This window comes from Paraburkholderia sp. GW821-FHT02A12, from assembly GCF_059422005.1.
Genome location: NZ_JBWKWA010000002.1, coordinates 1,142,292 through 1,603,664, shown reverse-complemented (window position 1 = coordinate 1,603,664; position 461,373 = coordinate 1,142,292). Strand labels below are relative to the sequence as shown.

Genomic DNA, 461,373 nt, shown 5'->3' with positions numbered 1-461,373 from the left:
GGGGGTAACTGGGATCTCGGTGCGGTCCAGTCGGGCGAACACAAGATCGTGCAGCGGGCGAACGGCGTATCGAACACGGACATCAACAAGGTTGCCGGCAGCTCGGTCGAGGTCGGCGGGCAATCGAGCATCGGCGTCGGCGGGGACGTTACCGCCAAGGGCGCGCAGATCGACCTCGGCCAGGGTGGGACGATCGCAGCCAGGGGCAACGTTACGCTCGGCACGGCGAGTGCGACTTCGACGGTAAACAGCAACAGTTCGGGCAGCGATAGTCACGGCAGCTACGCGGAGACGTTGCACACGTCGGACCAGGCGCTGACCGGCACGATGCTCAAGGGCGGCGACACGGTCAACATTGTGTCGGGCAAGGACATCACGGTCAGCGGCAGCACGATCAGCCTCGACAAGAGCAACGCGAACCTGCTGGCAGCCGGCGATGTGAATATCGGCGCGGCAACCGAGACGCACGAACTCAACTCGCACGAAACGCACAGCCACAGCAATGTGGTGAGCGGTTCGAAGGTTGCGAGCGGGGTTGACCAGACGGCGACCTATAGCCAGGGCAGCACGGTGTCGGCCGATGGCGTCAACATTGTCAGCAACCGAGACATCAACGTGACGGGCAGCAACATCGTTGGCACGAACGACGTTAAGTTGCAGGCAACGCGTGATGTCAACATCAAGACCTCGCAAGATACGGTCCAGTCGTCCACCTACTACGACAAGCAGGAGTCCGGCCTGCTGTCGAACGGCGGTCTGTCGGTTTCGATTGGTTCGCGCTCGCAGTCGGACAAGCAGCAATCCGCCAGCGTGACGAACAACGGCAGCGCGATCGGTGCGCTCAATGGCAACCTGACGGTAAGCGCAGGCAATGACGTGCATGCGACCGGCAGCCTCCTCCACGCAGGCAACGATCTCGCCGTAGCGGGCAAGACCGTCACGATCGATTCAGCTTACGACACCATGAGCCAGGCGGAACAGCAACAGTTCCGTCAAGCGGGCTTGTCGGTCGGATTCACCAATCCGGTTGTGGCGACGGTGCAGACGGGCCGGCAGATGGCGGAAGCAGCGCAACATACGAACGGTGACCCGCGTCTGACGGCACTGGCAGCGGCCACCACGGGACTGGCGGCGAAGAACCTCTATGATGGCGCGGCCAGCGGCAATCCGGTGCAATCGCCGACGAGCGTCGGGGTCAGTATTTCGCTCGGTGCGAGCAAGAGCGACAGTCAGTCGCAAGCCCAGGCGAGCACGGCTATCGGCAGTACGCTGTCGGCAGGTCGGAATGTCACGATCGGGGCGTCGGGCGCAGGCGCCGACAGCAATATCAACGTGATCGGCAGCACGATTTCGGCCGGGAACAACGCGCTGCTGGCGGCTGACGGCAACGTGAACCTGCAGGCGGCACAGAACACCAGCGACCAGCACTCGACCAGCAGCGGGTCGAGCGCGTCGGTCGGCATTGCATTCACCGTGGGTTCGCAAAATGGTTTCTCGCTCAATGCGGGTGTGGCGGGCAATCGTGGGCACGCGGACGGCGATTCGACCACGTGGACCAATACGCACGTCACGGCGGGCGACACATTGACGATCCAATCGGGCGGCGACACGAATCTCAGGGGGGCCGTCGCATCGGGTAAGCAGGTCGTGGCCGATGTGGGCGGCAACCTGAATATCGAAAGCTTGCAGGACAAGGACCATTACGATTCGAAGCAGCAGAGCGCGGGCGTATCGGTCAGCGTCTGTGTGCCGCCTTTCTGCTACGGCGGTTCCTCGAGCGCGGCGGCAAACTTCAACCAGCAGAAGATGCACAGCGACTACGAGGCGGTGGGCGAGCAGTCTGGCATCAAGGCGGGCGATGGCGGTTTCCAGGTCGACGTGAAGGGCAACACCGATCTCAAGGGGGGCGTGATCGCGAGTGGCGACAAAGCCGTGCAGGACGGCGTGAACAGCCTGACGACTGCGACGCTCACGCATAGCGATATCGAAAACCATGCATCGTACGACGCGTCGTCGGTCGGGATTTCGGGCGGTGTCGGCGGGCAAATCGGCAAGGATCAGAAAGGTACGGCGGACAACGTGAATCCGGTGCCGGGGACAACGCTGCCGAAGGGGGATGGCGGAATGCAGGTTGCGCCGCCCGTAGCCCTCAGCGCGTCGGGCGATGCGAATTCGACGACGAAGAGCGGTATCAGTGGCGGCGCCATCACCATTACCGACGGCATGAAGCAGCAGCAACTGACGGGACAGACTGCGGCCGAAACGGTAGCGAACATCAATAGCGACACGTCGAACACCGGGGGCGCGCTCGCGCCGATCTTCGACAAGGACAAGATCCAGGCCGGCTTCGACATTACGAGCCAGTTCATCAATCAGGCGGGGACGTTCGTGGCGAATCGCGCGGCGGAAGCCGATGCAGCGAAGGCAGCCGCGAACAACCCGAATCTGACGCCGGATCAACGAGCAGCCGCCCAGCAGCACGCCGATGAACTGAACGCCAATTGGGGGCCGAACGGCACCTATCGTCAGGTGCTGACGGCTCTGTCGGTGGCCGCGGGCGGTAATGTAACGGGGGGTAACTTGCCTCCAGTGCGAACAAGTGCGCGTGCAGCATCGCTTTCAGGAGCTGCTGAGTGAACGCGGCCTCGTTTGTCATGAAGGAACCTATCTCGGTCAAACGACGCGGCAACACTTCACCTGTCGTTCAGGACACGAATGGACTACCGAAGCGCGTAAGATTCTAGACGGCCACGGCTGTCCACGATGTGCCAAAAACGAGTTGGCTGCTTGTCTCCTACATTCCGATGGCTTGGAGCATCTTCACGAGACGGCGACGGAGCGCGGCGGTCGTTGTCTGTCTCCCGTGAGTCGAACACGGCACGAACAGCATTGCCCTAAGGTCCGCCGCCTAAAGTTCGCCCTGATCGTGCCGTTATTCTCCAGTGTGGACCGGCGCAAATGCGCTTCGCGGCGCGCCTTTCTGTTACCTGCCCCCAAGCCGCCTTAAAATAGCCGGAACTCCGAACACGGGACCCTCATGCTGGATACTCTCCCGCGCGGCTCAGAGCCCGCCAACGACGCCCCGCAGGAAGTCCCCTTGGGGGACGACTCCGAGATGTTCGAACTCGCGCCCGTCTCGCTCTGGCTCGAAGACTTCAGCGGCGTACACGCATTGTTCGACACCTGGCGGGCGCAAGGCGTCACCGATCTGCGCGCGCATTTCGCCGAGGACCCGCGCCGCGTCGGCGAATGCGCACACAGCATTCGCGTGATCAAGGTCAATCAGAAGACGCTCACACAATTCGAAGCCGCCGACTTCGAGGCGCTCAACGGCAATCTCGCCTCGGTATTTCGCGACGACATGCTGAAGACCCACCTCGAAGAGCTGTGCCAGTTGTGGGCCGGGCAATCGCAGTTCACAAGCCAGACGGTCAACTACACGCTCGGCGGACGGCGGCTCGACGTGCTGCTCAAGGGTGCCGTGCTGCCTGGTCACGAGGACCGCTGGGACCGCGTGCTCGTGTCTGTCGAAGACATCACCGAACTCGAAGGCGCGCGCCATCGCGTGACGCTTGCCGAACAGTACGTGCGCGGCCTGTTCGAACATTCGCCGGTGTCGCTCTGGGTGGAGGATTTCAGCGCGGTCAAGCGTTTGCTCGACGAAGCACGCGCGGCCGGCATCAGCGATTTTCGCGTGTTTACCGACGTGCATCCCGAGTTTGTCGAGCGCTGCATGCAGGAGATTCACGTGCTCGACGTGAACCAGCACACGCTGGAGATGTTCGCGGCGAAGGATAAAAAAACGCTGCTGGCGCGCCTGCCCGACGTATTCCGCGACGACATGCGCCCGCATTTCCGCGAGCAATTGATCGATCTGTGGGACGGCAAGCTATTCCAGCAGCGCGAAGTACTCAACTATTCGCTCGAAGGCAACGAGGTGCACGTGCACCTGCAATTTTCGGTGCTGCCCGGTCACGAACGCGACTGGGACCTGGTGCTGGTGGCCCTCACCGATATCACGGCGCGCAAAAAGGCCGAGGCCTACCTGGAATTTCTCGGCAAACACGACGTGCTGACCAAGCTGCGCAACCGCTCCTTTTATGTCGACGAACTGAACCGGCTCGAACGCAAGGGACCGTGGCCGGTGACGATCATCATGGCCGATCTGAACGGGCTCAAACGCGTGAACGATCAACTCGGCCACGCCGCCGGCGATGCGCTGCTACGGCGCGCCGGCGAGGTACTTGCCAAGGCGATGGATACGCCGTTCCATGCCGCGCGCATCGGCGGCGACGAATTTGCGATTCTGATGCCAGATACCGACGAACGCGGCGGCATCGCGATGATCGATGCGATCCGTCAATTGGTCAAACTGAACAATCAGTTTTATCCGGGCTCGCAGCTGAGCTTTTCGATGGGCGCGGCGACCTGCCGGCGCGGCGAACGGCTCGAGGCCGGTGTGCAGCGCGCCGATCTGCTGATGTATGAGGAAAAGCGCATGCACTATGCGAATCAGCCGGGTTCGGGCACTCAGGGTGACTGAGCGCACTGCAACAGCCTGCGGCGCGTTGAACGGGCCAATCCGGACGGACGTGCGGTATACTCGCCCTCCCCCGAAGTTATCCGCGGCACGCCGCGGTCTGGAAAGAAAATCATGTCCGCAATTCCCGCCTGCCCCCAATGCGCAATGGAAAACACGTACCCGGACGGCGACAACTACGTCTGCCCGGATTGCGCTCACGAATGGCCGATGGCGAGCACCGCCGCCGCTGACGATGCCGACGAACGCGTCGTCAAGGACGCCAACGGCAACGCACTTGCCGACGGCGACGCCGTGGTGCTGATCAAGGACCTGAAAGTGAAAGGCTCGTCGATCACGCTGAAAATGGGCACCAAGGTAAAGAGCATTCGCCTTGTCGGCGGCGATCATGAAGTGGACTGCAAGATGGACGCAGGCAATTTCATGCTGAAGGCCGCTTATCTGAAGAAGGTCTGAAGCGGCCCCCACGCAACCGAGGAGCGGCAGCCATGTTTTCCCACGTATTTGTCGGCGTGAGCGACTTCAAGCGCGCTTTCGGCTTTTATAGCGCGCTGATGGACACGCTGAGTCTGAAGCTGAAGTTCCGCGACGAAGACGCATGCTGGGCCGGCTGGATGGTCGCGGATCGGCCGCGGCCGCTGTTTCTGATCGGCAAGCCCTACGACGGCCAACCGGCCGCAGTGGGCAACGGTCACATGCTGGCGCTGCTCGCGACGGACCGCGCGACGGTCGATCGCGCGCATGCCGTCGCGCTCGCTCACGGCGGCGCCTGCGAAGGACCGCCGGGATTGCGTCCGCAATATCATGCGCACTATTACGGCGCGTACTTTCGCGATCCGGACGGCAACAAGCTTTGCGTGTGTTGCCACGAACCGGCAGCGCCGTCAGCGGAACCTTCCTGAGAACGCGCGTCTATACAGCCGTCACGTATTTCGCGACCGGCTTGATCTCGCGCGGCGGCGCATCGTGCACGGTACGCATGCGCTTGACTTCATCGACTGGGCTCAAGCCGAACAGGCGCTTGAACTCGCGGCTGAATTGCGACGCGCTTTCGTAACCGACACGCGCCGCAGCCGCACCCGCGTTCAAACCATCCTGCACCATCAGCAAGCGCGCGTGATGCAAGCGCGTGGTCTTCACGTACTGCATCGGCGAAGTGGACGTCACGGACTTGAACTGCGTATGAAACACGGCGAGGCTCATGCCCGCTTCAGCGGCTAGCGTCTCGACATCGAGCTGGCCGTGATAGTCGGCATGAATGCGCCGCAACGCCTTGGCGATGCGGCCGAAATGATTCTGATGCGTCAGCGCCGCGCGAATCGCATCGCCCTGCTCCCCCGTCAACACGCGGTAACAGATTTCGCGGACCACGCCCGGCGCCAGAATGCGCGCATCGAGCGGCGAGGCCAACGCTTCCATCAGACGCTGCACGGCGTTGCTCAAGGCCGGATCGAGCGGCGTCGAATAAATGCCGAGCGGCTCGTTCTGCGCGGCGCCTTGCGCTTCGTTCAGCGTCATCAGCAACTCCGCCACCATGGTCAGATCGACGCGCACCGAGATCGCGAGGAACGGTTTTTCCGGACTCGCTTCGGTTTCGCATTCGAACGGCAGCGGCACCGACAATACGAGGTACTGCTGCGCGTCGTACTGGAACTCCTGCTCACCGATGAAACCGCGCTTGCGCCCCTGGCAGACGATCACGATACTCGGCTCGTAAAGCACCGGCCTGCGTGGCATCGGATGATTGGCGCGTAGCAGATTGACGCCTTCCACGCTGGAGCGCGTAACGCCCTCGGCGGGCGCCAGCGTCTCGAACAGTGCGACCAGCCGATGCTGATCGGGATTGGCGGATGCGGGTTCAGCGGAACGTGTGGACATGACGATATGGTGACGCACGAGAGAATAGTGCTTGAAATTTAGCACCAAACATCCTACCGCGCTGCTCACCAGGAGTTTTAGGCAAATCTTCAAGACATTCAGGTATTCCCGGGCTCGCTCCCGGTCCCTACTATGGGAACCCTGCCGGATCATCTTTTTCCGCGCTGCGCCGGGGCCGGTTGGCGATTCACCGAGTAGGAGAATTCGTCCGCCACTGCCGGCGCCATGATCCCGGTCCGTGACAAGGTTGGCCGCATCGGCGACGATGCATCGCCGGCGCCTTGTGCCATTACCCTCTTTACTGGAGCTACCCATGAGCACGACTTATGCCTATGCAGCGACCGACGCCACCGCGCCGCTCGCCCCGTTCGAATTTCAGCGCCGCGAACTGCGCGCGCATGACGTGCAGATGGAAGTCCTGTTTTGCGGCGTGTGTCATTCCGATTTGCACCAGGCGCGCAACGAATGGAAGAACACGATTTATCCGGTCGTGCCGGGTCACGAGATCGTCGGCCGCGTGACTGCGGTGGGTGCGGGCGTGACGAAATATAAGGCGGGCGATCTGGTCGGCGTAGGTTGCCTTGTCGATTCGTGCCGCACTTGTGCGAGTTGTGAGGAAGGTCTCGAACAGTATTGCGAGAACGGTTTTGTCGCCACGTATAACGGCGTGGACCGCGTGGACGGGCAGATCACGTACGGCGGCTATTCGACGCAATTGGTGGTGGACGAAGCGTTCACGCTACGTGTGCCGGAAAATCTCGACCCGGCGGGTGTTGCGCCGTTGCTGTGCGCCGGCATTACGACTTATTCGCCGCTGCGGACTTGGGGTGCCGGTCCCGGCAAGAAGGTCGGGATTGTTGGCCTCGGCGGCCTGGGTCATATGGGCGTGAAGCTGGCCCGAGCGATGGGCGCGCACGTGGTGTTGTTCACGACGTCGCCGTCGAAGATCGAGGATGCCAGGCGGCTTGGCGCGCATGAAGTTGTCATTTCCCGGAATCCGGAAGAGATGGAAGCGCATCTGAACAGCTTCGATTTCATTCTGAATACTGTGGCTGCGCCGCATGATTTGAATCCATTTTTGAATTTGCTTCGACGCGACGGGACTATGACGCTGGTTGGGGCTCCTGAGCATGATCATCCGTCGCCGCAGGTGTTCAATCTGATCTTCAAGCGTCGCCGCCTGGCCGGGTCGTTGATCGGCGGAATCGCCGAGACGCAGGAAATGCTGGATTTCTGCGGCGAGCACGGGATTACTTCTGATATTGAGGTGATTCCTATGCAAGGGATTAATGAAGCATACGAGCGGATGCTTAAGAGCGATGTTAAGTATCGGTTTGTGATTGATCTGGATTCGTTGAGGAAGTAAGGGTTTTTTGCCCGCGCAGCGGTTTGGTTTTTTACGCCTGCGGCGTGGGCTTTTCTCTCTTGTTTTGCCTTTGCGGCGCTTTCGGTTGTACGCCTGCGGCGTTGGCGTTTTCTTGTTCTGGCTTCTTTGACCTTTCTTTTGTTATTGGTTTATTAGCGTTGCCCCTGTGCGGGGCGGCACCTACTTTTCTTTGTCCCCCAAGGGGACTTCCTTCGGGGCGCCGGCCGCAAAGAAAAGTAGGCAAAAGAAAGCGGCTTTACACCGCCAATGCTTAAGCGGGCACCCCGGTCAACCACCGGTAGTGGAAACCTTGCGGACCACACCGTGGTCCACCACCGTTCGTGACAAGGCAGTCATCCACCCCTTCTCGCACTGCGTGCTCGCCGGCAAGGTCCATCCCACACCGCCCGCTGCGGTTTTGCCTGGCGACAGCCGTCGGCTTCGCCTCGGCGAGGTGCAGATCTGGATCGCAGTGTTGAGCAGAACTCCGGCGTAATGGCGCGCGCACGCGTGAACTGGCGGGCTACGTCCCGCACAAAACGCAGACGCCAAACGTAGTGGGTGGTTGGATGAAGTACCTTGCCGGCGAGCGCGTAGCGCGAGAAGGGGTGGATGACTGCCTTGTCACCAGGGCGTGAAGCTGCACTGGCACCGATCAGGTGGCCTCCACTCCCCGTTGATCACAGTGGTGCCCGCTTAGTACCTGCGGTGTGAAGCCGCTTTCTTTTGCCTACTTTTCTTTGCGGCCGGCAAAGAAAAGTAGGTGCTCCCCCGCACAGGGGGAAAGCTAATAGACCACAAAGAAATCAAGGAAAGGCCAAAGAAGTCAGATCAAGGAATAGCAACACCAAAAAAAGCACAGACAAATGCCGCCGCCAAAGGCAAAAAAAACCCACCCCGATTGGGAGAAAAACCATGATTGACAGAATAACCGCGATGCGAACATTCATCCGAATCGTGGATACAAACAGCTTCACCCGCGCGGCGGAGTCGCTCGACATCCCTCGCGCGACAGCGACAACGATCGTTCAGAACCTGGAAGCACTTCTGGGCACTGCCTTATTGGCCCGCACGACGCGGCGCCTGAGCGTCACCGCCGAAGGCGCCGCCTACTACGAACGCTGTGCGCAAATCCTCGCCGACATCGACGAAATGGAAGCGAGCCTGCGTCACGCCACGGACAACCTGACCGGCCGCCTGCGCATTGAAATGCCAGGCGCCGTGGCAAGCACCATCGTCCTGCCGGCGCTGGAGGACTTCCACGCGCGCTTCCCTAATCTGGACCTCGCCATCGGCATCAGCAACCGCGCGGTGGATCTAATAGCCGAAGCAGTCGATTGCAGTATCCAGCTAGGCGAATTGCCGGATTCAAACCTGGTCGCGCGGCAGCTCGGAACCCTCGAGCACGTGACATGCGCCAGTCCCGCCTATCTGGCGCGTCACGGCACGCCGGTGAATCTCAGCGACTTGAACGGGCACGTCGCGGTCAATTGCATGTCGCCATACACCGGTCGCGAGGTGGACTTCGACTTCGAAGTGGATGGCGAAGCGCAAAGCGTGAAGGTGAAGGGCTTCGTCAAAGTCAGCGACGAGCAGGCCTATCTGACCTGCGGTCTGCAAGGCCTGGGTCTGATACAACCCGCGCGAATCGCCGCGCAGCCCTACCTCGATTCGGGACAGTTGCGCGAAGTGCTGCCGCAATGGAAACCCGTGCCGATGCCGGTTTCGGTCGCGTATGTGAAGAACCGCCGCGTATCGCCACGCGTGCGGGCCTTCGTCGACTGGCTCGCAGAACGCTTCGAGCAAGCCGAACACGTCGATCAGGACCTCTCGCGCGTCCGCCAGTTGTTGCGCGGCCTGCATCCCGCCTGAGGCGGGCTCGATGCAGGTCCGCTGCAAACGCGTACGTTAGTTCGGCAAGGTGACCGGCACCGGCCGCGTCAACAGATCGGCATAGAAATTGAAAAAGCTCGGATTGTCGAAGCGTTTGACGATCGTCATCTTCTGCAAACCCGCCGGCGGCGAACTGGCATAACCCGTTGACTTGCCGTCATTCGCGCCGAAGCTCATATCCACATCCACCCATTCATCCACCGTCTGCGTGGCAAACGACGGATGCATCAGGTATGCCAGCGTCAGCGTGTCCCAGATGTTCGTCGTGTAGTTCGGATTGGTTTCGAAACCGTTCTTGCCGTCGAAACCATAGCCGTTCAAAGTCTTGAACAGCTGCGTGATGATGGTCTGCTTCGTGGGATCGTGCGCAACGCGGTCGTACAGCGCCTTGTCCATCTTCACCGTATCCGTGACGTCGAGCGGAACCACGACCTGTTTGATCGGCAAACGCAACACCGTTTTGGCCGCTTCCGGATCGAACCACCAGTTGAATTCGGCAGTCGGCGTCGTGTTGCCGGGCACATCGATCGCGCCACCCATGTAGACGATCTGCTTGATCAACGGCACGATCTCGGGATGCTGGCGCGTGGCGAGCGCGATGTTGGTCAACGGGCCAATGGCCAGGATCGTCACCTCGCCGGGGTACTGCTTGACCGAATCGACGATGAAATCAACCGCGCTCCTGCTCTGCACTTTGGTGTGAGTGGCGAAGCCGTCCGGCGGTGCAACCAGGTCGCTGTCCGATTTCGGCTCCGGTTTATTCCATGCGCCGAGATAACCGTCGCCGCCGGGGAATTGCTTCAGTTCGGCCTGAATGGTGGCGAAGTCGTGCGATAGCGCGTAATTGGCGCCCGCATACACGCCGATCTGATTTTCGACACCAAGCCGTTCGACCGATTTCAATGCGTCGGCTACGCCCTGCTTCAGCCATTGATTGCCGGATACCACCGTAATACCGAGTACTTTCAGCGACCCCTGCGTCTGCAATTGCGCAGCCATTACGCCGAGTTGGCCGTCGTCGCTCAGTGTGTTGTAGTCGCTATCGATAATGACTTTAGGTGGATCGGCTGGCGCATTGAGATTGTTCCCAGCACATGCGGAAAGCGCCGAGATGGCCGCCACGCTTGCCACACAGGTCAATGCCACAAACATTCGCTTCACTGATGTCTCCTTTTTATACCGCCATGCCACGGGAATAAGGAGCCCATCATAGACGTAAATCTAACCAAATAAAATCGTCATGTTTAATGCGTAACTCATGGAATCATCTTCCTGCGTCTGAGATCATCGAAAATACCGATAAACATCGCTTCAGTATCGATAAATTCATGAAAACCGAAGCGGCGTGCTTTCGAGCCATCGCCGAACATGTCGTAATCCCACGAGAAAACGAAATCGGCAAATCGCCAGGATGAGACGTCCCGATACGGCACCGCCTGCAAGCCGTGTTTCGTGACGATCGTATTCCACAAGGGCTCTTTGTCGGCCATGACCGTATCGAGCGACATCGGCAGCGGCGGCGCCACATCGAGTTCGAAATAACGGGCGATCTTCGGCCACAGGTCGTTCCACCGGAACAGATCGCCGTTGTTGATATTGAACGCCTGATTCGCGGCGCGCGGCTCGGTCGCGGCCCACACGGTTGCGCGCGCAAGCAAACCGGCGTCGGTCATTTCGAGCAGCTTGTCATACGCGCCGGGTTTGCCGGGAAAGCGCAACGGCAAGCCGAACTCTTTCGACATCGATGCATACACGGCGATCGCCACCGCCAGATTCATCGGATTGCCAAGCGCAAAGCCGCCCACCACCGAAGGCCGGATCGCCGACCAGCTCCAGCGCTTGCCCTGTTGCCGCGACTCGAGAAACGTCTGCTGGTCGAACATGAATTCGGGCGGCATGAAGTGCGCATCGTCTTCGCGCGCCGGCGTCTTGAACGGGCCGAGATGACCGCCGTACACCTTGTAACCCTGCATCAGGCTCACGTGCTGCAAGCCAGCCGCGACCGGCTCGATCGCGTCGATCACGTTGACCAGCATCGCCAGATTCGGCGGCACAAGCTCAGACCAGCTCGGGCGGTCCTGGTAAGCGGCGTAGAACACCTGCGTGACACGATCGAGCGCGTGCAACCTGGCTCGACTGTCAGCAGGATCGAGCAGATCGACTGCGATGTATTGCACCCGTTGCGTTGCTGTGCCGCCGCGCCGTGCGAGGCCAATGACCTCCCAATTGTCGAGTGTCGCCAGATGATCGACCAGATTGCGGCCTATCACGCCCTGTGCGCCCACCACCAAAGCGACTTTCTTCGTTGCGTTCATTGCCAGGTTCCCGATAAAGCATTTCGCTGCGACGGCCCGTGCCGTGCGGTAACTGAAAGATATCGGCGCGACAGCGCTTTCGGTAGACTGCCCGGTGGCATATCACCTGTGAATTGAACTCACGATGGCACGTTTGGATGTGAACCGTTCCGGCGAACTCGAAGTGTTCGTGCGTGCGGTCGAAACGGGCGGCTTCTCGGCAGCGGCGCGCGCGCTGGGGATGACGCCGTCCGCGGTCAGCAAACTGGTGGCGCGGCTCGAAGCCCGGCTGGGCGCACGCCTCGTGAACCGTTCGACGCGCAATCTGCAACTCACGCCCGAAGGCTGCGTGTTCTACGAACGCGGTGTGCGCGTGCTCGCCGAACTCGACGAAACCGAGCGCGGCGCGGCCACAGGCGCGACGCCCCGCGGCCGCCTGCGCATGCATGCGAACGTGCCGCTTGGACGGCACTATCTGCTGCCGCTGGTGCCGGCGTTTCTCGAAGCGCATCCCGACATCACACTCGATATCGTGTTGACCGACCAGGTGGTCGACCTGCTGGAACAGCGCACCGATATCGCGCTTCGCAGCGGTCCGCTGAAGGATTCGCAACTGGTGGCGCGCAAGCTGGGCGACGCAAAAATGGCGATTGTCGGCGCGCCGTCCTATCTGGCGCGCCATGGCACGCCGCGGACTCCGGCCGATCTGGCCACGCATAACCGGCTCGGCTTTGGCTTCGCAAGGGCGACAACCGGCTGGCCGTTACTTGACGGCGAACAGCACAGGATCGACGTGCCGGTCGAAGGCAACGCGCAGGTCAGCGACGGTGAGACGCTACGCCAACTTGTGCTGGCCGGTGTGGGACTCGCGCGGCTCGCTGTTTTTCAGGTGCGTGAAGATCTGGCCGCCGGCCGCCTCGTGCCGCTGCTCGAAGCATTCAATCCGGGCGACCGCGAACCGGTCAACGCGCTCTATCTCGGCCAGGGCGGCCACCTACCTGCGCGTGTGCGCGCGCTGCTCGATTTTCTGGCGGAACGGATGCGCGTCGAATGACACGCGCATCCGGCTTCACCAGAAATGAGCCGCGAGCTCGGGAAAGCCGTTGCGGCTATGCACTGCCGCCAGACAGAGCACGTCGCTGGATTGACCTGAATCAATTCAGCGACGCGCCTGATGCGGTAGTGCGTCACCAAGACGCGTGTTGCGGGATATCAGGGTTGGCGTGCCTGCGCCGACGCGCCCGGGCATGCGGGGTCTTTGCCCCAATGACCGTCGCATACGCGCCAGCGGCACAACTGGTCTTCGAAGAAACCGCGTTGACCGCACTCCTTCACCCGCTCGGCCAGCTTTGCGTTGGCTGAGGCAGCCGATGCACTCACCTTGGTAGCGGCATTACCGCCGGCCGCTTTCGCGTCGGCCGGCTTGGTTCGCGCCACCAGCGCCGCCAACAGATCGGCATCCGAATCATCTTTCGATTCATTACCGCTCTTCGACGCGCGCGGCTTCCTGGTCTGCGCAACTGCGGTCGGTGCGCTCGCGTGACGGTTGCTCGCGTTTGCGGTCGCACTGTCCTTCTTGCCTTGGGCCGCCGCGGTCTCATGCTTCGAATTGCCGGCCACGGCAGTCGTATTCTTGCCATGCTTCGCCGACGGCACGGCTACAGCCGATGCGGCCGGTGCGGACGCAACTGGTGTGGACGCGTTGCTCGGCTCCGCGCCAGCGGCGAGCGCACGCGACAAGCGGCTGTCGTCACCGTTCGCGGGAGCGGGAGCAGCAGCGGACGCTGCAGCGGCCTTGCTGTCGTTGTCGTCGGCGATGATCGTGGCCGCTTGCGATGGCGCGGCAGCCGGCGCCGCAGCTTTCGCGGTGACCTGTGGCGCGCCGCCCGCAGCGGAGGCCGGCACGACAACTTTCTCGGCGTTGTTCGGCGTGGCCGACGCCACCGCTTCGGTCTGCGTGCGCTGTTGCATATGCCACGCGCCCCAGCCACCGGCAGCGGTCACCAGCAAGGCGACCAGCGCGAGCGGGGTTTTTGACCGGCGTGGTTTATCCGCAGGCGGCGTGACGCGGCCTTCGAGGTTCGCGAGAATCCGCGAACCATTGCCATCAGCGCCTTTAGCCCTATCGGATAACAGGCTAGGCGGGGCTTTGGAATTCGAACTTTCCGGCGCACTCATTCACTGTCTCATTGAATCCTGGATTATTTCGCCGTGATAATACCGTTCCGGCTCGTCTCCGAGCAGGCCTGATTCTAAGAGCAAGCATTACAAAATACAATTGTTTCCAATTTCCGGGGTCGCCTTTGATTGCCGTTGTACTTGTTGCCTATTTCGCCATTGCCGTTGTGATCGCCGCAATGCTGCTATTGCCGGCGGTACGCGCCTCTTTATTAGGCGCTGCGCTCGATATTCATGGTCGTGTTATGCGCCGGGCATCGCGAGGCGCATCGCGCGCTCGTGGCCAATTAGCACGCTCGGCAAAAATTTCGCAATCGACTGTGATCGATATGCAAAATTTACTGGCGAAGCGGCGCTTGCTGATTTTTACCACCGCAGGTATTCTTGCGACGCCGCCATTGGTGGCATTGGCATTACGCGGCCGGCAATTATTCCAATTCGATGACACTGCGCGGGTACCTGACGAGAAAATTGCTGCGTTATTGAATGGCGAACAGCTCGTGCCCCCGCCGCCGCTGCCGCCCGAGGTATTTGCGACGCAGGAAGTCGAGCAGATCCGGCCCGCGCTAAAAGATGCGAGCCGCGACTGGAATTTGCTCGACGCCGACTTCAGGACGCGTTTATTGCTCGTCTATAAAATCATGCACGAGCAATATGGGTATGAAATGGCATTGCTGGAAGGTTATCGCAGTCCGGAGCGGCAAAACCGGCTGGCGCAAATGGGGGGCAACGTCACCAATGCCGCAGCGTTTCAGAGCTATCACCAATACGGTCTTGCCGCTGACAATGCGTTTTTGCGCGACGGCAAGCTCGTCATTTCAGAAAAAGATCCCTGGGCCATGCGAGGCTATCAGTTATACGGGCAGACGGCTGAACAGGTCGGTCTGATCTGGGGTGGTCGCTGGAAAATGATGGATCTCGGGCACGTTGAATATCACAAACCCGGCTTCGTGCTGGGGCGCGGTCATTAAGGCGAAGCGGGCAATAAAGAGGTTGGCAATGGGGCGTTCAATCAATTTTTCTGGCGAAAAGCGGCAATGCCGTGCGCATAACGGCATCGATGCAATGATCACCGGCGAGGCCGTCCATTCCCGACTGGTCAAACCGGTTACATTCACTTTCGCCTGAATATGCTTTCGTTTCATTTCAAACGCAGCGAACCTCTGTTCAAGCTTTTACGCAATCTGGCGCCCGCCGCCCTGACGCTTGCCCAAGGCTGCGTCTCGAGCATGCGGGCCGCGCGGCGCACCGGCCGATCCAAACGCGCCGCACTCGCCGCGCCGCCCCGCTTTGCCGATGCCCGCGCCACGCTGTTAGTCATTCCACGCGCCACAACACATATCACCAAGACCTGAACGGCTTATGCGACGTATTCTCAACGTGTTGACTCACCCCCGCACGCTCTCGATCATCGGCTTGCTCGCGCTCGCTGCCGTATTGTTCATCGGCGCCGATACCTTGCAGATCGACCTGATGTGGCCGGCCATCATCCTCGGCGTGGTGATCGCGCTCTGGCTGCTGGTCTGGCTGGTGCGCCGGCTGCGCGCGCGGCGCGCGAATAACAAGCTCGGCGAAATGCTCGAACAGCAGGCCGAAAAGCAGACCGAAACCGGCCCTGCGCCGACACCCGCGCGCCAGGCCGAACTCGACGTGCTGCGCACGCGCCTCGTCGACGCGGTGAAGACCATCAAGACCTCGAAAATCGGCCAGGTGTCGGGCGGCTCGGCGCTTTACGAACTGCCCTGGTACATCGTGATCGGCAACCCGGCCGCGGGCAAGAGCAGCGCCGTGCTGAACTCGGGCTTGCAATTCCCCTTCGCCGACAAGAACAACGCGGTGATTCACGGCATTGGCGGTACGCGCAATTGCGACTGGTTCTTCACGACCGAAGGCATTCTGCTCGACACCGCCGGCCGCTATTCCGTGCATGAAGAAGACCGCACCGAGTGGCTCGGCTTCCTCGGCCTGCTCAAGCGCTTCCGGCCGAAGGCGCCGATCAACGGCATCATCGTCACGGCGAGCATTGCGGAACTGACCAGCAGCAAGCCCGAGTTCGCGATCAACCTCGCGAAGAATCTGCGTCAGCGCGTGCAGGAACTCACCGAGAAGCTCGAAGTATTCGCGCCGGTGTACGTGATGTTCACCAAGGCCGACCTGATTACCGGCTTCACCGAATTCTTCAGCGGCAGCGACCGCCACGAATACGACCGGGTGTGGGGCGCCACCCTGCCCTACGAGCCGGACGAGAAGCGCGACGTCGTGGGACTGTTCGACGAGCATTTTGAAGAACTGTATGACGGTCTGAAAGAAATCAGCGTCGCGCAGATGTCGATCAACCGCGGCAACAAGCTTTCGCCGGGTCAACTGAGCTTCCCGCTCGAATTTTCGACGATCAAGCCCGCCTTGCGCGCATTCCTCGCCACGTTGTTCGAAAACAACCCGTTCCAGTACAAGCCGATTTTCCGCGGCTTCTACTTCACTAGCGCATTGCAGGAAGGTGAAACCAACAGCGCCGCGGCCACCCGCATCGCCAATCGCTTCGGCCTGGGTGCCGACAACCTGCCCAAGCCGCATAGCGCGTTCTCGAAGAACGGCTTCTTCCTGCGTGATCTGTTCTCCAAGGTGATCTTTGCCGACCGTCAGACGGTCAAGCAATTCGCGAGTCCGGCCAAGACGCGCATGCGCTATGCGACGTTCTTCGGCTTCGTCGCGGTGCTCGCGCTGGCGCTCGGCGGCTGGACATGGTCGACGATCGGCAACCAGCAGCTCGCCGACAACGTGAAGGCCGACCTCGACAACGTCGTGCGCCTGCAACAGAACCGCAACGACCTGCAATCACGCCTGCAGGCCATGGACATTCTCGAAGACCGTATCGACCAGCTCGAGCAGTTCCGCCGCGACAAGCCGCTTGCGGTGTCGCTCGGGCTGTATCAGGGCGACCGTCTCGAGCAGCACCTGCTTACCGAGTATTACAACGGCATTCGCCAGATCCTGCTCGATCCGGTCTCGCAGAATCTCGCGTCGTTCCTGAAGGACGTCAACGCGCATCCCGATCAGCTCGCGCCGATGAACCGTACGCCGGATGCGGGAGCGATTCCCGTGTCGGCGCATACGGCGATGGCGGCCAACAGCCAGGGCGGCCTGTACAGCGATGCGTCGCCGACCAATGTCGAAGACGCCTACAACGCGCTCAAGACCTACCTGATGCTGAGCGACAAGCGCCACGTCGAAACGGCTCACCTGACCGATCAGGTCGCCCGCTTCTGGCGCGGCTGGCTCGAAACCAATCGCGGCAACATGCCCCGCGACGAGATGATCCGCAGCGCCGAACGCATGATCACCTTCTACCTGTCGCGCGTATCCGACAACGACTGGCCGATGATCGACCAGAACCTCGGCCTCGTCGATCAGACGCGTGAGAATCTGCGCCGCGTGGTGCGCGGCATGCCGGCCCGTCAGCGCGTCTATGAGGAAATCAAGGCGCGTGCGTCGACCCGTTTCGCGCCGATGACCATCGCGCGCATCGTCGGCGAAAACAATACGGCGCTGGTGGCGGGCAGCTACGCGATCCCCGGCACCTTCACGCGTGAAGCGTGGTTCCAGTACGTGCAGCCGGCGATTCGCGATGCCGCCACCAAGGAGCTGCAGGCGAAGGACTGGGTGCTCAACACGTCCGCGCACGACGATCTGACTTTGGAAGGCAGTCCCGAGCAAATCCAGAAAGCGCTCGTGACGATGTACAAGACCGAATACGCGATGCACTGGCAAAAGTTCATGCAAGGCATTGCCGTGCAGAGCTTCGGCAGCTTCGGTCAGGCAGTGGATGCGATGAACCGTCTCGGCGACCCGCAGGATTCGCCGATCCGCAAGGTGCTCGAAACCGCGTACGACCAGACCTCGTGGGATAACCCGTCGCTCTTCAACGCGGGCCTGAAGCGCGCGCAAACCGGCGTCACCAGCTGGTTCAAGCAATGGTTCTCGCGCGCGCCGACCGGCCAGATCAACGCCAACATCGACATCAACGGCAATCCTGTCGAAATGCCGATGGGCCCGATCGGCCAGGAGTTCTCGGCGCTGGGCCGCGTCGTCGTCACCGGCGACAACGGTTCGATGCTCAAGGGCTACATGGACACGCTCTCGAAGGTGCGCACGCGCTTTAACGTGATCAAGAACCAGGGCGATCCGGGACCGGGCGCGCGTCAGCTGATGCAGCAGACGCTCGACGGCAGCGGGTCCGAGCTGGCCGATTCGTTGAAATACGTCGACGAGCAGATGCTCACCGGCCTTACCGATTCGCAACGCAAGGCGCTGCGCCCGCTGCTGGTGCGTCCGCTGATGGCGGCGTATGCAGTGGTGATCCAGCCGGCCAGCGTCGAAGTCAACAAGGTCTGGAATGCGCAGGTCTATCAGACCTTCCAGGGGTCGCTGGCGAACAAGTATCCGTTCTCGGGCGATGCGAAGGTCGAAGCCGGCGCCGGCGAAATCGCCCAGGTGTTCGGGCCGGACGGCGCGATCGCGAAGTTCGTCGGCACCACGCTCGGGCCGCTCGCGGTACGCCGCGGCGACACGCTCACTGCTCGCACGTGGGGCGATATGGGTCTCGCGCTGACGCCTGACTTCACCAGCGGCTTCGCGCGCTGGGTGGCGCCGCTTGCCGGCGGAGCGGCGAGTGCGTCGGCACAAAGCTCGTCCGAGCCGCAAACCGTGTTCCAGATCCTGCCGCAGCCGAGCAGCGGCACGACGGAATACACGCTCGCGATCGACGGCCAGCAGCTGCGTTACCGCAACACGCCGCCGCAGTGGACCAACTTCGTGTGGCCGAATCCGTCGGGTTCGCCGGGCGCGACGCTGAGCGCCACCACTTTCGACGGCCGCACGCTGCAAATGGTCAACGAGCCGGGCCGTTATGGTCTGGAGAAGCTGATCAACTCGGCGCAGCGCAAGCGCCGTCCGGACGGCACCTTCGATCTGTCGTGGACGCAAGGCAACGTGACGGTGGCGGTCAGCATGCGCATCATCAGCACGTCGCAGGCATCGGGCGGCAGCAGCGATGCGCCACAACAACAGAGCCTGCGCGGCTTGCGGCTGCCGTCGTCGGTGGCGGATGTGAGCGCGGCGGGTAATTCGGTGAATGCAGTGGCCACGGGTGCAACGGGCGCTTCGCCCGCCACCGCGCCGGCTTCGCAAGCGGCACGGCCGGCCACGACCGCCGCCTCGGTTTCGAACACAGGGGGTGCGCAATGACGCAAACCGTGCAGGCGCAAATCGCCTTCTTCGGCAAGATTCCGTCGCGCGGCGACTTTGTAAAGAGCGTGCATAACCCGCAATTGCTGGCGACGCTCGACCGCTGGATCGCCGAAGCAATGGAATTGCTCACCGACGATCCGCGCTGGAAGATCGTCTACGAAAACGCCAGGCCGATGCACTTCGCGTTCCTCGGTTCGCGCAGCAAGCTGGCGATTGCCGGTCATATGGTGGCGAGTCACGATCAGTCGTCGCGGCGCTTTCCGTTTCTTGCCGCGACCGCTCTGGAAGTCGAAAAACCGCTGACGTTCCTCGCGCGCAGTCCGCTGGCGTTCGCGCGCCTGTGGTCTCGCGTCGCGTCGCAAATGAAGCCGTTGCTCGGCACCAGCGAGCCGGCCGGCGCCTTGCAGGCGCTCGGCGAAACGCAGGTGCCGATCGAAATCGGTGGTGGCCCCGGCAATCCGCACGACGGCACCTTCAACGATTTCGTCGAGCACCAGACGCTCGCCGGCCTCGAACAGATGCTGCTCGCGAGCGGTCATCCGGTGCGGCTGCGCGGCGCGATGCTGGCGCTCGGTTCGCTGCTGCGCCCGGTGATGCAAAGCGGCTCGTCGCATCTCGAACGCGGGCTGACGCTGCCGCTGCCGAACGATCCGTTCTACCGCAGCCTGGTGGCCGCGTTCTGGCTCGAACTGATCGCACCGTTCGTGTCGCAGGCGGATTTCGAACTGGCGATTTTCATCGGCACGATTGCGGAGCGCGAACGGCTCATCATCGGCTTTAACGGCGCGTCGGCCAAAACGCTGCACAGCGTGGTCGATCCGCAGGCGTACGCGGCGCACAACATCGATATCGACGATCCCGAGTGGATCGACGAACACGCACAAAACGACCATGGCATCAGCAAGCTCGTCAGTTACCTCGACCAACCGCAACTGTCGCTGCGCGTCAGCATCGACACGTTCCGCGAAGCATTCACGGGAGAGTGACACGATGCTGAGCAACTCCACGCGCATCGCCACGCTGCTGGCGGGGCTTCTGATCAGCGCCCTCGCCCATGCCGACAACGACGGCCCGGCGCGCGTCACGCCGGTCGACAACAGCGGCATTGCGATTCGCACGACGACTTTGCCGGCGCAGGCTTCGGCGTCGTCGGGCAACGCAACGCCTGGTCTTGCCGCGGCCAGCGGTTCGACGGGCGCGGGCACCGGAGCGATCAGCGCGGCGCCGGCGCCTGCCAATGCGACACCGGGCCAGGTGGTGGTCGGCGGCAAGGTGCCGGACGAAGCAACCAGGGCGGCTGTGCTGGCGAAGCTGCGCGACACCTACGGCGCGGCCAACGTGGTCGATCAGATCGAAGTCGCCGATGTGGCGACGCCGCCGAACTGGTCCGCGAACGTGCAAAAGCTGATCGGCCCGCAGTTGAAGCAGATCAGCAAAGGCCAGTTGACGATCGACGGCACCCAGATCGACGTGAAAGGCGAAGTGCATAACGAATCGCAGCGCCAGCAACTCGCGAGCGATATGGCGAACGCGCTGAATCCGACCTACACGATCAAGAACGGCCTGCGCGTGAGCGCATCCGAACAGGGCCTGCTCGATCAAACCCTGGCGAATCGCACGATCGAGTTCGAAACCGGCAGCGCGACGCTCACGCCGCAAGGCCGCGCGATTCTCGATCAGATGGCCGCAGTGCTGCAGAAGATGACGACCAGGACGGTAGCGATCATCGGCCATACCGACAACTCGGGCAATCGCACGTCGAATATCGCGCTGAGCCAGGCGCGTGCGGATGCGGTGAAGGGTTATCTGGTCGCCAGGGGCATTCCGCCCCAGCAGATGACCACGACCGGCGTCGGCCCGGATCAGCCCATCGCATCGAACGATACGAACGACGGGCGAGCGAGAAATCGGCGCATCGAGTTTCGCGCGGGGTCTTGAGTTACTGCTTGCGCGGCGCGTTCAAACAAAAAAGCCTGGCATGCGTGCCAGGCTTTTTTGTTTGCTGCCGTGGATGGTGTTAGCTGTTTTCGTCAGGCTTCACACCCAGCAACTCGCGAATATGCGCGAGCGACCCATCGTCTTTCACGACCGAGGACAGCCACTGATGCAAAGGCATATCCGCGCATTCCGCCGCCTTGTCGGCGAGATAAGCGGCCGGATTATGCGGCTCCGTGCTGCGAAAGAACTTGGCCACCGCGCGCAATTGGGCGACGGCCTGCGCACGGCTCTGGATTCCTGCAATCGGACCGCCCGGCGTGGTCGTCAACACGGGCTCCTCGCGTTGCGGTGACGTCTTGAAGGTAGGCTCGGCGCGTTCGTGCTCGTCTGGCTTCGGTGCGTTCGGCGGCGCCGCTTCCGCGCTCACTCCAAGCTCGCGTGCGAAGCGCTCGGCCAAACGATAGACGCTGTCATACGCGTCCTTGACCTGACGGAAGCTCGGCGCGAAATCCTCGGCGCGCCGGTCCAGTTCCTGTTCGAGCGCGAGCATCGACGCTTCGAACGCTTTCAGATCGGCCAGCAGCGCCGAATAAAACGCAGGTGGCGTGGCGCGTTTCGAAGCCTCGATCTGCTCGATCGACGGCTTGCCGCGCGCGATATCGTCGGCGTGGTCCGGATCGCGTTTGACCGCTTGCGCGACATGCGTGGCGACGTCCCAATCGATCGTGCTGTACGAATTGCCTTGCGATGAAGTCAGCGGCATCGCGCGCAGCAGCTCGCCGGTGCGCCCGACCAGCCAGGCGACGTTGCCGAGGCGGTATTCGGTATCGTCGCCTTCAGGCAGCGGATGCACATGATCCCAATAGCGTTCGCACAGCCCGGTCAGCAACGCATAACCTTGCGTGAGACCGGTGACGCCCTCTTCGATCGCGAGCGCTTCGGTCAGCCACACGGCCAGCCGCAAATCCTTGGTCTGGGTTTGCAGCAGGCGGCTACAGCGTTCGACGACGAACGGCCAGTCGGCCTCTTTGATATCCGTGACCCATTCGCCCTGATCCAGCGACGGGTCTTCGAAACGGCGCGCGTGCTGGATCGCATCGAAATCGGCCGAAAACAGCAAATCTTCTCCGCACGGCGAGGATTCATTGATCGGAGCCAGCAGCGTGTTCAGGTTGGTCGGCATGACAGAAAGCAATAAGTATCCAGTACGGCATTAAAACAGATTGGCGGGCGCAGCGGCATGCCTCTTTACACAACCGTGTATTCGAACTCACCCGCGTCGCTCGCCCGCACCGCGATGCGTTCGATCGCGACGCCGTTCGCAATGCGCTCCAGCACCTGCTGCGCGACTTCAGGCAGGAGCGTGCCGTTCAGAATGTGATCGACATTGCGCGCACCGGAATCCACTTCGGTACAACGCGCGAGCACCGCGTCGACGAGCGATTCGTCCCATTCGAACACCGCCTTGTGATTCGACTCGATGCGGCGGCGAATCCGCTGCAGTTTCAACTCGATGATTTCGGCGAGCACGTCATCCGAAATCGGATAGTACGGCACCACTTTCATGCGGCCGAGAAACGCCGGTTTGAACGCTTTGTACAACTGCGGGCGCAAGGTCTCGGCGAGTGCGTCGGCGTCCGGCAACGCTTCGGCGCTCTTGTTCAGGCACGCCTGCATCACCGCTTGCGAGCCGACGTTCGAGGTCAGAATGATCAGCGTATTGCGGAAATCTATTTCGCGTCCTTCGGCGTCGTCCATCATGCCCTTGTCGAACACCTGGAAGAACATTTCGAGCACATCCGGATGCGCCTTTTCGACTTCGTCGAGCAGCACCACCGAATACGGATTGCGCCGCACCGCCTCGGTCAGCACGCCGCCCTCGCCGTAACCGACATAGCCCGGCGGCGAGCCCTTCAGGCCCGACACACTATGCGCTTCCTGATACTCGCTCATGTTGATGGCGACCATCTTGCGTTCGCCGCCATACAACACATCGGCAAGCGCCAGCGCGGTTTCGGTCTTGCCGACACCCGACGGTCCGACGAACATGAACACGCCACGCGGTTTGTTCGGGTCTTCGAGATTCGCGCTGGCGGTGCGCACGCGTTGCGCGACCGCTTCGAGCGCATGATCCTGGCCGATCACGCGCGCGGCCAGCAGCGGTTGCAAGTTCAGCACGGTCTGGATTTCGTCCTTGACCATGCGGCCGAGCGGAATGCCGGTCCACGAGGCGACGATTTCTGCAACCACGTGAGCGTCGACCTGCAACGGCACCATCGGTTGACCGCCCTGCAATGCGTGCAATTCGGCGACGCGCGTGGCAAGCGTTTCGCGCGCCTGCTGCGCCTTTTCGGCCTGCCCGGCGTCCGCGCTGCTCACCCGCGCCGCGTCGATTTCCGCGCGCAAGCCGACGATCTCCGTGACCAGCGCGCGCTCCTTGTCGTAGCGCGCTTCGTCTTCGGCGAGATCCTTCAGGTCTTCTTCGCGCAGGCTGAGGAGTTCCGCGAGCCGCTCGTCGTGCAGCGCGCCGCTCGCCACTTCGCGTTCCAGCGCGGCGATTTCAGCGTCGATACGTTCGAGCCGTTTCTTTGTGTCGTCGATGGCGGCGGGCGTCGAGCTATGCGCGAGCGCGACCTTCGCGCAGGCGGTGTCGAGCACGCTGATCGCCTTGTCCGGCAACTGACGTCCGCTGATGTAGCGATGCGACAGACGCACCGCTTCGGTGATCGCGTCGTCGAGCACGCGGACATTGAAGTGCTTTTCCATCAACGCGGCCATGCCGCGCAGCATCGCCGCCGCCAGCGTCTCGCTCGGCTCCTCGATCTTGACGACCTGGAAACGCCGCGCGAGCGCCGCGTCTTTTTCGAAGTACTTCTTGTATTCGCTCCAGGTGGTTGCCGCGATGGTGCGCAATTCGCCGCGCGCCAACGCCGGCTTCAGCAGATTCGCCGCATCGTTCTGCCCGGCCTGGCCACCGGCGCCGATGATCGTATGCGCTTCATCGATAAACAGAATGATCGGATGCGGGCTCTTCTTGACCTCGTCGATCACGTTCTTCAGACGGTTCTCGAATTCGCCCTTGACGCTCGCGCCGGCTTGCAGCAGCCCCATATCGAGCACATGCAGTGCGACGCCTTTCAGCGGTGCGGGCACGTCGTCCGCTGCAATGCGCCGCGCGAGTCCTTCGACCACCGCCGTCTTGCCGACACCCGCCTCGCCCGTCATGATCGGATTGTTCTGCCGGCGGCGCATCAGAATATCGATGGTCTGGCGAATTTCGCCTTCACGGCCGATCACCGGATCGATCTTGCCTTCGCGCGCACGCTGCGTGAGATTGCTCGTGTAAGTATCGAGGGCGGGCGTTTTCGAAGGCGCACCGGGCGTTGCATCGGCCGCCGCCGGGTTCCCGGCGCCTTCAGGCGCGTTCTCCGTTGCCTGGCCGCGTTCGACTTCACGCGACCCGGCGGTCAGTTCGTCGAACTTGTGCTTCAGATCCGTCACACGCACATCGCGCAGCAGCGGCGACATGCGCTCTGCAAACTGCGCGAGGTCCGGCGCGCTCAGCAGCGCCAGCAACAGATGCCCCGAACGAATCCGCCCGATCTGTGAATCGAGCGATGCAATCAGCCACGCCTGTTCGAGCAGCGCGATCAGATGCACCGAGAACACCGGAGTGCGCGTATTGCCGCTTTTCAAACGCTGCAACTCGCGTTCGAGATCGGCGCGCAGCGCGTGCGCATCGACCTTGCTCGCGCGCAGCACCAGCGCGACATCGCTCGCCGGTTCATCGAGCAGCGCCAGCAACAGATGTTCAAGGTCGACCTCATAGTGACCGCGTGCGAGACAATTGTTCGCCGCCAGCAAAGCCGCCTGCCGGCAGGTCGGATTCAGTTTGGCGATCAGGGTGTTGAGGGACGTGCTCATGTCGTGAGATCCGGGTCCAGGTTCTATCGTTATGGTCAGTGAATCACGTGCAATTCGTAGCGGGCATCCGCGCGATCGCCGTCGGCTTCCCTGGTGCACAGGAACGCGTCCCAGCCGAGGCGCGCGCCGTTGCCAAGAATGCTTGCGCCCACCTCCGCACGGCGCAACACCAGCGAGACCTCGTATTCGAGCGTCACGCCGGCGAGCAGCGTCAGCATGCGTTCGAGCGCGACGGCACGCTCGGCGCCGGGTAAGAACGCTTCGTAGTTCTGCTTGTCGAGCGGTCCGATCACGAGCCGCGCGCGCATGTCGCGCTGCCAGACCCGTTCGCCCGCCAGCGCGGTGGCGCCGAGCGTCGCGTTGACGCTGCCGAGCACGGTGAGCTGATCGCGCGGCACGTCGTACCATTTGCCGACGAACTGCTCGACGCGCACCGGCACCTTGAAGTACTCCGACAGCGTGCGTTGCAGATACGCCGCCGACACCGGCCGATGCCGCGCGGCCAGTGCGTAGCCGGCAATCGCTTCGTCGAACAGCGCGCCGTCGCCGCTTTGCAGACTGTTGCGCGTGTCGTCGTCGGCGACGCCGGCCAACGCGAGCAACAGCGGCAGATAGCGTTCGTCGCGATCCAGTTCGTAATGAAACGGCAGCCGGTATTTCTTCCATGCCGCGTAGAACAGCGCGGTCGCGCGATTCGAAAATACGTCGAAGAACTCGCGCGCCGCGCGATCGCGCCTGATCTGCTCGCGCTCGATGATCTGTTCGGTGTAGTGCAACGGCAATGCGCCCTGGCCACCGAGCAAACCGAAAAACGCCGGCGTGATATCGACCTTGTCGAGTGAACCGTCTTCGAGCGCGGCCGTGCGCTGCGGTTTCTCTTTCAGCGCTGCGCCTGCGTCGTCGTAAGACTGTGCGCTGTGAATTTCGCTCGGCGGAAACGACATCGACAGCGAATTGCGAAAGGCAATCCGCTGCGCGACGATTTCGCCAGGACGTCCGGCACTTGACGGCGTTTGCTGCGCGAACCACTTCTCGAGAATCCGCACCGCCTGAAAAAACTCGAAGCGATGCGGTTCGTCGAGAAGCTGCTCGACTACGCCAGAATCGATTCGCCGCTGCGCGGTTTGCATCGCAGGATCTCCTCGCCGGTGCGCTTCGACACGACGACCAGTTGCACAAAGCTGTTCAGATGCACGTACAGCCCAAAAAACGTGTCGATCACCCGCACGAACGACGCGAGGCTCGTACCGACGAAATGCTCTTCGTCGATCGTCAGGCGGATCTCGATGCCGCGCACGAACGTCGCGAACGGTTTGCCCGGCAGCCATTGCACGGCCGCGCGCTGTTCGATGCCCACCAGCCCGTCGATATGCCGCGCGGACACCGCCGTGCGCCGCAAATCGTACAGAACCAGCATTTCCTTGAGCGCCGACAAGCCGCTATTGGCGAGCGATACATGATTCAGCGCCAGATGCGAAATCAGCCGCCAGTGCGCGGCGCGCCCGCGTTCGAAACGCACGCTCGGCGTCGGCCGGCGCAGCATCGTGATGCTGCCGGTCAGCGAACCGCCTTCGAGATACAGATCGCCGCCTTCGAGACCCACCGCGAGGCCAGCGGGCAAGTCGCGATTGGTGCAGGTCAAATCGAGGCTAAGCGTGTCGGTTTGCGGCGCGGCCGGTTCGAAGTCGATATCGACGATCGAAATCTCGGTCTCGTAGCCGGGACTTTTCTGCGCGACCCAATCGTTGCGCCGCGCGAACCAGTAATGCCCGGCCCGCCCCGCTTCGCCATGATGCAGCGAATAGAACGGCCGGAATTCGATCACCGATTCTTCATGCGCCTGCTGCCTGACCAGCTGCACCGAATCGATCGAATAAACCTCATACGCAAACGCGCGGCGCGCTTCGGCGATCACCGGATACGAAATCGCCTGATGGCTGATCCGGATCGGCTCGCCGTGCTGCTCGAACAGATTGACGACCGGCGTGCAGAACAGCCGGAAATGATGCGCCGACAACGAATCGAGCAGTCGTGCGACGTGCGAATCGCTGCGCACATCCTTGAGCACGACGTGCAGCGTCAGGCGCTGGCAGCGGCCGCTTGCGCGCGTCATCGCCGCCAGATCGAAGTCGGCGAAATTGAATTTTTCGGGGAATGCGAAGTATTCGGTCAGCAGCCGGTACGCCGGGTGCGATTTGGCCGGATAGTCGATCAGCGCGTCTTCTTCATCGAAGCCCGCTTGCACGACCGGCGATTCACGCAGTTGCTTCCACACACCGCGCCGGTCAGGTTCTACATAGGTGGCCATTGCGTTGACGAACAGGCAATCGGCCAGCGCCGCGATAAACGATTGTTCGCCGTGCAGGTGCGTGCGCAGCGTACCGACTTTCAGCGCGGACAGATCGAGTTGCGGCGCCGTCGATTCGAACGTGATCGACACGATCGCCGTAGCGTTGCCCGGCAAAATGGTGGCGCTCGGCGCCATCGCCACCGACGTGTATTTCGCCTCGGAGATACGAATCGGCGCCAGCGTCACGTCGTAGGCGGTGCGGAAACGGCATTGCACGCCGCGAATCGGCCGCGATTTGAGTTCAGTGCCGCGCGCCACCAGGACCGGCTCGGTCAGGTGACTGAGCGCGGCGGAGGTCCCCAACTGCGCGATCGAGCAAGACGGAAACGGCCGCAGATAGTGCGGATACAGCACTTCCAGCAGCGCTTCAGTGAATTCGGGGTAGTCGTCGTCGAGTTTCTTGTTGATGCGCGCGCCCAGCAGCGCGAACGATTCGATCATCCGCTCGACGTGCGGATCTTCGCAGTGCTCGCCGGACATCGCCAGACGCGCCGCGATCTTTGGATAGCGCTCGGCGAAATCGCGCGAATAGCGCCGCAGAAATGATAATTCGCGCTCGTAATACGGCAGCAATTCTTCCATCGATCTATCCCCGGACCTGAACCATCTCCGCCCAAACTATCGCCGCCGTTGCGCGTAACGGCGGCAGAAAAGCGGTACTGAAGTGCGGTACTAAAGCTTCGCGCGTGCGCGCGTCACCGAGTATTGCAGCGTGGAAGGCTGCAGCATCGCATCGAAACTCACCGGTTCTTCTGCCGGATGCACGACCAGCAGCGCCTGAATCGCAAAGTTGAGCGCGTTGGTCGATTGTTCGTTCAGCTCGAGCGTTACCGCAACCTGTTGCAGACGCGGCTCGTGCCGCGCAATTGCCTGTTGAATCGATTTACAGATGAACGTGCGGTCGTAATGACTCGCGAGACTCAGGCCCGCGAAATCGTTCAGACCGTACGTCAGCACCGAGCGCTGACATTCCGGCAGCGCCGCCAGTTCGTGTTCGGTCAGCGCTATCCGCGTGTTCAGGATCGCCTCGACGTCGCGAGCGACAGTGCTCTTCAATTCGTCCAACGACAATTGCCGCATCGCCGGGGAAGCCGGCAGATGCGGTTCGTCGTCGAACAGCTTGTCGAGAAAGCTGGGTTCGAAGCGTTTCATCAGGTACCGAGAACCGGTTCGACGCGAGGCGCGCACAGCATGCGCAAGCGGATTTACACCGCGCGCGCCATGTGCGCCCTGACATCAGACCGCGTACGTCTTGTCGTTCTTCGTCAGGCTCCACGCTCCTTGCGCGTTGCCTCCCTGGTTGCCGCCGATCTTCTGCTGCGTGTACTTCCACTGCACGGCAGCGTACTTCAGCGAGAACTGTTCGCTCGGCAGGCCTTCGCCCACCACGCTCGGCGTCACGCTCGAGATGATCACGTACTTGAGTTTAACTTCCAGGTACTTGATGCGGTTGCCTTCGCCGTCCGAACGCATGAAGTCGATCGTCACTTCGTCGAACGTGGTGCCGCCCGATGCGTGTTGATAGATCAGCGGGCTGACCACGTCGATATCTTTCGTGAACTGCATGTCAGCATGTTCGCAACGCTCGGACGTGTGACCGCCCGCCGTCGAAGCCGTCGCCGAACGCGGCTGCGTGATCGAGTGGCTCCACGAATCGATTTCGATCCAGCCAGCATGATCCTTATCGGCGGACTCGCCTTTGATCGCCGGATTGCCGAATTTTAAATAGATGTCCTTCATAACTCATCGACTCCCCAAAGAGGTGGTTTTAACAGCCTACCCGTGCGGCCCGCACGGGCTTTCTGACTTCGTTTATGAATTTGCCGGTTTCGGCAAGTCAGCGACAAGCCGCAAAGAGATCGAGAGCTCGTCCAGTTGAAAGTGCGGGCGCAGAAATGCGACCGAACGATATGCGCCAGGCTTGCCCGGAATCTCCGAGACCTGTATCGATGCCTCACGCAGCGGAAACTGCGCTTTCTGCTCCTGAGTCGCGTTGTCGTCCAGCAGCACGTACTGGGAGATCCAACGGTTCAGGAATACTTCGACATTGCCGGCTGAAGCGAAACTGCCGATCTTGTCGCGCATCATCGCTTTCAGGTAGTGCGCAACGCGCGACACCGAGAAGATGTATTGCAACTGCGCGGACAACACGGCGTTCGCATTCGCGCTATCGGTGCTGTATTTCTTCGGCTTCTGTACCGACTGCGCGGCGAAGAACGCGGCATAGTCCGAGTTCTTGCAATGCACGAGCGGAATGAAACCGAGGTCGCTCAATTCTTTTTCGCGGCGATCGGTAATCGCGATTTCGGTCGGGCATTTCAGCGCGACTTCGCCGTCGTCGGTCTTGAACGTGTGGGTGGGCAGATCTTCCACCAGACCGCCGCCTTCCACGCCGCGAATCGCCGCGCACCAGCCGAAGTCGTCGAATGCGGCCGTCAGGCGTGCCGCGAAGGCCCACGCCGCGTTACACCACAGATATTTGCTGTGATCGGTGCCGTCCACATCTTCAACGAAGTTGAAGCCTTCCGCGGTCGCGCCGTCTTTCGGATTGAACGGCAGGCGGCCGAGAAAACGCGGCAACGTCAGGCCGACATAGCGCGAATCTTCAGCGTCGCGGAACGACTTCCACTTTGCATATTCGACCGTGTCGAACACCTTGCCGAGGTCGCGCGGCTTGCCGAGATCCGCGAAGGTTTCAAGGCCCAGCAACTCGGGCGACGCCGACGCGATGAACGGCGCATGCGCGGCCGCCGCCACGTGCGACATCTGCTCGATGAAGTAGACGTCTTCCGGCTGACGGGTCACTTCGAAGTCGCCGATGATCGTGCCGAACGGCGCGCCACCGAAGGTGCCGAACTCTTCTTCATACACCTTCTTGAAGAGTGCGCTCTGATCGAATTCGATCGCGGTCTTGAAGTCGCGCACGAGGTCGCGCTTGGGCGCATGCAGCGCCTTGATCTTGACCGTCGCACCGGTATTGCTTTCCTTGCACAGGTAGTCCAGACCGCGCCACGTGCTTTCCATACGCTGGAATTCCGGCGCGTGCATCACCGCGCTCAGCTGCGCGGAGATCAGGCGGTCGAGTTCCGCGACGCGCGCGTCGATCGTGGCCGACAGATTGTCGGACACCACCACGGTGCCGTCGAGCACCTGATGCACGAGTTCGCCGATCAGGTCCTTCGCACGCGCGTGTTCCGAATCGGACTTCGCCACGCGGCTTTTCTCGACGATTTCGTCGAGCAGCGTGGATTCCGTGCCGCTTTGCGCGGTGGCGAGTTGGGCTGCTGCCGTTTGCTGGTTCATCTCACACCCCGTACTTATTCGCCCTGCTTGTCATGATCCGGCGCGCCGGCGTGCTGGTCCGCTGCGTTGCCCTGGTCTTTCGCCAGCGTTTGCAACTGCTGCGTGTTGTTGAGCACTTCGCTCAGCAGGTCCTCGAGCTTGTCATTGCCGGCCAGCTTGTTGCGCAGGTCGGCGAGCTTCGAACGCGCATCGAGCAGGCGCGCGAGCGGCTCGATTTGCGCGACCACCTCATCCGGATTGAAATCGGCCATCGACTTGAAACGCAGATCGACGGCGAATTTGCCGCCCGCTTCGCTCAGACGGTTTTCAACCTGGAACGCTGCGCGCGGTTCGATCGCCTTCATCACGTCGTCGAAATTGTCGCGATCGATGTTGACGAACTTGCGATCGCGCAGCTTCGGCTGTTCGATTTCGGACTGCCCCGCCAGATCGGCCACCACACCGACGACGAACGGCAACTCCTTTATTTCAATCGCATCGCCGCGCTCGACCTCATAGGTCAGTTGAACGCGGGGCGGCCGCACTTTTTGCAAGCGTTTTTGAATGCTTTCTTTCTTCGCCATCGTCGGCTCCCGGATGCAGATGAATCAGGCGTGTGGATCAGCGCAGTGCGCTGAACGGATCGGATGCACCGCCGCTTTTTGCGGCTTTGACGGGTGCGGCAGGTGCCGCCGCGGCCGGCGCCGGTGCTGCAGGCGCGGCCGGTGCTGCAGGCGTAGCAGCCGGAGCCGCCGCGCTGGTGGCCGTATCCGCCGCATCTGCGGGCTTGCCCTTCGGAACGTGGCGAACGATGCGCTTCTTCTTCACCGCGGGTTTGTCGCTCGGATCGGGCGGGAACAACGAGGCTTCGCCAAGCGTGTCGCGCAGTTGCTTGGCGAGCGCTTGCGCGTCGGACTTCGCATCGCCCGCGAGCGACGCATCCTGACGCAATTCGCCGAGCGATTGCGTGGCGACGCGCAGGCCGGCTACTGCCAGAACGCTCTTCGCCTGACGGTCGGTCTGATCGCGTTGCAGCGCTTCTTGCGCAGCGACGATGGCCTGGCCGTAGTGACCTTGCGTGAACTGGATCTGGGCAATGCGCGACCACGGTTCTTCACGGGTTGGATCGGACTTGGAAAGTTGCTGATAAAGCGCGATTGCACGATCCTGATCACCGCCCTTGGCGACGGTATCGGCGTCCGCGAGTTGCTTATTAAAAGCCTCCGGCGTGGTCGCTGCGTTGTTGCCTTGTGTCGCGCAGCCGGCAATCACGCCGCATGCCAACACTACCCCAGATAATTTTACTAACAGACGCTCATTCATCGTTTTTCACCGACGTGCGAATTTTTTAATTCAAGGAGAAACCGGAGTTTTGCTTTGCTTCAAGTGCGCGGGTATAGTACAGGCCAATTTTCGATAATTCAACTTTCGTGTGAAGAAGCATTGCACAAAAAAACGCATGCGGACGATTTAAACGAAACATGCAGAAATTGTTTCCTGGTGCAATAGTGGCAAAGCAGAGAACGGAAAAAATTTCCGCTCGGCCGGCGGCAAGCATGCAAGTGCTGTGACAGCAATGCGCTTTGCATAAAGCGCAATACGCGGCATAGCGTTGCTGCTGATTGCCGCCGATTGCCGGATTGGTTTCGTTATTGGTGTTTTGACGGGGGGACGGCGTCGAGCCGGTCGATGTATATGAATTCGCGTCTTGTTCGCCGTGCATTGCTATTGATTGCAAACGCCGCTGCATGCGCGCTTCTGGGCGGCTGCGCGGCCGGCGTGACCGTGCTGGGAGCCGCCGCCAACGCGGCTTTGCAGGCCAGCGGCCTCGGCAAGCCGGACCTGCCCGATGCGCAAAAGCCGCCGCGCAATGTCGGGCTCACGTTATATGCCGCACCGAATCTGAATGCCGCCAATGATAAACGGCCATTGGCGCTCGTCGTTCGGCTTTACGTGCTGAAGGACCCCACTTCATTCCAGCAGGCGCCATTCGACGCCTTTACCGATCCCGCGAAGGAAAAGACCACGCTCGGCGACGATTTGCTGGGTGTGCGCGAAGTGACGCTGATCCCGGGTCAGCGCTACGTTGTCACTGAAAAAGTCTCGCGTGAAGCGCAGGCATTCGGTATCGTCGCGCTATTCCGCGATCCCGCGATGCAGCGCTGGAAATTCGCCTTCGATCCGGCGAAGTCGGAGAAATCCGGCATAATGATCGGCCTGCATAACTGTGCAATGACGGTGACCAACGGCGCGGTGATCCCGCCTGAACAGGGATTGCCTGCGCAACCGCTGAATATGCTTTCTTCCGTAAGTTGCGGTTAAAGATGCCGGGCAAATACGATTTAACAGTTTTTAGAGAATTAACAATGCAGCGCTCGAATCGGTTATCACCGGGCGTGCCACAAGCTGAACGCATATAACAGGTTTGAGATGAGTTATTCCGCAAAAGTGCTCTGGGGGGAAGGCCTTTTTCTCAGGCCGCAGCATTTTCAGCGTCAGGACGCCTATCACGAAGCACGCCTGTTCGAATCGATTCAGGCAATCCAGCCATACAACTGGGGCGTGCGTTCGGTGCGCGTCGACCGCGATGCGCTCGGCAGCAATGTGCTGCGCGCGAGCGAACTGTCGCTGGTGTTTCCGGACGGCGCGCTCTACTCCGCGCCGCAAGCCGACGACCTGCCGCCGCCGATCGCGCTGGACACCTTGCCGGACGGCATCAACGAATTCACCTTTTATCTGGCGCTGCATCCGCTGCGCGAAACCGGCGCGAACTATTCGCACGACAGCAACGCGGGCTTCGTGTCGCGTTACGTCAGCGAGCAGACGCCGGTGTCGGACCATTTCACCGACGCCGCCGAAGCCGACATCACCTTCCTGAAGACCAGCGTCAAACTCATTGCGCATAGCGAGCCGCGCGACCAGTTGCTGTCGGTGCCGCTCGTGCGCGTGCGCCGCACCGCTACTTCGGGCTTCGAGATCGACGACAGCTTCGTGCCGCCCTGCCTCGCGATCGACGCGTCGGCGATCCTGCACCAGCGGCTGCGCCAACTGATCGACGCATTGCAAGCCAAGGTCAATGCGCTGTACGGTTTTCACCGCGAGCCGACCAAGAACATCATCGAGTTCCGTTCCGGCGACATCGCGTCGTTCTGGCTGCTGCACACCGCGAGCGCGGCGTTCGCGTCGCTTGCGCATCTGTATCAGCACCCGGCGCTGCATCCGGAGCGCCTGTTCCAGGAGCTGCTGCGTCTTGCCGGCCAGTTGATGACGTTTTCGAAGGGTTATGCGCTGTCCGATCTGCCCGCTTACCGGCACGACGATCCGGGCCCGGGCTTCGCGCGGCTCGACACGATCCTGCGCGATCTGCTCGAAACGGTGATCTCGACACGCTACTTCGCGATTGCTCTCGAAGAGGTACGGCCGTCGTTCCATGCCGGCCGGCTCGACTCGGGCAAGATCGACGACAAGACCATGTTCTATATCGCGGTGTCGGCGGACATGCCGACCGCCGAACTCGTCGAAGCCGTGCCCGCGCGCTTCAAGGTCGGCGCGCCGGACGACGTTGACAAGCTGGTGCTCTCGGCAATGCCGGGCGTGCGGCTCGTCTACACGCCGCAGGTGCCGCCCGCCATTCCGGTACGGCCGGGCGCATGCTACTTCTCCTTCGAATCGCGCGGCGCACTGTATGACCGCATGTTGCAGGCCCAATCGGCGATGATCTACGCACCGTCGGGCATCAACGATCTTCAACTCGAACTGATCGCCGTCACATCATGAGCTACGCGCCTTCCCTGTTTGGCGGCAGCACGCCTGCCGCGCCGCCCGCCCCCGCCGCCGAGCCGAGCTACCAGGTTCGCTCGCTGCTCGATCTGCTGTACGACGGCTTCTTCATGCTGTTCCTGCTGAAGAACGGCCGCGAGCCCGGCGACGCGCACGAATTCAGCCAGCGTATCCAGCAGTTTCTCGGCGACTTCGAACGCGGCGCGAAAAAGCTCAACGCGTCGGCGGAAGACGTGTACGCGTCGAAGTTTGCGTTCTGCGCGGCGATCGACGAATCGGTGCTGTCGTCGACGTTCAGGATCCGTACTGAATGGGAGCGCCGTCCGCTGCAGCTGGTGCTGTTCGGCGAGCAGCTGGCGGGCGAGAAATTCTTCCAGTATCTCGAGGAATGCCGCGCGCAAGGCGCCGCCCGGCTGCAATCGCTCGAGGTGTTTCACATGTGTCTGCTGCTCGGCTTTCAGGGCAAGTATCTGCTCGAAGGGCCGGAGAAGCTCGCGTATCTGACCGCGCGTATCGGCGATGAAATCGCGCATATGAAGGGCAAGCGCGCGCCGTTCGCGCCGCACTGGCCGGTGCCCGACCAGGTCGCGCACCGGCTCAAGCGCGAGGTGCCGTTGTGGTCGATCGGCGCGGTGTTCGCGCTGGTCGGGCTGCTGGCTTACCTCGGCCTGAACACGTATCTGCGCGATCAGACGCTGCATACGCTCGCGCCGTATTCGCAAGTGGTCAAGCTCGGGCCGCAGTCGGCTACGCTGACGATCTCGTTGCCGTAATTCGAGTTGTCGTCGCGGGGGCGTCGAAGGAGCGTCATGACGGCGTAACCCTGCAAAATAAAGGCGGCCCGCTCACGCGCGGCCGCCTTTGCATTACCACCTTCCTGTCACGCCGAAGAACCGCTTACTGCGACTCTTCCGCCCACACCGCATTTTCCCGCGCCATTAGCGCAGTCGATGCCGCCGGTCCAAAGGTGCCTGCCGTATAACCGCGCGGCCGTTCGCCCGATTTACTCCAGCCGTCCAGAATCGGCTCGGCCCATGCCCACGCGGCTTCGAGTTCGTCGCGGCGCATGAAGTGCGTCAGGCGGCCGCGAATCACGTCGATCAGCAAACGCTCATAGGCTTCCGCGCGACGCTCGGTGAAGGCCTGCTGCAAGTCGAGGTTCAGATTCACCGGCAGCATGTGCATGCCGCTGCCCGGCTCCTTCGCGAGCATTTGCAACTGGATCGATTCCTCCGGCTGCAACTGGATCACGAGACGGTTGCCGTAATTGCGCCCGCCGCTCGGAATGATCGAGAACGGCAGCTCGGAAAACTCGATGACGATCTCCGACACCTTTTTCTGCATGCGCTTGCCGGTGCGCAGGAAAAACGGCACGTTGGCCCAGCGCCAGTTGTTGATAGACGCGCGCAACGCGACGAAGGTCTCAGCGCGGCTGTTGGGCGGCACGTTGTCTTCCTCGAGGTAGCCCTTGACCGGCTCGCCGTTCACCGCGCCCGCCGTGTACTGGCCGCGCACGGTATCGCGCGCGATATCCTCGGGCGTCATGGGGCGCAGCGAGCGCAGCACCTTGAGCTTCTCGTCGCGCACCGCATCCGGATCGAGCGACACCGGCGGCTCCATCGCGACGATGCACAGCAGTTGCAGCAAGTGGTTCTGCACCATGTCGCGCAGCGCGCCGGTTTTGTCGTAGAAGCCCGCGCGGCTGCCCACGCCGACCTCTTCGGCCACCGTGATCTGCACGCGCTTGATATATGGCGCCTGCCACAGCGGCCCGAAAATCGCGTTGCCGAAACGCAGCACCATCAGGTTCTGCACCGTTTCCTTGCCGAGGTAGTGGTCGATCCGGTAGATCTGCGCTTCGCTGAAATGCTTGCCGACCGCTATGTTGATTTCCTGCGCCGACGCCAGATCGTGGCCCAGCGGCTTTTCCAGCACGACGCGCGAATTCCCGTCGACCAGCCCCGCCGCCGCGAGGTTGTCGCAAATATTCGTGAACAGATCGGGCGACGTGGCGAGATAGAACACGCGCCGCGCACCGGGGCGCGACACCGCGTTCAGACGCTCATAGTCTTCGACCGAGTCGACGTCCATGCGCACGTACTCGAACAGCGACAGGAATTTGTCCCAGGCGCCGCTATCGAACGCTTTCTTTTCGATGAAGGGCTTCGCCTTCGATTCCATGAATTCGTTGATGTACTCCTCGCGCGACCAGGGCTTGCGGCCGATCGTGAGAATACGGGTGTCCGGCGGCAGGTTGCAGTGCAGATGCGCCATGTAGAGCGCCGGCAGCAGCTTGCGGAATGACAGGTCGCCGGTGCCGCCGAAAATGATCATGTCGAGCGGCAGGTCGGGGGTGGCAGAAGCGTGTTTAGTCGTCATAGCGCGGTCGCAACGTCGTGATGAAGGGGCGTCGGTCAAGGGGCAGAAAAAGGCGAAAGCGCCGGCTGACCGGCACTTTTTTCTGGCAAACGCATATGGTGCAACGTTTTGAGATTGTTTGCACGGCAACATGTGCCGCAGGTTGGCGCAATATGCCAACTTGCTTCCGTGAAACACGCGCTTACCGAGCCTTTGCCAGGACTTGAAAGGGACGTTTCGAACCGTCCGGCGCGCCGCGTTCAGCCGCCTGACAAGGCTTCGCGCGCCACCCGGCACGCCGCCAGATCCCACGCCGCGCAGCCGACGCTCTTGAACACGACCGGTTTTCCCGACGGCACCGATCCGGCATTTTCCAGCGCCGAGGCGATTCCGCCGACCTGCGCCCAATCCACACCCGCCTGGATGAAATCGCCGGCTTCGTGCTTCGCTCCGGCTTCGTCGTCGACAAAAAGCGCGCTGCCCGCGATCGTGCGCGCGCCGATCTCGACCATCGCCGGCGTAAACGCGCCGACGCCGATCACGAGCCGCCCCAGACGCGCCGCTTCGTCGTAGACGGCCCGCTTGCTGGTAGTCAGCGCAATCACGACGTCGGTCGACTGGGGAATATTAGCGTCAGGATCCGCCAACGGCTGCGGGTCGCGCGCATTAGCACCCTGCGCGCCATGCTCGCGATGCGCGGCGCAAAACGCTTCGGCCCGCGCGGGCGTACTGCCCTTCACCCAGACGCGCGCGTCGGGATACAGCTCGCCGATCGCTTCCAGATGGTTCACGGCCTGCGTGCCGGTGCCGATCAGCAGGAATTCGCGCGGCGCAGCGGCGGTGAAGGTCGCGATGCCGAGCATCGACATCGCCGCCGTGCGCCTACCGGTCACCGTCGGCCCGTCGAGAATGAAGAGCGTCTCGCCGGTGTCGGCGTCGAAGGCCATCACCTGGCCGTGAATCGTCGGCAAGCCGCGCGCTCCGTTGCTCGCGCACACATTGACCAGCTTGTGGATCGCGAGATCCGGCGCGGTGGCCGGCATCGACAGCATGATGCCGCCGTCGTTGAGCGGCACTACGAGGCGCTCAGGGCTCGCGATGCGCTGCTGCGCATAGTCGATGCTCGCGCGTTTCAAGGCGTCGACGAGCGCCGCATACGGAATCAGCCGCGCGGTGGCGGCGGCGTCGAAAATCTGTGTGATCGGGCGGGTCATAGGCGTGTTTATCGAGTCCTTGCAATGGGTTGCGTTCAGTTGCGTGACTTAGCGCACCAGAATTAGCGCACCAGAATTAGCGCACCAGAAAACAGTAAGCCAGCGGATCGCGTTCGTCGACGACCCAGTTGGCGAAACCATAAACATGCGCGTCGCCTTCGATCTCCGGGATTACGGCGTCGAAGCGGCCGAGCTTCGTCTCCGACAATACCCGGCCACGAAAAATCGTTGCCGATCACCGATTCGTTGACGAGCGTTTCATCGCGGCCCAGTTCGCCGCGCAGATAGGGCCCCCTCAGGATTCGGATTTTTAAGCACGATAGCCGCTGCGCACAATCAAGCGAATCAATGATTTAGCCGCGGCGACAAATGCCCCGCCGAATTGCCGAAAGCATAGTAAGTACCGGGCCTTGCGCCGTAAACCTTTCCAGATCGCTAGCGTACGCAAAAATCCGAATTCTGAGGGGACCCCAAGTGAGACATTTCCACGCAAACACGCGGACAAAAACCTCCGCGCCCGCGGCGCATGCCTGAGCGGCACGCGTCGCGACGGCGCCAGTGCACCCGGACAATTTTGTCTCAACACCGCACCGCGCTCGCAACCTGCCTTTCATCTAATCAATGACTTAGCGGATCCGCAAAACTGGCACTCGCCTTGCGAATACATGGAGCGAGGAGAAATCGGACGCTATGGATCGTTCTGTCAGTCAGGTCGTGTGCGAGCTGGCGATATACGTATCTATTCACCCTTACGCGAGCGATACCTGCAAGGGCATCCGCAGATGGTGGTTGCCGGATGACGGCACAACGGAGGACGACGTGGCAACGGCGCTGCAGTGGATGGTCGAGAACGGCGTGATCGAGCGAGTCCATGCGGCTGACGGCCGGGTCAGGTATCGCCGCTGCGCGCCTGCGGATGTATTGCAGCACCTCGTCGATGTCTGTGCGCACCACGACGACGGGGCCCTTTGATGAATTTCCAGGGGCCATCCAATCACGCCGCATCCGGCAAGCCACTTGTGGACGAGCAGCCGGCCGCAGCCGGGAGCGATTCGAATGCGCGTCCGGCGCCGCGGGCGAAGGTCCGAAACCAGACGCGAGCGAAATCGAGGACGGAGAACACAGCGGGCGAACTGCCTGGCGCCGCACACCTCGACGTCAATAGCGCGGGCACTGGCGTCGACGCCCAGCCCAGTGGATGGACGCATGCGTTGCAGGCGCTGGACAGCGTACTCGGCATCGCGGTCGATCATCAGGCGCGGCTGCTCGGACCGGCCACCTTGCTCGATCCGTGGCGCGGGATGCATCTCGATGCCGCCGACGTCGAGCGGCTGCTCGCCCAGCACGGCTCACAGCCGCTGTTACCCGATCTGAGCGTGGCGCATCTGCTCGCCGACGCGATGCGCGAGGTGCCGCGAATCCGGGCGCTGACGCAATGGCGCACACTCGACGCGCACGATCTCGCGGTGTTGCTGATCGCGCTCGCGCCCGACATCGATCTTCGTTACTTGCGCATCTACGCCTATCTGCAAGACGATATCGCGCGCCGCCGGCCTTCGCTCGATCTGCTTGCCAACCTCCTCGCGCGCAACCCCGGCGAGCGGATCGCACTGCGCGAACGGCTCGGCCCGGCAGCGCCGCTTTGCTGCTTCCGTCTGCTCGAGAGCACCGCCGTTTCGAACGCCGGCCCGCTGGCAAAAGGCTGGCAGGTGGACGCAATCTGGCGCGCCTGGCTGCTCGGGGAGTCCAGCCCGCCTCTCGACGGACTCTCACCGGCCTCGGCCCTTAGCACCTCCATCGATGCGCCGGCCCTTGCCGCGCTGCCGCAGCAACCCGCGGCCCTGCATCTGCTGGAGCAGGCTTGCGCGGCGGCACTACGCCATCGCGCGCCGCTGCGGCTTCAACTGCTCGGCCCGCACGGTTGCGGCAAGTTCGCCACCGCGCGGTCGGTGGCTCGCCGAATGGGGCTGCGTGTGTTGACCGTCGACCTTCGCTCGGCCGCGGACGCGCTGGAACTCGCCGAACGGATCGAACGCACGGCCCGTGCGGCGCGGCTGTTCGGCGCGCTGATGGTGGTGCATGGCATCCATCGTCTCGAACAGAGTGACCCGCAGCTGCTGCGCGTGCTCGTCGACGCACTGGCTGAAACGTCCTGCCATTTTGTCCTCGCCTGCACCGAGTCCTTGCCGACCTTGCATACGTCGCCATTGCCGCTTCTGCGCATAACACTCGCCTTTCCGGATTCGCGGCAACGCGCCCGCTTGTGGCGCGACGCGCTCGATGCGTCAAGTGCGCTAGTCGATCCGGCCGATTGTGAAGCCATAGCAGACCGCTTCGCGCTTAGCGCTACGCAGATCGGTCAGGCCGCAGCAGAAGCCTCGGCACTCGCCCTGACTCGCGACGACGGCGCCGTCCGCTACACTGAACTGTCCTGCGCGGCGAGGCTGCAATGTGGCACCGAGCTGGCCCGGATGGCCCAGCGGATTGCGCCGCGCGCCGGCCTCGACGTTCTGGTTGCGCTACCCGAAGTGCGCGCTCAGTTGCGCGAGCTGTGCGCGCGCGTGGCGACACGCGAACTGGTCAGCCGCGACTGGGCTGCCGATAGCGTTCACGCTCGCTCGAGGGGCCTGACCGCCCTCTTCGTCGGGCCGTCCGGCACCGGGAAGACGCTGTCGGCCGAAGCCATCGCATGTGAGCTTGGCCTCGATCTCTTTCGCATCGACCTGGCCGGCATCGTGAGCAAGTACATCGGCGAGACCGAGAAGAATCTCGATCGCGTGTTCGCGGCCGCCGAACATTCGAATGCAGTCCTGTTCTTCGACGAGGCCGATGCGCTGTTCGGCAAACGCTCCGAGGTGAAAGACGCGCACGACCGCTACGCCAACATCGAAGTGGCCTATCTGCTGCAGAAGATGGAGCAGTTCGACGGCCTCGCGATCCTTGCGACCAATCTCAAGCAAAACCTCGACGAGGCCTTTGCGCGCCGCCTGACCTTCACGATCAATTTTCCCTTTCCCGAAGAGAACGAACGCCGCCTGTTGTGGGAAAGCGTGTGGCCGTCACGCGCGCCGCGCGCCGACGATGTCGATCTCGCCTGGTTTGCGCGCGAGTTCCGGATGTCGGGCGGCAACATTCGCAACGCGGTTATTGCCGCCGCGCATCTCGCGGCCAGCGACGGTACGGCGATCGGGCACGCGCACCTGATGCAGGCTACGCGGCGGGAGTATCAGAAGCTGGGGAAAAATCTTGTCGATCCGCGCAACGTAGATACGAGGCGCTGATCATGAGTCAATCTACGTCCAAGTCCCTGAGGTCCACTCGCGACAACGCGGATCGGGGACACTCTGGCGATCGGAAATCAAGCCCGCCGGTAGGCGGCCCCGTGGTTGAGGATATGGCGGCCCTTCATTCCCGCTTTGGCAACCACGCGGTCTCCCAGTTACTGGCAGTCGGCGGTGTGCCGTTGGCCGCCGGCGTTCGCGCGGAAATGGAGGCTCGCTTTGGCGAAAGCCTTGCGAGCGTTCGTGTCCATCACGATGCGCGAGCACACGATCTAGCAGAAACCGTCGACGCCAACGCATTTACGGTAGGTGACGTGATCGTCTTCAACTCGCACAAGTTTGCACCAGATCAACCCTCTGGAAAGCGTCTTCTCGCCCACGAGATCGCGCACGTCGTGCAGCAGCGACGCGGAGGCGCTTTACCGTCTTCAAAAGGAATGGAGACAATCGAGGCTCATGCCGATCAGGCTGCGGGACGCGTTTCGAGCGGCCTTTCGGCGCGAGTAGCCGGAGCGAGCGCACCCGCCGTGATGTGCGAAAAGAAACGCAAGAATAAGTCTGGCTCCGCGGTACGGCGTCGCCCCGGAGAAACTGACGAGTTCGATCCGGAGGGAGAGAACGAGCGGAAAAAGGCGAAGGAACGGACACTAACACTGAAGCAGCGACGCGAAACAGCAGGAAAGTCCCACCCTCAGCTTGCAGCGGGAGAAGCCGAGCGTCAGTTGCAAAAACTTGAAAAACATGTTGCCGCGCCCGGAGGTAACCAGCGATCCCAACGGCGGCGCCTGCAGAAGCAAAAGAAATATGAGCGCATGCTCGAGAATGCAAGAGGGACTCAACTCGACAAGAACAAGCGCAAGGGAGACTTTGACGAGGCCCAAAGGACCCCTCGCGGACCGGGAGTCATCGCGCAGCCGGAGTATGTCGCCGGAGGGGTCAAGCTGCCCGAGCAAGATTTCTTCGACGACCGAGGCCGCAAGGTCGCGTCGCATACGCGACCCGATTTTTCGCTATATCGAAGAAGAGCAGACGGCTCACTCGAGCGAGTTCACGTCAATCTAAAGTCGAATCAGATTGATCAGATGACGGAAGCAGAAGCTCGCGCCGCGGCGCGCGAAATTCTATATCAGGCAGTCAAAAACAAGGCGCACTTACCAGCCGGTGAAAAACTCATAATCAGCTTTGGGCACGTCCCGAGCCCGAAAATCCAAGGGGCAATAAAAAGCGAGCTTTTTCGCGACGTCCCGCTCGCCCCCATCGACGAAGTCCGCTTCGGAACGATAGTTCACCGCGAGTCAGAATATCCAAGGGACGGACGTCACCCGCTCGATGTCGACGCTAAAGCCCGCCAGACGCGCCTTGCACAAGAAAAGAAGAAAGAGGAAAAAGCAGCCGCGGCGGACAAGAAAACGCAAACCGGAGGGAAGTCACCGGAGACACCCCTCGCCGGTTCGTCAGCCGCGCCCAAGTCAACACAGGCTAAAGGATCCAAGAAGCCTGCTGCGAAGAAAACGGCTGGGCAAGCTTCCGCGGCGGACAAAAAAGCGCAGACCGGAGGGAAGCCCCCGAAGCCCCCCCTCGCCGGTTCGACGGCCGCGCCCAAGTCAACGCAGGCTAAAGCATCCAAGAAGCCTGCTGCGAAGAAAACGGCTGGGCAAGCTTCCGCGACGGACAAAAAAGCGCAGACCGAAGCGAAACCACCCAGGTCAACGCAGGCTAAATCATCCAAGAAGCCTGCCGCGAAGAAAACGGCTGGGCAAGCTTCCGCGTCGGGCAAGAAAGCGCAGACCGGAGGGAAACCACCGACGACACCCATCGCCGACACGACAGCCGCGCCTGCAATAAAGCAGCCTACAGCACCTAAAAAAGGTTCCGCGAAGAAAACCGCGGGTCAAGCCAGTGTGCCTGACAAGAAGGAATCCGAGGGGCGGAAGACTGCGGGGACGCCCGCCATCAAGCCTGCACCGACACCTAGAGCGAAGCAGGCAGCAAAACCGCCAGTTACAGTAAAAGGTGATGCGAACGCATCATCGACAGGCTCGGAAACACCGGCACCAGTGAGTGCACCAACGGAACAGGCCAAGCCAGCGGCGAAGGCGCCCCGCGCGATTCGCCCAAAAATCAGCACCAAAGTTTCGACATCGTCGTTTTACAACGATCAGGTGCGCGTAAGCGTCGAAGAGTACGTCGGCGAAGCAAAGCCGTACCGGGTGACCACGACGTTCTCGCTGACCGGTGGTGTTTCGCTTTCCGGGGAAGCTAGCCGTGGAGGTTCCTCAGCGAATGCCAACGTGGGAGCCTCGGGGACGATCACCACGTCAAAATCAACATGGATGAGTGAGCCGGAGAAGAACCAGTACCTCGCAAGCGTAGCCGGCGGTCATGGCGGCAACCAACCCGAACTCACCATCATTGAACTGATCGCCAGAGGCAATTACGAAGCGGCAAGCGAGGCTCTCCGACGCGTGCAAGACCAGATGTCTGATCGACAAACAGGCAACGTCGGGGACACGGAAGAAATATCACAGGAAGGCGACATCCAAGGCAGTGCAGGCCTCGGCGCCGAGCAGCGTAACGGGGCTGGTGCAAGCATCTTCGGTCACGTGGGCTTGGGCGCGGGCAAAGGAATACGGCGCTCTCGCACCCTGATGGCGGACGGCACTGAGCTTTACGCGATTCAGATCACCAAGAGATCAAGCCAGGCTATTGGCGGAGGGGGAGGCTTTAACGCTGTCTCCGCAGGTTACGACGACGCTCGCAACGATAGCGAGGTGTGGTCCGTTAGTTTCAGCCTCGATCCACGCGCTTCGGAATATTCGGCCCGCAAGAGCGAAATTCTCGCGGCCACCACCGTTGAGGAACTGAACTCGATCGCGGCCCGGAACCAGAAGCTCGTTTACGGAAGCAGCGCAAGTAAGGACAAGTCGAAGACCGGCACACTATCCGCAAGTGTATTCGGCGTGTTTGGGTTAGACCTCGACCAAGGCGAGATCGACGAAGAGGCAGAGAGTCAGGACCCGAGCGGCAAAGTGCGAAAACTCAAAGGAGGCTCTTCGCTTGGAGGGGCACTTAAGGTCTTGGGATTTCGGATCAATCCAGAGACCAGGACGGATTCGTTCAGCGCTGCCGTTTCGCAGGACAACACGGCAACCGGCGTCACACAGTCGGAAAATCGTCAGGTTGACTACAAAAAAAGCGCTGTGAACATTGCGGAGTCGTTTAGTGATGCGCCGGTTGGAACGGCTCTCGCCGTTCTTTCTGGCAATAAGCCAGTACTGAAGGATCGCGTCGATACGACCGGCCAGAATCTGACCGATGACAGCTTCGAACGAGTCTCGAGGATCGCTGAGAATCCACGCGCATGGTTCTCAGCATGGAACATGCACGGTGTTTCGCACGGTGCCTCTGAGGAATGGGAAGCGACGCGCCAGGCTGTGCTCAATGCCAAGGGCGATCGTTACGCGATCGCACAGGCGCTGAAGGCATGGGAGAAAGGCGACAGCGGACGCAGCGGCGATGTCGAACGCCTCGCCGGAGATACCGGCATTGCATTTGATTTCCCCGACGAAATTGCCGACCAGAAGCCTATCTATGACCAGCTCATGTCGCCCAACGCCTTTGCCGCTGCGAGAGCGCTTGCAGCAGCTGGTCAAACAAAGGAAGCGATAGACAACCTTAACGCGCTTAATGAGCGCCTGATGAAACTGCTTCTGACCGTTCAAGGGCAGGTAACGCAGGCGTCTGACGCTGGTAAGTTCAGCGCGATGCAGACGCAAATCAGCGCACGTCGCCGAGCCGTCTTTCAGGAGATTGCAACAATCCAGAAGGCAGCACGCACGTCTGCAGATTCCGCAGGCTCCAAAGACGACCCAGCGAAAGTAGATGACAGCAAGACGCCCGAACCAACAGATTCGGAAAATGCGCAGACTCCTGCGGATCTCAATGCCGCATCCGATGAGATCGAAACGCAGGTACGCATCTGCCTGACCAATCGGGTGGTCGAAGACAAGGTCTTCGCGGAAGTGGCGGACGAACTCGACAGCGTCTTCATCAATCACTATTGGTGCATCGAGAAACTCAATTCGCTAAAACCGATGTACGCGAATTGGGCGAAGGCAATTGAGATCCTCAAGGTAGCGTATCCGAAGTTCGGCGATCCAGCGAGCCGCGCTGACCAGTTCGCGCCGAACTACGCTAAATGGGACCAGTTGAATCAACAAGCGCTGCGCTGAACCGCCCCCCATGATCAACTACCTCGACACCCTCCTCCACCGCCTGTTCCGCAACTCAGTCGCGGAGTTGAGCGCGGACGCGCAGATCCGCTTTCAGCCGCCCGACGAGAACTGGCGCGCGATGGTGCCGACCATCACCGACGGCGCAGGCAATCCTGCCAATTCGATCAACGTGTACCTGATCGACCTGCGCGAGAACCGCAAGCTGCGCACCAACGAGCGCGAGCGCGTCGTGCAGGGCACCGACATCTTCGAAGTGCCGCCGCCGCGCCGTGTCGATTGCCATTACCTGATCAGCGCGTGGAGTCCGGTGACGCCGTCAATGGCGCTCGACCCCACGCCCGACGAACACGCGCTCCTCGCCGAAGTCGCGCGCGTGCTCGGCGCGCACGACGAGCTCGATCCGGTCGCCATCTACGCGTTGTCGAATCCGCCCCAGCTTCCGCCGCCGCCGATCGCCGACGAGCGCTTTCCCCTCACCCTGCTGCCGGTCGAAGGCTTTCCGAAGTACGCCGAGTTCTGGGGGACGATGGGCGACAAGAACCGCTGGAAGCCATGCATCTTCACCGTGATCACGGTGGCGCTGAAGGAAGAGCCGGTACGCGCCGGCCCGATGGTCACGACCACCTTCACGCGCACGCTCGTGAGCGGCAACCCGGCGACGGCCAACACGCTGTTCCACATCGGCGGCGTGGTGCACGACACCTCAGTGCCGCCGGCAGCGGTGCCCGGCGCATGGGTCGAATTGCTCACGCCGGCCAACCTCCGGCGCACCTTCACGCAAACCAACTCGCTCGGGCAATTCGTGTTCGCCGACGTGACCGCCGGCGCCTGGAAGCTGCGCGCCAGCGCGATACCGCAAGGAGTCTCCCCGGTACGCGCGATCACGGTGCCGGAACCCACCGGCAACTATGACGTTTCCTTCTGAAGGAGCTTTCGATGCGAACCCATTCTCCCCGCCCGGCACTTCCTTCCCCACCCGCAGCGGGAGCACGGGCGCGCACGCGTTCGCCCCTGTCACGTGTTCATTAAGGAGAGAACGCCATGGCCGTTCAAGTCTCGTATCCCGGCGTCTATATCGACGAGTTCGCCCCCGGTGCGCCGATCCAGGGGGTGGGCACCAACACCGCGGGTTTCATCGGCGTCGCGCAGCAAGGTCCCATCGGCCTACCCACGAAAATCACCTCGTGGGAAAACTTCCTGTCGGTGTTCGGCAAGTTACCGGTGCGCGGCGCCTATCTCTGGTACGCCGTGCGCGGCTACTTCCAGAACGGCGGCAAGGTGTGCTACGTGGTGCGCGCGAGCAACGGCAAGTACCAGGTCATGACGCTGAACGACCGCACCGCGGCGCCGGGACGCCCTGTCGTCACGCTCACGGCGCGCCAGCCCGGCGCGCCCGGCATCGTCGCCACCGTGGCCGATGCACCGCTGCTGACCAACATTGCCATCTATCGTCCGATCGGCGTACTGGCCGCGAACGCGCCGCTGGGCACGCTCGCCGTCACGCTCGCGGCCAACGGGGCCATCAGCGCGGCCAGCGTGGCCAATCGCTTCAAGCCGGGCGACGAGGTCTCGTTCTCCACCGGCACCGACCGACGCGTGATTTCGAGCGTGAGCGGCGCGACGGTGCGCTTCACGCTGCCCCTCAGCGCCACGCTGAACACCGGCGACAGCATGCGCCTCGCCAACACCGCCACCGGCGCCACCACGATCCGGCTGCGTCCACCCGGTGCCGGACCGTTGCCGGCGGGCCAGCTCGTGCCGGGCACCATCCTCAAAGTGAACCAGGGCCCCAACAACGATGCCCAGGTCGTGGATTCGGTCACGACCGAAGTCCTCACCGAAGGCGCCCAAGGCGGCCTTGGGCCGTACACCTACCGCGTGAACTTCCGCAACGGCCTCGCCATCCAGCTCGATCTCGACCCCGCCGGCGGCAACGCCCCCACCGTGACCTCGGGTGAAGTCGATCTCGCCGTCACCCTGGGCGCGGTCAATGTCACGTATGCCGGACTGTCGATGGACCCCGCGCATCCGCGCTATCTGATCGGCGTGCTGAACAACGATCCCGGCGGACTCCTGAACGCGGCGCTGGTGGAACCGCCGCCGCCGAACACCATCGCCAATGCGATTCCGCAGGCGGGTCCCGCCCTAGCCACCGCACCGGCCCAGCCGGGCAGCCTCGAAGACCTGTCGCAATTGACGGCCGGCAACTTCAGCGACGCCATCGATACCCTGCGTCCGCTCACCGACGTCAACTTCATCGCGATTCCCGATCGCCCGACCAAACCAGGCGAGTTGATGCTGACGGTGCAGCAGGCGCTGATCAGCCATTGCGAACTGCTCGCCGACCGTTTCGCACTGCTCGACGCCGATCCCGGCGCGCCACTGTTCGGCGGCGGCAGTCTCGAAGCGCAACGGCGCGGACTCGATTCCACGCGCGGCTATGCCGCCTTCTACGCGCCCTGGCTGCGCGTCGTGCCGGACAACAGCGGGCCCCCCATCCTCGTGCCCCCGTCGGGCCACGTCGCCGGCATTTTCGCGCGCAGCGACGCCACCCGCGGCGTGTTCAAGGCGCCGGCCAACGAGATCGTCAACGGCGCGCTCGGCGTCGAGAAGCGCATCAGCCTGATCGAACAGGGCCAGCTCAATCTGCAGGGCGTCAACATCGTCCAGGTGTTTCAGGACGGCGGGCGGCCCGTGCTGTGGGGCGCACGCACCACGGCCACTGACACCAACTGGCAATACGTCAACATCCGCCGCCTCTTCCTGTACCTGGAGAAGTCGATCCAGCAAGGCATCCTGTGGGCGGTATTCGAACCCAACAACCTGGCCTTGTGGCAGAAGCTCAAGCGCACGCTGACCGACTTCCTGACCCGCGAATGGCGCGACGGCGCCCTCTTCGGCGCCAAGGCCGAAGACGCGTTCTACGTGCGCATCGACGACGTGCTCAATCCGTTTTCGGAGCAACAACTCGGGCGCCTGCACATCGAAATCGGCGTGCGTCCGAGCTATCCGGCCGAATTCATCATCGTCAGGATCGGCATCTGGGACGGCGGTTCAGATGTCAGCGAATCGTGATGTCCCGGTCCTAGCCCCATTCCCATCGCACTCGACAGGAGTTATCTCATGGCGACCCGCATAGACCCCTACGTCAATTTCAATTTCAAGGTGGAGATCGACGGCATCGTGCGCGCCGCCTTTCACGAGGCCGGCGGCCTCGACTCCACCGTCGACGTGATCGAGCACCGCGAAGGCGGCGAGAACATCACGTTGCGCAAGCTGCCCGGTCAGGTGAAGTACTCGAACATCAGCCTCAAATGGGGCATGACGGACGACGTCGACCTGTATCAATGGCACCGGCAGTGGGTCACCGGCGACCCGGCCGCCGCACGCAGGAACGGCTCGATCGTGCTGCTCGACCGGCAGGGCCAGGAAAAGGCGCGCTGGAATTTCTTCAACGCGTGGCCCACCAAGTGGACCGGCCCGAGCTTCAGCGCCGAAGCCAACGACGTCGCCATCGAGGCGATGGAAATCGCTCACGAAGGCCTGGTGCGCGCCTGAGGCCCGCCGTCTTCCTCTCAAGACAAGGATCGATCATGTTCCAGACCGAATTCGAATTCACCCTGCCCTGCGGCTATCTCGACGAGGACGGCACGCTGCACAAGGAGGGCGTGATGCGGCGCGCCACCGCGGCCGACGAGATATTGCCGCTCAAGGATCCGCGCGTGGTCAGGAACGAGGCTTATCTGCTCGTGATCCTGCTGTCGCGCGTGATCAGCCGTCTCGGGGCCGTGCCGGCCGTGAATCCCAAAGTGATCGAAGGCCTGTACGCCACCGATCTCGCCTATCTGCAGCGGCTCTACAACCACATCAACGACCTCGACGACGACGCACGCACCTGCCCGCACTGCGGCCGCGGCGGCGTCAGTGACGACAGCGATGCGAAGGCCGCGGGGAACACGCACCTGGGGGAGTGGTCGGCTACCCCCTCGATCAACTGAACGAGGAGGTGGCCTTCATCGCGTATCACTTTCACTGGCCGATGGAATCGATCATGACGCTCGAACACCGCGACCGCCGCGCCTGGGTCGAGCGCATTTCCGCGCTCAACCAGCGCGCCAACGAGGGCTGAACCATCATGAACACACTGCGCCGTTGCGCTCATGTCAACAGATACGCCGCATGGCCAGAGCGCCTGCGCCGGCGCAGCGACACTGCGCGCGCTGTCATCGCGCGCTTGACAGGTAACGCGCAACAGACGGCCCCGATTGCGTCGGCGAGGGACACGGCCCGCGGTTTCGCAGCAGTGTCGCGCATCCTGCGCCGTTCGGCGGGGTCGTCGTTTCATGCGCTGCAACTGCTGCAGCTCCACCTCAATGCCCGCTGGCACATTGCCGCCGCGAACGCGAGCCGGGCCGGGCTCAAACGCTTCGCCCCAGTTGCGCGCGGCGCCATTCTGCATGGAACCACGCACGAGCGGCACGCGATGCTGGAGCGCATCGTGCAGTGGCATCGCATGACGAGTGCAGAACACCGGAGTGAACACACGGACACGCAGCGAACCGTGCTGCGCGAGGTTGCCGCGCGCGCAGCCTTTCCTCCGGTCACACAAACCGTGATGCGCGCGGCCGGCGCGGCGAGTGCCCGCGAGACCGCCATGGCGGCCCCGTCCATGCAACAGGCGCACGACATACTCGCGGCAGCGGCCGAGGCCGCACGCGCCAGAAGTTCGGAGCCGGTCGCGCTGGCGCAGCAGGAATTGTCGCGCGTGACGGATCACGTCATCCAGCAGCTCGACCGGCGCGTGCTGTCGTTCCGCGAACGCCACGGACTTCTTTAGGCGCGACGCACCATGAGCCTCGAGAAAGCCATCCTAACGAACACGGTCACGGGCGTGAAGATCCCGGTGCAGTTCAATCCGGAGGAGTACACCCTCAGCCGCGAGATCAACTATGCGCAGGCGGCGATTCCCGGCCTGTCGGCGCCGATCCTGCAATTCGTCAACGGCAACCTGCAAACGCTCGAGATGGAGCTGTTCCTCGACTCCTACGAGCAGCACAAGACCGGCAGCGCGATCGTCAACGCCGCCCAATCCGACGTACGCGCGCTGGTGAGCAACGTCACCGGCCTGATGGCCATCGATCCCGGCACGCACGCGCCGCCGGTGGTGCTGTTCACCTGGGGGTCGCTCGCCTTCACCTGTGTGCTGGCGCAATGCACGCAGCGCTACACGATGTTCCTGCCCGACGGCACGCCGGTGCGCGCGCGTCTGACCGTGCGTCTGAACGAGTACCGCAACATCGATCTGGAGGCCAGGGAGGTCAAGCGCGAGACCAGCGACTATTCCAAGCGCCATGTGGTGAGCCAGGGCGAAACGCTCTCGACCATCGCCGGCAAGGAATACGGCGACCCCCGCCTGTGGCGCGTGATCGCAATCGCCAACCGCTTGCAGCGCGCACGCCGGCTCGATCCCGGCCTGAAGCTGCTGCTGCCCAACCTGCCTTTCCGCGACCCCGAGTCCGGCAAGGTGTACGCCTGAACACGGCCATGGACAGATCGCGCTTCGCTCCCGAATTCGCTGTGCGGCTCGATGGCCAGCCGATCCCGGCGGAGTTGCGCGCGTCGATCCAGAGCGTGCGCTGCACCACCGGTTACGAAGGCCTCGACGAAGTGGAACTCACCATCGCCAACGAGAAGCTGCGCTGGCTCGACGATCCCGGCTTCGCGCTCGACACAGGCCTCGCGCTCGAACTCGGCTACGCGCCCAATCCGCTCGTGCAAACCTTCGACGGCGACATCGTCGCGCACGGCGCAACGTTTCCGTCGGGCGGCATGCCGACCATGACCATCACGGCCCACGACCGCCGCCACAAGATGGCCGACGGCAAGAAAGTGCGCTGGTTCGCGATTCCGCTGCCCTGCCCCGGCAATCTGCCGCTGCCCGATATCGCCACGGCGAGCATCGTGACCCTCGAGAACCTGATGATCCCGATCTTCGATCCGGTAGGCGCGGCGCTGTCGATCATCCTGGGCGGCGTCGACACCTTCGTCGCCGTCACCGATCCGGGTTCGGCCCAGAAGGTGATCCGCAAGCAGGACAACGAAAGCGACTACGACTTCCTCAATCGCATCGCGCAGCAAAACGGCTGGGACGTGCTCGTGCAGCATGACGGTCCGGTGGGCGGCCACGCGCTGCGCTTCACCTCGTCGCCCGACCATCTCAGCGCCGACTTCACGTTCGGCTACGGCAGCTCGCTGATCGATTTCGCGCCGCGCATTTCGACCGTGGGGCAGGTCTTCAACGTCGGCGGCTTCGTGTGGATTCCGGCGATCAAGATGACCTTCACCGTCACGCTCGGTTTCGACTGGGATCGCGGCAGCCTGCAACTCGGCATTTATCCCGGCGTGGTGCCGATCGGCATGTCGCCCGGCGATTACATGATCGAGGAACCGCTTACCGCGACGTCGATTCCGCGCAAGCTGGTGTCCGAATTGATACCGCGGCTGAACAAACGGCTTACCGCGACCGGCACGGTGCTGGGAGACCCCGCCATCCGCCCCGGCAACGTGCTGCGCATCGAGGGCACGGGCGAAGCGTTCGGCGGCCTGTACCGCGCGACGTCGGTCACGCACACGCTCGACAGCAGCGGCTTTCGCACCAGCTTCAACGCCCGCAAGGAAATCTGGTTCGGCTCGATTCCACTGGCCGAACAGGGCGCCCTGCGCGTGCGTGTTTCGTTCTGATCCACCTTCCCATCAGCGAGGACATCGTCATGGCCGAGGAAACAGTGCAATACGGCGCCGCCACCCCCGTCAGCCTGACCGGCAAAGTGGCGCCGCCGGACAAGAAAGTGTTCGGCGTATCGGTGGCCACAGTGCTCAACAACATCGATTGCACCGGCGAAGCGAGGGTCATGCTGACGATCCCCTGGCTGCCTGGCTACACGCCGTGGGCGCGCCTGGCGATGCCGATGGCCGGCATGGGACACGGCACCTACTTCGTGCCGCAGATCGGCGACGAGGTGCTGGTGGCGTTCAATCACGGCGACGTGCGCGAGCCGTACGTGCTCGGCACCTGCTGGAACACCATGGATCGCCCGCCGGCGCTGGCGCCGACCGACGCCGTCACCAAGCGGAAGATTCGCACGCCGCTCGGCCACGAACTCTCTTTCGACGAGGCCCTGCAGTCGGTGACGCTGACCTCGAACACCAACTCGACGGTCACGCTCGATCCGTTGAAGGCCGAGCTCAGCACACCGCTTGCGACCGTCACGATCGGCAAGGCCGGCGACGTGACGATTACCGCGAAGACCAGGATTTCGCTCAACGCGCCGGTCATCGAGATCAACGCGAAGACCATTCTCACCGCGCAAAGCAACGGCGCGGCCAACTTCAAGGCGTCCGGCACCTGCGTGGTGAGCGGCGCGCTGGTCAAGATCAACTAGTTCGTCAGGAGAGACGCCATGCCGGCTGCCGCCCGCGTATTCGACAAGACCAGCCATCCCGGCCTGCTCGCGCAGGGATCGCCCAATGTATTGATCGAGCAGCTGCCCGCCGGCCGCGCGACCGACAAGCACGTCTGCCTGCTGCCGCCGCCGGCCGGTCCGCATCCGCCCACGCCCATCGTGAAAGGATCGGCGACCGTGTTGATCAACGGCCTGCCGGCCGCGCGGCAGTTCGACATGTGCGGCTGCGGCGCGCAGATCCTGCAGGGCGCGCCCACGGTCATCATCGGAGGCTGACATGGCGACGAGCGACAGCGCCCCCGACGCCAAAGCCTTTCTCGGCCGCGGGCTGGCCTTTCCGATCGGCATCGACGCGAGCGGCGGCATCGCCATGGCCCAGTACGAAGACGACATTCGCCAGGCGATCCGCATCATTCTCGACACCGACCCCGGCGAGCGCGTGATGCGGCCCGACTTCGGCGCCGGCCTGCGCGCGCTGGTGTTCGAGCCGATCAATACCCACACTATGGCGCTCGCGCGTCACCGCGTGGAAGAAGCGCTGGTTCTCTGGGAGCCCCGCATCGACAGCGTGACCGTCAAGGTGGGCGCGCAACCGGCGCAAGGGATGTTGTCGATCGAAGTGCGGTATCGCATCCGCACCACCAACACCTTCTACAACCTGGTCTATCCGTTCTATCTCCAGGAAGGACGTCACTCATGAAATGCGCTGCGCGTCCGCCTGTCATCGTCGCACGAGATGCGCTCGCCATCGCTCAGGCGCTCGATGCCCACCGCGCCGGCTTCACGCCGGCCTGGCGGGCCGTGCCCGGCAGCGGCGACGCCGGGCTCGCGCTCAATGCGGTCTTCGCGCGCTTCCTCGAAATCCAGGGCAACGGGCTGAACGCGATGCCGCAGCGCCTGCAACTCGAGTTCCTCGAGTCGCTCGGCGCCAACGTGCTGCCGCCGCAGCCGGCGCGCGCGCCGCTGGTGTTCAGGCTGCTCGCTACCGCGTCAGGGGATGCCACCGTGGCGCAAGGCACCCGCGTCGGCGCGGTGCTGCCGCCGCCCGCGCCGTCGATGGCTAGCGACGCCGCCCCGCCTGCGGCGGTCGCGCCCGAGTTCTACACCGAGTCGGAATTCACCGCCATGCGCGGCACGCTCGCGGCGCTCTATTCGATCGACCCTCAAAGCGATATCTACGCCGACCACAGCGCGGCGGCTGCAACGGGTTTTTCGGTGTTCGACGCGATGATTCCGGTGCCGCACCGGCTGTATCTTGGCCACGGCGAAATGTTCAAGCTGAGCGGTTCGGCGCAGCTCGTGCTGAGCTTCGATTTCGCCGCTTCGCGCGCCGGCGGCGGCGGTGGCCAGCGACCGCTGCTGATCGACTGGGAATATCTGAGCAACGACGACTGGCAGCCGCTCACGCTGGTGGAAGACGGCACCGAGCGTTTCACACGTGACGGCAAGATCACGCTCGCCAAGTTCTTCGGCCCGGACAGCAAGCAAGACCTCGTCGGCGGCCACAGCAGTAACTGGATTCGCGGCACGGTGTCGAGCCGCACACCGGGCGCACGCGTCAGCGCCGCCGCAGCCGGATTTCCCGTGAGCTTTACGGAGCCCGATCCGGCGCAGCGCGTGAGCGTCGATCCGCCGGGTTTCTGGATGCACGTCGCCACCTTGCCCGGCGCGCCGCTTCTCGAGGCCGGACAAAACGTGAAAGTCGCCGGCACCGCTGTGACGATGACCGTGCTCGACATCGATAGCACCGGAATGCGGCTGGTGGTCGATCAGGCTGTCGCCGGCGCGCAGGCGGATGCGTTCATCACCGACCTGTCGGGCGTCGTGCTGGCGCAGATCCAGGCCGGCCTGTACGCGGTGGACACCGTCGCCATCAGCGCCGCCCCCGGCGCCGGCCCAGCGCTTAGCGCCAACGTGCTGGGACAGACCGCCGGCGAGCTGACGCTCGATCGCCTGCTCGATACCGCGCGACCCGGCCATGCCATCACGACGAGCCGTGGCGACCAGGGCTGCGTGGTCGCCGACGCTTCGAACTGGTTCCGCATGCCCGTGGAAAGCACGCGCGACATCCTGCCCGGCGACGTGGTCACGCTCGACGGCAGCCTGCTCGCGACCGTGGTTCGGACCAATCAGTCGGCGCTGTTCCTGAGCGCGGTTCTGAGCGGCGCACAACCCGGCCTCACCGTGGAGCTCGCCAATGCGTTGCCGCCGCTGCGCCCCGACGGTTCCGACGCAGCCGGGGCATTGCCCGAGGTCGACGTGATCCGCGCGCGCGTGGGCTTCGGCAAGGCCGATCTCGCGCTCGACAGCGCTTACGTCGACACGGCGAGCGTCGACATCAGCAAGGACTTCTACCCGTTCGGCGAACGGCCAACGCGCTTTGCCACCTTCTACGCGTCCTGCAAGGAAGCGTTCACGCGCACCAGCGCGAACGTCGAACTGGTGTTTCGCTTCAACGAAGCCAGCACCGCTGCCGGCCACGTCGCGATGAGCGCCGAATTCTTCAATGGCAGCCGCTGGCAGCCGCTCGGCCCGGCGGACGACTTTGTCGACGGCACCCAGGCGCTCACGCATCCGCAGTCGGGCGATGCGGGCTTTCCCGAAGGCAAGATCAGCTTCACCGTGCCCGCGGGCTGGGTCGACCACGAAGTGAACGGCGAGCTGGGACGCTGGCTGCGTCTGCGCATCACCTCGGGCAACTTCGGCGCGGACGCCACCGTCAATGTCCAGGAACAACCGTCCGGGTCGGGCAAGTGGGTGGTGGTCAGCACGCCGGCCACACTGCAGCCGCCGATCGTCAGCCATCTGGGGGTGAACTACTACTTCTTCACCAACCCACAGTCGCCCGACTTCTGCGTCACCGAAAACGAATTCGCCTTCGCCGAGCACAGCGACGACGCGCGCTGGCCGCGCCGCGGCTTCGCGCCCTTCGCGCCGGTCGCCGACCGCACCCCGGCTCTGCACTTCGGCTTCAGCAACAAGCCGCCGGCCGCGCTCGTCAGCCTGCTTGCACAAATCGCCGCGCCGGCCCAGGACGGCGATCCGCAGCCCTATGCGTGGGACTACTGGGGCGCGCGCGGCTGGACGGAGCTTTCGGTACGCGACACCACCCTCGGACTGTGCCAGACCGGCCTGATCCAGTTCGTCGGCGCGCCGGATGCGCTGCCGCGTGAGGGCCTGGGCGGATCGCTGTATCGCATCCGCGCCCGCCTGAAGAGCGGCCTGCAAAGCCGGAACCAGATCGTCGGCGTGGGCGGCGTGTGGCTGAACGCCGTTTGGGGACGCCAGGGCCGGGCAATCTCGCGCGATGGCCTCGGCACCAGCAACGGCAACCCCGACCAGTCCTTTGCGTTGCCTGTCGTACGGTCGATGAAGGCAGCGCCGGTGACGCCGGTCGGCGCCGACGGCACCGGCGCGGTCGCGCTCAATGCCGCCGACTTCCAGCGCGCGCTGGACACGCCGCTAGCAGGCGTGCCGATTCTCGATGACGAAGTGCTCGAGATCCGCGAATGGAGCGGCCGCGGCGACGACTGGCAAACCGTGCTCGCCGGGGTGCCCGCCGGCGACGTGCGCTTCGAGGTCGATCCGCAGGACCCGACCGTCATGACGGCGGCCTGGGTGCGCTGGCACGCGCAGCCGCACTTTTATCGCTCGGGACCTGGCGATCGCCATTACGTGGTCGAGCGCGCTCGCGGGGTGTTCCGTTTTCCAGGCGTCGGCGGTTTTGTGCCGCCGGCCGGCGCGCCCATCGTGGTGAGCTACGTGACCGGCGGCGGGGTCGACGGCAACGTGCCGGCCGGCACCGTGCGTGAACTGCGCAGTGGGGTTGGCTTCGTGCAATCGGTCTCCAATCCCGTGGCGGCGAGCGGCGGCGCCGCCGCGGAACTGCTGCGCGGCGCGCGCGACCGCAGCGCTCAGGCGGCGCGCAACCGCAATCGCGCGGTCTCCAGCGAAGACTATGAATGGCTGGCGCTGGCGGCCTCCGCGGAAGTCGCACGGGTGCGCGCGCTGCCGCTGGAGGGTCTGCAAGGGCGCGGTGCGCGCGGCTTCGTCGGCATCGTGCTGGTGCCGCACTCGGCCGATGCGCAGCCGTTCGCCTCGTCGGAGCTGCAGCGCACCGTGCTGGCCGCGCTCGCCGCGCGCGCTCCCGCCGGCATCGCGGGCGGCCTGCGCATCGTGCAGCCTTCGTACGTGGCAGTCGGCGTGCGCGCCGACATCCTCGCGTTGCGTGCGGAAGACGCGGGCCGCGTGGAGGCGCTGGTGCGCGCACGCCTTCTCGCGTTCCTGCACCCGCTCTCCGGCGGCCGCGATGGCCAGGGCTGGGCGTTCGGCCAGAGCGTGTTCCTGTCGGATGTTGCTGCTCTCATCGAAGACACCGACGGCGTGGACGCGGTCAGTTCTCTTCAACTGATGGTCGGCCAGTCGGTGTATGGCGACAGCGTGGCCGTGGAGCCGGAGCAGTTGATCGCCGCCGGCGTTTCGCAACTCAAGATCAGCGTGCCGAGCGTGCCCTATGCCCTTGCCTGAGCCCACCCTCGACAACCGGCGCTTCGACCAGCTGGCCGGTGAAGGCCGTGCGCTGCTGCCGCGCCTCGCGCCGCTATGGACCGACTTCAACGCGTCGGACCCGGGCATCACCCTGCTCGAACTCGGCGCATGGCTCGCCGAGCAGAACATCTATCGCTTCGATCGCGTCTCCGACGAAGCCTTGCGTGCGTTCGTCCGCCTGGCGGGCATCGAACCCGCGATGCCCGGCGTCGCCCACACGGTGGTCACGCTTGCCAACACCAATGCCGCGGTCGTCGTGCTGCCGGAGCGGATGCAACTCGCGCGGGGCAAGACGGCGCTGTTCGAGACCACCCAGCCTCTGAACGCGTCGCCCGCGCAGCTGGTAAGCGTGATGGCGGGCGGCGGCGCCTTCGTCGACGACACGGCCGCGAACCATGCACTGAGCGGCTTCGACGCCTTCGGCGCGAGGCCGCGCGCGGACCACGCACTCTATCTCGGTTTCGATCGTGCGCTCGATGTGCCCGCGGCGATCACCCCGGCCACGCTGTCGCTCTACGTGTGGAACGCCCACTGGCAGGCGGACGACGCCACCCGTGCGGCGCTGCAAACCGAATACGCGGCACTGACCACGCCGGCTCCGCCGCCGTCGTGCATGCCGCCCGACTGGCGCCGGCACTACCGCGTGACCACCGTATGGGAGTACTACGCCGGCAACGACGGCTGGAAGGCCCTGCAGGATGTCAGCGACGAGACCCGCGCGCTGACCCTCAGCGGCTTTGTGCGCTTCACGGCGCCGGTCGGGCACGCGGCCGCCGCAGGCGGCCCCTCAGGTGCACCCTTCTTTATCCGCTGCCGCATCGTGCAGGGCCGTTTCGAATGCACGCCGCGCCTCGTTCATGTGGGCTGGAACGCCGTCGGCGCGGAACATGCGTTGAGCATGGATGAGCAAGCCATCGGCCGCGCGCGCGGTCACGCGCAGGCGCGCTTCGCGCTCGACCCGGCGCCGGTCGTGGCGGGCAGCGTGCAGTTGCGCCTCGACGACGGCGCCGGCGGCCTGCAAACCGACTGGCGGGAAGCACCCGACTTCGAACGTGCCGGGTCATTCGACCGCGTATTCACGCTCACGCCCGAAACCGGCGTGCTGCAAAGCGGTGACGGGCTGCGCGCCGCCATCCTGCCGGCCGGCTACCAGCTCTTCGCCACGTGGCGCGTGGGCGGCGGACCCGACGGCAATCTCGGCGCGGGCGCACTCGACGGCTTGCCCGCCAATCCGCACAACCTGGCGCGGCTGCCGGCGCTGGCCGCGCTTGCGCAGCCGCTCGCCGTCTCGCAGGTATTCGCGGCGTGCGGCGGCGCATTGCGCGAGACCCTGGCCGCGGCGCAAGCGCGGGCCTATGACCTTGTCAGCAGCGTCGACAAAGCCGTGACGCTAGCCGATATCGAACGCCTTGCACTCGCCACACCCGGGGTTCCGGTGGCGCGCGTGCAAGCCGTCGCGAATCTCGATCCGCTCCTGCCCTGCTACCCGGCCCCCGGCATGATTGCGCTGATCGTGATTCCGCCGTGCCCAGCGCGCGCGCCGCTGCCGAGCCAGGCGCTGCTGAATGCGGTTGAACGCTATCTCGAACCGCGGCGGCTGGTCACCAGCGAAATCCACGCGATCGCGCCGCATTACGTGCGCGTGAGTGTGACCGCCACGCTGAAGCTGGCTTGCGAAGCCGACGCGAGCACGGTGCTGAAAACCGCCGCCGCGCAACTCGATGCCTTCTTCGATCCGCTGCATGGCGGCCCCGGCGGCAACGGCTGGCCCTTCGGACGCACCGTCTACCGCACGGAGGTCATGGCGTTGCTGGCCGACGTGCCCGGTGTCGCCGGCGTGACCGCGTTCGGCCTCGTGCGCGGATACGGCGGCACCGGCGACAGCGCCGCGGATATTTCTGCCGGCGATTGCGGCTGCGGTTGCAGCGGAGGTTGTGGCGGAGGTTGCGGCGGAGGTTGCGGCGGAGGTTGCGGCGGAGGTTGCGGCGGAGGTTGCGCCTGCGGCGGCAACGGCGGCGCCGCAACCAGCCGCTGCGACAACCTTCCCCTGTGCGCGCACGAACTCGTCATGCCGGGCCGCCATCGCCTGATCATCGAATCCGATCGGGCCAACCTTTTGAAAAGGAGCGACGCACATGAGTGCGAATCAGTCTGACGACGCGCTGCAGCGCCTGAACTACTTCAACGGTCAACGCCTCGTGGCGAATGATTTTCGCGCCGAGCAGGGCTATCACATCGGCATGCGGCGCGTGCTCAACCGTTCGCTGTATTCCCCGGGGATCGTGGTCGGCCTCGAGGTGGTGCCGGCCGTCTCCAATCCCCCTGTGCCGGCCGACAAGCATCGCGTTACCGTGCGCCACGGCCTCGCCTTCGATTATCTCGGCCGCGAGATCTTCCTGCCGCTGGATGTCACCGTGCAGGTGATGGGTGCGCCGCGCAGCGCTCCTGGCGTGGTGTTTGGCAACCTGCTGGTGGTCTCATATCGCGAAGCGCGCAAGTTTCCGGCCCAGAGCAACTGCACGATCGGCGCGCCCTACCGTCCATGCAGCGGCGATCTCGCCTGGGGCGCGCCTACCCGGATCGTCGCCGATGCGGTGTTCGAATTCCTCGACTCGTGGCCGAGCGACGACAGCGGCAAGATCGTCCTGTCGCAGATCGAACTCGACGATCAATGCGCCGTCGTGCGCACTTCGCCCGCGGTGCGGCGCTACGCGGTGCCGGCCAAGCCGCAGACGGTGCGGCCGATCAGCATCGAAGGCGAAAAGGACATCGACAAACAGAACAGCAAGATCCTTTACTTTCACATCGATGGCGGCACGCCGGATTCCGCGGTGCTGTATCTGCGCGGCGGTCAATTCAGTTCGCTCTACTACTCGGAAATCGGCGCGCACCAGCATCACATGAAGTTCGACAGCCAGACGGTCGACAAGAACCTGGTCCATACCCACGCAGCCACGGGTGGCGGCACCGACGAACAAGGCTCGCACACCCACGCCTTTTTCGTCGACAAGGACCAGCAGAATGGCGGCATCAACGTCAACGATACCGACAACCACCTCATTCAGGGCCCAAATCCGATCCAGTTCGACGGCAAGCATACGCATTCGCTCGTCAACGTGACGCTCGCCAACGCGCTCGACGACTGGGTGCACTCCCATACGGTCACAGGCGACACCGACCTGACGGGCGCCACCGGCATGTCGGCGCGCACGGGCGCGCCGCTCCAGATGCTGAAGGACCTGGTGATCCGCTTCGACGGCGTGCCGATCACCTCGCAGATCTGCAGCCAGCTCGAGTCGCGTGCCGGCCAGGGCGGCAAGTGGCTGGTGCAGGGGGCCAACGGGCCGGGCGACATCCGCATGAACGGCACGGCGCTGAACGGCCCGGATGGCACCGACGCCATCGACCTGCTGAAGCTCGGCATCGAGATCGGCATCGGCCAGCACAAGCTCGAATTTCTGGTCAGCGATACCGACGTCGGCGGCTTGCTGCAATACAACCTGTACGTAGGCTGAGATGGACTTCCCCATTGCCCACGCACTCCTGCGCGACCGCCGCCAATGGCGTGGCGTCCTCTGCGGCGTTGCCGTCGCCGATGACGACGACGGCAACGGCGACCTCGTGCTGGAACAGTTGCCGGCGCCGGCCGGCGGCAAGGCCATTGTCCTGCCCGCGACGCTGCCTTATCGACGCGAAGTCTCCGGCCTCGCAACCGGCCCCTGCAACGCTGTGTTCGTGGCCGACACCGAGCACGATCGCGTGATCTATCTCGACGGTTTGTGCGGAACGCAAACGGTGCTTCCGCCGCAACCGTCGGCCTGGACCGATGCGCCGGGGCATGTCAAGGCACCGCGCGGCCTCGTCTGCGCCAACGACGCGTTGCTCGTGGCGGATAGCGGCAATGCGCGCGTGCAGCGTCTCGCGTGGCCGCGTCTCGAGCCGCAGTTGGCGTGGAGCAACGCGAGCCGACCCACGGCGCTTGCGATCGACGGCAAGCAGCGCGTGCTGGTGATCGACGCCGTCACAGCCGGTTCGGGCGTGCTGCATCGCGTGCTCGCGAACGGCAGCGCAGACACCGCGTTCGACGCCGCCGTACTCGCCGGCGGCCAGTTGGTCCAGCCGCTGTTCGTGGCTGCCGGCGCTCACGACCGGGTGATGGTGTCGGACGGACAGAAGAATATCGTCGCGATATTCGACGAGAACGGCGCCTTCCTAGCATTGCTTCCCGGCCCCGCGGGCTGGTTGCCCGGCGCACTGGCCTGCAATCGCGAGCGCGTCTATGTGGCCGATGCGGCGCACGGATCGATCCGTGTCTTCAGCGTCGACGATGCGAGCGGCACCGCGATCCTGCTCGGCACACTGGGCGGCTGGCAAGGTCCCGTGACCGCGCTCGCAATGGACGGCGACGGCTCGCTTTATATCAAGCCCGACCTGACCGACGTGTTCTACCGGTTCGTCGCGAACGGCGCATTCCTGCCGCAAGGCACGCTCGTGGCCGGGCCCTTCGACGCCGGCGAGGAGCGCACCTGGGAGCGCGCCTGGGCAGATACGGTGCGGCCTGCCGGTACGGCGGTGCAACTCGAGATCGCCGTCGCGGCGTCGGCGACGCCCGCGCCCGGTCCCGCCGACTGGCTGACCCTGCCCTCCGCCGACGCGCTTCTCGCGCTGTTCGCGCCGCCCCCCCGTTTCGCGTGGCTTCGACTGACGCTTACCAGCACTAACGTGCTCGCCACGCCGCGTGTGCAGCAGTCCCGCCTCGCTACGGCCGCGGAGGATTATTTCGACTACCTGCCGCTGACCTATCGCTACAACGACAACGCGCCCGATGGCTTCCTGTCGTGCTGGCTGCGCCTGATACGCGGCGAGTTCGAGCGGGTCGAAGAGGCGCTCGACGATATGCCGCGCGTCGCGGATCCGCAGTTCGAGCCGCCGGACATGCTGGCGTGGCTTGCTCAATGGTTCGGCCTCGAATTGCCGCAGATCGCCGACGACAGCGAGCGGCGCGAACTCATCGCGAACGCGGTGCAGCGCTTCGCCCGGCGGGGCACCAAAGCGTCGATAGCGCGTTTCGTCGCGTTGCACACCGGCATCACGCCGGTCATCACCGAGGCCTTCGCCGATCGCGCCATCTGGGTGCTCGGCGAACGTTCGCGTCTCGATTTCGACACGCGCCTGCCGGCGCTCGACCCGCTCGGGATGGTGGTGCCCGACCCCGCGCTCCAGGCGGGTTGCCGCCCGGCCAGCGCCGCACCCGCCGCCACGCCGTGCTCGCCCTGCCCGGTTGCCGCGCCGGATGCGTCGAGCCTGCCTGCGCCTGTCGTACCGATCGGCCGCGCCATCGTAGGCGCGAGCGGCCCGCTCGCGTCGTATCAGATCGGCCTGCCGTTGTATTCGGAAGAGGCGTATTGCTTCTGTGTCCTGATCGACGGCTACCGCGCCGGCGATCCGCAAACCCTGCAGGAGGTGACGCGCATCGTCGATCGCGAAAAGCCCGCCCATACCGACTATCGCATCAGTCTCATCGCACCCGATCTGCGGGTGGGATTCCAGGCGCGAATCGGCATCGACACGATCGTCGGCGGCGACCCGCCGCCCTTGCGCCTCGGCTCCGCCGCCCTGAATCTCAGCACCGACTTGCCGCCGTCGGAGGTGACCCGCATCGGCGCCACCGTCCTCGACGGTTCGCTCCAACTCACCTGACCGGAGGCTTCCATGCATCCCTATGACAACGCCGAGGCCCTTCTGAGGATGCTCAACGCGCCGCGCCGAAACAAGTACTTCTATGGCAAGCGGATGGACGTTCAGCATTTCCAGATGGAGCAGGACTACGGCAAGCTCAAGCAGTGGCTGCACAACCGTCTCGCGCTGGGCAAGGGCGTGATGTGCGGACTGCGCCTGAGCGTGGATGGCTCGCGTGTCTGCGTCGACCCGGGGGTGGCCATCGATGGTCTGGGCCGCGAGATTATCGTTCCTGTGCGCACCTGCATCGATCCGGCCGTGACGCCCGACGATTGCTGCGGCTGCGGATGCGGCAGCGGTTCGGGGTCGTCCGCGGCAAGCGCGGCGCCGCCGTCTGGGTCGATGCAGAGCGCCGGTGCCGCTGGCATTGCGGCAGGCGCGGCGGGCATGCTGCCCGACAGTGTTTTTTCCCTTTGGCTGTGCTACCACGAATGCCTCGCCGATCGCCAGCCAGTGATGGCGTCCGAATGCGGCACGCGCGACGAATGCGCAGCGGGCACTGTCGTCGAGAGTTTTTGCCTGAAGATGTCGCACGTCGTTCCGCCGTTCCAGACAGATCCTATGTGGTGCGCGCGACTGTGGGGAACCACGGGCAACGCGGGCAACGCGGGCAACGCGGGCAACGCGGGCAACGCGGGCAACGCGGGCAACGCGGGCAACGCGGGCAACGGTGCGAACACGGCTGCCGGTGCCGGTTCCGCCGCCGGCGCGGCTACCCTCGCTGGCACATATAGCGGCGCAGCCGGTACGCGCTCCTTGGCAAGCTCGTTCGCCGCCGCGAGCGCAAGCCGGCGCACCCTCCTCTGTGAAGCCTTCGACTACGGCTGCGGCCCCGCGGAGGACGACCCCTGCGTACCGCTCGGCCTCGTATTCGTGCGCGACGGCAAGATCGTTGTGACGAGTTGCGAAGTGCGGCCCCGCATCTATAGCAACCAGCAGTTGCTCGACCTGATTCTCTGCCTGGCCGAAAAAATCGACGACTGCTGCGGCAAGCACCAGACCAACCTGCTGCGCGTGGCCAGCATCGATTTCCTGCACCGGGGCGACGGCGCCGAAACCAGAGTCGCCGGCATTCAGTCGCCGCTCGACGACACGCCCGTCAACATCGACGGCAAGACCAACGCCATTCGCATCAAGTTCAACCAGCCGCTCGCCACGGACCAGCATGCGCCCGCGACTCACGCGAGCGGCGACACACGCTACAAGGAACGCAACGTGCAGGTGCTGCCCGCCAACGACGAAGCGGGCGCGCCCTTCGTGCCGGGTTCGCTGACCATCGAGGCGCCCGATACCGTGCGCTTCGATCTCTATCCGGAATCGCCTTATGCGCGCGGCGCGAATGGCTGGCAGAAGGGCCAGTATCGAATCTATCTGCGCGGCACGGAGGACCTCGCCAACCACTACCAGGCGCTGGCCGGCACCGACGACGTGGCGCTCGACGGCGAAGCCAGAGCGCCGGCCGCAGGCGTGATATCGGGCAACGGCACACCCGGAGGCGACTTCTTCGCGACCTTCACGGTGGGCGGCGGCGCAGCGCCGGCCAAGCTGCTGCACGTGGCAAAGATCGATTTCCTGTATGGCCACACCGTCGATTCGCTCAATGAGGTGGCGCCGGTCAAGTCGCCGTTGACGACCGTGGAGGTGGGCGCCTACCTCTCGTCGATCCGCATCGTGTTCGACGGCGCGTTCGCGCAGGACGCCGCACATGTGCCGGCCGCAGCCGGGCTGAACGACTCAGACTATGCGAGCTACAACGTACAGGTCCTGCTGGAAAACCGCGACATTGCCGAAAAACTGAAGACGGCCTATGTGCCTGGCAAGGTCGTCATCGAGGCTCACGACACGATCCGCTTCGATGTCATCCATGGTTCGCCTGTCGTCAACGAGGGGGGTATGTGGCCCCCGGGCCTGAAGATGGAATGTCGCCTGCTGTTGCGCGGCAATCCTTTCAGCACCAACCAGCGCGCCGAAATCGACAACACCGCGGGCGACGCCCTCGATGGCGAGCCGATCGCACCGGCCGGAGGCGTGATGTCGGGCGACGGCGCGGCGGGCGGCGACTTCACGCTGCACTTCGTCGTGCAGAACGCCGGTTAATCACTCGCAGCAACGAATCGATCACGGAGAAGCAAAATGGCCAACATGTCCGATCTCAAGTGCGCCTGCTGCGGGGAACCGCTCGAACGCGTCCGTTATTTTCCACGCCAGCTCCTTACGGCTGACGAGATGCGGACTGAGCAGGACTATATCCGCGAAAAGCTGCGCCGCCACAATCGCTATCTGCATGGCTGGGGTGTGGTGTGCGGCTGCGCGGTGGAAGCCGTCGCCGCCGCCACGCCCACCGTGCGGGTCTGCCCGGGCTATGCACTCGGCCCGCAAGGCGACGAAATCTGGATCGATCAATGCATCGACGTCGACCTGAAAACCGGCCCGCAGGCCCAACCCTGCTCGGTGCGCTGGCCCTGCCCGCCGCCTGGCGACGTACCCGGCGTGGATCGAAACAAACGCGCCACCGTCTATATCGCGGTGCGCTACGCCGAGTGCTTCACCCGTCCCACACAGGTACATCCCGCCGGCTGCGGATGCGACGAAACCGGCTGCGAATATTCACGCATCCGCGATTCCTACGAGATCAAGGTGCTCTGGCAACTGCCCGAATCGCACACCAACTCGAGGAAAGACGACGAGGCATGGTGTGCCGCCTTGAACGGCGCTCCGGCGGAAATCATCAGGCGCCTGCATACCTTCCCTGTCCCGCCGTGTCCGGAATGCACGAGCGATCCATGGGTGGTGCTCGCTACGGTCAGCTTCCCGACGGAAACCGACCCCGCCGGCGCCGGCAACCCGGCGCAGTCCGTGCAAATCTCGACCCTCGATCGCCGGGTTCTGCTCGCCACGCAACGCCTGCAGACGGCCATGCTGTGTTTGCCGTAACAGCAAGCTCATGGAGACGGGCCGATTGACGGACGCTGGTTACTGTCGATGGGTCCGTCGAGGATTTGCTCGGCCAGCACATCGAAGCGGGCAGGCCACGGCTCGAACGCAAGCCATGCCATGCCACGCAAGCTACGCGGGCCGCGCGAGCCGTCAGCGAAACCGCGCAACGCGCTGGCCGCCGATGAAACGCGGGCGCTTCACGAGCGCCGCGGATCGGTCAGTTGACCGCGGGGATGAAAGCGAGCGGAAACGATACCGTGCTTGCGCATGAGCTCGAAGAACGCGCGGCGATTCTTCTGTGCGACGCGCGCCGCATGCGTGACGTTACCGAGACTGGCCGCAAGCAGCCCCTCGAGATAGCTGCGCTCAAACTGGTCGATTGCACGTGCCTTAGCGGCGCGAAACGATTCGTCGGCCTGCCCGGCCCGATCCCCATCGATCAGGATATCTTCACTGTCGAGCATGGGCTTGCGTGCAAGCAGCACTGCGCGCTCGATCACGTGCTTCAGTTCGCGCACATTTCCCGGCCAGTCATAAGTGGCGATCAGTCGAGCGCCGGACGGAGCAATGCCCCGCACGTCGCGCTTGAATTGCATCGCGTACATGCACATGAAGCGCAGCGCAAGCGGAAGCAGGTCTTCCCTGCGCTCGCGCAGCGGCGGCAGCGACAGCGACAGCACGTTCAGACGGAAGTACAGGTCGCGCCGGAACTCGCCGCATCTGACCGATTCGCTCAGGGTCTTATTGGTTGCCGCAATGACGCGCACGTCGGCGGTGTGCACGATGTTGGAACCCACCATGCGATATTCGCGTTCCTGCAAGAAGCGCAGCAGTTTGGCTTGCGTGGCCAGCGACAGGCAATCGACGTCGTCGAGAAAGAGCGAGCCGCCCTCCGCCTCATGGATCAGGCCGAGCCGGGCAGCGTGCGCCGTCGTATAGGCGCCCTTCACGTGACCGAAAAGTTCGCTGTCGGCCAGCTCGCTCTGCAGCGTGCCGCAGTTGATCGCGACGCAGGGCAGCGCCGAGCGCGCCGACAGATAATGGATCGCCTGCGCGCACAGTTCCTTGCCGGTGCCGGTCTCGCCGACAATTAGCACGGTGGCATCGGTTTGTACGTATCGACGCAGCTTGTCGATCTCACGCACAAAGCAGGAACTCGTGCCGATCAAACCCCGACGGGACAGTTCATCGTGCTCCGGCGTGGGCGCATGGCCCGCCGTGCGCCTTTCGAGCGCCAGACGCTGCACGCGTGCGATCAGTTCTTCGCTGGACGCCTCGGCAGAAACGAAATCGTGCGCACCCGCATTGAGCAGGCAGAGGATCGATTCGTGCCGCAAGCGTTCGCCCACTGCGATAACGGCTAACGCGGCGGATTGTTGCAACGCTTCGCCGATCCAACCCGACGCTTCGACGACGTCGCGATCGTCACACGGTACGAGCGCGAGTTCGGCTGCGGATGCAGCCACCACCGGACGGCATCGACCGACGAACCGCGCGGGAATTCCGGCCGCTGTCAGTGATGCGCAAAGCCTCACCGAAATCGGCGAATCGCGCGGTCCAACGACATTGCACAGTATGCGATCCATTCGAACCCCGCCTTGTGACGCCTACATGACTGTTACTGGTGCGATCGCAATCACGATCAGCTAACGAGCGACGACGGATATCCGTCATCGCGCCGGACCAAGCCAGTTTCTGGTACGTCGGACACCACGACTAAGACTATGAAAATGATTCGGGTTTTTCCATGGCAATTTCACTGTCAGGAAACGGGGTCATGCCGCTGCGGACCCACTTGATGCCGCAAAAAAGTGCTTTGCATACGTGCGGTATCGAATCGATGCGGGCTGAGCACAGCGCGAATTCTGCTTCATAACTATAGGGAGACGGTCATTGGGCGGAATTTTTAATATCCGGCGGTTTCAAGGGCGAAGCGCAACATGGGGTCCCCTCAGGATTCGGATTTTTGCGTACGCCAGCGATCTGGAAAGGCTTACGGCGCAAGGCCCGGTACTTATTATGCTTTCGGCAATTCGGCGGGGCATTTGTCGCCGCGGCTAAATCATTGATTCGCTTGATTGTGCGCTGCGGCTATCGTGCTTAAAAATCCGAATCCTGAGGGGGCCCCAGATAGAGTTGCGCGATGCGGCCCGCCCCTTTAGCGCGCGGCGCGGGTCAGCGTCATGCCGCGTCCGGCGTAAAAACGCGCCATCGTCGCGAACGGCAAATACACATCCGCCTGATGCGGTGCGACGCCCGACGGATTGTGAAACCACGCGCCGCCGCTGTCGCGCCCGTGCAGCAAAATCAGATGCCCGCCCTGGCGGCGATTCGGCCGCTCGGGATAGCGGATCTCCGGGCTCACGGAGACGATCGCCAGCGTGTCGCCGTCGATGCGCGCGGCCATCTCTTCGAGCGGCGCCTGCGGCAATACCTCGACCTGAATGCCGAACGCCTCGCCGGTCCAGTCGGCGAATGGCCGGTAGATCAGACCGTCGACACCGCCGTCGTCGCGCATCCGGTACACGCCGTGGCGCAGCGCTTCGTCGAGCAACGCCGCGCGCGGCGCGTGTTCGATGCGCCAGTAATCGAGCGCGGATTCGAGACATGTCAGGCCGCACAGTCGTTTGGCCCAGAACCGGTAACGCTCGGGCTCGCTGAAACCACTGCGCTGCCAGCCGGGATCGTCGCACGGGTCGCCCTGTTGCTCGACGATGTGGCTCACCCATTCAGGGTTGCCCCATTGCGTGTAGTACGGCACTCCGGTGTGGCGTAGCGTCGGTTCGTTCATGAGTCGCGCAAAGAGTGAAAGGGAAGTTTTTTTACAGCATGCTGCGAGGCCGCTGCATCGTGCCGTCGAAGCAGCGGGTAAGTCGTGGTCATCGGGCGGGCTTTCGGACGGGTTTTAAGTGTGGGCCTAATCTTCGCAGGCCGCTCGCTTGTCTGCAATGCTGCCGCACCTGGAAGAACCGGACGGCGGCAGCTTTGGCACTGACGGGCAGCGGGTGCAGCGGGTGCAATAGGTCCCTTGTCGATAGACAATCTGGACAACCGTTATTCGCGTCACAGATAATTGGCGTTTATTCGCCAAACGGATATTCTGCGAGTATCTGCCACACGAATAATTGACAAATATTCATGTGGCGAATAAAGTACATTTATTCGTCTAGCGGATAATTTACTATGATCCACCTCGTCGCCACCCCGGACCAGATGGCCCAGTTGCTTGCCGCCGGCCGGCGGCAAGCGGGTCTGACCCAGGCGCAAGCCGCCGCGCGGATCGGCGTCAGCCAGAGCCGCATCTCGGCGCTGGAAACCGATGCCGCCGCCCTCACCCTCGCTCAGTTGCTGGCATTGTGCGGCGCCTACGGCCTGCAATTGCAGGTACGCGACAAGACCCAGCCAGCGCCTGAGCCGGCGCCTTTGGTCGAGTGGTAAGCATGGGCCGCCAAACCCATTCGCGGGCGCTTTCGGTGTGGGCCAACGGCGCACGTGTCGGCGCCTGGCGCATTCCCACCCGCGGCTCCATGGAGTTCGCCTACGATCCCGCCTGGGTCGCATCGCCCGCAGGCCGCCCGCTTTCGCTGTCGCTGCCGTTCACGCCCAGCAACAGCGCGCTCAAAGGACCGCGGGTGCTGAATTATTTCGACAATCTGCTGCCGGACAGCGAGACGATCAGAAAGCGCATCGCCCAACGCTATCAGACCGATACGCTGGACGCCTTCGATCTGCTGCAAGCCATCGGCCGCGATTGCGTGGGCGCCGTCCAGCTGCTCGCCGAACACGACGCGCCGGTCGGCGTCGAGCGGATCGAAGGCACGCCGCTTTCCGACAGCGAAATCGAGACCATGCTGGCGCGCACCGTCGGCAATCCGGCCCTCGGCGCGCCCGACGAGGCGGACGATTTCCGCATCTCGCTCGCTGGCGCCCAGGAGAAAACCGCGCTGCTCTGGCACGAGGGCAAGTGGCAACGGCCGCATGGCGCCACGCCCACCACGCATATCTTCAAGCTGCCGCTCGGGCTGGTCGGCAACAGGCTGGCCGACCTCAGCACCTCGGTCGAAAACGAATGGCTGTGTTTGCGGATTCTGCGCGCCTATGGGCTGCCGGTCGCGAACACCGAGATCCTGACCTTCGGCAAGCAGCGGGTGCTGAGCGTCGAGCGCTTCGACCGGCAATTGCATTCGAGCGGGCAATGGTTGCTGCGTCTGCCGCAGGAAGATTTTTGCCAGGTGTACGGCGTGCCGTCGCACCGCAAATACGAAAACGAGGGCGGCCCGGGCGTGCTCGACCTCGCGCGGATTCTCCAGCAATCGGTGAGCGCGCAGCAGGATCTCGAAACGCTGCTGGCGAGCCAGATCCTGTTCTGGCTGCTGGCGGCGCCGGACGGCCACGCAAAGAACTTCAGCATTCGCCTGTTGCCGGGCGGACAGTACCGCCTGACGCCGCTTTACGATGTGATGTCGATCTGGCCGGTGGAAGGCAACGGCCCGAATCAGTGGTCATGGTTCAAGGCCAAGCTCGCCATGGCGATGTGGTCGAGGAGCAAACACGACGCGTTTCGCGACGTGCAGCGGCGCCACTTCAACACGATGGCGCTGAAGTGCTCCTACGGCGCGAACGCCGAGCCGCTGATCCAGCGGCTGGTCGAACAGACGCCGGAGGTGATCGAACGGGTCTCGGCCGAATTGCCCGAACGGTTCCCGGGCAAGGTCGCCGAGCGCATCTTCAAAGGTTTGAAAAACTCGGCGGCCAAACTCGAAAAAATGCCCGCGCAGTAAGGACCTGCGCGGGACCTGCATGGGACCTGCATGGGGCGCGCGCGGGCGATGCACACGGCGTCGCCGCCTCGGCGAGGCGCGCCGCCGCACATGCCCGGACAAACCCGGCATATTTCTCTACAGATGCGGCGAGGTTTCATCGGTAAAATACATTCGATTCAGAACGCATAAGCGAGTCGCCGACTTTGTCCGTTTCGAGCCCCGGCCCCGGCCGGCTCGGCGACGGTCATACAAAATTACAGAGTGCGATATTTTTTACGATACATTTGCTGTCCCCCGCGTAGCCTCGTCAAAGCATGTCAAACGTGCATGGCAATGCTGCGCGTATCGTATCGCGCTCCCCACAGCCACCCTTTAAGACGGCGGATTTTCACGCAGTATGGCCAACGAAACAAACTCACCTGACTCCATCGCAGTCGCCGAGCGTGTGCGCGAGTTGATGAGCCGGCATGGCATCGGCAAACGCCAGCAAACCACGGAACTATGCCGCATCCTCGATCTGAGTTTTTCGCAGGGACACCGCAAGCTGCGCGGCAACAGCCCGTGGACCCTGTCGCAGATCAAGAAGGTCGCCGAGGTGTTCGGCGAACCCGCCGCGCAACTGTTCGGCGCGCAGTCGCTCGACCCCGGCATGGTCGGCGCAATCGCCCAGGAAGCGGTGTTCAGCATCGGCGCGATCGAGCTGGCCTGCACCGCGTGGGTGGGCGCCGCGCTCGAACCGGGCAGCCGCCCGGAATTCGTCGCCTACTCGAAGCTCGGCCAATGGCGCGTCGCGCGTCACGACGGCACGCTCTACCAAAGCGCGTACGAAGTCCACAAGATCGAGATCTATCCGCGCCGCGCCGAAACCGATAAGCCGACTATCGCGGTGGTCGACGACGATCAGGCCTCCGCGGACAATCTGCGCGACTACCTGGAGCGCAGCGGTTTCACCGCGGTAGCGATTTACGGCCTCGCGGCATTCGCGGAGCACCTGCAAACGCAGGTCTTCGACGGCGTGGTGATCGACTGGCTGTTCGGCTCGCAAACTTCCGCAGCGGCGATTCGCTCGGTGCGCGCGTCGGAGAATCCGGACGCGCCGATTTTCGTGCTGACCGGCGAGCTGCTGACCGGCAAGGCCAGCGAATCGGAGATCAGCCAGGTCATCCGCAATTACGACGTCGCCTGCTATGAAAAGCCGGCGCGCATGGCGATCCTCGTCGCCGATCTGTCCAAGCGGCTCAACCGGCCCTGACGCGCCGGCAAGCGGCTGAAGGTGCGTGCTCAGGTTGATGCCCACCGCCCTCCGCGAACCCCGGACGCCGCATCACGCGAAATGCCGCGAAGCCAATGCACGCTGCAATGCGCTGCGCAGTTCCTCGTAATGTACCGGCTTTAATAACGCATCGAAAAACGGCTGCGATCCGGCTGTTCCGCCCTGCCCCTGTCTCTGTCCCTGTCCGCCTGCCACATCCGCCACACCCACCGCCCCCGGCTCGGGCGCATAAGCGCTGACCACGATCACCGGCACGCCCGCCGACGGCCCGCCGCGCGCGGCGAAGTCCGCGAGAAAGGTATAGCCGTCGCGCTCCGGCATGTGCAGATCGAGCAACACGACGTCGCAGTGCCGGGCATCGAGCCACGCGAGCGCGTCGTCGGCATTGGCGACGGCGTGCGCATCGAAATCCATGTGCGCGACCATTTCGCTGAGCGACTCGCGAATCAGCCGGTTGTCGTCGACGATCAGCACGCACGGCCGCGCGCCGCCCGGTTCGGCGTGCGCCGCCACGTCGGGCGGCGCCGCGGCCGCGACCGGCGTGACCGGAATCGTCACCGTGAAGGTCGTGCCCTCGCCCACCGTGCTTGCCACGTCGACGGTGCCGCCGAACAGCCTGACCAGTCCCTGCACGATCGTCAGCCCCATGCCGGCGCCCTCGAAGCGGCGCGTGCGCGACGCATCCAGCTGCGTGAACTCCTGGAAGATCAGCGGAATCTGCGCGCTCGGCACGCCCGGCCCCGTATCGCTGACCACGAAGATCAGCGCTGCCGGCCGTTGCTTCAGCCGCAGGCGCACCGTGCCGGTTTCCGTATAGCGGATCGCGTTGGTGACCAGGTTGTTGACGATCTGACGGATGCGGTGCGGATCGGAATCGACGAGGCCGCTCACGCCGCTCGCTTCGCTTTCGAGCTTGAGACCGCGCGCGGCCGCCGACATCGCATGCTCGTCGACGATCGACGCCAGCAGCTCGCGCGGCTCGAAATGCTCGTGGCGCAACTCGAGCTTGCCGGCGCCGAGGCGCGCATAGTCGGTCAGGTCCTTCATCTGCGCTTCCAGATGACGCGCCGCGGTTTCGAGCCGCTGGATCACCTTGCGGTCGGCTTCGGAATGAAAGTTGAAACCCAGCAATTCGATCGACGACACGATCGCGTGCAACGGCGTGCGCAGTTCGTGGCTGATCATGCCGAGAAACGCATCCTTCGCGAGACTCGCCTCGCGCGCGGCGCGGCTCGCCTGGTGCTCCGCTTCGAGCGCCGCATGCTGCTGATGCATCAGGCGCGTGCGGCGGCGGCCGTTGAGCACCAGCAGCATGGTCGCCGCCGCCGACAGCAACAGCAACAGCAGCCCGCCGGCAAACAGCATGCGGCGCTTGTCGATGAAATCGCGGTTCATCGCTTCGCGGTCCGCCACATCCGCGAAACGGCGGCTCAACGCGAGATCGTTGACCTCGTTCCAGTGCGCACGCAACGCCGCGACGATCTCATTGGCGTGGCTGCGATCCTTGGGCAACACGTCGACCTCGGGCCCGATACCGCCCAGCAGATGATCGAGCGACTGGATTTCGTCCAGTTGCCGTTGCAGCAGCTCGAGCTGAGTGGTCAGCCGGCGCGTCGAGCCGGCCATCACGTGCAGCTTCGATTGCAGCAGCTGGTAGCGCAGTATCAGCCGCGGATAGTCGTCATCGACACCCGACTGATAGAGCAGCAGCTGGTTCTCGAAGCGCGCGTAGGCAATCTGCAATTGCGCGGCGTCCCAGTAGAAGCCGTCGTAAGTGCCGGTCAACTGTTCAGTGGCGCGCGGATTGAGCAGGTTCGCGTACAGCAGGTAGCCGATCGCGCCGGCCGGCGCCGCGAGCGCGGTCAGCCAGATCAGCACGTAGAGGAAACGGCGCAATGGACTGCGCGCTATTTGACGATGAGAGCCTTGATCTGCCATACGAATTTCGAGTCGGCGCCCGCGAGTTCTGCAGGAAACGCGTCGCGCGGATAGATAAGAAACAACGGCCCGAAGTCGCTGATCTTCAGACGCTGCCCGTTCATGCTGTAGGCCACGATCACGCCGTAGCGGTCGCAGTCCGATACCGGCACCGTGTACGTGTAGTCGTCGAGCGTATGGAGCTCCACTTCGCTGCCGTACGCGCCGACCGCCTTCAGGATATCCGCGAGCAGCGGCCCCGTGAAGGTGGAACGCGGAGTCCAGGTGGTCGCGGTCGTAATGGAATGGGCCGGCAGCGCGAGCAATTGCGCCTCCGTGAAGTGATACACCCCGTGTGAGGCGTCGGTGGTCTTGCCGATTTTGCCCGTCACGTCGAGCGCCAACGACTGCGCCTGCGCACCCCACGCGGCCAGTGCGAAAATCAGGCCCATTGCCATCATCCAGTACGCTTTTTTCCTGCCGTACATCCCTGCGGTCACCTTGGTCATTTGCTTTCTTGTTCCGTTATTTGCTTTTTGCGGGCGGCTTCGCACGGCATCGACTCTCGTCGATTCAGCGCGCCTGCCGCCCTTTTCCAGTCCGCTGCGCCGCCGGCCGCGGCACGCCCCGGCCGGCGACGCGCGTCAACCCCGACGCGCGTTCTTTGAACCGCATGCATAATATCGCCAAAATTCCCTGCCTCAAAAACGAGGGCGCGCGCCCGCCCCGCCGCCGCGCGACGTTCGCTGTGGACATAACGCCCGCCACGCGCTGGCAACACGATGCAACAAGAGTCATGAACAAGCCGGTTTTGCCCCTGACGTACGAACAACTCGACCACTGGATCGAATCGCTGCAACCGGCGTTGCTGGCAGAGCGCTTCACGATGGCGATCGGCATACTGCGCGGCGGCGCGCCGCTCGCGCTGATGGTTTCGCATGCGGCCGGCACGCCGGTGGCGTTTCTGCGCTACGACCGCAAGACTCGCACGGCGGCCTGGGATTCGACGCTGCCGATCCCGCCCGCGGGCGCCAAGGTGCTGCTATGCGAAGACATCGCGGGGCGCGGCTTTACGCTGGCCGACTGCATCGCGTTCCTCGAACGGCACGGCCTCGACGTCAAAACCCTGACCGGCGCGGTCGATGATCTGAGCCGCATTCAACCCGATTACGCGATCGACGCGCGCGGCTACTTCGCGCTGTTCCCGTGGGAGCGTCAGGCGTACACCGAGCGTTATCGCCAGGACTGGGAGCGCGTCGAAGCAGGCGCCGCGCCCGCGATGGCCGACGATCATGAATACGCGACCTACGCGATCGACCTCGACGGCATTCTGCTGCCCGACGTGCCGCTCGCGCGCTACGACGAGGATCTGGCCGCCGCGCTCGCCGAACGCGACGCACTGCGGCCTTTCGAGGCGCTGCCCGGCATCGATTTGCCGCGGGTTCGCACCATCATCACCGGCCGGCCGGAGCTGGATCGTGCGCGCACCGAGGCATGGCTCGCCCGGCACGGCTTCGGTCATATGCAACTGGTAATGCGCACGCCGGACATACACGACGAAAGCCCCGCCGGCGCCGCCGCTCACAAGGCCAGCGCGGCGTTGCGCGGCGGCGTCACGCATTTTGTCGAGAGCGATCCGGTGCAGGCGCTGCTGATCGCGCAGCAGGCGCCGCTGTTGCGGGTGATCTGGTGGGACGCGCACACGCAAACCGGCACGCTGGTCAGCGCGCGCGCGTGGCACTGAGCGTGGGCCCTACGCTTCTTTCGCTTCCCGGGTCTCTGTCGCTTCCTTGCCGTCCCGCGGACGCAGATGCCGCGCGGCCCGTTGCGACGCGACGACGATCAGCTTCATCGTCGCGCGCGTGGCGCCGACGAACAGCTTGCGGGCGGTACGCTCGTCGAACACATCGAAGTCGACCTCGGTGAGGATCACGCACGGCGCCGCCTGGCCCTTGAAGCGATAGATCGACTCGAACAGCACATCGCCTTCGCGATACTCCGGGTTGCCGAACAGATCGTACTTGCCGGTGAAACTGCGCAGCCGATGCGGCCCGAGGTGATCCTGCGCGCTCATCGCCGAGCCCTCGCGGCCGCGAAACGACAACACCGCGATATCCTGCTTGCGGAACCCGAGCGACAACGCCTGCGTGATCGCACGCTTGGTTGCGTCGATGCTGCCCACGGCGGCGTTCGCTTCGTCATAGACTGACAGCGAAATCTCGGAGCCGTCGAACGGACTGCCCGACGCGAGCCCCGCCGCGACCGGCACCGAGGCGCCGACCACGTCGCGCACGTAGTCGAGAATGTCGCGCGGACTGCGGTAGTTGGTGGTCTCTTTCAGCGTGGTCCAGCCGGGCAAGGTAACCGGCTCGCGCATATACAGATTCTGCAACGGATCTTCGAGCCACCACCACGCGGCGCCGGGCCGTAAAAGGCGTTCGAGCGCGGCCACCCAGGGCTGCTGGAAATCCTGCCCTTCGTCGACGATCAGCACGTCGAACTGCCAGCGCGCGTCGATCGGCGTTTGCACAAAAATCGTTTCGAGCTGGTCGAACGCCCCGGAGGAAGTCCCCTTGGGGGACACGTCGCCGGCCTGGAAATCCGGCTCGCGGCCCGCGTCGCGCGCGATCCAGTCGCATAGCTGGTGGTAGTTCGCCACCTTCGCCTCGGGCGGCGCGACCCGCACGATGTGATCCGCGAGCGGCCGGTTGAAGCACACGTACAAAGGCCGCTGCCCGCGCGCCACGGCGTCCTTCATCACCTGCACCGCCAGTTGGGTCTTGCCGGAACCGGCTGTGCCGATCACGCGCAGCCGGAACGGCGAGAACTCGAGCCGCCGCGCCCATGTCGCGAGACCGCCGGCCAGCCGCGTGACGAGCGTGCCGGCCTGACCGACCAGCGCGCTGGTGTCGGGCGCGAGCGCGAGTTCGTCGGCGAGAAAATGGTGGATCTTCGGCGCGCAGGCGAGGCGCAGCTCGTCCGCCGGCAATGCGTCGCGAATGATCGCCGCGAGCCGGTCGCGGCGCGTCGCGTCGACGATGCGCGCGGGATTCACGCCGGCGATCGCTGCATCCTTGACGATGTGGTCCGGACAATACAACAGCTCTTCGATGAAATAGGTCCCCGCGCCGAACGCGGCGGTAAAGCGCCGGTGCATCCCTTCGACGGTGTGCGCGAGCGCGATCGCCACGTTGCGTTCCGTCTGAAGATAGACCTTGACGAGCCCCTTCGGCGTCTCGCGCAGGAAGCCGGTTTTCTGCTCGACGATCATCACGCGTCCCGCCGGACTGACGATCACGAAGTCGGCCTCACCGAACACCGAGAAGTTCTGATTCAGCCGGGTCCAATGCACGCCGTGATAGACGGTGTAATCGTGCGGCAGGGCTTGTTCCAGCAACGCGAGGGTTTCGCGTTCGCGTGCCGCCGCGCCGGTGGCGGCGAGGCTCTTCCAGTCGTCGGGGACAATGCGGGCCATGCGGTGCCTCGTCAGATTCGGGTGCGCTCATTGTACGCAACGCGCGCGCCTTGCCGGCACGGCGGATTGCACCGCAGCGGGCAGCGCAGATTGCGGCCCGATGTGGTCCGACGCGTGGCCCGACGCGTCGCAAAGCCGCGGCATCGTGTATCGTTACCGGTCGAACGCCGCGCGAGGTGCGCGGCTTGCCAACCGTAAGAAAAAAGGATTGACCGGATGATTACGATCTGGGGACGCGCCAATTCAGTCAACGTCCAGAAAGTTTTGTGGTGTTGCGATGAACTGGTGCTGCCGTACGAGCGCATCGACGCGGGCCTGCAATTCGGCCGCAACAACGAACCCGACTATCTCGCGATGAACCCTACGGCCAAGATTCCGACGCTGGTCGATGACGACTTCGTGCTGTGGGAATCGAATTCGATTCTGCGTTATCTGGTGCTGCAATATGGCGAATCGAGCCTCCTGTACTCGTCCGAGCCGAAACTGCGCGCGAGCATCGACCGCTGGCTCGACTGGTCGCTCTCCACGCTGCAACCCGCCGAGCGCCCGGTGTTCTGGGCCCTCGTGCGCACGCCGGCCGCCGAGCGCGACGCCGCCAAACTCGCCGCCGACGTCGAAGCGGTCACCTTGCTGTGGCGGCTGCTCGACACGCATCTGCGGGGCCGTTTCTTTCTCGAAGGCGAGAAGTTCACGCTGGCCGACATCGTGATCGGCGCGTACGCGAAACGCTGGTTCGGGCTGGACGGTATCGAACGCCCCGCTCTGCCGAATCTGGAGCGCTGGTATTCGCGGCTTGCAACGCGCCCGGGTTTCAAGAAATACATCGACACCCCGCTGACCTGAGCCTCTGTGCGGGCGGCCGCCATCGCCATGCTGCAGCCCTGCCACAGCCAGGCGCGATGGCCTTTATAATCGACGCATGAAGACCGCCAAGCCCGCCGCAACCGCCGACAAAGCCACACCCGCCACCGCCGCTCGTCCTCATGGGCCAGGGCACACGCACGGCGCTTCGCCGGAAGCCGCCCTCATGCTGGCCGAAGAATATTGCCGCGAGCGCGGCGAGAAGCTCACGCCGATCCGCCGCAAGGTGCTGGAATTGCTGCTGAATTCCGGGCGCGCCACCAAAGCTTATTCGCTGCTCGACGACATGCGGCAGATTCATCCCGGCTCGGCGCCGCCCACGGTTTATCGGGCGCTCGACTTTCTGCTGTCGGCGGGGCTCGTGCATCGGATCGAATCGATCAACGCGTTCACCGTCTGCCACGATCTGACCCAATGCCAGCACGGCATTCTGGTGGTCTGCCAGCAATGCGGCAACGTCACCGAACTGCATCAGCCGAAGCTGCGCCAGGCGCTCGTCGCGCAAATCGAAGACGCGGGCTACCGCCTTGCAAGCGATGAAATCGAATTGAAGGGATTGTGTTCCGCCTGTCAGGCTGCGGAAGCCGCAGCCTCTGCGGCTGGTTTGGCAACGCCGGTAGCCGCCGCTAAATAAGAGCGGGTATTAGCCATCTGGCCGTCGCGGTTTCCAGCGTCAAGGCGCTGGAAACCGTTTGGTGTCGGACTCGAAGCGGCCTGGAATCGGGCCTGAGATCGGGCCCGAAATCGGCCGCCAGACTGATCAGCCCGCGGCGCGGGCGTCGATCGCGTCGTGCAGCAACGTCACCAGGTCTTCCGGCAACGCCGGTTTGGTCATGAAATGCTGGAAACCTTCGCCGATGCTGCGCAGCCGGTAAGCGTCGTCGGTGTGGCCCGTCAGCGCCACTGCTACCGAGGGCGCGTGATCGCCGCGAATCTCGTGATCGCGCAGCCGCTGGATCAGATAGAAGCCGTCCATGGCCGGCAATTCGAGGTCGCACACCACGGCATCGGGCAACAGGCGCAGCGCTGCCTCGACGCCCTCTTCCGCATCCGCCACCGCGACGACATGCGCTCCTTCCGCTTCGAGTAACAAAGTCAGCGATTCCCGGCTATCCGGGTCGTCTTCGACGAGCACGATCGTGGCCTGATCGAGTCTCAATGCTCCGTTCATTTTCCGTTGTTGCTCTATAAAACCGGTTAGGCCGTCAGACGCGGCCAGCGTATCGCCCTGCTGTTGTTGCGGTTCCTGCTGTTGTTGCGGTTTACCGCCGAACCCGGCGGCTACGGTATTGGTATTGCTGTTCATGATTCCGACTCGCTTTCACACGGCGAGTTGCACACAGGCTCGCGATTGTAAAACATGGCCCGAGCGCAACACGCTGCGCACACTAACGCGCCAAAATTGCACGTCGATGAAAAAAACGGCCCTCGGCATCATTGCAATGGAAGGCAATGACCGGCCGATGCCGACACCCGATTCGCCGACGCGGCCGCGCAAACCCGCTTGCACGGGATGATGCGTAGCGGCCCGCGCGGCTTCTGTTCCGACATCCAGTGTTCTCTTGCGACGCCCGCAGGACGACGCTCTGTGTGGCGCTCAGTGCGGCCATTCCTGCGCGGCGTGCACATCCAATCTGCACATCCACTCGTTAGGCAGCACATTGCGTGCCTCGGCGTGCCTCGCCGGTGTCACGCCGCGGCGGCTCGTTTATCGTCTATAGAAAGCCTGTCGCGCCACCCGCGGCGGCGGCGCTATCATCGTGTCCGCGAGACCGCATCGGTTGCGTTCAACCGAGCGCTGCAGCACGCCATGTGATTACCCGCTGATCGCCGTCTTTTCGCTCCCACACCTGAGGCCGCCCGACACCATGTCCGATCTCGACTCCGCCACGCTCGAAGCGCTCCGCCATGTCAGCACCGCCACGCTGACCACCCAACTATTCAAGCGCGGCTTGCGCAATACCTTCATGCAAGGCGTCGCGTCGCTCGCCCCGCACAGCGGCGCAAATCTGGTCGGACCGGCATTCACGTTGCGCAATATCCCGTCGCGCGAAGACATCGACGTGCTCGACCTGTTTGCCAATCCCGAGTACGCGCAGCGCAAATGCGTCGAGACGATTCCGGCCGGCCATGTGCTCGTGCAGGATTGCCGCGGCGAGCGCGGCAGCGCGTCGTTCGGCTCGATACTGACGCAGCGTTTGCAGGTCCGCGGCGTGGCCGGCATGGTGTCCGACGGCCCGGTGCGCGACAGCACAACGATCGTCGCGCTCGGCATCCCGGTGTTCTGCGCGGGCGCGAGCGCGCCGCCGAATCTGATTCGCCACCATGCGGTCGATATCAATGTGCCGATCGGTTGCGGCGGCGTAGCCGTGTTTCCCGGCGATGTGATCGTCGGCGACGCGGACGGCGTGGTCGTGATCCCGCGCGAGATGGCCGCCGAAGTCGCGCAAGCTGCCGCCGAACAGGAGCAACTCGAAGAATTTCTCACCGGCCGTATCCGCACGGGCGCAGCGCTGCCCGGCACGTACCCGCCGAACGACGCGACAAAAGCGGCTTACGAAGTGTGGAAAAAGAATCGCGGCGCGCACAAGCCACGCTGAGCGCAACCGGCTACCGCTGCGGTCCGACGCCGTGTGTCAGCAGCGCCACCGCATGCCGCGCGATCTCCTCGCCGCCGATATTGCGGCGCACCGGATCGTCACGCCACAGCTTCGAGGTGGCCAACGGCAGAATCGTCAGCCCGAGCAAGCTGACAAACACCAGTGACGGCTCCAGCTCCGCATTCAGACGCCCTTCCTTTTGCCAGCGCGCGATACACGACAACGCCGCCTTCTGCTGAGCGTCGCCGAAGCGTTCGTGCATGCGCTGGCGCAGCAAGCCGCCATCGCTGATCACTTCGCGTACCCACAGCGACGGGAACCACGGATAGTCGGCCGCGACCTGCACGAACCGCTGCGCGAGTTGCGTGATGGCCGCCACCGGATCGTCGGGATTTTCCTGGAACGGGCCGCTCAGAGACGCGCGCAGCGGGACAAAACGCTCGTCGATCAGCACGTCAAGCAGTTGATCGCGCGTCTTGAAGTAGTAATGCACCATCGCCGGCGTGAAACCCGCCTCGCGAGCAATCGCCCCGAGCGTGGTGTCGACGATGCCCTGCCGCGCGAACAGCGCCAGCGCGGCATCCAGCAGACGGCTGCGCTGCTCCGAACCGCGCGCGGAGCCTGACGGCCTCCCCGGCCGCCGGGCCGGCGCGCTGTTCAAGCCATGCTCATCGGACGCATTACTGGTCATTACTTTCGATTTGACGACTAAAGGGATGTCGCATATATTAATCTCCGAATTAATTAATTTCAACGCCGTGGTGCCATGGATCAATCTACAACGACTCAACCCGCCGAGCTGGCGCACGATAGCGGTCACCCGCCGATCCGTCTGCTGTTTCCGGCGCTGCTGCTCGTCATGCTGCTCGCCGCGCTCGATCAGACCATCGTCTCGACCGCGCTGCCGACCATCGTCGGCGAGTTGGGCGACCTCAACAATCTGTCCTGGGTGGTGACCGCGTACCTGCTCAGCTCGACGATCGTCGTGCCGCTGTACGGCAAATTCGGCGATCTGTTCGGCCGCAAGATCGTGCTGCAAACCGCCATCGTGCTGTTTCTGATCGGCTCCGCGTTATGCGGCATCGCGCAGGACATGACCCAGCTGATCGTGCTGCGCGCGCTGCAAGGACTCGGCGGCGGCGGGCTGCTGGTGGTCACCATGGCCGCCATCGCCGACGTGATTCCGCCGGCCGAACGCGGCCGCTATCAAGGCGTGTTCGGCGGCGTGTTCGGTCTGGCGACGGTGGTCGGGCCGCTGCTCGGCGGCTTCCTTGTCGAGCACCTGACGTGGCGCTGGATTTTCTACATCAACCTGCCGCTCGGGGTGATCTCGCTGGTGGTGATCGGCGCGGTCTTCAAACCGCAGGTCCGCCATGTGAAGCACACCATCGATTACATGGGCGCCGCCTTTCTCGCCGGCGCGCTGACCTGCATCATCCTGTTCACGAGCCAGGGCGGCACGATCCTGCCGTGGTCGTCGCCGCAATTGTGGTTCACGCTGTGCATGGCACTGGTGGCGATCTGGGGCTTCATCCACGAAGAGCGGACCGCCGTCGAACCGATCATGCCGCTTGAACTCTTCAGGCAACGCACGTTTTTGCTGAGCAGCCTGATCGGCTTTATCGTCGGCGTGTCGATGTTCGGCGCGGTGACGTTCCTGCCGCTGTATCTGCAGGTGGTCAAAGGTTCGACGCCGTCGCAAGCAGGCATGCAGATGCTGCCGATGATGGGCGGTCTGTTCGTGATGTCGATGGTGACGGGCCGCATGATCAGCAAGATCGGCAAGTACCGCATGTTTCCGATTGCGGGCACGCTCCTCGTGGCGGTCGCGATGCTGCTGCTCGCCCGCCTGCAACTCGCCACGCCGATCCATGTGATGTATATCGACATGGGCATTCTCGGCTGCGGACTCGGCATGGTGATGCAAGTGCTGATTCTCGCCGTGCAGAATACCGTCGAGTTCAGGCACATTGGCGTGGCCACGTCGGGCGCGACGCTGTTCCGCTCGATCGGCGGCTCGGTCGGCGTGGCCGGCTTCGGCGCGGTGTTCTCGAATGGTCTCGCCGCGCGCCTCGAAACGCTGATTCCTCCCGACACCGAATTGCCGCACGCGCTTGGGCCCACCGCGATCCACCAACTGCCGCAAGCACTGCGCGACGATTATCTGCAAGCGTTTGCCGGCGCGTTGCACACGGTCTATCTGTCGGCGGCATGCGTGGTCCTGCTCGCCTTCGCACTCGCGTGGCTCCTGAAGGATCATCCTCTGCGCCAGCAGTGATCCCCTATCGGGCTGCGCCGCTGCGCGCCTGAATCACGAGGTCGGACGCTGCCTGCTTCGACCTCGTTCTGTTTGATCGTCATGCTGTGATCATCACGCTTTCGTCCTACCAATCGTGCCGCCGCACCATCACGCTGCAGCTGCACCGTCGCTGTGAAAAAAACGCGCGGCCCATTCGTTCTGCCGACATATGCGGTGTTTCACAGTGTTTCGGCATACCGACAAAATGTGCGCCTACGCACAAAAGGTAGGTGAGAACGTCGATTGACGTTCTCACGGAAACGCCACATATTTAAAGCAGCAATTTAAAGCAGCGGCACCGCATAACAAGGATTTGCGGCCCAACGTTCTTCAGCGCATGTGGATCGTGATTTACGCCGACATTGCTCCGGCCTCAGCACGATCTGGAGCATGCCGTACCGGCATTGTTTCCCACAGGTGGGTCCACAGCATGTCCACCCAGACACTAATCGGCCATAGTTTTCCGACGCCTTGCAAACGCTGTGGCGGTGCGCTGTACCGGCAGGTCGATTACTGCCCATATTGCGGCGCGATACATCCGCTCGAAGGGGACCCGCACAAGCGCGTCGAGATTCCCAGCAGCCGCGCCGGCGCGATGAACAAATCGACGCCAAAGAGCAGCCTCGAATCGACGCCGCCGGCCGACACCGGCCACGACGCCGACATTAGCGAGGCCGATCGGGTCGAGGCCGCGATGCATGCCCGTATCCTCACGTCGCCCGATGCACCCATTGCGCCGCTCGCCAATCCGCCGCACTGGAGCGGCAGGCACGGAGCTTCAGTGCGGATGATGCTGATGGGGAGCGCGTCGATCGTCGCAATCGGACTAACGTATGTCGGCTATGCACTATTCAGCGACAACCACGAATGGCAGAACAGCAACGCCGACCAGAGCGCCGACACCCATCGGGACGCGAGGACGGCGACTGGAATAATCGCGCTGTACAAACCTGCGCCGTCGCCCAATCAGCCCAATCAGCCCAATCAGCCCAATCAGCTCAATCAGCTCAATCAGCTCAATCAGCCCAATCAGCCCAATCAGGTTAGCCAGGCCAGGCCGATCAAGCCGGCGAATCCGGTAACTGCGGCTCCGCCGGTTGCGCCAGCCTCCGCCGTCGCTGTAAAACCTCTGGCAACGCCGCAGTTCCGCAATGCCGCGCAAGCCGTGCAAGCGGCGCGCGCGGCCTTCCGCGCCAACGATCTGACCGCAGCGGAAGCAGCGCTAAGCGCGGCGCAAACGCTGCAACCGGACAACGCCGACGCGCAGAATCTGCTGGGCGAACTGAAGCCATTGACCGCGCGCCGCGATACCGCGTTGCAGACGGCGCAAGTGTGCGCCGCGCAGCAGTCGTGGACCTGCGTGCGTCAACACGCAAACGACGCACTCACGATCGACATCGGCAACGCCACCGCGAAGACCCTCCTCGAGCGTGCGATTCGCGAAACCGGTTGGGCGCCGCTCAACTCGCACGCCGCGGCAAGCGGCCCGGCGCAAGCCAGACAGCAGGCACAGCCGCAGACGCAACCGTCGCAAGCCCAGTTGCAAGTGCCGTTGCCAAAGGGTATGCCGGCGAACAGCAGTACATTGGCGACAGCGCCGGCACGGTAGAAAATCATCTGGATAACGAATTGTTCAGCCGTATTCACGACCATTAAGTGACCACTATTCGACCGCCAATCGGCCAATCAGACGACCGTAATTTCTCGATCAATCGCGTGGCCACTGAGCGGCAACAGACGGACATTGCACGCGAAATGCGTGGAACATGACATGGCAAACCGGCTCACCGACGCTTCGCGCGCGCCGACGCGCGAGCCTGTTCAAACCTGACCGATAGGTAGATAGACCATGCTGAAGAGATTTCTGGCGGGATGGCTGGTGCTGATGGTCATGTCTTCGTTTGCCGTCGCCGAGCCCACGCACTACAAGATCGTCACCGGTCCGGAACGAGGCACCTATATCCAGATCGGCCAGGACCTGTCGAAATGGGTGGCGGGACCTGCCGGCATCGACCTCGAAGTGATGGCTTCGAAGGGCTCGGCTGAAAACGTGCAGCGCATGCGCTTCGAGCCGGGCGTGAAACTCGCGCTGGTGCAATCCGACGTGTACCAGGCCTATATCGATATGGCCAACGCGGGCAACGCCGACGCGGGCACGGCGATCCGCCCGTTGCGGCTCATCATGCCGCTGTACGACGAAGAAATTAACGTCGTGGTGCGCACGGACTCGCCATTGAAAACCTTCGCCGACATCAAGGACAAATCCATCAGTGTCGGTCTGATCGGCAGCGGCACCGCTCAATCGGCAACCACCTTGTATCACCTGATGTTCGGCCAGGCGATCCCGGAACAGAACGTTCAGCATCTGAGCAACGAAGATGCGCTGGCCGCCTTGATCGCGAGGAAGGTGGACGTCGCGATCATCGTCGTCGGGCAGCCGGCAAAGCTGTTCAACGACATGAACCCCGACCTGCTGCAACAGATCCGTCTTCTCAAGGTCGATCCCGCCGCGCCTGAAACCGCCCGCGCGAAGCAGACGTATTTCCCCGCGACGATCCGCGCGAGCAGCTATCCGAACTGGCTGAAAGAAGACGTGCCCACGCTCACCGTCAAGGCGTTTCTCGTCACCTACGACTACGGCCTGCGCGATACCGTCGGCAAGCTGAGCCGCTTCGCCGATTCGTTGTGCGCCAACTTCGACAATCTGCAGGAGCACGGGCATCCCAAGTGGAAGCAGGTGAAAATCGAGTTGCCGCCCCTCGTGCGCGGATGGAAATACTACGGGCCGGTCGAGAAACATCTGCGCGCATGTCTCGCGAACAAAAGCGCGGCGATCAGCACGGCGACGACGCAAGCCGCGCCGAAACCACGCCCCTCCTGCACGGACCAGGAACGCCTGCTTCTGCTGTGCAAATAAGCGTTCCTGCCGTCCTTCAACGTGCGCTGACGGCAGCGCACGTGATCGCATGTTGCTAGCCCCCTCTGACGCGTTTCGCGAGCATTCGATTATCATGAGTCAATCGAATCGCTTCAACGACCCGCTAGTTAGATATGACGAATACAGGCAAGGTATTGATAACCGGGGTGCTCCTGGTTGAGTTGGGATTCGCCTCTTATTTACTGTTCCCAAAAAGTGACAAAGCAACGGCGGAAGCCGAGGCCGGGATGAACAGCCCCCCAATCATCCAGGGGGTCGATTCCCGATTTGGCAGCGATCACGTCACCGCGGGAAGTGTGGTTAGCGGAACGCCGCCCGCCAAAGGCACAAACAGCATCGTCGCGGCACCGCGGCCGCAGCCATCTCCGGTCGCGAAGGCGGCGCCTGAACCTGCTCCGGCGGCCAGAATCGTTGCAACAGAACAGAAACCGTCAACCGCGTCGCGTCAACAGCCAACGCCAAAGCCGGCAACGGCACCGGCACCGGCACCGGCGCCGACGCCAACGCCAACGCCGACGCTCGAATCAGCGAATGCCCAGCAGTCCTTCAGTTCGAAAGCAAGTTCCGCACCGCGAAGCGAGCGCGGCCGTGACGGTCTGTATCGCCACGGCTCGAATCCGGTCGCATCGGCGATAACGGACCAACTGGTCAAGGAGTCGGCCAAACTCGATCCGGCACTGCCGCCACCACCGAACCAACCCGTTCGTGACGATCCGCATCGCCGCGGCTCGAACCCGGTCGCGGCGGCGATGACGGACGCACTGGTCAAGGAGTCGGCCAAACCCGATCCGTCATTGCCTCCGCCTCCGCCGCAGTCGCCGAACCGGCCCGCCACGCAGTAAGCCGGTGTAAGCCGGCGCGGTAACGACCTGCGAAGCGCCGGCTGCCGTACACGTGCAATCAGGTAACGCTCGCGCCGATTCCCGGGACAAGGCGCGCAGCCAGAAAATCAATCAGCGCGCGTACGCGACGCGGAACCGGACGGCCCTCCGCCCACAACAGATGCACGGGTACGGGCTCGGGCTCGAACGAGTCGAGCACCGTTACCACCTGACCATCGTCGAGCAGTTTTTGTACCTGGAAAATCGGTGCCCGGCCGATCCCTGCTCCGGCCGCGGCCGCTGAATTGCAGGCTAGCGCGCTCGTCGACCGGAAGCGCCCCGTGACCTCGACTGCACCGCCTGCCCGGTTGAATCTCCAGGTTTCGCGTAGAGCGTGCTGGCGCACGACGCAGTCGTGCGCGGCAAGCTCGGACGGATGGGCCGGGTAGCCGCGCGAAACGAAATACGCCGGCGAACCGAAGACGACACGCCGCAAGGTACCCACTTGCCGCGCTCGCAGATTCGAATCCGGCAGATGACCGAGGCGAACCACGAGATCGATGTTGGCTTTGGCGAGATCGAGATGCTGCTCGGCAAGCACGAGCTCTACCCTGACGTTTTCGTGGATCGCCAAAAACTGCGCGACAAGCGGCGCAACGAATTCAGCGCCGAAAGCCGTCGGTGCGCCGACGCGAATACCGCCGCGCAACTGGGTCGCATGCTCGGCGAGTTCATCACGTGCGGCTTCGATTTCTCCGAGTGCGGGCCGCAGCCGCGTGGCGAACTTCAAACATGCCGCGGTCGGCTGCACACGGCGCGTCGTTCGGTGGAACAAGGTCGTGTTCAGATCGCGCTCGAGCGCCGCAATGGCGCGGCTCACTGACTGCAGCGTCCGCCCCAGCGATCGCGCCGCCGCGGTCAGACTCCCTTCGTCGAGGATAGCCAGCAGCACTTCATAGTCGTCTTTGTTCATGCGCATCATTCTCTCGTTTCCTGGAAGAATGTCTGACGGCTCGCGCGGCTATGCGCGGCCACGCCGCCGCCGTACATTCTAGCCATCTCGACAGCGACACCCGATCAGATTCGCAGGAGGCGACGAATGACTCAACGAAACGGCAACGAAATGCCCATGAGCTACAGCAACCGGTTCAATCTGGCCGATGCGCGCCAGATCGTGGCGGCGGCCGAAGAGGAAGCAACGCGTCACGGCTGGCCCATGGTGATCGCCGTCGTGGACAGCGGCGGGCACCTGATCCTTCAGCAGCGGCTCGATGGAGCGCAACTCGGCAGTATCGACGTCGCAAGACAGAAGGCCGAAACAGCCGTGCTGTTCCGGCGTCCCACGCGCGTTTTCGAAGACGCGCTCGCACAGGGGGGACTCCATCTGCGCCTGCTCGGGATGAACAATCTGGTGCCGCTGGATGGTGGCATTCCGCTGATTCGCGACGGCGCCGTAGTCGGCGCCATCGGCGTGTCGGGCATGCGCTCCGACCAGGACGCGCAGGTTGCCCAGGCCGGCGCTGACGCGCTGCCGGCAGCGAAGCCATAAGGAAGGCGCGGAAGGCGCCGCCCCCGAGAGCCGTTCACGCTGCGGCCACCACCGTCACGTCGTGACGTGCCGGCGGCACACCGTATGCAGCACCGCGGATTCGTCGAATTTTCGCTAAGACAGCGAAGCAAGCATGATCGACAATCGTCGGAGATGAGCCTTGAACGCGTCGCTCGTTTCGCGATCGTTTTTCGGGTCCAGGTGCGACGTCTCGGCGAACTCGACCTGCTCGTGGAAATCATTGGCGACCTTGCGCCTCATGTCCTGCGGCATCGCCCGTAAGATGGCGACCAGTAAGGCCTCCTCGGCGTGCATCATGCCCAGAATTGAACGGGTATCCATATGAGAGGCTCCGTGGTAGGCGTCGTACGTGCAATCTAGCACGATCCGCAGGCGCATTGCGGTGCGTTTGTCCATGATGCGAGCTGTCGGAGCAGGCTGAAACGCCCGGCAAAGGAAGCGGGCGAAGCGGACGAAGAGGGCCATGCGACACACGAGGCGGTAATTCCCCGACAATACGGGTGCGACGGTTTCAACCACCACGTTCGCACCCGTACGACAAAGGGAGTCACCGTAAATGGACAAGCGCCAATTCCTGGCCAGCGCTGCTGTACTTGGTGCATCCGCCACACCTGCGTTCGGCCGGAAGCATGGCCGGAACGAATCCTGTGCCGCATCACCCGTGCTTCTGACGATCACCGGCGCGATCAAGCGCAGTAATCGCGGCGCACTGGATCCGGCGTTCGACCAGTTGCTCGCGAAGCAGCAAGTCAAATTTCCGCAGGCGTATGCGCTCGACTTTCAGTCGATTGCGAGCCTGCCCGCCGTGACGATCAAGCCCACCACCGAATACGATGCCCGGCAGCATACGTTGAGTGGCCCGTTGCTCGGCGACGTGCTCGAATACGTCGGCGCGCCGGGCGCAGGAGAGACGCAGATACTGCTGCGCGCAATCGACGGCTACGCCGTCATGACGACGCTCGACAAAATACGCGCCTATCGCTTCATCGTGGCGACGCATATGGACGCCAAGCCGATGCCGCTTGGCGGCGTGGGGCCGCTATGGGCAGTCTATGACGCCGACCATATCCCCGAGCTGGCGGCCAGGCCGCTCAAAGATCGCTTCGTGCTATGCCCGTGGGGCCTGTATCACATGCAAGTGATCGAAGCGTAACGGCGGCGATGACGCGGCGGCAAACGTCGCCCGGCTTCATTTCACGGCGGCCCTTGTTTGGCGGCCCTGTTTACATGTCATCATTCTGGCGAACGACAAGCAACTCATCAAAGACAACGCGCCGCCATGCCGACCGCCTTCGCCCAAACCGTCGAAGCCCGCTTCGCCGAACTCACTCCCACAGCCAAGCGGATCGCCAGCTATCTGCTCGCGAATCTCGACCGGCTGGGCCTCGAAACCGCCGATCAGATCGCGCAGCAGGCCGGCACCAGCGGCATTTCTGTCGGCCGTTTTTTACGCAGCGTCGGCTACCGCAATCTCGACGATCTGAAGCGCGAACTGCGCGGCACGCAGGAACGCCCGTGGATGATCACGGACCGGCTCGACGCGTTTCGCCGTGCGTCAGGCACATCCGACGCGTCTGACGAACACGTCGCCGCCGCGCAAGCCGGCGGCGCCGCCGCCCTCAACCCGGCCCTCGCCCGCTCGCTCGAACTCGAAATCGCCGCGATCCAGCACGTCTACCAACTCGCGCAATCGCCGGTGTTCGCCCATGTCGCCGAACGTATTTCGAACGCGGATGCCGTCTACATTCTCGGCATTCAATCGACGCGCGGCATCAGCAACGCGTTCTACAGCTACCTCGAATATATCCGCCCGCGGGTGTTCTATTCCGACGGCATGTCGGGCTCCTACGTCGATTCGCTGAACTCCGGGTTCGCGTCGCCGTACCTGATCGTCACCGACACGCGCGCCTACTCGATGATCGCCCGCCGCTATTGCGAGGCCGCCACGCGGCGCGGCCTGCCCTTTGCGCTCGTTACCGATATCTATTGCCCGTGGGCGCGGGATTTCGCCGGCGATCTTCTGCAGGTCAAAACCGACGTCGGCCAGTTCTGGGACTCGCTCGCGCCCCTCACGTGCCTGTTCAATCTGCTGATCACCGCGATCGTCGAACGGCTCGGACCGACGCTTGACGAACGCGTCGCCCGCAACCGCGAACTGCAAGGCGAGCTCAACCAGTTCGAGCCCTGAAGCTTCGACGGCGAGGCCGGCGTTGTGCTCGACCATGAAGAACGTCACGCCGTGGCGGTCGATCGTATTGATCAACTCCAGCACCTTGTCGACGTACAACGGCGACAAACCCACCGTGGGCCACATTGCGGTATCCTCACCGGCTCGTTCAGAAGGAGGATTCATGAAGCTTTCGATTTGCCTGGCGGTTGCCGCCCTCGCGCTGTCCGCAACCGCGTACGCGCAAACCTCGCAGACCTATCGTTTCGGCGAAGGCCAAAACACGCTGCCCTCAGGCAATACGCATCCGGCACCCGCGCCGGGCGCGCAGGCGCAACAGCCGCAGCCCGCCGAACACGCTCCTTCCAAGGCCAAGCCGAAGTACAAGGCAAAGCATCATCGGCATCATCGCGGGCATGTGACGCAGCCGGATCGGTACTCGCACAACTGATCGGCGCCACGCATGCATGTTGCATGCGTGGGCTTCACCGATTGAAGAGCCCGGCAAAGCCGGATAGCCGTGTTCTTCAATCGCTCGCATTCATCGCGCCGCGCACGCACGCATGCACGCGCTGTTACGGCGTACGCTGTTACGGCCTATACGGGCGGCCTTTCGGTACAGCCTATCGATACCGCCTTTTGGCACCGCCTATTCGATACGCCCCATTCATCGAGGCGATTTTTGACTCGCTTCAAATCCGCGCGCGTTGCGGGCATAGTGAAACGTATCCGCAGAGACACCGGCTACAACAGGAACAAGTATGAGTACCGCCCGCCACGCACCTTCTTCAACCGATCCGGTCCACACCCCACCCACCGCGCCGCTGATCCGCGACGTCACCGAAGCCGATCTGCCCGCGATTCAGGCGATCTACGCGCACCACGTGCTGACCGGCGTCGCCTCGTTCGAAGAAACGCCGCCTTCCGTCGACGATCTGCGCATGCGGCTCGCGTCGGTCCGCAGTCACGGCCTGCCGTACATGGTGGCCGAGATCGGCGGCGAAGTCGCCGGCTATTGCTACGCGACGCCCTACCGCCCGCGCGCCGCATATCGCAACACGATCGAAGATTCGATCTACGTCGGCGACGCATATCGCGGCCGAGGTCTGGGACGCGTGTTGTTGCAGGCGCTGATCGAACGATGCGAAACCGGACCGTGGCGCCAGATGGTCGCCGTGATCGCCGACGAAGGCAGCGGCGGCTCCCTCTCGCTGCATCGGCAACTGGGCTTCGAGCTGATCGGCACGTTGAAAGCGGTCGGCTTCAAGCACGGCCGGTGGCTCGACACCACCTTGATGCAGCGAACCCTGGGCGCGGGCGACGCGACCGTACCGGACGATCATCTCGCGTCGGCACGCAGCTGAAGCGCTGCAAGCCGGCGCGACCATGGCGAAGGAAGGCATTCCGCTCGCCGACCTGCTCGACGCCGTCGGCGTCTCCCGGCCGCATTTCAACGGCGGCCCGGACAGCTCCGTCAACGTGCACGCGGCAAGCGTGTGAACAGCGTCGGGTAGTCGATCACCAGGCCGTCTTCATCGACCTTCATATTCGCCGTGAAATTGCGGAAGATGCCCTCGTAGCGATACTCGCGGTTCAGCTCGATGCACGAATACGCCTGCTCGACACGCGTGACCTGCAAATCAGGCGTCGAAATGTACGCCACGGAAATCGGCTGACGCTCGCCGACAGCCAGCTGCAAGCGGCGGATCGGCAGCGTGTTGGTGAACGGCGTCGCCGCTATATCGATGTCGATACATCCCTCGATCGAGCTCAGCACGAGGCCGTGGCCGTCGCGCCAATGGCCCGCGCCGTCGCCGTGCAATTCCAGCTCACCGCCGCCGACGATCTTCAGCCACGCATACGTGGTGCGCCACTGCAAATCGCAGCGCACCTTGTAGTGCAGGCCGTAGGCCTTGCCGTAGCGCTGCCCGACCACGGCGCTTTCGACCGCAACACCGTCGTCGCGGGCGTCGAACGCCAGATGCTCGACGCCGTCGCCCTCTTCCGATACCCATCGTAGTTCACGCATCAGCTCGTCTCCTGGTGGAACGGCGTGGCGAATCCGTGGGTCCGCGTGCCGGGCTCCATATCGTAGCGCGAACGTAGCGGGAATGCCCGGCGCGGCGTCAGTAGCCTATGCTTGAATTCGCTCCCGATGCGATTCGCCATGGCCTGCACGGTTGCCGCATTCGTCAGATCGACGAGTTCGACGAACTGCACCCCGAGCCCCGCGTCGCGCAACCGCGCCGCGGCCACTTCGCCGAGGCTGGCGTGCCGCGCGCCGAGCAGCACGCGCAGCCCCGCTTGCGCCAGCGAGCGGGCGATGTCGTACCCGATGCCCTTGTTCGCGCCGCTAACCAGCGCGATCCGTTTTACGTCGTCTTGCATACATGCTCCGTTCATGAGTCGGCCGGGGCGGAATGTCAGTTTATGAACCATCGGGTCCTGCTTCAAACATGCTGCAAACTGTCGTGCGCCTGCGTGTCTGCATCAAGAACGCAGGCGAAGACAATGTACTCTTACGCCAAGGAGACGGCTCGCTGCGAATCACCCAGCGTGTCGAATATCTATTAATCAGCCAGGAATGTAAAAAATGAATCTCAGGGCTCTACAGTGCTTCGTGATTCTTGCAGAAGAGCTCAATTTCAGTCGTGCAGCCGAGCGCCTGCATATCGCGCAGCCAGCTCTGAGCCAGCAGATCCGCTTGCTGGAAGAGCGGCTCGGAACACAGCTCGTGGACCGGACAAGGCGCCCGCTTCACTTGACGGAAGCCGGGCACTATCTCTGCACAGAGGCGCGTCAAATACTCGACGCCTGGGAGCAGGCGACACTCGGCGCGCAGGAAATCAGCATCGGCCGGCGCGGGTGGCTGAGCATCGGCTTCACGCGATCCGCGATGTACAGCATCCTGCCGCCCGCGCTCAAAGCGTTCCATCACGCTTACCCGCAGGTCGAACTCAAGCTCTTCGAAATGCTGACCGAAGAACAGACCGACGCGCTGCGCGACATGCGCATCCACGTCGGTATCGGGCGGCAACCGCTTCCGGTCGCGGGCTGTACTTCCTATCCGATTCTGCGCGAGCGCGTGATGGCCGCACTCGCGCCGGACCATCCTCTTGCGGGACGAAAAAAAGTGCGTATTGCCGATCTCGCCGATACGCCGTTGATCCTCTACCCGAAACATCAGAACGCGCAATTCAAGCATTCCGTCCAGTCGCTCTATCGCGATGCAGGGATCACACCGTTCATCGCGCATCAGGCCTATGAAATCCAGACCGCTATTGCACTGGTTGCAGCAGGATTGGGCGTGACATTCGTGGGCGAATCGGTTGCAAGGCATGGACGCGCCGACGTGGTGTTCCGCCACATCGAGGGCCCCGGCTCGTCGCAACGCACAACGCTAGCCGCCACCTTTCGCACCGACGACACCTCCTCCCATCTGCACGCCTTCCTTGCCTGTCTCCCCGAGCCGCTTGCCGGCGCCACACTATAAGAAAAAATATATACAAGAATAAGCAAGCTGTCTTGGACTGAGCGTCCACACGTTCTTATCATTGGCGTCACGCTTTAGCCCGACGCCATAGCCAATTGCGAACGGCCCGAAAGCGCGGCCTGCACGGTCTGAGGAACTGGCGGCAACGACCCGGCGGCCCGGCGCTTCGGCGCTTCGGCGCTTCGGCGCTTCGGCGCTCCGGCGCTCCGGCAGCCAAACGATAAGAACGCGGCAACGGCCACGGCCGTCGCCGCCACGGAGGAGACAGCATGACCCATTTCAACGAAGCGGCGACCATGCGAAAAGTGTACGGGCGGCTCATGCCTCTGCTTTTCGCCATGATGTTCTTCAACTATCTGGACCGGATCAATATCGGCTTCGCAGCGCTCGACATGAACCGGCAACTGGGTTTCAGTCCGGCCGTGTTCGGTTTCGCCGGCAGCATCTTTTTCGTCGGCTACATGTTGCTGGAAGTGCCGAGCAACCTGCTGCTGCATCGCGTCGGCGCGCGCCGCTGGATCGCCCGCATCCTGCTCACCTGGGGCGCGGTGGCGGCGGCAACCGCCTTCGTCTTCAACGATTCGAGCTTCTACGTTTTGCGCTTCCTGCTCGGCGTGATGGAAGCCGGTTTCCTGCCTGGCGTGGCGGTCTACCTGACCAAGTGGTTTCCGGTGCGCTATCGGGCCCGCGCGGTGGGCGGCTACATCATCGCCGGTTCGTTTTCGGCCGTGCTCGGCGGCCCGATCTCGACGGCGCTAATGACCTACGCCAACGGCATGCTCGGTTTGCACGGATGGCAGTGGATGTTCATCCTCGAAGGCGTGCCGGCGATGCTGCTAGGCCTGCTCACCCTGCGCATCATGACCGAGCGCCCCGCCGATGCAAACTGGCTCGCCGATGACGAGAAACGCTGGCTCGAATCGACCCTCGAAGCCGAGCGCAAAACGCTGGGCGAACACGCTCATTTCTCGCTGCTGCGCGTGGCGAACGACATCCGTGTGTGGAGCCTTGCGTGTCTGTTCGGTTGCGCGCTGGTCGGCATCTATGGCCTGTTCCTGTGGCTGCCGCAGATCGTCAAAAGCCTCGGCCACCTGAGCAACCTCGAAGTCGGCTTTCTATCGGCCGCGCCGCCGCTGCTGGGCGTGTTGGGAACGTTCGTGATCAGCCGCAGTTCCGACCGCACCGGCGACCGCAAGAAACATCTCGCGTTCGTGTACGGCATGAGCGCACTGGCGATAGCAGGCAGCGCCTACGCGCCGAGCCCGGTCATCGCTTACCTGCTGCTGTGCCTGACCGGTCTTTTCATCTATGCCGGCAACCCGCTGTTCTGGAGCCTCGCGTCGTCGTTCAGAACCGGCGCGGCGGGCGCCGCAACCATCGCGCTCATCAATACCGTCGCGCAGTTCGGCGGACTGGTCGGACCATGGAGCATCGGACTCGTGCGCAATGCGACGGGCAACTTCAAGCTGGCGCTGCTGACGATCGCGGCTTTTCTGGTGGTCGCGACGATCATCGCGCTTGTCATGCGCGTCACGCCGGCCGAGGACGAAACAGCGTCGCTGGCGGCCGCCGACCCCGCAGCGCGAACCTGAATTCAATCGCAGTACCAACACACCACGCCGACAGACCACGAACGGATATCCCAGCATGATCATCGATTGCCACGGTCACTACACGACCTCGCCGCCGCAGCACGAGGCCTGGCGCGCGAAGCAGGTCGCCGCCCTGCAAGACGGCGTGTCCCCGCCACCGCGGCCGGCCATCAGCGACGACGAGATTCGCGCGAGCATCGAAACCGGCCAGCTTCGAATCCAGCGCGAGCGCGGCACCGACCTGACGATTTTTTCGCCGCGCGCGGCCGGCATGGGCCATCACCTCGCCACCGCCGACGCCAACGCCTACTGGTCGAGCGAATGCAATGACCTCGTGCATCGCGTGTGCACCCTCTTCCCGCGCAACTTCGCCGCCGTCTGCCAGCTGCCGCAAGCGCCGGGCGTGCCGGCCGCCAACTGCATCGCCGAGTTGCGGCGCTGCGTGGAAGAGTTGGATTTTATCGGCTGCAATCTGAACCCCGATCCGTCCGGCGGTCATTGGGCGGGACCGCCGCTCACCGACCGCTCGTGGTATCCGCTCTACGAAGCGATGGTGGAACTCGACGTGCCGGCGATGATCCACGTCTCATCGTCGTGCAATCCAAATTTTCACGCGACAGGCGCGCACTACATCAACGGCGACACGTCCGCGTTCATGCAACTGTTGAGCGCCGACCTGTTCGCCGACTTCCCGACGCTGCGCTTCATCATCCCGCATGGCGGCGGCGCGGTGCCGTATCACTGGGGACGCTATCGCGGGCTTGCGCAGGACATGAAACGGCCGCGGCTCAACGAGTACCTGCTGAAGAACGTGTTCTTCGACACCTGCGTGTATCACCAGCCGGGCGCCGAACTGCTTGCCAAGGTCATACCGGTCGAAAACATCCTGTTTGCTTCGGAGACCATCGGCGCGGTCCAGGGCATCGATCCCGAAACCGGGCACTACTACGACGACACGCGGCGCTATATCGATGCCATCGAGTGGCTGAGTCCCGCCGACCGGCAGCGTATCTATGAAGACAACGCCCGCGCTGTGTATGGGCGCTTGTCGCGTCAACTGGAACTGCAATTTTCAGCGGAAGGTGCAACCACATGAACCCGATCGGATGGCGCGAATACGAGTCCGCGCCGCAAGCGAGCAGCGCGACGCTCGATGCTTTGCGCGAACTGGCGGTCTCCCTGTTGAGCGACAACATGGCCCGCTCGAGCGGCATGGTCGGCTTGCGTCCCTTCCATCAGCCGAAACCGATGGCCGGAACCGCAGTCACGGTGCGCACGCGGGCCGGCGACAATCTGGCGATTCATCGCGCATTCGACTTTTGCCGGCCGGGAGATGTTCTGGTGATCGACGGCGCCGGCGAACTCACGCAAGCGCTGATGGGCGACATCATGGCCAGCTATGCGGAGAGCCTGGGCGTGCAGGGTCTGGTGATCGACGGCGCGATCCGCGACGTCGGCGCGATACGGAGACGCGATTTTCCTGTGTACGCGCGCGCCGTCACGCATCGCGGCCCCTACAAGAACGGCCCGGGAGAGATCAACGTGCCGGTCACCGTCGGCGGAATGGTCGTCCATCCTGGTGACGTAATCGTCGGCGATGAGGACGGTTTGCTCGCGATCCCACTCAGCGACGTGGAAACGGTGATCGAAGGCGCGCGGCGCCAGGCTGCCAAGGAAGCCGCGGCGCTGAGTTCGATCGTCGACGGTTGTTTCGATCGTTCATGGGTGATTCCGCACCGCGACCGGATGATGAATGGCTGACGCGCAGGCGACTGCCTGTTATTCTGCGTCGCGTCGGCGTCATCCACTCAACCCCTGAACATAATCGGTACGTCATGCCGGAACATCTAGACGCGTCAGCCCTCATCGAACTCGCGAGGCGTGCTGAAAGTGTCGCCAGTGCACCATGCAGCTGTACGCGAACTTCGCTGGACGGCTGGCAATCCCAACCGCTTTCTCTAGACGAAACACAGTTTCAGGAGATCGGCACGCTCGTGTCGAATGACGAAGCCGAACCCACGTTCGGCGAGTTCCTGCCCGGCAAAACGAGTTATTGGTCTGCCGATGCACCCATCGCGCCGCGCTATTTCCCCTATAACCGCTGTGGTGTCTGGGAATGTTCGCAGTGCCGCCGTCTCTATCTGCGTTATACCGAAGGCGGTGGATACTTCGTCGATCGCAGGATCCGCGCCGTGCAGTCCGTCTTGATTCAGGACGTTCCTCTGTAACGGTCGATCTGGGAAGACCGCCAGCGCCAGCCAGTGACCGCGCACACGGTCTCAGAAGTTCCTCGGATCCATCGGCTTTAATTGCCATGGCAGGTCAAACGGCAGAAAACGCTGCAACTCTGGCGGAATAAGGTCGACGTGTGGCCCGATCAGATTGCCGCCAGCGAGACGGCGCATCGCCGATTTATCGAGCCCGTCCACGCGGGCCAGATCTTTGATAACAAGTGTGGTCATGATGCTCTCCTGGAGATGGTCGATGAGGGCCTTTGACACGGCGCTCACCAACCGCCATGCATGGACCATGCCATCCGACAGCGAGGCTCTCTCTACCCACCTTCGTCGTCGCACAGACGCAAGACGTGTCGGTGCTCAGCCAACACCGGCGGCAGCGATGTTGGGGCGGCGGGGATAGTCCCCCCGCTTCCGGCGACACGATAGGGTTGTCCAAGCGCAAATTGCAGATCCTGATGCTCGACGAAGCGTCCCGAAAGATGCCGGCTGTGTCCAAGGGCCACCGAGATCAGCCAGATGCAGCGGCGCTGACCCTGAGCGTCGCCAAATTCGACTTTGAAATGCGCGAAGTCGACCTTGACCTGTCCGCTGACAAGGTGGTCGACCCGGCCACGCTCAATCGCCTGCGCGCATGTGCAGTGACAGCGCGGCCCCGGCCGGCTGGCGATCCGGGGCGCCGCCGCACGTTTTTTGCAGATTTTCCTAGAATGGCTAGGGAGAGCGGTGCGAATCTGCCGCGCTCAAGGAGATCATCATGGAACTTCACATGCATTCGCACCATTTTGCGCGCCGCATGCCGGACTGGCGCGCAGCGGTGATCGGCGGCTGCGTGGCAGGCGCGGTGTTCCTCGTGCTCGAGCTCCTCGCGATGTGGGCGATCGGGCAGAGCCCATGGGGGCCGCCACGGATGATCGCGGCGATCGTCCTTGGCCGCGACGCGCTGGCACAGCCTGCGACGTTCGCCGTCGGCATCATGCTGATGGCGCTGATCGTCCACTTCGTGCTAGCGATCGTTTTCGCCGTCATTCTCGCGGTGATCATGGCGCCGTTCAGCCTCGATTCGAGCGTCGGAATGGCGTCGCTCGCCGGCGGGCTGTTCGGCGTGGCCGTGTACCTGGTCAATTTCTACGGCATGACCGCGTTTTTCCCGTGGTTCGCGGAGGCCCGCGGGTGGGTGAGCTTCATCGGCCACATCGTGTTCGGGCTGGTCGCGGCCGATATCTATCTGCGCCTCGAGAGGAAGGAGGCAGAGGCGGGTGGAACGGGCGCGGCGACGGGCTGATACCTTCCCACTAGTTAGTCGGCTAGCTAAAACGGCCGCAGATCGCTTGCGTCAATTCGCGCGGCTGCGGCCGTTTTCTTGTGACCGGGCGTCTTGGGCTCATCGCCTGAACAGCCAGATCAGGATCGACAAAACGACCGAAATGACGATGCACGTCACGATCGGGAAATGGAAGCTGAACCCCGGCCGTACGATGTTGACGTCGCCGGGCAGACGCCCGAGCGGGAGCCGGGATAGCCACCGCCAGCCGAGACCTGCGGCGACGAGGAGTATTCCGCTGATTATTAGAACGCGTTGCATGGCGATGTTTTAGATAGAGCGCGTCGAGAAACCATACGAGCCAGGCTCGTGACGTCCAACGCCTTTTGAGGGCGCTCCAGAATATCGTAGTACGCGTTGCGCTCGCTCGGCGGTCGCCGCTCAGCGCTGACGAAACCGGCGCTCGTCCCCCGAGCGCCGGCGCCATCGGGTACTCAAGCTGTACTCAAGCGCTCCGCGCTTCGGCCTCGACCGCGTCGGCCAGCGCCGCCATCGTCGCGAACCTGAACGTCGGCGTCGTGACTTCGGACGGCGTCGGCGTCGCGCCGAAACCCTTCAGGCCTTGCCGGCGTTCGATCCAGCACGTCGAATAGCCCAGCGCGGTCGCCACGCCGATATCGTGATACTGGCTCTGCGCCGTATGCAGAATCTCGCCGAACTTGTAGCCGAACGCAGCCTGCCGTCCACGGTTGTACGCAAAGAATTGCGGATCGGGCTTGGCGACGCCGGTTTCATCGCACGTCACCGTGTCGTCGAACGGATCGCCGAGCGTGTAGGCGTAAGACGAAAGCGCTACGCGATCCGCATTCGTCATGGCGACGAGGCGAAAGTGTTTGCGCAGACGTTTGAGCGCATCGACTGAATCGCTGAATGCGGGCCAGTCGAGCACGTCGCGCTGGAACGCTGCGGCGGTTTGCGCGTCGTCCGGCAGACCCAGCTCTTTTGCCAGCGACAGATAAACGTTCGCCATCTCCTTGCTCGAACGGCCCGGATGCTTTTCACGGCCGCGCATGTACGGCTGGAAGATCTGATCGTCGGTCAGGTCCTTTGCTGCGTCGCCGCCGAGCCGGCGCACCGAAGCGAGCACGCCGCTTTCAAAGTCGATCAGCGTGCCGACGACGTCGAAAGTCAAAACCTTGAATTGAGTCAATTTCATTTCGTAATCCTTTGAAGTCCGTAAGTAAGGTTCAGTGAATGACGCCAGGTCTTGCCGCGCGTTTCGAAAAAATATACGGGCCGATCTTATTGACAGCAATTCCCTAATCATTGGATCAGGCATAACATGAAGTTATGCCGAATCTCCGTCGAAAACTACCCAGCGCGAATGCCTTGTTCGTGTTCGAAGCCGCCGCCCGTTGTGGCAATTTCACGCGCGCGGCGCAGGAGTTATATGTCAGTCAGCCGGCCGTCAGCAGAATGCTCGCGCGCATGGAAGATCATCTCGGCGTGCAATTGTTCGAGCGGGTGCGCGGCGGGATTGAACTGACGGAAAACGGCAGGATTCTCTACCGCAAGATCAGCGAGGGGTTCGGCGGAATAGAAGACGCGCTGCGCGAAATCGAAGTGCGCGCCACCGGTGTGGAAGCCGTCACGCTCTCGGTATCCACGGCGTTTACCACGCACTGGCTGATGCCGCGGCTGAACCGCCTCAAGCAGGCGTTCCCGTCGATCGATCTGCGTTTTCAGCTTATTTCAGGGCGCATCGGCGGTCCGCTCGTCGACGTCGATCTCGGCATGCGTTTCCTGAGGGAAGAAGAATTCGACGCCAACAGCGCGCTCGTGATGCCTGAGACGCTGCTGCCAATCTGCAACCAACGCTATTACGCGCAGATGCAGCAGGAAGCCGGCCGCGAAAGAGGCGACACGGTGATCGTCATGGACGACGAAGAACGCGGCTGGCACGAGCGCTTCACGGCGTTCGCGGAACATCGGCGGCGGGCGGCCAACATGCTGGGTTTCAACGACTACGCGATCGTCGTGCAGGCCGCGCTGCTCGGCCAGGGCATCGCGCTCGGCTGGCTCAACGTGGTGGCGCACTGGCTGTGCGAAGGCGCGCTGGTGCCGGCCGAAAACGAAATCATCGTGACCAGCCGGCGCTTCTGCGTCGTGTCGCCGCCCAATCGACCGATGCGGCCGGTCGTGGCAAGCTTGCGCGACTGGATCATCGAAGAAACGCGGGCGGATATACGCACGGTCGATCGCACGCACCCGGCGCTCGGCATCCGCGCCGCGCTAAAAAAAGCCGGACTGGTGCTCGGCTGAACGTTCGGCGTTCAGCAAGGTTGCGGACGCCTCCACCCTCGCCGCTCGCTTCGTGGCGGACAAAGAAGAAGCGGACAGTTGCTTGCCGCCATGCGTCGCCGCGTTCGCTGCCGCGCGCTCGATAAACATGCTGGGCGTCATGCCGCAGCATCGTTTGAAATGGCGGCCGAAATGGCTCTGGTCGAAGAAGCCGACCTCGGTCGCGACGACGGACCCGGGCACGCCTTCGAGCAATAGCGTCTGCGCGCGCTGAATCCGCAGCCCGCACAGATACCGGTACGGCGACGACCCATACTGCTGGCGAAACACGGTCGCAAACCGCGAAACGCTGAGCGCGGACAGCTCGGCTAGCTGCGCGAGCGTCACCGGCTCCGCGAAATGCGCTTCGATAAATGCCCGGGCCGCGCTGAGCGCGATGGACTGTTTCATGACGTCGCGGCCTCGGAACGGGTGGCCGGATGCTTCGCAAAACGCGCGATGGCAAACGCGTCGAGCGGAATCGGCGTACTGCCTGTATCGACGAGTTCAGCGAGCGTCTCGCCTACGCCCGGGCCGATCTGGAAACCCGAGCCGCAGAAACCGAACGCGTAATACAGACCGTCCACCTTGCTGCTGGGTCCGATCACCGGCTCGCCGTCGGGCAGATAGCTCTCCACCCCGCTCCACACGCGAATCACGTGCAGCGGCGCGATCGCGGGCACGAGGCGGCGCAGTTGCGCCAGTTGCCGCACGGTGTTGCGCGGCACGACCGAAGCGCGCGAAGTGACGGCATCCGCCGGGCCGCCGGGACCGCCGCCGAGAATGATGTTGCCGCGCGGAATCTGGCGGAAATAGATGCTCTCTTCCTTCACGGACGTGAAGACGCCCATCGACGACCTGAACACGTACGGCACCGGCTCCGTGACGGCCATCTGCGGCCCGCTCGCGGTCAGCGGCACCGCTTCGCCGAACTGCTCGGAGAGCCGGTTCGCCCAGGCGCCCGCGCAGATCACGAGTTGCGCTGCGCGATAGACGTCGCCGCGCGCACTCTCCACGCGAAAGCGGTCGCCGTCCTTGTCGACCCGGACGATCTCGGTGTTCTCCACGATCCGCGCCCCCAGACGCGCGGCGGCCCGGCCGAACGCCGGCGCGGCGAGACGCGGGTTCGCGTGGCCGTCGAGCGGCGAAATCGATGCCGCCAGCACCTCGCGCCCGAGGAACGGAAAGCGCCGGAACATGGCTTCGCCGTGCAGCACTTCGAGTTCGAGACCATGGGCGCGCGCGTCGATCGCGTACTGGTCGAAATTCTCCACGTCCTTCTGGTGGTAGCACACGCGCGTATGGCCCGACGGCAGGAACTCGATGTCCTCGCCTAGCAGCTCCGCGGAGCGCTGCCAGGTCCGCAGCGCGCGGTTCGCCATCGCCAGTTGCGGCAGCGCGCGGCCTTGCCGGCGAATCCCGCCGAAGTTCACGCCGCTCGCCTGCTGCCCGGTGAGTCCGCGCTCGAGCAGGATCACCGAACGGTTGCGCTGACGCAGAAAGAACGCGGTGCTCGTCCCCATGATGCCGCCGCCAATCACGATCACATCGGCTTCGGTTGCGTTCGTCGCGTTCGTCGTGTTCATGGCGTTCGTCGCGCTCGTCGCTCTCGTCGTGTTCATGGCGCTCATTCGCCCGCCTCCTCGACCAGCGCCACGGGCAGCGGCTTGACAGGCGCTTGCCCGCGCAGCCGTCCGACCGAGGACAACGGCACCGACGCCGCCGCCGCGATCACCTCAGCGCCGGCGTGGCCGCAATAGCGTCCCTGGCAGCGGCCCATGCCGACGCGCGAAAACGCCTTCGCGCGGTTGGCCTCCTGCGCGCCGGTTTCGCGCACGACGCGCCGCAATTCGCCCGCGGTAATCGCCTCGCAACGGCAGATGATCGTTTCGTCCGGAAGCGACGCGGCGAATTTCGCCGGCCACGGAAAGGCTTCCCGCAAACCCGCGGCGAAGCGCGTGAAGCGGGCCAGTTCGGCGCGCAAACGCTCGACGCCCTCGACCCGCATGCCGTGATCGTGCATCGCCGCGAGCGCCGCGAGGCGGCCCGAGCGTTCGGCGGCGTCCGCGCCGCGAACCCGTGCGCCATCGCCCGCCAGGTAGATGCCCGTCAGGCTGCTGCGGCCGTCCGCGTCGATTTGCGGCAGCCATTGCTGGGTACGCTCATCGAACAGAAACCGGCAACCCGCGAGGTCCGCCAGCTGCGTTTCGGGACGCAGGTGATAACCGAGCGCGACCGCCTCGCACGCGACCTCGAAACGCTCGCCGCCGGGCAACGCGACTTCGACGCCGCTCACGCCCTGTTGCGGCGAACCCTTGATTTCGACCGGCCGCACGCCGCGATAAACCGGCACGCGCGCCTGCGCCAGTACGCGCGTCAACGCAATGCCCTTTCTGAGCGCGGAGGGAATCGCCAGCAGCCGGGGCAGCGCGGCAACACGCTGCATGAACGTCGACGTATCGAGCACCGCGGCCACCTGCGCGCCAGCCTTCACGTATTGCGCGGCGACGAGATACAGCAGCGGGCCGCTGCCCATCATCACGGTGCGCGCGCCGATCGCGCAGCCCTGCGATTTCAGCGCGACCTGCGCGCCGCCCAGGCTGTAAGCGCCGGCCAGATGCCAGCCCTTGACCGGCATCAGCCGGTCCGTCGCGCCGCTGCAAACTATCAGCGCATCGAACGCCAGCGTCCGGTACTGCGTACCGCTCACCAGATGCACCGTGTTCGGTGTGATATTCCAGACCAGCGTCTCCGGCAGATAGTCGAGCTTGCCCTTGAGCGCATCGAAGCTCTGATGCAGCGCCGCGGCGCGCGCCGCCTCGGTGCCGTAGAGCGTCTCGTAGCTGCGCGAAAAACCTTCCGGTTGCCGCCGGTAGATCTGCCCGCCGTCGCGCTGCCCTTCGTCGATAACGGTGGGCCGCAGGCCCGCTTCGACCAGTGCCTGGGCGGCGCGCACACCCGCCGGGCCGGTCCCGATGACGACTACCCGCGGGGCCATACGCCCTCCCCGGCCTCGGCCAGCTTCGTGACGATCGACATGCCCGGCGCGGCCGGCGTACTGCAGGCACGAACCCGCTCGCCTTGCGCGGTCCAGACCCAGCAGTCCTGGCAGGCGCCCATCAGGCAGAAACCGGCGCGGCGGCCGTCGCCGAATTCCGAATCGCGCAACGCCGTCACGCCGGTCAGCAGCGCGACCATCAGCGTGTCGCCCTCGGCGGCCTGCTGCACGACGCCGTCCACCGTGATCGGGAAGGTCTTGCGGCCGGTCTCCGCGACCCGCACAAATCGTCCGCTCATGCCAGGGTCGCCTCTACGCTCTGCAAACGGTTCAATTCAGCCGCCGGATAGTGACAAAGAATCTCCGCGCCCGAAGGCAGCCTCTTCAGCGACGGCGGCGTCATATTGCACATCCCGTCGATGCGCACCGGACAGCGCGCGCGGAACGCGCACAACTCCGGGATGTCGGCGCCCGGCCCGAGCGGCGGCAAGGCGGCAGCGCCGATCTCGCGGCGCGCGTCGAGCCAGCCTGGCTTCAGCGCGGGCACGGAATCGACCAGCAGCTCCGTGTACGGGTGGTACGGCGGCGCCGCGAGCACGTCGCGCTGCCCGGCTTCCACGCGATGCCCCGCGTACAGCACGATCACTTCGTCGCAGATCGCGCGCACAGTCGAGATATCGTGGCTGATGAACATGTACGACACGCCGAGTTCGCGCCGCAATTCGCCCAGCAGGTCGAGGATCGCCGCGCCGACGACCGTATCGAGCGCGGAGGTGACTTCGTCGCACAGGATCAACGCGGGATCGGCGGCGAGCGCGCGCGCCAGGTTCACGCGCTGCTTCTGACCGCCGGACAGTCCGGCAGGCGTGCGCGTGGCGACCGACGCCGGCAGCTTGACCAGATCGAGCAGCTCCAGCATGCGTTTGTTCGCGGCGGAACCACTCAGACGGTGATAAAAGGCGAGCGGCCGGCCGAGGATATCGGCGATCGAATGACTTGGGTTCAGCGCGGTGTCGGCGTTCTGGAACACGATCTGGATCTGCCGGTATTGCTCCGGCGTGCGCTGCGACAGTTGCGCCGGCAACGGCTTGCCGTTGAACAGCACCTCGCCGCGCGCACGGTCGACCAGACCTGCCACCACCCGCGCCAGCGTCGTCTTGCCCGAGCCGGATTCGCCGATCACGCCGAGCGTGCTGCCGCGCGGGATCGACAGGCTGACGTCGTCGAGCACCCGCACCGCGGGCACGCCTTTGCTGTCGAGCCGTCCATAACCCGCCGCGAGGCCGCGAATTTCCAGCAGCGGCGGCAGCACGCGGCCGGTCTTGTCGGCGAGCGTGTCGAATTCCATTTCCGGGCGGCGCGTCGCGGCGAGCAGCTGGCGCGTGTACGCATCCACGGGTGCGTCGAGCACTTGCGCGACCGCGCCGTTTTCCTTCACCGCGCCGCCGTTCAACACGACGATCCGGTCCGCCATTTGCGCGACCACCGCAAGGTCGTGCGACACATACACGGCGGTCGTGCCGAGTTCGCGAACCACTTTCTTGAACGCCGCGAGCACTTCGATCTGCGTGGTGACGTCGAGCGCGGTGGTCGGCTCGTCGAACACGACGACGGCCGGATCGGTAATCAGCGCCATCGCGGCCATCAGCCGCTGCAACTGGCCGCCCGACACCTGGTGCGGATAGCGGGCGCCGATCGTCTCCGGCGCGGGCAGCGCGAGCGCGCGGAACAGGCCGACCGCCTTGGCGCGCGCCGCCTCTTTCGTCATCAGCCGATGCAGCAAGGCCGGCTCGGTGACCTGGTCCATGATCGTGCGCGCCGGATTGAAGCCGGCCGACGCGCTCTGCGCGACATACGCGACGGTCCGCGCCCGCAACGCGCGACGGCCGTTCGCGTCGAGCGACAGCACGTCCACATCGCCGACCCGCACCGAGCCGCCGCTGATCGAGCAGCCGGCGCGCGCATAACCGAGCAGCGACAGCGCGATGGTCGTCTTGCCCGAGCCGGACTCGCCGATCAGCGCGAGCACTTCGCCCTTCTTCACCGAAAAATCGACACCCTTGACGATCTCGGTCACCGGACCCGGCGCCGCACCCGCGACGACCCGCAGGCCCTTCACTTCAATCATGTCGTGAGCCGCCATCACGCACCTCCTTGACCACGGCCACGGCGCCGCAGGTTGTCGATCAGCAGATTCATGCCGATGGTCAGCGTCGCGATCGCGACGGCCGGCATCAGTACGGCAGGCGCACCCTCGGACAAGCCGCCGATGTTCTCGCGCACGAGCGAACCCCAGTCCGCGTTCGGCGGTTGCACACCGAGGCCGAGGAAACTCAGTCCGCTGAGCAGCAGGACGATGAACACGAAGCGCAGGCCGAAATCGGCGAGCATCGGATGGATCATGTTCGGCAGCACTTCGACGCGCGCGATGTAGAAAATGCCCTCGCCGCGCGCTCGCGCCACCTGCACGTATTCGAGGCCCATCAGGTTCACCGCGAGCGAGCGCGAAATCCGGAAGGCGCCTGGAATATAGGCGAGCGCGGCGACGGTCGTCAGCATCGGGATCGACGAACCGAACGCGGCGACCACGACCAGCGCGAGGACCTTGCTCGGAATCGAAATGAGCGCGTCGAACAGGCGGCTCAGGATCTCGTCGACCCAGCGTGTGGACACGGCCGCCAGCAGACCGAAAAACGTGCCGATCACGCTGGCGAGAACGGCCGCCGCCAGCGCGAGGCCGACCGTGTAGCGCGCGCCATAGAGAATCCGGCTCAGCATGTCGCGGCCGAGATAGTCGGTGCCGAGCGGATAAGCCGCGCTGTAGGAGCCGAAAATTTCCGTCGAGGTCAGCGCGCCGCCCTTGTAAGGCGCGACCAGCGGCCCGATGAACGCGACGATCAGCCAGAAGGCGACCAGCGTGAGGCCGATCAGGCCCAGCACGGAGAAGCGGTGAACCAGCCGTTGCAACGCGCCTTGTTTCGGCGCTGCCGGCGCGGCTGCCGACGCTGCTGCCGGCGGCTCGACGACGAGCTCGTCGCGGCTCACGTCGTACAGTTCCGTGCCGGCGTGAGGAACGTGGGGGTGGGTGGGTCGGCTCATCATTGACGCAGCCTCGGGTTGGATACGATTTGACACAGGTCCGCGATCAGCACGAGCGCGAGATACGCCGCGCAGAACACCATCACGCATCCCTGCACGAGCGGCATGTCGCGGTTCGTGACGGCGTCGACCATCAGGCTCGCGAGACCGGGATAGTTGAAGATCGACTCGACGATCACCACGCCGCCGAACAGATACGACAGGCTCAACGCCACCGCATTGGCGATCGGGCCGATGGTGTTCGGCAGCACATGCCGCAGCACCACGCGCACCGGCGAGGCGCCCTTGAGCACGGCCATTTCGACATACGACGAATTGAGCTGATCGAGCACCGCGGCGCGCGTCATGCGCGCCATCTGCGCGACGATCACGCAGCACAGCGTCATCACGGGCATCGCGTAGATCCGCAGCAGCGCGCCGAACGAGTGCACTTCCGACAGATACGAGAGCGCGGGCAGCCAGCGCAGCTTGACGGCGAAGATCAGCACGGCGATCGTCGCGATCAGGAACTCCGGCACGGCGACCGTCGACAGCGTCAGCACATTGAGCACGCGGTCGAGCAGCGAGCCGCGGAACATCGCCGACGAGATACCGATCAGCAACGCGACCGGCACCGAGACCAGCGCCGTCAGACCGGCCAGCACCAGCGAGTTGGGCAGGCGTGTGGCGATCAACTGGCTGACCGGCAGGTTGTTCGACATCGAAGTGCCGAAGTTGCCGCTGACAATATGCACGAGCCACTCGAAGTAGCGCTGCAACGCCGGCTGGTCGAGTCCGAACTGATGCCGCAAGGCCGCCACGGCTTCGGGCGTCGCCGCCTGGCCGAGCGCCTGTTGGGCGGCGTCGCCGGGAAGCAGGCCGGTGATGGCGAACACGACGGCTGAGACCAGCAGCAGCGTAAGCAGCGCGAGGCCGAGGCGCGCGGCGATGAGTCGTTGCGCGTGTGCTTTCATCGAGAGTCGCCTCCTATGTCGACCAGAGTTAGCGCTTCAGCTGTCGACTGGAGTTCGCGCTTTAGCGCGTTACTCCGGTCCCATGCAAAGCACTTACTCTGGTCCCATGCAAGATAGTTGCGGTTAAAACCGCACGCCGGCAAAAGCGGCGTGCGTGTTGCCGGGTTTGACTTTCCAGTTCGTCAGACTGGAAACCCTTCCTTCATGCAGCTCAGGCGTCAAAGCTCAGGCGTCGAGCCAGACGTTTTCCGCGAACATGAAACCCATCAGACCCGCGAGCGGGATCGAGCCGAGGCCCTTGAGCTTCGCCGTGTACGCATCGAGCGAGCTCTGGAACAGCGGAATGCCGACGCCGCCGCTTTCATGCACCAGCACCTGCATGTCGCCGTAGATCTTCTTGCGCTTGGCGTCGTCCGGTTCGCCGCGGGCCGCGACCAGCATCTGATCGAACTTCGGGCTCTTCCAGTTCGCTTCGTTCCACGGCGCGTCGGACTTGAAGAACTGGGTGAAGATCACGTCGGCGCTCGGACGCGCGTTGATATTGCCGAAACCCAGCGGATGCTTCATCCAGTGGTTCGACCAGTAGCCGTCGGACGGCACGCGCGACACCTGCAGATTCAGACCGGCCTGCGGCGCCACCTGCTGCAGGAACATCGCCATTTCAACCGATCCTTCCGCCGCCGGCGACGCGAAGATCTGGATCGGCGTGCTGCCGATCTTGGCCTTCTGGAAATGGAACTTCGCCTTGTCCGGATCGAAAGTGCGCTGCGGCAAACCGGCCAGGTAGTACTTGTTGGTCGGATCGATCGGCTGGTCGTTGCCGATCGCGCCGTAGCCCTGGAAGATCGCGCGGCGCATCTGCTCGCGATCCTGCAGGTACATCATGCCTCGACGAAAATCGTCGTTGCCGGTCATGCCGCCTTCGTCGCGGACAATCAGGTCGGTGTACTCGCCCGTCTTGGTCTCCAGCACGGCGAAACCGCCGGCGCCCTTGATCTGCGCGGTCGAACGCGGGCTCACCGCGTTGATCAGCTGCACGTCGCCCGAGAGCAATGCGTTCACGCGTGCGGATTCGTCGCCGATGCCGATCAATTCGACTTCGTCGAGGTGCGGCAGGCCCGGCTTCCAGTACTTCTCGTTCTTCACGCCGACCGTGCGCACGCCCGGCGAGAATTCCTTGACCTTGAACGGGCCGGTGCCGACCGCCGTCTTGAAGTCCTTGGTGCCGTCCTTGATGATGAGGAAATGCGAGGTGGCGAGAATCACCGGCAGATCGGCGTTCGGACCTTCGAGCGTGATCGTCACTTCGTTCGGGCCGGTCGCCTTCACTTCCTTGATCTGGTCGGCCAGCGTCTTCGCTTTCGAGGCGGTCGCCGGATCCTTGTGCCGCATGATCGAATACACCACGTCGGCGGGCGTGAGCGACTTGCCGTCGTGGAACTGCACGCCGGTGCGCAGCTTGGCGACCCACACCGTCGCGTCGCTGGTTTCCAGCGATTGCGCGAGCGCCATCTTGGCGCCGAGATGCGAATCGAGTTCGGTCAGACCGTTGTAGAACATGTTGCAACGGACGTAGTCGGTGCCGAGCGCGCCCTTCGCGGGATCGACCGTATCGGCTGCGGACGCGGACTGCGTCGCCACCCGGATCTTGCCGCCCTGCTTCGGCTTGGCCTGCGCAAACGCGGCGCCGCTCGCGGTGAGCAGGCCGGCGCCTGTCATCGACATCATGCCGGCGGCGGCCATTGCACGCAGCACGTCGCGCCGCGAGGCGCCTTTGGCCGTCAACTGCTCCAACCCGGTGTCGAGTTGGACAGCGCCATGTTGCGAGTTTTCCTTATTCATCGAACGATTCTCCGCGAGGGTTGGCAGGGATGCTTGCGTGGTGTTGACTTACAGATAAAACAACGAGGACTCAGTAAAAAATGTCTTTGATGCGGTAATACGTCCCCACGAGCGGCAGGAACCAGGGTTTGCCGGTGTGGCCGGGAATGGCCGGCCACTCGGACGCGCGCCACGGATTGCGCTCCTCGTGGCCGTCCATCACGTCGGCCATTACCTGGCCCATGTGCGTCGACATCTGCGTGCCGTGGCCGCTATAACCGATCGAGAAATAGATACCGTCGTGCTGCCCGGCATGCGGCAGCCGGTCGGCGGTCATGTCCACCAGACCGCCCCAGCAATAGTCGATGCGGGCGTTCGCCAGCATCGGGAACATCCCGGCGAGGCCTTGCTGCAGAATCCGCCCGCTCTTCGCGTCGGACGGCCGCTCGGACGCCGTGAAACGCGCCCGGCCGCCGAACAGCAGGCGTGCATCGGGCGTCACGCGGAAGTAGTTGTGCATCAGCCGCGTGGTGGTGTACGCGCGCCGGTTCGGGAACACCTGCGCCAGCAGTTCCGGCGGCAGCGGTTCCGTCACGACGATGAACGAACCGACCGGTGCGAGACGCCGCCGGTACCAGCCGAACGGACCATGCCGCGACGGTCCGGTGGCGATCAGCACCTGCTTCGCGCGCACTTCGCCGCGCGCCGAGGTGACGCGGTAGCCGCCACCGTCCTTCACGATCGCGGAGACCGCGGCGTTCTCGTAGAGCTTCGCGCCGCGGCGCACGGCGGCATCGGCGAGACCGACCGTGAACTTGCCCATGTGCATCTGCCCGCCATGCCGCTGCAGCAATCCGCCATGGAAGCTGTCCGACTGGATTTCGCTGCGAATCCGCTCACGGCCGATCAGTTCGATATCCGTATCGACTTCGCGCCGGATCAGCTCCGCGGTCTTCTCCAGATGCGCCAAGTGGTGCGGCTTCGACGCCAGTTTCAGCTTGCCGGTGGCCGCATAATTGCAATCGATGTTTTCTTCGCGAATCAGACGCTCGACGGTGTCGACCGCATCCGCATACGCCCGATAACAGGCGCTCGCCCGCTCCACGCCGAGTTGCGCGACCAGCGCGACGAAGTCCTGCGCGACGCCGGTATTGACCTGCCCGCCGTTACGCCCGGACGCGCCGCCGCCGATGCGCCCGGCGTCGAGCACCGTCACCGAGGCGCCGCGCCGCCCGAGCGCCTGAGCCGCCGACAGCCCGGTGAAGCCGCCGCCGATCACGACCACATCGGCCTGGCTGTCGACCGGACCTTCACACGCCGAGAGCAGCGGCGGCGCGGTATCGAGCCAATAGGAGTCGAGCTTCATCCGGTCTGTCCTTGGGTTGGGCAATGAGCGAGGCGGTGAATGGGCAAACGGCTTGTGCAAACGGCTTCCGGGCAATGCGTGCAAACCGCGCGCAAACCGCGTGCGAACAACGCGCACAAACCGCGCTTACAGGCCGAGTTCCGACGCGAGATGCGGAATGTCGTTGACCTCGTAATACTGGTAGTACGGGGTCGACGGCTCGTGGCCGCGTTTGACGAAGGCCTTGTGCCTGATACCCAGATCGTGCGCGGTCATCAGGTCGTAGCGCAGGCTCGACGACACGTGCAGCACGTCTTCCGGATTGCAGTTCAACTGGTCGAACATGTATTCGAAGCCTTGCATGCGCGGCTTGTACGACTGCGCCTGCTCGGCCGTGAAGACCGCGTGAAACGGCGCGCCGAGCTTGTCGACGTTGCTCTGGATCTGGTTGTTCGACGCGTTCGACAGGATCACCAGCTTGTACTTCTTCGCCAGCCGCGACAGGCCTTCCGGCACGTCCGGATGCGGACCCCAGGTCGGCACCGTCGTGTAGATCTTCTCGGCTTCCACTTCATCGAACTCGACATTCATGCGCTTGCAGGCACGGCGCAACGCGTTGACCACTACGTCGCGATACGGCTTCCATGCGCCGAGCACTTCGTCGCGGCGATAGCCCGCATAGAACGCGACGAGCTTCTCGAGGTCTTCGCCCTGCAGCACGTTGCCGAACATTTCGCGGGTCATGTCGGCCATGCGGAATTTCGTGAGCGTGCCGTAGCAATCGAAGGTGATGTATTTCGGTTCGAATTCGATCATGGTGTCAGTCCTTATCGTTGGGATGAACTCGCGGCGAGTTCAGTGGCGAAAACGGCAACTATCTTGCATGGGATCGGAGTAAGTGCCAAAGCACCAACTCCGATCGACAGCGTTGCATGGGACCGCAGTAAGCGCCAAAGCGCCAACTCCGATCGACAGCGTTGCATGGGACCGCAGTAAGCGCTAAAGCGCTAACTGCGGTCGACAGGGAAAGCTCATTCCTGTAAAAGATTTAATCAGCGCAAAAACATAGATGTTCCTGATTCGGGCGCCGCCGGTGACACAAAACGTTCGTTTTGAGGCCGTCGCACAGCAGAGTCTGCGGCGACCGGGCGGAAAGCCCCGCCGATACTGGCCCGCTGGTCTGCTCGGGACCGCGCTCAGGGCAGGCTTCAGGGCCGCAGATCGATCAGCACGCTCTTGAACCGCAGATTCGCCTCATAAGCCTGGCGGCCGAGATCCTTGCCGATGCCCGAGCGCTTGTAACCGCCCGTGGGGATCATGAAGTCGGAGGTGCGGCCGTAGCGGTTGACCCACACCGTGCCGGCTTCGAGGCCGCGCACGAAGCGCAGCGCGCGGCCAAGGTCGGCTGTATGCACGCCCGCAGCGAGCCCGTACTCGGGATGCTGGGCGAGCGCGAGCGCTTCTTCTTCAGTGTCGAAGGTTTGCAGCGTCAGCACCGGGCCGAACACTTCCTCGCGCACGGCCTCGGAGTGGGCCGTGACGTCCGTGAGCAGCGTCGGCGTATAGAACGCGCCAGCAAACGCACCCGCCGCACCCGCCGCACCAGCGCCGCCGTCGGCCCGCACGCCGCCAAAGCGCAGCGTCGCGCCCGCTTCCAGGGTGCGCCCGACAATGCCTTCGATGCGCGCCGCCTGCGGCGCGGAAATGATCGGCGAGAGCGTGGTGCCGGTGGACCACGTCGCGCCAGGCTTCAGTTCGGCGAAGATCTTGCCGATGCGCTCGGCCAGCGGTTCCGCGAGGCTTCGCTCGACCAGCAGCCGCGAGCCCGCCACGCAGACCTGTCCGGCGTTGCCGGTGATCGCGCCGGCGATGCGGCGCGCCACGTCGTCGAGCCGCGGGGCGTCGGCGAACACGATCTGCGGACTCTTGCCGCCCAGCTCGAGCGTGACCGGCTTCGTGCCGCTGCCGGCGCAGGCCGCCATGATCGCGGCGCCCGTGCGCGTGGAGCCGGTGAAGGTGACCTTGCTGACCTTCGGATGGCGCACCAGCTCGTCGCCGGTGACTCGTCCGTCGCCCTGCACCACGTTGAAGATGCCGGCCGGCACGCCTGCCTTCACCGCCAGTTCGGCGAGCCGCAGAGCCGAAAACGGCGTCATCTCGGACGGCTTGAGCACGACGGCGTTGCCCGCCGCCAGCGCGGGCGCGATCTTCCATGACGCCATCACGAGCGGAAAATTCCACGGTGCGATCGCGCCGATCACGCCGTACGGTTCGGCGATCGTCATGCCGAGGTGATCGTGATCGGTCGCGGCCACGTCGCCGCCCAGCTTGTCGGCGAACTCCGCGTAGAAGCGGATGCCTTCGGCGGTGAACGGCACGTCCCAGCCGATCGCCTGAGCGATCGGGCGGGTCGAGCCGAGCGCTTCCAGACGGCCCAGGGTCATCGCATCGGCTTCGACCAGATCGGCGAAACGGCGCAGGATCTTCGCGCGTTCGCGCGGCGCCATCCGCGCCCAGCCGCTGCTCCTGAACGCCTGCCACGCATTCTCCACCGCGCGATCCACCATCGCCGCGCCGGCGAGCGGCACGGAGGCGTAGATCACGCCGTCCGAGGGGCGCGCCACCTCGATACGGCGCTCGCCGCTGCGCCCGCCTGCGTCGACACCTTCGTCGACATACTGGCCGCCGATGAAGTGCCCGCTGCGAACCGCGACGTCGTCCGGATTGAAACTGTCCATGAGAAAGGTTTCCTGAGTGGCTTGCTGATGGCCTCGGGCAGTGCGCCTGAACGGCGCCGCCGGCATGACGAAATCGTAGGGCCACGCGCGCGGCATATGTCGCCGACAAAAATCCCCGTTCAGCAGATCACGCTTGTTCTGGACGCCCGGACCAGGCGTTTTGCGTCGAACTTCGCCGCGGGGCTTGCGAACGGCCGTGATAAAAAGATCGTCCTAGTCACGCTGCGCGCCGGATGACAAAGTGACGGCGTAAGTCTTCAGCCATTCAGGGAGTACGGCGTGTCCGAACCGATTACCTACAGACGCTTCACCAACGACGATATCGCCGCCGCTCACGCGCTGACGGTCGAGTTGAAATGGCCGCATCGCGCGGACGACTGGAGATTCGTCGCGCAGCTCGGCATCGGTTTCGCCGCGGAAGACTCGAACGGCGTAATCGGCACGGCGCTGTGCTGGAAGTTCGGCGCGGACCGGGCCTCGCTCGGCATGGTGATCGTGTCGCCCGCGCAGCAAGGGCGCGGCATCGGCAAAAAGCTGATGGAGCGGGTGCTGGAGGAACTCGGCGGCCGGGTCACGTTCCTGCACGCGACCGCCGCGGGTCAGCCGCTGTATGAGAAGCTGGGCTTTCGCGCAGTCGGCACGCTCGATCAGCATCAGGGCGCGGCGTTCCAGCCGCCCCTCGTTTCTCTGCCGCCGGGCGAGCGTCTGCGCCCGCTCGGTTCGAGCGACACGGCGCGGCTCGTGGAACTGGCGTCGCAGGCGAGCGGCCTCGACCGCGGCGAAGTGTTGCCCGCGCTGTTGAGCTGCGCCGACGGCATCGCGCTCGACCGCGACGGCGAACTGGTCGGCTTCGCCCTGTTTCGCCGCTTCGGGCGGGGGTTTGCGATCGGACCAGTGGTCGCGCCCGGGTCGGCGGACTCGAGCCGCGCCAAGGCGCTGATCAGCCACTGGCTCGCGCTCAACGAAGGCGTATTCGTGCGGATCGATACGCCGGGCGAGAGCGGTCTGACTGAATGGCTGGAACAGCTGGGGCTGCCGCGCGTGGATACGGTCGTGAAAATGGTCCGCCATGCGGCGCCGGACGGCGCGGCTAATTCGACCGGTGCAGCCAACGCAGCCAACGCCACCCACGCAGCCGGCGAGGACGCGCCTTATCTGCAGTTCGGCATCATCAATCAGGCGCTCTGCTGATTCACCATGGCCTTCCTCTATAAAGCCGACCCGGCGCGCGGCGCGCAATGGGCCAGGCTGTTCGCGCAAAAAGCACCCGATTTGCCGTTCCACATCTGGCCGGATCTCGGCGACCCGGCCGCGATCCGCTACCTCGCCGCCTGGCAGCCGCCCGCAGACCCCACGCGCATCTTCCCGAATCTCGAAGTCGTGTTTTCGGTCGGGGCCGGCATCGATCAGTTCGATCTGTCGGGCGTGCCGGCTCATGTGCCGGTCGTGCGGATGATCGAACCGGGGATTGTCGAAGGCATGGTGGAATACGTCACGCAGGCCGTGCTGACGATTCATCGCGATCTGTTCGACTACGGTCTTCAGCAACAGCAGCAGGTCTGGCGGGAACAGCCGGTGAAGCCGGCCGGCGAGCGCCGGATCGGCGTGCTGGGATTGGGTGTGCTCGGCACCGCGGTGCTGGAACGGCTGCGCCTGTTCGGCTTCGCCTGCTCTGGATGGAGCCGCTCGGCGCGCGAGATCGAAGGGGTCGATTGCCATGCAGGCGAAGACGCGCTCGCTGGGTTTCTCGCCCGTACCGATATTCTGATCTGCCTGCTGCCGCTGACGCCCGCCACCCGCGGCCTGCTCGACGCAAAGCTGTTCGCGAAGCTGCCGCGCGGCGCGTCGCTGATCCAGACCGGACGCGGTCCGCATCTGAATCAGCAGGATCTGCTGGCGGCGCTGGACAGCGGCCACTTGCACAACGCGGTTCTCGACGTGACCGACCCCGAGCCCTTGCCCGCCGGCCATCCGCTGTGGACCCATCCGCGCGTGCGGATCACGCCGCATATCGCCAGCGCCACGCGCCCCGAAACGGCCGTCGACGTGGTGCTGGAGAATCTGCGCCGGCATCGCGCCGGTCTGCCGATGATCGGTCAGATCGACCGGACTCAAGGATATTGAAGGGATATTGAAGGGATATTGAGGAGACTTCGAGCGCGGCATGGCCGGGCCGCATCCGCTTTTCAGCGTCCGCAGCAGAAAATGCTAAGCACGTGCAGCAAAACGCGTCGCGCGCGCTTTTCAGACAATTGTTTAGATGAGCGGGCACTCGTCGCAGGTCAGTAGTATGGAACGGTCAACAGCCCCTTTCCGCGACGAGAAACCACTATGCCGATTCATTCGCTCATCGAAGCCGACCGCAAGCATCTGATTCACCCGGTCATCAACTACCGCGCGCACGAGGCTCGCGGCGTCACCGTTCTCGACTCCGCCAGCGGCGCGTTTCTGCGCGACGCGGCCGGCAACGAACTGCTCGACGCGTTCTCCGGCCTGTGGTGCGTGAACGTGGGTTATGGCCAGCAGAGCATCGTCGAGGCCGCCACCGAGCAGATGAAGAAACTGCCCTACGCGACCGGCTATTTTCATTTCGGCTCGGCGCCGGCCATCGAACTGGCGGAAAAGCTGGTCGAGGCATCGCCCGCTTCGTTGCAGCACGTTTACTTCACGCTCGGCGGCTCGGATGCAGTCGACTCCGCCATCCGTTTCATCACGCATTACTTCAACGCGACGGGGCGGCCGTCGAAGAAACACATCATCGCATTGCAGCGCGGCTACCACGGCTCATCGTCGATGGGCGCGGGGCTCACCGCGTTGCCCGCGTTCCATCGGAATTTCGATCTGCCGCTGCCGACCCAGCATCATCTGCCGTCGCCGTACGCGTACCGCAACGATTTCGCCGACGACGCCGCGCTGATCGCCGCTTCGGTCGCCGCACTCGAAGCGAAGGTCGCGCAACTGGGCGCGGATCATGTCGCGGCCTTCTTCTGCGAACCGATTCAGGGCTCGGGCGGCGTGATCGTGCCGCCGGTCGGCTGGCTGAAAGCGATGCGCGATGCCTGCCGCAAGCTCGGCATCCTGTTCGTCGCCGACGAAGTCATCACCGGCTTCGGCCGCACCGGTCCGCTGTTCGCGTGCCAGGCCGAACACGTCGAACCGGATCTGATGACCGTGGCGAAAGGACTGACCGCCGGCTATGCGCCGATGGGCGCGGTGTTGATGTCTGACGAAATCTACCAGGGCATCGCCGAAGGCGACGCCGAAGCGATCGTCGGTCACGGCCACACGTACTCCGCGCATCCGGTCAGCGCGGCGATCGGCCTCGAGGTGATGCGCCTGTATCACGAGGGCGGCCTGCTCGCCAACGGCGTGGCGCGCGCCCCGCGTTTCGCCCGCGGCCTGGATGCGCTGCTCGCGCATCCGCTGGTCGGCGACTCGCGTCACCGCGGCCTGCTTGGCGCGCTCGAACTGGTCGCGGATAAGGACAGCAAAGCGGGCTTCGCTTCTGCGTTGAAACTGTCCGACCGGATCGCCGCCGCCGCGTATGAAAACCGCCTGATCTTCCGCGCGTTTGGCGACAATATTCTCGGCTTTGCACCGGCGCTGTCGTACACCGAGGCGGAGTTCGATCTGATGTTCGAGCGACTCGAAAAAACCCTCGACGACGTACTCGCGCAAGCCGATGTCCGGGCCGCGCTCAGGGACAAAAGCCATGCCGCTGCGTGCTAGAGTAGAGGGCCCTTCGACCCCTTCATCCATCGCCGGAGCGATAACGTTACGATGAGCAGCGACTGCAAGCTGGACCGGATTGACCTGCGCATACTTTCACAGTTGCAGAAGAAAGGCCGCATAACCAACGTCGAGCTTGCCGACGCCGTCGGCCTTTCGCCCAGTCCTTGCCTGATTCGGGTCAAGCGTCTGGAGAAGGCCGGCTACATCATCGGCTACGGTGCGCAGATCCAGCTCGAAAAGCTCGGCGACGTGCAGATCGTGTTTACCGAAGTGACGCTTGCCGATCATCGGCGGGAAGACTTCATCAAGTTCGTCAACGCGATCCGCGACGTCGACGAGATCGTCGAGTGTCATCTGGCGAGCGGCGGCTACGACTATCTGCTGAAGTTCGTCACGCGCAGCGTGAGCCACTATCAGAGCATCATCGAAGGCTTGCTGGAGCGCGATATCGGCATCGAAAAGTACTTCAGCTACGTGATCATCAAGTCGCCGTTCGTGAAGAGTCACTACCCGCTCGAAACGCTGTTCTCGCAGAACCACAACTAGCGCACTCATTCTGATCTTGAATGCCCGCGCTCATTGCATGAGGACCGTGGGCGTCATACGCACCATTCAGCCGCGTTCTCAGCGGCGCTATTTCCGATCTTCCGCCACCGCTAGCCGTGTCAAAGGCAACGTGATCGCGGCGTCGATCACATCGAAATAGTCGGCATACGGGTCACGGGTCGCAGCCAGGAGACCGCCGAGCCCGTAGTGGAAATCCGCCGCAACGATTGGCCTGAACCCCGACGCAGTGTGGGCTCTCGCCGTGCACGCGTTCAGATCATCCGCGACGCCGTCGAAAACGCTGCCATTGTCGCGAGTGAAAGCATCGATGCCGTCCATGCGCAAACCATGGCGGATCGCAGGGCAACAGATCGACGCGGCGGCCAGCACGAGTATGAGGATGCGCATAAATGAAACCGGTTCAGCAGCGCTCAGGCGCGCCGCAGACGCACGCGGTCCGCAGGCGTGCTGGAGTCGTCCGTCAGGGTGTGACGCCGGCCGTTGCGGTGCATACGCACGCGCTCCCTGATCTCCGCCGCGGTAGCGGCGCCTCGCACGGCAATACAAGAGTACTCGCCATTGCGATCGATCCACTCGACGATCCGGCAGCACTCGCCCCATGGTTGGATGAGCGGCGCAGAAACGCGGCAGCCGCGTATCTTCACCGCGTCCGTAACCCGTGGCGCGCTAACACCGCTTTCAGCTTCGCCGCGAGTTCTGGCAGCGGTGACTGTGTTTCGGCCGGGCCGGAAACCGCGTGACACGACGCGGTTCACAGGTGAGGAGACTTGCATGGGAATGCTCCACTGACGGAATTGACCACAGGACATGGCCTCTTTGTCAGGCCACCGTAAAACTGCCACGCCATCGTATCCAGACATCGCGCAGACACGACGAAGAAAGGAAGGAGAAGTTATGGAGATTCGCCGGCAAGTGCGGATCGACGCAGCATTCATCTAGAATCCGGCCATGCAAAGCGAAACTATCCGCACTCGTCCGAGCCGCCCTTTCAGGACCATGCTCTCTCACGCGCGGCAACGGCGAATGAAGGTGCGCTTTGGCATTACCTGGAAAATGTTCCTCGCGGTATTGGTCGCCTGCCTGGCCATTTCCGTCACGATGGGCTACGCCGTGCGCGTGAGCTTCGAAAACGGTTTCCTGCACTATGTGCGAGAGCGCAACTCCGGGCGCATCAAAGCCGTCATGGCGAAAGTGACGGCGGAATACGCCGCTCACGGCAACTGGAATTTCCTGCGGGAGCACCCCGATGCATGGCTCGCGCTGCTGGACGGCGCCGCACACGACGCCCTGCGCGAAGAACTCGCCGCAGCGCAGTTGGGCAAGCTGCCGGGCTGGAAAACTTTCCCCGGCAGCGGAAGCGTTCAGCAACTGCTCGGGCCGCTCTCCGGCCCGTCTGAAGGACCGCACTGGGGCATGCGCCTGCCGCCGGCTCCGCCGCCGTCCAATCCGGGCATCATGATGGAGCGCGACCGTGTGTCCGCGAGCGGCGTCGCGGGCGGCGACAACAACTATGAACGCCCTCCCCCTCCGTCCCCGTCGCATGACGGCACGAGCCGTGGCACGCCGCCCGAGGGTCCGCCCGTCACACTCTACGACGCCAGCCGCGAACTCGTGGCGAGCAGCGGCCAGCCTGCGCCGCCCGGCAGCCCGATGCGACCCGTCGTCTATAACGGCAAGCTCGTGGGCTGGCTCGCCGCGAACGGGCCCGACACCCTTTCGGACGCGGCCGACATCGCATTCCAGGCGCAGCAGGCGCGCGCGACCTGGGAAATCGCAGGCGTTGCTGTCGTGCTCGCGGCGCTAGTCGCGCTGGTGCTTGCGCGCATCGTTCTCGCGCCGATCAGGCGCCTGATGAACGCGACCCACCGCCTTGCTGGCGGAGACTACACGACACGGGTGCCGGCCGGCAGACGCGACGAGCTTGGCAGGCTTGCGTGCGACTTCAACGTATTGGCCGATTCGCTTCAGAAAGCCGAGCGCTCCCGGCGCGATTTCATTGCCGATATTTCACATGAGTTGCGCACGCCGCTCGCGGTGCTGCGCGGCGAGCTGGAAGCCATAGAAGACGGTGTGCATGTATTCGACCGCGATTCGCTCACTTCACTGCAAACCGAAGTGAACATGCTCAACAAGCTCATAGAGGATTTATACGAGCTGTCCCTGAGCGATGTCGGCGCACTCAGTTATCGCAAAACGCCAACCCAGGTCGGGCAGCTGGCGCGGGCTTCGATCGAAGCCATGCGGGAGTCGTTCAAGGCAAAACGAATTGCGCTCGACCTGAGCTGCATGCCGGAAATCGCCAGCACAACGTTCGCGGTCGACTCCGCACGTTTCGTTCAATTACTGAAAAACCTGCTGCAAAATTCGTTGCGTTATACCGATCCGGACGGCCACGTACGCGTGTCGCTTTCGCAGAGCGCCGGCGGTTGGCAACTTGACGTGCAGGACTCGCTGCCCGGTGTGCCCGAGGCCGCGCTCGACAATCTATTCGACCGCTTCTATCGCGTGGACGAATCACGCAGCCGGCAGAGCGGCGGCGCGGGTCTGGGCCTCGCGCTGTGCCGCGCTATTGTGACGGCGCACGGCGGCACGATCGACGCCAAAGCCTCGCCTCTGGGCGGCGTCTGGATCACTGCCCGCTTTCCGCCGGAAGGAGGCTGACATCATGACCGAAGGGCGCGCTTCGCACATCCTGATCGTCGAGGATGAACCCAAACTCGCCGCCGTACTCGAAGCTTATCTGCACCTCGACGGCTTCAGCACCACGACCCTCGACGACGGCCATAACGTGATGCCATTCATCCGCTCGACGCCGCCAGCGCTGATGCTGCTCGATCTCATGCTGCCCGGGCGCAGCGGCATGGACATCTGCCGCGAGCTACGGCAATTTTCGGCGTTGCCCGTCATTATCCTGACTGCGCGCATCGACGAAATCGACCGTCTGCTGGGTCTCGAGATCGGCGCCGACGATTACGTCTGCAAGCCATTCAGCCCACGCGAAGTGGTGGCGCGCGTCAAGGCGATCCTGCGCCGCGCGTTGCCTGCCGCCGTGGCTATGGACGGTTTGACCCAGGCGCCACGCGGGCTCGAAGTCGACGAGCAGTTTCATCATGCTTTACTCGACGGCAAGGAGCTCAAGCTCACGCCTCTTGAATTGCGGCTCCTCGCGCTACTGATGAAATCGCCGGGGCGCATCTTTTCTCGCGACTATTTGCTGAGTCATCTCTACGCGGATCACCGGGTGGTCACCGACCGCACCATCGACAGCCATATCAAGAACCTGCGTCGCAAGCTGCAGGGAGCGCGGCCGGACAGCGAGCCGATCGCGTCAGTGTATGGCGTAGGTTACCGTCTGGAAATCTGACCGGGTTCAGTTGCAACCGCTATGGCGCGGCCTTTCGCCTCCAGGCCGCCTGGCCCGCCGCCGTTCGGCGTTGTTTCGGACGGCGGACTCCAATGCGCGAATTCCTCGCTCAGAAAGTCGACACACACCCGCACCTTCGCCGATTGCGCGAGCCGCGCCGGATACACCGCCCACAGGTTCGCGGGTTGGGTCACGTCGGGAAGAATCTGCTGCAACTGGCCGCTTTCAAGCAGCGGCCGCACGTCCCACATCGAGCGCAGCACGATCCCGCGGCCGGCCAACGCCCATTGCACGGCCACTTCGCCGTGATTGGTGGACAACGGCCCGGTAACCTTGATCGACACCGTCTCGCCACGCGTGGTCAGACGCCAGAGACCGAATGGATGATCGCGCTCCTTGATCGCCAGACAGGCGTGCGACGACAGGTCGGCGAGTTGCCGCGGCGTGCCGTGCCGCGCGAGGTAATCGGGCGACGCGCACAATACCCGGTGATTCGACGCGAGCCGCTTCGCTATCAGATGCGCGGCGATTTCGTCGCCGATCCGGATATCGAGGTCGAAGCCCTCGGCGCCCACGTCGACGAGGCGGTCGAACAGATCCAGCCGCACGCTCAGTTGCGGAAAGCGGTCCGAGAAACGGGCGAGCGCGGGCGCCACGAAGCGGCGGCCAAAGCCGAAACTGCTGGAGATGCGCAACTTGCCGGCCGGAATGCGGCGGGTGGTGGAGACGTCTTCCACGAGCTGCTCGACGTCGTCGAGAATTTTTTCGGCCCACGTGTAGACCCGCTCGCCCGCCTCCGTGATCGCGACTCGCCGCGTGGAACGGTGCAGCAGTTTCGTGCCGAGTGTCGTCTCGAGCACGTTGATTCTCTTGCTGACGTACGCCGCCGACACCGACAAAGCCTCGGCCGCCGCGCTGAAACTCGATTTGCGCGCCACCTCGCAAAACACGCGCAAATCGCCGAGATCGGGTGATGAGACGGCATTCATAGGCTATTTTGTTTGTACACGGATCGTGCACAGTGGCTTAACTAAAGCGACCATTTTAAGCTCAAATAGCAGGAATAAAATAGCCGCTGTCGAAACGTAGAAAGCCCCATGGAGGAGCAGGAACATGTCGAAGAAATATCGCATCGCAGTCATCCCCGGCGACGGCATCGGTGTCGAAGTGATGCCGGAAGCCATCCGCGTGCTGGACATCGTCGGCAAGCGCTTCGGCATCGAAATGGCGTACCAGCACATCGAATGGGCGAGCTGCGAGTACTACGCGAAGCACGGCCAGATGATGCCGGACGACTGGAAAGCCCAATTGCAATCCGCCGACGCGATTCTGTTCGGCGCGGTCGGCTGGCCCGACACGGTGCCCGACCACGTCTCGCTGTGGGGTTCGCTGCTCAAGTTCCGGCGCGAGTTCGATCAGTACATCAACCTGCGCCCCGCCCGTCTCTTTGCCGGCGTGCCTTCGCCGCTCGCCGGGCGCAAGGCCGGCGACATCGATTTCTGGATCGTGCGCGAGAACACCGAAGGCGAATATTCGTCGGTGGGCGGCGTGATGTTCGAAGGCACAGAGCGCGAGTTCGTGTTGCAGGAATCCGTGTTCACGCGGCACGGCAGCGAGCGCGTGCTGAAATTCGCGTTCGATCTTGCCCAGCGGCGCGAGCGCAAAAAAATCACCGTCGCGACGAAGAGCAACGGCATCGCGATCAGCATGCCGTGGTGGGACAAGTGCGCGGCCGGTATCGCGGCGCAGTACCCGGACGTGACGTGGGACAAGCAGCACATCGACATTCTCTGCGCACGTTTCGTGCTGAACCCGGATCGCTTCGACGTGGTGGTGGCGACCAACCTGTTCGGCGACATCCTGTCCGATCTCGGTCCGGCCTGCACCGGCACGATCGGCCTCGCGCCCTCGGGCAACCTGAATCCCGATCGCAAGTTTCCTTCGCTGTTCGAACCGGTGCACGGCTCGGCGCCGGATATCGCCGGCAAGAACATCGCCAACCCGATCGCGATGATCTGGTCGGCGGCGATGATGCTCGACTTCCTCGGCCATCACGAGGGCCGCGAACGCGAGGCGCACGACGCGATTCTGGCGGCGATCGAAGCGACGCTGGTCGAAGGTCCGCATACCGGCGACCTCGGCGGCAAGGCGAGCACGACCGAGGTCGGTCAGGCGATCGCGGCGAAGCTGGCTTAAGCAAAACTGCACAAAACTGCGCGACGTCGCGCAGCGTTGAGCAGGGTCGAGCAATTGGGGAATCTTGAGGAACCGTTATGGCACGTACTTTTGAACTGAGCGAACTGATTCGCTCCGACAACTTCATCGACGGGCGCTGGACGCCGGCGCAAGAAGGCGCACGCTTTGCCGTCACCGATCCGGCCACCGGCAAGACGATCGCCCAGGTGGCCGACAGCAGCCCCGCCGACGCGCGGGCCGCCACCGACGCCGCGGCCCACGCGCTGCCGGCGTGGCGCGCGTTGCTGCCGAAAGAACGCGCGGCGGTGCTGCATCGCTGGCATGCGCTGATCGTCGCGCATCAGGAAGCGCTCGGCGCGCTGATCTCGCTCGAACAGGGCAAGCCGCTCGCCGAAGGTAAAGGCGAAGTGGCGTACGGCGCATCGTACGTCGCCTGGTTCGCCGAGGAAGCCACCCGCATCTACGGCGATCTGATTCCGCAGCAGCAGCGCGGCAAGCGCATGACGGCCGTGAAGGAGGCGATCGGCATCGTCGCGGCCATCACGCCGTGGAACTTCCCGCTCGCGATGATCGCGCGCAAGATCGCGCCGGCGCTCGCCGCCGGTTGCACGGTGGTGGCCAAACCCGCCGAAGATACGCCGCTGACTGCGTCCGCCCTCGTCCTGCTCGCGCACGAAGCCGGCGTGCCGGCGGGCGTGCTGAACCTGATCACCGCGTCGCGCGATCACGCGGTCGCGACCGTCGCCGACTGGCTGCACGATGCGCGCGTGCGCAAGATCACCTTCACCGGATCGACGCCGGTCGGCAAATATCTCGCGCGCGAATCGGCGGAAACGCTCAAGAAGCTTTCGCTGGAACTGGGCGGCAACGCGCCCTTCATCGTGTTCGACGACGCGGACCTCGACGCCGCCGTCACCGGACTGCTCGCGGCGAAATTCCGCAATGGCGGTCAGACCTGCGTGTGTCCGAATCGCGTGTACGTGCAAGCGGGTGTGTACGAGCGCTTTGCCGGCATGCTGGCCGAGCGTGTCGGTGCGCTGAAGGTCGCGCCCGCCACCGATCCCGCCGCGCAGATCGGCCCGATGATCAACCCGCGCGCGCTCGACAAGATCGCCCGCCACGTCGACGACGCGGTGTCCCACGGCGCGCGCGTGCTGACCGGCGGCAAGCGCCTGCCCGAGCTGGGCGCGCACTATTACGCGCCCACCGTGCTCGCCGACGCCACCGCGGACATGCAGCTGAACAGCGAAGAGACCTTCGGCCCGATCGTGCCGCTGTTCCGTTTCGAAGACGAAGCGCAAGCCGTTCAGGCCGCCAACGACACGCCGTTCGGCCTCGCCGCGTATTTCTACAGCGAAAGCGTGAAGCGCATCGACCGCGTGTCGCGCGCGCTCGAAGCCGGCATCGTCGGCATCAATGAAGGCGCGGTCGCGAGCGAGGCGGCGCCGTTCGGCGGCGTCAAGGAATCGGGTTACGGACGCGAGGGCTCGAAGTACGGTCTGGACGACTATCTGTCGATCAAATACCTCTGTCAGGGCAATCTCGAATGAGCACGGAAATGAGTACGGAAATGAGCACTGAGGCCTATCCCATCGAGGTCGAATTCCCGGACCTTTCGGTGCATGAACACTCGTCGTCCGGCATAGCCTACGTCCATACGTTCGACTCGGGCGTGCCTGGACCGCATGTGATGATCAACGCGCTGACGCACGGCAACGAGGTATGCGGCGCGATCGTCGTGGACGAATTGCTGCGCCGTGGCCTGAGGCCGCGTCGCGGGCGCCTGACGCTGGCCTTCGCGAACGTCGCCGCGTATCGCAGCTTCGATTCCGCCAGGCCCGACGCGGCCCGCTTCGTCGATCAGGACTTCAATCGCGTGTGGGCCGCCGCGGTGCTCGACGATACCTCGCGTACGTCCAGCGAACTGGCCCGCGCGCGGCAAATGAGACCGGTGATCGACAGCGTCGACGCCCTGCTCGATCTTCATTCGATGCATGAGAAAAGCGCGCCGCTGATCGTGTCGGGACCGTTGCAGAAGGGGATCGACCTCGCAGTGCAGCTCGGCACGCCGGCCACGGTGATCTGCGACGAAGGTCATCCGGAAGGCCGCCGGATGCGCGACTACGAAGGCTTCGGTCAACCGGACAGTCCGAAAAACGCGCTGCTGATCGAATGCGGCCAGCACTGGGAGCAGAGCGCGGTTGCGGTCGCGCGCGACACGACCGCGCGCTTTCTGCTGCTGGCGGGCGTGGTCGACGAAACGGATCTGCCGGCCGGCTGGATGGCTCCGCTGCCGGCCAGTCAACACGTCGTGCGCGTCACGCAACCGGTGGTGGCCGAGAGCATGGATTTTCGCTTTGCGGCGCCCTACACCGGGCTGGAAATTTTTCCGCGGGCCGGCGCCGTGATCGGCTGGTCGAACGGAGAACCCGTGCTCACGCCGTACGACAACTGCATGCTCGTGATGCCGTCGCTGCGGCAACTGCGTCCGGGCGTCACCGTCGTGCGGCTGGGCAAGATCGAACAAACCATCGCAAACAGCCGGTGAGCCGGCTCCCGCACATTCAAAGGCAACGTGAGCATGAAGGTTCAACACATCAAACAAAGCGTGAATCTGCCGAACCTCGAGGCTTGGGGCACAGCCGGACTGCCCGGCACGACGCCGATTCAGGTGTCGGGCGTGCAGCGCGTGATCAAGGGCAGCGAATCCATCGACACCGGTATTTTCGAGTGCACAGCGGGCACCTACCGCCGTTCAGTGAAGCAGGCCGAAGTGATGCACTTTCTCGCGGGCCGCGGACGCTTCACGCCGGATAACGAAGAGACCGTGCATTTCGAAAGTGGCGACACGTTGTTCTTCGAAGCCAACACGGAAGGACTTTGGGAAGTCGAAGAGACCATGCGCAAGGTCTATGTGATTTTCTGAAACCGGTGCGGCGCGGCCGTACGCTCTGCTGCACCTCAGTACGACTCCGCCAGGCCCAATACTTTCCCCACGATGAAACACCTGGTCATCTGTGGGCTTACGGGCGCGAACCACGTTGCTGCAGCGCGGTCGATTGACGCAGTTGGCACTTCAAACAGTGAGAATGAGCGCAAGCGCGTAATCAGGAAAACTTGATACCCATCAATGCTTTAGCGTCTCACAAATCGGATTCGGCACAAAACAACGCGGTTTTTTGACGCACGTCGCGCCGCAGCAAAAAGTTCCGCCATCCCCTACTCTTGCGCCATCTGCCAAGCGCAGTGCGCACCGACAACGGTCGACGCGCGTAGTCCGCCCACGGGCATCACGCAACTTCACGCTCATGAACTCCGCACTCACGGCATTCGACCTCGCCCGCATTCAGTTTGCGTTCACCGTCTCGTTTCACATCGTTTTTCCGGCGCTGAGCATCGGCCTCGCCAGCTTCATCGCCGTGCTCGAATGGCGCTGGCTCAAAACCGGCAAGGCGTACTACAAAGATCTTTGCCTGTTCTGGTCGAAGATCTTCGCAGTCGCCTTCGGCATGGGCGTCGTCTCCGGCGTCGTGATGAGCTATCAGTTCGGCACCAACTGGTCGGGCTTCTCCAGTTTCGCCGGTCCCGTCACCGGACCGCTTCTGATGTACGAGGTGATGACGGCGTTCTTCCTCGAAGCGGGCTTCCTCGGCATCATGCTGTTCGGCTGGCAGCGCGTGAGTCCGCGCGCTCACTTCGGCGCGACGCTGATGGTGGCGATCGGCACGCTGATCTCGACCTTCTGGATCCTCGCGTCGAATAGCTGGATGCAGACGCCGCAAGGCTTCGAAGTCGTGAACGGCCGCGTCGTACCGCTCGACTGGTTCAAGATCGTCTTCAATCCGTCGTTCCCGTACCGGCTCGCGCACATGGCGCTGGCGGCGTTCATCGTCGCGGGGCTGGTGGTGTCGGCGGTGGGCGCGTGGCATCTGTTGCGCGGACGGCGCGATCCGGCTGTCAAGAAGATGTTCTCGATGGCGCTCTGGCTGCTGCTGATCCTCACGCCGATCCAGGCGTTCGTCGGCGATCAGCACGGTTTGAACACGCGCGAATATCAGCCGGCCAAGATCGCCGCGATCGAAGGTCTGTGGGAAACCGAGAAAGGCGGCACCGCGCTGAATCTGTTCGGCATCCCGGACATGCAAGCTGAAACCACACGCTATGCGGTGTCGATTCCGCATCTCGGCAGCCTGATCCTCACGCATAGCTGGGACGGCGAGATTGGCGGCCTGAAGGAATTCCCGCCGCAAGACCGGCCGAACTCGACCGTGGTGTTCTGGAGCTTCCGCATCATGGCCGGGCTCGGCGTGCTGATGATCCTGATGTCGGTGACCGCGTGGGCATTGCGCCGCGGCGACAGGCTGTTCGAAGCGAAGTGGTTCCAGCGGCTCGCGATCGCGATGGGCCCGACCGGCTTCATCACGCTGCTGGCCGGCTGGGTCACCACGGAGGCAGGCCGTCAGCCGTGGGTGGTGTACGGCGTGATGCGCACCTCGCAGGCGGTGTCGCCGCTCACCACGCAACAGGTCGGCATCTCGCTGATGGCGTTTGTGATCGTCTACTTCCTGGTGTTCGGCACCGGCATCTACTACATGCTCAAGCTGATGCGCTCGGGCCCTGCGCTGCCGGGACAGACGCCGCACGGCGTGCCTGAGCACTCACCGGATCAGACCGCGCGCCGCCCGCTGTCCGCCGCCGATCAGCTGATCGATGCCGCCTGAGCGCAACGGCTTCCCTTCCCGCTTCACTACCAGCTTCACTACCAGCTTCACTACCCGCTGACGAGATAAAAAATGGATGTAACCGTAGTGTGGGCCGCGATCATCGCGCTGGGCCTGTTCATGTATGTGGTGCTCGACGGCTTCGATCTGGGCATCGGCATCGTTTTTCCGTTCTTCCCCGATGAAAAGGAACGCGACCTGATGATGAACACGGTCGCGCCCGTGTGGGACGGCAACGAAACCTGGCTGGTGCTCGGCGGCGCGGGTCTGTTCGCGGTGTTCCCGGTGGTGTATTCGACGGTGCTGTCCGCGCTCTATCTGCCGCTGATCTTCATGCTCGCGTGCCTGATCTTTCGCGGTGTGTCGTTCGAGATTCGCGCCAAGGCCAAGCGCACGAAACATATGTGGGATCTGGCGTTCATCGGCGGCTCGGCGGGCGCGACGTTCTTCCAGGGCATCGTGCTGGGCGCCTTCCTGCAAGGCATTCCGGTAGTCGACGGCGCCTATGCCGGCGACGCCTTCGGCTGGCTCACGCCGTTCAGCCTGCTGACCGGTCTCGGCCTCCTCGTCACCTATGCGCTGCTCGGCTGCTGCTGGCTGGTTGCGAAGACCGAGGGCGATCTGCAACGCCGCCTGCATCGCGTGGTGTGGCCGCTGACGATCGTGCTGCTCGGATTCATCGCGATAGTCAGCCTGTGGACGCCGCTGCAAGATCCGAACATCGCGCAACGCTGGTTCGACGACGGCCTGTTCTACCGCCTGCTGCCGGTGCCGTTCCTCGTGGCCATCTGCGCGTTCTTCATGCATCGCGCGGTGCGTGAACGGCATCACAACACGCCGTTCGTGCTGGCGCTGACGCTGGTGCTGCTCGGCTACGCCGGGCTGCTGGTGAGCCTGTGGCCGTATGCGATTCCGTCGAGCATGACGCTCTGGCAAGCGGCCGCGCCGCGTTCGAGCCAGATGTTCACGCTGGTCGGCGCGGCGGTGATTCTGCCGATCATCATCGGCTATACGACGATGGGTTATTGGGTATTTCGCGGCAAGGTGCGTCATGGCGACCAACATCACTATCACTAAGCAGGCGGGCGGCCATGCCGCTCGCCCGTCCTCGCGCAAACTGCCCGGCTGGCTGTGGTTCATCGCGCTGTGGTGCTTCGGCGTCGCCTCGGCGATGTCGCTCGGTTTCGCGTTCAAGCTGCTGATGAAGGCGACGTTATTCGCCGTCAGGTAGATGCCTGTTTTGTGTGATTTCATCCGACGTGCATAACCTGCGCCATCCTGTGTGGACGGCTTCAAAAACGGAGCGTGCGGCTCGTCTACCTAGCAAGCCGGAACCTGGCGCGGGAGACCTGCCTTACCCAGGATGCTGGTCCATCGCACCAGCTGGCGATCGTTCAGAGAGTCACTGAGAGTCACTGAGAGTCAATTGCGCGGCAACCCGGAAGGCGCGCCGCGCCACCGATCGGCATATGATCGCGGGGTAGCAGGCAATGACGCGATGCACAGGGAGTGGCCTTCGCCTTCAAGGAGGCTCGCAGCAAAGAAAGCGCCACGCGCCGCGGCATGACGCAAAGCATGACCCAGCGTGCCGCGGACTGACGGCCGGGGGTGCGACGGGGGTCGCGCGATCCGCGCCGGCAGCAGTGCGGACGGCGTCACTGGCGAAGCGGCAAAATAGAAGTGCAACGAGCAGCACGACAGCGGTAGTCCACAACGCGCAGGCCCGACTCGCGGAGACATCATGAAGTTTCTTGTGGCCGACGACCATGAACTGATCCGGCAAGGCGTCAAGGGGCTGCTGCGCGGCCTCGATCCCGGCGCCCAATTCGACGAAGCCGACAGCTGGGAAACGCTCGCCGCCGCAGCACGGCCCGACGCGGATCACGATCTGGCGATCGTCGATCTGCATATGCCGGGCATGAGCGGCGCGTCATCGCTGGAATTGCTGCTGAAGGCGAACCCCGCGTTGCCGGTGGTCGTGCTTTCCGCCGAAGAATCGCCCGACGAGATGCGCGCAGTGCTGGCGGCCGGCGCGCTCGGCTTCGTGCCAAAGCGGCAGCCTGCCAGCGTCATGCTCAAGGCAATCGAACTGGTGTTGTCGGGCGGCGCCTATGTGCCGATGGAAGCGCTCAGCCTGCTAGGTTCGCGCGACGCGCAAGCCGCGCTGGGGCATCCGGTGCATGCTGAAGCGTCTGCCGAGGCGTCGGCTCAAGCGTCCTGCCATGCCGGCGCCGCGCTGACGGAACCCATCGCGCAGATCCAGGCGTTGCAGCCGCACCAGCAGCATCTGCTGGAGAATTTGTCGCCACGGCAGCAGGACATCATGCGGCTCGTCCATCGCGGCTGGACCAACAAGATGATCGCGCGTGAGCTGGGCGTCGCCGAAGGTACGGTCAAAGTGCATCTGTCAGTGATTTTCCGGGCGCTCGGCGTGCACAACCGCTCAACGGCGATCGCCGTGATCAACGGCTGGCTGGAAGCCGGGAAAACCCTGTAGCGTTCGTTCAGAAGCAGGTGGCGCGCGCCGCCTACCGCCTACTGTTGCGACTCGCTTTGGGATTGGCTCTGTGTCTGGCTGCGTAGCGGGTTCCACGGTGGATTCTGCGGCGGGCTCTCCGGCTCGCTCCCCACTTCGTTCCCTTGGTTGCTTTCGTTCAGCTCGCTCTGCGCTCGCCGCGGTTCGCCCGCGCACCGCTCGACGGCGGCCGCCGCCCGCCCCTTGTCCAGCTCCGCCTGCCGCCACAGCATTTCCAGCGTGCACCGCAAACGCGCCGGCGTAACCGGCTTATGCAGCACCGGAATCCCCTGCAAAGCCAGCGCCGCCAGTTCCGCCGACGCCATATCGCCGGTGATCAGCAGCGTCACCACGCCTTCATGGCCGGCTTGCGCCAGGACATTGCGCACGGCCGTCAGCGCCTGCGCGCCGGTTCGATGGTTCGCCAACTGGTAGTCGCATAACACGGCATCCGGCACGAAGCCGTCGTCGAGCGCCTTGAGCGCGTGGATTTCGTCGTGTGCGCCGCGCACGCTGCAGCCCCAGCGCGCCAACAGGCTGGCGAGGCCTTCGAGAATCGACGGGTCGTCGTCGATGCACAGCACGCGCCGCCCTTGCGCCGACGGGCCGCCCGCCACCGCTTCGTTCAGACTCGCGACAATCCCGCCGGCGTCGCCCGCCTGCACCGGAAAGCGGAACACCGAGCCACGGCCCGGCGCCGAGCGCACCTGCAATTCGCCGCCGAGCAAACCGACCAGCCGCTTCACGGTCGGCAAGCCGAGGCCATGCCCCTGGCGCGCGTCGCGCTGCGGATTGGCGACCTGATAGAACTCCTCGAAAATGCGCTCATGCTCTTCGGCCGGGATGCCGATGCCCGAATCGCGCACTTCGATATAGCCTCCCGAACGCTGCCCCGCGCGGCGCAAGCCCATCCAGATCGCGCCTTCCTCGGTATAGCGCACCGCGTTCGAGAGCAGGTTGCTCAGCACCCGTTCGAGCAGCACCGGATCGTCGTGAACCACCATCGTGGTCGGCGCGATCCGCAGCGCCAGCCCCTTGGCCGCGGCCTGCGGCCGGTATTGGCTGCCGACCCGCTCGAATAGTTCGGAGAGCCGGAAATGCAGGCGGATCACCTGGGTCACGCCGCTTTCGAGCCGCGCCAGATCGAGCACCTGATTGAACAACTGGTTCAGCGCCTCGACGTTATAGACGATGTGCTCGGCGGTCTTCGCATGCTGTACGGGCGTCGCCGCCGCATCGTTGAGCGAGGCCGCCAGCAGGCCGATCGCATGCAGCGGCTGGCGCAGATCGTGGCTCGCGGCGGCAAAAAAGCGCGTTTTGGCAAGACTGGCTTCTTCGGCGACACGCTTTTGCGCGGCTAGCGACTCCGCCAGATATTGCTGATCCACCCGCGCCTGCACGACGCGCCGGAACAGCTTGCGGTAACTCAGCGCATAGACGTTGATCGCGCAGAAGAAAAACGCGAGGACAATCGCCAGAATCGTGCGGTCGAACGTATGCGAGCCGAAATGCAGCACGATCGACGGCAACAGCAGGAACGGAATCGAGGTCGAAAAATTCAGCAGATCGAAGCCGTTCGACATGAACACGCCCGCCGCCAGGGTGACCAGCATCACGGTATGCAGCAGCGGCAGATCGGTTTGCGGACTCTGGAACGCGAACCAGATCGCGACGCCCGGCGCGCTATACAACAGCACGCCGCGCAATGCGTGCAGGTAGATCCATGCGCGCGGCGTGACGAGGTTCGGGTAGCGGCGATTGCAGATCCACAGCCCGAGGCAGCCGCAATTGGCTGCGGCGTAGAACCCGAAGCACGCGATGAACAGCGGCGGCGACGGGATATTCGGCCAGTAGATCGCTACCAGTACGGCAATCGAAAACCAGTGCGAAAAGAATGCGATCGGGTCCTGGGCGTACAGCACGCGCACCAGGTCTTCGTCGATCGCACGCTGCATAGGGTCGGCCCGCATCCTGCGGTCTCCTTGTCGTGCACGGCAAATTCGATGGCGTAGCGCGGGGGGCGGCGAAGCAGAGGTCGCGGGCCGGGCGTGCTGCGCAAAAGGTGCTGCATTGTTCTGCTGCGCCGCCGCAGCATTCTGGTGCGGCGGCGGTTCTTTTTGACAGTGAAGCGGACGATGAAACGCGCGGCGAGCCGGCTGGCGCGTCAAATGGCGAACCGGACGGCGAACCGGATGGCGAGTCAGTCGGATGGTTTACCCGGCAGTTTACCCATCAGCTACCACTTAATCCATATAGGCGAAGCCGTCGCCGGAAACCATACTGCCTTCACATTCCAGCGCGGCTTCAAATCTTCGAACACCCTTCCCCGCCCGCAGTTCAGGCTCACCGCGCTCCTTGCCTTACCCCTTATGGAGGCTTTCATGGGCGCCGTTCCGAGCCACGAGTTCGTCCGCAATCTCGACGACGCGATCCTGCCCAACCTGTGGCGCCGGCGAACCCAGCTGTCCGCCGACGAAATGGTGTCGATGGTCGAGCTGGTCAGGCGGGCGCTGCAGACCTATCACCCGTCCGAATTGCAGGCGCTCGGCGAAGACAAGGAAGAACTGGTCGCGCAGTTCATCTACGCGAAGGTGCTGCGTCTCGCGCCCGGTCACACGGAAACCAACGCCTGCGCCGACAGCGCGCCGTCCAACGGCTACGCACTGTGCGCGTACTTTCGCCGCTATCTGATCGACTGCCTGCGCAGCGCCGGCCATCAGCGCAACGTGTCGATGGAAAACGAAGGCATGGCGCAGGAAATCGATCAGCACGCGCAAGCGCTGGAAGACCCGGTCGAAAGCGTGTTGTTGCAGTACGGCCTCGACGAACAGCGCGTGCGGCTCGCGGCGCGCGCATTTATCGAAAGCCTCGACGAACCGGAGCGCATCGTGCTGGCCGGCAGCCTCGGCTGGTGCTCGGAAGGCAAAGGCGGCCTGTCGGCAGTCGCAGCTCAGCATCGGGTGCCCTCCTATCACTATCGCGCCGTCAAGCTCGGCGTCACCATGAAAAAGACGGCCAACGCCGGCGATTTTTCCAACACCAAGATCGGCCGCTGGCTCACCGACGTGCTCGGCATCGAGATCGACCTCGACAATCGCGCGGCGATTCTGCTCGTCCTGAACCTGCTCGCCGCCGAATCGAGCGACAGCGAAATGAATGAAGTGGCCGCGTAATTGCGCCTGAACCACCGGATCGCCGGCCGCCGGCGGTCCTGAGCGAGCCACAAGCCGCGGAAGCAGCGCTATCGGCAGAAGCGACGCAAACGACGCAAACGAAACAAGCGCGGCGCATACGGCCCGCGCGCCACGTACGATGCGCCTTTTTTTGTCGTTGCGCACCGCCTACGATAAAAAACCGGCGGCCGCGCACCGTCTTTCTTCCGAACTCCGGGCTCCCCCACCCGGCATCCAACTCCTGACGAGGTGGTCGTGATGAACCGCTTATCGAGCGCCATGACGGCGCTGAAGTCGCATTACGAGGTCGTAGTCGTGGGTTCGGGTTACGGCGGCGCGATTGCCGCCAGCCGCATGGCGCGCGCCGGCCGCGAGGTGTGCGTGCTGGAACGCGGGCGGGAGTTCATGGCCGGCGAATTTCCGCGCACGCCGCTCGAAGGCGCCGCTCAGGTGCAATACAACACCAGCCTCGCGCAAATCGGCTCACCGCTCGCGCTGCTCGAAGTGCACGTGAATTCGGAGGTGAACGCGGTCGTCGGCTGCGGGCTGGGCGGCACCTCGCTGATCAACGCGAACGTCGCGCTCGAAGCCGATCCGCGGCTGTGGGACGATCCGCGCTGGCCAGCCGCGTTGCGTGCCGACAAGGCGGGCCGCGACACCGGCTACAAGCTTGCCCGCGCGATGCTGCAACCGTCGCCGGTGCCCGACGATTTTCCGCCGCTGCCGAAACTGCAGGCGCTCGAACAATCGGCGCAAGCGCTCGGTATGCAGGACCGCTTCTACCGCCCGCCGATCACCGTCACTTTCACGACCGGCAAGAACGCGGCGGGCGTCGACCAGAACCGCTGCGTCGGCTGCGGCGATTGCAATTCCGGCTGCAACTACGACGCGAAGAATTCGACCCACATGAACTATCTGCCGGATGCCGTCGCGCACGGCGCGCAGATTTTCACGGGCGCCGCGGTGCATTCGGTGGTGCGCGACGAGGACACGCAGAAATGGATCGTGCGCTACCAGCTGGTGAGCCTCGGCCGCGAGAGCTACGGCGCGCCCGATCTGTTCGTGAGCGCCGATATCGTGATCGCGGCGGCCGGCACGATCGGTTCCACCGCGCTCCTGTTGCGCTCGAACAAGGCCGGGTTGCCGGTGTCGAAACAACTCGGCGAACACTTCACCGGCAACGGCGACGTGCTCGCCTTCGCGTACAACACCGACGAGACGATCAACGGCGTCGGCTGGGGTGCGCACGAGCCGGGCGAGATTGCGCCGGTCGGGCCGACCATCACCGGCATCATCGACCACCGCAACACGGAACACGTGAAAGACGGCTTCGTGATCGAAGAAGGCTCGCTCGCCGGGCCGATCGGCGTGGCGATGATCGGCCTGCTCGGCGGCGCCGCGCCGCTCGAAGGCGTGGACATTCCCGAGCCGCGGCCGGCGGGCGAACCGCTCGGCGCGTCCGCGCGCGTGATCGAGAGTATCCTGCGCGGGCCTTATCATGGCGCGCTCAACCACACGCAGACCTACCTCGTGATGGCGCATGACGACGAAAGCGGCCAGATCCGCGTGGATGAAAAAGGCAGTCCGCGCATCCATTGGCCGAACGCCGGCAAGCAGCCGGTCTTCGAAACGGTCGAGCGGACCCTGATCGACGCGACAGCGCCGCTCGGCGGCGAATTCCTGCGCAATCCGATTTCCGCCGATATGATCGGCAACCGCGTCGTCACCGTGCATCCGCTCGGCGGCTGCGGAATGGGCGAAGACGCGGAGCACGGCGTGGTCGATCACGCGGGCCGTGTGTTCAGCGGCGACGCGGGCAAGGCGGTGCACGAAGGCCTGTATGTGATGGACGGCGCGGTGATGCCGATGTCGCTCGGCGTCAATCCGCTGCTGACGATCTCCGCGCTTGCGGAACGTAATTGCGCACTGCTCGCGGCGGCGCACGACTGGCACATCGACTACGAGTCCAGGGGCGATGCCGACACGCCGCCGCCCAGGAAAATCGGCTTGCGTTTCACCGAGACGATGGTCGGCACCTATACGCCGGCGCTCGCGGGCGGCGCAGTCGCGACGAGTCCGATCCAGTTCACGCTGACGGTCGAATCGGACGATCTGGCCGACATGCTGGACAATCCGCGACACGAGGCGCGCACGGCCGGCACGCTGACCTGCCCCGCGCTCTCCGCGCAACCGATGACGATCAGCGACGGCACCTTCAACCTTTTTGTCGTCGATCGAGCGGACGTGGATCAGCGTGACATGAACTATCGCATGACGCTCGATTCCACCGAAGGCAAGACGTACTACCTGAGCGGGCGAAAGATCATCACGCGCACGTCGCCAATCAATCTGTGGGAACAGACCAACACTCTATACGCCGAGCTTCGCGAGTCGTCGCAAGCCGACGCGCCGGTGCTCGGCAAAGCGACGCTGATCATCACGCCGGAAAATTTCCTCAAGCAGCAGCGCACGCTGGAAGTCACCAACGCGCCTGACCTGAAGACCCGCCTCGAATGGACCTTGAAGTTCGGCACGTTTTTTGCGGGCGTGCTGTTCGCCGAATATGGCGGCGTGGCCGCGCCTTTGCAGTTCTTTGACCCGAAGATGTCACCGCGCCTGAGACGGGCACTGCGTGCGCCGGCGCCGCAAGTCTTCTTTTTCGAAACGCCCGACAAGACGCAACTGAGGCTCACCCGCTACGTCGACAGCGCCAACAAAGCGGCGCGTCCGGTGCTGCTGATCCACGGCTCGGGGGTGTCGAGCCGAATCTATTCCACCGATCTGATCGCGACCAACCTGGTCGAATATCTCTGCGCGGCCGGCTACGACGTGTGGCTCGTCGATCTGCGCGTCAGCATCGAAATGCCGAGCGTGCTGGTGCCGACCAACGTGGACAAGGTCGCTCGCGAGGACATTCCGGCCGCGGTCGCGAAAGTGCGGGAGCTGACCGGCGCGCCAAAAATCCAGGCGCTCGGTCACTGCATGGGCGGGCTGGCATTGAGCATGTCGTTGCTGTACGGCCTCGAGGGCGTGCGCTCGGCGGTCATATCGCAAGTCTCGGCGCATCCGGTGCCGGGCATGCTGGAACGCATCAAGGCCGGCCTGCATATACCGGACATCATGGAGCATCTCGGCGTGCTCGACCTGAGCGCGTACACGCAGCACGAGAAGTGGCCCCACAACCTGCTCGATGAAGCGTTGCGGCTCTACCCGCTCAACCACAAACAGGGCTGCGGCAACCCCATCTGTCACCGCGCGACATTCCTCTACGGCTTGCTCTACGAACACGAACAATTGAACGAAAAGCTTCATTCGAATTTGCAGGAACTGCTCGGTGTGCATGACGTCGAGGTGTTCAAGCATCTGGCCACCATGGTGCGGGCGGGCAAGGTTGTCGATGCCGCCGGGAAAGACGTCTACCTGGGGGGGATGAACGGCATGAAGGGTCTCGAGGGCATGCGCCTGCCGATCGGTTTCATCCACGGCGATAAAAACGAAACCTATTTGCCGAAAAGCACCCAGCTCACCTACGACATGCTGGTCGAGCGTTTCCCCGAGCAGCCTTATGAACGGCACGTAATTCCCGGCTATGGACACATCGACTGCATCTTCGGCAAGAACGCGGCAGTGGATGTCTACCCGGTGATCGCGAGGTATCTCGATGCGCACTGACGGGTGAGCGTTGACCCCCGCTGCTCAGAACAGCTTGCCTGGGTTCAGGATGCCGTGCGGATCCAGCGCGTGTTTGATCGCGGCCATCGCGGCCAACTCGGCAGGCGAACGCGAGATCGGCAAGAACTCACGCTTGAGCAAACCGATCCCATGTTCCGCCGACACCGACCCGTTGAGCGGCCCGAGCATTTCGTAGACGAACGCGTACACCGCGTGATGATCGACGCCCGGTATCGAACGACCGTCGACGGTCAGGTGCAGATTCGAATCGCCAATATGGCCGAAGAAATATGACTCGTTACCCGGCCAGCGCTGATCGAGCGCCGCGCGGCAACGGTCGACGAATGCGCCGATCTCGCCGATCGGCAAGCTCACATCGAAGTTGACCGGATCGAGCCGCACCGGAAACTCCGCGGTGCACTCGCGAATCGCCCATAAGGCCCGCACGTCGGCGACCGATTGCGCGATCACCGCGTCGCGGATCGCCTGCGCGTCGAGCGCTTCGGTCAGCGCAGCGGAAAAGCGTTCGCCGTCGTCGTTGGCATCGAAGCTCGCGTGTTCGATCAGTGCGTAGAGCGGGTGTGCTTCCGCGAACGGCGAGCGCGCGCCGGTCAGCTTCACGCCGAAATCGTAGAAGTCCGGCCACATGATCTCGAACGCACCGATGTCGTTGCCAAAGCGTGTCGACAAGCGGCGCAGCAGGTTCACGGCGGCCTCGTAACCGTCGAGCGCGACCAGCGCCGTGTGGCGCGCCGCGCGTGGCGGCTGCAATCGCAACACCGCGCGCGTAATCACGCCGAGCGTGCCTTCCGAACCGATGAACCAGTGTTTGAGGTCGTAGCCGGTGTTGTTCTTGACCATCTTGCCGAGCGAGCTCAGCACGTCACCGTTCGCCAGCACGACTTCCAATCCAAGCACCTGATCGCGCGCGGTGCCCGACTGGATCACGCGATTGCCGCCCGCATTGGTGGCGAGATTGCCGCCGATCTGGCACGAGCCGCGCGCGCCGAGATCGAGCGCGAGTTCGAAGCCTGCCTCGGCGGCGGCTTCCTGCGCGGTTTGCAAGGTGGTGCCGGCGCGCACCGTCAATGTGGCCGAGGCAGCATCGATTTCTTCGATACCGCTCAGACGTTCGAGCGACAGCGCGATATCCGTGGCGCGCGCGATCGCGCCGCCGGCGAGCCCGGTCATGCCGCCCTGCGGCACCACGGGTTGATGCGCTGCGTGGCAGATGGCCAGCGCGCGCGAGACTTCTTCGGTGCTGCGCGGCAAGAGCAACGCGGCGGGGCGTGTCGGATCGTGGCGCGTCCAGTCGGTCATCGCGCGTTCGCCGATCTGTTCGCCGATGCGCACCGCGTCGTCACCCAGCGCGGCGCGCAGTGCATCGAGCGTCGCGGAAAGCGGCGCGGGGTGGTTATTCGTCATGCAGTGGTTCCTTGCGCCGCATTCTTCCGGTAGCCCATCGAATCGTTGATGCGCCCGAGGATGTAGTCGCCCGCGGCGACCGGCTGGTATTTGAGGTCGGTCTCGCTGGTACCGAGTTCACGCGGATCGACTGTCGCGCCGTAGGTCGGATCATAGAACGTCGCGATCGAATAGCGCTCGCGCCCCGACGCATTGATCACGCGATGCAGCGTCGAACGAAAGCGGTCGTTGGTCCAGCGCGCCAGCAGATCGCCGACGTTCACGACGAAGCTGCCTTCGATCGGCGGCGCATCGATCCACGTATCGTTGGCGATTTCGCGCACCTGCAAGCCACCCACCTGATCCTGCCACAACAACGTGATGCAGCCGTAGTCGGTATGCGGCGCGACGCCGAACTGATCCGCGTCCGACTGGGGCGGCTGCGGCGGATAGTAGACCATCTGCGTGCGCTGCATCCGCTTCGTATAGCGCGGCACAAAGAAGTGCTCGTCGACGCCGAGGCTCACCGCCACCGCCCGCAGCAGATCGGCGCCGCATGCCGCCACCGCTTCGTAATAGCCGTAGAGCGCGGGACGCAACCCGGGCATGAAGTCCGGCCAATTATTCGGCCCGCGCAGCGCCTGGCCGGCGAGCACGTCGGGATCGTCCTCCGGCAACTCCAGGCCGATGCTGAAGAACTCCTTGTAGTCGGGACGCTTCGCCTGATACATGGTCGCGTCGCCGAGCGCGTTGAAACCGCGATGCCGTTGATTCACCGCCGCGCGCCGTTTGGTCTCCACCGGAAACGCAAAGAACTTGCGCGCCGCCTGTTCGGCTGCATCGATCGAAGCTTGCGGCACGCCATGATTGACGATGTAGAAGAAGCCGATCGTCGTGCACGCTTCGCGGATTTCGCGGGCCACGCGCTGCAAAGCTTGCGGGTCGCCGGCACGCACGCCGGCGAGATCGATGAGCGGAATACGGGTCACGGGCATCGCTTGGTTCCCTGAAAGTCCCCGAAGGGCCGGACTGTTCAACTGACGAAAGAGGCCCGCCAATCACCTTCCAGCGCGGCATGGGCCTCATGCATCCCAGTTGTATATACCGCCAAAAGCACGCCCGCAAGTTACATGGCGACGCCTCACGTAAGGGCTTTTCTCTACTCGCGTGTTTATTTATTTCGCGGGAAAACTGCGGTATATACTGCCTCGCATGACTCGCGCCGAGCCCGTCTTACTAGCCGCTTTCGCGCAATACCGCTTTGCCAACCGGAGAATCCCATGAGCATCCTTGCAGGCTGGAAGTGTCGTTTGGTCATGCTGGCGTTGTGCGCGGCAAGCGTCAGCGCGCACGCGGAAGACCAGCTCGCCAAAGTGAAGAAAGCCGGTGAACTGGTGGTCGGCACCGAGATGCAGTTCGCGCCCTTCGACTTCCTCGAAAACGGCCAGCAAGCGGGCTTCAACAAGGATCTGTTCGCCGAGATCGGCAAGGAAATGGGCGTGAAGGTGCGCTTCATCGACCTGCCGTGGCCGAGCGTGCTGCCGGGTCTCGAAGCAGGCAAGTTCGACATGGTCGGCGGCCCGCTCACGGTGACCAGGGCGCGCATGGAACGCTACACGTACACGCTGCCGATCGCGGACGCCACCGACGCGCTGCTCAAGCGCGCCAACGATTCGTCGGTCAAGCAATCGTCGGACATCGCCGGCAAGACGGTGGGCGCGGGCAAAGGCTCGGCGCAACTCGACCAGTTGAAGAGCTACGTCGCCACCTTGCCCAAGCCGCCTGAAATCCGCGAATACGTCGACAACAATCAGGCCTATGCCGATCTCGCCGCCGGCCGCATCGCAGCCGTCGCGAACTCGATGACCAACATCGCGTATGTCGCCAAGCAGCGCCCGGAAACGTTCGCGGTCGTGCAGCCGCCGTTCGGCGCGAAGGTGTACTTTGCCTACTGCCTGCGTAAAGATGCGGACAGCAAGCCGCTCGCCGAAGCCTTCAACACCGCGCTCGTGAAAATGCACAACGACGGGCGCCTTGCGACCTTGCAGAAGAAATGGTTCGGCGTCGCGATGGATGCCCCGACCACGATGCCCACGCCGAATTACTGATGTCCTGAGGCACGCGATGTGATGGTCGCGATGCGGGCTCCGTCACGAGCCGCATCGCCCTTCCCGTTCTAGCGAGTGCGACGCTTATGTTCAGCACGACCGTCTTCGTCCAGGGCTTGCCGCTGCTCTTGCATGCGGCGCTCGCCACCATCGGCATTTCGTTGACCGGTCTCATGATCGGCTTCTTCGTCGCGATCGGCGTGTGTGCGGCGCGGCTCTCCGCGAACCGCGCGGCGCGCATGTTCGGCGGCGCCTATGTGTTCTTCTTTCGCGGCGTGCCGATGCTGGTGCAACTGCTGCTGGTGTATTACCTGCTGCCGTTCGCCGGGATTAACGTGTCGCCGGTGGTCGCGGCGATCAGCGCCGTGTCGCTATGTTCCGCGTCATATATCGCCGAGATTCTGCGCGGCGGTTTTCTGAGCATTCCGCCGGGTCATATCGAAGCCGCCCGCATGCTCGGGCTTTCGCCGTTCGATATGCTGCGGCGGATTCTGGTGCCGCAGGCGTTTCGCCTGACGCTGCCGTCGCTCGTCAACGAAATGGTGCTGCTGATCAAGGCTTCTTCGCTGATCTCGGTGGTGGGCGTGGCCGAGTTGACCCGCACCGCGCAAAATATCGCCGCCAGCACTTATCGGCCGCTCGAAGCGTACCTTGCCGCCGGGCTGATTTACTTCGTGATCTGCGGCGCACTGGCGCTGGTTGCGCATGCCGCCGAATATCGTTTGCAACACGCCTGACGGAACCGCAGTGCGATAAAACCATGCAAAAGCTCGACCCCGCCGTCATCACGCACAACCTTCAACCGATCGCCGCCGGCCTCGCGACGACGCTCGGCACGTGGGCCGCGGGCGTCGCGATCGGCATCCTGATCGGCTTTCTGATCGCCGTGCTGCAGCTCTTTTGCGGACGCTGGGTGCGCGGCCTGTTGCGCTTCTACATCGAGGTGTTTCGCGGCACGCCGTTTCTGGTGCAGCTGTTTCTGCTGTACTACGGCGGTCCTTCAATCGGTGTCACGCTCGAACCGATGACGGCCGGCGTGCTCGGTCTCGGCCTGTACGGCAGCGCCTATTTCGCCGAAGCATTCCGCTCGGGTTTTCAATCGGTGCCGCCGGGACATCTCGAAGCGGCGTCCTGTCTGGGACTCACGCGCTGGCAAGCCGTGCTGCGCATCCAGTTGCCGCAAATGCTGGTGCTGATCGTGCCCGCGCTGACCAATCTGATCATCGTGCTGAGCAAGGAAACCGCGGTGCTGTCGATCGTCACCGTGCCCGAACTCACGTTCGTGCTGACCGGCATCGGCTCGGCCACCTTCGCTTTCGTCGAAACACTGCTGGTGCTGTGCGTGTGCTATCTGGCGCTGGTCGAACTGACCTCGCGCGCCGGCATGTGGGCCGAAGCCCGCATCGCGCGCTTCATGGCATGAACGGAATCCGGACCACTCTATGAACGCCATCGCCGACATGCCCTCCTCCGCGTCCACCGCTGCCGTCGATACGCCGCCCGGCGCGCCGCTAATCGAAGTGCGCGACTTGCGCAAACGCTTCGGCGAAGTCGAAGTGCTGCGCGGCGTGGACCTCGAGATCGCCCGCTCCGAAGTGGTCTGCATCATCGGACCGTCGGGCTCGGGCAAGAGCACGCTGCTGCGCTGCCTCGCCGCGCTCGAAACCTACGATCAGGGCGACGTGCGCATCGAAGGCGAACTGCTCGGCTATAGCGAGCGCAACGGCAAGCGCGTGCGGGCTTCGCAGGGCGAAATCAATCGCGTGCGGCGCAACGTCGGCATGGTGTTTCAGCAGTTCAATCTGTGGCCGCATATGACGGCGCTCGGCAATGTGATGGAAGCGTTGCTGCGCGCGCGTCATCTATCGCGCGACGAAGCGCGGCGCCGCGCCAATACGATGCTGGAAACGGTCGGCCTCGCGCACAAGGGCGATGCATACCCTTCGAAGCTCTCGGGTGGCCAGCAGCAGCGCGTCGCGATTGCACGCGCGCTGGCCATGGAGCCGCACATCATGCTGTTCGACGAGCCGACCTCGGCGCTCGATCCCGAACTGGTCGGCGAAGTGCTGCAAGTGATGAAGCAACTCGCGCGCGACGGCATGACGATGGCGGTGGTCACGCACGAAATGGGTTTTGCCGCGCAAGTCGCCGACAAGGTCATGTTCATCGACCAGGGCCGCATCGCTGTACAGGGCAAACCGCGCGACGTCTTTCACGACGCCGGGCAGCCGCGCTTGCGGCAATTCCTGCAAAACTACTTCGACCGCAACGCCTTCTGGGCGCGCGGTCCCGACGACGCGGAGCCGGTATGAGCGCGTACCCGTCTGCCCCGGCCTCGCGGCACGGACCGTAAGCGCGAGGGCCGCCGATGTCCGCCACTGTTCGCAGCAAAGCTCACGACAAGCCGCTTCCCGCCGCGGCGATGAAAACCGCGCGCGTGGCATCCGACGCGCCGGCCGCGCGCTATGAACAGGTCAAAAGCCACATCCGCCAGATCATCGAATCGGGTGCGCGGCAAGCGGGCGACCGTCTGCCATCCGAACTGGACCTGGTGGCGACGCTGGGCGTATCGCGCATGACGGTCAATCGCGCGCTGCGCGAACTCGCCGACGAAGGTCTCGTCACGCGTGTGTCCGGCGTCGGCACATTCGTCGCGCAATCCAAGCCGCAATCGACGCTGCTGATGATCGCCCATATCGGCGACGAGATTCGCTCGCGCGGCCACGAATACAGCTATGACACCGTGCTGGCGCAACGCGAAACCGCGCCGGTGACGGTGTCGAACGCGTTAGGCCTCGCGCCCGGCGCTTCCGTATTTCATGTGATCTGCGTGCATCGCGAGAACGGCCTGCCGGTGCAGCTCGAAGACCGCTACGTCAATCCGGCGATCGCGCCGGCGTTTCTGCAGCAGGATTTCGCCGCGATTAGGCCGTCGGAGTATCTGTACGATATCGTGCCCGCGCATGACGTCGAGCATGTCGTCGACGCGGGTCTGCCGACGCGCGCCGAAGCCGAGTTGCTGGAAATCCGCGCCGAGGAGCCGTGCCTGACGCTGATGCGCCGGACCTGGACGAGCGGCGTCGCGGTGACGTTCGCGCGGTTCGTGCATCCGGGCTCGCGCTATCGGCTGGGTTGCCGCTTCTCGCCGGATATCTCGCAGCGGCAAGGCTAACGGCAGCGGCGCAAACGCCGCGAGCGTACGCGGCGTTGGCTAAAGTTGGCTAAACGTTCCCCGCCAGATGGAAACGCGACGCCGGATGCCACAACTGCACCGAAGTCGCGACCGCGTCGCCCACCCACGTGCGGCGCCATAGCTGCAGGCACGGCTCGCCGATCTCCATCATCAGATGCCGCCGCACATACGCGTCGGGCTTCTGCGCGTAGATGCGAAACTCCGCGCGCTGGATCGGCGCGAGCCGCACCATGTAGTGATTCGGCGTCTCGACGGTGAAGTCCTGTTGCAGGTACTCCGGAAACACCAGCGGATTCACATAGCGATCCTCGTACTGGATCGGCTCGCCCTCTTCGCTGTGCACGATGCACGAATGAAACGCCGGGCCGCCGGCGAGGCCAAGCGAGTCGAGCGCCTGGGGGTCGTCGCTGGTTTCGAGCGTCAGCACGCGCGCCGAATGACGATGCCCGCGTGCGGCGATTTCGTCGGCGATATTGCGGATTTCCAGCACCGTCGATTCGTAGCGTTGCGGCGCGACGAAGGTGCCGGAACCTTGCACGCGCGTCAGCACGCGTTCGCTGGTCAGCTCGCGCAGCGCGCGCGACACCGTCATGCGCGCGACGCCGAATTCCTTGACCAGTTCCGTTTCGGACGGAATCAGCCCGCCCGGCTTCCAATCCCCTTCGCTGATGCGCTTGAGCACATAGCGCTTGATCTGCTCATAGGCGGGCATCGCCTTGGCTGGCGTGTCCTGGCTGCGGTTAGGGCGGTCCTGCGTGTCTGCGGTTTGCGCGTTTGTGTTTGTAATAGTGTTCACGTCGACCTCGTGGGTGGTACGCGGGGGTACACGTCAGGCCGGTTCACCGGCGGATAAGCCTGCTCACCAGCGCTGTCTCCGTCATCTCAAGTCCAGCAACTCTGTCTCTTCAACCTGCTTATTCAAGCTGCTTATTCAAGCTGCTTATTCAACCTGCTTATTCAACCTGCCTGGTCAACTTATATGGCGGCCGCCAAACCATCGTTGGCCGCGCGGCCTGCGCCGGGGCTCTCCGCGGCGGCAAGGCTGGCCACACTCGCCAGATCGGCAACGCCCAGGCTGCGGGCAGCGGTCGTGAGCGCAGGCCGCATCTTACCCGGGTTCGGCAGCGGTGGCGGCGCGCCGTCGGCGATCATGCGAAACGCGATGCTCATGTCGTCGGCGAGCGGCCGGTCGTCGCGATAGGTCGGCACGACGCTGCGCACGCGTTGCCAGAGCGCGTCGGTGTACGGCGCGCGCGGAGCCTCGATGATCTGCAGGTCGTAGGCCTGCGCCGCGGCCAGCAATTCGATCGCGACGATGCGTCCGGCGTTGTCGACGATCTCCAGCGCTTTGAGCGCGGCGGGCGTGGCGTGGCACAGGTGGTCTTCCTGCAAGCCGGACGTGATGCCGCCGTCGAGGCTCGCGGGCATCGCCAGACGCCGGTTCTGCGCAACCAGCGAGGCCGCCGTGTACTGCGCGATCATGAAGCCCGAGCAGGTGCCGCCCGGCTCCGCGAGAAACGCCGGCAAGCCGCTCACCAGCGGATTGACGAGACGATCCAGACGCCGCTCGGCCATCGCGGCGACTTGTGCGATCGCGGTGGCGAGGCTGTCCATGGCCAGCGCGATCGACGCGCCCACCGCATGCGCCTGCGAATAGACGCGCGGCTCGTCCGGCGTGCCGGCGACGATCGGGTTGTCGGTAATCGACGCGAGTTCGCGGTTGACCACGCCGGCGGTCGCGGCCAGCACGTCGCGCGCGGCGCCGTGCACGTGCGGAATGGTCCGCATGCTCAACGGATCTTGCGTGCGATGGCCGACCACCGCGGCGAGAATGCCACTGTCGGCGAGCGCCGTGCGCATCCGTTCGCCGACCAGGTTCAGGCCGGGCGAGATGCGCAATGCCAGCGAATCGGCGTCGAACGCGGCGAGTTGGCCACGCAGATTCTCGAAGCTCATCGCGGCGACCATATCGGTCCAGTCGAGCAGGCGTTCGGCACGCGCCAGCGCCAACGCCGCGAGACCTGTCACGCACGGCGTACCGTTGATAAGGCTCAAGCCTTCCTTCGCTTCGAGCACCAGCGGTTCGAGGCCGAGCATCTGCAACGCGTCGCGCCCTTTGAGCCGTTCGCCGCGATAACGCACATAGCCTTCGCCGATGCAGACCAGTGCGATATGCGCCATATGGCTCAGATAACCGACCGAGCCGAACGCCGGCACTTCGGGCAGGCAATCGGCATTGAGCAACGCGACGAGCCGGTCCGCGACCTCGAGACGAATCCCCGAGTGTCCATGCGCAAAGTTGTTGACGGCCGCCGCCATGATCGCGCGCGTCCCGGCGACACCGAGCGGCGCGCCGACGCCCACGGCGTGGCTCATCAGAATGTTGCGCGACAGCGTGCGCTGCTCGGCCGGCGAGACGATCACGTCGCACAACGCGCCGACGCCGGTATTCACGCCATACGCGCGAATTCCGCGCTCGACGATCTGTTCGACAAGCACGTGCGCCGCCGCGATGCGCGCGCGGGCGTCGGCGGAAAGTTCGAGCGGCTCGCCGGCGGCAACGGCCGCGACCTGAGCCCAGTCGAGAGGACGATCGGAACGGATCACGGCCATGATATTGCCCGTCACGTGGTGAGTGAGTTAGTGGTGCGGTCGTGGTGGCTCGACACGAATTGCCTGAAGCGCTCGGATTTGCACTCGACGAACACTTCGTCAGGCGTGCCGTCTGCTTCCACCCGGCCTTGATGCAGGAACAACACGCGATTCGACACGTGGCGCGCGAAGCCCATTTCGTGCGTGACGACCAGCATCGTGCGGCCCTCTTCGGCGAGCGAGCGCATCACGCGCAGCACTTCGCCGACCAGTTCAGGATCGAGTGCCGATGTCGGCTCGTCGAACAGCATCACCTTCGGATGCATCGCGAGCGCACGCGCGATCGCCACACGCTGTTGCTGGCCGCCCGACAGATGCGCCGGATAGTGGCCGCGCTTTTCCGCGAGACCCACTTTCGCGAGCAGCGCTTCGGCTTCTTCAACCGCTTCGGCGCGGCTGCGCTTTTGCACGCGCATCGGCCCTTCGATCAGATTCTCCAGCACGGTCATATGCGACCACAGGTTGAAGTTCTGGAACACCATGCCGAGTTGCGAGCGCACCCGGTCCACCTGGCGGCGGTCGCTCGGCTGCAGCTTGCCGTCGCCGCGGCGCTTCATTTTCAGCTCTTCACCGGCCAGCGCCACCGAGCCGTCGTCGGGCGTTTCGAGCAGATTGAGGCAGCGCAGAAACGTGCTCTTGCCCGAGCCGCTCGCGCCGAGAATCGAGATCACGTCGCCTTGATGGGCGTCGAGCGAAATGCCTTTGAGCACGTGATGGTCGCCGAACGACTTATGAATGTTCTTGACCGACAATGCAACGGGTGCCGCAGCGTTCATGGGATTCTCCAGATTCATCCAGGATGGGCGGCCGTTCAGTGCGCGGCGCGGCGTGCTTCGGTAGTGGCGGAAACCGGGCGGCTCGGCGCGGCTTGCGTGGGCGCCGCGCGCAGATGGCGCGACAGACGCGTTTCGAGCATGCCGAGCAAACGCACGATGATGAAGTTCAGGAACAGATAGATCAGCGCGGCGCAGATGAACACTTCAGTCGTGCGATACGTTTGCTGAATGATCTGTTGCGCGACGCCGGTCACTTCCCACACGGTGACCAGACTCGCGAGCGCGGTCGATTTGACGAGCAGCACCGCTTCTGTCGAATAGGCGGGCAGACATTGGCGCAGTGCAATTGGGCCGATCACGCGGCGCAGCAGCGCGAAACTCGACAGGCCGATCGAATAACCCGCTTCGATCTGGCCGACCGGCACGGCCATTAAGCCGCCGCGGATGATTTCAGCGGTATATCCGGCCGTGCACAGCGCCAGCGATAAAACCGCGCACAGGTACGGCTCGCGCAGCACCGGCCACAGGAAGCTCTCGCGAATCACGCCGAACTGGCCCATCCCGTAGTACACGAGGAACATCTGGATCAGAAGCGGCGAGCCGCGGAAAACGAGAATGTAGGCGCGCGCAAAACGGTTCGGCAGCCAGTGCGGCGACACGCGCATCGTGACGATCACGAGCGAGAGCAAGCCGCCGAGAATCAACGAACAGAAGAACAGCCCGAGCGTGGTCGGCACGGCCGCAAGCAGTTGCCGCAGCGTGTCGAGCAGGAAATCGAAGTCGAAATTCATGATGTCCGTGGTTCGTCAGTTGCGCGCGAAGTTGCGCTTGAAGGACCGGCCCACGCGTGCTTCAGCGCGGTTGAAGACCCGGTTCGAGATGCTGGTCATCAGCAGATACAGCGCGCCGCCCACCACGAAGAACGTGAAGTACTGGTGCGTCGAACCCGCCGCAACCTGGCTCGCACGCAGCAATTCGGCCAGACCGGTGACGGAGATCAGCGCCGAGTCTTTCAGGCTCAGTTGCCACACGTTGCCGATGCCGGGCAGCGCGAAGCGCAGCACTTGCGGAATCAGGATGCGGCGCGCCATCGTCAGCGTCGGCATGCCGATCGAGCGCGCCGCTTCGAGTTCGCCGCGCGACACCGCCAGCACCGCCGAGCGGTACACCTCGGCCTGATACGCGCCGGAAATCATGCCGACCGCGAGCGCGCCGATCACGAACGGCGGCACGCCGACAAAACCCTCGGCGCCGAACCATTGGCCGACGGCCGTCACGAGCGTCGAGCCGCCGAAGTAGAACAGATAGATGACGAGCAGTTCAGGCACGCCGCGAAACACGGTGGTGTACAGATCGCCGACGACGCGCAGCGTGCGAAAGCGCGACAGCTTGGCCGCCGCGACGAGCGCGCCGAATACGGCGCCCACCGCGAGCGCCGCCAGCGTCAGCGCGACCGTCATCAACGCTGCCAGCACCAGCACGCCGCCCCAGCCTTGCGGCCCGAAGCCGAGCATCTCTATCAGAGCCATTCCCTACCCCTCATCCATTACGACGGATCGAACCGGCAGGCAGGCGCGGCGTGACAGCGCGCCTGCCGTTACCTCTATGCGCGACGGCGAATCAAGGCGTGACGTCGGTCTTGAACCACTTGCCGGAGAGTTTCTTGACCGTGCCGTCGGCGAGCGCGGCGCTGATCGCCGTGTCGAACTTCGCTTTCAGATCGGCGTCCTGCTTGCGGAACGCAAGGCCTTCGCCCGGGCCCCAGATCGGGCCGCCGATCTTCGGACCGGCCATCACGATCGACGCGGTTTCTTTCTTGTCGATGCTGGCGGCGTAGTAGGTCACGTCGTCGAACGAGGCGTCGATGCGGCCGTTCGCCAGGTCCAGATCGCGCTCAGGCGAAGTCTTGTAGACGCGGATCGTGGCAACGTCCTTGAAGCCGTCGTTGATGAACTTCGTGTAGACCGTGCCCGACTGGATGCCGATGGTCTTGCCCTTCAGCTGCTTGCGCAAAGCGTCGACGGTGGGCTGATCGGTTTTCGGATCGCCCGTCAGCTTGACGACGCCGGCGGTAGGCGCCGCCTTCGGCAGCACTTTCGCGTCAGTCACGGCGAAGGTCGCGGGCGTGGCCGCATACGGCTTCGAGAACGCGATGATCTTTTCGCGCTCGGGCGTGATCGAGATCGCGTCCATCAGGACGTCGAACTTGCCGGCTTGCAGACCGGGGATCATGCCGTCCCAGTCTTGCGCAACGAGGTTGCACTTCAACTTGATGCGCTCACACAGATTGGCGACCAGATCGGGCTCGAAGCCGCCCAGCTTGCCGCCCGGCAAGGTCAGGTTCCACGGCGCGTAGCCGCCTTCCAGTGCAATCGTCACCGTCTTCCAGTCTTTCGCCTGCACCGGTGCCGCGAAAATGGCCGCGGCGCCGAGGACGGCGCCCATCAATGCTTTTGCTAACGTCGTGTGCTTGAACTTCACGTCGAAACTCCTTTGATTGAGGAAACCGTCGAGACGGATTTTTTAACTGCCGCTTAATTTGTATAGACAAGTCTGCATGAGTCAAAAAATCGTCGCAAGTGGATTGTCGGAAAATCACTCGAATCATCGGGTAAGCCCCTAGTCATCCCCACAGGATGGGGCTTTTCGGGAGTTTTGAAAGGATGGAGGCCATGCACCGCTCGCAGCTTCGTGCATCAGCGTAGTGCATTTTGTCTAGACAGGTTGGTGCAAACAGGCCAGATGCGTGTCGCGATAACGCATCCGCGCGCCTACCAGACGAACGGTATGAAGCGGTAGCGCACGCGGGTGATGTAGTCGGCGTAGCCATCGAGTTGCGCGGCCAGCAGGCGCTCTTCGCGCACCGCGCGCCAGCCCAGCGCGATCACCATGACCGGCACGCAAGTGAAACCCCACCACGAACCAAGCAACAAAGGCGTGCCGACGAAGAACAGCAGCGCGGCGGCATACATCGGGTGACGGACATACGCGTAAGGGCCAGTGTCGGCGACTTTGTGACCACGGCTTGCCTGAATTTTCACGACTGGCGCGGCATAGCTGTTCGCCTGGAACACGAAGCGGCACATGAAGATGCAGAGGAACACGCAAAGCGAACCGAAGCTCGCCAACGGCACCGGCAGCGGCGCCGACCAGTGGAAGCGCATGGCGTCGAGCCCCATCAGGATCAGCCAGCCGCACCACACAAGCATGACGCCGATCAGGAAGAAGCGGTCCCAGCGGCTTTGTTGCTTCTGCACGAGCGGCGCCAGACGCTCGGCGAGCAAGCCGGGATCGTGGCGCGCGAGCCAGAATCCGACCCACAAACTCAGTACGCCGATCTCGATCAGATACCACCAGGCGGCCGGCCACGCGAACGTGCCCGCCGCGCCAAACAACAACACGCCCATGCCGGCCAGCGAGATCAACGTTTGGAGGACGAGGCGCTTGATCATCGTGTCAGGCGACCGCCGCCGAGGGCTTGCGCACCCGGGCGAATATGTCGGCGATGTCGATGTCGCCGGTGTTCAGGCGGAACTGATCGCGCAGACAGGCGGCCAGTTCGGCCGCGCTTTTGAGTTGCCGCTCGCTGATGATCTGGCCGTCCGCGGCGCGTTCGTTCAATTGATCGTTGAGCAGCGTCAGTCGCGATTCCGCCAATACGCGGCAAACAATCAGGTTGCTGGCGAAGATCGAATCCGGCGAGGTCGAGGTGTACCAGTTCGAGGTTTCATAGTCGATCCACTCCACTGGATGCAGATCGAAGCGGTAGACGCGTGACCAGGTTTCGTCTCCTGCTTGCACTTCGAGGTAGAGCGCGTCGTGCGACGCGTCGGCCAGGCGAAAGGTGCCTAGCTGAGTCTGCTGCACGATGCCTGGGGTCAGGCGCAAGGGCGCTGTCAGAGTGACGCTGCCGAAACCTACGTCGGCGATCCACGGTTCGTTGCTGTTTTTGTCCTTGTCGATCTCGATGCGTAGGACCATGTGCGTGCGAGGCGGTATTGCGTCAGGTTCGCGGCCCCATAGCACTCGGCCTAGCAGTGGCGTGACTTTGAAGCCTAACTGCTTGAGCACGTTCGCGAAAAGTGCGTTTTGTTCGAAGCAGTAGCCGCCGCGGTTTTGCGTGATCAGCTTTTGTTCTATTGAAGCGAGGTCCAGGTTGACCGGTCTGCGCGTCAAGGGATTCAGGTTTTCGAAGGGAATCGATTGAGGATGGAGCTTGTGAAGCTCTCGCAGCACTTCGAGCGTCGGCGCCCGCGGGCCTGTGTAGCCTATGCGGGTGAAGTAGGTGTCCAGATTTACTGTGTCTGACATTGGTATCGTCCTTTTTGTCGCTGGGCGCTTGGGGGCTCTGCCTCTGCGGTGCGGCTCAGGGGGATGATCATATGCTTTTTTGTTGTCTGCCTGCGGCGTTCACCTGTCCTTGTTTTCGTAGCGGTTTATTGGTGTTGCCCCTGTGCGGAGCGGCCCTTCCCCATACCTTTCGCCGGGCTCCGCCCTGTCGGGCGAACCCCGCCGATTGATCTGCGTTACTGCCCACCCCCTAACGCCGCCGTCGCTATCGACGGCACACTGATACCGTGGCTCGATGCAAACTGGACGGCGGAACTCAAGGTCGATATCAGCGATTGCAACTGCCCCGGCGCGGACTGCGCGATATACGACGCGGCCTGCGCTGTCTGCGGATTCATCCCCGCCTGCAATAGCGACGATGGGTTCATCTGCCCAATCCCGCCCAGCCCCGACTGCAAGTTCGAATACTGACTCACACCCTTGCCCAGCGACGCCAAACCATCCGTGAACGCCTGCTTGTTCACCGGCGTCGCCGGGGCCGCCCCGCTCGCGCGGTTCACGAATGCCTGGGTCAGCGTCTGCGATAGCGACTGCTGCGTGCTGCCCGCCTGCGTCAGTTGACTCACCGACGGCGTGCCGCCGCTCAGCAACCCCGCCGCCTGTTGCGCCTGACCCGCCGCGCTGCTCAATCCCATCGCCGAGGCCAGACCCGATTGGCCACTCAACACCTGCTGGTTCGCGCCGACATACGTCTGCAGCAACTGCGACATACCACCCGATGACGCCGTGGCGCCAGCATCCGCCGAACTGTTGTTGCCGCCGCCTATGCCGAACTGCTTCAGATTCAGCTGCGCGTTCGATACGCCACTCGCCAGCAATCCACCGCTAGCCAGCAACGAAAGCAAAAGGATGCGTTTGTTCATATCTATCTCCTGACATTGGCCTTCCGAGGTACTCGTGCGCTTCGACACCCCTCTGCACCAGGCGTTCGATATGACCAAAACCATACTATTGCATTACGTATTTATTCGATTGCAATTACGTTCAAATGACTTTTAGCAGCAGTCTGTAAATATCGGAATTACATCTCAGTAATATTGATGCGAATCGTTCTCATTTGTATTGACGCACCCATTCCGCATGCGTACGATCTCGCCATCTGCTGCATCCGGCGTCGCGAACCGATGCGGCAAATCGCAGGCACGTTCATCTAACGCCGCGATGATCAGATTCGATACAACACAATAAGGATTTCGATGAAGTTCGCCCAATCCAACGGAGTCGCCGCTCACGCGCGCTCGCTCCGGGATGCCAATCCGTGCGGCCGCGCCGCGCGCCGTTCGCGCCTGCCCTCGATGCGCCGCGCCGCCCTCTGCACTGCTTTCGCATGGGCCTCGTTGACAGCCGGCGCGGCCATGGCCGAAGCCAATCCCGATGCCGCACCGGAAGCGCCCGAAGCCGACCTGAATATCAAGGCGACCCAAACGAGTCAGTGGACCGGCTTCTGGAATCGCCAAACGATGCTCGGCGATATGGGCGGTCTGCGTCCCTGGCTCGGCAAATACGGCGTGACCTTCGCGCTGACCGAAACCAGCGAACTTCTCGGCAACGTGCGCGGCGGTCTCGAGCGCGGCGTCGCCTACGACGGTCTGACGACCGCCACCGTACAAGTCGATACGCAAAAAGCATTCGGCTTGCCGGGCGGCCAGTTCAACGTCAGCGCGCTGCAAATCCACGGCCGCAATCTGAGCGCGGACAAACTTGGCACGCTGAATACGGCGAGCGGTATCGAAGCGCAGGACACGACCCGTCTGTGGGAGCTGTGGTATCAGCAATCGTTCCTGAACAAGCGCGTCGACGTCAAGATCGGTCAGCAAAGCATCGACCAGGAATTCATCGCCAGCACGTATTCGGCATTGTTCGTCAATACGATGTTCGGCTGGCCGGCCCTGCCTTCCTACGACATGCCCAACGGCGGTCCGGCTTATCCGCTGTCGGCCCTCGGCGTGCGCGTGCGCGGCCAGATCACGCCTTCGTTGACGGCGCTGGCGGGCGTGTTCGACGGCGATCCGCTCGGCAACAACCCGAACAACAAGAGCGGCACCAACTTCAACCTGCATAACGGCACGCTGTTCATCGGCGAATTGCAGTACGCGATCAACCAGCCTGCCGACGGCGAAATGGTCGGCGCGGGCCGTGGCGGTTTGCCGGGCACCTACAAGATCGGCGTCTGGTACAACAACGGCAGCTTCGCGGATCAGCGCTACGACAACACCGGTTTGTCGCTGGCGAATCCGGCCAGCACCGGCATCGCCGCGAATCATCACGGCGACTACAGCTTCTACGCCGTGGCCGACCAGATGATCTGGCGTCCGAACCCGGACGAAGCGCGCAGTCTCGGCGTGTTCGCCCGTGTGATGGGCGCGCCCGGCGACCGCAACCTGGTGAGCGTCGCGGCCAACCTCGGCATCGTGCTGAAGGCGCCGTTCGAAGGCCGCGACAATGACAGCGCCGGCCTCGCGCTGACGTACATCAAGGTCGGCAGCCACGCGCACGGACTCGATCAGGATAACCTGGCATTCAGCGGCGGCCCGTACGGCGTGCGCACCAGCGAAACCGCACTCGAAGCGACCTATCAATATCAGGTCAACCCGTGGTGGACGCTGCAAGCCGACGCGCAATACACGTTCAACGCGGGCGCCGGCCAGAACCCGAACGACCCGACGCAGCCGCTGCGCAACACGTTCGTCATCGGCGTGCGGACCAACATCACGTTCTGACGCCGTCAGCGCCCATTACACACATTGCACACGCCAATTCGCACGCTCCCAATCCATCATGCTTTCGAACATGACCGCATTCACCGCTTTGTGCGCAGGCACGGAGGCCCATTCATGAACAATCCCACGCGCCAGTTTTCGCCGCGCGCCGCGCGGGCTTTCGTGCGGACCCTGATCGCCGCCACCGTCAGCACCGCCGCATTCGCGACGGCCGGCGTCGCGCACGCCGAGCCGCAAGGTTTCCTCGAAACCGTCAAGCACCACACCACGCTGATCAACACCGTGCCGGAAAACGGCGACCAGAACCCGTACGCGGTCGTGGTCGCGCCGGTCACGGCAGGCACCGTCAAGCAAGGCGACGTACTGGTCGGCAACTTCAACAACTCGACCAATCTGCAAGGCACCGGCAGCACGATCGTCAACTATCATCCGGACACCAGACAGATGACGGTGTTCGCGACCGTGCCGCGCGATCTGAAGGAATGCCCGGGCGGCATCGGCCTCTCGACCGCGATGACGATGCTGAAGTCCGGCTACGTGATCGTCGGCAGCACACCGAGCAACGACGGCACCACCGGCACCAAGGGCGCCGGCTGTCTGATCGTGATCGACCCGCAAGGCAAGATCGCCTCGACCATCGTCAGCCCGAACATCAACGATCCGTGGGGCAACATGGCGGTCGTCGATAACGGCACCAGCGCGACGCTGTTCGTCAGCAACGCCGGCTTCGGCGTGGGCAGCGCGAACGGCAATCCGCCGGTGTTCAAGCAGGCCACCGTGCTGCGCCTGGACCTCGACGTGCCGGCCGGCAAGCCGCCGGTCGTGAAGAAGGAAACCGTGGTGGGCAGCGGCTTCGGGGCACAGGCGGACAAAGGCGTATTCCTCGTCGGTCCGACCGGCCTCGCGCTGTCGGCCGATCAGAAACTGCTCTACGTGTCCGATGCGATCGGCAACCGCGTCACCGAAATCGACGAGCCGATGACGCGCGACTCCAGCGCTGGCGTCGGCCGCCAGTTGACCGCCGACGGCCTGCTGCATCGTCCGCTCGCGATGGTCACCGCGCCCAACGGCCACTTGCTGGTCACGAATGCGCTGAACGGCCAGGTCGTCGAAATCGATCCGGCCAGCGGCAAGCAGCTTTACGCCCGCTGGATCGACACCGACAAGGCGCAATCGCCGCCGGGCAACGGCGACCTGTTCGGCATCGCGATGACGCCGGAAGGCGACGGCTTTTACTACGTGCAGGACGACGTGAACACGCTGGTGCTGGCGAAGTAAGCGACGCCTATACGTGACGCAAATATGTGACGCAAATAGGCAACACAAGTAAGCAACGCCAACCCGGCAATACCCAAGGCCAAATGAAGGCGAAGTAACCATGGCAAACGATCATCCGTCGCGCCCCACAAGGCGCGGCTTTCTCAAGGCGGGCGGCGCGGCGGTAGCGGCCGGCGCGAGCCTCGGCGCGGGTCTGGGCACACCCCAGGCCGTGCTCGGCAAGACGCCCGCGCACAATGCCGATCCGCACATGGCGGTCGAGCCGTTTTATGGCACGCATCAAGGCGGCATCGTCACGCCGCAGCAGAGTCACACTTACGTTGCCGCACTCGATCTGACGACCGACAAGCGCGACGACGTGATCGCGCTGCTGCGCGCGTGGACCGAGGCCGCCGCGCGCCTGACGCAAGGCAGCACCGCCGCGCCGCTGCCGCCGGGCGACGACAAACCCGCACCCGATTCCGGCGATGTGCTCGGTCTCGGCCCATGCGGTCTGACGATCACGTTCGGCTTCGGCCCCGGCCTCTTCACGCACGAAGGCAAGGACCGCTACGGCCTCGCCGCGCGCCGCCCTGCCGCGCTCGTCGATCTGCCGCGCTTCAACGGCGACCAGCTGATCGCCGAGAAAACCGGCGGCGATCTGTTCATCCAGGCCTGCGCGAACGATCAGCAAGTGGCTTTCCATGCCGTCCGGCAACTCGCGCGCCTCGGCTACGGCGTCGCGGCGATGCGCTGGGGCCAGTCCGGCTTCCTGTCCGGTCCGCGCGGTCAGACGCCGCGCAACCTGATGGGCTTCAAGGACGGCACCAACAATCCGTCGACCGCCAAGCCGCAGTTGATGAACGAGTTCGTCTGGGCCGGCGCCGCCGACGCACCGTGGATGGAAGGCGGCACCTATACGGTGGTGCGCCGGATCCGCATCACGCTCGAACACTGGGACAACACCGAGCTGGGTTTCCAGGAACAGGTGTTCGGCCGCCACAAGTACAGCGGCGCGCCGATCGGCAAGAAGAACGAGACCGATCCCGTGGATCTCAAGGAAGAGGACAAGGACGGCAATCCGGTGATTCCGGAAAACTCGCACGTGCGTCTGTCGAATCAGGCGAGCAACAACGGCGCGCAGATTCTGCGCCGCTCGTACTCGTACAACGAAGGCACGAACTTCTACATCGAGCGCTGGCCGCCATGGCGCCAGGAAACCGAGTACGACGCGGGTCTTATCTTCGTCGCTCACCAGAGCGACCCGCGCACCGGCTTCATTCCGATCAACGACAAGCTCGCGAAATTCGACATGATGAACCAGTTCACGACGCACGTCGGCAGCGCGGTTTTCGCCGTGCCGCCGGGCGCGAAGCCGGGTTCGTATATCGGCGCGGGGCTGTTCGAGACGTAATGCAAGCCGCGCAGTAAGCACAACACCGATCAACTGCAACATCATTAACGGACTTTAGGATCATGGCTCATTCCTGCATGGCTCACTCCTGGTTTGGCACCCGCCTGCGCCTCCTCAGCAGCGCCGCCGCGCTCACGCTGGCCGCGCTCGGCACCGCACCGACGGCGGCTCACGCCGCGTCGATCACGCTGTACAACGCGCAGCACGAGCAGGTGGTCAATCAGCTCGCCAAGGACTTCGAAAAACAGTCGGGCATTTCGGTGAAGATCCGCAACGGCGAAGGCCCGGCGATGGCCGCGCAGCTCGTCGCGGAAGGCGCAGCCACGCCCGCCGACGTGTACTTCACGGAAAACTCGCCCGAGCTGACGCTGCTCGAAGAGAAAGGCCTCCTGAACAAGGTGGACGGCTCGACCCTCGCCACGGTGCCGGCGCGTTTCAACTCGCCGACCGGCGTGTGGGTCGGCGTGACCGCGCGTGAAAGCGTGCTGGCCTACAACACGACCAGGCTGCAGGCATCGCAGTTGCCGCAATCGCTGTTCGACCTGGCCAAGCCGGAATGGAAAGGCAAGGTCGGCATTGCCCCGAGCGACGCCGACTTCCTGCCGCTCGTGAGCGCCGTGCTCGCGTCGAAAGGCGAAGCGCAAACCGTGCAATGGCTGAAGGGCCTGAAAGCCAACGCGCAGATTTTCGACGACGAAGAAGGCGTGGTCGCCGCCGTCAATCGCGGCGGCGTGGCCACCGGCGTGATCAACAACTACTACTGGGACCGCCTGCACGCGGAACTCGGCGACGCGAAGACCCGCAGCGCGATCCATCACTTCGGCAAAGGCGACATCGGCGCACTGGTGAACGTATCGGGCGCAGCGGTGCTGAAGTCCGCTCACAACGCGGACGGCGCGCAGAAATTCCTCGCGTATCTGGTCAGCGAACGCGCACAGCAGTTGATGGCGAACAGCCATGTCATGTTCGAATATCCGCTGCACGCCGGCGTGGCACCGGACCCGATCCTCAAACCGTTCGCCGAGCTAAACCCGCCATCGCTGACGATCCAGCAACTCGGCGACGACAGCCAGGCCGGCAAGCTGCTGCGTCAGGCAGGTTTGCTGTAAATGAGCGATGCCGTGTCAGCCGCTCCACCGGCTGTGCCCCCCGCCCCGGCGCGCGCCCGTTCGCGCGCGCCGCGCGGTCTGTTCGCGGCAGCAGCACTCAGCGCTTTGCTGGTGTTGCTGCCGATTGCGTTTACCTTCTGGCGGGCGGCGAGCTTCGGCATCGGCGAAGCGGTCGAACTGATATTCCGGCCCCTGGTGGGTGAACTGCTGGTCAACACGCTGCTGATCGCCGTATCGACCACGCTGGCGTCGGCGGTGATCGGCACGGCGGCCGCATGGTTCGTCGAACGCACGCATTTGCCTGGGCGCCGCGTGTGGGCCGTGCTCAGCGCCGCGCCGCTCGCGATGCCGGCTTTCATCTCGAGCTATGCGTGGGTGTCGTTGAGTCTCGATTTGCAGGACTTCGCGGGCGCGTTGCTGGTGCTGACGTCCGCCTATTTCCCCCTCGTCTATCTGCCGGTGGCCGCCGCGTTGCGCGGCATGGACCCGGCGCTCGAAGAAAGCGCGCGCGCCCTCGGCTGCAACCGCTGGGCCACGTTCGTCCGCGTGGTGCTGCCGCAATTGCGCCCGGCGCTGCTTGGCGGCATGTTGCTGGTCGCGCTCGGCGTGCTGTCCGAATTCGGCGCGTTCACGCTGCTGCGTTTTCGCACCTTCACGACGCAAATCTACGCGGACTACCGCACCAGTTTCGACGGCGGCGGCGCCTCGCTGCTCGCCTGTCTGCTGATCGTGATCTGCCTCGTCGTGCTGGCGTTCGAGTTCCGCGTACGCGGCGCGGCGCGCTATGAACGCGTCGACCGCGGCACGCGGCGCGCGGTGTTGCGCTACGACCTCGGCGCATGGCGCTGGGTCGTCGCGGCCGGTTTCGCCGCGCTGGCGATCGCGACGCTCGGCGTACCGCTCGGCATGATCGGCTATTGGCTCACGCAGCCGGGCGCTGCCGCCGTCACGCCGGCTGACGTGTCTCCCGAACTGCTGTTCAACGCGACGATTTCGTCGCTCGGTTTCGGCCTCGCCGCCGCCGCGCTCACCACGCTGCTGGTCGTGCCGCTCGCGTTCCTGCTGGTGCGCTATCCGACGCGTTTCGCGATGCTGTTCGAGCGCACGGTATTTCTTGCGCAAGGCATTCCGGGTCTGGTGATCGCACTGGCGATCGTGTCGCTCGCGGTGCACGCGCTGCAACCGCTTTATCAGAGCGCGACGCTGCTGGTGATCGCGTACGCAATGCTGTTCATGCCGGTCGCGCTGGTGAGCGTGCGCGCCGCCTTCATGCAGGCGCAACCTCGCCTTGAAGAGACGGCTCGCGCGCTCGGCCTCAGCTGGTCGCAGACCGTGTTCCGCGTGCTGTTGCCGCTTGCCGGCCCGGGACTCGGCGCGGCGGCGGCGATGGTGTTCATCTCGGTCGTCACCGAACTCAACGCGACGCTGCTGCTGTCGCCCCTCGACACCCAGACGCTCGCGACGCAAGTCTGGGCCGACACGTCGACGATGGCGTTCGCCGCCGCCGCGCCGTATGCTGCGCTTCTGACCGGCATTTCGCTGTTCGCCTCCGGCCTGCTGTTCGCGCTGCTCGGCAAATCGGCGCTGCTCGGCGAGCGCGGTTGACGGCAACGCTGAGGCCGCGCGTTTTTTTCATCGGATTTTCATGAGCGAACTTCATATCCGCGGACTGCAAAAATCTTTCGACGGCCACCCGGTGCTGCACGGCATCGATCTGTCCGTCGAACGCGGCACGCTGCTCGCGCTGCTTGGGCCGTCCGGCAGCGGCAAAACCACCTTGCTGCGCGTGCTGTGCGGCTTCGAACACGCGGACGGCGGCAGCGTCGAAATCGACGGCCGCTGCGTGGCCGGCAAGAACCTGCATGTGCCGTCCGAACAGCGCCGCATCGGCTATGTGCCGCAGGAAGGCGCGCTGTTTCCGCATCTTTCCGTGGCGGACAACATCGTATTCGGCCTGCCGCGTGCGCAACGCCGCGCGCGTCATCGCGTGGCCGAATTGCTCGAACTGGTGGGCTTGCCGGCGAACTTCGGCGAACGCGCGCCGCAGCAGCTGTCCGGCGGCCAGCAGCAGCGAGTCGCGCTGGCCCGGGCGCTGGCGCCGTCGCCCACCCTGGTGATGCTCGACGAGCCGTTCTCGTCGCTCGACGCGGCCTTGCGGCTCGAGACGCGGCAAGCGGTGGCGAGCGCGCTGGCCGCGACCGGCGCGACGGCCGTGCTGGTCACGCACGATCAATCGGAAGCGTTGTCGCTCGGCCATGAAGTCGCCGTGCTGTGGCAAGGCAAGCTGATCCAGAAGGCGACGCCGGAGACGTTGTACCGGCGGCCGGTGACGCGCGAACTGGCGTCGTTTGTCGGCGAAGCGGTGCTGCTGCCGGGTGTGGTCGAACAGGATCGCGTGACGTGCGAACTGGGCGATTTGCCGTTGTGCGCGCCGCTGGGCAATGGCGCCGTCGACGTGATGGTGCGGCCCGAGCAGATCCGTCTGCTGCGCGCGGACGAAACGATCGCGAATGGGATGGCAGCGCATGACGCCGTCGTGCAGGACGTAGTCTTCCAGGGGCAGGACGCGGGTGTCGCGCTGCAATTGCAGTCGGCCGCGCGGACCGTGGTGCGGGCTCGCGTGCCGGGCTATCTGACGCCGCGGCCGGGCGAGCATGTCAGGCTCGCCGTCGATGGCGATGTGACGGCCTATCCTCGCGATTAGCAGACGCGATTACGCGGACGCCGCCGCACCCTGAGTGCGCGTCTGCGGACGCAGCGACAAGTCCTGCACCATCTGCGCGGCCAGATAGTCGCATGTGGGCCGGTCCGATTTGGCGCTGCGCGCCACCACGATTTCCAGCGGCGCGATTTTCGGCAAACCTTGCGCTTCGCCGAGAATCGCCAGCCGCGACGGCACGCTGCAACGCGTCAGCGCAATCACCGACAATCCCGCATCCACCGTCGCCACGAGACCCATCAGGCTTGCGCTGCTGAACGCGGCCCGATAACGGATCCGCGCGCCGTCGAGTGCGGCCAGCGTATGCTGGCGCGCGACGCAACCCGGCTCGTAGAGTCCCACCGGCAACGGCGACGCCGCCAGCACCGGCGTATCCACCGAAGCCCCCACCCACACCATCGGCTCGCTGCGCACGAATTCGCCGCGCAACTTGCGGTCGCGCGTGACGAAGGCGAGATCGATCTTGTTATCGGCCAGCATCGGCGCAAGCGACGTGCTCTGCGCGCAGACGATCTCGATCTCCACGTGCGGATACAGATTCGAAAAGCGCCGCAATACCGGCGACAGCAACGACGATACGTAGTCGTCCGGTGCGCCGAGCACCACCCGCCCGGTCACTTCGGGCCGCACGATCGCCGACCACGCTTCCTCATGCAAAGCCAGCACTTGCCGCGCGTACACGAGCAGCGTATTGCCGGGCCGCGTGAGCGAGAGATTGCGCGTGTTGCGGACGAACAGCGTGGTGCCGAGCATGGTTTCGAGCCGCTTGATCTGCATGCTGACCGCCGCCTGCGAGCGGTGTACGGTGACTGACGCCTTCGTGAAGCTGCCCGCCTCCACCACCGCGACGAAGGTGCGCAGCAAATCGACGTCGAATTCGGGGTGCATGATTTATCAATCCGGCTTATGGAATTTCTCAATTTAATTCGTTTGCCGGTGCCATGCAAGCCACGCAATACTTGGGACTCACTGTCACGGAGCCGCTTCGCATGTCCCTCACCCAACGTCAACAAGGCGCCATCACGCTGGCCGGTGGCGGGCTGTTGATGGGCACGCTCGGCGTGTTCGTCGAGGAAGCGCGGCTCGACGCGCTCTCTCTGGTGTTCTTTCGCTGCCTGTTCGGTTTTCTTGCGCTCGCAGCCTATTGCGCATGGAAGGGTTTTTTCACGCGCCAGCACTTCACGCGGCGCACCGTCGTGCTGGCGCTGATCTCAGGCCTGTTGATGGTCACGCAGTGGGTCGGTTTCTTCGATGCGATTCATCGCACCAGCATCGCCGTCGCGACCGTGGTGTTTCATGTGCAGCCTTTCTGGGTCGTGCTGATCGGCGCTGCGCTCTTCAACGAACGGCTCGGCATGGACCGGCTCGGCTGGATCGCGACTGCGTTCGTCGGGCTCGTGCTCGCGTCGGGCGTCGCGGCCACCGGCAATCTGCAGAGCCACACGGGTTATCTGATCGGCCTCGGCGAAGCGTTGGCGGGCTCGGTGCTGTACGCGAGCGTCACGCTGATCGCCAAAGGGCTCGGCAATTTGCGGCCGCACTTGCTGACGCTCGCGCAATGCTTCGTGGGCGTGGTGTGCCTGCCGTTCATCGCGCCGCTCGGCGCCGTGCATATCGGGCCGATGCAGTGGTTCTGGCTGGTCGGCATGGGCGTGTTGCACACAGGATTGTCGTATGTGCTGATCTACGGCGCGCTGCCCAAGCTGACGACGCCCGTCATCGCCGTGTTGCTGTTCGTCTATCCGTTGACGGCGATCGTTGTCGATGCGGTTGTGTACGGACGGGCGCTGTCGCTGCCGCAACTCGCGGGCATGGCGCTGATCGTGGTCGCGAGTCTGGGTGTCAATCTCGGCTGGCCGCTGCTTTCGATGTGGCGGCTTGGTGGACGGGCACGGCGTCACGCCGATTGAAGTTCAGCCACCCGGCCAAACGGTCAACCGGCCAACCTCACTGCGGCAACGCCTCCCCCATCGTCTCCGGCGCAAACGGAATCACCAACAGGCCGACGACAAACGCCAACGCCGTCAACGCCACCGGCACGCCGAGCGTATGCATATGCAGCACGGCCGCGCCGAGCAAAAAGTTGACGCCCGCGCCGACAAACCGTCCGAACGACGTACAGAACGCGAACGCCGTCGCCCGCACGCGGGTCTCGAACTGCTCCGGCAGCCACAAGCTGAACAGCGCGAAATTACCGCCGAAAAAGCCGAGCACGACGAGCCACGCGATGAACGGCGCGAGTCCATTGGGCAGATAGAACGCCCAGCCGAAACTGCCGACGATCGACACCGCCATCCCCGTGAAGTAAATCGCCAGCGTCTTCTTGCGGCCGAAGCGTTCTGCGAGCAACGGCAATGTGAGACAGCCGAGAATCGTCGCGATCGACAGCAAGCCGGTGGCAAGCGACGCCGTTCTCATCGCATCGTTCCTGGCCATGCCGGCGCGCGTCGCTAGCTGAATCACCGCGGACGGTTCGTACACCGCGCCCGCCCACAAGCCGATAATCGCGATCGTCAGCAGAATGCACGCAACCCACGTGCGGCGCCGATACGCCGGCCCGAGAATCTCGTGCAGCGGTTTGGCGCGCCCGGCGCGCGCTTCGGCTTTCTGCCACTTCTCCGACTCTTTCACGCGCAGCAGGATCAGAATCGCGACCACCACCGGCACCGCGCCGGTCAGGAACATCGCGCGCCAGCCGTAATGCACGCCGATCGTGTAATTGAGCGCGGCGGCCAGAAAAAAGCCCGCGTAGTAGCCCGTTTGCAGATAGCCTGCCCCCATCTTGCGGCGATCTTCCGGCCACGACTCAGCCACATAAGTGCCCGCCAACGCCCACTCGCCGCCAATGCCGACGCCGGCAATGAAGCGGTAGACGCCGAGCTCCCACACGTTGTGCGACGTCGCCGCAAGCCCCGTAAAAATGGCGAACGTGAAGATCGTGCCGGCCAGCACCCTGGTGCGCCCAAAGCGGTCGGCGAGCGGGCCCCAGATGAACGACAACCCCCACCCGACCAGAAACAGCGCGAACAGAATCGAACCGGCAAGGCCGACGTTCGCAGGCGTCGCCGCATAGCCGGAGCGCGGCAGCAGTTCGGTCAAGGCCGGCGTCAGAACGAGCGCGTAGATGAACGAATCCATCCCGTCGAGCGTCCAGCCGGCCCATGCTCCCCAAAAACCTACAATTTGCGAACGATTGAGCGGCGTGCGACGCCGTGCAACCGGCGTGCGGTCGGTCAGTGAATTCATCATGCTCCTCCGGCCCTGCAAGTTGGCGTACGTTACGTATTGGAAACGACGGGATGGCGCGCTTGTGATGGAGTTGAATTGCCCCGTTGCAACCATGGCGAGGGACATCGCCGACGACCGCCCGATGGAAAACATTCCGGGTTTGCCCGCCTGCAAAACGCGTCTTTTTATATATAATATTTAATCTTATGAGCGACGCAACAGATGGTTTTCCCCTGGACGCCCCGGCGCGCACCCCGCTTCTACCCGCGGCGGCGCCGCGCGAAAGCACGTCCCGCGTCATTGCGGAGGCGCTGCGCGCGGCGATTGTCGACGGCACGCTGGCGCCTGGCGCGCCGCTGCGGCAAGACGCCATTGCGCGGCATTTCTCCGTCAGCGCCATTCCTGTACGCGAAGCGCTGCGCCAGCTGGAAAGCGAAGGCTGGGCGAAGGCGGCCGTGCATAAAGGCGCCACTGTCGCGCCGTTGTCGGCGGATGAAGCACGCGAGATCTACGAGATCCGGTCCGCACTGGAGAGCCTCGCCATCGGTCTCGCGATTCCGAATCACACTGCCGCCACGCTGAGCGCATCCGTCGACCTGTGCCGCGCGGCCGAACGTGAAGCCGATCCGTCGCGGTACGTCGCGCGCAATGCCGCGTTTCACATGAGCCTGTACGCGCCCGCTGCCCGTCCGCAACTCGAGGACATGATCGGCGCCTTGCATCGGCGCGGTGAACGGTATCTGCGGCTGAAGTTCGGGCTGCCGTCGTACAAGGGCGAATCCGACGAAGAACACGCCGCCTTGCTCGATGCAGTACGGCGTCGCGATGTTCCCGCTGCGCAAGCACTGGTCGTCGCGCATCTGCTCGGCACTGGCGACCTGCTCTACCGCTTTCTGACCGAACGCGCGCAGGCGGAAGCCGCGCTAGCGAATCAACCCAAGCTGCGCGGAAGACGCACGCGCACCACCACCGGGAGCTGAATCCGCCGATGAACCGACCCGCCGAAGCGTCACCCCCAACCCGTTCATGGACCACCCGCCGCGACGAGAAGAACCGCCGCCTCGCCGCCATTGCACCGCGGCTGGAAGACGGCGTACTGCCGACCCACCGTATCGTCGACGCACTCGAAACGCTGATTCGCCCCGGCGACCGCGTCGCGCTCGAAGGCGACAACCAGAAGCAGGCCGACTTCCTGTCGCGCTCGCTCGCCAAAGTGGATGCCCGGAAGATTCACGACGTGCATCTGCTGATTTCGAGCATCAGCCGTCCTGAACATCTGACGCTGTTCGAGCGCGGCATCGCGCGCAAGGTCGATTTCTCTTTTGCTGGTCCGCAGAGCCTGCGGGTCGCGCAACTGCTCGAAGACGGGCAGCTGGAAATCGGCGCGATCTACACGTACGTCGAGTTGTACGCCCGGATGTTCGTCGACTTGACGCCGCACGTCGCGCTGCTGTGCGCGGACAAGGCCGACCGTCACGGCAATCTGTACACCGGCCCGAATACCGAGGACACGCCCACCATCGCCGAAGCCGCCGCGTTCCGGCACGGCATCGTGATCGTGCAGGTCAACGAAATCGTCGATGAACTGCCGCGCGTCGACATTCCGGGTTCGTGGGTCGACGTGATCGTGCAGGCGGATCGGCCGTTTGCCGTCGAACCGCTGTTCACACGCGATCCGCGGCACATCGGCGACTTGCAGGTGCTCACCGCGATGATGGTGATTCGCGGCATCTATGAACCGTACGGCGTGACGTCGCTGAATCACGGCATCGGCTTCGACACCGCGGCGATCGAATTGCTGCTGCCGACTTACGGCGAATCGCTCGGCCTGAAAGGCAAGATCTGCCGCAACTGGACCCTCAACCCGCATCCCACGATGATCCCCGCGATCGAATCGGGCTGGGTCGACAGCGTGCATTGCTTCGGCAGCGAAGTCGGCATGGAGGCGTATATCGAAGCGCGGCCGGACGTGTTCTTCACCGGCAGCGACGGCAGCCTGCGTTCGAACCGCGTGCTGTGCCAGCTGGCCGGGCAATACGGCGTCGATCTGTTTATCGGCTCGACGCTGCAGATCGACGCGGACGCGAATTCATCGACGGTGACACGCGGGCGTCTCGCGGGTTTCGGCGGTGCGCCCAACATGGGTCACGATCCGCACGGCCGGCGTCATTCGAGCGAAGCGTGGCTCAAGCTGCTGAAGGATCAGGGGCCGGTCTCGCGCGGACAAAAGCTGGTCGTGCAAATGGCCGAAACGTACAAGAAAGGCGGCGAGCCGACTTTCGTCGATGAACTCGACGCAGTCGCGGTCGGCGCGCAAAGCGGCATGCCGGTCGCCCCAGTGATGATCTACGGCGACGATGTGAGCCACGTGGTCACCGAGGAAGGCATCGCATATTTGCACAAGGCTGAAGGTCTCGACGAACGGCGCGCGGCGCTGGCGGCAGTGGCGGGCGTGACGCCGATCGGCCTGCGTGCGAAGCCGGAGAAGACGGCTGAGTTGCGCCGTCGCGGCATCGTTGCGTATCCGGAAGATCTCGGCATTCGTCGCGGCGAAGCGAAGCGTTCGTTGCTGGCCGCCCGCAGCATCGACGATCTGGTGGCGTGGTCGGGCGGACTTTACGCGCCGCCTGCGCGCTTCAGGAGTTGGTGACGATGGCGCCCGCTGCTTTGCTCGAGCGCGCGCAGGCATCGTCCGGGCTTGCCACGTGCGCTGATTGGCCGGCAAGGGCTGAGCCGCGCATCGAGCCGCCACACGAGAGCGCTTCCGACGATGCCAGGCTTGCCCGGCTCGCCGTGACCGCGCTGATCGAAGAAGCGCAGCTCACGCCGAAACCCGCGCTCGTCGACCGGCGCGGCAGCGGCGCGCATCGCGACCTCGATCTGGCCATCATGCTGCGTTCCGCCGGTTCGCTCGAGCCGACCTTCGCGGCGCTCGCGCGCGCATCGCGGCGGCGCGAGCCGTCCGCAATTTTGCGCGCCGAACTCGCGCAGATCGGGCGCGCCGGCGAGCAGGACATGCTGCGCGCCACCGGCGGCAGCAATGCGCATCGCGGCGCGATCTGGATCGTCGGCTTGCTGGTGGCGGGCGCGTGTGGATCGGGCGGAGCGGCCGACGCGGGCGGCCCAGCAGCTTTAACGGCGGCGCGCATCTGCAAACGCGCCGCGCAGATCGCCTGTTTCCCCGATCGTTTCGCCGCGCCCGCCGAGAGCCACGGTGAACGCGTGCGTCAGCGCTATCAGGTCGGCGGCGCGCGCCGCGAGGCGCAAGACGGTTTTCCGCACGTCGTCGACGTCGGCCTGCGCGCGTTGTGGGCGGCACGCGCGCGCGGCATCGGCGAAGACGCCGCGCGCGTCGACGCCCTGCTCTCGATCATGGCCTCGCTCGACGATACCTGTCTGCTGCATCGCGCAGGCCTGCCCGGCTTGCATGCAGGACAACGCGGCGCGCGCCGCGTCCTCGACGCGGGCGGCAGCTCGAGCGCAACCGGCCGCGCCGCCTTCGCCGCGCTCGAACGCGAACTGCTTTCGCTCAATGCATCGCCCGGCGGCGCAGCCGATCTGCTCGCCGCCACCCTCTTTCTCGACATGCTGGCGCCTCGCGACGCCGGCGGGAGCCCAGTCTCATGGAACATCTGACCTTCGACTATCCGGCGCAACGCGCCGTCACGACTCGCGCGCATGTCGGCGTGGTCGGCTCGGGCGACCTTGAAGTGCTGCTGTCGCCGGCCGATAGCGCCGCGGCGTTGACCGCGCATGTGGTCGTGCGCACCAGCGTCGACGGCTACAGCCATATCTGGAAGAGCGTGCTCGACCGCTTCTTCACGCGCTACGACGGCGCCGCGCACATCGAAATCAACGACTTCGGCGCAACACCCGGCGTCGTGGCATTGCGGCTCGCGGAAGCGGTCGAAGCCGCCGAACAGGGAGACGACGCATGAGCACCGTTGCTACAGCGGCTGCAACGGGCGTTGCGCCGATGCTGCGCGACAGCTTCATCGAACAGCCGGCGCGCGAACGCGCCCGCACGCTGCTGGATGCGGGCAGCTTCCGCGAGTTGCTCGGTCCGTTCGACAGGATCGAGTCGCCGTGGCTGCCGCTGCAAGGCGTCATTTGCCAGGCGGATGACGGCTGCGTGATCGCGCGCGGCACCATCGGCGGCGAACCGGCCGTGGTGGCTGCGATCGAATCCGCGTTCCAGGGCGGCAGCATCGGCGAAGTGTCGGGCAGCAAGATTGCCGCCGCGCTCGAGATGGCTTTGCGCGATTGCGAGCGCGGCAAACCGGTACGGCCAGTCGTGCTGTTCGAAACCGGCGGCGTGCGGCTTCAGGAAGCCAATCTCGGCCTCGCGGTGATCGCCGAGATTCAGGCCGCAATCGTCGCGTTGCGCCGGCATGTGCCGGTGGTCGGCGTGATCGCGGGAATGGTCGGCTGCTTCGGCGGCATGTCGCTCGCCGCGGCGCTGTGCTCGTATCTGGTCGTGACCCGGCAAGGGCGGCTCGGCATGAACGGCCCTGAAGTGATCGAACAGGAAGCAGGCATCGAGGAACTCGATGCGAGCGATCGCCGCCACGTGTGGCAGTTGATCGGCGGCGAACAACGGGCAGCCACGGCGCTCGCGGACCAATTGGTCGACGACGACGCAGACGCGGTGCGCGCCGCGGTGCGTTCAGCATTCGCGCAGGGACTGCCGGCCGCGCATCGCAGCGAACAGGTCGACACGTTTCTGGAGCGTCTCGCGCAGATCGATCCGGCCAGCGTCACGCCGGAAACGATGCGTGCGGTGTACAACCCGCGCAACCCGCACAACCCGGACACCGCGTGCAAGGAGCAGGCATGAGCGACACCCCCCTCAGCCGCGGCGCGCGCTGGTTCCGCGCGCTGGCAGGAGAGCCGTCCGGCAAGGCGCCGGTATGGAGCGGCGATGCGTCCCTCGGCGACGAGACCGCGCGTTTCATCGCGGTCGTCCCCGATCCCGGCAACCGCTTTCCACGCGCGACCGATAACGTCGTCGGCCTCGAACAGGGCTGGCTGCTCGCGCGTGCAGTGCGCGACGCCATCGCGCAGGACGAAACACGCGGCACGCGCCGCCCGATCGTTGCGATCGTCGACGTGAAGAGCCAGGCGTACGGTTATCGCGAGGAGATGCTGGGCATTCACCTCGCCTGCGCCGCAGCCGTGGATGCCTATGCGTCGGCACGCGCCGCCGGGCATCCGGTGATCGCGCTGATCGTCGGACCGGCCATGTCGGGCGCGTTCCTCGCGCACGGCTATCAGGCCAACCGGATCGTCGCGCTCGACGCGCCCGGCACCATGGTTCACGCAATGGGCAAGGAAGCGGCCGCGCGCGTCACGCGGCGCACAGTCGAAGCGCTCGACGCGCTCGGCGAAACCATCGTGCCGATGTCGTACTCGATGGCCTCGTTCGCCAAACTGGGCCTGCTGGATCAACTGATCGAAGGCATCGACGCGGATGCACCGGATGCAGCGCAGATCGAACGCGTTCGCCAGGTGTTGACGGACTCGGTTCGCAGCGCGCGTGCAGGCAGCCGCGATCTGTCGCATCGGCTGGAATCGGCGGCGGCTAAACAGAACCGCGCGGCGTCGATCGAAGTGCGGCGGCGCCTCGCCGAACAATGGGACGCCGTGTGATGCGAGCGTGTGCGGCTCCGCCGTTTGCAACTGATCGCGCCACTGATCGCGTATTGGATCACGTGTTGGATCACGACAGGCGCTGGCGGCCGCATGATCTGCTGCGGCTGCGTCATTTGCAGCCGTTTGACGGCGAACCGGCGTGGGTGCGCGAAGCCTTCGAACGTGCGCCGTATGCAGTCGTGAGGCGCGCACCGGCTGCGGAAGGTTTCGTGGCGATCGGTCTGCGCGGTGCGGAGCGATCGCAGCGCTATGGCGCGTGGGCGCACGAAAGCGATATCGAGACCGTGATCGCGCCGGAGTCCCTGGCGACATGCTGGCCTGCTTCCGAGCGCAGTACGTTGGCTGCTTTTGCAGCCCTCGCCACGTTGCAGCACGACATGTCCGGCGCGTTGGCCGATTTCATCTGGGGACCGACCGGCAGCACCGGCTTCGAACTGGCGACGCAGGTGCCGACCGTCACTGCATCGAGCGATCTGGATCTGCTGATTCGTACGCCGGAAAGACTCTCGCACGACACCGCCGTTCAGATCCGAAACCAGTTGCAGGCGCACGCGCAACGCGCCGGCATTCGCGTGGATGTGCAACTCGAGACACCCGCCGGCGGCGTCGCGCTGGCCGAGTGGGCGGCGGGCAAGACACGCGTGATGGCGCGGCACGCACGAGGCCCGCAACTGATTGCCGATCCGTGGGCGCCTGCTCACGGCGATGCCTGATGCTTGCCGTTCTGTTTCCCGGCCAGGGCGCGCAGACCGGCGGTTTCCTGCACCGTCTGCCGCAACACCACGCGGTGCGCGAAACGCTCGACGAAGCGTCTCAGACGCTTGGCATCGATGTGCTGACGCTAGACACTCCAGACGCGCTTGGTTCGACCGTCGCCGTGCAGGTCGGCTTGACGGTGGCGGGTGTGGCCTTTGCGCGCGCGCTCGCGGACGAACAACTCACGCCGGAGATCGGCGCGGGTCTGTCGGTCGGCGCCTATGCCGCGGCGGTCAGTTGCGGCGCGGTTCGCTTCGACGACGCATTGAGGATGGTTCGTAAGCGCGCCGAATTGATGGAGATGGCGTATCCATCTGGCTATGGTCTCGCGGCCGTGTCGGGTTTGACCGAACATCGCATCGCAACACTCGCCGCGCAACATGCGGATGAAGACAAGCAGCGTGTGTATATCGGCAACGTCAATGCGCCGCGTCAGATCGTGATGGCTGGCGCGAACGGCGCGCTAGACACGTTTATCGAGCGCGCCCTGGCGGCAGGCGCGCGCAACGCAATCCGCCTTGCCGTGAGCGTACCGTCGCATTGCGAACTGCTCGCGCATGCCGCGGACGAACTGGTCGCCTACGCGCAGGATGTGCCCTTTCGCGTGCCGCGAAGCACCTATGTCGGCAATCGCGGCGGCCGGCCGTTGCACACCGCGGAGGCCGTCCGCGACGATCTCGCGACCAATATGCGCCACACCGTGCGCTGGTTCGACGCGCTCAGCGTGATGCTGGAAATGGGCGCCCGCGTGCTGGTCGAAGCGCCGCCGGGCCAGGTGCTGACGGACATCGCGCGCGAGAACTTTCCGGACACAGCCGCGCTGGCCGCGAGCACATTCTCGTTCGACAATCTGGTCGCGACCGTGCGGCGGCGTCTCGCGTCCGGCGAGCAATAGCAAAATAGATCACCGCGGCTCGGGCCAGGGATTCTGCTACAACTTCGGCCGGGCGGTCGGCGCGACTTTTCCGTTCCTGATCGGCTACGTCTCGCAGACGATGACGCTCGGTCACGCAATCGGCGTGTTTGCCGCCGCGGCGTATGGTGTCGTGATCCTCGCCGCGCTGACGTTGCCGGAAACCAAAGGACGTCAGCTGAACGCGTGAGAGGCCATCGCGACTCGCACTACAACGACGCCTGTTCCGGCGCGCGTCCGATTGCATGCGAATCGGACGCCGCCATGTCGCCGCGACCGCGGCCGCTTTCTCGCCCGGGCGTCACGACCGCTCCCGTGCCTCCTGGCCGGCGCACCGATTTCGCATGCCGCTCGATCAGCCGTTGCAGCAGGCAGAACGCGCACAGCAACGCGCCGATCACGATGCGGGTCCACCACGAGCTGAGTGTGCCGTCGAAGGTAATCAGCGTCTGGATCGTACCGAGAATACCGACGCCGAACAGCGAGCCGATCACATAGCCGACACCGCCCGTCAGCAAGGTTCCGCCGATCACCGTCGCCGCGATCGCGTCGAGTTCCATGCCCTGCCCTTGCAAGCCATAACCGGACAGCACATAGAAGGTGAACACCGCGCCGCCAAGCGCCGAACAGAAACCGCTCAGCGCATACACGCCGATCCGCGTGCGCGCGACCGGCAAACCCATCAGCAACGCCGAGCGCGCATTGCCGCCGATCGCATACACGTTGCGGCCAAAGCGCGTGAAATGCGCGACATAGATCGCCGCAATCAGCGTGACGAACGCGATCAGGACGTTGGCCGTGACCGAGCCGATGCCGATATCGAGGCGGAACGCCGAGATCTTCTGGAAAGCCGGATCGGTGATGGTGATCGACTGCGTCGTGATCAGGAAGCACAGGCCGCGCGCGAAGAACATGCCGGCCAGCGTGACAATGAACGCCTGCAAGCGAAAGAAGTGGATCAGCGCGCCCTGCACCGCGCCGAACATCGTGCCCATCAGCAACACGATCGGCACGATCAGCCAAACCGGCAGATGCACGCGCTCGGCCAGCACCGCTTCGACGATGGTGGTCAGCGCCACCACCGAGCCGACCGACAGATCGATCCCGCCGGACACGATCACGAAGGTCATGCCGATCGCGACGATCAACAGGAACGCGTTGTCGACCAGCAAGTCGAGCAGCACTTGCCAGGAGAAAAAGCCGGTGTACATCACCGAGCCGAAACCGAACAGCGCGCAGAACAGCAGGATCGTGACGGCGATCGGCAGCGTGCGCGGATCGACGATATGGGCACAGGCGTCGAGGAATCGTCTCATCGCGCCACCCCGCGCTGCTTGATGACCGACATGCCGAGCGACATGGCGAGCGAGCGCGCCGCCGGCGACTGGATCACGCTCACCGCGAGCACCACGGCCGCCTTGACGACGAGCGTCGCCTCGGGCGGCACGCCGATCGAATAGGTGGTGTAAGTGAGCGTCTGGATGATCAGCGCCCCGAGTACGGTGCCCGCGAGACTGAAGCGTCCGCCGAGGAGCGAGGTGCCGCCGAGCGTCACCGCGAGAATCGCATCGAGTTCGAGCAGCAGGCCGGCGTTGTTGCCGTCGGCGCTACGCACGTTCGAGCTGATGAGGATGCCCGCCATCGAAGCGGACAATCCCGCGAAGCCGTACACCGCGAACACGAGCGCTTTCGAGCGCAAGCCGACGAGCCGCGTCGCCACCGGATTCACGCCGATCGCGCGAATGAAGAGCCCGAGCGCGGTGCCTTCGACGAGCGCCGCGGTAGCCAGCACGGCCACGCTTGCGATCCACACCGAACACGGCACGCCCAGCCAATAACCGCCGCCGACGAACAGGTAGCCCGGTGCGCCGATCGGAATGATCTGCCCGGCGGTCAGCAATTGCGCGATGCCACGGCCCGCCACCATCAGGATCAGCGTGGCGATGATCGGCTGCATGCCGACGAACGACACCAGCAACCCGTTCCACATCCCGCTCAGCACGCCGACGATCAGCGCCGCCATCAACGCCTGCGCGATCAGGCCGGCACTCGGCACGGGCTGCGTCGCCAGGATCGTCGCCGCCGCCGCGCCGGCAATCGCCACCACCGCGCCGACCGAAATGTCGATGCCGCGTGTCGCGATCACGAGCGTCATGCCGGTCGCGACAAGCACCAGCGGCGCGGCGCGATTCAACACGTCGATCGGCGCGCCGAACAGGTGCCCGTCGAGCATGCGCAGCGACAGAAAATGCGGATTCACCCACAGATTCAACATGCACAACAGCGCGAGCGTCACGCACGGCCAGATCAAAGGACGCTCCGCGCCGTCGCGAACGAACCAGTTCGTTAGCTTCATTCGCCGCTCCCCGCGATGAGTCGATAAATGTTGTCTTCGTTCGAAGCCTGACCGGCCACCTCGGCGATCTTGCGGCGGTCGCGCAGGACCACCACACGATGACTCACCCGCAGCACCTCGCCGATCTCCGACGAAATGAACAGAATGCTCAAGCCGTTCGCGCACAGCGCCAGCAAACGATCCATGATGTCGAACTTGGCCGCGACATCGATGCCGCGCGTGGGTTCGTCGAGAATCAGCAGCTTGGGATTGGTTGCGAGCCAGCGCGCCAGTAGCGCTTTTTGCTGGTTGCCGCCGGAGAGAAGGCCGATGGGTTGTTCGGCGTCCGTTGCCTTGATGCCGAGCCGTTCAATCCACATGTCGGCCAGTTCGCGCGCGCGATTGCGGCTGATCTTGCGCAACCAGCCACGCCTCGCCTGCAACGCCAGCAGGATGTTCTCGCGAACCGACAGTTCGGCGACGATGCCCTCCTTCTTGCGATCCTCCGCGCAATAGCCGATGCCGTGACGGACCGCATCGCGCGGCGAACGCAGCCGCACGGCGCGGCCTTCGATCACGATCGTGCCGCTGTCGGCGCGGTCGGCGCCGAACAGCAGCCGCGCGGTCTCCGTGCGGCCCGAGCCGAGCAAACCGGCGAGACCCAGAATCTGGCCCGGCTGCACGTCGAGATCGATCGGCTGCAGCGTGCCGCGCCGCCCGACGCCGCGCAGTTCGACGAACGGCTGAACGGCCTGCCTGCTCGCCGGCCCTTCGTGTGCCTCACGTCCTTCGTGGGCTGCTTCGCGCAGCCGCGCGCTCATGCGCTCATGGCCGACCATCTTCGCGACCAGTTGATCGGCGGGCAAATCGCGCGCGAGGTATTCGCCCTCGCGTTCGCCGTTGCGCATCACGGTAATGCGATCGGAGATGGCATAGGTCTGCTCGATAAAATGCGTGACGAACAGAATCGCGATGCCCGACTGCTTAAGATGCCGAAGTATTTTGAAAAGCTGTGCGACTTCGCCGTCGTCGAGGCTCGAGGTCGGCTCGTCGAGAATCAGCACGCGTGCATCGACCGACAGCGCTCTCGCTATGGCCACCATTTGCTGGACGGCGATGGGATAGGCATCGAGCGATCTGGTGACGTCGAGCGTCACGTCCAGACGCGCGAGCGCCGATTGTGCGCGGCGTTTGATGCCGGGCCAGTCGATCGCGCCGAAGCGCTTTGGCTGCCTGCCCGCGAAGATGTTCTCGGCCACCGACAGATTCGGGCATAGATTCACCTCCTGATACAGCGTGCGCACACCGGCCGCTTCGGCCTCCTGCGGCGACCCAAACGCCACGGTTTCGCCACCGAGCCGGATCGTGCCGGCATCAGGCGCGACCACGCCGGTCAGCACGTTGATCAAGGTGGATTTGCCGGCGCCGTTCTGCCCCATCAGCGTGTGGATCTCGCCGGGAAACAGCCGGAAGTCGACTCGCTGCAGCGCTTTGACACCCGGAAACGTCTTGCTGACGCCGGCGGTCGCCAGAATGGGCTCGAGTTCGTTCGAGGCGGCGCCTTCAACTGCGCCACCGGCTGACGGATTCGGTTCGGAAACGGGGTGCGTCATAGACCTCGCTCGATCGGTGGTGCGTTGGTTTGGCAAGGTCCGCGGAAAAGAGACCGCCCGCTGCCGAAACAGCCAGGCGGTCAGGCACCACTGGAGAATCCCTTGCAAGCTGCCCGTACTTCGCTTTTGTCCTGCCTCGGTCCGATGGAGTGCTCAGTACTTGCGCGTCGGCAGAGTCTGCGCCGCGACGCTCATCGGAAAGACGGTCTCTTCCGTCAGGATGCGCTTGGGCAGCGGCTTGCCTGCCACCACGTCCTTGACCGCCGACATCAGCTGCGGTCCCAGCAGCGGGCTGCACTCCACGTCGACGTTCATCTTGCCCGCGGCCATCGCCTGGAAGCCGCCCTTGGTCGCATCGAACGAGACGACGGTGATGTCCTTGCCGGGGTGCATGCCGGCCTCTTCCATCGCCTGGATGGCGCCGAGCGCCATATCGTCGTTATGCGCATAAACTACATTTATTTTATTTCCATAAGTTTTTATAAATGCCTCCATCACCTGCTTGCCACCGGCAAGCGTGAAGTCGCCGCTCTGCGAGGCGATTATCTTGAATTTGGGATCGCTCTTGATCACTTCGATCAAACCCGAGTGCCGGTCGTTGGCAGGTGCGGAGCCGACCGTTCCCTGAAGTTCCGCGATGTTAATAGGACCTTGATCGTTTTTAAAGTGATCCGCGAGCCAATGTCCGCCGCGCCGGCCCTCTTCCATGAAGTCCGAACCGATCATCGTGACGTAGAGCGAGGTGTCTTTCACGTCGATGTTGCGGTCGGTCAGGATCACCGGAATCTTCGCGGCTTTAGCCTCGCGCAACACGGGCTCCCAACCCGACTCGACAACCGGCGAGAACGCAATCACGTCCACTTTCTGCGCAATGTAGGAACGGATCGCCTTGATCTGGTTTTCCTGCTTTTGCTGGGCGTCCGAGAATTTGAGCTTGATCTTCGCGTCCGCAGCCGCGGATTTCACCGACTCGGTGTTGGCCGTTCGCCATGCGCTTTCAGCGCCGACTTGCGCGAAACCGAGCGTGATCTGTTTGTCTTGCGCGTAAGCGTCCGGTGTTGTCAGCGTCAGTGCTCCGATGCCCGCGCACATCGCGAGCGCGCCTAACGCACGACATGCGGCGCGTCGTGTATTCGCCATGTCTGTCTCCTGATCGTTGTTGTGTGGCGATCCATCGAACCGCCCGCCGCTTCCGGCCTGTCTCGGAGCGTGGATCGTGATGTAGCGTAGTGTCTGGGGCGTTAACCGTCCAATCATATGATTGGCGTTGGCGATACCAATTTCGGTATAGCGGATGATATCGGCCGTGGCGCCGAGACGAGAACCACCGTCGTCACGCAAGTCGCGCCGACTGACGAGCTGCGCCTTCGACGTGCTTTTTATGCGCTTAAGTGCTCCGCGGCCGCTTCGTCTAACGGCTCGTCGTACGCGGCGTCACCCAACGGAATGTCAGATTGATTCGCTCGCCGGCGACGCTCGGCTCTTTCGGCACGCGGTGCCGCCACTCCGCCTGCGTGTTGCCCCTCATCACCAGCAGGCTGCCGCCCTTCAGCGAGAACGACTGCACCGTGCCGGTACTGTTGTGCCGCAAATCGAAAGTACGCGCCACGCCCAGGCTAATCGAGGCGATGATCGGCCGCATGCCTAGCTCAGGCTCGCGGTCCGCGTGCCACCCCATGCTGTCGGCGCCGCTGCGATAGCGATTGATCAGCACGCTGTTAAAGCGGGCGTTGCAGGTGGCCTCGGCGGCAGCTTTCAGTTCGGCGACGGTTCGGGTCCACGGCTGGGGCACGTTGCGAATGCCCGAGTAAACATAGACCGCGTCCGGTTCGCCTTGCCAGGCGGTCAGCCGCGGCAGCGGCACGCGCCCGGCGGGCGTGCCCATCATGTCCTGGCGCCATTCGACTTCGCCGATGAGTTGTGCCAGCGCGTGCGCCGCGGCTTCGGGCGCCAGCCAGTCGGGATACCAGTCGACGTCGGGCGCCGGAAGGTCATTGAAAAGATCGGCCATGAGATTGCCTGAATGCGATTGCGCACGCGCCGCGTGCTCGTGTGAGAACCTTGTTGACTATTATGGTGGCAGCGACGGCACCGCTCACCCACGCGGCTTGCGCTGTCATTCGATTTTCTTCACGTTAGCGAACCACCATCATGACTCTTTCGGACCAGGCTCTCGATCAACTCTTTCGCGAGGCGCGTACGCATAACGGCTGGCAGCCCAAACCGGTCGACGACGCCTTGCTCAAGCAACTCACTGAACTGGTGCTGCTCGGCCCTACCTCGGCCAATTCGAGCCCCGGCCGCTTCGTCTACGTCAAAACGCCGGAAGGAAAGGAGAAGCTGCGCCCGGCGCTGTCGGCCGGCAACCTCGAAAAGACGATGGCGGCGCCGGTCACAGTAATTGTTGGCATGGATATGGCGTTCTACGAATACCTGCCGAAACTGTTTCCGCACGCCGACGCGCGCAGCTGGTTTGCCGGCAACGAAAAAGCGATCGCCGACACCGCGTTTCGCAATTCGACGCTGCAAGGCGGCTATCTGATTCTCGCGGCGCGCGCGCTCGGTCTGGACACGGGCGCGATGTCAGGCTTCGATGCTGCCAAGGTCGACGCAGCCTTCTTCGCCGGCACGACAGTGAAATCGAATTTCCTGATCAATCTGGGCTACGGCGACGCGTCGAAACTGTTTCCCCGCAGCCCGCGCTTCACCTTCGACGAAGTGGCGCGGATTGTCTGAACGGTCTGAACATGCCGGTACGTTCAGGTGAACAGCGCCACGTAGAACACCACTACGCCGATCACCGCACCGACAAAACAGAAACCTTCTTCGGCGTCGTCGCCATTGGAACGCAACCATGCGCCGATGACGCCGAACAAGCCGGCAATGCCGAGCGCGACGCAGACCATTACCACATCGAACAACGCACTTCGTCCCAGCTCGGAAATGTCGATGTCGCGCACGCCGTAGTACAAGCCGACTGCCATCAACGATATGGCGACCAGCGGCAGCATTACGTGGCTTCCCTCATATCCAACGTGATGCGCGTGATGTGCGTGGCGTGCCTGATTACCCGATCTGAGCAGTTTCATCATGCATCTCCTGCCTCGCCCTCTGCCGGCGATCAACCGAACCGCCACTGAGCCGCGACGCCCCTGAAACAAGCTGGTTCTCTTCCAGAATAGTCCACGCGCGAAGACAACTCAAAGCCCGTTTAATTAGGTCGAACGGCCGGCCTGGAACGGGCGGCGGATGCTGTATTGCGGGAGTCGTTTACAGCAACGGCTGTGACCTCGCTCGCACCCGTGGGAGCAAATTTGACACGTCCGGCAAGGGATAGCACATGCCAGTAGAATGAACCGGCTGCCAGCCAGTTTCTGGTTCGAACCGACGAACTGACGAGCCGCCGCCGTTCTTCCGACCGTGTCCGGTCTCTTCCCGCCTCTATCCTCTCTATGCGCCGCTCATCGTTTCTTGTTCGCGTCATCCTGATTGGCATTCTTCTGCACATTTACGTCGGTTTCCGCCTGATTCCCGATCTGCCGATCAATGCCGCCGGCCGATGGCTGTGCGCGTTGTGGCTGGTGCTGTCGATTTTTCTGATTCCGCTCGGCGTGCTGGCGCGCACGGTCAGACAACAACCGCTCAGTGACCGGCTCGCGTGGGTCGGCCTGCTGACGATGGGCTTCTTCTCATCGCTGCTCGTGCTGACTTTCGTGCGTGATCTTGGTCTGGCGTCGCTGCTGACCGTCGATGCAATCTGGCCGAACACCATCGCACTGGCGCACTGGCGCACCGGCTCGGCAGCAGTCGTGCCATTGCTCGCGTTCATCTCGACGCTGGTCGGCTTGTTCAACGCGCGGCGCCGCGCCCGGGTCGTGACGATCGACGTGCCGATCGACGATTTGCCGGCGGCGCTCGAGGGCTTCACGATCGTCCAGATCAGCGATATCCACGTCGGCCCGACCATCAAGCGGCGTTACGTGGATGCGATCGTCGACGCAGTGAATCGCCTCGAGCCGGACCTGATCGCCGTAACCGGCGATATCGTGGACGGCAGCGTGCCGCAGTTGACCAGGCACACACAGCCGCTGGCTCGACTCAGCGCGCGTCACGGCGCCTTTCTGGTGACCGGCAATCACGAGTATTACGCCGGCGCTGACGCATGGATCGACGAGTTCCGGCGCCTGGGTTTGAACGTTCTGCTCAACGAGCACGTGATCGTCGATCACGACGGCGCACGCGCCGTGATTGCCGGAGTGACCGATTACTCGGCAGGTCATCATGACCCGCTGCATCGCAGCGACCCGGTCGCGGCACTTGCCGGCGCACCGGGCGACGTGCTGATCAAGGTGCTGCTCGCCCACCAGCCGCGCTCCGCGGAAGCGGCGGCAGCAGCAGGCTTCACGCTGCAGTTGTCCGGCCACACGCATGGCGGCCAGTTCTTCCCGTGGAATTTCTTTGTCCGTTTTCAGCAGCCGTTCACGGCCGGCCTCGCGCGCCTGAACGGACTGTGGGTCTACACGAGCCGTGGCACCGGCTATTGGGGGCCGCCGAAGCGCTTGGGCGCGCCCTCGGAAATCACGCGACTGCGCCTCGTGCCCGGCGAGCCTGACTGAGGCGCCACGTCATGGAGCATTGGGTTGAAACGACAGCGCGGATGTCCTGACAGGACATCCGCGCCTCGGCGCAAGCGCGCCGCTTGAGTTTGACGCTTGAGTTTGATTTACTGCGGCCTGACTTACCGCTCACTGAGCGGGCGCGACCGCCACGCTCACCTGCGGTGCGTACGCCACCGATACCTGCATGCCCGGCGTCACGTTGGCGATCTTTGCCGGCTCACGCCCCTGAATGTGGAAGACGGCCCCATTCGGACCTTTCAAGGCCATGACGCCGGTGGCGTGATCGATAGCCTGAACCTCGGCGGTCACCTTCTGTGCCGTGTTCGCCTGAGCGGGTTGAGCGGCAGTGCTGTGCCCGTCCGCACTACGCGTCACGCTGACCACGGCATTGCGCATCATCCGGATATGGACTTTGCCGCCCTGCCTGATCTGCGCAAGGTTACTGGTGTCCGTGATATTGAAGGAGGCTTCGGCACCCTGCGCGTCAAGCACGGTGACCGAATGCTTCGCCTGATCCACCGATTTCACGACGCCGGCCGCCTGCAGCGTGCTGCTGCCTTCAAATGGCGCGGGCAAGCCGGCCGCGAACGACACGAGCGGTGCAGCTGCGATCAACGCACCGGCAACGATGCCAAGAGCCTTAACTTTCATAAATTCCTCAATTGGGTGAACAACGGAAAAGAGATGACGTCGCACAGAGCATTCTGCGAAGCCGTGAGAAGTGAAGCGCGGATTGAACGCCAAAACAGCCTGGCAAAGCACGACATGTTCCGAAGCATCAAAACAGTGTGTTTTCCGGGACGGTCATCGTCAATATTCGGAGTCCGTATTTATGCGGAGAAAGATCCGAGTTCGCCATAGAAATATCCCCAAGGTTGCAAAAAGATAACGTCACCGCAAGCCTTCATCCGGGCTTGACTTAACTTTGCAGAGTTGCCTAAAATTCGCCCAGTTCATTTAACCGGAATCACGATCTTGGACAGTAGCAGTAGTACCAGTCGAGCTTCGATTTGCCCGATCTCCTGATCGGCAAGATTTCCGCGTCAGCAATTTGCCTGTCGCCGTCTTGCCTTGAGGCCAGACGGTGCACGTCGTTTATCCCCTCGTACTGCCCATGAAGCGCCGCATGGCTCGATGCCGTGCAGATGCTCCATTGCATTTCGCGCTGCGAGCCTTTGCTCGCGCGCGTCGTCACGCCTGAGCGCTACCGCGCGTCCACGTCCGGATACGTGCTGCTGTCACGCGTAGGTTTCACAATGTGCGAACACGCGCACCAACCTTTCTTATCGATGACACTTGAGTTCGTCTGGCGGCTCCTCGCCGCTTTCGCCTGCGGCGTCGCCATCGGCCTTGAACGGCAGATGCGGCAACGCAATGCCGGTCTGCGCACCATCACGCTGGTCGCCAGCGGCGCATGCCTGTTCGTTACGCTCGGCGTGCTGACCGGCAACGGCACGGCCGGCATCACGCAGATTGCTGCGTACGTGGTTTCCGGCGTCGGCTTTCTCGGCGGCGGCGTGATCATGCGCGACAAAGGTTCCATTCAGGGGATCAACACAGCTGCGACCTTGTGGTGCTCGGCGGCGGTCGGCGTATTGTGCGGTGCGGGACATTACGGCCCGGCGCTCGCCGGCACCGCGATCGTGCTGCTGACCAACACGGTGCTGCGCGAAGTCAGCCGTACTATCAACGCGACGCCGGTTTCGAACGCGGACCTTGTGCGCGAGTACGTGCTGACGGTGGTATGCCGGGAGGCTGACGAGATTCATATTCGTACTGCCCTGTCCAATTCGATGTATTCGGCACCGCTGTCGTTCCAGAGCTTGATGAGCGAAGACGTCGAAGACGATTCGGGACGCATTCGCGTCACGGCGACATTGAAACTGCATCCGAAAGATCAATCGAAACTGGAACAGATGGCGAGCCGCATCAGCATGGAAAAGAGCGTATCCAGCGTCAGCTGGATCGCCCGGGAAGCGGAGCCGACACCGGAGTGACCGGCCGCGCATAACGCCCCCTTACCTCTTCGTATCGTCTACACTTAGCTTGCAATAGATTTAGACAATGTTAAATCCGCGTCCTGACTATGGACTGTCCCATAACCTTCGACTAAGCTCTGTCACCGTGAATTTTTCACACTCAACCATGGAGTCTCGATTATGGAACACGGCATCATTGCATGGCTCATCATTGGCGCGATCGCCGGCTGGCTGGCGGGCGTGCTCGTCAAGGGTGGCGGCTTCGGCCTGATCGTCGATATCATTGTCGGGATTGTCGGCGCGTTCATCGGCGGCTGGCTTTCCGGGGTGCTGCATATTTCGCTCGGCGGCGGCTGGATCGGCTCGATCATTACCGCCGTGATCGGCGCGGTCATTCTATTGTTCCTTATCCGGCTAATCCGACGCGGTACCTGACCACAGCAATGGATGTCATGCGGCGTCAGGAGCCAATACCACCTGACGCCGGCCTTACTTAAAGAAGCGCTTCCACTGCCGGCAACATCGAGCCGGTGTCACGCAGCCGCGTATGCCATGCGAAAGCCTGGTCCAACCGATGCGGCGTTTGCCCACCCCATTGCAAGGCGTCGCGATAGTAGTCGCGAAGCAGATCCCGATACAGCGGATGCACGCAGTTCTCGATGATCAGCGTGGCGCGTTCTCGCGGCGCAAGTCCGCGCAGATCGGCAAGCCCCTGCTCCGTCACCACCACATCCACGTCGTGTTCGTTGTGATCGCAATGCGGCACCATCGGCACGATGCTCGAGATGCGGCCGAACTTGGCCATCGACTTGGTCGCAAAGATCGCGCACGACGCATTGCGCGCGAAATCGCCCGACCCGCCGATACCGTTCATCATGTGCGTGCCGCCTACATGTGTTGAATTCACGTTGCCGTAGATGTCGAACTCCAACGCGGTATTCAAGGCGATCAACCCGAGCCGGCGAATGACTTCGGGATGGTTGCTGACCTCTTGTGGACGCAACACGAGACGGTCGCGATAACGCTCGAGCTCCCCGAACACCTGTGCCTGACGCGCGGCCGACAACGTGATCGACGCACCGGAGGCGAACGTCACCTTGCCGGCGTCCATCAGGTCGAAGGTCGAATCCTGCAGCACTTCTGAGTAAATTTCGAACGCATCGAACGGCGCATCGACGAAGCCGGCGAGCACCGCGTTGGCAATCGTACCGATGCCCGCCTGCAACGGCGGCAAACTCCTGGGCATGCGCCCGTGCGACACCTCATGCTGGAAAAATTCGATCAGATGACCGGCGATCAGCTTGGTCTCCTCATCCGCGGGCAATACCGTGGACGGACTGTCCGCCATATCGGTAATGACGATCGCAGCGATTTTTTCGCGCGGAATCTCGATTGCCGGCGTGCCGACGCGGTCTTGCGGACGGACGATCGGCAGCGGTTCGCGGTTCGGGCGGCGGCCGGGAATCCAGATGTCGTGCAGCCCTTCGAGTGCGAGCGGCTGGGCGAGATTGATTTCAACGACGACCTTCTCCGCGAGGATCGCGAAGCTGGCCGAATTGCCGACCGAGGTGGTCGGCACAATGCCGCCGGTTTCTGTGATCGCGGCGGCTTCGATAATGGCCACGTCGAGCGCGCCGAGTTGATTCGCGCGCAACATCTCGACAGTTTCGGACAGATGCTGATCGACGAACATCACTTCGCCGCGATTGATCGCGTCGCGTAAGGTCTTGTCCACCTGAAACGGCAAGCGACGCGCCAATACGTGCGCCTCAGTCAGCATGCGGTCGACGTCATGCCCAAGCGATGCGCCGGTCATCAACGTAATGCGCAGCGGTTTGCTTTCGTGGCGCGCCCGCTCGGCGAGCGCAGCAGGGACAGCTTTGGCGTCGCCCGCGCGCGTAAATCCGCTGGCGCCGACACGCATGCCGTCCTGAATCAGCAGCGCTGCCTCGGCGGCTGAAGTGATCTTTCCGCGCAACGCGGCACAACGAATCCGGTCTTCGTACATGAAACTGAGTCTCTCCATAATCACCAGCCCAGTCTACCGGTGCGCACGTCTACGGTGTGCTTCGGGCAGTAGCCAGATTGTTGCACCCTGCCGCGGCGTCACGATGAACGGCGTCGCGGCTAGGTGTTTCGTCGCGCATTAAACGCTCACGACCTGTCTTGCAGATACTTCTCGTGTTACGTGCGGCGCTGCTTAGCTGCCGAAATAGATATTGCAGAAGCTCACAGGACCGACACATTCCTCAACTTTGGTCTTCGGTGCAACAGCACGGCCTTGAGCAGCGACGCTGTTGGCGCGCAGCGCATTCGCTTGCGCAACTTGTTGCTCCGGCGCGACAGGGGCAGTTTGCGCGTGAGCAGCTGCAGCGGACAAAGAGCAGGCAATCAGGACCATCTTCAACGCTTTCATTTCGTTCTCCAGTACTTACGGTTACGCGCCGTAGGAAGTCCCCTTAGGGGACTGCGTGGCAGTGATGAAACTATATGATTGCCATCAGCCCAGATAAACGGGCTTGCCCGAAAGTGATCTTTCCATCCGGCAGAAGGATCCGATCGGCAGGTGATCGGACGCATCGTTCAACGCGCATTGAAGGGCGCGTCCTTGTCGAGCAAGGCTGTGCGAATGAAATGCAGGCAACTGAGGATGCGTTGCAGGTCGTGCCGCTTATCGCGATCGGCATGAACTGTTTCGAGGACGTCCTGCGCCGTCCACGTGGCCGAGCGCACAGATACGAGCGCGCGTTCGAGACCACGTGAGTCCGGTTGTACGAAGAGCCGCGCGAGATCCGCAGCGGTCCCCTCGAGGCTGCTGCTCCACCGCGGATGGAGCGCCCGCGCGTAGGGCGCGCGGGCCACTTCGTTGCGCAGATCGATCACGGCATGGCCCACTTCGAGCGTGACCAGCATCCAGCGCAAAGCGTCGCGTCGACGACGTGAGTGCCGTGTGAGCAGCATACGCAGTTGCGAAGTCAGGTCGTGCGTGCTCGACTGAAAGCGCTGATTGAGCCCTTGCAGTTCGCCTTCGCACGCGAACACGACCTGGGCACGCAAGTCGCCCTTGATCCTCTCGGTCAGCCACGGCATACCGGCCGGAAAGACCACCGCGAAGACAATTGCGGCCAGCAATAGGGATGCGGTGACCGCTATACCGTTGTTGATCAGCAGATCGGGCGCATACGTGACGACGTTGTCCGGTCCCGCGAGCAGGCAGAAGAACACTGCAAAACCGATGCCGTAGCCTGACTCGAGCTTGCGTGTCGCGATGAACGCGCCGAGCGCGAGCACGGGTGCGAGCGTCGTGCAAAGCAGCGGAAAGCCGTCGACGTTCGGATAAACGTAGCAAGTGAACAGATAGCCGGTCATGGTCGCAAGGGCGGCGCCAACCGCCATCTGCACGGCCATCTTCGAAGCGCTCGGTGCGGTGGACGTCAGCGCGCACGCTAGCGCTGCACCAATGACCGCAAGACCGCCGCTCGGCCAATCGGTAGCGATCCAGACCCAGCCGACGGTCGCCATCACCACCGCTGCTCTGACAAAGGTGAACGCGACGACAAATCCGTTCGTCTTGCTGACATAGCGACTCGCGTAGCGTTGCCGCCGCGCGGGATTGCGCTGCGCCAGCGCTGCGTAAGTCTCCGAATAGCCGATCCATTCGTCGATAAACCGGTACAGCAGCTCCGCCGCCGTATCGAAGTCCGCCAGAGATTCAGCGGGCGCGGCTTCAAGAGGCCGCCTTGTTTCGCGCACGCGGCGTGGCAGCGTCGTCTGAAAGACTCGCAGACCGGCGGCCACGCGCGATGCATCGCTAACTGCGTCTGACTGTGGCGCGATCAACGCCGACAGCTCGCGAAAGTACGGCGTGATGGTGTCGACGATCAGCCGCGACCCGCTTGCGCGCAAACGCTTGAGTAACTGATGCAGCGCATGCAGCCGTGCGCATGCGTCCATGAATTCGCCGTTCAGACGGCCGAGATGCTGGCTGCGCGAGCGCATCGCAGGATCTTCGAAAGCGGCAAAAATGCGCGTCGCTTCGAAACCGACAATTTCATCGACCAGATCGGCAAAACGCCGTTCGAACTGCCCACGCTCGAGCCCGCGACCCAGCACCTCGGCGGCGAACGCAGTAAAATTCGTATATCGAATTTGCAGCGCGCGCCGCAGCGCAATGCTCGAACGCTGCGGCACGATCAGTGCGCTCACCGCACTCGAACACACGATGCCGACCGCCACTTCCGCCGCACGAGTGAGCGCGCCCAGAAACAGGTCGTGAGGCGCAGTGACATTCGGAATGCCGATCAAGGCGGCGGTGTAACCCGCCAATACAAAGCCGTACCATCTGAAATGCCGATACCGGACCGCTGCAGCGATACAGGCGCTCACCCAGCAAATCATGCCGAGCATGTACAGCTCGGGCTGCTGGACGAACAGCCCGCCGAGTACGAGTGCCGCGACCGTGCCCACCGCGGTTCCGAGAATCCGATAGAAGCTCTTGGCGAGCACCATGCCGCTGAACGGCTGCATCAGCACGAACACCGTGGTCATCGCGATGCGCGGCTGTTGCAGATCCAGCAGCATCGCAATACCCAGCGCCAGCAGGCCCGCGGTGACGGTTTTCAGCAGATGCAGCCAGATCAGACCGTCGCTGCTCGCCCAATCGCGAGTGGCGACACCGAGCGCTTGCAACATGGCGCCCCACTGTCGGCGGGAATCCGCCGTCGGTTTGACCGCATGTTGGCGTTTCATCAGAAAGCAGCGCGCCCCGGTTTGTCGCTGAAAGAAGCGCCGGCGAAGAAACCGCGCACACCGGCAGGCAAGGCGCCGATTGTAGGAGCATGCATTGCGCGCATTAAGAGGACGGGGGCGGAACGTCCCTTCCAGAACGAACAACAATGAGCTTTCGAGACAGGCGGACAATACGGCTTCTGCCGTGAAATAGAAGGATCGATGGATACGTTGCAAAATATGCGAGTGTTCGTGCGTGTGGTCGAAGCCGGTAGTTTTACCGCCGCCGCGCAGTCGCTCAATTCAACCACTGGTGCGATGTCGCGCGCGGTCTCAGAACTTGAAGCTCATTTACGCACACGTCTGCTGAACCGTTCGACGCGACGGCTTGCGCTCACCACAGCGGGCGAGCGTTATCTGAAGCGCAGTCTGCAAATCCTTGCAGACGTCGATACGGCGGAAGAAGAAGCAAGTTGTGCGCACGAACGGCCTAGCGGCGCTTTGCGCATGCATAGCTTTGCCAGCATCGGCCAGCATTACGTGCTGCCGGCCATCTCGCGCTATCGGGCGCTTTATCCGGAGGTGAGCGTCGAACTCACACTATCGCAGCGGATGCCCGATCTGTTCGAAGGCAGCAGCGACGTGGCAGTGGTAGGCGCATCGTCGTTGCCCAATTCGGATCTCGTGTCGCTGCTACTGGGCTCGACATTCAGCATCTTGTGCGCGTCGCCGGCATATGTGCGCGCCCGGGGCACACCGAAAGAACCTCGCGATCTTGCACATCATGAATGTCTGATCTTGCATACGCCGGCCTTTCCGCCGAATGAATGGGTACTCGATGGACCTAACGGCAGTGAAATGATGGAGGTAAGCGGACCGGTTCAGGTCAATATTGCGGAATCGCTACTTGTGGCGATTCGTGAGGGAATGGGCATCGGCATGGTGCCGCTCTATGCAGCGATTGCAGGCTTGCGCGACGGAACGCTGGTGCGCGTGTTGCCACAGCATACGCTGCAGAAGATGAATATTTACGCGCTGTACCCGTCGCGCAAGTTCATCGATGCGAAAACAAGGACATGGGTCGAATTTCTGCGTGCGCATCTGCCAAAAGTGATTGCCCGCGACGAAGCACTGCTTGCGGAAGTCGACCAGGCGCTCGCAACCGATGATGTACTACGCGTTCCGGCGGGCGTGATCGCCGATAGCGATAGCCAGCCAGGACATTGATTTAGAATGAAAGGTCGAAGCACGTGCGCGGGGTTTTCAGCGGATGTGCTTCGACGGGGAAGGCCCTGCGAGGAAGGAAAAATCGGGCGTGTTTTCAACCGCGATGGTTTCCGGAGCCGTAAACGCAGAAACCCCACCGTTCCGGGTGGGGTTTCTGGTGCTGCTGGGGAGCCTGACGATGACCTACTTTCACACGGGAATCCGCACTATCATCGGCGTGGAGTCGTTTCACGGTCCTGTTCGGGATGGGAAGGGGTGGGACCGACTCGCTATGGTCATCAGGCATGACTTGTTGCCGTATTGCGGGGTTTGGGGCCCTGGGCAATACCGCCAATCGGGAAGAAGTAGTGTCTGGTGAGGCTCACCAGCGGGAGTTGTGTTGTTCGAGGCACAACATCGATCTCAACCTGTGTGTTCTGCTACCCCATCTGGGGTTCACACGCATCCCCTTCGGGGATCGGACCAGAGTAAGGGCTTTGCATGGGCCCGGAGTAAGTGCTAAAGCACTAACTCCGGCCGACAGCTAAAGCGCTAACTCTGGTCGAGACACACCTGTTATAGGATCAAGCCTTACGGGCAATTAGTATCAGTTAGCTTAACGCATTACTGCGCTTGCACACCTGACCTATCAACGTCCTGGTCTTGAACGACCCTTCAAGGGGCTCGAAGCCCCGGGGATATCTCATCTTAAGGCGAGTTTCCCGCTTAGATGCTTTCAGCGGTTATCTCTTCCGAACATAGCTACCCGGCGATGCCACTGGCGTGACAACCGGTACACCAGAGGTTCGTCCACTCCGGTCCTCTCGTACTAGGAGCAGCCCCCTTCAAATATCCAGCGCCCACGGCAGATAGGGACCAAACTGTCTCACGACGTTTTAAACCCAGCTCACGTACCTCTTTAAATGGCGAACAGCCATACCCTTGGGACCGGCTACAGCCCCAGGATGAGATGAGCCGACATCGAGGTGCCAAACACCGCCGTCGATATGAACTCTTGGGCGGTATCAGCCTGTTATCCCCAGAGTACCTTTTATCCGTTGAGCGATGGCCCTTCCATACAGAACCACCGGATCACTATGACCTGCTTTCGCACCTGCTCGACTTGTCGGTCTCGCAGTTAAGCACGCTTATGCCATTGCACTATCAGCACGATTTCCGACCGTACCTAGCGTACCTTCGTACTCCTCCGTTACACTTTGGGAGGAGACCGCCCCAGTCAAACTGCCTACCATGCACTGTCCCCAGTCCGGATCACGGACCAAGGTTAGAACCTCAAACAGACCAGGGTGGTATTTCAAGGACGGCTCCACGCAAACTGGCGTTCACGCTTCATAGCCTCCCACCTATCCTACACAGATCGGTTCAAAGTCCAATGCAAAGCTACAGTAAAGGTTCATGGGGTCTTTCCGTCTAGCCGCGGGGAGATTGCATCATCACAAACACTTCAACTTCGCTGAGTCTCGGGAGGAGACAGTGTGGCCATCGTTACGCCATTCGTGCAGGTCGGAACTTACCCGACAAGGAATTTCGCTACCTTAGGACCGTTATAGTTACGGCCGCCGTTTACCGGGACTTCAATCAAGAGCTTGCACCCCATCATTTAATCTTCCGGCACCGGGCAGGCGTCACACCCTATACGTCCACTTTCGTGTTTGCAGAGTGCTGTGTTTTTATTAAACAGTCGCAGCCACCAGTTTATTGCAACCCCTTCACCCTTCTGGCGCAGGCCAGTCAAGCTACAGGGGCGTACCTTATCCCGAAGTTACGGTACCAATTTGCCGAGTTCCTTCTCCCGAGTTCTCTCAAGCGCCTTAGAATACTCATCTCGCCCACCTGTGTCGGTTTGCGGTACGGTCTTGTTAAACTGAAGCTTAGAGGCTTTTCTTGGAACCACTTCCAGTTGCTTCTTCACCGAAGTGAATGGCCTCGCACCCTTGAATTCCGCGCCCGGATTTGCCTAAGCGCCTTCTCCAATGCAAGGACCGGGACTTCCAACACCCGGACAACCTTCCGCGATCCGTCCCCCCATCGCATTTAACAATGGTGCAGGAATATTAACCTGCTTCCCATCAGCTACGCATTTCTGCCTCGCCTTAGGGGCCGACTCACCCTACGCCGATGAACGTTGCGTAGGAAACCTTGGGCTTACGGCGAGGGGGCCTTTCACCCCCTTTATCGCTACTCATGTCAGCATTCGCACTTCCGATACCTCCAGCACACTTTCCAGTGCACCTTCGCAGGCTTACGGAACGCTCTCCTACCATGCACATTACTGTGCATCCGCAGCTTCGGTATATGGCTTAGCCCCGTTACATCTTCCGCGCAGGACGACTCGATCAGTGAGCTATTACGCTTTCTTTAAAGGATGGCTGCTTCTAAGCCAACCTCCTGACTGTTTTAGCCTTCCCACTTCGTTTCCCACTTAGCCATATTTCGGGACCTTAGCTGGCGGTCTGGGTTGTTTCCCTCTTGACACCGGACGTTAGCACCCGATGTCTGTCTCCCGTGATTGCACTCTTCGGTATTCGGAGTTTGCTATGGCGTAGTAATCCGCAATGGACCCCACAACCATGACAGTGCTCTACCCCCGAAGGTGATACACGAGGCACTACCTAAATAGTTTTCGGAGAGAACCAGCTATTTCCAGGTTTGTTTAGCCTTTCACCCCTATCCACAGCTCATCCCCTAACTTTTCAACGTTAGTGGGTTCGGACCTCCAGTACGTGTTACCGCACCTTCATCCTGGCCATGGATAGATCACCTGGTTTCGGGTCTACACCCAGCGACTGAACGCCCTGTTCGGACTCGCTTTCGCTACGCCTGCCCTAATCGGTTAAGCTTGCCACTGAATGTAAGTCGCTGACCCATTATACAAAAGGTACGCCGTCACCCTCTTTCAAAGGCTCCGACTGTTTGTATGCATGCGGTTTCAGGATCTGTTTCACTCCCCTCCCGGGGTTCTTTTCGCCTTTCCCTCACGGTACTGGTTCACTATCGGTCGATCACGAGTATTTAGCCTTGGAGGATGGTCCCCCCATCTTCAGACAGGATTTCACGTGTCCCGCCCTACTTGTCGTACACCCAGTTCTTCCTCGCTGTTTTCGTCTACAGGGCTATCACCTGCTATGGCCGCACTTTCCAGAGCGTTCGACTAACAGCAAAGATAAAGAGTACAGGCTGGTCCCATTTCGCTCGCCACTACTCTGGGAATCTCGGTTGATTTCTTTTCCTGCGGTTACTTAGATGTTTCAGTTCACCGCGTTCGCTTCTCATGGCCTATGTATTCAGCCATGGATACCTCAAAAGAGGTGGGTTTCCCCATTCGGACATCTTCGGATCAAAGCTCGTTTGCCAGCTCCCCGAAGCTTTTCGCAGGCTACCGCGTCCTTCATCGCCTGTGATCGCCAAGGCATCCACCACATGCACTTGTTCGCTTGACCCTATAACGGGTGTGTCTCACACCTCACCCACTGGGGATGAAGCGTTGCTCACAATCGCTACAGGTTGAGTATTCGTGTTGCGCCGTATTCCAAAAGCGATCTTTCGATCTCTCTTTTCATACATTGATACAATCACAACCCTGATTCACCTACTCACACACCCATCTCCAGGTATGCTTTCGTGAATCTCTTTACTACTTCTTCCTGATTGTTAAAGAACGACAGCCGATATCGCAGTTGCTATAACCGCGTATCACTCTGACTGGCTCAATCGCCAATGCATAAAGCTCGGTTAATCCCGGAAACCCGGAACCGAACGCTAGGCATTGAAGATTGGTGGAGGATGACGGGATCGAACCGACGACCCCCTGCTTGCAAAGCAGGTGCTCTCCCAGCTGAGCTAATCCCCCAGTCATACACAGATAATCACTACCTGTATCTGATACCTCAGAGGTCTTCGGTTGGTTAGCTGCAGCCACCGCAGAAACAGTGGTGGGTCTGGATGGATTCGAACCATCGACCCCCGCCTTATCAAGACGGTGCTCTAACCGACTGAGCTACAGACCCCTGAGTCTGTCTGCGTATCTGTCTTAATTTCACAGCCGATAAGCGTGAGCGCTCAACGCGTTGACACGTTAGCTCGAGAAAGGAGGTGATCCAGCCGCACCTTCCGATACGGCTACCTTGTTACGACTTCACCCCAGTCATGAATCCTACCGTGGTGACCGTCCTCCTTGCGGTTAGACTAGCCACTTCTGGTAAAACCCACTCCCATGGTGTGACGGGCGGTGTGTACAAGACCCGGGAACGTATTCACCGCGGCATGCTGATCCGCGATTACTAGCGATTCCAGCTTCACGCACTCGAGTTGCAGAGTGCGATCCGGACTACGATCGGTTTTCTGGGATTGGCTCCACCTCGCGGCTTGGCAACCCTCTGTTCCGACCATTGTATGACGTGTGAAGCCCTACCCATAAGGGCCATGAGGACTTGACGTCATCCCCACCTTCCTCCGGTTTGTCACCGGCAGTCTCCCTAGAGTGCTCTTGCGTAGCAACTAGGGACAAGGGTTGCGCTCGTTGCGGGACTTAACCCAACATCTCACGACACGAGCTGACGACAGCCATGCAGCACCTGTGTTATGGCTCCCTTTCGGGCACCCCCACCTCTCGGCAGGGTTCCATACATGTCAAGGGTAGGTAAGGTTTTTCGCGTTGCATCGAATTAATCCACATCATCCACCGCTTGTGCGGGTCCCCGTCAATTCCTTTGAGTTTTAATCTTGCGACCGTACTCCCCAGGCGGTCAACTTCACGCGTTAGCTACGTTACCAAGTCAATGAAGACCCGACAACTAGTTGACATCGTTTAGGGCGTGGACTACCAGGGTATCTAATCCTGTTTGCTCCCCACGCTTTCGTGCATGAGCGTCAGTATTGGCCCAGGGGGCTGCCTTCGCCATCGGTATTCCTCCACATCTCTACGCATTTCACTGCTACACGTGGAATTCTACCCCCCTCTGCCATACTCTAGCCCGCCAGTCACCAATGCAGTTCCCAGGTTAAGCCCGGGGATTTCACATCGGTCTTAGCGAACCGCCTGCGCACGCTTTACGCCCAGTAATTCCGATTAACGCTTGCACCCTACGTATTACCGCGGCTGCTGGCACGTAGTTAGCCGGTGCTTATTCTTCCGGTACCGTCATCCCCCCGCCGTATTAGGGCCGAGGCTTTCTTTCCGGACAAAAGTGCTTTACAACCCGAAGGCCTTCTTCACACACGCGGCATTGCTGGATCAGGCTTGCGCCCATTGTCCAAAATTCCCCACTGCTGCCTCCCGTAGGAGTCTGGGCCGTGTCTCAGTCCCAGTGTGGCTGGTCGTCCTCTCAGACCAGCTACAGATCGTCGCCTTGGTAGGCCTTTACCCCACCAACTAGCTAATCTGCCATCGGCCGCCCCTGTAGCGGGAGGTCCGAAGATCCCCCCCTTTCCTCCGTAGAGCGTATGCGGTATTAATCCGGCTTTCGCCGGGCTATCCCCCACTACAGGACACGTTCCGATGTATTACTCACCCGTTCGCCACTCGCCACCAGGATTGCTCCCGTGCTGCCGTTCGACTTGCATGTGTAAGGCATGCCGCCAGCGTTCAATCTGAGCCAGGATCAAACTCTTCAGTTCAAACCTGTTACTGTTTTTCGGTCTCTTTCGAGACCGGTCGCTCACTCAACGTACTGACGATGATTACGCCTGTCTCTCAACAGGCAAACCTTCCTCTAATACTGTGTGAGACTTGATACTTTCGCTTGTCCCGGCAGACCCCGAAGGACCCACCGGCGCGTCGCGCATCAAGCGCCCACACTTATCGGCTGTTAATTTTTAAAGATCGATTCCGCAGTCACTACCGAACCCGCACCGCGTTGCACACCACACCGCAACCACCCGGCACCGCTTCGTTCTGCGTCGCTGCATCAGCAGCAGAGAAACGAGATTATGAAGAACTTTCGCTACGCCGTCAACAGGTTTTTCCAGCTTTTCCAACCTGCCCGCCTCGCTGAAAGCCTTGCCACTGCTGGCTCTCCCGCCTCCCGCGCCCCGTTGTCCGAAGCACGAAAGAGCGAGATTCTAGCGAGCCGGGCGAAGGCTTGCAAGCGTTATTTTGATGCGCATGAATAGCACCAGAAATGGCGCGAAGATGGCACAACAAGAACTGACGAAAACACCCTCACTCAAACAACTGCGGCAGTCGCATGCCTTTGCATCACTCGCTCGACTACATCCAGATAGTGATCGAGATCGGGCGTCACACGGTTCTGTTCTTTTGCGCGGTCGTCCCATTTGCGAAGACGTAACGCGTCTTCGGCGTAGGGCTTCTTCAGGAACATCGCAGCGTCTTCCTCGCTGAAGATGCCGCCTTGCAACTCCAGGCTCCGCACCGAGTCGGCCGATAGCAGGCCGACATAGGCGTTATCGATCGCGCATAGGCAGCGCTTGGCGTCGACGTGCAGTCGAATCGGCTCCAGCACCGCATCCGACAACACCGGCCGCAAGAACGGCAGCGCAAAATACTGATGCAGATCGTCGATACCGCGCTCGGTCGGTGATTCGCCTTGCAGATTCAGCAGATGTCCGAGGTCGTGCAAAAAGGCGGCGGCGACCAGTTCGTCGTCGGCGCCCTCTTCTTCCGCCAATGCGCCGCTTTGCAATGCGTGTTCGAGTTGCGTCACCGGCTCGCCGCTATAAGCGAGATTGCCGTACTGCTCGAATAACGATCGGATGTCGCTCAGACTCAATGCCACCTCATTACTCCCACGGTAGTGAAAAGGTCTTCAGGTTGGTGAAGCTCTTCATCGCTTCCTGAACGCCTTCTTTATAGCCAAGCCCGGAATCCTTGATGCCGGCGAACGGCGTCAATTCGATCCGGTATCCCGGCACTTCCCGTACGTTGACCGTCCCCACGCGCAGCTCATTGATGAAGCGCGTGATCGCGTTCTGCCGGTTTCACGTTGCCCGCCGCCGCGACGATCGCGTCGTGAAACGCCACATTCGCGCGCGCGTAGGCGCCGTGATCCCGCGCATCGAGCGCGGCGCGCATGGCGTCGAGCCACTCGCGCAAGCCCGCGAGCTTTCGCGCGTCGATACTCGAAGCCAGCATCCGGCACGCCGCTGCTTCGAGCACCGCGCGCACCGCATAAATCTCGTCCGCTTCCGCCAGCGACACCGCCCGCACGCAATTGCGCAACCCTGATCGACGAAATGAAGGCGCTCGGTTTCGAGCCATTCCTGAGGCCGGAAGTGCAGGCGCCGGTGATCGTCACGCTCCACGCGCCGCGCGACCCCGCGTGGAATTTCGCCGAGTTCTACGCCGCGGTGCGCGAGGCCGGTTACGTGCTGTATCGGGGCAAGCTGACGCAAGTGGAAACATTTCGGGTCGGCTGCATCGGCGCAATCGACGCGAACGAAATGCACAACGCGGTGGCCGCGATCGGCCGTACGCTGGAGCGGCTTGGCATCCGCGTGAAGTAGCGGGATAACCGCTCAGGAAAACGAGCGGAACACACGCTCAGGCGATCAGGATTTCCGGCCCATGCGCCGCGATCGCCTTGCCGAGCGCCTTTTCGGGCGCGAGTTCAGTCACGAGATAACGCGCCGACTCGATACCGTTGATACGCACCGGCGTCACCCGCCCGAACTTCGAATGATCGGCGACGATGACCACCGTGTCGGCCGCGGCGATCATCCGGCTGCGCACTTCGGCGGCCATCCGGCTGTAGTCGGTCAGGTAGCCGTCCGGCGAGATGCCGCCCGCGCCGATGAACGCGAAGTCCGCGTGGTACTGCGTCAGTTGATGGACCGTGTCGAGGCCGAAAGTGGCGTCTTCGATATCCGACAGTTCGCCGCCGAGCAGCGTCACGCGGTTGTCGTTGCGGCGGCCGAGCAGCAGCGCAATGCGCCAGTCGTTCGTATAAACCGACAACCAATGCCGGTCGAGCAACGCCCGCGCCACCGCTTGCGTGGTGCTGCCCGAATCGACGATGAGCGATGCGCCGTCCGGCACGAACTCGGCCGCGCGTTCGCCGATCGCCCGCTTGGCGCCGGCGTTGGCGGCTTCGCGCGTATCGAGATCGGGCTCGCGCCGGTCGCTCGACAGCGCGCCGCCGTGGGTCGTAACCAGCAGGCCGCGCCCGGCCAGCGCGTTCAGATCGCGGCGGATCGTTTCGCGCGACACATTCAGTTCGCGCACCAGTTCAGCTACCGAGAGCGCGCCGTTTTTGGCAACTTGCGCGAGGATGTATTGGTGACGTTGTTCTGCGAGCATCGATTGAGAGCCGGGAGCCGGCACGCTGGGGTTTCGCCACGGTTGGAGAAGGCCGGCGTATTGTATTACGGTGTTACGCGTGGCGCGGGGATGCGCCTGCTGGCGCGCATCCCTGCTAACCTGAACGCCCTGGCCGCGCGTCGACGCCGCGCGGCCGCCTATAGAACCGCCAATGCCGCCACTGCTTCGCCGCTTACTGCTGTTGTTCCATGCGCTGCGTTACGGCGCGCGCCTGATCTGGCTTGCCGCCCCGCCCGATCACAAACTGCACTGGGTGATCGAACTGGTCAGCCGCGTGCATGCCTCCGGGCGCGGACGCGAAAGCCTGCATGGCCTGCTGCCGGCGCTCGGGCCACTGGCGAGCGGCTTCGCGCAGACGCTGGCCGAACGTCCGGAACTGGCGAGCGGCACCTTGCACGAGGCCATCGACGCGATCGATCACCTCGAAGCCCCGCTTCCACCGGAAGAGTCAAAGGAGGCCCTGACGCGCGCATTTGGCCGGCCGCTAACTACGATCTTCACCGCGGTCGATCTGGTGCCGGTGCGCGGCGGCTTTGCCGAACAAACTCATTTTGCGCGGCTCGCCGTGGCGATCAACGGTCATCGCGAGGTGGCCATCAAACTGGTGCGCGCCGACCAGTTGCAACAGATCGGCGACGAACTCGCGCTGTTGCGCTGGGTCGCGCGCTGGCTGGAAAAGTTCTCCGGCACCGCACGCCGGCTGCAACTGCGCGCGCTGGCCCAGGCGTTTACCGACGACATCCTGCGTCGTTTCGACCTGCGCGCCGAGGCCGCCAATCTGAGCCAGACCGGCCATCATTTCGACGGCGACTCGCGCATCGTCGTGCCGAACGTGATCTGGGACCTGTGCACCAATCAAACGCTGACGATGCAGCGCATCAGCACCCTGCCGGCCAGCGATCTGCCCGGCCTGCATGCGCACCACATCAAACTTGCGCCGCTCGCCGCGCATATCGTCGAGGTGGTGACCGAACAGGCGTTCGAGCATGGCTTCTTTCACGCGACCCTCGATGCGCGCCGGGTACGCGTGAGCGTTGAACCGGACTCGCTGGGGCGCCTCGTGCTCGCCGAATTTTCGATCATGTCGAGTCTATCGACCGGGGAGCGCGAGTTTTTCGTGCATGGCGCGACCGCTCTGTTCGACCAGGACTACGGCCGGCTTGCCGAACTGCATCGCGATGCCGGGCACGTGCCGTATGACACGCGCGCCGAGATGCTCGAAGCGGAACTGCGCATCCGCGCCGAGGCGCATTTTGCGGCCGTTCCCGAAGACCGCTCGGCGGGCTCGCTGTTTCATCATCTGCTGCACGCGGTGCAACCGTTCGGCGGTGCCGTATCCGGGCGTCTCGCCACCGCGCAGCGTTCGTTCCAGCAGGCGGAAATGCTGGCGCGTGCGCTGCATCCGGGCGTCGATACGTGGAACATCACGCGCGGTGTGCTGGCCGGCATCGCGCGGCGCGACCTCGATCATCGCGGCTGGATCAAGCGCATTTCGCGCGAGCTGCCGCATCTCGCGCAGATGTTGCCGCGCGTGCCGCAGCTCGCCGTTCGATACCTGCAACACGAGCATGATCGCGCCCGTACGCCGCGGCAGAACGCGCAACTGATCGAGGATATCGGCCGCGAATATCGGCGCACGCGCGTGTTGTTGTGGGCGTGCGCGCTGTGCGGCGGGGTGCTCGGCGCAGGCACCGTGCTGCTGATGTGGTGACCCCGCGGCGACAGCTGACGTGAGCTGACGCAGGCGATTGCAGCGTCGAACAAGACGCGCCTTGCACGCCCCGGCAAGATGGCGGGCTTTCAGCTTCCCACCATCGACGCTCGATGCTCGCTACCTTTACCGCCGCCGTCTTCGTCGTGTCGTGGTCGACCGGATTCGTGGTCGCCCGGGCGATTACGCCATATGCCGATCCCAATCTGTTTCTGCTCGCGCGCTTTGGCGGCACTGCGCTGCTGTTCACGCTGGCCGCGTTGCTCGCCCGCACCGCGTGGCCGACCGGCCGCAATCTCGGCAGGCATCTGGTGGCGGGCGCGCTGCTGCAAGGCGTGTATCTCGGCGCCGGCTACTGGGCGGTCGCGCAGGGCCTGAGCGCCGGTGTGATGGCCTTGCTCGGGGCGCTACAACCGCTGGCGACGGCCGCCGTCGCCGCGCCGCTGTTCGGCGAACGGCTCTCGCGGCGCGGCTGGGCAGGGATGGCGCTCGGCCTCGCGGGGGTAGCGCTGGTCCTCGAGCCGAAACTGGCCGCAGTCACGCTGCCGACGCCGGCACCGCACGGCAATGCGCCGCCGTGGCTGGTGGTGCTCGTCTCGATCCTCGCGGTCGGCGCAATTACCGCGGGCACGCTGTTTCAGAAGACTTCGCTCGCGAAGGCCGACATTCGCAGCGCAAGCGCGGTGCAGAATCTCGGCGCGGCGCTCGTGGCGGCGATTTTCGCGCTGGCGCTCGGCGAGCATCGCTGGATTGCTTCGCCGACACTGTGGATGTCGCTGGCGTGGGGCATCGTGATGCTGTCCGGCATCAGCGTCACCTTGCTGGTGTGGATGGTAAGGCGAAAGATCCGCATGTCGCGCTTGCCATAGCCGCGGATGCGGTTCTCGTTCATCGTGCCTTCGGAGCGGAAATCCATGTTGGCGGGGGTATGTTCGAACACGCCGGGCGGCGTGATGAAGTGATCGTATTCGCCCGGCCGGCCGGTTCCGACAGGCGAGGCGCCGATCATCTGCCAGGTATCGGACGGCGCCGCGCGAAAATAGACGAACAGCGCCTGCACGTTGGCGTTGCGATCGACCAGCACCACAAACTCGCCCGACAGATTGCCCAGAAGTCTCTCACTGAGCGCCGTTTGCAGACGGTAGGCGTAGGCGCGCTGCTCTGCGGCCGGCACTTTCAGCCGCCGGGTTACCTCTCGCGCGAACACGTCCCGAAACTGCAACGCGCGACGCGGGTCGATCACACCGGCCGCGTCGGGCGCGACAATGTCGGACGCGTCGACCATGGGCGCCGGACGGCTCGCCGGCCCAGGGGCTGCGATCGCGAAATTGCACGACAAGATGCAGAAGACGGCGCTCACGGCGCGCGTCAGATAGCGTGTCGAATAAGCTGCGCGCGACGAACGCGGCGCCAAGGGTGAACACGGCATACGAACCGCTTCGCGCCGACGATCTGCCGAAGCGAAAGTCATACGGTCCGGAACAGGCTGGCCAGGCCGATTAGGGTAGTTCATCGCGTATTTGAGCAAACCTGCTTATCTTATTATTGACTGCCCGCCGAATGACTGCCCGCCGGCTCATGCGTCGCCCGGATCGGCGACGATGTTACTAAGCGCCTTGCGATCTGTCGATAAAGAATCGGCCAATTTACCAATATCGCCATAATATCCGGCCATATTTTAAAATTCGCAAACCGATTTAATTCCGCTAACAAACCGTATTTAAAGCCAATATGGGCAATAAATCCGATACTGATGTGTCGCAGCGGGCCGGCTGAACCGGCTCGTTTGTTAGTCCGCCGCTTGCGCACTTCGCGTGCAAGCACTCATCGTTTGACTTTGGCACAACCATGCATGGAGAAAGCGGAAATCATGGCGCAACAGGACCCAACCGCACGCCAGGCGTGCATCGTCGCGGAAATGCACGTCGGCGCCGGGTTCGACGCCGCCGAGGAAATCAAACGCCGCGTCGCCTTTCTGGCGAACCTGCGTGGCAACGGCCTGAAAACTTAGGTGCTCGGGATTAGCGGCGGTGTCGACTCCACGACGGCCGGTCGGGTCGGCTCGCACAACTCGCGATAGAACGGTTACGCGCCGAACCTTACGACGCCCCCTTCGTCGCAGTACGCCTGCCCTGCGGCATTCAAAAGGACGAGACCGACGCGCAGCAGGCATTGCAGTTCATTCGCGCGGACGAAAATCTCACCATCGACATCAAACCGGCCGCCGACGCAATGCTCGCCGCGCTGCACGCGAGCGGCGTGCTATTCACCGACCACTCGCAGCAGGATTTCGTCCACGGCAACATCAAGGCGTCGCGCGCGAGACGATTTTGCGTTTTTATGACGTGACGCAGCACAAGCGAGCGTTGCCGTACACGCCGTTCGATTGGCCGGTGCAGGCAAGCGGGATGTAGAGAAAGAAGGTGACAAACCGGATGCGCGTTCACGCGTACCTGGTTCGAGCGGGACGGTTGTGGTTAATCAGTGCGCGGCTGGCGGTTCGTCGCTGAACAGATCGGCGCTCGCTTCGAGCGCCAGACCGCCCAAATGCTTGCCGTGAATCTGCCGCGCGATCACCTCGCCCACATAGGGCACTTGCGCGCCCAGTTCGACGGTGGCGTACGCGCCGGGTTTGCCGGCGTCCACCACTTCGACGTTTTTCGCGTAATGGCCAAGTTCACGCTTAAGGAATTCGCGCACTTCCTGTTCGCTGCACGATTCCGCGATGTTGCGCACAATCAGGTTCATGCCGGCTACCCTCGGCTCGCGCGATGGTCCGCACCGCGGCCGGCGGTATGCGCGGGCACCGGTCGCAGCGCGCCACGCTGCCTGGCCTGAGCGGCGGCAAGCTGACGGATAAATGCTGCTCCGGCGGCGCCTAATGTGACCAGCGCGACCAACGACAGATAGAAGGCAATCATTTAAATCTCCCCTTCGAATTTCGTCCTGTTTTCAGGATAGCCACAATCGACAGCAAAAGCGATGCGGCACGTTGTCATAAAAACGGCTTAAAACATCCGTTAATGCACTGTACCTGAATAAGCGCGGGCAAAAATCCAAAGCACAAATGCTCGACGAGAACGGCGAAAACGACAGCGCGCAGTCTCATGGCGCGCTGTCGCGTTCGGCGCCGGTAGCGACATCGAGGCGGCTCACGTCGCAAGACGTTTGACTGAAGCCCGAATAAACCACGGACCAATTGCCGGCAATCGCGGCTTGCGCTTCCGCGAGACTCAGTTTGCCTTCGCAGACGCAGCGTTTGAGCATGACCGCCGCACGCGCCTTGCGGCGCTCGCCCTGGTGGCCTGCCCAGGGCAGGAGATCGAGATTGGCGGGCGCGTCCGGCGAGCCGCCGAGGACGATCGGCACACGCCTGTCGAGCGCGAAGGCCAAACCTTCGTCGGCAGCGGCGCGGTCTTGCCGTGGTGAATGCACTGGGCAAGACCGCGCCCGCCCGCCGGAAACAGTGGCGCCACCGCCGCGCGCCACTCACCGGCAGTCAGGGCTGCGCCTGCTTCGCCACGCGAGCCTGCAAAGCGCGGATGCGGCCTAGCGCCTGGGTATTGGACACGGTCGCGTCATACATTTTCGCGAGGTCTGCTTTGAACGCGGTCCGCGACCCGCCGTCGAGATAAACCATGTGCCCCGACGGATAAAAGCGCGCCGACAGGTTTTGCCGGACCTGCTGACTGACAAGCGGCATCTGCTGCAGGTCGAGCACAGTCTGATAGAACGGCGTGACGTAATCGAAAAAACCGTTCGCCGACAGCACTTTCAGATCGGGATTGAGCGCCATCACCGCGGCGAGGTCGCCGGCGGTGTACAGAATCACGTTGCCCTTATCGTCCAGCCCCTTCTGCGCGCCGGTCGGGTCGATGTGGCCGAAGTCCCAATACTGGAACGCCTGGTCGTTGAGGTCGGTGAACGCCGAATTCGACGTGTATTTCAACTGCTCGTTCAGGTACACGTTCCACATGGTCGTATAGACGCCGGAGACCGCCGTCATGGTCGGATCGTTGCCGCCGGAGTTCGGGTCGATCTTGCCGGCGATGCCAGTGTCGATCGCCGTCACCCGCCCGTCATACGCACCGAGCGCCAGACCTTGCGCCTTCAGCAGCGTGGTCAAAAACAGCGAATTGCCGCGGCTGTCATACGACGCGATATCGAGGCTCCAAGCGAGCAAGGTGGTTTTGTCGATGCCGGTGTATTCGCTGAGTTTTTCGACCGTTGCCGAATCGGTAGTCGGGAACTTGCGCAGCGCCGCCAGATAATCGGTGCGCGCGAACTGCGCCACTTCTTCGGCAAACGCGCCGAGATCGGTCGGGCGCGGGGCGATGCCGAGTTTCTTGTGATACCACGCGTCGGCGGCGGAGGTGGGCAAGGTGCCGACCGGATTGCCGGACTGCGTGTAATCGAGAATCGACGATTGCAGCGTGATGCCGTTCAGATCGACGCCGTCTTCATGCAGCCGGTACGCCAGCACGCAACTGCGCGCCGTCCCGTACGACTCGCCGAACAGATACTTCGGCGAATTCCAACGGTTGTTCTTTGTCAGAAACCGCTTGATGAACTGCTTGATCGAGTTCGCGTCCTGGTCGACGCCCCAGAAGTCGCGGTTCTTCTTCGGCGCGATGGCCGCCGAGTAGCCGGTGCCGACCGGGTTGATGAACACGAGATCGCTCTTGTCGAGCAGGCTGTCCGGGTTGTCCTCCATCGAGTACGGCGCGGGTGGCGTAAAGCTCGGCATCGAGGTCTTGATGCGGCGCGGTGCGAACGAGCCAAGCAGCACGAACACCGAAGACGAACCCGGCCCGCCGTTATAGAAAAACGTCAGCGGCCGGGTCTCCTCCTTCTGGTTGTCCTGCGTGAAGGCGACGTAGAACATCCTGGCCTCGGGCTGCGAACTGCCTGGATCGACGATCACGAGGTGACCGGCAGTCGCCGTGTAGTTGATTTTGTGTCCGCCGATCGTGACCGAATGGTGCGTGATCGCGGCGGTTTCAGCGGTTTCGGTGACGGAATCGTCTGGCCCGTTACCGTAGGCGACCGGATCGAAAAATGGCTGGTCGCCGGCGTGATGCGGCGCGCTCGCTGCCGCCGGCGTGGGTGACGCGTGAGAATTGTGTGGCGACTGCGGACTAACGGAAGCTGACTCGGTATTCGTCATGATCGCTCCATGGATTCGTTAACGTCTTGTGTAGTCTGTGTGGTCTTGCGTGTCGTGTCGTTCGTGTGTCATCAGACTATAGTGCCGCCGCCACCTTCTGGCCATTGGGACTGCCGAGTCCCGTGCACGCGTCCCAGCCGACCGACGCGGCAAAACTGCCGTTGTTGCCTTGCGTGATGTCGTTGCAGACGCCCGCAGTGCTGTACAGCTTCGGGTTGATGAAACCGGCCGGCTGCCCTTTTGCCGCATTGATGCGCGCAATCAGCGCGGCCCATAGCGGCGCGACCGCACTGGTGCCGCCCACCACCGTTTGCGTGCCGTCGATCAATACACTGTAGCCGGTGACAGGTGAGGCGTCGCCTGACACGTCCGGCACGCCGCGCCCGCCAAGCGGCGTCTTGCTGCCGCCAGTATCCGTCGACGACAAACCTTCTTGCCACACCGGCACCGGAAACGCCTGACTCACGCCACCGCCGCTCGCGCCGCCTGCGCCGTCGTTCCACACCACTTCGCTCGAAACCGACGTGCCCGACGCAGTCACGCTCGTACCGCCGCACGCCAGCACATAAGGGCTCGACGCCGGAAAGTCGACGTGATCGCCACCCAGACCGTCGCTCGAACCGCTGTCGCCCGACGCGGCGCACACGGTCACACCGAGGGTCGCCGCGGCCTGCAGCACGCTGTTGAAGGCCTGCAGCGACTGGCTGGTCCAATTCGACTCCGGCCCGCCCCAACTGATCGAGATCACCGAGGGCTTATTGGTCGTGTCGTGCACCGCGCGGCTCACCGCGTCGATGAATCCGGCGTCGCTGTTCTGCGTGAAATACACCGCGATCGTCGCGCCCGGTGCAATCGCGCCGACGATTTCGATGTCGAGCGTGACTTCGCCGTCCGGGCCACTCGGGTCGCCGGTCGGCTGGTTGCTGCCCTGATCGACGCCGACCGGCTTCACCGTCGGCGAGTGGACGCCGAGACTCGCGAAATAGGTTTTGAGGTCGGAGTTCACGTAGCCGCCGCCGAGTTCGATGATGCCGACGCACTGCCCGCTGCCGTCGCCTTGCGGAAAATGGTAGAGCGACGCGAGTTGCGGCGGCGTGAAGGAAGCCTGCGGCGCCCGGGCCGGTTGGAACGGCGGCCGGATACGAAAATGCGGCCGCGCCTGTGGCCGGTTGTCGAGCCCCAGCACGGCCTCGACCACGCCGTGCAGATCGTCCGGCACGCTGATCGTGCCGGTGCGGCCGCGGAACTGGCCGGCCGAATGATGCTCGTAATGCTGCAACTGCACAGCGAACGCGGTCTGGAACTGCGCGATCGTGCCGCTCAGCTGCACCGAGCGCGCCGCCGGGTCCTCGCGCACCACCGTCAGGCCATGCTCGGCCGCAAAGGCTTTCACTTTGGCGATGTCCTCCGGCGCCGCGCCGTAGTCCTTTGCAAACTCCTCGCGCGACAGCGGCTTGACGCTCGGGTCGCCCGACTCGATCTTGCTCATCAACGCATCGAACTGGGCCTGCTGCTTACGGCGCAGCATCACGAAGACCTCGATCCGTTCAGCGGGATCGCATTGCCCTACGACTTTCGAACCCTGCTCTACCGTTCGCTCGCTTCCCGGCAGCGGATGCTTATTGGCCATGATATCGACTCTCCTTCCTGTTAGCGTGACGGCGCGGACCACAAGACAAACCCGGGCATGGTGCACGCCGGCACAAACTCCCCGCCTCGAACCGGCGGCGGGTTGCTGTTTCAAGAACTGCGTCAAGCCGTCCGACAAATGCATTCGACCACAGTTCCGACATGCGCGGCAGTTGTCCAAATGGTCCAAATGGCTAACGCCGTGCTCCGTCAATGTGCGTCGCGCACCGCTCGCGCTATGATGCTGCAGCGGCAATCCAGCCGTTACATTGCCTCGCGCGCCGTCTGCGCGCACGTTCGAAGAGTCAGAGGAACCCCATGTCCATTACGATGTATCAAGCATCAGTGCCCGTGCTGGTGCGCGGCCTGACCAACCTGCAAGCCATTCTCGGCAAAGCCCAGGCGCACGCTGCGGAGAAACAGATCGACCCATCCGTGTTCACGAACGCCCGGCTCGCTCCGGACATGCTGCCGCTGACACGCCAGGTCTATATCGTCAGCGACACGGCCAAGGGTTGCGCCGCGCGTCTCGCCGGCGTCGAAGCGCCGAAGTACGAAGACGTCGAACAGACCTTCGACGAACTGCATGCCCGCCTTCAAAAGACGATTGATTATCTGAAGGAATTCAATGCGGGGCAGATCGACGGATCGGAACAGCGGAGCATCACGCTGAAAATGCGCACTGGCCCGATCGAGTTCACGGGGTTGTCGTATCTGCTGGGTTTCGTGCTGCCGAACTTCTATTTTCACGTCACGACGGCTTACGACATCCTGCGTCACAACGGCGTCGAACTTGGCAAGCTCGACTATCTGGGCGGCATCAAGTAGGAAGCGGCTTGCGCGCCGTTGCGTGCGAAGCTGCATGAGAGTTGCATGAGCAGCATCGCATGCGCGCTGTCAAACGCGCGGCTGGAACGCGATGATCGCCATGCCGGCCAGCGTGAACGCGACGCCAGCCGCATCCCATAGCGTGGGGCGCACTTTGTCGACGCACCATAGCCACGCAATCGCCACTGCCACGTACACACCGCCGTACGCCGCGTAGATGCGGCCCGCGGCGGTGCCGTGCAGCGTCAGTAGCCAGGCGAACAATGCGAGACTGAGCGCGCCGGGCACCAGCAGCCACGCAGAGCCGCCCTCCTTCAGCCAGCGCCACGGCAAATAGCAACCGACGATTTCGGCAACGGCGGTCACGGCGTACAGCAGAAAAGTTTTCATCAAGAGAAAAGGAAGCAAGTGATTGTGTGGCCGCGTGCATATGCGGTTGCCTATGCGCTTGCGCGTCCATCTATCGGCTTTATTAACACAATCACTTTGCGCGTGGGCATGGTCCATGCGAGAGTCGCCGTCACCGTTTCCTATTCACCGCCTCTCATGAGCATCGAATCACCCTGTATCGACATCTGCAAGTTCGACGGCAAGACCGGATTCTGCATCGGCTGCTTGCGCACCCGCGACGAATGCAAAAGCTGGAAGAAGATGAAAGACAAGCATCGCCGCAAAATCATCGAGGATCGCTCGCGGCGCGAGCACAAGCTGAACAAGTGAGCCGTGCGCCGCCTCAGTCCAGCGAGAGGCGCAGCGCGAAGCCGATCAACGCCGCGGAGAAAGTCCAGCGCTGCAGCGTTTGCGCGAGCGGATGGGCACGCATCCAGCCGGCGATGCGCGCAGCGCCGATCGCATACATGACGTCGAAACATAAGCCGATGGCGAGCAGCACCAGACCCAGTTCGATCATCTGCAACCCCACCGGCCCGGCCTCCGGGCGTACGAACTGCGGCAACAGCACCGAACAGAACAGCAGCGCTTTCGGGTTCAGCAGATTGGTCAGCAAACCCTTGACGAAAGCGGTACGCAAAGGCCGCGATTCGGCGCTCGCCGCGCCGCCTTCAGACAACGCGAACACCGGCGAGCGAAAGATCTGGATGCCGACCCACGCAAGATAAACCGCGCCGCCGTAGCGCACCGCTTCGTACAGCCACGGCGCGCTGCGCAACAGGGCGGCCACACCGCATGCCGAGAGCGTGACGTGCGCCGCGCGCGCCAGCCCGAGGCCGCCGGCGGCAGCGAAGCCGCTGCGCACGCCGCGTCCAATACTGGTTTGCAGAACTAGCGCCATATCCGGTCCGGGCACCGCGTAGACCACGAACAGTGCCGCCATATAGACGATCAGAAGATGCGCGGAAATCATAGGAGCCTCGCGTTTTCAAGGGCTCTATGTTGCTATCGTCGACGGAGGGTTTGTTGGCGAATTACCGGGCAGGATACGTAATTTTTGGCGGAATGCGCTAATATTCCGCAATCAAATCATGTTTCCCGCTAACCGAACACAAGCGAAGATCAGCGATGACCACCGACCTCGATAAAACAGACCGCGCGATCCTCGCCGCGCTGCAAAACGACGGCCGCATGTCGAATGCGCGGCTAGCCGAAACGGTCGGCCTGAGCGAGACGCCGTGTGCGCGCCGCCTCAAGCGTCTGGAGAACGACGGCTATATCGATCAGTACCGCGCGATGCTCTCGCGTTCCGCGCTCGGCCTCGGGGTGGTGGCGTTCGTCTATGTCCGCTTTGCCGTGCACGATCGCGCCGTCGCCACCCGCTTCGAGCGCGAAGTGCAGGCGATTCCGCGGATTCTGACGTGCCACAACGTGTCGGGCAGCGCAGACTACATCCTGCAGGTCGTCGCGCGCGATCTCGACGATTACGGCACCTTCATGCGCGACGAAATGCGCAGTCTGCCGGGCGTGACCTCGGTGGAGTCGGCGTTGTCGTTGCGGGAAGTGAAAGCCAACGGCGGCTTGCCGCTGTCCTGAATGCCGGCGTGGCATAGTCACGCCTTCGATACGCCGCGAGCCGGCCAGACGAAACCAGACGAATACGGAGTTTTCATGGATCACGAACAGGCGCGAGCCGAAGAAACCGCAGCAATGGAGCGCGTGTTGACCGCCACCAAACGGGTGCAGGCGGCCTTCGCTTCGCTGCAATCGCAATTCCCGCCCGCCGGCAGCGGCCAGCCTTCGCAGTTCGCGCTGCAAACCTTCGACGCCGCGCTGCAAGAACTCGAAGACGCGCAAGCCACATTTGACGGCCTGCTCGGCGATCTGCTTGACGGTAACCGTTGAGTGGCATACCGGGCCGCTTCGCTGCATAACCGCTGCGCCACGCGCGGGCGGTTCGCGTTTCACATATCCAGCGAGGCGGCGCCGCGTTATTTGGACGTGCGTGCCGGACTTGACCGTTAGTTGCATCTCAATGGGGTAAAGTCAAAACTACCTCGCCTTCGCCGGCTAACCGCGAAGCGAAGGTATCCACATCCCATAACCGACAAAGTCCGAATGCAGCGGCTCATGTCCCGAACCGCCGCCGGAAATCAGCGCAACCTGCCGGGCTTCAGTTCCTTGCGGCGCACGAACACGGGTTCATTGTCGAGCACCACCAGGTCGCTGTGCGCGGCGGCGAATCCCGCCGGACTCTCAGCGAGAAAATCGTCCACATGGCCGATGAATTTTTTCACGGTCTCTCGCTCCTTCACTCCTCGGCCGAACGGAAACCCGCGGAAGAAATCTGGAATGAGCTGCGCCGGCGCGCGAATCACATCGCCGGATACGAACCGAAGTGGAATGCGTCTTTTCAATTCACATCGACAGACGGACAGCATTCCAGATTGATCAGGAATACGACATTAAAAGAGGATTTCGACGCCCCCGTCGATGGTCAACGCAGACAGTCCGATGACTGCCTGAGTCGGCCGGCGAGTTTCTGCTCGCTGTACTTCGGTAGCTAGAACGCGATCAACGCATCGACCAGGTGACGACGCGCGGATTACCGCGGCGGTGCGAACGCGTTTCCCGCGACGTTAGGCGCTCGAGGATTGGGGTTCATGTTCAGGCTCGTGCCATTTGCTCTCATGTTGCTGACGGACGGACCCGATTCCGTGCCGCCCCGACCGCCGATCGCCGTCGCGCCACGCACCGACCCTGCGCCTGGACTCGTGCCTGTTACGCCGTTTCCCAAGCCCGTTCCGGTTCCCACACCATTGGCGCCGTTCAACTGCGCGCCGCTCATATCAGCGGAGGTAGCGCTTCCTGACTGAGCGTAAGCCGCTCCTGACAAACCAATAAGCAAAGCCGACGCCAAAATACTGTGTATGACGATCTTCATAACTCACTCCGTAACACCATCGGATTTTTCGCCGGAAACACGCGCAGCATCGTCATGAATTTGTGCACTTCACGCGCACGAATGCAGCCCGTCAATAAGTAAGACGGCGGGCCGCCTGCTTTGTTCACGCATCGAATCGCGTTTCAAATGCGCGCCGCGTCGCCGGATTGCTTTCAGGCGTGTCGGCAGTCGTACAAATGCTTACAAAGCAGCGCGCCGGACGCGTACACCGCCTTCGCTGCTGCGGCGTTATTGCAGACACCTACCAGCGGAGTCCGCAATGAACACGAACCTCACCCCCAGCAACCCGCAGCGCAGCCGCATTCACCCTCTCGTCGCCGGCGCGGCGGCGGCCGTCATCCTCGCCAGCGCCACGGGCATCGCGGCAATGACCGGCATTCTGCCGACCTCGCACGCCGTCACGGCGCCCGCGGCTCCGGTCGCGGCGGTCGCTGCACCGGTTGCGAGCGCTCCGCTGGCCACGACTCAAACGAACCCCCAGCCGAACACTGTGCAACACACGGCTCAGGAAGCCGCTCCGGCCCGGCCGCGCGTGCATCACACGCACACCACGGCGGCGGCGGACGCTCCGCGGTACTCGAACAATGAGGGATACCAGACGCCGTCGGCGAAGCCGGTCGCCGACCCGTACGCGGGCGAAGTCGTCGCGATCAACACAGTCCAGTCGCCCGAGCCGACCACCGGCCTCGGCGCGGTAGGCGGCGCGGTCGCTGGCGGACTGATCGGCAATCAGATCGGCGGTGGACGCGGCAAAATTCTGGCGACCATTGCAGGGGCTGTCGGTGGCGGCGTGGCCGGTAACGGCATCGAACATGCGGTGCGCAAGCAGACGACCTATCAGGTCCAGGTGCGCATGCAGGACGGCAGCTACCGGAACTTCGACTATCAGACCCAACCGGCCGTGCAGGTTGGCGAGCGCGTCCACGTGTCCGGCGACACGTTGACGGCTTCGTGAGCGGCTGACTTCGTGAGCGGCTCAGTGAGTGGCTCAATAAACGGCTCAATAAACGACTCACTAAACGGCTCAATAAACGGCTCAATAAACGGCTCCACGAGCGGCTTATTGAGCGCGTTCGCGAGCTGGATTCGCCCGGCTTGACGGGCGGCGGGGCAAAGCGTTACCAGTGGTTACACAAGTGACAATAGTGGCGTACATGCCAGGCCCAAGCCGCCCTACAATCCAGTTCGCCAGTCACCGCCCGGCGCCCGCATGGAGCGAACCGGTCAGGAGAAATACGATGAAACGCCCCACTCTTTTACTCGCAGCAGGCCTCTGCGCTGCATGTGCTTCCAGTGCCGCTATGGCTCACGTGGATGTCGGTGTATTCCTTGGGGCGCCCGCACCTCTGTATGTGGAACAGCCTCCCGTCATCTATCAGGCGCCGCCTGTAGTCTACGCGCCGGCACCCGCCTATTACGGTTATGGATATGACCGCGAGTACCGCGACGACCGCCGCTGGCACGACAACGGCTGGCACCGCGGCTGGCATCATCGTCATCATGGAGATGACGATGATTGATCCGGGCTCCCCGCACTGACGTCGGGCACAGCACTATCCAACGCAATTCGCTGGCGCGTGACGCAATAACCTTGCACGGCGTGCGTTCGTGCGTTCCGCTTCGACTTTGCCAATACCGGCATGACTCGTAGCAAAACGGCCTAGCGCGCGAAACCTCGCCGCCACTTCGCACCAGCGGCCAACGCGCACAGCGTCAGCACGCAAAATACCGCGCCTGCATAGAAAGTCGCCATGGCGCCGAAGCGGTCCCACAGCCCGCCCGCGACGACGCTCGCCACGAGCGTCGCCAGCCCGCTCATCAGGTTGAAAAACCCGAATGCGGTGCCTTTCAGATCGGGCGGCGCGGTATGCGCAACCATCGTGGCGAGCAGCCCCTGCGTGAGTCCCATGTGCAATCCCCACAGCGCGACACCGAGTATCACCACCGGCCAGTGACTGCCGTGCGCAAGCACGATATCCGACGCAATCAGCACCACGAGGCCCATGGCCAATAGTCTGGTGTGGCTCATCGAATCGGCGAGTTTTCCGAACGGATACGCCGATACCGAATACACGAGATTCATCGCCACCATTACGAGCGGCACCAGCGCCACCGGCACGCCGCCCTGCATCGCGCGCAGCACGAGGAAGGCCTCGCTGAAGCGCGCGAGCGTGAAGACCGCGCCGATGAACACCACCCACCAGTACGAGCGGCTCAGCTTCTTCAGATTGTCGAGCTTCAGCGGATTGACGCGTTTCGCGTCCGCGTGACGCGCGGGTTCCTTGATGCCGAACACCAGCAGCGCGACGGCGATCAAGCCGGGAATCACGGCCACCCAGAACACGAGACGAAAATTGTCCGCCCACAGCAGCATCAGTGCGACAGCCAGCAACGGACCGAGAAACGCGCCGACCGTGTCGAGCGATTGCCGTAACCCGTATGCCGCGCCGCGCAGATGCGTCGGCGTGATATCCGCGACCAGCGCATCGCGCGGCGCGCCTCTCACCCCTTTGCCGATCCGGTCGGTGACGCGCGCAGCCAGAACGATCCCGGCCGTCGGCGCGAGTGCGAACAGCGGCTTGCTCAACGCGCCCAAGCCGTAGCCGATCACCGCGAGCCATTTCCGATTGCCCAGATAGTCGCTGAGCGCGCCGGAGAAAATCTTGACGATGGGCGAGGTCGCTTCCGCGACGCCTTCAATCAGGCCGACCATCACGGCGCTCGCACCGAGACTCGTCACGAGGAACATCGGCAGCAGGCTGTGAATGATCTCCGACGAGATGTCCATGAACAGGCTGACGAAGCCCAGCATCCAGATGCCGCGGGGAATCTGGCTGAGTGCGCCGGCGCGCGGCGTGGAATGGGTACGCATCTTTTCTCGACTCTGGGATGTCGGGTTCAACGGCCGCATGGTCGCCTGCCGCTGTAAAACCAGCATGAAGCGATGCCAATGATAGGCCAATGATGCATGCTTCATTGCCTGACACGAGCCGATAGCGCCATCCGGTCGTGCGCGCATTCGATCGTGCGCGTTATTATCAACCGTTACGTCAGAACGGTTCATAGCACACGATGGAGCACGCGTACGTCCACCTGTTGCATCTGCTGGCCGGTCACCCGGAGTGGACGCTCACGGTCGTTTTCCTCGCGGCCTTCCTTGAAGCCATTGCCGTCATCGGCACCTTCATCCCTGGCAGCACTGCCATGTTCCTGGCCGGCGCACTGGCCGGCACCGGATCGCTGAGCCTCGGCTGGGTGTTCGTCTGGGCGATAGCCGGCGCGGTCGCCGGAGACGGCATCAGCTACTGGATCGGCAGCCGCTACAAGGACAGGATCGTCCAGGTATGGCCTTTCTGTAAGCATCCGCAGGTGCTCGATGCAGGACGCCGCTTCTTCGAAAAACATGGCGCGAAGAGCGTGGTGTTCGCCCGTTTCGTCGGACCGTTGCGGGCGATCGTGCCGGTGGTGGCGGGCATGCTCGGCATGACGCCGGTGCGGTTCTACGCGATGAACGGCCTCTCGGCCCTGCTCTGGGCGCCCGCCCATATCCTGCCGGGCGTGGTGTTCGGCGCATCGGTGCTGCTGGCGGGCGCAGTGTCGTTCCGCCTCGTCGTCATCATCGCGCTGCTGGTGAGTATCGTCTGGCTGAGCTTTCGAGCCGCGCGCTTTCTGTTCTCGCACGCCAATGCGTGGTCGAGCGCGGCCGGCCGCCAACTGGCGAACTGGGCCAGCCGGCACCCAGGCCGAATCGGCCGGCTCGCACAAAGAATGCTGGATCCCGAGCAGCCGGATGCCGGCAGCATTGTGGCGGCCTCGTTCATCGTGCTGGTTTCCGGCGCCCTCTTCTTCGGCATTGTCGAAGACGTCATCAGCGGCGATCCGCTGGTGCGCATCGATCTATCCGTCTATCACTTCCTGCAATCGGTCCGCACGCCCTGGGGCGATACCGTCCTCGCGGGTCTCGCCACGCTGGGCAGCGTCGTCACGCTGGCCGCACTCGTCGTCGCGGTTACGCTTTGGATGGTGTGGGAACGGCGCTGGCGCACCATCGGCTACTGGCTGGCCGCGGTGGTGTTTTCCCAGTTGCTGATCTTCGCTTTGCAGTTCGCGATGCACCGTGCTCCGCCGGATTCGCTCGTCTCCAATGCCTACGTGTTTCCAAGCAATCACGTCGCCGCTACGGTGATCGTCTATGGCTTTCTGGCATTCCTGCTTGCGCGAAGGGTCGGCATGCTGGAGGGTTTGGCCGTCGCAACCGCAAGTGCCGTCGTCGTCGTGGTCGTCGCGCTCGCGGGACTTTACTTCGGCAGGTTCTGGGTGACGGACGCGCTTGGCGGCGCCGCGTTGGCGTACGCCTGGGTGGCGATCGTTGCGTTGACAGCCATCTGGCGGCACCCGGAAGCGCCGCCGTCACGCAGGTTCATGCCGGTCGTGATTCTGCTGGTCCTGCTCGCGACCGTGGGTGTGCAGCTTGGCGTCAATCCTCCTGCCGCGTCGCCGGACAGTACGCGGCCTCCGCCGCCCATACTCGTCACGCAATCGCAGTGGACCGTTTCTCTCTGGAAGCGCCTGCCATGCTATCGCTCGGATATGGGAGGCGATCGCAAGGAGCCGCTCACGCTGCAATGGGTGTCGAACCTCGATACGATAAGAGGACGACTTCGAGCTCAGGGATGGGTCGAAGGAACGGACCTTTCGGCGCGCAGCCTGCTTTCTCTCGCCTCGCCCAACGTCGCCGCCGTGTCGCTTCCGGTATTGCCGAAGCTGAACAACGGCGTGCCCTCGTCGCTGGTCTTCACGCGTCCTGGCGGCACGCGCGACGAACGCGACGTACTGCGCTTCTGGCCAAGCGGCTACGCGGTGGCAAACGGCGCGGCGTCCACTCCGCTCTGGGTCGGAGCTTTGGCACACGAACGCCTGTTCCGTCCGTCCTGGCCAATCAATATCCTGCGTGCCGACAAGGATGCGACCTCACTCGATACGCGCGACGCCTGGAGCACAGGCTTCGGAGCCGATGTCGTGGCAAGAGTGAGTTGTCACGGCGTGCCGGTATCGCTATTGGCGTCGCCTGAGGAATGAGCGGACTCGGATTTCGTGGTCAGCCAGGGCAGTGTCTATGGACGCATCGACCTGAAGATGTGAGAGCCAATTCTCGATCGTGGCGGCCTAAGCATTTCATAAGGTTCGTTTGCTAGGATCGCTCTGCGAGAGTGTGGCGTGTTGCGGTTAGCGGCACGGCCCCCGCTGCCGTGCCGTAGTGTCGCCGGGCCCTTGCTGGTGTGCGCGCCGGCACGCGGTCCATCATTCACAACACGTCCCTCGACAAACTCACTGCATGAATACACTCGAAGCGCTCAATCAGGCGCTCTTTCTGATGATCAACGCCACGACGTCGACGCCGGCGTGGCAAATCGAGGTAGCGCGGTTGATCGCCGACTACGTCATCTATCTCGTCCCGCTGGTGCTGGTAGTCATCTGGCTATCCGGCGACGAGCATCAGCGCGGCACGGCAATCCGCGCATGTTGCGTCACCCTGCTTGCGCTCGGCGTCAATCAGCTCATCGGCCTTGTCTGGCAACACCCCCGCCCGGACGTGATCGGGCTTGGCCATACGTTCTTGCAGCATGCCTCAGACTCGTCGTTCCCAAGCGACCACGGCACCGTATTCGCAAGCATCGCCCTGACCTTGTGGTTGGGCGGCATGCGACGGTACGGCATGCTCACGCTGCTATCCGGCGTTGCAGTCGCGTGGGCGCGCGTGTTTGTCGGTGTCCATTTCCCGTTCGACATGGTGGGCGCCGTCGCCATCGCATGCCTCGCGTTCCTGCTTGTCACGCCGCTTTGGCGGCTTGGCGGATCCATGATGACGCGCGGGTTGATCGTGTTGTACCGCACGCTGCTCGCGTGGCCGATCAAGCGCGGCTGGCTATCTTCGTGAACCGCGTTGGTGAACGGCACGAACTTCGCCAACAACCGCCAGTACAGCTTCGGCGCCCAATATGCACTGGCGACCTGCTGGTCGCCGCAGCCTACTTGCAGGCGAACAATCCCGGCGTGGGTTCGAATGGTGCAATCACCGCGAACGACGCGAGCGTCATCGCCCGACGCATGCGGGTGTTCGGCGGCGGCAGAGGCTGTGTACGGTCCCCATTAACCTTCCGCGTGCGATTAACTAAAATGAATTCATGGCCGTGTCCTGATCGGGAGGCGCCATGAGTGAATTTGCCAGCGTCGTCATGAAGTTCCTGGGATCGGCGGCGGTCCATGTCCAGTCATATGGATCTGTTGACGATTTCCTCGCCATCCTCTGTGGGCTGACTGGTCTCGCCTTTCTGGTCGTCGTTCTGCTCGTGCAGGACGGAGTGGAAAACGCCCGGAAATGGAAATCTGGATGGCTGACCGACCAGCATCATTCGCATTTTGCCTGGCCGGGTCATCGCAAGCATTGACGCCGCAGCGGCGCGCTGACAACCCGCGCAGCGCACCGCAGCAATCGCATGTGTCAATCATGCTGTCGAGACGACGCGGGTTCAACGGCGGGTCCGACGCCTGCCGCGTAAAAACGTAGCCGTCAGAGCCTGATCTGATGTATCAGGCTGGCAACCACGAGGCTTGCCCGGTCCAGGCGGTTTCACCTCCATTTCCGCAGACACTCGATATCGCCGGTCCACCGGACCGCGACTACATGATCTCGTGCGCGAGCGCAGCATCCGGCGCGTGCTAGGCTACGCGCAGATACCGGCCGGCGCGATGAACCCGGCGCCAGGAAAAACATCGAAAGTTCACGTTGCCTGAATATCCGCGTCCGCTCCTTCGTTTAGGCTAAACGCAGGCGACATAAGGTGGATCGATGATCGACGTTAACCAGCGTTTTGTCTGGCGGCGGCGCCTGTGCACCGCGCTTTGCGGCTGCGCCGCATTGGCCGGCTGCATGGTCGGTCCGGACTATCGCACGCCGCCAGCGCCCTCTACCGACACCTACACCGCTACCCCTTTGCCCGAGCAGACGGCCTCCGCGCCGGGGGCCGCCGGCTTGCCGCAGCGCTTTGTCCCGGGACAGGACATTCCCGCCGCCTGGTGGGCGCTCTTTCATTGCGAGCCACTCGACACGCTGATCCGCGAGGCTTTCTCCAACAGCCCGAACGTCGCCGCGGCGCGGGCCGCATTGCGGCAGGCCCGCGAAAATTTCTCGGCGCAAGCCGGCGGCACGCTTCTGCCGAGCGTCGATGCGAAACTGGGCGCCACGCGCGAAAAATTGAACGGGATCACGTTCGGCCGTCCCGAACTCACCGAGGAATTCAATCTCTACAACGCGTCGGTGAACGTGTCGTACAAGCTCGACGTAGTCGGCGGAACGCGGCGCGAACTCGAAGCGCTGCACGCGCAAGTCGACTACCAGAGTTACCAGCTGCAAGCCGCCTATCTCGCGATGTCGGCCAACATGGTGACGGCGGCGGTCAAGGAAGCGTCGCTGCGCGCCCAGATCGAAGCCACCGAGCGCATCGCCGCCGAGGAGGATGAGCAGCTCGGGGTGCTCAGCAAGCAGTTCGATCTGGGCGGCGTCGGCCGCACGGCGGTGCTCGCGCAGCAGACGCTGCTCGCGCAAACCCGCGCAACGCTGCCGCCCCTGCAGCAACAGCTCGACCAGGTGCGCCACCAGCTTGCCGTACTCGCCGGCAAACTGCCCAGTGACGCCACGCTGCCCGAATTCAGGCTCGACATGTTTTCGTTGCCCGCGACGCTGCCGGTGAGCCTGCCGTCGGCACTGGTAAGGCAGCGGCCCGACATCCTCGCCGCCGACGCCGTGCTGCATCAGGCCAGCGCGCAAATCGGCGTGGTGACGGCCGCGATGTACCCGCAGATCACGCTGTCCGCCAGCTACGGCGCCGAGGCGCTGACACCCGCGCAGGTATTCAAGGCCGGCAGCACGATCTGGAGCTTCGGCGCCAGCCTGCTGCAACCGCTCTTCCACGGCGGCCAGCTGAGTGCGCAGAAGCGCGCGGCCGAAGCGGCATACGAGCAGGCCGACGCGCAATACCGCGAAACGGTGCTGCTCGCGTTCCAGAACGTGGCGGACTCGCTGCGCGCGCTCGATCACGACGCCACCGGCCTGAAAGCGCAGACCGACGCGTGGCGCGCCGCCAGCGACTCGCTCGATCTCACGCGCGGACAGTATCGGATCGGCGGCGTGAGCTACCTGTCGCTCCTCGACGCTCAACGCCAGTACCAGCAAACGGTCGTGAGCCTCGCGCAGGCGCAGGCGTCGCGCTACGCCGATACCGCGGCGCTGTTTCAGGCGCTCGGCGGCGGCTGGTGGAACGCCTCCGCCGCACCTGCCTCACCCGCAACGCAGTGACACGACCTGACAGGACACGCGCCGCGCAGCGCTCTGTCACACACGCGTTTTGCAACACGCTCTTTCAGGAACATAAACATAAGGTTTGGCGCTTCGCCCGATGCCGAAGAAGGACATGACGATGACTGAAAAACCACGGATGGCCAGGCGGATGACGATCATGCTGATCTGTGTCGGCCTGCTGCTGGCGGCGCTCGTCGGCTTCAACCAGTTCAGGACGTACATGTTCGCCAAGCTCATGGCAGGCAATGCCGCGCCGCCCGCCACCGTCTCGGCGGTCATCGCCCGCTATCAGTCGTGGCAACCGCAGCTTGCCGCGGTCGGCAGCCTGCGCGCCGTGCGCGGCGTCGACGTGACCACCGAAGTCGCCGGCCTCGTGCGCGAGGTCACGTTCAGCTCGGGGCAGGAAGCGAAGGCCGGACAAGTCCTTGTCCGGCTCAACGACGACGCCGACGTGGCGTTGCTCCATTCCCTGCAGGCAGCGGCAGAACTCGCGCAGACCGTCTACCACCGCGATCAGGCGCAGTACGACATCAAGGCCATCGCCAAGGCGCAACTCGACGCGGATGCCGCCGACCTGAAGGGCAAGAAGGCGCAAGTCGCGGGACAGGCCGCACTGGTCGAAAAGAAGACGATTCGCGCGCCGTTTGCGGGACGCCTCGGCATCACCACGGTCAATCCGGGGCAGTACATCAATCCAGGCGATGCGATCGTGACGCTGCAAGCCATCGACCCGATCTACGCCGACTTCTACCTGCCGCAGCAGCAACTCGGTCAGCTCGCGATCGGCCAGACCGTGGTGGTCGACACCAGCGCTTTCAACGGGCAAAAGTTCACCGGCAAGGTCCAGTCGCTCAGCCCGAAAATCGATAGCGCGACGCGCAACGTGCAGATCGAAGCGAGCGTGGACAACCACGAGCGCAAGCTGCTGCCGGGCATGTATGCGAACGTGAAGATCGACGCCGGCGTTGCGCAGCGCTACCTGACCCTGCCGCAAACGGCCATCACCTACAACCCGTATGGCGCTACCGTGTTCATCGTCAAGCCGGGCACGCAAGCGAACGCGCAGGGCAAGACGCTGCCCGTCGCGCAGCAGGTGTTCGTCACCCCGGGGCCGACGCGCGGCGATCAGGTGGCGATCCTGAAGGGCGTCGCCGAAGGCACCCAGGTCGTGACGAGCGGGCAACTCAAGCTCAAGAACGGCATGCCGCTCGTCATCGACAATCGCGTGCAGCCTGCGGATAATCCCAACCCGACACCTCAGGAACAATAGAGAGGCCGCGCGATGAAATTCACCGATCTCTTCATCCAGCGGCCTGTGCTCGCTTCCGTGGTCAGCCTGCTGATCCTCGTGCTCGGGCTGCGCTCGCTCGCCGCCCTGAAGGTCAGCCAGTATCCGCGGACCGAAAACGCGGTCGTGACCATCAGCACCGCCTACTACGGCGCGAACGCCGATACGGTCGCCGGCTTTATCACGCAGCCGCTCGAGGCGGCGATCGCCCAGGCGCAAGGCATCGACTATCTGTCCTCGACGAGCAGCACCGGCGTGTCGACCATTACCGCGACGCTACGCCTGAACTACGACGCGAACCGCGCACTGACTGAAATCAACACGCAGATCCAGTCGGTGCGCAACCAGTTGCCGCCGCAAGCGCAGCAGCCCGTGCTGACGGTACAGGTCGGGCAAACCACCGACGCGATGTACATGGGTTTTTACAGCGACGTGCTGCCGAGCAACAACGTGACGGACTACCTGCTGCGCGTGGTCAAGCCCAAGCTCGATTCGATCGAAGGCGTACAGACGGCCGAGATCCTGGGCGGCCGGCAGTTCGCGTTGCGCGCGTGGCTCGATTCGACGCGCCTGGCCGCGCACGGCGTGACGGCGGCCGACGTCTATACGGCACTCGGCAGAAACAACTATCTCGCGACGCTCGGCACGACCAAGGGGCAAATGGTCAGCGTCGACCTGAACGCGGGCACCGACCTGCACTCCGTCAGCGACTTCAGGCAACTCGTCGTCAAGCAGAAGAACGGCGCGATCGTGCGCCTCGAGGACGTCGCGAACGTCGTGCTCGGCGCCGACAGCTACGACTTCAACGTCGCCTTCAGCGGCAAGCGTTCGGTATTCATCGGTATCAAGGTCGCGCCAGATGCGAACATACTCGACGTGGCCAAGCGCGTGCGCGCCGTCTTTCCGTCGCTGCAGGCGCAGTTCCCGGTCGGCATGACCGGGGAGATCGTTTATGACGCAACCGATTTCGTCAACACGGCGATCGCCGAAGTCATCAAGACCCTGGTCGAGGCGCTCCTCATCGTCACCGCGGTCATCTTCCTGTTTCTCGGCAGTTTCCGCGCCGTCATCGTGCCGCTGATCGCGATGCCGTTGTCGCTGATCGGCACGTTCTTCGTGATGCAGCTGCTCGGCTATTCGATCAACCTGCTGACGCTGCTCGCGCTCGTGCTCGCAATCGGACTCGTCGTCGACGACGCGATCATCGTCGTCGAAAACGTCGATCGCCACATGAAGGAGGAAGGCAAGGCGCCCTTCGAAGCCGCGCTGATCGCCGCGCGCGAACTCGGCGGACCGATCCTCGCGATGACCGTCGTGCTGGTCGCCGTGTATCTGCCGATCGGTTTCCAGGGCGGCCTGACGGGCGCCCTCTTCACTGAGTTCGCGTTCTCGCTCGCGGGTGCGGTGACGGTGTCCGGCGTGATCGCGCTGACGTTGTCGCCGATGATGTGCTCGCGCTTCTTCCGCGCGGACCAGGAGTCCGGGCGCTTCGCGCGCTTCGTCTACCGCCAGTTCGAACGCGTGCACCGCGGCTACAGCCGGCTGCTGCATGCGACGCTCGACACCTGGCCGGTATTCACCGTGATGGGCGCACTGCTGCTCGGCGGCGCGGTCTACCTCTTCATGACGTCGAAATCGGAGCTGGCGCCGCAGGAAGATCAGGGGATCGTACTGTCGCAGGTCCAGGGGCCGCCGAACGCGACGATCCAGCAGATGCAGATGTATGCGGACCAGGTGTTCGATATCTCCAGACAGCTTCCCGAATATGCGCAGATGTTCCAGCTCACCGGCGCGCCGACCCTCAACCAGGGAATCGGCGGCGTGCTGTTCAAGACATGGGACAAGCGCAGCAAGGGCGCGACCGTCTTGCAGCAGGAATTGCAGCAGAAATGGAATCAGATTGCCGGCGCACGCGTCGCGGCGTTCCAGTTTCCGCCGCTGCCCGGCTCGCGAGGGCTGCCGGTGCAGTTCGTCATCAGCACGACCGAGCCTTTCGAGAATCTCAACGAGGTATCGCAGGCAGTCCTGCAAAAAGCTCGCGCGAGCGGGATGTTCTTCTTCGTCGACAGCGATCTCAAGCTCGACAAGCCGGAGGCCACGCTCGTCGTCGACCGCGACAAGGTGGCCTCGCTCGGGCTCTCGCAGAGCGACGTCGGGCAAGCGCTCGGCTCGGCGCTCGGAGGGGGTTACGTCAACTACTTTTCGATTGCCGGACGCTCGTACAAGGTCATTCCGCAGGTGTTGCAGACCGACCGCCTGAATCCGTCGCAGGTGCTCGATTATTACCTGCGCACGCCGGACGGCACTGTTATCCCGGCTTCGACGATCGCCCATATCGAACACAACGTCGTGCCGGAGTCGATCAACCACTTCCAGCAACTCAACTCAGCGACGATCTCTGGCGTGATCGTGCCCGGCGTATCGCAGGGCGAGGTGCTCGATTTCCTGCGCAAGGCGACCGCACAGGTCGCGCCGGCGGGGTATTCGGCGGATTACTCGGGCCAGTCGCGGCAGTTCGTGCAGGAATCCGGCGGCTTCGTCATCACGCTGATGTTCGCGACGATCATCGTGCTGCTCGCGCTCGCCGCGCAGTTCGAAAGTTTCCGTGACCCGATCGTGATCCTGATTTCGGTACCGATGGCGCTCTTCGGCGCGCTGATCTTCATCAACGTCGGCTTGACGACGCTCAACATCTATACGCAGGTCGGGCTCGTCACGCTGATGGGGCTCGTCAGCAAGCACGGGATTCTGATCGTGCAGTTCGCCAACGAATTGCAGCGCGCCGGCCGATCGAAGCGCGAAGCGCTGGAGGAAGCAGCGGGCGTGCGGCTGCGCCCGATTCTGATGACGACGGCCGCGATGGTGCTCGGCGTGGTGCCGCTCGTGATCGCATCGGGGGCAGGCGCCGCGGGCCGCAATGCGATGGGGCTCGTCATCTTCACGGGGCTGTCGATCGGCACCCTCTTTACCTTGTTCGTGGTGCCGGCCATGTATATGTTCCTCGCCGCGGATCACCATCACGAAACCAGGGCGCCAACAGCGGGTTAGCGCGCGTGGCGGCAGACGCCGCGTCCGGGCAGCCGGGCCTCGCCCGGCAGCGATGAAAAAACTGACAGGCATATCAAGCCTATCGCCCCCATAGACTGTAATGGCTTCATGCATATCGTCACATTCCGATATATGATTCGCCTTGTAGCGATGCAGATGCGTGAGCCGACCGGCGCCACATCTGTTTGTTGTTCATGATTTGAAGCCCCCCAGATGACGCTCGACATCGACGCGATTCATAAAGCGCTTGCCAACCCCGTGCGCCGGGAGATTCTCGGCTGGCTAAGAGAGCCGTACGCGCATTTCGCCGACCAGGAACTGCCGCTCGATCACGGCGTGTGCGCCGGCAAGATCGACGCGCGCTGCGGCCTGTCGCAGTCGACCGTGTCGGCGCACCTCGCCGCGTTGCAGCGCGCGGGTCTCGTCACGTCGAAGCGAGTCGGTCAATGGGTGTTTTTCAAACGCAACGAGCCCGTCATTCAGGCGTTTCTCGAGCACATGAACGCCGAGCTCTGAGCGGTCCATCCGCGTCGCCGCGCTTCTTTCATCACGCTGTTTTTTAAGGCCCGGGCCTTGCGCCCGCCAGGAAAGGTGAACTCTTATGCCGACTCTTTTTGACCCGCTCCAGATTGGCGACATCACGTTGCCGAACCGCATCATCATGGCGCCGCTCACGCGTCAACGCGCTGGCGAAGTCCGCGTGCCGAACGAGCTGATGGCGAAGTACTACGCCGAACGCGCCACGGCCGGGCTGATCATCAGCGAAGCCACGTCGGTGACGCCGCAAGGCGTGGGCTATGCCGAAACGCCGGGCATCTGGTCGCAGGAACAGGTCGAAGGCTGGAAAATCGTCACGAATGCCGTGCACGCCGCCAGCGGCAAGATTTTCCTGCAACTGTGGCACGTCGGCCGTATTTCGGACCCGCTGTTCCTGAACGGCGAGCTGCCGGTCGCGCCGAGCGCGATTCCCGCTCAAGGTCACGTGAGCCACGTGCGTCCGGAGCGCGCTTATGTGACGCCGCGGGCGCTGGAACTCGATGAAATCGCCGGCGTGGTCGACGCGTTCCGCAAGGGCGCTGAAAATGCGAAACAGGCCGGTTTCGACGGCGTCGAAATCCACGGCGCGAACGGTTATCTGCTCGACCAGTTCCTGCAGGACAGCACCAACAAGCGCACCGACGCCTACGGCGGCCCGATCGAAAATCGCGCCCGCCTGCTGCTCGAAATCACCGACGCGTGTATCGACGTATGGGGCGCCAACCGTGTCGGCGTGCACCTCGCACCGCGCCGCGACGCGCATACGATGGGCGATTCCGATCCGGCCGGCACCTTCGGCTACGTGGCTCGTGAACTCGGCAAGCGCAAGATCGCGTTCATCGCCGCACGCGAAGCGCTCGGCGAAGACCGCCTCGGCCCGCAACTGAAGAACGCGTTCGGCGGCCCGTACATCGCCAACGAAAAGTTCACCCGGGAAACCGCGCAGCAAGTGCTCGACGCGGGTGAAGCGGACGCGGTGGCGTGGGGTCAACTGTTCATCGCGAATCCGGATCTGGTGCGCCGCTTCGCAACGAATGCGCCGTTGAACAAGCCGAATCCGGCAACGTACTATGCGCGCGGCGAGACCGGCTACATCGATTATCCGACGCTGGAAACGGTGGAGTAAGGAGTGAAGTAAGCAGTGAAATAAGCGGTAAAGTAAGCTGCGGAGCCAGCGCAGGCATATGTTGCTGCATTAAAACGGCTGGTTAGCAGAAGTAAGCTGCAAAAAGCGCGCGGCGGGTGTAACCGGAGTGAAATCCGGTGACGCCCGCCGCGTTTTTCATGCTCTACCCGATGCAAACTCCGCGCGCACCGCCAGCTTCATGCAAGATCGCGTCGCATGAACACGCGTTTCGATTCGTCGAGGCCGCGGGCAATGTGCGCGTCGCGCCGCGCGATCAACGCCGCGTCGAGTTCAGCTTCTTCGATATCGCGAAAGCCGAGCCGCCGATAATACGGCGCGTTCCACGGCACCTCGCGAAACGTCGACAACGTGAGTTGCATCACCAGTTGCGCGCGCGCGAGTTGCGCAACCTGCCCGATCAGCGCCGCACCGATGCGCTGCCCGGCATACGCCGTGAGGACATCGAGTTCCTGGACGTAGAACCTTGTTGGCTGCGGCTCGAACATCACGAACCCAACACATGTCTGGTCGGCTGCCACGGCGACGACGATCTGCTGCGCGGCGATCTTGCGGTTGACGAGGGCCAGCTCCATCGGCGGCGCATCGGCGATACCGGCCAAGCCGACGCTGGCGAAGCGCTGACCGGCCTCGTATTCGATGCTCCGGATGGACTCGGCATCGTGTGGCGCGGCAAAACGGAAGGTGACGGCGCGAGCTTGTTGCATGGGCATTTCGTGAGCGATTCGTGAGCTTTCGTGGGCGTTCGAGGGCGTTTTTCTGGAACGACGGGCCTCGATATTGACATCATCGCGGTGAAATAAACAGGTGCATGCGGCGCCGCGGGACTACACTCCTGAACACCTGAATTCCCGTTCGACTCAAGATGGATCTGATGCATCTGCTGCAGGTCGCCCTGCACTTCGACCAGCACCTGAGCAGCCTGATCGTGCAATACGGCACCGCCGTCTACGCGATGCTGTTTCTCGTCGTGTTCGTCGAGATCGGTTTCCTGCCGCTGTTCTTCTTGCCGGGCGATCCGCTGATTTTCATTTGCGGCGGTCTCGCCGCCACCGGCGCGCTGAATGTCTGGATCGTGATTCCGGTGTTGTTTGCCGCGACTGTGGCCGGCAGCATCGTCGATTACGGGTTCGGCCGCGCGATCGGCGAAAAAGTCTATACCGCCGACTATCGCTGGCTCGACAAGCATGCGCTACATAAAGCGCACGCCTTCTACGAAGCACGCGGCGGCCTGACTTTCCTGCTGTCGCCGTTCATTGCGGTGGTGCGCACGTTCGCGCCGTTCGTCGCCGGTGTCTCGCGCATGACGTTCGCGCGTTTCGTGTCGTTCGTCACGGCCGGCGCGGCGCTGTGGATCGTGTCGCTGGTGGCGGCAGGATACCTGTTCGGCAACGTGCCGCTGGTGCGCGACCATATGAGTTCGATCGTGCTGCTGGGCGTGGGACTCGGTGTCGGATCGTTGCTGGTGAGCGCAGTGTGGCGTTTCGTCAATCGCCGGTTGCGCGCCGACTTGAAGTCACGGAGATCTCCATGACGCTTTCCGCTTTGTTCGTCTTCGTGATTGCGGCAAAAGACCATAGGTCAGGTTCACCCGGTATCGGCGTACGTGACCAAAGGCAGGCGACCAGCATTTGTTGTGGCGGCGTCGGGTCGAATTGCAAAACCACGTTCTTCCCGTTTCGATCAACGTTCGCGTAGAAACGATTGACGACCATGATGCGGTGGTTGTGGCCGAACAAGAGACGCTCAACTTGCTCGATAGCGGACGCTGGCCAACGATTAACTAGTCGTCGCCCGCGAGCTGAAATGACCCTTCCATAACGCTAACGCATTTGCCGCCGACACGGACCCTTGCATGCCCACCATGCGTGTCGACTTTCGCGAACAGGATGCTCGGGCGCCCCATGTCCACGCCTTGGGCGACGCACAACGACAGTTCCGCCAAACCCCGGACCTGAGCAATGAACGCGGCAGTTGCTACGTAAAGCGGCGACATCTTCTCAGAAAGCGGACGGCAGACCCGACGACCTTGGGCCTACCGCCGACGGATCAGCTCTGAATGAACGCAAGCAGATCGTTGTTTATCAGGTCCGGATGCGTTGTGCACATGCCGTGCGACAGCCCCTTGTAGACCTTCAGCGTGCCTCTGCGGACGAGCTTCTCGCTCAGCAGGGCCGAATCCGCGATGGGGACGATCTGGTCGTCGTCGCCGTGCATGATCAGCACGGGCACGTCGATCTTCTTCAGATCTTCGGTGAAGTCCGTTTCGGAGAAGGCCTTGATGCAGTCATACTGCGCCTTGACGCCGCCCATCATGCCCTGGCGCCACCAGTTGTCCTTGACGCCTTCGGAAACCTTGGCGCCGTCGCGGTTGTAACCGTAGAACGGAATCGGGACTTCCCGATAGAACTGCGCACGGTCCGTTGCGACCCGTGCGCGGAAGCCGTCGAAACCCTCTAGCGGGAGCCCTCCGGGATTGGCTGGAGTCTTCAGCATGATGGGAGGCACGGCGCCAATGAGCACGGCCTTCGCTACGCGGCCAGCCCCATGCCTTGCAACATAGCGTGCCACTTCACCGCCACCGGTCGAATGGCCGATATGCACGGCGTTTTTCAAATCGAGGTGCGAGGCGAGCGCGGCCACATCAGCAGCGTAGGTATCCATCTCATTGCCCGTCGCCGTCTGGGCGGAGCGGCCGTGACCGCGGCGATCATGGGCGATGACCCGATAACCCTTCGCCAGAAAAAATAGCATCTGGGCATCCCAGTCGTCCGAACTCAGCGGCCAACCATGATGGAACACAATGGGCTGACCGGTTCCCCAGTCCTTGTAGAAGATCTCGGTGCCGTCCTTGGTGGTGATGGTGCTCATCTTTTGCCTTCCTTTAACGTGTGCAGCGGGGGTACCGCCAGATTGAGCGGCGTGACTGGCAGCGGCGGATACCGAAAGTGTGCCGGCAGCGGCCATGGCGGCGCCTGCCTTCAGCATGTTTCGGCGTGCCGCCGACTGGATGGCCTCCTCTTGTTCTTGTTTAGACATGGCTGACTCCTTTCGAGAACTTAGTTATGGGAAAAGTATTGCTTCAGACCGTAGACCAAACCGGCAAAGGGGATACCCAATGCGGCATAGACGGCTTCCGCCTCCGGTGCGGCGTTATCAGCAAGTATCTCGACGGCGACGTTCGAGTAGCCGACCGGAACGACCCCCGCCTGCTGCATGCGAAGCACGCCCATGTTGACTTGCGTTTGGCTGAACCCGCCCGATGCGTCGATAACTGCATAACTCGAGTAGCCGTCCGCGATGGCCGAAATGGCCGGCAACGCGAGGCATACGTCGGTGGAAATACCGGTGACGATCAGCTTTTTGCGGCCCGTGGCTTTCACCGCCTCTACCACACGGCGATCGTCCCAGGCGTTCACGGTAGTGCGCTCGATACGCTGGACTCCAGGAAGCGCTTCGGTCAACTCCGGAATCATCGGGCCCCACATTTTTTCCGTCGTCGTCGTGACGATCACCGGCACTTTGAGCGCAAGGGCTGCCTTGGCGAGCCCGACAACGTTGTGCTTGAGTTGAAGTGTGTCGATGTCGCGTACACCGCTGTACAGTCCGACCTGATGATCGACGAGCAGCAAAACGGTATTTTCACGGGTCAGGCGTTCAAGGAACCGAGAAGAATTCGAGTTCATGGCTTTGTCTCCCTTCGATGAGTTGCTTGTGGCTGGTGCAGATGTGGCACCGACGGCACTCACTACTAACACGCTCGCTGCGACGATGGCATTGGACTGATTCAGAAATTTGCGTCAATCCATCGATGCCCCGACTATCCGCGCCGCCCTCTGATCGACGCACCGGACTTGAATGCTATTTCTGATCGATGTGTCGAATGCAATATGTCGTGACGCGCCGTGCTTAGTTTTTCGACGTGGCGGCCTTCTCGATGAGAGCCGCAACGGCAGCTGGCTTCGACTCATACACGGCATGGCTGCCCGGCGTTTCAACTACCGTGGCGCCGGCGCGCCTGGACATCGCGCGCTGAGCGTCCGGCGGAATCATCTTGTCGTCCTTGGTGACCAGGTACCAGCTCGGCTTCGCACGCCAGGCAGCCGAGGTGACTTCACCAGCCAGAGCGGCCACTCCCCATGGCACTTGGGCGTTCGCCAGGAAGGCGGCACGTTCGGCTTTCACGTCGCCAGCGAAGGCCGCAGCGAACTTCGTCTTGTCCAGCATCAGGAAGCCGTTGATCGGCGGCAGGATGGGGGGCACCGGAGCGCCAGCAGGAGGATTGGCGATAAGTTTTTGAACGGATTCGCCCTTGTCCGGGGCGAACGCCGCGATGTAGACCAGGCGCGAGACTTTGGGGTCGTTGCCAGCCTCCGTGATCACCGCCCCTCCGTACGAATGACCCACCAGGACCACCGGACCATCTTGCGCGTCCACCACGGCTTTCGTCGTAGCCACGTCGGTGGCGAGCGACGTCGTGGGGTTTTGGACGATGCTGACATTGAAGCCCTTGGCCTTCAGGAGCTTGTATACCGCTTCCCAGCCACCACCGTCAACAAAGCCGCCGTGGACCAGCACCACGTTGTTGACACGCTCGGCGGCGGCAGGGCTCGGCGCCATGACGCCGATGGTCAGCGAAGCAAAACCCAGCATGCCAAGAATGGTGCGCCAGGAGGAGAAGGAATTGGGTCGCATCTGATACCTCATCTATCAAGTGGATGGAAGTGTGTGCTCCTCAGGCGTTACTGCTGTCCGAGGTCAATCGCACAGCGGAACTTAGTTCCCGGAAGCCGTGACCGCTTCGGCGGCCGCCTCGATCAGTTCGGCCACACCGCCGGGCTGAGACACGTAAATCGCATGGCTTCCCTCGAGCTCGACGGCGGTGGAACCCGCACGCGCTGCCATGGCGCGCTGAGCGTCGGGCGGGATCATTCGGTCGTGTTTGGCGACCAGATACCAGCTCGGCTTCGTCTTCCAGGCTGGAACGGTGGCCGCGCCATTCAGTGCGTCCGGGCCCCACGGGATCTGGGAGTCGGCCATGAAGGCCGCCTTGGCAGGGTCGAGATCCGCCGCGAAGGCCTCCGCGAATTTCGCCTTGTCCAGCAGGAGAAACCCGTCCGGCTGCGGCAGGATCGGAGGAACAGGCGCGCCTGGTGCGGGATTGGCGGTCAGCGTCGCGACGGACTCGCCAGCGTCCGGTGCGAACGCCGTGATATAGACCAGCCCCGCCACCTTGGCGTGGTTGCCAGCCTCCGTGATGACCACCCCGCCATAGGAATGGCCGACCAGGATGACCGACTTCTCCTGCGCGTCGATGGCGGCATGGGTTGCCGCCACGTCGCCGGCAAGCGATTGGGTGGCATTCTGAACCACATGGACGTCATAGCCGTCCCTCTTCAGGATCTTGTAGACGCCTTCCCAGCCGGAGCCATCCACGAAGCCGCCATGCACGAGCACGATGGCCGTCTGGCTCGCGACTGACGGCGCGGGCGATGATAGGATTGTCATTTCGTCTGCCTCTCCTTTTTGTACGGCGGCCGTTTTTCTGCGGCTACCAGAATGGACCCAAGGGCCCCGGTGTGGAGCAGTATCGCGACAGCAAGCGCTGGCGTATTGAAGGGCTGCCGAATAGTGTCCGAATAATTCCCAAAACCGTTGCAGCACGGAGTCATATGCAGGAACAGCGTTTCACCTTCGGTCCGTTCTTACTTAATCTCGACAACGGGACGCTGCAGCGGAAGGGGGAGCGCGTGGTGGTCGGGCGCCGGGGCATCTTGCTGCTAGCCGCTCTGCTCAAGCGGCAGGGCGAGATTCTCACCAAAGCGGAGCTGATGGACGCGGCCTGGCCTGGGATCGTCGTCGAGGAGAGCAATCTTTCGGTCCAGATCGCTCTGCTGCGAAAGGCCGTTGGCCTGGCGCCCGATGGCGAGGCGTGGATCACCACCATTCCGCGCATTGGATATTGTTTTAAGGGCTCTATTACGACGTCTGAAGGAGCTGTCGACCAGCCTTCACCAATGCCGTCGCTGGCGATCCTCCCGTTCGCCAATCTCAGCAACGATACCGATCAGGACTTCTTCGCCGATGGGCTGGCGGACGAGATCATCACGACATTATCGAAGATCCCGGGCCTGATCGTGATCGCCCGAAGCTCCAGCTTTGCCTACAAGGGCGTGCCCACGGAGGTGCGACGCATCGCAAGCGAGCTCGGCGCCCGCTACATCGTCGATGGGAGCATTCGGAAAAGCGGCGACCGCATCCGCGTGGTCGCACAATTGAGTGATGGGGTAAGCGGTAGCCATCTGTGGGCCGAACGATACGACCGGGAACTCCATGACATGTTCGCGGTGCAGGACGAGATCGCTCGCAAGATCGTTGCTGAGCTAAGTGCTGCGTTGAACCCAGTCGAGGTCGCCCTATGGCCCGGCATTGCATCCGGCGGAACGATGCATATGGAAGCCTACCAGTGCTTCCTTCGAGGCCGAGCGATTCAGCGGGGCGCGACGCAGAATGTTGCCGTCTTTGAGCGAACGAGCGACCTGTTCCGGCAGGCGATCGCTCTCGATCCCGGCTATCCGGCCCCCTATGCCGCGCTGGGCATGGCCCTCGCCCATGCCTACTACAACCGCTGGACCGACGACCCCGAACGCTCGCTTGCCGAAGCCGAAGCGCTAGTCGACAAAGCGATCGAGCGCGATCCGGGCGAGCCGTTTGCGCACGGCGTGGCCGCATTGGTCGCGATGTACCGGCATGACTTTAGGCGCTGGGCTTTCGAAGTCGACGAAGCACTCTCGCTCAACCCGAACTTCGCCCCAGCGCTGTCTCTCCGGGCAACGCTGAACATCTATTCGGGGTACCCTCGGGCGGCGATCCGCGATCTGGAGCGGGCCATGCGGCTCGATCCCTACTTCACCCAGGGCTATCTGCACCATCTCGGCGTGGCCCATATCGTTGCTGGCGACTACGAAACGGCCGTAGCGATCCTGCGGGAGCGCATCCTCCTTGTCCCCGAGACAGACATGAGCCGGGCTTATCTCGCTTCGGCACTCGGAAACCTTGGTTATCTCGACGAGGCGCGTGCCGTCTGGGGCGAGCTCATCGCCATCAACCCGGCCTACTCGTTCACTGACCGCATCGCTCGTATGCCATTCAGGAAACCGGAGGATCTGGCCCGCATCGCGAAGGGCCTGGACAGAGCGGGATTGCTTACATCCTCCAAGACTCTTCCCTGAGTACGGTCTATGCCGCGGTCGCGCGACGATAGGCAATCGGGGAACAAGTTCGTAGATCGCTTGGCCGTCACCTAGGAGTCGGAGACCCCAACATCGCTCGCTTTCGGATATAGACGATGTTTAGGTCGACCATCAGGTCGACTATCCTTCGCCGAGAGCAGCGACCTATCTAGCCAACTTCACTGCCTGGCGTAAGGGCGGGAACGTGGCGATTATCACACCATCGCCGAAAGGCGCCTTCGCACAGAATGTGGTGAATAAACCGTAAAATCCGACGTCTCCCAATGGTCTCCCAATGTCCGGAGACGACGAGCACGGCGGCCGTGAATAGGCAATGACTGGGTGACAGCGATTAGGGCGCGTGGACATCAGCATCGAGGCTAGATGCACTGTGTGGCCCTTGATCGCAAGAGCTTTCCGTTTGCCGGTTGCGATACCCGAGCGGCCGGTAATTGATGCGATGCCGTCAGCCGAAAGTGGCCGAACCCGGAAGTTCGCGATAGGAACGCGGTGCCTGGAAGACTACGCATGCCGCTCCTTATGGGCCGGTGATGACGAAGGAGCAAGCACCAAAGTGGAGACCTTGCCGTCGTTTTCGATTTCGACAAAACCGATTCGGCTGTACCAGTCATAAGCAGCCCGGTTGCATACGAAGACATTCAAGTACAGCGGTTTCTGTAAGTAACTGGACAACGACATCACCTTGGCAATCGCTGCACTGCCAATCGACTTGTTTTGCATCTCCGGCACGATACAAAGCATCCGCAGCCATACGAGATCCGGTTCGACGTCCCAGTGCACAAATCCGCATCGGTTGCCTTCCCATGTAACTATTTGACAAGAGCCTTGGCGAAGGCTTTTGGCAAACCCCGCCTGTTGCAAGTCGTCGTCCCAGCCATACGCTGAGGTAACGAAACCTTTCATCGTTCGCCGGTACGTGTCAAATAGCCATTCCGAGTCTTCGGGTACGGCCTGCCGAAAATCTGGATTCATCACAACCGCCAATTCAGCGGCGCAATGGTGCGCCCTGTTCGATGGATGCCGCTAGAGTCCGTTCGTAGTGAGCCCACTGGGATGCGTGCCGTCGATGATCGACCGACCTTCCCCAAACCCCGCCTGTTCCGCCGCATCTGTGGTCAGGAAATCTGGCACCGGATGCGAGAAGTCTACCTTCTGCGCCGCATATCGAATGTCGGCTCCCGGGCGCGCCACGTAGCCAACATAGCCAAACGGGATATTCGGAGGATGAGGCGAATACTCGGGAATTGGCAAGACGCGGATCGTGAAACCATGGTACTCGTCAAAGACCTCTTTTCCTTCGGGCATGCTCGTCTCCTGCGTGGTTTTAGACAATCACAACGCCGCGCGCGGCTATGCACGGGATGCCAATCCGCGGGTGTGGGTGGTTGAGTTCCGGAGAGCCTGCTAATGACCAGCCTTCTTGAAATCGCTCATCGTCAACAGGATTGGATTCGTGTCACTCGATCCGACCTTCGCCTCCGCGACGGCCAAAAATCTCGAACTGCGCATCTTCAAACGCTGCGAGCAAGTCTTCCCGTCCATCACCGGCCGCATCGCAGTATTCCTTCAACGCTTCAGCGCTTATCTCGAAGACTGGCTGGTGATCGTCGAAAATTACCCGAAAGGCGACTGTCGAACGCGCTGTCTCGCTCGGTCTGAAGCCTTCATCGACGTGCGTAGCCATAATGATTTCCGTTCTCAGTGCCGAAAAATCGTAGGGCGCTCCTTAAACGCCGTGTTCGTCGCACCACTGGATCGCCCAGAGCCGCGCCGCCTCGAACGCGTCAGCATCGGACGGGTAGTCCCCGAGGTCACCCGAGTACTTCACCTCGACGACCTCGCCACCCGCAGCGGAGCGCCGGTAAATCTTTGCCCGACCGTAGTAGCGACCACCTTCATCAAGCGGCGACGCATCGATGTGGAACTCCTTGTAGTCGAATTGCATGACCACCTCCAGAAGAGCGCTCTATTCGTCGTCGCGTTGAACAAGTTGCAAGTTCCCGCTCGCGTCCCGGCCGAGACTCACGAGCTTGTTCCTGTAGTCACAGGCTGGGCAGAGGAAAAAGAATCCTTGATCATCGACTTCCGGCGCGACCTGATCGAAGTCGTACCGCGCATCGCAGTTTCGGCAGGTCCACATGTCGGCCCCCGGCAGTTTCCTGAAGGAATCCTAGCATGACCGCCAGCACGCAGTGCATCCGGAGACACACCGTGAAACGACTACATCGCATCGATGCGGCGTTCCGCGTCGAAACGAGCCTCTTCGATCGCCTCCTCCGGAGTTCGCGCAGGCGACTCCGGGTTTTTCCAGTAGATGGGCGGCTTGGTCAACGTGTATGCCCAGTCCCACCTGCCGTCCTTTTGTTCGGTCACATAGACGCTGTAGTTGACTTCCTTGTACGAGAAATTGTGGCTGGCCATGAAGGTCTCTCTCGGGGTATACGAGGAATCCTGGCATGAGCGAAACCCAATCCCTCGGCGACGCGCTGCCAGACGAAATCAAGCGCGTGACCGAGATACTCGGCCACTACGCCGAACTCGGTCCCGTCGGCACCTTTGGCGCAATGACGATCCGCGCCGACCTTGACGCGGCAACGCGTGCGATCGCAAGCGGCGACGTTGTTGCCATGCTGCGCGCCTTTGAGACACTATCAAGGCCTCCAGCACGGCGCCTCGCTTGCGTTTGACATCGCAAAGCCGACAGACGCGAAAGAACCGGAAACGATCAACCGCCTTCGTGAATCATGTCGACGCGCCGCTTGCCTTCGACATACCCAGCCTCGCGGGCTTCTTCTTCACTGTGAAACGTGGCGACAAGTTCATCGAAGCGAATGCTCTGCCCAGCCATGTGGGCATCGGCACCGTGGCGACAGATGTACGCCGAGTAATGCCACAAGGTGGCTGGAGCCGGCGGACCGTATGCAAGGATCGGCAGGACCCAGACTTCGTACCCGTTGTGTTCGATCTTGTCCCACATGGCAGTCTCCATCGAAAACTTGAAGGAATCGTAGCATGAGCGAGAACAGCAATATCGAATGGGCGGATCACACGTCGCGGGCCGCGAAGGTACGCTCACGCACTGGGGCGCGTGGCTATATCTGATTCGGTGTGGATGCCAGGATGCCCCATAAAACACGAATACTGCAATGATCGACGGGGTATGCTGCACGGTAGGTGCCAACAACCTGAGGCGGGAGGCCGGAGCACGTTAATGGTCGCGCTTGCTAAAAGCATAGGCAGCAACAGGCCACGCAAATTGAGACTGATGCTAGCCATCCTGGTCATGTGCTGCCTGTGCCATGGCCTGCTCGCGTTGGGGGCGGACGATGCTTCGACCTTGCGTGACAAATACCAGAGCCTGGCGCAACAGCTCAAACATAACCAGTTCCAGCGTCCGCTGTATCTTGAATCGGCAGAGTCACCGTCGGCGCTCAAGGGCGACATTTACGCCGTGGTGGACTACCCATTCGCTACAGTCAGCGGCGCGCTCAATGACCCCGCGCACGGCCCTGCCAACTGGTGCGATGTGCTGATACTGCACCTTAATACCAAGTATTGCCATGCCTCGACCAGCAGCAACGGCGACATGGTGAGCGTGAATATAGGCAGAAAAGTCGAACAGAAACTCGCGGACACCTACCGCGTGCAATTCCATTACCGCGCAGCAGCCACGAGCCCAGGATACTTCCAGGTGGACCTCAACGCCGACAGCGGTCCGCTGAGCACAAAGGATTACCGTATCGTGCTCGAAGCGGTAGGCATAAGTGGCAACCGGACCTTTCTGCACCTGACCTACTCGTACAGCTACGGCATGGCGGGGCGCATCGCCATGAAAACCTATCTGGCGACCATTGGCAGCGACAAGGTCGGTTTTACCGCCGCCGGTGGCCCGTCCTCCGAACAGACTGAATACATAGGTGGAGTTCGCGGTCTGGTGGAACGCAATACGATGCGCTACTACCTGGCGATAGACGCCTATCTTGGCGCGCTGTCCAGCGCGCCTGACAAGCGTCTGGAGCAACGCCTCACTAACTGGTTCGATGCAACTGAACAGTATCCGCGTCAACTGCATGAGGTGAGTCGGCAAGAATATATCCAGATGAAATACAAGGAATACGAGCGCCAGCAGACGGAACAATAGGCAGGTGGCACACCAGGCCGGCACGGCACCATGCCGACAGTCTGCTTCTCGAACCGAACCCGGCCCCATAACGAACTTCGGTAGTTGTACTCTATGGATCAGGCACCCGCCTCATCCTGGGCTTCTTCCATGAACGCCAAAGAAAATGTGTCCAAGCATCCGGGCATGCCCGCGTTCCAGACGAACGGTGACTGGCATTCTTTCGGTAACGCGGCGATCGCCTTGAACTGGACCGTCAGGCACCAGCATCTGACCGATTTCGCCCTGACCGACCGCGTACACCTACGCACTCTGCCGGTCACCGCGCCGTTTGCGCTATCGCTGGCCGACGGTCGCACACTGGGCATTGCCGACCTGAAGCTGCTTGCGCCGCTGCGCGAAGAAATGCTGACGGCAAATCCCAAGGCGTCTCGACTGGCCGAACGGATCGCGGGCAGACGCGTGCGTGCCATCCTCGGTGACGAACAGGATCGCCTGCGGGTGGAGTGGAGCGTGGAGCAACGCGAAAGCTCGCAGTACTTGCGCTTGCAAGTGGCGATTACCGCGCTCAGCAAGGACGAGCACATTGCCACCGTTTTGCTGCTGGAGACGCAGGCGTCCGGTGCGCAAACCGGCGGCGAGTTCAAGGGAACACCCGTGCTCGCGGGCAACGTCTACCTCGGTTTCGAGCTTCCGTTGTCGGAAAGCCAGGTACGCGGCGACACCGTCAGGTTCATCCTGTCGCGGGCCTTGCCGCTGGAAAAGGGCAAGACTAGTGTCTTCTCGGCGGTGGCGGGGGTGGCTCGCGACGGCCAGCTACGCCGCGATTTCGCGGCCTATCTCGAACGCGAACGAGCCCATCCGTACCGCCCGTTCCTGCACTACAACTGCTGGTACGACATCGGTTACCTCACGCCGTATACGCAGCAGCAAGCGCTCGAACGCATCGACGACATCGGCCGCGAGTTGCACGACAAGCGCGGCGTACAACTCGACTCCTTCCTGTTCGATGACGGTTGGGACGACTACAGCGGCAGCTGGGATTTCGGCAGGGATTTTCCGCATGGATTCGTGCCGCTGCGCGACGCCGCCGCCCGGTACGGCGCGGCGCCAGGCGTGTGGTTATCGCCGTGGGGCGGCTATGGCTCGACGCAGCAGGAACGCGTGACGCGGGGCCACGCCGCCGGATACGAGATTATCGATGGCTGCTTCGCGCTGTCCGGGCCGAAATACTATCGACGCTTCCACGAGGCCGTGATGGAACTGCTCACGCAGCACGGCATCAATCACTTCAAGTTCGATGGCGCCGGCAATGTCGACAAGGTGGTCCCGGGCAGCCGCTTCAGCAGCGACTGGGACGCGGCGATCCAGCTGATCGAGGACATCCGCGCGGCCAGGCCCGATACCTTCATCAACCTCACCGTCGGCACGTATCCGTCGCCGTTCTGGCTGCGCCACGCCGACTCGATCTGGCGCGGCGGCAAGGATGACGACCTGGACGGCGTAGGCAGCAACCGCGAATGCTGGATTACCTATCGCGACGCACAGACCTACCGCAACGTCGTTGTCAGGAGTCCGCTGTTTCCGCTCAACTCGCTGATGCTCCACGGCATCATCTACGCGCAGTGCAACGATCGGTTGAACACCGCTCAAGGCCAGGACTTCGCAAATGAAGTGCATTCGTACTTCGGCAGCGGCGCGCAACTGCAGGAGTTGTACATCACGCCGTCGCTGCTCAGCGACGGCGACTGGGACGTTCTCGCCGAGTCTGCCAGGTGGGCCCGGGCGAACGCCGACGTGCTGCGCGACAGCCACTGGATTGGCGGTGCGCCGGACGGGCTCGAGGTGTACGGCTGGGCTGCATGGTCGCCGGTCAAGGCGATCATCACGCTGCGCAATCCCGACAGCCGGGCGAAGAGCTTCGAGCTCGATTTGCGGCGCCAATTGGAGTTGCCGGCTGGCGCGGCGGGACGATTCCAGACGCGCAGCATATGGCATGGCCATGCCTCGCATGTTCCGCCGGCGCTGGACGCGGACCAGCCGCACACTATCTCACTCGCGCCTTTCGAAGTGCTCACTTTGGAGCTGGTACCAGCCGGCGGCGAAGGGTAATCGAAGTGGCCGCGGATTTCCCGGTGTTGGCTTCCAGTGCCTTCTTTACGATAGCGTGCGCGCCAGTTCAACCGGTTTCGCTTCCATCTGGTGCAGATCGAAGATGACGACCTCGTTGTCACCCGGCCTCAGCCAGGGTGCTGGACAATACAGGCGCTTTTGCGGACCGACATTCCAGTAGCGGCCCAGATTGTGCCCGTTGACCCAGACCACGCCTTTGGTCCAGTCACGCATGTCGAGATAGGTATCGCCGGCTGTATCCAACGGCAAGGTCGCTTTGAAGAACAGTCCAGCCTTACGGGGGTTCGAGCAGACGGTGCGCAAGTTCGTGATAAACGCAGTATCCATCGGTAACAGGAAGACTTCCCAGCCGGTGAGCGTGTCGCTCGAGCCTTCCGCATCCTGCAGCGTAACCGGTTCGAGAATGCCTTTGCGGTCGATCATCGCGTGGTCATAGTTGACGCGCCCCATGCCCTCGACGAGGATATCCAATGATACGTCGCTGTCCTGCGACGACGACACAAGCGGAACCGTAAGCGGCGCGTGGTGCGTGACATTCAGCGGCTGCGCGCAGTGCTCCGGCATGCAAGCTCTCGACACGCCGCCTACATATTGCTCGCCGACGAAAACGGTCGCGTAGTCGTGAACATCCTTGAGTTCCAGCACACCACCGCGATAGCCCTGCAGTTTCTTGCGATACAGCGCGAAACCAAACGCCTGGCCGTACAACTCGAACGGCTGTGGGTCGACGGTTTGCGCGGCCGGGAGCGCGGCAGGCAGGTTGTCCCAAACGGACGCGCAAAGTTCCGGCATCAAGGCCTGACCTCCTTTGCGCCTGATCGTCGGGACGGGTTTCGGTATATCGGGCAACGGCGTCGAGAGATAGCGGGCAATGACGCGGCGGTACTTCATGTACTTCGACGTCGCCACGCCTTGCTCGCTGATGGGTGCTGCGTAATCGTAGCTGGTAATGTCGGGTTGATATTCGCCTGAATCGGCATCCACGTTTGCGCCGGCATAGAAGCCGAAGCTGGTGCCGCCGTGAATGACATAGAGGTTGAACGACAGCTTCAGTTGCATGAGCGCGTCTAGCGTGCCGGAGATATCGACGGCAGTCCCTTTGAGAGTCTCGTCGCCCCAATGGGTGAGCCACCCTGGATACACTTCACCGGCCATCGCCGGAACGGCCGGAAATTCCCGCCGGACGGCTGCAATTTGCTCTGCATCGCCATTGCTCAATGCAATCGCGCCGCCGGTGACGCTCGTGCGATTCTGTTCAAGCTGCCTGATGCCATCTTCGGTATAGAACGGCCCCTGTATCCCTTCCTGAAGCCAGAGCTGCCGTATCTCTTCAAGGTAAGCCGGGTTGCTGGCGTACGAGCCGAATTCATTCTCGATCTGAATCATCAGGATCGGTCCCCCGTTACTCACCAGCAGTGGTTCGATGCGCGGGCTCAGCTCCCTGATGTAGCGAGCTACCGCCGACATGTAGCGAGGATCGTTAGCGGAGTCGGTCCTGAGCTGGATGTCCGGATAACTCAACAGGTACGACGGAATGCCGCCCAGATCCCATTCGCCGCAGATATAGGGACCCGGCCGCAGCAACACCCACATCCCCTCCTGCTGGCACAGTCGAATGAATGCTTCGATGTCGCGGTTCCCTGTGCGGAAATCGAAAATGCCTGGACTCGTTTCGTGGTAATTCCACATGACGTAGAGGGCGATGCAGTTCATCCCCATCGCCCTGGCCATCAGGATGCGATGCTGCCAGTATTCGGCCGGGATGCGGGCGGGATGCATCTCCCCGCTGCGGATCTGGAAAGGCTCGCCGTCGAGCAGGAAGCTTTCGCCGTCCTGGCTGAAAGAAAAAGTGTGTCCGCTTTTGACTGTTGGGGCTGGGATGTCGACTGCGGAAGTTCCGGTCAGGCTGCTGTTCGGGTCATTGCCGCCATCGCGTGCCAACCTGGCTGGCAGGAGCGCGGTGAATGCTGAGGATTCTCTTGTGTCCATTGATTGCATTTCCCAAGATGCTATCGAGACGTGGCGCAGCGGCGCCGGCTATATCGGCAGCTTGCCGGAAGAAGCGTCGCATGACGACAAACCGAAGCGGGTGGTTTCCTGGGCGCACAGTGCCGGCGTTGCATAGCATCAAACCTGGCAGTGCCGGCCCGGGGATTCCCGGCATTCCCGGCATTCCCGTGTGTCGCTTACGCTGCCGGCCTTGCTCGCGTGCCGTTGGTGAACTAGATTTTTATAGTGAGATGCATCAGGCGGGAGGGACTGCCATGGAACTGAGCGTAGAACGCGTCGATGTTTGGGCAGCTACCATCGAGGACAAACCGGGCGGGCTTGCGTATGTATTAAGCGCGTTGCGGGATGCTGGCGTAGACTTGCAGTTCGTCGTCGCACGTCGCACGCCGGAAGCATCGGGCAAGGGGGTCGTGTTTGTCGCCCCGCTGCAGGGGGACAGGGAGATCCAGGCCGCGACACAGGTGGGGTTCACCGTCACCCCGAGCCTTCACTCCGTCCGTGTAATGGGTCTGGACCAGTTGGGGATCATCGCGCAATTGACCCAGATGCTGGCAGACGGGGGGATCAACCTCCGCGGCGTTTCCGCCGCTGTACTTGGCACACAGTTCATTGCTTATCTCGCGGTCGACTCGCTGGACGATGCCGAACAGGCGATGGACATTCTGCAGAGGGCCTGAAGGGCCCGTGCCGGACCGCGAACTGGCCTGGTTCTTCCTATCGAGGGTGCTCCCGCGAGGTATGGCCACGGTCGCGGAGAATCGTCGCGCTGTGGCGATCACCGCCCGGTCAGCATCCGGAGGATTTTCTGTACGATGCGCTCATGCTGCTCCAGCGCCTCATCGAGCGTACCTGCTCCATAGCTCTTGTTGTCTCGCGCTTGCATTCCGGCGATGCGCGTCACGAACAGCAGGGCCTCCCCGGTACTCGTTTCGGACGCACCGCAGAAGCGGGTCGTAACCGTCACGCCGGATTCTTCCAGCAACGTGCGGCGGAAGATCAGTTCGTTCTCAGACATCCAGCGCGACCACTCGCTGCGGTCGAACACCTCGACAGGCCGGTTCTTCTCATCGAGGACGTAGAACCGTTCCCACCTGGGCGGGACAGAGCGGGATTTCATATTTCAATGGGAAGGCGCGAGCAGGAAGCCGATCGCCTCCTGCCACCAGGTATCGTCGACGTGCCCGATCCAGTCGTTATGTTCAGCCGCCTTCACGACCATCAGTTGTTTCGGATCGGCCAGCGCGTTGTAGAGCGCCTCGCCGAAGCGCGCGGGGACGATGCTGTCGCTTTCCGCAACCACGACGAGAACAGGGCGGTCGAACGACGCCAGGTGTGTCACGCTGTCGTATCGGTCGCGCAGCAGCCACTTCACGGGGAGCCACGGATAGTGGTAAGCAGCGACGTGCTCGAGCCGATCCCATGGCGTGATGAGCAGTAAGCCGGCGGTCTTGTCGCGTTCGCGCGAGCCGGCCGAGGCCACCACGCCGGCCCCGAGCGATTCACCGATGAGCAGCAGCGGCGTGCCGTAGAGGCGATGCGCAAGCGCGATGGTCTGTTGGGCATCGGCCACCAGACGCTCTTCGCCCGGCGCGCCGTCGCGTGGCCCGTAGCCAGGATATTCGGCGAGGATCACGCGTAGCCTAAGCCGGGTGAGCGCCGCGGCATAGAACGAACGGTGTCCGGCGTGCCCTGCATTGCCGTGAAAGACGATGGCCGTGCCGTACGCCTTTCCGGCCGGCTCGGCCACGAGGCCCCGAAACGCCTCAGGTGTCGGCCAGGCGCGAAGTCCGCCGGACGCGAGGTCCTCGATTGCGGCCTTCTCAGGGAAGTAGATAAAACGATCCTGCAAGATGGCGACTCCTGCGAACACGGTCAGACACGCTACGGTGAGACGCAGCATCAACCCGGTAAACTTCATCGCCTCGAGCCCGATCCATCGATCTCCGTTACAGTGCCGCGATGAACTCGTGCCACGGCGTGGCTTGCAGGGTCTCGGTGGCGGCGTGTCCGTAGCCTCGGATGATCAACGCTGCCAGCTCGAGCTGTTTCAGATCGGTCGACTCAACAACGTCCACGACGTCGAAGCGCCCGAGTGTCAGATAGCTGTCCTTCCAGGTGACGGCAGGGCATGCGGTCCTGATCTTCTCGGCCACTGTGGCGGCGAGTTGCTTCAGGTCCTCGGGATCCTTGAACGCGTCAGGAGCGAGACGGCTGAGGATGACGTACGTAGCCATGACATACCTCCGTGCAAAAAATTGCTCCGCAATCGGGCACGGCAGTCATGCGAAAGCAAACGGCCGCGCGTCAAGCGGACGCGTTGCTGCGCGTCTTGATGGCGCCGAAGTGTAAATAGCCCCGGCGGGTTGGACCGGGGCCGTCAGGTAGGTCAGTGCAGCTGTCGCTTCAGGTCAGAAAGTTCCGAATGCATCGAACTGACTGCATCCATGATCCTGGCATCGAGACTGCCGGCTTTTTGGCAAGCGCGCTCTGCACGATCACCGATCCGTTCGAGATCATCGACGCACTGCCGGATTCGATCCTCATCCTTGGACGACATGACCTTCTTTGCTGATTTGCATTCCTTATCGAGCTCATCCACCCAGTTCATCAAGTCCTTCGGAATCGCCGCCTCGGCATGGCAGGTCCGCGATGCCTCGCTGACGGTTTGCTGCAGATGAGTAAAGCGCTTCTGGATTTCACTGGCTTGCAACATGATGCCCCCTTCTTGAACATCAGTTCCAGATGAATTCGGGCAGCAGATGACGGTGTGTTGCCCGTGCCATGGCCATTCGCCCGCTTCAATCGGCTGCCGGCGACGTTGCATTGCGTCAAAAGGGGCACCCGAGCGCGCGAAAGACGCTTTTCTAGTGTAGGTCATAATCGCTCGCCTGCTCCGATGTGCCCCCGAGGCCCGTGCGTTGGACTATCAACGATCGGTTCCCTGCGACTTAAGGAGGCCCAGTCCATCGCACTTCCACGAAGCAGAGACTTTAATGCGACAACGCCTCTGGCGCCCCTTCACTCCAACCCCATTTCCACACCCTGCTCATCGACCCGGTCAACGCGGCCATGCGTTCACCAGATTGGTGACGTTGACCGTGCCAATGCCGGTAGCGAAGTCCCAACCGACACCGGCGCTATTTGATTCGTTCTCCACCCAGCGAACAATATTCACATTGGAATTGTTGTCCAGAATTACGCTCGCACAAGGATCCCCTGCTTTGACGCATGCCTCTGCGTCAAAGAGAAAATGCGTTTGAATCGCGCGTTCTTATTCAAACGAATTCTTGACGAATTATTTACCGATCGGCATCGACTCGCCATATACGTGATTTTCGATTGGATTTCGAAGAAAGTTAGACCTATAGTACGGCTCAGACATGAATGTAAACGACGTCATCGAGCAGTATTCGAAAATGTACCGGGGGTGGGCATGGGTATATTGATCGATGAAGAGATCGCGCACATCGAGTGCGTGATGCGTCCGTCGTTATGCGGGTTTGAAGGCGGTCCGATTCTGTCGGCCGAATATTGGCGCAGACGGCTCCATCAGCTACTCGACTCTTACCACCTGACTAAAGTCCAGTTATGCTCGATCGATAGCCTGCTCCTGCAGTTGAACCGGTTCGACGCAGAGCAGCCTGACGCGCCGAGCCGTCGACGGCGCCCTCGTACAGGAACTCACACACGCCTCTACCTTGTGACGCCCGCTGGCAACTCGGCGAACAAGCGGCATCAGGCTGTGCTTCCCTCACCGGTTGACGAAGCAGACCGGTGGGACACGTCGATTTCGCTCGCGGTGGCCGTGCAGGAATTGTTGGAGGATGGCCTCGCCGCCACGCTGAAGGCCGTAAGTGCCGGACATGTATTGCTCGGCGTTCAGGCGATGAGGTTGGCGCAGATTTCGGGGTTTGAGGTATGGCGGGATGGCATAACGCAACAATTGCAAACGAAGCGGCTCTACGCTCCGTATGCGCCCGTTATCGAAGATCCTGTGACGCTAGCCGACTTCATCGAATGAAAGGTTTTCCTCAACGTGCCTTTTACCTGTCACTTCCGGGAGCAAGCGATGAATCTGTGGAATCCTGAGCAAAACGCAGTGATCCAACAAGCCAACACAGAAGCATCGTTTGCTTTGGCAAACAAGACCGTCGAGATCTTTCAGAAGGTGATCGAACTGAACCTGAAAACCGCCCGGTCGAGTATCGCCGAAACCAAAGAGGTGATGCTCAAAGCGTTATCGGGAGACAGTCCGCAAGAATGGAGCAAGCCGCACAGTGGCGCGGCGGAACTGATCGTGCCGCAAATCCACTCGTATTTCAGTCAATTAATCGCCATTGCATCAAATTCCCAACTGGAAATTGCAAACATCGCCAATGACCATTTCGTCGGGCAGCAGCAAAAATTGCAAGAGCTGATCGACGGGGCCGCGCAGTATGCGCCTGCTGCCGCGGAAACCGCCACCTCAGCCTTGAAGTCTGCGATTTCCGCCGCAGGCGCCTGGTACGAGACGACGCGCAAGGCCTCGCAACAAACGATCCTCACTGCCGAAAACAACGCCGAAGCAGTGAGTGCGGCCGTGTCGAGAACCACCAGGCAGGCGGTCGAGCGGGCTTCTCGCGCGACATCGAAGTAATCGTTGTCTCCGGCCAGGAGGTTCGCATCCGTAAGCCGGCGAGCGGTGGATTTCATGGTGCGGCGATGCCCCAGGACTTTCGGGTTTCCATTCGCCGCTGTCTCCGTTTATTCGATGATCAGGTCACGAAAATGACAAAGCAGATCGTACTTGTCACGGGCGGAACTGGCGGGATTGGCGAAGCCATCAGCATCAAACTCCACGATGCGGGCTATACGGTCCTGGTGACGTACTCGCCGAAAAACACCGGCGTCGACGCATGGCTTGCAGACATGGAGGCCCAGGACCGCCGGTTCAAGGCTTATCCGGTCGATGTGGCCGACTATGAATCGTGCGCAAAGTGCGTCGCGAGAATCCTCGCTGAAGTAGGCCCGGTAGACATTCTGGTCAACAACGCCGGCATTACGCGAGACGCAGTTTTCAAAAAGCTGGACAAGGTCGACTGGGACGCGGTCATCCGCACCAACCTCGATTCGGTCTTCAACATGACGAAGCCCGTATGCGACGGCATGGTCGAGCGCGGCTGGGGGCGCGTTATCAACATATCCTCGATCATCGGCTCCAAAGGCGGCTTCGGCCAGACCAACTATGCGGCCGCGAAAGCAGGTATCCACGGATTCACGAAATCGCTGGCGCTCGAAGTCGCGAAAAAAGGCGTGACCGTCAACACCATCTCGCCCGGATTCATCGCGACACGGATGGTAATGGCAGTGCCGCAGGACGTCCTCGAAACCAGGATCATCCCCCAGATACCCGTCGGACGACTGGGACAGCCCGCAGAAGTCGCCGCGCTTGTCCTGTACCTGTGTTCGCGCGAGGCAGGTTTTCTGACCGGGGCAAACATTGCCCTCAACGGCGGTCAGCATCTCCAGTGAGCTGACTGGCCGATGCACACGCCATGCGCAGGTCGCTTACCGCCCAACTATGCCGCCGCCGGGCAGGGGTGGGCGAAAGCTCGTCTGCGGCGTGCACCGCAAGACTCAATGCACGACGCCGAAAAACGCTTCGGCGCCTTCGACCGGCGTGAGTCCCACCTTGAAATAACCCTCGAGCCGTTCGGCCGTCGCGTCGCTCAACGTGAACGGCGGGCGGACGAAGCCGACCGAAACGGCGTGGTCGTACCACGCCAGCATCCACGTCCGCAGTTCCAGCTCGTTCTGCGAAAGGCAGTTCGGATTGTCTTCAGCCATGTGTCGTCTCCTTCGCCGTCAGCGCCTCGTCCAACGGCAAGCCGGCGGCAATCATCGAAGGACGCGCGGCGCCGGGTGGAAAAACATGCCAGGTTCTATCAGTGTGGCGGAAGAAAAACAGAGCGAGCGGGCCGCCCGGCCGTTGCACCTCGACACACACGCGGCGTGTCCGGCCAGATTGCGAACGATGCGTCAACAGTATCCGGACCGGCTGGACGCTCGCCGCACCCAGCAATTTCTCGACCAGTCCGCGTAACGATTTTTCTCCCACGACAGGCTGCGCTCCATGTTGCCCATAACGCATCGTAAGACGCGCTTGCTGGCGGCTCAGTCGGGAGCGGCGGATAGTTCATTCAGGAACAACTGATTCGAACGTCAGGATTTCCCTAACACGCTGACCAGGATGATTCATCAGACTAGCGTCATTCGGCGGCCAGACCGTGCCTGATCGCATAGCGGATCAGTTCGGCGTTATTACTGAGACCGAGCTTCTGCATCAGGCGCATCTTGTGCGTGCTGATGGTCTTGGCGCTGAGCGAGAACGTGTCCGCGATGTCGTTGATGCTCTTGCCGACCGCCAGCATCTGCAGCACCTGGAATTCACGATCGGAGAGGATGTCGTGAGGCGGCGCATCGCCCGAGTGGGTCTCGAAGATGATCGCGTCGACGAGCTTCGGATCGATGAAGCGCCCGCCGGCAGCAAGCTTGCGAATCGCGGCAAGCAGCACCTCCGGATCGCTGTCCTTCGTCACGTAACCGGTCGCGCCCGCACGCAACGCGCGCGAGACGACCTGCGCCTCGTTGTGAATGCTCAATACGAGGACCGGCAAGGCCGGCTGATCCGCGCGCACGCGGCGGATCAGATCGACCCCGCTGATGCCCGGCATCGTCATATCGAGCAGCAGCAGATCGACGTGACTCGTGCGCAGCTTGTCGACGACCTCCGAGCCTTGAGCGGCCTCGCCGGCGACGACGATATCCGTCGTGGTCGCGATGATCTGTTTCAGGCCGCCACGCACGATCGCATGGTCATCTGCAATCAGGATCTTGATCATTTGTCTACTTTGTCATCTAACGGAATGTGGATTGAAACTGCCGTGCCCGCGCCGGGCGCGCTGTCGATCAGCAGTGATCCGCCAATCGCTCGCGCGCGCTCGCTCATGCCGAGCAGGCCATAGGAATAACTCTTGCGCGCCGCTTCCTGATCGAAGCCGCAGCCGTCGTCGCTGACATGCAGATCGAGGGCCGTCGCGGAGCGTGTCAGCGTCACGTCCGCTCGCGTCGCGCTGGCATGACGCGCGACGTTGGTCAGCGACGCCTGGACGATGCGGAATACCGCCGTCGCGAACGCATCGGGAAGCACAGGCTCGCTGCCGTTGATCCGGAACTGGCAGGGAACGCCGCTGTGCCGGCCGAAATCTTCGACCAGCCACTCCAGCGCCGACACGATCCCGAAGTTCAGCGCGGCAGGCCGCAAATGACTCGCGACGTTGCGCACCATCCAGATGGTTTTTTCAACCAGTTCGCGCATGCTGTCGGCCTTTTTCATCGCCTCCGGGTCGTTGCCGAGACGCATCCTGAGCAGCGAGACGTCCATCTTCAGCGCGGTCAGCAACTGACCCAGCTCGTCGTGAATTTCCATCGCGATGCGCTTTCGTTCCTCTTCGCGGATGGCTTCCATATAGGCCGACAGTTCGCGCAGCTGTTCGCGCGACTCGAACAGCGCCTGCTCCATGCGCTTGCGTTCGGTGATGTCGTTCAGACCGACATAGATCGCCGGCGCATCGTCGTAGGTCGCCACCCGGGCCGTCGCGATCGCCCAGAATACCGTGCCGTCCAGCCGCCTGAGCTGGACTTCCGTGTCGCGGAAACTGCCCTCTTCGCGCAGATGCTGCACCAGCCTGTCGCGCTCCGCCGGATTCTCGTACAGGTCCACGATGCTGGTGACCGGGCGGTCGCGCGCGTCGATACCGAATAGCTCCCGCAACGGCTCATTCGTATAGAGAATCTTGCCGCCGGGCATCGACGTGATGCACAGCGGCACCGGACTCGTCTCGACGATGGTGCGAAACCGCCCTTCGCTCGACAGCAGTTTCGCCTCGGCCCGCCTGCGCTCGTCGATCTGCGACCGCAGGCGCGCATTCGCCCGCGCCAGTTCGTCGGTGCGTTGCGCGACGCGCTCCTCCAGGCCGTCGCGCACGCGGGACAGCGCCGCCTCGGCCTGCTGGCGCACCACCACTTCGCTCTGCAGCTGCCGGTTGCGGGCAACCAGCTGCCTGTGCATGGCGCGCAGCGCCAGATGCGTGTCGATGCGCGCCATCATTTCGTTGATGCGCACCGGCTTGGTCACATAGTCGACGCCGCCCGCCGCGAAGCCTTCGACCATGTCCTCGCTGCCGGTGAGCGAGGTCATGAAGATCACGGCAATATCGCGCGTCGCCTCGTTCATCTTGAGCCGGCGGCAGGTTTCGAAACCGTCGATGCCCGGCATTTTCACATCGAGCAGGATCAGATCTGGCTGCGCAAACTGCGCGCGCTCGAGCGCTTCCGCGCCGTCGAGCGCGACCAGCACGCGAAACCCGCGGTCCACGAAACTGTCGACGACCACGCCCAGACTCGCGGGCGTATCGTCGGCGATGAGGATGGTGGGTGGCTCACCCGGATGGGGGGAGGTCTCGTTCATGGTGCCGGCCTGCGTTCCATATGCTGCTCGACGAGTTGGAGAATCGCTTTCGACTGATAGCCTTTCGCCAGTTGACGAAGCTGTGCCGCGAACGACGCATAGAGCGGGTTGAGCGCGGCGACACGTTCGGCCCACAGCACGATCTCCCGCATATTGCCATCGCGGGCGAGGCGGTGCAGTTCGCTCATTTCCGCGGCCGGCACGGCCAGCTGCCGCTCCCGCGACGCACCGGGCGCGACCGACGGTGCCTGTGGCGCATAACTCCACGTGAGCGACAACAAGGCGGCGATCTGCGCGAGCAGCTTGTCGAAATCGACCGGCTTGGAGAGGAACGCGTTCACGCCGGCGGCGAGGCTGTTTTTCTCATCGGAGCCGGACGAACTCGCGGACACCGCGATGACAGGCAACTCGGCAAAACCGGAGATCTGCCGCAGCCGGCGGGTGGTCTCGAGACCGTCCATTTCGGGCATGACGATGTCGGTCAGGATCAGCGACGGCCGTTCGCTTTGCGCCTTCTCGAGCCCTTCGCGGCCGGTTTCGGCTTCAACGGTCTCGAAGCCGAGCTTCGTCAGAAACTCGACGACGACCGCGCGATTGACCGGCACGTCGTCGATCACCAGAACCTTCCGACGCGGGCCCAGGTAGCCCGTTTCGACCCGGGCGGCCGGAGCAGCGGGCATGGCGGCCGGTTCGGCGAGCGCCGGAGCCAGTTCGAACCAGAAGGCGCTGCCGTGTCCCACGCGGCTCTCGACGTGGATATCGCTGCCCATGGCGCGCACGAATTGCCGGCTGATCGCGAGACCGAGCCCGGTGCCCCCGACGCGCCGCTCGAGGCCGCCGACCTGCTCGAACGGTTCGAATATCTTCTCCAGCTGGTCGGCGCTCACGCCGATACCGGTGTCGCGCACGTCGAAACGCACCTTGCCGGCCCCGGTTCGCGCGATCCGCAGGCTCACCTCGCCGTGGTCCGTGAACTTGACCGCGTTCGCGAGCAGGTTGAGCAGGACCTGGCGCAGCCGGCGTTCGTCCGCGCGCACGGCGGACGGCACACCAGGCGCGATCTCGCAGATGAATGCAAGCTGCTTCTGCTCCACCTTCACGCCGATGATCTCGCGAATCACGTCCACCAGGGCGGAGAGCGGCACGTCGCCGATCTCGATGCGCAGTTTGCCTGCTTCGAGCTTGGTGAAATCCAGCGTGTCGTCGATCAAGGCCAGCAGATGTTCGCCGCTGCGCTGGATCACCGCCACCCCTTCACGTTGCCGCTCGCTCAGCGTGGGGTCGCGCCGCAGGATCTGCGCATAGCCGAGGATGCCGTTGAGCGGCGTGCGCAGCTCGTGACTCATGCTGGCGAGGAACTCGCCCTTGGCGCGGTTCGCCGCTTCGGCCGAACGCCGCGCTTCGCGCTCGGCGGCGGCGTCGCGCTCTTCGAGGTAGCGGCGATGCAGCCGCGCGCCCATATCGTTGAACGCGGCCACCACCCGGTCGAGCTCGTCCGGTTTGCGCGGCGGCCGGCGCTGCAGGCTGAAAGGCCGTGGCGGCTGACGAAAATCGTAGCCGCCGACGGTCCGCGCGAAAGCACCGAGATGCCGCGTCACGAGCCGCGACAGGATGTAGATCGTGAACAGCGAAACCAGGAAAGTATTGGCCGCCTGGCTCACCAGAATGACGAGCGCGGTCTGCTTCAGCTCATGGTAGAGATTGATCAGCGTCGCCTCGACGTAGAGCGTGCCGATTCGCTGCTCCTTGCCCTGAACCCGGTAGAGCAGCGGAACCTCGCGTTTCAAGGACGGCCCCGCCTCGCGCCGCCCCGCCGTCACCACCATCGGGAACTGCGCCGTGTCCGTCTCGCGCACCTCGGCGACGCGAATGTCGGCGAGACGCAGAATGCCGTCGAGTTCAAGTTGCAGCTGCGCGCGGTCGAGGCGCCACAACGCCTCGCCCAGACTGTCGCGATAGCTTCTGTCGATATCGGCAAGGCGATTCTCGACCCGTTCGATACCGCTTTCATAGTCGCGGTAGAGTTGAAATCCGGTCAAAATCAGCGTAACCACACAACTGAACAGCAATACCGTCGCCAGCAGCCGCAACACGACGCTGCGGCGAAAGCGATCGAACGAACTCCACAAGGCGCCAAACATGTTGAGAGCCATATCCCCCCGCGAGTGCTCTGGATCTCTTTTGTTCTATTCTGCGCTCGTCGCCGATTCGCGGTCTACAGCCGGCGACTCCCGCGGCGTTCCTTCCGCCGTCAAGCGATCCCGCCCCGGCGCCCTCTCTCCGCGCGCGTGGAGCATTGCGGCCCTACGCGCCCTGCTCGCCGGATTGACGATCTGCGCCGCGCTGATTCCGGCGGCGTTCGCGCAGGATATCGTCAAACCGCTCAAGTCCGAAGAATTCCTCGTCCGCTACGCCTACCCGTTCGAACTTCTGACGGAAGTGCTCACCCGCACCACAGCCAAGTATGGCCCCTACGTCGAACAGCCTTACACCGACGCCATTTCGGTGGCCCGTTCGCACATGGAAGCCGTCAAGGGCGAGCGCATCAACGTGATGATCAGCGACGCGGGACACAAAGAGTTCGACGAGGGCATGATCCCGATTCCGTTTCCGATCGACAAAGGGCTGCTTGGCTACCGCGTCGCGCTGATCGCCGCCGACAACCAGCCGAAGATCGACGCGGTCGGCACGCTCGACCAGTTTCGCAAGCTATCCATCGGACAAGGCAGCGATTGGGGCGACGTGCGCGTGTATGAGTACAACCATGTGCCGGTCAGGACGGCGGAAACGTACGATTCGCTTTTTCTCATGCTTCTGCACCGGCGTTTCGACCTGTTCCCGCGCGGCGTGACCGAGGCGCCCCAGGAATTACGTGTTTACGGCGCACGCTACCCGAACCTCGCGATCGATCGTCATCTGCTGATCAGGTATCCGTTTGCCCAGTTTTTCTACGTTAGTAAATCGGAACCGCGCCTCGCCGCGCGCATTCGCGACGGGCTCGAACAAATGGTGCGGGACGGCAGCTTCGATGCCTTCTTCAACCGGCACTTCAGCCAACAGTTGGCCGCCTTGAAACTGAAAGACCGGACACTCGTCGAACTTCAGAATCCGTTCCTGCCGAAGTGGGTTCCGCTGTCGCGCAAGGAACTCTGGTTCGATCCCGCAAGCCTGCGCTAGCCGATTGCCGTTATCCGCTCGGGCGCGACGCCGAATGCGAGGATCTCGTCAACACAATCGGCCAGTTCGCGGAGCGCCTGCGACGTCTCCCGGCTCAGTGTTTCGGGATGCGATTTTCTGAGTTCGCGCAACGTTTCGCCAAGCCGCCTGATGGCATGCGGTCCGCTATCCAGAAGCGGCCAGCAATGCAGCAGATAACCCAGCGGCGTCACACTCCTGTTTTCGCACCATGTGTCGAACAGGTGCAGACAGATCGAGTTGATGTGCTCCACCTCGTTTTCGCGTCCGGACAAATAGGGAATCATGGGAGGCAACCGCATGGACGATTCGATATTTCATCCTAGGCTGGCGACGGGCGTGATGCAGTCAGGAAGCACGGAAAATCGGCACTACACATCCTGAATCGAGCATAAGGAAATCCTTACCCCTGTATGACGCCCTTTTTCCGGGGCCGCCCTCTCCGAGCCGGTGTTACGCGTCAACTGGCCACGTCTGCGTTCGGAGCGGGCTTATGCAGAGATTATGCAGAGAAAATGTAGGCGCGATGGGCAGCCGGCAGGTTTGGGGAGCGCGCGCCATGCCGCAAGAAGTCGTCGCAACGTCAGATACGACGCTTAAACATCGGCGCCGTCTGCACAAATGCGCGAACCAGATAACGGTATGAAAATTGATTGGTTCTTTCCTGAGCCTAGCATGCCGAGAATAGGCGATCCTGAATTCCGCCTATCCTTTTCATGTTCAACGCACCGCATCGCATCACGCTCCACCGCGCTCTGCGCGCCTTCACTGTCCTCGCCGCTGTCCTCGCCGCATTCACCGCCGGCGCCGCGCACGCGGACAGCACGCTCGATCGCATCCATCAGCGCCACAAGATCGTGATCGGCGTGATCCTGTCCGGGCCGCCGTTCGGTTCGCTCGACCCCGCCACGCAAAAGCCGCTCGGATTCAACGTCGATCTCGCCGAAGACGTCGCGAAGCGGCTCGGCGTCGAAGTGGAACTGACACCGGTGCAGCCGTCGAATCGTGTGCAGTTCCTGCAGCAAGGCAAGGTGGACGCGCTGATCGCCAACATGGAAGTCACGAAGGAGCGCGCGGAGATTTTCTCTTATCCGCCCACGCCGTTCGAGGAAATCGGTGGCGCGCTCATTACGCGTAAAGACAGCGGCATCAAGACGTGGAGCGACGTGCGCGGCAAACCGGTATGCGTATCCCAAGGCAGCAACTACACCAAACCGCTCGCCGGGCAATACGGCGCACAGGTGAAGGCATTCCGCGGCCAGCCGGAATCGCTGCTCGCGCTGCGCGGCAATAACTGCGTCGCCGCGGTGCACGTCGCGCCGACCTTGCGCCTGCTCGTCGCGCGCAATCCGGACTGGAAGGACTACACCATCCCCGTATCGAACGATCTGATTCCGTCGCCGGCCGTGATCTGGGTGCGCAAGGGTGAAACCGACACTCAGAACGCGCTGGAAAAAATCGTCCAGGACTGGCACCGCAGCGGCTGGCTGATCGATGTCGAGCGCAAGAACGCGATGCAGCCTTCGCAGGCCGTGCTCGACCTGCACGAGAAGTACAAGGCGCAACGTACATGAGTGCAGCGCTTGCAGGCTTCTCGCAAGCCGCCGCGACGCTCGTCGATGCCATCGGCAAGATCGGCCTGAACTACAGCTTCGTGCTCGACGCGGACGAACTCGCATCGTTCCTGCACGGCATGCTGGTCACGCTCGAGTTGTCGCTCGTCACGGCGCCCGGCAGTCTGGCCGCCGGTGTCGTGCTGGCTGCCATGCTGACTTCGCCGCGCGCTGCGCTGGCGCGCCCGGCGCGTGTCTTCGTCGAGATCACTCGCAATACGCCGACCCTCGTGCAGCTGTTCTGCGCGTTTCTGGTGACCAACATGCTGATCAGCGAGGCGCTGCGCGATCTCGGCGGCAATCCGTTGACGCCGTTCATCTGGAGCGCGATCGTGATCTCGCTGCACAAAGGGGCGTTTCATGCGGAAGCATTGCGCGCCGGCATCGAAGCCGTGCCGCGCGCTACGCTGGAAGCGGCGCAGTCGCTCGGCTATAGCCGGCGCCAGCGCCTGTGGGGCGTGCAATTGCCGCTCGCGGTGCGGTTCGCACTGCCGGCGCTCGTCAACAATATGGTGGATCTGGTCAAGATGACCACCGTCGCCTCGGCGATCGCCGTCGGCGACATCACCTATGCGTCGATCATGATCTGGACGCAGCGCGACAACGTGCTCGAACTGATGATCCTGATCCTGCTGTTTTTCAGCGCGTTGACCTTCGCGGTCAACCGCGCGGGACGCTGGCTCGAGGCGCGTTTGAGGATGCCCGGCTATGGCCACTGAAACGCGCTCAACGCCCGTGCGGGGCGAACGGCGCCGCCCTGCCGCGCGCCTTGCAGCCCGCCTTGGCGCCCGTCTTGGCGCCCGCTTTGGCACATTACTCGCAGTCGTTGGCGTCGCCGCGCTGCTTGCGGTGATCGAGCACGGGACCGCCTATGGCCGCCACCATGCGACGCTCAACGCGCTCATCACGTGGGCGCCCGCGCTCGGCAAATCGCTGTGGGTCAACATCGAAATCAGCCTGCTCGCGATCGCGTTCGGCACCCTGGCCGGCCTCGTGCTCGGACCGCTGCTGCTGTCGCCGCTGCGGATCGTGCGCGTCGTCACGCGCGGCTACGTGCAGGTGTTCCGCAACGCTCCGCTGCTCGTGCTGATCTATTTCTCGACCTACGTCTTCCCGTTCGAAATCGCGATCGGCCATCACACGCTGCCGTTCCCCGACTGGTTCAAGGTCACGCTCGGTCTCGCGCTGCCCGCCAGCGCCAACTTCGCGGAGATCTTCCGCGGCGCGATCCAGTCGATCCCGCACGCGCAGTGGGATGCCGCGCGTTCGCTCGCATTCAGCCGCACGCAGGTATTCCGCTGGATCATCCTGCCGCAGTGCGTGAAGCGAATGCTGCCGCCGTGGATGAATCTCTACGCCAGCATCACCATGGCGACCGCGCTCGCGTCGCTGGTCGGCGTGCACGATTTGCTCGACACCGCACAGGTCGCCAGCAATACGGTGGCGCGTGCGGATTTCACGGTCGTCGTCTATTTCGCCGTGCTTGGATTGTTCTTCGCGTACTGCTATCCGATTGCGCGCCTGACCCGTTTCATCGAAAAACGTTATGCCTTCAGTTGACGCCTCAGTTGACGCCTCAGTTGACACCTCACTTGCCGCCTCTTCCGCCGCGCGCCCGCTGGTACGGTTGCGCGATGTGCATCTTTCATTCGGCGCCAATCCGGTGCTCAAGGGTATCGACCTCGACGTGTTCCGCGGTCAGGCCGTGTCGATCATCGGTCCGTCGGGTTCGGGCAAATCGACGATCCTGCGTTGCATCACAGGACTGCTGCGCCCCCAGCAGGGCGAGATCGAAGTCGACGGCACGCGCGTCGATCAACTCGCGTCCGAACGCGACGAGATCGAACTGCGCAAACGTGTCGGCTTTGTGTTCCAGCAGTACAACCTGTTTCCGCATCTGAGCGTGCTCGACAATCTGGTCGTCGCACCGGTGCGTATTCTCGGCCGCGACAAGGCTGCCGCAACCCGCACCGCTTACGACCTGCTGAAGAAAGTGCGCCTCGCCGATAAAGCGCGTGCGTATCCGGGCGAGTTGTCGGGCGGACAGCAACAGCGCGTGGCGATCGCTCGCGCGCTCGCCATGCAGCCGGATCTGATCCTGTTCGACGAGGTGACCTCCGCGCTCGATCCTGAGACCGTGGGTGAAGTGCTGACCGTGATACGCGATCTGGTGCGCGACGGCATGACCTGTGTGCTCGTCACGCACGAAATGCGTTTTGCCGAGGAAGTCAGCGATGCGGTTTACTTCACCGAAGCCGGGGTGATCGTCGAGCAGGGTCCCGCTGAACGGCTGTTTCGCGCGCCGGCGAACCCGCGCACACAGGCGTTTCTGGCGCACACGCCGGGTGTGCTGGGTGTGTTGGACACGGCACTTGCAGCGCAACCGCGTGTACCGCTGCAACTGGATCTGAGCCGTTTCGCGATCTGAGCGTCCCTGGCCTCAGGTGGGGACTGATTCAACAGGACTAACCCAACGAGACTAACTCAGCGAGACTAACTCAACGACGCTGCGATCCAAAGGCGCGGCGCCTGTTCAACAGGCGCCGCGTTTTTCTTCGCCGGATTCAGCGGACCGCGTAACGGCTGGCGGGCCGCTGCAAGCCAAGGTGATCGCGCAGCGTCGTGCCGCTGTACTCGGTGCGGAACAAACCGCGCCGTTGCAATTCGGGCACCACGAGTTCGACGAAATCGTCGAGGCCGCCGGGGAAATACGGCGGCATGATATTGAAGCCGTCGGCGGCCTCGCCGGTGAACCACTCCTCGAGCGCGTCCGCGACCTGCACCGGCGTGCCCCACACAATACGGTGCCCGCGCGCGCCGGCCACGAGGTAATAGAGTTCGCGCAAAGTCAGATTCTCGCGGCGCGCGAGATCGGTCAGCAGTTTGGCGCGGCTTTTCAACTGATCGGATTCGGGCAGCTCGGGCAGCGGACCGTCGAGCGGATACTTCGACACGTCATGGCCGAGCCGGTCGGATAGCAGCGACAATGCGCCGGAGGTGTCGGTCCATTGCTGCAATTGCGCGTACTTGTCCTTCGCTTCCTGCTCCGTTCTGCCGATGACAGGAAACACGCCGGGCATCACGTGCAGTTGTTCGCCCTCGCGGCCGAACTTCGGCAGACGGCTCTTGAGGTCGCGGTAGAAGGTCTGCGCTTCTTCGATCGTTTGCTGCGCCGTGAACACCACTTCGGCGGTACGCGCGGCGAGATCCTGTCCCGGTCCCGACGAACCAGCCTGAATCACCACCGGATGTCCCTGCGGCGGACGCGACGCATTCAGCGGCCCTTTCACCTTGAAGAACTGCCCTTCATGGTCCAACGCATGCACCTTGGCGGGATCGAAGTAGACGCCGCGCGTCTTGTCCTTCACGAGCGCGTCGTCGTCCCAGCTGTCCCACAGTCCTTTGACGACATCGACGAATTCGCCCGCCATTTCATAGCGCAATGCGTGCTCCGGATGATTGCCGCGCGTGAAGTTCGCGGCTGTGCGATCGTATGAAGTCGTCACCACGTTCCAGGCCGCGCGGCCGTTGCTCAGATGATCGAGCGACGCGAATGCTCGCGCGACGTGATACGGCTCGCTATACGTGGTCGACGCGGTGGCGGCCAGCCCGATGTGGCGCGTGCCCATTGCAAGCGCGGACAGCAGGCACAGCGGCTCGAGCCGCATCGCCATCGACGGATGCGCATCGGGTCCGCTCGTCAGGCCGTCGGCGAGAAAGACCATGTCGAACTTCGCGCGCTCGGCGGTCTGCGTGATGCGTTGCATCAGCGCGAGATTCTCGCTGCCGGCCTGCGCATCGGGATGACGCCAGCCGGCGACGTGGTGCCCCGCGCCCTGAATGAAGAGCCCGAGGCGCATCTGCCTGCGGGTAGCGTTACTGTTGGTCGTGGTCATACGCTGACTTGTGCGAAAGCTGTGAAAAGAGAAGCGAGATCGGCAGCGCTTTGCATCGTGTCGATCAGTGAAGGAATGAATGCGAGCCGCCGGCTGTGACCGGTGGCGTCCGCGAATTTCGCGTGCAGATCCTCGGCGCTATAAAGACGGTCCGTCGTGTGGCTCAGCGCCGTGCCGTTGCGCAGTTCGATCTCGATGGTCGAGAACCGCGTGGCCGGATCGGTCGAGGCACGCGCGGCTGTTTCGTCATGACGGCGCGTCACGCGCGCGGCGAGCGCGATCAGGTCGTCACGCACGGGAACGTCGGCGAACGTCGCGACGCCGGGTGAGCCATCCGTCAGCGCGGCGGCCACTGCGTATTCGACGCTGAAACGCGCCTCGAGACCCGTTGCCGGCAGACGGTTCGCCAACGGCGTGTCGCCGCCCGGGGGAAACGTCACCGTCACGCGTTCGATATCACGCGGCGTCAGCCGGTGCAGCTCGCGCAACGTCAGCGCGGCATGCACCGCGTAGTGCGTCGCCGTGCAGCACGCCCACGGCTTGAAATACAGTCCTGGCGTGACGATTTGCCAGGGCGCGCCCCATCCTTCGAGCACGCGCTCCGGCTGCGCGGCGCCGCCGCTGAACACGGCGAAAAAACCAACCGGCCCATCGAGCGCGCCTGCGGATCCTTGCAGGCCGGCCGCCGCCAGTTCGGCCGCGAACACGCCCGCGCGCGCGGCGAGGCCGGCATGCAACGGCTTCGCCTCGCTGCCGAACTGCAGCCTCAGTCCAGCCGACTGCGTGGCCGCGAGACCGAGCGCATTCTCGACGGCCGCCGCGTCGAGCCTCAGAAGAAACGATGCAGCCGCGGCGGTGCCCAAGGTGCCCAGCGTCGCGGTATTGTGGAACCCTTGCTCGTAGTGGCGGCTGCCCAGCGCCAAGCCGAGTCGCGCCATCGTTTCGACACCCACGACGTACGCGTCGAGCAATTCGAGCGCACTGCTGCCGCGCATTTGCGCGAGCGCGAACAGCGCGGGCAGCAGCACGGTTGCCGGATGACCGCGGACGCTGCTGTGCACGTCATCGTAGTCGAGCGCATGTCCGGCGTAACCGTTGAGCAAGGCGGCCTGTTGCGCCGACGCGCCGGCCGCGCTGCCGATTACCGACGCTTCGCCGCGTGAATCCTGGCCGCTCACCGTCAAGAGTTTTCGATAGCCGGGGTCGCGGGCGCCGGCGAAGGCCGCCGCGAGAAAGTCGAGCATGCCGCGTCGCGCCGCGGTGATCGCGGCTGGGTCATTGGACGGGACTGCGTTCGCGATAGCGGCTGCCAATTGCCGCGTGATGCCGGCAGCCGGTTCCGCCGGAGTGGATGGGCAGAGGCGTGACATGTCGAAAGGATGAAGTCGTGGAAGATCGCATATGGAGCCTTGCGCGCCGCCTGCTCGACGCCAGTCTTGCAAAAGGCATCCGGACAAGTCGGCCGCGTGCGGGCGCCAACGCTCCAGACGTCGAATGCTAACCAGGCACCGGCTCATGCCCAAACAAGATTTCCCGCTTTCGATATCGCAGATTCAGCGTTGCTCCAGCAGACGGCGCTGCCCATGCCGCGCATACCCCGCCGACATTCCACGCACGACGCCGCCGGAGACGATCGCACCAGGATGTTAGAATCCGGCGCGTCTTTTCGCTCACCATCATGACTCCACGCTCCCGCAACCGCATGACCGCATGGCTTGGCCTGATCGCCATGTGGCTCGTCGTGTTCGCTCCGGTCGTCAGTCAGATGCTGGTGTCGGGGCGCGCACACGAGCCGGTGGCCGCGCTCTGCTCGGCGCTCCAGCCGCGGGATTCCGTGCAGGCGAGCCATGCCGGCCAGCCTGCTGTGCATCTGAGCCACGACGATGCATTCGGCGCGTGCGGCTACTGTCACCTGTTCGAGCATCACGTCGCGATGCCCACCCTCGCGCCGGCTGAACCGCCGGTTGCGCTAGCCGTCGTCGGCTCCGCGCCGCCCACCCTCTCTACCCGCTTCACCCCGCTCGGCGCGTTCCCATCCGGGCGCCCAAGAGATCCCCCCGCCGTTTCCTGATCGCTGTCGTTCCTGATCGCGTCTCATCGCGCCCGTCGAGGGCGCGCGCGATCGTCTGTTCAATGCATCCAGGAAACGTCCATGTTCAACTTCGCTTGGCGAAGGCTGCCCTTTTGCGCCCGCCACGGCGCGCGGCGCGTCACATCCGGCCGCTCGCCGCTGTCATTCATTCCGGCCTGCATGCCAGTACTTGTTCCTGCGTTTGTTCCCGCGCTTTTCCCCGCGTTTCTTCCAGCCTGGATTCCAGCGCTGATTCCGGCATTCATCCCATCGCCCGCTCACGCGGACAGCGCGATCGCCGATGCCACCCTGCCCCCGGTCACGATCAGCGCCAAAGCGAGCGCCGCGCCACGCGCTGTCGATCCGAACACGCCGGCCTCGGTCGAAACCGTGACACGCGAACAGTTCGACAACTGGAACGTCGTGAACACCGAGGACGTGCTGAAGTACATGCCGAATCTCGCGGTACGCAAACGCTTTATCGGCGACCTGAACTCGATCATCGCCGTGCGCGGCACCAGCAACACGCAAAGCGCGCGGGGCCTCGTCTACGCCGACGGGCTGCTGCTCAGCAATCTGCTCGGCAACAGCTATTCGTTTCCGCCGCGCTGGTCGATGGTCTTTCCCGACGACATTCAACAGGTCGACGTGCTCTACGGGCCGTTCTCCGCGCTGTATCCGGGCAACTCGCTCGGCGCCACCGTGCTCATCAGCACGCGCATGCCGAAGCAGTTCGAAGCCAATGTCGACGTCAAGGCCTTCACCCAGCATTTCAGCCTGTTCGGCGTGAATCAGAACTTCAACGGCAGTGAAGCGAGCGCGTCGATCGGCGACCGGATCGGCAAATTCTCCTGGCTGCTCGGCGTGAACCATCTGGACAATACGAGCCAGCCCCTGCAATTCGCAACGCTCGCGAAATCCAGCACACCCGCCAAAGCCGGCGATACGCCGGTCAACGGCGCCTACTTCTACAACAATCAGACCAACACGCCGACCGCCGTACTCGGGGTCAACGGCGAAGGCATCGAGCATACGGTGCAGGACCAGTTCAAGCTGAAGATGCAGTACGACTTCACGCCCACGCTGCAAGCCGGCTTTACGCTCGGCTACTGGCATCAGACCTATAACAGCCAGACTTCGACGTTGCTGCGCGACGCCAGCGGCAATCCGGTCTACAGCGGCAAGGTCGCGATCGGCGGCTACGAATACACGATTCCCGCTGCCGCACTCGCACCGAGTCTCGGCCATAGCGAGAACTGGCTATACGGCGTGTCGCTGAAAACGCACAACGCCACCGGCTGGAATGGCGAAGCGCTCGCGTCGTACTACGACATCGGCAACAGCGTGGCGCGCACCGCCAGTTCGGGGGCGCCGGGCAACGGCCCCGGCACGGTGATTTTCGGCGACGGCACCGGCTGGAAGACGCTCGATCTCCGAACCACCTACACACCGGCTTCGCCAGAAGCGGGCCTGGCGAACCACCGGCTAAGTTTCGGCTATCACTACGACAACTATTTTCTCGAGAACGAAAGCTACAACACGCTGAACTGGCGGGACGGCGCGGCCACTACGTTTGCCAACGCGTTCGCCGGCAAGACACAGACACAGGCGCTGTACGCGCAGGACGCGTGGCGCTTTTTGCCGCGCTGGAAGTTCGTCTACGGCGTGCGCTATGAGGACTGGCAGGCCTATGACGGCTCGCAGGCGCGGCCGGGCATGACGCTTCCGTATCGCGACGCTAACCAGCATCACTTCTCACCGAAAGCGTCGTTGTCGTTCGACGTCACCGACGATCTGAGCTTGCGCGCGTCGATTGGCCGCGCGTATCGCTTCCCGACCGTCAGCGAACTGTTCCAGGGGCAAATCAACGGCTCGTCGATCGTCAATAACAATCCGAACCTGCAGCCCGAAGACGATCTGTCGAAGGAGCTGACTGCCGAATGGGCGCACTGGAACGGGCTATTCCGTTTCTCGCTGTTTCAGGACGACGTGAAGAATACGATCTTCAGTCAGACCGATACGACCGTGATCCCTAACGTAACGAACTTCCAGAACATCGGCAAGGTGCGCGCGCGCGGCGTGGAAACCAGTTACCAGGGGCAGGATGTGTTCGTGCGCGGACTCGATCTCATCGCGAGCGTCGCTTATACGCAATCGAAGATCATCGCGAACGCGCAGAACCCGGCGACGCTCGGCAAGTATTTCTACCGCATTCCGCTGTGGCGCGCCAATCTCGCTGCGACGTATCACATCGACGAACGCTCGGCCGTCACGCTCGCCGCGCGCTACTCGGGGCGCGAGTACAACACGCTGACCAACACCGACACGAATCCGGATGTATTCGGCGGCACCAGTACGTACACCGTCGCGGACGCCAAATTCACCTTCAGGCCCACCAAGCTGAGCGAACTCGGCGTCGGCATCGACAACCTGTTCGACGCGCGTTACTTCGTCTACCACCCGTATCCGGGCCGCACCTTTTACGTCGAAGCGAAGCTACGTATGTGAGCGCGGCTTTGCGCGCACATGCGCTCCCGTCCGTTCAGAAAACCCTGCGCACCAACACGCCCGTGGCGCAGGGTCGCTCGAAAGATCGATGACTGCCCTCACCTCAGGAGGATCGAATGTCCACCACGACCGTTCAACGCGTGGCTGCGCCGGCCAGCACGGCACACGCCGGCTATCGCACGCTATGGCGCTGGCACTTTTACGCAGCGCTCTTCGTCATGCCGTTCCTGGTGATACTCGCCATTACCGGGACCCTGTATTGCTTCCAGCCGCAAATCGAGCCGCTGCTTTATGCGCACCGGCTGATCGTCGAACCGCGGTCGACACCGAAGCTGACGCAGGATGCGCTATTGGCGAAGGCACGCGCGACGATGCCAGCCGAGGCAACAGCGGTGACCGTTGCGATCGCGCAGGCGCCCAACCGCAGCGCTGAATTCGTTTTCCGCCTCGCCGACGGTGAGAAGCAAAGCGTCTACGTGAATCCCTATAGCGGCGAAGTATTGGGCACGCTCAGTGTCGAGCACCGCTTCATGCAGGTGGACCGCATGCTTCATCGCAAGCTGCTGCTCGGCAAGCCCGGCGAGCTATTGATGGAGTTGGCGGCATGCTGGACGCTCGTGATGATCGGTACCGGCATCGCGTTGTGGTGGCCGCGGCGGCCGCGCGAAAAAACCACCGCGAGAGACGCACTGGTGCCGCGTTTCGCATTGAAAGGCCGCGCGTTGTGGAAGAACCTTCATGCGGTGACGGGCATCTGGCTCGCACTCGGCGCGCTGGCATTCGTGCTGACCGGCCTGCCCTGGTCGGGTTCGTGGGGCAAGCAGTTCAAGGCGCTCGCGACCAGCGCGAATCTGGGTGCGCCCGCGGGCTCGTGGGGTGGTCTGCCGCTGCGCTCCACGCGGCCGGCCATGCACGCCGACCGCGCAGGTGGCACGGGCGCATCGCCTCAAGGCCAAGCGCCGCACCACCTGAGCGATACGCAGGAATCGAACATGGAATCGATGCCCGGCATGGTGATGGACGACCTGCCGCTGCCTGTCACGCCGTGGGCCGTCGGCAACGCACCGGTGCCGGCATCCGCCAACACGCAAACTATGCAAGCAACGCAGGCGCTGCCGCTCGAACGCGTCGTCACGCTAATCGCGTCGCTCGGCGTGGCGAGCGGCTATGACATCGTGCTGCCCACGTCGCCTGCAGGTGTGTACACCGTCTCGTACTTTCCGGCCGATCCGCAACAGGAGCGCACGTTGTATATCGACCAATACAGCGGCGCGGTACTGAAGGACATCCGCTACGGCGACTACGGCGCCGTGTCGAAGGCCGTGTCGTACGGCACGTCCTTGCATATGGGCCGCTATTTCGGCGTCGCCAATCAGATTTTCTGTGCCGCGATTTCGCTTGGACTCGCGGGTATGGCTGTAACGGGCTGCGTGATGTGGTGGAAACGGCGGCCGCAGCGTTCGCTCGGTGCACCGGCACGCGAGCGCCCCGCGCCGCCGATGCGCGGCTGGAAAACCGGCCTCGTGTTGCTCGGCATCGTATTCCCGCTGATGGGCGTCACGCTGCTGGCGGTGTGGCTGGCCGACCGTGCGATATTCGGCCGCGTGTCTCGGCAAGCCGCATGAAGCGCTGTCTTTCCCAATCGGAAACCCTCAGATGCAAAGAAGCCGCGCCTGAATCAGGCGCGGCTTCTTAATTGCAGCAATACAGCTTGCGCGACGGCTTACTTCGCAACCGGCATCGTAAATTCGGCGCCCTTCGCGATGCTATCCGGCCAGCGCTGCATGATGCTCTTGTAGCGCGTATAGAAACGCACACCTTCTTCGCCGTAAGCGTGATGATCGCCGAACAGCGAACGCTTCCAGCCGCCGAACGAGTGCCAGGCCATCGGCACCGGAATCGGCACGTTGATGCCGACCATGCCCACCTGAATCTGCCGGCCGAACGCGCGCGCCACGCCGCCGTCGGACGTGAAAAGCGATACGCCGTTGGCGAACTCATGCGCGTTGATCAATTCGACCGCGCTCGCGAAATCGGGCACGCGCACCACCGCCAGCACCGGTCCGAAGATTTCTTCCTTGTAGATCTTCATGTCCGTGCGGACCTGGTCGAACAGCGTGCCGCCGATGAAGAAACCGTCTTCGCTCGCGACCGGATGCGCGCGGCCGTCGACGATCAGCTTCGCGCCTTGCGCCTCGCCCGATGCGATATAACCGGCCACCTTGGCCTTATGTTCGGCGGTCACCAACGGGCCCATTTCGGCGTCGAGGTTCTCGCCGTTCTTGATCACCAGCGACTTCACGCGCGGCACAAGGCGTTCGATCAGCTCATCGGCGACATGACCCACCGCCACCGCCACCGAAATCGCCATGCAGCGCTCGCCTGCCGAGCCGTAAGCGGCGCCGATCAAGGCGTCGACGGCCTGGTCGAGATCGGCGTCCGGCATCACCACCAGGTGATTCTTCGCGCCGCCCAGCGCCTGCACGCGTTTGCCGCGCTTCGACGCTTCCGTATAGATGTATTCGGCGATCGGCGTGGAGCCGACAAACGACAGCGCCGCCACGTCCGGATGTTCGATCAGCGCGTCGACCGCCACCTTGTCGCCGTTCACGACGTTGAACACGCCATCGGGCAGACCGGCTTCCTTCAGCAGTTCCGCGATCCGCAGCGATGCCGACGGATCACGTTCCGACGGCTTCAGCACGAACGTGTTGCCGCACGCGAGCGCGACCGGGAACATCCACATCGGCACCATTACCGGGAAATTGAACGGCGTAATGCCGGCGACCACGCCGAGCGGCTGGCGCAGATTCCAGTTGTCGATGCCGCCGCCGATCTGGTCGGTGAAATCGGTCTTCAGCAGATTCGGAATGCCGCAAGCGAACTCGACCACTTCGATGCCGCGCACCACTTCGCCTTGCGCGTCCGTGAATACCTTGCCGTGTTCGCGCGTGATCAGCAGCGCGAGTTCGTCGTGATGCCTGTTCAGCAGTTCCTTGAACTTGAACAGAATGCGCGCGCGCTTGAGCGGCGCGGTTTCGCTCCACGCGGCAAAGGCGGCCTTCGCGGCCTTGACGGCGGTGTCCACTTCCTCGACCGAAGCGAGCGCGACCGAACCGGTCACCTTGCCGGTGGCAGGATTGAACACGTCCTTGAAGCGGCCGCTGGTGGGCGCGGCCGGCGCGCCGCCGATGAAATGACCCAACTGCTGCGCCGACAGCTGCGCTTGTTCGTTCACTGCATTCATCTGGTTACCTCGTTCTCTGGAGGCCCGGTACGAATGACCACCGGGCAGGAAGCAAAAAAGATCAGGCTACGTCACGCAGCACATTGTCGGAGGTCCGCTCATCGGCAGGCTCCATGAAGACCTGCCAACTGTATCGACGGCGCCGGTCATATTCCCGATACAGCACAATAAAACCGCACCTCACTGTATTGTTTTTGGCGTCGCAACTGTATTGGAAAGTCCGGCGTGGGGCGCCGAGCGGCATTACCCGCGTTCAAGACAGGCCGCCGGCGCTGAACTTCAGTGCGGCCGAATGAACCGCTAACTCAGTCGCCGTCTTCCTCCTCGAGCCCCGCAAGCAGATCGTCGACCGCGCGATACACGCGCTCGACGATTTCCGGCCCGACCTTGCGCTCCAGATCGCGATAGTGCGCTTCGAGATCCTTCGAGATCACCCGCACCAGTTCCTCGCTCGCCGGCGTCAGCGACACCAGCACGCGGCGTTGGTCTTCCACGAAACGTTCCTTCGTCACCAGTTCCATGCTCTCCATGCGGGCAAGCACGCCGGCCATGCTCGGGCTCGAAATCGTGCAGATGTCGGAGATGTGGCGCGGCTCCATAGGGCCGTGCTCGTTGAGCGCGCGAATCACGCGCCATTGCTGTTCGGTCAGTCCGTGCGCGGTAATCAACGGGCGAAAACGCTCCATCATTTTTTCTCTGGCGCGCAGCAACAGCATCGGCAGATTGCGGTGCAGCACTCGGGTAGTAGCGGAAGCGGACATGGCGGAAGTTGAGTAGAAGCAGCCGTCAAAGCTTAAGGGAAAACCCGCGATCAGCCGACGGGCTATTGACCGCGAATGATATCAAGCGCAATACTACTAACATGTTAGTGTTCTCTCCGGGAGACAGCTGATTTTATGTTTGCACTTGCCGATCATCTGCTGCATCCCGAAGGCGACGCGCTGCCTCGCGACGTGGATGCACGCACCGTTGCCGCGTTGCTGGCGAGCGGCATGGCCTGCCGGCCGCCGGTTTCAGGCGCTGTCTACGGAACCTTGCTCAACGACCGGGCCGCATTGGACGCGCTAGGCGACGCCATGCATGCCCCGCCCTATCAAGCTCCGCCGAAGGCGCCGGTTCTTTATCTGAAGCCCCGCAATACGCTCGCCGGCCATCGCGCGCGTGTCGTCGTGCCCGACGACGCGTTGGGTGTGGAGGTCGGCGCGTCGCTGGGTATCGTGATCGGCCGCACCGCAACACGAGTTAGCACGGATCACGCGTTCGAGTACATCGCCGGCTATACGGTAGTCGCCGATCTGAGCGTGCCGCATGCGAGCTTTTACCGGCCTTCGGTACGCTTCAGCGCACGCGACGGTTTTTGCGTGGTCGGGCCGGCCGTGGTGGCGGCGCGTCATGTCCCGACACCGGACGATCTGACCATCGAGGTTCTGCTCGCGGGACGCGAGGCCTTCACCGCCAGCACCGCATCGTCGGTGCGCAACGTGGCGCAATTGATCGCGGACGTCACCGACTTCATGACGCTTTCCGCCGGCGACGTCATCACACTCGGCGTGCCGCACGGGTCGCCGGTCGCGCATATCGGCGACGTCGCCACCCTGTCGATCGGCGACCTGCCGTCGCTCGAAGTGTCGTTCGCCGGTGCACAAGAACAAGATGGGGAACAGCCATGATGCGCGGCCGTGTCGCGTACGCAGGCGCGATTCACGAAGCCTGGCCGGACACGAACGGCGTGCGCCTCGCCGACGGCCGTGTGCGTCGCGAGGATCAAGTCGTGTGGCTCGCGCCGATCGAGGTCGGCACGATCTTCGCGCTCGGCTTGAACTACGCCGAGCATGCGAAGGAACTGCAATTCACCCAGCAGGAAGAGCCGCTCGTTTTTCTCAAGGGCCCCGGCACGGTGCTCGGCCATCGCGGCGTGACGCGCCGCCCCGCGGACGTCACCTTCATGCACTACGAGTGCGAGCTGGCTGTCGTGATCGGGCAAACCGCGCGCAACGTCAAGCGCGAAAACGCCATGCAGCATGTGGCCGGCTACATGATCGCGAACGACTACGCGATCCGCGACTACCTGGAAAACTACTACCGCCCCAACCTGCGCGTGAAGAATCGCGACGGCGGCACGGTGCTTGGGCCCTGGTTCGTCGATGCGGCCGATATCGAAGACGTCACGCAACTCGAATTGCGCACTTATGTGAACGGCACGCGGCAGCAGCATGGCAATACTCGCGATCTGGTCGCCGATATTCCCGCGTTGATCGAGTACCTGAGCGGCTTCATGACGCTCGCGCCCGGCGACGTGATCCTGACCGGCACGCCGGAAGGCATCGTCAACGTCAATGCGGGCGACGAGGTGGTCTGCGAAATCGACGGCCTTGGCCGTCTCGTCAACACGATTGCATCCGACGCGGATTTTGGCCGCGCCTGATCGACTGCGTTGCATGGGATCGGAGTAAGCGCTAAAGCGCCAACTCCGATCGACAGGGAAAGGACAAGGCAATGCGAATCGAACATCTGATCAACGGCAAGCCGGGCACTGCTCGCGACTACTTCGAAACTGTCAATCCGGCGACGCAAGACGTGCTCGCCGAAGTCGCGCGCGGCACCGCGCAAGAAGTCGACGCCGCCGTGCGCGCGGCGCAAGAAGCGTTTCCGGCATGGGCCGGCAAACCCGCTACGGAACGCGCGAAACTGATTCGCAAACTCGGCGAGTTGATCGCGAAGAACGTGCCGGAAATCTCCGAGACCGAAACGAAAGACACCGGCCAGACGATCTCGCAAACGCGCAAGCAGCTCGTGCCGCGCGCCGCCGACAACTTCACCTATTTCGCGGAGATGTGCACGCGCGTCGACGGCCACACGTACCCCACCGATACGCATCTGAACTACACGCTGTTTCACCCGGTCGGCGTGTGCGCGCTGATTTCGCCGTGGAATGTGCCGTTCATGACGGCGACGTGGAAAGTCGCGCCCTGCCTCGCGTTCGGCAATACCGCGGTGCTGAAGATGAGCGAACTGTCGCCGCTGAGCGCGTCGATGCTCGGCAATCTCGCGCTCGAAGCCGGCATTCCGGCAGGCGTGCTGAACGTCGTGCACGGCTTCGGCAAGGAAACCGGCGAACCGCTGGTGGCGCATCCGGACGTGCGCGCGGTGTCGTTCACCGGATCGACAGTAACCGGCAACCGCATCGTGCAAACCGCTGGCCTGAAGAAATTCTCGATGGAACTCGGCGGCAAGTCGCCGTTCGTGATCTTCGACGACGCCGATTTCGAACGCGCGCTCGACGCCGCGGTATTCATGATCTTCTCGAACAACGGCGAACGCTGCACGGCAGGCTCGCGAGTTCTTGTACAGCGCTCGATTTACGCGCGCTTTGCCGAACGGTTCATCGAACGCGCGAAGCGTTTGACCGTTGGCGATCCGCTTGCCGACAGCACGATTGTCGGCCCGATGATCAGCCAGGAGCATCTGGCGAAAGTGCGCAGCTATATCGAACTCGGCCCGAAGGAAGGCGCGACGCTCGCATGCGGCGGACTCGACACGCCCGCACTGCCTGACGCGATGCGCAAAGGCAACTTCGTCCAGCCGACGGTGTTCGTCGATGTCGACAACCGCATGCGGATCGCGCAGGAAGAAATTTTCGGTCCGGTCGCCTGCCTGATTCCTTTCGACGACGAAGCCGACGCGATCAAACTCGCCAACGACATTTCATACGGCCTGTCGAGCTACATCTGGACCGAAAGCACCGGCCGCGCGCTTCGCGTCGCCGCGGCCGTCGAAGCGGGCATGTGCTTCGTCAACAGCCAGAACGTACGCGATTTGCGCCAGCCGTTCGGCGGCACCAAGGCATCGGGCGTGGGCCGGGAAGGCGGCACGTGGAGCTACGAGGTGTTCCTCGAACCGAAGAACGTGTGCGTGTCGCTCGGCTCGCATCACATTCCGCGCTGGGGCGTATGAGGTCGATGCGCGAGTGCATCGAGCCTCGCGCTACACAGAAAAGGAGACCGAGATGGGCAAACTCGCGTTGGCAGCAAAGGTGACTCACGTCCCGTCGTTGTATCTGTCCGAACTCGACGGTCCGCATCAAGGCTGCCGTCAGCCTGCTATCGACGGCCACCGTGAAATCGGCCGGCGTTGCCGCGAACTCGGCGTCGATACGATCGTCGTGTTCGACGTGCATTGGCTGGTGAACAGCGAATACCACATCAATTGCGCGCCGGCTTTCGAAGGCGTTTATACGAGCAACGAACTGCCGCACTTCATCAAGAACATGCCGTACGCGTATCCCGGCAACGTCGGCCTCGGCAATCTGATCGCGGAAGTCGCCAATGAAATGGGCGTGAAAAGCCGCGCGCACAGCGAGACTACGCTCGAACTCGAATACGGCACGCTGGTGCCGATGCGCTACATGAACAGCGACCAGCACTTCAAGGCCGTGTCGGTAGCGGGCTGGTGCATGTGGCACGACCTCGGGACCAGCGCGCGCTTCGGCCTCGCGGTGCGCCGCGCGATCGAGGAGCGTTACGACGGCACCGTGGCGATTCTGGCGAGCGGCTCGCTCAGCCACCACTTCGCCAACAACGGCACCGCCGAGCAGTTCATGCATCAGGTATGGAACCCGTTTCTCGAACAGATGGACCGCAGGGTGGTCGAGTTGTGGGAAGCCGGCGACTGGAAGACCTTCTGCGAAATGCTGCCGCTCTATAACGAAAAGTGCTGGGGCGAAGGCGGCATGCACGACACCGCGATGCTGCTCGGCGCACTCGGCTGGGATCGTTACGAGGGCAAGGTCGAAGTCATCACGCCTTACTTCGGCAGTTCGGGAACGGGCCAGATCAATGCGATCTTCCCTGTTACGCCCCTGCCCGCTTAAGCCTCGAGGAGCCCAACGTGCCGCACCTGACACTCGAATACAGCGCCAACCTGGCCGGCGCAGACAGCATCGGCCAACTGTGCAAGACCCTCGCTGATTGCCTCGATGCGCAGCGCGAGAACGGACAACGCGTCTATCCGCTCGGCGGAATTCGCGTGCGCGCAGTGCGCTGCGAGCAGTACTGCATCGCCGACGGCCGGCCCGACGCCGCGTTCCTGCACGCGAATCTGAAAATCGGCGCGGGCCGCTCCGAGACCACAAAGAAGGCGACTGGCGACACCTTGTTCGACTTGATCAAACAGCACTTCGCCGCGGAATTTGAACGGCACGGCTTGGCTTTATCGCTCGAAATCAATGAATTCAGCGAAGCGGGAACGTGGAAGCACAACAATTTGCACGCACGGCTCAAGGCCTGACCTCGGACCGAACAGCAGCTCATAGAGAATCTATCATGCTAGATGAACAGACTATCCGCGACCTCGCGGCGCAGCTCGACAACGCCGAGAAGACGCGTACGCCATTACGCCACTTCTCGGCCGCCTATCCCGGGATGACCGTACAGGACGGCTACGCGATTCAACGCGAGTGGGTGAAGCTGAAACTGGCCGAAGGCCATGTGATCAAGGGCCGCAAGATCGGGCTGACATCGCGTGCGATGCAGCGCTCGTCGCAGATCGACGAACCCGACTATGCGCCGCTGCTCGACAGCATGTTCATCGAAGGCGGCCAGGATATTCGCGCCGACCGCTTCATTGCGCCGCGCGTCGAGGTGGAACTGGCGTTCGTGTTGAGCAGACCGCTCAAAGGTCCTGGCGTCACCCTGTTCGACGTACTCGACGTGACGGCCTACGTGAGCCCGGCGGTGGAGATCATCGATGCGCGCATCGAACAATTCGACCGTGAGACGAAGGCGCCGCGCAAGGTCTACGACACCATTTCGGACTTCGCCGCGAGCGCCGGGATTGTTCTGGGCGGCCGTCCGGTGCGTCCGCTGGACGTCGATCTGCGCTGGGTCGGCGCGTTGCTTTACAAGAACGGCGCGGTGGAAGAAAGCGGACTCGCCGCCGCGGTGCTGAATCACCCGGCTACCGGCGTAGCGTGGCTCGCGAACAAGATCGCGCCGTACGACGAAGTCCTGAACGCGAACGACGTGATTCTGAGCGGTTCGTTCACGAGCCCGATTCCCGCACGTGCCGGCGACACGTTCCATGTCGACTATGGTCCGCTCGGCGGTATTGGTTTGAATTTCGTTTGAATTTTGTTTGAATTTTGTTTGAATTTCGTTTGAGTTTGCCGACATGTCTCTACCGCAAAATCCTTTCAAGCGTGCGCTCGCTGAAGGCCAACCGCAATTCGGCTTATGGGCCGCGCTTGCCGATGCCTACGTGACCGAATTACTGGCGACAGCCGGCTTCGACTGGTTGCTGATCGACAATGAACATGCACCGAACGACGTGCGTAGCACGCTGGCGCAATTGCAGGCGGTGGCCGCGTACGCATCGCATCCCGTGGTGCGTCCGGTGCGCAGCGACAGCGCGCTGATCAAGCAACTGCTCGATATCGGCGCACAGACCTTGTTATTGCCGATGATCGACACGCCCGAGCAGGCAGCCGACGCGGTCGCGGCAACGCGTTATCCGCCACAGGGGATTCGCGGCGTGGGCAGCGCGCTGGCGCGAGCCTCGCGTTGGAACCGGATAGCGGACTATCTGAGCACCGCGGCGCAAGAGTTATGCGTGCTGGTGCAGGTCGAGACCGTATTGGGGCTGGAAAATCTGCCGGCGATTGCGGGTGTGGAAGGTGTCGACGGCGTGTTTTTCGGACCGGCTGACCTGAGTGCTTCGATGGGTTTGCTGGGCAAGCCGGGCGATCCGCGGGTGCGCGAAGCGATCTGCAACGGCATCAGGACGGTACGGGAAGCAGGCAAGGCAGCGGGCGTACTGGCGCCGGACGCGGGGATCGCGGCTGAGTATCTGGCGGCGGGCGCGACGTTTGTGGCGGTGGGAACGGATACGGGGTTATTGAGCCGCGCGGCGGCGGATCTGGCGGCGTCGTACAAGAAGACGGCAGGGGCGGCTGCGGTGGTCAAGGGCGGGTACTAACGGCGCACAGGGAGGTGTCAGGAATTTTGTGTGCTGAGGTCGGTTAAAAATCTCAGCTGATGGCGGCGGTGAAGCGCTCGCCGAACAGAATGGCGAACTGATTGACTGCTTGCCGCCAGGTAACAGGTGGCATCTTCCAATCCTTTTCGATGTTGCGCAAGGCCAGGTACAGCAGTTTGCTGGCGGCTTCGTCGCTGGGGAAGTGACCGCGGTTCTTGACGATCTTTCGCAGCTGCATATGCATGCTCTCGATCGCATTGGTCGTGTATATGATCTTGCGTACTTCCGGCGGATAGGCGAAGAACGGGATGACTTGCTCCCATTGGCGCTGCCACATCGCGGCCACGGTGGGGAATTTGCGCCCCCACTCGCCTTGAGAGAAGGCTTGCAGGGCGACTGCCGCCGCTTCGGCCGTGGCAGCCTGATAGATCGGCTTGAGCGCGGTTGCCAGCGGCTTACGGTCCTTCCAGCTCGCCAGATTCAGCGAATTGCGGATCAGGTGCACGATGCACGTCTGGATCTGCGCGGCTGGATACACCGCTTCGATCGCCTCGGGGAAACCGCGCAAGCCATCGACGACGGCGATCAGGATGTCGTGCAAGCCACGGTTCTTCAGTTCGTTGAAGACCTTCAGCCAGAACTTGGCTCCCTCGGTTTGCTCGATCCACAAACCCAGCACTTCCTTGCGGCCGTCGGCGCGAATGCCCAGCGCCAGATACACCGCCTTGTTCCTGACCGTGCCTTCGTCGCGGATCTTCAGCCGAAGTGCGTCGAAATACACGATCGGATACATTGCCTCAAGCGGGCGTTGCTGCCACTGTTCGACCTCGGCCAGCACCTCATCGGTGACAGTCGAAATCAGATCGGGCGACACCTGCAGGCCATACAGTTCCAGCAAATGGCCCTGGATCTCGCGCACGCTCATGCCGCGCGCGTACATGCTGATGACGTGATCGTCGAAACCCGGCAGCCGGCGCTGATATTTGCCCACCAGTTGCGGCTCGAATGTCGCCTGCCGGTCACGCGGAATGTCCAGATTCAGTTCGCCGTTGGGCGTGATGACCGTCTTGCGGCTCGTGCCGTTGCGGTGGTTGCCGGCCTTGCCTTGCTCCGCCTCGTTCTCCAGGTGATGCGTTAGCTCCGCCGCCAGCATGCGCTCAGCCAGTTGCTTCTTCAGTTGCCCGGCCAGGCCCGATTCGCCGAGAACCGACTCCGCATCCTTGTTCTGAATCTGCGCCAGCAGTTGATCGATCAGTTCATCGGGGAACAGCTTCGGCGCCTTCGGGTTCTTGATCTTCTTAGTCACAGTTGCTTCGGTCATAGGACGTTGTTTCCGTTATCGTCTCATGACCTCGGCACACTAAAATTCTGACAGGCTCGCGCACAGGCAAAAAAACCTCAATCACTAGCGGGCCAGGGCAACCCCACAGAAGACCAATCCAGCTCCACCCCAACAACAGACCGTTCCTTAGCAAACTGCACAGCCAAAGTAACAGCTACACAAGGCCGGCCGCTGGCCAAAGAAAGATAAGGATTGCTCGTCACAGCCACCCCGGGCAACAAAACCGCATTACGAAAATAAGGCCGATGATCCCACCTCGCATCGCGCGGATTCGCAACAGGATACAGCGAAGTCGCTTCGCTGCTCCATGCCGGCCCTCGCACCTCATGCCCGATCTGCCGCCCCGAGTCATCCAGAATAAAGCAGCTGACACACCGCTCAAACGTAGCGAGAGAAGCAAACGCCTCATCCATCGCCACACCGGCTCGCAAATCGTCGGCCGCGCTATTCAAAGCCACCCGGTAAGGCTCGACCTCGCTTTCGAACAATGCATGCTGGTGCGCACGCCCTTGCGCGATAACGTCGAACGCATCGTCGATCCGCCGGCGCACCGATTCCGGCGGCGCCATCTCGGCAGCCGGCCGCCCGAGCAGATATCCCTGTGCAAAATCCACATTCGACGCCACCGCGAGGATCAGCTCCTCGGTCGTCTCGACACCCTCCACCACCACCAGCATCCCCGCCTGGTGCAGCAGCGATACCAGCTTCGGCAAGATCGGCTGCTCGGTACCGGGATTCGTCGCGCGAATCAGTTCGCCGTCGAGCTTGACGAGATCCGGACGGATCCGGAACAGCCGGTCGAGATTCGATTGACCCGCGCCGAAATCGTCGACGGCGATCAGAAAACCGTGCTCCCGATACAAGGCCGCCGCCCGCGACATTTCGTCGACGCTGCCGCCGTGCGACTCGAGAATCTCGAGAATCACCCGCTCCGGTTCGAGCCCCACCGCCCGCACAATCGCCGCGAGCTGATCGGCGTAACCTTGGGCGATGAAGGTGGCCGGCAGAATGTTGAGGAACAGCCACGCACTCGCGGGCAGCGCCTCGCGCGCATTGCCCAGATGCACGGCATGACTCGCACGATCGAGCGCGCCTTCGTCGTTGCGAGGGTTCGGCGCGAACAGCACGACCGGCGGCACCAGCGTGCCGTCGTCGTGCTCGCCGCGCAGCAACGCCTCAAAGCCCACCTGCTTCTGATGCGACAAGCTGTAAAGCGGCTGGAAGTGCGAGGTCAGGTAATAGTTGTCCCATCGCTGCCTGCGCGCCACCGCGCCGCCCTCCGTGCGCGCCGCTTCGGACACGAGTTGCAGCGCCTCGCCCGGCAGCGCGTGTTCGGCGCACACGCGGTTTCGGCCCGAGTGCTTGGCGCGCAGCAACGCCTGGTCGGCGCGGTCGAGCAGCACCATGATGTTTTCGCCGCGGCGGTGTTCGGCCACCCCGAAGCTCGCGCTCAGATAGCCGTCCGGACGCTCGAGCGCGGCAATCGCGCCGCGCAGGCGCTCGGCCAGTTCGAGCGCGCCGGCGAGGCCCTCATGCAGCAGCACCGCGAACTCCTCGCCGCCGATGCGGCTGACGCTGTCTTCCGCCGTGGTATGTTCCATCAGCGCCTGGGCGACCTGATACAGCGCATGGTCGCCGACAGCATGGCCGAAGCGGTCGTTCAGCGATTTGAAACTGTCGATGTCGAGAAAGATCGCGCTGACTCGCGCATCAGGCGCCATGGTTTCGAGGCGGTGCTCGGCCTGCTTGACGAACGCGCGACGGGTTTGCAAGCCGGTCAGCGGATCGGTCGCGGCGAGTTTTGCCAACTGGCTCTCGAGCAGAAAGTGGTTGCGCCGGAACCGGTAAAAGCCGAAGTGAAACACCGCGGAAGTCGGCATGCCGATCGCCGCGATCCACATCCACGTAACGATGTCGACGTCATGCGTGCGCGGCACGCCGAGCAGCAAGGCGAGCGCCGCCGCATAGAAGAGCGTGCTGCCCACCCAGAAATGCGTCGGCGTGAGCCACAGCGGCGCCGCGCAGATCGGAATCGCCACGAGAGCGGGCAGCGCCCACAGCAACGGCTGATCGACCCCGGAGATGTTCAGCGCGAGCCCCGCCACCAGCGACAGCGAGTACGCCACGCCGATCGCGCCGAATGCCCAGGTCGTATTCGCGCGCGGAATCGCCTGCACCAGCAGGCCGAGCACCGGTGCGCAAGCGAGCCGGTACGACAGCGGCAGCGCCGGACCGCCGACAAAGTTGCGCGCCCCCACGAAGCACAGGAATGCGACCACGGTAAACGCCATCGTTACCGTCGAAAGCGGACGCTGGTGCTCCAGCGATCGTCGATGGAAACGCTCGCGCAAGCCGGCATCGGCCTGTTGCCTCGTTGAGGTGGAAAGCATATTGATAGGGATAGTTATCAGGCTGGTTCCGGTCACTCTGCCAATGTATAACGGCAACCATCAGACAAATATTTACCCCTTCCACGTAAATAGACATGCGGCGAGATTCGGCTCTTTCATCGCGCCCGCCGGAAAACCTCGACACACTGCGCCGGCAAACGTTTGCCAATCGCCGGCACGCTGCACATCACCGGCACGTCAGCTGCGCCACAGCGCGGCCCGCCACCTTCCATCTGACGCCGCCCCGCTATGCCGCCATCACGCGATCGCGGCCCGACGCCCTGACGGCACATAGCGCGGCGGCGGTCGCCAGGCGCAACACGCCGAACGCCTCACCGCCCAGCCGCCCGAATACATCGCCGACCCGCATCGCCGACCCGCACGTTGCGGGTGATGAAGGCCGCGAAGCAAAAGATCGGTGCGTGTCGCACGGGCAAGATCCAGCAAGAAACGTTCAGGGACCAGTAGCCTGTTGCAGTCGCCTAAATGCAAAGTGTTGTATTTACAATGCGGCCGAGCGCGGGAAAGTTTCGCTGAAAGATGCCGTTATCGCGGCCAAGACACAGGCATTTGAAACGGCGCATCCGGCGGCGGGCCGCCGGAGAAAGCAATTCACGCCGCAAAAATGCATATTGCCCATGGCTTCGATTTCATCTTGCGCGCGTCTAAGCTGACGAATGGAAAGTAGCTAAATCTTAATGTCTTAAGTAGACTGCGCCGAACTATGCCGGGACAGATTGAACGAATTCGGTAAAAAGTAACTGCGGACGCGTGCAATGCGCGCTCCCTGTCGCAACACTTTCATTGGCATGCGGCTGTCTGCGCCCGTTCTACACGGGTTGATGCAACGGCCATTTCCCGGAAAATATGGTCCCAATTCTCGACTACCTGCTGGAACGCCAAATCTCGCCGCAGTGGCGAGGCATGCTGACTGCACTGGCCCACGAGTTCGAAGCGCAGATCGGCCGCGATGAATTGCGCCAACTGATGTACCGCGTCGGCTGCCGGTTTGCGGCGGCACATCAACTGCCAGCCTGCGAATCTACCGCCGGACTCGTGCAGACGTTGAACCTGTATTGGCATGAAATGGATTGGGGCTACGTCGAACTATCCGACGAGGCCGCGTGTCTGCGCATCGTCCATTACTGCGCGCCGCTGCGGACCTTCGGCGACGCGGCGCTGGCATGGACGCCCGCGTTCCTCCAGGGCGTCTATCAGACGTGGTTGAGCGCGTTGGGCGCACAAGGCCTGTCGGTCGCGCAGACCAGCGAGTACGGCGAGGACACCGCGATCGAATTCCGCCTCGGCCGGCATCCTGCTTGAGCGGGACGTGAAAGCGTCAGGCAGGTAGCGGCAGATGACGGGCAAATAGCGGGAAAGTAGCGGGCAGGCAGCGGACAGGTACCGAGCGGGTAACAGACAGCGGATATGACGCGCCAGACCGGTGCGCGTGAAGTAGCAGGATCAGCGTTTTTGCGCCGCGAGTAAAGGTAAGGATGAGGGTAAGGCAAGTCATGAATAAGACGGCGGCACTATGAGTTCATCGAGCGACATCGAAAAACTATTCGGTCATTTCGGCGGCGACGCCGGCGCATACCAGGAAATCAGCCGCGAAAACGAAGCGCGCTCGGCGCGCACGCGTTGGCCGCTGCTGGTGACGCTGGATCTGACGCAGCCGGAGATTCCGGCGATCGGGCCGCGCCGTGGGGCCGCCGCCCAGACTCCGGCGGACGACGCGTCGCAGCAGGCCGCGAATCGTCAGGGCACGACATCCAAAGACGCCGCCTCGGTTACGCGCGCACGAGCGCCGCTGTTCACCCGGCCGCATCGGCGCGACATTCCGCCGGTCGCCGCAGTGGTGCAGCCCGCCGTGCGGCCCGCCGGTCCGCGCGGCGCCGCGCGCTTCAGCGTGCTGGAAACGAAAGACGGCGACACGGCACAGGCGGAACCTGCCGCGGCCCGGATCGATGCGGTAGCGCCCGTGGCGCCGCAAGCCGGCATTCAGGCCATACCGCCGCGAACCAGCATCCCGTCCGCACCTGCGCCAACGTGGGCGCGAGCGCCGCTTCCGGCACCCGCTCTTGCTCCCGCCGCCAAACCTGCTTCGATCCTCGGCAAGCTGTTCGCGCCTGAACCCGAGCCCGCACCGCTGCAAGCGCCGGCCGCGGCGACCGGGTCCGCGCCCTTGCTATCGGTCTTCGACCGTCTGCGCGGCGCCGCCTCTCAACCGGCCAGCTCGCCGGCCACCACACCGGCCAGCGCCGCACGTCCGGTTGCGCCCGCCGCCTCCAACTCGTGGCTGGTCAACGGCCCGCGCCGCTCATGAAAGTCGTTGCGGTGGTGTCCGCTAAAGGCGGGGTCGGTAAAACCACCCTCGCCGCCAATCTCGCTTCCGTGCTCGCCCATAGCGGCCGGCGTGTGATCGCACTCGATCTCGATCCGCAAAACGCGCTGCGCCTGCATTTCGGCGTGCCGCTCGACAGCGTCGACGGTTTGTCGCGCGCGACGCTGACGGGCGATCCGTGGCATTCCGTGATGTTCGACGGCGTCGACGGCGTGACCGTGCTGCCCTACGGCGCGGTGCTCGAAGACGACCGCCGCCGCTTCGAGGCGTATATCGACCAGGAACCGCGATGGCTCGCGCACGCGTTGCAAGCGCTGCGGCTCGACGCGTCCGACGTCGTCATCATCGACACGCCGCCGGGTTCGTCCGCGTATGCGCGCGCCGCGTTGTGCTCGGCCACCTTCGCGCTGAACGCGGTGCTCGCCGACGCCGCCTCTTACGCGGCGATCCCGCACATGGAACGGATGATCGAGGCGTATGCCGCGCCGCGCGCCGAGTTCGGCGGCGTTGGCTACGTGGTCAATCAGATCGACCAGTCGCGCCAGCTGACCAAAGACGTCCTCAAGGTCTTGCGCCAGATGCTCGGCGGCAAGCTGTTCCCCGGCGTGATCCATCTGGACGAAGGCGTGAGCGAGGCGCTCGCCTGCGACACCACGCTGATCCACTACGATCCGCTCAGCCAGGCCGCCGCCGATTTCCGCGCGTGCGGCAACTGGCTGATGGCGGCCGTCGATGCGATCGCCGTCTCGCCGAGGAACGTCGCATGAGCACGCCGAGCGCACCGCGCGCCGACACGGCCGAGCCGCCGCGATTCGAACGCTTCGTCGACGCGCGCTTCTGGAACAGCAGGATCGTGACCGGGATCGTCACGCTGTTCGCACTGGTGACGCTGTACTTCGTGTTCACCGTACCGCTCGCGTTCTATGAGCAGTTGATGTTCGCGACCTGCTGCTTCGTCTGCGCGCTGCTGTTTCGCCGCCTGCCGGGCCGGTACGCGACGATGGTGATGATCATGCTATCGGTGGTGACATCCGGCCGCTATATATACTGGCGCCTGACCTCGACCACCTACTGGGAACATCCGCTCGACGCCGCATGGGGTTTGCTGCTGGTGTCGGCGGAGGTGTATTCGACCGTCGTGCTGCTGCTCGGCTACTTCCAGACCGCGTGGCCGCTCAAGCGTGCGCCGCTGCCGCTGCCCGCTTCACGCGACGCCTGGCCGACCGTCGACGTGTTCATTCCGACCTACAACGAACCGCTCGCGGTAGTGAAGCCGACCATCTTCGCCGCGCTCGCGCTCGACTATCCGGCCGACAGGATCTCGATCCACGTGCTCGACGACGGCCGCCGCCCCGAGTTCAAGGCGTTCTGCGAGGAAGTCGGCGTCAACTGGACGATCCGCACGCACAACCGCCACGCGAAAGCCGGCAATATCAACGAAGCGTTGAAGATCACCAGCGGCGAGTACCTCGCGATCTTCGACTGCGATCACATTCCGACTCGCTCGTTCCTGCAGATCGGCCTCGGCTGGTTCCTGCGCGACAAGCTGCTGTCGATGCTGCAAACGCCGCACCATTTCTTTTCCGCCGATCCGTTCGAGCGCAATCTCGGCACCTTCCGCAAGGTGCCGAACGAAGGCGAACTGTTCTACGGTCTCGTGCAGGACGGCAACGATCTGTGGAACGCGACTTTCTTCTGCGGTTCGTGCGCGTTGCTGCGCCGGACCATGGTGGAAGAAATCGGCGGCATCGCGGTCGAGACCGTCACCGAAGACGCGCACACCGCATTGAAGCTGCACCGCCTCGGCTACACCACCGCGTATCTGGCGATTCCGCAAGCGGCGGGGCTTGCGACCGAAAGCCTGTCGGGCCACATCGGCCAGCGGATTCGCTGGGCGCGCGGCATGACGCAGATCTTCCGGATCGACAATCCGCTGACCGGCAAGGGTTTGAAAATCGGCCAGCGGCTCTGTTATCTGAACGCGATGATGCACTTCTTCTACGGCATCCCGCGTCTGGTGTTCCTTACCGCGCCGCTGTCGTATCTGTTCTTTGGCGCGCACGTGATCGAAGCCGCCGCCAGTACGATCGCGATCTACGCGCTGCCGCACATGATGCACGCGAGCATCACCAACTCGCGGATGCAGCGCGCGTTCCGCCATTCGTTCTGGGCCGAAGTGTACGAGTCGGTGCTGGCCTCGTACATCACCGCGCCGACTTTGCTCGCGCTGATCAACCCGAAGCTCGGCAAGTTCAACGTAACGGCCAAGGGCGGCCAGATCGAGAAGAACTACTTCGACTGGGCGATCTCGCGGCCGTATCTGTTCCTGCTGTTGCTCAACCTGATCGGCTTTTGCGTCGGCATCGCGCACATCTACCTGAACTGGAATGTGCACAGCGTGGTGCAGACCACCCTGCTGAACCTCGGCTGGACCACCTACAACATGCTGATCCTCGGCGCGAGCGTGGCCGCCGCAAGCGAGCGCCGGCAGATTCGCGCGGTGCACCGCGTGGCGATGCAAATGCCGGTGATGCTGAAGTTTTCGACCGGCCGCACGCTCGCCTGCGAAACCATCGACTACTCGGAAGGCGGCGTCGGCGTGGCGCTGCCCGGCAACATCGAAGTGCCGATGCACGAACGCGTGAGCGTGTCGCTGTTTCGCGGCGACGAGGAATATGCGTTCCCCGCCACCGTCGGTTTCGCCGCGCCGGGCCGCGTCGGCCTGCGCTTTTCCGCACTGACGCGCCAACAGGAATACGAGTTCGTCAAGACCACGTTCGCGCGCGCCGATGCATGGACCGGTTGGGCCGAAGGACGTCAGCAGGACACACCGCTGCGCGGTCTGTCGCATGTGCTGACGGTCGGCGTGCGCGGCATTCTGGGCCTGTTCGAACATCTTTATGCCGACCTTCGAAGCTCGATGAAAAGCCGTCCAGTGGACGTCAAGAAGCTAAAAACCAAAGATTGATCTATGGGCAACCGGATGGCGAAGGGATACCTCGAACGCTCGAACCACGAGCGCAGTGGGATGAAATTGGAAACGCGTCGGTCTGGACAGATCCGCTCGCAACGTCTGATGCGCGGCCTTGCATGCTGGCTCGCCCTGCAAACCGCGTTGACGGCGCCGCTGGCGTCGGCGGCTGAAGCCGCTGCGGCGGCGTCGAGCCGCGCAGGCACAGACACAGGCACGGAAACAGGCACCGCAGGCGCTGCGGCGCCGGCCGCTCATACCGGCGCCGCAATGGTCGCCACCGGGGTCGGCAGCGTGCGCGCGCCGGGCCCCGCCGTGCCGTTCGATCCGAATACGATCGCGCAAGCGCCATTGGCGACGCCCACGCCGGCGCTCGCCGCGTCGTCGGTGAAGGCGCTGGGCATCAGGACGCCGACCACCGCCGAGCCGGGCACGCTGGTGCCGGGCGGCCGCCGTCAGACGCTCACCTTCGCCGACCTCGGCGCGCTCGATCCGCTGCAGCTGCGCGGCACCGACGGCCAGAACGGCGTCGCGTTTTCCGTGCGCGGCGACGAAGTGGCGACCGGTGCGGTCCTGCATCTGATCTATAGCTATTCGCCCGCGCTGCTCCCGAATATCTCGCAGCTGAAAGTGCTGCTGAACGGCGAAGTCGCCGCGACCCTGCCGGTGCCGCACGAACAGGCCGGCATGCTGGTGGCGCGCGACATCTCGATCGATCCGCGCTTCATCACCGAATTCAACCACCTGAACGTGCAGTTGATCGGCCATTACACGCAACGCTGCGAAGACCCGGCGAATTCGTCGCTGTGGGCCACCGTCAGCAATGCGAGTTCGCTCGAGCTGACCTATGCGTCGCTCGCCAGCAAGCCTGACCTCGCAGCGCTGCCGCAGCCGTTCTTCGACCGCCGCGACGTGCGGCGCCTGGAGTTGCCGTTCGTGTTTCCACAACGGCCCGGCGCGGCCACGCTCGAAGCGGGCGGCATCGTTGCTTCGTGGTTCGGCGCGCTCGCCGGTTACCGCGGCGCGGTGTTTCCGGCGCAACTGGATGACGCGCCGCTCTCCGGCAACGCGGTGGTGTTCGCGACATCCGATCAACGCCCCGCAGGCGTGACGATTCCGGCGATCTCCGGGCCGACTATCACCGTGGTGGATCGCGAGGCGCCGGCGCGCGGCAAGCTGCTGCTCGTGCTCGGCCGCACCGAGGCCGAGCTGAAAACCGCCGCCAGGGCGCTCGGCATCGGCCAGAACACGCTGACCGGTCCGAGCGCGACGATCACGCAATTGACCGAGCTCGCGCCGCGCGTGCCGTACGACGCGCCGAACTGGCTGCCGACCCATCGCCCGGTGCGTTTCGGCGAACTCGCCGACGCGCGCGATCTGACCGTCTCAGGCTACGACGCCGACGCCGTGCGCGTGAATCTGCGCGTGCCGCCCGATCTGTTCATGTGGCACACCAAAGGCGCGCCGATCGATCTGCGCTACCGCTACACGGTGCGCCCACTGCGGGACCGTTCGTCGCTGAATGTCAGCGTCAACAACGGCTTCGTGCAGGCGCTGCCGATTCCGGCGCAGTCGGCCTCGGTGTTCGAACTGAGCCATTACTTCGCCAGCGTGTTGCCCGACGGGACCGCCGAAGCGCGCCACACCGTCCATATCCCGCCGCTGCTGCTGACGCCGCGCGCGCAGGTGCGCCTGCATTTCTTCTACGACATTCCGAATACCGGCGAATGCCACGGCCGCCTGCTGGAAAACGTGGTCGGCGCGATCGATCCGAATTCGACCATCGACCTGTCGTCGTTCCCGCACTACATGGCCCTGCCCGATCTGGCCGCGTTCGCCAACAGCGGCTTCCCGTTCACGCGGATGGCCGACCTCTCCGAAACCGCGGTGATCCTGCCGAACGACGCCACGTCGAGCGACTACAGCCTGTATCTGCTGGCGATGGGCCGGATGGGCGCATCGACCGGCTATCCGGTGACCGGCGTGAGCGTCGGCACCTCGAACGACGTCGACAGGTTCGCCAGCAAGGACCTGCTGATTCTCGGCGCGCCCGGCCGTCAGCCGCTGCTGCAACGCTGGGCCAAGTCGATGCCGTTCTCGAGCGACGGCAATGCGCGCACTTTCCAGCTGTCCGATATCGCCTTCAAGCTCGAAGACTGGTGGCATGGCGAACGCGGCGTCGAACGCTCGCCGGCGCGCGCCGATCTGACGCTGGTGAGTTCGAACGGCGACGCGCTCCTGACCGGCTTCGAGTCGCCGTTGCAGAAGAACCGCAGCGCCGTCGCGCTGGTGAGCGCGGCCGGCCAGTCGGACGCCGATCTCTCCGCCGCCCTGCTCGACGCCGACGTGCTGCCGCAGATTCAAGGCGCCATGGCCGTGATTCACGGCCGCACCGTGACGATCACGTCGAATGGCGAGGCGTACTACGTGGGCCGCCTGTCGCCGCAGGAGTATCTGCGCTGGGCGCTGTCGTCGCATCCGCTGCTGCTGATGCTGGGCGGCGTGCTCGCCGCGCTGATCATCGCGGGCCTGTTCTACCGGACGCTGCGTTCGATCGCCGCGCGCCGCTTAAGGAACTAATAGGACTGAAATGCAGGTTCGAATCAATCAGACATGGGTGGCGCTGACGGTGGGCCTCGGCCTCGGCCTTGCTGCGTCCACAGGTTTCGCCAGCGTCGTGAAGGTCGCGCAGACCACGGCGGCGCCCGGCGCATGCGGCGACTGGAGCGCGTACCGCACTTTCGTCGAACGTTTCGTGCAGGCCGATGGCCGCGTGATCGATTACTCGACGCCGGCTCAGCAGACCACCTCGGAAGGCCAGTCGTACGCGATGTTCTTCGCGCTGGTCGCGAACGACCGCGCCACCTTCGACCGATTGCTGAACTGGACCCGCACCAATCTCGCGGGCAATCAGTTCGACGTGCAGAACGTACGGCTGCCGTCGTGGCAATGGGGTAAGAAGCCGGACGGCTCGTACGGCGTGCTCGATCCGAATTCCGCGTCCGACTCCGACCTGTGGATCGCCTACGACCTGTTGCAAGCCGGCCGCCTGTGGCGCGAAGCCGGTTATACGCAACTCGGTCAGGCGCTGGCCGCGCAGATCGCGCGCCAGGAAATGACGCAACTACCTGGCGTCGGCCCGATGCTGTTGCCCGGGCCGCAAGGCTTCAAAAACGGCGACGTGACGCGTTTGAATCCGAGCTACCTGCCGCTGCCGGTGCTGCGCGCGCTGGCCCGGGAAGTGCCGAACGGCCCGTGGAGCAAACTCGCGGACAGCGCGTACAGGTTCATCAGGACCACCTCGCCGCAAGGCTTCGCGCCCGACTGGGCGGCGTGGCAAAACGGCCAGTTCGTGGTCGATCCGAAGAACGGCGACACCGGCAGCTACGACGCGATCCGCGTCTATCTGTGGGCCGGTCTCGCGTCGCCCGCCGATCCGCTCGCGAAACCCTGGCTCGCGGCGCTCGGCGGCATGCGCGCGAAGATCGGGCAAACCGGCATCCCGCCCGAGAAGGTTTCGTCGACCACCGGCACGGCGAGCGGCGAAGGACCGTTGAGCTACTGGGGCGCGCTCGCGCCGTACTTCAAGGCGCTCCGCGACGAGCACGGCCTCGGTCTCGCGCGCACCCATCTGGCCGCGCTCGACGCCAATGTGCCGGGCCGCGACCCGGTCTATTACGATCGTGTGCTGGGCTTGTTCGGCACCGGATTCATCGACGGCCGCTATCGTTTCGACGAAGCCGGCCGTCTCGTGCCGAGTTGGAGAAATGCATGCGATTGAGCGCCCTCGCGTTGTCATTGCGCTTCGCGCTGAGCCTCACGGCCGTCTGCTATGCGGCGACGGCCTCGCCTGACGCGTTGGCGCAGGCATCGAAAGATCCGTTGAACGTGCTGATCGATCAGGGCAAGTACTGGCAATCGCATCAGCGCGGCGACCTCGCCGAGCAGGCGTGGCTGAAAGTGCTGCGCATCGATCCGAAGCAGCCTGATGCGCTCTTCGGCATGGGCATGGTGCTCGCCGACCGCAAGGACGGCGCCGGCGCGCAGCAGTATCTGGCGCGGCTGAAAGCGGTCGCGCCGAACTATCCGAATCTGGACGAACTGGGCCGGCGCCTCGGCGAATCGAGCCTGCGCGACCAGACTGTCAACGATGCGCGGCGGCTCGCGCAAAGCGGCCAGAGTGCGGGCGCGGTGCAGGAATATCAGCGCGCGTTGAGCGGCAAACCGGCCACGCCCGCACTTCAGCTCGAATACTACCAGGCGCTCTCGGCCACGCCGCAAGGCTGGGATCAGGCGCGCCGCGGTCTCGAACAGCTGGCGCGCGACAATCCCGACGACCCGCGTTACGCGCTCGCCTTTGGGCAGCATCTGAACTACCGCGACGTCACGCGCCGCGACGGCATCGCGCGGCTGCAAAAGCTCACCGCCGACAGCACGGTCGGCGCGGCGGCGAAGAAAAGCTGGCGCCAGGCGCTGCTGTGGCTCGACGCGCGGCCGTCCGACGCCGCGCTGTATCAGGCGTATCTGCAAGTCGCGAGCGACGACGCCGCGGTCAAGGCGCGCTTCGATTCGATGGTCCAGCAGGACAAGGCGGCACACGAGCGCGCACAGGAAAACGCCTCCGTCGATGCGCGCGGGCGCATCATCGCCGACGGTTTCGCCGCGCTCGATCGCGGCGACCTCGGCACGGCGCGCGCGAAGTTTTCGTCGCTGCTGGCGAACCGCCCGAACGATCCCGACGCGCTCGGCGGCATGGGCATCGCCGCGTTGAAGCAGGAACACTTCGCCGAGGCCCGCAACTATCTGGAGCGCGCGTCGCGCAGCGGTAATCCGGCGCGCTGGAAAACCGCGCTCGATAGCGCGACCTACTGGACCTACACCAGCGACGCGATCGGCGCGCGCAGCAACGGCGAGTTCGCGAAGGCGAAGTCGCTGTTCGAACGCGCGATCGCAATGAATCCGTCCGACGTCACCGCGCAGGTGCTGCTCGGCGAAATGCTGCTCGCGAACCATGATCCCGCCGGCGCGGAGCAGGCGTACCGGATGGCGTTACGCCGCCAGGCCGACAATCCCGACGCGATTCGCGGCCTCGTCGGCGCGCTCGCCGCCCAGGGGCGCGGCGACGAAGCGCTGCAATTCGCCAATCAGTTGAACGCGGCACAGCAGTCGAAGGCCGGCGGCATCAGCCGTCTGCGCGGCGAAGCGCAGGCCGCGCAGGCGCGCGCCGCCGAAGCGCGCGGCGATCTGGGCGCGGCGCGCAGCCTGTTCGAAGACGCGCTGCTGAATACGCCCGACGATCCCTGGCTGCGTCTGGACCTCGCGCGCATCTACGTGCGCCAGGGCGCGGTCGCGAACGCGCGCAGCATGATGGACGGCTTGCTCGCCGCGCATCCGGACATGACCGACGCGCTGTATGCGAGCGCGCTGCTGTCGGCGGAAACGCAGGACTGGGCAGCGGGTCTCGCGCAACTCGAACGGATTCCGGCCGCGCAGCGCACCGACGCGATGACCGCCTTGCAACACCGTTTGTGGGTGCATCAGCAGGCCGACATCGCCACGCGGATGGCGCGCAGCGGTCAGCGCCAGCAGGCGCTCGCGACGCTGTATGCCGCCGAACCGGTCGCCGGCAACAGCCCCGAACTGATCGGCGTGCTCGCCGCCGGCTATCAGCAGGCGGGCGACCCGAACCGCGCGTTGAGCCTCGTGCGCGGCGCGATGAACGCCGCGCCCGGCAACCCGGATTTGCTGCTGCAATACGCCGGCATTCTGTCCGCCACGCAGCAGGACGCCGAACTCGGCATGGTGATGCGCCGGCTCGCGTCGATGCAACTGACGCCGCAGCAACGCACGGATTTTGGCAATCTGAATCTGGGGATCGTCATCAAGCAATGCGATGCGGTGCGTCAGCGCGGCGATCTCGCCAGCGCTTACGACGTGATCGCGCCGTGGCTCGCGGCGATGCCCGACAATCCCGATCTGCAAGCCGCGCTGGGCCGCCTGTATTCGAGCGCCGGCGACGACCGCAATGCGCTCGCGAGCTATCGCGTCGCGCTCCAGCGCCGGCCCGACGACCTGAATCTGCTGCAAGCGACGATCCCCGCCGCGGTCGGCGCGAAACAGTTCAGCTACGCCGAATCGCTCGCGAATCAGGCTCTCGCTGCCGCGCCCGGCGATCCGGGCGTGCTGGCTACGGCCGGCCGCATGTATCGCGCGGAAGGCAAGCTGTCGCTCGCGTCGACTTATCTGCAACGGGCGCTGGTCGCCGCCAATACACCGCTGATGAGCAACGCCGGGCGCACTGGCGCCAACGTGCCGGGCAACGTGCCGCGCGGGTGGGAAGCCGCAACGGCACGGATCGGCGCGACGCCGCTGCCGGGCACCAATCCGTTCGAAGGCAAAACCGCCACCCTCACGCCAACCGATGCCGACAACGCCGCGCTAGCGGGCGGCGGCTTCAATGCCGCGCGTGCTTCGCTCCCGTATTCGCAGTCCTCCTTGCCGACACAGACCGTGCCGAACTATCCGCCGCCCTCGCAGCCCGCGCCGTATGTGGCGCCGTCCACGGCGCCCGCGCAGCCGTATGCGCCGAATGCCGCGCCCACCGCCGTTCCTTATGACGCGCCCCGTCCGGGCGTCGACTCGGGCGGCTACGGCCAGGAGACCTACGGGTCGAGCCAGTCGGGTGCGCCGTTGCAGCCTTATCCGGGCCAGGGCCAGGTGCAGACGCAAACGCCAATGCAGCCGATGCAGCCGGCGCCGCAGCAGCAGTACAACGCAGCTTATCCTCAGCAGGCCGCGGCGCCGTATCCGCAGCAGGCGCCGGACGGCTACACGGCGACGCCCTGGCCGATGTCGCCGGCCGCGCGCGAAGCGCAGGCGAACGCCGGGGCGATGCAACAGCCACGCTATACCGGCTCGACGGCGAGCACCAATCGTTCGACCAGCAGGAAGTCGAGCGCGTCGAACAAGAACCGTAAGGGGCAGACTTACGCGCAAGCGCCGTATGGGCAGCAACAGGCCTACGCGCAGCAGCAACAGCCGTACTACGGTCAGCAGGCTTATCCGCAGCAGCAGGCCTATGGGCAGCAACCTTATCAGCCGTACCCGCCGCAGCAGCAGGCCTATGGGCAGCAGCCCTATCAGCCGTACCCGCCGCAGCAGCAGGCCTACGGGCAGCAGCCCTATCAGCCGTACCCGCCGCAGCAGCAGGCCTACGGGCAGCAGCCCTATCAGCCGTATCCGCAACAGCAGCAGCCGTATCCCAATCAGGGCTACTACGCTCAGCAACAGCCATACATTCCACAACCGCCGACCGGTTACGCGCAGCCGTATTACCCGCCGCAGCCCGGCATAAACGGCAACAGCAACGGCAGCGACTACGCGTCGTCGAATGCGGGGAACGCGCGCGCAGCGAATACGCAAACGCTCGGCGTCGCCGAAGAACTGGCGCAGATCAATCGCGAGCAGGCGAGCACGGTGTCGGGCGGGATCGTGTTCCGCAACCGCAGCGGTGAAGACGGGCTGTCGACGCTCACCGACATCGAAGCACCGGTCCAAGGGCGCATCAAGGCGGGCAACGGCCACATCGTCGTGACGGCGACGCCGGTGACGCTCGATGCCGGTACGGCTGCGGGCAACGTCTCGACGCTCGCGCGTTTCGGCGCGGGATTGTCCAATAGCACGTCCGAATCGGCGGCGGTCGCTGGAACGAACAACTACGGCAGCCAGACCGCTAGCGGCGTGGGCCTGTCGCTCGGCTATGAAAGCCGCAATATCAGCGGCGACGTCGGCGTGACGCCGCTCGGCTTTCGCGAACTGAACGTGGTGGGCGGCGCGCAGTACAACGGCGGCATCACCGACAAGGTGTCGTATTCGCTGGCCGTCGCACGCCGCGCGGTCACCGACAGTTTGCTGTCCTATGCCGGCGCGCGCGACGCGGCCTCCGGTCTCGAATGGGGCGGCGTGACTTCCTACGGCGGCCGCGGCAGCCTTTCATGGGACGACGGCACGAGCGGCTTGTACACGAACGCCTCCTACCAGGTGTTCACGGGTCACAACGTGCCGACCAACAACGCCGTCAAAGGCGGCGGCGGCATCTACACGCGCGTGCTGAAGGACGCCGATCAGACGCTCACCGTCGGACTGAATACGACACTGATGCGTTACAACAAGAATCTGTCGTACTTCACGTATGGTCAGGGCGGCTATTTCAGCCCGCAAGAGTATGTGATCCTGAATCTGCCGGTCGAATGGACCGGCCGCAACGGCGCGTTCACCTACGACCTGAAAGGCTCGATCGGCGTGCAGCACTATCGTCAGGACAAGTCGAATTACTTCCCGCTCAACGACAAATCCAGCCGCCAAACCGATGCCGCGGCGAATGCAAAATTTATCGGCACCGGTGTCGAGACCGACGCGGTCTATCCTGCCCAGAGCAAGACCGGCCTGTCGTATTCGCTGAACGCCGTGGGCGAATATCAGCTGGCGCCGCAGCTTGCGTTCGGCGCGACGGCTTCGCTCGGCAATGCATATGAATATCGCGAGTGGCTCGCCGCGGTGTATGTGCGCTACAGCTTCAGCAAGCAAACCGGCTTGCAGCCGTTCCCGCCGACGCCGCTTGCCTCGCCGTATTTGTCGCTGTCGAATTGATTTGATGTTTGCAGCGTGGCTGACGGGCTGTTCGGTTGACCACCGCCCGCTGCATGGACGCCGTACGGGGTCTTTTGAGTTATCCCCAGTTTTTGTGAGCAACACTGTGGATAAGGTGCTCGCCTGGCTCGCAAGTTGTTGAGGTTTAAGGGTTAGTGGTGTTTGACCCGTTCGTGGGTCCGGGCTTTGGACGTATGCCTGCGGCGTTGGACCTTGCCTGGTTTCTTTGCCTTACGCGGCGCTATGGCTGTGCGCCGCGTAAGGCAAAAAAGGCCCGCTCCTAGCCTACAATTATCTCTGCAGCGAACACGACCTCAAGCACCGGGAACCATCATGTCTGCCGAACACGAAAAAAAACCCGCTGCCAGCACTGTGGAGAGTCCGCAAAACCACAAGCGGCTGTCCATTGCGACACGCAATGTTTTGATGATCGCCGTCGGCTTGATCGTGTTCGTCATCGTCTCAACCGTCGTGCTGTATGACACGATCGCTTATGGCGACCCCGTTCCCAATTTCGGCATCATCCTTATGATGACCGTGCCCGTTATCGCAGGCGTGGCATTCCGGGTCGGGTTGGATGCGTGGCTGGACAAGGGTTGATCGAGTCCCGGTTTTACAGATCATGACAGGGGGTTCGTAGCCCGCTCCGAACGGTGGTCCGCTCTCCCTCCACCCTCTACCCCGCTCGCTCGATGAGCGGCAGCACGACCCACACCTCCAGCCCGCCGCCCTCGCGCGCATGAAACTGCACACTACCGCCGTGCAGCCGCGCAATCCGCTCGACGACCGCAAGTTCCAGGCCCGTGCCGCCGCTGTGTGCGCGCGCAGGGTTTCATGCGTTGCACTCCGTTCTTGATCGGCGCCTACCCTCACCCCACCCTGCCGAAGCAGCGCAGATTTTCAACGAGGTCCATGCAAAAAACGCCATCGGCATTCATTGGGGCCGCATCGAACCTGACGACACACCGTTCGATCAGGCCGCCAGCGAGACGGTGCCCGTGCCCGACACACTCTCCGCGCACTCTCCGTTTCGCGCCACCGGTAGATGGGCGAGCCGATGGGCGGCGATACATCAGACGAATAGCGCCCCACTTTAAGCGGATTGTCAGCGCATCGTCAGCGCGGGGAGGAACGCGGCTTGCTGCACATTTGGCGCGAGGCGCATCCGATCCACCTACCGGAACGTTAGATGAGCTATCAAGACATTGACAAAGAGATTGCCCATCTGGAACACGTGTTCCAGATGATTTCCACCAACGATCGCATTCCGCTTTCGTACTGGCGCAATCGCCTCAGCAAGTTTCCGAAGCCATGGCTGATGCCGACGCAGCGTGCGCGGCTCGAGCGGCTCGAAACGGCGCTGCGCGCGCTCGAACTGACCGCTGAAACAGCGGACACTGCACTCCCGCTGCGTTCGGCCGGCACGCGGCGGTAGCAAACGTCGTGAATGAGAAACGCGGAGATACACGTGACGCGAGCGCCGCCGACGATGCCGGCGCGCGCCCGCAAAACGTCGGCGGACGCCGGCGCCGTCTCGCGGCATCTGAGCGACGACGAACAGGCCCGCGCGCCGGTCAACCGGTCAGAATCCGCGCAGCAAGCGCCAGCGCGAGGGCCGGCAGCATCACCACGACGCCGACTTTCAGGAACTTCATGAAGCTCACGTCTTCGCCCTCGCGGCGGATCGCGTTGAGCCAGAGGATTGTTGCAAGCGAGCCGGTGATCGACAGATTCGGGCCCAGATCGACGCCGATCAGCAGCGCATCGATCACCCGCTCGGGGCTGTGCGCCTGCATCAGCGTCGAGCTTGCGATCAAACCGGCCGGCAAGTTGTTCATCAGATTGCCGCCGATCGCGATGATGCCGCCGGCCGACGCCGCCGTCGCCAGTTCGCTGTGTTGCGTCGCGCGTTGCACGATACCTGCCAGCGTGGTGATGATGCCGGTGTGATCGAGCATTTCGACCAGCACGAACAACGCGGCCACCAGCGGCAGCACGCTCCACGAGATTTCCTTGATCATCGGCAGCGGCGACTTGCGCTCCTGAATCAGCACGACCGTGGCGGTCAGCGCGCCAAGTATCGCGGTGGGCAGGCCGAGCGGGATATCGTATGCGGAGACCGTCAGCAGGACGACGGCGGTAACCGCGATGCCCGCGAGCGCGACGCGTCCGCTCGACGACAACTCGGGCGGTTCGAGATTCGCCTCGCACTCGCCCGCGAGCGCCTCGCGCTGGGTCCAGCGCAACAGCGCGTAGGTGGCGGCGATCGACAACAGCGAAGGCAGCGTGAAGCGCATCAGCCACAGGCCGAGCGCGGGCGTGTGATTGCCGTACAACACCAGGTTGGCCGGATTCGAGATCGGCAGCACGAAGCTGGCGGCATTCGCGATGAACGCGCACACGAACAGCAGCGGCAGAGGATGCGTTTTCGCTCTCCTGGCGGCGGCGAACACCGCGGGCGTGAGGACCACCGCGGCGGCATCGTTGGAGAGGAATGCGGTGATGACCACCCCTACCAGATAGACCAGCAGGAACAGCTTTTTTGGCGAACCTTTCGCGTGGTTGACGGCCAGCACGGCGACCCAGTCGAACAGGCCTTCGCGGCGGCCGACTTCGGACAGCACCATCATGCCGGACAGAAACAGGTAGACGTCGGTGCCTTTTCCAACGGCCTGGATTGCCAGCTCGACCGGCAAAAGCCTGAGCGAGACCAGCAGTAGCGCGCCGGCTACGGCCCAGACGGCTTCAGGCCATTTGAAAGGCCGGGTGATGACGCCGGCCGTGGCGGCTGCGGCGATACCCCAGGACAGGACAATGGGACTCACTAACTAGATTCCAGGTGGGTTGACGCGTGGCGATGAAGGGTGAATGCCGCAGGATACCCGAAGTGGGGGGCGGCCTCGCGATGGCGTGGTGGTCCGTCAAAGCCGCACTACCGGCGCGCGCCGACGAAGCACCCGTGCCCGCATATAGCCGCGGTGAAGAAGCACGCACCGATTGACTCCGGCCACATTAGCTTCACCACGACAACAATCTGTTCTCCCGCATCCGCCTATTCAGTTTTCACTGTCTTACCTACTATCCGCACTTGCACGCGGCACGCGCTACAGCGGCACGCGGCACACACGCAACACACACGCGGCACACGCGCACACACACCAGGCGAGCATGAAAAAATGAATTCCCTTCCTTCGGATATCGACCGCTACAGCGGGCCGGCCATTGCCTTGCACTGGCTGATCGCACTGCTGATCGTATGCGGGTTCTATATCGGCTGGATCATGACCGATATCCCCGGCTTCACGCCGACCAAGCTGAAGTATTTCTCGTGGCACAAGTGGATCGGCGTCACGGTATTCGTATTGGCCGTAGCGCGCGTACTGTGGCGCGCCACGCACCGCGGGCCGGCGCTGCAAGCCGCCACGCCCATGTGGCAGAAGGCTGCGGCCCATCTCGTGCACGGCGTGCTTTACCTGCTGATGCTGGCGATTCCGTTATCCGGCTACCTGTATAGCTCCGCCGCCGGCATTCAGGTCGTTTATCTCGGCATCGTGCCGCTGCCCACGCTCATCGGCCCGGATCAGGCGCTCAAGGCCACGCTGCGCACCGTTCACGTGCTGCTCAATTACACGCTGCTGGCGCTGGTCGCCATGCACGTGCTGGCGGCGCTCAAGCATCAATTCGTCGATCGCGACGGATTGCTCGCGCGCATGATTCCGCTCCTCAAGTAAGGAACGATTCGCTCCGGCATGTTGGCAATCAAATTCCCAGCGGTATTCAATTAACGCGCGCGGGTTCGATAGGATGCGTACCACTATGAAATCAAACCTCTCTCACTCGATTCTCGCCGGCGTTGCCGCCCTGTCCATCCTCGGCGCGGGGCTCGCGCACGCCGATGTCGACGCGAGCAAAAGCAGCGTCGTCGCAACGACCAAACAGATGAACGTGCCGGTGGACGGCAAGTTCAAAAAGTTCTCGGCGCAGCTGAATTTCGATCCGGCCAGGCCCACCGCCGGCAGCGCCAACGTGTCGATCGATACCGGCAGCTACGACCTCGGCGCCGACGACTACAACAAGCAGGCGCAAGGCAAGGAATGGTTCGATAGCGCGACTTATCCGGCCGCGACGTTCGTGTCGAGCGCGATCGCGCCGGCCGGCGGCAATCAGTACAAGATCACCGGCAAGCTCACGATCAAGGGCAAATCGCAAACCGTCGTGGTGCCGGTCACGATCGCCAGCCAGGGCGCGACGCAGACCTTCGACGGCTCATTGCCGATCAAGCGCTCGCAGTTCGATGTCGGCACTGGCGAATGGAAAGACACGTCGGTCGTCGCCGACGAAGTCGTCATCAAATTTCACATCGTCGCTGCGAAGAAGTAACTGACGCGAACAGGCGACCTCGCACTCTTTCGCGCCTCTGTTGAGCCTTTTTTAGCGCCTCTTCTGGTGCCCCTTTTGTTGCTTTTTTTGCGCCTCTTTTTTGCGCTTTTTTTCGTATTACCTGGAGAAGAACTTGAAGAAACAACTTTTGCTCGCCGCCGGCGCGCTCGCCGCAGCCATGTCGTTCAACGCAATGGCCACCGACACGTACCAACTCGACCCGACGCACACGTACCCGAGCTTCGAAACCGACCACTTCGGCGGCCTGTCGATCTGGCGCGGCAAGTTCAGGAAGAGCAGCGGCACCGTCGTGCTGGATCGCGCGGCGAAGACCGGCACGGTCGACGTGACGATCGATATGAGCTCGATGGATATCGGTAACGACAAGCTGGACTCTGAACTGGTCACGGACAAGTTCTTCGACACGGCGAAGTTCCCGACCGCGACCTACAAGGGCACGCAGATTCGCTTCGACGGCGACAAGCCGGTGGAAGTGATCGGCACGCTGACAATGCATGGCGTGACCAAGCCGGTCAACCTGAAGATCGAATCGTTCAAGTGCTTCGTGAACCCGATGCTCAAGCGCGAAGTGTGCGGCACGGAATCGACCGCGACGTTCAATCGCGACGACTTCGGCGTCGACTTCGGCAAGACCTACGGCTTCAAGATGCTGACCACGCTGAATATCCAGGCTGAAGGCATCAAGCAGTAACAGTGAGCAGCACGGTGCCTTGCCCAGGCGGAGCAAGGTACTATGATGGTTTGGCATCCGGCGCGCGGCGAAGCATTCCGAGCGCGTCCGGACGCCCGACGCAGCAAGCCGTACGCGCGGCAGCACCGGCGAGGCGCTGACGTCCCTGCCCCGCTGCTGTCGCTGCTGCCATTTTGTTTCCGCCATCCATGAGTTCTGCAAGCCGCCGCATCGCGCACCTGGACATGGACGCGTTCTACGCGTCGGTTGAGCTTTTGCGCTATCCGGAACTGCGCGGCAAGGCGGTGGTAATCGGCGGCGGCCGCAATAGCGCGCCGCAAACGCTGGAAGACGGCACTCGCCGCTTCGCACGGCTGCGCGATTACGCGGGTCGCGGCGTGGTCACTACGTCGACCTATGAAGCCCGCGCGCTCGGCGTGTTCTCGGCAATGGGCATGATGAAAGCCGCGGTGCTCGCGCCGGACGCAATTCTGCTGCCCACCGACTTCGATTCGTATCGCCACTACTCGCGTCTGTTCAAAACGACGGTCGCCACGTTTACCGACCGGATCGAAGACCGCGGCATCGACGAAATCTACATCGACCTCACCGACCTGCCCGGCGAGCCGCGCGAGATTGCCGCGCGCATCAAACAGGCGGTCAATCAGGCAACCGGCCTCACCTGCTCCATCTGCGTGGCGCCGAACAAGCTGCTGGCGAAGATCGGCTCCGAGCTCGACAAGCCCGACGGCCTCACGATTCTGACGCCCGCCGACGTGCCGCTGCGGGTCTGGCCGCTGCCGGTGCGCAAGGTCAACGGAATCGGGCCGAAGGCGGCGGAAAAGCTGACCGCGCTCGGCCTCGCCACCGTAGGCGATCTGGCGGCGGCGGACCTGGGGCTGTTGCAGGACAACTTCGGCCGCAGCTATTCGGCGTGGCTCACGCAAGTCGCGCAAGGCTACGACGAGCGGCCGGTGGTGGTCGAATCCGAGCCCAAGTCGATGAGCCGCGAAACGACTTTCGAACGCGATCTGCATCCGCGTCACGACCGGCCGGCATTGTCCGCGTCGTTTACCGGCTTGTGCGTGCGGGTCGCGGAAGACCTCGTGCGCAAGGGTTACGTGGGCCGGACCGTGGGCATCAAGCTGCGTTACGACGACTTCCGCACGGTCACGCGCGATCTGACCTTGGACGAACCGACCGCGGATGCCGTCGAGATACGGCGCGCGGCAACCGAATGTCTGAGGCGGGTGGAACTGAACCGCAAGCTGCGGCTGCTAGGCGTGCGCGTGAGCGCCTTGACGCCGGCCAATGCGCAACCGCTCAAGCAACGTTTGCCTGTTCAGGCCGATTTGCCCTTTACCAGCGACGAGTAACTCGCAGTTTCAGCGAGCACGCCGGCATTCGAGCGCGCCGCCGGCATGTCGCTCTCCGTGCGCGACACCGCAATCGAAAACGCAAACGTGTTGATGCCGTGCGCGCTTTCCACCGACACCATGCCGCGATGCATCTCCGCAATCGCCTTGACGATCGCCAGACCCAGCCCGTGGTTTTCGCGGCTATTGGTGCGCGACGCCTCGGCGCGATAGAAGCGGTCGAACAGATGTTCGAGCACCGCGGGCTCGATCGGCTCGCCGGGATTGGCCACCGCCACCCGCAATCGATCCGCTTCACGCGAGATCGTCACGGTGATCGCCGTGCCGGGCGCGCAGTGCTGGATCGCGTTCATCAGCAGATTCGTGCATGCGCGGCCGAACAGCGAACGGTTCACGCGTGCCATTGCATCGCCGTGCAGTTGCGCATGCACGCGCGCTTCCTCGAGCGGAATCTCGAGAAACTCCAGCGTATGCGCGACTTCCGCGGCGAGCGACACTTCGACCAGACCGGTCGCCCGCTCGCCCTGATCGGCGCGGGCGAGGAACAGCATGTCGTTGATGATCGTGCGCATGCGTTCGAACTCTTCGAGATTCGATTGCAGCGTGTGACGCAGATCGTCGACCGAACGGTTGCGCGTCAACGCCACTTCGGTCTGCCCGATCAGAATCGTCACCGGCGTGCGCAGCTCGTGCGCAACGTCCGCGTTGAACGATTCGAGGCGGCCATACGCGCCGTCCAGCCGTTCGAGCGCGCCGTTGAACGAATTGGCCAGGTCATTCAACTCGTGCGGCAGCGACGCGGTATTCAGGCGCTGCGAGCGGTTGTTCGGGCTCACCTCGGAGGCTTCCCTCGTCAGGCGCGTCAACGGCGCGAGGCCGAGCCGCGTCACCGAATAACTGAGCAGGAGCACGGCCAGACTGCCTAACGCCGACAGCGCGGCGAGCGCCAAACCGAACACGCGCATGGTGATCACGTTGGGCGAACAACTGGCGGCGACTTGCAATTGCACGGGCGGACGCGCGCCGTAAGCAGGTATCGTCTTCGTAATGGCGAGCAGGTCCGAACCGCCGCCGGCCGGCGAAATGCGCGTATAGCCGCCCTGCCAGCTCCTCACCACCGGACCCTCGACAGGCTTGCCGTAGTGGAAATACGGATCGGCGCTCGCCACCGAATACACGGTGCTGCCGTCGCGCGGCGTCATGTCGGTGAGTTTCTCGCGCGCCATGCGCCATTTTTCCGGCGTCACCGCGTGATAGACGATGATGCGCGCGATCTCGGTGCGGCCGTCGAGCGACTCGCGCAGGTGACGTTCGAGTTGCGTGCGCAACACCAGAAACAGCCCCGTGCCTACCAGCGTGAACACGAACAGCGCAACGAGCGCGAACATCAGCGCGAGGCGGCGGGCGATCGAACGGTTCATGGCTGCTCGGCCTCGTCACGCACTTCGAGCACATAGCCCATGCCGCGCACGGTGTGCAGCAGCTTCGAAGGAAACGGGCCGTCGAGTTTGGCGCGCAAGCGTTTGATCGCGGTTTCGACCACGTTCGTATGGCTGTCGAAATTCACGTCCCACACCAGTTCGGTGATCGCCGTTTTCGACAGGATGTCGCCGTGCCGGCGCGCCAGCACGCTGAGCAACTGGAATTCCTTGGCGGTCAGGTCGAGACGCACGCCGTCGCGCGTCGCGCGCCGGCCGATCAGATCGACAAACAGATCGCCGACGGAGATCAGCGTCGATTCCTGCGAACGCGTGCGGCGCGCGAGCGCATGCAGGCGCTCGACCAGTTCGAGAAAGGAAAACGGTTTGGTGAGGTAGTCGTCCGCGCCTTCGCGCAGGCCGCGCACGCGGTCGTTCACATGATCGCGCGCGGTCAGCATGATGACCGGCGTCGACTTGCGCATGCGCAGCGCCTTCAGCACGCTGAAGCCGTCGCGTTTGGGCAGCATCACGTCGAGCACGATCACGTCGTAATCGAATTCGGTCGCCAGATGCATGCCTTCCTCGCCGTCAAGCGCGACGTCGACGACCCAGCCCTGCTCTGTCAAACCGGAGCGCAGGTAGTCCACCACCTTGTGCTCGTCTTCAACGATCAGCAATTTCATGCGCGTCCCCTTGTGTCTGCATTATACGAAACGCTTCGCCACCCTCTTTTCTGCCTGCCCATGCCATCCTGTATGCGGCTCACTTTGCGGGAGCCATCGCCTCCTTCGTATCCTGCGCCGGCCGGCTGGCGAGATTGCCGGCCGGCCCAAAGGCGGCCTCCCAGCCGCCGCCGAGCGCCTTCACCAGCGCGACCGACAAAGTCATCTGCTGGCCGCGGATCTGCACGTCCTGACGCTCGCTCGTCAACAACTGCTGCTGTGCGTTGATGACGTCGAGGTAGGCGACGAGGCCGCCCGAATAGCGGTCGTTGGCGAGCGACAGCAGATGCTGCGCATCGGTCACCGCTTCCTGCGATTGCTTCGCCGCGCCGTCCAGCACCGAGAGGCCCGTGATGCCGTCCTGCACCTGCTGGAATGCGTTGAGCACGGTCTGCCGATAGTTCGCCTCGGTGGCCTTGTAGCCTTCGCTCGCGAAGTCGAGGTTCGCCGCCCGCCGGCCGCCGTCGAACAGCACCTGGCCGACCGCCGCGCCGAGCGTCCACATCAAGGTGGGCGCGCTCAGCAAACTGGCGAACTGCGTGCTCTCCCAACCGATGCCCGGCGTCAGCGTCAGGCTCGGAAAAAACGCCGCTTTGGCGACGCCGATCTGCGCATTCGCGGCGGCCATCGCGCGTTCTGCCGACGCGACATCCGGACGGCGCTGCAGCACGTCGCTCGGCAAGCCGAGCGGAATCGGCGGCACCTGCGCGTCGAGCACCTTGGGCTCGATCGCGAACTGCGGCGCGGGCACGCCGACCAGCGCGGCAATCGCATGTTCGAATTGCGCGCGCTGATTCAACAGCAATTGCGCCTGCACGCGAGTCGAATCGAGTTGCGCTTTCTGCTGCAACACGTTCAACCCGGACACCGCGCCGAGGTCATGCTGGGACGTCACATAATCGAGCGCCTTTTGCTGCAACTGCACCGATTGATTCAGCACGTCGATCTCGGCGTCGAGCTCGCGCAGCGAAAAGTAACTGGTGGCGAGGTCGGTGCTCAGCACGAGCCGCGCGTTGGCGAGGTCATCGGCCGATTGCTCCGCCGAGGCCGTCGCGCCCTCCACCTGGCGACGTATCCGGCCGAATAGATCGGTGTCGTAGTTGATCGACGCGCCGAGCTGAAGATTGTCCTGTACCGTCGACTGCGTCGGCGTGGCGTAGTTGGTGAGCGGACGGCTCTTCGAAATCCTGAAGCGCGACGCCGACGCTGCCAGATCGACCTCGGGAATCCGTTGCGCGCTGATATTGGCGAGCGTCGCCTTGGCCTGCGCATAGTGCGCGCTGGCCGCGGCCAGCGTCTGATTCTGCGCGAGCGCCTGTGTTTCCAGCGTGGCGAGCGTCGCATCGCCGAAGCCGTTCCACCAGTCAGGCGCGATCGGCGCGTGCGAAGGCGCGGCCACGCGCCAGTAGGAATCCGTTTGCCACGTCGGCGGCACCTCGGCTTGCGGCCGCTGATAATCGGGCCCGACCGTGCACGCGGCCAGCAACGCGGCGCTCGCGGCGGCCGTCAGCATGGCTGCCGCGCGGCAAGGGCAAGTGGCCGCCGGATTCACGGCGCCTCCTTGCCGCTTGTCTGCGGCTGCGCGATCTGCACATGATCGCCATCCGCGATCGAATCGCTCGGGTTGACGATGATCTTGTCGCTCGCCTCGATCCCGCTTTCGATTTCGAGCGACTGCCCCAGATCCTGCGCGATCACGATCTTGCGCAACTGCACGTTCCCATTCGCGTCGACCGCGGCGACCCGCGGACCTTCGGCGCGAAACAGCAGCGCATTGCCCGGCACCATCAGGCGCGCATGGGCGGCGGCCGGCAACGCAACCTGCACATACGCGCCGGGGCGCAGCTTGCCGTCGGGATTCGGCAGCGTCACTTCGACTTGCAGCGAGCGGGTCGGCACGTCGATCGCGCCGGAGATGTGCGTGATCGCGCCGTGAAACTGCTGCCCCGGCAGTTCCGCCTGGGTCACGACCACGTTCTGTCCATCAGCGACGTTCTGCGCGTACGCCTGCGGCAGTTGCACATAAACGCGCAGCGGGTCCGACTGCGCGAGCGCGAACAATGCGCGGCTCGTGCCGCTGCCCGCGTCGATCAGATCGCCGACGTCGACATTGCGCTGCGTGACGACACCCGCGAACGGCGCGACGATGCGCTTGAACGATTCGAGCTGCCGCAAGCGCTGCACGTTGGCGTCGGCGGCGGCGAGATTGGCGAGGTCCTGCGCGTAGGCGCTTTGCCGTTCGTCGAGCTCCTGCTGCGAGACCGCATCGCGCTGACGCAACTGCTGCCAGCGCTCCAGCGAACTCTTCGCGAGACCGAGACTCGAGCTGGTTTGCTGGCGCTGCGCCAAGGCCTGCGCGAGTTCCTGATCGATTTCCGGCGTATCGAGATCGGCCAGCAATTGCCCCTGCTTCACCCGCGTGCCGATATCGGCGTACCAGTGCAGCAGATAACCGGTCGAGCGCGCGTAGATCGGCGATTCGACGTTGCCGCGCAAGGTGCCCGGCAGCAAGGTATTGCCGCCGCCTTCGGTTTGCGTCGGGCTCACCACGTTGACGTACTGGACCGCGTTCTGCCTCGTCGTCTCGGCCACCGTCCGGCTTTGCAGAACATCCACGACTACCGTGCGCAGCGCGCCCACGGCGAGCAACGCGAGGACGATCCAGACAGCGATCCTGGCGCGCTTCCACTCGCGATTGCGCGGCGGCAATGCGTGGCCGCCTTCGGTTTCTCGCGAAGGGATCGCTAGCGATGCATGAGTTTTTTCGGTCATCTCAGTCAGCCGTCATTTAACGTTACGCGTGCTTGCCATCGCCGCCGCGATCCGGCGCGGAGCCGTCGTGATGTGCGCCGCCGGCACCGCCATTGCCGTCATTGCCGTCATTGCCGTCATTGCCGCCGTCGCTGCCGTTGCCGCGGCGCCGGGCGAGGCGGCCATGAATGCCCGCGAACACGAGCGGCACGAAAAACAGCGTAGACACGGTGGCGAACAGCAAACCGCCGATCACCGCGCGGCCGAGCGGCGCGTTCTGCTCGGCGCCTTCGCCGAGCCCGAGCGCCATCGGAATCATGCCGATGATCATCGCGAACGCAGTCATCAGCACCGGCCGGATCCGGCTCGCGCCGGCTTCGAGCGCGGCGGTGAGCGGCGGCGACCCGGCCGCGAGCCGATGGCGCGCGAACGACACCATCAGGATACTGTTGGCGGTCGCCACGCCCATCGTCATGATCGCGCCGGTCAATGCCGGCACGCTCAGGTGCGTGTCCGTGAGGAACAGCATCCACACGATGCCGGCCAATGCCGCCGGCAACGCGCTGACGATGACGAGCGGATCGACCCAGGACTGGAAATTCACCACGATCAGCAGGTACACCAGCACGATCGCCATCGCCACGCCGAGCCCCAAACCGAAGAACGAGCTGCGCATCGTCTGCACCTGGCCGCGCACGGTGATCTGACTGCCGCGCGGCAGCGAAGCCCGCACGTTGTCGACCAGCTTGTCGACTTCATTCGCCACGCTGCCGAGATCGCGCTTTTCGACGCTCACGTACAGATCGATCACCGGCCTGATGTTGTAGTGCGTGACCACCGCGAACTGGTTCTGCGGCGCGACGCGCACAAGGTTGCCGAGCAGTTGCGTCGGTCCGGTGGCCGAACCCGACACCGGCGTGCGCAACAGTTCGTCGATCGACGAGATCCGATATTGCGGCGTTTGCACCGCGACGTTGTATTCGACGCCGTTGCGGTTGTTGAACCAGAAGCCCGGCGACGTCTGCGAACTGCCCGACAAGGAAATAAGCACGTTTTGCGCCACGTTGCTCGCGCTCAGATTGAGTTGCTGCAAGCGGGTGCGGTCCATCTGAAGATTGATCGCCGGTTCGTCGAGCTTTTGCTGAATGTGCGTATCGACGGTGCCCGGAATCATCCTCACCTGTTTCAGCAGCTTGCGGGCGATGTCGAAGTTGCCTTGCTGGTCCGTGCCGGAAATTTGCACGTCGACCGCGGCGGGCAAGCCGAAGTTGAGAATCTGCGTGACGATGTCAGCGGGTTGAAAGAAGAATTCGACGCCCGGAAAGCGCTGCGGCAGCAGCGCGCGCAATCTGTCCATATAGGTTTGCGTGGGCTTGTGCTCCGGCTTGAGCGCCACCTGAATCTCGCCGTCCAGCGTGCCGATCGTGCCCGCGTTGCTATACGAGAGGTTGATGCCGCTGTACGGCAAGCCCAGGTTGTCGAGGATCGTGCCGAGTTCCTTGCCCGGCACCACCTCGCGAATCACCTTTTCGACCCGGTCGGCCAGACGCGCGGTCTCCTCGATGCGGGTGCCGGTCGGCGCGCGCATGTGCAGACGAATGTCGCCCGCGTCGACGCTTGGAAAGAAGTCTTCGCCGAGCACGAACGCGAGGCCCATCGACACGACGCAAAAGCCGAGGAATACGCTGGCGAAGAAACGCCGGCGCACCAGCAGACTGCTGAGAATCACGATGTACGCGCCGCGCATGCGCTCGAAGCCCGCGTCGAAGCGATGGTAGAGCCGCATGAAGGGGTTCGGTCCGGCATCGGCTTTGGGCTTGTGCGCGTGACCCATCAACAGCATGGCCAGCGTCGGGACCAGCGTGCGCGACAGCACGTACGAGGCGAGCATCGCGAACACCACCGCTTCGGCGAGCGGCACGAACAGATATCGCGCGACGCCGGTCAGGAAGAACATCGGTACGAACACGATGCAGATGCACAGCGTCGACACGAGGGCGGGAACCGCGATTTCACCGGCGCCTTCGAGAATCGCGTCGTGCAGATTTGTGCCCATATGCAGATGCCGTTCGATGTTCTCGATCGTCACCGTCGCATCGTCGACCAGAATCCCGACGGCCAGCGCGAGGCCGCCGAGCGTCATGATGTTGATGGTCTGTCCCAACGCATGCAAGGCGATCAGCGACGACAGGATCGATAGCGGAATCGATATCGCGATGATGCAGGTGCTGCGCCAGTTGCCGAGAAACAGCAGAATCATCGCGGCCGTCAGCCCGGCGGCGGCCAGCGCTTCGCGCACCACGCCCTGCACGGCCGCTTTCACGAACACGGACTGATCGAACAGCGCCGTGATGCTCAGGTCCGGCGGCAGCGCCGCGCGCGCGGTCGGCAGCAAGCCGTGCAGCGTGTTGACGATCGACAGCGTCGACGCGCTGCCGTTTTTCAGCACCGACATCAGCACGCCGCGATGGCCGTCCTGCCGCACGATATTGGTCTGCGGCGAAAAACCGTCGCGCACGTGCGCGACTTCACGCAGATAGGTCGTCGCGCCGTTGAGCGTGCGCACGGGAATATCGTTGAGCCCTTCCACCGTGGGCGGCGAGCCGTTCATATTGATCGTGTATTCCTTCGGCCCGATCTTGGCCGTGCCGGTCGGCAGAATCAGGTTTTGCGCATTGAACGCGCTCACCACGTCGGACGGCGTCAGCCCTTTGGCCAGCAGCGCGCGCGTGTCGAGATCGACCGAAATCAGACGCGATTTGCCGCCGTACGGATACGGTACGGCGGCGCCCGGAATCGTCACGAGTTGCGGGCGCAGGAAGTTCAGCGCGGTGTCGTTGAGCGCCTGCTCGGAGAGCTTCGGACTCGACAAGCCGAGCTGGATCACCGGAATGCTCGACGCCGAATAGCTGATCACCAGCGGCGGCGTGGCGCCCGGCGGCATCTGCCTGAGTTGCGCCTGTTCGATGGCCACCGTCTGCGCGATCGCGGTCTGGATGTTCGCGTTCGGCTGCAGGAACACCTTGATGATCGCGATGCCGGCGAGCGACTGCGATTCGATGTGCTCGATGTCGTTGACCGTGGTGGTCAGGCTGCGCTCGTTGACCGACGTCATCCGATTGGCCATGTCTTCGGCAGACAGGCCCGTGTATGTCCAGATGATGCTGACCACTGGAATATCGATTTCCGGCAGCACGTCGACCGGCGTTGTCAACAGCACGAACGGCGTCGCCAGCAGGATCAGGATAGCCATCACGATGAACGTGTATGGCCGCTTTAGCGCTACGTTGACGATCCACATTGAAACGCGCCCGAGAGAATGCAAGTAAGGAACTGAATCGCCGTGACTGGACGGTCGCGCTGCTTCAGCCTATGACATGCCAAAACCGGCAGACGTGACATGACCTGAGCCCATGTTGCCGGAGCCTATGCCGCGCACCTCTCCCGGTGAATCAGTGCATATGCTAGATCGGTAGCACCAACGCCTGCATGGCGCGAAAATGGCGGAATCGTCAGGAAGGTTAATGAAAGAGTATGGGGCTGATCTCGCGGTACGCTGCTTAGCGATTGGCAAACGTTTGGCGGCGGGAGATCGGTGTTGTTTAAGTGCTGAAACAGAAGGCCGGCCAACCCTTCCGTTGACCGGCCCCAGACTGCTGAGCAACTCCACGTTTTCCGGGCGTCGGGTTTGTTTTTTAAGGGTGGCCGATACGGTGGGCCGACACACTCCGAGTCTTCCGGTCCTGAGTGTGGCGGCCACTTCGCCCCGTTACCGTAAAGAGGGCGAGATCTGTTGCGCGACACTCAGTCTGCGCGTGTCGGCGTTATCGACTATCGCAGCAACTGTCTGGACAACCCGGCGACAACTCAACTTCGACCCTACGCCCGTTCTGGTCAATATCATTAGGGGCGAGCGGCTTGTATATCCGACTGCTGATGTGGATCGGCGCTCGCACAAGACCGAACTGAACAAGTGCAAGTTTTACTTCTTCCGCCCGATTCGCCGCGAGCTTAACAGGCGAATTCTCCGATGCTTCCGCAAGTCCCCCAATGTAAAGCCCGTCGTGAATGGGAAATTCAAGTTTCATATCAGCCGCCCAGTTAGCCAGCTTCAGCAACTCAAGGCCGTTCATGGCACTTGAATTCTTCGTGAAAACCACGTCGATACTCTGACCGGGTAGATTTTGGGAGCCGGAACATGCGTGAGCCGAAACACAGAGCGTTGCGAACAGCAATCCGATAATTTTAGTCACCATAGATTACGTACCCCGCGACACTATCAGCATTCGAAATTGCCAAGTCAGGGTGCGCTTGTCCCCAATCTTTCAGTTGCGGAACGATTGTATATTTTTGATCGATTGTTGCCATCGTGTCCTGAAAGTGCGTGACCTCATGAATGAGTGTCGATATTTTTGAATCTGCGTACGCTGACCAGTCGCGCATAAGGCAGAATTTTTCGCTAATAGAGATTGTGTGTGTTGCAGTGTCGGGAGCGCAGACGTGCGCCGCCTCCTGGACCCGATTGGTCACGTTAGGCAGACAGCCTATCGCTCGATCACCGTCATCGCTGGACCTTATAAAGTTCTTCGGTCCTAGTCCACGTAGTATGCGGTTCACCGCGGCCAGGCCCGTGAGCAAATGCGTCCTAGTTGCTTCGTCACTTACCTTATCGCCGCCTAGCGCCTGGTATCGACCCAAGGTGGCATCGAACATGCGCCGGTTGTCCAGGCATCCGGCAGCCGCAGCGATCTCACCGGCACTCTTGCACCGGTCGCACCACGCCATATGGCCAAGAAACGTCATTCGTCTGTGGCGCCCGTCCTGACCTTCGATCGTGCAGTTAGCGAGCCCATCTATGACGCGGCTATTTTCTCCACTGTCGAGCGGATCATCTTCAACGACGCTATAGAAAATCGCCATTGGGTCAGGCTCCCGCATGTCGTGCTAAAGCGTCGTCAGATCCGTGAACCGGAACATCGAGCCGGACTGGAACAAGGCTCACAGCATGGTTTTCGCGATCGGGGCTGTCGGTAATCGCATCGCCGTTATCGAGCAGGCTGCCAACGACAGCAAGTGGCCGGAAACCTGACCTGTCGGGCAGGCCAATGCCCGTGACGATTTGTGCCCGCGTGCCATCTGCATATTCGATGAAATCGCCGACACAGGCCGCATTACGGTGAATCTCGCGGATAGGGTGGTCGCTCGTTGCTTCCCGCAGCACACCGCCGAGCCGGGTTGTCGCTCCTTTGACGGCAAAACGATATGTCGTCCCGGTGTATGGCGGCGGCACGTAGCTGGCATCGAAAAGCCCGTCGATTGTTTCGCCTGCACGCACGACGATGCCGTGGTCCTTCACCAGCGTCTCGATGATCCGGTCGCCATTGCTCAGGCTGCTGCCGACCACTGCAGCGGGCCGGTTGCCGATCACCAGCGCGAAACCCGCCCCGTCCATAATCACCGCCTCACTGCCGTCCGGGTATGTCACGACATCACCGACCCGTGCGACATTCAGACCGGCGATAGCGTAGCCACCGGTTGCGGTCGTAACCCGTCCGCCTCGAGTGGTCAGCGAACCGATTGTCGCGAACAGATAGGCTGTTTCGTTGATTGCGCTATTTTTTCATGCGCCAGCCTCCTTCAGGGTTGAACAAACTTCTGAAGGGAGATTGGTTTTGTCTGTTACTGACGTAAATCGGAGATATCTGAAAAGTGTGAGGGGCGCTGATATTCGAGGCATCGGCACCCCGCCGCGCCTGTCGGCTTCATCGCGCCTGCGCTGCGATCATTTTTTGAGTACACGCCATGAAAGTGACTGTGCGCAACGGAGGGGGAAATGAGGTGCGTGTTGTCGTGAGCACGAACGCCATCAGCGATTCTCAGATTGAGGCGGGCGCGACGGTCGAACCATGCCGAAGCCCCGGCAGCAATGCACAAGCCCGTTCCTGTTCTGAGGCCGGTCAACCCTTCAGTTGACTGGCCTTTTGATTTGAACCAACTGGTGCCGCCAGACTTACTTCGCGAACAACGACGACATATCGGCAAACGCCTTGAACTCCAGCGCGTTGCCCGACGGATCGAGAAAGAACATCGTCGCCTGTTCGCCGACTTCGCCCTTGAAGCGCACGTACGGCTCGATGATGAAGTCGATGCCTGCCTGCTGCAGCTTGTCCGCCGCGGCTTGCCATTGCTCCATCGACAGCACCGCGCCGAAGTGGCGCACCGGCACCGCGTGGCCGTCGACCTCGCTGGTCTGCCGATGCCCGGCCTCTTCCGGCGCGAGATGCGCGACGATCTGGTGGCCGTAGAAATTGAAATCCACCCACTCCGCCGAGCTGCGCCCTTCCGGACAGCCCAGCAGCTCGCCGTAAAACTCGCGCGCGGCGGCGAGGCTGTGAACAGGAAACGCCAGATGGAACGGCGGCAAAACGGTTTCGGCAACGCTCATGGTGGAAGAACTCACGGATAAGAAAGTGGAGACGCGCATCGGGGCGCGCAACGGCAAGTTTAACCACGAGTAAAAGTGTTGAATAACGATATATATTTGCCCTGACCAGCACCAGAATCGATCAATAGATCACGCTCGGCGAAGCCGATTGTCCTGCCGGGCAGGACCTCAACTGTATCTGTGACAATCGCGCGCCGCCCGGCAGAATCCCTGTTCGCGTGTCGTTTCGCGCTTCCGGCCGCGCCGCCTCGCGCGGTCTCCTCAAAGGTATTGCCCATGACCGCCAGCACCTTTCTGACCGCCGACGTCCTGATCGCCTATAGCGCCTACTTCGTCGGCACCGCGAGCCCGGGGCCGAGCAACCTCGCCATCATGTCGCTGGCGATGAGCGTCGGCAGAAAAGCCGCGCTCACCTTCGCGCTCGGCGTGGTGTCCGGTTCGTTCTTCTGGGCGTTGCTGGCGTCGCTGGGTTTGTCGGCGGTACTCGCGGCTTACTCGGAATGTCTGGTGGCAATCAAGATCGCCGGCGGACTCTATCTGCTGTGGCTCGGCTTTAAATCCGCGCGCTCCGCCTTGCGCGCCGAACCACTGCCCGCGGGCGCCGCACGGCAAGGCGAGCCGCTCAAACGGCTCTATCTGCGCGGTTTGCTGCTGCATCTCACCAATCCGAAAGCGATCCTGGTGTGGCTGTCGATCGTGTCGCTGGCGGTAACGCCTGCGGCCGGCACGTCGCATACCGCGCCGGTGGTGCTCGGCTGCATGTGCATCGGCGTGTGCGTGTTCAGCAGCTATGCCGTGCTGTTTTCAACCGCGTCCGCACGGCGCGTCTATGCCGCGATCCGCCGCTGGCTCGACGGTTCGCTTGCGGTCATTTTCGGCATTGCCGGCATCAAGCTGCTGACCTCGAGAATCTAGAGGCTGCCACGCCTACCGCCCTGCAATACCGTCCATGCCGCTATAGCGCGTCTTTCAGCTGATCGCCCGGCTGATGCACCCCGGCCATACGCAGCGCTTCGTGCAGCGTGCCGAAAATGCAGCTCACGCCGACGATCGGCGTGATGCCATGCCGGTCCATATCCGAACGCAAATAACGGTTCACGCGGGCAAAGATCACTTCAATGCCGCTCTGCTTCAGCGTCTGGCATAGCTCGCCCACCGAGCGCGCCGCCGAATAGTCGAGGTCCGTGATCGCGCTCGCGTCGATCACGAACCAGCGCACCGGGCTCGGCGCCTGTGCGATCAGATGGCGCGCATCTTCGACGAAAAAGTGGTCGTTCGCATAGAACAGATCGGCGCCGAAGCGATAGATGAGTAGTCCCGGCGCAGTCTGCTCGCCCGGCACGGCCGGCACCGGCACCCAGATGCCGTCGTCGCCGGGTACGAGGACCATGGTGTGCGGCCGGTAGCTGTGCCGCACATGCCTCAACAGCGAAAACGCAACCGCCACCAGAATGCCATGCTCGACGCCGATCAGCACCACCGCCGCGGCAGTGAACACGGCCAGCGTGAATTCGCCCGGACTCTCGCGGCGAATCGAAAACAGCGTCTTCAGATTGATCAGGCCAAGGGCGATCGTGAAGACGATGCTGGCCAGAATGCAGTGCGGCAAATACTGTAAGAACCGGCTGAAGAACAGCAGTACCGCGACCACCACCACCGCGAACACGAGTTGCGCGAACTGGCTGCGCGTGCCGACGCGGTCGGCCATGGCCGTTTGCGTAGGACTGCCGTTGACGACGAACGCGCCGGTGAACGCGGTCGCCGCATTGGCGGCGGCGAGGCCCAGCAGATCGGCGTTGGTATCGACAGGTTCGTGATACCGCTCGGCGAACACGCGGCTCGCCGCGGCGCTTTGCGCGACGATCATCACGAAGCACGAAGCGGCGACCGGCAGCAGATCGAGCGCCTGCTGCCATGTTATCGACGGCATGCGCAGCCGCGGCAGTCCGCCCTCCACCGGGCCGAGCACAGCGATACCGTGCGCCGCGAAACCATAAAGGTCGCTGGCGGCGATACCCGTCACCACGGCGATCAACGGCACCGGCACGCGTGGCAAGAACCGCTTGCACACCAGAGTGGACACGACCACCAGCAGGGAAATACCGAGCGTCGCCAGATTGGTCCGCGCCACGTCATGCGCCACCAGAGCAAGCTGATCGATGCTGCGCGCGGCATGCCCGGACAAACCGAGCATATCGCCCAGCATCGCAATGCCGACCTGCACGCCGACCCCGGCCAGAAAACCGACCAGCACGGTGCGCGACAGGAAGTCGGCGAGAAAACCGAGTTTGAAGATCCGCGCGATGAGCAGCAACGCGGCGGTGAACAAGGCGACCATCGCGGCGAGCGCCGCATACTCCGCACTCGCAGCCGGTGCCATGGTCGACAGCCGGCTCGCGAAAATCGTCGCCGTCGCCGAGTCGGCGGCGACCACGAGATGCCGCGATGCGCCGAAAAACGCAAACGCGATCAGTGGCAAAAAGACGGTGTAAAGGCCGGTCACCGCAGGCATGCCGGCAATGCGCGCATAGCCGAGCACTTGCGGAATATCCATCGACGCGAGCTCCACGCCGGCCAGCGCATCGCGCGCCGCCGCAGCTCGGTCCAGAGGAAAGACGCCTTTCAGTACGCCAAGGCGCGCTGCCATGTTTGCCAGAGAATCTCGCATGCGCGATGCAGCCCCCATTCAGGTTTATCGCGCATCGTGCCGCGAGTCGCTACACAAAAGCAAGACTCAGGAGATGAATCGGCTAAACAAGCCGGCAAAAACCGGGCGGACCCGCACTCCGCTCGTGAGTCGGCGGAATCGACGGAATCGCCTGAAGCTCGGATTTAACGCTTGAACTGTCCTGTCAACGGATCCACGCGCCGCGCAAAACCGAACAGCGCAGCGATGCAAATAGGACAGGCAATGATGAATACGGCCAACATCTCGCACACCCCCGTAACAAAATGTTACTGGCAGTTTAAGTGATAGCCGTCTGAAAAGAATGAGGGAAAACCGCAAAACAGCGTTGCAGTGGATGACGTGCACCTCATTGGCGCGGGGATTTTCGCTCGTGAAAATTCGGAGAAAAACGCTGGAAATAGCGGTGGAAACCGTATGCGCCGCCGTGCGCTATGATGCGCAAACCTTTGTAATCGTACAAAACAATCCGCCATGTACACCTCCACTTTCATCTTCGCAACGAAGCAATTCGACGAACGCTTCTATCGCCTCGACGACGCAATCGCCACTGCTGCGAAGGCCATTCCTGGCTATCTCGGCGAAGAAACGTGGGAAAACGCGGCGACCGGCCTGACGTCGAACGTGTACTACTGGGAATCGCTCGACGCGTTGCAGGCGTTAATGCAGCATCCGGCCCATCTGGAAGCGAAAGCCGCGCAGGCGAACTGGCTCGACGGCTATCAGGTGATCATCGCCGAAGTGTTGCGCACGTACGGCGACGCGGGCTTCGCGCATCCGGCTGCGGGGACTATTTCCGCCACCCCTTATAATCCGGCATGATCCAAACCCCGCACTGCCTCCCCTCGCCAACGGCCACGCATGGCCGCGTCGCCGCCCACCGCTTCCCGGCGGCTGCATGAAAACGCCGAAACGTCTGCTCCCGCTGGTCGAAGAAGGCCTGATCGATGAAGTCATTTCCCAGTTGATGAGCGGCAAGGAAGCCACCGTCTACGTGGTGCGCAGCGGCGACGCCACACGCTGCGCGAAGGTCTACAAGGACGCCAGCCAGCGCAGTTTCCGCCAGGCGGCGTCGTATCGCGAAGGCCGCAAGGTCAAGAACAGCCGCCAGCAGCGCGCGATGGAAAAAGGCAGCCGCTATGGCCGCGAAGTGCAGGAGCAGGCGTGGCAGAACGCCGAAGTCGATGCGCTGTTCCAGCTCGCCAACGCAGGCGTGCGCGTGCCGCAACCGTTCATTTGCACCGACGGCGTGCTGCTGATGGAATTGGTCACCGACGCCGACGGCAATGTCGCGCCGCGTCTGAACGACGTGGAGCTGACTGAAGCGCGCGCGCTCGAATTGCACGCGCTGCTGCTCAACCAGGTGGTGCGCATGCTGTGCGCCGGCGTGATTCACGGCGACCTGTCCGAATACAACATCCTGCTCGCCGCCGATGGGCCGGTGATCATCGACCTGCCGCAAGCCGTGGATGCCGCGGGCAATCTCGAAGCGCCTGCAATGCTGGAGCGCGACGTGAACAATCTCGCCGCGTATTTCGGCCGTTTTGCACCGGCCTTGCTCGAGGCGAGCTATGGCAAGGAAATCTGGGCGCTGTTCGAAGCGGGCGCGTTGCACGTCGATGCCGAGCTGACCGGCCGCGTCGAACTGGACACCACGCCGATCGATCTCGAAGCCGTGCTACAGGAACTCGAAGATACGCGGCTCGACGAAGAAGCGCGCCTACGCTACGAACAGTCGCTGCGCAGCGGCACTTGAGGGGCACTTGCGGGGCACTTGCGGGGCACTTGCGGGGCAACCAGGCGGCAAAAAAGCAGCACTTGGGCGCCGCCGCCTGGAAGCTACGCCGCGCTCCCGCACCCTGCCGTCTCGCTCGACGACCTCGCCGCAACCGGCGCCGGCCCCACCGACTCCCGCATCGTCACGCTCACCGGAAATTCGCGGAAAATTTCCCACGAGGTCCGGTAGCACTGATTGACCAGCCAGCGCACCGCGTTCTGCGTCAGCTCCGCGGTCGGGATATGCACCGACGTGAGCCCCGGCGCCGCATAGGCGGCCGAGTAATCGTCGTCGTAGCCGATCACCGAGATCTCGTCCGGTACGACAATGCCCGCCTGGTGGAAGCGCGCCAGCGCGCTCACCGCCATCGTATCGTTCGCGCAGAAGAGACCCGTGAAGCGCCGCTTCGTATCGAGCAGTTTTTGCGCGGCCGCATAGCCGCCTTCCGGCGAGAAATCCGACTCGATCAGCGTGACGTCGTCGCGCGCGATGCCGTCACGCGCCAGTTCGGCAAAGAAACCTTCGAGCCGGGTTTGATTGTCCGAGGCGCTGAACGGCCCGGAAATCACCGCAATCCGCCGATGTCCGTGGTCGAGCAGCGTACGCGCCGCCAGTTCGCCGCCGCGCCGGTGATCGGCGCAAAACGACGCCTCCGGCAACTGGTCGAACGCGCGATTCAGAAACACCATCTTCGGGTGCATCCGATGCAGCATGTTCAGGTCGTCGTCGTGCAGGTCGTGGCTGATCACCACCACGCCGTCGCAATCGCGGCCAATCAGAAAACGCACCGCCTCGATGGCCTGCTCGCGCGGCGACACTTCCCCGCAGCCGGTTGCGACCACCACGTGGCGGCGTACCGCGCGCAGTTCGGCGTCGGTCTGCTTGAGAATCGTGCCGTAGTACGAGCCGAAGAAAGTCGGCACGAAAATACCGATCATGCCGAGCGATTGCGTCGCCATCGCCCGGCCGATCGACGACGGCCGAAAATTCAGCGCTTCGATGGCGGCCTGCACGCGCGCGGCGGCATCGGCCGAAATGGGTCCTTTGCCGGAAATGGCGCGCGATGCGGTCGACATGCCGACGCCGGCCAGCGCCGCGACATCTTTGAGTGTTGCCACGCGGTTCTCCGTCAAACCATGTTGCTTTACCGGCGCGGCACGCCGTCGCTATAGACGCGCCCCGCCCGCCTCGTCGAACAACGAAATATGTGCGCAGTCGACCGAGAATGCCGATACGTCGCCTACCGCGATCGGCGCCTTCGTCTGATCAATCGACGCGATTTGCTCTCCATGATAGTCGAGCCAAATGACACGGTGGTTGCCCATCGGCTCAACCAGCGAAATCCTGGCGCGCTCGCCTGAGCCCGCTCCCACTTCGCCCACGCGTATGTCGCCCACGCGCATGTCGCCAACGCGCACGTCGCCCACGCGCATGTCGCCTACGCGCACGTCCTCCGCCCGCACGCCGAGCACGCAGCGCAGCCGATCCGCGGGCACGCTTTTGAACGGATACTGCGACACGTCGAGCCTCAAATGCGCTGTGCAAAAGTATAGCGAGCCGTCGTGCCGCTCCAGCGTGCCCTTGAGCACATTCATCGCGGGTGAGCCCAGAAAAGTCGCGACGAACAGATTGTCGGGCCGCGCGTAGACTTCGGCGGGCGTGCCGAACTGCTGGATCACGCCGCCGCGCATCACTGCCATGCGTGTGGCGAGCGTCATCGCTTCGACCTGATCGTGGGTCACGTAGATCATCGTCGCGCCCAGCCGCTGGTGCAGTTGCTTGAGTTCGCGGCGCAGTTCAGTACGTAACTTGGCGTCGAGATTCGATAACGGTTCATCGAACAGAAACACGTCGGCTTCGCGCACGATCGCGCGGCCGATCGCCACGCGTTGCCGCTGTCCGCCCGACAGTTGCGCCGGTTTGCGCCTGAGCAGCGGCCCGAGTTGCAGCATGTCGGACGCCCGCGCCACGCGCCGCTCGATTTCCACCTTGGGCGTACCGTTGACGCGCAACGCGAACGACAGATTGCGTTCGACGTTCATGGTCGGATACAACGCATACGACTGAAACACCAGCGCGATGCGGCGGTCTTTGGGATCGGCCCACGTCATGTCCTCGCCGGCGATTTCGATGCTGCCGCCGGTCACGTCGATCAAACCCGCAATGCTGTGCAGCAAGGTGGATTTGCCGCAACCGGACGGCCCGAGCAGCACGACGAACTCGCCGGCCCGCACGTCGAGATCAAGATCCTCGATCACCGTGTTCGCGCCCAGCTGGATCTTCAGATTGCGCACTGAAACGTTGGCGGCGTTGTTTGCATTTGCCGCGTTCGCCGCGTTCGCCGCGTTCGCCGCGTTCGCCGCATTCGCCGCATTCGCCGCATTCGCCGCATTCGCCGCATTTGCCGCATTTGCCGCATTCGCCGCATTTGCCGCATTCGCCGCATTCGCCGCATTCGCCGCATTCGCCGTGTCGGCAGTATCAGCCGCATCGGCCATGTTCGCCACGTTTGCCAGATTGGTCATGCCCTATCCCTTGACGGCGCCGGACGCAATGCCGCGCACAAACCAGCGGCCCGAAATGAAGTAGATCGCAAGCGGCACCAGCGAAGTCAGAATGGTCGCCGCCATGTTGACGTTATAGAGCCGCTCGCCGGTCGTGGTGTTGATGATGTTGTTCAATTGCACCGTCATCGGCAGATTTTTCGTGCCGGCGAACACGAGGCCGAGAATGAAGTCGTTCCAGATCCCCGTCACCTGCATGATGATCGCGACGACGATGACCGGCGTCGACATCGGCAGCATCAGTTGCACGAAAATGCGCCAGAAACCGCCGCCGTCGATGCGCGCCGCCTTGAACAGCTCCTGCGGAATCGACGCATAGTAGTTGCGAAACAGCAGCGTCATCACCGGCATGCCGAAGATCGTGTGAATCACCACGATGCCCGGCAGCGAACTGAACAGGTGCACGCTCGCGAGCACGCGCACCAGCGGATAGACCATCACCTGCACCGGGATGAAGGCGCCCATCAGCAGCACGCCAAATAGCACGCCGGCGCCGCGCGGTCGCCAGAACGACAGCGCATAGCCGTTCACCGCGCCGATCAGGATCGACAGCACCGTGCTCGGCGCGACAATCCGCACTGAATTCCAGAAACCCACCTGAATGCCGTTGCAATCGAGCCCCGTGCATGCGGACTGCCACGCGGCGCTCCATGCATCGAGCGTGAAATGCGCGGGGAACGCGAGCAGATTGCCGAGCCGGATCTCGCTCATCGGCTTCACCGACGTGACCAGCATCACATACAACGGCAGCAGGAAGAACAGCGCGGCCGTCAGCAGAAACGCGTAGACGCCGAGACGCGCCGGCGTAAATTTCGTGCGGCGGCGCATGCGGCCCGGCGTGCCGCGCTTCAACGGAGAACTGAGCGTATTCATCAAACGTCCTTGCGCAGCGCGGCGCGGCTGCGGGCATAGAAGAACGGCGTGAGAATCGCCAATACCGTCACCAGCAAAACGATCGACGCGGCGGACGCGAGGCCGATGTTGGCGCGGCCGAACAGATAGTCCATGATGAATTTCGCCGGCACCTCGCTCGCGGTGCCGGGTCCGCCTTGCGTCATCGCCACGACGGCGTCGTAGAGTTTGACGACCATCACGAACAGCAGCACGAAGGCGGTGGACATCGAAGGTCCCAGCATCGGCACGACAATGCTGGCATACACGCGCCAACGCGGAATGCCGTCGATGCGCGCGGCTTTCCACAGCTCGTCGTCGATGCCGCGCAAGCCCGCCAGCAGCAACGCCATCACGAGACCCGACGCCTGCCAGACCGTCGCGATGACGATGGTGTAAATCACCCAGTCCTGGTCGACGATCCAGTCGAAGCGCGCATGCACGAAGCCGAGCTTGTGCAACACGGCCTGCGCGCCGAGCTCCGGATTGAGAATCCACTGCCAGACGAGGCCGGTCGCGACGAACGACATGGCATAGGGATAGAGAAACACCGTGCGCAACGCGCCTTCGGCCACCACGCGCTGATCGATGAAAATCGCCAGCAGCAAACCGATCGCCATGCACGCGACGATAAAGCACGCGCCGTAGATCACGATGTTTTGCAGCGACAGCAGCCAGCGGTCGTTATGAAAAAGCCGCGCGTATTGCGTGAAGCCCGCGAAGTCGCCGGACGGAAATGTGCGTGAATTGCTGAGCGACACGCGCGCGGTCCAGACCATCGTGCCGAGATACGCGAACACGACGGTCAGAACCATCGGCAGCAACGCCAGCCATGCCGCCAGCGGTAATCGCCTTTGAAGCGGTTTTTGCCGCGGCCTGGTTCGGGCGGCTTGCAGCTCGAGCGCGTGCATGGCGGCGCTCAGCTCTTCAGCGCGCTGGCAAACGCCTTCTGCATATCGTCGACCGACTGGTTCTTGTTCCAGAAGTTCGTGATGACGTCGATCAACGCGCCCTGCGTGTCAGGCGACAAAAGCATTTCCGGATTCGGCAACTGACGCGACTTGTCCTTCATGATCGCAATGCCCTCCTTCGCGCAGATGTCGAGACTGGCGGCATCCACATCGGGGCGAATCGGAATCGAGCCTTTCTTCGCGCTGAACGCGACCTGCGCAGACGGCGAGGTCATCACCGTGGCAAGCAGGTTTTGCGCCTTGATCGCGGCGGCGTTGTCGGTCTTCGGGAACACGAACACGTCGCCCGCGACCAGATACGGCGAGTGCGGACCGAAACCCGGGAAGCAGCCGAAGTCCTTGCCGGCGCTCTGACTGGCTGTCGAAAATTCGCCCTTGGCCCAGTCGCCCATGATCTGCATGCCCGCCTTGCCGGAAATCACCAGCGCGGTGGCGTCGTTCCAGTTGCGGCCAGGCGAACCCGGATCGACGAAATCATGCAAGCGTTTGAACGACGCGAGCACCTTCCTGAACGCATCCGACTTGACCGCATTCATATCGCGATCGCGATATATCTTCAGATAAAGATCGGGGCCGCCGACGTCGGCGAACACCGCATCGAAAGTGATTTTTTCCTGCCACGGCTGGCCGCCGAACGCGAGCGGTATCACGCCTGCAGCTTTCAGTTTGACGAGGTCGGCGATGAATTCGTCGAAGTTCTTCGGTTCGGCGGCAATGCCGGCTTTCTGGAACACCGGCTTCGAGTAGAAGAACCATGCCGGCATGTGAATATCGACCGGCGCGGCATAGTAATGCCCCTTCACCTTGATGCTGTCGATGATCGATTGCGGAAACACGCCGCTCCAGTTTTCTTTCGCGGCAACATCGTCGACGTTGTTCAGCAGGCCCTGATCGATCAGGTCGTGAAACTGCTTCGACGTATTGAACTGCGCGGCCGTGGGCGGATCGCCGCCCACGATCCGGTTGATCGCCGTGGAACGCGCCTGATCGGCGCCGGCCACCGCGTTATCGACCCACTGGCCGCCGGCCTTGTTATACGCATCGGCGAACTGGCGGATCGCGGCCGATTCGCCGCCGGAGGTCCACCAATGAATCACGTTGGCCTTCAAGGGCTCCGCATGCGCAACGACGCCATACAACGCCAGTGCTGCAACGACACTCGCCACGGCCGTTTTTCTGCTGTTCATTCCGTCTCCTGTCGATCGGAGTTAGCGTGTCGATGCAAGATAGTTGCGCCAGGCTTGGCGCCCGTGTTTCAGGTCGACATACAAACAAACCAGCTCACACCACACCGCATTGAACCCTTGCCGAATTAAATTCTTTCCGTATTTAAATTCCTTCTCTACGCTCCCTCAAAAACTTCGCCACCAGCTCCGCGCTGCGTTTGACCGTGCGCTTTTGCGTGCTGTAGTCGACGTGCACCACGCCGAAACGCCGCTCATAGCCGAACGCCCATTCGAAGTTGTCCATCAGCGACCACAGGAAATAGCCGCGAATATCGACGCCCGCCTTGATCGCACCGTCGACGGCGGCCAGATGCCGCTTCAGGAACGAGATCCGCTGCGTATCGTCCACGCGCCCGTCGATCACCTTATCGTCCGACGCCATGCCGTTTTCGGTAATGTAAATCGGCGGCAAGTTCTCGTACGTGTCCTTGAAACCGATCAACAGATCGCGCAGACCGTCGGGATAAACCTCCCAGCCCATCTGCGTGCGCTCGACGCCTTCGAGCGGCACGTCCCTGAAACCCTGCGCGCCGTCGCCCGCGACATGGGTTCGGAAGTAATAGTTGATGCCGAGGAAATCCAGCGGCGACGCAATGATCCGCATGTCGCCGTCCAGCACCAGCGGCTCGGTGCCCGGCCACAGTTCGAACAGGTCCTGCGGATAAGTGCCCTTGAGCAACGGATCGAGAATCCACGCGTTGTGCTGGACTTCGAACAGATGCGCCGCGCGCCGATCCGCTGCGCTGTCCGAATCCGGCGTGCCGTAGCCGATATTCGCGACGATACCCTTTTGCGAAGCCGGATCGTTGGCACGCAGCACCGGCATCGCGAGACCGTGCGCGAGCAACAGATGATGCATCGCCTGGGTCGCGAAGCGATGGTTGGCGAGACCGGGCGCGTGATGCCCGTTGCCGTAGCCGAGATAGGCCGAGCACCACGGCTCATTGAGCGTGGCCCATGCGTCGACCGTGCCGGCCAGTTCGCGGCTCACCAGCTCGGCGTAATCGGCGAAACGGCAGGCGGTCTCGCGGTTGAGCCAGCCGCCGCGATCTTCCAGGCGCTGCGGCAAATCCCAGTGATACAGCGTCACGAAGGTCGTGATGCCCTTCTCTTTCAGGCGGTTCAACAGCCGCTTGTAAAAGTCGAGCCCTTTACGATTCGGCGCGCCGGCCGCGTCCATCACACGCGGCCAGGCAATCGACAGCCGATAGCCTTCGAGGCCGAGCCCCGCCAGCATCTCGACATCCGCCTCCCAACGATGATAGTGATCGCACGCGACGGCGCCGGTGTCGCCCGCCAGCACCTTGCCGGGAATCGCCGAGAAGGTATCCCAGATCGACGGCAGGCGGCCATCTTCATTGACCGCGCCTTCGATCTGGTAAGAAGCCGTGGCTGCACCAAACAGGAAGTTCCTGCGCCACAGCGAAGAGTCGGCAGGTGGCGTAAAGGGATCGGAGAGCGAGTGATGGGATACCGCGTCAGAAACAGCAGATGTGTCGTTTGCCACGGATTCTCCTGCGCTGAGGTCGTTGAACCGGGTATGGCAGAAGCCTGGGTGGAAGCGCTTCCACAAGACCTGCGAACGATATCAGCGGCGAATTCATCGCAGCAATCAGGGTTTGTCTGGATGAGTCGCTGGCATGCGCGGCGCACCATGCGCCGTGCATCGAGAGAAAGCATGGAACACCATGCGACTGGCGCCCGGCCGAGCGCCAAGTCTCACGAATCTCACGGCTTGGCCGGCAAATTGAACGCCCCGCCATCGTAGGCTTCGCAATACGCTTTCCAGTCGGCGCTCACCTGCGCCTCGCATTGCACCGCGATTTCGATCAACCGCAACTGCCAGTCCTTGCGGCCGCCGAACGCGATCAGCTCGTCGGCGATCGCAGACCCTTGCCGTCCGCCGCTGCGCAGATGCGCCCACGCGCTCAGCTCCGCCATGCTGTTGATCACCTCTTCGAGCCGCGGCAGCTTGCCGTCCCAGCCGCTCAACGCCACCCGGTCTTCCGAAGGCTGCAAACTGCGCAGCACATATGAGCGCTGATTAAATTCCACAGCGTGCAAGAACGCCTGCGAGACCGCCTGATTGCGGAGCTGAACCTCGACCACGCGTTGCGCCTCGGTCCGCCACTTCGGCTGATGCGTGCGCACATGGGGCAGCACCGACGAAGGCAGCGCCTCCTTCAGATCGATCAGATAGTTGCCGTCCGGCGAGCCTTTGCCTTCGACGAGCATCACGTACCGGTCGACGCCCAGACTGCCGGTGCCGGCGATCCGCCGCGCCACGTCGATGACGCGGTAAAAGTCCGGATTCGGTTCTCCCGCGGCGAAGGTGTTCATGAACGCCGTCACCGCGGCGCGCGCCTTGTCGCTGACCGGCAGCGCTTTCTTGCCATCCACTTTCAGCGTGCGGGTCTTGCCTTTGAGCGTGGTGCGCCGGTCCAGATGCGCGGCGCGCGAGCGGCTTGCCAGCGCATCGAACAATTCGCGGACCATGCCGGCCGCGGTTTCCGCTTCGATCCAGCGCGATTTGCCGAACACCAATGCCGCGCTGTATGCGTCGAGTGCGGTGTGGCAGAGTGCGAGCGCCTGCGCGCGGCTGAGCTTGAGATCGGCCGCGCCGACCAGCACGCTCGTCAGAAGGCGCAGCAGTTCGTACAGATTCGGCGCGAGGCAGGCCTCGTCGAAATCGTTGTTATCGAAGTAGATGAGGCGGTTGTCGCCCTTGTAGCTGCCGAAATTTTCCAGATGCATGTCGCCGCAGATCCAGACCGGCGGCGCGTCGTCGAGCATCTTGTCGCGCGGCAAACGCTGATAGAACAGATGACAGGTGCCGCGCAGAAACACGAACGGCGAACTGCGCATGAGCTTGTATTTCATCGCGAGCCGTTCGGGCTCGCGACCTGCGTTGAAACTGGCGATGGTCTGCGCGATATCGTGCATGCGAATTCCCCTTCAATGCGAGCTCAGTACCGGTTCAATCTGTACGAGCCCTTGGTGTGAACGCTCAAGGCGCTCGAAACGAATCCACGAGCGCGTGGAGATTTTGCGGATGCGCGAACCTCTCGAGGTGATCGAAGCACACGATGAGCGGCTCGGCGAATGGTCCGATCAACCGCCATACCCGCGCGCGGTGCTTTGCACTGTATCGGCATCGGCGGGACACGGCGCAAAACGTTTGGATCGGGCCATGCAGCGCGTCATGCGACACGCATCAAACTGCGCCAAACTTCTTACGGTACGCGCCCGGGCTCGTCAACGCGATACGCCGGAAATGCCGGCGCAGCGATTCTTCCGAGCCGAAGCCCGCCCGTTCCGCGACACGCGCCATCGGCACCGGCGTTTGCGCTTCGAGCAGCTCACGGGCGATCGCCACACGTTCGCGCACCAGCCATTCGTATGGCGCCATGCCGGTGGCGTCGTGAAACTGCCGTTGCAGCGTGCGTGGACTCATCGCCGCCCGCTCGGCGAGCGAGCGCAACGTGTGCGGCGCAGCAGGATGCCGGCGCACCCAATCCATCAGCTTCGCCAGACGCCCGCTTTCGTCCTGCGGCATCGGACGCGGCACGAACTGCGCCTGGCCGCCCTCGCGATGCGGCGGCACCACGAGCCGTTGCGCGACGCGGTTCGCCACCGCACTGCCATGATCGCGCCGCACCAGATGCAGCAGCATGTCGAGTCCCGCCGCCGACCCCGCCGAAGTAATGATCTGCCCTTCGTCGACATACAGCGCATCCGGCTGCACGCGAAGCTGCGGGTAACCCTGCTGCAATTTGTCCGCATAGCGCCAGTGCGTCGTGACCGTCTTGCCGTCGAGCACGCCTGCCGCCGCCAGCACGAACACGCCGGAGCAGATCGAGCAGAGCCGCGCGCCACGCGTATAGGCGGCGCGAATTCTTTTCAGCAACGCTTCGGGCGGCAATTCGTCCGCGTCGCGCCAACCGGGGATCACGATCGTGTCCGCACGATCCAGCAACTTCAGCGTGTACGGCGCGGCAACAGTAATACCGCCTGCCGCGCGAATCGGACCGGGCTCGCTCGCGCACACCGCGAAGCGATACCAATCCACGCCGAGCTCCGGACGTTCGAGCGCGAACAGCTCGGTCACGCAGCCGAATTCGAAAGTGCACAGCCGGTCATAAACCAGCGCGACGACGAGATGATTGTGCATGGCGCGATGTTACCGGAGATTGACGATTGCGCCACTTACCCGATGCGCGTCTCATCGCGACAATGAAGGTTCATGACATCCACCGGAGCCCGAACCATGCCGACCAGCAACCCCGTCACCGCCATCCCCGCCGCCGGCAGCGCCGCTGCGTTCGCCCACTTCCAGGCGTCGCTGCAATTCGAAACCGATTGCTCGGATGTCGCCGCGGCGCTCGCCAGCGGCTCGCCCGGTTTCGTGCTCCTCGACGTGCGCGGCCCGGCGCTGTTCGCACAGGGCCACGTGCCGGGCGCGCTCAATCTGCCGCACGGCAAGATCGTCGCGTCGAAGCTCGCGCAATACCCGCGGGACACGCTGTTCGTCACCTACTGCGCCGGTCCGCACTGTAACGGCGCCGCGCGCGGCGCGCTGCGCCTCGCGCAATTGGGGCGCCCGGTCAAGCTGATGATCGGCGGCATCACGGGCTGGCTTGACGAAGGGCTCGAACTTGAACTCGCGCAAGCCCGTCCAGCGCCTTGAGCCGCTCGACCAGCGCATCGCCGGCGCGCGTCATCGGCATGCGCAGTTCGTTGCGGATCAGGCCATGTGCAGCCAGCAGCGCCTTCACCGGCCCCGGATTCGGTTCGGCAAACAGCGCCTGAATCAGCGGCGCGAGCGCGTGAAAAATGCGCCGCCCTTCTTCGAGCCGGCCCGCTGCGAGCGCGCGATACAACGCGACAAACCGTTCGGGCCGCAGATGCGCGGACGCCGCGATGGCCCCGCTTCCACCAAGGCACAAGGTGTTGAAGATATTGACGTCCTCGCCGGTGAGCACCTGCAAGCGGCCGTCGCGAATCAGCGCGAGCGTGGTGTCGAGCGAACCGGCGCAATCCTTCACCGCCTGAATCCGCGGATGCGCGGCGAGCGTGAGCAGCGTATCGAGTTCGAGCCGCACGCCGGTTCGATAGGGAATGTCGTACAGCACGACCGGCTTTTCGCTGGCGTCGGCGAGCGTCGTGAAATGGCCGACGATGCCCGCTTGCGAAGGCCGGATGTAGTACGGCGCGGCCATCAGCACGCCGGCGATCGGCAACAAATTCAGTTGCACGATGCGCTCGCGCATGCTCGCCGTATGATTGCCGGATACGCCGGCCAGCACCGGCAGCGCTTGCGCAGCCGCGGTGCTGTCGGCCACGGCCCGCGCTTCGTCGAGAATCGTCGCCAGCACGGCGTCCTGTTCCGCAGCGTCGAGCGCGGCCGGTTCGCCGGTCGTGCCGAGCGCGACCAGACCGGCAACGCCGGCCTCGGCATAACGGCGCACCAGACCTCGCAGCGCTGCGTGATCGACTTCGCCGTCGGCGAACGGCGTGATGAGCGGAATCCAGATACCCGAAAAAATAGACATGTCTTTGCCTCGAACGCGACCGTATCGATTCCGTAGAGCGTGCGAGGAAGGCAAGACAGGTCATGCCGAAGGCGGGCGTTGACCGGCTGTTGCCGTCGCACATCTGACGGCAACAGCGTGCTCCGGTCAGATGAGCGGCTGTTTTTTGGCTTTGGCGCTAACACTCGCGCAACCCGCGCGTGCGATCACGACGACGTTCGCAAGAACGAAACGTGCGGTGCGTGACGAGCGGAGTCGGAGCGTTTGGCCGGGATGCATGAAGCGCAGTGTAACCGGCTTGGGCGCCGCTTGACAAAGCCCATCGCAAAATTACTTGACTTCTACGCCGGGCAAACTAATATACGCACCGCGTACATAACCCAGTACGAAATCCACTCTCGACAGGTGAGCGCATGAGCGTCCCGCAACAAGCCTTCCTACGCGATGCGATGCGTCGCCTGAACATGACCCGCGACACCTTTGCGAGCCGTATCGGCGTTTCGCGCCGGGCCCTCGACACGTGGCTGCTGCCGGACGACTCGCAGGAATCGCGGGCGATGCCGGAGATCGTCGAGCGTTTCGTGTCGGAAATCGTCGTGCACGGCGAGCCGGGCGAAAAGTATACGCAAAGCGTAGACGCGCAGTCGCTAGCGAGCCAGATGCTGTTCGAGGGCAAGCCGCAACTGCTGTCGGTCGACCAGTTCTCGCGCGAGTCGGTCGAGGCGCTGTTTCGCGTCGCCGACGTCATGCAGCCGATCGCGCGGCGCCGGAAAATCTCCCGCGTGCTCGAAGGCGCGGTGCTCGGCAATCTGTTTTTCGAAGCCAGTACACGGACCCGCGTCAGCTTCGGCGCGGCGTTCTGCCGGCTGGGCGGCTCGGTGTGCGACACCACCGGCTTCACGTTTTCGTCGATGGCCAAGGGCGAGTCGATCTACGACACCAGCCGCGTGATGAGCGGCTACGTGGATGCACTGGTGATCCGCCATCCGGAGCAAGGCTCGGTGGCCGAATTCGCGCGTGCGACCAACGTGCCGGTGATCAACGGCGGCGACGGTCCCGGCGAGCATCCGAGCCAGGCGCTGCTCGACCTGTACACGATCCAGCGGGAATTCTCGCGCCTGGGCAAGATCGTCGACGGTGCGCATATCGCGCTGGTCGGCGACCTGAAGTACGGGCGCACCGTGCATTCGCTGGTCAAGCTGCTGGCGCTCTATCGCGGCATCAAGTTCACGCTGATCTCGCCGCCGATGCTCGAAATGCCGGGCTACATCATCGAGCAGATCTCGCGCAACGGTCACGTGATCGAGCAGACCCACGATCTCGCCGCCGGGCTGCGCGGCGCGGACGTCGTGTACGCCACGCGCATCCAGAAGGAGCGCTTCGCCGACGAATCGTTCGAAGGCTACACGCCCGACTTCCAGATCAATCAGGCGCTGGTGGATAGCGTGTGCGGCAGCGACACCTTGATCATGCACCCGCTGCCGCGCGACAGCCGCCCGGGCGCGAACGATCTGAGCGTCGATCTGAATCACGATTCGCGGCTGGCGATTTTCCGGCAAACCGATAACGGCATTCCGGTGCGGATGGCGATTTTCGCGGTACTGCTGGGCGTGGAAAAACTGGTCCAGCATTCGATGCGCGACGCCGCGTGGCGCCCGCCCGCCTATCTCGGCCCGGACGACGCGGTGTTTCACGGCATCGATTGATCGACTGATTGATTGTTTGGCGGATATGCGCCAATGGAAAACGGCCTTGCTGAAAATCAGCAAGGCCGTTTTTCTTCGCAGCGGCGTGGTTGGTGCGGGACAGTTGTACCCGCGCCAGCGACCGTTATTTCGGTTGCCTGGCTGACCAGGTGTAGAGACAGGGTCCCGGCGTTCGATCCACGACCCGACACCGGCCGCTTGACACGCGCAGAGGCTAGCTAAACGTTGCGGTCGCAGCGCCTGCTGCAAAAGCAGTACACATCACACCGGTTCTGTTACCGCCGTTGACGCTGATCTGATACTCGTGCCCCACGACAAGCGCGTTCGCCGTGGCCAGGTGCAACTGCGTGACGTGATACGGCGTCCCCGTACTGTTGGTGACGCCCGTCGCTACGACGGCCCGTCCTGCTTCATTGAAAATCGTAACGGGAACAGCGGGATTTTGCTGACCCGCGTTCGGCGCACCGGAAGATGGATTGGACATGACGAATGACTCCTTGCGTTGAATGTCGGTAAGCCTCGCCTTAAGCGAGGGTTTCATCGCCGCGCAGGCTGACACGCCTCACGGTCAACGCACTGTAGGTTCGCCCGCCGGCAGAGAAAATGAGCCATTGGGCCCAAACGTGGTTATGTGCCGAAAGCCACTTTCCACGCCGACCGCCAATCCGGTGTCGCTTTGCGCGCCCCTTGAACGCCTGTCACGGGCGCTTCGTCCCGCCGTCATCCATGACTTCTGCTGGATTGTCCGCAACTCGCGACAGACGCAAAGTGCTATCGCCGTTCATCGCATCCGGACAAGCCGCCCCGTTCGGGATACCGCATGGCTCCCGCGCACGCCGGCTCCATTCCACAGCAGGAAACTCATCATGTCTTTGCGACTCTTCCGAGGTCGAGCCTATCGCCCGGATCTCAACCGTCCGCGCGCCGCACCGCGCGAGACACAACCTGGCGATGCGCCGCCCGGTGCGCTGCTGGCCCAGTTGCGTGAAGAATGCGATGCGATGGCGCGCTACGCGTTGCACCACGGTCTTCCGGTCGCACCTGAAACCATCGCGCTGCTGAGCGCACTGATCGACGGCGCGCCGCCCGAGGCCGTGGCGGCCGCGCCGTCGCCGGCCGGCACGGCCAACGAAGCGCCTCGGTACGCCGGCACGTCGCAGCACTCGCTGGCGTCGATACACCGGAAGCTGGCCGCCCTCATCGCACCGGCCACGCCGCAAGCGGTCACGCTGCTCGATGCGCATCACCGTCTCGGACGCCCATTCGCGTGGCTCGGCCCCGTTCCGCTGATCAGGCTGCTGACGGTGGCCGCCATCGCGTTTCTGATCGCCGTGGTCGCGACCGGACTCTCTCCCGACGTCTCCGCGGACAACATCGAGCGCGGCTTTCTCGATTCGCACGGCACGCAGCTGTTGTGGAACGCGCTGTTCCTGCTGTTTTGCGCGGGACTCGGCGCGTCGTTCGCCACGCTGTTCCAGGCGCATCGTTACATCGCCGCGTCGACGTACGATCCGAAGTACGACGCCTCCTACGGCGCGCGGTTGATCCTCGGCCTGATTGCCGGGCTGATCCTGGTCGAGATGCTGCCATCGCGCCTCTTCGATCAGGGCAGCATGCACAGCTTCGGCAAGCCCGCCCTCGCGATGCTCGGCGGCTTCTCGGCGACTGCTGTGCACCGCTTGCTGCAACGCCTCGTCGACACGCTCGACGCGCTCGTGCGCGGCGACCGGTCCGCCGACGTGGACGCCGCCCTGCAGACCCGCCGCGCCCAGGCAGCGAGCGAACGCACGCAATGGCAAAGCGAGATCGCCGCCAGCCTGCTCGATCTCCAGCAGTCTCTCGATCATCCGGATTCAGCCGACACCGTGCGCCGGCGCCTTGCCGATCTCACACGCGCCATGCTGGCAGGCGAGCCGGCCCGCCCTTCCCTGACCGCTTTCCCAAACGACACGGAGTGACACGATGCTCTTCCTCTACAACATGCCGGCCGCCGTGATGGGTGCGCTGATCGTCGGCGCGACGCTCGCCGCCGCGTTGGCCGGGTATCTGCTCTTCCGGCGTTGCTTCCCGATCCAGCTCGATGCCGAACAGCGAGGCATGACGGTCGCGATGATGTCCGCGGTGACCACCATCAATTCGCTGCTGGTCGCGTTCGCCGCCATTACGGTCTGGGGCACCTACGATGCCGCGGCCGGCACGGTCGCGGCCGAGGCCGCGTGCGCCACCGAACTCGCTCACGACCTCGCGTCGTTCGGCAAACCGGATGCGCTGGCCGCGCGGCGCGAACTGATCGTTTATATCGAGCACGTGGTGCATGACGAATGGCCGCAAATGCAGCAGTACGCTCACGCGGATGCCGGTACGCAGGCCGCGTTCGACCGGATGTTCGCGACGACCAACCGGATCGTGCCGTCGGACGATCGCGAGCGGGCCCTCCTGACCGAAGTGCTCGCTCGCGTGAATGAAATGACGAAGCATCGGGAGCATCGGTTGCAGGCGCTCGATGTCGCGATGCCCGTGACGTTGTGGGGTGTCATGCTGATCGCGAGCGGGCTCTCGCTGGTGCTGCTTTACGTGTTGCCCGCCACGCGCTTTCATCTTGGGCTCGTGACGATCTGGGCGACGACGCTCGGGCTTGCGTTCTTTTTCGTGCTGGCGGTCGACCGGCCATTCGCCGGCGAAGTCAGCGTGAGTCCCGCGCCCATGCAGCACGCCATCGACACGCTTGCGGGCGAAGACGCGGGACGTCCGGCTGCGCCGGCCTGAGCATTCTTGCAGGCGGGCCGCCGCCGTTGCCTGCCGAGCCGGCCGCATGCGTGCGGCCGTTTTTCCGGGCAGTCGGCAAGCTCAGTCCTCATTCATGCGTCACGCATACCGGCCGCTGAGCTTGCACGTTTTCAGGCGTCACGTGACGCGCGAGCCACAGCGCCGCCTCCGTGCGATTGCTGACGCCGATCTGTCGAAAGAGCGCATACAGGTGGTTCTTGATGGTCCCCTCCGCGACGTTCAGCACGCGGCAGATCTGCTTGTTCGACTTCCCTTCGGCGAGCAAACGCAAGACCTGGCGTTGCCTCGGCGTCAGGCGCTCGAATGCCCGGTCGCCGGATTGCGCATGCGCCGAACCCGCCTCGGCGCCGAGGCCATAACTCGGCGGAACATAGATGGCGCCCGAAGCGACACGGCCGAGCGCGTCGGCGAATTCGTCCGCGCTCGCATGACGCTCGACAATGCCGGCAGCGCCCGCCATCAGCGCATCGGCGATCCCCTGACGACAGACCGTGCGGACGACGAAGAGCCACGGCACAGTCCCCAGCACATCCTGCAGCACCTTCGGCCAACCCATCCGCGCAGCGCGCTCATCCCATTCGAGCGTTACCGCACCGACCGTTCCCGGCGGCAGCTCTTCCTGGATGCGGTAGATGTCTTCGGGACGCTGCGCCGACCACACCTGGCAACTGCTGTCACGTCTCCATAAGACATCGGCTACCCCCGCCACGAACAACGGCGGACTATCGATCATCAGAACGTTCATTTACGCGTTACCCCTCGGTAGCGAGACGCTCGGGTTCACGTTATTTGCGTCTCTTCGGCTCGCTTTTACCGCTCTTTTGAAAACGACGCACTAGGCCCGTTGATCCGTGACAAACGTTCTAATGCAAAAGGCACGTTATTTCTTTAAGAATTAATAGGTCCGCCACCCTTGTCCTCAGACGTGACGGCTGGCCTCTCCAAACACCTGCCCAATTTATGTAACTTGAATAACGGGAGTGTATTCGCACTGCCCGAATTTCACCATGGAGGTGTGTATGGATGCCAATTTCATCGGTTCTGTCATTAATGCCTTACCAATGGACCAAATGATTGCAGGTCCATTGAAAGCAATGATTGCCGCGCAAACCCAGGCGGCCAGAAGTTATGCCGACTTTCTGATGCAGGTGTGCATCCAGGACGGCAAGGCAGTCGCCGTGCAATTCGACTACGACGAAACCCTCGTCGACGAGAGCGGCGTATCGAAAGGCGTGGTGCAGAAGACCATGCGCATTCCGTTGCTGGCTGCCATCGTTCACCCCATCATCGCTATCGAAGAAGGAACGATCGACTTCGAGATGGAAATCACGCAGTCGGAGAAGTCCGCGTCTTCCACGGAAGCAGGCGGCGAAATGCAGGCCAAGCTCGGTTGGGGGCCGGTCAGTGTCAGCATCTCGGGACGCGTGTCGCACAAGTCGGAGCAGACGCGCAGCACCGATACGCGAGCCAAGTATTCGATCCACACGCAGATCAAACGGCAGCCTCCGCCGGAAGCGCTGATGCGCGTCATCGACTTTCTCACGGATGCCGCCACCAAACCGGTCGTGACCGAAGACAAGGCGAAAGACGTCAAACCGCTGCCGTCGACACCGACGGACGGCAAGCTGATCGGCGAGACTGCGGCGGGCGGCGCCGCGCAGGCGGGCGGCCAGCAGCCTGTTCATCAGTAAGCGTAGCGCTCACTGACGGCGGACGGACACCATGCTCAACTTCTTCAAGCGGCGCCGCGATGCACACGGTTCGCCGGCCAAGGATGCGCCGCATGACGACGCCGCGCAGCCGGCGGGCCCGCAGGACCCCATCGACAGCGCGCCGGCCGCCGCGCTCGACACCAACGGCACCCGCGACACCAACGACACACCGGCAACCGCGCAACCCGCCACGCCGGCAGGAAGCGCCGGCGACACGGCGACCGGCTCCGGCTCCGACTCCGGCGCTGGCGAAAACGCGCCGCCCGGCGCTCCACCGTCCGGCGGCGCACCGCCGTCCAGTGCGAGCGCTCCACCGCCGCGCGGCCTCGCACTCGACGACATCACGCGTGGCATGCAGCACGCCGCGGCCGCCGCCAACCAGTTGCTCGCGCATCAATACACCGCCGTGCTCGATCAGTTCTTCGATCAGGACGAGGACGGCCTGCTCACGCCGCGCGCAGTCGAGGTGGCGCTCGACGCGGAGCACACCATGCCGGTGCCGCTGGTCGCGCTGGCGACGCCGCGCGGACTGGCGCTCGACAGGATGGTCGTGCATCTGACCGTGCGCGCCGACTTCACCGAAACGCTGCCCGCAGACGGATTGGCGGGCGGCGATCAACGCGGCCGCTTCTTCGTGACACTCGCCCCGCCTTCGGCACGCAAGGATGCGCAGGGTCAGCAAGCTCAGCGCGACAGCCAGCACATCGACATCGAAATGCAGTTTGCGGCGCTCGAACCGCCCGAAGCGATCATGCGCGTGATCGACGAATACACCCACCGCCTGGTGCCGCGCGCACGGCATGACCAAGAGGAGCAAAGCCATGCCTGACCAACCCACGCACACCGGCGCGCAGGGTATCGACCTGATCAAACACTTCGAGGGGCTGCGCCTCGCCCGCTATCTCGACGCGGTCGGCAAACCGACGATCGGCTATGGACATCTGATCCTGCCGCACGAACACTTCGACCGCCCGCTCACGGAGTCCGAGGCGCAGGCGCTGCTGAAACGGGACTTGCGCGGCGCCGAACTCCAACTGCGCAAGCTGGTGCGCGTGCCGATCACGCAACAGCAATTCGACGCACTGATGTCTTTCGCCTTCAACCTCGGCGCGGGACGGTTGCGTTCCTCGACACTGCTGCGCTACCTGAACGCAGGCGCGGCCAGCCATGCCGCCGATCAGTTTCTGGTCTGGAACAAGGCGGGCGGCAAGCCGCTTGCGGGGCTGACGCGCCGCCGCCAGGCCGAACGCAAGCTGTTTCTTTCCTAGTGCACCGACAGGAGTCTTTCCAATGATCTCGAACCATCGCGACCAATCGGGCCGAGGCCCGAACCCGCGCGCCGTATCCGCACGCGCCATCGCCACCATCGCCACGATCGCGGCCTGCGCCGCATGCGCCGCCACCGAGGGGCACGCGCAACAGCCGCCGCTCACCTGCAAGGCCGAAGTCGCGCAGATCGATCAGACGTTGCAGCGCGCGCATCAGCCAGGCCTGTGTCCCAGGTGTGCCGAGCGGCTCGCCCGGACACTCGAAAGCCTCTACACAACCGGCGTCATGCCCAACTTCTACACATCCGCGGACAACGCCTACTGGGACGACCCGCTGCGCCGCCCCGCGATGATGAGCGGCCAAAGCCTCGCGCGCATGCCGGACGGCGCCGACCTGCTTGCCGACATCGACAGCGGCTTCGGGCCGCGCGGCATTTACCGGTTGCGCTACACGCAGGCGAACCGGCCCGTGGCCGTCACGACAGCCGATCACAGCGTCTCGATACCGGTGTCGTTGTGCACCTCCGGCGCCGCGCACTAACGGCGAGCGGCGGCGCACGGTATGGGCCTTCCGTCATGGGCCGCCGTACCGGCCTTCCTCCCTATTCATGCGGATGCGCCGCACACGTAATCTGCAAGCGTAGTGAGACCCAGGCAACGAACGGCTGAAACGAAAACACGAACGCTGATCGATCACTCACCCAACAGGAGTAACGGAATGAACGCTGCATCCGTCAATAACGATTCGTCATCCGAAATTAGCGTGCAATCCGGCACGTCCCGCCGCCACGGGTTGAGCGCGCGGCTCAGCGCACTCTTGCTGAGCGCCGTGGCCATGTCATGCGCGAACGCCGCGGACCTCGCGTCACTGCCCGCGCTCGACGCCGATCTGCAACGCACGTCCGTATCCGGTCTGTCGTCGGGCGCCTTCATGGCGGCCCAGTTCGACGTCGCCTGGTCGAGCCGTCTGATCGGCGCGGGCATCGTCGCCGGCGGCGCTTTTGATTGCGCCGGCGAGTCCTCGTTCATCCCGCCCGCCGTGGCGGCGGTGACGCTGTGCATGCAGCCGGTCGGCGACGCGCCGTCGGCGGGGGGCGCATGGCACGCCGCGCAACGCTTCGCGCAGGCCGGTCAGATCGACGATCCGGTCAATCTGCGCAAGCAGCGCATTTACCTCTTCAGCGGTGCGAAGGATACGGTGGTCGCGACACGCGTGGTCGATCAGGCGAGGCGCTTCTATGACCTCGCACAGGTGCCGCAGCCGAGCATCGAGTATCAACGTCATCCCGACGCGGGGCATGCATTGATCACGAACCGTCCTGAAGACGCCCCTTGCGATGCGAATCGCAGCCCGTACATCAACAACTGCGGCTTCGAGCAATCGCACGAGATTCTGCGCTGGATCTACGCAAAGCCCGACGCGCCGCTTCACGCGCCCGCGGCACAGTTAGGCGGCCAGCTGCTGAGCTTCGATCAGCGCGCGTTCGATCCGAACCGGGCCGCGTCGCTGGCCAACGCCGCTTATGTGTACGTGCCTGCCGACTGCCAGCATGCAGCGTGTGCCGTGCATGTCGCGTTTCACGGCTGCGTACAGAACGCCGATGCCGTCGGCGAACGCTTCGTGCGCGGCGCGGGTTACAACGAGATCGCCGACACGAATCACCTGATCGTGCTCTATCCGCAAGTGGCGAAATCGGCCGTCAATCCGCTCGGATGCTGGGATTTCTGGGGCTACACGAGTCCCGATCCGGCCCAGCCCGACTTCTATACCCACCAAGCGCCGCAAATGGCCGCGGTGATGAAGATGATCGAGCGCCTCGGCGGCGCACGTCAGTGACCGCGGCAACCGTCTTTCTCCATCGAACCTGAACCTGACCTGACAAGGAGCCGCCATGCTCTCGACCTTTATCACGCAGTGGGAAAACGCCAATCTCGCCGCCTTCCAGCTGTTCAGCAAGCTTGTTGCGCAATCGGCCAATCCGGCGGGACTCGCGGGCGCTGCGACGGATGTCGGAGCGTGGCGCGTCTTCACGCGCACCGCCCTGCAGAGCGGTCAGCAGTTCACGACGGCGTCGCAGTCGGCACTCGACGCCGGCTGGCGCGAACAGCGCGACCGCTTCGCGCTTGCCGGCGCGGCCGCTGCGATCAAGGAGCTGGCGGGGATCCATGCCGATCTCGCGACACGCATCGCCCAGGGTCACGTGCAACACGCCGGCTCGCTCTCCGATGCGGCCGCGCAATATCTCGACGACCTGTCCCGCAGCCGCAACGCAACCGACGCCGCGATGGCATTCGGCCGCTTCGCGAACGACCTGCAGGCGCACAGCCAGGCGCAAGCGCTGCATACGTCGTCGTTAGCCGGCAGTGTGTCGCCGGCCATCGCGCAATGGGTCGAAAAGCATCTTTCCGACGACAACGCGGAGCAGGCGGAATGAACATCCATCTGCGTTTCATCAACCGTTCGAATGACCGCGGCAACAGTGAAGTCGTGCTGTTTCAGCGCAACGTGATTCCCGATTTCGACGAACTCGCAATCGCATGGAAGGTGATTCGCTTCTGTGGCCGCGACTGCATCCATCCGTTCGTCTATTCGACCGCGCTCGAGATCGGCCTGGGCGACGAGCACGGCAATTTCTCGCCGCGCGCCGTTGCACAGGATGGCGAACGATTCGTGATCGGCATGCATCCGACCGGCCGCGCCCGGCTCGCCGCCGATCCGGCGCCGGCGGCCGGCGCGCAAAGCGGTCCGGACATCCAGGTGGTCAACCGGATGCCGCGCGGCGCGGTCAACGTCAACGCATTCAACGCCGGCAGGCTGATCGCCGCCAAATGGGCCGTGGTGCCGGCCCAGAAGGCCGTGTTCCGCTTCACCCCAGTGCTCTGGATCGGCGTGGCGTCGCAGATCCAGGAAGGCCGCGCGCTGAGTTCGGCGGTGCTGTCGAGCGACAACACGATGCTGCCCCTCGCCGGCATTGCCGCGGCCGACATCGTGATGACCGGCGGCGGCAGCGGCGCCGACGCGCAGCCATTCGGCTTCGCGCTCGAAAACGTCGTGCACGTCTAGCGCGACACGATGCCCGCGGACGGCGGGCTTCCCCCTCTTCTTTCGTTTAACGGCCAGCCCGCCGGGCAGGCCGGTGGGAAGGTGCGCGGCAAACCGATTGCCGCATTTCAACTCAAGGAGCAGGCAAGTGGATATCCAGCTGAACTTCGTAAACCGTTCGAACGATGCCAACAATTCGAACATCGTGATTTTCCAGAAAAACGTCGCGACGGATTTCGACGAACTCGCGATCGCATGGAAAGTGATCCGCAATTGCGGCCAGGGCGACAACCATCCGTTCAAGTTTCCGATGACGATGAGTGTCAGCGCGAGCGACAGCTACGGCAATTACATGCCGCAGCAGACCGCCAGCAACGGCCAGGTCTTCCAGGTGGTCCGCTCGACGTCGGGCGACGTGCTCACGCTCGCGACGGAGCCGGGCAGCAGTTCGGAGGTCCAGGTCCGCAACGACCTGCCGAACGGCGCCGCGAACGCGACCATTTACAAGGACGGCAGTCCGCTTGCGACCAAGACATCGATCGCGCCGGGGCAAAAAGCCGTGTTCCAGTTCAAGCCGACGCTCTGGATCGGTGTCGCGTCGCAGATCGAACAGGGCGCGCTGCTGAATTCGGCGGTGATCTCCGACATCAACACGGAGCTGTCGCTGCTCGGCATCGCGAGCGCCGACATCGTGTTGACGGGCGGCGGTCCCGGTCCGCGCTCGTTGCCGTTCACTTTCCGCCTCGAACGCGTCGTGATGGCTTAACGCACGCGCACGCGGCGTCGGACGCGTGGTCGTTCGACGCCCTCTCACTACATCAGGAAAAGGTTAGCCATGGACATCAAACTCAACTTCATCAACCTGTCCAACGACGTCAACAACAGCCAGATCGTGATCTTTCAGAAGAACGTATCGACCGATTTCGACGAGCTTGCAGTCGCGTGGAAGGTGATCAGCAATTGCGGGCGAGGTGACAATCACCCGTTCGTTTTTCCCATGCAGACGAGCGTCACCGCCAGCGACGCGGACGGTAACTACATGCCGCAGAAGCTCGCGCAGAACGGTCAGATGTTCAGCGTGGCGCGCGCGAGCTCCGGCAACGTGCTTGCTCTGGCAGGGGCATCGTCGAGCTCGCGGGAGATCCAGCTGCGCAACGACTTGCGCACGGGCGCCGTCACCGCCAGCGTGTTCAAGGACAACCGGCTGCTCGCGCAAAAGACCGGCATCGTGCCCGGACAGAAAGCGGTGTTCGAGTTCAAGCCGACGCTCTGGATCGGCACCGCGTCGCAGATCGAGCAAGGCGCGGTGATGAATTCGGCGGTGATCTCCGACATCAACACGGAACTGTCGCTGCTCGGTATCGCGCGCTGCGACATCGTGATGACGGGCGGCGGCGGTGGCACGACAGCGGTCCCCTATCAGTTCAGGATCACGAACGTGGTGATGGGTTGAGCGGACGAGAGAGGCAAAACGGCCTTGCTGGATCAACAGCAAGGCCGTTTTTTCATGCCGCCGCGATCAACCCGCCGCGCGATCAACCCCAGGCGTGCGGCGCCTTGCCCTCCACCACCGTGCATTGCAGACCCGACATGCGGCCGGCTGCGTCGATGGCCGCTTCCAGTTCGGCAAACGGATACGACTTCAACTCGACCGCATCGAGCGCGATCTGCCCCGACGCCGCCAGCGAAACCAGCGCGAGATAGTCGGCGCGGCTGTACATGAAGTGGCCGATCAACTCCCAGTTGTTCAGCAGCATCTCGCTGTACGGAATCGGCAAGTCCACCCGCATGCTGCCCATCAGCACCAGCCGCCCGCCACGGCGCAGGCAGCGCAATGCGGCGAGGGTCGCGTTCGCGTCGGTGGCCTGGCCGACCATGTCGAACGCGAGGTCCGCGCCGCCACTGCTCGCGTCGCGGATTGCCTTCACGTCTTGCGCGGCGTCGCCCGTCAACACCACCGGCGCCACGCGCCCGCGCCCCAGTTCGGCCAGCGCTTGCAGCGGTTCCAGACGCCGGCCGAGCGCGACGACTTTGCTCGCGCCGAGCGCCAGCGCCGCAAGCACCGCCGCCGAGCCGAAGTAACCGCCGGCGCCGTTGACCACCACCGTTTCGCCCGCCGCGAGACGGCCGCGCCGCAAACCGCCGAACGGCACAGCGAATTTGGCGAGCACGGCAAGACGGGCGGCTTCGATATCGTCCAGACCGTCGAGCGCGATCAGCGTCGAGGCGGGGAATTCGGCCATTTCGCGTAAGGTGCCGTGCGGAAATGCCGCCAGCACGGCGCCGCTGTCGGCGCTGATGGCGGTCAGGCCAAGCAGCGCCTGAGCCGGCTCCCGCACCGTTTCGTCGGCGACCCAGTAAGGATTCACGGCGACCCGCTGACCCACGCGAAATGCCACCACACCGTCGCCGAGCGCGACGATCCGGCCCACGCCGTTGGTGCCGGGCGAAAACGGTCCCGGCGGATACGCATACGGCAACTTCCCTTCGACATAGTCACGCGTATAACTCAGCAGCGGCACCGCCTCCATCCGCACCAGCACCGCATTGCGGCGCGGCTCCGGCTGCGTCACGTCGCGCAGCGCCAGCGGCATGCCGGGTTCATCGAGCATCCAGGCTTTCATGTTGTCGACCCTCAGTTCGTTTCGGTGCTTGAACTGTAGATGCGGGGTACGTATTCTGGAAATCAATTACCCATATGCGACCCATCAACATGATTGATCTACGCGGTATCGACCTGAATCTGCTGGTGTCGCTCGACTGTTCCTTCACAATAGAGTCGAAAAAACTCAACAATAAAGATGAAAAACGTTCAGACGGGGTCAACAAAAAACTAGAAAAAACGAAATTAATCTGAAAGCCACAAAACTTCAACGTCTCTCCGCGTACAACCCAAGCCTCACCGACCGCCCCCACGGCGGGCAGCAAAGACGAAAACCGATGTTATCGCGGCTGGCGCCGGACATCTGAATCCCGCCCAGACGTCGCGCGAGCGACAAAATTATGCTGTGTCAACTTATTGGAGGGTACGTCGAACGTCTCTCTCGGTTGTAAGTTTGCATAAAACTGTGCCTGCTTCTTGCAGAAATCTGTTCCTAGCCTTTGGACCTGATCCAAGCGCCGCTTGATACCAAATACCCAGCTTCTCCCGCACCGCGACGGCGACCTCAGCGAGCGCCCCGTCGGAATTCAGATCGGCCACGTGCGAGAGGCATCAGGAAACTTACAAAGTTGCCTCAAACTTCCGCTGGAGGAACGATTTTCTGCAAAACCTCTTGAAGCAATCTTGTTCCCGACGTGTCTCCCAGCCCCGATTCGAATGGACGCGCGCAGGAACAAAATTGTGCAAGCCAACGTGTATCAACGACGGGATATTGACCTCGGCGTACTCCAAAAAAACTACCCGCAAGGTTCGGGTAAGATCGGCGTCTTCCCGATCCGCCGATCACCGCCATGCCCATCGACAACTGCACCCACACGTTCGACGAACTGTCCACGAGCGTCCTGCCGGCTCACTTGGAACAGCTGAAGGCCGCCCTTCAATCGCCGATCCCGGCTACCAAGCTGGTGGGCTTCAAGAGTGCGTCGCGGGAGGCTCTGAAACGGGTTGAGCGCACCACCGATTTTCCTGGCTGCTACGTGTTCCTGGATCAGGACCGCCCCGTCTATGTGGGCATCTCGCGCGGCGTGGTCAAACGTCTGGTGCAACACCTCAATTTCGAATCGCACTTCACCGCCAGCCTAGTCTACAAGATGGCGAGCGAGGACTTCCCGCATGAAATGAAGCGGGACCAGGCGATGAAAGACGACCAGTTCCGTGAAATGTTCCTGACCGCCCAGGGACGGCTTCGGAAAATGTCCGCGGCGTTCGTGCAGATCGACAACGACCTCGAGCTGTACTTGTTCGAAGTAATGGCCGCGATGCACCTGGACACCGATACCTGGAACACCTTCCGGACGCATTGACCCGTCGGCGGTTCGTATAACCGGCGCACTTACGCTAATGATGCAGCATTACCGGCGTGCGAATTTCTAGTCCTGCAAATAGAAGCCTCATGGCGTCGTTTTCTCGCTACAGTCCCCCGCCGATCCCCCTACACTTGCCGAGGCCGCCTCCGTCCATCGGACGTTTGCTCTGATGGCGCAAAGGAAAATACAGCAAACCGGGTGGCCTTGCCCGTAAAATGCAAGACAAATCCCGAGCCAACAACAAGGCCTATGCCACATCCTGAGGCTGACCTGGCGACACGACTCTTCGTCGCACCTCTTGCCCAAGACATTGCGCTGGTGATCTCGCGCACCCGCGCTACGGTTCTCGGCCTCGCGATTCTTGAACGAGAAGCGCCCGTCGCACGAAAGGCCGTTCAGTGACCTCCGATACACGTTCTGCTCCGCTCGCGGCCGACACCCGCCGACAGGCGATCGATTCGTTGCGGGGCTACGACTATCAAATTTGGCGGTCAGTCGAGGCGTGGACGAAACTCGGCGCCGGTCAATTGCTTTACCTGGAAGGCGCGGAAGACTTTGACCTCGTAGACGAAAACGGCGAAACCAGCACATCTCAGATCAAAAACTCCGGCAAGAACATCTCGCTCGGGTCCAACGACGTCCGCGAAGCTATCGAGAATTTCTGGGCGCACGTCGAGCGCAACCCAAGCCGGCCGATCAGAATGCGCTTCGTCACGCGAGGTGACGTTGGCTCGGAGAAAGGCGATCCGTTCCAGGGCGTGAAGGGAATAGACCTTTGGCGAATGGCAGCCGAGGGGGACGACGATGCCGCATCACGCGTTGCTCGCCATCTGAGTTCAACCCTGCAGCCTCCGACCTTACGACGCTTTCTTGACTCTGCCACCGCGACCGACTTGCGTTCAAACCTTTTCGAGCGCATCGATTGGGCGACAAAGGAACCCTCGACGGACGCGGTTCGGCTTGGTGTGGAGCGGGCGATAATCGATTTTGGCGACGAACGGAACGTCGACCACAACGAGTCGCTGAAAGCTGTCGACGGACTTCTCGCCCATTGCGTCGAAACGATCAAGCAACGCGACATCAACCTACGTTCCCTGACCAGAGCCGATCTGCTCAAAGTGTTTGAGGCCAAGACGAGCATGATGGTGCCCTTGACACGCAGCATCATCTCTCTAATGGGGCAAGCGTTGGCTGCTGGGCGAGGCGCAACGCTAGGGTCATTGAGCTCGGTCTCTTTTTCGCCCGCGACGCTGGGCGTCGAACCCACGCTTCCGCCGTTCTGCCTGCCCCGTCGATCGCTGATCGACTCAATCACTCGGCAAGGTAGCCCAGCGCTGATTGTCGGCTCGGAAGGGCGAGGGAAGACCACTGTGGCCAGCTTGGTCGGAAAAGAGCTTGGCGGCGTCGCTTGCTGGGTCGACTTGTCGGCGCATGACACATCGACGCTGCCTCCGTTGCTAGACCGTTTGCTTCTGGTGATTCGCGACCTGCCCTCCCGAGCAGTGGTGATTGTGGATGACTTTCCGGTCGCAACCACGATCACGCAAGCGGTGTGGACTCGATTCAGCGCGGTGGCCGAGCAGTGCGCACGCCGCGGACAATTTTTGATTCTCACGGCGAAGGGGGTTCATCCTGAGGCAGTCGACCCTCGGCTACGAACGGCTGGCATCCATATTCATGCCGTGCCCGACCTTTCGCGGGAAGAGATAGGCAAGTTCGTGTCTGCGCTCGGCTGCCCTGGCGACCAGAGCTCACAATTCGCTGCGACAATTCTTGCGCGAAGCGGCGGCGGACATCCGAAGCTCGTGCATCTGCTGGGTCTCGAATTGCAGGGCGCGGATTGGCACAATCCACCCGCCACAGTGATGGAGAACCCGCCGGCAAGCATCGAGCAGGCGCGTGCGTTCGCTCGACGCGAGGCGGCGAGCACCCTTCCCGACGCAGAACTTGACCTTCTGTACTCGCTCAGTCTCGCTTTGAGCCCATTAGACCGCGAGGCGGTCTTGTTCATTGGAGAGGAGTTCGTCGGGCTGCGCTCGCCCGGAGATGCGCTTGATCGCCTAGTCGGCCGATGGGTCGAAACTCAGTCATCTCATGAATATAAAATCACGGCGCTCCTCACTCAACAGGCCAAGCTGGTGTGGTCCCCAAAGAAGGTCGCACAAGCGCACGAATGCATCTTCGATGCGCTCGTGGGCCGCAGGTCGGTTTCGGTGGATAAGGCTTTCGCGCTCTTCTTGCACGCGTGGGAAAGTGGAGACGACCGACGCCTTTCGTCGTTTTTGTCCTCGCTGATCGACGAGAAGCGGGCGCTGCGCGGTGCCGCCGCGGATCTGCTAACCCCCATCGTTTTTGTGGGGCGTGGCGATGGCACAAATACGGGAGCATTTGACGCGCAGACGATCACTCTTTTGCGGCTGACGCAATTTCGAATCGCAAAGCAGCAGGCCACAACCGAACTCCCACTCCTAGCCACGGAGTGGGAAGACTCCATAGCGCGCATAGAAGATTCGGAGCAGCGAAACGCGAACCAGCTCATGTGGGCTATGTCGGTGGCCGACTCACCGGATCAATCGTTTGGGGCCGGCACTGTTGTTCATGCTCTCGAAGAGATCAATCGTCTGGAATCCGTCATTCTCAACGCGCCGAGCAGTGAAGGGTTGACCGCCGAGCAATGCCCTGCCGGTATAACGAAAAACGCCGATCTGATCGCCTCTTTGTTTGGCTTCAATTTCGCCCGCTGTAAAGATTTGGACCAGTTGCGAGAATTTATTGACGCGCTCGAATCAGCAACTCCCGTGGCTCGTGATCGGATGTTGAAAGCGTTCACCATCCCCTTGTTCAGCAGAAACCATTTGTTCGTCGGCGGACCGTGGAAAAACGAGGCAAATCGAGAAACGCCTCGCTGGCAGCTTGCCGAGGACACTCTGCTCAGGATGCGTTCCCTAGCGGAACAATGGAGCGCGAAGGCGATGGGGATTTCAGTCGCCAGATTACTGTCGATCCTTTACGAAGACCACTTGTCTCGCGGCGCAGACTCGCTCGCATGCATCCGAACGGCCACCGAGAGCTTCGGCGAGTCACCCGTCTTGATAGCGCAGGAAGCGTCTGTCTACTTTGGAAGAAGCGATTTCAAGCAAGCATTGGGTTTGTGGAAAAAGTCGCTATGGCGCCCCTCGTCCTCTAACGTCGAGCTCGAACGTGATCCCCACATTTTGCGGAAAGCGGGCTATGCAGCAGGAACCTTGGGGGACTTTGGCGCAGCATCGGAGTGGTTCGAGATCGCGTCGCGCAGCGCGAGCGAAAGCTCAATGTCGGCGATGGCCGGAGGCGCCCTTTTCGACGCTGCATATTGCGCGTTCAAAGACGGGGCACGCTCTCGAGTGGTTACGCTTATCGTCGCCGGGCTGTCGGCATTCGAGCGAGACTTTGACCCGGCCAAACAATTCGACCTGTTTGCCGCAAAAAAACTCGGCGGCCACGTCCTCCGCTGGATCGTGGAACAGCTTCGCGGCAAGTTCGAAGCCGAACCGGTTTTCGAGCCGCAGCTCGGCCAGTGCAGCAACCCGCATCGCGACAAATCCATTGCGGAACTGCCCAAACTACCGTCCGATATGGCGGCGGCATTTGTGATCGAAATTGCATCGCTGCTGCGTGTCGAAAGCGAAGGCGTCGAGGCGCTTCGTTCCACGCTGTCCCAGTCGAGGGTGTTAGCAGCTGGCTTCCAGTATTGGAACCTCCGCTGCAATGAGCTATTCGACCGCGGCCAATTCGAACAGTTGGCAAACGGCCTCTACGGCCTGAGTGAATACTTTTGGCGGCATCGAGCGCAACAGAGGAACGAAAGCGCCTCGTTGCCGGACTCTCTGGAGCCCTTTGAGGGCGAAGTGCTGGATGTTGATCGGTCCACGCCCATGGGCGTGGAATCGGTGTTCTGCCTCGCCCTATTCATCCGAGCCCTCTCGGGCGGCTCGGTCGAGGAGCTCGCCAGCGCCTGGATCGCCGATCTCGGTGGCCCAGCCCATGGCGCAGCGCTTCTCGGCGAAGCTCGCGAAGCGTTGCGGACGATCTCCGTCGACCCGGTCGATGCGGCGAAGCTAGTCACGAACACCGACGCAAAACCGATCGACAGATTGGGAGCCGTTTTCCGACTCCTCATGCAAAGCCAACGCAGCCCCGAGACAACGGCAAAGTGCCAAATTCGAGCGCTGAATTTGCTATCGATGTTGCCGAGCAAAGTTTTTCTCGACTCGGCGTTCAAACCTCTCGCCAAAGCGTTCTCGAAGATGTGGCGAGAGCACGCACGCACTCCGGCGTTGCTGCGATCGCCAAGCCTCTCGGTCCCATTGCTGCAAGAAGCCATTCGCGAAGACGGGAACGCCCCTCAGCAACTCGGCCAACTGCTCAGAGCCGCCTCGCTAGCTACGGGGGCGCAGCTTCCACAACCGCTGCTTGATCAACTGGACAACGCGGCGACGCTTCATCGAGCGCGTTTGCCGTGGTAGTCCGCCGTCGACTGCTCGCGCCGAACCATCCAGCGATGGTCGGCAGCAGCCATGGCCCCGAGGTCATGTCCGCCGCTCCTAACATCGCTTCGGTGATGGTGCCCGCAGAACAACGGAAACCTGATCAGGCAGCGCCCCACCCCGCGAGCAGAAACCGCTCAAGCTCGCCGCGCTTCATTGGATGGAGCGCGAGCATTTGTGCGAGATGGTCGCCTTCGATCAACTCCACGCTCAAAACACCTGCTTGGTGTCTCGCGGCCTGATTGAAACGTCGGTTGGTGACGGCCAGCATCGAGAAATTGATTCCGGGATAGCGAGCCGCGTATGAGGCCCGTCCATCAGAAACATCTCGGACTCCCTCCCACCCAAGTTCCTTATCTTCGATAGTCGAGCTTTTGCACTGGATCAGCGCGCCTTCACTACGTTTAATGGCGACCACGTCGACGCCGCCATCACCCACACGCTTGGTCTTGATGGTCCGCGTATAGCCCATCTTGGTCCACAACAACGCGCAAAAGGCCTCGAAAGCGTCGCCATCCAGTGCTCCGATGTCGTCGGCTGTCAGAGGCTCATTGCTGAACGCGTTGCCGCCATCGGGGGCTTCCAAGTCCCCAAAGTCAGCGGGGCTCACATCCCCCGCCCCGTTGAGCATGTCGGTCGAAAGCGCTCGCTTTTTGTTAAGCAGTGTGTCGAGCTTTGCGTCGAACGTCAGAAAATCGTGAGCCACCACCACAGGGTAATAGACATGGACATTGCGCTCTTGGCCAATGCGATAGGCGCGGTCCGTGGCTTGGTCCTCTTTGGCCGGGTTCCACGTCCGGGTGAAGTGGATGACGTGGTTGGCAGCTTGGATATTCACGCCAAACCCCACCGCAAGCGGCGAAAGGACGATCACGCCGAAGCCCGGTCGCTCTTGAAACGAATTGATCCGCCGTTGCCGATTGTTGGCGTTGGCGGAGTCCGCCGAAGTGTCGCCGTTGATCACGTCGGGGACGAAGCCGAAGCGATCCGATATGGCCCGCTGCAATGTCCGTTGCAAATCCCTGAACTCGCAGAACACGATGGCCTTTTCCCCGGCCGTCTTGATCTCTTGCAGATGCCTCAGCATCCACGCCATTTTGGGCGAGTTCCGTTCGACGTCGGCGAGCGGCTCCGACTCGGTAGACAGGCGACCGGGCGATCTGGGATCGGAACAGAGCCGACGCAGGTATTGCAACAGCCCCAGCGGCGATTGCATTCCTGTCGCCTGACGCCCGCCCGACCTCGACCGAAACTGCGCAATGGCGTCTGCGTAAAGCGCGCGCTGACGCTGCGACAAGGGCAATGCGCGGCATCCCTCAAATTCGATCTTCTTCGGCAGGTCCTTGGCGACTTGCGCTTTGGTTCGCCTGAGCTTTTGCGGCTCGATCAAGCCCCGCAGCTCTTCGAGGCGGGCCTTCTCCTCGTCGGTCTCAGACTCGATCGGTCTTCGGTATTTTGAGCCGAAGTCCTTCAACGCGCCGAGCAGCCCCGGCTGAATAAAGTCGAATAGACACCAGATGTCAGTGAGGGTGTTCTCCACCGGTGTTCCCGTGCAGGCGATCTTCAGCCTGGCGTTTTGCTTTTTGGCAGCGCGAGTCACCAACGCATTGGGATTCTTGATCTTCTGCGCCTCGTCGCAAATCATGGCCGACCAACGCTGCGCCGCCAACGAAAACTCTAGATCGCGAAGCGTCTCGTAGGTCGTCAGGACCACGTTCGCTGAGCCGAGCCATCCCGACGACAGCAGCTTGGGCGACCCCGCCTCGACAAGCCCTTCGTCGAGCGCTGACTTGGGCACCCTCTTGGACGCCAAGTCTGGGCCATACAGCGTCAGGACCTTCATCGCCCCCGGCGCGAAAAACTTCGTGATCTCCTCCTTCCAGTTCTCGAGCAGCGAAACCGGCGCCACAACCAGAAATGGATCGATGCCGGTCTCACGTTCGATGGCTGCGGCCATGAACGTGAGCAATTGGATGGTCTTGCCAAGCCCCATGTCGTCGGCGAGCAAAGCACCCCGGCAAGCGGTGGGCGAGTGCCGCCACAAATGCTGAAGCCATGCGACGCCATCAAGCTGGTGCTCTTTGAGCTCAATGTGGCTGAGCATGGCGGATGGCAACGCGGCGGGCTCGACGGGGAGAGCAAGAATTCCACGCCGCTCCTCGTAATCCAGAGCATCGACGTTGGGCTTGACGACCAGCCCCTTGCGCTCGGAGGCGCGCCCCTTGGCGGTCGGCTTCTTCGGGTCGAATGTTCCCTTCGAAACATCTTCACGAACCTGCCCCAAGGTTTCCCGGGCGTCGACCGCCCATGCAACCGGCACCGGCTTGGGGCAGCCCGGAAACTCGAAAGTCTCGCGCTTTTCCTGGCGAGCCTTGTCGAGCTCTTCTCGGAAACTTTTCAGATTCCTGTCGTCCAGCGCGATGGCAACCGTCTCACCACCGCCCTCAGGCTCAAAGCACAAACCCAGATCGACATTTTCGGGAAACCACCCGGCGTCCTCGCTCTTCTTGGCGATGAAAGGCGAGTAATAGGGCTTCTCGACCCCAAAGCCTCCCACGCGCTCGGAGTATTTCGAAAGGTCGAAGATGTCGGCCGCGCTTATGAGGCTCGGACGCCGCCAGTCATTCAGCGCGCTGCGCAACAAAGCCACCTGAGCTGGCGTGTCGCCCAAGATTTCGAGGTCGAAGCCCTGCCAGTGGCAGCACTGCGCGCCAGCCGCTATTTTGTCGTCGAGTTTTTTAAGAAATGCGTCCAACGCGGCCGGGCCTTCGAACTTCAATTGTTCGGCTCGGACTGCGCCCCGAAGTGTCTCCTCGACGATCAGCGACACCTCATACGGATGCCCTTTGTCGTCGCGCGACACCTTCGCGGTGAAGCGGGTGAACACGATGCCGGCATCCTCTCTCGCGCGCTCGAACTGCTCGGGGTCAATAACCTTAGCCGCATCCGGCCCCAAGGTGGCGAATGGATTACGGACGAAAGCCTCTGCGCGCTCCCCTGCAATGCGCCGGCCCGGCATGCGCCTAATCTCTCGTAGCACCGTCCTCGCTTCCTCCGACAACAGCACATGCACCAGGCCGTTGCCATCGGGAATTTCATAGCGCTCCGGCACCATGTCGAAGCGGTCGAACAGTTCAAGCCAACGAGGCGGCGCGCCATCGAATCCCGGCATCACCTCCACCAGCTTGTCGCCAATCACATCGCCCTTGCGAAGGTCGATTCGCAAACGCTCGGGAGTCAGGACCACTGTCTTGCGCAGATAGTCGGTCAGGTCAGCGCCCGCACGAGAAGCATGGCCCCGAATGGTCGACCAATCTCGCTTGTTGACATCCGGCGTGCGCTCCTCAGCCTTGCGGCTTCGCTGCTCAGCGATAGCCTGCACCATTCGCCAGGCCGCCTCTGGCAAGATCGCTGACTTGCCTCCCGCAGTCAGCACGGCGCCCTCGATGCCCACGTTTCCATTTGGTCGCTGCCCATGGGGGTCGAGCCACCCTTGAATGCTGACCGCAAAATTGGCGTCCGTCAGCGTGCCGTTACTCGACAGGATCGGCTTCCACGCCTTCTGCCCCGGCAATCCCAAAAGACCGAGAGCACCACAATGCTCCGGAGATTCCAGCAGCGTGTAGTAGTTCGACCATGAGAGGCTGGCGCCATCGGGATTCAATTCAGCGAACCCCTCCTCTTCGAGCTGGCGAAGCAGAAGCACAAGCTCGGAGCCCACATCAAAGGACATCGGCGATGAAAGCCAATTGTCGAATGCCGGCTCGGGGCGGAAATACGCTCCGTTACGACCCCAAGAAACCAACAGCGTGGCGGGTCCCCCTGCCGGAAGGCTTGCCGCGGCTTTGTCTTTCGATTTGAAGGGCGACCAGACCATTGCCTACTCCTTAAACCAGCCACGGCCGGCCCTGAACGAAAATCCCATGGTTTGCAGTTTCCTGGCGAGATGCGACGAACGATCGATTTCGTAAACCCAAAGGGCGCCGCCCGCGCCTCGAAGATCCTTCACCTCGACGCGCCCATCAGCGACCAAGACCTCAAGGTCCGGCACACATGCGGGCCGTGTTTCCGGCTTCTTCCCGATGAGCTTTGTCAACTTGTCGTCGAACTTCTGCTCCCAGCTCTTCAATGCGACCGGCGAGTCGCGGTGGCGGATCGTGTCTTCATTGTCATCATCCTTGAGCTCGCTGATGTGGACCCCTTCGCTCGCACGCCCGGAGTTGAGGGATTGCAAAAGCGAGGGGCTCAGCGAGTCCCATCGGAACAGATAGAAGGCATTCCCGCCTGCGCCAAACTCGACGGCCAAGTAAGCGCCGATTCGCATGACAAACGCATTGTTGTCGGCCGTGGTGCCTTCAAGATTCAGCAAGCGCCCCTTTGCCCGCTCGCGGAACTCGCCAAATTTTCCTCCTCGGCGGCTCGACGCCGAAGAGCCCAGCGCAAACCACATGTCCTCCACGAACGGCACGAATCTCAGCCAGTAGGCCACTCGCCGCTTGTCGTTGATTCCATCGACGCTGAGAAGCTCGAAGAAGTCGGCGACCAGCCGCTCTTTGAGCCAAAAGAACACCATCTCCCGTGCCTGATCGTCGGCCTTGTCGCCGACGCGGACATAAGCGTCCCAATGGGTTCTTCGAAGCCATGGGTTGCCAATCGTCGATGTGGCGGCGTCCCGCAACGCAGACTGCTCGGGCCGATCGTCGCAGCGCGCATAGCGCGACACCAGATGGGCAACGCACCGAATCCTCAAGGACTCACTGATAGAAACTCCCGCGCGTCCCATAGCGATCGCGAGCAAATCGGGCAACGCGGATTTGAACGGAGGATCTCTAAGGTCCGCGGCGGCTTTCATTTGAGCAAACACTGCCTCGTCGACCACCCATGAAGTCTCCGGGATTGACAACCCATCCCGAGCGTCATTGAAACTCGACGCGTCGCCCCGCAGAAGATCGGCGCCAAACTTGTCGCATGGCTGGTTGGTGAGCAACTCTGGATGGCGCAACAACGTTTCGAACCAAGGGGGCTTGAAATCGAGGAGTTTTACTATGCGGTCGCGCTCTGCCCGAAGCCATCCGCGCAGGCCGCGCCACCCCGTTTTCGATTCGGGGCTTGCATCCTTGCCGTTGAAGGGAAATGAGAAATAAGTCGACAGTAGAGCTTGGAAGCATCGCAGCCGCCGATGCGCTGGCGACTGCTGCTCGGCCGTGCGAGCGACAATGCCCCGGAGCGCCTCGTCCGCCAGCACAGACCAACCTTTGCTGTCCAATGCGCCGATGCCAAGGCAGACATATTTGAGATCGCGGAATCCGCCGATCTGACCTGATCTCTTGAAATCCGCGATCGCGGCCAAGATTGAGCGAGAATCGGCGGCGATGGCCGCCCCGCCATGGTCGTGATGGACGCGCTTGCGCGCGCGGGCCATTTCCTCCGGGTCCGACCACGTTTCGGGCGCCACCAAGCTGCTCGCGAAGGATCGCGTGAGCGCAGTTTGAAGGATGGCGAGGGCGTCGATCATCGGTCGTTGGGACATCTCAGCCCGGGGTCCAATGGAATATCGGGTGGCGACTCCTTGGCTGAGCCCAAATCGCGAAATTCCAGCTTGATTTCTACGCGCCGCATTTGGGCCGCGCTGCTCGATGTCGTATTGAAGGACGACCCGCCCGCCAAGAATAGCGTTTGGATCAGTGCGCGGTCAGCCGCCGACAGGGCATCCGGTGGCTGCGTGCTTAGCAAAGCGCAGAGAACCCTCTGCGAGCGCAGGTAACTTAAATTAAGATTGAACAGGTAATCGCCCGTCTTGCTCGCGAAGCCCTCGACCACAACTCGCTTCAACCACTTGTCGCACTTGGCCGAACGGGCCACGTCCAGCACGCGCGGGACGAACTTGCGGACGAAGTGCTCGTTGCCAGGATTCTCGAACTTGTGCGCATTGTCCTGGAACTGGACCAAGGTGCCGAAGTCGATGGAGTGACCACGCACCGTGACGCCCTTGAATTCATCAAGTTTGGTCAACGCATCCACGTCGGCGACGCAGCTCTCGATGGTCTTGTCGCGCTCTTCGGTTGCCTTCTTGATCTGCTGCAAGCCCTGCGTAACCGCCATCAGGGCCACAGCCATGGCCACCAGAAACAGCACCATCAGCGCCGTCATCAAATCCGAGAACGAAATCCAGAATGGCTTTTCGCCATCATCTCGGGAGCCGCGCCGCCGGGGAGCTTTGATTCCAAGCATGGCCTATTACCTCCGAGCCGGAATGTCGTCGACCACGTCGCCCAAGTTCTTGATCGCCCCGGAGAGCAACTGGACCGAACTCGACAACTCACTCTGGAACTGGCGGTTCCCGTCTCGCAAAGTGCGCTCGACGTTTTCTCGGAACGATTCGTGCGCCTTGACCAAAACCTCACTGACCCCTTGTAGATATTCCTCGGATTGCTTCTGCGCGATGGCAAGTTGCTGGGTCGCGGTTTCGATGCGTCCTATGATTTCGGATGTCATCGACGCGTCGCGCTTGGCGTTCTCGAAAGTCCGCTCCAACTCCGCGACCATCAGCGCAAAGGTGTCGCGCGTTTTTGCATAGTCGGCAAAGATCGCACGTGCTCCATCGGTGGAGCTGGTGAGCTGGGTAGAGGCGCCCTTGATCGCTTCCGTCGCGACAGCCGACGCCTGCATGGTCTCAGACACGCCCTGACCGGCCTTTGCGAAATCGGTGGCCGCGACATAGAGCGTTTCAGCGCCGGAATTCATGCCGGAAATCGCTTTATCAGTTGCTTGTGCGAGGCTCGCCACCGTGTTTTGCAGCGATTTGTTGGTCTCCATCGATTGGGCCAGCAACTGTTCGACCTGGCTCGACAGCGAGCCGATGGCCTGCCCCGTCGTCTGCTCAAAACGCATATGGCGCTCGCCTTGAGATTCCGCTGCCTGCTCGGCCTGTTTTCTGAGTTGCTCAACCACTCCCGCGACCTGGTCACCCACTGCCGTCAGGGTGTCTTTGAGCTTCTGCGACGACTCGGTCTGCGATTCTGAAACCAAGGCTTTTATCTGCTCGACGAACGCCCCCATCTGGGCATTCATCGCCGCCTGGCGGGCATCCATAGCCTCCAACGCTTTGCCCAGACGCTCGCCCATGGCGTCGACCGTGTTGGTCCCTGCCGCATTCATGTTCGCGGCGAGCTGCCCAAACTGGATCGCAGTGGCCTGCATGGATTCACTTGCCTTGACCATCAATTCAGACATGCCCGCCATCTGCCCGCCAAACATCTCGCGCATTTGCGAGGCGAAGCTCGCCAGAACGTCCGTCAGCATCTTGTTGACGGCCTCGCCTTGGTTTGAGCTCACGCCCTGAACGGCCTTGGTGATCGCGTCCATGGGGCCGCTGAGACTCTCCGCAATCACCTTGCCCATGTCGACCGACATCTGCCCGACGTTCTGCGCCTGCGCTTCCATCTGCTTGGTGGCCAGCGTCGTCAATATCTCTTTGAGATCGGCGACCAGCGCATCCTTGATCTGGGCAGACTGGGTGGCAGCGTTTTCCGACGAGATGGCGAGCCGTTCGAGATACTCTTCCCCCGCTCCGCCTTGAAAAAGACTGTCGATCACTTCACGCAACTGCTCGACTTGACGACAACGCGCCGTGACCAAGGACTTTTCGATCCAGGTGAACAGCATTGCCAAACCAATCGCCGTAGCAGAGACAAAGAAGGCGTGCCCCACTGAATTCACAAGACCGCGGAGCTGTTCTTGTGCCTTGGCCGGATCAATCGACACATCGAAGTGAATCAGCCCCTTGATCAAGCCCAAGAAGGTGCCGATGATCCCCAAGCCAGTCAAAATTCCCGGAAGGTGCTTGAAATACTCCGTCTTGAGGCGGCTCTCCACAACGGCTTGCTCGGTGAAGAAGCTCTCCGCTAAGGCAGTCGAGCGCCAACGCACAAGCTGGATCTGCCCGTGCTCATCAGCCTTCTTTTGAGGGTGCAACGTTTTGCGGTATTCGCTCCACAAATGGCTGAGCGCCGGCCCCGACATCGCTTTCTCGCCGATCTCGTCGAGCTCGGTGATATCGCCTTTGATATTGGAGCGAATCGCCAAGAGCGCCGTCAATGATTGCTTGAGCTCTCGCGACAACTTGCTCGACTGGCCGACAAAGCGGACCACGAAATTGATCGTGATGATGACCAGAAATACGGCCACCAAGCCGATATGCCAATAGTCCCTCGCTAGCCCCTGGAGATCGACGCCTCCCATATTGGACTTCCCCTAATTCATCTTTGATCTTATCTAACGCCGCCCGATGCGAAAAGCCAACACGCTCCCACTGCCGGCAAAATGAAAGCAAGCGCGGCCGGCCGCCGAACCTTCACCACTTGTGGAGGCAAAAATCGAACGGCAACTCACGCGAAGGCTGTCTGCAACCGAGCGGGCATCAACCCCGGCGCGAACTAAGCGCAGTCCACACCTTATATCAAGTTCGCTCAACTCGCGAAATATGAACCGAAATTTTTGATAAACGTCGGCGCCGTCATCATCGACCGTCAAATATGCATACTGGATACAATGCGTCCCGCTCAGGGTTTGCGACATAAAAACTTTCAAGTTCCCTCAACGATCTCCAACCGCGCCAGAAATGACAGGCTTGCTTGCGCCTCGACGCGCCGACGGCGCAGCCTCCGTGGCGAACGCAACGAATCGAGCCCCCTCCGCATAATCTCCTGTCGCCCCAAAACGACGACTATTGAAACAACGAATTGACCGCTCTCTCGAAAACAGCTGAGACTTAGAAAAAAAGCGCCATTGGCGAAGATTTTCTAGCCGATACGCATACCGATAATTGGCTGACAAAGCGGGGGGCCAAAATGGCTAAGAAAGAGCCGCGCGAAAGAAAGGAGCGCCTGACGATATACCGAGTTGTCGGCGACCAAATTCGAGATGAATTGATCGTCAAGGCTGACAAAGCGCAGCCGCCCATTAGGCTTAAAATCGCGGCCGGCGATGCGACGCTCTTCATCAAGAATTCGCCGCCGCCCACGCTGCCTGGTTGGACGTCCTTTTTGCTCGACGGCCAAGATGTCCCGCCCGGTCTTTTCATAGGCAACAAATCCGAGGGGGCGGTGCTGGTGATTCGCGACTTGGGCGACACGTTTGTGCTCTCCTTCGGAATGGGCTTTCATCTCGTGAACCTCGACCATGTTGAACGAGATTTCGGCCTGCGCGTCACGCTGAATTCGGTCGATCCAGACAAGCTGCGAAGCCTGGACAAGGCGAGCTACGAAGACAACTGGTTGAACACCCGCAACCAGAGCCCGCGCGATGCGGACATCTTTGACTTGGAGATCGATTGGGAGCTGGACATGGTCTACGCCATCACTGGCGCGTCGACCGTTTCGCTCTTTGGCGACCAAGTCACCGGCCGCGACGCGCTGTCGATCTCCGCCGCCGCGCGACTGGACGACCTCCACGATATATTCAAAGAGGCGGTCGATCGCTGCGAGCACAAATTGCCGGCGCGCTTCGCCTGGATGGAAAACGTCAACCGCATCAAAGAGCGCGAAACCCTCGAATTGCTGGAAATGATTCTTGACGACCTGCTCAAAAAAGAGCCATCCAGCCCAAGCATCTGGATGGGCGAGCCCGAAATCGTCGACTGGGAGCGGCAAGCGGGATACTCATTTGACCATCGGGCGTCGACGCCCCGCCACTCCACGCTGCAATTAAGCGCGCTGCTCGACTACATGCGCGAGCACAAGGCGATCATTGGTGTCGCCGCCATGAAAACCCACTTCGTGCACGCCAACGATGCGAACGGCCAGTGCATCAAGACATGGTCGGCTTACCGCTGCCTGTATGCGGAAATCGTGGACAAGGAAAAGACCTACATTTTGCGCAACGGCGACTGGCACGCCGTGAACCACGGATTCATGGAGAAGGTCGACGAGGCGTTGAAGAAATTGGAGGTGGACCAAGCGACGTTGCCTGTCTACAACCACGACAACGAGGGCGAATACAATGCTGCGGTCGTAGCCAATGACCCAGCCATCGAGTTGATGGACAAGAAAAACGTCGCCGTCGGAGGCCCCTTCGACAAGATCGAGTTTTGCGACTTGGTCAGAAGCGGCAAGGATCTAATCCACGTCAAGTATTACCGCAGCTCCGCCACCCTTAGCCATCTTTTCGCGCAAGGCATGGTTTCAGCGGAGACGTTTGTGAAGCATGAGGAATTTCGACGGAAGCTGAACGACAAGCTTCCGCGAAGCGTGCGACTCGCGGACACCGCCGCGATTCCGAATGCGCGCGACTACCGGATCGTCTACGCCATCGCCACAAGCAAAGACATCCCCGTCGAGCTGCCGTTCTTTTCAAAGATCACCCTGAAAAATGCCTTGCTCTCCCTGCAAACGCTCGGGTTCGGGGTTGCCATCGCCCGAATCGAAGTTGACCCAGTCTTGCTCAACACCAAGAAATTCAAGACGGTTCGACCTCGGCGCAAGCGTGCGCCGCCAGCGTCAGCTGTGGCGCTGGTTTGATTGCGCGCGGGTCGGCTAAGCCTCCGGATCGATACCGTTCATACGTGTCGAACCGATCAGGCTATACATCGCGGCCGCACGCACGTCTCGATAACAACGTCCGAGGCACTCTTCCGCTCGGAATCTGATAGGCAAGTTAGAGATAACTGAATCTTCATGTTGAATGACCGCTATCAAGAAATTGGAACGGCTGCTCCGAGTCGAAAGCGAGAGTTCGCTGATGCAGGAAGCTGCCGTCGGGTTGCTCGGTGCCGCCACTGTCAACAATCCGCGACATTGCTGACGTAAAACCCGACCCGCCCCAATGTCCGAAAAGGTGTCATCCGGGGATCCAGCAACCTGCACCTGTGGCTAGGCTTTACGTCCCTGCCGCACTGCACAGGACCGTCTTGCGAAGCTTTGCGGCGATAACGGGTGTTATCACCGCGGCCCGACCATTCCGCGGTGGATTTCCCGCTGGCACGGTACCCTTTTAGGGACGTCGAAACCGGCATTCGCACGACCGGGGACCGACTGCCCCGTCGTTCAAGAACTTTGCATAAAAGAAATTTTCAACAACAAAGAACGGGCGCGCTTTTTCTATGTTTATTAGGCACACATTGACGCGACCGTCATCCTCAGCCAACGCTCGGTTACCGGGTCACGAAGTCGTTAACAGTCCGTCAACGACGAGTTGCGCGCCTTCTTCCACGCCACTGGCGATGTAGCCTTCGATGCGCTCCAGCGCCTAGCGGCTAGCGCCTGACAATCGGGCCCATTTCCGCGTCAACTTCGTTGCTGCCTCCGTACCATTTGGGATGCCGGAAATGCCATGGTGCTATCAATACTGCAGGTCTGCGACGAATTCAGGCACGACCGTGAACAGATCTCCAACGAGACCATAGTCCGCGACGCTTAAGATCGGCGCTTCGGGGTCCGTGTTGATCGCGACGATCACCTTCGAATCCTTCATGCCCGCGAGATGCTGGATCGCACCCGAGATGCCGACCGCCACGTACAGTTGCGGCGCGACGATCTTGCCGGTCTGGCCCACCTGATAGTCGTTCGGCACGAAGCCCGCATCGACTGCTGCGCGCGATGCGCCCAGCGCCGCGTTCAGCTTGTCGGCCAGCGGCTCCAGCACCTTCGTGTAGTTCTCGCCGTTGCCCAGACCCCGGCCACCCGACACGATGATCTTCGCTGACGTCAGTTCCGGACGGTCCAGCTTCGTCACTTCACGGCTCACGAACTGCGAGAGGCCGCTGTCCGCCGCCGCTTCGATCTTCTCGACTGCAGCGCTACCGCCTTCGGCCTCCACGGCGTCGAAACCGGTCGTGCGCACCGTGATGACCTTGATTGGGTCAGCCGATTGCACCGTTGCGATGGCGTTGCCCGCGTAGATCGGGCGCTCGAACGTGTCGGCCGAATCCACGGCCGTGATGTCGCTGATCTGTGCGACGTCGAGCTTCGCCGCGATACGCGGCGTGATGTTCTTACCCGAAGCGGTCGCCGACGCGAGGATGTGCGTGTAATTCTTCGCCGGGTCTTGCACAAGCGTCAGCACCGTCGCTTCGACGTTTTCCGCGAGACCCGCTTCGAGTTGCGGCGCGTCGGCGAGTAGCACCTTCGACACGCCTGCGATCTTCGCTGCCGCATCCGCCGCAGCCTGTGCGTTGTGGCCGGCGACCAGCACGTGGATATCGCCACCAATCTTTTGCGCGGCTGCAATCGTATTCAGCGTCGCGGCCTTGATCGACGCGTTATCGTGTTCTGCAATTACCAGATTCGTCATTTCGTCCGTCTCCTCACAGCACCTTGGCTTCGGTCTTCAGCTTCTCGACCAGCGTCTTCACATCCGGCACCATCACACCGGCGGAGCGCTTCGGCGGCTCAACGACTTTCAGCGTCTTCAGGCGCGGCGTCACATCAACACCGAGGTCTTCCGGCTTGATGACTTCCAGCGGCTTCTTCTTCGCCTTCATGATGTTGGGCAGCGTCACGTAGCGCGGCTCGTTCAGGCGCAGATCGGTCGTGATCACAGCGGGCAGCGTCAGCGACAGCGTTTCAGCACCGCCGTCCATTTCGCGCGAAACCGTAGCCCTGCCGTCCGCCACGACAACCTTCGACGCGAAGGTAGCTTGCGGCAGGTTCGCCAGTGCAGCCAGCATCTGGCCGGTCTGGTTAGAATCGTCGTCGATGGCCTGCTTGCCGAGGATGACCAGTTGCGGCTGTTCCTTGTCGACCAGCGCCTTGAGCAGCTTGGCGACCGCCAGCGGCTGCAGTTCTTCGCCCGACTCGATCTGGATCGCGCGGTCCGCGCCGATTGCCAGCGCCGTGCGCAGCGTTTCCTGCGCTTGCGTCACACCGGCCGACACGGCGATCACTTCAGTCGCCACGCCCGCTTCGCGCAGACGAACGGCTTCTTCAACCGCGATTTCGTCGAACGGATTCATCGACATCTTCACGTTCGCGATGTCGACACCCGTGCCGTCCGATTTCACTCGAACTTTCACGTTGTAATCGACCACTCTCTTGAGCGAAACCAGAACCTTCAAACTTTCCTCCCATAAGTTGTCACAGATTCTCTGGCCCTGTCTCGCAAGGCCACTGCAACAGGACCCATGATGACGACGCGGATGACTCTCCCACCACCAAGTCACCGGACCGTAGCCTGGCACACAGTTGCCGCCAGCCTCCAAAAGGCCTCGATCTTGCCTGTCACGACTTGGTACGAAGCCGCGACATCGCAAAAAAATTCGGCCGGCTTGTCCGGAACCGCTTTAACGCAACTTCGATTTTGAAGCGAAGCTGCGTCTCCCGTCGAGTCATCGAGGGACCTGACATACCTTGATTCAAAGCGGTGTACTACAGCGTCCGAGCGATCAACTCTTTCATGATTTCATTCGAGCCACCGTAGATTTTTCCGACTCGCGAGTTGACATAGAGTTTCGCGATTGGATACTCGGCCATGTAACCGTATCCACCATGCAGCTGCAGGCACTCGTCAATGATCTCGCAGCTTCTCTGGGTGCACCACCATTTCGCCATGGCGGCCGTCTCCGGATCGAGTTCACCACGCAGCACCTTTTCCATACAGCTATCGACAAACGCACGCGCAACGGTCGCATTCGTCTTGCATTCCGCCAACTTGAAGCGCGTATTCTGCAAACTGATAAGCTCCGCGCCAAACACCTTACGCTGACGCACGTAGGCGATGGTTTCCTCAAGCGCCCGCTCCATTGCCGCCAATGCGGCTATGGCAATGATCATCCGCTCTTTCGGCAATTGCTCCATGAGTTGGGAGAAACCTTTGCCCTCTTCGGTGCCCAGCAAGTTCTCGGTCGAAACTCGTACATCGTCGAAAAACAGTTCCGTCGTGTCCTGTCCCTTCAGGCCGATTTTCTCCAATACGCGCCCTCGGCGGAAGCCCGGTAGATCTTGGGTCTCGACGACAACAATTGAGACACCCTTTGCCCCCATCCCCGGATCCGTTTTGGCGACGACGCAAACAAGATCCGCGTGCAGACCGTTTGAGATGAACGTTTTCGAGCCATTGATCACGTAGTGATCTCCGTCACGGACAGCCCTTGTCTTGATCGACTTCAAATCGGACCCCGCGCCGGGTTCCGACATCGCGATGGCGCCGATCATCTCCCCCGTGGCCATCTTGGGAAGCCAACGTTGCTTTTGTGCTTCCGTCCCGTACCTCAGGATATAGTGCGCGACGATGCCGCTATGCACACTGTTACCGAGGCTGCTCGCCAGCGCTTTCGCTTGCTCGAACATGATAATCGCTTCATGAGCAAACGTTCCTCCGCCTCCCCCATATTCCTCGGGAATGCTTGCGCATAACATGCCAACCTCGCCGGCCTTGCGCCATGCTTCTCGATCGACGTGGTGCTGCTTCCACCAGCGCTCTTCATTTGGTACGAGTTCGCGTTCAATGAATTTTCGGATCGCGTCCTGGAAGATCGCGAGATCATCCGTGATCCACGGGCTTCGACTTTCCGACATAGAATCCATCCCAGGTTAAGTACAGTTGTGGCTAGATACTCGGCCGTCGCTCAACGCGGATGCTGGCCGTCGTCAACCTTCAAAAATGTGCCGGTAACGAAATCAGACGATGGCGACACGAAGTACAGCAGCGTACTGTCAAGCTGCTAAGGGTCGCCCGTCCGACGGCGCGGAAATCGATCTGTCACATCGCCGACCCGTTGCAGCATTTCACCCATCATCTCCGACTCAAACATACCAGGCGCAATGGCATTCACGTTAATACCGAACTTTGCCCATTCGACAGCCAATGCCTCGGTCATCCTTACAACCGCTGCCTTGCTGATTGAATATAGCGCGACCCCGTTCCCATCAAGAATCGCCGCGTCATGCCGTCGCTGTTGGATCCCGGCGTCCCCTTTACCAACCTTCCCAATCTCGTGGCGTACGACAGGCATCTATGATCAATGTGTCCCGCATCTCCTGTCTCCGTTGAAAACTACGGGTGACCAACGTTTCGCTTCACGAATCGTCAGTCTCGCTCCCAATCAATCGGAGTAGCAGACAAGTCGGTACATCTGGATGGCACTTGAACCATTCGTCACAACTTGCAAGATTCTACTTGCAGCTTCCCAGCGTGCCCGGATCGATACATTCCAACTATGGCGCCCGGCAGATTCTCGAAACCTCTACCACATCGCTAATGAGTTTTAGTCTTCCCTCATTTATCAGACGGGAACGATCGTCTTCCGCCCGCTGGCGATCGTGATAGAACGCATCGACAATCCACGCCTCCGATTTGATGTTGCGTCCGCGAAGAATGACTTCGATATCTTTTGTGATTCCGACCGCCTGACGCGGTGTCGCGGGTGCCCCGCCACTGTTCAGTTTGTCAGCAAAGAGCGTGGCGGCCGCCCTGTAGAACACGATAATCCCGGTGCAATTCATCAGCCCAAGCACGGTTTCGGTCAGGGCTCCCACCTACACCGTCATAATTGACATCAATCCCATCTGGAAATGCGTCTGCGATTTCGGCCTTGAGGTTACCCGAGCGATAGTCGATGAAACCGTCCACGCACAGAAACCTCTGACGAGCGGGTACGTACAGCCATCACCGACTGTCGCCACGTGTGGTTAGAGGTTCGGCGTCGCCTCTCACAGACATGCATACAATGCGTCGATCAAGCCACGTCGACGCGGGTAAAAGTCAATTTGGTCGCTCATACGATTCATGGCGTAACCAACAGCTAGATCAGCGACCGGGTCGGCGAACGTTTGTCGAACATGATCAGATCTCGAAGAAAAAAAACCTTGTATATCAAAGACAACAAAATTTATTCGCGTCTACCGTAAGATGAAATCTGATTTTCTGGCGAAAAATGGCTTGGAGAACGTTTCCTGGCCCTTTCGCCTAATGCACGACCGTCAATTCGCTTCTTATAACTACGTTTAATGATTTGACACCCTCGTGCGCTACCCTCGTGGAGTTCATACCCATGAACGCAAAGCATGAACTCGAAGCGCGTATGCAAACCCTGTCGATCCGCACCTACGATCTTCCCTTTACGTACCGGCCGATCTCGGGCGGGAATACACACCAGTTGCCGTCCTCGTGGTGAAAGAAAGCAATGGTCAGAGGGCCAGCGAGCCGCGCTACCTCGACGCACACATAGCGCACACCCTTGGCTGTGCGCCCAATTCTTGTGACGCGCAATGGACTTGCCTGCGTAGGCGCAAGCGCAAGCCATTTATCAACCTGCGAGCGTAAAGTTCTTTTACCTGTATCCATGGCCGAATTCTCATGCTACGCATTAACGAATATCTCAGTAGTTACTTTGTTATACGAATTATGTAGAACCAGCTTCGATCAGCTATCAAAGTCACTCGACGAACGTCACATTGGTAACTCCACCTTCCTCGCACATCGCCTGAAAACTGAACCTGCCTCGCCTTCGACGGAGGCCGTGCACCACAGTAATCATCCGATTTGGTCCCGATGCGCCGAGAGGATGACCAAGCGCGTTAACGCAACCACGGACATTCATACGGGCCGAGTCCGCCCCAACGGGTTTCAGCCATGCCAGTGGAATCGGGCCAACTCACCAACCATGACCAGCGAGTCCGAGAGAAAGGAGCATAGTCAACTAGATGCGGAGCTTTCCGCGCCCAATTCCCGTAGACACTCATTGTGTGCGCCGCCGATGCGTTCCCCTCGGATCACCAACTAGGACTAACGTGGCGCCATTCGAAGGGCGCCGTCCAAGCGAATAGTTTCACCATTCAGCATTGAATTCACGATGATATGTTCAGCGAGCATTGCATACTCTTCGGGACGGCCTAATCGCGCAGGGTGCGGGACGGATTGCCCAAGGGCTTCCCGTACCTGAGGAGCCACGCGCGCCAGCATCGGTGTATCGAAGATGCCGGGGGCAATACTGCATACGCGAATCGCCCGGTTCGCCAGGTCGCGTGCCGCAACGAGCGTCATGCCGACGATGCCAGCCTTTGCGGACGCATACGGGATCTGGCCAATTTGCCCTTCGTACGCCGCCACCGATGCCGTTAGAACAATTACGCCTCGTTCTCCTTCGATTGGATCCGCCTTTGCCATGCTGGCCGCAGCAAGACGCAATACATTGAAGCTGCCGACAAGATTTGTTGCTACGATCGCCGCATACGTCTCGAGCGATCCCGGTCGCCCATCCTTATCAAGCGTCCGCAACGCTCCACCACGACCCGCACAGTGAACCGTCGCCCGGAGCGGTCCAAACACTTCTGCGGCTGCGAACGCAGCCTCCATCTGACTCTCAGACGTGACGTCGGCTGCCACGAATGCCACCGCTCCGATTTCCGTCGCGACCTCTGCCCCATTCGTCCCTGGTAAATCGACGATTACCACCTTTGCACCGGCCTGAACAAGACGCTCGGCCGTAGCCCGACCGAGTCCCGAGGCTCCGCCGGTGACGACGGCAGTCTCCGTAATCTTCATGTTATTTCCTTTGCTCAAACGGTCTAAAAGAGATCCACACAGTCCAAACAGTCACCTCAACTTCAGGATAGACTCAACATACGTATGTGTCACTGCATATGACCACGCGGGATTTTCATGCGACCGATCGGTAGACCGTTGAACGCGTACGAATCCGCTCATGCAGACTGCTTTCGCAGGCAAACGGCCGCCCCCGCTGAGCACTCCAGCGTGACGAAGCTCGCCGTGTGACGAGCCAAAGCTAGTTCGAATCATTCATCGACGACGCATTCGTAGACTTCATCAAACCTGGATTATCAGTAGGTATCGTCGAAAGTTGGGGATTGGCGCTGCACGAATCGTTCGCGTTTCGCATTGATCGTGTCCAGTTGCCAAGGCGCGGCTATTTTTCCTCGTTGGAGTGAAGACGACGCTTCGCGAATGCGTGCCTTCCGAATCGTTGTCAAGGTCGTAGGGAGTGGCCTCGGCAAAGCTGACGAATGAGCACGCAGGCGTTATCAGGCAGCATAGTCGGCCGCGATGCAGTTGTAGTTTCTCCTTTATTACCCACAGCCCCGGAAGACCTCAGTCTCCAGACTAGGGATGAAAGGCGGATGCCGCCTGTGCAGCAGGAGTCTTGTGATTCTCAGAGATGATCGATCAAGCACTCGTTGCGACTGTACCGGTGCCTACGTATTCAGGGAAAGGCGCAAAGCCCGCCCTCGCTCAGCCTTGACGAGACAGCAAGAGACGCCGCTTGCAACACGGGTCACCGACCAATGCCAGAGTTGCGGGCCCGCCCAGATGCAAACGGATTTGTCGCATGTCAGCTTCGTCGCGTAGCCCGGCGGTGCCGGCATGAACATCGAGAGATATCTGAATAGTAGGCCGTGCGATGGTGGCTGCGGATACCGATCGGCATATCGGCCGATCCGTGAATTAGTCGGCCCTTCCTAATCATCAAACATCCGAAATTACTGACCTTCAGACTACGTCAAACCTAGTCCAAGTTTTTCAGCGGTGGCCTTGGCCTGACGAATGGCGAGATCAAACGTGCCTTCTTTTGCCACACTCACGCGGTCGACACTCACCTGCCAACAATCGAACTGGAAGCGCCACCGAATGCGCCGCTCCTCTAACAACTCCGAAAACCATCGCCAGATGGACGCATCTTCTGCGTTTGCGGCCGCAGCAGCTTCGAAACGTACCTGTTGCATTACATCCATAAACAGCGCCTTCGACATTCACATTTTTAATAGTTACTACAGCTCTCGGCGAAGGTCCCTGAATCTGTCAATCGTCGCCCGCATCGGACCACACCGTGGCTCCGCGGCTTGCAGAGTGGTCACTCTAATATCGCAAGAACCGACTGCAACACCGCTGTGCCCAAGCTTGAACTTCTGAGCTTACGACGGCTCACACGCAGTCCGCGCCCCGTGGACCTGGCCCCGCAAGCCCTGAGTCGCCTAACGCGTAGCGTCGCGTACCATATTGCGCGCAATCACCAGTTGCTGGATCTGCGTCGTGCCTTCGTAGATGCGGAACAGGCGGACGTCCCGATAGAAACGTTCGACAGCATACTCGGACACGTAGCCCGCGCCGCCGTGAATCTGCACCGCGCGATCTGCGACGCGGCCGCACATCTCCGACGCGAACAGCTTGCAGCACGACGCTTCCGTCGACACATCCTGCTTGTTGTCGCGGCGTCGCGCGGCATCGAGCACCATCGAACGCGCGGCGTAGATTTCCGCGCGGCTGTCGGCGAGCATCGCCTGGACCAGCTGGAATTCGGCGATCGGCTGACCGAACTGCTTGCGCTCCATTGCGTAGCGAAGTGCATCGTCAAGCATGCGCTCCGCCGCACCGACGCAAATCGCCGCAATATGCAGACGGCCTTTGTCGAGCACCTTCATTGCCGTCTTGAAGCCGACGCCCTCGTTGCCGCCGATGATGTTCGCCGCAGGCACGCGGCAGTTCTCGAAGATTACATCGCAGGTATGCGCACCTTTCTGGCCCATCTTCTTGTCGATCTTGCCAAGCGACAGACCGGGCGTGCCCTTTTCGACGATGAACGCCGAAATCCCGCTAGAGCCCTTGATGTCCGGATTCGTGCGCGCCATTATCGTGTAGATGCCGGCTTCCGGCGCATTGGTAATGAAGCGCTTGGTGCCATTGATCTCGTAGTGGTCGCCGTCGCGCACGGCCGTCGTGCGCAGCGACGCGGCATCCGAACCCGAGCCCGGCTCCGTCAACGCAAACGATGCGATCAGTTCGCCCGAAGCGAGCTTCGGCAGATAGTGGCGCTTCTGCTCGTCGGTGCCGTCGATGATGAGGCCCTGCGAGCCGATGCCGTTGTTCGTGCCGATCAGCGAGCGAAACGCTGGGGAAGTCTTCGCTATCTCGAACGCGGCGAGCACTTCTTCTTCCATCGTGAGGCCAAGGCCGCCGTATTCCTCGGGAATCGTCAAACCAAACAGGCCGAGCGCTCGCATCTCGCTGACGATGTCGGCGGGAATCTCATCCGTTTCGGCGACCTCATTTTCGGCGGGAACGAGCCGCTCGCGTACAAAGCGCGACAGCGAATCGACAAGTAGTGTGAGTGTTTCGTTATCGCGAATCATCAGGTTTCCTGCATTGCCGTGGCGCGCGACCAGTGTATCGTCGTACGTTGCGCCGATTGCTCATGGCCGTCCTATGCCGACGTCAATCCGTGTCGCGAAAGGACTCTCGTGTATCAATACTTTTCCAACCTATCGTGGACTAGCACGCTTCAAGGGTACATTTCATCAATATGAACCTCAGCACCATGAACCGAAAAGAGGGCGTGACATTGAAAGAGGCACACCTGGTCATTGAGTGATCGGATGTACCTTAATTTCAAGAGGTGTACTACAGCGTCCGAGCGATCAACTCTTTCATGATTTCATTCGAGCCACCGTAGATTTTTCCGACTCGCGAGTTGACATAGAGTTTCGCGATTGGATACTCGGCCATGTAACCGTATCCACCATGCAGCTGCAGGCACTCGTCAATGATCTCGCAGCTTCTCTGGGTGCACCACCATTTCGCCATGGCGGCCGTCTCCGGATCGAGTTCACCACGCAGCACCTTTTCCATACAGCTATCGACAAACGCACGCGCAACGGTCGCATTCGTCTTGCATTCCGCCAACTTGAAGCGCGTATTCTGCAAACTGATAAGCTCCGCGCCAAACACCTTACGCTGACGCACGTAGGCGATGGTTTCCTCAAGCGCCCGCTCCATTGCCGCCAATGCGGCTATGGCAATGATCATCCGCTCTTTCGGCAATTGCTCCATGAGTTGGGAGAAACCTTTGCCCTCTTCAGTGCCCAGCAAGTTCTCGGTCGAAACTCGTACATCGTCGAAAAACAGTTCCGTCGTGTCCTGTCCCTTCAGGCCGATTTTCTCCAATACGCGCCCTCGGCGGAAGCCCGGTAGATCTTGGGTCTCGACGACAACAATTGAGACACCCTTTGCCCCCATCCCCGGATCCGTTTTGGCGACGACGCAAACAAGATCCGCGTGCAGACCGTTTGAGATGAACGTTTTCGAGCCATTGATCACGTAGTGATCTCCGTCACGGACAGCCCTTGTCTTGATCGACTTCAAATCGGACCCCGCGCCGGGTTCCGACATCGCGATGGCGCCGATCATCTCCCCCGTGGCCATCTTGGGAAGCCAACGTTGCTTTTGTGCTTCCGTCCCGTACCTCAGGATATAGTGCGCGACGATGCCGCTATGCACACTGTTACCGAGGCTGCTCGCCAGCGCTTTCGCTTGCTCGAACATGATAATCGCTTCATGAGCAAACGTTCCTCCGCCTCCCCCATATTCCTCGGGAATGCTTGCGCATAACATGCCAACCTCGCCGGCCTTGCGCCATGCTTCTCGATCGACGTGGTGCTGCTTCCACCAGCGCTCTTCATTTGGTACGAGTTCGCGTTCAATGAATTTTCGGATCGCGTCCTGGAAGATCGCGAGATCATCCGTGATCCACGGGCTTCGACTTTCCGACATAGAATCCATCCCAGGTAAACTGCAGATTTGGTTCAAAATGAGGGACGACCACCGCATGCGGCCGCCTACACACTGTGTGGTAACAGATATAGCTAACGCTGCTGAAAGAGACAGCTGCAGTTAGACACCCTGTCGTCGCTCAACGCGGATGCTGGCCGTCGTCAACCTTCAAAAATGTGCCGGTAACGAAATCGGACGATGGCGACACGAAGTACAGCAACGTACTGTCAAGCTGTCGAGGGTCACCCATCCGACGACGCGGAAATCCTTCTGTCACATCGCCGACCCGCTGCAGCATCTCACCCATCATTTCCGACTCAAACATACCAGGCGCGATGGCATTCACGTTGATACCGAACTTTGCCCATTCGACTGCCAACGCCTCCGTCATTCTTACCACTGCTGCCTTGCTGATTGAATACAGCGCGGCGCCGTTCCCACCATAGTCAAAGGCAGTCATTGAAGAGATGTTGACAATCCGGCCGGGAAGCTTTGCGGCCATCAACCGGCGCGCAACTTCGCAGGAAAGGATGTAGGGAGCGCGCACATTCGTAGCGAGCACTCGATCGATTAATTCCACCGACATCTTGGTCGCACGAGTTGCGTCGGGAATCCCCGCATTGTTGACGAGTATCGATACGGGACCGAGTGCCTTCTCGGCTTCGCCCACTGCATCAACCAGCCGGGTGGCATCTGTGACATCAAGCTGGACAGCTATTGCCTCCCCCCCGGCGCTTCGGATGTCATTCGCCAGCTCCTCCAGTCGTTCAAGCCTTCTGGCTGCCAGTGCGACCCGCGCACCGCAAGTCGCGAGAACCTGCGCGAAACGACGCCCCAGGCCCGACGATGCGCCCGTAACAAACGCAGTCTGCCCGGAAAGATCAATTGAAAAGTTGATTGGCGGCAAGCTCATGTTGTTCTCCTCCTTGGTTTTTAGCGGAATTGGTCTGCTCAGCTGCGGCGTCCACTTGTCGGGATCTCGCAAAAAGGAATCGACTTATCCACGCGGATCTCGCTTGGTAGCCCAAGAACGCGTTCCGCGATGATGTTGCGCAGGATTTCGTCCGTTCCACCCTCGATTCTGGTTCCCGGTGAGCGCATTAGCATTGCCTGGAAGCGTCCGTCTGACACCGTTTCGTCCGCATCGGTCACCAGGCCCGTTGGCCCCTGCAAATCGAGGGCAAACATTGCGAGTTCCTGCATCGTCGTCCCCGCAACCAACTTGCCAATGGAGTTCTCGGGGCCTGGCAATTGCCCTTTGGACAAGGCGGTGATGGATCGCATCGCCGTATATTTCAGACCGTTCGCTCGCGTCGCAAAGTTCGCAAGCCGCGCCCTAACCATCGGGTTGTCGATCGCTGGACGCCCGTCAAGTTGAGCACTCATGCAGTACGAGAACAGTTCGGGAAAGCCGGTGGGCATTCCCGAACCAATCGACAATCTTTCATTCATGAGCGTCGTAAGCGAGACTTCCCAACCTTGGCCCACCGCACCCAGGCGCTGGGTATCGGGAATCCGGACGTCGGTAAAATAGACTTCGTTAAAATCCGACTTGCCACTCACCTGCTTGATGGGGCGCACTTCGATACCGGCCGACCGCATGTCCACGAAGAACATGGTCAGCCCCTTATGCTTGGCCACGTTTGAATCCGTGCGAGTCAGCAACAGGCCGTAGTCCGCATAATGCGCGCCACTAGTCCATACTTTCTGCCCATTGACGACCCAATCGCCGGTCCCATCCGGCGCCCGTTCCGCCTTCGTCCTCAACCCGGCAAGGTCCGACCCCGCCGTCGGCTCAGAGAAGAGCTGACACCAGATTTGCTCACCCGAGGCGAGCGGCGGTAGCAGCCGTCGTTTATGGTCCTCGTTGGCCCAGGCGATCATCGTCGGTCCGCACATGCCGTGGCCAATGTTGAATAGCCGGCTAAGCGCAATGTAGATCCCTTCTTCCTGATTCCAGATTACGCGTTCGATGGGGCCGAGCCCTGCGCCGCCGTACTCCTTCGGCCATTGAAGACAGGCAAAGCCACCTTCGGACTTCTTCTTCTGCCAGGCTTTCGAAGCCAGAATCGGGTCCTCGCTCGTGACGCCGCTGTGTCCAAAGCTCGCCTTGAGCAGTTCTGCGTCGAGATGGCTCGGTGCGTTCGCATCGATCCATTCCCGGGCGCGTCGTCGAAAGTCCGCTTCTGTTGGGGTGTCGCTGAAATCCATGTCAATTCTCCTCAATTAGGCGCCAAATCGCGCTCACGGGACACCATTCGCTCAATCAGACGGTCTTCCCACGTCCAAAGCGAACCCACGGCGAGGCCGAGTGCGTTGGAACGGCGGTAATAGAGGTGGCAGTCAAATTCCCAAGTGAAACCCGCGCCGCCGTGCACCTGAATACTGTTCTTGGCGCAGTGCTGAAACGCCTGCGTCGCGGACACCCGAGCGTTTGCCGCGGCGACCGGCAATTCCGACGCGTTTGCAGACAGCGCCCAAGCTCCGTAGTACGCGTTTGAACGCGCCAGCGTTGCCGACACGTACATGTCGGCCAGCATGTGCTTGATTGCCTGAAATGACCCGATCTGACGGCCAAAAGCCATTCGATCGAGGGCATAGTCACGCGCCAGTTCGATCGAACGATCGGCCCCCCCAACCTGCTCAAAGGCAATCAGAACGGCCGCTTGATCAAGGACACGTTCGATGATGGCCCGACCCTCGCCCGCATTGCCGAGAGGCTCCGCAGCCGCACCGTCGAATATCAATCTGGCCTGGCTTCGGGTTGGGTCTATGTTCTCCACGACCTCACGCCTAACGCCAGGCCCGTTCAAGTCCACAAGAAACAGCGAAATTTCATCTGATGCACCGCGTCCGTGCTCCCGTGCCGCCACTACCGCAACGTCGGCGATGTCACCATCAGGCACAGGAACCTTGACACCGCTTATGGTTCCGCGCTCCGAAATTGTGCGCATCGCTGCCGAACCAGCATGTCCCGGGTTTTCAGTCATCGCAAAAGTTCCAACAATGTCGGCGCTTGCGATTCCGGGGAGCCACCGCGACTTCTGCTCGTCCGATCCTGCCAGCATCAGAAACTGAGCCGCAAGATAGATAGACGATGAGACCGGCACCGGAGCAAGACTCCTGCCGAGCTCCTCGGCGAGCACACACAACTCGAGATAACCGAGCCCCACCCCACCAAACTCCTCCGGAATTGCGGCCCCCAACACGCCGAGCCCCGCCAACTCCTTGTACAACACGCGATCGAAAGAACTGTCGCCCTCCAGGACCGATCGCACGGCCGATATCGGACACCGTTCTTTCAGAAACCGGCGCAACTGGTCGCGCAACATAATCTGTTCGTCGGAAAAATCCAGATTCATCTCTCTTGCCTCATTTCATTCCGGATACGCTTGGCCCATACGCCAAATTCACCCAGCGACACGCCAGATGTACGCTATGAATAGTTTGGTGGACGATTCTCCAGAAAGGACGCGATACCTTCCTTGTAGTTATCGTCGCGCGCGCAGAGCACCTGGTTGCGGTCCTCCATAGCTATCACCGCTTCCAGACCTTGCGCGTCGACCGCGCAATTAAGAGCTTCTTTCGTCAGGCGCAGCCCCAATGGCGTGGCATTCAGCATGTCTTTAACAAACGCACGCCCCTCATCCTCGAGGACGTCCGGCTCCACAATCCGGCTGAACAAACCGAGTTCCCGCGCTCGCTCGGCGTCCATGAAGCGCCCCGTCAACATGAACTCCGCGGCAATGGAAGACCCAACCATACGAGGAAGAAAGTATGAGACACCCATATCGCAGGCGCTAAGACCGATGCGGATGAATGCTGCGTTCATCCGGGTCGATGGTGTTCCAATGCGCACGTCGGACGCGAGCGCCAATCCAAAGCCACCTCCGCACGCAGCGCCATTGACAAGCGCCACGATTGGCTGGGGACAGCGCCGCATCGCGATGACAATTTCAGAAATGCCGCGTTGATAATCCAGATGTGCGCCGGTGCTGCTGAATCCGCCGGACCTGCGCTCCTTGAGGTCGAGACCTGCGCAGAATGCCCGACCAGCGCCGGCCAACACCACTACCCGGACATCGCGGCGCAAGTACAGTTCTGAAAAGAGCGAACGAAGCTCCTCAAGAAGCACCGGATCGAGCGCGTTCAATTGATCAGGACGATTCATTGTGACCCATAGCGCGGCCCCCTCCTCGCGAACGAGCAGGTGTACATACTCCCTCATGTTCCTATCTCCCAGTGGAAATCAACTCATTCATGCGATCAGGTTCTTGTCGCTTGAATCGCCCAGTCCAGCGCCTCCGTCGCAGTTAAGAATTGTCCCGGTGATATAGGAAGCGGCATCGGTGCACAGAAAGACGGCACTGTCCGCCACCTCTCGTGCTTCACCGAAGCGGCGCAACGGAACGCGCGCCGCTCTTTCGGCCACCGCTTCATCCGTCGGCGCCAATCGCGCCATACCTTCAGTTCCACGGATCGGCCCGGGCGATATGCCGTTCACCCTAACGCCATGAGGACCCCACTCCATAGCCAGCACGCGCAACAGCTGGTTTATCCCCGCTTTCGCGGCACAGGCGTGTGCCTGCATCATGGTGGCGTTGACCGCCTGATTTGCGGTGATGGCAATCAGCGAAGCTCCAGGCCGGTTCAACAGATCATAGGACGCACGGAAAACGTTGAACGTACCGTTGAGATCAATATCTACAACCGTCCGAAACCCGTTAGCCGAGATACCAGCCGCCGGCGCCATGAAGTTTCCCGCCGCCCCGGAAATCACGATGTCGAGCCCACCAAACGCACCTGCAACATCTTCCAGGACGGCTCTGGTTGCATCGAAATCACGAACGTCACACGAACGACCGAGCGCGCCTTCCCCGATCTCCGCGGCTGCAGCTGCAGCCTTATCCGGATTACGGCCAGCCACCGCTACGCGTGCGCCGAGCTGCGCCAGACGCTTTGCGATGCCCAGGTTGATTCCGCTGGTGCCGCCAGCGATAAACGCACTGCGTCCAGATAAAATGTTCTCAGAATAAACGTCCACTTGATGCCCACCTTTATTACATAATTTAGGATTACAGATTTTTAAGAACTTTGACGATCACAGTGAACTTTCATCCGATACAGCCTCATTGATAACTTCATCCATGAAGCCCCTACCTTCCGACACGAGATACTCAAGGAGCGCCGCCGGCTTGAAGCGCTCACCATAACGGCGTTCAAATTCACGCATCTTTGCGAGAATCACCTCCAACCCCACCAGATCGGCCCAAAACATGGGCCCCCCTCGATACAAAGGCCAGCCATAGCGCTTGATCCATACCGTATCAATATCGGAAGCACGTGCGGCAATTCCCTCTTCCAGAATTTTTGCACCCTCATTGATCATCGGGTAAAGGCAGCGCTCAAGGATTTCCTGATTCGAAATCGAACGCCGCGTGATTTGTCGGTCCAACGCAAGATCGCGCACCACTCTCTCGACAACTGCGGAAGGTCTTCTCTTACCGTTGTGGTCGTAGTCGTAATACCCGGAACCAACCTTCAAGCCCACGCGCCCCATTGCACAAAGGGCTTCGCAAACCGGCGAGGCTACGGCGGCGCCCTGATCCACGTCATCAAGGCCAGCCAAATCACGCCGGGCAAAGGGTCCCATGGGCATCCCGAAATCGTAGATGACGCGATCAATATCCCAGGGCAACGCGCCTTCGAACAGCAGGTTCTGTAGTTCAAGCGTCTGCTGCGCAAGCATTCGATCTCCGACAAGCCCAGAGCAATTCCTGACGACTACGGGCACCTTACGGATCTTCTTGCCCAGCTCAATAACCGTCGCGACGACCGTCGCGTCCGTTTCGGAACCGCGAATGACTTCAAGCAACCCTCTGTCGTTGGCCGGGGAGAAAAAATGCAGACCGATAACATCTTGCGCTCGACTCGTCGCTGCAGCAATCTCGTCAACGTCGAGGGAAGAAATGCTAGTTGCGAGAATTGTGCCCGGCGTGGCAAGGTTGTCCAGCTTTCTGAACACGTCGACCTTCAGATCCAGGCGTTCAGACACTGCCTCGATGACCAGTTCGCAGCCGCTCACGCTGTCTAGCTTCGTCGAGGTGTTCAACAGATTTATTCGGCGGTTAATTTCCTGTTGCGTCAACTGCCCCTTCTTCGCGGCAATCTCATAGCTCCTTTGTATTGCCGCGCAACCTTTTTGCAGAGCCATCTGATCCGTGTCAATCATGGTTACCGGAATCCCGACATTGAGAAAATTCATCGCCATGCCTGGACCCGTCGTTTCCGCACCGATTACACCGACATGTTCGATCTTTCGCCTCTCCGTTCTGTCGGGTATATCGGGAACCGTCGCGACCTTACGCTCTGCAAAAAATGCATACCGCTGCGCCTTTGATTGAGTCCCGTTCAGCAACATTCGAAATAGTCGCCGTTCCTCATCCAGACCTTCTTCGAACGATAGATTCACAGCAGCTTCGATGGCTTTGATGTTCGCTTCCGGCGCATCGAATCCTCGAAATCTCCGGGCGTTCTCCTCTCGATATTCGAGAAAGATTTCCGGCCTTTGGCGCGCTTCCTCGAGCTTGTCGTTGAGATCGGTTAATCTTGCTGCTTTGACGCCTTCGTCGATAATGCGCTTCGCGAAAGCAATGGCACCGCCACGCAGGCCTCCTTCGTCGACCAGTTCATCAAATAACCCCATTACAACGGCGGTCTTGGCGGAAATATGCCGTCCGGTAGTTAGCAGATCCAGAGCTCTTTCAACGCCCACGATACGTGGCAGACGCTGCGTTCCCCCAGCCCCGGGCAAAAGTCCGATATTGACTTCAGGCCAGCCTGCCTTGGCTGACGGGACTGCCACGCGAAAATCTGCAACCAGAGCGATTTCCAATCCAGTACCGAGCGCCGTTCCGTGAATTGCTGCAATAACAGGTTTCGATATACGCTCCAACGTCTCCTGTACTTCCCGTACACTTGGTCCGACTAGAGGTTTGCCAATCTCGGTGATATCCACGCCGACCAAAAAGGTCTTACCTTTGCAGATGAGCACAATTGCCTGTGCCTCCGGATCGGCACTCGCACGTCTGAATGCATTAACCAATCCTGTACGGACATCAGCCGACAAAGCATTCACCGGTGGTGAGTCTACCGTGACGATTGCAACATTGCGTTCAATCGAGACATCAACGACAGCATTGATAATATCCATGGCCTACCGTACTCTTCCGATGTTACGCAAGCAGCGGCGATTAGTTCGGTCGGTCCGCAGAGGCTTCTTCACGCTATTACCGAATCCGAGAGAGCGCTGCACGCCCCAATGCCTTCGCTTTATCGCCGCGCATTGCCTTTAAAGTTCGCAGGACGCTTTTCGCGAAATGCGGCAACACCCTCGTCAAAGTCCGGATTCTTGCCTGCAGTGCGTTGAGCTTCCCGCTCGAGCGCCAGCTGTTCGGAAAACGGTTCATCCAAAGCCGACCAGGCCAGTTTCCGAATCAAGCGAAACGTATCAGTCGGCCCATTCGCGAGTCGAACCGCAACCTCGAGTGCCACAGAGACGGCTTCGCCATCAGGCACGACGCGATTGATCAGGCCCCAGCTCAGTGCCTGCTCGGCACTGATCTTTTCCGCTAGAAGCATCATCTCCATTGCCCGAACGCGCCCAGCAGCCGACGCGAGCAGATACGCAGACCCACCGTCAGGCACAAGCCCAACGCGCGAAAATGCCTGCAGGAAATAGGCGCTCTCTGAGGCAATGACAATATCGCCCGCCAATGCGAAAGCACATCCGACCCCAGCGGCAGCGCCATTGACTGCAGTCACAATAGGAATAGCGAGATTGCGAAGATGCAGCATGAGTGGATTAAACTGCCGCTCAAGTCGCTCCCCGCATCGCGCTCATCGACAGGTTTGCTTGCCGCTCCGGTGACGAGGTTCACACCGGACGAGAACCCCCGCCCTTCTCCGGTCAGGACAATGGCGCGAGCCTCTGCTTCGGCGCGAGTAAAGGCTTCCTTGAGTTGATCGGCCATGCCCTCCGAGAATGCATTGAGGGTTTTCGGGTCGTTCAATCGAATGATCGCGACATCATGCTCGAGGGTATAAATCACCAATGCTTCAGACATCGAATGTCTCCTACTATCTGCTTTTCGAGAATCATTTAAATGCTCTGCCAGCGACCCGAACTTTCGCACAATGCGGTCGCTCTGGCGTCGGCGCCCATCTTGGGCTCGACCGGGAATGTGGGCGTGCAAGTACATAGTCCCGATATCGAAAGTCGATTCCGGATCAATACCACTGACGTGCTTGCCTCTATCCAAATTCAGCTACTGGCACGAAGAGATGGATAACCAGCGTTTCGCCCCACCCTTTGGCAATCTCATGCCTAACCAGCCGGAGTAGTACACAGGTCGACAGTTCTGTATGGCATTTCACCATTCGTCACAATGTCCCGAATTCCACCTGCTGTTTCCCGGCATGTCCCGATCGATACATTTCAACAATGGCGCTCGGCAGATTCTCAAAACCAGCCACCACATTGCTGATGGGCTTTAGTCTTCCTGCGAGCATCAGACGGGACAGATCGTCTTCGGCGCGAAGGCGTTCGTGATAGAACGCATCGACAATCCAGGCCTCCGACTTGATGTTTCGTTCGCGAAGAATCCTTTCGATCTCATCTGTAATACCGACCATCTGACGCAGTGTCGCGGGTCCGGCGCTACTGTCCAATTTCTCGGCATAGAGCGAAGCGGCTGCCCCGTAGGAGACCATCCGCGCATTGCGATTCATCAACCCGACTACGGCTTCGGTAAGCGCCCCACCTACACCGTCAGAATAGACGTCAATCCCCTCGGGAAAGGCTTCGGCGATCTCGGCTTTGAGGTTATCCGAGCGATAGTCGATGCAACGGTCGATACCCAAGGTATCGACAACCCATTGGCATCGGTCGGAACCACCGGCGAATCCGACCACATAACTTCCGGCAATTTTCGCGAGCTGCGCCGCAATCGAGCCAACGGAGCCGGAGGTACCTGCTACGGCAACCTTATCGGAAGGCATAAGCGGACCACACTCTCGCGCCCCGAAGTACGCAGTCATGCCAGAGGTACCGAACATTTCCAACAGCACCGCAGGCGACCACATCTTCACCAACTCGGGCCTGAACTTGTATGTCCATTGTGAGTTGGTGCCGTTTAACGCCTTGACCAGTTCACTCGGGGATGGGTAACCGATGGCTCCGTCGGAGCTCGAAATCACTTGATAGTCTTGCCAACCCGTCTGGCATGTAATCACATCACCTTCATTGAATGCAGGATCACGTGACTTGATCACCACCGCACATGCATAGTTTGATAGGTCAGTTTCGCCAAGTTTTGTAACTCCTTTGGCCATGCGCATGCGAGCAGCCGAATGTACATTGACGAGAATCACACGAACCAGAGCTTGTCCCGGCTCAAGTTCCGGAATCGCACATTCCCGCATCTCGAACTGTTCCAGTTCGAGCGTATCGTTCACCAAGGGTTTGGCGTATATCCACTGCCTAAAAGTCTGAGGCATTTTTGACTTCCTTGAGGTCAATCCGTGTCGGGCGGCTACTCACAGCCGCCTCCGACGCCCCCCACGTATGGGGAAAGGTTCGGCGTTGCGTCTGCATGGTATGTGCCTTTCACAGACAGGCATAGATCGCGTCGATCAGGCTACGTCGACGCGGATCAAGGTCAAATTGGTCGCTCATTCGATTCATGGTGTAACCAACAGCCAGATCAGCAACTGGGTCGGCGAATGCAAACGAACCGCCCCAACCACTGTGCCCAAATGCTTCCAGATTCGGTCCGTATAGACGCCCCGGATTCATCCAGAATCCGGCGCCCCAACGCGTATGACTACCCTTGACCAGGTCTTTGCCATTGAATCGACAACGCGCCGCCTGTTCTACGGCCGCACGTCGTACCAGGACCTTTCCGTCTTTTCGCGGACGCAGAAGAAGATCGTACAAACGAGCCAACGCGCCCCCATTGGTGTATCCGTTCGCAGACGGCAGGTCCGCAGCCCGCCAAGCTGCATCGTTTGAAAGAGAGGCGGGCGTGTATGGATTCGTGAACGCTGCGTATTGAGCCCGATTTTCAGGATCCAGCTTTAACGCATCCAGACTTGCCACGGGCAACATTTCAGCCACACGATCCTCGTCTTTGGGGCCCACACCAATCGAAATGTCCAGGCCAAACCCAGCAGCGAGTTCCTCGGCGACGAACTGCTTTATCGATCGCCCCTCAATGCGGGAAAAAAGCGCTGTAGCAAGGATTCCGAGAGTCATGCCGTGATAGCCCGCCGTGGTCCCCGGCTCCCAAAAGGGTGCCTGAGCAGCCAGCCGCTGTGCAGCCACTTCTCCAGACAAGAGATCATCTATCGTGGCCGGCGTCGTGAAACCACTCAGCCCGGCCTGATGCGCAAGCAGCATTCCGATCGTCACGTTCGACTTTCCTGCTTCCCCGAACTCCGGCCAATACTTTCGCACCTCGTCGTCGTACGAAATGAGACCGCGATCAACCAGAATTGCAAAACACGCCGCCATCACACCCTTGGTTGCAGACCAGACATTCGTGATCGTGTTGCGCTCCCACGGGTGCTGGCGCGCCGCATCCCGATACCCCGCCCACATATCGACAACTACTTCTCCTCCGACTATCAGAGTGAAGTCAGCACCCAGCTCCTCATGTTCGCGGAAGTTCTCGACGAACGCCTCCTGGATGCGGTCAAATTTTGCAGAACAAAATCCGTTTATATCAACGACAGGCGAATTCATTCGTGTCCACCTTAAGATGTAATCTGGTTTTCTGGAGGATGGCGCTTGACAATCGCCATTCTGTCCATTCGTTCAATGCACGACCATCAATTCGCCTTTTTTTACTGCGAATTGACTTTATTCTTGGCGCCCCTTCTTACCCACGGTCTGCTCGCAGCGGCTCAGCAATCACGATTTCCATGCGTGAACCATGAGCTTATGCAAGCTTTGTCGACCAGCGTCTAAGCGCTTCTTTTTCATACCTACCGGTCTCGGGCGGGAACACACACCAGTTCCCGCCCTCGTGGTGAAAGAAAGCAATGGTCAAAGGGCCAGCGATCCTCGCTACCTCGACGCACACATACCGCACACCCTTTGCTGTGCGCCCAATCCGGGTGACACGCAACGGACTTAACTGCGTAGGTGCGAGCGCGAACCATTTATCAACCTGCGAACGCAAGGACCTTTTGCCTGTATCCATGGCCGTAATCTCATATCATGCATTTACGAATAGTTCGATATTTAGTCTTGTTTGTTTAGAACCGGGGTTGTCAAATTTCAAAGGCGTTCGACTATCGTGACATTGGCAAGCCCACCGCCTTCACACATCGTCTGTAAGCCGAACCTTCCTCGTGTTCGATGAAGACCGTGCATCAAGGTAGTCATCAATTTTGTGCCCGATGCGCCGAGAGGATGGCCAAGCGAAATGGCGCCGCCACTGACATTCATACGGGCCGAGTCCGCTCCTACATGCTTCAGCCATGCCAGCGGAATCGAGGCAAATGCCTCGTTCACTTCATAGAGATCAATGTCATCGATGCTCAAACCCGCTCGCCTGAGCGCTCGTTCGGTCGCAAACAACGGCTCCTCGAGCATGACAACAGGATCCCCTGCGGATACCGTCATATGGTGGATACGGCCGAGCGGGCGCACGCCAAGCGTTTTAAGCCCCCGTTCGTTGACAACCATAACGCCCGAAGCACCGTCGCAGATCTGGCTGGAGCTCGCCGCAGTCAGTCGTCCATCCTCTCTCAGCAGCTTTACGCTCCGTATGCCCTCCAGCGTTACGTCGAACCGAATTCCTTCGTCGATGCGATGCACCGATCGGGTGCCATCCTCAAGAGTGATATCCAGCGGCACTATCTCAGCATCGAACGCGCCACTCTCGACGGCAGAGATTGCTCGACGGTGACTCTCGAGTGAATAGGCATCCAACGCTTCACGGTTGAGATCGTGCTTCTGTGCAATCAGCTCTGCGCCGACGAACTGGTTGAACCGAACATCCGGAAAGCGACTCTCCATCTTCGGGCTTTTTGGCTGGCCAAGCCCGGCCTTCGCCGCAAGCCCTGCAGCCGTTCCGATAGGGACACGAGTCATGCTTTCCACGCCCGCCGCGATTACTACGTCCATGATTCCCGACATAACAGTCGCGGCAGCAAAATGGAGTGCCTGCTGGGACGATCCACATTGACGGTCGACCGAAGTCCCCGGCACGCTTAACGGCAGTCTGGATGCCAAAACCGCGTTACGCGCAACGTTGATTGCCTGCTCTCCCGCTTGCCCGACACAACCCATGATGACATCCTCGACCAGGACCGGATCTGCACCACTTCGGTCAATCAAAGCATCGAGTACTGCAGCGGCCATGTCCACGGGATGCCATCCCGCCAGTCGCCCCCCGCGACGTCCGCCTGCGGTTCTGGCTGCTGCGACGATATAGGCTTCGCCCATCATGTCTCCCTTACTTCGTGTTCGACATCGTCGAATTCGGATTGAAGAGCGGCCCTGCCTCCGAGAGGAAACCCGTCAACCATGACCGGCGAGTCCGAGAGATAAGACCGGAGTCACCAGGGTTGCAGAACTTTCTGCACGCGTTGCCAAGGACTCACGATGCCTGTCACGGCAAGACGTTCCTCTCGGATCCTCAACTCGGACTACCGTGGCGCCATTCGAAGTGCGCCGTCCAGCCGAATAGTTTCGCCGTTCAGCATCGAATTCACGATGATATGTTCGGCAAGCAGCGCAAACTCTTCGGGCTGACCCAGTCTCGCAGGGTGCGGAACGGATTGTCCAAGCGCTTCCCGTACTTGCGGAGCCACGCGCGCCAGCATCGGCGTATCGAAGATGCCAGGTGCAATGCTGCATACGCGGATTGCCCGGTTCGCCAAGTCGCGTGCCGCGACGAGCGTCATGCCAACAATGCCAGCCTTTGCAGACGCATAAGGAATCTGACCAATCTGGCCTTCGTAGGCCGCCACCGAAGCCGTCAGAACAATGACTCCCCGTTCCCCGTCGATCGGTTCCGCCTTTGCCATGCTGGCCGCTGCAAGGCGCAACACGTTGAAGGTTCCAACGAGATTGGTCGTCACAATCGACGCATACGTCTCGAGTGAACCCGGTCGCCCCTCCTTATCAAGCGTCCGCAACGCGCCACCACGACCTGCGCAGTGGACCGTCGCCCGAACCGGTCCGAGCAATTCGGCCGCCGCGAATGCAGCCTCCATCTGACTCTCGGACGTGACATCGGCCGCCACGAATGCCTCCGCCCCGATTTCGGCTGCGGCCGCCGCCCCATCCGACCCTGGCAAATCAACGATCACCACCGTTGCTCCGGCCTGAACAAGGCGCGCAGCCGTAGCACGACCAAGTCCCGACGCTCCGCCTGTGACGACGGCAGTCTCCACAATCTTCATGATTTTCCTCTTCTCCAAGCTCTAAAAAGGATCCGGGCAGTCTAATCAGCCTTTCAACTTAAGGATAGTCTTAACATACCTATCTGTCAATGGTGATGACTACACAGAATCAATGGCTGACTGATTGGCAGTCGCGAACCGAGGCGCCGGGATGGCGAAGGGATCGATGCGGGGGCTTGAGTCGACGCACAACGAGAGCGCTTCAGACTCGGTTGATGATCAGTTACACCGAAGATCAAAGCTGGGTGACGGAGCGGCAATGACTCCCGGCACATCGCTGATGACATTCAGACGCTTTCGGTGCGAATCGATGTGATGTCCGTATGGACGCATGTTCAGAAATCGCCACCAGCCGAGTCTCGATGACGATAGGACGCTGTACGCTGACTAGCGCTCATACACGCCGCCAACGCCACAGCGCGTCTTCGCGACACACCATGTAAGCCAAAGCGCTATCGACGGCAACGGATCGACGGTCGCTGCGCATATCACCGCATATTCCGGTGATTAAAAGTTCCTTGCCAACAGTGTACGAACCACGCAAAATGACTTGGCGAGAGATGGCAGAACAATCCGTTCTGGTCTACGACCAACCTAGACCTCGCGACCCTTGGCGCATTTGCGTAACACCACACATTGGGCCGTAACGCAGCTTCTACGGCTCGGAACATAGGGCATACTCTACAAATTCGGAGTCCAAAGCACAGATATCACAATGTGATTCGGCAAAAGTGAATTGACATTTGCTTCGAACCAGTCTGTGTCTCTTACGGCATTGAAGAAACACTTCGACCGGGAGGTAGCAACTTAATCACTTGCACCGGTTCTTCAATGGTTTTTTGACTGGACCTACGAAATTCAACTTTCCGGTTGCGATTCTTAGTTTGGGAATGTGATGCGGTCATTGGCAGACGAAGCGCGTGCAGCGCGACACATGGCTGTCCTCGATGAAGCGACGGTGGAATTTAATCACTCTGGCGTTGCTGGAGCCAGCCTAACCGCCATCGCCCGTCGCGTTGGACTCGGCCGAGCCGCCCTCTATAACTATTGCATCGATCGGCAGGATCTTGTGTATCAGTGTTATTCGCGAACCAACGCATTGCTTCGAAAGGATCTCGATCGTGCGGCGCAAGCGAATGCAAACGGGTTAGGCAAGGTTGTAACATTCCTTCGCCTAGCGCTTGACTCGAGCAACAACCAGCCCCGGGCCGTCCTGACAGAACTTGCCTTTCTTACGAAAACGCAGCAGGCCGCCGTCCAGAAGTTGAGATCAGGAAACGTCGAGGCACTGGCAATGTTGATCAGAGAGGGGATCAAGGACGAGTCCATCAGAAATTGCGATGTTGAGGTTGTCTGCCAGGCTATTTTTGGTATTTTGTCGTGGGCAACGCTATCTCTCTTATGGATAAGTTTTCCTGATGAGGACTTCGCAAGTCGTATGGCAAACGCCATTCCAGATCTTGTAACAGACGGAATGGCGTCTGAAGGAATGGAAGTCCTACCGTCGCGAAAGCGTATCAAGGACGTGATTAGAAATCCGCGCAGCTCCGATTGGGACGATCGTCGCGAGTCGCTCGCTCTGGTTGCGTCGCGGCTCTTCAATAGCCGCGGAATAGACGGCGTTTCCTTGGACGACGTTGCGCTAGAACTAGGCGCCACGAAGGGCGTTGTTTACCATTACTTTCAAAGTAAACCAGCCCTTGTTGCCTATTGCTATGAGCGCGCCTTCAACATCTATGAACAGATCATGTCGGCGGCGGAGAAGGGTCTGACAGGTCTCGAATGCACGGTGATGGCTATTGAATTGAACGTAGAAGCTCAGCTTGAAAGCATTTCTCCCCTATGGATGAGCACTGGTGCAGAAATGTTGCCCAAGCAGCTTCAAAGGGCGATCGTTAGGCGCGCGGGTGCTTTATGGGCGAGGTCAGTGAAACTGGCCGAGCGTGGTGTCAAGGACGGAAGCTTGAAGCGCTTGGATTTCGAACCTGTCAAGCAAGCATCGGCTGGTTCCTTCAACTACTTGATATCCTCGAAGGATAACGGCAAACGCTCGGTGTCTGAGGTTGCAGCCGAGATCAGCCGGCTCCTGCTTCTCGGCCTTCGCCCCCACAAGGCCCGCTTGAATGGCAAGCAGGCGTCTTACGAGACGCCCTGATTCCAGTAACGTCGTCGCGTCTTTGACCTTCTGCAATCTCGTAGCGGTTGAAGACGCGGCGACACCCCTGATATAACGCCCCTTGATTCGGTGCTCCACAAATACCCTGGCGGAAAACTCCGCTGGGGTCGTCCTCTTTAATGGGGGGTGAGGACGCGCGCCGTTACACTACCCGCCTGTGCTAGTCCCCTGCTCAATCGCACATTCGAGCCACATCCGGCGAGGGGCAATGCACTGGTAATTGTAACGTCGACCGAAAGAGACATCTATCATTGTTAGCGGAATCGCTACGACAGCATGACGCCTCCATCAACCACGATCTCTGCACCCGTGATAAAGGACGCGTCTGGCGAAAGCAGGAACGACACCGCCTTGGCGATTTCGACTGGCTCGCCCATTCTCTTCATTGCTGTCATCGCGGTGATGGTTTCGATTTGTTCCTTCGCCCCTCTCGTCAGCGGCGTCAGGATTGGACCCGGCGACACGGCGTTGACCCGGATATTGCGTGTTGCATACTCGATCGCCACGGAGCGCGTCAAGCCACGCACTGCATGCTTGCTTGCGGTATATGCATCAAATCTGCGAAGACCGAGGTGAGCGTAAATAGATGCAATATTTACGACTGCGCCTCCACCGCTCTTTTCGATCGCAGACAGTTGGTACTTCATACCGAGAAACACCGCGTCGATATTTACACTCATCACTTTGCGCCACTCATCCACTTCGATGTCCGTGATCGCGTCGAACCGCCCGCCAATACCCGCGTTGTTGACAGAATAATGTAAAGAGCCGAACTCCCGCTCCGCTTTTTCTACTGCAGCTCTGCTTTGCGCGGGTACCGATACGTCTGCACAAAAACTCACGGCCTTGCCTCCGCGTTCACGAATTGCCCCCGCAACTACTTCCGCATTGGGGCCTTGGATATCTACGACCAGTACGCTCGCTCCGTTCATTGCGAGATCGCGCGCGACCGCCTCCCCGATGCCGCCGCCCGCTCCGGTAACAAGTGCCACTTTTTTCTCAAAGCCTGCCGTCATGTTGTCCTCCTCCATGTTCTTCGGTTACCACTTGCTCTTCCCGGATACAGCGTGGAATCGCTAGGTACTGCCCGAGTCCGTTCAATGTTGCAGCGACGTGCCTTCCACGCAGCGACCCGTTGACCAGACATCCTCGCTTGCATCTGAACACGATCGATCGTAAGCGGAGCCTATGGTGGTCGAATTCATCCAACCGAGAAGAGCAACTGTTGTCGTTTAGCCGTCCTCGCTCAATTCCGCATTCACTGGTACTGCGCGCCCAGATTGGCTTCATGGCAGCTGAAATGGTCATTCAAAGGCAGAATCTCAACGGCTGATCCCAGCCTCGAAGAGATCGCGCGTCTATGCGAAGTTTTCTCTGGGAGGATAACTAGTAGGTCGTTGAGAGCGTCGCGAACAGAACCGCTGCGCCGCATACGGCACCAACGAACGTCAATGTGTCTTCGTCGGCGCCACACCGTCTCGCCATCACTGCGGCTAGGATCGACGCGACGCCCGTCAGGCTGAGGAATTGCGCATACGACGAACCGGCCGCGCAAATCATGCCTGGGAACTCTCCGCTCCATTCGCAGGCGCGAGTACCCGCCACGCCGAATCCGATTAGCCCAAGCAGCACGAGTACAGCAACTTTCAGCCAGCTTCTCGGCGGTTTTTTCATCATCATTGCGTTCCTCCTATGGCCGTCGTACGCTGTCCGTCTGGTTCCCTACGGTTGATGCCAGCCTCGAAAAGATCGCGCGCATATGCAACGTTATTTCGGGACGGCATATTGGGGCGTTGCCCTCACCATTTCTTCGATTACCTTCTTCGCATCGCCGAAGACCATCGTGGTCTTGACCATGTAGAAGAGATCGTTGCCGAGACCGGCATAGCCTGCCGCCATCGAGCGCTTGTTGACGATCAACGTGCGCGCCTTGTACGCCTCGATGATTGGCATGCCCGCGATCGGCGACTTCGGATCGTTCTTCGCCGCCGGATTCACCACATCGTTTGCGCCAAATACCAGCACTACGTCGACTTGGCCGAACTCGCCGTTGATGTCCTCCATCTCGTGGACGATCTCATACGGCACTTCGGCTTCTGCCAGCAGCACGCTCATGTGAACTCCGGCGGCATTTTTGCAGGTACCGCACACCAGCAACTGAATGGCCCTTAAGATGTGCCAGCCGCCATCACACCGATTGACGTTGATATACGCTCAGCCAATGCCGCCATCGACAGTCACTTCGGCCCCTGTTACATACGAAGACGCGTCCGATGCGAGGAACAGGACCACTCGAGCGACCTCGTCGGGCGTACCCATCCTGCCCATTGGAATCATGCCCTCATACACTTTCAGCCGCTCAGGTGTGTTTTGTCCGAGCATTGGCGTATCTATGATGCCTGGATAAACACAATTCACACGAATTCCGAGTGGCGCAAGTTCCGAAGCCGCCAGCTTTGTCATGCCGCGAACCGCCCATTTGGTACTGGCATAGGCAAAGATGCCGGGAATGTTGTTTAGGCCTGCATTGGAAGAGACGTTCACAATTGCGCCGCCCGTCTTCGACATTACTTCGGCGGCTGCGCGCATGCCTAGGAAAACACCAAGCTGGTTGACCCGATAGTGCCGATCCCAAAGTGCCGCGTCCGATTCCAATAAGCTGGCAGGCTGATAGATCCCTGCGTTATTGACAAGCACGTCGATCTGGCCAAACCGGTCAAGCGTTTTTCGAATCACCTCGGACCAGCCTGCCTCTTCCCCAACGTCATGGCGAACAAAGTAGCCCGCACATCCCAGACCGGCCGCCAGCGCGGCGCCATTCTCGTTGACATCCGTGAGTACAACCTTGGCACCCTGCTCCGCAAATAGCGTCGCCTCGGCAGCGCCTTGTCCACTGGCTGCTCCAGTAACGACTACGACCTTGCCATGCATGCCCATCATGCGCCCCCCCCTGGTTGTAATGCCGTACGTTCAACGGGTGGCACTCGAGCCAGCAGAAAGTGTGATAGCGCGGGAATCAGAATCAACGCGCCAATCATGTTCCATATGAACATGAACGCGAGCAGAACACCCATGTCGGCTTGAAATTTGATTGGCGACCAGATCCAGATTCCGACCCCTGCAGCAAGCGTGATGCCGACAAGCGCTACCACTCTACCCGTGAACCCGACGGCAATCGCGTACGCTTCTCGTAACGGAAGACCTGCGCGCTGCTGCGTCAACTGCACGCTCAGCAGATAAAGCGCGTAATCTACCCCGATGCCAACTCCGAGGGCAATCACTGGCAAGGTTGCAACCTTTACGCCTATGTTCAGCATCACCATCAATGCCTCGCACATAATCGATGTCAGCGCCAGTGGAATAATCGCGACAAGGACAGCACGCCAATTGCGAAACGTCAGCAGACAAAGAACGATGACCGCGCCGTAGACCAGATACAACATGTTTGTGTTGGCCTTCTCCACGGTGATGTTCGTCGCCGCTTCGATCCCCGCCGATCCCGCCCCGAGCAGGAACTGGAACTGACTGTTGTCGTGGGTATGGCTAAAGCCCTCGACAGCATCGACCACTTTGCTCAAGGTCCCTGCCTTGTGATCCGTCAGATAGGCAATCACCGTTCCGACGGACCAGTCCTTGTTGATCAATTCTGGATTACTATCCGACACGACATTGATTGCCGGTGCCACCACTGACGGGTCACGGTTAATCGTGAGCCATTTCGGCGAGCCCTCGTAGTTGCCAGCGGTCGCAAAGCGTACCAGGTTCGACGCCGAGATGGCCGTCTGCACGGATGGTAGGCCGCGGAGCACCTGCTCGAGACGATCTTCCTCGATTAAAGTCCGATAGGTTCCGACACCGCCAGGAGGCGTCTTGACGATAACGACGAACTGGTCGCTGGACAGACCATAGTGTTGTGTGAAGAAGGCGTTGTCACGGTTATAACGCGAATCCGCGCGCAACTCCGCTGCCCCGGCATTCAGGTCACCCACTTTGAGGTGCAGGCTGATCGCGTATGCGCCAGCGCCCAGGCATGCCGCGACCAACAATGCACATGTGGCATATCGCCTCTGCGTAAAACAGGTCAATTTCCCGATCCAGGATGATCCGCCCGACTCTACCGATCGCTGCATCACGCGCCGCACCGCGACGGGGCTCACGCCTGTGAACGACAACATCACCGGCAGCAGTACGAGATTGGTGAACACGAGAACGGCAACGCCCACGCTTGCGGTAATCGCCAGATTCCGAATGACCGGAATATCAATGACCACGAGTACCGCGAAACTTACTGCATCGGCAACCAGGGCGGTAAGCCCGGCGAGGAATAGGCGCCGAAACGTATATCGGGCGGCAACGTATTTGTGTGTACCCGCTCCAATGTCGAGCATGATGCCGTTCATCTTCTGTGCACCGTGCGATACACCAATGGCAAACACAAGGAACGGCACAAGTACCGAATAGGGATCGAGATCGAAACCGAACAGACGAGTCAGCCCCAGTTGCCAGAGCACGGCCATCAGCGAACATGAGAGGATGAGCACCGTGCTTCGTGTGCAGCGTGTATAGAACAGGATGATGACGCCCGCCACGACCAACGCGGCGGCGAAATAGGTCATCACCTGCGTGAGACCATCGATCAGGTCCCCCACAAGCTTCGCGAAACCAACGATGTGAATGTTAACTGAATCCGTTTGGTTGACGCGAATCTTATCGTCAAGGTAATGCGAAATTTTCGCGTAGTCGAGAGGCTTGCCGGTTTGCGGATCCTTGTCCAAAAGCGGCACAAACACCATACTCGATCGCTGATCGCTAGCAACCAAGCTTCCGATCAGTCCCGCACGGGCGACATTTAGTTGCAACCTGCGGCTCATTTCTTTCGTGCCATTGAAATCGCCAGGCATCACCGGACCGCCCGTAAAACCCTCTTCCGTGAAATCCGTCCATCGCACCGACGGTGTCCACAGCGATTTCATGAAGGCGCGATCCACACCAGGCATCAGATAGGCCGCGTCGTTGACGCGTTGCAGTACCTGAAGATAGCGCGGATCGTAGATGTCGCCCTTGGTGTTTTCGACGTCGATGCGAATCGCATTGCCAAGACTAGCCAGCGAGGTTCGGTTCGCAAGGTAGTTCTTGATATATGGCTGCGACTGAGGGAGCATGTTCTCAAAGCTCGCATTGACTCGGATCTTGATTGCCTCGTAACCCAGAAACAAGGTCAGCAGCGCACAAAGAATCACGACCAGGTGGCGATTGTTAAAGATCAGGCGCTCAAGCAAGATACCGGACCCGCTATCGAACCGGTTCGGATCGCTAATCACAGACATCGAATCCCGTTTGAAGACGGCGACCATTACGTTCTACCTCCGGTCAAATTCTGTTTGTGGCGAAATTCTTTACGTTCGATACCCTGAAATCCCGCGAAGACAAACCACGCACCATTGCCAGCCACGACATCGGCAAACAGCATTGGCTTATCCACCGGCAACGGGCTGAAGCTGCGCGCGTCGTCGATGCTATACAGCACCTGACCACCCTCCCCTGTCAGCACGACGACCTTGTCATCGACAGATAGAGCGGCGGAAGTCAGACTGGTGTGTACGCCCGTCTTCACGGCCTCCCAACTGTGACCGCCGTCGGCACTGCGAAATGCCGTCCCGTTCAGTCCGACTGCCAACAAAAAGCGATCGTTGCCCACAATATGGAAGAAACTGCCCTTGTAGTTCGGAGAAATTCCGACGAAGCGTTGCTGTTTGCGGTCGAGGCGGTAAACGGTACCTTGCTCGCCGGCAATATAGATATCTTGACCGATCTTGCGAATATCGTTCAGGTTCAGAAATTTGTCGTTATCTATATGGTCGAGCCAAGGCTCCCATGTTTTTCCACCATCCACTGTCCTTACAATCATTCCAAAGGAACCAACTGCATAACCAATTTGTTGGCTTTCGAAGTAAACGCTGAGGAATGGCCAAGTCGCTCCGCTTTTCGTGTTCAGTTCGATCTCGTCCAGGAATGGCTGAAGCCCCTTCTCACCCTTGGCAACGCGTGCCTTGTAGAAACTTGTGAGGGCGTCGTGGGCGAGCTCGCCATCAAACTGCTTTTTCCATGTCTCGCCACCGTCGCCCGTATGGAGAATCACCCCGTCGTGGCCGACTGCCCATCCTTGTTTTTCCGAGATGAACGACAGTGAAACGAGGTCAGACTGAACCGGAACGTGGGCCTGCCGCCAGTGCATTCCGTCGTCATTGGAGAATAGAATCAGGCCATGTAGTCCTGCGGCAACAAATCGTTCACGCGTCCCTTCGTCGACTCTTGCCAAAGCGAGAGTCGGCTGTCTAGAAAGATTCACTGTCGCAGCAGGCCGGGCATCGGCCGGCGTAACGAGAGGGTCCTTGAATACGTTGTTCAAGCTGCTGCCCGCAGCATGTCCCTCGATTGCCATACAAAGGAACGTCGCAGCCACAGACAAACAGGCGAATAGGAATCGCATGTGAAAATGCCCGGAAATATCAATTGTTTCGGTATCCGTACCGTCTAAGATATCCGGCGCTATCGTCGAATATCCGTGACATCATCCACCCGCCGTCATGCGGCGCCGGCCCGTTGCATTAAGTTCCGCCGTAGTGAGCAGAAGTTCTTGCACCGGTCACCGACGCACTATGTTTCGACGTGTCTGACTATCGCAAACCACTCGCTGTCATTGCCGATGGCGTGAATTTGCTGATGTCGTCGATATGCTCAGAGGCCTTGATGAAGTCATTAGGTCGCGACTGCGCTTCAATGTATGTAGAGCGCTTGCTGAGATCGTAAAAAACTATGCCTTGGGCGAACGCCTCTTTATCCCAAAGCGGTAGGACCGGATAAAAGCCCGCCTTAAACAGTGCCCCGGCTTGATCATAGGCATCAGATGCGACACAAGCCCATGTATCTTCATCAATGTACAGTGTCCGCCGCGGCTGTACGTGGCGTTTGCCCGCCTTGAGTGTCGCCTCTACCACCCAAACCCGATGGAGCTCCCACCGCGACACGTCCGGATTAACAACGCTCTTGACAAGCATCTTATCGACCGGGGCGAACAGCATACGACTTGAGTTATACATGACATATAGCTCTTTCTTGCCGACGATCTTGAAATCGTACCGGTCCAGTGCACCGCTGAATCCAAATAGCTCGTCGTAGTTGAGCGCTCCACCGTCGGTAGCGATCGGCGTGTCATAGGCATAATCAGGAGCGACTCGTGTGCGCCGCTGACCGGGGAAATAGACCCAAGTGAGCGCATCGGTCTTGTCATAGTTCACTGGAAGTCGCTGCAGAATTTTCGAACCGACCTGCGAAGGCGGCCCCATCCAGGTCCCGATCCGAAATTCAATGGCTCCGCCGTCCAGCGTGTCCTTTTTAGGATCTTGATAAAGTTGGGCGAAGTCCCCGTCGAGTTGGCCGACGTCTGTGAGATGCCCGTCAGCGTCGATGTACCAAGTCGACTCCCGGATATTAGTGTGAACCCCCCACAGGTCCGTGGTTGCCATATTCCAAATGACCTCTGCCCCTGTCGTCGGAATCGGGAACGGCACGCACGAATACGCGTCGCTGAAACCGTTCCCGTTGGAACTGATCTTCGCTTGAGCAGCGTTGGTCTTGCAATGGGAAAGCCAGTTACTACTATGCGTAACGCTCCGGTGCGTCGGATAAACATCTACGCGGAACTCCGGGTACTTTTTGAGCATCGCGATCGTACCGGCTGACAGCCGATCCGCATATTTTTCGTAGTCGCTCGCAGTGATCGAGAATAATGGCTTCTCGCCATCATACGGGCCCACATCATATCGTCCGCTTCCTTTGACCCATCCGGGGGGGGCGGTAGTGTCCGGCAATCCCCCCGTATACGCGGGGATCGTCTTGTCGGCGTTGCCGGCCGGATCTGCTCCCCACATAGTTAGCGATTTGCCGAGCTGGTCCGCTTGCTGCTGCGACGCCCCCGCCGATGCGGTGCCAGCGGCAAGTGCGATGCCCATTCCGACAATAAGCTTTTGCAAGAGTCGCATTTTCTGTCTCCGATTAGAATTGGGCGGACAAAGTAAGGGAAATCCAACCTTTGTCGTTATAGAAAAACGGTCCATTTCCGCCGGAGTAGTACGCCGGTCCGCCCGGACCGAACGACGTCAAACCTCCGCTTGTGTGAGCGTGGTAGCCGTTGTACTGCAACGTTACGTTGTATTTCTGCTGAATCAGCGCGTGCAGACCTACCGTATAAATCAGCTCGCCCTGATAGGTGCCGTTCAGGCTTGGAGTGTTGCCGAAGATTCCATACTCAGCGAATATCGGCATGTCGAGGTCAATGCCTGGAACAACCTGTAGCCACTGAGGGTCAAAGGAAATCGCGGCAGCAACCGAATTGTTCGTCGAGCACCCGCTCCATTTACTCCCCGTTGGGCATGCGGCAGCGTTTCCAACCCCGTTGTAGAGAGCGCTGTTACTTGTGGTCCGTAGTTTCTGGGTGAACGCGACCTCGGCGATGGCAGTGCCGGTGTCCCAAAGGGGTGATCGACTCAGGCCGGCAAGGACATTGGCGACGACGTTCAGCGTGTCACCACGTGCGCCAGCTTCCCCCCTCGGGTCGCTGGGTAACGGGCCCAGACCACTGTTCAGCGCTGTGTTGTGCCGATACGTCACATCGAGGCCGGCGCTGTAAGCGCCTATCGGCAAATCGAGACTGTATCCGTATAGCTTGACGTTCGGCGCGTATGCCAGGTGATAGTTCGTCGCGCCTGTTACAGGATTGACACCCAGTAATACCCACGGCGAAGTCTCCGTTAGATTACGGTAATAGAATCCCATTGTTCCCCCGGGAAGCCATTTGGGCGACCATGAGAATTTAAGGCCATAGTCGTCGTGAAAACCGTTGTTTGGCTTGACGTCCGCACCTCGCGGAATGTTTCCCTCAAGCAGATTGGGACCGTTAAACAGGAAACCGGCGGTGCCGAGATACGTTCCCCCTTCAGGGAAGCGGCTCGCGGCGTATTCGAAGAAATACTCCGCCGCAACCGACGTAGTTGGAGTCAATTGTGTCTCGAACAACACTTGGGCGCGTGGGATCGCGAGCTGTTTGGCTTGCGTCCCAGGTGTTGCCGCTCCCTGGATGCCGTCCGAAGCGTTCTGCCCATAGCTGACACCCTGCGTGCCAAAAAACAAGGCGGTACCCCAATACTGCGTCAGGCGTCCGACCTTTAGAGATGCTGGTTGACCGTCTAACTTGAAGTTCCAGAATCCGAAGGCGTCAAGGAGTTCTCCACCCTGTTGATAGTATCGCTGGGTGTAGCTACCGTATTGATTGCCAGAGTACGATCCCAACGCCGAATATGGCACTCCGAAAACCGCATCACCCGGATGATTCGCCACCCCGCCACCGTAAGCGAAGTCCTTCCAGAAAGATGCGCTTAGCCTGAACCCGTACTGCTTCTCGTGGCTCGCGTCGAATTCCATCAGGTCCGACACGCGATTGGTGACCACGTCGCCGGCGTGAGGGAATTTGTAGTCGGATTCGCTATACAGCGGATTATTGCCTATGGAGGGATTGATCCCTTGTGCGCGCACACCAAGGTTGTAAGCGATGGTGTTGTCCCAATTGATATCCCAGTCCGGCAAAATCGTGAGCGGAAATGCGTTCGCAGAGCCGGTGTAAGCGACCAGCACGCACGCTACGGTGCTCCCAAGTGTCCAGTGTGCCGACTTCAGCCGGCGTTTAACGTGACGCATGACTCCTCCAGGCCGTGAAGCCTTATTTCAGATTTATTCTCCGAGAGCCACGATTCCATCCAGGCACAGCCATACCGAGACGGCAATTGTCTGCCGATTCGGGTCGGTCGCCGCGGGATGCTCCAATACCTTGGCTCACTCGCTTGTTATGTAAGCAGCTCTTGCAATCAATTCCTTAGGTACGTCTGTGAACGACTGACTGCCCCCCCTGAGAATCCACTGCAGGTCCTACGATTAGGAAACGCGATCTGACAACGCCAACCTAGAAATCGCGGACATTCCCCAACCACCTCGACACTTCCAAACTCGGTACATCCACGCTCACAATGTACGCCAGCGACACTTGCAATGACATTCGGGTATGCCCGAACTGACGTGAACCTGATGACGAATCAAACATCCAGGCTAACCGCGGAGGTAGGTTCTATCAGCTACTACGTGTACTGCACATAGATCTGATGTAAATACCAATGTGTAAATTTTATTGTCTATGAGGTATTCTTGCCGTGTCGAGGAAAGAAGAAGTGAAACTATGGCTATCTCCGGTCCGCTTAGAGGTGTCAAGGCTCTTGATCTTGCAAGTATCGATCGCTTGCATGATGCTGCCGATGTTGGCGCGGATGTGCTGCGAATCGAAAGCAATGGCGCGCCCGATTCAACTCCTGACCGGCTCGACGCCAGAGGACGATGCAGCCTTACGCTCGACCTCAAGCAGCAGTCCTCGATATCGGGTTGTCTCGAACGTTGCGAGTCAGCCGAAATCGTTATAAAGGGAAGCCGCCCAGGAGCGATGGACGACTTGGACTTTGGCCTGACGTGACACATAGACGATGCCACGGGTTCGTCTACGGACACCTAACCGCCTTCGGTCGGTAGCGCCCTCGAACTCGTATGACATCAACTGTTTCCCTATCTCCGGAGCATTGTTCAATGCAGTATGTATGCCCCTCTCATGCCAGTCAGTGGATCTGTTCTGGCATCACGTCCCAACTCGACATTGCGGTTGACACCGCAGTGTCGTCTAGTTGACATCCAACCTAAAACTGACAGGAGCAGAGTGCAATGGCTCATTTTCTAGTCGAGATCCAATTCAAGGCTGCGGCGGATCAACAAGATCTTCTTGAACAACGCGCCTTTCTGGAACGGATTGCCAACGATCGGTCGCTGTTATTAGCAGCCGTGTTGCCACAGACGCCGGGCAAAGGGTTAGCGATCATCCGGGCGCCTTCGATCGAGGCAGCGAAGGCGATCTACGGCGAAGCGCCTCTTTTCAAGAAGGGAATCATCGGCTGGAGCATGACCGAGATTGCGCCCACCTATGGAATCCCGGCCCTTCTTGAGGAGGAGCGCGATGAATGATCAGTCTGAGCAACTCTATCGTCCCTGGGCGCGCCGCCTCCATTGGATCACGGCTGCGTTGGTGCTCACGATGCTAGTCGCCGGGCAGCGATTCAGGTTGGACTTGCCAAAAGCCCAACACATCTTTTCGCTTGCGGGGCACTCGGCCTTGGGCGTGAGCCTGCTGGTGGTTATGCTAGTCCGCGTCGTGTATCGGTTGCGCAACCCGCCACCGCCGTTCCCGACGGAACTTTCCGGCTGGCAGCATCAGCTGTCCGCACTCGTTCACGGCGCGCTATACATTCTGTTGTTCGCCGTACCGGTGCTTGGCCTAGTCGCCGCCTCGGCCTCACCACTTCCGGTCCAACCAGCTTACCTGTTCAATCTCACAAACCTTCTGGGCAATCCCAATGAAGCGCGCTTCTCCGTGATGCGCCACTATCATGATTTGAGTACCTGGCTGTTGGCTGCGCTGCTAGCCGTTCATATTGCTGCAGCCCTACTGCACCACTACGTCTTGAAGGACAGTGTGCTCGGGCGGATGTGGCCAAGGTCGGCGCGCAGGCGTGCCTAAGAGGGTGCCGAATTTGAGCATGGTGCGAGCGGGCCATTAGGACGATGTGTTAGAGAACGGGCACCGAAGCGACTCACGGGGGCTGTTCAGCGCCCTCCAAGCGGGCAACGGCGCATCTGACACGGCTGTTGCGTCCGTTGCTGCTGAGGGTGCTGTGCCCAGTGCGCTGCTTACCACTAACGTCGTTATCCGATCGTGAGCGGTACCAAGCAGCGAACCTCAGCCCGAATCCCGCGTGGATTGCGGAAGCGGATTGAGGTCAGCCAAAGCCCCGGATTAATGCAGGATAGTGGAAATATGCATCTCTGTGATTTCAGTTCGCGGCGCAGAATCTTGCCCGCCACATTGCGCGGAAGAGCGTCGACGAAATCGACGCTCGTGGGTGCCTTGAAGTGCGCCATGCGTAATCTGGCGAAATCGATAATTGCGCTTGCGTCAACCGCTGTGCTTGGATGTAGCACTACGATCGCCTAGACGGCTTCTCCCCATTTCTCGTCTGGAACGCAGATCACCGCGACGTCAGCCACTGCTGGATGATCATGAATGACATTCTCCGCTTCGACTGGGTAAATGTTCTCGGCACCAGAGATGATCATGTCCTTTATGCGATCGCTGATGTACTGGTAGCCGTCCTCGTCCAGATACCCGGCATCCCCAGTTCGCAATCAGCCGTTGGCATCGAACGTGCCAGACGTGGCTTCCGGCAACCCCCAGTAGCCGACCATGTTGGTCAGGGTGCGCGTAACGGCCGCTCCGACGGTGTGGGGAGGCACCTCGTTGCCTCGTTCGTCGACGACCTTGATCTCTACACCGGGCAACGGAATGCCCGCCGCGCATGCGTTGGTTCCCCGCCGGATCGTGAATTCCCGGCGGAAGGTAAACGATCGGATCGTTCCTGACGTCTCCGTCATCCCGTAGGTTTGGCAGAAACCGCATCCGAACACGTCTACATATTGCCGAAGCAAATCGAGCGGCATCGGCGAAGACCCATAGACGATATAGCGCAGCCGACCAAAGTCCATCTGGCGTGCACGTGGCTGGTTCACGACGATTCGCAGTACCGCCGGACCCATGAAGATCTTGGAGATCCCGTCCCGCTCGATGAACTCCAGAACTTTAAAAGGACCAAACTCCCTGGCGACAATTGTCTTGGCATCGTTAAAGAGGCCGACGACGCCCCAAACTCCGCCACCGACATGGGCCACTGACATCGCTGCGAGGCTGACATCGTCGAGGCCCCAGGTGTTCCAGTTCATCTTTGCCTTGGCGACGCGGCGGCGCACGCTAAGGATGCTTCGATGCGCCAGCATTGCACCCGTCGGACGCCCCGTCGTGCCCGACGTGTGGAACTGCAGCACTACATTCTCCTCAGTCGGGCGCCAATCCACGTCTATTGGATCTCCCTTGCTCCGCCAGCTCTCGAAGTGCTCGGACGAAGCACCTCCCGGCTCGAGCGCGATTACCTTCGCAGAGCGACTGAACAGACGTGGGACCTCCGGCATCTGGGTCTCGACTTCGGGTCCGGCAAAGAGCAATTTGGCACCGCTATCTTCGAGCATGTAGGCCATCTCGCCCGCAGCGAGTCGCCAGCCGATGGGACAGAGGACGACGCCAATCTTCGTAGCTCCGAACAAAAGCTCGAAGAAGTAATTGTTGTTTTTGCCAACATAGGCGACGCGTTGCCCTTTCGAAATGCCCTGTTCGAGAAGCGTATTTGCCACCTGGCACGAGTGGCGTTCGAACGTTCCATAGTCGGTGTCACGCCCTTCGACGCTGAGCGCCACGGCCCGAGGACGATGATGCGCATGGCATCGGGCTACGCCTCCAAGCGTCCGCAAGGCATCGAAGTCGACTGCTTCACCCATCAGGACCTGGATCCGAAAGCGGATGCCACATGCCAGTCCGCGGCATGACTTCTGTTACTAATCTCCGGCCATGCATCCATCATGGCCTTTCGACAAGGACGTGTCATCATGCTTATCTTCTCCTCTCCCTTGCAACAGTCAAACCCGGCACAGAGAAACAATACCGTGTAGACATTTCACCTGACACTGCGGTATCTTATCGATGCAGGCTATCAGGCCGCCGACCGGAAGAATCAACAGGAGAAGGAAAATGACAGTCAGTGGTCCACTCTCTGGCGTAAAGGTGCTTGAATTTGCAGGTATTGGTCCGGCGCCATTCGCAGCAATGATGCTCTCCGATATGGGGGCCGACGTCATTCGCATCGAACGCCCAGGTGCAAAGGACCCGACTCCCGATCGGATCGACTTGCGTGGACGTCGCACAATCACTCTCGACCTGAAGGATGCAGTCGCCGTTGCACTCTGCCTGGAGCTCTGCACCTCCGCCGAAATCGTCATCGAAGGGGGTCGTCCGGGAGTGATGGAACGGCTGGGACTTGGACCTGAAGTCATGCTCGTAAGAAATCCGAAACTGGTCTACGGGCGAATGACGGGCTGGGGTCAATTCGGTCCCCTAAACCAGGCAGCAGGACACGATATCAACTACATCGCCCTGACTGGCGCGCTCCATTCGTTCGGTACAACGGACAAGCCGGTCCCACCGCTGAACCTGGTTGGCGACTATGGCGGCGGCGCAATGTTCTTGATTTCGGGCCTGTTAGCCGGCCTCATCCATGCACGCTCCACCGGGCTGGGCCAAGTCGTCGACGCTGCCATGACGGATGGCACGGCCTATTTGTTGACGCTGTGCTACAGCTTGCTAGCCGGAAAGCGATGGGTCGATCAGCGGGGCATCAACTTGCTAGATGGCGGTGCCCCGTTCTACGACACCTATCAGTGCTCCGACGGGCACTGGATCTCCGTGGGCTCCATAGAGCCCCAGTTCTACTCACTGCTGCTCGAAAAGTCTGGCGCAACCGAGCTAATGTCACAGCCGCAGATGGAACGTTCCGCGTGGCCGGAGATGAAGCAGACCTTCGCTGCCATCTTTCGCACGAAAACCAGGGATGAATGGTGCGCCCTCATGGAGGGCACCGATGTCTGCTTCGCGCCTGTTCTCTCACTGCGCGAAGCACCACATCATCCTCACAATATCGCACGCCAAACCTTCATAGAATTGGACGGTGTGACCACGCCCGCACCGGCACCACGCTTTTCTGCAACACCGTCCACCATCCGGATCGGCCCCTGTACCGCCGGCCAAGGAGCAAGGGAGACCTTGCGCGACTGGGGCATTTCCACACCCCGGATTGAGGAGCTCGTTTCGGGAGGGATCCTTTCATGACCCGTTTCGGCCCGCAGCGGTTCTAGTTACCGCATCGCCAGCATCGACCAGTCGATCTGCGGCTGGCGCTTTATTGGGCTCGCCCGATCATGTCAAAACGGTGCGCAAGCGGGTGGAGAGTCAACTCGGTGGGTTGGCGATCCGTGATCTGGACGCTTCCAAAACCGTGTTGTGCATATTGCCGGCACCGCTGCTCACAACTAGGATTTGTCCAATGCCGTTCAAGACCATCCGCTTCGAGGCCGCCCGCGGGATCGCAACGGTGACCCTCAACCGGCCGGAAAAGCTAAACGCGGCCAATGCCGACATGTTCAACGAGCTGATCGAAGCCTTCGACAGAGTCGATGCCGACGATCAAATCCGAGCCGTCATCGTCACCGGCAGTGGCCGGGCCTTTTGCGCCGGAATCGAAGTCCAGTCACTTAGGTCGGCGGCAACTGCGGATTCGCCTCGCTCACATGACAGACGGCCCGACGAATTGCATGGAGTCGCAAGAGATCCCGGCGGGCTCGTGACGCTGCGCATCTTCAACTGCCGGAAACCGGTGATCGCCGCGATCAACGGCCCCGCCGTAGGCTTTGGTGCGACGATGACACTTGCGATGGACATGCGACTGGCGAGCAGAAACGCAAAATTTGGCTTCGTTTTCGCCCGCCGGGGCATCGTCCCGGAGGCCGCCTCGTCCTATTTTCTACCGCGGCTGGTCGGTATCGCGACGGCGCTGGAATGGTGCTTCAGCGGCCGCATATTCGATGCGAAAATCGCCCAAAGTGAGGATCTAGTGAAGGCAGTGTACGAGCCTGACGACTTATTGCCCTCGGCCATGGGCTACGCGCGCGAGATCGCCGACAACACGCCACCGGTATCGATTGCGATGACGCGACAGATGCTCTGGCGCGGGCTCGGCCACACACATCCGATGGAAGCGCATCGCATCGAAAGCCGCGGCCTAGGCTCGCGCTTACAAAGCTGTGACGCCCAAGAGGGCATCGCTTCCTTCCTTGAAAAGCGGACGGCCGTATTCCATGACAGAGTGTCGGTCGACATGCCCAACTACCATCCCTGGTGGGAAGACCCTGAATATCGCTAGACGGGATTAACGGACAGGCTCGGATCCCCGCGCCTTAGCGCGGCACCATGCTCAGAGCGCCGTCCGAGCGTATCGTCTCGCCGTTCAGCGCCGGACTGACAATTGTGTGGTCCTACGATCCGACATATGCCCGGAATCCAGCGCGGCGTCTTGCGCGGTTCGCGCGAATCGCAATTCAGGTGTCGTGCCGGACTGAATCCCAACATCGTCGGCGTGGCATTCATTGCCGCGCATGACTTCGGTAATCGGAAGATCCGTGTTGGCACAATTGCTCCGGATTTTTCGATATCCCGATGCTCATCTAGGCCACTCCGGCGACTAGCGAAGCCTTGAATCGCTCGGTGCCAAACTCAGGCCGACTGGGGTGGCCCGAACAGGGTGAATATGCAAACTTGGGACGGCGTGGATATCGGACAGACCTAGTAGCGGCAACCTTGTCCAACGAACTTTTGGGATCACCATGTCGGACGAGTCAAGTTAAAAAACGCTCCGAAAATCGAGCGAGTTCCAAGTAGTGCATTGCTTGCCGCAAGCCAAGAACTGACTCGCGAGGCCTGTCTGGGTGCGACTTGCAAATGAATAAAACAAGCGTATAGGTGGTGCGCTTGCCCTAACCGAAGATAGCGTTCACTGCTGCGGCGTTCTCATCGATGCGGAACGCGACGCGTCATCTTAGCGAGTATCCAATTGGAACTTCCAGACCTCCTGCAATTCTCCGGAAATGGCGCATCGCTCCAGTCATCCTTCGCCCGATTCGGTGAGTTGACTCTTTCGAGCGCGTTCCAACCGATTTTCAGCTTTTCACACTACCGTCCGATCGGCTACGAGGCTCTACTCCGAGCACACGATCTAGCATGCAACGAGGTTGAACCGCTGAAGGTGTTGAACCGTCCCAATACGCGGGGACGTTGGAACAACCTCGAACGGGGTGTTCAATTGTTACACGTGTCCAATTTCGTGCGAATAGCGAACGCACATCAGCGGCTCTTTCTCAATACCCGGCCGGACAGTTTCATCACCTCGGATGCCTATCGCCGTCTCGTCGAAGACACTTTAAGTCGCTTGCAATTGATGCCCGAACGTATTGTTCTCGAACTTCTCGAAACGCCGAACGGAGATCTCGAGCGATTAATCGAAGGTATTGCGTCATTTCGGCGGCACGGATTTCTCATAGCACTGGACGACTTCGGTGCAGGCCATTCGAACATCGATCGAGTCTGGCGACTGCAACCCGATATCGTCAAACTAGATCGCAGTGTCATCGCACAGGCAGCTCAGGAGCCTCGCGTTGCGCGCATGTTGCCGCGGTTAGTCTCGCTATTGCATGAAACTGGCGCATTAGTCCTAGTCGAAGGCGTCGAAACGCAATCTGAAGCACTTCTGTCGATGGAGTGCGATGCGGATTTCGTCCAAGGATTTTACTTTGCACGCCCTGCCCCGGGCAAAGCGGATGAGGAGTCTTGTGGGGCAGTCATGGACTCGATATCTGAGATGTTTCGAGCCCGCATCGAACTGAATGAACGCGCGAAGACCACGCTTCGGTCAGCTTACACAGACGCTTTGCAGACAGCGGCGGAGATGCTTTGCGCCGGCATCGATCTGCCTCATGCTACTGAAGACCTCTTGCGCCTGCAAGGCGCAGTCCGCTGCTTTTTGCTGGACGGTTACGGTTATCAGATCCGAGACGACATAAAAGCCATGCAGCCTTACGCCTCAGCGTCAAATCTGTTTCGATCCACGGCCGTGACGTCGGCAGGTTGTTGGGACAGGCGTCCATACTTTCGTGATGCAATCAGCGATCCGGGGACGGTGCAGATTTCCGAGCCCTATCTGTCAATCAACGGGCCGCACCCGTGCGTCACCTTTTCAATCGCGATCTCTGCCAGAGGATCAATGTGGGTATTGTGCGCGGATACCGACTGGCAAAACATGACCGGTCACTACGACGCCGGCAATGCGATGAGCTGGAATCGGTGACAGGAGGTTCGTCGGCTGCGCCACGACTCCGGTTTTTCGCCTGCTGTCGACCGCCTTTCAGTAGCCCGAAGCCCTATACGCGAACTTGTAGGTGGTTTGCTCCAGTAGAGCGCAGCGACGCGACTAACCTCGCTCAATTCGCAATATACCTGTACAAGCCAACACCACGTCAACAGGCCCGATCCTTGCGTTGCCGGATAGGTGTTAGGTCATCTTCCAAGGCGCAGCCAATGTCGAATCCCCAAGAAATCGTTGAACTTACACATCAAGTCAAAAAGCTCGCGACGAACAAAATATCAGATATTAACGACATCAATAGAGAAACGACGTTTCTCGCTCTCAATGCGCTGATTGAGGCGGCGCGTGCCGGCGATGCCGGCAAGGGATTCGCCGTCGTGGCAAACCAGGTCAAGCACGTGTCAACACGAATTTCAGACATTACGACAGTGCTCAACAAGGAACTCGCAGGTTCGTTGTCGAAACTGACGGAGTTGGCTGACGGTATGATTGAGCGTGTGCGCTCACACGAGGGGCAGCGATGCACCGATCTTGCGCTGAACATGATCGATATCATCGACCGGAACCTGTATGAGCGATCATGCGACGTCCGTTGGTGGGCCACCGATTCGGCAGTAGTCGACTGCCTAGCCAATCGAAATGCCGCGGCTCGAGAATATGCGTCCCGTCGATTGTCGGTCATTCTGGATAGCTATACCGTCTATCTGGATCTCTGGATCGTCGACGCTGGAGGGGCCGTGGTGGCCAACGGTCGCCCTGGCACCTATCCTGTCATCGGCAAAAATATCGCCAATGCCAGATGGTTTATGGACGCAATGAAAACCGCGTCGGGATCAGATTTCGTAGCTGCGGACGTTGAAGCGCTCCCTCAGATCGGAGGTGCACACGTTGCTACCTACGCCACGGCAATTCGTGAACGGGGCGCAGTTGATGGTCAACCAGTGGGCGCTCTCATCATTTTTTTTGACTGGACACCACAGTCATCCGCAGTCGTACGCGGAGTGCGCCTTAGCGACGACGAGTGGGCACGGAGCCGCTGCATGATCGTGGACTCGACGTTCCGCATTATCGCAAGCTCTGACGCAAAGGGAATTTTGAACGAACCATTCCGACTCACCACTGAGGGAAAGCCACGCGGATCTTACCGACTATCGGACGGGCGGACAGTCTCCTTCGCATTGACACCCGGGTATGAAAGCTACCGCGGGCTAGGTTGGTACGGTGTCGTGATACAGGCGCCGACTGCCTGACGCTATCCGGTGCGCTCAATCTGTGTCGAAGCCGGTCTTTGCGTCGTGGCCGGCCGAAGGTGAAGATGCCAGACGGTAACGTCATCCTTTCCGCGCCTTGCACTGCCGCCCCTTGGGTAAAACGTATTCAGGTTTGCGGGTCCTACATTAGCATCTCCACGAAGTTATTGAGTCGGCGACAGGTGCGCCGCTGCTAGCATGCCGCGGGCTCACGCGCGGCTTTGGACCTCCTGCCCAGTTGGGGTACGACGCGCGTGATGCACCACCTGCCGCGTGAGTCCTCACTGATATTGCCGGCGCCGACCTCGTAATCTGCGGGACCGCAGCAATCCCACGGCGACAGGGACAACTGGCCGATGAATGGCTGCCCGTTATGGTAGCGAATTGCGTTACCTCTAACCGGGATTAAGCCCAACGAACGACGTGCTACGTCCGCCAGCGCAGCTTCACCTTGCAGGCCTGCTTCCTGCGCGTGTCATATTTTTCAGCGAAAGCATGGATCGCGCCCGAGTGAAGGTCAAATCCAGCCTTCCCGGTACCCTTTGTGAACGGATGGCCGTCGTATCCCAAGAGGAACCGTCACTCGCGTTCCCACGTCCTTGTCGACAGCTTGGTGCAGTAGTTCCTCAGAACGTTGACTGCGCGTGCCTGGTCCTGCAGCCCACGGGCGAGCCTGTCTTTGACTCGGAGATGGAGAACGTGGATAGTCTGCTGCGTGTGCCGATACGGTTGCTCCTCCGCATAGGCACGCTTTGGACTTCCCCTAAAAAATCACAGCATCCGGGCTGCGCTGTCTACACCCGCCATTCATCCCCGGCCTGAAGGCCGAGGTCTTCAGGCAAATCGTCGATACTGTAGGGCTTCGCGCTCGGCAACAGAATCTGAATCAACGGGCGCGCTAGCACCACGTCTCACCCTGCCCTCGCGTCCCGGTAATCCCGCGCACGTAGAGGCGCTATCGATAGACCGGCATCATCCCCGAAGATGTGAGCAGCCCTCCAGTCTCTTTCAATCTACGGCCAAGCTCAGCGATACGGCGCTCGCCGGCGACGAGCGCTTCTGCGGACGTGTGCACAGAGTAGGCTCCAAGATGCAATGGATAAGTATGCGGACGCGCGGAGCCAAGAACGAAAACGGCAGGTTCACTGCCAACTGCCTCCAGAACGATTGGCTTCTCGTTGTGTTCGAAGAGCACCATCTCGCTAGAGCCGATCGGTTCGCCCGCATCCAGCGCCCCCTTCGCGACGGCCAGCCAACCGACGGAGTGCGCGTTCGGCGGCTGGTAAATCCAGCGCTCACCGACCTGCAGAGTAACCAGCAGATAGTTGATACCTGCTGGCGCCGGTACGGGGCTCTCAACCTCGCCATAACAGCCGACGATGACACGAGCGGGCCCGGCCTGCCTTATGTGTTCGGTTTCGAAACAGCGGCTTTCCGGTTCGCCGTTTTCGAGTTCGGGTGTCAGCGCAAGCCAAAGCTGAAAACCTTGAATATGAGGTACGTCACCTGGCGACAACTCGTGACCGTGCCAGACCCCGCCACCCGCGCGCATCCACTCAACACCACCGTACGAAATCACGCCCGTGCCCGCCGCCGGATCGTCGTAGCGCATGTTTCCTTCGGTAAAGACGGTCACAGTAGCCACGCCCGAATGCGGATGGATCGGCATGCCGCCACCCGCTATCATCGCGTCCATCGTCCGACGATCGGCGCTAAATATATCGAGGAATACGAATGGTTTTAGAGTAGAACCTAAATCCGACGGACTCATCAGGCGGGCAATCGGCCCGTATCCGTGGCCGCGCGTTCGATGCTCAATACGTCTGCATGATGTGCGGGAGCTGGCCGCACCTTCAAACAAGTTGGTAAGCGTTGCGTCAAGATTCATTTCCTTCACCGCTCCTTCTGATTGCATACGGCGGCACGCCGCACTTCTATCGATCGCCGTCGCGGCAGACTCCACTGCCGCCCCGCGATTTCGACGTGACCCCAATGAAACCGAACAGACCTTTGACATAACTTTCCCGGCAGTCGAAGAAATCTGCCGTTGCTTCTCCGCTGTAGAAGCCCCCATGCGATGAAGCAACGGTAGTCCGATTGTTTCTCGAGAGTTCTTCCACCGCGCGCGTTGTAGCGGAAGGTCCTACCTGTCACGACGAGTCGATGCAGCCATGCCTTGGGCGAGACGCCAACGAAAAGTTATACATCGGCGCATCGCCCCAGAGGTCGATTAGCGCCCTATAGACAAGGCTCGCTTAATGGTGCTCCGCCAACTGCTGCCAAACGCGCAAACCGCCCTCCACGAAGACGAAGGTCAAACCCAGCGCCGCGAAACCACGTCCGGGAAATAAGACGACTGTTAAGCGTGGCGAGCAACATGACCGAAATGCAGCCGTTACTCTTCCTTGCGCGGCCTTACGGTCATCACAAGGCTACGGGGCCGGACGGTTGCCCAAGCCACCGTCCGTACTGTCTGCCCCGGGGCGAGTTCCAGCCTCCAGCGCCGGAGCATGGTAGCGAGGGCAGTGATCATTTCGGTCATTGCCAAGCGTTCCCCCATGCACCGGTGGACGCCTCCGCCGAACGGCACGAACGCGCCAGGAGGAAGCGTCAGGGTGCCATCCAGCCAGCGGTCCGGGTTGAACGTCAAGGGGGCGGAGTATAAGTCGGGATCGCGGTGCAACGCGTGCTGGCAGTAGGCCAGTTCGGTGCCTGCGGGGAGAGTCCAGGTGGCCAGGCGGGTTTCGGTCACGGTGCGGCGTGTGATAATCCAGCCGGGATGGTGCAACCGCAGAGCTTCAGTAATAACGCTGGACAAATACGGTAGTTGGTCCACCGCATCGAACGTCATAGGGCGATCACTGAGGATCTGATCGAGCTCGGTGAGTACTCGGGCCTCGATCTCCGGACGACTAGCCAGCTCGTACAGGACCCAGGACAAGACCGTGGCAGTGGTCTCGGTGCCGGCCAGTGCCAGAGTCAGCACTTCCGAGCAGACCTTGTCCGTAAGCGGTCGGCCGATCGCCTCGTCCTCGGCGAGCAGAAGCATGGACAGCATGCCCCCGGCGTCGTCCTCGGAGGACTGCAACGCGGCGATGGCTTCACCGATGGTGGCCCGGATGTCGTCACGCGCCTTGAGGAAACGACGGTTGAAGGCAATCGGCAGACGTTCGACCCAGTCGGGCATCATGAGACGCACACCGATGCCGCTCAAGATCACTGAAAGGTTCTCGCACAGCCGGGCGAAGACAGCGGAGTCCAGGCTCCCGGCGAAGACGGTCTTGACGAGCATGTCGAGCGAGAGTTTGATCATCGCTTCGCGGACATCCACGGCTTGACCCGGCACCCACTCCTCGATGGCGGCGTTCGCCTCGCTGCGCATCACGTCGACATAACTGGCGATCTTCGGCCTGCTGAAGACCGGCTGGAGGCGCCGCCGTTTCTGGGTGTGCTCCGACCCGGCCACCGTGATCACCGCCTCACCCACCAACTGACCCATCTTCTCGTAGAACCGCCCCTTGTCCAGACTCGGCCCCAGTTTGGTGAGCATGGTCTGGATGAGCTCGGGGTCCTGTACCACGATCGTGCGTGTGCCCGGCTGCAGGGTGATTTCGACCAGCGGGCCGTAGTCCTTGCGAAGCGACGCGATGAATGCGAGGTTGTCCCGCCACAGGTGCACTGCGTGCCCCAGCAGCGGCAGCGAGCCCGCGGCCCGGGGGATGATGGGCGCTTTCGCCAGTGTCATGGTGGCCAGACTCCTTATCAGCTGGTGGTAGTTGCGTCGAGGTCGGTGAGGCATTGCCACCACCATCGGACCGAAGGGACGGGGATCGGTTCGAGAGTGGTCTCGCGAGCCTGAGACGTCAGGGTGATGCGAGAGCGGCTTCCATCGGTGGCGTTGATGTAGCGACCGCAGTTGGCGCTCCAGTCGATGTTGCCACGGTTCCACGCGTCCAGGTCGGCGATGAAGCGGGCCAAGTGTGGGCTGGCGCCGCCGAGTATTTGGTCGCGCAGGGCGAGGTACGCGTTCAGGACCCTATCGCGGAGGGCGACGGCCTCCGTGAGGGCCTGCCCGAGGCTGTAGCCGTGCTCGTGAGCAAGGACCGCGACTAAGTTGTGCCAGTCACCACCGCGGCGGGTCTCCTTGGCATAGGAAAAGATGTCGTTGTCCCAGCCGACGATGGTACAGGTCATCTCTATAAGCGCCTGCACATGCGGGTGGCTAGTCTGATCGTGTGGGACCTCGAAGCCGTTGCCCACGTCCTGGAGGAAGATGGTGGCCCGCAGGGATCCGCTGTCGATGCGCGAGGCCGCGTATTGGTCGAGTGTGGGAATGACGCGGTTGGCCCGATTGAGTGCCTCCCATGCCTGGCACATGAGGTAGGCACGTACGGCCGCGCCCCACCGCGCGATCTGCACGGGTGAGGCAACATCCTCCAGGCGCCGCCGGATGTCGGCCAATGCCGCGACCACCGGAAGGTATCCCCCTTCAGCTGGGTTGGGACGCGGTGTCTCTACCACGCGAGCCAGTTGGAGCGCAAGTTCCATCATCGCACCGGGCTTGTCGCTGTGGACCCCTTCGTCACAGTAGGCATCGTCGAACACCAACAGCCACATCAGGTAGTCTGTGGCGACCTGCAATGCCGAACGCGAGTTGCTGCGCGGCATGATCCGCCCTGCCAGGTCGCCGGCCAACGCCCGTACAAGTCGCTCCCGCTGGACCGGATCAGAGCACAACCCGAAACGGTCTGCCCAGGCCAAGGCTCGGGCGTCGAGTTCCCGCCAAGCCGGATGGATAGCGGGCGATATCGGACACCACACGGCGGGAAACACCAAGTCTTCAGGGTCGATTACATTCACGACGGACATCAGCAATTCCCTCCGCAACCAGTCTTCGGCCAGTTATGCATGGAATCGGCCTTATGTCCGAGTTTCTGGTTGTACAAGATTGATTGGATATGCCTGAAAGCGGCTTGAGACGCGCTCTGCGGATTGTTCATGCGCGCGTCGCGCTTCTAGAGCGTCTTGAATCCCCGTCCCTCGGCCACGAGCCTTTCGAGCAGCGGCGCCGGCTTGAAGTCGTCGCCATGGATCTTCTGCAGTTCGCGCAAGCGATCCAGTATCCTTTTGAGCCCCACCAGCTCTGCCCAATGCATCGGGCCGCCGCGATACACTGGCCAGCCGTAGCCCTTCACCCAGACGACGTCAATGTCGGATGCTCGCAACGCGATCCCTTCCTCAAGGATCTTTGCGCCTTCATTGACCATCGGATACAGGCACCGTTCGAGGATCTCTTCATCGCTAATCTCGCGCTGGGCGATGCCGCGCTGGGCCGCAAAGTCGCGAACGACCTGCTCGACAAGCTCGGAGTTCGATCGATTGCGATTGCCGTCATAGTCGTAATAGCCAGCGCCAGTTTTCTGACCGCGCCGCCCCAAATGGACGAGGAGCTCCCGCACTGAGTTCGGCGTCTTGTTGTTCGGGTCAAGTCCGAGGTCGATGCCCGCGAGGTCGTTCATGGCGAACGGCCCCATCGGCATCCCGAAGTCGTAGATAACGCGATCGATATCCCAGAGTTTCGCGCCCTCCAGCAACAACTTCTGCACCTCGCGCTGTCGCTGGGCCAGTAACCGGTTGCCGACAAAACCATGACAATTGCCGACCAGCACCGGAACCTTGCCAATCTTCTTGCCCAGCGTCATTGCGCTCGCGATCGCGTCCTTTGCAGTGGCGCTGCCCCGGACCACCTCCAGCAACGTCATGACGTTCGCCGGTGAAAAAAAGTGCAGGCCGATCACGTCCTGAGGCCGAGACGTCGCGGCCGCAATTTCATCCAAGTCAAGATAGGAGGTGTTGGAGGCCAGGATGGCGCCCGGTTTGGCGATGCCATCGAGCTTTTCAAAAACCTCCTTTTTGATATCCATCCGCTCGAAGACGGCCTCTATGACCAAGTCGCAGTCGGCCAGCTCGTCGAACTGCAGGGACGGGGTCAACAAGCCCATCCGGGCGGCAACATCCGACGGACTCAGCTTACCCTTGCTCAGGCTGCTTTCGTAGTTGCGCTGAATTGTCGCAGTGCCGCGATCAAGGGCCCCCTGGTCAGCCTCGACGATTATCACGGGCAGGCCGGCATTCAGGAAATTCATCGCAATACCGCCGCCCATGGTGCCTGCACCCACAATGCCGATCTTCCTTATTGGACGCGTCGGAGTGTCCTCCGGCACTTCCGGAATCTTGGATGCCTGACGCTCCGCGAAGAATACATGCCTTTGCGCGCCAGACTGCGTGCCGGCCACTAGCTTGCGGAACAGACCGCGCTCGATCTCCATCGCCACTTCGAACGATTCGTTGACGGCCGCCTCAATGGCCTGGATATTGGCTTCGGGCGCGTCAAAACCTCGAAAGCGCTTGGCATTGGCCTTACGAAACTCCGCGAAGATTTCAGGGAAGATCTTTGCTGCGTCGAGCTTCTCGTTGTTGTCACGAATGCGAAGCAGCGGCTTGCCTTCCGCCACTACCGAGCTTGCAAACGCGATCGCGCCCTCGCGCAAGTCCCCGTCGACCAGATGATCGAAGAGGCCCATGCGCTGCGCCTCTTGTGCTGGCACATGGCGGCCGCTCGTCACCAGATCAAGCGCCGTTTCAACGCCAACGATCCGCGGCAGCCGCTGCGTTCCGCCCGCCCCCGGCACAAGTCCGATGTTAACCTCGGGAAGTCCGGCTTTAGCGCTTTTCGTTGCCACCCGGTAGTGCGCCGCCAGTGCGACCTCGAGCCCGCCGCCAAGGGCTGTGCCGTGGATCGCTGTGATCACCGGCTTCGGTGCAGCTTCGAGCAGGTCCTGGATATCACGAATCGTGGGGCCTGCACTGGACTTACCAAACTCGCTAATATCCGCACCGGCGATGAAGGTCCTCCCCTCGCAGATGAGCACAATCGCCCGCACCGAAGTATCAGCATTCGCGCTGACAAACGCCTTATATAACCCCTCTCGCACTTTGGCAGACAGCGCGTTCACCGGGGGCGAGTTCACTGAAACGACCGCAATGTCGCCTTTCGGGCTTAGATCGATAACTTCGTTGATGGACGCCATTAGTACTCCATATATAAAATCGCGCTCTTTAGCCAAAAGAGTCGTCGATCACTTCGCGCCGCCGGACCAGGGCGTGTACTATTCCTTAGATGCGGCCATCCCCACTGCGAAATAGGTACTCAGACCGGTCACGCGTTGCAGGTGTCGCTTGAAAGCCAGTTGCTTACCAACGTTTGCTTCGAGCGCGAACCTCGCAAGACGCCGCGTCAGATTCCGGGTATAGGTCGGACCGGCGGCTGCGCGGCTTATTTGTACTCGACTGGAGATCCAGACATCCGGCGGTCTCCGGACCCTGGTCAGAGGCGCTCGATGATGATCGCCGGTGCCATGCCGCCCGCCGCGCACATGGTGACCAGACCGCGGCGGAGGTCTCGCCGTTCGAGTTCGTCGAGCATGGTGCCGATAAGGATGGCCCCTGTAGCACCGATCGGGTGGCCAAGCGCCATGGCGCCGCCATTCACATTCACCTTGTCCCGGTCGAGCTTGAGGTCGCGGATGAATTTCTCGGCAACAACGGCAAAGGCCTCGTTGATCTCGAACAGGTCGATATCGTCGAGTGTAAGCCCGGCCTTCGCGAGAACCTTCCGGGTTGCGGGCACCGGGGCATTCAGCATCAGCGTAGGACAATCGCCCATATTGGCCGCCGCAACAATACGTCCGCGCGGCTTAAGCCCGTGGGCGGCAGCATAGGACGGCGACGCCAGCAACAGGGCCGCAGCGCCGTCGACCACGCCGGAGGAGTTGCCCGCGTGATGCACGAACTGGATGTCCAGACCGGCGTACCGGTCGTTGATAAGCTGGCGGAAGGTCTTACCGGTTGAGTCGACGGCAACGTCAGCGAGCGCCTCGAACGCCGGCTTCAGCCCGGCGAGGCCCTCCAGTGTCGTCTGTGGTCGCGGATACTCCTCGTGGTCAAGGGCAAGCGTATCGTCATCGTGATAGACGGACACCAGGCTCCGAGAGAAATGACCGCCGGCGATCGCCTTGGCTGCGCGTTGCTGGCTCTCGTAGGCCAGCGCATCGAGATCGCTGCGCGGAATCCCCTCGATGGTGGCGATTGCGTCGGCACAGATCCCCTGATTCGATTGCGGATGGAGCGCGCGCAGATGTAGGTTGCCGTTGTCAAAGACGTTAGGACCATCTTCGGGGCGTTTGCTTGCGTTGTTTACCGACATCATTTCCGTACCACCGGCAACTACAAGATCCTCAAAGCCCGCACGTATCGAGGCTGCCGCGATAGAGACGGCCGTAATCCCCGAGCCGCAGAACCGGTCCAGCGTGACTCCGCTGCAGCGGATGTCATATCCTGCATCGAGCACGGACATGCGACCAAGGTCATTGGCTGACTTGCCGCGCTGCGCATTGGTACCCCAGACAACGTCGTCGACGTCAGCAGTGTTGATTCCTGTACGCTCCGCAAGTGCCTTGAGCACCGTTGCTCCGAGTCGCTGCGGGTGAATTTCACAAAGCGCGCCCTTGCCCATTTTGCCGGTGCCGCGAGGCGTCCTGCACGCGTCGATGATTAGTGCTTCGGTCATTCCGAGAACTCCTCGTTTACAGGTACGTAACAAAACACATGAAAACATACTCATTAGTCAATGCATATTACTATGTCGGATGTTTCATGGAAAAGCAACAGCCAAGTTTGAAAAAACTTAGCGGCGGGTTATCTTCCTTGCAATGGCGTGGCATGCCGCCACGAATGAGATTGATAATCTTCGCAATGCGATGAGTTAGTTCCCCAACCACACCGCGCGACTGAATCATCGCTTCGGCGGCGAGGGTTTCCGTTTGTCCGATGGTATATTTGGCAGCGGGCAAGTCTAGGATCAACTTGCAATTGTCCTGGGGCCTATGGCCGCTGCTGCCGAGGCCTCCGACTTGAAACGCTCAGGCGTCTCAACCGAGTAGCCGCCCAAACCAGATTGGTACGCTCTGCGCGCATGTCGGCGAGTCGCAAGGAAGTACGTTCCGTACCTTCCTGTCGTCCGCATAAGGCAGAAAATCATGTTGGAGTGCTGGGCTAGGCATGATCCATGCCTTCTGGCCATTGACAATGAACCTTTTGCCATCACGCACTGCGCGCGCCCCAATTACAGGGAAGCCCGAACCGGTAGTGCGTCTGGAAAAGCCCTACGTCTACCAGTCGCGATCGTCGAGCACGCGCGGCAGCCGATGCCTGCGTTGTGCTGCGGATCCGCACCTAGTGAGCACGGGTCCGAAGCACCTCAATTCTGTAGAGAACGATTCGCCCCCCCCCAAAGACAAGGGCCGACTCGTTGTCGAATATGAAGGGCCGCACAACAGACCGACCGATTCCGCCATAATTTGGTATCCAGTCCGCCCTGCCGCCTAGGGATGTGATGCCACGACGCCATGTACTCCCGCGACAACCGCAGTTCGTCAGCTACCTTGCTCGCAAATCGCACCGGCACTTCTCCGCGCAGGAATTCCCGCGCCCGGCCTTGAAACCGCTTCTCCGCCAGACTGCATCCAGGTCCATCGTTGCCGTCTTCACATGCGCCTTACTTCCAGCATGCGAGGCTCACTCATAGAACATACCTCGATGTTTTTTTTAACGCCATTGTGGTATGTTTTACTCCTACCTGCGCTGAGGGTACTAGTGCGGTGCCCTTTTGGGACGCCATGGCGAACCTGCATGCATCGACCGCTCAAAATACCCGGACAAAAGCGCGTAGAGCGATGGGAGTTACCGAGCAAAAGGATGCTTGGCACGTTATTCGGAGCACAAGATGACAACAGGATCGATTGCCACTTCGCCGGTGTTCGCACTCCTTCGCGATCCTTTCGTAAGAAATTTGCCAAGAACCACAGAAATCAAGTCGGAATCGCGCTGATCGTGAGCGGGGAAATGGTCGCAGATCTATGGGCCGGTCGGGTCGATCCCGCGCGTACGCGGACTTGGACGCCAGACACGATCGTTACCATCCGGTCCTCGACCAATGGAATCCTCGGCACCTGGTTCGCCGTGGTTATCGATCGCAGACTCTCGTCTTGCGAGAACAACGTGTGCGAGTACTGGCCCGAGTTTGCCCCATCCGGCAAGAAAGAGATCACCATCGACATGCTGCTGTCACACGAGGCCGGGCTCAGCGGCTTCATCGAGCCGGCAAGCGTTGACGAGCTTCTCTACGGCACGGCTGTCTCCGAATGGCTTGCGCAACAGCCACGTCAGTCGATGCCCGGCACCGTATCGAGTTGTTACGGCATGACGCTCGCGGTGCAATGGTCACGGTATACCATCAACGTCAACGCGATTGCATCTGGATGCTTTCCATTTGGAGATGATGGATACGATGATCGAGTGCACGGGCGAGTTCACCTATCGCTTCCCACGCAAAGCCATGGGCCGCCCGCTGCAATTAGACTGAGCCCTTCTCTATCTGGCGTCCCTGCCAAGTGACTTTGCAGCCGATGCCGTTATCAAGGTGGCCGACAGCCGGCATCCTCGATGATCGGCGCCACCATATCCCCAGGAGGATGTATGCCCCAATCGCCGAAGAGCAGAATTGACATCGTGAGGGTCTATTTTCAGGAGATCGATGAGGGCCGCTTTCCGCATCAACTCTTTACGTCCGACTTCGAATTCTACTTCCCTAAGTTCGGCGTCGGACGCGGTCTAGCGGAATTCGGGGAGCTTGCGGCGGGAATGATCGCCAGCGGCAACAAGGTTGGCCATTGCCACGACTCGTTCAGTTTCATCGAAGCGGACCGGCATGTCGTCGTCGAAGGCGCAACCCGTGGGACCACCAGCGAGGGCACCGCGTGGAAAGGTGGCGACACCCCCGGTGGCAGGTTCAGCAGTATTTTCGATTTCGACAGAGAGGGCTTGATCGAACGGATGTTCGTCTACCTCGATCCGGACTACGCTGGCGCCGACAAAGCTCGCTTTTACTGGAGGCGTGAGAAGCCGAGTTGGTAGAGCATTGCTGAGCACATCGATCAGCGCCGCCGAAGACCTAGGAGCAGGAAGCGACTGACTTCCTGAGCAATTTGCGCCGCACGCCGTTCATTTGCGGGAGGCAGCCACGTCGAAAGATAGGTAAAACTCCCCGGCGCGGCCAGCTTTACCGGTTCGAGATCGAAGGGACGCAGGCTGCCGTCTGCGATCCCTCGACGGGCAAGCTCAAAAGATCGTGCGGCCAGACGTTCATTTCGCTTCGCAAGCTTGGCCCGCGTCTTCGCCGGAAAGGCTCCAAGGCCCGTCGTAAGCCATAGCGGATAGATGTCACTGAGTTGTGCCTCGACGTCGAGTTCGATCGCCGTCATTGTCGCTTCAAGGCCTGTCTCGCAGGCCTCGGCCGCATCCATGACGCGCTCGTAAATGTCGAATGCGCGCGCGCAACAAAATGAGACAAACTCCGGTTTGCTCTCGAAATGATGGTAAAGCGCCCCCTTCGTCATGCCCATTTCCAACGCAATTTCGTCAAAGGAAACACCCGCTATGCCGCGACGATTGAAGAGCTTGGATCCCGTCCGAGCAAACTCCTCCATTCGCTGCTCGCGCTCAGTCCGTGGCGTATCGCCCAGGATTTCCGCAATCCGGCGATGGGTGCTCGGAAACCGGTTGCCTAGTGGCACCACACCGTTCATGACCATGTCCGGGATCGCCGCAGCCATTCTGGCGGCGAACTCCTGTTCGGACTTCTTCAACCAAATCCGAATCAGCGGCGCCCATGACAATACACCGAAGATCGCCTGACAGACGACCTCCAGATCGCAGTCCCTGATCGAGCCGTCCTCTTGGCCTTCGCGCAACAAGGTCTTCAGGAGCTCGACGTTCTGCGCCCGGTCCTTGCGAACGGTGGCTTGCTGTTCGTCATCGAGTACCGCGATCTCGCTCAGGACAGCCACGGGGTAGTGATCGAGATCGACCGAGAGCTTGAGGAACATGCCGAGTCGCTCGGCCCCACTAACCGGCGTCTCGTAAGCCCGCAGCAGGTCACTCTGGGTGAGCGAGCAGGCGCGCCTATAGCACTGGAATACGAGGTCCTGTCGATCCGTGCAGTAGTTGTAGAGCGCTGCGCGCGTCAGGCCCACCCGCTTGGCGATCGAACTCAGGCTCGCGCCAGCTACACCGTCGCGGGTAAATTCCAGTGTCGCCTCGTCGATAACCGCAATGTGACGCGCCGCGCGCGCTTCAGCCATCAGTGAGCGCATCACGACCTCTCATTGGCGACGGAGTCGCCAAGCATATGGAATCCGGAACGGGAAATTTGCGTGGAACCTGCTACACCGGGGTGACTATTGATAACTGGGAATTGGGGCCAGAATGCATACATAAGCGACATTGTAATTGACGACTAGGTTTCTAGTTTACCATTACACCCTTGACACTAGCTGCTCCGGGTCAAATGCCAGCACCGGAGAGGCATCATACCGCATCCATTCGTCCCCAAACGGGCCGCATTGACCCAAACCCTTCACGAGTGGGAATTCTAAAAAATCGCTACCCAGTTCGCTCGAACGCGATCACCTTGAACTGCGCGAGGCGCCGCCTGAGCCTACGCTGGGAGAAGGCCAGGGACCGGCGGCTCATTGGGCTCGGTCGTGGCCCAACTGGCCGAGGCGATAGGTTGTCGGCTTCGCCGGCGGAGTTGAGCGCTGTTGCTGGGTAGTCGAGGAGCTGAGGATCGACGATTGTGTCGACGGCACGGCCAACGATCTGCCCCGCGCGACTGCAGTGAGCGTTTCCAGAGAGCATCGCGTGTTTTCGGACGGCGTAGGCGGTCGCGTGGCCATGACCGCGGTGAATCTGCTGAACACGCACGGCTGCATGCTCTCATTCCGCGCCACTGCTGCCCGTCGATTTAGCTGGCGGGCCAACCATGGGACCGAGCACTACCCTACGCTGGATGGTAGGCATCACGGAGGGGATCGAGGAGGTTCTGCGACAGCGGAAGATCAAGTCCGAGGCATGGATCGTTGATGCTTTCTATCATGAACAACTCGAGGCCGAGGATGATCTCCGACGTCTTATGCTTCAGGGTCGGCTGAAGGCGGTCACGATGTCGTCGAGGACTTCGAGAAACTGCCCGACGCGATCGTCGGACTCTACGGCGCAGGCCGATTCGACTCGTGAAGGCTCAATTTAGTAACACAGGCGATAACCTGGCTCGCTAAGGCCTCGTTTATCTCGACGAGATCGAAGTCGTCGACACGTAGACGCTGGCGGCTCATCAGCCTAAGACGTACAGATCTCACGCTGCAACTGCGGCGTGACGCATACAATCGACATTGACCGAGTCATGTTTGGGACGGTGACAAACCGATAAAGTCCCACCCGCCGTGACGATGGCGCCGCACACCAAAGCACCGAGCGCATCCATCTTCGCCAGTCGGTTGAGAGACGTCCCGGCCCATGGCCTCGGCAAATGCGATGATCACAGGCTGATCAACAACTGCGTCCCCGTAGGTAAGTCGGCGCCCACGGGGACGTCAGGTGCGAGCCTCCTTGTTCACTTTACAAAGTCGGTCGCAAACATGTGGCCCCAATAGTCGCCGACAGTATGATACTCAGATTGATAGGTTGGCGAAGAGCCCTCCGCACCATACTCGCAGAACCATCCTGACGGAGTACTCATGTAGAAGGAGAACATGTTGTCATCGATATGGCGCCCGATATCGTTCAGGATCGGTATTTTCTCTTTCCGGACAATGTCATAGGTAAGACCAACGTCGTTCTGCTCTTCGACTTCGATCATAAGGTGATGAATCCGCTTGGGCGTATTGCCTGCACCAAACGCCACCATATGGTCTCGCCCCCCTTCGGCGGCCATGAATGTCAATTCAAAACGCCTTTCCCCCACCCCGAAGCGCATCTCCACATTGCCGCGCAGATCCATTAAGTCGCGATAAAAGCGGTAAGAGGCTTCTACGTCAATGTTCCGCACGATCATGTGGCCGAGACCGAGAGCGCCGGTCCTGAATTTGCCATGCATGCCGCGGCCGGGCCGATACGGCTGATGTGTATCGACGAGTGGTCCGTGAAAAATCTCTATAGGAAGACCGGCGGGGTCCTTTACTCGCACATAATCGAGCACGCAGCGCTGCTCGGCTTCGGACGCCGTCGCACGTTCGAAAGCGATGCCCAACTCCTCGAGACGATTGATCGACGCCTGCAACTCTTCGGGGCCGGCTACGCGAAAGCCCGCATAAAGAATGTCGTCGGATGGGTCTTCATGCACGCGGATGCGATAATGCCAATAGTCCATCCGCAGCCGCGCCCCACCCGGCTCATCGATCCAGTCAACACCCAGAACGTTCGTCGCATAATGCCGCCAAGCTGCAAGATCGCTCACACCGATGCCAAGATAACCAAGCTCGGTGACACCATAATCCTTTCTGGCCATCAGCCTTCTCCTCCTCACGTGAGCCATCGTGCACTTGCCTTAGGGTTATGGCACGCGGCAGATAAAGATTTGCAGCTCCACTTCTCCGCGCCGCACCGCGTCAGATGTCGTAAACCGCTTTGACGAGATTGATGCGACGCGGATTGCGTTCCATCTGGTCGCTCATGTGATTCATGACGTAACCGACGGCGACGCCGGCAACCGGGTCAGCGTAGCAAAAGGCCCCCCCCCAGCCACCATGGCCGAACGCGGCCGTGTTCGGCCCAAAATCGCCGACGTGGTTGGTGAGAAACCCGGCGGACCAACTCCGCCGCATCTGGCGCACTTCGTCGATCCCGTCAAACCGTAACTTCGTAGCTTCAGCGATGACGTCTGGCTTCACAAGCCGGGGGCCGTCATGACCTGCATCAAGCAACAGGGCGCACATACTCGCCAGACTTCGTGCGTTGGCGAAACAATTGGCGGCAAAGAACTCCGAAGCCTGAAATTCGGGTGTCGCCTGCAACGGCACGTCGACGACAGGATTGATCAGCGCTCGCTGCGCCTCACTAGTGACCTTCACGGTTTTCGTCACATCCAATTTTTTGGATTCGATAAGGTCCGCCGCACGAGACCGGTCGGCATGCGGAAGCCCAACGGAAATTTCCAACCCCAACTTGGCCTTGAGCTCATCGGCCACAAACTGTTTGATCGAGCGGCCCTCGACCCGTCTGAACAGAGCGTCAGCAAGAATGCCGACAACGTTGCTATAGCCTGCTCGCTCACCGGGATTCCAAAACGGCTTCTGAGCTGCGAGCCGACAGGCGGCGGGCTCGCCCGCAAAAAGATCCTCGAGTGTGGCAGGCGTGTCAAAGCCGGTGATGCCGCTTTGGTGCGCAAGCAGCATGGCGACGGTGACATCACCTTTGCCCTCAGCCGCAAACTCCGGCCAATAGGTGCTCACCTTGTCTCCATAGGAAATGAGGCCCCGGTCGACCAGAATCGCGAAGCAAACGCCCGCAACTGCCTTGGAGACGGACCAGACGCAAGCCACCGTATCGGCACTCCAGGGCGCTTGGCGCGCAGCGTCTTTCCAGCCGCCCCAGAGATTGGCCACCAACGCGCCGTCGGCTATTACCGTGTAGCCGGCACCCACCTCACCCATCTCTCGAAAATTCCGAGCGAAGGCCTCGCGCAGTCGTTCATATTTCGGCGCGAAATAACCGTAAAGTACAACGTCATCCGCCTGCATTTCGTTCGAAATCCTCACTGTCACCTCCGTTTGATAGGTAGCGCGTATGTTATCCATCTCGCTGTCTGTTTATATTATACGCCTTAGAAAGTTTATCTGACACGTGCGTATGTTTTATTTTTTGGGCATGCTGATGTCCCGGATGTGTGCGATTTGACAGGAGGCGATAGACATGGAACCGTCCCCCAAGCGGTAACGGAACGATCGGTTGACATTTAAGATGCCACGGAGTCGCCGACGGCGTCATTGCGCATAACAGCATCAGGGGTTCAAGCACTCGTGGCCGGGCGTCGTCTTTCAGTTGCGGGTGACAACGCCTATCTCAAGTCCCTGATCGACTCCATGGGATACGCGCCCACACCAAGAGACGGGGCTGACGTGACTGGATAGAGTAAGCTACTTCGATTCTGAACTGCGCAATCCGAACAGCAGCAAACTGCTGATTTCGCGAGCCAAGGTTGTGCTGGAAAGACGTCGCGCTGAGGCCCCCCACTGCGAAACGTAGGCGAAAGCGCCAACAGAAGCTATCCGCACCGGGGCGATGTCAAATTTCCGCAGGCTGCCGTCCTCAATGCCGCGCTCATTGAGCTTCAACGTCCGGTCCAAGATCGTGTTCATCCTAGACACGAGCTGCTTCCTGAGATGAGGAGGAAAATTTTCGACACCAGTCGTAAACCACAAAGGATGGACATCAGAGAGTTGAAGCTGCACATGAAGCTCGACGATCGCCCGCGTGTATTCAACTCCGTCGGCGCTGTTCTCTACTACGTTGAGAATTCGTTCCTGGATATCAAGAGTTCGGTGGTAACAGTAAGCGACAAACTCGGGCTTACTCTTGAAGGCGTGATAGATCACTCCCTTCGTGAGACCGACCGCGGCTGCAACGTCATCCAGCGAAACCCCGTCGATGCCTCGTTCGTTGAAGAGGCGCGATCCGGCCTGCGCTAGCCCTGCAAGCCTCTGCTCACGCGGCGTCGTGGGCGTCGGCATTTTGACATCGGCAAGTCGCTTTCGGACCGCCGGGCGCTCCTCTTTACCTGCCGCGATGCCCTCAATGATCATCTGAGGCACCGCCTTAGCCATGCGTTGGGTCAAAGTGCCATCTGACACGTTCAACCACAATCTAGAAAGCGGAGCCCAGGTCAAGACGCCGAAAATGGCTTCGGCCACGATATCGACGTTGCACTTACGTATCGAACCGTCCTTGACGCCAACGGTGAGCAGCGTTTGCAGTTCTGCCACATTTCGCTGTTGCGCGGCAATGACAGATTGGCACTGCTCGGCCGAGAGCAGTCCGATCTCACTGAAGACAGCCATTGGACGATGGCTGGGGCTGCTCATTAGCTCGACAAAGGTCGCCACCTTCGCGAGTCCCGGGCCATGCGTAACCCCGGCACGCTGGAGGTCCGAGTGAATGAGTTCACATGTTCGCAGATAGCATTGATGGACGAGGTCGTACCGATCCGAGCAATAGTGGTATAGGGCCGCTCGCGTTAGGCCGACGCGCCGCGCGATCAACGTCAGTTCGGCGCTCGAAACGCCGGCCCGCATGAACTCTATGGTCGCCTCATCGAGGATCGCCCCATGCCGTGCCTCCCGCGCCTCATCGCTCAGTGAGCGCCTCCGCGTCCGACGCGGTGACTCGTCTTCTCTAGGCAGTCCTGAAGCCCCGCCCTCCGGCGACAAATCGTTCGAGCAGAAGCGCCAACTCTCGGCCATTTTGATTCCTGTGGCGATTACGTTGTGAGGCTACTTGTCCAAGGGGATCACACCCCCGAACCGGGGTGTGCGCTTTTCCCGGAATGCGGCGACTCCTTCCACGAAGTCAGGACTGCGCCCAGCCTCACACTGCAGGCGCCGCTCGAGGGCGAGCTGATCGACAAACTTTTCCTCTAGCGCCGACCATGCGAGGCGACGCACCAGACCCAATGCGTGGGTAGGCCCCGCGGCGAGACGCCGGGCGAAGTCCATCGCTAGGTCAAGAACCTGCCCATCGGGCGACACACGATTGATGATCCCCCACTCAAGCGCCTGAGACGCACTGATCTTCTCGGCGAGCAGCATCGCCTCCATTGCACGGACGCGCCCCGCAGATTTCGCCAGCAAATAGGCCGAGCCTCCATCGGGTACGAGGCCAATACGGGAAAACGCCTGAAGGAAGTATGCACTTTGCGCGGCAACGACGAGGTCACCGGACAAGGCGACCGAGCAGCCTACGCCCGCCGCAGGACCGTTGACCGCGGTCACGAACGGAACTGCGAGATTGTGGATAACCGCCATCAGCGGATTGAATAGACGTTCCAGTCGCTCGCCAGCGTCGCGCTCGCTCGTCGGCTTGTCGGCGGGGCTGACGTTGAGATTGACGCCGGACGAGAAGCCGCGGCCATTTCCTGTTAGCACGATCGCCCTCGCTTCGCGTTCGGCCTGCAGCAACCTTTCAATCAGCAACTCGCACATCGCATCAGAGAATGCGTTGAGAGCACCCGGGTCGTTTAGACGAACAATCGCCACATCGTCCACACATTGATAGTTCACGAGACTTTCAGACATTTGATCTTCCTTCGAGAGTCACGCTGAGGTCCGCTAGGTCCCCAGCGCACGATGATTGCCGACGCCATATCGCCAACCGCACACAGGGAAACCACGCTGCGGCGCAAGCGACGAGAGTGATAGAAAGTGCGTCACATGACGCGTAGCTGACACCACGCCTCACCAAATCATGCGCTTCCCCCGTTTGCTACAATCGCTACACAATCGCCGAAACCAATAGAGCGGAAACCTTCCGCAGAGGCGGTCGCTTTCAAACGAATCTCATCGCTGTCCTCAAGATAAAACCGCGATTCCCCAGAAGGAAGTTCAAGAGGCTGCTTTCCGTTTTGGCTGATCTCCAAGAGACAGCCAGCGCCCCCCGGTTGCGCTGATGAGATCGTTCCGCTGCCCAGAAGGTCGGCGGGCATCAAATTGCATCCATTCACCGTATGGTGAGCGATCATCTGCGCGACCGTCCAATACATGTCACTCGCCCGGCCAGCGCTGAGCCTGTGGGGTGGGCGCCCCTGTTTCCGCATCTGCGCCGTTGTCAAAAAGACCTCAAGTTGGATCGAAAGTGCGTCTCCACTCCCACCCGTCGTCGTGACAAGATAAGGCAAGAGTTCAGGATCGTCGACGGTGCGCGCATTGTGCGGCATCAAAAATGGGATCATCGCCTCGGCCGTGACGACCCATGGTGAAATAGTGGTATGGAAACTCTTCGACAGGAACGGCCCAAGCGGCTGAAATTCCCAGGCCTGGAGGTCGCGCGCCGACCAGTCATTGACTAGGCAGAATCCCGCAACCCGGCCAAAAGCGTCGTCGACGGAAACGGCGCTGCCTAGCTCGTTCTCGCCAGCAATCCAGACACCCAACTCGAGTTCGTAGTCCAGTCGTTGGCTCGGACCGAAGACGGGCGTAGTGAAATCGGGAGGTTTCCGCTGCCCGCAGGGACGCCGTACAGGTTGACCGGACACGCGGATCGAGGACGAGCGGCTGTGATAAGCGATCGGGAGGAACTTATAGTTTGCCGGCAAGGGAGAATTGGGGTTAACCAGCCTTCCGCCGTTTGTAGCGTGATGAATGCCGGCGAAGAAATCGGTGAAATCACCGACGCGCGCAGGTACGTGCATTTGGCATCGGGCGGCCGAGTGAAGGTGCATTTGCACCTCCATCTGTCGCTCCGGATTACTAAGCAAGTCGAACAACGCGTGACGCAAGGCACGGCGCTGCGCGGCCGGCGCCCCGAACAAAGAGTTGAGTTCAACTGCGGACAGCAGGGGGGCGACGTCAGGCGGCAGTCGCCCATCCAGCGCCAGACTACGCAGGTCCACGATCTCATCGCCTATCGCACATCCGATCCTCGGCTCCTCTCCGGCGACGCTGAAGACGCCTAGTGGCAGGTTCTGGATCGGGAATTCCCGATGAGCGCGGGCGCTGTCCACCCACGTCTCCGTGTCTGGCTCGTGCGTCCGATCTGTCGAAGTCATGTTCATTGATTCTATCCAAGCAAGTACGTTCAGATGATTTTTGCTGCTTCGGTGAACTCCAACCGGGGTTGACGGGGAAACAGCAATTCATCCGTTCCGTAGCCGAGATTGCAGAGAAAATTCGCTTCAATCCTGGTTCCGTCGAAGAAAGTTCGCGTGACGCCACCGGCATCGAATCCCGACATCGGCCCCACATCCAGACCAAGCGCGCGCGCGGCCAGCATCAAATAGGCGCCCTGAAGCGATCCGTTGCGAAAAGCGTGATCGCGCGCCACGTCGGGATCCTGGAAATGGGCGGCGATGTCCGGCGCATGGGGGAAGAGCCGACCAAGATGGCGAGGGAAATCCAAGTCGTAGCCAATGATCGCGCAGACTGGCGCCTTCATTACGCTCTCGAGGTTCGTGCCCAATAGAAAGGACGCAAGTCTCGCCTTGGCATCCTCGCTTTTCACGAAGATCAAACGCACCGGTGAACCATTGACGGATGTCGGGCCAAACTTGAGCAACTCGTAGAGTTCCTTTAGGAGCGCATCAGGCACCGGAATCGGCGCCCAAGACTTGCGTGTCCGCGCGGTTCGAAAGAGTTGGTCTAGCGCCAGATCGTCGAGCCGACCCGACGACGCCTGTCGATGCAGATTCTCCATTTGCTCGGATGTCCCCTCATTAGATGTCACAACACCGCTCCGTCGATCCGTTTGTTGAGCGACCGCCTCTCAATCTGGCGCCCTCGCGCGAATTCGCAGCGTTCGATTAGTGGCATCAGAACGCCTTGTTGCCATTACTATACCCGTTTGTCACTTCACAATGCAATTAGGTATGCCCAAATGGAACGACGGATTCACTCTTTTAGAGCATCGCTCAGGCGCGCTCAAAGATGGCAGCGATGCCCTGCCCGCCGCCTATGCACATCGTCTCAAGTGCATAGCGCCCCTGGCGCCGCTGCAGCTCATTCAGCATCGTTGCCAAGATGCGCCCGCCGGTCGCGCCGATCGGATGACCGAGCGAGATTCCTGAGCCGTTGACGTTAAGTCTGTCGGGATCGTGCCAGTCCCACTCTTTCAACACCGCTAGCACCTGAGACGCAAAGGCTTCGTTCAGCTCGACGAGATCCATGTCATCGAGCGATAGGCCCGTTTTGCGAAATAGCTTTTCCGTCGCCGGCACTGGGCCGATACCCATGCGAGACGGCTCACAGCCTGCCACCGCCCAGCTAACGAACCACGCCATCGGATCGAGCTTCAAATCGTCTAGCAGATCTTCTGCGACGACAATGCACGCAGATGCGGCATCGTTCTGCTGGCTGGAATTACCCGCCGTGCAGACCCCCCCCTCATGAACCACACGCAGCGTGGCCAGCCCTTCCATGCTCGTGTCGGCGCGAATGCCTTCGTCCCGATCGAAGATAACAGGCTCGCCCTTGCGCTGCGCCACTGGCACTGGAACCAACTCGTGGGAGAACTTCCCCTCCGCCCAAGCCGCCGCGGCACGACGGTGGCTGCGCATCGAATATTCGTCCGCCGCTTCGCGGCTGATCCCAAAATCCTTCGCGAGATTGTCAGCCGTCTCCATCATGCTGCGGACCACCCCGAAGCGCCATTCGGGTTGCGATCGGACTCGGCCTCGTTCCAGCCGGTCGTACAGCACGACGCTGCCGGCGCGGGAGCCCCAGCGCTGCGTTGTCGAATAGAATTCGCAATTGCTCATCGATTCAGCGCCGCCCGCGATCACGACATCGGCCGCGCCGGTTTGCACCATCATCGCAGCCGTCGTTATCGCCATGAGCCCACTGCCGCAGCGCCGTTCCATTTCCATACCGGCGACGCTGATCGGAAAACCCGCGTTAAGCGCACACCAGCGCCCGAGCGCCGGCGCCTCGCCGTTGCCATAGGCGTGACCAAAAATGACGTCGTCGATGCGCCCGGGGTCGATGCCCGTCCGCTCTACGAGCGCCTTGAGCACAATCGTGCCTAGATCCTCCATCTTCAGCGGAGTCAGGGCGCCCCCGAATGCGCCCACGGCTGTTCTTAGGGGAGATACGATGGCTGCACGTCTCAAAGGAAAGTCTCCTGTTTAGTGATATCAACCGAAGGTCGCGCGAAGCGCGCGCCATTCCTCTTCCAATTCCGCGCGAAACTGGGGCGCCGCGACTGTGATCAGAGCCTGCGCGCGCTCATCGATCCCCTTATCGCGCAACTCGGCCACGCCATGTTCGGTGACGACCGTATCGATGTCCGAGCGGGCCACGCTGACGCTGGGTCGGGCGAGGCGCGCAACGATGCGCGACACCATTCCCCGCTCCGCCGTTGCCGGGAGCGCGATAATTGATCGTCCGCCAGGCGAAAAGGTCGCTGCACGCATGAAGTCCGGCCCCCCGCCAACACCGCTAGACAAGGCGTTCCCTTGCCACTCGACGTTCACCTGGCCGAACAGGTCCACCTCCAAAGCCGAGTTAATGCTGTGCAATCGTGGCGTGTCGATCAGTGCAGGCAAGCCGTGGGTTTCGAGGGTCGTAGCGAATTCCACAAGATCGGTGTCCTGCAGCCAGTTATAGAAATCGACTGAGCCGTAAGCGATGCCGGCAAGATGGGCTCCGCCGTCAGCCAGCGCGCCAGCCTCGGCCAGCTCGCGCAACCCGCCATTCGCCATACCCGACCGTAGAACGAGTCCGCGATGATCACGCAGAAACGTCCAGACCCTGTCTGGCGCGCTACCGATCCCAGTCTGAATGTGAGCACCGTCAGGAATCAAAGCTGCGACTGTTCGCGCAATGGCGGCCGCCGTTTCTGTTTCCCTCGCGACCGGCGCCTCGACCAACGGCCCCTCTAGCGTCACCACCAGATCCGCATCAGCAATAGAGAGCATGCGAGCGCGCGGCAGAATCGGCATTGCTGGATTGATGAGCAGCACCTTGAACATCGCGTTCGGCCACACCAGCGGCGTGAAATCGCTTGCGACGCCAAGCGAGCACAAGCCGTCTGCATTGGGCGGCGCTACATGTGCGACAGCTACGTCGCAGGCGATCGCCTGAAGATAACGCGCCGCGCCCCAATACGTCCGTGGCAGAAGCGTCACCCGCCCCTGGGCGAAGCTGTCACGCATACAGGCTGGCAGCATGAAGGTTGTCACGGTACAGTCAGGGGCGAGTCCGCCATAGTCCAACGTCTCGTTCATGCCAGGAACGAGGCCGCTGACGAAGCGCACGCCCGCGCTTACCTCCGGTTGGTCCCGCAGCGCAGTTGCCAGCGCTCGAGATTCTCCGGTAGCGCCGGGAATATAGATGGTCCGGCCAGACCGAAAAGCCGACAAAAGGACGTCAAGATGGCACGCCATATCTTATGCCCCGTACACCTTACACCGCCCAGCTCGACTAGCCAGCGAAAACATGATGGCGCTGACCGCGCCGTTGGACATCGCGGCTGAGCCTGTACGACATCCCGACATTGCGGATGACGGACTCATGTGGTGGCGGAGTTGGTCCATTGCGGCGACTGTCAGCCTCTCTGGTTGAAGCGGCGCCCGACAAGGACGGAAGCAATATTCGTCTTCTGGACGTCGATGGTGCCGCCTGCGATGCCCCAGGCATAGCTGTCGCGCACACGCTGCTCCATGCGGTATTCCTGGGAATAGCCATAGCCTCCCATAATCTGCAGGCCTTTCGATGCGACCTCGACAACCATCTCGTTGGAGAAGCACTTGGCGAGCGAGGAATCGAGAATCGAAGGCAGGCCCTGGGCTGCATTGACCGCCGCGCGATAGATGAGCAGGCGCGCCGCCTCAACCTTCATCGCCATTTCGGCAAGCTTCATCTGGATCGCTTGAAAGTCCACGATGGGCTTGCCAAATTGTTCGCGGTCCTGCGCGTAGGCCGTTGCCTCTTCGAGCGCAGCGGCGGCGATGCCAAGACCCATGGTGGCGTTGCCGCAGCGTTCCAAGCTGAACGCGCTCATCAATTTGCTGAAGCCGCTCTTGGGGACGATGACATTGTCTTTTGGCACACGCACTTCGTCGAGGTAGATGTCGGCGGAGGGAATTCCGCGGAAGCCCATGAGCCGTTCCGGACGGCCAAAGCTGATCCCCTTGCGCTCCTTCTCGACCAGAATCGCCCCGATACCTTTCGCGCCCGGCTCATTGTCGAAACGGCAGTAGACGATATAAAAATCCGAATGACCGCCGCCCGAGCACCAGCGTTTCTGACCGGTGACGACGATCTCGTCACCCTCAATACGTGCCGCAGTTTTGAGGTCGGTAAGCGCCGTGCCTGCCGATGGCTCCGACATGGAGACCGCTACGATCGCTTCGCCCTGAACGACCTGCGGGATAATAAGGGCCTTGATGCTATCGGATGCGAAATGCTCGATCGTGCGCACGGGGCCGGTCGCACTCTCAAAGATCGGCCACGCGACAGCCGGCGAGATCATTGCGAACTGTTCAAGAATCAGCAGTGCTTCCAAATGACCGAGCCCAAGTCCGCCATAGATTTCGGGCAGGTTGACACCGAGAAACCCCATCTCGGCATAACGTTTGCGCATCGATTTGGGGAGGGGCATCCCCTTTTCCTCCATCTCCCGCGACAAATCCATCAGTTCCGCGCGCGCGAACTTGCGCGCCGTTTCCTGCAGTTCTTTCTGCTCGTCGGTAAGCTGAAAATCCACTGGTCGATTCCTTACTCTCTTAACGTTTTAAGTTCGATCGCCATGTCTGCCCGACGACCTGTCGTGCTGCCAACCCCGCTTTTGGCCACGGGGATCGACATGGAGAACTGGCAGTTGCCGAATGCCGCCCTCCTAGCCGCTCGGCAGGATCCCTGCGGAGAAGCGCTCCTCAATTCGTTGCATTGACACACACCAATACCCGCCCTTCGCGTACACCGCCCCTAGCACGTCGGGAACCGCACAACATGTGCGAACAGTGTGGCGCTGATGCGGATTTGGTCACGCCGTTCAGGTGTCATCGCCGCGAAGGGTCCTAAACCGATGTCGGCGACTTCTAACACTTTTACCGCGGAGTTCGGATCCCTAGCCGTCGATCCACCCCTTTTCTGAACACACCGCGTGTGGTTGGAACCGTCATACTGCCACAAGATACGCAGTTGTCAAGACTAGTATCATGTTAGTATCATATTGGTGCCGGACTAACAAAACCCGCGACTAGAGTTGAAGAGAGGAATGCAAATGATGCTCAACAGGTCTCGCGTCTCGACCGCGGAAGCTCGCGGGATAAGATATTTCCAGACCAGTGCCTCAACGCCCACCACATTCGTGGGGCGAGGTTCTGAGTTGCCAAACCAGGAATCCCGCTGAACACGCGAGGTATTCCATCCACTTTGTCGGAGGCTTTGATGGTTAACGCACGACATGTTGCCGGCGACGCCGTCGATTTCGACGCGATGCGCACGCTCGGAGACATCGCCCGATATCAAGCGCGACATCGCCCACGCGCTGTTGCGTTGAGTTTCGAAGGCCGCGAAATCGACTATGAGACTTTCAATCGCCACTCAAACCAGGTAGCGAACAAACTTCTCCAGCAAGGCGTCTCGAAGGGACAGCGGATCGCCTACATTGGCAAGAATAGCGACTACTTCTATGAGATTCTATTCGGCGCCGCCAAGGTCGGCGCCGTCATGACGTCGATCGGCTGGCGACTGGCGCCGGCCGAGATCGCATACATGTTGGAAGACAGCGGAGCCGCCTTGCTATTCGCGGGTCCCGAGGTCGAAGTCCAGGTGCGCGAAGCGTTGCGACTGGTCGGGCATCCGGTGGAAGTGGTCGCACTTGAGCCATGCGGCCTCTCGTCCGTGCTCTTCGAAGTCTGGCGGAGCAAAGGCAGCCCCCAGAACGTGGAATTCCGGCCCAGCGAAGAAGACGTGGTGCTGCAGCTTTACACGTCCGGCACGACCGGACGCCCGAAGGGCGCCATGCTAGCGCATCGCAGCATTCTTAGCGTGCGCCGCGCCGCCTCCAAAGCCGGGCTGAACTGGAGCGCCTGGAACACCGACGACATCAACCTGGCCGCGATGCCGGTTTTCCATGTCGGTGGCAGCGTCTGGGGCATTGTCGGTCTCTTCCATGGCGTCAAGTCGATTGTCGTCCGGGAGTTCGACCCGCTCAAGGTACTGGACTTCATTGAGCAGCACAATATCTCAAAGATCTTCATGGTTCCTTCGGCCCTCCGCATCGTGGTGAACGAACCGCGTGCGCGCCAGGTGGATTTCAGCCGACTGCGCTATATCATCTATGGTTCTTCGCCGATGCCGCTCGATCTTCTTCGCCAATGCATGGATGTGTTCGGCTGCGGCTTTTGCCAAACCTATGGGCTGACAGAGACGTGCGGGACGATCGTCTATCTTCCGCCGGAGGATCATGATAGGTCGGGAAATCAGCGCATGCGCTCTGCGGGCATTCCGATGCCTGGTGTGGAGATCAAAGTCGTCGACGAACAGGGCCGGACACTTCCTCCCGGTACGGTTGGCGAAATCATGACGCGCTCCGAGGCCAACATGGTGGGTTATTGGGGTATGCCGGAGGCCACGGCTCGCGCGCTGGACCCCGAGGGATGGCTGCGAACAGGCGACGCCGGTTATACGGACGAGGACGGCTATCTTTACATCAGCGATCGAATCAAGGACATGATCATCTCCGGTGCCGAAAACATCTATCCAGCCGAACTGGAGAATGTGATCCACGATCATCCTGCGGTAGCCGACGTCGCGGTAATCGGGGTGCCCGACGAGAAATGGGGCGAGGCAGTGAAGGCAGTCGTCGTGCTCCATCCGGGCGCCGCCGCTGATGCAAGCGAGATCATCGCATTTGCCAAATCACGCGTGGCATCCTTCAAGGCGCCCAAGAGTGTCGACTTCGTCGACGCCCTGCCCCGTAACGCCGCCGGCAAGATTCTACGGCGCGAACTGCGCGAGCCATACTGGATCGGCCTCGAACGCCGCGTGAACTGAAGCAGGAGGCACCTCGGAGGTTGCACACACCAATCAATGATGACCCGAATGTATATCGATGGCTAACACCATCCGCCGTCCCCTCGACGTTCGCCGGACTGACCACGTTACCCGATGATGACTGGCACCAAATCGGGGGCACCCCAGATAGCCATGGCGTCCTCGATAAAGCCCAGCGCAACAAGGGGCCGGGGGCCGTATGGCGACACAACCGCGCGCTGCCATTAATTCTTGATCAATTGACAAAGAATAGAACCAAGGATAGTGTGTGGTTGTCCGACGGTCAATTTTGTCTGTGTGCCGTTCCGGAGACCATTATTCGGCGCAACGACAACTTTGCGCCTATCGATTCGGAGACTTTGACAAGTGAACTACCTTCTTACCGAAAAGAAAAATCCAGTATTCGAAATTGAGGGACTCAGTCACGTTGCCCTCGTTTCTGCCGACATGCAGCGCACCGTCGAGTTCTACCAAGGGGTCTTGGGCTTTCCGTTGATCAAGACGACGGAGCTTCCTGGCGGTGGTGGTCAGCACTTCTTTTTCGATATGGGGGATGGAAAGAGTTCGCTGGCCTTCTTCTACTTTGCTAAAAAGCACGTGGCAGAGCCCGGAGTCACAGTGCCAAAACAGAATGTCGGAGATCCGTCCAGCGGGTTTGATCCGGACAACTACACGACCGCAATCGGATCGATGAACCACCTCTCGTTCCGTGTCGCACCCGAAAAATTGCCCGAATACAAGGAAAAGCTTGAGAGCCTCGGCATTTGGGTCTCGCCGATCATGTATCACTTCGGCAAGGACGGTGCCAGCATTGGTGTTGCTCCTGATGAGCAGCCGTGGCTTACGTCGATTTACTTTCGCGATCCCGACGGTATTCAGTTGGAGTTCGGGGCTTGGTGGCGTCCGTTGACGGATAACGACATAAATCATAAGCCCGCAACGCGCGCGGATGCCCCGGCTGCATTCTGCCAGGGCGGCTGAAGCCGACACCGCACAACAATGGTGCTCCGAAAAAAGAGCCTTGTGGCGGTAGAGTCGGGTAACGGGGAGAAGCAAGCCCCGAACGGCGTCAAAGGCAAGGTTGTCCTCCTTGCCGGAGCGGCCGGCCGGCAAGGAGTTGGCAAGGCACGACTCCTCGCGCAGGTCAGCGAAACGGCATTTTGACCTGAGTTCACGAAAAAGGCCGGGAGATCGCTATCGTCTGTTGAGGGGCGTAATATTCGGCCAGCGCGACTTTTCGAACGGATCGGGTTGGATGAGAGTGGAGATACACCAATGATCCATGCCAACCCGCCAGAAGCGCGCGAGCAACTCTCCCGAATGATTCCGATGCAGCGTCTCGGAACTCCCGAGGAGGTCGCGAGCACTGCCGTTTTCCTGGCATCGGACTCGGCAGGGTATGTCGCGGGTGCAGAGTTGAAAGTCGCCGGCGATATCTGAACCAAGGCGCACCTAGGCACTATCGCGAGATGCCGGGTGCGGTGATCCGAATGCTAGCCCGATGGGTGTGAACAAGATTGACGGCAAATGCCGCGATCACCCAAGATATCGAGGTAGTTGTCTACCGATGGGTTACCCGCCCGCCAAGCGAAAATCAACACTGCCCCGCCGTGAATAGTTGCGCGCGGGGTGGCTGCGGACATCCATCATTGGTTTTGCCTTTCCAGCAGGATTGAATAACAACGTACACCATGAATGCGTCTCCTGACATTCCTTTCGTGAAAAGGCCCGCCAAATCCCCCGGCCGAAAGCCACCGACCCAGATGCTCGAGCACATTCTCGACACGGCTTTCGAGGCTTTTGCTGCGCACGGTTACGAAGGGGCATCAATGCGGAAGATCGCCGCTGATGCCGGAACAACGATCCAGCGCATGGTCTACCACTTTCCTTCCAAGGAAGCGCTTTGGGAGGCGGTAATGAGCCGCATCGTCCAGCGTTTCGACGAACGTCATCGCCGAATGCTTAATGAGTGCCGGGGTAAGGCGGCATCGGTGAAGCTTCACCGCTTGATTGGCGACATGGTCCACTTCCTGGCGGAATTTCCAGGCGTTCACCGGATCATGACTTTCGAGGCGGCCCATCCCAGTCCGCGGCTGAAGTGGCTCTACGACAATCACTTGAAGTCCCGGGTCGAGGAAACCGTTGACATCATAAAGGCGGCGCAGCGCGAACGCGCTATTCGGCAGACCGACCCAATGCGTCTCTACTACGCGATACTCTCGATCGCCGCTGTACCATTCACCATTGCGGCCGAGTTCAAACTGACAACTGGCCGTGATCCCTTCGATCTTGAAGAAGTAGAAAAGACAATCGACCTTATCCGCGCCCTAATCATCAAGGAATGAGAGTCTGCCGCATCATCACGGACGTTTTACGACTTAAATTGGGAGTGTTGAAAAACTGGGGGAGCACGACACTTTGCACCAAGCTACCGCTGACACCCGTGATCCGAGGTGACAAATGGATATGCATTGGATGATTTACCTGCAGCGTGAAGGTGTCGATGAGAAAGTACTGTTAGCTAAGTTTCAGCGCCCGCTCAAAGGAGCCACCCGGGCTGAATTTGGATAGTCGATGTCCGAGGGAAAAAGTCTGCTTTCCAGCCTTCAACATGCGGTGGCCCAAGACCAGATCCGTGCCTACGGCGCTCAGCGTCGACGCTGCAGGCATTGCGGACGATACCGCCGCATAAAAGACTGGCGCCCTCGCGTCTTTGCGACCGCATTGGGCAGTGTCAGAGTTCGAGTGTCCCGACTGATATCCTGCTTGTGCACCCCTGAACCACGGTGCGAGAACGATGAGCCGGCGGATTTGCGATTCCCGGAGTGTCCGAAAGAAACCTTGCTACCGGGACGACGTACGCCGGAACTTGCGTACCTGTGCGCGAAGCAAGGCGCCGCTGTCTCGTACCGATCTGCCGCGCGCAACGTCGCCGACCTCGCCGGGTTGCACACCCCGTCTCACGCCACTGTTCGCAATGAGACGCTCGACTGCGGTGAGCACATTGAAGATGACCAGTTCCACGTCGGATGGTTCGCGGGAACCCAACGCCTTGACGGAGCCAGGCACTTGCGTCTCGCAATAGACGGCACCGTGATCACCGCGGTTCCGCAGGAAGATATGCGCAAGTTTGAAGCTATCGCGGGCCGCGTCGAACGTGACGGGATAGCGGCTCGACGATTCGCGTGCGTACTCCAGCGCCCGAGCCTGACGCGCGTGCTGGTCGCTGCGGCACTCGACCAGTGTGGTTGGGTTCGGTCCACAATGGTTGACGTGGTCACAGATGGTTCCCGGGGTATGCGATCGCTAGTAACGTCAGCGGCGCCTTGCGTCGCACCGAACATTCTCGACTGGTTCCACATCGGCATGAAACTTCACGCTGTGCGGTCGGCGCTCTGCGCGTACACGTTTCCTCTGTTCCAGCGACCCATGGTGATGCAACGATGCGAGCGACTATTAAATCGCGTGCGCGACAAGCTATGGCGTGGGCGGGGCGACGTGGCGACGTGGCGACGTGGCGACGTGGCGACGTGGCGATTGAGATCGTACGCACGCGCATCGCTTCGCTGAATCTTGAAATCGGATCTTTGACAAAGTTCTATGATCTGTGCGCGGGTACTGCGTCTCGCGCAGCCGCTCGATTGTTGTCTTTCCTCGTGAACAATCGCTGCGACCTTATCGACCATGAACAGGCTCGAATGGCCGGCCGTCAAGTATCGTCGGCGTCCGCCGAGTCGGTCATGAATCATTTTATAAACCGACGACTCACAAAACGTCAACAAACGAGGTGGTCGATGAAGGGTGCCCACTACCTGCTGCAGACACGGGTCGAGCTACTCGACGGAAGGCTGGAGACCTGTTTCGCCAAGCGGTTCCCTCACTTTTGATCGCCAGAGTTCGCTCAAAAGTAAAAGCGCCCGCCCCCCCACTTTCCATCCACTCCCATAATTAACGAACGTCAACAGCAGGTCGCGCCTGCTCATTCCTCAGCCTTGCCGAGGCCACTCCATACGACCTTGACTGCCTTGCGGAAGGCATGCAGTTGCGATGAGCTGTCTTCACTCCAGCGAAGGAAAATAACCAGGCCCTGGCAACTGGACACGATCAATGCGCCACGCAATTCGCGTTCTTCCATCGACAGTGCCGGATTGAATTCGCCAACGAGCTTCGCAAAAAGCCTCGTGAACTGCTTTTGTATCTCCACGACCACATCGCGCGCAAACGGTTCATGCAGCGCCAATCCCCAACTTTCGAAGATGGCTGCCGGCATCCCAGGTTTGACAAACTCGGCGAAAGCGTCGTCGATGATTGCTTCGAGCCGCGCCTGCGGGGAGCGGTTTCCGTTTTCGGCAAAGCCTCGAAAGCGTTCGAAGTACCGCTTGGCGACCTCCTCGATCGTGGCGCGCAACAGCGCTTCACGGGTCGAAAAATAGTGCTGTAACGTGCTCAGGCGAATGCCCGCATCATTGGCCACGCGGTTGATCGTGTACCCTGCGTAACCCGCCGCGATCAGCACGTTGATCGATACATCGATGATCTCAGGCACCCGGCTCTCCCGATTGCCGCGCCGCCTCGTGAGTGTCGCGGTTCGTGGATCAAATATCGCTGCAGAAGTGAGGGTCAGTTTTTTCACGTGCACTCCGAATAGGTTGTCTAACCTGACTTAAGTATAGGTTGATAAACCGGTTTTTCCCAAGCATCGACATGCCAAATGCCCAATGAATCAGCACTTCAATGGACAAATATCGTTTACCCTTGCGCTCGAATTAAGCGGTTGATTTATAGGTTATCTAACCTATAGTTGACGGTAAGGTAACCGACAAGACGTTGCAATGTTCCAGCCACGAATTGGCGGGACACGATGGTGGCGCCGCGGTGAGAGGAGAGCGAGATGGGTTCCGGCAAGATGTGCTTGCGATCGCTGGTCGCAAAGTGGTTTGGGCACTCTGCGGTGGTGACGGTACGCGTGATGGAGTTCAGTCGCACACCATCGGATCGCAGGCGCTACGTGCGCATCGGCGTGATGCGGCCGGACGGAGGTTTGACGATCGTTTTCTTCCGGCACGACGACGGTTCGTGGAACGTGTTCCCGGCAAAGGCGAGCACGCCGGCGATGCGCGCCTACCCGCTTGCGGCATGAGCGATGGGGCGATAGTCGGGCGATCTCAGGAGAACGGAATGAACATCCTGGAATTGGCGACGGATGCTGGAATGCTGGTCGTACTTGACGGCAGGATCGGTCGCACCGAGTACCGAAGCGTCCATGGAACGCTGGATGCGTTTCAGCGTTTTGTTCACGCGTTGGAATCGGCACTGTCGAATAACGAGGAGTCCGATGGGTCCCACTGTCGGGGCGGCCTGTGCGCGGAGTCTTCGTCATCCTGAAGAAATGGTGCCTGAGGGCCACCATGGAGGCCCTTAGGCTGACCTAGGAATGCGCATCTGGCTGCTGGCCATGAAACTGGAGCGGGTGCAGGACACGCTGGTGCCGGATCGAGTTCGCTCACACTGGGGAGCGAGCTCGATTGGATGGAGAGACTGATGAAGATTTCCGCAACCTACGCCTGGGTGACGGCGCTTGCTGCATTCGCCGCGGGGCTCCCTCCGGTCTCGTCCTACGCCTACGCGCTCGATCCGCAACTCGACTGTAGATCGAACGCACACGCGTTCATCGCCCCGCTCCTGAAGGACCAGTACATCGATCCGAAGCCGATGCGCGTCGAAGCGAACTCGGTCAACGCATTTCGACCGGCGCACGGCAGCAACCTGACGGCATTTGGCTTTCGCGTCTACGCCGTCCTCGGGTATGAACACGACGATGCACTGTTCAAACGCGGAAATGGCCAGCCTGTTAGGGACTCGGCCTATGGCGTGGTAGTGATCGGCCCCACCGAGTCAGTAGAAGCGCAGGCGCACCAGGCGGGTAGCGGCGCAGTCATTCATCAAATAGTCCCCCTCTTGCTAACGGCGATTTTCTGCAGCGGACCGTGACGCGCAGCGGCGCGGTCATCGCAAGTCGTACACTGCTATCGGGCCGCTACAGGTATTGATCCACGCTGCTCATCTGTCCTGGACAGACCGACTCATTTCGCTATCGGAACACAGCGGCCGCAAGCATGCAATGAAGGAAACGTGGCAGCGATGCGGAAGTGAAATTGGCAGCAGCAACCAGCGTCGTCACATCCTGGAAAAACCCGCATCCCAATTCGGGCGACTATCCCATTTGACCGTGCTGGAAGGGGTTTGATTTCCTCGGATGGAACATCCGCAAGTACAACGGCAAGCTGTTGATTAAGCCGTCCAAAGCGAACGTCAAAGCCCATCTTGACAAGAACCGTCGCACATTGTCGACGATCCGCACATTGATGTCGAACTTCCGGACCTGGCCCGAACTTAGCCGGAAGCGAAGCTTCTGTGAAAATTTCGAAGAGCCTATCGAAATCCTCCGCGGACGACCCAGCCGATAAATCACCCGTTGGTGGCGCTCATGAAAACAGCGGCAAAGTCTCGACCACTGGCGGCCGACTACAACGGGCAGCCGGAGACCGCCGAGTGAGTGCGGCTGCTTCCTCGTCGCATGAGGCAAGGCGCATCTTGATATCCGACAGTCTCTTCCAGACAGATCCGTGAATAGAACATTCTGCCAACGCCCGCTCGAGATGGTTGAGCAGTTCCGACAAGCTCGCGTCTCCCGCCCCCTGCCCTACGAACTTCCGCTTTCGCATAAGACCGCTCCCTGGTCGGACATCCGCCGCGTATCGGCATCACCACAAATCGTCAAGATCCAGCGACATCTGTTCCTTCGTCCTGGCGTCAGAAGGTGCGTCGGGCGCAAACCCCCTTGACAACGCCATTTTTAGCACATCGAGATGAAAAACCGCGTCCGCGCAGATCTGGATAAAGCCGTCACCCGGCTGCTTCGGGCCGGTGCCGCTTTCCAAACCGGCATGGCTGTCGTGCCCAGCCTGTACCATCCCGCTCACATCACATCCGCCAGCATCGACCGACGACAATCCGGAGCGGTACAGGCACACGCATATTGGGCCCGTGCCTCTTCATCCTCATGGTCGTCGACGGCAAGCAGGTAATCGATGAACAGTTCTTCTCCCGCGTCGATCGGCCGGAGCGTGTGGATGAAAATCCGACCCTCATCCTCGATGGTCTCGCAGTTCGGCGTACATGCATGGTTCAGCCAGCGGGCACTCTTGCCGTCCCGGCTGCCATCAATGACGCGCCCGTCCGACAGGCCGAACAGGAACGTATGTCCAACGACACCCTCACGCCGGTGCCACCGCAACGCGTTTCGCCACGTCGTGATTTCACCCTTGTACGCAAGCACGCGCTCGCCCGCTGCGAGCGGACGCATCGCAAATACACCCTTGCCGTGAACCGGCGATCTCCGGACGATGACGCGTCGCATTGTGTTGCCCTGGCTATGCCCATGCGCGAGTATAGGGCGGCCAATTTCCGCCGCTATGGTGGTGAAATGAAGAGGCCGTTGCTGCGACCTCCAGCCTTAGGCGGCCGCATCCCAGCCTGGGACGTAGGTACGTTTTGATCTGCGACATTCAGGGTTGATCGTCAGATGACCTGCGATGCAGGCCAGATTCAGAAGAGCTGGGCGCCGAATCGCGCAGGCTACCCCACTTCACCCTGCTCACGAAGGTCCTGCCCGTTGTGTCGAGCGATTCGATCATCGCCTGTTGCCCACGCGCTTCCGCGATGACGCGCACGATGCGCGTCCGGTAGCGCAGCAACGCACCGATGGTCGGGCACGAGGTCCGCCGCCGGGTCCGTGATCGTTTCTTTTCCATGCGGGTATCTATATAGACAGGCAGTGAAGCGCAGGGGCCGCGGTACACCGCGGCATCTCGCAACCCACGCTACCAGGCCAGCCGATCCGTGTCCAGGCCTGCTGCCTGTTCACTACATTCCAATGCGACTGCCGCCCCATCAGTCGCGGCGATTCGACGGGGACGCCGATAGCAGCAATCCGGCCGGCGGCTTGCTTCCGGCTTCAGGCGCCGTTCACCGCATCCTTGAACGCCTTGCCCGCCGTGAATTTCACCGTCTTCGCGGCCGGGATCTGGATCTCCGCACCGGCCGCCGGATTGCGTCCGACCCGTGCGGCTCGCGCCCCCGTCGAAAACGAGCCGAATCCGATCAGCTGTACCGTTTTGCCCTTCGTCAGTTCGCCCGTGATGGCCGCGATCACCGCGTCGATCGTCTCGCCCGTGGCGACCTTGCTGTCGTAGGTCTTCGCGGCGACAGCATCCACCAGTTCCTGCTTGTTCATTGTGATCCCTCGTAGTGGTTGATTAATGTCGTCACCCTACCCGATCGGTGCCGCTTTGCGCAATTGGCCCTCCGTCGCACCGGCTCACCCACGCCAGATTGGCCACCCTATGCCCGCCCGTCATCGGTGTCGTGTCCACTGCCCGGCTGTTGATACCGGCTGGGAGACTTTGCACGTGCAAAGACAGAGGTGCTTGTGGAGAGAGGTCAGCGTCCACCGTTCCATGCCGAAGCCTCAGCTCTGTCCTCCACAGTCTCCGACCGGCGCAGGCCATCGACATTCCGACACGCCTTGGTGGGCATTCCGCGTCTTCTGCTGCCCGGCCCCCGCGTGCCGCGTGGCCTCCGGTCACATCACAGCAGTCCGGTCGCGCGCCTTCAAACTCCTCCGCCTACAGCCGGTTCGGCGCGGTGATAACGGGTGTTATCTCCGCTGCGCCTCCCACGCCTCTCCTGCACCGCACCGGCTACGACGGCCGTTGAGGATCTGAACACCGCGATTGGCAGAACCACGGCCAGCCTCCAGGACCCTGTGCTCAAAACCTCGTCAAAGAGATAACAAAGGCACAAACCACGACACTTCTACTTTGCTGCCACTACGACATTTGAGAATGGCCTCGACAACTGGTCGCGCTCAATGCACTGATTGAGGCGGCGCGTGCCGGCGATGCCGGCAAGGGATTCGCCGTCGTAGCGAACCATTTCGTCAATTTTTCCACCAAATTGAGGTGTCGAGCGCTACACTCTATCGTTGGTTTTGTCACGATAAGGCGATCGAGACGAGCAAAAGCGATATTATCAGGATGACTTATGTAACTAACGAGTAGAACTGGCTCGCTGCCGACGGTTTAATTTTGCCTGCGTGTTTCATCTGCCCTTTAGCTATCATGTGCATGGTTTCGATGCCGCCCAGAATGATGCGGGTACGGCGAAAGCTCCCGAATCCGAGCATCGGACGGGTGCGTAGCCTGATCGCTCGATGGTCCTGTTCGACAATATTGTTCAGATACTTGTTCTGGCGAATCTTGATGGGCGTTTCACGCTCGACGTTGATGGCCTCGAGCGCGGCCAGATTGGCTCCGCTTTTATCGATTGTCACTGTCTCCGGAGCATCGTTCTGATCGACTTTTCAAAATAGCGCTGAGCCGCAGCCTTGTTGCGCCTGGCTCGTAGATGAAAGTCGACTGTCTTGCCGTCCTTGTCGACAGCCCGATAAAGATATCTCCATTCGCCCCAGACCTTCACATAGGCCTCATCCATTCGCCAGTTCTTGCCCACTGCTCGCTTGGAGCGGCGCAGTGCTTTTTCAAGCACCAGCAAAAGCTTGACGGCCCAGCGATGCACTGTCGAATGATCGACGGCAATCCCTCGTTCGGCCATCATTTCCTCCAGATTGCGTAAGCTCAGTGGATACGCCACGTACCAACGCACGCGAACCAGGATGACTTCGAACGGATAGTGCAATCGCTTCAACACGTTGGCTGTTGCCGGCTTCGGCACTTTCATCGTCGTTCGACTCATTCTTGTAAGGCCTGCAGCATATCAGCGCCCCTTATTGCGACGGAATCGCTTAAGGCGCTGCCGCTTGCTCAGATTGCGGACGACTGCGAGGCCCTGTTGCCATGGCGATTCGTCGCCTCTGCAGACTAACTCACACCCCTTCGCCACCGCCAAACGCGTCGTCTATTGCGCGCTTACAAACTACCGTGTTACCGTCTACATGGACACAGTCAAGTACATTCACTACGCCAATCTGGTTTTTTTATTCCTTATTCATTGACGCTAGGTTTCTGAATATCGTAACCGGTTACCTCGCTCCTCAGGCTACATTATTCTTTGCCAACCATTCTCGATGACCCGTACTTCCGATCTTGACCTCGAGTTGATCTCAGTCTTCGAGGCGCTGTTAAAATTTCGAAATGTAAGTCGAGCCGCCGGTGAACTGGGCGTATCGCAACCCGCGTTGAGCCAGGCTCTCTCGAAGCTGCGACGTCTTTTCGACGATCAACTCTTTGTTCGGACATCGGAGGGTATGACTCCAACTCCGTCGGCTATCGCGCTCGCAGTTCCGCTGCTTGAGATCGTTAGCATTTATCGTGAAAAAATTCAGCCACGGCGGCCCTTTAACCCCAATGTTAGCGATCGCACCTTTTCGATAGCAGCGTCAGACATCGGTGAACTCATCTTTATTCCGGAGTTGATGAAAACTCTCGTGAGCAGAGCCCCGGGAATTCAACTCCGCACGAATCAACTCGAAGGTGGGTCTCTACTGGATTCCTTACAGAGTGGTGACGTAGACATCGCAATCGGTGGCTTTCCAAGCCTAGAAGCAGGGATCCATGAAAGGAGTATCTATACGGAACACTACGTCTGCGTGGTTAGAGAAAACCATCCCACAATTCAAGAACAGCTTACGAAAGAGGCCTTTCTTTCAGGGACGCATATTCTAGTTGAAGCCCATTCTATTGGCCATATACACCTGCGCGCAGAACGAATACTTCGTAATCAAATATCACCCGATAGGATAAAGGCTATTTCTCAAAGCTTTCTCTTGAGTACGTTAATGCTTCCGTCGACGGATTGCATCCTTACCGTGCCCTCCCAAGTCGCAGCCAAACTGGCTGGTCTGCTACGGCTACAGGTCTTTCCGTCTCCCCTTGACCTTGAGCGTTTCGACGTGAAACTACTTTGGCACGAGCGGTTCCATAACGATCCAGCCCATCAATGGCTACGCGCCCTGATCGCTGGACTATTCGAAGGTTACGAGACCTGAACCATATCCCGATTCGGGTCCCGCTCCTCCTTTTTAAATATCCAAGACAAGCGTATCTGTCTTGCTACCTGAGCAGCAGATTATGATCGACTTGTTAGATGCCTTTTTTTCATCACTCAACACCCAGTCCTGATGATCAGGTATGCCCTCCAGAACCCTGGTCTCACATGTTCCACATATCCCTTGAGTGCATGAGTAGTTCTTCCGGATGCCGTTCTGGAGCAGTGTTTCCAGGATCGTATTGCCCCGCTCCACCTTCAGCCTCTTCCCCGATTGGGCAAGAACAAGTGTATAGCCCCCACTGACAGGAACTGCGCTTGAAACAGCGGCAAAATACTCCTTGCTAACGAGATGTCGTGGAAGAGACTCCGTTGCCTTGTCATAAGCGTCGAGCATACCATTCGGTCCGCAGCAGTAGAAATGACTGCCCTGCGGCGCAGCATCTATGATGCTAGACAAGTCAAGCATCTCTCCACCGGGTTCTTGATCAAACGTCACCGACGCAGTTCCCGAACCACAACCAGCCAGCTCATATATTGGCGCCAGGAACGCAGCACAACTCCGCGTGCGACATGCATAGTGCAAATCCCACGACCGGCCCAAGGCGGCAAGACGCTGAATCATTGACCATATGGGGGTAATGCCGATCCCCCCCGCAATGAGGACGGAATTCACTTCCGTTTCCGCAAGCGGAAAATTATTTAGCGGATGCGATATCAAAACACGCTCCCCCTCCTTCAATTGCTCGTGGATGTATCGTGAGCCCCCGCGACCTGATTTGTCGTTATTTACTGCAATGACATATCGGTGCGTCTCGTCTTGCGAATTCACCAACGAGTAACTGCGTACCATCCCGTTTCCGAGCTCGATGTCAACATGTGCTCCTGCGGTAAATGACGGAAGGAATCCGCCATCTGCGGGGAAAAATTCGAATGATCGTATGCCTTCCGCCTCTTGCTGAATGGACTTGATAACCGCATTTATCGGGTTCGAAAGAATAGCCATGGTTTCCGTACTCCAGTTCTCAAGCACCAACCAGCATTTCGTTCAGAGCCTCGACAATCGTGTCTGGGTTCGAAAGGGAGCTTCGCAAGTGGATGTAGTTATCCGGACGGACCAGACTGACCCATCCGTGATCTGCACCACCCCAGTTCTTTGCGAGTTCACCAGCCGTGTCCACATAGACGTCGTTTTGCACGACTTCGTGACCGGCCGGTAGCACAAGAGCCGTCTTGACCTGTGGCCACCGCCTTGAAACTTCGATGCGAAGAGATTCGGCAAGCTCGATTTCTCCGTCAACCTTCGGCGCGAGAACCAGCGAAAGCGCAGGCCGCCTGGTCACATCGAAAAGGCGCAGGCGGGCATCGAGCTGAGCATCAGGCACCCTATCTCCCGGACCGACACCTGGAAGCGTGGCGTCCCTGTAAGCTGCCAACTGGTCCCGGTAGTTATATGACATTCCAGAAATCAGTTCTGCCGCCGCCTCATTCCATCCGGGCGCCTGCGTTTTGGCGATCCGCTCGTCCAAACCCTGTCCGTGTCCCATGATGATTTCATGCATCGCATGAGTTCCCGCGAGCAATTGCTGCGCAACGGGCTTTCTCTCAGTCTCGTACGTATCCAGCAAAGATGCACGAGCCTCTCCACGTTCAACCATGGCGATCTTCCACGCCAAGTTGAACGCATCCTGCATACATGCATTCATTCCGCTGCCACCCGATGGCGAATGGCAGTGCGCGGCGTCGCCGGCCAGAAAGACTGCCCCCAGGCGATACTTCGCGGTCAGACGCCGCCACACTTTCCATTTGGTCGCCCAGCGTGGCTCGCTAAGCCTCGCGCTATCCCTGAAAGAGTCAACATAGCCCTGGAAAGCCTCTCGCGTTTCCTGAAGGGATGATCTTTCAGCGTTGCCCTGATCGCTGATGAGTACCCGGTAGTTGGAGCCCGGTAGCTTGGTCACAAGAAGGAAGTGCTCCTTCGCCATAAAGTAATGGATCCAGTCGTCACCATCTGTGAAATTGGTGACCCCTACGTCCATCATCTGCAGGATATTTTCCTGATAGTCCTCACCTTCGTAGCTAATGCCCATACTGTCACGAACCCGGCTACGGACGCCGTCTGCACCGATTACCCATCGCGGACGAACCTCTTGAGTTGTCCCGTCCGGAAGCTTCAGGGTTGCACAAATACCTTCCTTTCCCTGGGACAGCGATATAAGCTGGACACCCCACTCCGGCGAGAAGTCGTATGTCGTCTGGAGGTGTTGACGTAGCACGCGCTCCGTTTCATTCTGGTTATAGATCAGGACGAACGGGTAACGTCCAGGGAGCTTCGTGAAGTCCAGTAATGGGTGTTCGTCAGAGCTGACGAAATTAAACTTGAAACCTTTGCACCTGATTCCATCCTCCAGGTACCTGTGCGCAATCCCGATGTGCTCCATCATCTCGAGCGTTCGTGCGTGAAGAGTGAACGACTTTGATGTTGCGTGCGGAACCGGCAGGCGGTCAATCAGTCGAACACTGATGCCTCGACGTAGCAGCTCAATTGCAGAGATAAGACCTGTCGGGCCAGCTCCGACGATCAATACAGGCACTTCTGCCGGGTGCCGCGCTGCAGTCAAATTAGACATGTGAACTCCTCCATTGTATTGTCTTTGGGGTACCTCAACGACGACTACGATGCTGAAGTACGAGTCTATAACGGGGCTATCCTTGCTTTCTACTTCACGCCCGGTTGGACACTATAAGAAAAATGGGACTCTAGGGAATCCGCTACTTCCGCCGCCGCTGCCAAGCGGACAATATATGAAGGATGAGAGACCACACCCCATCGATAAACCAGTTTCGTCTGTTCGATGCGCTTTACCAGCTCCGCAGCCTGAGCAAAGCCGCCCGGAGCCTCGGTATCCCTCAATCAACGCTCAGCCGGTGGTTAGGGGAGTTGCGCCAGCACTTCAATGATCCACTGTTTGTTCGAACAGGATCCGGACTGGAGCCAACTCCAAGGGCCAGCGAGGCGGCGGCCGCCATTTCGGAGATAGCTTCGATTTACCAACAATGTGTAATACGTGCAACAGATTTTGACGCATCAAGGTCACGACGAAATTTTCGAATCGCATCGAGCGATTTCGGCCAGAGCCTCTTTCTTCCACGCATCTATAACGCGGTGGCTAAATGTGCCCCCGGTATCTCCTTAACTGCTGTGCCATTGGGGCGCAAGCAGTTGATCCAGCAGCTGGAATCCGGAGACGTGGATATCGCAATTGGTGAATTTCCAACCCTCCATGCCGGGGTACGCGAGGAAGTTCTCTTCACAACATCCTATGCGTGTGTATTAAGACGCGATCATCCGAGCCTACGTTCATCTTTTGATCTGGACGCATTCAAGGCCTGTACCCACGTGATCGTCGCGGCTCACGAGTTTAGCCACGTGCATGAACGTGTAGAAGCGCAACTCCAGAGAATTTGTCCGGCAGAACGAATCCGCGTCTCGTGTGAAAGCTTCCTCGTTAGCGCGTTGTTAGCTGAAGAGACAGATCTAGTATTAACTGCTCCTGTGCCACTATGTAACTGGATCACTCAACGAGAACGACTTGTGAGCGTTCCGGTGCCGTTCTCCCTTCCAGAGATCGCAGTCAAGCAATACTGGCACTCCAGGTTTGAAGCAGATACGGGAATTATCTGGCTCCGCCATCAGATCACCGCTGTAGCGCACTAAACGTGGTGCGGCAAACAGCGATCAATATCTGATGCCAGCCTCACCCAAAGCGACCATGACGTCATCAAGGTAGCGCAGGCTATCCTCAAGATGTGGCGCGTTTCCATCTAGAGGGGCAAGAAAGCTCTGTGGATACCAGCGCCTGCTTGGGGCTCCAGGCAGGAGCTGGTATCGCATCGTTAGGCGCGATCCGTTGCGCGATCGAACGGGCGGACATTTCATGCTGTCCGCGACCATGCAAGAAAATCACTGCGCAGCGCGGGCGTGGTCGCGAATGAACCCAGCTTGTCCTGTACATGTCATTACGTCTCCGGCTGCATACTGTTGCGTCGGGCTTGCGCTCCGGTGCCAAGCGCGTCAGGACGCTGCCCAAGGTAGGCCTGCTCCAGCAGGTGCCGAATACCCTCGTATGTCAGTTCACGCGGATTCGGATATGGCGATCGGAACGCCACGGCACAAATCCGGTCGAGATCATCCTCGACAATGCCAAGCGCCTGGAGAGACGTCGGCACGCGTAGACGTAAGGCCAGATCGAAAAGGCCATGAGCCGCATCCGTAACACCCAACGCCAAAGCGAGGCGCACCATTATCTGATGCACAGCGTGTCGGTTATAGGCAACTGCATGCGACAACACCATCGCGTGCGTCTGTGCGTGAAGCAGATCCAGCATTCCACCCATCGTGTGGCAAAGCTTATGATGCAAAGCTACAGAAATCGCACCAAGTACCGTCCCTGCAAGCCAGGCCCCATGGCCCCCAGAATGGCGCGCTCTCCGTGTAGCAGCGTCAGTATGCCAACCACGACGAAGCAAGGCGCGACATCAACCGGTACATCATCGGTTTCTACAATGCCGTGCGCTTGCACTCAGCTTTGGGCTATCTGTCACCCGCTGCCTACGAGACGAAACCGACAGTGAAAGAACCTATCTGCCTGTCCGAAATAACTTGACCACTACACATTGACAATAATGCGTCTAAGCATTCCTTTGAAGAGGCCGATCTCTTCTTGCGTAAGTCCGGCCAACAATCGCTCCAGTGCTGCATCCACAACGACCTGGAAGCAATCAGCGATGAAGCGGCCTTGTGGCGACAATGCGAGCTTGTTGACACGTCGGTCCTGCGAACTACGAACCCCTACTAATAAGCCTCGATCTTGCAGTCGGCGTATAAGTCGTGTGACCGCGCTCGCGTGAACTCCAGATTCGCGCGCCACCTCGGAGGCCGTCAAGCATTTTCCGGTCGCCACCAGGAGCAGGATCCGTCCTTGTTGATCCGTCACATCTAGTTCGGACATCGTGCGTCGCGTCACCGTATTCGAAATCAGTGATTCAGCCCGTGAGACTAAGTCGCCTGGGCTACCAAAAATTACGGACTCGCTAATTCCTGGGCGCGGCGCCGTAGGAGAATAGGTCATTTTTCTAAGAAGCGCTCACAATGATGGTTGACTTTTCCGCCAGCAGATGATGCAGCAGGCGATCTTCACGAACGCTTCGTGGATGGAGGCGAGGCGTTCGAATCGAACGCGCAGTCGCCTGAAGTTATGCAGCCTGGCAATTTGCCCTCGACCACCCACCGCGTTTCGCCAAGGCCACTGCCGTGCGGCTCGCTCCAACGGGCGATCTGGGGCGGAATGCCAACAGCCTGCTAGACACGGCATTTCCTCCCTGAGCGCGATCGACACGACCAGCGTTCAGCGCGTGATTCGGTTGGCGAGCCGGCGGATGAGGGGCGCTGCGACGATGACGACAGGCAACATCGCAACCCACGAAAAAAGAGACGAGCGCACCCAGTGTGATACAAACGTCCCCTCCGCAACGAACTGCATGCTTGCGATCGCTGATGCCACCGCAGACGTTACGCCGGCCTGAATCATGCCGAACGCAAAATGGCTGTATTTTTTGGGGATCTTCCACATCACTTATACCTTCCACTTTGCAAGATGTATGCGTCCTTAACCGGGCGCTTGCCAATCTTGTGAAAGAAAACGGGTGTCATCGACTGGGCACTGTCGGTTACCGGGTCAGCATCCTGGCCCACGACGCACTCGACCAACAAGGGAGCAAGTTTGGCTTTCTGTTCCTTCGGGCGTCGTCGCTCAACGAACCCATCGGGGGGCCATCGAGACCGAAAGACAACAGCGCCCCGTGGCCGTCGCCGTTAGCGCCCAGAGGCACTGTTAACCAGAATGCGCATTTCGACTGCCTTCGAGAGATCGAACGTACTTCAATGAAGTCTTAGAGCAAGTAGGCCCATGCCGGAAATGAAATTTCGAAGCCGTGCGCCGGTGTCGACTGGGCACTCTTGACCTTCACGATGGTTTACATCTCCGTATGCGACAAGCGAAACGTTGCCATTGCAATTTCGAGCTCCAGGTCTCGACCAGCTTGTCGGTCAGCTCCTTCAACGCATGCTGCGCACGTGCCACGGCGAGACCATAACCGGGCACGATCACCACCGTTTCAGCGGTGCTTGGAACCGGGTCGCGAGCGATCCGTGGGGTTCGGGCGGCCAATAGGTGCACGAGACGCGGCGCAACGTTCCAAACGCCACACGCGTATCGACGCTCTTTCGGAGCCCATCGCCCCACAAATAAAAATCCGGCGATACCGTTATGCGGCCGCTTTCGATCGCCCGTTTGGCACGACCGCCCGTCAGGGCGTGCGGGCTCGTCAGCCTGTGTCCGGCAGCAGACAACAATTTAGCTTCTTCCGATTTCCGCGACCGATCGTACGTCCGCGTCCCTGCGCGCAATCCAGCTCAGGTCGCTCGGAAGCGAAAGACCGATGAGAAGCGCCTGCTTAAAACCTTTTCTAAGAGAACGAGTCCAGCCAACGTCGGCCACTGTACGGACAGACGACGGTGAAAGCAATATTCCGAGCAGGCCGAAACGGCATAATCAAAATGACTCGGCGGCCCTGTACCGAGACCGCACCCTGCGGTAACGTCAGGTTAAACAAGGCGTTCTCTTTGCTGGCCGCTTGGCACGTCGCAGCGACGAACTGGCACTCAGCTACCAAATAAACTGGAGGCAGAATCGTTATGTTGCATGGTTCCTTCGTGTATGCGCCCCTGCCGGCGCGTGTCGTTTTCGGCACCGGCAGTCTTGCCCAGCTTCGTCAGGAGCTTTCGGAGCTGGCTGTGAAGCGCGCGCTAGTCGTCTGTACCCCGGAGCAAACCGCACTTGCCGACGAGGTCGCTGGGCGCCTTGGGAACCAGTTCGCCGGAATCTTCCCGAAAGCGGTAATGCACGTTCCAATCGAAGTCGCCAGGCAAGCGAGCGATTACGCTCGTTCCATTGGGGCGGACTGCATTGTCGCTGCGGGCGGAGGTTCGACGATCGGCTTGGGCAAAGCGATCGCACTTGAATCTAACATCCCCATACTCGCCATACCGACGACCTACGCTGGTTCCGAAATGACTCCCATCTACGGAATCACAGACAGCGGCGAGAAAAAGACCGGTCGGGACTGGAAGGTTCTACCTCGGACAGTTATCTACGACCCCACCCTTACGCTGTCGCTACCGCCACTGATGAGTGCAACCAGCGGAATTAACGCAATCGCGCATTGCGTTGAAGCGCTCTATGCTGAAAACGGCAACCCGATCATTTCCTTGATGGCCGAGGACGGCATTCGAAGCCTGGCGCACGGACTGCCAACCATCAGACAGCAACCGTCCGACCTGCACGCCAGAACTGAGTGCCTGTACGGTGCGTGGCTCGCTGGGATGGCGTTAGGTGCAACCTCCGTGGCTCTGCATCACAAGCTGTGTCATACCCTCGGAGGGATGCTCAATCTTCCGCACGCGGAGACACACGCTGTCGTATTGCCGCATGCGGTCGCTTACAACGCCCCCGCAGTGCCCGAGGTAATGGATCATCTGGCGCGCGCCCTAAATGCAAACCATGCAGCACAAGGTATCTTTGATCTGGTCACGAAACTCGGCGCCCCCACATCGCTGGAAAGCCTTGGTGTTGCGCGTCATGATCTAGATCGTGTCGCGGACGAGGCCATGAGATCACCTTATCCAAACCCGCGCAAGCTTGACCGTGACGCGATTCGCGCGCTGCTGGAAGACGCTTTTTTCGGCCGGAGTCCGTCGACTGGGTCGTTCGCGGAATAGACACGTTCGCACCGAATTAATTGCACATGAAAGTTTACAAAAACCATGTATGAAACGACGTGGCATCCGCCAAAAAGCTCCATCACCCAAGCCTTGATATTTTTGCATGGTCGAAATCAATCGCAAGCGGCCACGTTTGCGATTGCGCAGCCGTTACCGAATACGAACACATTGCTGGCCTTACCCTCAGCTCCCAAGCGCTGTTGGTATCCTGACAGCTTCCTCGCCAATATTCAGCATAACGAACCCTGGCTCTCCTCTAGTATCTCCCACATTGACGCAGTGATCGAAAAAATCATCGAAACCGGCCTCTCGACGGATCAGATCATTTTAGCTGGCTTCTCCCAAGGAGCTGCTCTCGCTGCGGAATACGTGGGTAGAATGCGCAAAGTCAAGGGGCTCATTGCGTTTTCGGGCGGACGGATCGGTCCATGGGGTTGCAATTGGGAGGAAGATACTTCCCTCTCCGAGATGCCAATGTTGTTCTCAGTTGCGACGCGAGATCCATTTGTACCGCTAAAGCGTGTCAGGGAAACAGTCGCCCATTTCGCGCAGCGCGGCGCCAATACAATACTGGAAACTTTCGAGGAGGACGAGCACTACGTTCGGAAGTCCGAATACACAGCAGCGCGAGCTCTGTTCATGTAACTACGCCCAGTGCTCACGGTCATAAAACGCATGCCGATGGCGCATCCGGCCACAAAATATCAGCTTCCTCAGCCACCGGATACGGACCTCGTGCATGCAATCGGTATTGTTCAATTCCACGAGAAGTAAAGTCCATGCAACTGCTACATGTAAGAGTGACAAATAAGACAATTGAGGCTGAAGGCATTGTCAGCTTTGAGCTGTCTTCCGAGGATGGCAGTTTGCTGCCTTCGTTTTCTGCGGGGTCGCACATCGATGTTTATGTGAAACCGGGCGTAATCCGGCAGTATTCGCTGTGCAATCATCCTGACGAAACGACGCGCTATCTGATTAGCGTCTTGCGCGACGCCAAGTCGCGTGGTGGCTCTGTCGCCATGCACGATGAGGTCAACAGGGGCGATGTCATTCAAATCAGCGAGCCGCGAAACCATTTTCAACTGGTACGCGCCAAACGGACTCTCCTTTTTGCCGGTGGAATCGGCGTTACACCGTTATTGTGCATGGCCGAGCGCCTGGCGAATACCGGCGCGGACTTCGAGATGCACTACTGCACGCGCTCGCCCGCGCATACGGCTTTTCAGCGCCGCATCATGGCCGCGGCGTTCTCCGAAAGAGTACGTTTCCACTTCGACGATGGTCACCCTTCACAGAGGCTAGCCTTGGCACCGCTGCTCGCGGAAGCATCCGACAATGCCCATATCTACGTTTGTGGTCCAGCGGGCTTTATCAGTTGGGTCACCGGAACCGCGAAGGCTAGCGGCTGGCTCGACGACAGAATCCATACCGAATATTTCACCGCTGGTGCAGCCGACAAGTCTGCTGATCTAAGTTTTTCTGTAAAGATTGCAAGCACGGGTTTGGTCGTTTCGATCCCGGCGGACGAACCGGTCACCGCCGTGCTTGCCCGGCACGGTATAGAAATTCCAATATCATGTGAACAAGGCGTATGTGGCACGTGTTTGACGCGGGTACTTGAAGGTGAACCGGAACACCGTGATCTCTACATGACAGAAGAAGAAAGAGCGAAGAATAATCAATTTACGCCATGCTGCTCGCGTGCCCGAAGTCCCTTGCTCGTCCTCGATCTGTAGGTGGTTGTTGAAACGCTGTCTACATGGTCAGCAAGGCTCGCATGAAAACCGTCGAACTGAACGTTGCCAGCGGGGCAGCACCTCGAGTGATTAACGGCGCCGCAGAAACCAACAGAAGCAATCTGTCTCAACGCTGCATTGCACTGATGCCAGCGGAGACGCGACAATCTGGATTCGATCTTTACCTCACCAAACCTCGACCGCCGCCCGTATCGCAAAGAAGAGGCTCTGGCCGGAGCTGACCACGTTATTGACAATGTCCACAACCTCGCGGACATTGTTGCTATGAAAATGCGTGAAGAGTGGATCGGAAGGCCTAGGAGACACAAGCCTCGACGCCCTTTGCCTAGCATAGGGTTACGCTGCCAGGCCGGCAGTATCGGAAACGTTATCTTGGTGCCGGCGCCGAAGCACGCAGGATCGGTTTCGGCAACCGACAGACCGCCTTCGAGGTAGCTCTACAGACGGTCTACGGTAGCCGCTTTTTTTAGATGACAGGAAACGCTACTCAACCCCGCTTCGATTATTTCGACGCGCAGGCCCATGTTTCCAGTTCCCTCGACTCTTTCACCGTCACTATTCTGACTGGTCCATCGAAGTGATCTTCTGTAGTTTCTAGGACCCGTTCGCCGGGATTCGCCTCATCCGGATATACCAATCAACCGATATGTGGGTAAGCGCTTATTGTCAAACGGCCCGTCTCGGGCGGGAACACGTACCACCAGCCGTCATCGTGCCGGAAGAAAAAGAGAGCAACCGCGCCTTCCGGCCGCTGCGCCTCAACGCATACATAGCGCCTCAGGTTAGGGCGTGCGTGACTGAATCGCATTACGCGAATCGGCGTCGCCAAAGTTGGACTCAGCCATTTTTCAATCAGCAAACGCAAGGATTTTTCCGCTCTCATCCACTTCTCCTTCAACCCCGTTCCGATTGGTTCGGCCGCGCCCTTACGCACTCGCGAAGACAAAGAGCCAACCACAAGGAACTTTATAATTCGCGTAATGGATACCGCGGCAATCCAACGAGTTAACGGCAACGATCTTCGCAGTTCTACGAATTCCTAATTCAGTACCCAGGAAGATCTATTTTCATGCAGGACCAAATGGCATTTCATCGACAATGCTTTCGTCGCAAGAATCGTCGCAAACCATTTCGAAACATAAACCGGTAACCCGACCTGCACCGTCCCGAGCTATTAAGTACCCGTACTGCGCGAAGCGTTATTGCGCTACCACACAGCTGACGACCAGGATGCTTCGCTGCTGCGATGATAAACATCGCGCCACGAAACGCCTGTTTCATTGCTCGCTTACACAGAAGAAGCTCTATTGCAAGTAACACACACAGCGCAGTTCTTTGACCGATCAAGGCTACTTCGTACTATACAAGCACGCGCCCGAATGCAATACATCCGGCTCGCATAACGCATATAACGGGACCGGCTACTCTCGGTGCCGAAGCATAGAAAGATGCAGCTCTGCTTCGCGCCAAACTCAACTAATCGACGGCTCCGGATGAACAAACGCGCCAAACGCGAAAGCGCAGTAACCTCACAATGACATCGGACTGCTGAAGCTGCAAATCCGAAGCAGTGTCGATCGGATAGCGTTACGACCTCTCATCCTGAGACACGCATGGTGACAAATTCTTCAGCAGCGGTAGGATGAACACCAAGCGTGGAGTCAAATTGGGCCTTCGTAGCGCCCATTCCAACGGCGATAGCTACGCCTTGAATGATCTCAGCCGCGTCGCGTCCTACCATGTGCGCGCCGAGGATCCGCTGCGTGGCCCTGTCGACCACCAGTTTCATGAAAGTCTTTTCGTCACGCTCCGACAACGTATGACGCAACGGTCTGAAAGAGGAACGGTAAATATCCACCTCAGCATATTTCTTTCGGGCGTCTGCTTCTGCCAATCCAACCGTCGCCACCTCGGGCTGACTGAATACTGCCGACGGCACCGTATCGTATTCGGTAGGCGACGTTGGTGAATCGCTGAACAGCGTCGTCGCCAGCGTCGCGCCCTCACGGATAGCAACCGGTGTCAACTGAATCCGGTCGGTCACGTCCCCGATTGCATAAATCGAGTCGATGCTTGTCCTTGACCATTCATCAACCATGACTGCCCCATTTCCTTTCAAGGCTACGCCAACGTCTTCAAGGCCCAGCCCTTGCGTATTCGGAGCGCGTCCGGTCGCATACAAAACAGCATTGTAGTCACTGTAGGTGCCATTCGCGAGGATGATCCTCACTGCATCCTCCGAGATTTTCTCCAGCGCAGAAACTTCAGTGCGGGTACGAATCACGACGCCTTTCTTTTTCATTTCTAAGGCCAGTGTGTCGCGGACGTCGTCATCGAAACCGCGCAAGATTTGAGCACCGCGGTAAAGCACATCGACGTGCGCGCCCAAGCCATTGAATATGCCAGCGAGCTCAAGGCCAATGTACCCGCCTCCCACTATCGCAATCCGTTCCGGAAACTTTGGAAGATCCAACGCTTCGTTCGAACTGATTGCATACTCGATTCCCGGGATGTCGGGCATAACTGGTCGTGATCCTGTCGCAACAACAATATGTCGCGCGCTAATCCGCCCGCCACCGATTTCCACGTGATTGCTGCCACTGACAGTGGCGCGCCCATCAAAGAGCGAAACGCCCGAGTTCGCAAGGAGATTCAGATAGACGCTATTGAGGCGGTCAATTTCGAGACCCTTTCTCTCGATCAGCTTACCCCACGAGAAAGTGCCGGGTTCAAAGTGCCAACCGTAGCCCGCCGCATCTTCCAATTCTTCCTTGTAATGCGACGCATAAACCAACAGCTTCTTCGGCACGCATCCCCGTATAACACACGTACCGCCTACCCGACTCTCTTCGGCGATCGCTACACGCGCTCCGTAGGCGGCAGCCATGCGGCTTAAGCGCACGCCACCAGATCCGGCGCCGATAACGAACAAGTCATAGTCGAAATTCATCTCTTTGGTTCTCGCGTTTCCAAGACTTGATTGATGCCTTAGGTCAGTTCGATCTCAAACCCACGCTGGACACGTGGCCGGGCCATAAGACTGCTGTACCAGCGGTCCACTTGAGGGAAGTCCAGAAGGTTGACTTGATGCCGCTCGTGGCGCCACGCCCAGCCCAGCACGGCGAAGTCCGCAATCGACAGATCTCCTGCAATAAACTCTGATCGGCCTAATTGCAGATCGAGCACCCCGTAAAGTCGACGGGTTTCGTCACTGAAGCGCTTCAAACCGTATCGGCGATTAACTTCGTCCGTAAGACCGAGAAAGTGGTGCACCTGCCCCGGCATAGGGCCAAAACCGCCCACCTGCCACATCAACCATTCCAGAACCGAAATACGCTTACGCACATCAGAAGGCAAGAATTGCCCGGATTTTTCAGCCAGATAAAGGAGGATCGCACCGGATTCGAATACGCTAATAGGTTTTCCATCCGCGCTGTGTGGATCTACAATGGCGGGAATCTTGTTGTTCGGGCTGATCTTCAAAAACTCAGGCGAGTGTTGCCGTCCCTTTGTAATATCGACGGGCTCTACGACGTAGGGCACTGCCATCTCTTCCAGGGCGACGCTGATCTTACGGGCATTGGGTGTATTCCAGGCATAAAGCGTAATTGTCATGTTGCTTGCACCTCGTCGCTTATGGGCCGGCGTTGGTTAGCTCAATGGCACAGCGATATGGCGTCGGAATCCCGCGCTCGTTGCGATGCGCTCGTACCAAGACGCCAGCGCCGGTAGATCCGGCCGTGCCACACCTTCGAGACCGAACCAACGTCGTGCATATGTGCCAAGGGCGATATCGCCTATCGAGAAATGATCACCCTCGATCCACTGCCGCGATGCCAGGTGTTTGTCCAGCATGGCCCAATGCACGCCGACCGAACGGAAGTCAGCCTCTAGCGTGGCAGGATCGCGCTGCTCTGCAGGAGTCCGCACGAGTGCCACGAATACTGTCCTCTCGGCCGGCGCGAGCGTGGATAGCGTCCAGTCAAGCCACCGATCAATGCTGGCGCGCACCGGCGGTGAGTTCGAATACAAATCTGTATCGCTTCCGTATTGAAGTGCCAGATAACGCAAGATTGAGTTGGACTCCCACAGTACAAAGTCTTCGTCGACCAATGTGGGGACCCGACCGTTCGGATTCATCACAAGGTAATCAGAATCCTTGTTACGGCCATGTTGCATGCCTGCATCGATCCGATCGAATGGCAAAGACAGTTCTTCGCAAAGCCACAGCACCTTCTGCACATTCACCGAATTAGCCCGGCCCCATATTGTTAACATTGTCCGCTCCTTAATGCGCCCGTCAGGCCAGCAATCCATGCGGATCAAGCACGAACTTCTTTGCGGCGCCGGCATCAAATTCGTGATATCCGGCCGGAGCCTGATCAAGTGCAATTACCTGCACATTCACAACTTCCGCGATATTGATCCGGTTCCAAAGGATGGCTTGCATTAACTGCCTGTTGTACTTCATAACAGGCGTCTGCCCAGTGAAGAAACTGTGGGACTTCGCCCAACCCAGACCGAGTCTTACGCTCAGGCTACCCTCCTTCGCAGCTTCATCGACAGCGCCCGGATCGCCGGTGACGTAAAGGCCAGGAATGCCAATGCTGCCCGCGGCACGCGTTACTTCCATGAGTGAGTTCAGCACTGTGGCGGGGGCTTCATGGGCCGATCCTGATACACCATGACCACGCGCCTCGAAACCCACGCAGTCGATTGCGCAATCAACTTCCCGTTGGCCCAGCACGTCTTCGATCTGATCTACCAGCGGTGTATTCTTCGATAAATCCACGGTCTCAAAGCCCATTCTCCTCGCATGTTCAAGACGAGCTTTGTTGACGTCACCGACGATGACAGCGGCAGAGCCCAGTAACCGTGATGACGCTGCCGCCGCCATGCCCACTGGGCCAGCACCCGCGATATAGACTGTCGTTCCTGGCACCACTCCAGCCGTCACGGCTCCGTGATATCCGGTAGGAAGTATGTCGGAAAGACAGGTCAGATCGCGTATCTTGCTCATCGCCTGATCCTTATCCGGAAACTTCAACAAATTGAAGTCCGCATAAGGGATCATCACGTACTCGGCCTGGCCACCAATCCAGTTACCCATGTCCACATAGCCATAGGCACCTCCAGCTCGCGCCGGGTTGACGGTTAGACAAACGCCCGTATTACGTTGCTTGCACATCGGACAGCGCCCGCATGCCACGTTGAAGGGGACGGAAACCAGGTCACCTACCGCTATTGTTTCGACATCGGAACCGATCTCGATGACCTCTCCGGTAATCTCGTGTCCGAGAACGAGGCCGACCGAAGCGGTTGTTCTTCCGCGAACCATATGCTGATCCGAACCGCAAATGTTCGTCGAAACGACACGCAAAATTACACCGTGATTGATTTTCTTACCGCGCGGACTCTCCAGCCTCGGGAACGGTATCGTCCGCACCTCCACTCGCCCGTTGCCAGCGTAGACAACGCCTTTGTTTGATGTCATTTCCGTCTCCGTAATGGTTTCCGTTTTCCCAGCATATTCAAGCCACCGATCATGTTGGAAAAATTCCTCGCAACATCGAAAGATGCCTGAACTCGGTCGCGGATCTCTTTTGACGAAACCGCCAGTCCTACGTTGAGAGCACGTGGCGATATTAGAGCGCTTAGCCATGCGAACGGCTATCCCCTCTCGGGAATGTTGCTGATGCCCGTGCCGGATATTGGTCCAACAGATCAATGGGTCGACGACTGGTCCTCACCTGACTACCAGGAATACCCGACATGCCACTTTGGGAATGGACGCCAATCTCAGGTACCCGCAGGATGCACGCACGGAAACCGGCATCCCCGGTAACCGCGCTCGGAGAGACATCTGCGCCGACGTGACGGTCACAGAGAAGGAGCCGTACGACCGATCCAGCTTCATGGAACAGTAAGCCATGAGCCTGTTCCGGAGCCCGGAAAGGAGGCCGGGAATAAGGGATGTCGAAGGCAAAAAGCTAAAACATAAATCAACAAAAGGGGTCCCTGATTCCATACCCCGAGGAGGAGACGTGATGACAAACATCCGAAAAACGTGTAGCTCGACGTTCGCCCTGAAAGCCGTTGCGATTGCGGTATTTTCCTGGGGTGCCACTCCATCATTCGCGGTGGACGGCGCACAGTTAAGTAGCTTCGGCGTGATCGCGGGCGGAATGGGAGGTGTTTCAATCGCCCTACCCCAGGATAGTGTGTCCGCGGCGAACAATCCTGCGGGAATGGGAGTCGTGGGAAGTCGTTTCGACTTCGGGCTTCAGGGCATCGAGCCGCAGATCGACTATGAATATGGATCTGCCAACAATCACCTTCATTCCGGTGGCGTGTCTGCCGTTCCCGAGGGTGGATTCAACCTGCAGATTAATTCGCGTGTCACATTCGGCGTATCGCTGTTCGGCGTGGGCCTGGCCGCTAACTATGGAAGTCCAGCCTTGTCCATCCCCGGCGCACAGACCGCCAAATCGAGTCTTCAGGCCATGGCTGCGGCGCCGACTGTGACCTATAAGTTTAACGAACAAAACATTATCGGTTTGAGCATCGTTCTGGCATACGAGCGATTCTCCGCAGACGGTATCATTTTACCGAACGAAAGGGGTGGCCTGACCACACTGCCGTCGCATGGTGTGTCTGGAGCATTTGGCTACGGCGGTCGAATCGGCTACCTGTGGAAGCCAGTGCCGAACTTCACGCTAGGCGCGATGATTGCGACGACGATCCGGATGGGACGGCTTGCAGGCTACGACAAAGACATTCTGGCCGCTGGAGGTGGCAGGATAGACGTACCCCCTGAATATGGCATCGGCGTGTCGTATGAACCCGTTCCCGCGGTCAAACTTGCTGCGGACTGGCTTCATATTTCCTGGTCGAAGACGATTTTGGGATCCGCACAAACGTTTTCGTGGAAGGACCAGGACGTGTTCAGGATCGGCGCTTCGTATGATATCGGCCGCCGCTGGACTATTCGTGCTGGATTCAGTTACACGAACCCGACGTTCAACTCCAACGTCGTCGCGCGAAACTTCCTTACCCCTATCAACAATGGAAAGACGGTGTCTACGGGTTTCACATATCGGCTGAACAATAAAGACGAAGTCAGCGCACTTTTTGAATACGGCTTTCCCGTCAATATTCACGGAACTGGCGCGAGCGAAGGGTTCAACGTTAAAACAACGACGGAAGTCATCGGCATCACTTATGGCCACAGGTTTTAGCACTATTGAGGCCGTATTTTTTTGTCGGACGGTCGAGCATATAGGTGTTCTGAAGGACCAACCAGTGGTTATCTGGCGTGAAGGGTTAATTCGACCGACGAGTCCTTGCGTCGTTACGCTGCCGGACCGCCGACATTCCACTTTGGCATTTCGCCTATTGCCGAGAGGCTATAGCCGCCACGCGGGGGACACACCATACTTTCCTCATGCGGTGTAACGGCTGCGCTGGCGCCCCAGGTTCGCGGTGACGCCGTGAAAAGCATAGATCCAACTCAAGGAGATAACATGAAAGACGATTCTATTAGAGGGCTGCATCACATTACCCTCTGCACCTCATCAGCTCAGGCCGATGTTGACTTCTTTGTGAAGGTCATCGGCCAGCGATTCATCAAGCGCACTCTCTTTTATGATGGACGCATTCCGATTTACCACTTGTACTTCTCCGACGAAGTTGGTACACCCGGAACCGTCATGACCACCTTCCCGATGCTTCGTACCGGCCTCACCGGTCGAAAAGGGTCGGGCCAATTCACCGCGATCGCCTATTCGGTGCCGCCGGGCGCGCTAGACTTCTGGCGTGAACATTTCAGGAAGAACAACGTCGAAATTTCGAGTGAATCCGAGCGCTTCGGCGAGAAGTATATCCGTGTCGTTCATGCCGGCATCGATTTCGAAATTGTAGAAGACGAAACAGATCTCCGCACCCCTTGGAAATCGGATTACGTGCCCGAACGATACGCGGTACGCGGCTTTCATAACTGGACTGCTACCGTGCGCGAGCTCGAGGACATGGAGGTTTTTCTCAAGGCCGCCTGGAATTTCAGGGCGACGATGAGCGACGGGAATTTTACGCGCTATGAGACGCAGGAAGGAGGTGCCGGTAAGCGTCTCGACATTCTGCACGCTCCAGACCTCAGACAAGGGAGCTGGACCCTTGGCCAGGGGATCGTTCATCACGGCGCGTTCGATGTTGCTGACTACGACACCCAGTCGCGCATCAAATTCGAATCCGAGAGTATGGGATTCACTGACTTCTCCGACCGAAAGAACCGTGGTTACTTCGAGTCCGTATACGTGCGTACACCGGGCGGCATCATGTTCGAAGCAACTAAATCACTCGGCTTCAAAATGGACGAGGAGGAAGCTCGACTCGGAACGGAACTGAAGATGTCTCCGGAACTCGCGCCATCACGCGATGAAGTACTCGCGCTCATGGAGCGGGACGATCCAATCCATGTCTGAGACAGGCAAACGCGCCATGGGTAAATCAGAAAACAAGGAGATACTTCAATGAAATCGTTCAAGCTGGTCGGCATCGGCACACAAAAGGTATTACTCTTTCCCGGTTTGATGGGAACCAAGGATGCGTTCGATGCCATGCTGAAGTATGCGGACCTCGAGCGCTTTCAGTATGCCGCTGTTGACTATCGTGGCTACGGCTGCTCGAAACGGATGGAGGGGCTATTCACGCTTCGGGAAGCGGTCGTAGACGCCTGCAGGCTGGTGGAATTCCTCGGGTGGAAGAACATCGCGGTAGGCGGCCATTCATTGGGTGCGCTCGTAGCGCAAATGCTCGCGATCGCCATGCCGCATCGCACGTCCGCCATCCTGTCCATCGCTGGGGTCAGTGCAAAAGGCTCGGTATCCGATCCAGCGCGTGCTGCACTCATGGCGGAAGCTGCCACATCGGCGGAGAAACGTCAGCAGATTGTCAAAGGGGGGACTGCAAATCGGTGTTCCGATGCCTTCGCGCATGCATTGGTCGCGGCAACCTTCGCCGAAATCAGTCCCGCAGCTTTCACAGGCTACGCAAGTGACGCGAGTCGTACCGATATCCGTGAACAGGTCAAGGAACTTCCACATCCGGTTCTCGCGATGGTCGGCGAATTTGATCCCGCGTGTTCCGAACAGGCTGCTCGGGAAACCACGGCAACTTTCTTCAAACAGGTCGAAATTCAGGTTATACGGGGCGCCAGTCATTATCCCCTTTACGAGGCGCCTGCCGAGACTATCGCCGCAATGGAACGCTTCGTTAGCAACCGCCTGGCCCAAGAACCGCTCGCTCCGCCGCTTCAATTAGGGACCGGTAAAGATGCTTGACCTCAATGAATACAACATCACAGCCGAGGTGCACCGACGGATTGCAAGTGCCCCCGATTTACGGCTTCGCGAAATCCTAACCGTGCTGGTGCAGCATCTTCACGATTTCGCTCGTGAAGTCAAATTGACCGAGCCGGAATGGACGACTGGCATCGAATTTCTCACAAGGACAGGACAGCTCTGCAGCAATGCCCGACAGGAGTTTGTCCTCCTGTCCGACACGCTTGGTCTATCTCAGCTCGTGGTCACGCAGAGTCATACCCGAGCGGAGGGCGTGAGCGAACAGACGGTATTTGGCCCGTTCCATGTGGAAGAAGCACCTAAGGTCGCTGGCCTGAACAGTGATATCGCCAGGGGTTCCACCGGCGACCCGCTTTATGTTTCGGCACGCGTTCTATCGGCCGGGGCCCCCGTTGCAGGGGCAGTCGTGGATGTCTGGCATGCAGATGCAGAAGGCCAATACGACGTACAGGACGCGAACTGGACAGTTGGGAATTCCCGTATGAGGGCGGTACTCGAAACCGATGCTGATGGTCGCATTGGATTCTGGTCGGTTCTTCCGAAAAGCTATCCGATTCCCACAGATGGAACGGTCGGCGAGATGATTCGCGCAACAAAGCAATCTTCGATGCGACCCGCTCATGTTCATTTCAGGATCAAAATGGAAGGATTCGACACGCTTGTCACGCACGTCTTTGCTAACGGCGATCCGTACCTCGACGCAGACGCTGTTTTTGGTGTGCGAAGTTCGTGCATCGGAAACTACGAAAGTCGGTCCCCCGGAATAGCTCCGGACGGCAGATCGATGGATCGCCATTTCTTTACTCTTGATTTTTGCTTCGTTCTGGAGCCCGCTCTCACCTGATACGGAGAAGAAGATGCATTTCGTCATTGTCGGGCGTGATCGGCCCGGCGCAGAGGATCTTCGCTTGAAAACGCGCCCGGGCCACCGGGATTATATTCACGGGCCCCATGAGAATGTCATGCTCGTATTGGCCGGACCTCTTCTTGCGCGCGACGGCCGCACGATGACGGGATCCCTCCTCGTCGTGGAAGCGGAGACCCGAGAAGTAGTTGAGCAATTCTCGATGGAAGATCCCTATCGCAAGGCTGGGCTTTTCGCAGATGTACAGATCGATGCATGGAACTGGGTCACCGGCAGGCCGGGTGAAAAGTAAGGCGTGGCTTGGGGGCTACAGGGTTTCGAATAGCTTAAGCCATCTGCATAACTGAAGGATACGCCGGAGAGCGGTTCAAATGAGTCAAATTACACTCTACCATTTCCCGATGTCCATTTGCTCAATGAAGGTACGATTGTGCCTCGCTGAACTGGGCGTCCCCTATGACGAGCGGATCGTGGATATCGGGCTCGCACTCGAAAATCTGGAGCCATGGTACGTACGTATCAATCCGCGGGGTGTCGTACCCACGCTCTGCGACGGGGAGCTGGTCGTAACAGATTCAGCAAAAATCATGCACTATCTGGCTGATCGCTTCGAAAGCGGGTTACCACAAGACCCACAACAGAGAGCCGAGGCGGAACGATGGGTAAAAATCGCAGATGCATTCCCCTTGCACGCAGTCAGTTACAGCCGCGGCGGCATTCCGCGCGGGGACGAATTGCTTGCGAGCCGCCTCGCCCGGATCGTCGAAAACAAAGTGCGCCATCCTGACCTCGCTGATATCTATTCTGCGCTGTACGAGCGGGTTTCCGCCCTGCGCAATGCTTCAGTAGACAGCGAAGGCACCGCTGCTGCGCTTGCCGAACTTGATACGACATTCTCAAATCTGAACGCCATTCTGGCCTCGAAAACTTTCATTGGTTCAGAGACGTATTCCATCGCTGATGTAATCTGGACCGTGACGTTGGCGAGACTGGATATGCTCAAATTGAGTGATCTATTTTCCAACTTTCCGTTCCTATCCGCGTACTACGAACGCATGGTCGCCCGACCCAGCTTTGACGCGGCCCGAATCCGCCGCGCCTGGGTCGGAGCGATCTAGGACAGCCGGAATATCTGAAGCCGTGTAGACATACCGTGAAACAGAGACACGCCGCAGGTGCGTAGAGCGCAGAATCTTTGCAGGACATAGGAGACGAGACATGTACCCATTTCAAGACGACATTTATGCAGCCCGCAATCAGTGGTACATCGCCGCTTTTTCACGCGATGTCGGAAGAGAACAACTTCTGGAGAGATGGATTCTGGACGAGCCAGTTGTGTTCTATCGCACGGTCGCCGGCGACGCAGTGGCGCTGGAAGGTCGTTGCGCGCACCGGAATTTTCCGCTCAGTAAAAGCAACCTTCATGGCGACAATATCCAGTGTGCCTACCATGGTTTTACCTACAATTCGACCGGTACCTGTATTCATATTCCGGCCCAGGAAAAGATTCCGACGGCTTGCCGCATCAAAGCTTATCCACTCGTCGAACGATGGAACTGGCTGTGGATCTGGATGGGAGATCCGGTTCTCGCTGACGAATCCATGATACCGGACCACAAAGAAATCGGTCTGACCGACCCTGCTTATATTTCAAACGTAGTGGTCTATAACGAAGTCGCGTGTCGTCACCAGTTACTGCACGACAATCTCCTCGACCTCACACACATATCGGTTCTGCACAGCGCCACCATCGGCAATGGTAGCGATTCAGTTGCTTCAACACCTGAAACCCACGAAGAAGGCGATAACTGGGCAGCAAGCAAGCGTGTCATCAAGAACTATCCCTGCCCCGAAGTCTTCACCTCGTTTCTCGGCTATAAAGGCAACATCGATCGCACGATCACGTTGAAGTTTTTGATGCCTGGTCTGCACTGCGGAATGGACGAGTTCCGCAAACCCAGCTTCGACGATCAGCCCGGTGAACTGCTCGGACGGCTGGCAATTTACCACGGCGTAACGCCAGGGCGAAGGCATACTACGCACTACCATTTCGCAATTGCACGCGACTTCGCGAAGAGTGAGGCCACGACCGAGGTGTTCAACCATGCGATGAGCGCGGTAATCGAGGAAGACAAAGCGGGTCTCACTGCCCTTGAGGAAATGCTCGTGGGCCTCGGTGATCGCCGTCCCAGGGAAGTCCTGGCAATGAGCGATAGCCATCAGACACGAGCACGCCGCATTTTCGAGAAGTTGATCAGGAATGATCAGGCAGTGGTACGTGCTGTGCCTATCGTTCCTGTTGCGAACTAAAGTTTGAACCCAAGCGGAGAAGCGGATGGGAATGCTTATAGAAGGCGTATGGGAGCCCGACGATGCAGCAGCGCGCGTTGGGCCTCGCGGCGAGTTTGTGCGAACTCAAGCTACCTTTCGTAACACAATCTCGAAAGAACGGGGCGCAGTGTATTTTCCCGAACCCAACCGCTACCATCTTTATCTATCGCACGCATGTCCGTGGTCGCACCGAACTACGATCACGGTAATGGTCAAGGGCTTGGACGACGTCATCTCGCTGTCGTCAGTTGCGCCACAGGTCGGCACGAACGGCTGGACCTTTGCTGAATTCGCAGACGGCGACCACGATCCGATCTTTGGCGCCGATCATCTACACCAAATATACAGCGCTGTACAGGCCGACTACACGGGCAGGGTCACTGTTCCTGTCTTGTTCGACAAAGAGACTCGTACCATCGTGAACAATGAATCCACCGAGATCATGCGAATGCTTAACTCTGCATTCAATTCGATGGCACGCCATCCGGAAATCGACTTTTATCCGCGAGCGCTGCGTCAAGATATCGACTCAATCAACAATTTGATCTATAGCACAGTCAATAACGGCGTCTACCGCGCAGGCTTCGCGATAACGCAGGAACAATATGAAGAAGCGGTGATTGGCCTTTTCCATACCCTTGATCTTCTGGAGCGGCGGTTAGCCGGAAATCGTTATTTATGCGGAGATCGTTTGACCGAAGCCGACTGGCGCCTGTTTGCGACGTTGATCCGTTTCGACCTCGTCTACTATAGCCACTTCAAGTGTAATGTCCGGCGAATTGTTGATTATCCGAATTTGTTGGGTTACGTTAGAGAACTATATCAATTCCCCGGTATCGCTAGCACCGTTAACTTTGAGCACATAAAGAACCATTACTATCGTAGTCACCCTACGCTCAATCCAACTGGAATCGTTCCGGTCGGGCCGGATTTTTCGCTATTCGATGCACCTCACGAACGCAACGTCGGCAAAGCTTGAGACGTTCGTCAAGCACATGAGAGTCAGGCGGTACGTCGTGCGGAAGTGACCAGCCGCGGCACTAATTCCCGGCGTTATAGAACTGAACGGTTATGTTCCCGTCCGTCGTTCAAGTCGGATGGTTTTCCAGATGTAGGAATGTCCACAGACTGCGTTGCTTACCCCGATGAACGTGGAAGAGGCGGGAAATCGCGGCGATACTTGATACGTTCCATGACGGAATCGGGGATGTCGAAGACATCGTGGATGAAGGTACGCAGCCATTGACAGGCGGGATCGTGTGAAAATCTCTCGTGCCAATATTGCAGAACAGTAAATTCCGGCAAATTCAACGGGCAGGGTAAGCACTCCAGATCAAATTCTGGTGCCAATGCGATGGCGGCAGCCGATGGAACGGTAAGGACGTGATCCGTATGGCGCGACAGCATCGCAGCGAGCACAAAGCTTGGAACTCTCACGGCGACGTTCGACGGCAGTATTTCATCGAGTAAAAGCGTTTCTGCTCGTCCATGGATGTGTCCGGACTTGCCGCTCGCGACAATGATGTGGGTTTGCTGCTGAAACAGATCGGTATCGAAGACCGGCGCGGCGCACACGGGATGGCCACGGCGGACAAGGCAGATGTACTGTTCCACAAATAGGCGTTGCTGATAGATTCCACTCTCTGACAACGAAGAAAAGGCACCCAGGGATAGATCGATGTCCCCGACCTCAAGTCCCTCAAGAACCTCGCGTTGATTTCCAGTAGTTCCCGTTATGCGAGCGTGGGGTGCCCGTCGCCTCAGTTCAGGTACCAGGATTGGCAAAAAAACTGACATGCCCAAGTCCGATGCATGGATCGTAAATATGCGGTCGGATGAGGCAGGATCGAAAGGCGGTACGATGGCAATGCGCTCGTAGTATGTCCGCAGCACATCAGCTATTGGAGCTTCCAAGGCCTTGGCCCTAGGCGTTGCCTCCATACCATTCGGTGATCTGACGAATAGCGTGTCACCCAGATGCCGACGGAGACGCTGCAATGATTTGCTGATAGCGGATTGCGTGACACCAAGATTCTCGGCTGCGAGCGTAAGACTACGACATTTTCGAATCTCGTCAAAAATCACGAGCAGCTTCAGGTCGATGTCGGGTAACTTGTGGAAATCCATTGGCAGTTCTCCTTCAGGTCTGAGAGACGCCTGCGGCTTTCGATTGGGGATTGTGGAAGCGTACCCTCCACGCGGCCTTAAAATCGAGAATGCAAATAACCACCGGCAGTTGCTCTCCTGCTTTCTGCAATGCAACATGCAACATGCAACATGCAACGCCATGCCTTCTCGCAACCTTCTGCGAATTGACGTTTACAGGCCTTTGAGGAATGACAATGTCACAGCGGTATTTCATGCTACGTAGCCGCTAATAGGCC

General features: G+C 61.7%; 399 protein-coding genes, 2 tRNA genes, 3 rRNA genes and 18 pseudogenes (1 of these 422 cut by a window edge). 209 read left to right on the top strand and 213 right to left on the bottom strand.

Annotated features, from left to right (window positions below; translation table 11 throughout):
- From AC07WT_RS28630 to AC07WT_RS28615, 4 genes are all read left to right on the top strand, one after another.
- Positions 1-2,637 carry the end of a hemagglutinin repeat-containing protein gene (locus AC07WT_RS28630; RefSeq protein ID WP_494949534.1) on the top strand. It extends 5,709 nt beyond the left edge of the window, so the window shows 2,637 of its 8,346 coding nt (coding positions 5,710-8,346); the start codon falls outside the window, past its left edge; the stop codon is at positions 2,635-2,637.
- A gap of 400 nt (positions 2,638-3,037) precedes the next feature.
- Entirely contained in the window at positions 3,038-4,543 is a 1,506-nt protein-coding gene (locus AC07WT_RS28625) for a sensor domain-containing diguanylate cyclase (protein ID WP_494949533.1), read from the top strand.
- Between the two features lie 111 nt (positions 4,544-4,654).
- Positions 4,655-4,996, top strand: a complete 342-nt coding sequence (locus AC07WT_RS28620) for a zinc ribbon domain-containing protein YjdM (protein ID WP_492594335.1) — start codon at positions 4,655-4,657, stop codon at positions 4,994-4,996.
- A gap of 32 nt (positions 4,997-5,028) precedes the next feature.
- A complete protein-coding gene (locus tag AC07WT_RS28615) occupies positions 5,029-5,442 on the top strand; it encodes a VOC family protein (RefSeq protein WP_494949532.1) in 414 nt (137 codons plus the stop codon).
- A gap of 10 nt (positions 5,443-5,452) precedes the next feature.
- Here the strand turns inward: AC07WT_RS28615 and AC07WT_RS28610 are convergent, their stop codons facing one another.
- The gene (locus AC07WT_RS28610) at positions 5,453-6,418 is read right to left on the bottom strand and encodes an AraC family transcriptional regulator (protein ID WP_494949531.1); all 966 of its coding nucleotides are present in this window, start codon (positions 6,416-6,418) and stop codon (positions 5,453-5,455) included.
- A 313-nt stretch (positions 6,419-6,731) separates the two neighbouring features.
- On the opposite strand from AC07WT_RS28610, the gene AC07WT_RS28605 reads away from it, so the two are divergent.
- Positions 6,732-7,784: an NAD(P)-dependent alcohol dehydrogenase gene (locus AC07WT_RS28605; RefSeq protein ID WP_494949530.1), complete on the top strand. Its 1,053-nt coding sequence runs from the start codon at positions 6,732-6,734 to the stop codon at positions 7,782-7,784.
- Positions 7,785-8,699: 915 nt separating this feature from the next.
- Positions 8,700-9,656: a LysR family transcriptional regulator gene (locus AC07WT_RS28600; RefSeq protein WP_494949529.1), complete on the top strand. Its 957-nt coding sequence runs from the start codon at positions 8,700-8,702 to the stop codon at positions 9,654-9,656.
- Between the two features lie 36 nt (positions 9,657-9,692).
- On the opposite strand, the gene AC07WT_RS28595 is transcribed toward AC07WT_RS28600, so the two are convergent.
- Entirely contained in the window at positions 9,693-10,838 is a 1,146-nt protein-coding gene (locus AC07WT_RS28595; RefSeq protein ID WP_494949528.1) for a nucleoside hydrolase, read from the bottom strand.
- A 95-nt stretch (positions 10,839-10,933) separates the two neighbouring features.
- Positions 10,934-11,992 carry an SDR family oxidoreductase gene (locus AC07WT_RS28590; protein ID WP_494949527.1) on the bottom strand — a complete coding sequence of 353 codons (1,059 nt, stop codon included), beginning with the start codon at positions 11,990-11,992 and terminating at the stop codon, positions 10,934-10,936.
- A 124-nt stretch (positions 11,993-12,116) separates the two neighbouring features.
- Here AC07WT_RS28590 and AC07WT_RS28585 point away from each other — a divergent pair, with 124 nt between their 5' ends.
- Positions 12,117-13,025 carry a LysR family transcriptional regulator gene (locus AC07WT_RS28585; RefSeq protein ID WP_494949526.1) on the top strand — a complete coding sequence of 303 codons (909 nt, stop codon included), beginning with the start codon at positions 12,117-12,119 and terminating at the stop codon, positions 13,023-13,025.
- Positions 13,026-13,183: 158 nt separating this feature from the next.
- On the opposite strand, the gene AC07WT_RS28580 is transcribed toward AC07WT_RS28585, so the two are convergent.
- Positions 13,184-14,149: a hypothetical protein gene (locus AC07WT_RS28580; RefSeq protein ID WP_494949525.1), complete on the bottom strand. Its 966-nt coding sequence runs from the start codon at positions 14,147-14,149 to the stop codon at positions 13,184-13,186.
- Positions 14,150-14,274: 125 nt separating this feature from the next.
- On the opposite strand from AC07WT_RS28580, the gene AC07WT_RS28575 reads away from it, so the two are divergent.
- Genes AC07WT_RS28575 through AC07WT_RS28550 form a run of 6 tightly spaced genes read left to right on the top strand, consistent with a single transcriptional unit; the run spans position 14,275 to position 21,334 of the window.
- Positions 14,275-15,120, top strand: a complete 846-nt coding sequence (locus tag AC07WT_RS28575; protein ID WP_494949524.1) for a M15 family metallopeptidase — start codon at positions 14,275-14,277, stop codon at positions 15,118-15,120.
- A 28-nt stretch (positions 15,121-15,148) separates the two neighbouring features.
- Complete coding sequence (locus AC07WT_RS28570; protein WP_494949523.1) at positions 15,149-15,277, top strand: hypothetical protein; 129 nt, start codon at positions 15,149-15,151, stop codon at positions 15,275-15,277.
- Between the two features lie 2 nt (positions 15,278-15,279).
- On the top strand, positions 15,280-15,504 hold the full coding sequence (locus AC07WT_RS28565; RefSeq protein WP_494949522.1) for a hypothetical protein: 225 nt from the start codon (positions 15,280-15,282) through the stop codon (positions 15,502-15,504).
- Positions 15,505-15,511: 7 nt separating this feature from the next.
- A complete protein-coding gene (gene tssM / locus AC07WT_RS28560; protein ID WP_494949521.1) occupies positions 15,512-19,393 on the top strand; it encodes a type VI secretion system membrane subunit TssM in 3,882 nt (1,293 codons plus the stop codon).
- The gene (gene tagF / locus AC07WT_RS28555) at positions 19,390-20,382 is read left to right on the top strand and encodes a type VI secretion system-associated protein TagF (protein WP_115105311.1); all 993 of its coding nucleotides are present in this window, start codon (positions 19,390-19,392) and stop codon (positions 20,380-20,382) included. The genes tssM and tagF overlap by 4 nt, the downstream gene beginning before the upstream one ends.
- Before the next feature lie 4 nt (positions 20,383-20,386).
- Positions 20,387-21,334, top strand: a complete 948-nt coding sequence (locus tag AC07WT_RS28550; RefSeq protein WP_494949520.1) for an OmpA family protein — start codon at positions 20,387-20,389, stop codon at positions 21,332-21,334.
- Between the two features lie 79 nt (positions 21,335-21,413).
- On the opposite strand, the gene tssA is transcribed toward AC07WT_RS28550, so the two are convergent.
- From tssA to AC07WT_RS28500, 10 genes are all read right to left on the bottom strand, one after another.
- Entirely contained in the window at positions 21,414-22,517 is a 1,104-nt protein-coding gene (gene tssA / locus AC07WT_RS28545; protein WP_494949519.1) for a type VI secretion system protein TssA, read from the bottom strand.
- A gap of 65 nt (positions 22,518-22,582) precedes the next feature.
- Complete coding sequence (gene tssH / locus AC07WT_RS28540) at positions 22,583-25,258, bottom strand: type VI secretion system ATPase TssH (protein WP_494949518.1); 2,676 nt, start codon at positions 25,256-25,258, stop codon at positions 22,583-22,585.
- Positions 25,259-25,293: 35 nt separating this feature from the next.
- Positions 25,294-26,388, bottom strand: coding sequence for a type VI secretion system baseplate subunit TssG (tssG, locus tag AC07WT_RS28535; RefSeq protein ID WP_494949517.1), 1,095 nt, complete (start codon positions 26,386-26,388; stop codon positions 25,294-25,296).
- On the bottom strand, positions 26,352-28,190 hold the full coding sequence (tssF, locus tag AC07WT_RS28530) for a type VI secretion system baseplate subunit TssF (RefSeq protein WP_494949516.1): 1,839 nt from the start codon (positions 28,188-28,190) through the stop codon (positions 26,352-26,354). Before tssF ends, tssG begins: the two co-directional genes overlap by 37 nt.
- Before the next feature lie 90 nt (positions 28,191-28,280).
- A complete protein-coding gene (tssE, locus tag AC07WT_RS28525) occupies positions 28,281-28,760 on the bottom strand; it encodes a type VI secretion system baseplate subunit TssE (protein WP_007176945.1) in 480 nt (159 codons plus the stop codon).
- A gap of 84 nt (positions 28,761-28,844) precedes the next feature.
- A complete protein-coding gene (locus AC07WT_RS28520) occupies positions 28,845-29,348 on the bottom strand; it encodes an Hcp family type VI secretion system effector (RefSeq protein WP_006052923.1) in 504 nt (167 codons plus the stop codon).
- 72 nt (positions 29,349-29,420) lie between these two features.
- A complete protein-coding gene (tssC, locus tag AC07WT_RS28515) occupies positions 29,421-30,911 on the bottom strand; it encodes a type VI secretion system contractile sheath large subunit (protein WP_492592274.1) in 1,491 nt (496 codons plus the stop codon).
- A 14-nt stretch (positions 30,912-30,925) separates the two neighbouring features.
- On the bottom strand, positions 30,926-31,474 hold the full coding sequence (tssB, locus tag AC07WT_RS28510) for a type VI secretion system contractile sheath small subunit (RefSeq protein ID WP_492592275.1): 549 nt from the start codon (positions 31,472-31,474) through the stop codon (positions 30,926-30,928).
- A gap of 37 nt (positions 31,475-31,511) precedes the next feature.
- Positions 31,512-32,213 carry a tetratricopeptide repeat protein gene (locus tag AC07WT_RS28505; protein WP_494949515.1) on the bottom strand — a complete coding sequence of 234 codons (702 nt, stop codon included), beginning with the start codon at positions 32,211-32,213 and terminating at the stop codon, positions 31,512-31,514.
- A 25-nt stretch (positions 32,214-32,238) separates the two neighbouring features.
- Entirely contained in the window at positions 32,239-32,640 is a 402-nt protein-coding gene (locus AC07WT_RS28500; RefSeq protein WP_494951152.1) for a hypothetical protein, read from the bottom strand.
- Between AC07WT_RS28500 and tssJ the strand changes: the two genes are divergently transcribed.
- From tssJ to icmH, 3 genes are all read left to right on the top strand, one after another.
- Positions 32,586-33,212: a type VI secretion system lipoprotein TssJ gene (gene tssJ, locus AC07WT_RS28495; RefSeq protein WP_494949514.1), complete on the top strand. Its 627-nt coding sequence runs from the start codon at positions 32,586-32,588 to the stop codon at positions 33,210-33,212. The genes AC07WT_RS28500 and tssJ overlap by 55 nt on opposite strands.
- Before the next feature lie 108 nt (positions 33,213-33,320).
- Positions 33,321-34,667 (top strand): type VI secretion system baseplate subunit TssK, encoded by a 1,347-nt coding sequence (tssK, locus tag AC07WT_RS28490; protein WP_494949513.1) that lies wholly within the window; start codon positions 33,321-33,323, stop codon positions 34,665-34,667.
- On the top strand, positions 34,664-35,443 hold the full coding sequence (icmH, locus tag AC07WT_RS28485; protein ID WP_492592278.1) for a type IVB secretion system protein IcmH/DotU: 780 nt from the start codon (positions 34,664-34,666) through the stop codon (positions 35,441-35,443). Before tssK ends, icmH begins: the two co-directional genes overlap by 4 nt.
- Before the next feature lie 124 nt (positions 35,444-35,567).
- Here icmH and zwf read toward each other — a convergent pair whose 3' ends face one another.
- The 3 genes and pseudogenes from zwf to AC07WT_RS28470 all read right to left on the bottom strand — a co-directional run.
- On the bottom strand, positions 35,568-37,049 hold the full coding sequence (zwf, locus tag AC07WT_RS28480; RefSeq protein ID WP_494949512.1) for a glucose-6-phosphate dehydrogenase: 1,482 nt from the start codon (positions 37,047-37,049) through the stop codon (positions 35,568-35,570).
- Positions 37,050-37,288: 239 nt separating this feature from the next.
- Complete coding sequence (lhpI, locus tag AC07WT_RS28475; protein WP_494949511.1) at positions 37,289-38,242, bottom strand: bifunctional Delta(1)-pyrroline-2-carboxylate/Delta(1)-piperideine-2-carboxylate reductase; 954 nt, start codon at positions 38,240-38,242, stop codon at positions 37,289-37,291.
- A 76-nt stretch (positions 38,243-38,318) separates the two neighbouring features.
- Positions 38,319-38,529, bottom strand: a pseudogene (locus tag AC07WT_RS28470) (proline racemase family protein); the annotation flags it as partial.
- A gap of 403 nt (positions 38,530-38,932) precedes the next feature.
- On the opposite strand from AC07WT_RS28470, the gene AC07WT_RS28465 reads away from it, so the two are divergent.
- The 20 genes from AC07WT_RS28465 (at position 38,933) to AC07WT_RS28370 (ending at position 66,442) form a co-directional block, all read left to right on the top strand.
- Positions 38,933-39,214: a hypothetical protein gene (locus AC07WT_RS28465; protein WP_494949510.1), complete on the top strand. Its 282-nt coding sequence runs from the start codon at positions 38,933-38,935 to the stop codon at positions 39,212-39,214.
- Positions 39,214-41,523: an AAA family ATPase gene (locus AC07WT_RS28460; RefSeq protein WP_494949509.1), complete on the top strand. Its 2,310-nt coding sequence runs from the start codon at positions 39,214-39,216 to the stop codon at positions 41,521-41,523. Before AC07WT_RS28465 ends, AC07WT_RS28460 begins: the two co-directional genes overlap by 1 nt.
- Positions 41,524-41,624: 101 nt before the next feature.
- Positions 41,625-45,755, top strand: a complete 4,131-nt coding sequence (locus AC07WT_RS28455; RefSeq protein ID WP_494949508.1) for an eCIS core domain-containing protein — start codon at positions 41,625-41,627, stop codon at positions 45,753-45,755.
- A 10-nt stretch (positions 45,756-45,765) separates the two neighbouring features.
- Positions 45,766-46,683: a Pvc16 family protein gene (locus AC07WT_RS28450; RefSeq protein WP_494949507.1), complete on the top strand. Its 918-nt coding sequence runs from the start codon at positions 45,766-45,768 to the stop codon at positions 46,681-46,683.
- 116 nt (positions 46,684-46,799) lie between these two features.
- Complete coding sequence (locus tag AC07WT_RS28445) at positions 46,800-48,833, top strand: phage tail sheath subtilisin-like domain-containing protein (RefSeq protein WP_494949506.1); 2,034 nt, start codon at positions 46,800-46,802, stop codon at positions 48,831-48,833.
- A gap of 48 nt (positions 48,834-48,881) precedes the next feature.
- Positions 48,882-49,316 (top strand): phage tail protein, encoded by a 435-nt coding sequence (locus AC07WT_RS28440; protein ID WP_494949505.1) that lies wholly within the window; start codon positions 48,882-48,884, stop codon positions 49,314-49,316.
- A 35-nt stretch (positions 49,317-49,351) separates the two neighbouring features.
- Complete coding sequence (locus tag AC07WT_RS28435) at positions 49,352-49,756, top strand: phage tail assembly protein (RefSeq protein WP_494949504.1); 405 nt, start codon at positions 49,352-49,354, stop codon at positions 49,754-49,756.
- On the top strand, positions 49,729-49,887 hold the full coding sequence (locus tag AC07WT_RS28430; protein ID WP_494949503.1) for a DUF6760 family protein: 159 nt from the start codon (positions 49,729-49,731) through the stop codon (positions 49,885-49,887). The genes AC07WT_RS28435 and AC07WT_RS28430 overlap by 28 nt, the downstream gene beginning before the upstream one ends.
- Before the next feature lie 174 nt (positions 49,888-50,061).
- Complete coding sequence (locus AC07WT_RS28425; protein WP_494949502.1) at positions 50,062-50,595, top strand: hypothetical protein; 534 nt, start codon at positions 50,062-50,064, stop codon at positions 50,593-50,595.
- A 12-nt stretch (positions 50,596-50,607) separates the two neighbouring features.
- Positions 50,608-51,294 (top strand): CIS tube protein, encoded by a 687-nt coding sequence (locus AC07WT_RS28420; protein ID WP_494949501.1) that lies wholly within the window; start codon positions 50,608-50,610, stop codon positions 51,292-51,294.
- An 8-nt stretch (positions 51,295-51,302) separates the two neighbouring features.
- A complete protein-coding gene (locus tag AC07WT_RS28415) occupies positions 51,303-52,499 on the top strand; it encodes a phage late control D family protein (RefSeq protein WP_494949500.1) in 1,197 nt (398 codons plus the stop codon).
- A gap of 29 nt (positions 52,500-52,528) precedes the next feature.
- Positions 52,529-53,200 (top strand): phage baseplate assembly protein V, encoded by a 672-nt coding sequence (locus AC07WT_RS28410; protein ID WP_494949499.1) that lies wholly within the window; start codon positions 52,529-52,531, stop codon positions 53,198-53,200.
- A gap of 18 nt (positions 53,201-53,218) precedes the next feature.
- Positions 53,219-53,497 (top strand): PAAR domain-containing protein, encoded by a 279-nt coding sequence (locus AC07WT_RS28405; RefSeq protein WP_494949498.1) that lies wholly within the window; start codon positions 53,219-53,221, stop codon positions 53,495-53,497.
- A 1-nt stretch (position 53,498) separates the two neighbouring features.
- Positions 53,499-53,921 carry a GPW/gp25 family protein gene (locus tag AC07WT_RS28400; protein WP_494949497.1) on the top strand — a complete coding sequence of 141 codons (423 nt, stop codon included), beginning with the start codon at positions 53,499-53,501 and terminating at the stop codon, positions 53,919-53,921.
- Complete coding sequence (locus AC07WT_RS28395; protein WP_494949496.1) at positions 53,918-57,748, top strand: putative baseplate assembly protein; 3,831 nt, start codon at positions 53,918-53,920, stop codon at positions 57,746-57,748. Before AC07WT_RS28400 ends, AC07WT_RS28395 begins: the two co-directional genes overlap by 4 nt.
- The gene (locus AC07WT_RS28390) at positions 57,735-59,924 is read left to right on the top strand and encodes a putative baseplate assembly protein (RefSeq protein WP_494949495.1); all 2,190 of its coding nucleotides are present in this window, start codon (positions 57,735-57,737) and stop codon (positions 59,922-59,924) included. Before AC07WT_RS28395 ends, AC07WT_RS28390 begins: the two co-directional genes overlap by 14 nt.
- Complete coding sequence (locus tag AC07WT_RS28385; protein ID WP_494949494.1) at positions 59,905-61,284, top strand: hypothetical protein; 1,380 nt, start codon at positions 59,905-59,907, stop codon at positions 61,282-61,284. The genes AC07WT_RS28390 and AC07WT_RS28385 overlap by 20 nt, the downstream gene beginning before the upstream one ends.
- 1 nt (position 61,285) lies before the next feature.
- Positions 61,286-63,469, top strand: a complete 2,184-nt coding sequence (locus AC07WT_RS28380; RefSeq protein ID WP_494949493.1) for a phage tail protein — start codon at positions 61,286-61,288, stop codon at positions 63,467-63,469.
- Positions 63,470-63,481: 12 nt separating this feature from the next.
- A complete protein-coding gene (locus AC07WT_RS28375) occupies positions 63,482-65,605 on the top strand; it encodes a hypothetical protein (RefSeq protein WP_494949492.1) in 2,124 nt (707 codons plus the stop codon).
- Positions 65,606-65,641: 36 nt separating this feature from the next.
- A complete protein-coding gene (locus tag AC07WT_RS28370) occupies positions 65,642-66,442 on the top strand; it encodes a hypothetical protein (protein ID WP_494949491.1) in 801 nt (266 codons plus the stop codon).
- A gap of 200 nt (positions 66,443-66,642) precedes the next feature.
- Here the strand turns inward: AC07WT_RS28370 and AC07WT_RS28365 are convergent, their stop codons facing one another.
- Positions 66,643-67,911, bottom strand: a complete 1,269-nt coding sequence (locus tag AC07WT_RS28365; protein ID WP_494949490.1) for a sigma 54-interacting transcriptional regulator — start codon at positions 67,909-67,911, stop codon at positions 66,643-66,645.
- A 692-nt stretch (positions 67,912-68,603) separates the two neighbouring features.
- Entirely contained in the window at positions 68,604-69,236 is a 633-nt protein-coding gene (locus tag AC07WT_RS28360) for a cysteine peptidase family C39 domain-containing protein (RefSeq protein ID WP_494949489.1), read from the bottom strand.
- Positions 69,237-69,628: 392 nt separating this feature from the next.
- On the opposite strand from AC07WT_RS28360, the gene AC07WT_RS28355 reads away from it, so the two are divergent.
- The 3 genes from AC07WT_RS28355 (at position 69,629) to AC07WT_RS28345 (ending at position 72,460) form a co-directional block, all read left to right on the top strand.
- Positions 69,629-69,883 carry a helix-turn-helix transcriptional regulator gene (locus AC07WT_RS28355; protein WP_494949488.1) on the top strand — a complete coding sequence of 85 codons (255 nt, stop codon included), beginning with the start codon at positions 69,629-69,631 and terminating at the stop codon, positions 69,881-69,883.
- A gap of 2 nt (positions 69,884-69,885) precedes the next feature.
- Positions 69,886-71,226 carry a type II toxin-antitoxin system HipA family toxin gene (locus tag AC07WT_RS28350; RefSeq protein WP_494949487.1) on the top strand — a complete coding sequence of 447 codons (1,341 nt, stop codon included), beginning with the start codon at positions 69,886-69,888 and terminating at the stop codon, positions 71,224-71,226.
- Between the two features lie 379 nt (positions 71,227-71,605).
- Complete coding sequence (locus tag AC07WT_RS28345) at positions 71,606-72,460, top strand: helix-turn-helix domain-containing protein (protein WP_492592284.1); 855 nt, start codon at positions 71,606-71,608, stop codon at positions 72,458-72,460.
- A gap of 72 nt (positions 72,461-72,532) precedes the next feature.
- Here the strand turns inward: AC07WT_RS28345 and AC07WT_RS28340 are convergent, their stop codons facing one another.
- Both AC07WT_RS28340 and AC07WT_RS28335 read right to left on the bottom strand, forming a co-directional pair.
- Complete coding sequence (locus AC07WT_RS28340) at positions 72,533-74,419, bottom strand: ATP-binding response regulator (protein ID WP_494949486.1); 1,887 nt, start codon at positions 74,417-74,419, stop codon at positions 72,533-72,535.
- Positions 74,389-74,907, bottom strand: coding sequence for a putative pterin-binding protein (locus tag AC07WT_RS28335; protein ID WP_494949485.1), 519 nt, complete (start codon positions 74,905-74,907; stop codon positions 74,389-74,391). The genes AC07WT_RS28340 and AC07WT_RS28335 overlap by 31 nt, the downstream gene beginning before the upstream one ends.
- Before the next feature lie 287 nt (positions 74,908-75,194).
- On the opposite strand from AC07WT_RS28335, the gene AC07WT_RS28330 reads away from it, so the two are divergent.
- Positions 75,195-76,142, top strand: coding sequence for a phosphoribosyltransferase (locus tag AC07WT_RS28330; RefSeq protein ID WP_494949484.1), 948 nt, complete (start codon positions 75,195-75,197; stop codon positions 76,140-76,142).
- Between the two features lie 9 nt (positions 76,143-76,151).
- Here the strand turns inward: AC07WT_RS28330 and AC07WT_RS28325 are convergent, their stop codons facing one another.
- On the bottom strand, positions 76,152-77,873 hold the full coding sequence (locus tag AC07WT_RS28325; RefSeq protein ID WP_494949483.1) for an ATP-binding domain-containing protein: 1,722 nt from the start codon (positions 77,871-77,873) through the stop codon (positions 76,152-76,154).
- 216 nt (positions 77,874-78,089) lie between these two features.
- Here AC07WT_RS28325 and AC07WT_RS28320 point away from each other — a divergent pair, with 216 nt between their 5' ends.
- Entirely contained in the window at positions 78,090-78,716 is a 627-nt protein-coding gene (locus tag AC07WT_RS28320) for a glutathione S-transferase family protein (protein WP_494949482.1), read from the top strand.
- A 76-nt stretch (positions 78,717-78,792) separates the two neighbouring features.
- Positions 78,793-79,368, top strand: coding sequence for a Fur family transcriptional regulator (locus tag AC07WT_RS28315; RefSeq protein WP_494949481.1), 576 nt, complete (start codon positions 78,793-78,795; stop codon positions 79,366-79,368).
- Positions 79,369-79,494: 126 nt separating this feature from the next.
- Here AC07WT_RS28315 and AC07WT_RS28310 read toward each other — a convergent pair whose 3' ends face one another.
- Positions 79,495-80,040 carry a response regulator gene (locus AC07WT_RS28310; RefSeq protein ID WP_494949480.1) on the bottom strand — a complete coding sequence of 182 codons (546 nt, stop codon included), beginning with the start codon at positions 80,038-80,040 and terminating at the stop codon, positions 79,495-79,497.
- Positions 80,041-80,602: 562 nt separating this feature from the next.
- Between AC07WT_RS28310 and AC07WT_RS28305 the strand changes: the two genes are divergently transcribed.
- On the top strand, positions 80,603-81,334 hold the full coding sequence (locus AC07WT_RS28305; RefSeq protein ID WP_494949479.1) for a ribonuclease activity regulator RraA: 732 nt from the start codon (positions 80,603-80,605) through the stop codon (positions 81,332-81,334).
- Positions 81,335-81,344: 10 nt separating this feature from the next.
- Here AC07WT_RS28305 and AC07WT_RS28300 read toward each other — a convergent pair whose 3' ends face one another.
- The gene (locus AC07WT_RS28300) at positions 81,345-82,025 is read right to left on the bottom strand and encodes a TetR/AcrR family transcriptional regulator (protein WP_492592390.1); all 681 of its coding nucleotides are present in this window, start codon (positions 82,023-82,025) and stop codon (positions 81,345-81,347) included.
- A gap of 75 nt (positions 82,026-82,100) precedes the next feature.
- Here AC07WT_RS28300 and AC07WT_RS28295 point away from each other — a divergent pair, with 75 nt between their 5' ends.
- The 4 genes from AC07WT_RS28295 to AC07WT_RS28280 all read left to right on the top strand — a co-directional run bounded on the left by AC07WT_RS28295 (position 82,101) and on the right by AC07WT_RS28280 (position 87,413).
- On the top strand, positions 82,101-83,612 hold the full coding sequence (locus tag AC07WT_RS28295; protein WP_494949478.1) for an MDR family MFS transporter: 1,512 nt from the start codon (positions 82,101-82,103) through the stop codon (positions 83,610-83,612).
- Between the two features lie 451 nt (positions 83,613-84,063).
- Entirely contained in the window at positions 84,064-85,242 is a 1,179-nt protein-coding gene (locus AC07WT_RS28290) for a hypothetical protein (RefSeq protein WP_494949477.1), read from the top strand.
- Positions 85,243-85,482: 240 nt separating this feature from the next.
- Positions 85,483-86,550: a TAXI family TRAP transporter solute-binding subunit gene (locus AC07WT_RS28285; RefSeq protein ID WP_494949476.1), complete on the top strand. Its 1,068-nt coding sequence runs from the start codon at positions 85,483-85,485 to the stop codon at positions 86,548-86,550.
- A 134-nt stretch (positions 86,551-86,684) separates the two neighbouring features.
- Complete coding sequence (locus AC07WT_RS28280; RefSeq protein WP_494949475.1) at positions 86,685-87,413, top strand: hypothetical protein; 729 nt, start codon at positions 86,685-86,687, stop codon at positions 87,411-87,413.
- A 58-nt stretch (positions 87,414-87,471) separates the two neighbouring features.
- On the opposite strand, the gene AC07WT_RS28275 is transcribed toward AC07WT_RS28280, so the two are convergent.
- Positions 87,472-88,374 carry a LysR family transcriptional regulator gene (locus AC07WT_RS28275; protein ID WP_494949474.1) on the bottom strand — a complete coding sequence of 301 codons (903 nt, stop codon included), beginning with the start codon at positions 88,372-88,374 and terminating at the stop codon, positions 87,472-87,474.
- 117 nt (positions 88,375-88,491) lie between these two features.
- On the opposite strand from AC07WT_RS28275, the gene AC07WT_RS28270 reads away from it, so the two are divergent.
- A complete protein-coding gene (locus tag AC07WT_RS28270; protein ID WP_494949473.1) occupies positions 88,492-88,941 on the top strand; it encodes a GlcG/HbpS family heme-binding protein in 450 nt (149 codons plus the stop codon).
- Positions 88,942-89,055: 114 nt separating this feature from the next.
- Here AC07WT_RS28270 and AC07WT_RS28265 read toward each other — a convergent pair whose 3' ends face one another.
- Entirely contained in the window at positions 89,056-89,427 is a 372-nt protein-coding gene (locus AC07WT_RS28265; RefSeq protein ID WP_494949472.1) for a hypothetical protein, read from the bottom strand.
- A gap of 91 nt (positions 89,428-89,518) precedes the next feature.
- Here AC07WT_RS28265 and AC07WT_RS28260 point away from each other — a divergent pair, with 91 nt between their 5' ends.
- The 5 genes and pseudogenes from AC07WT_RS28260 to AC07WT_RS28240 form a co-directional block, all read left to right on the top strand.
- The gene (locus AC07WT_RS28260; protein ID WP_494949471.1) at positions 89,519-90,115 is read left to right on the top strand and encodes a putative pterin-binding protein; all 597 of its coding nucleotides are present in this window, start codon (positions 89,519-89,521) and stop codon (positions 90,113-90,115) included.
- A gap of 126 nt (positions 90,116-90,241) precedes the next feature.
- Positions 90,242-91,150 carry a sap1 transcriptional regulator SapR gene (gene sapR / locus AC07WT_RS28255; RefSeq protein WP_494949470.1) on the top strand — a complete coding sequence of 303 codons (909 nt, stop codon included), beginning with the start codon at positions 90,242-90,244 and terminating at the stop codon, positions 91,148-91,150.
- Between the two features lie 163 nt (positions 91,151-91,313).
- On the top strand, positions 91,314-91,580 hold the full coding sequence (locus AC07WT_RS28250) for a hypothetical protein (protein WP_492592302.1): 267 nt from the start codon (positions 91,314-91,316) through the stop codon (positions 91,578-91,580).
- Between the two features lie 310 nt (positions 91,581-91,890).
- Positions 91,891-92,493, top strand: a complete 603-nt coding sequence (locus AC07WT_RS28245) for a GNAT family N-acetyltransferase (RefSeq protein ID WP_494949469.1) — start codon at positions 91,891-91,893, stop codon at positions 92,491-92,493.
- 1 nt (position 92,494) lies between these two features.
- Positions 92,495-92,584: pseudogene (locus AC07WT_RS28240) on the top strand (MerR family transcriptional regulator); the annotation flags it as partial.
- A gap of 19 nt (positions 92,585-92,603) precedes the next feature.
- Here the strand turns inward: AC07WT_RS28240 and AC07WT_RS28235 are convergent.
- Positions 92,604-93,158 carry a putative glycolipid-binding domain-containing protein gene (locus tag AC07WT_RS28235; RefSeq protein WP_494949468.1) on the bottom strand — a complete coding sequence of 185 codons (555 nt, stop codon included), beginning with the start codon at positions 93,156-93,158 and terminating at the stop codon, positions 92,604-92,606.
- Entirely contained in the window at positions 93,158-93,517 is a 360-nt protein-coding gene (locus AC07WT_RS28230) for an SDR family NAD(P)-dependent oxidoreductase (RefSeq protein ID WP_494949467.1), read from the bottom strand. Before AC07WT_RS28230 ends, AC07WT_RS28235 begins: the two co-directional genes overlap by 1 nt.
- A gap of 205 nt (positions 93,518-93,722) precedes the next feature.
- On the opposite strand from AC07WT_RS28230, the gene AC07WT_RS28225 reads away from it, so the two are divergent.
- From AC07WT_RS28225 to AC07WT_RS28205, 5 genes are all read left to right on the top strand, one after another.
- Positions 93,723-94,622 (top strand): LysR family transcriptional regulator, encoded by a 900-nt coding sequence (locus AC07WT_RS28225; protein ID WP_492592305.1) that lies wholly within the window; start codon positions 93,723-93,725, stop codon positions 94,620-94,622.
- 269 nt (positions 94,623-94,891) lie between these two features.
- On the top strand, positions 94,892-96,214 hold the full coding sequence (locus AC07WT_RS28220) for an MFS transporter (protein WP_494949466.1): 1,323 nt from the start codon (positions 94,892-94,894) through the stop codon (positions 96,212-96,214).
- 55 nt (positions 96,215-96,269) lie between these two features.
- The gene (locus tag AC07WT_RS28215; RefSeq protein WP_494949465.1) at positions 96,270-97,310 is read left to right on the top strand and encodes an amidohydrolase family protein; all 1,041 of its coding nucleotides are present in this window, start codon (positions 96,270-96,272) and stop codon (positions 97,308-97,310) included.
- Positions 97,307-97,975 carry an RraA family protein gene (locus AC07WT_RS28210; protein WP_494949464.1) on the top strand — a complete coding sequence of 223 codons (669 nt, stop codon included), beginning with the start codon at positions 97,307-97,309 and terminating at the stop codon, positions 97,973-97,975. Before AC07WT_RS28215 ends, AC07WT_RS28210 begins: the two co-directional genes overlap by 4 nt.
- A 74-nt stretch (positions 97,976-98,049) precedes the next feature.
- A complete protein-coding gene (locus tag AC07WT_RS28205; protein ID WP_494951063.1) occupies positions 98,050-98,442 on the top strand; it encodes a hypothetical protein in 393 nt (130 codons plus the stop codon).
- Between the two features lie 51 nt (positions 98,443-98,493).
- Here AC07WT_RS28205 and AC07WT_RS28200 read toward each other — a convergent pair whose 3' ends face one another.
- Together AC07WT_RS28200 and AC07WT_RS28195 are read right to left on the bottom strand one after the other, a co-directional pair.
- Complete coding sequence (locus AC07WT_RS28200) at positions 98,494-98,676, bottom strand: hypothetical protein (RefSeq protein ID WP_492592309.1); 183 nt, start codon at positions 98,674-98,676, stop codon at positions 98,494-98,496.
- Positions 98,677-98,888: 212 nt separating this feature from the next.
- A pseudogene (locus tag AC07WT_RS28195) lies at positions 98,889-99,038 on the bottom strand (IS21 family transposase); the annotation flags it as partial.
- Between the two features lie 170 nt (positions 99,039-99,208).
- Here AC07WT_RS28195 and AC07WT_RS28190 point away from each other — a divergent pair.
- Positions 99,209-99,736 (top strand): hypothetical protein, encoded by a 528-nt coding sequence (locus AC07WT_RS28190; RefSeq protein WP_494949463.1) that lies wholly within the window; start codon positions 99,209-99,211, stop codon positions 99,734-99,736.
- Positions 99,737-99,835: 99 nt separating this feature from the next.
- Here the strand turns inward: AC07WT_RS28190 and AC07WT_RS28185 are convergent, their stop codons facing one another.
- Positions 99,836-100,036: a DUF2905 domain-containing protein gene (locus tag AC07WT_RS28185; protein WP_492592311.1), complete on the bottom strand. Its 201-nt coding sequence runs from the start codon at positions 100,034-100,036 to the stop codon at positions 99,836-99,838.
- Positions 100,037-100,220: 184 nt separating this feature from the next.
- On the bottom strand, positions 100,221-100,931 hold the full coding sequence (locus AC07WT_RS28180) for an HAD-IA family hydrolase (RefSeq protein ID WP_492592312.1): 711 nt from the start codon (positions 100,929-100,931) through the stop codon (positions 100,221-100,223).
- 134 nt (positions 100,932-101,065) lie between these two features.
- On the opposite strand from AC07WT_RS28180, the gene AC07WT_RS28175 reads away from it, so the two are divergent.
- Entirely contained in the window at positions 101,066-102,037 is a 972-nt protein-coding gene (locus AC07WT_RS28175; protein ID WP_494949462.1) for a LysR family transcriptional regulator, read from the top strand.
- Here the strand turns inward: AC07WT_RS28175 and AC07WT_RS28170 are convergent.
- The 11 genes from AC07WT_RS28170 to AC07WT_RS28120 all read right to left on the bottom strand — a co-directional run bounded on the left by AC07WT_RS28170 (position 102,008) and on the right by AC07WT_RS28120 (position 115,009).
- On the bottom strand, positions 102,008-102,466 hold the full coding sequence (locus AC07WT_RS28170; protein ID WP_494949461.1) for a helix-turn-helix domain-containing protein: 459 nt from the start codon (positions 102,464-102,466) through the stop codon (positions 102,008-102,010). The two genes, AC07WT_RS28175 and AC07WT_RS28170, sit on opposite strands and share 30 nt — an antisense overlap.
- Positions 102,463-103,641 carry an NAD(P)/FAD-dependent oxidoreductase gene (locus AC07WT_RS28165; protein ID WP_494951062.1) on the bottom strand — a complete coding sequence of 393 codons (1,179 nt, stop codon included), beginning with the start codon at positions 103,639-103,641 and terminating at the stop codon, positions 102,463-102,465. Before AC07WT_RS28165 ends, AC07WT_RS28170 begins: the two co-directional genes overlap by 4 nt.
- Before the next feature lie 41 nt (positions 103,642-103,682).
- Positions 103,683-105,053, bottom strand: a complete 1,371-nt coding sequence (locus AC07WT_RS28160; RefSeq protein ID WP_494949460.1) for an FAD/NAD(P)-dependent oxidoreductase — start codon at positions 105,051-105,053, stop codon at positions 103,683-103,685.
- Positions 105,038-105,352 (bottom strand): (2Fe-2S)-binding protein, encoded by a 315-nt coding sequence (locus tag AC07WT_RS28155; RefSeq protein ID WP_494949459.1) that lies wholly within the window; start codon positions 105,350-105,352, stop codon positions 105,038-105,040. The genes AC07WT_RS28160 and AC07WT_RS28155 overlap by 16 nt, the downstream gene beginning before the upstream one ends.
- Positions 105,349-107,196, bottom strand: a complete 1,848-nt coding sequence (locus AC07WT_RS28150) for an ABC transporter ATP-binding protein (RefSeq protein WP_494949458.1) — start codon at positions 107,194-107,196, stop codon at positions 105,349-105,351. Before AC07WT_RS28150 ends, AC07WT_RS28155 begins: the two co-directional genes overlap by 4 nt.
- On the bottom strand, positions 107,196-108,155 hold the full coding sequence (locus tag AC07WT_RS28145) for an ABC transporter permease (RefSeq protein WP_492592319.1): 960 nt from the start codon (positions 108,153-108,155) through the stop codon (positions 107,196-107,198). The genes AC07WT_RS28150 and AC07WT_RS28145 overlap by 1 nt, the downstream gene beginning before the upstream one ends.
- Positions 108,152-109,105: an ABC transporter permease gene (locus AC07WT_RS28140; protein ID WP_494949457.1), complete on the bottom strand. Its 954-nt coding sequence runs from the start codon at positions 109,103-109,105 to the stop codon at positions 108,152-108,154. Before AC07WT_RS28140 ends, AC07WT_RS28145 begins: the two co-directional genes overlap by 4 nt.
- Positions 109,106-109,330: 225 nt before the next feature.
- The gene (locus tag AC07WT_RS28135; protein ID WP_494949456.1) at positions 109,331-110,947 is read right to left on the bottom strand and encodes an ABC transporter substrate-binding protein; all 1,617 of its coding nucleotides are present in this window, start codon (positions 110,945-110,947) and stop codon (positions 109,331-109,333) included.
- 70 nt (positions 110,948-111,017) lie between these two features.
- Entirely contained in the window at positions 111,018-112,292 is a 1,275-nt protein-coding gene (locus AC07WT_RS28130; protein WP_494949455.1) for an NAD(P)/FAD-dependent oxidoreductase, read from the bottom strand.
- Positions 112,293-112,418: 126 nt separating this feature from the next.
- On the bottom strand, positions 112,419-113,087 hold the full coding sequence (locus AC07WT_RS28125; RefSeq protein ID WP_492592323.1) for a haloacid dehalogenase type II: 669 nt from the start codon (positions 113,085-113,087) through the stop codon (positions 112,419-112,421).
- Positions 113,088-113,479: 392 nt separating this feature from the next.
- Positions 113,480-115,009, bottom strand: a complete 1,530-nt coding sequence (locus AC07WT_RS28120; protein WP_494949454.1) for an aldehyde dehydrogenase family protein — start codon at positions 115,007-115,009, stop codon at positions 113,480-113,482.
- A 279-nt stretch (positions 115,010-115,288) separates the two neighbouring features.
- On the opposite strand from AC07WT_RS28120, the gene AC07WT_RS28115 reads away from it, so the two are divergent.
- From AC07WT_RS28115 to AC07WT_RS28100, 4 genes are all read left to right on the top strand, one after another.
- Positions 115,289-116,200, top strand: a complete 912-nt coding sequence (locus AC07WT_RS28115; protein ID WP_494949453.1) for a GNAT family N-acetyltransferase — start codon at positions 115,289-115,291, stop codon at positions 116,198-116,200.
- A gap of 6 nt (positions 116,201-116,206) precedes the next feature.
- Positions 116,207-117,133: a 2-hydroxyacid dehydrogenase gene (locus AC07WT_RS28110; protein WP_494949452.1), complete on the top strand. Its 927-nt coding sequence runs from the start codon at positions 116,207-116,209 to the stop codon at positions 117,131-117,133.
- Between the two features lie 207 nt (positions 117,134-117,340).
- Positions 117,341-118,738: an aspartate aminotransferase family protein gene (locus AC07WT_RS28105; RefSeq protein WP_494949451.1), complete on the top strand. Its 1,398-nt coding sequence runs from the start codon at positions 117,341-117,343 to the stop codon at positions 118,736-118,738.
- Positions 118,739-118,789: 51 nt separating this feature from the next.
- Positions 118,790-119,287, top strand: a complete 498-nt coding sequence (locus AC07WT_RS28100; RefSeq protein ID WP_492592328.1) for an Lrp/AsnC family transcriptional regulator — start codon at positions 118,790-118,792, stop codon at positions 119,285-119,287.
- Between the two features lie 87 nt (positions 119,288-119,374).
- Here AC07WT_RS28100 and AC07WT_RS28095 read toward each other — a convergent pair whose 3' ends face one another.
- A complete protein-coding gene (locus AC07WT_RS28095) occupies positions 119,375-119,695 on the bottom strand; it encodes a hypothetical protein (protein ID WP_494949450.1) in 321 nt (106 codons plus the stop codon).
- Positions 119,696-119,718: 23 nt separating this feature from the next.
- Entirely contained in the window at positions 119,719-119,952 is a 234-nt protein-coding gene (locus tag AC07WT_RS28090; RefSeq protein WP_492592392.1) for a DUF2866 domain-containing protein, read from the bottom strand.
- Positions 119,953-120,331: 379 nt separating this feature from the next.
- Between AC07WT_RS28090 and AC07WT_RS28085 the strand changes: the two genes are divergently transcribed.
- On the top strand, positions 120,332-121,969 hold the full coding sequence (locus AC07WT_RS28085; protein WP_494949449.1) for an ATP-binding protein: 1,638 nt from the start codon (positions 120,332-120,334) through the stop codon (positions 121,967-121,969).
- A 4-nt stretch (positions 121,970-121,973) separates the two neighbouring features.
- Positions 121,974-122,672: a response regulator gene (locus AC07WT_RS28080; RefSeq protein ID WP_494949448.1), complete on the top strand. Its 699-nt coding sequence runs from the start codon at positions 121,974-121,976 to the stop codon at positions 122,670-122,672.
- Here the strand turns inward: AC07WT_RS28080 and AC07WT_RS28075 are convergent.
- The gene (locus tag AC07WT_RS28075; RefSeq protein ID WP_494949447.1) at positions 122,654-123,661 is read right to left on the bottom strand and encodes a LysR substrate-binding domain-containing protein; all 1,008 of its coding nucleotides are present in this window, start codon (positions 123,659-123,661) and stop codon (positions 122,654-122,656) included. The genes AC07WT_RS28080 and AC07WT_RS28075 overlap by 19 nt on opposite strands.
- A gap of 124 nt (positions 123,662-123,785) precedes the next feature.
- Between AC07WT_RS28075 and AC07WT_RS28070 the strand changes: the two genes are divergently transcribed.
- From AC07WT_RS28070 to AC07WT_RS28035, 8 genes are all read left to right on the top strand, one after another.
- A complete protein-coding gene (locus tag AC07WT_RS28070) occupies positions 123,786-124,868 on the top strand; it encodes a tartrate dehydrogenase (RefSeq protein WP_494949446.1) in 1,083 nt (360 codons plus the stop codon).
- Positions 124,869-124,945: 77 nt separating this feature from the next.
- Entirely contained in the window at positions 124,946-126,418 is a 1,473-nt protein-coding gene (locus AC07WT_RS28065) for an NAD-dependent succinate-semialdehyde dehydrogenase (protein WP_494949445.1), read from the top strand.
- A 20-nt stretch (positions 126,419-126,438) separates the two neighbouring features.
- Complete coding sequence (locus tag AC07WT_RS28060) at positions 126,439-127,416, top strand: M14 family metallopeptidase (RefSeq protein WP_494949444.1); 978 nt, start codon at positions 126,439-126,441, stop codon at positions 127,414-127,416.
- A gap of 33 nt (positions 127,417-127,449) precedes the next feature.
- Entirely contained in the window at positions 127,450-127,794 is a 345-nt protein-coding gene (locus tag AC07WT_RS28055; RefSeq protein WP_492592336.1) for a cupin domain-containing protein, read from the top strand.
- Between the two features lie 382 nt (positions 127,795-128,176).
- The gene (locus AC07WT_RS28050) at positions 128,177-129,589 is read left to right on the top strand and encodes a cytochrome ubiquinol oxidase subunit I (RefSeq protein WP_494949443.1); all 1,413 of its coding nucleotides are present in this window, start codon (positions 128,177-128,179) and stop codon (positions 129,587-129,589) included.
- A gap of 72 nt (positions 129,590-129,661) precedes the next feature.
- Positions 129,662-130,666 (top strand): cytochrome d ubiquinol oxidase subunit II, encoded by a 1,005-nt coding sequence (cydB, locus tag AC07WT_RS28045; RefSeq protein ID WP_494949442.1) that lies wholly within the window; start codon positions 129,662-129,664, stop codon positions 130,664-130,666.
- The gene (locus AC07WT_RS28040) at positions 130,641-130,820 is read left to right on the top strand and encodes a hypothetical protein (RefSeq protein WP_494949441.1); all 180 of its coding nucleotides are present in this window, start codon (positions 130,641-130,643) and stop codon (positions 130,818-130,820) included. Before cydB ends, AC07WT_RS28040 begins: the two co-directional genes overlap by 26 nt.
- A gap of 510 nt (positions 130,821-131,330) precedes the next feature.
- Positions 131,331-132,086: a response regulator transcription factor gene (locus tag AC07WT_RS28035; RefSeq protein WP_494949440.1), complete on the top strand. Its 756-nt coding sequence runs from the start codon at positions 131,331-131,333 to the stop codon at positions 132,084-132,086.
- A gap of 38 nt (positions 132,087-132,124) precedes the next feature.
- Here the strand turns inward: AC07WT_RS28035 and AC07WT_RS28030 are convergent, their stop codons facing one another.
- Positions 132,125-134,074, bottom strand: coding sequence for an ATP-binding response regulator (locus tag AC07WT_RS28030; protein ID WP_494949439.1), 1,950 nt, complete (start codon positions 134,072-134,074; stop codon positions 132,125-132,127).
- Positions 134,075-134,485: 411 nt separating this feature from the next.
- Between AC07WT_RS28030 and AC07WT_RS28025 the strand changes: the two genes are divergently transcribed.
- A complete protein-coding gene (locus AC07WT_RS28025; protein ID WP_494949438.1) occupies positions 134,486-135,277 on the top strand; it encodes a hypothetical protein in 792 nt (263 codons plus the stop codon).
- A 258-nt stretch (positions 135,278-135,535) separates the two neighbouring features.
- Positions 135,536-138,949 carry an alpha/beta fold hydrolase gene (locus AC07WT_RS28020; RefSeq protein ID WP_494949437.1) on the top strand — a complete coding sequence of 1,138 codons (3,414 nt, stop codon included), beginning with the start codon at positions 135,536-135,538 and terminating at the stop codon, positions 138,947-138,949.
- A gap of 24 nt (positions 138,950-138,973) precedes the next feature.
- On the opposite strand, the gene AC07WT_RS28015 is transcribed toward AC07WT_RS28020, so the two are convergent.
- Together AC07WT_RS28015 and AC07WT_RS28010 are read right to left on the bottom strand one after the other, a co-directional pair.
- Complete coding sequence (locus AC07WT_RS28015) at positions 138,974-140,374, bottom strand: FAD-binding oxidoreductase (RefSeq protein ID WP_494949436.1); 1,401 nt, start codon at positions 140,372-140,374, stop codon at positions 138,974-138,976.
- Complete coding sequence (locus AC07WT_RS28010; RefSeq protein WP_494949435.1) at positions 140,371-141,348, bottom strand: isopenicillin N synthase family dioxygenase; 978 nt, start codon at positions 141,346-141,348, stop codon at positions 140,371-140,373. Before AC07WT_RS28010 ends, AC07WT_RS28015 begins: the two co-directional genes overlap by 4 nt.
- Positions 141,349-141,633: 285 nt before the next feature.
- Here AC07WT_RS28010 and AC07WT_RS28005 point away from each other — a divergent pair, with 285 nt between their 5' ends.
- The 5 genes from AC07WT_RS28005 (at position 141,634) to hutC (AC07WT_RS27985) (ending at position 145,633) form a co-directional block, all read left to right on the top strand.
- Positions 141,634-142,461 carry a transporter substrate-binding domain-containing protein gene (locus AC07WT_RS28005; RefSeq protein ID WP_494949434.1) on the top strand — a complete coding sequence of 276 codons (828 nt, stop codon included), beginning with the start codon at positions 141,634-141,636 and terminating at the stop codon, positions 142,459-142,461.
- An 86-nt stretch (positions 142,462-142,547) separates the two neighbouring features.
- Positions 142,548-143,198, top strand: coding sequence for an amino acid ABC transporter permease (locus AC07WT_RS28000; protein WP_492592347.1), 651 nt, complete (start codon positions 142,548-142,550; stop codon positions 143,196-143,198).
- Positions 143,199-143,221: 23 nt separating this feature from the next.
- Positions 143,222-143,884: an amino acid ABC transporter permease gene (locus tag AC07WT_RS27995; RefSeq protein ID WP_115107405.1), complete on the top strand. Its 663-nt coding sequence runs from the start codon at positions 143,222-143,224 to the stop codon at positions 143,882-143,884.
- Positions 143,885-143,903: 19 nt separating this feature from the next.
- A complete protein-coding gene (locus tag AC07WT_RS27990) occupies positions 143,904-144,773 on the top strand; it encodes an amino acid ABC transporter ATP-binding protein (protein ID WP_492592349.1) in 870 nt (289 codons plus the stop codon).
- A gap of 56 nt (positions 144,774-144,829) precedes the next feature.
- Positions 144,830-145,633 carry a histidine utilization transcriptional repressor HutC gene (gene hutC / locus AC07WT_RS27985; RefSeq protein ID WP_492592350.1) on the top strand — a complete coding sequence of 268 codons (804 nt, stop codon included), beginning with the start codon at positions 144,830-144,832 and terminating at the stop codon, positions 145,631-145,633.
- Between the two features lie 49 nt (positions 145,634-145,682).
- Here the strand turns inward: hutC (AC07WT_RS27985) and hutC (AC07WT_RS27980) are convergent, their stop codons facing one another.
- From hutC (AC07WT_RS27980) to AC07WT_RS27940, 9 genes are all read right to left on the bottom strand, one after another.
- Positions 145,683-146,366, bottom strand: a complete 684-nt coding sequence (gene hutC / locus AC07WT_RS27980; RefSeq protein WP_494951061.1) for a histidine utilization transcriptional repressor HutC — start codon at positions 146,364-146,366, stop codon at positions 145,683-145,685.
- A 263-nt stretch (positions 146,367-146,629) separates the two neighbouring features.
- Entirely contained in the window at positions 146,630-148,267 is a 1,638-nt protein-coding gene (locus tag AC07WT_RS27975; protein ID WP_494949433.1) for an HAL/PAL/TAL family ammonia-lyase, read from the bottom strand.
- A gap of 11 nt (positions 148,268-148,278) precedes the next feature.
- Entirely contained in the window at positions 148,279-149,082 is an 804-nt protein-coding gene (locus AC07WT_RS27970; protein WP_494949432.1) for an ABC transporter ATP-binding protein, read from the bottom strand.
- 35 nt (positions 149,083-149,117) lie between these two features.
- Positions 149,118-149,873 carry an ABC transporter permease gene (locus tag AC07WT_RS27965; protein ID WP_494949431.1) on the bottom strand — a complete coding sequence of 252 codons (756 nt, stop codon included), beginning with the start codon at positions 149,871-149,873 and terminating at the stop codon, positions 149,118-149,120.
- Positions 149,874-149,888: 15 nt separating this feature from the next.
- The gene (locus tag AC07WT_RS27960) at positions 149,889-150,611 is read right to left on the bottom strand and encodes an ABC transporter permease (RefSeq protein WP_494949430.1); all 723 of its coding nucleotides are present in this window, start codon (positions 150,609-150,611) and stop codon (positions 149,889-149,891) included.
- A 91-nt stretch (positions 150,612-150,702) separates the two neighbouring features.
- Positions 150,703-151,527, bottom strand: a complete 825-nt coding sequence (locus AC07WT_RS27955; protein ID WP_494951060.1) for a transporter substrate-binding domain-containing protein — start codon at positions 151,525-151,527, stop codon at positions 150,703-150,705.
- A 326-nt stretch (positions 151,528-151,853) separates the two neighbouring features.
- Positions 151,854-152,534, bottom strand: a complete 681-nt coding sequence (locus AC07WT_RS27950) for a methyltransferase family protein (protein WP_494949429.1) — start codon at positions 152,532-152,534, stop codon at positions 151,854-151,856.
- Between the two features lie 4 nt (positions 152,535-152,538).
- Positions 152,539-153,393, bottom strand: a complete 855-nt coding sequence (locus AC07WT_RS27945) for an arylamine N-acetyltransferase family protein (protein WP_494949428.1) — start codon at positions 153,391-153,393, stop codon at positions 152,539-152,541.
- A gap of 215 nt (positions 153,394-153,608) precedes the next feature.
- The gene (locus AC07WT_RS27940) at positions 153,609-154,295 is read right to left on the bottom strand and encodes a hypothetical protein (RefSeq protein ID WP_494949427.1); all 687 of its coding nucleotides are present in this window, start codon (positions 154,293-154,295) and stop codon (positions 153,609-153,611) included.
- A 333-nt stretch (positions 154,296-154,628) separates the two neighbouring features.
- Here AC07WT_RS27940 and AC07WT_RS27935 point away from each other — a divergent pair, with 333 nt between their 5' ends.
- The 6 genes from AC07WT_RS27935 (at position 154,629) to AC07WT_RS27910 (ending at position 162,636) form a co-directional block, all read left to right on the top strand.
- Positions 154,629-156,152 (top strand): carbohydrate porin, encoded by a 1,524-nt coding sequence (locus tag AC07WT_RS27935; protein ID WP_494949426.1) that lies wholly within the window; start codon positions 154,629-154,631, stop codon positions 156,150-156,152.
- A gap of 114 nt (positions 156,153-156,266) precedes the next feature.
- Entirely contained in the window at positions 156,267-157,430 is a 1,164-nt protein-coding gene (locus AC07WT_RS27930; protein WP_494949425.1) for an NHL repeat-containing protein, read from the top strand.
- 100 nt (positions 157,431-157,530) lie between these two features.
- Positions 157,531-158,823, top strand: a complete 1,293-nt coding sequence (efeB, locus tag AC07WT_RS27925) for an iron uptake transporter deferrochelatase/peroxidase subunit (protein WP_494949424.1) — start codon at positions 157,531-157,533, stop codon at positions 158,821-158,823.
- 77 nt (positions 158,824-158,900) lie between these two features.
- A complete protein-coding gene (locus tag AC07WT_RS27920; protein WP_492592395.1) occupies positions 158,901-159,932 on the top strand; it encodes an iron ABC transporter substrate-binding protein in 1,032 nt (343 codons plus the stop codon).
- A complete protein-coding gene (locus AC07WT_RS27915) occupies positions 159,933-161,537 on the top strand; it encodes an ABC transporter permease (RefSeq protein ID WP_494949423.1) in 1,605 nt (534 codons plus the stop codon).
- A 40-nt stretch (positions 161,538-161,577) separates the two neighbouring features.
- On the top strand, positions 161,578-162,636 hold the full coding sequence (locus AC07WT_RS27910; protein ID WP_494949422.1) for an ABC transporter ATP-binding protein: 1,059 nt from the start codon (positions 161,578-161,580) through the stop codon (positions 162,634-162,636).
- Positions 162,637-162,645: 9 nt separating this feature from the next.
- Here the strand turns inward: AC07WT_RS27910 and AC07WT_RS27905 are convergent, their stop codons facing one another.
- Positions 162,646-163,539: a LysR substrate-binding domain-containing protein gene (locus tag AC07WT_RS27905; RefSeq protein ID WP_494949421.1), complete on the bottom strand. Its 894-nt coding sequence runs from the start codon at positions 163,537-163,539 to the stop codon at positions 162,646-162,648.
- A gap of 101 nt (positions 163,540-163,640) precedes the next feature.
- Between AC07WT_RS27905 and AC07WT_RS27900 the strand changes: the two genes are divergently transcribed.
- Positions 163,641-164,561, top strand: a complete 921-nt coding sequence (locus tag AC07WT_RS27900; protein ID WP_494949420.1) for a DMT family transporter — start codon at positions 163,641-163,643, stop codon at positions 164,559-164,561.
- 37 nt (positions 164,562-164,598) lie between these two features.
- On the opposite strand, the gene AC07WT_RS27895 is transcribed toward AC07WT_RS27900, so the two are convergent.
- Positions 164,599-165,897 carry an MFS transporter gene (locus AC07WT_RS27895; protein WP_494951059.1) on the bottom strand — a complete coding sequence of 433 codons (1,299 nt, stop codon included), beginning with the start codon at positions 165,895-165,897 and terminating at the stop codon, positions 164,599-164,601.
- Positions 165,898-166,085: 188 nt separating this feature from the next.
- Here AC07WT_RS27895 and AC07WT_RS27890 point away from each other — a divergent pair, with 188 nt between their 5' ends.
- The 9 genes and pseudogenes from AC07WT_RS27890 to AC07WT_RS27850 form a co-directional block, all read left to right on the top strand.
- The gene (locus tag AC07WT_RS27890) at positions 166,086-166,859 is read left to right on the top strand and encodes a GntR family transcriptional regulator (RefSeq protein ID WP_494949419.1); all 774 of its coding nucleotides are present in this window, start codon (positions 166,086-166,088) and stop codon (positions 166,857-166,859) included.
- An 8-nt stretch (positions 166,860-166,867) separates the two neighbouring features.
- A complete protein-coding gene (gene mdcA / locus AC07WT_RS27885; protein WP_494949418.1) occupies positions 166,868-168,529 on the top strand; it encodes a malonate decarboxylase subunit alpha in 1,662 nt (553 codons plus the stop codon).
- A 2-nt stretch (positions 168,530-168,531) separates the two neighbouring features.
- Positions 168,532-169,515 carry a triphosphoribosyl-dephospho-CoA synthase gene (locus AC07WT_RS27880; RefSeq protein ID WP_494949417.1) on the top strand — a complete coding sequence of 328 codons (984 nt, stop codon included), beginning with the start codon at positions 168,532-168,534 and terminating at the stop codon, positions 169,513-169,515.
- Positions 169,503-169,817 carry a malonate decarboxylase subunit delta gene (locus AC07WT_RS27875; protein WP_492592369.1) on the top strand — a complete coding sequence of 105 codons (315 nt, stop codon included), beginning with the start codon at positions 169,503-169,505 and terminating at the stop codon, positions 169,815-169,817. The genes AC07WT_RS27880 and AC07WT_RS27875 overlap by 13 nt, the downstream gene beginning before the upstream one ends.
- Complete coding sequence (locus AC07WT_RS27870; RefSeq protein WP_494949416.1) at positions 169,814-170,716, top strand: biotin-independent malonate decarboxylase subunit beta; 903 nt, start codon at positions 169,814-169,816, stop codon at positions 170,714-170,716. The genes AC07WT_RS27875 and AC07WT_RS27870 overlap by 4 nt, the downstream gene beginning before the upstream one ends.
- Positions 170,713-171,528 carry a biotin-independent malonate decarboxylase subunit gamma gene (gene mdcE, locus AC07WT_RS27865; protein ID WP_494949415.1) on the top strand — a complete coding sequence of 272 codons (816 nt, stop codon included), beginning with the start codon at positions 170,713-170,715 and terminating at the stop codon, positions 171,526-171,528. The genes AC07WT_RS27870 and mdcE overlap by 4 nt, the downstream gene beginning before the upstream one ends.
- Positions 171,528-172,244 carry a malonate decarboxylase holo-ACP synthase gene (locus tag AC07WT_RS27860; RefSeq protein ID WP_494949414.1) on the top strand — a complete coding sequence of 239 codons (717 nt, stop codon included), beginning with the start codon at positions 171,528-171,530 and terminating at the stop codon, positions 172,242-172,244. Before mdcE ends, AC07WT_RS27860 begins: the two co-directional genes overlap by 1 nt.
- Complete coding sequence (gene mdcH / locus AC07WT_RS27855) at positions 172,244-173,182, top strand: malonate decarboxylase subunit epsilon (RefSeq protein WP_494949413.1); 939 nt, start codon at positions 172,244-172,246, stop codon at positions 173,180-173,182. The genes AC07WT_RS27860 and mdcH overlap by 1 nt, the downstream gene beginning before the upstream one ends.
- A 13-nt stretch (positions 173,183-173,195) precedes the next feature.
- Positions 173,196-173,390, top strand: a pseudogene (locus AC07WT_RS27850) (MFS transporter); the annotation flags it as partial.
- A 19-nt stretch (positions 173,391-173,409) separates the two neighbouring features.
- Here the strand turns inward: AC07WT_RS27850 and yjfF are convergent.
- The 5 genes from yjfF to AC07WT_RS27825 form a co-directional block, all read right to left on the bottom strand.
- Positions 173,410-174,516, bottom strand: coding sequence for a galactofuranose ABC transporter, permease protein YjfF (gene yjfF, locus AC07WT_RS27845; RefSeq protein ID WP_494949412.1), 1,107 nt, complete (start codon positions 174,514-174,516; stop codon positions 173,410-173,412).
- Positions 174,513-175,556: an ABC transporter permease gene (locus tag AC07WT_RS27840; protein ID WP_494949411.1), complete on the bottom strand. Its 1,044-nt coding sequence runs from the start codon at positions 175,554-175,556 to the stop codon at positions 174,513-174,515. Before AC07WT_RS27840 ends, yjfF begins: the two co-directional genes overlap by 4 nt.
- Positions 175,553-177,148 (bottom strand): sugar ABC transporter ATP-binding protein, encoded by a 1,596-nt coding sequence (locus AC07WT_RS27835; protein ID WP_494949410.1) that lies wholly within the window; start codon positions 177,146-177,148, stop codon positions 175,553-175,555. Before AC07WT_RS27835 ends, AC07WT_RS27840 begins: the two co-directional genes overlap by 4 nt.
- Before the next feature lie 153 nt (positions 177,149-177,301).
- Entirely contained in the window at positions 177,302-178,240 is a 939-nt protein-coding gene (locus tag AC07WT_RS27830) for an ABC transporter substrate-binding protein (RefSeq protein ID WP_492592396.1), read from the bottom strand.
- A 319-nt stretch (positions 178,241-178,559) separates the two neighbouring features.
- A complete protein-coding gene (locus tag AC07WT_RS27825) occupies positions 178,560-179,159 on the bottom strand; it encodes an alpha-ketoglutarate-dependent dioxygenase AlkB family protein (protein WP_492592377.1) in 600 nt (199 codons plus the stop codon).
- A gap of 140 nt (positions 179,160-179,299) precedes the next feature.
- Here AC07WT_RS27825 and AC07WT_RS27820 point away from each other — a divergent pair, with 140 nt between their 5' ends.
- Positions 179,300-179,884, top strand: coding sequence for a malonic semialdehyde reductase (locus AC07WT_RS27820; RefSeq protein WP_494949409.1), 585 nt, complete (start codon positions 179,300-179,302; stop codon positions 179,882-179,884).
- 23 nt (positions 179,885-179,907) lie between these two features.
- Here AC07WT_RS27820 and AC07WT_RS27815 read toward each other — a convergent pair whose 3' ends face one another.
- Positions 179,908-180,237, bottom strand: a complete 330-nt coding sequence (locus AC07WT_RS27815) for a hypothetical protein (protein ID WP_492592379.1) — start codon at positions 180,235-180,237, stop codon at positions 179,908-179,910.
- 363 nt (positions 180,238-180,600) lie between these two features.
- Here AC07WT_RS27815 and AC07WT_RS27810 point away from each other — a divergent pair, with 363 nt between their 5' ends.
- Complete coding sequence (locus AC07WT_RS27810; protein WP_492592380.1) at positions 180,601-181,764, top strand: metallophosphoesterase; 1,164 nt, start codon at positions 180,601-180,603, stop codon at positions 181,762-181,764.
- A gap of 129 nt (positions 181,765-181,893) precedes the next feature.
- Here AC07WT_RS27810 and AC07WT_RS27805 read toward each other — a convergent pair whose 3' ends face one another.
- Positions 181,894-182,418, bottom strand: coding sequence for a hypothetical protein (locus AC07WT_RS27805; protein ID WP_494951058.1), 525 nt, complete (start codon positions 182,416-182,418; stop codon positions 181,894-181,896).
- A gap of 638 nt (positions 182,419-183,056) precedes the next feature.
- On the opposite strand from AC07WT_RS27805, the gene AC07WT_RS27800 reads away from it, so the two are divergent.
- Together AC07WT_RS27800 and AC07WT_RS27795 are read left to right on the top strand one after the other, a co-directional pair.
- Complete coding sequence (locus AC07WT_RS27800) at positions 183,057-183,764, top strand: MgtC/SapB family protein (protein WP_494951057.1); 708 nt, start codon at positions 183,057-183,059, stop codon at positions 183,762-183,764.
- A gap of 162 nt (positions 183,765-183,926) precedes the next feature.
- On the top strand, positions 183,927-184,181 hold the full coding sequence (locus AC07WT_RS27795) for a GlsB/YeaQ/YmgE family stress response membrane protein (protein ID WP_492592382.1): 255 nt from the start codon (positions 183,927-183,929) through the stop codon (positions 184,179-184,181).
- A gap of 58 nt (positions 184,182-184,239) precedes the next feature.
- Here the strand turns inward: AC07WT_RS27795 and scpC are convergent, their stop codons facing one another.
- The 3 genes from scpC to AC07WT_RS27780 form a co-directional block, all read right to left on the bottom strand.
- Positions 184,240-185,754 (bottom strand): succinyl-CoA:acetate CoA-transferase ScpC, encoded by a 1,515-nt coding sequence (scpC, locus tag AC07WT_RS27790; protein ID WP_494949408.1) that lies wholly within the window; start codon positions 185,752-185,754, stop codon positions 184,240-184,242.
- Between the two features lie 192 nt (positions 185,755-185,946).
- Entirely contained in the window at positions 185,947-186,162 is a 216-nt protein-coding gene (locus tag AC07WT_RS27785; protein WP_494949407.1) for a hypothetical protein, read from the bottom strand.
- A gap of 167 nt (positions 186,163-186,329) precedes the next feature.
- Positions 186,330-188,495 (bottom strand): FUSC family protein, encoded by a 2,166-nt coding sequence (locus AC07WT_RS27780; protein WP_494949406.1) that lies wholly within the window; start codon positions 188,493-188,495, stop codon positions 186,330-186,332.
- Positions 188,496-188,696: 201 nt separating this feature from the next.
- On the opposite strand from AC07WT_RS27780, the gene AC07WT_RS27775 reads away from it, so the two are divergent.
- Positions 188,697-189,701, top strand: coding sequence for a LysR family transcriptional regulator (locus AC07WT_RS27775; protein WP_492592386.1), 1,005 nt, complete (start codon positions 188,697-188,699; stop codon positions 189,699-189,701).
- Positions 189,702-189,871: 170 nt separating this feature from the next.
- Here the strand turns inward: AC07WT_RS27775 and rrf are convergent.
- From rrf to AC07WT_RS27735, 8 genes and pseudogenes are all read right to left on the bottom strand, one after another.
- Positions 189,872-189,984 (bottom strand): 5S ribosomal RNA (rrf, locus tag AC07WT_RS27770).
- Between the two features lie 276 nt (positions 189,985-190,260).
- A 23S ribosomal RNA gene (locus AC07WT_RS27765) occupies positions 190,261-193,141 on the bottom strand.
- 334 nt (positions 193,142-193,475) lie between these two features.
- Positions 193,476-193,551, bottom strand: a tRNA-Ala gene (locus tag AC07WT_RS27760).
- An 80-nt stretch (positions 193,552-193,631) separates the two neighbouring features.
- Positions 193,632-193,708: transfer RNA gene (locus tag AC07WT_RS27755), tRNA-Ile, on the bottom strand.
- A 78-nt stretch (positions 193,709-193,786) separates the two neighbouring features.
- Positions 193,787-195,317, bottom strand: a 16S ribosomal RNA gene (locus tag AC07WT_RS27750).
- The 16S, 23S and 5S rRNA genes sit together here with 2 tRNA genes alongside, the layout of an rRNA operon.
- A 548-nt stretch (positions 195,318-195,865) precedes the next feature.
- Entirely contained in the window at positions 195,866-196,435 is a 570-nt protein-coding gene (locus AC07WT_RS27745) for a phosphonate degradation HD-domain oxygenase (protein ID WP_494949405.1), read from the bottom strand.
- A 4-nt stretch (positions 196,436-196,439) separates the two neighbouring features.
- Positions 196,440-196,637: pseudogene (locus AC07WT_RS27740) on the bottom strand (aldehyde dehydrogenase family protein); the annotation flags it as partial.
- Positions 196,636-196,866 (bottom strand): annotated as a pseudogene (locus AC07WT_RS27735) (FCD domain-containing protein); the annotation flags it as partial. The pseudogenes AC07WT_RS27735 and AC07WT_RS27740, both read right to left, overlap by 2 nt.
- Here AC07WT_RS27735 and AC07WT_RS27730 point away from each other — a divergent pair.
- A pseudogene (locus AC07WT_RS27730) lies at positions 196,863-197,162 on the top strand (2-aminoethylphosphonate--pyruvate transaminase); the annotation flags it as partial. The pseudogenes AC07WT_RS27735 and AC07WT_RS27730 overlap by 4 nt on opposite strands.
- Positions 197,163-197,199: 37 nt before the next feature.
- Here AC07WT_RS27730 and AC07WT_RS27725 read toward each other — a convergent pair.
- The gene (locus tag AC07WT_RS27725; RefSeq protein WP_492593162.1) at positions 197,200-197,955 is read right to left on the bottom strand and encodes a DeoR/GlpR family DNA-binding transcription regulator; all 756 of its coding nucleotides are present in this window, start codon (positions 197,953-197,955) and stop codon (positions 197,200-197,202) included.
- Positions 197,956-198,127: 172 nt separating this feature from the next.
- On the opposite strand from AC07WT_RS27725, the gene AC07WT_RS27720 reads away from it, so the two are divergent.
- The gene (locus AC07WT_RS27720; RefSeq protein WP_494949404.1) at positions 198,128-199,687 is read left to right on the top strand and encodes an ABC1 kinase family protein; all 1,560 of its coding nucleotides are present in this window, start codon (positions 198,128-198,130) and stop codon (positions 199,685-199,687) included.
- A gap of 113 nt (positions 199,688-199,800) precedes the next feature.
- Positions 199,801-200,556 (top strand): DMT family transporter, encoded by a 756-nt coding sequence (locus AC07WT_RS27715; RefSeq protein ID WP_494949403.1) that lies wholly within the window; start codon positions 199,801-199,803, stop codon positions 200,554-200,556.
- Here the strand turns inward: AC07WT_RS27715 and AC07WT_RS27710 are convergent.
- Positions 200,523-201,116 (bottom strand): annotated as a pseudogene (locus AC07WT_RS27710) (L,D-transpeptidase); the annotation flags it as partial. The gene AC07WT_RS27715 and the pseudogene AC07WT_RS27710 overlap by 34 nt on opposite strands.
- A gap of 441 nt (positions 201,117-201,557) precedes the next feature.
- Between AC07WT_RS27710 and AC07WT_RS27705 the strand changes: the two are divergent.
- Positions 201,558-202,000 (top strand): annotated as a pseudogene (locus tag AC07WT_RS27705) (adenine nucleotide alpha hydrolase family protein); the annotation flags it as partial.
- Positions 202,001-202,168: 168 nt separating this feature from the next.
- Here AC07WT_RS27705 and AC07WT_RS27700 read toward each other — a convergent pair.
- The 5 genes and pseudogenes from AC07WT_RS27700 to AC07WT_RS27680 all read right to left on the bottom strand — a co-directional run bounded on the left by AC07WT_RS27700 (position 202,169) and on the right by AC07WT_RS27680 (position 206,484).
- Entirely contained in the window at positions 202,169-202,435 is a 267-nt protein-coding gene (locus AC07WT_RS27700) for an RNA-binding protein (RefSeq protein ID WP_492593166.1), read from the bottom strand.
- A 5-nt stretch (positions 202,436-202,440) separates the two neighbouring features.
- Positions 202,441-202,608, bottom strand: a complete 168-nt coding sequence (locus AC07WT_RS27695; RefSeq protein ID WP_494949402.1) for a hypothetical protein — start codon at positions 202,606-202,608, stop codon at positions 202,441-202,443.
- A gap of 184 nt (positions 202,609-202,792) precedes the next feature.
- Positions 202,793-203,092 (bottom strand): annotated as a pseudogene (locus AC07WT_RS27690) (hypothetical protein); the annotation flags it as partial.
- 94 nt (positions 203,093-203,186) lie between these two features.
- On the bottom strand, positions 203,187-204,854 hold the full coding sequence (locus AC07WT_RS27685; RefSeq protein WP_494949401.1) for a S10 family peptidase: 1,668 nt from the start codon (positions 204,852-204,854) through the stop codon (positions 203,187-203,189).
- Between the two features lie 76 nt (positions 204,855-204,930).
- Entirely contained in the window at positions 204,931-206,484 is a 1,554-nt protein-coding gene (locus tag AC07WT_RS27680) for a S53 family peptidase (RefSeq protein ID WP_494949400.1), read from the bottom strand.
- A gap of 317 nt (positions 206,485-206,801) precedes the next feature.
- Here AC07WT_RS27680 and AC07WT_RS27675 point away from each other — a divergent pair, with 317 nt between their 5' ends.
- Positions 206,802-207,311 (top strand): DUF1993 domain-containing protein, encoded by a 510-nt coding sequence (locus AC07WT_RS27675; RefSeq protein WP_494949399.1) that lies wholly within the window; start codon positions 206,802-206,804, stop codon positions 207,309-207,311.
- A 69-nt stretch (positions 207,312-207,380) separates the two neighbouring features.
- On the opposite strand, the gene AC07WT_RS27670 is transcribed toward AC07WT_RS27675, so the two are convergent.
- A complete protein-coding gene (locus AC07WT_RS27670) occupies positions 207,381-207,701 on the bottom strand; it encodes a YnfA family protein (protein ID WP_492593170.1) in 321 nt (106 codons plus the stop codon).
- 156 nt (positions 207,702-207,857) lie between these two features.
- On the opposite strand from AC07WT_RS27670, the gene AC07WT_RS27665 reads away from it, so the two are divergent.
- Positions 207,858-208,031 (top strand): DUF1289 domain-containing protein, encoded by a 174-nt coding sequence (locus AC07WT_RS27665; protein WP_492593259.1) that lies wholly within the window; start codon positions 207,858-207,860, stop codon positions 208,029-208,031.
- 13 nt (positions 208,032-208,044) lie between these two features.
- Here the strand turns inward: AC07WT_RS27665 and AC07WT_RS27660 are convergent, their stop codons facing one another.
- The gene (locus tag AC07WT_RS27660) at positions 208,045-208,674 is read right to left on the bottom strand and encodes a LysE family translocator (protein WP_494949398.1); all 630 of its coding nucleotides are present in this window, start codon (positions 208,672-208,674) and stop codon (positions 208,045-208,047) included.
- 155 nt (positions 208,675-208,829) lie between these two features.
- Between AC07WT_RS27660 and AC07WT_RS27655 the strand changes: the two genes are divergently transcribed.
- Both AC07WT_RS27655 and AC07WT_RS27650 read left to right on the top strand, forming a co-directional pair.
- Complete coding sequence (locus AC07WT_RS27655; RefSeq protein ID WP_492593172.1) at positions 208,830-209,297, top strand: Lrp/AsnC family transcriptional regulator; 468 nt, start codon at positions 208,830-208,832, stop codon at positions 209,295-209,297.
- Between the two features lie 75 nt (positions 209,298-209,372).
- Positions 209,373-209,606 carry a hypothetical protein gene (locus AC07WT_RS27650; RefSeq protein WP_494949397.1) on the top strand — a complete coding sequence of 78 codons (234 nt, stop codon included), beginning with the start codon at positions 209,373-209,375 and terminating at the stop codon, positions 209,604-209,606.
- Between the two features lie 189 nt (positions 209,607-209,795).
- Here AC07WT_RS27650 and AC07WT_RS27645 read toward each other — a convergent pair.
- A pseudogene (locus AC07WT_RS27645) lies at positions 209,796-209,998 on the bottom strand (dihydroxyacetone kinase subunit DhaK); the annotation flags it as partial.
- A 927-nt stretch (positions 209,999-210,925) separates the two neighbouring features.
- On the opposite strand from AC07WT_RS27645, the gene AC07WT_RS27640 reads away from it, so the two are divergent.
- Both AC07WT_RS27640 and AC07WT_RS27635 read left to right on the top strand, forming a co-directional pair.
- Positions 210,926-211,621: a glycine zipper 2TM domain-containing protein gene (locus AC07WT_RS27640; protein WP_494949396.1), complete on the top strand. Its 696-nt coding sequence runs from the start codon at positions 210,926-210,928 to the stop codon at positions 211,619-211,621.
- 283 nt (positions 211,622-211,904) lie between these two features.
- A complete protein-coding gene (locus AC07WT_RS27635; RefSeq protein ID WP_494949395.1) occupies positions 211,905-212,186 on the top strand; it encodes a hypothetical protein in 282 nt (93 codons plus the stop codon).
- A gap of 140 nt (positions 212,187-212,326) precedes the next feature.
- Here the strand turns inward: AC07WT_RS27635 and AC07WT_RS27630 are convergent, their stop codons facing one another.
- Positions 212,327-213,538, bottom strand: a complete 1,212-nt coding sequence (locus AC07WT_RS27630) for an MFS transporter (protein WP_494949394.1) — start codon at positions 213,536-213,538, stop codon at positions 212,327-212,329.
- Positions 213,539-213,738: 200 nt separating this feature from the next.
- On the opposite strand from AC07WT_RS27630, the gene AC07WT_RS27625 reads away from it, so the two are divergent.
- From AC07WT_RS27625 to AC07WT_RS27585, 9 genes and pseudogenes are all read left to right on the top strand, one after another.
- Positions 213,739-215,745, top strand: coding sequence for a bifunctional DedA family/phosphatase PAP2 family protein (locus AC07WT_RS27625; RefSeq protein ID WP_494949393.1), 2,007 nt, complete (start codon positions 213,739-213,741; stop codon positions 215,743-215,745).
- A gap of 256 nt (positions 215,746-216,001) precedes the next feature.
- Positions 216,002-216,604, top strand: a complete 603-nt coding sequence (locus tag AC07WT_RS27620) for a phosphatase PAP2 family protein (RefSeq protein ID WP_494949392.1) — start codon at positions 216,002-216,004, stop codon at positions 216,602-216,604.
- Positions 216,605-216,616: 12 nt separating this feature from the next.
- Positions 216,617-216,795, top strand: a pseudogene (locus AC07WT_RS27615) (porin); the annotation flags it as partial.
- Positions 216,796-216,878: 83 nt separating this feature from the next.
- Complete coding sequence (locus AC07WT_RS27610; RefSeq protein ID WP_494949391.1) at positions 216,879-217,115, top strand: hypothetical protein; 237 nt, start codon at positions 216,879-216,881, stop codon at positions 217,113-217,115.
- A 401-nt stretch (positions 217,116-217,516) separates the two neighbouring features.
- Positions 217,517-219,022, top strand: coding sequence for an efflux transporter outer membrane subunit (locus AC07WT_RS27605; protein ID WP_494949390.1), 1,506 nt, complete (start codon positions 217,517-217,519; stop codon positions 219,020-219,022).
- Between the two features lie 121 nt (positions 219,023-219,143).
- Positions 219,144-220,295 (top strand): efflux RND transporter periplasmic adaptor subunit, encoded by a 1,152-nt coding sequence (locus AC07WT_RS27600; RefSeq protein ID WP_494949389.1) that lies wholly within the window; start codon positions 219,144-219,146, stop codon positions 220,293-220,295.
- Positions 220,296-220,307: 12 nt separating this feature from the next.
- Positions 220,308-223,361, top strand: a complete 3,054-nt coding sequence (locus AC07WT_RS27595; RefSeq protein ID WP_494949388.1) for an efflux RND transporter permease subunit — start codon at positions 220,308-220,310, stop codon at positions 223,359-223,361.
- Positions 223,362-223,574: 213 nt separating this feature from the next.
- The gene (locus AC07WT_RS27590; RefSeq protein ID WP_494949387.1) at positions 223,575-223,877 is read left to right on the top strand and encodes an ArsR/SmtB family transcription factor; all 303 of its coding nucleotides are present in this window, start codon (positions 223,575-223,577) and stop codon (positions 223,875-223,877) included.
- Between the two features lie 85 nt (positions 223,878-223,962).
- Positions 223,963-225,024 carry an alkene reductase gene (locus AC07WT_RS27585; protein WP_494949386.1) on the top strand — a complete coding sequence of 354 codons (1,062 nt, stop codon included), beginning with the start codon at positions 223,963-223,965 and terminating at the stop codon, positions 225,022-225,024.
- Between the two features lie 197 nt (positions 225,025-225,221).
- Here the strand turns inward: AC07WT_RS27585 and AC07WT_RS27580 are convergent, their stop codons facing one another.
- A complete protein-coding gene (locus AC07WT_RS27580; protein WP_494949385.1) occupies positions 225,222-225,749 on the bottom strand; it encodes a GNAT family N-acetyltransferase in 528 nt (175 codons plus the stop codon).
- Positions 225,750-225,907: 158 nt separating this feature from the next.
- On the opposite strand from AC07WT_RS27580, the gene AC07WT_RS27575 reads away from it, so the two are divergent.
- Positions 225,908-226,576 (top strand): VTT domain-containing protein, encoded by a 669-nt coding sequence (locus tag AC07WT_RS27575; RefSeq protein ID WP_494949384.1) that lies wholly within the window; start codon positions 225,908-225,910, stop codon positions 226,574-226,576.
- Here the strand turns inward: AC07WT_RS27575 and AC07WT_RS27570 are convergent.
- The 5 genes and pseudogenes from AC07WT_RS27570 to AC07WT_RS27550 form a co-directional block, all read right to left on the bottom strand.
- Positions 226,530-226,742, bottom strand: a pseudogene (locus AC07WT_RS27570) (hypothetical protein); the annotation flags it as partial. The gene AC07WT_RS27575 and the pseudogene AC07WT_RS27570 overlap by 47 nt on opposite strands.
- Before the next feature lie 349 nt (positions 226,743-227,091).
- Complete coding sequence (locus AC07WT_RS27565) at positions 227,092-228,081, bottom strand: alpha/beta fold hydrolase (protein ID WP_494949383.1); 990 nt, start codon at positions 228,079-228,081, stop codon at positions 227,092-227,094.
- 20 nt (positions 228,082-228,101) lie between these two features.
- On the bottom strand, positions 228,102-228,728 hold the full coding sequence (locus tag AC07WT_RS27560) for an isochorismatase family protein (protein WP_494949382.1): 627 nt from the start codon (positions 228,726-228,728) through the stop codon (positions 228,102-228,104).
- A gap of 223 nt (positions 228,729-228,951) precedes the next feature.
- The gene (locus tag AC07WT_RS27555) at positions 228,952-229,737 is read right to left on the bottom strand and encodes an alpha/beta fold hydrolase (RefSeq protein ID WP_494949381.1); all 786 of its coding nucleotides are present in this window, start codon (positions 229,735-229,737) and stop codon (positions 228,952-228,954) included.
- An 81-nt stretch (positions 229,738-229,818) separates the two neighbouring features.
- Entirely contained in the window at positions 229,819-230,550 is a 732-nt protein-coding gene (locus AC07WT_RS27550) for an alpha/beta fold hydrolase (protein ID WP_494949380.1), read from the bottom strand.
- Between the two features lie 164 nt (positions 230,551-230,714).
- Between AC07WT_RS27550 and AC07WT_RS27545 the strand changes: the two genes are divergently transcribed.
- Positions 230,715-232,274 carry a winged helix-turn-helix domain-containing tetratricopeptide repeat protein gene (locus AC07WT_RS27545; RefSeq protein WP_494949379.1) on the top strand — a complete coding sequence of 520 codons (1,560 nt, stop codon included), beginning with the start codon at positions 230,715-230,717 and terminating at the stop codon, positions 232,272-232,274.
- Positions 232,275-232,796: 522 nt separating this feature from the next.
- On the opposite strand, the gene AC07WT_RS27540 is transcribed toward AC07WT_RS27545, so the two are convergent.
- The 5 genes from AC07WT_RS27540 to AC07WT_RS27520 form a co-directional block, all read right to left on the bottom strand.
- Positions 232,797-233,267 (bottom strand): GNAT family N-acetyltransferase, encoded by a 471-nt coding sequence (locus AC07WT_RS27540; protein ID WP_492593190.1) that lies wholly within the window; start codon positions 233,265-233,267, stop codon positions 232,797-232,799.
- A gap of 51 nt (positions 233,268-233,318) precedes the next feature.
- On the bottom strand, positions 233,319-233,600 hold the full coding sequence (locus tag AC07WT_RS27535) for a hypothetical protein (protein ID WP_492593191.1): 282 nt from the start codon (positions 233,598-233,600) through the stop codon (positions 233,319-233,321).
- A 151-nt stretch (positions 233,601-233,751) separates the two neighbouring features.
- Positions 233,752-233,979 (bottom strand): hypothetical protein, encoded by a 228-nt coding sequence (locus tag AC07WT_RS27530; protein ID WP_494949378.1) that lies wholly within the window; start codon positions 233,977-233,979, stop codon positions 233,752-233,754.
- A gap of 42 nt (positions 233,980-234,021) precedes the next feature.
- On the bottom strand, positions 234,022-234,240 hold the full coding sequence (locus tag AC07WT_RS27525) for a hypothetical protein (RefSeq protein WP_494949377.1): 219 nt from the start codon (positions 234,238-234,240) through the stop codon (positions 234,022-234,024).
- 275 nt (positions 234,241-234,515) lie between these two features.
- Positions 234,516-234,716 (bottom strand): hypothetical protein, encoded by a 201-nt coding sequence (locus AC07WT_RS27520; RefSeq protein ID WP_492593194.1) that lies wholly within the window; start codon positions 234,714-234,716, stop codon positions 234,516-234,518.
- A gap of 35 nt (positions 234,717-234,751) precedes the next feature.
- On the opposite strand from AC07WT_RS27520, the gene AC07WT_RS27515 reads away from it, so the two are divergent.
- Entirely contained in the window at positions 234,752-234,982 is a 231-nt protein-coding gene (locus tag AC07WT_RS27515; RefSeq protein WP_494949376.1) for a hypothetical protein, read from the top strand.
- A gap of 38 nt (positions 234,983-235,020) precedes the next feature.
- Here AC07WT_RS27515 and AC07WT_RS27510 read toward each other — a convergent pair whose 3' ends face one another.
- Positions 235,021-235,272: a hypothetical protein gene (locus AC07WT_RS27510; RefSeq protein WP_494949375.1), complete on the bottom strand. Its 252-nt coding sequence runs from the start codon at positions 235,270-235,272 to the stop codon at positions 235,021-235,023.
- Between the two features lie 288 nt (positions 235,273-235,560).
- Here AC07WT_RS27510 and AC07WT_RS27505 point away from each other — a divergent pair, with 288 nt between their 5' ends.
- Complete coding sequence (locus tag AC07WT_RS27505) at positions 235,561-236,436, top strand: hypothetical protein (RefSeq protein ID WP_494951056.1); 876 nt, start codon at positions 235,561-235,563, stop codon at positions 236,434-236,436.
- Between the two features lie 129 nt (positions 236,437-236,565).
- A complete protein-coding gene (locus AC07WT_RS27500) occupies positions 236,566-238,527 on the top strand; it encodes an alpha-galactosidase (protein WP_494949374.1) in 1,962 nt (653 codons plus the stop codon).
- A gap of 45 nt (positions 238,528-238,572) precedes the next feature.
- Here AC07WT_RS27500 and AC07WT_RS27495 read toward each other — a convergent pair whose 3' ends face one another.
- A complete protein-coding gene (locus AC07WT_RS27495) occupies positions 238,573-240,546 on the bottom strand; it encodes a beta-galactosidase (protein ID WP_494949373.1) in 1,974 nt (657 codons plus the stop codon).
- Positions 240,547-240,812: 266 nt separating this feature from the next.
- Between AC07WT_RS27495 and AC07WT_RS27490 the strand changes: the two genes are divergently transcribed.
- Entirely contained in the window at positions 240,813-241,235 is a 423-nt protein-coding gene (locus AC07WT_RS27490; protein WP_492593200.1) for an ACT domain-containing protein, read from the top strand.
- A gap of 98 nt (positions 241,236-241,333) precedes the next feature.
- Here the strand turns inward: AC07WT_RS27490 and AC07WT_RS27485 are convergent, their stop codons facing one another.
- From AC07WT_RS27485 to AC07WT_RS27470, 4 genes are all read right to left on the bottom strand, one after another.
- Positions 241,334-241,675: a hypothetical protein gene (locus tag AC07WT_RS27485; protein WP_494949372.1), complete on the bottom strand. Its 342-nt coding sequence runs from the start codon at positions 241,673-241,675 to the stop codon at positions 241,334-241,336.
- Between the two features lie 3 nt (positions 241,676-241,678).
- Positions 241,679-242,476, bottom strand: a complete 798-nt coding sequence (locus AC07WT_RS27480; protein ID WP_494949371.1) for an alpha/beta hydrolase — start codon at positions 242,474-242,476, stop codon at positions 241,679-241,681.
- Between the two features lie 28 nt (positions 242,477-242,504).
- The gene (locus AC07WT_RS27475) at positions 242,505-242,792 is read right to left on the bottom strand and encodes a GYD domain-containing protein (RefSeq protein WP_492593203.1); all 288 of its coding nucleotides are present in this window, start codon (positions 242,790-242,792) and stop codon (positions 242,505-242,507) included.
- 152 nt (positions 242,793-242,944) lie between these two features.
- Entirely contained in the window at positions 242,945-243,271 is a 327-nt protein-coding gene (locus tag AC07WT_RS27470; protein WP_492593204.1) for a hypothetical protein, read from the bottom strand.
- A gap of 720 nt (positions 243,272-243,991) precedes the next feature.
- Between AC07WT_RS27470 and AC07WT_RS27465 the strand changes: the two genes are divergently transcribed.
- The 3 genes from AC07WT_RS27465 to phbB all read left to right on the top strand — a co-directional run bounded on the left by AC07WT_RS27465 (position 243,992) and on the right by phbB (position 246,069).
- The gene (locus AC07WT_RS27465; RefSeq protein WP_494949370.1) at positions 243,992-244,579 is read left to right on the top strand and encodes a hypothetical protein; all 588 of its coding nucleotides are present in this window, start codon (positions 243,992-243,994) and stop codon (positions 244,577-244,579) included.
- Between the two features lie 48 nt (positions 244,580-244,627).
- Positions 244,628-245,194, top strand: a complete 567-nt coding sequence (gene phaP / locus AC07WT_RS27460) for a TIGR01841 family phasin (RefSeq protein ID WP_494949369.1) — start codon at positions 244,628-244,630, stop codon at positions 245,192-245,194.
- A 131-nt stretch (positions 245,195-245,325) separates the two neighbouring features.
- A complete protein-coding gene (gene phbB, locus AC07WT_RS27455) occupies positions 245,326-246,069 on the top strand; it encodes an acetoacetyl-CoA reductase (RefSeq protein ID WP_494949368.1) in 744 nt (247 codons plus the stop codon).
- 105 nt (positions 246,070-246,174) lie between these two features.
- Here the strand turns inward: phbB and AC07WT_RS27450 are convergent, their stop codons facing one another.
- The 4 genes from AC07WT_RS27450 to AC07WT_RS27435 form a co-directional block, all read right to left on the bottom strand.
- Positions 246,175-246,384, bottom strand: coding sequence for a hypothetical protein (locus tag AC07WT_RS27450; RefSeq protein ID WP_494949367.1), 210 nt, complete (start codon positions 246,382-246,384; stop codon positions 246,175-246,177).
- A gap of 422 nt (positions 246,385-246,806) precedes the next feature.
- On the bottom strand, positions 246,807-247,439 hold the full coding sequence (locus AC07WT_RS27445) for a response regulator (protein WP_492593210.1): 633 nt from the start codon (positions 247,437-247,439) through the stop codon (positions 246,807-246,809).
- A complete protein-coding gene (locus tag AC07WT_RS27440) occupies positions 247,436-249,067 on the bottom strand; it encodes a hybrid sensor histidine kinase/response regulator (RefSeq protein WP_494949366.1) in 1,632 nt (543 codons plus the stop codon). Before AC07WT_RS27440 ends, AC07WT_RS27445 begins: the two co-directional genes overlap by 4 nt.
- On the bottom strand, positions 249,064-251,220 hold the full coding sequence (locus AC07WT_RS27435; protein WP_494949365.1) for an ATP-binding protein: 2,157 nt from the start codon (positions 251,218-251,220) through the stop codon (positions 249,064-249,066). Before AC07WT_RS27435 ends, AC07WT_RS27440 begins: the two co-directional genes overlap by 4 nt.
- Positions 251,221-251,248: 28 nt before the next feature.
- On the opposite strand from AC07WT_RS27435, the gene AC07WT_RS27430 reads away from it, so the two are divergent.
- Positions 251,249-252,244 (top strand): hypothetical protein, encoded by a 996-nt coding sequence (locus AC07WT_RS27430; RefSeq protein WP_494949364.1) that lies wholly within the window; start codon positions 251,249-251,251, stop codon positions 252,242-252,244.
- Here the strand turns inward: AC07WT_RS27430 and AC07WT_RS27425 are convergent.
- Positions 252,241-252,549 (bottom strand): hypothetical protein, encoded by a 309-nt coding sequence (locus tag AC07WT_RS27425; protein ID WP_494951055.1) that lies wholly within the window; start codon positions 252,547-252,549, stop codon positions 252,241-252,243. The two genes, AC07WT_RS27430 and AC07WT_RS27425, sit on opposite strands and share 4 nt — an antisense overlap.
- A gap of 429 nt (positions 252,550-252,978) precedes the next feature.
- On the opposite strand from AC07WT_RS27425, the gene AC07WT_RS27420 reads away from it, so the two are divergent.
- Genes AC07WT_RS27420 through AC07WT_RS27405 form a run of 4 tightly spaced genes read left to right on the top strand, consistent with a single transcriptional unit; the run spans position 252,979 to position 256,303 of the window.
- A complete protein-coding gene (locus tag AC07WT_RS27420; RefSeq protein WP_494949363.1) occupies positions 252,979-253,836 on the top strand; it encodes a transporter substrate-binding domain-containing protein in 858 nt (285 codons plus the stop codon).
- Positions 253,833-254,594 carry an amino acid ABC transporter permease gene (locus AC07WT_RS27415; protein WP_494949362.1) on the top strand — a complete coding sequence of 254 codons (762 nt, stop codon included), beginning with the start codon at positions 253,833-253,835 and terminating at the stop codon, positions 254,592-254,594. Before AC07WT_RS27420 ends, AC07WT_RS27415 begins: the two co-directional genes overlap by 4 nt.
- On the top strand, positions 254,584-255,435 hold the full coding sequence (locus AC07WT_RS27410) for an amino acid ABC transporter permease (protein ID WP_494949361.1): 852 nt from the start codon (positions 254,584-254,586) through the stop codon (positions 255,433-255,435). The genes AC07WT_RS27415 and AC07WT_RS27410 overlap by 11 nt, the downstream gene beginning before the upstream one ends.
- Positions 255,422-256,303, top strand: coding sequence for an ATP-binding cassette domain-containing protein (locus AC07WT_RS27405; RefSeq protein WP_494949360.1), 882 nt, complete (start codon positions 255,422-255,424; stop codon positions 256,301-256,303). Before AC07WT_RS27410 ends, AC07WT_RS27405 begins: the two co-directional genes overlap by 14 nt.
- Positions 256,304-256,439: 136 nt before the next feature.
- On the opposite strand, the gene AC07WT_RS27400 is transcribed toward AC07WT_RS27405, so the two are convergent.
- Positions 256,440-257,771 (bottom strand): LLM class flavin-dependent oxidoreductase, encoded by a 1,332-nt coding sequence (locus AC07WT_RS27400; protein ID WP_494949359.1) that lies wholly within the window; start codon positions 257,769-257,771, stop codon positions 256,440-256,442.
- Positions 257,768-259,141 (bottom strand): MmgE/PrpD family protein, encoded by a 1,374-nt coding sequence (locus AC07WT_RS27395; protein ID WP_494949358.1) that lies wholly within the window; start codon positions 259,139-259,141, stop codon positions 257,768-257,770. The genes AC07WT_RS27400 and AC07WT_RS27395 overlap by 4 nt, the downstream gene beginning before the upstream one ends.
- 308 nt (positions 259,142-259,449) lie before the next feature.
- On the opposite strand from AC07WT_RS27395, the gene AC07WT_RS27390 reads away from it, so the two are divergent.
- The 3 genes from AC07WT_RS27390 (at position 259,450) to AC07WT_RS27380 (ending at position 263,975) form a co-directional block, all read left to right on the top strand.
- Positions 259,450-259,842, top strand: a complete 393-nt coding sequence (locus AC07WT_RS27390) for a DUF2946 domain-containing protein (protein WP_494949357.1) — start codon at positions 259,450-259,452, stop codon at positions 259,840-259,842.
- Positions 259,843-259,923: 81 nt separating this feature from the next.
- Positions 259,924-262,350, top strand: a complete 2,427-nt coding sequence (locus tag AC07WT_RS27385) for a TonB-dependent receptor (RefSeq protein ID WP_494949356.1) — start codon at positions 259,924-259,926, stop codon at positions 262,348-262,350.
- 116 nt (positions 262,351-262,466) lie between these two features.
- Positions 262,467-263,975, top strand: coding sequence for a PepSY-associated TM helix domain-containing protein (locus tag AC07WT_RS27380; protein ID WP_494949355.1), 1,509 nt, complete (start codon positions 262,467-262,469; stop codon positions 263,973-263,975).
- A 98-nt stretch (positions 263,976-264,073) separates the two neighbouring features.
- On the opposite strand, the gene AC07WT_RS27375 is transcribed toward AC07WT_RS27380, so the two are convergent.
- Both AC07WT_RS27375 and hpaR read right to left on the bottom strand, forming a co-directional pair.
- Entirely contained in the window at positions 264,074-265,597 is a 1,524-nt protein-coding gene (locus tag AC07WT_RS27375; protein ID WP_494949354.1) for a CoA-acylating methylmalonate-semialdehyde dehydrogenase, read from the bottom strand.
- Positions 265,598-265,902: 305 nt separating this feature from the next.
- Positions 265,903-266,313: a homoprotocatechuate degradation operon regulator HpaR gene (gene hpaR / locus AC07WT_RS27370; RefSeq protein WP_494951054.1), complete on the bottom strand. Its 411-nt coding sequence runs from the start codon at positions 266,311-266,313 to the stop codon at positions 265,903-265,905.
- A gap of 180 nt (positions 266,314-266,493) precedes the next feature.
- Here hpaR and AC07WT_RS27365 point away from each other — a divergent pair, with 180 nt between their 5' ends.
- From AC07WT_RS27365 to hpaI, 7 genes are all read left to right on the top strand, one after another.
- A complete protein-coding gene (locus AC07WT_RS27365) occupies positions 266,494-267,267 on the top strand; it encodes a fumarylacetoacetate hydrolase family protein (RefSeq protein WP_494949353.1) in 774 nt (257 codons plus the stop codon).
- Positions 267,264-268,022 (top strand): fumarylacetoacetate hydrolase family protein, encoded by a 759-nt coding sequence (locus AC07WT_RS27360; protein WP_494949352.1) that lies wholly within the window; start codon positions 267,264-267,266, stop codon positions 268,020-268,022. Before AC07WT_RS27365 ends, AC07WT_RS27360 begins: the two co-directional genes overlap by 4 nt.
- A 71-nt stretch (positions 268,023-268,093) precedes the next feature.
- The gene (gene hpaE, locus AC07WT_RS27355; protein WP_494949351.1) at positions 268,094-269,551 is read left to right on the top strand and encodes a 5-carboxymethyl-2-hydroxymuconate semialdehyde dehydrogenase; all 1,458 of its coding nucleotides are present in this window, start codon (positions 268,094-268,096) and stop codon (positions 269,549-269,551) included.
- A 52-nt stretch (positions 269,552-269,603) separates the two neighbouring features.
- A complete protein-coding gene (gene hpaD / locus AC07WT_RS27350) occupies positions 269,604-270,467 on the top strand; it encodes a 3,4-dihydroxyphenylacetate 2,3-dioxygenase (protein ID WP_494949350.1) in 864 nt (287 codons plus the stop codon).
- 17 nt (positions 270,468-270,484) lie between these two features.
- Positions 270,485-270,883 carry a 5-carboxymethyl-2-hydroxymuconate Delta-isomerase gene (locus tag AC07WT_RS27345; protein ID WP_494949349.1) on the top strand — a complete coding sequence of 133 codons (399 nt, stop codon included), beginning with the start codon at positions 270,485-270,487 and terminating at the stop codon, positions 270,881-270,883.
- 35 nt (positions 270,884-270,918) lie between these two features.
- Positions 270,919-271,722, top strand: coding sequence for a 2-oxo-hept-4-ene-1,7-dioate hydratase (gene hpaH / locus AC07WT_RS27340; RefSeq protein ID WP_494949348.1), 804 nt, complete (start codon positions 270,919-270,921; stop codon positions 271,720-271,722).
- A gap of 43 nt (positions 271,723-271,765) precedes the next feature.
- Complete coding sequence (gene hpaI, locus AC07WT_RS27335) at positions 271,766-272,569, top strand: 4-hydroxy-2-oxoheptanedioate aldolase (protein ID WP_494949347.1); 804 nt, start codon at positions 271,766-271,768, stop codon at positions 272,567-272,569.
- Between the two features lie 52 nt (positions 272,570-272,621).
- Here the strand turns inward: hpaI and AC07WT_RS27330 are convergent, their stop codons facing one another.
- Together AC07WT_RS27330 and AC07WT_RS27325 are read right to left on the bottom strand one after the other, a co-directional pair.
- Positions 272,622-273,890: an IS256 family transposase gene (locus tag AC07WT_RS27330; protein ID WP_494948792.1), complete on the bottom strand. Its 1,269-nt coding sequence runs from the start codon at positions 273,888-273,890 to the stop codon at positions 272,622-272,624.
- A 77-nt stretch (positions 273,891-273,967) separates the two neighbouring features.
- The gene (locus AC07WT_RS27325; protein WP_494949346.1) at positions 273,968-276,301 is read right to left on the bottom strand and encodes an EAL domain-containing protein; all 2,334 of its coding nucleotides are present in this window, start codon (positions 276,299-276,301) and stop codon (positions 273,968-273,970) included.
- 867 nt (positions 276,302-277,168) lie between these two features.
- On the opposite strand from AC07WT_RS27325, the gene bcsD reads away from it, so the two are divergent.
- The 8 genes from bcsD to AC07WT_RS27285 all read left to right on the top strand — a co-directional run bounded on the left by bcsD (position 277,169) and on the right by AC07WT_RS27285 (position 290,865).
- On the top strand, positions 277,169-277,624 hold the full coding sequence (gene bcsD / locus AC07WT_RS27320; RefSeq protein ID WP_494949345.1) for a cellulose biosynthesis protein BcsD: 456 nt from the start codon (positions 277,169-277,171) through the stop codon (positions 277,622-277,624).
- Between the two features lie 211 nt (positions 277,625-277,835).
- Positions 277,836-278,627, top strand: a complete 792-nt coding sequence (gene bcsP / locus AC07WT_RS27315; RefSeq protein ID WP_494949344.1) for a cellulose biosynthesis protein BcsP — start codon at positions 277,836-277,838, stop codon at positions 278,625-278,627.
- The gene (gene bcsQ / locus AC07WT_RS27310; RefSeq protein ID WP_494949343.1) at positions 278,624-279,412 is read left to right on the top strand and encodes a cellulose biosynthesis protein BcsQ; all 789 of its coding nucleotides are present in this window, start codon (positions 278,624-278,626) and stop codon (positions 279,410-279,412) included. The genes bcsP and bcsQ overlap by 4 nt, the downstream gene beginning before the upstream one ends.
- Positions 279,409-281,613, top strand: coding sequence for a UDP-forming cellulose synthase catalytic subunit (bcsA, locus tag AC07WT_RS27305; protein WP_494949342.1), 2,205 nt, complete (start codon positions 279,409-279,411; stop codon positions 281,611-281,613). Before bcsQ ends, bcsA begins: the two co-directional genes overlap by 4 nt.
- Positions 281,614-281,616: 3 nt before the next feature.
- On the top strand, positions 281,617-284,196 hold the full coding sequence (gene bcsB / locus AC07WT_RS27300; RefSeq protein WP_494949341.1) for a cellulose biosynthesis cyclic di-GMP-binding regulatory protein BcsB: 2,580 nt from the start codon (positions 281,617-281,619) through the stop codon (positions 284,194-284,196).
- A 10-nt stretch (positions 284,197-284,206) separates the two neighbouring features.
- Entirely contained in the window at positions 284,207-285,397 is a 1,191-nt protein-coding gene (gene bcsZ / locus AC07WT_RS27295) for a cellulose synthase complex periplasmic endoglucanase BcsZ (RefSeq protein ID WP_494949340.1), read from the top strand.
- A complete protein-coding gene (locus AC07WT_RS27290; protein ID WP_494949339.1) occupies positions 285,388-290,265 on the top strand; it encodes a cellulose synthase subunit BcsC-related outer membrane protein in 4,878 nt (1,625 codons plus the stop codon). The genes bcsZ and AC07WT_RS27290 overlap by 10 nt, the downstream gene beginning before the upstream one ends.
- A gap of 333 nt (positions 290,266-290,598) precedes the next feature.
- On the top strand, positions 290,599-290,865 hold the full coding sequence (locus tag AC07WT_RS27285; protein WP_494949338.1) for a hypothetical protein: 267 nt from the start codon (positions 290,599-290,601) through the stop codon (positions 290,863-290,865).
- A 76-nt stretch (positions 290,866-290,941) separates the two neighbouring features.
- On the opposite strand, the pseudogene AC07WT_RS27280 reads toward AC07WT_RS27285, so the two are convergent.
- A pseudogene (locus AC07WT_RS27280) lies at positions 290,942-291,091 on the bottom strand (ATP-binding protein); the annotation flags it as partial.
- A 363-nt stretch (positions 291,092-291,454) separates the two neighbouring features.
- Between AC07WT_RS27280 and AC07WT_RS27275 the strand changes: the two are divergent.
- Positions 291,455-291,700 (top strand): hypothetical protein, encoded by a 246-nt coding sequence (locus tag AC07WT_RS27275; RefSeq protein ID WP_492593251.1) that lies wholly within the window; start codon positions 291,455-291,457, stop codon positions 291,698-291,700.
- A 139-nt stretch (positions 291,701-291,839) separates the two neighbouring features.
- Here the strand turns inward: AC07WT_RS27275 and AC07WT_RS27270 are convergent, their stop codons facing one another.
- Positions 291,840-293,090, bottom strand: a complete 1,251-nt coding sequence (locus tag AC07WT_RS27270) for an arsenic transporter (RefSeq protein ID WP_494949337.1) — start codon at positions 293,088-293,090, stop codon at positions 291,840-291,842.
- A gap of 351 nt (positions 293,091-293,441) precedes the next feature.
- Between AC07WT_RS27270 and AC07WT_RS27265 the strand changes: the two genes are divergently transcribed.
- The 4 genes from AC07WT_RS27265 (at position 293,442) to dinB (ending at position 296,712) form a co-directional block, all read left to right on the top strand.
- Positions 293,442-293,996: a cytochrome b gene (locus AC07WT_RS27265; RefSeq protein WP_494949336.1), complete on the top strand. Its 555-nt coding sequence runs from the start codon at positions 293,442-293,444 to the stop codon at positions 293,994-293,996.
- An 85-nt stretch (positions 293,997-294,081) separates the two neighbouring features.
- Positions 294,082-294,645 carry a YceI family protein gene (locus AC07WT_RS27260; RefSeq protein WP_494949335.1) on the top strand — a complete coding sequence of 188 codons (564 nt, stop codon included), beginning with the start codon at positions 294,082-294,084 and terminating at the stop codon, positions 294,643-294,645.
- 133 nt (positions 294,646-294,778) lie between these two features.
- Positions 294,779-295,357 (top strand): YceI family protein, encoded by a 579-nt coding sequence (locus AC07WT_RS27255; protein ID WP_494949334.1) that lies wholly within the window; start codon positions 294,779-294,781, stop codon positions 295,355-295,357.
- A gap of 188 nt (positions 295,358-295,545) precedes the next feature.
- The gene (dinB, locus tag AC07WT_RS27250; protein WP_494949333.1) at positions 295,546-296,712 is read left to right on the top strand and encodes a DNA polymerase IV; all 1,167 of its coding nucleotides are present in this window, start codon (positions 295,546-295,548) and stop codon (positions 296,710-296,712) included.
- Here the strand turns inward: dinB and AC07WT_RS27245 are convergent.
- The 10 genes from AC07WT_RS27245 to AC07WT_RS27200 form a co-directional block, all read right to left on the bottom strand.
- Positions 296,679-298,133: a heavy metal sensor histidine kinase gene (locus tag AC07WT_RS27245; protein ID WP_494949332.1), complete on the bottom strand. Its 1,455-nt coding sequence runs from the start codon at positions 298,131-298,133 to the stop codon at positions 296,679-296,681. The two genes, dinB and AC07WT_RS27245, sit on opposite strands and share 34 nt — an antisense overlap.
- Positions 298,130-298,816, bottom strand: a complete 687-nt coding sequence (locus tag AC07WT_RS27240) for a heavy metal response regulator transcription factor (protein ID WP_494949331.1) — start codon at positions 298,814-298,816, stop codon at positions 298,130-298,132. The genes AC07WT_RS27245 and AC07WT_RS27240 overlap by 4 nt, the downstream gene beginning before the upstream one ends.
- A 79-nt stretch (positions 298,817-298,895) precedes the next feature.
- Entirely contained in the window at positions 298,896-300,368 is a 1,473-nt protein-coding gene (locus tag AC07WT_RS27235) for an efflux transporter outer membrane subunit (RefSeq protein ID WP_494951053.1), read from the bottom strand.
- Between the two features lie 35 nt (positions 300,369-300,403).
- On the bottom strand, positions 300,404-301,627 hold the full coding sequence (locus tag AC07WT_RS27230; protein WP_492591464.1) for an efflux RND transporter periplasmic adaptor subunit: 1,224 nt from the start codon (positions 301,625-301,627) through the stop codon (positions 300,404-300,406).
- 22 nt (positions 301,628-301,649) lie between these two features.
- Complete coding sequence (locus AC07WT_RS27225; protein ID WP_494949330.1) at positions 301,650-304,907, bottom strand: efflux RND transporter permease subunit; 3,258 nt, start codon at positions 304,905-304,907, stop codon at positions 301,650-301,652.
- 523 nt (positions 304,908-305,430) lie between these two features.
- Positions 305,431-305,739, bottom strand: a complete 309-nt coding sequence (locus AC07WT_RS27220; protein WP_494949329.1) for a hypothetical protein — start codon at positions 305,737-305,739, stop codon at positions 305,431-305,433.
- Positions 305,740-305,851: 112 nt separating this feature from the next.
- The gene (locus AC07WT_RS27215) at positions 305,852-306,526 is read right to left on the bottom strand and encodes a M35 family metallo-endopeptidase (RefSeq protein ID WP_494949328.1); all 675 of its coding nucleotides are present in this window, start codon (positions 306,524-306,526) and stop codon (positions 305,852-305,854) included.
- 4 nt (positions 306,527-306,530) lie between these two features.
- Positions 306,531-307,175: a PAAR domain-containing protein gene (locus AC07WT_RS27210; protein ID WP_494951052.1), complete on the bottom strand. Its 645-nt coding sequence runs from the start codon at positions 307,173-307,175 to the stop codon at positions 306,531-306,533.
- 441 nt (positions 307,176-307,616) lie between these two features.
- The gene (locus AC07WT_RS27205; RefSeq protein WP_494949327.1) at positions 307,617-308,051 is read right to left on the bottom strand and encodes a VOC family protein; all 435 of its coding nucleotides are present in this window, start codon (positions 308,049-308,051) and stop codon (positions 307,617-307,619) included.
- A 59-nt stretch (positions 308,052-308,110) separates the two neighbouring features.
- A complete protein-coding gene (locus AC07WT_RS27200; protein ID WP_494949326.1) occupies positions 308,111-308,329 on the bottom strand; it encodes a hypothetical protein in 219 nt (72 codons plus the stop codon).
- Here AC07WT_RS27200 and AC07WT_RS27195 point away from each other — a divergent pair.
- Complete coding sequence (locus AC07WT_RS27195) at positions 308,328-308,966, top strand: LysE family translocator (protein WP_494949325.1); 639 nt, start codon at positions 308,328-308,330, stop codon at positions 308,964-308,966. The two genes, AC07WT_RS27200 and AC07WT_RS27195, sit on opposite strands and share 2 nt — an antisense overlap.
- A 40-nt stretch (positions 308,967-309,006) precedes the next feature.
- On the opposite strand, the gene AC07WT_RS27190 is transcribed toward AC07WT_RS27195, so the two are convergent.
- Positions 309,007-310,719 (bottom strand): SulP family inorganic anion transporter, encoded by a 1,713-nt coding sequence (locus AC07WT_RS27190; RefSeq protein WP_494949324.1) that lies wholly within the window; start codon positions 310,717-310,719, stop codon positions 309,007-309,009.
- A 492-nt stretch (positions 310,720-311,211) separates the two neighbouring features.
- Between AC07WT_RS27190 and AC07WT_RS27185 the strand changes: the two genes are divergently transcribed.
- Together AC07WT_RS27185 and AC07WT_RS27180 are read left to right on the top strand one after the other, a co-directional pair.
- Complete coding sequence (locus AC07WT_RS27185) at positions 311,212-311,559, top strand: antibiotic biosynthesis monooxygenase family protein (protein ID WP_494949323.1); 348 nt, start codon at positions 311,212-311,214, stop codon at positions 311,557-311,559.
- Positions 311,560-311,635: 76 nt separating this feature from the next.
- Entirely contained in the window at positions 311,636-312,493 is an 858-nt protein-coding gene (locus AC07WT_RS27180; RefSeq protein ID WP_492591474.1) for a PA4780 family RIO1-like protein kinase, read from the top strand.
- 83 nt (positions 312,494-312,576) lie between these two features.
- Here AC07WT_RS27180 and AC07WT_RS27175 read toward each other — a convergent pair whose 3' ends face one another.
- The 8 genes from AC07WT_RS27175 to ftrA form a co-directional block, all read right to left on the bottom strand.
- Positions 312,577-313,632: a LacI family DNA-binding transcriptional regulator gene (locus tag AC07WT_RS27175; RefSeq protein ID WP_494949322.1), complete on the bottom strand. Its 1,056-nt coding sequence runs from the start codon at positions 313,630-313,632 to the stop codon at positions 312,577-312,579.
- A gap of 48 nt (positions 313,633-313,680) precedes the next feature.
- Positions 313,681-315,039, bottom strand: coding sequence for an ABC transporter ATP-binding protein (locus AC07WT_RS27170; RefSeq protein ID WP_494949321.1), 1,359 nt, complete (start codon positions 315,037-315,039; stop codon positions 313,681-313,683).
- 3 nt (positions 315,040-315,042) lie between these two features.
- The gene (locus AC07WT_RS27165; protein WP_494949320.1) at positions 315,043-315,951 is read right to left on the bottom strand and encodes a carbohydrate ABC transporter permease; all 909 of its coding nucleotides are present in this window, start codon (positions 315,949-315,951) and stop codon (positions 315,043-315,045) included.
- Positions 315,951-316,880, bottom strand: coding sequence for a carbohydrate ABC transporter permease (locus AC07WT_RS27160; RefSeq protein ID WP_494949319.1), 930 nt, complete (start codon positions 316,878-316,880; stop codon positions 315,951-315,953). The genes AC07WT_RS27165 and AC07WT_RS27160 overlap by 1 nt, the downstream gene beginning before the upstream one ends.
- 8 nt (positions 316,881-316,888) lie before the next feature.
- Positions 316,889-318,127 carry an ABC transporter substrate-binding protein gene (locus tag AC07WT_RS27155; protein WP_494949318.1) on the bottom strand — a complete coding sequence of 413 codons (1,239 nt, stop codon included), beginning with the start codon at positions 318,125-318,127 and terminating at the stop codon, positions 316,889-316,891.
- A gap of 142 nt (positions 318,128-318,269) precedes the next feature.
- Positions 318,270-319,673 (bottom strand): GH1 family beta-glucosidase, encoded by a 1,404-nt coding sequence (locus tag AC07WT_RS27150; RefSeq protein ID WP_494949317.1) that lies wholly within the window; start codon positions 319,671-319,673, stop codon positions 318,270-318,272.
- 221 nt (positions 319,674-319,894) lie between these two features.
- Positions 319,895-321,109, bottom strand: a complete 1,215-nt coding sequence (locus AC07WT_RS27145) for a DUF2252 domain-containing protein (protein ID WP_494949316.1) — start codon at positions 321,107-321,109, stop codon at positions 319,895-319,897.
- Between the two features lie 271 nt (positions 321,110-321,380).
- A complete protein-coding gene (gene ftrA / locus AC07WT_RS27140) occupies positions 321,381-322,337 on the bottom strand; it encodes a transcriptional regulator FtrA (protein WP_494949315.1) in 957 nt (318 codons plus the stop codon).
- A gap of 96 nt (positions 322,338-322,433) precedes the next feature.
- Between ftrA and AC07WT_RS27135 the strand changes: the two genes are divergently transcribed.
- Positions 322,434-322,853, top strand: a complete 420-nt coding sequence (locus tag AC07WT_RS27135) for a rhodanese-like domain-containing protein (RefSeq protein WP_492591482.1) — start codon at positions 322,434-322,436, stop codon at positions 322,851-322,853.
- Here the strand turns inward: AC07WT_RS27135 and dapA are convergent.
- Positions 322,792-323,718 carry a 4-hydroxy-tetrahydrodipicolinate synthase gene (gene dapA / locus AC07WT_RS27130; protein WP_494949314.1) on the bottom strand — a complete coding sequence of 309 codons (927 nt, stop codon included), beginning with the start codon at positions 323,716-323,718 and terminating at the stop codon, positions 322,792-322,794. The genes AC07WT_RS27135 and dapA overlap by 62 nt on opposite strands.
- 392 nt (positions 323,719-324,110) lie before the next feature.
- On the opposite strand from dapA, the gene AC07WT_RS27125 reads away from it, so the two are divergent.
- Positions 324,111-325,403, top strand: coding sequence for an aspartate carbamoyltransferase (locus AC07WT_RS27125; RefSeq protein WP_494949313.1), 1,293 nt, complete (start codon positions 324,111-324,113; stop codon positions 325,401-325,403).
- A gap of 214 nt (positions 325,404-325,617) precedes the next feature.
- Here the strand turns inward: AC07WT_RS27125 and AC07WT_RS27120 are convergent, their stop codons facing one another.
- Entirely contained in the window at positions 325,618-325,887 is a 270-nt protein-coding gene (locus tag AC07WT_RS27120; protein WP_494949312.1) for a hypothetical protein, read from the bottom strand.
- A gap of 382 nt (positions 325,888-326,269) precedes the next feature.
- On the opposite strand from AC07WT_RS27120, the gene AC07WT_RS27115 reads away from it, so the two are divergent.
- A complete protein-coding gene (locus AC07WT_RS27115) occupies positions 326,270-327,361 on the top strand; it encodes a hypothetical protein (protein ID WP_494949311.1) in 1,092 nt (363 codons plus the stop codon).
- Between the two features lie 4 nt (positions 327,362-327,365).
- Positions 327,366-328,169, top strand: a complete 804-nt coding sequence (locus tag AC07WT_RS27110; RefSeq protein WP_494949310.1) for a bestrophin-like domain — start codon at positions 327,366-327,368, stop codon at positions 328,167-328,169.
- An 88-nt stretch (positions 328,170-328,257) separates the two neighbouring features.
- Here the strand turns inward: AC07WT_RS27110 and AC07WT_RS27105 are convergent, their stop codons facing one another.
- Positions 328,258-328,935, bottom strand: a complete 678-nt coding sequence (locus AC07WT_RS27105) for a response regulator transcription factor (protein ID WP_494949309.1) — start codon at positions 328,933-328,935, stop codon at positions 328,258-328,260.
- A 274-nt stretch (positions 328,936-329,209) separates the two neighbouring features.
- Here AC07WT_RS27105 and AC07WT_RS27100 point away from each other — a divergent pair, with 274 nt between their 5' ends.
- The 9 genes from AC07WT_RS27100 (at position 329,210) to AC07WT_RS27060 (ending at position 335,666) form a co-directional block, all read left to right on the top strand.
- The gene (locus AC07WT_RS27100; protein ID WP_494949308.1) at positions 329,210-329,881 is read left to right on the top strand and encodes a DUF2589 domain-containing protein; all 672 of its coding nucleotides are present in this window, start codon (positions 329,210-329,212) and stop codon (positions 329,879-329,881) included.
- Positions 329,882-329,912: 31 nt separating this feature from the next.
- Positions 329,913-330,731 (top strand): DUF2589 domain-containing protein, encoded by an 819-nt coding sequence (locus tag AC07WT_RS27095; protein ID WP_494949307.1) that lies wholly within the window; start codon positions 329,913-329,915, stop codon positions 330,729-330,731.
- A complete protein-coding gene (locus AC07WT_RS27090) occupies positions 330,724-331,170 on the top strand; it encodes a lysozyme (RefSeq protein ID WP_494949306.1) in 447 nt (148 codons plus the stop codon). Before AC07WT_RS27095 ends, AC07WT_RS27090 begins: the two co-directional genes overlap by 8 nt.
- Positions 331,171-331,192: 22 nt before the next feature.
- Complete coding sequence (locus AC07WT_RS27085) at positions 331,193-331,711, top strand: hypothetical protein (protein ID WP_494949305.1); 519 nt, start codon at positions 331,193-331,195, stop codon at positions 331,709-331,711.
- A gap of 294 nt (positions 331,712-332,005) precedes the next feature.
- On the top strand, positions 332,006-333,007 hold the full coding sequence (locus AC07WT_RS27080; RefSeq protein ID WP_494951051.1) for an extracellular catalytic domain type 2 short-chain-length polyhydroxyalkanoate depolymerase: 1,002 nt from the start codon (positions 332,006-332,008) through the stop codon (positions 333,005-333,007).
- Positions 333,008-333,062: 55 nt separating this feature from the next.
- On the top strand, positions 333,063-333,605 hold the full coding sequence (locus AC07WT_RS27075) for a hypothetical protein (RefSeq protein ID WP_494949304.1): 543 nt from the start codon (positions 333,063-333,065) through the stop codon (positions 333,603-333,605).
- Positions 333,602-334,234, top strand: a complete 633-nt coding sequence (locus AC07WT_RS27070) for a hypothetical protein (protein ID WP_494949303.1) — start codon at positions 333,602-333,604, stop codon at positions 334,232-334,234. The genes AC07WT_RS27075 and AC07WT_RS27070 overlap by 4 nt, the downstream gene beginning before the upstream one ends.
- Positions 334,235-334,361: 127 nt before the next feature.
- A complete protein-coding gene (locus AC07WT_RS27065; protein ID WP_494949302.1) occupies positions 334,362-334,979 on the top strand; it encodes a cupredoxin domain-containing protein in 618 nt (205 codons plus the stop codon).
- 69 nt (positions 334,980-335,048) lie between these two features.
- Positions 335,049-335,666: a hypothetical protein gene (locus tag AC07WT_RS27060; protein WP_494949301.1), complete on the top strand. Its 618-nt coding sequence runs from the start codon at positions 335,049-335,051 to the stop codon at positions 335,664-335,666.
- 82 nt (positions 335,667-335,748) lie between these two features.
- On the opposite strand, the gene AC07WT_RS27055 is transcribed toward AC07WT_RS27060, so the two are convergent.
- Positions 335,749-336,837: a zinc-binding dehydrogenase gene (locus AC07WT_RS27055; protein WP_494949300.1), complete on the bottom strand. Its 1,089-nt coding sequence runs from the start codon at positions 336,835-336,837 to the stop codon at positions 335,749-335,751.
- An 829-nt stretch (positions 336,838-337,666) separates the two neighbouring features.
- Here AC07WT_RS27055 and AC07WT_RS27050 point away from each other — a divergent pair.
- Together AC07WT_RS27050 and AC07WT_RS27045 are read left to right on the top strand one after the other, a co-directional pair.
- Positions 337,667-338,179 carry a GIY-YIG nuclease family protein gene (locus AC07WT_RS27050; RefSeq protein WP_494949299.1) on the top strand — a complete coding sequence of 171 codons (513 nt, stop codon included), beginning with the start codon at positions 337,667-337,669 and terminating at the stop codon, positions 338,177-338,179.
- A gap of 401 nt (positions 338,180-338,580) precedes the next feature.
- Positions 338,581-342,687, top strand: coding sequence for a hypothetical protein (locus AC07WT_RS27045; protein ID WP_494949298.1), 4,107 nt, complete (start codon positions 338,581-338,583; stop codon positions 342,685-342,687).
- A gap of 124 nt (positions 342,688-342,811) precedes the next feature.
- Here AC07WT_RS27045 and AC07WT_RS27040 read toward each other — a convergent pair whose 3' ends face one another.
- Genes AC07WT_RS27040 through zorA form a run of 4 tightly spaced genes read right to left on the bottom strand, consistent with a single transcriptional unit; the run spans position 342,812 to position 350,949 of the window.
- Positions 342,812-346,585 carry an SNF2-related protein gene (locus tag AC07WT_RS27040; protein WP_494949297.1) on the bottom strand — a complete coding sequence of 1,258 codons (3,774 nt, stop codon included), beginning with the start codon at positions 346,583-346,585 and terminating at the stop codon, positions 342,812-342,814.
- A gap of 3 nt (positions 346,586-346,588) precedes the next feature.
- Positions 346,589-348,223, bottom strand: a complete 1,635-nt coding sequence (locus AC07WT_RS27035) for an EH signature domain-containing protein (RefSeq protein WP_494949296.1) — start codon at positions 348,221-348,223, stop codon at positions 346,589-346,591.
- Positions 348,220-348,939 (bottom strand): flagellar motor protein MotB, encoded by a 720-nt coding sequence (locus tag AC07WT_RS27030; RefSeq protein ID WP_494949295.1) that lies wholly within the window; start codon positions 348,937-348,939, stop codon positions 348,220-348,222. The genes AC07WT_RS27035 and AC07WT_RS27030 overlap by 4 nt, the downstream gene beginning before the upstream one ends.
- Before the next feature lie 6 nt (positions 348,940-348,945).
- Complete coding sequence (gene zorA, locus AC07WT_RS27025) at positions 348,946-350,949, bottom strand: anti-phage ZorAB system protein ZorA (protein WP_494949294.1); 2,004 nt, start codon at positions 350,947-350,949, stop codon at positions 348,946-348,948.
- A gap of 608 nt (positions 350,950-351,557) precedes the next feature.
- Here zorA and AC07WT_RS27020 point away from each other — a divergent pair.
- A complete protein-coding gene (locus AC07WT_RS27020; RefSeq protein WP_494949293.1) occupies positions 351,558-353,225 on the top strand; it encodes a TIGR04141 family sporadically distributed protein in 1,668 nt (555 codons plus the stop codon).
- Positions 353,226-354,045: 820 nt separating this feature from the next.
- Here the strand turns inward: AC07WT_RS27020 and AC07WT_RS27015 are convergent.
- From AC07WT_RS27015 to AC07WT_RS26995, 5 genes are all read right to left on the bottom strand, one after another.
- Positions 354,046-354,996, bottom strand: coding sequence for an electron transfer flavoprotein subunit alpha/FixB family protein (locus tag AC07WT_RS27015; protein WP_494949292.1), 951 nt, complete (start codon positions 354,994-354,996; stop codon positions 354,046-354,048).
- A gap of 13 nt (positions 354,997-355,009) precedes the next feature.
- Positions 355,010-355,759 (bottom strand): electron transfer flavoprotein subunit beta/FixA family protein, encoded by a 750-nt coding sequence (locus AC07WT_RS27010; RefSeq protein WP_494949291.1) that lies wholly within the window; start codon positions 355,757-355,759, stop codon positions 355,010-355,012.
- A gap of 310 nt (positions 355,760-356,069) precedes the next feature.
- A complete protein-coding gene (locus AC07WT_RS27005) occupies positions 356,070-357,218 on the bottom strand; it encodes an acyl-CoA dehydrogenase family protein (RefSeq protein ID WP_172166831.1) in 1,149 nt (382 codons plus the stop codon).
- 146 nt (positions 357,219-357,364) lie between these two features.
- Positions 357,365-357,655, bottom strand: coding sequence for an SDR family NAD(P)-dependent oxidoreductase (locus AC07WT_RS27000; RefSeq protein WP_494949290.1), 291 nt, complete (start codon positions 357,653-357,655; stop codon positions 357,365-357,367).
- A gap of 202 nt (positions 357,656-357,857) precedes the next feature.
- Positions 357,858-358,178, bottom strand: a complete 321-nt coding sequence (locus AC07WT_RS26995; protein WP_172166838.1) for a hypothetical protein — start codon at positions 358,176-358,178, stop codon at positions 357,858-357,860.
- 515 nt (positions 358,179-358,693) lie between these two features.
- Here AC07WT_RS26995 and AC07WT_RS26990 point away from each other — a divergent pair.
- On the top strand, positions 358,694-358,816 hold the full coding sequence (locus AC07WT_RS26990) for a hypothetical protein (RefSeq protein WP_328807249.1): 123 nt from the start codon (positions 358,694-358,696) through the stop codon (positions 358,814-358,816).
- A gap of 261 nt (positions 358,817-359,077) precedes the next feature.
- On the opposite strand, the gene AC07WT_RS26985 is transcribed toward AC07WT_RS26990, so the two are convergent.
- The 17 genes from AC07WT_RS26985 to AC07WT_RS26905 all read right to left on the bottom strand — a co-directional run bounded on the left by AC07WT_RS26985 (position 359,078) and on the right by AC07WT_RS26905 (position 377,679).
- Positions 359,078-359,272, bottom strand: coding sequence for a hypothetical protein (locus AC07WT_RS26985; protein WP_268959166.1), 195 nt, complete (start codon positions 359,270-359,272; stop codon positions 359,078-359,080).
- 155 nt (positions 359,273-359,427) lie between these two features.
- Positions 359,428-360,186: an SDR family NAD(P)-dependent oxidoreductase gene (locus AC07WT_RS26980; protein WP_172166835.1), complete on the bottom strand. Its 759-nt coding sequence runs from the start codon at positions 360,184-360,186 to the stop codon at positions 359,428-359,430.
- 968 nt (positions 360,187-361,154) lie between these two features.
- Entirely contained in the window at positions 361,155-361,409 is a 255-nt protein-coding gene (locus tag AC07WT_RS26975) for a hypothetical protein (protein ID WP_494949289.1), read from the bottom strand.
- Positions 361,410-361,631: 222 nt separating this feature from the next.
- The gene (locus tag AC07WT_RS26970) at positions 361,632-362,786 is read right to left on the bottom strand and encodes an acyl-CoA dehydrogenase family protein (protein WP_494949288.1); all 1,155 of its coding nucleotides are present in this window, start codon (positions 362,784-362,786) and stop codon (positions 361,632-361,634) included.
- Positions 362,787-363,054: 268 nt separating this feature from the next.
- Complete coding sequence (locus AC07WT_RS26965) at positions 363,055-364,203, bottom strand: acyl-CoA dehydrogenase family protein (RefSeq protein ID WP_172166831.1); 1,149 nt, start codon at positions 364,201-364,203, stop codon at positions 363,055-363,057.
- A 139-nt stretch (positions 364,204-364,342) separates the two neighbouring features.
- Positions 364,343-365,116: an SDR family NAD(P)-dependent oxidoreductase gene (locus tag AC07WT_RS26960; protein WP_494949287.1), complete on the bottom strand. Its 774-nt coding sequence runs from the start codon at positions 365,114-365,116 to the stop codon at positions 364,343-364,345.
- A 38-nt stretch (positions 365,117-365,154) separates the two neighbouring features.
- Positions 365,155-366,414: an acyl-CoA dehydrogenase gene (locus tag AC07WT_RS26955; protein WP_494949286.1), complete on the bottom strand. Its 1,260-nt coding sequence runs from the start codon at positions 366,412-366,414 to the stop codon at positions 365,155-365,157.
- A gap of 11 nt (positions 366,415-366,425) precedes the next feature.
- A complete protein-coding gene (locus tag AC07WT_RS26950; RefSeq protein WP_494949285.1) occupies positions 366,426-367,565 on the bottom strand; it encodes an acyl-CoA dehydrogenase family protein in 1,140 nt (379 codons plus the stop codon).
- 74 nt (positions 367,566-367,639) lie between these two features.
- On the bottom strand, positions 367,640-368,431 hold the full coding sequence (locus AC07WT_RS26945) for an enoyl-CoA hydratase/isomerase family protein (protein ID WP_494949284.1): 792 nt from the start codon (positions 368,429-368,431) through the stop codon (positions 367,640-367,642).
- Between the two features lie 30 nt (positions 368,432-368,461).
- Positions 368,462-369,247: an SDR family oxidoreductase gene (locus tag AC07WT_RS26940; protein WP_494949283.1), complete on the bottom strand. Its 786-nt coding sequence runs from the start codon at positions 369,245-369,247 to the stop codon at positions 368,462-368,464.
- 57 nt (positions 369,248-369,304) lie between these two features.
- Complete coding sequence (locus tag AC07WT_RS26935; RefSeq protein ID WP_494949282.1) at positions 369,305-371,416, bottom strand: 3-hydroxyacyl-CoA dehydrogenase NAD-binding domain-containing protein; 2,112 nt, start codon at positions 371,414-371,416, stop codon at positions 369,305-369,307.
- Positions 371,417-371,535: 119 nt separating this feature from the next.
- Positions 371,536-372,060 carry an enoyl-CoA hydratase-related protein gene (locus AC07WT_RS26930; RefSeq protein WP_494949281.1) on the bottom strand — a complete coding sequence of 175 codons (525 nt, stop codon included), beginning with the start codon at positions 372,058-372,060 and terminating at the stop codon, positions 371,536-371,538.
- Positions 372,024-372,329, bottom strand: a complete 306-nt coding sequence (locus tag AC07WT_RS26925; RefSeq protein ID WP_494949280.1) for an enoyl-CoA hydratase/isomerase family protein — start codon at positions 372,327-372,329, stop codon at positions 372,024-372,026. Before AC07WT_RS26925 ends, AC07WT_RS26930 begins: the two co-directional genes overlap by 37 nt.
- Before the next feature lie 316 nt (positions 372,330-372,645).
- Positions 372,646-373,761, bottom strand: coding sequence for a zinc-binding dehydrogenase (locus AC07WT_RS26920; protein WP_494949279.1), 1,116 nt, complete (start codon positions 373,759-373,761; stop codon positions 372,646-372,648).
- Positions 373,762-373,870: 109 nt separating this feature from the next.
- A complete protein-coding gene (locus AC07WT_RS26915; RefSeq protein WP_494949278.1) occupies positions 373,871-375,007 on the bottom strand; it encodes a serine hydrolase domain-containing protein in 1,137 nt (378 codons plus the stop codon).
- A 537-nt stretch (positions 375,008-375,544) separates the two neighbouring features.
- Positions 375,545-376,717: an acetyl-CoA C-acetyltransferase gene (locus tag AC07WT_RS26910; RefSeq protein WP_494949277.1), complete on the bottom strand. Its 1,173-nt coding sequence runs from the start codon at positions 376,715-376,717 to the stop codon at positions 375,545-375,547.
- Between the two features lie 203 nt (positions 376,718-376,920).
- On the bottom strand, positions 376,921-377,679 hold the full coding sequence (locus AC07WT_RS26905) for an SDR family NAD(P)-dependent oxidoreductase (RefSeq protein ID WP_494949276.1): 759 nt from the start codon (positions 377,677-377,679) through the stop codon (positions 376,921-376,923).
- Positions 377,680-378,613: 934 nt separating this feature from the next.
- Here AC07WT_RS26905 and AC07WT_RS26900 point away from each other — a divergent pair.
- Entirely contained in the window at positions 378,614-379,834 is a 1,221-nt protein-coding gene (locus tag AC07WT_RS26900) for a TetR/AcrR family transcriptional regulator (RefSeq protein WP_494949275.1), read from the top strand.
- Between the two features lie 287 nt (positions 379,835-380,121).
- Here AC07WT_RS26900 and AC07WT_RS26895 read toward each other — a convergent pair whose 3' ends face one another.
- The 8 genes and pseudogenes from AC07WT_RS26895 to AC07WT_RS26860 all read right to left on the bottom strand — a co-directional run bounded on the left by AC07WT_RS26895 (position 380,122) and on the right by AC07WT_RS26860 (position 389,608).
- Complete coding sequence (locus AC07WT_RS26895) at positions 380,122-380,871, bottom strand: SDR family NAD(P)-dependent oxidoreductase (protein WP_494949274.1); 750 nt, start codon at positions 380,869-380,871, stop codon at positions 380,122-380,124.
- 370 nt (positions 380,872-381,241) lie between these two features.
- Positions 381,242-381,535, bottom strand: coding sequence for a hypothetical protein (locus AC07WT_RS26890; protein ID WP_494949273.1), 294 nt, complete (start codon positions 381,533-381,535; stop codon positions 381,242-381,244).
- A gap of 87 nt (positions 381,536-381,622) precedes the next feature.
- Positions 381,623-381,973: pseudogene (locus tag AC07WT_RS26885) on the bottom strand (NAD(P)(+) transhydrogenase (Re/Si-specific) subunit beta); the annotation flags it as partial.
- A gap of 96 nt (positions 381,974-382,069) precedes the next feature.
- Positions 382,070-382,795 (bottom strand): SDR family NAD(P)-dependent oxidoreductase, encoded by a 726-nt coding sequence (locus AC07WT_RS26880; RefSeq protein WP_494949272.1) that lies wholly within the window; start codon positions 382,793-382,795, stop codon positions 382,070-382,072.
- On the bottom strand, positions 382,792-385,209 hold the full coding sequence (locus AC07WT_RS26875; protein ID WP_494949271.1) for an efflux RND transporter permease subunit: 2,418 nt from the start codon (positions 385,207-385,209) through the stop codon (positions 382,792-382,794). Before AC07WT_RS26875 ends, AC07WT_RS26880 begins: the two co-directional genes overlap by 4 nt.
- On the bottom strand, positions 385,209-386,297 hold the full coding sequence (locus AC07WT_RS26870; RefSeq protein ID WP_494949270.1) for a WD40/YVTN/BNR-like repeat-containing protein: 1,089 nt from the start codon (positions 386,295-386,297) through the stop codon (positions 385,209-385,211). Before AC07WT_RS26870 ends, AC07WT_RS26875 begins: the two co-directional genes overlap by 1 nt.
- Before the next feature lie 235 nt (positions 386,298-386,532).
- The gene (locus AC07WT_RS26865) at positions 386,533-387,897 is read right to left on the bottom strand and encodes a DUF1329 domain-containing protein (protein ID WP_494949269.1); all 1,365 of its coding nucleotides are present in this window, start codon (positions 387,895-387,897) and stop codon (positions 386,533-386,535) included.
- A gap of 13 nt (positions 387,898-387,910) precedes the next feature.
- Positions 387,911-389,608, bottom strand: a complete 1,698-nt coding sequence (locus AC07WT_RS26860) for a DUF1302 domain-containing protein (RefSeq protein WP_494949268.1) — start codon at positions 389,606-389,608, stop codon at positions 387,911-387,913.
- A gap of 532 nt (positions 389,609-390,140) precedes the next feature.
- Here AC07WT_RS26860 and AC07WT_RS26855 point away from each other — a divergent pair.
- The 3 genes from AC07WT_RS26855 to AC07WT_RS26845 all read left to right on the top strand — a co-directional run bounded on the left by AC07WT_RS26855 (position 390,141) and on the right by AC07WT_RS26845 (position 391,520).
- Positions 390,141-390,428 carry a CoA transferase gene (locus AC07WT_RS26855; protein ID WP_494949267.1) on the top strand — a complete coding sequence of 96 codons (288 nt, stop codon included), beginning with the start codon at positions 390,141-390,143 and terminating at the stop codon, positions 390,426-390,428.
- Positions 390,429-390,670: 242 nt separating this feature from the next.
- A complete protein-coding gene (locus tag AC07WT_RS26850) occupies positions 390,671-390,967 on the top strand; it encodes a YciI family protein (protein ID WP_494949266.1) in 297 nt (98 codons plus the stop codon).
- Positions 390,960-391,520: a cytochrome b gene (locus AC07WT_RS26845; RefSeq protein WP_172167987.1), complete on the top strand. Its 561-nt coding sequence runs from the start codon at positions 390,960-390,962 to the stop codon at positions 391,518-391,520. The genes AC07WT_RS26850 and AC07WT_RS26845 overlap by 8 nt, the downstream gene beginning before the upstream one ends.
- 470 nt (positions 391,521-391,990) lie before the next feature.
- Here AC07WT_RS26845 and AC07WT_RS26840 read toward each other — a convergent pair whose 3' ends face one another.
- Entirely contained in the window at positions 391,991-392,116 is a 126-nt protein-coding gene (locus AC07WT_RS26840) for an AMP-binding enzyme (RefSeq protein WP_407945652.1), read from the bottom strand.
- A gap of 69 nt (positions 392,117-392,185) precedes the next feature.
- Positions 392,186-393,385, bottom strand: a complete 1,200-nt coding sequence (locus AC07WT_RS26835) for an AMP-binding protein (RefSeq protein ID WP_494949265.1) — start codon at positions 393,383-393,385, stop codon at positions 392,186-392,188.
- Between the two features lie 250 nt (positions 393,386-393,635).
- On the opposite strand from AC07WT_RS26835, the gene AC07WT_RS26830 reads away from it, so the two are divergent.
- The 4 genes from AC07WT_RS26830 to AC07WT_RS26815 all read left to right on the top strand — a co-directional run bounded on the left by AC07WT_RS26830 (position 393,636) and on the right by AC07WT_RS26815 (position 399,104).
- Positions 393,636-394,769, top strand: a complete 1,134-nt coding sequence (locus AC07WT_RS26830) for a CaiB/BaiF CoA transferase family protein (RefSeq protein ID WP_494949264.1) — start codon at positions 393,636-393,638, stop codon at positions 394,767-394,769.
- 214 nt (positions 394,770-394,983) lie between these two features.
- Positions 394,984-395,859, top strand: coding sequence for a crotonase/enoyl-CoA hydratase family protein (locus AC07WT_RS26825; protein ID WP_494949263.1), 876 nt, complete (start codon positions 394,984-394,986; stop codon positions 395,857-395,859).
- A gap of 687 nt (positions 395,860-396,546) precedes the next feature.
- The gene (locus AC07WT_RS26820) at positions 396,547-397,836 is read left to right on the top strand and encodes an EAL domain-containing protein (protein WP_494949262.1); all 1,290 of its coding nucleotides are present in this window, start codon (positions 396,547-396,549) and stop codon (positions 397,834-397,836) included.
- A 230-nt stretch (positions 397,837-398,066) separates the two neighbouring features.
- Entirely contained in the window at positions 398,067-399,104 is a 1,038-nt protein-coding gene (locus tag AC07WT_RS26815; protein WP_494949261.1) for a methyl-accepting chemotaxis protein, read from the top strand.
- 955 nt (positions 399,105-400,059) lie between these two features.
- On the opposite strand, the gene AC07WT_RS26810 is transcribed toward AC07WT_RS26815, so the two are convergent.
- The 6 genes from AC07WT_RS26810 to AC07WT_RS26785 form a co-directional block, all read right to left on the bottom strand.
- Positions 400,060-400,992, bottom strand: coding sequence for a pirin family protein (locus AC07WT_RS26810; RefSeq protein ID WP_494949260.1), 933 nt, complete (start codon positions 400,990-400,992; stop codon positions 400,060-400,062).
- A gap of 507 nt (positions 400,993-401,499) precedes the next feature.
- Entirely contained in the window at positions 401,500-402,849 is a 1,350-nt protein-coding gene (locus AC07WT_RS26805; RefSeq protein ID WP_494949259.1) for a cytochrome P450, read from the bottom strand.
- Positions 402,850-402,866: 17 nt separating this feature from the next.
- The gene (locus tag AC07WT_RS26800) at positions 402,867-403,973 is read right to left on the bottom strand and encodes a terpene synthase family protein (RefSeq protein ID WP_494949258.1); all 1,107 of its coding nucleotides are present in this window, start codon (positions 403,971-403,973) and stop codon (positions 402,867-402,869) included.
- A 146-nt stretch (positions 403,974-404,119) separates the two neighbouring features.
- Positions 404,120-406,195 (bottom strand): 3-hydroxyacyl-CoA dehydrogenase NAD-binding domain-containing protein, encoded by a 2,076-nt coding sequence (locus tag AC07WT_RS26795; protein WP_494949257.1) that lies wholly within the window; start codon positions 406,193-406,195, stop codon positions 404,120-404,122.
- A 296-nt stretch (positions 406,196-406,491) separates the two neighbouring features.
- On the bottom strand, positions 406,492-407,733 hold the full coding sequence (locus AC07WT_RS26790; RefSeq protein WP_172168000.1) for an acetyl-CoA C-acetyltransferase: 1,242 nt from the start codon (positions 407,731-407,733) through the stop codon (positions 406,492-406,494).
- A gap of 70 nt (positions 407,734-407,803) precedes the next feature.
- On the bottom strand, positions 407,804-408,028 hold the full coding sequence (locus AC07WT_RS26785; RefSeq protein WP_494949256.1) for a hypothetical protein: 225 nt from the start codon (positions 408,026-408,028) through the stop codon (positions 407,804-407,806).
- A gap of 892 nt (positions 408,029-408,920) precedes the next feature.
- Between AC07WT_RS26785 and AC07WT_RS26780 the strand changes: the two genes are divergently transcribed.
- A complete protein-coding gene (locus tag AC07WT_RS26780) occupies positions 408,921-409,619 on the top strand; it encodes a serine hydrolase domain-containing protein (RefSeq protein ID WP_494949255.1) in 699 nt (232 codons plus the stop codon).
- A gap of 81 nt (positions 409,620-409,700) precedes the next feature.
- Positions 409,701-410,138 (top strand): nuclear transport factor 2 family protein, encoded by a 438-nt coding sequence (locus AC07WT_RS26775; RefSeq protein ID WP_172168002.1) that lies wholly within the window; start codon positions 409,701-409,703, stop codon positions 410,136-410,138.
- Positions 410,139-410,158: 20 nt separating this feature from the next.
- Here the strand turns inward: AC07WT_RS26775 and AC07WT_RS26770 are convergent, their stop codons facing one another.
- The 10 genes from AC07WT_RS26770 to AC07WT_RS26725 form a co-directional block, all read right to left on the bottom strand.
- On the bottom strand, positions 410,159-411,376 hold the full coding sequence (locus AC07WT_RS26770) for a TetR family transcriptional regulator (protein WP_494949254.1): 1,218 nt from the start codon (positions 411,374-411,376) through the stop codon (positions 410,159-410,161).
- A 1,298-nt stretch (positions 411,377-412,674) separates the two neighbouring features.
- Complete coding sequence (locus tag AC07WT_RS26765) at positions 412,675-413,568, bottom strand: VOC family protein (RefSeq protein WP_494949253.1); 894 nt, start codon at positions 413,566-413,568, stop codon at positions 412,675-412,677.
- Positions 413,569-413,668: 100 nt separating this feature from the next.
- Positions 413,669-414,817 carry a serine hydrolase domain-containing protein gene (locus AC07WT_RS26760; RefSeq protein ID WP_494949252.1) on the bottom strand — a complete coding sequence of 383 codons (1,149 nt, stop codon included), beginning with the start codon at positions 414,815-414,817 and terminating at the stop codon, positions 413,669-413,671.
- A 378-nt stretch (positions 414,818-415,195) separates the two neighbouring features.
- Positions 415,196-416,518, bottom strand: a complete 1,323-nt coding sequence (locus AC07WT_RS26755; protein WP_172168007.1) for a TetR/AcrR family transcriptional regulator — start codon at positions 416,516-416,518, stop codon at positions 415,196-415,198.
- A 30-nt stretch (positions 416,519-416,548) separates the two neighbouring features.
- The gene (locus AC07WT_RS26750; RefSeq protein ID WP_494949251.1) at positions 416,549-417,349 is read right to left on the bottom strand and encodes an enoyl-CoA hydratase-related protein; all 801 of its coding nucleotides are present in this window, start codon (positions 417,347-417,349) and stop codon (positions 416,549-416,551) included.
- Between the two features lie 167 nt (positions 417,350-417,516).
- Entirely contained in the window at positions 417,517-418,773 is a 1,257-nt protein-coding gene (gene fahA, locus AC07WT_RS26745) for a fumarylacetoacetase (protein WP_494949250.1), read from the bottom strand.
- A gap of 74 nt (positions 418,774-418,847) precedes the next feature.
- Positions 418,848-419,462, bottom strand: a complete 615-nt coding sequence (locus tag AC07WT_RS26740; protein ID WP_172168009.1) for a malonic semialdehyde reductase — start codon at positions 419,460-419,462, stop codon at positions 418,848-418,850.
- A gap of 214 nt (positions 419,463-419,676) precedes the next feature.
- On the bottom strand, positions 419,677-420,873 hold the full coding sequence (locus tag AC07WT_RS26735; protein ID WP_494949249.1) for an acetyl-CoA C-acetyltransferase: 1,197 nt from the start codon (positions 420,871-420,873) through the stop codon (positions 419,677-419,679).
- Between the two features lie 24 nt (positions 420,874-420,897).
- Positions 420,898-422,019, bottom strand: a complete 1,122-nt coding sequence (locus AC07WT_RS26730) for an acetyl-CoA hydrolase/transferase C-terminal domain-containing protein (RefSeq protein ID WP_494949248.1) — start codon at positions 422,017-422,019, stop codon at positions 420,898-420,900.
- Positions 422,020-422,309: 290 nt separating this feature from the next.
- The gene (locus AC07WT_RS26725; protein WP_494949247.1) at positions 422,310-423,470 is read right to left on the bottom strand and encodes an acyl-CoA dehydrogenase family protein; all 1,161 of its coding nucleotides are present in this window, start codon (positions 423,468-423,470) and stop codon (positions 422,310-422,312) included.
- A gap of 686 nt (positions 423,471-424,156) precedes the next feature.
- On the opposite strand from AC07WT_RS26725, the gene AC07WT_RS26720 reads away from it, so the two are divergent.
- The 4 genes from AC07WT_RS26720 (at position 424,157) to AC07WT_RS26705 (ending at position 428,112) form a co-directional block, all read left to right on the top strand.
- Positions 424,157-425,767, top strand: coding sequence for a fatty acid--CoA ligase (locus AC07WT_RS26720; protein ID WP_494949246.1), 1,611 nt, complete (start codon positions 424,157-424,159; stop codon positions 425,765-425,767).
- Positions 425,768-426,133: 366 nt separating this feature from the next.
- The gene (locus AC07WT_RS26715) at positions 426,134-426,748 is read left to right on the top strand and encodes a VOC family protein (RefSeq protein WP_328807271.1); all 615 of its coding nucleotides are present in this window, start codon (positions 426,134-426,136) and stop codon (positions 426,746-426,748) included.
- A 294-nt stretch (positions 426,749-427,042) separates the two neighbouring features.
- Entirely contained in the window at positions 427,043-427,207 is a 165-nt protein-coding gene (locus AC07WT_RS26710) for an SDR family oxidoreductase (RefSeq protein ID WP_494949245.1), read from the top strand.
- Positions 427,208-427,458: 251 nt separating this feature from the next.
- Complete coding sequence (locus AC07WT_RS26705) at positions 427,459-428,112, top strand: TetR/AcrR family transcriptional regulator (protein ID WP_494949244.1); 654 nt, start codon at positions 427,459-427,461, stop codon at positions 428,110-428,112.
- A 1,634-nt stretch (positions 428,113-429,746) separates the two neighbouring features.
- Here the strand turns inward: AC07WT_RS26705 and AC07WT_RS26700 are convergent.
- Positions 429,747-430,400, bottom strand: a complete 654-nt coding sequence (locus tag AC07WT_RS26700; protein WP_494949243.1) for a TetR/AcrR family transcriptional regulator — start codon at positions 430,398-430,400, stop codon at positions 429,747-429,749.
- 258 nt (positions 430,401-430,658) lie between these two features.
- Here AC07WT_RS26700 and AC07WT_RS26695 point away from each other — a divergent pair, with 258 nt between their 5' ends.
- The 3 genes from AC07WT_RS26695 to AC07WT_RS26685 all read left to right on the top strand — a co-directional run bounded on the left by AC07WT_RS26695 (position 430,659) and on the right by AC07WT_RS26685 (position 431,758).
- Complete coding sequence (locus tag AC07WT_RS26695) at positions 430,659-430,907, top strand: hypothetical protein (RefSeq protein WP_172168025.1); 249 nt, start codon at positions 430,659-430,661, stop codon at positions 430,905-430,907.
- A 38-nt stretch (positions 430,908-430,945) separates the two neighbouring features.
- Entirely contained in the window at positions 430,946-431,152 is a 207-nt protein-coding gene (locus tag AC07WT_RS26690; protein ID WP_494949242.1) for a hypothetical protein, read from the top strand.
- 156 nt (positions 431,153-431,308) lie between these two features.
- Positions 431,309-431,758 carry a hypothetical protein gene (locus AC07WT_RS26685; protein WP_172168029.1) on the top strand — a complete coding sequence of 150 codons (450 nt, stop codon included), beginning with the start codon at positions 431,309-431,311 and terminating at the stop codon, positions 431,756-431,758.
- 773 nt (positions 431,759-432,531) lie between these two features.
- Here AC07WT_RS26685 and AC07WT_RS26680 read toward each other — a convergent pair.
- From AC07WT_RS26680 to AC07WT_RS26665, 4 genes are all read right to left on the bottom strand, one after another.
- Positions 432,532-432,750, bottom strand: coding sequence for a hypothetical protein (locus AC07WT_RS26680; protein WP_494949241.1), 219 nt, complete (start codon positions 432,748-432,750; stop codon positions 432,532-432,534).
- On the bottom strand, positions 432,747-433,187 hold the full coding sequence (locus tag AC07WT_RS26675) for an SET domain-containing protein (protein WP_494949240.1): 441 nt from the start codon (positions 433,185-433,187) through the stop codon (positions 432,747-432,749). Before AC07WT_RS26675 ends, AC07WT_RS26680 begins: the two co-directional genes overlap by 4 nt.
- A gap of 148 nt (positions 433,188-433,335) precedes the next feature.
- Positions 433,336-433,581, bottom strand: coding sequence for a hypothetical protein (locus AC07WT_RS26670; RefSeq protein ID WP_494949239.1), 246 nt, complete (start codon positions 433,579-433,581; stop codon positions 433,336-433,338).
- A 203-nt stretch (positions 433,582-433,784) separates the two neighbouring features.
- Positions 433,785-434,063, bottom strand: a complete 279-nt coding sequence (locus AC07WT_RS26665) for an HU family DNA-binding protein (RefSeq protein WP_494949238.1) — start codon at positions 434,061-434,063, stop codon at positions 433,785-433,787.
- A 623-nt stretch (positions 434,064-434,686) separates the two neighbouring features.
- Here AC07WT_RS26665 and AC07WT_RS26660 point away from each other — a divergent pair.
- Positions 434,687-434,869 carry a methyl-accepting chemotaxis protein gene (locus AC07WT_RS26660; RefSeq protein WP_494951050.1) on the top strand — a complete coding sequence of 61 codons (183 nt, stop codon included), beginning with the start codon at positions 434,687-434,689 and terminating at the stop codon, positions 434,867-434,869.
- Position 434,870: 1 nt separating this feature from the next.
- On the opposite strand, the pseudogene AC07WT_RS26655 reads toward AC07WT_RS26660, so the two are convergent.
- Positions 434,871-435,568 (bottom strand): annotated as a pseudogene (locus tag AC07WT_RS26655) (IS6 family transposase).
- Between the two features lie 346 nt (positions 435,569-435,914).
- Here AC07WT_RS26655 and AC07WT_RS26650 point away from each other — a divergent pair.
- Positions 435,915-436,835: a LysR family transcriptional regulator gene (locus AC07WT_RS26650; protein WP_494949237.1), complete on the top strand. Its 921-nt coding sequence runs from the start codon at positions 435,915-435,917 to the stop codon at positions 436,833-436,835.
- A 33-nt stretch (positions 436,836-436,868) separates the two neighbouring features.
- Here AC07WT_RS26650 and AC07WT_RS26645 read toward each other — a convergent pair whose 3' ends face one another.
- Both AC07WT_RS26645 and AC07WT_RS26640 read right to left on the bottom strand, forming a co-directional pair.
- The gene (locus AC07WT_RS26645) at positions 436,869-437,840 is read right to left on the bottom strand and encodes a PDR/VanB family oxidoreductase (RefSeq protein ID WP_494949236.1); all 972 of its coding nucleotides are present in this window, start codon (positions 437,838-437,840) and stop codon (positions 436,869-436,871) included.
- 19 nt (positions 437,841-437,859) lie between these two features.
- Positions 437,860-439,464, bottom strand: coding sequence for an FAD-dependent monooxygenase (locus AC07WT_RS26640; protein ID WP_494949235.1), 1,605 nt, complete (start codon positions 439,462-439,464; stop codon positions 437,860-437,862).
- A 182-nt stretch (positions 439,465-439,646) separates the two neighbouring features.
- Between AC07WT_RS26640 and AC07WT_RS26635 the strand changes: the two genes are divergently transcribed.
- Entirely contained in the window at positions 439,647-440,552 is a 906-nt protein-coding gene (locus AC07WT_RS26635) for a LysR family transcriptional regulator (protein ID WP_494949234.1), read from the top strand.
- A 302-nt stretch (positions 440,553-440,854) separates the two neighbouring features.
- Here the strand turns inward: AC07WT_RS26635 and AC07WT_RS26630 are convergent, their stop codons facing one another.
- From AC07WT_RS26630 to AC07WT_RS26610, 5 genes and pseudogenes are all read right to left on the bottom strand, one after another.
- Positions 440,855-441,364, bottom strand: coding sequence for a dehydroquinate synthase/iron-containing alcohol dehydrogenase family protein (locus AC07WT_RS26630; RefSeq protein WP_494949233.1), 510 nt, complete (start codon positions 441,362-441,364; stop codon positions 440,855-440,857).
- Positions 441,365-441,504: 140 nt separating this feature from the next.
- Positions 441,505-441,846 (bottom strand): MarR family winged helix-turn-helix transcriptional regulator, encoded by a 342-nt coding sequence (locus tag AC07WT_RS26625; RefSeq protein ID WP_494949232.1) that lies wholly within the window; start codon positions 441,844-441,846, stop codon positions 441,505-441,507.
- A gap of 135 nt (positions 441,847-441,981) precedes the next feature.
- A pseudogene (locus AC07WT_RS26620) lies at positions 441,982-442,187 on the bottom strand (IS5/IS1182 family transposase); the annotation flags it as partial.
- Between the two features lie 55 nt (positions 442,188-442,242).
- Positions 442,243-442,467, bottom strand: coding sequence for a DUF2798 domain-containing protein (locus tag AC07WT_RS26615; protein ID WP_494949231.1), 225 nt, complete (start codon positions 442,465-442,467; stop codon positions 442,243-442,245).
- A gap of 459 nt (positions 442,468-442,926) precedes the next feature.
- Positions 442,927-443,016 (bottom strand): annotated as a pseudogene (locus AC07WT_RS26610) (NAD(P)(+) transhydrogenase (Re/Si-specific) subunit beta); the annotation flags it as partial.
- Between the two features lie 575 nt (positions 443,017-443,591).
- Here AC07WT_RS26610 and AC07WT_RS26605 point away from each other — a divergent pair.
- The 3 genes from AC07WT_RS26605 (at position 443,592) to AC07WT_RS26595 (ending at position 446,413) form a co-directional block, all read left to right on the top strand.
- On the top strand, positions 443,592-444,674 hold the full coding sequence (locus tag AC07WT_RS26605) for a maleylacetate reductase (protein WP_494949230.1): 1,083 nt from the start codon (positions 443,592-443,594) through the stop codon (positions 444,672-444,674).
- 45 nt (positions 444,675-444,719) lie between these two features.
- Positions 444,720-445,322, top strand: coding sequence for an alpha/beta hydrolase (locus AC07WT_RS26600; protein ID WP_494949229.1), 603 nt, complete (start codon positions 444,720-444,722; stop codon positions 445,320-445,322).
- 134 nt (positions 445,323-445,456) lie between these two features.
- Positions 445,457-446,413, top strand: coding sequence for a PDR/VanB family oxidoreductase (locus AC07WT_RS26595; protein WP_494949228.1), 957 nt, complete (start codon positions 445,457-445,459; stop codon positions 446,411-446,413).
- Positions 446,414-447,071: 658 nt separating this feature from the next.
- On the opposite strand, the gene AC07WT_RS26590 is transcribed toward AC07WT_RS26595, so the two are convergent.
- The 5 genes from AC07WT_RS26590 to fdhA all read right to left on the bottom strand — a co-directional run bounded on the left by AC07WT_RS26590 (position 447,072) and on the right by fdhA (position 451,928).
- On the bottom strand, positions 447,072-447,317 hold the full coding sequence (locus AC07WT_RS26590; protein ID WP_494949227.1) for a hypothetical protein: 246 nt from the start codon (positions 447,315-447,317) through the stop codon (positions 447,072-447,074).
- A 714-nt stretch (positions 447,318-448,031) separates the two neighbouring features.
- Entirely contained in the window at positions 448,032-449,384 is a 1,353-nt protein-coding gene (gene gor / locus AC07WT_RS26585) for a glutathione-disulfide reductase (protein ID WP_494949226.1), read from the bottom strand.
- 38 nt (positions 449,385-449,422) lie between these two features.
- The gene (locus AC07WT_RS26580) at positions 449,423-450,049 is read right to left on the bottom strand and encodes a glutathione S-transferase family protein (RefSeq protein WP_494949225.1); all 627 of its coding nucleotides are present in this window, start codon (positions 450,047-450,049) and stop codon (positions 449,423-449,425) included.
- Between the two features lie 36 nt (positions 450,050-450,085).
- Complete coding sequence (locus AC07WT_RS26575) at positions 450,086-450,712, bottom strand: glutathione S-transferase family protein (protein WP_494949224.1); 627 nt, start codon at positions 450,710-450,712, stop codon at positions 450,086-450,088.
- Between the two features lie 22 nt (positions 450,713-450,734).
- Positions 450,735-451,928 (bottom strand): formaldehyde dehydrogenase, glutathione-independent, encoded by a 1,194-nt coding sequence (gene fdhA, locus AC07WT_RS26570; RefSeq protein ID WP_494949223.1) that lies wholly within the window; start codon positions 451,926-451,928, stop codon positions 450,735-450,737.
- A gap of 553 nt (positions 451,929-452,481) precedes the next feature.
- On the opposite strand from fdhA, the gene AC07WT_RS26565 reads away from it, so the two are divergent.
- The 8 genes from AC07WT_RS26565 (at position 452,482) to AC07WT_RS26530 (ending at position 459,968) form a co-directional block, all read left to right on the top strand.
- Positions 452,482-453,672 carry an OmpP1/FadL family transporter gene (locus AC07WT_RS26565; RefSeq protein ID WP_494949222.1) on the top strand — a complete coding sequence of 397 codons (1,191 nt, stop codon included), beginning with the start codon at positions 452,482-452,484 and terminating at the stop codon, positions 453,670-453,672.
- 285 nt (positions 453,673-453,957) lie between these two features.
- The gene (locus AC07WT_RS26560; RefSeq protein ID WP_494949221.1) at positions 453,958-454,914 is read left to right on the top strand and encodes a VOC family protein; all 957 of its coding nucleotides are present in this window, start codon (positions 453,958-453,960) and stop codon (positions 454,912-454,914) included.
- Between the two features lie 48 nt (positions 454,915-454,962).
- Positions 454,963-455,772 (top strand): alpha/beta fold hydrolase, encoded by an 810-nt coding sequence (locus tag AC07WT_RS26555; RefSeq protein WP_494949220.1) that lies wholly within the window; start codon positions 454,963-454,965, stop codon positions 455,770-455,772.
- The gene (locus AC07WT_RS26550) at positions 455,765-456,637 is read left to right on the top strand and encodes a dioxygenase family protein (RefSeq protein WP_494949219.1); all 873 of its coding nucleotides are present in this window, start codon (positions 455,765-455,767) and stop codon (positions 456,635-456,637) included. Before AC07WT_RS26555 ends, AC07WT_RS26550 begins: the two co-directional genes overlap by 8 nt.
- Before the next feature lie 13 nt (positions 456,638-456,650).
- Positions 456,651-456,950 (top strand): YciI family protein, encoded by a 300-nt coding sequence (locus AC07WT_RS26545; protein WP_494949218.1) that lies wholly within the window; start codon positions 456,651-456,653, stop codon positions 456,948-456,950.
- A gap of 79 nt (positions 456,951-457,029) precedes the next feature.
- Entirely contained in the window at positions 457,030-457,776 is a 747-nt protein-coding gene (locus AC07WT_RS26540) for a glutathione S-transferase family protein (protein ID WP_494949217.1), read from the top strand.
- Between the two features lie 100 nt (positions 457,777-457,876).
- The gene (locus AC07WT_RS26535) at positions 457,877-458,968 is read left to right on the top strand and encodes a Rieske 2Fe-2S domain-containing protein (RefSeq protein WP_494949216.1); all 1,092 of its coding nucleotides are present in this window, start codon (positions 457,877-457,879) and stop codon (positions 458,966-458,968) included.
- 25 nt (positions 458,969-458,993) lie between these two features.
- Entirely contained in the window at positions 458,994-459,968 is a 975-nt protein-coding gene (locus AC07WT_RS26530; protein WP_494949215.1) for a glutathione S-transferase family protein, read from the top strand.
- A gap of 158 nt (positions 459,969-460,126) precedes the next feature.
- On the opposite strand, the gene AC07WT_RS26525 is transcribed toward AC07WT_RS26530, so the two are convergent.
- Positions 460,127-461,116: a LysR family transcriptional regulator gene (locus AC07WT_RS26525; protein ID WP_494949214.1), complete on the bottom strand. Its 990-nt coding sequence runs from the start codon at positions 461,114-461,116 to the stop codon at positions 460,127-460,129.
- Positions 461,117-461,373 lie beyond the last annotated feature (257 nt).

Bases quoted from the DNA above. Each gene is read 5' to 3' on its own strand.
- AC07WT_RS28625 (WP_494949533.1), top strand. From the start codon at position 3,038: ATGCTGGATACTCTCCCGCGCGGCTCAGAGCCCGCCAACGACGCCCCG.
- AC07WT_RS28620 (WP_492594335.1), top strand. From the start codon at position 4,655: ATGTCCGCAATTCCCGCCTGCCCCCAATGCGCAATGGAAAACACGTAC.
- AC07WT_RS28615 (WP_494949532.1), top strand. From the start codon at position 5,029: ATGTTTTCCCACGTATTTGTCGGCGTGAGCGACTTCAAGCGCGCTTTC.
- AC07WT_RS28610 (WP_494949531.1), bottom strand. From the start codon at position 6,418: ATGTCCACACGTTCCGCTGAACCCGCATCCGCCAATCCCGATCAGCAT.
- AC07WT_RS28605 (WP_494949530.1), top strand. From the start codon at position 6,732: ATGAGCACGACTTATGCCTATGCAGCGACCGACGCCACCGCGCCGCTC.
- AC07WT_RS28600 (WP_494949529.1), top strand. From the start codon at position 8,700: ATGATTGACAGAATAACCGCGATGCGAACATTCATCCGAATCGTGGAT.
- AC07WT_RS28590 (WP_494949527.1), bottom strand. From the start codon at position 11,992: ATGAACGCAACGAAGAAAGTCGCTTTGGTGGTGGGCGCACAGGGCGTG.
- AC07WT_RS28585 (WP_494949526.1), top strand. From the start codon at position 12,117: ATGGCACGTTTGGATGTGAACCGTTCCGGCGAACTCGAAGTGTTCGTG.
- AC07WT_RS28580 (WP_494949525.1), bottom strand. From the start codon at position 14,149: ATGAGTGCGCCGGAAAGTTCGAATTCCAAAGCCCCGCCTAGCCTGTTA.
- AC07WT_RS28570 (WP_494949523.1), top strand. From the start codon at position 15,149: ATGGGGCGTTCAATCAATTTTTCTGGCGAAAAGCGGCAATGCCGTGCG.
- AC07WT_RS28565 (WP_494949522.1), top strand. From the start codon at position 15,280: ATGCTTTCGTTTCATTTCAAACGCAGCGAACCTCTGTTCAAGCTTTTA.
- tssM (WP_494949521.1), top strand. From the start codon at position 15,512: ATGCGACGTATTCTCAACGTGTTGACTCACCCCCGCACGCTCTCGATC.
- tagF (WP_115105311.1), top strand. From the start codon at position 19,390: ATGACGCAAACCGTGCAGGCGCAAATCGCCTTCTTCGGCAAGATTCCG.
- AC07WT_RS28550 (WP_494949520.1), top strand. From the start codon at position 20,387: ATGCTGAGCAACTCCACGCGCATCGCCACGCTGCTGGCGGGGCTTCTG.
- tssA (WP_494949519.1), bottom strand. From the start codon at position 22,517: ATGCCGACCAACCTGAACACGCTGCTGGCTCCGATCAATGAATCCTCG.
- tssH (WP_494949518.1), bottom strand. From the start codon at position 25,258: ATGAGCACGTCCCTCAACACCCTGATCGCCAAACTGAATCCGACCTGC.
- tssG (WP_494949517.1), bottom strand. From the start codon at position 26,388: ATGCAAACCGCGCAGCGGCGAATCGATTCTGGCGTAGTCGAGCAGCTT.
- tssF (WP_494949516.1), bottom strand. From the start codon at position 28,190: ATGGAAGAATTGCTGCCGTATTACGAGCGCGAATTATCATTTCTGCGG.
- tssE (WP_007176945.1), bottom strand. From the start codon at position 28,760: ATGAAACGCTTCGAACCCAGCTTTCTCGACAAGCTGTTCGACGACGAA.
- AC07WT_RS28520 (WP_006052923.1), bottom strand. From the start codon at position 29,348: ATGAAGGACATCTATTTAAAATTCGGCAATCCGGCGATCAAAGGCGAG.
- tssC (WP_492592274.1), bottom strand. From the start codon at position 30,911: ATGAACCAGCAAACGGCAGCAGCCCAACTCGCCACCGCGCAAAGCGGC.
- tssB (WP_492592275.1), bottom strand. From the start codon at position 31,474: ATGGCGAAGAAAGAAAGCATTCAAAAACGCTTGCAAAAAGTGCGGCCG.
- AC07WT_RS28505 (WP_494949515.1), bottom strand. From the start codon at position 32,213: ATGAATGAGCGTCTGTTAGTAAAATTATCTGGGGTAGTGTTGGCATGC.
- tssJ (WP_494949514.1), top strand. From the start codon at position 32,586: ATGAATTCGCGTCTTGTTCGCCGTGCATTGCTATTGATTGCAAACGCC.
- AC07WT_RS28500 (WP_494951152.1), bottom strand. From the start codon at position 32,640: ATGCAGCGGCGTTTGCAATCAATAGCAATGCACGGCGAACAAGACGCG.
- tssK (WP_494949513.1), top strand. From the start codon at position 33,321: ATGAGTTATTCCGCAAAAGTGCTCTGGGGGGAAGGCCTTTTTCTCAGG.
- icmH (WP_492592278.1), top strand. From the start codon at position 34,664: ATGAGCTACGCGCCTTCCCTGTTTGGCGGCAGCACGCCTGCCGCGCCG.
- zwf (WP_494949512.1), bottom strand. From the start codon at position 37,049: ATGACGACTAAACACGCTTCTGCCACCCCCGACCTGCCGCTCGACATG.
- lhpI (WP_494949511.1), bottom strand. From the start codon at position 38,242: ATGACCCGCCCGATCACACAGATTTTCGACGCCGCCGCCACCGCGCGG.
- AC07WT_RS28465 (WP_494949510.1), top strand. From the start codon at position 38,933: ATGGATCGTTCTGTCAGTCAGGTCGTGTGCGAGCTGGCGATATACGTA.
- AC07WT_RS28460 (WP_494949509.1), top strand. From the start codon at position 39,214: ATGAATTTCCAGGGGCCATCCAATCACGCCGCATCCGGCAAGCCACTT.
- AC07WT_RS28450 (WP_494949507.1), top strand. From the start codon at position 45,766: ATGATCAACTACCTCGACACCCTCCTCCACCGCCTGTTCCGCAACTCA.
- AC07WT_RS28445 (WP_494949506.1), top strand. From the start codon at position 46,800: ATGGCCGTTCAAGTCTCGTATCCCGGCGTCTATATCGACGAGTTCGCC.
- AC07WT_RS28440 (WP_494949505.1), top strand. From the start codon at position 48,882: ATGGCGACCCGCATAGACCCCTACGTCAATTTCAATTTCAAGGTGGAG.
- AC07WT_RS28435 (WP_494949504.1), top strand. From the start codon at position 49,352: ATGTTCCAGACCGAATTCGAATTCACCCTGCCCTGCGGCTATCTCGAC.
- AC07WT_RS28420 (WP_494949501.1), top strand. From the start codon at position 50,608: ATGAGCCTCGAGAAAGCCATCCTAACGAACACGGTCACGGGCGTGAAG.
- AC07WT_RS28415 (WP_494949500.1), top strand. From the start codon at position 51,303: ATGGACAGATCGCGCTTCGCTCCCGAATTCGCTGTGCGGCTCGATGGC.
- AC07WT_RS28410 (WP_494949499.1), top strand. From the start codon at position 52,529: ATGGCCGAGGAAACAGTGCAATACGGCGCCGCCACCCCCGTCAGCCTG.
- AC07WT_RS28405 (WP_494949498.1), top strand. From the start codon at position 53,219: ATGCCGGCTGCCGCCCGCGTATTCGACAAGACCAGCCATCCCGGCCTG.
- AC07WT_RS28400 (WP_494949497.1), top strand. From the start codon at position 53,499: ATGGCGACGAGCGACAGCGCCCCCGACGCCAAAGCCTTTCTCGGCCGC.
- AC07WT_RS28395 (WP_494949496.1), top strand. From the start codon at position 53,918: ATGAAATGCGCTGCGCGTCCGCCTGTCATCGTCGCACGAGATGCGCTC.
- AC07WT_RS28390 (WP_494949495.1), top strand. From the start codon at position 57,735: ATGCCCTTGCCTGAGCCCACCCTCGACAACCGGCGCTTCGACCAGCTG.
- AC07WT_RS28385 (WP_494949494.1), top strand. From the start codon at position 59,905: ATGAGTGCGAATCAGTCTGACGACGCGCTGCAGCGCCTGAACTACTTC.
- AC07WT_RS28380 (WP_494949493.1), top strand. From the start codon at position 61,286: ATGGACTTCCCCATTGCCCACGCACTCCTGCGCGACCGCCGCCAATGG.
- AC07WT_RS28375 (WP_494949492.1), top strand. From the start codon at position 63,482: ATGCATCCCTATGACAACGCCGAGGCCCTTCTGAGGATGCTCAACGCG.
- AC07WT_RS28370 (WP_494949491.1), top strand. From the start codon at position 65,642: ATGGCCAACATGTCCGATCTCAAGTGCGCCTGCTGCGGGGAACCGCTC.
- AC07WT_RS28360 (WP_494949489.1), bottom strand. From the start codon at position 69,236: ATGAACGAACCGACGCTACGCCACACCGGAGTGCCGTACTACACGCAA.
- AC07WT_RS28355 (WP_494949488.1), top strand. From the start codon at position 69,629: ATGATCCACCTCGTCGCCACCCCGGACCAGATGGCCCAGTTGCTTGCC.
- AC07WT_RS28350 (WP_494949487.1), top strand. From the start codon at position 69,886: ATGGGCCGCCAAACCCATTCGCGGGCGCTTTCGGTGTGGGCCAACGGC.
- AC07WT_RS28345 (WP_492592284.1), top strand. From the start codon at position 71,606: ATGGCCAACGAAACAAACTCACCTGACTCCATCGCAGTCGCCGAGCGT.
- AC07WT_RS28340 (WP_494949486.1), bottom strand. From the start codon at position 74,419: ATGGCAGATCAAGGCTCTCATCGTCAAATAGCGCGCAGTCCATTGCGC.
- AC07WT_RS28335 (WP_494949485.1), bottom strand. From the start codon at position 74,907: ATGACCAAGGTGACCGCAGGGATGTACGGCAGGAAAAAAGCGTACTGG.
- AC07WT_RS28330 (WP_494949484.1), top strand. From the start codon at position 75,195: ATGAACAAGCCGGTTTTGCCCCTGACGTACGAACAACTCGACCACTGG.
- AC07WT_RS28325 (WP_494949483.1), bottom strand. From the start codon at position 77,873: ATGGCCCGCATTGTCCCCGACGACTGGAAGAGCCTCGCCGCCACCGGC.
- AC07WT_RS28320 (WP_494949482.1), top strand. From the start codon at position 78,090: ATGATTACGATCTGGGGACGCGCCAATTCAGTCAACGTCCAGAAAGTT.
- AC07WT_RS28315 (WP_494949481.1), top strand. From the start codon at position 78,793: ATGAAGACCGCCAAGCCCGCCGCAACCGCCGACAAAGCCACACCCGCC.
- AC07WT_RS28310 (WP_494949480.1), bottom strand. From the start codon at position 80,040: ATGAACAGCAATACCAATACCGTAGCCGCCGGGTTCGGCGGTAAACCG.
- AC07WT_RS28305 (WP_494949479.1), top strand. From the start codon at position 80,603: ATGTCCGATCTCGACTCCGCCACGCTCGAAGCGCTCCGCCATGTCAGC.
- AC07WT_RS28300 (WP_492592390.1), bottom strand. From the start codon at position 82,025: ATGACCAGTAATGCGTCCGATGAGCATGGCTTGAACAGCGCGCCGGCC.
- AC07WT_RS28295 (WP_494949478.1), top strand. From the start codon at position 82,101: ATGGATCAATCTACAACGACTCAACCCGCCGAGCTGGCGCACGATAGC.
- AC07WT_RS28290 (WP_494949477.1), top strand. From the start codon at position 84,064: ATGTCCACCCAGACACTAATCGGCCATAGTTTTCCGACGCCTTGCAAA.
- AC07WT_RS28285 (WP_494949476.1), top strand. From the start codon at position 85,483: ATGCTGAAGAGATTTCTGGCGGGATGGCTGGTGCTGATGGTCATGTCT.
- AC07WT_RS28280 (WP_494949475.1), top strand. From the start codon at position 86,685: ATGACGAATACAGGCAAGGTATTGATAACCGGGGTGCTCCTGGTTGAG.
- AC07WT_RS28275 (WP_494949474.1), bottom strand. From the start codon at position 88,374: ATGATGCGCATGAACAAAGACGACTATGAAGTGCTGCTGGCTATCCTC.
- AC07WT_RS28270 (WP_494949473.1), top strand. From the start codon at position 88,492: ATGACTCAACGAAACGGCAACGAAATGCCCATGAGCTACAGCAACCGG.
- AC07WT_RS28265 (WP_494949472.1), bottom strand. From the start codon at position 89,427: ATGGCCCTCTTCGTCCGCTTCGCCCGCTTCCTTTGCCGGGCGTTTCAG.
- AC07WT_RS28260 (WP_494949471.1), top strand. From the start codon at position 89,519: ATGGACAAGCGCCAATTCCTGGCCAGCGCTGCTGTACTTGGTGCATCC.
- sapR (WP_494949470.1), top strand. From the start codon at position 90,242: ATGCCGACCGCCTTCGCCCAAACCGTCGAAGCCCGCTTCGCCGAACTC.
- AC07WT_RS28250 (WP_492592302.1), top strand. From the start codon at position 91,314: ATGAAGCTTTCGATTTGCCTGGCGGTTGCCGCCCTCGCGCTGTCCGCA.
- AC07WT_RS28245 (WP_494949469.1), top strand. From the start codon at position 91,891: ATGAGTACCGCCCGCCACGCACCTTCTTCAACCGATCCGGTCCACACC.
- AC07WT_RS28235 (WP_494949468.1), bottom strand. From the start codon at position 93,158: ATGCGTGAACTACGATGGGTATCGGAAGAGGGCGACGGCGTCGAGCAT.
- AC07WT_RS28230 (WP_494949467.1), bottom strand. From the start codon at position 93,517: ATGCAAGACGACGTAAAACGGATCGCGCTGGTTAGCGGCGCGAACAAG.
- AC07WT_RS28225 (WP_492592305.1), top strand. From the start codon at position 93,723: ATGAATCTCAGGGCTCTACAGTGCTTCGTGATTCTTGCAGAAGAGCTC.
- AC07WT_RS28220 (WP_494949466.1), top strand. From the start codon at position 94,892: ATGACCCATTTCAACGAAGCGGCGACCATGCGAAAAGTGTACGGGCGG.
- AC07WT_RS28215 (WP_494949465.1), top strand. From the start codon at position 96,270: ATGATCATCGATTGCCACGGTCACTACACGACCTCGCCGCCGCAGCAC.
- AC07WT_RS28210 (WP_494949464.1), top strand. From the start codon at position 97,307: ATGAACCCGATCGGATGGCGCGAATACGAGTCCGCGCCGCAAGCGAGC.
- AC07WT_RS28205 (WP_494951063.1), top strand. From the start codon at position 98,050: ATGCCGGAACATCTAGACGCGTCAGCCCTCATCGAACTCGCGAGGCGT.
- AC07WT_RS28200 (WP_492592309.1), bottom strand. From the start codon at position 98,676: ATGACCACACTTGTTATCAAAGATCTGGCCCGCGTGGACGGGCTCGAT.
- AC07WT_RS28190 (WP_494949463.1), top strand. From the start codon at position 99,209: ATGGAACTTCACATGCATTCGCACCATTTTGCGCGCCGCATGCCGGAC.
- AC07WT_RS28185 (WP_492592311.1), bottom strand. From the start codon at position 100,036: ATGCAACGCGTTCTAATAATCAGCGGAATACTCCTCGTCGCCGCAGGT.
- AC07WT_RS28180 (WP_492592312.1), bottom strand. From the start codon at position 100,931: ATGAAATTGACTCAATTCAAGGTTTTGACTTTCGACGTCGTCGGCACG.
- AC07WT_RS28175 (WP_494949462.1), top strand. From the start codon at position 101,066: ATGCCGAATCTCCGTCGAAAACTACCCAGCGCGAATGCCTTGTTCGTG.
- AC07WT_RS28170 (WP_494949461.1), bottom strand. From the start codon at position 102,466: ATGAAACAGTCCATCGCGCTCAGCGCGGCCCGGGCATTTATCGAAGCG.
- AC07WT_RS28165 (WP_494951062.1), bottom strand. From the start codon at position 103,641: ATGAACACGACGAACGCGACGAACGCAACCGAAGCCGATGTGATCGTG.
- AC07WT_RS28160 (WP_494949460.1), bottom strand. From the start codon at position 105,053: ATGGCCCCGCGGGTAGTCGTCATCGGGACCGGCCCGGCGGGTGTGCGC.
- AC07WT_RS28155 (WP_494949459.1), bottom strand. From the start codon at position 105,352: ATGAGCGGACGATTTGTGCGGGTCGCGGAGACCGGCCGCAAGACCTTC.
- AC07WT_RS28150 (WP_494949458.1), bottom strand. From the start codon at position 107,196: ATGGCGGCTCACGACATGATTGAAGTGAAGGGCCTGCGGGTCGTCGCG.
- AC07WT_RS28145 (WP_492592319.1), bottom strand. From the start codon at position 108,155: ATGATGAGCCGACCCACCCACCCCCACGTTCCTCACGCCGGCACGGAA.
- AC07WT_RS28140 (WP_494949457.1), bottom strand. From the start codon at position 109,105: ATGAAAGCACACGCGCAACGACTCATCGCCGCGCGCCTCGGCCTCGCG.
- AC07WT_RS28135 (WP_494949456.1), bottom strand. From the start codon at position 110,947: ATGAATAAGGAAAACTCGCAACATGGCGCTGTCCAACTCGACACCGGG.
- AC07WT_RS28130 (WP_494949455.1), bottom strand. From the start codon at position 112,292: ATGAAGCTCGACTCCTATTGGCTCGATACCGCGCCGCCGCTGCTCTCG.
- AC07WT_RS28125 (WP_492592323.1), bottom strand. From the start codon at position 113,087: ATGATCGAATTCGAACCGAAATACATCACCTTCGATTGCTACGGCACG.
- AC07WT_RS28120 (WP_494949454.1), bottom strand. From the start codon at position 115,009: ATGGACAGTTTCAATCCGGACGACGTCGCGGTTCGCAGCGGGCACTTC.
- AC07WT_RS28110 (WP_494949452.1), top strand. From the start codon at position 116,207: ATGGCCTTCCTCTATAAAGCCGACCCGGCGCGCGGCGCGCAATGGGCC.
- AC07WT_RS28105 (WP_494949451.1), top strand. From the start codon at position 117,341: ATGCCGATTCATTCGCTCATCGAAGCCGACCGCAAGCATCTGATTCAC.
- AC07WT_RS28100 (WP_492592328.1), top strand. From the start codon at position 118,790: ATGAGCAGCGACTGCAAGCTGGACCGGATTGACCTGCGCATACTTTCA.
- AC07WT_RS28095 (WP_494949450.1), bottom strand. From the start codon at position 119,695: ATGCGCATCCTCATACTCGTGCTGGCCGCCGCGTCGATCTGTTGCCCT.
- AC07WT_RS28085 (WP_494949449.1), top strand. From the start codon at position 120,332: ATGAAGGTGCGCTTTGGCATTACCTGGAAAATGTTCCTCGCGGTATTG.
- AC07WT_RS28080 (WP_494949448.1), top strand. From the start codon at position 121,974: ATGACCGAAGGGCGCGCTTCGCACATCCTGATCGTCGAGGATGAACCC.
- AC07WT_RS28075 (WP_494949447.1), bottom strand. From the start codon at position 123,661: ATGAATGCCGTCTCATCACCCGATCTCGGCGATTTGCGCGTGTTTTGC.
- AC07WT_RS28070 (WP_494949446.1), top strand. From the start codon at position 123,786: ATGTCGAAGAAATATCGCATCGCAGTCATCCCCGGCGACGGCATCGGT.
- AC07WT_RS28065 (WP_494949445.1), top strand. From the start codon at position 124,946: ATGGCACGTACTTTTGAACTGAGCGAACTGATTCGCTCCGACAACTTC.
- AC07WT_RS28060 (WP_494949444.1), top strand. From the start codon at position 126,439: ATGAGCACTGAGGCCTATCCCATCGAGGTCGAATTCCCGGACCTTTCG.
- AC07WT_RS28055 (WP_492592336.1), top strand. From the start codon at position 127,450: ATGAAGGTTCAACACATCAAACAAAGCGTGAATCTGCCGAACCTCGAG.
- AC07WT_RS28050 (WP_494949443.1), top strand. From the start codon at position 128,177: ATGAACTCCGCACTCACGGCATTCGACCTCGCCCGCATTCAGTTTGCG.
- cydB (WP_494949442.1), top strand. From the start codon at position 129,662: ATGGATGTAACCGTAGTGTGGGCCGCGATCATCGCGCTGGGCCTGTTC.
- AC07WT_RS28040 (WP_494949441.1), top strand. From the start codon at position 130,641: ATGGCGACCAACATCACTATCACTAAGCAGGCGGGCGGCCATGCCGCT.
- AC07WT_RS28035 (WP_494949440.1), top strand. From the start codon at position 131,331: ATGAAGTTTCTTGTGGCCGACGACCATGAACTGATCCGGCAAGGCGTC.
- AC07WT_RS28030 (WP_494949439.1), bottom strand. From the start codon at position 134,074: ATGCGGGCCGACCCTATGCAGCGTGCGATCGACGAAGACCTGGTGCGC.
- AC07WT_RS28025 (WP_494949438.1), top strand. From the start codon at position 134,486: ATGGGCGCCGTTCCGAGCCACGAGTTCGTCCGCAATCTCGACGACGCG.
- AC07WT_RS28020 (WP_494949437.1), top strand. From the start codon at position 135,536: ATGAACCGCTTATCGAGCGCCATGACGGCGCTGAAGTCGCATTACGAG.
- AC07WT_RS28015 (WP_494949436.1), bottom strand. From the start codon at position 140,374: ATGACGAATAACCACCCCGCGCCGCTTTCCGCGACGCTCGATGCACTG.
- AC07WT_RS28010 (WP_494949435.1), bottom strand. From the start codon at position 141,348: ATGCCCGTGACCCGTATTCCGCTCATCGATCTCGCCGGCGTGCGTGCC.
- AC07WT_RS28005 (WP_494949434.1), top strand. From the start codon at position 141,634: ATGAGCATCCTTGCAGGCTGGAAGTGTCGTTTGGTCATGCTGGCGTTG.
- AC07WT_RS28000 (WP_492592347.1), top strand. From the start codon at position 142,548: ATGTTCAGCACGACCGTCTTCGTCCAGGGCTTGCCGCTGCTCTTGCAT.
- AC07WT_RS27995 (WP_115107405.1), top strand. From the start codon at position 143,222: ATGCAAAAGCTCGACCCCGCCGTCATCACGCACAACCTTCAACCGATC.
- AC07WT_RS27990 (WP_492592349.1), top strand. From the start codon at position 143,904: ATGAACGCCATCGCCGACATGCCCTCCTCCGCGTCCACCGCTGCCGTC.
- hutC (WP_492592350.1), top strand. From the start codon at position 144,830: ATGTCCGCCACTGTTCGCAGCAAAGCTCACGACAAGCCGCTTCCCGCC.
- hutC (WP_494951061.1), bottom strand. From the start codon at position 146,366: ATGCCCGCCTATGAGCAGATCAAGCGCTATGTGCTCAAGCGCATCAGC.
- AC07WT_RS27975 (WP_494949433.1), bottom strand. From the start codon at position 148,267: ATGGCCGTGATCCGTTCCGATCGTCCTCTCGACTGGGCTCAGGTCGCG.
- AC07WT_RS27970 (WP_494949432.1), bottom strand. From the start codon at position 149,082: ATGAACGCTGCGGCACCCGTTGCATTGTCGGTCAAGAACATTCATAAG.
- AC07WT_RS27965 (WP_494949431.1), bottom strand. From the start codon at position 149,873: ATGAATTTCGACTTCGATTTCCTGCTCGACACGCTGCGGCAACTGCTT.
- AC07WT_RS27960 (WP_494949430.1), bottom strand. From the start codon at position 150,611: ATGGCTCTGATAGAGATGCTCGGCTTCGGGCCGCAAGGCTGGGGCGGC.
- AC07WT_RS27955 (WP_494951060.1), bottom strand. From the start codon at position 151,527: ATGGGCGCCGTCCTCGGCGCCGCGGCCATTTTCGCGGCACCGGTGCAG.
- AC07WT_RS27950 (WP_494949429.1), bottom strand. From the start codon at position 152,534: ATGATCAAGCGCCTCGTCCTCCAAACGTTGATCTCGCTGGCCGGCATG.
- AC07WT_RS27945 (WP_494949428.1), bottom strand. From the start codon at position 153,393: ATGTCAGACACAGTAAATCTGGACACCTACTTCACCCGCATAGGCTAC.
- AC07WT_RS27940 (WP_494949427.1), bottom strand. From the start codon at position 154,295: ATGAACAAACGCATCCTTTTGCTTTCGTTGCTGGCTAGCGGTGGATTG.
- AC07WT_RS27935 (WP_494949426.1), top strand. From the start codon at position 154,629: ATGAAGTTCGCCCAATCCAACGGAGTCGCCGCTCACGCGCGCTCGCTC.
- AC07WT_RS27930 (WP_494949425.1), top strand. From the start codon at position 156,267: ATGAACAATCCCACGCGCCAGTTTTCGCCGCGCGCCGCGCGGGCTTTC.
- efeB (WP_494949424.1), top strand. From the start codon at position 157,531: ATGGCAAACGATCATCCGTCGCGCCCCACAAGGCGCGGCTTTCTCAAG.
- AC07WT_RS27920 (WP_492592395.1), top strand. From the start codon at position 158,901: ATGGCTCACTCCTGGTTTGGCACCCGCCTGCGCCTCCTCAGCAGCGCC.
- AC07WT_RS27915 (WP_494949423.1), top strand. From the start codon at position 159,933: ATGAGCGATGCCGTGTCAGCCGCTCCACCGGCTGTGCCCCCCGCCCCG.
- AC07WT_RS27910 (WP_494949422.1), top strand. From the start codon at position 161,578: ATGAGCGAACTTCATATCCGCGGACTGCAAAAATCTTTCGACGGCCAC.
- AC07WT_RS27905 (WP_494949421.1), bottom strand. From the start codon at position 163,539: ATGCACCCCGAATTCGACGTCGATTTGCTGCGCACCTTCGTCGCGGTG.
- AC07WT_RS27900 (WP_494949420.1), top strand. From the start codon at position 163,641: ATGTCCCTCACCCAACGTCAACAAGGCGCCATCACGCTGGCCGGTGGC.
- AC07WT_RS27895 (WP_494951059.1), bottom strand. From the start codon at position 165,897: ATGAATTCACTGACCGACCGCACGCCGGTTGCACGGCGTCGCACGCCG.
- AC07WT_RS27890 (WP_494949419.1), top strand. From the start codon at position 166,086: ATGAGCGACGCAACAGATGGTTTTCCCCTGGACGCCCCGGCGCGCACC.
- mdcA (WP_494949418.1), top strand. From the start codon at position 166,868: ATGAACCGACCCGCCGAAGCGTCACCCCCAACCCGTTCATGGACCACC.
- AC07WT_RS27880 (WP_494949417.1), top strand. From the start codon at position 168,532: ATGGCGCCCGCTGCTTTGCTCGAGCGCGCGCAGGCATCGTCCGGGCTT.
- AC07WT_RS27875 (WP_492592369.1), top strand. From the start codon at position 169,503: ATGGAACATCTGACCTTCGACTATCCGGCGCAACGCGCCGTCACGACT.
- AC07WT_RS27870 (WP_494949416.1), top strand. From the start codon at position 169,814: ATGAGCACCGTTGCTACAGCGGCTGCAACGGGCGTTGCGCCGATGCTG.
- mdcE (WP_494949415.1), top strand. From the start codon at position 170,713: ATGAGCGACACCCCCCTCAGCCGCGGCGCGCGCTGGTTCCGCGCGCTG.
- AC07WT_RS27860 (WP_494949414.1), top strand. From the start codon at position 171,528: ATGCGAGCGTGTGCGGCTCCGCCGTTTGCAACTGATCGCGCCACTGAT.
- mdcH (WP_494949413.1), top strand. From the start codon at position 172,244: ATGCTTGCCGTTCTGTTTCCCGGCCAGGGCGCGCAGACCGGCGGTTTC.
- yjfF (WP_494949412.1), bottom strand. From the start codon at position 174,516: ATGAGACGATTCCTCGACGCCTGTGCCCATATCGTCGATCCGCGCACG.
- AC07WT_RS27840 (WP_494949411.1), bottom strand. From the start codon at position 175,556: ATGAAGCTAACGAACTGGTTCGTTCGCGACGGCGCGGAGCGTCCTTTG.
- AC07WT_RS27835 (WP_494949410.1), bottom strand. From the start codon at position 177,148: ATGACGCACCCCGTTTCCGAACCGAATCCGTCAGCCGGTGGCGCAGTT.
- AC07WT_RS27830 (WP_492592396.1), bottom strand. From the start codon at position 178,240: ATGTGCGCGGGCATCGGAGCACTGACGCTGACAACACCGGACGCTTAC.
- AC07WT_RS27825 (WP_492592377.1), bottom strand. From the start codon at position 179,159: ATGGCCGATCTTTTCAATGACCTTCCGGCGCCCGACGTCGACTGGTAT.
- AC07WT_RS27820 (WP_494949409.1), top strand. From the start codon at position 179,300: ATGACTCTTTCGGACCAGGCTCTCGATCAACTCTTTCGCGAGGCGCGT.
- AC07WT_RS27815 (WP_492592379.1), bottom strand. From the start codon at position 180,237: ATGAAACTGCTCAGATCGGGTAATCAGGCACGCCACGCACATCACGCG.
- AC07WT_RS27810 (WP_492592380.1), top strand. From the start codon at position 180,601: ATGCGCCGCTCATCGTTTCTTGTTCGCGTCATCCTGATTGGCATTCTT.
- AC07WT_RS27805 (WP_494951058.1), bottom strand. From the start codon at position 182,418: ATGAAAGTTAAGGCTCTTGGCATCGTTGCCGGTGCGTTGATCGCAGCT.
- AC07WT_RS27800 (WP_494951057.1), top strand. From the start codon at position 183,057: ATGACACTTGAGTTCGTCTGGCGGCTCCTCGCCGCTTTCGCCTGCGGC.
- AC07WT_RS27795 (WP_492592382.1), top strand. From the start codon at position 183,927: ATGGAACACGGCATCATTGCATGGCTCATCATTGGCGCGATCGCCGGC.
- scpC (WP_494949408.1), bottom strand. From the start codon at position 185,754: ATGTACGAAGACCGGATTCGTTGTGCCGCGTTGCGCGGAAAGATCACT.
- AC07WT_RS27785 (WP_494949407.1), bottom strand. From the start codon at position 186,162: ATGAAAGCGTTGAAGATGGTCCTGATTGCCTGCTCTTTGTCCGCTGCA.
- AC07WT_RS27780 (WP_494949406.1), bottom strand. From the start codon at position 188,495: ATGAAACGCCAACATGCGGTCAAACCGACGGCGGATTCCCGCCGACAG.
- AC07WT_RS27775 (WP_492592386.1), top strand. From the start codon at position 188,697: ATGGATACGTTGCAAAATATGCGAGTGTTCGTGCGTGTGGTCGAAGCC.
- AC07WT_RS27725 (WP_492593162.1), bottom strand. From the start codon at position 197,955: ATGCTCGCAGAACAACGTCACCAATACATCCTCGCGCAAGTTGCCAAA.
- AC07WT_RS27720 (WP_494949404.1), top strand. From the start codon at position 198,128: ATGCCGCCACTGCTTCGCCGCTTACTGCTGTTGTTCCATGCGCTGCGT.
- AC07WT_RS27715 (WP_494949403.1), top strand. From the start codon at position 199,801: ATGCTCGCTACCTTTACCGCCGCCGTCTTCGTCGTGTCGTGGTCGACC.
- AC07WT_RS27700 (WP_492593166.1), bottom strand. From the start codon at position 202,435: ATGAACCTGATTGTGCGCAACATCGCGGAATCGTGCAGCGAACAGGAA.
- AC07WT_RS27695 (WP_494949402.1), bottom strand. From the start codon at position 202,608: ATGATTGCCTTCTATCTGTCGTTGGTCGCGCTGGTCACATTAGGCGCC.
- AC07WT_RS27685 (WP_494949401.1), bottom strand. From the start codon at position 204,854: ATGACGAATACCGAGTCAGCTTCCGTTAGTCCGCAGTCGCCACACAAT.
- AC07WT_RS27680 (WP_494949400.1), bottom strand. From the start codon at position 206,484: ATGGCCAATAAGCATCCGCTGCCGGGAAGCGAGCGAACGGTAGAGCAG.
- AC07WT_RS27675 (WP_494949399.1), top strand. From the start codon at position 206,802: ATGTCCATTACGATGTATCAAGCATCAGTGCCCGTGCTGGTGCGCGGC.
- AC07WT_RS27670 (WP_492593170.1), bottom strand. From the start codon at position 207,701: ATGAAAACTTTTCTGCTGTACGCCGTGACCGCCGTTGCCGAAATCGTC.
- AC07WT_RS27665 (WP_492593259.1), top strand. From the start codon at position 207,858: ATGAGCATCGAATCACCCTGTATCGACATCTGCAAGTTCGACGGCAAG.
- AC07WT_RS27660 (WP_494949398.1), bottom strand. From the start codon at position 208,674: ATGATTTCCGCGCATCTTCTGATCGTCTATATGGCGGCACTGTTCGTG.
- AC07WT_RS27655 (WP_492593172.1), top strand. From the start codon at position 208,830: ATGACCACCGACCTCGATAAAACAGACCGCGCGATCCTCGCCGCGCTG.
- AC07WT_RS27650 (WP_494949397.1), top strand. From the start codon at position 209,373: ATGGATCACGAACAGGCGCGAGCCGAAGAAACCGCAGCAATGGAGCGC.
- AC07WT_RS27640 (WP_494949396.1), top strand. From the start codon at position 210,926: ATGAACACGAACCTCACCCCCAGCAACCCGCAGCGCAGCCGCATTCAC.
- AC07WT_RS27635 (WP_494949395.1), top strand. From the start codon at position 211,905: ATGAAACGCCCCACTCTTTTACTCGCAGCAGGCCTCTGCGCTGCATGT.
- AC07WT_RS27630 (WP_494949394.1), bottom strand. From the start codon at position 213,538: ATGCGTACCCATTCCACGCCGCGCGCCGGCGCACTCAGCCAGATTCCC.
- AC07WT_RS27625 (WP_494949393.1), top strand. From the start codon at position 213,739: ATGGAGCACGCGTACGTCCACCTGTTGCATCTGCTGGCCGGTCACCCG.
- AC07WT_RS27620 (WP_494949392.1), top strand. From the start codon at position 216,002: ATGAATACACTCGAAGCGCTCAATCAGGCGCTCTTTCTGATGATCAAC.
- AC07WT_RS27610 (WP_494949391.1), top strand. From the start codon at position 216,879: ATGAGTGAATTTGCCAGCGTCGTCATGAAGTTCCTGGGATCGGCGGCG.
- AC07WT_RS27605 (WP_494949390.1), top strand. From the start codon at position 217,517: ATGATCGACGTTAACCAGCGTTTTGTCTGGCGGCGGCGCCTGTGCACC.
- AC07WT_RS27600 (WP_494949389.1), top strand. From the start codon at position 219,144: ATGACTGAAAAACCACGGATGGCCAGGCGGATGACGATCATGCTGATC.
- AC07WT_RS27595 (WP_494949388.1), top strand. From the start codon at position 220,308: ATGAAATTCACCGATCTCTTCATCCAGCGGCCTGTGCTCGCTTCCGTG.
- AC07WT_RS27590 (WP_494949387.1), top strand. From the start codon at position 223,575: ATGACGCTCGACATCGACGCGATTCATAAAGCGCTTGCCAACCCCGTG.
- AC07WT_RS27585 (WP_494949386.1), top strand. From the start codon at position 223,963: ATGCCGACTCTTTTTGACCCGCTCCAGATTGGCGACATCACGTTGCCG.
- AC07WT_RS27580 (WP_494949385.1), bottom strand. From the start codon at position 225,749: ATGCAACAAGCTCGCGCCGTCACCTTCCGTTTTGCCGCGCCACACGAT.
- AC07WT_RS27575 (WP_494949384.1), top strand. From the start codon at position 225,908: ATGGATCTGATGCATCTGCTGCAGGTCGCCCTGCACTTCGACCAGCAC.
- AC07WT_RS27565 (WP_494949383.1), bottom strand. From the start codon at position 228,081: ATGTCTAAACAAGAACAAGAGGAGGCCATCCAGTCGGCGGCACGCCGA.
- AC07WT_RS27560 (WP_494949382.1), bottom strand. From the start codon at position 228,728: ATGAACTCGAATTCTTCTCGGTTCCTTGAACGCCTGACCCGTGAAAAT.
- AC07WT_RS27555 (WP_494949381.1), bottom strand. From the start codon at position 229,737: ATGCGACCCAATTCCTTCTCCTCCTGGCGCACCATTCTTGGCATGCTG.
- AC07WT_RS27550 (WP_494949380.1), bottom strand. From the start codon at position 230,550: ATGACAATCCTATCATCGCCCGCGCCGTCAGTCGCGAGCCAGACGGCC.
- AC07WT_RS27545 (WP_494949379.1), top strand. From the start codon at position 230,715: ATGCAGGAACAGCGTTTCACCTTCGGTCCGTTCTTACTTAATCTCGAC.
- AC07WT_RS27540 (WP_492593190.1), bottom strand. From the start codon at position 233,267: ATGAATCCAGATTTTCGGCAGGCCGTACCCGAAGACTCGGAATGGCTA.
- AC07WT_RS27535 (WP_492593191.1), bottom strand. From the start codon at position 233,600: ATGCCCGAAGGAAAAGAGGTCTTTGACGAGTACCATGGTTTCACGATC.
- AC07WT_RS27530 (WP_494949378.1), bottom strand. From the start codon at position 233,979: ATGGCTACGCACGTCGATGAAGGCTTCAGACCGAGCGAGACAGCGCGT.
- AC07WT_RS27525 (WP_494949377.1), bottom strand. From the start codon at position 234,240: ATGCAATTCGACTACAAGGAGTTCCACATCGATGCGTCGCCGCTTGAT.
- AC07WT_RS27520 (WP_492593194.1), bottom strand. From the start codon at position 234,716: ATGGCCAGCCACAATTTCTCGTACAAGGAAGTCAACTACAGCGTCTAT.
- AC07WT_RS27515 (WP_494949376.1), top strand. From the start codon at position 234,752: ATGAGCGAAACCCAATCCCTCGGCGACGCGCTGCCAGACGAAATCAAG.
- AC07WT_RS27510 (WP_494949375.1), bottom strand. From the start codon at position 235,272: ATGTGGGACAAGATCGAACACAACGGGTACGAAGTCTGGGTCCTGCCG.
- AC07WT_RS27505 (WP_494951056.1), top strand. From the start codon at position 235,561: ATGCTAGCCATCCTGGTCATGTGCTGCCTGTGCCATGGCCTGCTCGCG.
- AC07WT_RS27500 (WP_494949374.1), top strand. From the start codon at position 236,566: ATGAACGCCAAAGAAAATGTGTCCAAGCATCCGGGCATGCCCGCGTTC.
- AC07WT_RS27495 (WP_494949373.1), bottom strand. From the start codon at position 240,546: ATGCAATCAATGGACACAAGAGAATCCTCAGCATTCACCGCGCTCCTG.
- AC07WT_RS27490 (WP_492593200.1), top strand. From the start codon at position 240,813: ATGGAACTGAGCGTAGAACGCGTCGATGTTTGGGCAGCTACCATCGAG.
- AC07WT_RS27485 (WP_494949372.1), bottom strand. From the start codon at position 241,675: ATGAAATCCCGCTCTGTCCCGCCCAGGTGGGAACGGTTCTACGTCCTC.
- AC07WT_RS27480 (WP_494949371.1), bottom strand. From the start codon at position 242,476: ATGAAGTTTACCGGGTTGATGCTGCGTCTCACCGTAGCGTGTCTGACC.
- AC07WT_RS27475 (WP_492593203.1), bottom strand. From the start codon at position 242,792: ATGGCTACGTACGTCATCCTCAGCCGTCTCGCTCCTGACGCGTTCAAG.
- AC07WT_RS27470 (WP_492593204.1), bottom strand. From the start codon at position 243,271: ATGTTGCAAGCCAGTGAAATCCAGAAGCGCTTTACTCATCTGCAGCAA.
- AC07WT_RS27465 (WP_494949370.1), top strand. From the start codon at position 243,992: ATGGGTATATTGATCGATGAAGAGATCGCGCACATCGAGTGCGTGATG.
- phaP (WP_494949369.1), top strand. From the start codon at position 244,628: ATGAATCTGTGGAATCCTGAGCAAAACGCAGTGATCCAACAAGCCAAC.
- phbB (WP_494949368.1), top strand. From the start codon at position 245,326: ATGACAAAGCAGATCGTACTTGTCACGGGCGGAACTGGCGGGATTGGC.
- AC07WT_RS27450 (WP_494949367.1), bottom strand. From the start codon at position 246,384: ATGGCTGAAGACAATCCGAACTGCCTTTCGCAGAACGAGCTGGAACTG.
- AC07WT_RS27445 (WP_492593210.1), bottom strand. From the start codon at position 247,439: ATGATCAAGATCCTGATTGCAGATGACCATGCGATCGTGCGTGGCGGC.
- AC07WT_RS27440 (WP_494949366.1), bottom strand. From the start codon at position 249,067: ATGAACGAGACCTCCCCCCATCCGGGTGAGCCACCCACCATCCTCATC.
- AC07WT_RS27435 (WP_494949365.1), bottom strand. From the start codon at position 251,220: ATGGCTCTCAACATGTTTGGCGCCTTGTGGAGTTCGTTCGATCGCTTT.
- AC07WT_RS27425 (WP_494951055.1), bottom strand. From the start codon at position 252,549: ATGATTCCCTATTTGTCCGGACGCGAAAACGAGGTGGAGCACATCAAC.
- AC07WT_RS27420 (WP_494949363.1), top strand. From the start codon at position 252,979: ATGTTCAACGCACCGCATCGCATCACGCTCCACCGCGCTCTGCGCGCC.
- AC07WT_RS27415 (WP_494949362.1), top strand. From the start codon at position 253,833: ATGAGTGCAGCGCTTGCAGGCTTCTCGCAAGCCGCCGCGACGCTCGTC.
- AC07WT_RS27410 (WP_494949361.1), top strand. From the start codon at position 254,584: ATGGCCACTGAAACGCGCTCAACGCCCGTGCGGGGCGAACGGCGCCGC.
- AC07WT_RS27405 (WP_494949360.1), top strand. From the start codon at position 255,422: ATGCCTTCAGTTGACGCCTCAGTTGACGCCTCAGTTGACACCTCACTT.
- AC07WT_RS27400 (WP_494949359.1), bottom strand. From the start codon at position 257,771: ATGACCACGACCAACAGTAACGCTACCCGCAGGCAGATGCGCCTCGGG.
- AC07WT_RS27395 (WP_494949358.1), bottom strand. From the start codon at position 259,141: ATGTCACGCCTCTGCCCATCCACTCCGGCGGAACCGGCTGCCGGCATC.
- AC07WT_RS27390 (WP_494949357.1), top strand. From the start codon at position 259,450: ATGACTCCACGCTCCCGCAACCGCATGACCGCATGGCTTGGCCTGATC.
- AC07WT_RS27385 (WP_494949356.1), top strand. From the start codon at position 259,924: ATGTTCAACTTCGCTTGGCGAAGGCTGCCCTTTTGCGCCCGCCACGGC.
- AC07WT_RS27380 (WP_494949355.1), top strand. From the start codon at position 262,467: ATGTCCACCACGACCGTTCAACGCGTGGCTGCGCCGGCCAGCACGGCA.
- AC07WT_RS27375 (WP_494949354.1), bottom strand. From the start codon at position 265,597: ATGAATGCAGTGAACGAACAAGCGCAGCTGTCGGCGCAGCAGTTGGGT.
- hpaR (WP_494951054.1), bottom strand. From the start codon at position 266,313: ATGCTGTTGCTGCGCGCCAGAGAAAAAATGATGGAGCGTTTTCGCCCG.
- AC07WT_RS27365 (WP_494949353.1), top strand. From the start codon at position 266,494: ATGTTTGCACTTGCCGATCATCTGCTGCATCCCGAAGGCGACGCGCTG.
- AC07WT_RS27360 (WP_494949352.1), top strand. From the start codon at position 267,264: ATGATGCGCGGCCGTGTCGCGTACGCAGGCGCGATTCACGAAGCCTGG.
- hpaE (WP_494949351.1), top strand. From the start codon at position 268,094: ATGCGAATCGAACATCTGATCAACGGCAAGCCGGGCACTGCTCGCGAC.
- hpaD (WP_494949350.1), top strand. From the start codon at position 269,604: ATGGGCAAACTCGCGTTGGCAGCAAAGGTGACTCACGTCCCGTCGTTG.
- hpaH (WP_494949348.1), top strand. From the start codon at position 270,919: ATGCTAGATGAACAGACTATCCGCGACCTCGCGGCGCAGCTCGACAAC.
- hpaI (WP_494949347.1), top strand. From the start codon at position 271,766: ATGTCTCTACCGCAAAATCCTTTCAAGCGTGCGCTCGCTGAAGGCCAA.
- AC07WT_RS27330 (WP_494948792.1), bottom strand. From the start codon at position 273,890: ATGACCGAAGCAACTGTGACTAAGAAGATCAAGAACCCGAAGGCGCCG.
- AC07WT_RS27325 (WP_494949346.1), bottom strand. From the start codon at position 276,301: ATGCTTTCCACCTCAACGAGGCAACAGGCCGATGCCGGCTTGCGCGAG.
- bcsD (WP_494949345.1), top strand. From the start codon at position 277,169: ATGGTCCCAATTCTCGACTACCTGCTGGAACGCCAAATCTCGCCGCAG.
- bcsP (WP_494949344.1), top strand. From the start codon at position 277,836: ATGAGTTCATCGAGCGACATCGAAAAACTATTCGGTCATTTCGGCGGC.
- bcsQ (WP_494949343.1), top strand. From the start codon at position 278,624: ATGAAAGTCGTTGCGGTGGTGTCCGCTAAAGGCGGGGTCGGTAAAACC.
- bcsA (WP_494949342.1), top strand. From the start codon at position 279,409: ATGAGCACGCCGAGCGCACCGCGCGCCGACACGGCCGAGCCGCCGCGA.
- bcsB (WP_494949341.1), top strand. From the start codon at position 281,617: ATGGGCAACCGGATGGCGAAGGGATACCTCGAACGCTCGAACCACGAG.
- bcsZ (WP_494949340.1), top strand. From the start codon at position 284,207: ATGCAGGTTCGAATCAATCAGACATGGGTGGCGCTGACGGTGGGCCTC.
- AC07WT_RS27290 (WP_494949339.1), top strand. From the start codon at position 285,388: ATGCGATTGAGCGCCCTCGCGTTGTCATTGCGCTTCGCGCTGAGCCTC.
- AC07WT_RS27285 (WP_494949338.1), top strand. From the start codon at position 290,599: ATGTCTGCCGAACACGAAAAAAAACCCGCTGCCAGCACTGTGGAGAGT.
- AC07WT_RS27275 (WP_492593251.1), top strand. From the start codon at position 291,455: ATGAGCTATCAAGACATTGACAAAGAGATTGCCCATCTGGAACACGTG.
- AC07WT_RS27265 (WP_494949336.1), top strand. From the start codon at position 293,442: ATGAATTCCCTTCCTTCGGATATCGACCGCTACAGCGGGCCGGCCATT.
- AC07WT_RS27260 (WP_494949335.1), top strand. From the start codon at position 294,082: ATGAAATCAAACCTCTCTCACTCGATTCTCGCCGGCGTTGCCGCCCTG.
- dinB (WP_494949333.1), top strand. From the start codon at position 295,546: ATGAGTTCTGCAAGCCGCCGCATCGCGCACCTGGACATGGACGCGTTC.
- AC07WT_RS27245 (WP_494949332.1), bottom strand. From the start codon at position 298,133: ATGAACCGTTCGATCGCCCGCCGCCTCGCGCTGATGTTCGCGCTCGTT.
- AC07WT_RS27240 (WP_494949331.1), bottom strand. From the start codon at position 298,816: ATGAAATTGCTGATCGTTGAAGACGAGCACAAGGTGGTGGACTACCTG.
- AC07WT_RS27235 (WP_494951053.1), bottom strand. From the start codon at position 300,368: ATGCTGACGGCCGCCGCGAGCGCCGCGTTGCTGGCCGCGTGCACGGTC.
- AC07WT_RS27230 (WP_492591464.1), bottom strand. From the start codon at position 301,627: ATGACCGAAAAAACTCATGCATCGCTAGCGATCCCTTCGCGAGAAACC.
- AC07WT_RS27225 (WP_494949330.1), bottom strand. From the start codon at position 304,907: ATGTGGATCGTCAACGTAGCGCTAAAGCGGCCATACACGTTCATCGTG.
- AC07WT_RS27220 (WP_494949329.1), bottom strand. From the start codon at position 305,739: ATGAACGGCCTTGAGTTGCTGAAGCTGGCTAACTGGGCGGCTGATATG.
- AC07WT_RS27215 (WP_494949328.1), bottom strand. From the start codon at position 306,526: ATGGCGATTTTCTATAGCGTCGTTGAAGATGATCCGCTCGACAGTGGA.
- AC07WT_RS27205 (WP_494949327.1), bottom strand. From the start codon at position 308,051: ATGAGCGTTGCCGAAACCGTTTTGCCGCCGTTCCATCTGGCGTTTCCT.
- AC07WT_RS27195 (WP_494949325.1), top strand. From the start codon at position 308,328: ATGACCGCCAGCACCTTTCTGACCGCCGACGTCCTGATCGCCTATAGC.
- AC07WT_RS27200 (WP_494949326.1), bottom strand. From the start codon at position 308,329: ATGGGCAATACCTTTGAGGAGACCGCGCGAGGCGGCGCGGCCGGAAGC.
- AC07WT_RS27190 (WP_494949324.1), bottom strand. From the start codon at position 310,719: ATGCGAGATTCTCTGGCAAACATGGCAGCGCGCCTTGGCGTACTGAAA.
- AC07WT_RS27185 (WP_494949323.1), top strand. From the start codon at position 311,212: ATGTACACCTCCACTTTCATCTTCGCAACGAAGCAATTCGACGAACGC.
- AC07WT_RS27180 (WP_492591474.1), top strand. From the start codon at position 311,636: ATGAAAACGCCGAAACGTCTGCTCCCGCTGGTCGAAGAAGGCCTGATC.
- AC07WT_RS27170 (WP_494949321.1), bottom strand. From the start codon at position 315,039: ATGACCAATCTGGCAAACGTGGCGAACATGGCCGATGCGGCTGATACT.
- AC07WT_RS27165 (WP_494949320.1), bottom strand. From the start codon at position 315,951: ATGAATACGCTCAGTTCTCCGTTGAAGCGCGGCACGCCGGGCCGCATG.
- AC07WT_RS27160 (WP_494949319.1), bottom strand. From the start codon at position 316,880: ATGCACGCGCTCGAGCTGCAAGCCGCCCGAACCAGGCCGCGGCAAAAA.
- AC07WT_RS27155 (WP_494949318.1), bottom strand. From the start codon at position 318,127: ATGAACAGCAGAAAAACGGCCGTGGCGAGTGTCGTTGCAGCACTGGCG.
- AC07WT_RS27145 (WP_494949316.1), bottom strand. From the start codon at position 321,109: ATGCACGATATCGCGCAGACCATCGCCAGTTTCAACGCAGGTCGCGAG.
- ftrA (WP_494949315.1), bottom strand. From the start codon at position 322,337: ATGCACAATCATCTCGTCGTCGCGCTGGTTTATGACCGGCTGTGCACT.
- AC07WT_RS27135 (WP_492591482.1), top strand. From the start codon at position 322,434: ATGCCGACCAGCAACCCCGTCACCGCCATCCCCGCCGCCGGCAGCGCC.
- dapA (WP_494949314.1), bottom strand. From the start codon at position 323,718: ATGTCTATTTTTTCGGGTATCTGGATTCCGCTCATCACGCCGTTCGCC.
- AC07WT_RS27125 (WP_494949313.1), top strand. From the start codon at position 324,111: ATGAGCGTCCCGCAACAAGCCTTCCTACGCGATGCGATGCGTCGCCTG.
- AC07WT_RS27120 (WP_494949312.1), bottom strand. From the start codon at position 325,887: ATGTCCAATCCATCTTCCGGTGCGCCGAACGCGGGTCAGCAAAATCCC.
- AC07WT_RS27115 (WP_494949311.1), top strand. From the start codon at position 326,270: ATGTCTTTGCGACTCTTCCGAGGTCGAGCCTATCGCCCGGATCTCAAC.
- AC07WT_RS27110 (WP_494949310.1), top strand. From the start codon at position 327,366: ATGCTCTTCCTCTACAACATGCCGGCCGCCGTGATGGGTGCGCTGATC.
- AC07WT_RS27105 (WP_494949309.1), bottom strand. From the start codon at position 328,935: ATGAACGTTCTGATGATCGATAGTCCGCCGTTGTTCGTGGCGGGGGTA.
- AC07WT_RS27100 (WP_494949308.1), top strand. From the start codon at position 329,210: ATGGATGCCAATTTCATCGGTTCTGTCATTAATGCCTTACCAATGGAC.
- AC07WT_RS27095 (WP_494949307.1), top strand. From the start codon at position 329,913: ATGCTCAACTTCTTCAAGCGGCGCCGCGATGCACACGGTTCGCCGGCC.
- AC07WT_RS27090 (WP_494949306.1), top strand. From the start codon at position 330,724: ATGCCTGACCAACCCACGCACACCGGCGCGCAGGGTATCGACCTGATC.
- AC07WT_RS27085 (WP_494949305.1), top strand. From the start codon at position 331,193: ATGATCTCGAACCATCGCGACCAATCGGGCCGAGGCCCGAACCCGCGC.
- AC07WT_RS27080 (WP_494951051.1), top strand. From the start codon at position 332,006: ATGTCATGCGCGAACGCCGCGGACCTCGCGTCACTGCCCGCGCTCGAC.
- AC07WT_RS27075 (WP_494949304.1), top strand. From the start codon at position 333,063: ATGCTCTCGACCTTTATCACGCAGTGGGAAAACGCCAATCTCGCCGCC.
- AC07WT_RS27070 (WP_494949303.1), top strand. From the start codon at position 333,602: ATGAACATCCATCTGCGTTTCATCAACCGTTCGAATGACCGCGGCAAC.
- AC07WT_RS27060 (WP_494949301.1), top strand. From the start codon at position 335,049: ATGGACATCAAACTCAACTTCATCAACCTGTCCAACGACGTCAACAAC.
- AC07WT_RS27055 (WP_494949300.1), bottom strand. From the start codon at position 336,837: ATGAAAGCCTGGATGCTCGATGAACCCGGCATGCCGCTGGCGCTGCGC.
- AC07WT_RS27050 (WP_494949299.1), top strand. From the start codon at position 337,667: ATGCCCATCGACAACTGCACCCACACGTTCGACGAACTGTCCACGAGC.
- AC07WT_RS27040 (WP_494949297.1), bottom strand. From the start codon at position 346,585: ATGGTCTGGTCGCCCTTCAAATCGAAAGACAAAGCCGCGGCAAGCCTT.
- AC07WT_RS27035 (WP_494949296.1), bottom strand. From the start codon at position 348,223: ATGATCGACGCCCTCGCCATCCTTCAAACTGCGCTCACGCGATCCTTC.
- AC07WT_RS27030 (WP_494949295.1), bottom strand. From the start codon at position 348,939: ATGCTTGGAATCAAAGCTCCCCGGCGGCGCGGCTCCCGAGATGATGGC.
- zorA (WP_494949294.1), bottom strand. From the start codon at position 350,949: ATGGGAGGCGTCGATCTCCAGGGGCTAGCGAGGGACTATTGGCATATC.
- AC07WT_RS27020 (WP_494949293.1), top strand. From the start codon at position 351,558: ATGGCTAAGAAAGAGCCGCGCGAAAGAAAGGAGCGCCTGACGATATAC.
- AC07WT_RS27015 (WP_494949292.1), bottom strand. From the start codon at position 354,996: ATGACGAATCTGGTAATTGCAGAACACGATAACGCGTCGATCAAGGCC.
- AC07WT_RS27005 (WP_172166831.1), bottom strand. From the start codon at position 357,218: ATGTCGGAAAGTCGAAGCCCGTGGATCACGGATGATCTCGCGATCTTC.
- AC07WT_RS27000 (WP_494949290.1), bottom strand. From the start codon at position 357,655: ATGCCTGTCGTACGCCACGAGATTGGGAAGGTTGGTAAAGGGGACGCC.
- AC07WT_RS26990 (WP_328807249.1), top strand. From the start codon at position 358,694: ATGAACGCAAAGCATGAACTCGAAGCGCGTATGCAAACCCTGTCGATC.
- AC07WT_RS26980 (WP_172166835.1), bottom strand. From the start codon at position 360,186: ATGAAGATTACGGAGACTGCCGTCGTCACCGGCGGAGCCTCGGGACTC.
- AC07WT_RS26975 (WP_494949289.1), bottom strand. From the start codon at position 361,409: ATGTCGAAGGCGCTGTTTATGGATGTAATGCAACAGGTACGTTTCGAA.
- AC07WT_RS26970 (WP_494949288.1), bottom strand. From the start codon at position 362,786: ATGATTCGCGATAACGAAACACTCACACTACTTGTCGATTCGCTGTCG.
- AC07WT_RS26965 (WP_172166831.1), bottom strand. From the start codon at position 364,203: ATGTCGGAAAGTCGAAGCCCGTGGATCACGGATGATCTCGCGATCTTC.
- AC07WT_RS26960 (WP_494949287.1), bottom strand. From the start codon at position 365,116: ATGAGCTTGCCGCCAATCAACTTTTCAATTGATCTTTCCGGGCAGACT.
- AC07WT_RS26955 (WP_494949286.1), bottom strand. From the start codon at position 366,414: ATGGATTTCAGCGACACCCCAACAGAAGCGGACTTTCGACGACGCGCC.
- AC07WT_RS26950 (WP_494949285.1), bottom strand. From the start codon at position 367,565: ATGAATCTGGATTTTTCCGACGAACAGATTATGTTGCGCGACCAGTTG.
- AC07WT_RS26945 (WP_494949284.1), bottom strand. From the start codon at position 368,431: ATGAGGGAGTATGTACACCTGCTCGTTCGCGAGGAGGGGGCCGCGCTA.
- AC07WT_RS26935 (WP_494949282.1), bottom strand. From the start codon at position 371,416: ATGGATATTATCAATGCTGTCGTTGATGTCTCGATTGAACGCAATGTT.
- AC07WT_RS26930 (WP_494949281.1), bottom strand. From the start codon at position 372,060: ATGCTGCATCTTCGCAATCTCGCTATTCCTATTGTGACTGCAGTCAAT.
- AC07WT_RS26925 (WP_494949280.1), bottom strand. From the start codon at position 372,329: ATGTCTGAAGCATTGGTGATTTATACCCTCGAGCATGATGTCGCGATC.
- AC07WT_RS26920 (WP_494949279.1), bottom strand. From the start codon at position 373,761: ATGCCTCAGACTTTTAGGCAGTGGATATACGCCAAACCCTTGGTGAAC.
- AC07WT_RS26915 (WP_494949278.1), bottom strand. From the start codon at position 375,007: ATGAATTCGCCTGTCGTTGATATAAACGGATTTTGTTCTGCAAAATTT.
- AC07WT_RS26910 (WP_494949277.1), bottom strand. From the start codon at position 376,717: ATGGGCGAAGCCTATATCGTCGCAGCAGCCAGAACCGCAGGCGGACGT.
- AC07WT_RS26905 (WP_494949276.1), bottom strand. From the start codon at position 377,679: ATGAAGATTGTGGAGACTGCCGTCGTCACAGGCGGAGCGTCGGGACTT.
- AC07WT_RS26900 (WP_494949275.1), top strand. From the start codon at position 378,614: ATGGCTGTCCTCGATGAAGCGACGGTGGAATTTAATCACTCTGGCGTT.
- AC07WT_RS26895 (WP_494949274.1), bottom strand. From the start codon at position 380,871: ATGACGGCAGGCTTTGAGAAAAAAGTGGCACTTGTTACCGGAGCGGGC.
- AC07WT_RS26890 (WP_494949273.1), bottom strand. From the start codon at position 381,535: ATGATGATGAAAAAACCGCCGAGAAGCTGGCTGAAAGTTGCTGTACTC.
- AC07WT_RS26880 (WP_494949272.1), bottom strand. From the start codon at position 382,795: ATGATGGGCATGCATGGCAAGGTCGTAGTCGTTACTGGAGCAGCCAGT.
- AC07WT_RS26875 (WP_494949271.1), bottom strand. From the start codon at position 385,209: ATGGTCGCCGTCTTCAAACGGGATTCGATGTCTGTGATTAGCGATCCG.
- AC07WT_RS26870 (WP_494949270.1), bottom strand. From the start codon at position 386,297: ATGGCAATCGAGGGACATGCTGCGGGCAGCAGCTTGAACAACGTATTC.
- AC07WT_RS26865 (WP_494949269.1), bottom strand. From the start codon at position 387,897: ATGCGACTCTTGCAAAAGCTTATTGTCGGAATGGGCATCGCACTTGCC.
- AC07WT_RS26860 (WP_494949268.1), bottom strand. From the start codon at position 389,608: ATGCGTCACGTTAAACGCCGGCTGAAGTCGGCACACTGGACACTTGGG.
- AC07WT_RS26855 (WP_494949267.1), top strand. From the start codon at position 390,141: ATGGCTATCTCCGGTCCGCTTAGAGGTGTCAAGGCTCTTGATCTTGCA.
- AC07WT_RS26850 (WP_494949266.1), top strand. From the start codon at position 390,671: ATGGCTCATTTTCTAGTCGAGATCCAATTCAAGGCTGCGGCGGATCAA.
- AC07WT_RS26845 (WP_172167987.1), top strand. From the start codon at position 390,960: ATGAATGATCAGTCTGAGCAACTCTATCGTCCCTGGGCGCGCCGCCTC.
- AC07WT_RS26840 (WP_407945652.1), bottom strand. From the start codon at position 392,116: ATGATCATCTCTGGTGCCGAGAACATTTACCCAGTCGAAGCGGAGAAT.
- AC07WT_RS26835 (WP_494949265.1), bottom strand. From the start codon at position 393,385: ATGGGTGAAGCAGTCGACTTCGATGCCTTGCGGACGCTTGGAGGCGTA.
- AC07WT_RS26830 (WP_494949264.1), top strand. From the start codon at position 393,636: ATGACAGTCAGTGGTCCACTCTCTGGCGTAAAGGTGCTTGAATTTGCA.
- AC07WT_RS26825 (WP_494949263.1), top strand. From the start codon at position 394,984: ATGCCGTTCAAGACCATCCGCTTCGAGGCCGCCCGCGGGATCGCAACG.
- AC07WT_RS26815 (WP_494949261.1), top strand. From the start codon at position 398,067: ATGTCGAATCCCCAAGAAATCGTTGAACTTACACATCAAGTCAAAAAG.
- AC07WT_RS26810 (WP_494949260.1), bottom strand. From the start codon at position 400,992: ATGAATCTTGACGCAACGCTTACCAACTTGTTTGAAGGTGCGGCCAGC.
- AC07WT_RS26805 (WP_494949259.1), bottom strand. From the start codon at position 402,849: ATGACACTGGCGAAAGCGCCCATCATCCCCCGGGCCGCGGGCTCGCTG.
- AC07WT_RS26800 (WP_494949258.1), bottom strand. From the start codon at position 403,973: ATGTCCGTCGTGAATGTAATCGACCCTGAAGACTTGGTGTTTCCCGCC.
- AC07WT_RS26795 (WP_494949257.1), bottom strand. From the start codon at position 406,195: ATGGCGTCCATCAACGAAGTTATCGATCTAAGCCCGAAAGGCGACATT.
- AC07WT_RS26790 (WP_172168000.1), bottom strand. From the start codon at position 407,733: ATGACCGAAGCACTAATCATCGACGCGTGCAGGACGCCTCGCGGCACC.
- AC07WT_RS26780 (WP_494949255.1), top strand. From the start codon at position 408,921: ATGCTTGGCACGTTATTCGGAGCACAAGATGACAACAGGATCGATTGC.
- AC07WT_RS26775 (WP_172168002.1), top strand. From the start codon at position 409,701: ATGCCCCAATCGCCGAAGAGCAGAATTGACATCGTGAGGGTCTATTTT.
- AC07WT_RS26770 (WP_494949254.1), bottom strand. From the start codon at position 411,376: ATGCGCTCACTGATGGCTGAAGCGCGCGCGGCGCGTCACATTGCGGTT.
- AC07WT_RS26765 (WP_494949253.1), bottom strand. From the start codon at position 413,568: ATGGCCAGAAAGGATTATGGTGTCACCGAGCTTGGTTATCTTGGCATC.
- AC07WT_RS26755 (WP_172168007.1), bottom strand. From the start codon at position 416,518: ATGGCCGAGAGTTGGCGCTTCTGCTCGAACGATTTGTCGCCGGAGGGC.
- AC07WT_RS26750 (WP_494949251.1), bottom strand. From the start codon at position 417,349: ATGTCTGAAAGTCTCGTGAACTATCAATGTGTGGACGATGTGGCGATT.
- AC07WT_RS26740 (WP_172168009.1), bottom strand. From the start codon at position 419,462: ATGGAGAATCTGCATCGACAGGCGTCGTCGGGTCGGCTCGACGATCTG.
- AC07WT_RS26720 (WP_494949246.1), top strand. From the start codon at position 424,157: ATGGTTAACGCACGACATGTTGCCGGCGACGCCGTCGATTTCGACGCG.
- AC07WT_RS26710 (WP_494949245.1), top strand. From the start codon at position 427,043: ATGATCCATGCCAACCCGCCAGAAGCGCGCGAGCAACTCTCCCGAATG.
- AC07WT_RS26705 (WP_494949244.1), top strand. From the start codon at position 427,459: ATGAATGCGTCTCCTGACATTCCTTTCGTGAAAAGGCCCGCCAAATCC.
- AC07WT_RS26695 (WP_172168025.1), top strand. From the start codon at position 430,659: ATGGGTTCCGGCAAGATGTGCTTGCGATCGCTGGTCGCAAAGTGGTTT.
- AC07WT_RS26690 (WP_494949242.1), top strand. From the start codon at position 430,946: ATGAACATCCTGGAATTGGCGACGGATGCTGGAATGCTGGTCGTACTT.
- AC07WT_RS26685 (WP_172168029.1), top strand. From the start codon at position 431,309: ATGAAGATTTCCGCAACCTACGCCTGGGTGACGGCGCTTGCTGCATTC.
- AC07WT_RS26675 (WP_494949240.1), bottom strand. From the start codon at position 433,187: ATGCGACGCGTCATCGTCCGGAGATCGCCGGTTCACGGCAAGGGTGTA.
- AC07WT_RS26670 (WP_494949239.1), bottom strand. From the start codon at position 433,581: ATGGAAAAGAAACGATCACGGACCCGGCGGCGGACCTCGTGCCCGACC.
- AC07WT_RS26665 (WP_494949238.1), bottom strand. From the start codon at position 434,063: ATGAACAAGCAGGAACTGGTGGATGCTGTCGCCGCGAAGACCTACGAC.
- AC07WT_RS26650 (WP_494949237.1), top strand. From the start codon at position 435,915: ATGACCCGTACTTCCGATCTTGACCTCGAGTTGATCTCAGTCTTCGAG.
- AC07WT_RS26645 (WP_494949236.1), bottom strand. From the start codon at position 437,840: ATGGCTATTCTTTCGAACCCGATAAATGCGGTTATCAAGTCCATTCAG.
- AC07WT_RS26640 (WP_494949235.1), bottom strand. From the start codon at position 439,464: ATGTCTAATTTGACTGCAGCGCGGCACCCGGCAGAAGTGCCTGTATTG.
- AC07WT_RS26635 (WP_494949234.1), top strand. From the start codon at position 439,647: ATGAGAGACCACACCCCATCGATAAACCAGTTTCGTCTGTTCGATGCG.
- AC07WT_RS26625 (WP_494949232.1), bottom strand. From the start codon at position 441,846: ATGTCCGAACTAGATGTGACGGATCAACAAGGACGGATCCTGCTCCTG.
- AC07WT_RS26615 (WP_494949231.1), bottom strand. From the start codon at position 442,467: ATGTGGAAGATCCCCAAAAAATACAGCCATTTTGCGTTCGGCATGATT.
- AC07WT_RS26605 (WP_494949230.1), top strand. From the start codon at position 443,592: ATGTTGCATGGTTCCTTCGTGTATGCGCCCCTGCCGGCGCGTGTCGTT.
- AC07WT_RS26600 (WP_494949229.1), top strand. From the start codon at position 444,720: ATGTATGAAACGACGTGGCATCCGCCAAAAAGCTCCATCACCCAAGCC.
- AC07WT_RS26595 (WP_494949228.1), top strand. From the start codon at position 445,457: ATGCAACTGCTACATGTAAGAGTGACAAATAAGACAATTGAGGCTGAA.
- AC07WT_RS26590 (WP_494949227.1), bottom strand. From the start codon at position 447,317: ATGAGAGCGGAAAAATCCTTGCGTTTGCTGATTGAAAAATGGCTGAGT.
- gor (WP_494949226.1), bottom strand. From the start codon at position 449,384: ATGAATTTCGACTATGACTTGTTCGTTATCGGCGCCGGATCTGGTGGC.
- AC07WT_RS26580 (WP_494949225.1), bottom strand. From the start codon at position 450,049: ATGACAATTACGCTTTATGCCTGGAATACACCCAATGCCCGTAAGATC.
- AC07WT_RS26575 (WP_494949224.1), bottom strand. From the start codon at position 450,712: ATGTTAACAATATGGGGCCGGGCTAATTCGGTGAATGTGCAGAAGGTG.
- fdhA (WP_494949223.1), bottom strand. From the start codon at position 451,928: ATGACATCAAACAAAGGCGTTGTCTACGCTGGCAACGGGCGAGTGGAG.
- AC07WT_RS26565 (WP_494949222.1), top strand. From the start codon at position 452,482: ATGACAAACATCCGAAAAACGTGTAGCTCGACGTTCGCCCTGAAAGCC.
- AC07WT_RS26560 (WP_494949221.1), top strand. From the start codon at position 453,958: ATGAAAGACGATTCTATTAGAGGGCTGCATCACATTACCCTCTGCACC.
- AC07WT_RS26555 (WP_494949220.1), top strand. From the start codon at position 454,963: ATGAAATCGTTCAAGCTGGTCGGCATCGGCACACAAAAGGTATTACTC.
- AC07WT_RS26550 (WP_494949219.1), top strand. From the start codon at position 455,765: ATGCTTGACCTCAATGAATACAACATCACAGCCGAGGTGCACCGACGG.
- AC07WT_RS26545 (WP_494949218.1), top strand. From the start codon at position 456,651: ATGCATTTCGTCATTGTCGGGCGTGATCGGCCCGGCGCAGAGGATCTT.
- AC07WT_RS26540 (WP_494949217.1), top strand. From the start codon at position 457,030: ATGAGTCAAATTACACTCTACCATTTCCCGATGTCCATTTGCTCAATG.
- AC07WT_RS26535 (WP_494949216.1), top strand. From the start codon at position 457,877: ATGTACCCATTTCAAGACGACATTTATGCAGCCCGCAATCAGTGGTAC.
- AC07WT_RS26530 (WP_494949215.1), top strand. From the start codon at position 458,994: ATGGGAATGCTTATAGAAGGCGTATGGGAGCCCGACGATGCAGCAGCG.
- AC07WT_RS26525 (WP_494949214.1), bottom strand. From the start codon at position 461,116: ATGGATTTCCACAAGTTACCCGACATCGACCTGAAGCTGCTCGTGATT.